The sequence below is a fragment of the Clostridium pasteurianum DSM 525 = ATCC 6013 genome, from assembly GCF_000807255.1.
In the GTDB taxonomy this organism is placed as follows: Bacteria; Bacillota; Clostridia; order Clostridiales; family Clostridiaceae; genus Clostridium_I; species Clostridium_I pasteurianum.
Genome location: NZ_CP009268.1, coordinates 1,557,133 through 2,018,505, shown reverse-complemented (window position 1 = coordinate 2,018,505; position 461,373 = coordinate 1,557,133). Strand labels below are relative to the sequence as shown.

Annotated in this window: 414 protein-coding genes, 6 tRNA genes, 2 rRNA genes, 3 pseudogenes and 3 other annotated features (2 of these 428 cut by a window edge); of the genes and pseudogenes, 88 read left to right on the top strand and 337 right to left on the bottom strand. The window is 30.2% G+C overall.

Annotated elements, in window-relative coordinates; all coding sequences use genetic code 11:
• The 5 genes from CLPA_RS09120 to dapF all read right to left on the bottom strand — a co-directional run.
• Positions 1–352: the beginning of an aminotransferase class IV gene (locus CLPA_RS09120; RefSeq protein ID WP_003444114.1), read on the bottom strand. 413 nt of this gene lie to the left of the window's left edge; the window shows 352 of its 765 coding nt (coding positions 1–352); the start codon lies at positions 350–352; its stop codon lies beyond the left edge, outside the window.
• A gap of 160 nt (positions 353–512) precedes the next feature.
• Positions 513–1,868 carry an aminodeoxychorismate synthase component I gene (pabB, locus tag CLPA_RS09115; RefSeq protein WP_003444112.1) on the bottom strand — a complete coding sequence of 452 codons (1,356 nt, stop codon included), beginning with the start codon at positions 1,866–1,868 and terminating at the stop codon, positions 513–515.
• A 17-nt stretch (positions 1,869–1,885) separates the two neighbouring features.
• Positions 1,886–2,467, bottom strand: coding sequence for an anthranilate synthase component II (locus tag CLPA_RS09110; RefSeq protein ID WP_003444110.1), 582 nt, complete (start codon positions 2,465–2,467; stop codon positions 1,886–1,888).
• 27 nt (positions 2,468–2,494) lie between these two features.
• Entirely contained in the window at positions 2,495–3,586 is a 1,092-nt protein-coding gene (locus CLPA_RS09105) for a DPP IV N-terminal domain-containing protein (protein WP_003444108.1), read from the bottom strand.
• The gene (dapF, locus tag CLPA_RS09100; protein WP_003444105.1) at positions 3,583–4,410 is read right to left on the bottom strand and encodes a diaminopimelate epimerase; all 828 of its coding nucleotides are present in this window, start codon (positions 4,408–4,410) and stop codon (positions 3,583–3,585) included. Before dapF ends, CLPA_RS09105 begins: the two co-directional genes overlap by 4 nt.
• Positions 4,411–4,667: 257 nt before the next feature.
• Between dapF and CLPA_RS09095 the strand changes: the two genes are divergently transcribed.
• Positions 4,668–6,401, top strand: a complete 1,734-nt coding sequence (locus CLPA_RS09095) for an Rqc2 family fibronectin-binding protein (protein WP_003444103.1) — start codon at positions 4,668–4,670, stop codon at positions 6,399–6,401.
• Between the two features lie 127 nt (positions 6,402–6,528).
• Here the strand turns inward: CLPA_RS09095 and pyrR are convergent, their stop codons facing one another.
• The 21 genes from pyrR to mraZ all read right to left on the bottom strand — a co-directional run bounded on the left by pyrR (position 6,529) and on the right by mraZ (position 25,576).
• Complete coding sequence (pyrR, locus tag CLPA_RS09090) at positions 6,529–7,068, bottom strand: bifunctional pyr operon transcriptional regulator/uracil phosphoribosyltransferase PyrR (protein WP_003444101.1); 540 nt, start codon at positions 7,066–7,068, stop codon at positions 6,529–6,531.
• Between the two features lie 287 nt (positions 7,069–7,355).
• Entirely contained in the window at positions 7,356–8,276 is a 921-nt protein-coding gene (locus tag CLPA_RS09085) for an RluA family pseudouridine synthase (protein ID WP_003444098.1), read from the bottom strand.
• Positions 8,263–8,721: a signal peptidase II gene (lspA, locus tag CLPA_RS09080; protein ID WP_003444095.1), complete on the bottom strand. Its 459-nt coding sequence runs from the start codon at positions 8,719–8,721 to the stop codon at positions 8,263–8,265. Before lspA ends, CLPA_RS09085 begins: the two co-directional genes overlap by 14 nt.
• Positions 8,722–8,824: 103 nt before the next feature.
• A complete protein-coding gene (locus CLPA_RS09075; RefSeq protein WP_003444092.1) occupies positions 8,825–9,436 on the bottom strand; it encodes a TraR/DksA C4-type zinc finger protein in 612 nt (203 codons plus the stop codon).
• Positions 9,437–9,522: 86 nt separating this feature from the next.
• Entirely contained in the window at positions 9,523–10,212 is a 690-nt protein-coding gene (locus tag CLPA_RS09070) for a 5'-methylthioadenosine/adenosylhomocysteine nucleosidase (RefSeq protein ID WP_003444089.1), read from the bottom strand.
• 57 nt (positions 10,213–10,269) lie between these two features.
• Complete coding sequence (locus CLPA_RS09065) at positions 10,270–10,881, bottom strand: DivIVA domain-containing protein (protein WP_003444088.1); 612 nt, start codon at positions 10,879–10,881, stop codon at positions 10,270–10,272.
• A gap of 17 nt (positions 10,882–10,898) precedes the next feature.
• Positions 10,899–11,675: a YlmH family RNA-binding protein gene (locus tag CLPA_RS09060; protein ID WP_003444087.1), complete on the bottom strand. Its 777-nt coding sequence runs from the start codon at positions 11,673–11,675 to the stop codon at positions 10,899–10,901.
• Positions 11,676–11,689: 14 nt separating this feature from the next.
• Positions 11,690–12,145 carry a cell division protein SepF gene (locus tag CLPA_RS09055; protein ID WP_003444086.1) on the bottom strand — a complete coding sequence of 152 codons (456 nt, stop codon included), beginning with the start codon at positions 12,143–12,145 and terminating at the stop codon, positions 11,690–11,692.
• A 12-nt stretch (positions 12,146–12,157) separates the two neighbouring features.
• Complete coding sequence (locus tag CLPA_RS09050) at positions 12,158–12,820, bottom strand: YggS family pyridoxal phosphate-dependent enzyme (protein ID WP_003444085.1); 663 nt, start codon at positions 12,818–12,820, stop codon at positions 12,158–12,160.
• A gap of 205 nt (positions 12,821–13,025) precedes the next feature.
• Positions 13,026–13,751, bottom strand: coding sequence for a DUF881 domain-containing protein (locus tag CLPA_RS09045; protein ID WP_003444084.1), 726 nt, complete (start codon positions 13,749–13,751; stop codon positions 13,026–13,028).
• Positions 13,752–13,763: 12 nt separating this feature from the next.
• Positions 13,764–14,102, bottom strand: coding sequence for a small basic family protein (locus CLPA_RS09040; protein WP_003444083.1), 339 nt, complete (start codon positions 14,100–14,102; stop codon positions 13,764–13,766).
• Positions 14,103–14,376: 274 nt separating this feature from the next.
• Positions 14,377–15,117, bottom strand: coding sequence for a DUF881 domain-containing protein (locus CLPA_RS09035; RefSeq protein WP_003444082.1), 741 nt, complete (start codon positions 15,115–15,117; stop codon positions 14,377–14,379).
• Positions 15,118–15,128: 11 nt separating this feature from the next.
• Complete coding sequence (locus CLPA_RS09030; protein ID WP_003444081.1) at positions 15,129–15,887, bottom strand: cell division protein FtsQ/DivIB; 759 nt, start codon at positions 15,885–15,887, stop codon at positions 15,129–15,131.
• A 158-nt stretch (positions 15,888–16,045) separates the two neighbouring features.
• Complete coding sequence (gene ftsW / locus CLPA_RS09025) at positions 16,046–17,158, bottom strand: putative lipid II flippase FtsW (protein WP_003444080.1); 1,113 nt, start codon at positions 17,156–17,158, stop codon at positions 16,046–16,048.
• A 76-nt stretch (positions 17,159–17,234) separates the two neighbouring features.
• Positions 17,235–18,191: a phospho-N-acetylmuramoyl-pentapeptide-transferase gene (gene mraY / locus CLPA_RS09020; protein ID WP_003444077.1), complete on the bottom strand. Its 957-nt coding sequence runs from the start codon at positions 18,189–18,191 to the stop codon at positions 17,235–17,237.
• Between the two features lie 95 nt (positions 18,192–18,286).
• A complete protein-coding gene (locus CLPA_RS09015) occupies positions 18,287–19,669 on the bottom strand; it encodes a UDP-N-acetylmuramoyl-tripeptide--D-alanyl-D-alanine ligase (RefSeq protein ID WP_003444075.1) in 1,383 nt (460 codons plus the stop codon).
• Positions 19,670–21,118 carry a UDP-N-acetylmuramoyl-L-alanyl-D-glutamate--2,6-diaminopimelate ligase gene (locus CLPA_RS09010; RefSeq protein ID WP_003444073.1) on the bottom strand — a complete coding sequence of 483 codons (1,449 nt, stop codon included), beginning with the start codon at positions 21,116–21,118 and terminating at the stop codon, positions 19,670–19,672.
• Positions 21,119–21,211: 93 nt separating this feature from the next.
• The gene (locus CLPA_RS09005) at positions 21,212–23,404 is read right to left on the bottom strand and encodes a stage V sporulation protein D (protein ID WP_003444071.1); all 2,193 of its coding nucleotides are present in this window, start codon (positions 23,402–23,404) and stop codon (positions 21,212–21,214) included.
• 117 nt (positions 23,405–23,521) lie between these two features.
• Positions 23,522–24,013 carry a hypothetical protein gene (locus tag CLPA_RS09000; RefSeq protein ID WP_236900398.1) on the bottom strand — a complete coding sequence of 164 codons (492 nt, stop codon included), beginning with the start codon at positions 24,011–24,013 and terminating at the stop codon, positions 23,522–23,524.
• A gap of 41 nt (positions 24,014–24,054) precedes the next feature.
• The gene (rsmH, locus tag CLPA_RS08995; protein WP_003444067.1) at positions 24,055–24,987 is read right to left on the bottom strand and encodes a 16S rRNA (cytosine(1402)-N(4))-methyltransferase RsmH; all 933 of its coding nucleotides are present in this window, start codon (positions 24,985–24,987) and stop codon (positions 24,055–24,057) included.
• Positions 24,988–25,147: 160 nt separating this feature from the next.
• Entirely contained in the window at positions 25,148–25,576 is a 429-nt protein-coding gene (gene mraZ, locus CLPA_RS08990) for a division/cell wall cluster transcriptional repressor MraZ (RefSeq protein ID WP_003444065.1), read from the bottom strand.
• A 270-nt stretch (positions 25,577–25,846) separates the two neighbouring features.
• On the opposite strand from mraZ, the gene ychF reads away from it, so the two are divergent.
• The 3 genes from ychF (at position 25,847) to CLPA_RS21350 (ending at position 27,496) form a co-directional block, all read left to right on the top strand.
• Positions 25,847–26,944: a redox-regulated ATPase YchF gene (gene ychF / locus CLPA_RS08985; protein WP_003444063.1), complete on the top strand. Its 1,098-nt coding sequence runs from the start codon at positions 25,847–25,849 to the stop codon at positions 26,942–26,944.
• A gap of 218 nt (positions 26,945–27,162) precedes the next feature.
• Positions 27,163–27,306, top strand: a complete 144-nt coding sequence (locus tag CLPA_RS21150; RefSeq protein ID WP_155760367.1) for a hypothetical protein — start codon at positions 27,163–27,165, stop codon at positions 27,304–27,306.
• Positions 27,307–27,328: 22 nt separating this feature from the next.
• Positions 27,329–27,496, top strand: coding sequence for a hypothetical protein (locus tag CLPA_RS21350; RefSeq protein WP_003444061.1), 168 nt, complete (start codon positions 27,329–27,331; stop codon positions 27,494–27,496).
• An 88-nt stretch (positions 27,497–27,584) separates the two neighbouring features.
• Here CLPA_RS21350 and CLPA_RS08980 read toward each other — a convergent pair whose 3' ends face one another.
• The 7 genes from CLPA_RS08980 to CLPA_RS08950 form a co-directional block, all read right to left on the bottom strand.
• Complete coding sequence (locus tag CLPA_RS08980) at positions 27,585–28,499, bottom strand: phosphatase domain-containing putative toxin (protein ID WP_003444059.1); 915 nt, start codon at positions 28,497–28,499, stop codon at positions 27,585–27,587.
• Positions 28,500–28,568: 69 nt separating this feature from the next.
• Positions 28,569–30,863 carry an AAA family ATPase gene (locus CLPA_RS08975; protein WP_003444057.1) on the bottom strand — a complete coding sequence of 765 codons (2,295 nt, stop codon included), beginning with the start codon at positions 30,861–30,863 and terminating at the stop codon, positions 28,569–28,571.
• Between the two features lie 470 nt (positions 30,864–31,333).
• On the bottom strand, positions 31,334–32,281 hold the full coding sequence (locus CLPA_RS08970) for a M14 family metallopeptidase (protein WP_003444055.1): 948 nt from the start codon (positions 32,279–32,281) through the stop codon (positions 31,334–31,336).
• Positions 32,259–33,251: a M14 family metallopeptidase gene (locus CLPA_RS08965; RefSeq protein ID WP_003444053.1), complete on the bottom strand. Its 993-nt coding sequence runs from the start codon at positions 33,249–33,251 to the stop codon at positions 32,259–32,261. Before CLPA_RS08965 ends, CLPA_RS08970 begins: the two co-directional genes overlap by 23 nt.
• On the bottom strand, positions 33,244–34,026 hold the full coding sequence (locus CLPA_RS08960) for a transglutaminase-like domain-containing protein (protein ID WP_003444051.1): 783 nt from the start codon (positions 34,024–34,026) through the stop codon (positions 33,244–33,246). Before CLPA_RS08960 ends, CLPA_RS08965 begins: the two co-directional genes overlap by 8 nt.
• Positions 34,023–34,700 (bottom strand): alpha-E domain-containing protein, encoded by a 678-nt coding sequence (locus CLPA_RS08955; protein WP_003444049.1) that lies wholly within the window; start codon positions 34,698–34,700, stop codon positions 34,023–34,025. Before CLPA_RS08955 ends, CLPA_RS08960 begins: the two co-directional genes overlap by 4 nt.
• Positions 34,682–35,992, bottom strand: a complete 1,311-nt coding sequence (locus CLPA_RS08950; protein WP_003444047.1) for a circularly permuted type 2 ATP-grasp protein — start codon at positions 35,990–35,992, stop codon at positions 34,682–34,684. Before CLPA_RS08950 ends, CLPA_RS08955 begins: the two co-directional genes overlap by 19 nt.
• Positions 35,993–36,297: 305 nt before the next feature.
• On the opposite strand from CLPA_RS08950, the gene CLPA_RS08945 reads away from it, so the two are divergent.
• On the top strand, positions 36,298–36,705 hold the full coding sequence (locus CLPA_RS08945) for a hypothetical protein (RefSeq protein WP_003444045.1): 408 nt from the start codon (positions 36,298–36,300) through the stop codon (positions 36,703–36,705).
• Between the two features lie 460 nt (positions 36,706–37,165).
• On the opposite strand, the gene CLPA_RS08940 is transcribed toward CLPA_RS08945, so the two are convergent.
• Positions 37,166–39,712, bottom strand: coding sequence for a calcium-translocating P-type ATPase, PMCA-type (locus CLPA_RS08940; RefSeq protein WP_003444042.1), 2,547 nt, complete (start codon positions 39,710–39,712; stop codon positions 37,166–37,168).
• Between the two features lie 347 nt (positions 39,713–40,059).
• Between CLPA_RS08940 and CLPA_RS08935 the strand changes: the two genes are divergently transcribed.
• Positions 40,060–41,703: a putative manganese-dependent inorganic diphosphatase gene (locus CLPA_RS08935; protein WP_003444040.1), complete on the top strand. Its 1,644-nt coding sequence runs from the start codon at positions 40,060–40,062 to the stop codon at positions 41,701–41,703.
• A 67-nt stretch (positions 41,704–41,770) separates the two neighbouring features.
• Here the strand turns inward: CLPA_RS08935 and CLPA_RS08930 are convergent, their stop codons facing one another.
• The 32 genes from CLPA_RS08930 to CLPA_RS08780 form a co-directional block, all read right to left on the bottom strand.
• On the bottom strand, positions 41,771–42,556 hold the full coding sequence (locus tag CLPA_RS08930; protein ID WP_003444038.1) for a flagellar hook-basal body complex protein: 786 nt from the start codon (positions 42,554–42,556) through the stop codon (positions 41,771–41,773).
• A 17-nt stretch (positions 42,557–42,573) separates the two neighbouring features.
• Entirely contained in the window at positions 42,574–43,353 is a 780-nt protein-coding gene (locus tag CLPA_RS08925) for a flagellar hook-basal body complex protein (RefSeq protein ID WP_003444037.1), read from the bottom strand.
• Positions 43,350–43,505: a hypothetical protein gene (locus CLPA_RS21145; protein WP_155760366.1), complete on the bottom strand. Its 156-nt coding sequence runs from the start codon at positions 43,503–43,505 to the stop codon at positions 43,350–43,352. Before CLPA_RS21145 ends, CLPA_RS08925 begins: the two co-directional genes overlap by 4 nt.
• Before the next feature lie 44 nt (positions 43,506–43,549).
• Positions 43,550–44,086 (bottom strand): hypothetical protein, encoded by a 537-nt coding sequence (locus CLPA_RS08920; protein ID WP_003444034.1) that lies wholly within the window; start codon positions 44,084–44,086, stop codon positions 43,550–43,552.
• A 20-nt stretch (positions 44,087–44,106) separates the two neighbouring features.
• Complete coding sequence (locus CLPA_RS08915; RefSeq protein ID WP_003444032.1) at positions 44,107–44,832, bottom strand: FliA/WhiG family RNA polymerase sigma factor; 726 nt, start codon at positions 44,830–44,832, stop codon at positions 44,107–44,109.
• A gap of 16 nt (positions 44,833–44,848) precedes the next feature.
• Positions 44,849–45,517, bottom strand: a complete 669-nt coding sequence (locus tag CLPA_RS08910; protein ID WP_003444030.1) for a flagellar brake protein — start codon at positions 45,515–45,517, stop codon at positions 44,849–44,851.
• Between the two features lie 12 nt (positions 45,518–45,529).
• Complete coding sequence (locus tag CLPA_RS08905) at positions 45,530–46,405, bottom strand: MinD/ParA family protein (protein WP_003444028.1); 876 nt, start codon at positions 46,403–46,405, stop codon at positions 45,530–45,532.
• Positions 46,399–47,592, bottom strand: coding sequence for a flagellar biosynthesis GTPase FlhF (gene flhF / locus CLPA_RS08900; RefSeq protein WP_003444026.1), 1,194 nt, complete (start codon positions 47,590–47,592; stop codon positions 46,399–46,401). Before flhF ends, CLPA_RS08905 begins: the two co-directional genes overlap by 7 nt.
• Positions 47,592–49,661, bottom strand: coding sequence for a flagellar biosynthesis protein FlhA (gene flhA, locus CLPA_RS08895; RefSeq protein WP_003444024.1), 2,070 nt, complete (start codon positions 49,659–49,661; stop codon positions 47,592–47,594). Before flhA ends, flhF begins: the two co-directional genes overlap by 1 nt.
• A 15-nt stretch (positions 49,662–49,676) precedes the next feature.
• On the bottom strand, positions 49,677–51,503 hold the full coding sequence (locus CLPA_RS08890) for a fused FliR family export protein/FlhB family type III secretion system protein (protein WP_003444022.1): 1,827 nt from the start codon (positions 51,501–51,503) through the stop codon (positions 49,677–49,679).
• Between the two features lie 10 nt (positions 51,504–51,513).
• Positions 51,514–51,783, bottom strand: coding sequence for a flagellar biosynthesis protein FliQ (gene fliQ, locus CLPA_RS08885; RefSeq protein WP_003444019.1), 270 nt, complete (start codon positions 51,781–51,783; stop codon positions 51,514–51,516).
• A gap of 13 nt (positions 51,784–51,796) precedes the next feature.
• The gene (fliP, locus tag CLPA_RS08880) at positions 51,797–52,561 is read right to left on the bottom strand and encodes a flagellar type III secretion system pore protein FliP (protein WP_003444018.1); all 765 of its coding nucleotides are present in this window, start codon (positions 52,559–52,561) and stop codon (positions 51,797–51,799) included.
• Between the two features lie 71 nt (positions 52,562–52,632).
• Positions 52,633–53,031, bottom strand: a complete 399-nt coding sequence (locus tag CLPA_RS08875) for a flagellar biosynthetic protein FliO (protein ID WP_003444016.1) — start codon at positions 53,029–53,031, stop codon at positions 52,633–52,635.
• Between the two features lie 24 nt (positions 53,032–53,055).
• Positions 53,056–53,565, bottom strand: coding sequence for a flagellar basal body-associated FliL family protein (locus CLPA_RS08870; protein ID WP_003444015.1), 510 nt, complete (start codon positions 53,563–53,565; stop codon positions 53,056–53,058).
• 28 nt (positions 53,566–53,593) lie between these two features.
• Positions 53,594–53,788 (bottom strand): flagellar FlbD family protein, encoded by a 195-nt coding sequence (locus CLPA_RS08865; RefSeq protein ID WP_003444012.1) that lies wholly within the window; start codon positions 53,786–53,788, stop codon positions 53,594–53,596.
• 149 nt (positions 53,789–53,937) lie between these two features.
• Positions 53,938–54,981, bottom strand: a complete 1,044-nt coding sequence (locus CLPA_RS08860) for a flagellar hook-basal body complex protein (RefSeq protein ID WP_003444010.1) — start codon at positions 54,979–54,981, stop codon at positions 53,938–53,940.
• Between the two features lie 158 nt (positions 54,982–55,139).
• A complete protein-coding gene (locus tag CLPA_RS08855) occupies positions 55,140–55,529 on the bottom strand; it encodes a TIGR02530 family flagellar biosynthesis protein (protein ID WP_003444008.1) in 390 nt (129 codons plus the stop codon).
• Positions 55,526–56,122 (bottom strand): flagellar hook capping FlgD N-terminal domain-containing protein, encoded by a 597-nt coding sequence (locus tag CLPA_RS08850; protein ID WP_003444006.1) that lies wholly within the window; start codon positions 56,120–56,122, stop codon positions 55,526–55,528. The genes CLPA_RS08855 and CLPA_RS08850 overlap by 4 nt, the downstream gene beginning before the upstream one ends.
• Before the next feature lie 42 nt (positions 56,123–56,164).
• Positions 56,165–59,383, bottom strand: a complete 3,219-nt coding sequence (locus tag CLPA_RS20085; protein ID WP_003444004.1) for a flagellar hook-length control protein FliK — start codon at positions 59,381–59,383, stop codon at positions 56,165–56,167.
• A gap of 4 nt (positions 59,384–59,387) precedes the next feature.
• Complete coding sequence (fliJ, locus tag CLPA_RS08840) at positions 59,388–59,828, bottom strand: flagellar export protein FliJ (protein ID WP_003444002.1); 441 nt, start codon at positions 59,826–59,828, stop codon at positions 59,388–59,390.
• A gap of 131 nt (positions 59,829–59,959) precedes the next feature.
• Positions 59,960–61,267 carry a flagellar protein export ATPase FliI gene (gene fliI, locus CLPA_RS08835; RefSeq protein ID WP_003444000.1) on the bottom strand — a complete coding sequence of 436 codons (1,308 nt, stop codon included), beginning with the start codon at positions 61,265–61,267 and terminating at the stop codon, positions 59,960–59,962.
• A 122-nt stretch (positions 61,268–61,389) separates the two neighbouring features.
• Positions 61,390–62,151: a FliH/SctL family protein gene (locus CLPA_RS08830; RefSeq protein ID WP_003443998.1), complete on the bottom strand. Its 762-nt coding sequence runs from the start codon at positions 62,149–62,151 to the stop codon at positions 61,390–61,392.
• Positions 62,135–63,145 (bottom strand): flagellar motor switch protein FliG, encoded by a 1,011-nt coding sequence (gene fliG / locus CLPA_RS08825; protein WP_003443996.1) that lies wholly within the window; start codon positions 63,143–63,145, stop codon positions 62,135–62,137. Before fliG ends, CLPA_RS08830 begins: the two co-directional genes overlap by 17 nt.
• A 6-nt stretch (positions 63,146–63,151) precedes the next feature.
• The gene (fliF, locus tag CLPA_RS08820) at positions 63,152–64,738 is read right to left on the bottom strand and encodes a flagellar basal-body MS-ring/collar protein FliF (RefSeq protein WP_003443994.1); all 1,587 of its coding nucleotides are present in this window, start codon (positions 64,736–64,738) and stop codon (positions 63,152–63,154) included.
• A 17-nt stretch (positions 64,739–64,755) separates the two neighbouring features.
• Positions 64,756–65,106, bottom strand: coding sequence for a flagellar hook-basal body complex protein FliE (fliE, locus tag CLPA_RS08815; protein ID WP_003443992.1), 351 nt, complete (start codon positions 65,104–65,106; stop codon positions 64,756–64,758).
• A 13-nt stretch (positions 65,107–65,119) separates the two neighbouring features.
• Complete coding sequence (gene flgC / locus CLPA_RS08810) at positions 65,120–65,551, bottom strand: flagellar basal body rod protein FlgC (protein WP_003443990.1); 432 nt, start codon at positions 65,549–65,551, stop codon at positions 65,120–65,122.
• Positions 65,552–65,553: 2 nt separating this feature from the next.
• Positions 65,554–65,961 carry a flagellar basal body rod protein FlgB gene (gene flgB / locus CLPA_RS08805; RefSeq protein ID WP_003443988.1) on the bottom strand — a complete coding sequence of 136 codons (408 nt, stop codon included), beginning with the start codon at positions 65,959–65,961 and terminating at the stop codon, positions 65,554–65,556.
• 625 nt (positions 65,962–66,586) lie between these two features.
• Positions 66,587–67,459, bottom strand: a complete 873-nt coding sequence (locus tag CLPA_RS08800) for a flagellin (protein WP_003443986.1) — start codon at positions 67,457–67,459, stop codon at positions 66,587–66,589.
• A gap of 192 nt (positions 67,460–67,651) precedes the next feature.
• On the bottom strand, positions 67,652–68,518 hold the full coding sequence (locus CLPA_RS08795) for a carbohydrate ABC transporter permease (protein WP_003443984.1): 867 nt from the start codon (positions 68,516–68,518) through the stop codon (positions 67,652–67,654).
• Positions 68,515–69,378, bottom strand: a complete 864-nt coding sequence (locus CLPA_RS08790; protein WP_003443982.1) for a carbohydrate ABC transporter permease — start codon at positions 69,376–69,378, stop codon at positions 68,515–68,517. Before CLPA_RS08790 ends, CLPA_RS08795 begins: the two co-directional genes overlap by 4 nt.
• A gap of 15 nt (positions 69,379–69,393) precedes the next feature.
• Positions 69,394–70,629: an ABC transporter substrate-binding protein gene (locus tag CLPA_RS08785; RefSeq protein WP_003443980.1), complete on the bottom strand. Its 1,236-nt coding sequence runs from the start codon at positions 70,627–70,629 to the stop codon at positions 69,394–69,396.
• Positions 70,626–72,269: a glycoside hydrolase family 13 protein gene (locus CLPA_RS08780; RefSeq protein WP_003443978.1), complete on the bottom strand. Its 1,644-nt coding sequence runs from the start codon at positions 72,267–72,269 to the stop codon at positions 70,626–70,628. Before CLPA_RS08780 ends, CLPA_RS08785 begins: the two co-directional genes overlap by 4 nt.
• Positions 72,270–72,552: 283 nt before the next feature.
• Between CLPA_RS08780 and CLPA_RS08775 the strand changes: the two genes are divergently transcribed.
• On the top strand, positions 72,553–73,440 hold the full coding sequence (locus CLPA_RS08775) for a helix-turn-helix domain-containing protein (RefSeq protein ID WP_003443976.1): 888 nt from the start codon (positions 72,553–72,555) through the stop codon (positions 73,438–73,440).
• Between the two features lie 163 nt (positions 73,441–73,603).
• On the opposite strand, the gene CLPA_RS08770 is transcribed toward CLPA_RS08775, so the two are convergent.
• On the bottom strand, positions 73,604–74,827 hold the full coding sequence (locus tag CLPA_RS08770; protein ID WP_003443974.1) for a DUF4317 domain-containing protein: 1,224 nt from the start codon (positions 74,825–74,827) through the stop codon (positions 73,604–73,606).
• Positions 74,828–75,370: 543 nt separating this feature from the next.
• On the opposite strand from CLPA_RS08770, the gene CLPA_RS08765 reads away from it, so the two are divergent.
• Together CLPA_RS08765 and CLPA_RS08760 are read left to right on the top strand one after the other, a co-directional pair.
• Complete coding sequence (locus CLPA_RS08765) at positions 75,371–76,732, top strand: short-chain fatty acid transporter (protein ID WP_003443971.1); 1,362 nt, start codon at positions 75,371–75,373, stop codon at positions 76,730–76,732.
• Between the two features lie 48 nt (positions 76,733–76,780).
• On the top strand, positions 76,781–77,719 hold the full coding sequence (locus CLPA_RS08760; RefSeq protein ID WP_003443969.1) for a 3-hydroxyacyl-CoA dehydrogenase family protein: 939 nt from the start codon (positions 76,781–76,783) through the stop codon (positions 77,717–77,719).
• A gap of 315 nt (positions 77,720–78,034) precedes the next feature.
• Here CLPA_RS08760 and CLPA_RS21690 read toward each other — a convergent pair whose 3' ends face one another.
• Complete coding sequence (locus CLPA_RS21690) at positions 78,035–78,568, bottom strand: hypothetical protein (protein WP_003443967.1); 534 nt, start codon at positions 78,566–78,568, stop codon at positions 78,035–78,037.
• 275 nt (positions 78,569–78,843) lie between these two features.
• On the opposite strand from CLPA_RS21690, the gene CLPA_RS08750 reads away from it, so the two are divergent.
• Positions 78,844–79,467 carry a helix-turn-helix domain-containing protein gene (locus CLPA_RS08750; RefSeq protein ID WP_003443964.1) on the top strand — a complete coding sequence of 208 codons (624 nt, stop codon included), beginning with the start codon at positions 78,844–78,846 and terminating at the stop codon, positions 79,465–79,467.
• A 28-nt stretch (positions 79,468–79,495) separates the two neighbouring features.
• On the opposite strand, the gene CLPA_RS08745 is transcribed toward CLPA_RS08750, so the two are convergent.
• Together CLPA_RS08745 and CLPA_RS08740 are read right to left on the bottom strand one after the other, a co-directional pair.
• Positions 79,496–79,879 carry a hypothetical protein gene (locus tag CLPA_RS08745; protein WP_003443961.1) on the bottom strand — a complete coding sequence of 128 codons (384 nt, stop codon included), beginning with the start codon at positions 79,877–79,879 and terminating at the stop codon, positions 79,496–79,498.
• Between the two features lie 2 nt (positions 79,880–79,881).
• A complete protein-coding gene (locus tag CLPA_RS08740) occupies positions 79,882–80,955 on the bottom strand; it encodes a radical SAM protein (protein WP_003443958.1) in 1,074 nt (357 codons plus the stop codon).
• A gap of 360 nt (positions 80,956–81,315) precedes the next feature.
• Between CLPA_RS08740 and CLPA_RS08735 the strand changes: the two genes are divergently transcribed.
• A complete protein-coding gene (locus CLPA_RS08735) occupies positions 81,316–81,576 on the top strand; it encodes a hypothetical protein (protein WP_003443955.1) in 261 nt (86 codons plus the stop codon).
• Between the two features lie 129 nt (positions 81,577–81,705).
• Positions 81,706–82,161: a hypothetical protein gene (locus CLPA_RS08730; protein WP_003443950.1), complete on the top strand. Its 456-nt coding sequence runs from the start codon at positions 81,706–81,708 to the stop codon at positions 82,159–82,161.
• A 185-nt stretch (positions 82,162–82,346) separates the two neighbouring features.
• Here the strand turns inward: CLPA_RS08730 and CLPA_RS08725 are convergent, their stop codons facing one another.
• The 12 genes from CLPA_RS08725 to CLPA_RS08670 form a co-directional block, all read right to left on the bottom strand.
• Positions 82,347–82,577, bottom strand: coding sequence for a type II toxin-antitoxin system MqsA family antitoxin (locus CLPA_RS08725; protein WP_003443947.1), 231 nt, complete (start codon positions 82,575–82,577; stop codon positions 82,347–82,349).
• 98 nt (positions 82,578–82,675) lie between these two features.
• Complete coding sequence (locus CLPA_RS21140; protein WP_155760365.1) at positions 82,676–82,843, bottom strand: hypothetical protein; 168 nt, start codon at positions 82,841–82,843, stop codon at positions 82,676–82,678.
• Positions 82,844–82,856: 13 nt separating this feature from the next.
• Positions 82,857–84,440, bottom strand: a complete 1,584-nt coding sequence (locus CLPA_RS08715) for an AAA-like domain-containing protein (RefSeq protein ID WP_003443942.1) — start codon at positions 84,438–84,440, stop codon at positions 82,857–82,859.
• A 163-nt stretch (positions 84,441–84,603) separates the two neighbouring features.
• Entirely contained in the window at positions 84,604–85,287 is a 684-nt protein-coding gene (locus tag CLPA_RS08710) for a DUF4351 domain-containing protein (protein WP_143756569.1), read from the bottom strand.
• A gap of 203 nt (positions 85,288–85,490) precedes the next feature.
• On the bottom strand, positions 85,491–86,024 hold the full coding sequence (locus CLPA_RS08705; protein ID WP_143756570.1) for a group II intron maturase-specific domain-containing protein: 534 nt from the start codon (positions 86,022–86,024) through the stop codon (positions 85,491–85,493).
• A gap of 58 nt (positions 86,025–86,082) precedes the next feature.
• A complete protein-coding gene (locus CLPA_RS08700) occupies positions 86,083–87,666 on the bottom strand; it encodes an AAA-like domain-containing protein (protein WP_003443932.1) in 1,584 nt (527 codons plus the stop codon).
• A gap of 127 nt (positions 87,667–87,793) precedes the next feature.
• Positions 87,794–88,012 carry a hypothetical protein gene (locus CLPA_RS08695; protein WP_003443929.1) on the bottom strand — a complete coding sequence of 73 codons (219 nt, stop codon included), beginning with the start codon at positions 88,010–88,012 and terminating at the stop codon, positions 87,794–87,796.
• A gap of 81 nt (positions 88,013–88,093) precedes the next feature.
• Entirely contained in the window at positions 88,094–88,663 is a 570-nt protein-coding gene (locus tag CLPA_RS08690; RefSeq protein WP_003443925.1) for a transposase, read from the bottom strand.
• 273 nt (positions 88,664–88,936) lie between these two features.
• The gene (locus CLPA_RS08685; protein WP_003443923.1) at positions 88,937–90,949 is read right to left on the bottom strand and encodes an ATP-dependent helicase; all 2,013 of its coding nucleotides are present in this window, start codon (positions 90,947–90,949) and stop codon (positions 88,937–88,939) included.
• Complete coding sequence (locus CLPA_RS08680; protein ID WP_003443920.1) at positions 90,942–92,897, bottom strand: ATP-dependent nuclease; 1,956 nt, start codon at positions 92,895–92,897, stop codon at positions 90,942–90,944. The genes CLPA_RS08685 and CLPA_RS08680 overlap by 8 nt, the downstream gene beginning before the upstream one ends.
• Positions 92,898–92,991: 94 nt before the next feature.
• On the bottom strand, positions 92,992–93,228 hold the full coding sequence (locus CLPA_RS08675; protein ID WP_003443917.1) for a hypothetical protein: 237 nt from the start codon (positions 93,226–93,228) through the stop codon (positions 92,992–92,994).
• Between the two features lie 293 nt (positions 93,229–93,521).
• Positions 93,522–94,997 (bottom strand): transposase, encoded by a 1,476-nt coding sequence (locus tag CLPA_RS08670; RefSeq protein WP_003443912.1) that lies wholly within the window; start codon positions 94,995–94,997, stop codon positions 93,522–93,524.
• A gap of 156 nt (positions 94,998–95,153) precedes the next feature.
• On the opposite strand from CLPA_RS08670, the gene CLPA_RS08665 reads away from it, so the two are divergent.
• Both CLPA_RS08665 and CLPA_RS08660 read left to right on the top strand, forming a co-directional pair.
• Positions 95,154–95,657: an LAGLIDADG DNA endonuclease gene (locus CLPA_RS08665; RefSeq protein ID WP_003443909.1), complete on the top strand. Its 504-nt coding sequence runs from the start codon at positions 95,154–95,156 to the stop codon at positions 95,655–95,657.
• A gap of 257 nt (positions 95,658–95,914) precedes the next feature.
• Positions 95,915–96,931 carry an Rpn family recombination-promoting nuclease/putative transposase gene (locus CLPA_RS08660; RefSeq protein WP_341401340.1) on the top strand — a complete coding sequence of 339 codons (1,017 nt, stop codon included), beginning with the start codon at positions 95,915–95,917 and terminating at the stop codon, positions 96,929–96,931.
• A gap of 273 nt (positions 96,932–97,204) precedes the next feature.
• On the opposite strand, the gene CLPA_RS08650 is transcribed toward CLPA_RS08660, so the two are convergent.
• The 29 genes from CLPA_RS08650 to CLPA_RS08510 form a co-directional block, all read right to left on the bottom strand.
• A complete protein-coding gene (locus CLPA_RS08650) occupies positions 97,205–98,260 on the bottom strand; it encodes a glycosyltransferase family 2 protein (RefSeq protein WP_003443900.1) in 1,056 nt (351 codons plus the stop codon).
• 40 nt (positions 98,261–98,300) lie between these two features.
• Positions 98,301–98,420: a YjfB family protein gene (locus tag CLPA_RS21685; RefSeq protein WP_257786248.1), complete on the bottom strand. Its 120-nt coding sequence runs from the start codon at positions 98,418–98,420 to the stop codon at positions 98,301–98,303.
• Between the two features lie 760 nt (positions 98,421–99,180).
• Positions 99,181–100,038 (bottom strand): Shedu immune nuclease family protein, encoded by an 858-nt coding sequence (locus tag CLPA_RS08640; protein WP_003443895.1) that lies wholly within the window; start codon positions 100,036–100,038, stop codon positions 99,181–99,183.
• Positions 100,039–100,987: 949 nt separating this feature from the next.
• On the bottom strand, positions 100,988–102,469 hold the full coding sequence (locus tag CLPA_RS21905) for a flagellin N-terminal helical domain-containing protein (protein ID WP_003443892.1): 1,482 nt from the start codon (positions 102,467–102,469) through the stop codon (positions 100,988–100,990).
• A 184-nt stretch (positions 102,470–102,653) separates the two neighbouring features.
• Complete coding sequence (locus tag CLPA_RS08630; protein WP_003443889.1) at positions 102,654–103,010, bottom strand: four helix bundle protein; 357 nt, start codon at positions 103,008–103,010, stop codon at positions 102,654–102,656.
• A 255-nt stretch (positions 103,011–103,265) separates the two neighbouring features.
• A complete protein-coding gene (locus CLPA_RS08625) occupies positions 103,266–104,825 on the bottom strand; it encodes a hypothetical protein (RefSeq protein ID WP_003443886.1) in 1,560 nt (519 codons plus the stop codon).
• Between the two features lie 231 nt (positions 104,826–105,056).
• A complete protein-coding gene (locus tag CLPA_RS08620) occupies positions 105,057–105,398 on the bottom strand; it encodes a flagellar protein FliT (RefSeq protein ID WP_003443883.1) in 342 nt (113 codons plus the stop codon).
• Between the two features lie 137 nt (positions 105,399–105,535).
• Positions 105,536–107,188 (bottom strand): flagellar filament capping protein FliD, encoded by a 1,653-nt coding sequence (gene fliD / locus CLPA_RS08615; protein ID WP_003443880.1) that lies wholly within the window; start codon positions 107,186–107,188, stop codon positions 105,536–105,538.
• Positions 107,189–107,396: 208 nt separating this feature from the next.
• Positions 107,397–107,783, bottom strand: coding sequence for a flagellar export chaperone FliS (gene fliS, locus CLPA_RS08610; protein ID WP_003443868.1), 387 nt, complete (start codon positions 107,781–107,783; stop codon positions 107,397–107,399).
• 11 nt (positions 107,784–107,794) lie between these two features.
• Entirely contained in the window at positions 107,795–108,085 is a 291-nt protein-coding gene (locus CLPA_RS08605; protein ID WP_003443865.1) for a hypothetical protein, read from the bottom strand.
• 171 nt (positions 108,086–108,256) lie between these two features.
• Positions 108,257–108,622 (bottom strand): flagellar protein FlaG, encoded by a 366-nt coding sequence (locus tag CLPA_RS08600; protein ID WP_003443862.1) that lies wholly within the window; start codon positions 108,620–108,622, stop codon positions 108,257–108,259.
• A gap of 95 nt (positions 108,623–108,717) precedes the next feature.
• Entirely contained in the window at positions 108,718–108,933 is a 216-nt protein-coding gene (csrA, locus tag CLPA_RS08595) for a carbon storage regulator CsrA (protein WP_003443859.1), read from the bottom strand.
• Between the two features lie 4 nt (positions 108,934–108,937).
• Positions 108,938–109,363, bottom strand: a complete 426-nt coding sequence (gene fliW / locus CLPA_RS08590) for a flagellar assembly protein FliW (protein WP_003443856.1) — start codon at positions 109,361–109,363, stop codon at positions 108,938–108,940.
• Positions 109,364–109,588: 225 nt separating this feature from the next.
• Positions 109,589–110,566 (bottom strand): flagellar hook-associated protein FlgL, encoded by a 978-nt coding sequence (gene flgL, locus CLPA_RS08585; RefSeq protein WP_003443853.1) that lies wholly within the window; start codon positions 110,564–110,566, stop codon positions 109,589–109,591.
• A gap of 33 nt (positions 110,567–110,599) precedes the next feature.
• Complete coding sequence (flgK, locus tag CLPA_RS08580; RefSeq protein ID WP_003443850.1) at positions 110,600–112,420, bottom strand: flagellar hook-associated protein FlgK; 1,821 nt, start codon at positions 112,418–112,420, stop codon at positions 110,600–110,602.
• Positions 112,421–112,433: 13 nt separating this feature from the next.
• Complete coding sequence (locus CLPA_RS08575; protein ID WP_003443847.1) at positions 112,434–112,844, bottom strand: flagellar protein FlgN; 411 nt, start codon at positions 112,842–112,844, stop codon at positions 112,434–112,436.
• Between the two features lies 1 nt (position 112,845).
• Complete coding sequence (gene flgM / locus CLPA_RS08570; protein WP_003443845.1) at positions 112,846–113,133, bottom strand: flagellar biosynthesis anti-sigma factor FlgM; 288 nt, start codon at positions 113,131–113,133, stop codon at positions 112,846–112,848.
• A gap of 189 nt (positions 113,134–113,322) precedes the next feature.
• Positions 113,323–114,492 carry a flagellar motor switch phosphatase FliY gene (gene fliY, locus CLPA_RS08565; RefSeq protein ID WP_003443843.1) on the bottom strand — a complete coding sequence of 390 codons (1,170 nt, stop codon included), beginning with the start codon at positions 114,490–114,492 and terminating at the stop codon, positions 113,323–113,325.
• Positions 114,485–115,480 carry a flagellar motor switch protein FliM gene (fliM, locus tag CLPA_RS08560; protein ID WP_003443836.1) on the bottom strand — a complete coding sequence of 332 codons (996 nt, stop codon included), beginning with the start codon at positions 115,478–115,480 and terminating at the stop codon, positions 114,485–114,487. Before fliM ends, fliY begins: the two co-directional genes overlap by 8 nt.
• 89 nt (positions 115,481–115,569) lie before the next feature.
• Complete coding sequence (locus tag CLPA_RS08555) at positions 115,570–115,971, bottom strand: chemotaxis protein CheW (RefSeq protein ID WP_003443835.1); 402 nt, start codon at positions 115,969–115,971, stop codon at positions 115,570–115,572.
• Between the two features lie 176 nt (positions 115,972–116,147).
• A complete protein-coding gene (locus CLPA_RS08550; RefSeq protein ID WP_003443833.1) occupies positions 116,148–116,507 on the bottom strand; it encodes a response regulator in 360 nt (119 codons plus the stop codon).
• 17 nt (positions 116,508–116,524) lie between these two features.
• Positions 116,525–117,127, bottom strand: coding sequence for a chemotaxis protein CheC (locus CLPA_RS08545; RefSeq protein ID WP_003443831.1), 603 nt, complete (start codon positions 117,125–117,127; stop codon positions 116,525–116,527).
• Positions 117,128–117,138: 11 nt separating this feature from the next.
• A complete protein-coding gene (locus tag CLPA_RS08540; protein ID WP_003443829.1) occupies positions 117,139–119,202 on the bottom strand; it encodes a chemotaxis protein CheA in 2,064 nt (687 codons plus the stop codon).
• Positions 119,203–119,214: 12 nt separating this feature from the next.
• Positions 119,215–119,982 carry a CheR family methyltransferase gene (locus tag CLPA_RS08535; protein ID WP_003443827.1) on the bottom strand — a complete coding sequence of 256 codons (768 nt, stop codon included), beginning with the start codon at positions 119,980–119,982 and terminating at the stop codon, positions 119,215–119,217.
• Positions 119,983–119,985: 3 nt separating this feature from the next.
• On the bottom strand, positions 119,986–121,053 hold the full coding sequence (locus tag CLPA_RS08530) for a protein-glutamate methylesterase/protein-glutamine glutaminase (RefSeq protein ID WP_003443824.1): 1,068 nt from the start codon (positions 121,051–121,053) through the stop codon (positions 119,986–119,988).
• 44 nt (positions 121,054–121,097) lie between these two features.
• Positions 121,098–121,589 (bottom strand): chemoreceptor glutamine deamidase CheD, encoded by a 492-nt coding sequence (locus CLPA_RS08525; RefSeq protein ID WP_003443822.1) that lies wholly within the window; start codon positions 121,587–121,589, stop codon positions 121,098–121,100.
• 19 nt (positions 121,590–121,608) lie between these two features.
• Positions 121,609–122,055 carry a chemotaxis protein CheW gene (locus tag CLPA_RS08520; protein ID WP_003443821.1) on the bottom strand — a complete coding sequence of 149 codons (447 nt, stop codon included), beginning with the start codon at positions 122,053–122,055 and terminating at the stop codon, positions 121,609–121,611.
• Between the two features lie 11 nt (positions 122,056–122,066).
• The gene (locus tag CLPA_RS08515; protein ID WP_003443819.1) at positions 122,067–123,614 is read right to left on the bottom strand and encodes a DUF342 domain-containing protein; all 1,548 of its coding nucleotides are present in this window, start codon (positions 123,612–123,614) and stop codon (positions 122,067–122,069) included.
• 154 nt (positions 123,615–123,768) lie between these two features.
• On the bottom strand, positions 123,769–124,596 hold the full coding sequence (locus tag CLPA_RS08510) for a PRD domain-containing protein (RefSeq protein WP_003443817.1): 828 nt from the start codon (positions 124,594–124,596) through the stop codon (positions 123,769–123,771).
• 261 nt (positions 124,597–124,857) lie between these two features.
• On the opposite strand from CLPA_RS08510, the gene CLPA_RS08505 reads away from it, so the two are divergent.
• Complete coding sequence (locus CLPA_RS08505) at positions 124,858–125,802, top strand: L-lactate dehydrogenase (protein WP_003443815.1); 945 nt, start codon at positions 124,858–124,860, stop codon at positions 125,800–125,802.
• A gap of 94 nt (positions 125,803–125,896) precedes the next feature.
• Here the strand turns inward: CLPA_RS08505 and CLPA_RS08500 are convergent, their stop codons facing one another.
• From CLPA_RS08500 to pdxS, 18 genes are all read right to left on the bottom strand, one after another.
• Complete coding sequence (locus tag CLPA_RS08500; RefSeq protein ID WP_003443813.1) at positions 125,897–126,730, bottom strand: aminotransferase class IV; 834 nt, start codon at positions 126,728–126,730, stop codon at positions 125,897–125,899.
• A gap of 24 nt (positions 126,731–126,754) precedes the next feature.
• Positions 126,755–127,396, bottom strand: a complete 642-nt coding sequence (locus CLPA_RS08495; protein ID WP_003443811.1) for an HAD family hydrolase — start codon at positions 127,394–127,396, stop codon at positions 126,755–126,757.
• 112 nt (positions 127,397–127,508) lie between these two features.
• Entirely contained in the window at positions 127,509–127,856 is a 348-nt protein-coding gene (locus tag CLPA_RS08490) for a DUF1292 domain-containing protein (protein ID WP_003443809.1), read from the bottom strand.
• Between the two features lie 139 nt (positions 127,857–127,995).
• A complete protein-coding gene (gene nifJ / locus CLPA_RS08485) occupies positions 127,996–131,523 on the bottom strand; it encodes a pyruvate:ferredoxin (flavodoxin) oxidoreductase (RefSeq protein WP_003443807.1) in 3,528 nt (1,175 codons plus the stop codon).
• Between the two features lie 374 nt (positions 131,524–131,897).
• Positions 131,898–135,443 (bottom strand): pyruvate:ferredoxin (flavodoxin) oxidoreductase, encoded by a 3,546-nt coding sequence (gene nifJ, locus CLPA_RS08480; protein WP_003443805.1) that lies wholly within the window; start codon positions 135,441–135,443, stop codon positions 131,898–131,900.
• Positions 135,444–136,043: 600 nt separating this feature from the next.
• Positions 136,044–136,469, bottom strand: coding sequence for a flavodoxin (locus CLPA_RS08475; RefSeq protein WP_003443802.1), 426 nt, complete (start codon positions 136,467–136,469; stop codon positions 136,044–136,046).
• Positions 136,470–136,595: 126 nt separating this feature from the next.
• A complete protein-coding gene (locus CLPA_RS08470; protein ID WP_003443801.1) occupies positions 136,596–138,131 on the bottom strand; it encodes an MBL fold metallo-hydrolase RNA specificity domain-containing protein in 1,536 nt (511 codons plus the stop codon).
• A gap of 338 nt (positions 138,132–138,469) precedes the next feature.
• Positions 138,470–139,549 carry an undecaprenyldiphospho-muramoylpentapeptide beta-N-acetylglucosaminyltransferase gene (locus tag CLPA_RS08465; protein WP_003443799.1) on the bottom strand — a complete coding sequence of 360 codons (1,080 nt, stop codon included), beginning with the start codon at positions 139,547–139,549 and terminating at the stop codon, positions 138,470–138,472.
• 57 nt (positions 139,550–139,606) lie between these two features.
• Positions 139,607–141,382 (bottom strand): single-stranded-DNA-specific exonuclease RecJ, encoded by a 1,776-nt coding sequence (gene recJ, locus CLPA_RS08460; protein ID WP_003443790.1) that lies wholly within the window; start codon positions 141,380–141,382, stop codon positions 139,607–139,609.
• A gap of 68 nt (positions 141,383–141,450) precedes the next feature.
• The gene (hydE, locus tag CLPA_RS08455) at positions 141,451–142,506 is read right to left on the bottom strand and encodes a [FeFe] hydrogenase H-cluster radical SAM maturase HydE (protein WP_003443788.1); all 1,056 of its coding nucleotides are present in this window, start codon (positions 142,504–142,506) and stop codon (positions 141,451–141,453) included.
• Positions 142,507–142,763: 257 nt separating this feature from the next.
• The gene (locus CLPA_RS08450) at positions 142,764–143,978 is read right to left on the bottom strand and encodes a M16 family metallopeptidase (protein WP_003443786.1); all 1,215 of its coding nucleotides are present in this window, start codon (positions 143,976–143,978) and stop codon (positions 142,764–142,766) included.
• A gap of 151 nt (positions 143,979–144,129) precedes the next feature.
• On the bottom strand, positions 144,130–144,693 hold the full coding sequence (locus tag CLPA_RS08445) for a DJ-1 family glyoxalase III (RefSeq protein WP_003443784.1): 564 nt from the start codon (positions 144,691–144,693) through the stop codon (positions 144,130–144,132).
• Between the two features lies 1 nt (position 144,694).
• A complete protein-coding gene (locus CLPA_RS08440; RefSeq protein WP_003443783.1) occupies positions 144,695–147,577 on the bottom strand; it encodes a DNA topoisomerase IV subunit A in 2,883 nt (960 codons plus the stop codon).
• A 205-nt stretch (positions 147,578–147,782) separates the two neighbouring features.
• Positions 147,783–149,738, bottom strand: a complete 1,956-nt coding sequence (locus CLPA_RS08435) for a DNA gyrase/topoisomerase IV subunit B (protein ID WP_003443781.1) — start codon at positions 149,736–149,738, stop codon at positions 147,783–147,785.
• Positions 149,739–149,978: 240 nt separating this feature from the next.
• Positions 149,979–150,350 carry a hypothetical protein gene (locus CLPA_RS08430; protein ID WP_003443780.1) on the bottom strand — a complete coding sequence of 124 codons (372 nt, stop codon included), beginning with the start codon at positions 150,348–150,350 and terminating at the stop codon, positions 149,979–149,981.
• A 233-nt stretch (positions 150,351–150,583) separates the two neighbouring features.
• The gene (gene ptsG, locus CLPA_RS08425; RefSeq protein WP_003443779.1) at positions 150,584–152,614 is read right to left on the bottom strand and encodes a glucose-specific PTS transporter subunit IIBC; all 2,031 of its coding nucleotides are present in this window, start codon (positions 152,612–152,614) and stop codon (positions 150,584–150,586) included.
• Between the two features lie 357 nt (positions 152,615–152,971).
• Entirely contained in the window at positions 152,972–153,541 is a 570-nt protein-coding gene (gene pdxT, locus CLPA_RS08420) for a pyridoxal 5'-phosphate synthase glutaminase subunit PdxT (protein WP_003443778.1), read from the bottom strand.
• 3 nt (positions 153,542–153,544) lie between these two features.
• The gene (gene pdxS / locus CLPA_RS08415) at positions 153,545–154,414 is read right to left on the bottom strand and encodes a pyridoxal 5'-phosphate synthase lyase subunit PdxS (RefSeq protein ID WP_003443777.1); all 870 of its coding nucleotides are present in this window, start codon (positions 154,412–154,414) and stop codon (positions 153,545–153,547) included.
• Between the two features lie 513 nt (positions 154,415–154,927).
• Here pdxS and CLPA_RS08410 point away from each other — a divergent pair.
• On the top strand, positions 154,928–156,301 hold the full coding sequence (locus tag CLPA_RS08410) for a DUF6056 family protein (RefSeq protein ID WP_003443776.1): 1,374 nt from the start codon (positions 154,928–154,930) through the stop codon (positions 156,299–156,301).
• Between the two features lie 205 nt (positions 156,302–156,506).
• On the opposite strand, the gene CLPA_RS08405 is transcribed toward CLPA_RS08410, so the two are convergent.
• The 6 genes from CLPA_RS08405 to yunB form a co-directional block, all read right to left on the bottom strand.
• Complete coding sequence (locus tag CLPA_RS08405; RefSeq protein ID WP_003443775.1) at positions 156,507–157,244, bottom strand: YebC/PmpR family DNA-binding transcriptional regulator; 738 nt, start codon at positions 157,242–157,244, stop codon at positions 156,507–156,509.
• A 122-nt stretch (positions 157,245–157,366) separates the two neighbouring features.
• Positions 157,367–158,008: a YigZ family protein gene (locus CLPA_RS08400; protein ID WP_003443774.1), complete on the bottom strand. Its 642-nt coding sequence runs from the start codon at positions 158,006–158,008 to the stop codon at positions 157,367–157,369.
• Positions 158,009–158,073: 65 nt separating this feature from the next.
• Complete coding sequence (locus tag CLPA_RS08395; protein ID WP_003443769.1) at positions 158,074–158,739, bottom strand: HEAT repeat domain-containing protein; 666 nt, start codon at positions 158,737–158,739, stop codon at positions 158,074–158,076.
• Positions 158,740–158,757: 18 nt separating this feature from the next.
• Positions 158,758–160,176 (bottom strand): MocR-like pyridoxine biosynthesis transcription factor PdxR, encoded by a 1,419-nt coding sequence (gene pdxR / locus CLPA_RS08390; protein WP_003443765.1) that lies wholly within the window; start codon positions 160,174–160,176, stop codon positions 158,758–158,760.
• A gap of 19 nt (positions 160,177–160,195) precedes the next feature.
• On the bottom strand, positions 160,196–161,980 hold the full coding sequence (hflX, locus tag CLPA_RS08385) for a GTPase HflX (RefSeq protein ID WP_003443762.1): 1,785 nt from the start codon (positions 161,978–161,980) through the stop codon (positions 160,196–160,198).
• A 151-nt stretch (positions 161,981–162,131) separates the two neighbouring features.
• On the bottom strand, positions 162,132–162,788 hold the full coding sequence (gene yunB / locus CLPA_RS08380) for a sporulation protein YunB (protein WP_003443759.1): 657 nt from the start codon (positions 162,786–162,788) through the stop codon (positions 162,132–162,134).
• Positions 162,789–163,162: 374 nt separating this feature from the next.
• Between yunB and CLPA_RS08375 the strand changes: the two genes are divergently transcribed.
• Positions 163,163–165,676: a transglycosylase domain-containing protein gene (locus tag CLPA_RS08375; RefSeq protein ID WP_003443756.1), complete on the top strand. Its 2,514-nt coding sequence runs from the start codon at positions 163,163–163,165 to the stop codon at positions 165,674–165,676.
• Between the two features lie 24 nt (positions 165,677–165,700).
• Here the strand turns inward: CLPA_RS08375 and CLPA_RS08370 are convergent, their stop codons facing one another.
• The 4 genes from CLPA_RS08370 to spoIIAA form a co-directional block, all read right to left on the bottom strand.
• Positions 165,701–166,276, bottom strand: coding sequence for a stage V sporulation protein AE (locus CLPA_RS08370; RefSeq protein WP_003443753.1), 576 nt, complete (start codon positions 166,274–166,276; stop codon positions 165,701–165,703).
• 79 nt (positions 166,277–166,355) lie between these two features.
• A complete protein-coding gene (gene sigF, locus CLPA_RS08365; protein ID WP_003443750.1) occupies positions 166,356–167,111 on the bottom strand; it encodes an RNA polymerase sporulation sigma factor SigF in 756 nt (251 codons plus the stop codon).
• Between the two features lie 54 nt (positions 167,112–167,165).
• Positions 167,166–167,600: an anti-sigma F factor gene (spoIIAB, locus tag CLPA_RS08360; protein ID WP_003443747.1), complete on the bottom strand. Its 435-nt coding sequence runs from the start codon at positions 167,598–167,600 to the stop codon at positions 167,166–167,168.
• Between the two features lie 73 nt (positions 167,601–167,673).
• Complete coding sequence (gene spoIIAA, locus CLPA_RS08355; protein WP_003443743.1) at positions 167,674–168,009, bottom strand: anti-sigma F factor antagonist; 336 nt, start codon at positions 168,007–168,009, stop codon at positions 167,674–167,676.
• Positions 168,010–168,486: 477 nt separating this feature from the next.
• Here spoIIAA and speE point away from each other — a divergent pair, with 477 nt between their 5' ends.
• Positions 168,487–169,314, top strand: a complete 828-nt coding sequence (speE, locus tag CLPA_RS08350) for a polyamine aminopropyltransferase (protein ID WP_003443740.1) — start codon at positions 168,487–168,489, stop codon at positions 169,312–169,314.
• Positions 169,315–169,460: 146 nt separating this feature from the next.
• On the opposite strand, the gene CLPA_RS08345 is transcribed toward speE, so the two are convergent.
• Positions 169,461–171,224: an Eco57I restriction-modification methylase domain-containing protein gene (locus tag CLPA_RS08345; RefSeq protein WP_003443737.1), complete on the bottom strand. Its 1,764-nt coding sequence runs from the start codon at positions 171,222–171,224 to the stop codon at positions 169,461–169,463.
• A 96-nt stretch (positions 171,225–171,320) separates the two neighbouring features.
• On the opposite strand from CLPA_RS08345, the gene pdaA reads away from it, so the two are divergent.
• Complete coding sequence (pdaA, locus tag CLPA_RS08340) at positions 171,321–172,148, top strand: delta-lactam-biosynthetic de-N-acetylase (RefSeq protein WP_003443735.1); 828 nt, start codon at positions 171,321–171,323, stop codon at positions 172,146–172,148.
• 407 nt (positions 172,149–172,555) lie between these two features.
• Here the strand turns inward: pdaA and CLPA_RS08335 are convergent, their stop codons facing one another.
• From CLPA_RS08335 to CLPA_RS08290, 10 genes are all read right to left on the bottom strand, one after another.
• The gene (locus tag CLPA_RS08335; protein ID WP_003443733.1) at positions 172,556–173,197 is read right to left on the bottom strand and encodes a cyclodeaminase/cyclohydrolase family protein; all 642 of its coding nucleotides are present in this window, start codon (positions 173,195–173,197) and stop codon (positions 172,556–172,558) included.
• A 224-nt stretch (positions 173,198–173,421) separates the two neighbouring features.
• Positions 173,422–173,988: a nitroreductase family protein gene (locus CLPA_RS08330; protein ID WP_003443730.1), complete on the bottom strand. Its 567-nt coding sequence runs from the start codon at positions 173,986–173,988 to the stop codon at positions 173,422–173,424.
• A 205-nt stretch (positions 173,989–174,193) separates the two neighbouring features.
• Positions 174,194–175,105 (bottom strand): glycosyltransferase family 2 protein, encoded by a 912-nt coding sequence (locus tag CLPA_RS08325; RefSeq protein WP_003443727.1) that lies wholly within the window; start codon positions 175,103–175,105, stop codon positions 174,194–174,196.
• A gap of 1 nt (position 175,106) precedes the next feature.
• Positions 175,107–176,231 (bottom strand): glycosyltransferase family 4 protein, encoded by a 1,125-nt coding sequence (locus tag CLPA_RS08320; RefSeq protein WP_003443723.1) that lies wholly within the window; start codon positions 176,229–176,231, stop codon positions 175,107–175,109.
• Positions 176,232–176,234: 3 nt separating this feature from the next.
• The gene (locus CLPA_RS08315; RefSeq protein WP_003443722.1) at positions 176,235–177,662 is read right to left on the bottom strand and encodes a flippase; all 1,428 of its coding nucleotides are present in this window, start codon (positions 177,660–177,662) and stop codon (positions 176,235–176,237) included.
• Between the two features lie 148 nt (positions 177,663–177,810).
• A complete protein-coding gene (gene rfbD / locus CLPA_RS08310) occupies positions 177,811–178,653 on the bottom strand; it encodes a dTDP-4-dehydrorhamnose reductase (protein ID WP_003443720.1) in 843 nt (280 codons plus the stop codon).
• A gap of 94 nt (positions 178,654–178,747) precedes the next feature.
• Positions 178,748–179,473, bottom strand: coding sequence for a WecB/TagA/CpsF family glycosyltransferase (locus CLPA_RS08305; RefSeq protein ID WP_003443716.1), 726 nt, complete (start codon positions 179,471–179,473; stop codon positions 178,748–178,750).
• Between the two features lie 96 nt (positions 179,474–179,569).
• Positions 179,570–180,793 carry an O-antigen ligase family protein gene (locus CLPA_RS08300; RefSeq protein WP_034830737.1) on the bottom strand — a complete coding sequence of 408 codons (1,224 nt, stop codon included), beginning with the start codon at positions 180,791–180,793 and terminating at the stop codon, positions 179,570–179,572.
• A 259-nt stretch (positions 180,794–181,052) separates the two neighbouring features.
• The gene (locus tag CLPA_RS08295) at positions 181,053–182,045 is read right to left on the bottom strand and encodes a glycosyltransferase family 2 protein (RefSeq protein WP_003443710.1); all 993 of its coding nucleotides are present in this window, start codon (positions 182,043–182,045) and stop codon (positions 181,053–181,055) included.
• Positions 182,046–182,112: 67 nt separating this feature from the next.
• On the bottom strand, positions 182,113–183,015 hold the full coding sequence (locus CLPA_RS08290; RefSeq protein ID WP_003443706.1) for a glycosyltransferase family 2 protein: 903 nt from the start codon (positions 183,013–183,015) through the stop codon (positions 182,113–182,115).
• A 497-nt stretch (positions 183,016–183,512) separates the two neighbouring features.
• Here CLPA_RS08290 and CLPA_RS08285 point away from each other — a divergent pair, with 497 nt between their 5' ends.
• Complete coding sequence (locus tag CLPA_RS08285; RefSeq protein WP_003443702.1) at positions 183,513–184,487, top strand: glycosyltransferase family 2 protein; 975 nt, start codon at positions 183,513–183,515, stop codon at positions 184,485–184,487.
• A 124-nt stretch (positions 184,488–184,611) separates the two neighbouring features.
• Here the strand turns inward: CLPA_RS08285 and CLPA_RS08280 are convergent, their stop codons facing one another.
• The 17 genes from CLPA_RS08280 to CLPA_RS08200 all read right to left on the bottom strand — a co-directional run bounded on the left by CLPA_RS08280 (position 184,612) and on the right by CLPA_RS08200 (position 207,803).
• On the bottom strand, positions 184,612–185,910 hold the full coding sequence (locus CLPA_RS08280; protein ID WP_003443698.1) for a glycosyltransferase: 1,299 nt from the start codon (positions 185,908–185,910) through the stop codon (positions 184,612–184,614).
• A 24-nt stretch (positions 185,911–185,934) separates the two neighbouring features.
• Positions 185,935–189,063, bottom strand: coding sequence for a glycosyltransferase (locus CLPA_RS08275; protein ID WP_003443695.1), 3,129 nt, complete (start codon positions 189,061–189,063; stop codon positions 185,935–185,937).
• Positions 189,064–189,087: 24 nt separating this feature from the next.
• The gene (locus CLPA_RS08270; protein WP_003443693.1) at positions 189,088–190,365 is read right to left on the bottom strand and encodes an ABC transporter ATP-binding protein; all 1,278 of its coding nucleotides are present in this window, start codon (positions 190,363–190,365) and stop codon (positions 189,088–189,090) included.
• Between the two features lie 44 nt (positions 190,366–190,409).
• Positions 190,410–191,237 carry an ABC transporter permease gene (locus CLPA_RS08265; protein ID WP_003443692.1) on the bottom strand — a complete coding sequence of 276 codons (828 nt, stop codon included), beginning with the start codon at positions 191,235–191,237 and terminating at the stop codon, positions 190,410–190,412.
• Positions 191,238–191,363: 126 nt separating this feature from the next.
• A complete protein-coding gene (locus tag CLPA_RS08260; RefSeq protein ID WP_003443691.1) occupies positions 191,364–192,749 on the bottom strand; it encodes a sugar transferase in 1,386 nt (461 codons plus the stop codon).
• 77 nt (positions 192,750–192,826) lie between these two features.
• Positions 192,827–193,384 (bottom strand): dTDP-4-dehydrorhamnose 3,5-epimerase, encoded by a 558-nt coding sequence (rfbC, locus tag CLPA_RS08255; RefSeq protein WP_003443690.1) that lies wholly within the window; start codon positions 193,382–193,384, stop codon positions 192,827–192,829.
• A gap of 12 nt (positions 193,385–193,396) precedes the next feature.
• The gene (rfbB, locus tag CLPA_RS08250; protein ID WP_003443689.1) at positions 193,397–194,452 is read right to left on the bottom strand and encodes a dTDP-glucose 4,6-dehydratase; all 1,056 of its coding nucleotides are present in this window, start codon (positions 194,450–194,452) and stop codon (positions 193,397–193,399) included.
• 13 nt (positions 194,453–194,465) lie between these two features.
• Positions 194,466–195,335, bottom strand: coding sequence for a glucose-1-phosphate thymidylyltransferase RfbA (gene rfbA / locus CLPA_RS08245; RefSeq protein WP_003443688.1), 870 nt, complete (start codon positions 195,333–195,335; stop codon positions 194,466–194,468).
• Positions 195,336–195,623: 288 nt separating this feature from the next.
• Positions 195,624–197,063, bottom strand: a complete 1,440-nt coding sequence (locus CLPA_RS08240) for a DUF6056 family protein (protein ID WP_003443687.1) — start codon at positions 197,061–197,063, stop codon at positions 195,624–195,626.
• 33 nt (positions 197,064–197,096) lie between these two features.
• Positions 197,097–197,576 carry a hypothetical protein gene (locus tag CLPA_RS08235; RefSeq protein WP_003443684.1) on the bottom strand — a complete coding sequence of 160 codons (480 nt, stop codon included), beginning with the start codon at positions 197,574–197,576 and terminating at the stop codon, positions 197,097–197,099.
• Between the two features lie 11 nt (positions 197,577–197,587).
• A complete protein-coding gene (locus tag CLPA_RS08230; protein WP_003443683.1) occupies positions 197,588–200,203 on the bottom strand; it encodes a YfhO family protein in 2,616 nt (871 codons plus the stop codon).
• A gap of 24 nt (positions 200,204–200,227) precedes the next feature.
• Positions 200,228–200,650 carry a GtrA family protein gene (locus tag CLPA_RS08225; protein WP_003443682.1) on the bottom strand — a complete coding sequence of 141 codons (423 nt, stop codon included), beginning with the start codon at positions 200,648–200,650 and terminating at the stop codon, positions 200,228–200,230.
• A gap of 23 nt (positions 200,651–200,673) precedes the next feature.
• Positions 200,674–201,618, bottom strand: a complete 945-nt coding sequence (locus tag CLPA_RS08220; protein ID WP_003443670.1) for a glycosyltransferase family 2 protein — start codon at positions 201,616–201,618, stop codon at positions 200,674–200,676.
• A gap of 442 nt (positions 201,619–202,060) precedes the next feature.
• Positions 202,061–203,668, bottom strand: a complete 1,608-nt coding sequence (locus CLPA_RS08215; protein ID WP_003443667.1) for a glucosaminidase domain-containing protein — start codon at positions 203,666–203,668, stop codon at positions 202,061–202,063.
• Between the two features lie 71 nt (positions 203,669–203,739).
• A complete protein-coding gene (gene galU / locus CLPA_RS08210; protein WP_003443664.1) occupies positions 203,740–204,642 on the bottom strand; it encodes a UTP--glucose-1-phosphate uridylyltransferase GalU in 903 nt (300 codons plus the stop codon).
• 141 nt (positions 204,643–204,783) lie between these two features.
• Positions 204,784–205,854, bottom strand: coding sequence for a tetratricopeptide repeat protein (locus CLPA_RS08205; RefSeq protein WP_003443656.1), 1,071 nt, complete (start codon positions 205,852–205,854; stop codon positions 204,784–204,786).
• 215 nt (positions 205,855–206,069) lie between these two features.
• Positions 206,070–207,803, bottom strand: coding sequence for a phospho-sugar mutase (locus CLPA_RS08200; protein WP_003443654.1), 1,734 nt, complete (start codon positions 207,801–207,803; stop codon positions 206,070–206,072).
• A 125-nt stretch (positions 207,804–207,928) separates the two neighbouring features.
• Between CLPA_RS08200 and CLPA_RS20820 the strand changes: the two genes are divergently transcribed.
• Positions 207,929–208,150 carry a hypothetical protein gene (locus tag CLPA_RS20820; RefSeq protein WP_143756571.1) on the top strand — a complete coding sequence of 74 codons (222 nt, stop codon included), beginning with the start codon at positions 207,929–207,931 and terminating at the stop codon, positions 208,148–208,150.
• On the opposite strand, the gene CLPA_RS08195 is transcribed toward CLPA_RS20820, so the two are convergent.
• Complete coding sequence (locus tag CLPA_RS08195) at positions 208,117–208,749, bottom strand: 50S ribosomal protein L25 (protein ID WP_003443647.1); 633 nt, start codon at positions 208,747–208,749, stop codon at positions 208,117–208,119. The genes CLPA_RS20820 and CLPA_RS08195 overlap by 34 nt on opposite strands.
• 209 nt (positions 208,750–208,958) lie before the next feature.
• On the opposite strand from CLPA_RS08195, the gene CLPA_RS08190 reads away from it, so the two are divergent.
• Positions 208,959–210,425: an aminotransferase class I/II-fold pyridoxal phosphate-dependent enzyme gene (locus CLPA_RS08190; protein ID WP_003443643.1), complete on the top strand. Its 1,467-nt coding sequence runs from the start codon at positions 208,959–208,961 to the stop codon at positions 210,423–210,425.
• Between the two features lie 126 nt (positions 210,426–210,551).
• On the opposite strand, the gene CLPA_RS08185 is transcribed toward CLPA_RS08190, so the two are convergent.
• Together CLPA_RS08185 and CLPA_RS08180 are read right to left on the bottom strand one after the other, a co-directional pair.
• Complete coding sequence (locus CLPA_RS08185; protein WP_003443640.1) at positions 210,552–212,918, bottom strand: endonuclease MutS2; 2,367 nt, start codon at positions 212,916–212,918, stop codon at positions 210,552–210,554.
• 2 nt (positions 212,919–212,920) lie between these two features.
• Complete coding sequence (locus tag CLPA_RS08180) at positions 212,921–215,260, bottom strand: U32 family peptidase (RefSeq protein WP_003443638.1); 2,340 nt, start codon at positions 215,258–215,260, stop codon at positions 212,921–212,923.
• Between the two features lie 206 nt (positions 215,261–215,466).
• On the opposite strand from CLPA_RS08180, the gene CLPA_RS08175 reads away from it, so the two are divergent.
• Entirely contained in the window at positions 215,467–215,748 is a 282-nt protein-coding gene (locus CLPA_RS08175) for a putative Se/S carrier protein (protein WP_003443635.1), read from the top strand.
• A 113-nt stretch (positions 215,749–215,861) separates the two neighbouring features.
• Here the strand turns inward: CLPA_RS08175 and CLPA_RS08170 are convergent, their stop codons facing one another.
• Together CLPA_RS08170 and CLPA_RS08165 are read right to left on the bottom strand one after the other, a co-directional pair.
• Positions 215,862–217,010 (bottom strand): aminotransferase class V-fold PLP-dependent enzyme, encoded by a 1,149-nt coding sequence (locus CLPA_RS08170; protein ID WP_003443633.1) that lies wholly within the window; start codon positions 217,008–217,010, stop codon positions 215,862–215,864.
• 82 nt (positions 217,011–217,092) lie between these two features.
• Positions 217,093–218,616, bottom strand: coding sequence for a coiled-coil domain-containing protein (locus CLPA_RS08165; RefSeq protein WP_003443631.1), 1,524 nt, complete (start codon positions 218,614–218,616; stop codon positions 217,093–217,095).
• Between the two features lie 177 nt (positions 218,617–218,793).
• Here CLPA_RS08165 and CLPA_RS08160 point away from each other — a divergent pair, with 177 nt between their 5' ends.
• Together CLPA_RS08160 and CLPA_RS08155 are read left to right on the top strand one after the other, a co-directional pair.
• Complete coding sequence (locus tag CLPA_RS08160; protein ID WP_003443628.1) at positions 218,794–219,582, top strand: hypothetical protein; 789 nt, start codon at positions 218,794–218,796, stop codon at positions 219,580–219,582.
• 258 nt (positions 219,583–219,840) lie between these two features.
• Complete coding sequence (locus CLPA_RS08155; RefSeq protein WP_034830739.1) at positions 219,841–220,365, top strand: DUF4489 domain-containing protein; 525 nt, start codon at positions 219,841–219,843, stop codon at positions 220,363–220,365.
• Positions 220,366–220,492: 127 nt separating this feature from the next.
• Here the strand turns inward: CLPA_RS08155 and CLPA_RS08150 are convergent, their stop codons facing one another.
• From CLPA_RS08150 to ytxC, 9 genes are all read right to left on the bottom strand, one after another.
• Positions 220,493–221,128 carry a cell division protein ZapA gene (locus CLPA_RS08150; protein WP_144311757.1) on the bottom strand — a complete coding sequence of 212 codons (636 nt, stop codon included), beginning with the start codon at positions 221,126–221,128 and terminating at the stop codon, positions 220,493–220,495.
• 105 nt (positions 221,129–221,233) lie between these two features.
• On the bottom strand, positions 221,234–223,612 hold the full coding sequence (gene pheT, locus CLPA_RS08145; RefSeq protein ID WP_003443622.1) for a phenylalanine--tRNA ligase subunit beta: 2,379 nt from the start codon (positions 223,610–223,612) through the stop codon (positions 221,234–221,236).
• 219 nt (positions 223,613–223,831) lie between these two features.
• On the bottom strand, positions 223,832–224,851 hold the full coding sequence (gene pheS / locus CLPA_RS08140; RefSeq protein WP_003443620.1) for a phenylalanine--tRNA ligase subunit alpha: 1,020 nt from the start codon (positions 224,849–224,851) through the stop codon (positions 223,832–223,834).
• 140 nt (positions 224,852–224,991) lie between these two features.
• Positions 224,992–225,227 (bottom strand) — a binding site (T-box leader).
• 42 nt (positions 225,228–225,269) lie between these two features.
• A complete protein-coding gene (locus tag CLPA_RS08135) occupies positions 225,270–226,052 on the bottom strand; it encodes a TrmH family RNA methyltransferase (RefSeq protein WP_003443617.1) in 783 nt (260 codons plus the stop codon).
• Positions 226,053–226,285: 233 nt separating this feature from the next.
• On the bottom strand, positions 226,286–226,642 hold the full coding sequence (gene rplT, locus CLPA_RS08130; RefSeq protein WP_003443616.1) for a 50S ribosomal protein L20: 357 nt from the start codon (positions 226,640–226,642) through the stop codon (positions 226,286–226,288).
• Positions 226,643–226,671: 29 nt separating this feature from the next.
• Positions 226,672–226,869: a 50S ribosomal protein L35 gene (gene rpmI, locus CLPA_RS08125; protein ID WP_003443614.1), complete on the bottom strand. Its 198-nt coding sequence runs from the start codon at positions 226,867–226,869 to the stop codon at positions 226,672–226,674.
• A 19-nt stretch (positions 226,870–226,888) separates the two neighbouring features.
• A complete protein-coding gene (gene infC / locus CLPA_RS08120) occupies positions 226,889–227,416 on the bottom strand; it encodes a translation initiation factor IF-3 (RefSeq protein ID WP_034830795.1) in 528 nt (175 codons plus the stop codon).
• A gap of 164 nt (positions 227,417–227,580) precedes the next feature.
• Positions 227,581–227,688, bottom strand: a sequence feature (ribosomal protein L20 leader region).
• Between the two features lie 38 nt (positions 227,689–227,726).
• Positions 227,727–229,640 (bottom strand): threonine--tRNA ligase, encoded by a 1,914-nt coding sequence (gene thrS / locus CLPA_RS08115; protein WP_003443605.1) that lies wholly within the window; start codon positions 229,638–229,640, stop codon positions 227,727–227,729.
• A 41-nt stretch (positions 229,641–229,681) separates the two neighbouring features.
• Positions 229,682–229,898 (bottom strand) — a binding site (T-box leader).
• Positions 229,899–229,966: 68 nt separating this feature from the next.
• The gene (ytxC, locus tag CLPA_RS08110) at positions 229,967–230,890 is read right to left on the bottom strand and encodes a putative sporulation protein YtxC (protein ID WP_003443603.1); all 924 of its coding nucleotides are present in this window, start codon (positions 230,888–230,890) and stop codon (positions 229,967–229,969) included.
• A gap of 126 nt (positions 230,891–231,016) precedes the next feature.
• Here ytxC and CLPA_RS08105 point away from each other — a divergent pair, with 126 nt between their 5' ends.
• A complete protein-coding gene (locus tag CLPA_RS08105) occupies positions 231,017–231,715 on the top strand; it encodes a DUF6873 family GME fold protein (protein ID WP_003443601.1) in 699 nt (232 codons plus the stop codon).
• A gap of 31 nt (positions 231,716–231,746) precedes the next feature.
• Here CLPA_RS08105 and CLPA_RS08100 read toward each other — a convergent pair whose 3' ends face one another.
• Positions 231,747–232,235, bottom strand: coding sequence for a DUF6241 domain-containing protein (locus CLPA_RS08100; RefSeq protein WP_003443598.1), 489 nt, complete (start codon positions 232,233–232,235; stop codon positions 231,747–231,749).
• Between the two features lie 315 nt (positions 232,236–232,550).
• Here CLPA_RS08100 and CLPA_RS08095 point away from each other — a divergent pair, with 315 nt between their 5' ends.
• Positions 232,551–233,018, top strand: coding sequence for a hypothetical protein (locus CLPA_RS08095; protein ID WP_003443596.1), 468 nt, complete (start codon positions 232,551–232,553; stop codon positions 233,016–233,018).
• Between the two features lie 397 nt (positions 233,019–233,415).
• On the opposite strand, the gene CLPA_RS22110 is transcribed toward CLPA_RS08095, so the two are convergent.
• The 10 genes from CLPA_RS22110 to CLPA_RS08050 all read right to left on the bottom strand — a co-directional run bounded on the left by CLPA_RS22110 (position 233,416) and on the right by CLPA_RS08050 (position 236,882).
• Positions 233,416–233,529 (bottom strand): hypothetical protein, encoded by a 114-nt coding sequence (locus tag CLPA_RS22110; RefSeq protein ID WP_236900414.1) that lies wholly within the window; start codon positions 233,527–233,529, stop codon positions 233,416–233,418.
• Entirely contained in the window at positions 233,478–233,855 is a 378-nt protein-coding gene (locus CLPA_RS21665) for a hypothetical protein (protein ID WP_003443593.1), read from the bottom strand. The genes CLPA_RS22110 and CLPA_RS21665 overlap by 52 nt, the downstream gene beginning before the upstream one ends.
• A 157-nt stretch (positions 233,856–234,012) precedes the next feature.
• Positions 234,013–234,086: transfer RNA gene (locus CLPA_RS08085), tRNA-Cys, on the bottom strand.
• A 3-nt stretch (positions 234,087–234,089) separates the two neighbouring features.
• Positions 234,090–234,164 (bottom strand) — tRNA-Gly (locus CLPA_RS08080).
• Positions 234,165–234,169: 5 nt separating this feature from the next.
• A tRNA-Phe gene (locus CLPA_RS08075) sits at positions 234,170–234,245 on the bottom strand.
• A 28-nt stretch (positions 234,246–234,273) separates the two neighbouring features.
• Positions 234,274–234,350: transfer RNA gene (locus CLPA_RS08070), tRNA-Asp, on the bottom strand.
• A gap of 7 nt (positions 234,351–234,357) precedes the next feature.
• Positions 234,358–234,433, bottom strand: a tRNA-Val gene (locus tag CLPA_RS08065).
• A 147-nt stretch (positions 234,434–234,580) separates the two neighbouring features.
• Positions 234,581–235,459, bottom strand: coding sequence for an Hsp33 family molecular chaperone HslO (gene hslO, locus CLPA_RS08060; protein ID WP_003443590.1), 879 nt, complete (start codon positions 235,457–235,459; stop codon positions 234,581–234,583).
• A 262-nt stretch (positions 235,460–235,721) separates the two neighbouring features.
• Complete coding sequence (locus CLPA_RS08055; protein ID WP_003443589.1) at positions 235,722–236,462, bottom strand: class I SAM-dependent DNA methyltransferase; 741 nt, start codon at positions 236,460–236,462, stop codon at positions 235,722–235,724.
• A 123-nt stretch (positions 236,463–236,585) separates the two neighbouring features.
• Positions 236,586–236,882 carry an alpha/beta-type small acid-soluble spore protein gene (locus tag CLPA_RS08050; protein WP_003443586.1) on the bottom strand — a complete coding sequence of 99 codons (297 nt, stop codon included), beginning with the start codon at positions 236,880–236,882 and terminating at the stop codon, positions 236,586–236,588.
• Positions 236,883–237,387: 505 nt separating this feature from the next.
• Between CLPA_RS08050 and CLPA_RS21900 the strand changes: the two are divergent.
• The 4 genes and pseudogenes from CLPA_RS21900 to dapB all read left to right on the top strand — a co-directional run.
• Positions 237,388–237,561 (top strand): annotated as a pseudogene (locus tag CLPA_RS21900) (MerR family transcriptional regulator); the annotation flags it as partial.
• A 31-nt stretch (positions 237,562–237,592) separates the two neighbouring features.
• Positions 237,593–238,738, top strand: a complete 1,146-nt coding sequence (locus CLPA_RS08040) for an RNA-guided endonuclease InsQ/TnpB family protein (protein ID WP_003443583.1) — start codon at positions 237,593–237,595, stop codon at positions 238,736–238,738.
• A gap of 165 nt (positions 238,739–238,903) precedes the next feature.
• Positions 238,904–239,794 carry a 4-hydroxy-tetrahydrodipicolinate synthase gene (dapA, locus tag CLPA_RS08035; RefSeq protein ID WP_003443582.1) on the top strand — a complete coding sequence of 297 codons (891 nt, stop codon included), beginning with the start codon at positions 238,904–238,906 and terminating at the stop codon, positions 239,792–239,794.
• A 1-nt stretch (position 239,795) separates the two neighbouring features.
• Complete coding sequence (gene dapB, locus CLPA_RS08030) at positions 239,796–240,551, top strand: 4-hydroxy-tetrahydrodipicolinate reductase (protein WP_003443581.1); 756 nt, start codon at positions 239,796–239,798, stop codon at positions 240,549–240,551.
• A gap of 55 nt (positions 240,552–240,606) precedes the next feature.
• Here dapB and CLPA_RS08025 read toward each other — a convergent pair whose 3' ends face one another.
• Positions 240,607–241,761, bottom strand: a complete 1,155-nt coding sequence (locus tag CLPA_RS08025) for a pyridoxal phosphate-dependent aminotransferase (protein WP_003443580.1) — start codon at positions 241,759–241,761, stop codon at positions 240,607–240,609.
• Positions 241,762–241,998: 237 nt separating this feature from the next.
• On the opposite strand from CLPA_RS08025, the gene dapD reads away from it, so the two are divergent.
• A complete protein-coding gene (gene dapD / locus CLPA_RS08020) occupies positions 241,999–242,709 on the top strand; it encodes a 2,3,4,5-tetrahydropyridine-2,6-dicarboxylate N-acetyltransferase (RefSeq protein ID WP_003443579.1) in 711 nt (236 codons plus the stop codon).
• Positions 242,710–242,769: 60 nt separating this feature from the next.
• On the opposite strand, the gene CLPA_RS08015 is transcribed toward dapD, so the two are convergent.
• Both CLPA_RS08015 and pdaB read right to left on the bottom strand, forming a co-directional pair.
• The gene (locus CLPA_RS08015) at positions 242,770–243,474 is read right to left on the bottom strand and encodes a single-stranded DNA-binding protein (protein ID WP_003443578.1); all 705 of its coding nucleotides are present in this window, start codon (positions 243,472–243,474) and stop codon (positions 242,770–242,772) included.
• Positions 243,475–243,721: 247 nt separating this feature from the next.
• Positions 243,722–244,492, bottom strand: coding sequence for a polysaccharide deacetylase family sporulation protein PdaB (gene pdaB / locus CLPA_RS08010; RefSeq protein ID WP_003443575.1), 771 nt, complete (start codon positions 244,490–244,492; stop codon positions 243,722–243,724).
• Positions 244,493–244,646: 154 nt separating this feature from the next.
• On the opposite strand from pdaB, the gene CLPA_RS08005 reads away from it, so the two are divergent.
• The gene (locus CLPA_RS08005) at positions 244,647–245,174 is read left to right on the top strand and encodes a DUF4364 family protein (protein WP_003443573.1); all 528 of its coding nucleotides are present in this window, start codon (positions 244,647–244,649) and stop codon (positions 245,172–245,174) included.
• Here the strand turns inward: CLPA_RS08005 and CLPA_RS08000 are convergent.
• On the bottom strand, positions 245,171–246,055 hold the full coding sequence (locus CLPA_RS08000; protein WP_003443570.1) for a YncE family protein: 885 nt from the start codon (positions 246,053–246,055) through the stop codon (positions 245,171–245,173). The two genes, CLPA_RS08005 and CLPA_RS08000, sit on opposite strands and share 4 nt — an antisense overlap.
• A 234-nt stretch (positions 246,056–246,289) precedes the next feature.
• On the opposite strand from CLPA_RS08000, the gene CLPA_RS07995 reads away from it, so the two are divergent.
• Positions 246,290–246,541, top strand: a complete 252-nt coding sequence (locus tag CLPA_RS07995) for a TIGR03905 family TSCPD domain-containing protein (RefSeq protein ID WP_003443566.1) — start codon at positions 246,290–246,292, stop codon at positions 246,539–246,541.
• Positions 246,542–246,703: 162 nt separating this feature from the next.
• On the opposite strand, the gene CLPA_RS07990 is transcribed toward CLPA_RS07995, so the two are convergent.
• Both CLPA_RS07990 and argB read right to left on the bottom strand, forming a co-directional pair.
• Complete coding sequence (locus CLPA_RS07990) at positions 246,704–247,870, bottom strand: aspartate aminotransferase family protein (protein WP_003443549.1); 1,167 nt, start codon at positions 247,868–247,870, stop codon at positions 246,704–246,706.
• Complete coding sequence (argB, locus tag CLPA_RS07985) at positions 247,852–248,745, bottom strand: acetylglutamate kinase (RefSeq protein WP_003443546.1); 894 nt, start codon at positions 248,743–248,745, stop codon at positions 247,852–247,854. The genes CLPA_RS07990 and argB overlap by 19 nt, the downstream gene beginning before the upstream one ends.
• A gap of 154 nt (positions 248,746–248,899) precedes the next feature.
• On the opposite strand from argB, the gene argC reads away from it, so the two are divergent.
• On the top strand, positions 248,900–249,937 hold the full coding sequence (argC, locus tag CLPA_RS07980; RefSeq protein ID WP_003443543.1) for an N-acetyl-gamma-glutamyl-phosphate reductase: 1,038 nt from the start codon (positions 248,900–248,902) through the stop codon (positions 249,935–249,937).
• Positions 249,938–250,071: 134 nt separating this feature from the next.
• Positions 250,072–251,295 (top strand): bifunctional glutamate N-acetyltransferase/amino-acid acetyltransferase ArgJ, encoded by a 1,224-nt coding sequence (gene argJ, locus CLPA_RS07975; protein WP_003443540.1) that lies wholly within the window; start codon positions 250,072–250,074, stop codon positions 251,293–251,295.
• Between the two features lie 908 nt (positions 251,296–252,203).
• Here argJ and CLPA_RS07970 read toward each other — a convergent pair.
• The 3 genes from CLPA_RS07970 to CLPA_RS07960 all read right to left on the bottom strand — a co-directional run bounded on the left by CLPA_RS07970 (position 252,204) and on the right by CLPA_RS07960 (position 257,372).
• Complete coding sequence (locus CLPA_RS07970) at positions 252,204–253,139, bottom strand: hypothetical protein (protein ID WP_003443537.1); 936 nt, start codon at positions 253,137–253,139, stop codon at positions 252,204–252,206.
• A 95-nt stretch (positions 253,140–253,234) separates the two neighbouring features.
• Positions 253,235–254,554, bottom strand: coding sequence for a bifunctional folylpolyglutamate synthase/dihydrofolate synthase (locus CLPA_RS07965; protein WP_003443535.1), 1,320 nt, complete (start codon positions 254,552–254,554; stop codon positions 253,235–253,237).
• Between the two features lie 166 nt (positions 254,555–254,720).
• Positions 254,721–257,372, bottom strand: a complete 2,652-nt coding sequence (locus CLPA_RS07960; RefSeq protein ID WP_003443532.1) for a valine--tRNA ligase — start codon at positions 257,370–257,372, stop codon at positions 254,721–254,723.
• 563 nt (positions 257,373–257,935) lie between these two features.
• Between CLPA_RS07960 and CLPA_RS07955 the strand changes: the two genes are divergently transcribed.
• A complete protein-coding gene (locus tag CLPA_RS07955; RefSeq protein ID WP_003443529.1) occupies positions 257,936–258,490 on the top strand; it encodes a protein kinase family protein in 555 nt (184 codons plus the stop codon).
• A gap of 53 nt (positions 258,491–258,543) precedes the next feature.
• Here the strand turns inward: CLPA_RS07955 and CLPA_RS07950 are convergent, their stop codons facing one another.
• The gene (locus CLPA_RS07950; protein ID WP_003443526.1) at positions 258,544–262,845 is read right to left on the bottom strand and encodes a 2-hydroxyacyl-CoA dehydratase; all 4,302 of its coding nucleotides are present in this window, start codon (positions 262,843–262,845) and stop codon (positions 258,544–258,546) included.
• 470 nt (positions 262,846–263,315) lie between these two features.
• Between CLPA_RS07950 and CLPA_RS07945 the strand changes: the two genes are divergently transcribed.
• Positions 263,316–263,675, top strand: a complete 360-nt coding sequence (locus CLPA_RS07945; protein WP_003443523.1) for a tetratricopeptide repeat protein — start codon at positions 263,316–263,318, stop codon at positions 263,673–263,675.
• A gap of 40 nt (positions 263,676–263,715) precedes the next feature.
• On the opposite strand, the gene CLPA_RS07940 is transcribed toward CLPA_RS07945, so the two are convergent.
• The 3 genes from CLPA_RS07940 to CLPA_RS07930 all read right to left on the bottom strand — a co-directional run bounded on the left by CLPA_RS07940 (position 263,716) and on the right by CLPA_RS07930 (position 267,060).
• Entirely contained in the window at positions 263,716–264,897 is a 1,182-nt protein-coding gene (locus CLPA_RS07940) for a transglutaminase-like domain-containing protein (RefSeq protein WP_003443520.1), read from the bottom strand.
• A gap of 74 nt (positions 264,898–264,971) precedes the next feature.
• Entirely contained in the window at positions 264,972–265,817 is an 846-nt protein-coding gene (gene recX, locus CLPA_RS07935) for a recombination regulator RecX (RefSeq protein WP_418219440.1), read from the bottom strand.
• Positions 265,801–267,060, bottom strand: coding sequence for a M16 family metallopeptidase (locus CLPA_RS07930; protein ID WP_003443509.1), 1,260 nt, complete (start codon positions 267,058–267,060; stop codon positions 265,801–265,803). Before CLPA_RS07930 ends, recX begins: the two co-directional genes overlap by 17 nt.
• A 205-nt stretch (positions 267,061–267,265) precedes the next feature.
• On the opposite strand from CLPA_RS07930, the gene CLPA_RS07925 reads away from it, so the two are divergent.
• Positions 267,266–268,066 carry a hypothetical protein gene (locus CLPA_RS07925; protein WP_003443507.1) on the top strand — a complete coding sequence of 267 codons (801 nt, stop codon included), beginning with the start codon at positions 267,266–267,268 and terminating at the stop codon, positions 268,064–268,066.
• Positions 268,067–268,165: 99 nt separating this feature from the next.
• On the top strand, positions 268,166–269,734 hold the full coding sequence (locus tag CLPA_RS07920; protein WP_003443505.1) for a DEAD/DEAH box helicase: 1,569 nt from the start codon (positions 268,166–268,168) through the stop codon (positions 269,732–269,734).
• Between the two features lie 123 nt (positions 269,735–269,857).
• Here the strand turns inward: CLPA_RS07920 and CLPA_RS07915 are convergent, their stop codons facing one another.
• The 4 genes from CLPA_RS07915 to CLPA_RS07900 form a co-directional block, all read right to left on the bottom strand.
• Positions 269,858–271,447 carry a glycoside hydrolase family 57 protein gene (locus CLPA_RS07915; RefSeq protein ID WP_003443503.1) on the bottom strand — a complete coding sequence of 530 codons (1,590 nt, stop codon included), beginning with the start codon at positions 271,445–271,447 and terminating at the stop codon, positions 269,858–269,860.
• 138 nt (positions 271,448–271,585) lie between these two features.
• Positions 271,586–272,071: a DUF4912 domain-containing protein gene (locus tag CLPA_RS07910; RefSeq protein ID WP_003443501.1), complete on the bottom strand. Its 486-nt coding sequence runs from the start codon at positions 272,069–272,071 to the stop codon at positions 271,586–271,588.
• 94 nt (positions 272,072–272,165) lie between these two features.
• A complete protein-coding gene (locus tag CLPA_RS07905) occupies positions 272,166–272,939 on the bottom strand; it encodes an acyl-CoA dehydratase activase (RefSeq protein WP_003443499.1) in 774 nt (257 codons plus the stop codon).
• Positions 272,936–273,937, bottom strand: a complete 1,002-nt coding sequence (locus tag CLPA_RS07900) for a 2-hydroxyacyl-CoA dehydratase family protein (RefSeq protein WP_003443497.1) — start codon at positions 273,935–273,937, stop codon at positions 272,936–272,938. The genes CLPA_RS07905 and CLPA_RS07900 overlap by 4 nt, the downstream gene beginning before the upstream one ends.
• A gap of 330 nt (positions 273,938–274,267) precedes the next feature.
• On the opposite strand from CLPA_RS07900, the gene CLPA_RS21135 reads away from it, so the two are divergent.
• Together CLPA_RS21135 and CLPA_RS07895 are read left to right on the top strand one after the other, a co-directional pair.
• Complete coding sequence (locus CLPA_RS21135; protein WP_155760364.1) at positions 274,268–274,429, top strand: hypothetical protein; 162 nt, start codon at positions 274,268–274,270, stop codon at positions 274,427–274,429.
• Between the two features lie 316 nt (positions 274,430–274,745).
• A complete protein-coding gene (locus CLPA_RS07895; RefSeq protein WP_003443495.1) occupies positions 274,746–275,390 on the top strand; it encodes an undecaprenyl diphosphate synthase family protein in 645 nt (214 codons plus the stop codon).
• A 121-nt stretch (positions 275,391–275,511) separates the two neighbouring features.
• Here CLPA_RS07895 and CLPA_RS07890 read toward each other — a convergent pair whose 3' ends face one another.
• Together CLPA_RS07890 and CLPA_RS07885 are read right to left on the bottom strand one after the other, a co-directional pair.
• Positions 275,512–276,546, bottom strand: a complete 1,035-nt coding sequence (locus CLPA_RS07890; RefSeq protein ID WP_003443493.1) for an AI-2E family transporter — start codon at positions 276,544–276,546, stop codon at positions 275,512–275,514.
• Between the two features lie 184 nt (positions 276,547–276,730).
• The gene (locus CLPA_RS07885) at positions 276,731–278,500 is read right to left on the bottom strand and encodes a M3 family oligoendopeptidase (RefSeq protein WP_003443491.1); all 1,770 of its coding nucleotides are present in this window, start codon (positions 278,498–278,500) and stop codon (positions 276,731–276,733) included.
• Positions 278,501–278,761: 261 nt separating this feature from the next.
• On the opposite strand from CLPA_RS07885, the gene CLPA_RS07880 reads away from it, so the two are divergent.
• On the top strand, positions 278,762–280,081 hold the full coding sequence (locus CLPA_RS07880; RefSeq protein WP_003443480.1) for a S1C family serine protease: 1,320 nt from the start codon (positions 278,762–278,764) through the stop codon (positions 280,079–280,081).
• Positions 280,082–280,135: 54 nt separating this feature from the next.
• Here CLPA_RS07880 and CLPA_RS07875 read toward each other — a convergent pair whose 3' ends face one another.
• A complete protein-coding gene (locus CLPA_RS07875; RefSeq protein ID WP_003443478.1) occupies positions 280,136–281,632 on the bottom strand; it encodes a HAMP domain-containing sensor histidine kinase in 1,497 nt (498 codons plus the stop codon).
• A complete protein-coding gene (locus CLPA_RS07870; protein ID WP_003443477.1) occupies positions 281,629–282,303 on the bottom strand; it encodes a response regulator in 675 nt (224 codons plus the stop codon). The genes CLPA_RS07875 and CLPA_RS07870 overlap by 4 nt, the downstream gene beginning before the upstream one ends.
• Positions 282,304–282,638: 335 nt before the next feature.
• Here CLPA_RS07870 and CLPA_RS07860 point away from each other — a divergent pair, with 335 nt between their 5' ends.
• Positions 282,639–283,373 carry a polysaccharide deacetylase family protein gene (locus CLPA_RS07860; protein ID WP_003443474.1) on the top strand — a complete coding sequence of 245 codons (735 nt, stop codon included), beginning with the start codon at positions 282,639–282,641 and terminating at the stop codon, positions 283,371–283,373.
• 52 nt (positions 283,374–283,425) lie between these two features.
• Here the strand turns inward: CLPA_RS07860 and CLPA_RS07855 are convergent, their stop codons facing one another.
• The 6 genes from CLPA_RS07855 to CLPA_RS07830 form a co-directional block, all read right to left on the bottom strand.
• A complete protein-coding gene (locus tag CLPA_RS07855) occupies positions 283,426–283,590 on the bottom strand; it encodes a zinc-ribbon domain-containing protein (RefSeq protein WP_003443473.1) in 165 nt (54 codons plus the stop codon).
• A 210-nt stretch (positions 283,591–283,800) separates the two neighbouring features.
• Entirely contained in the window at positions 283,801–284,880 is a 1,080-nt protein-coding gene (gene mnmA / locus CLPA_RS07850) for a tRNA 2-thiouridine(34) synthase MnmA (RefSeq protein WP_003443471.1), read from the bottom strand.
• Between the two features lie 15 nt (positions 284,881–284,895).
• A complete protein-coding gene (gene nifS / locus CLPA_RS07845; protein WP_034830806.1) occupies positions 284,896–286,050 on the bottom strand; it encodes a cysteine desulfurase NifS in 1,155 nt (384 codons plus the stop codon).
• A gap of 76 nt (positions 286,051–286,126) precedes the next feature.
• Complete coding sequence (gene cysK, locus CLPA_RS07840; RefSeq protein ID WP_003443467.1) at positions 286,127–287,056, bottom strand: cysteine synthase A; 930 nt, start codon at positions 287,054–287,056, stop codon at positions 286,127–286,129.
• Positions 287,057–287,074: 18 nt separating this feature from the next.
• Positions 287,075–287,512 (bottom strand): RrF2 family transcriptional regulator, encoded by a 438-nt coding sequence (locus CLPA_RS07835; protein WP_003443466.1) that lies wholly within the window; start codon positions 287,510–287,512, stop codon positions 287,075–287,077.
• A 153-nt stretch (positions 287,513–287,665) separates the two neighbouring features.
• Positions 287,666–288,799, bottom strand: coding sequence for a YibE/F family protein (locus tag CLPA_RS07830; RefSeq protein WP_003443465.1), 1,134 nt, complete (start codon positions 288,797–288,799; stop codon positions 287,666–287,668).
• 214 nt (positions 288,800–289,013) lie between these two features.
• On the opposite strand from CLPA_RS07830, the gene CLPA_RS07825 reads away from it, so the two are divergent.
• Positions 289,014–289,592 (top strand): flavin reductase family protein, encoded by a 579-nt coding sequence (locus tag CLPA_RS07825; RefSeq protein ID WP_003443464.1) that lies wholly within the window; start codon positions 289,014–289,016, stop codon positions 289,590–289,592.
• Positions 289,593–289,774: 182 nt separating this feature from the next.
• Here CLPA_RS07825 and CLPA_RS07820 read toward each other — a convergent pair whose 3' ends face one another.
• From CLPA_RS07820 to CLPA_RS07805, 4 genes are all read right to left on the bottom strand, one after another.
• Positions 289,775–291,475, bottom strand: a complete 1,701-nt coding sequence (locus tag CLPA_RS07820) for a glycosyltransferase family 4 protein (protein ID WP_003443463.1) — start codon at positions 291,473–291,475, stop codon at positions 289,775–289,777.
• A 217-nt stretch (positions 291,476–291,692) separates the two neighbouring features.
• A complete protein-coding gene (gene fabV / locus CLPA_RS07815) occupies positions 291,693–292,880 on the bottom strand; it encodes an enoyl-ACP reductase FabV (protein WP_003443462.1) in 1,188 nt (395 codons plus the stop codon).
• Positions 292,881–293,309: 429 nt separating this feature from the next.
• On the bottom strand, positions 293,310–294,248 hold the full coding sequence (locus CLPA_RS07810) for an SPFH domain-containing protein (RefSeq protein WP_003443461.1): 939 nt from the start codon (positions 294,246–294,248) through the stop codon (positions 293,310–293,312).
• A complete protein-coding gene (locus CLPA_RS07805) occupies positions 294,248–294,688 on the bottom strand; it encodes an NfeD family protein (protein ID WP_003443460.1) in 441 nt (146 codons plus the stop codon). Before CLPA_RS07805 ends, CLPA_RS07810 begins: the two co-directional genes overlap by 1 nt.
• A 666-nt stretch (positions 294,689–295,354) precedes the next feature.
• On the opposite strand from CLPA_RS07805, the gene CLPA_RS07800 reads away from it, so the two are divergent.
• Positions 295,355–297,280: an NAD(+) synthase gene (locus CLPA_RS07800; protein ID WP_003443459.1), complete on the top strand. Its 1,926-nt coding sequence runs from the start codon at positions 295,355–295,357 to the stop codon at positions 297,278–297,280.
• 85 nt (positions 297,281–297,365) lie between these two features.
• On the opposite strand, the gene CLPA_RS07795 is transcribed toward CLPA_RS07800, so the two are convergent.
• Positions 297,366–297,788, bottom strand: coding sequence for a YaaR family protein (locus tag CLPA_RS07795; protein ID WP_003443458.1), 423 nt, complete (start codon positions 297,786–297,788; stop codon positions 297,366–297,368).
• 465 nt (positions 297,789–298,253) lie between these two features.
• Here CLPA_RS07795 and CLPA_RS07790 point away from each other — a divergent pair, with 465 nt between their 5' ends.
• On the top strand, positions 298,254–300,884 hold the full coding sequence (locus tag CLPA_RS07790) for a calcium-transporting P-type ATPase, PMR1-type (RefSeq protein ID WP_003443456.1): 2,631 nt from the start codon (positions 298,254–298,256) through the stop codon (positions 300,882–300,884).
• 218 nt (positions 300,885–301,102) lie between these two features.
• On the opposite strand, the gene CLPA_RS07785 is transcribed toward CLPA_RS07790, so the two are convergent.
• The 3 genes from CLPA_RS07785 to CLPA_RS07775 all read right to left on the bottom strand — a co-directional run bounded on the left by CLPA_RS07785 (position 301,103) and on the right by CLPA_RS07775 (position 302,850).
• Positions 301,103–301,603 (bottom strand): gamma carbonic anhydrase family protein, encoded by a 501-nt coding sequence (locus CLPA_RS07785; protein ID WP_003443455.1) that lies wholly within the window; start codon positions 301,601–301,603, stop codon positions 301,103–301,105.
• 252 nt (positions 301,604–301,855) lie between these two features.
• Positions 301,856–302,065: a (2Fe-2S)-binding protein gene (locus CLPA_RS07780; protein WP_003443454.1), complete on the bottom strand. Its 210-nt coding sequence runs from the start codon at positions 302,063–302,065 to the stop codon at positions 301,856–301,858.
• Positions 302,066–302,436: 371 nt separating this feature from the next.
• Positions 302,437–302,850 carry an Rrf2 family transcriptional regulator gene (locus CLPA_RS07775; protein WP_003443453.1) on the bottom strand — a complete coding sequence of 138 codons (414 nt, stop codon included), beginning with the start codon at positions 302,848–302,850 and terminating at the stop codon, positions 302,437–302,439.
• 533 nt (positions 302,851–303,383) lie between these two features.
• On the opposite strand from CLPA_RS07775, the gene CLPA_RS07770 reads away from it, so the two are divergent.
• Complete coding sequence (locus CLPA_RS07770) at positions 303,384–306,332, top strand: vitamin B12-dependent ribonucleotide reductase (RefSeq protein ID WP_003443452.1); 2,949 nt, start codon at positions 303,384–303,386, stop codon at positions 306,330–306,332.
• A gap of 332 nt (positions 306,333–306,664) precedes the next feature.
• Positions 306,665–307,798 carry a DUF362 domain-containing protein gene (locus CLPA_RS07765; protein ID WP_003443451.1) on the top strand — a complete coding sequence of 378 codons (1,134 nt, stop codon included), beginning with the start codon at positions 306,665–306,667 and terminating at the stop codon, positions 307,796–307,798.
• 116 nt (positions 307,799–307,914) lie between these two features.
• Here the strand turns inward: CLPA_RS07765 and larE are convergent, their stop codons facing one another.
• The 7 genes from larE to CLPA_RS07730 all read right to left on the bottom strand — a co-directional run bounded on the left by larE (position 307,915) and on the right by CLPA_RS07730 (position 314,854).
• Positions 307,915–308,748 carry an ATP-dependent sacrificial sulfur transferase LarE gene (gene larE / locus CLPA_RS07760; RefSeq protein ID WP_003443450.1) on the bottom strand — a complete coding sequence of 278 codons (834 nt, stop codon included), beginning with the start codon at positions 308,746–308,748 and terminating at the stop codon, positions 307,915–307,917.
• A 377-nt stretch (positions 308,749–309,125) separates the two neighbouring features.
• Positions 309,126–309,659, bottom strand: coding sequence for a cyclophilin-like fold protein (locus CLPA_RS20075; protein ID WP_196771757.1), 534 nt, complete (start codon positions 309,657–309,659; stop codon positions 309,126–309,128).
• Positions 309,660–309,958: 299 nt separating this feature from the next.
• Positions 309,959–310,516 carry a class I SAM-dependent methyltransferase gene (locus CLPA_RS07750; RefSeq protein WP_003443448.1) on the bottom strand — a complete coding sequence of 186 codons (558 nt, stop codon included), beginning with the start codon at positions 310,514–310,516 and terminating at the stop codon, positions 309,959–309,961.
• A gap of 747 nt (positions 310,517–311,263) precedes the next feature.
• Entirely contained in the window at positions 311,264–311,845 is a 582-nt protein-coding gene (locus CLPA_RS07745; protein WP_003443447.1) for an NAD(P)H-dependent oxidoreductase, read from the bottom strand.
• 120 nt (positions 311,846–311,965) lie between these two features.
• Positions 311,966–312,859, bottom strand: coding sequence for a LysR family transcriptional regulator (locus CLPA_RS07740; protein WP_003443446.1), 894 nt, complete (start codon positions 312,857–312,859; stop codon positions 311,966–311,968).
• 84 nt (positions 312,860–312,943) lie between these two features.
• Complete coding sequence (locus CLPA_RS07735) at positions 312,944–313,522, bottom strand: sugar O-acetyltransferase (RefSeq protein ID WP_003443439.1); 579 nt, start codon at positions 313,520–313,522, stop codon at positions 312,944–312,946.
• Positions 313,523–313,678: 156 nt separating this feature from the next.
• Complete coding sequence (locus CLPA_RS07730; protein WP_003443436.1) at positions 313,679–314,854, bottom strand: iron-containing alcohol dehydrogenase; 1,176 nt, start codon at positions 314,852–314,854, stop codon at positions 313,679–313,681.
• Positions 314,855–315,405: 551 nt separating this feature from the next.
• On the opposite strand from CLPA_RS07730, the gene CLPA_RS07725 reads away from it, so the two are divergent.
• Complete coding sequence (locus CLPA_RS07725; RefSeq protein ID WP_003443435.1) at positions 315,406–315,813, top strand: MerR family transcriptional regulator; 408 nt, start codon at positions 315,406–315,408, stop codon at positions 315,811–315,813.
• Between the two features lie 48 nt (positions 315,814–315,861).
• On the opposite strand, the gene CLPA_RS21895 is transcribed toward CLPA_RS07725, so the two are convergent.
• The 6 genes from CLPA_RS21895 to CLPA_RS07700 form a co-directional block, all read right to left on the bottom strand.
• A complete protein-coding gene (locus CLPA_RS21895) occupies positions 315,862–316,428 on the bottom strand; it encodes a DapH/DapD/GlmU-related protein (protein WP_003443434.1) in 567 nt (188 codons plus the stop codon).
• A 433-nt stretch (positions 316,429–316,861) separates the two neighbouring features.
• Positions 316,862–317,170 (bottom strand): LrgB family protein, encoded by a 309-nt coding sequence (locus CLPA_RS07715; RefSeq protein WP_003443433.1) that lies wholly within the window; start codon positions 317,168–317,170, stop codon positions 316,862–316,864.
• 22 nt (positions 317,171–317,192) lie between these two features.
• The gene (locus CLPA_RS07710; protein ID WP_003443432.1) at positions 317,193–317,798 is read right to left on the bottom strand and encodes a flavodoxin family protein; all 606 of its coding nucleotides are present in this window, start codon (positions 317,796–317,798) and stop codon (positions 317,193–317,195) included.
• A 64-nt stretch (positions 317,799–317,862) separates the two neighbouring features.
• Positions 317,863–318,099: a hypothetical protein gene (locus CLPA_RS20070; RefSeq protein ID WP_003443431.1), complete on the bottom strand. Its 237-nt coding sequence runs from the start codon at positions 318,097–318,099 to the stop codon at positions 317,863–317,865.
• Between the two features lie 94 nt (positions 318,100–318,193).
• Positions 318,194–318,316, bottom strand: a complete 123-nt coding sequence (locus CLPA_RS21890; RefSeq protein WP_003443429.1) for a hypothetical protein — start codon at positions 318,314–318,316, stop codon at positions 318,194–318,196.
• A 139-nt stretch (positions 318,317–318,455) separates the two neighbouring features.
• Positions 318,456–319,364 carry a ketopantoate reductase family protein gene (locus CLPA_RS07700; protein WP_003443427.1) on the bottom strand — a complete coding sequence of 303 codons (909 nt, stop codon included), beginning with the start codon at positions 319,362–319,364 and terminating at the stop codon, positions 318,456–318,458.
• Between the two features lie 97 nt (positions 319,365–319,461).
• Here CLPA_RS07700 and CLPA_RS07695 point away from each other — a divergent pair, with 97 nt between their 5' ends.
• The 4 genes from CLPA_RS07695 to CLPA_RS07685 all read left to right on the top strand — a co-directional run bounded on the left by CLPA_RS07695 (position 319,462) and on the right by CLPA_RS07685 (position 324,380).
• Positions 319,462–320,856 (top strand): aminotransferase-like domain-containing protein, encoded by a 1,395-nt coding sequence (locus tag CLPA_RS07695; protein WP_003443418.1) that lies wholly within the window; start codon positions 319,462–319,464, stop codon positions 320,854–320,856.
• 669 nt (positions 320,857–321,525) lie between these two features.
• A complete protein-coding gene (locus tag CLPA_RS22105) occupies positions 321,526–322,101 on the top strand; it encodes a DUF6431 domain-containing protein (protein ID WP_418219439.1) in 576 nt (191 codons plus the stop codon).
• A 194-nt stretch (positions 322,102–322,295) separates the two neighbouring features.
• On the top strand, positions 322,296–323,558 hold the full coding sequence (locus tag CLPA_RS07690) for a DDE-type integrase/transposase/recombinase (protein WP_236900380.1): 1,263 nt from the start codon (positions 322,296–322,298) through the stop codon (positions 323,556–323,558).
• A gap of 15 nt (positions 323,559–323,573) precedes the next feature.
• Positions 323,574–324,380 carry an ExeA family protein gene (locus CLPA_RS07685; RefSeq protein WP_003448320.1) on the top strand — a complete coding sequence of 269 codons (807 nt, stop codon included), beginning with the start codon at positions 323,574–323,576 and terminating at the stop codon, positions 324,378–324,380.
• 231 nt (positions 324,381–324,611) lie between these two features.
• Here the strand turns inward: CLPA_RS07685 and CLPA_RS07680 are convergent, their stop codons facing one another.
• The 5 genes from CLPA_RS07680 to CLPA_RS07660 form a co-directional block, all read right to left on the bottom strand.
• Positions 324,612–324,791: a hypothetical protein gene (locus tag CLPA_RS07680; RefSeq protein WP_034829280.1), complete on the bottom strand. Its 180-nt coding sequence runs from the start codon at positions 324,789–324,791 to the stop codon at positions 324,612–324,614.
• Between the two features lie 145 nt (positions 324,792–324,936).
• The gene (locus tag CLPA_RS07675; protein WP_003447128.1) at positions 324,937–325,842 is read right to left on the bottom strand and encodes an MBL fold metallo-hydrolase; all 906 of its coding nucleotides are present in this window, start codon (positions 325,840–325,842) and stop codon (positions 324,937–324,939) included.
• A gap of 1,001 nt (positions 325,843–326,843) precedes the next feature.
• Complete coding sequence (locus CLPA_RS07670) at positions 326,844–327,317, bottom strand: flavodoxin (protein ID WP_003447129.1); 474 nt, start codon at positions 327,315–327,317, stop codon at positions 326,844–326,846.
• Positions 327,318–327,322: 5 nt separating this feature from the next.
• Positions 327,323–327,643, bottom strand: coding sequence for a carboxymuconolactone decarboxylase family protein (locus CLPA_RS07665; protein WP_003447130.1), 321 nt, complete (start codon positions 327,641–327,643; stop codon positions 327,323–327,325).
• Between the two features lie 46 nt (positions 327,644–327,689).
• Positions 327,690–328,100 (bottom strand): cupin domain-containing protein, encoded by a 411-nt coding sequence (locus tag CLPA_RS07660; RefSeq protein WP_003447131.1) that lies wholly within the window; start codon positions 328,098–328,100, stop codon positions 327,690–327,692.
• A 227-nt stretch (positions 328,101–328,327) separates the two neighbouring features.
• On the opposite strand from CLPA_RS07660, the gene CLPA_RS07655 reads away from it, so the two are divergent.
• A complete protein-coding gene (locus tag CLPA_RS07655; protein ID WP_003447132.1) occupies positions 328,328–328,762 on the top strand; it encodes a MerR family transcriptional regulator in 435 nt (144 codons plus the stop codon).
• 86 nt (positions 328,763–328,848) lie between these two features.
• Positions 328,849–329,391: a superoxide dismutase family protein gene (locus CLPA_RS07650; RefSeq protein ID WP_003447133.1), complete on the top strand. Its 543-nt coding sequence runs from the start codon at positions 328,849–328,851 to the stop codon at positions 329,389–329,391.
• 45 nt (positions 329,392–329,436) lie between these two features.
• On the opposite strand, the gene CLPA_RS07645 is transcribed toward CLPA_RS07650, so the two are convergent.
• The 4 genes from CLPA_RS07645 to CLPA_RS07630 form a co-directional block, all read right to left on the bottom strand.
• A complete protein-coding gene (locus CLPA_RS07645) occupies positions 329,437–329,799 on the bottom strand; it encodes a hypothetical protein (RefSeq protein WP_003447136.1) in 363 nt (120 codons plus the stop codon).
• Positions 329,800–329,855: 56 nt separating this feature from the next.
• On the bottom strand, positions 329,856–331,547 hold the full coding sequence (gene argS / locus CLPA_RS07640; protein WP_003447138.1) for an arginine--tRNA ligase: 1,692 nt from the start codon (positions 331,545–331,547) through the stop codon (positions 329,856–329,858).
• Positions 331,548–332,070: 523 nt separating this feature from the next.
• The gene (locus CLPA_RS07635; protein ID WP_003447139.1) at positions 332,071–334,176 is read right to left on the bottom strand and encodes an RNA degradosome polyphosphate kinase; all 2,106 of its coding nucleotides are present in this window, start codon (positions 334,174–334,176) and stop codon (positions 332,071–332,073) included.
• A 255-nt stretch (positions 334,177–334,431) separates the two neighbouring features.
• The gene (locus CLPA_RS07630; protein ID WP_003447141.1) at positions 334,432–335,970 is read right to left on the bottom strand and encodes a Ppx/GppA phosphatase family protein; all 1,539 of its coding nucleotides are present in this window, start codon (positions 335,968–335,970) and stop codon (positions 334,432–334,434) included.
• 180 nt (positions 335,971–336,150) lie between these two features.
• On the opposite strand from CLPA_RS07630, the gene ppx reads away from it, so the two are divergent.
• Both ppx and CLPA_RS07620 read left to right on the top strand, forming a co-directional pair.
• Positions 336,151–337,656 (top strand): exopolyphosphatase, encoded by a 1,506-nt coding sequence (gene ppx / locus CLPA_RS07625; protein WP_003447143.1) that lies wholly within the window; start codon positions 336,151–336,153, stop codon positions 337,654–337,656.
• A gap of 195 nt (positions 337,657–337,851) precedes the next feature.
• Complete coding sequence (locus CLPA_RS07620) at positions 337,852–338,541, top strand: YjbE family putative metal transport protein (RefSeq protein WP_003447145.1); 690 nt, start codon at positions 337,852–337,854, stop codon at positions 338,539–338,541.
• Between the two features lie 57 nt (positions 338,542–338,598).
• On the opposite strand, the gene CLPA_RS07615 is transcribed toward CLPA_RS07620, so the two are convergent.
• Positions 338,599–339,105 (bottom strand): D-glycero-alpha-D-manno-heptose-1,7-bisphosphate 7-phosphatase, encoded by a 507-nt coding sequence (locus tag CLPA_RS07615; protein ID WP_236900396.1) that lies wholly within the window; start codon positions 339,103–339,105, stop codon positions 338,599–338,601.
• Between the two features lie 269 nt (positions 339,106–339,374).
• Here CLPA_RS07615 and gloA2 point away from each other — a divergent pair, with 269 nt between their 5' ends.
• Positions 339,375–339,761: an SMU1112c/YaeR family gloxylase I-like metalloprotein gene (gene gloA2, locus CLPA_RS07610; protein ID WP_003447149.1), complete on the top strand. Its 387-nt coding sequence runs from the start codon at positions 339,375–339,377 to the stop codon at positions 339,759–339,761.
• A 929-nt stretch (positions 339,762–340,690) separates the two neighbouring features.
• On the opposite strand, the gene queC is transcribed toward gloA2, so the two are convergent.
• The 3 genes from queC to CLPA_RS07595 all read right to left on the bottom strand — a co-directional run bounded on the left by queC (position 340,691) and on the right by CLPA_RS07595 (position 342,805).
• Positions 340,691–341,368, bottom strand: coding sequence for a 7-cyano-7-deazaguanine synthase QueC (queC, locus tag CLPA_RS07605; RefSeq protein WP_003447152.1), 678 nt, complete (start codon positions 341,366–341,368; stop codon positions 340,691–340,693).
• 18 nt (positions 341,369–341,386) lie between these two features.
• A complete protein-coding gene (locus CLPA_RS07600; RefSeq protein WP_003447154.1) occupies positions 341,387–341,800 on the bottom strand; it encodes an acyl-CoA thioesterase in 414 nt (137 codons plus the stop codon).
• 414 nt (positions 341,801–342,214) lie between these two features.
• Complete coding sequence (locus CLPA_RS07595; RefSeq protein ID WP_003447156.1) at positions 342,215–342,805, bottom strand: DedA family protein; 591 nt, start codon at positions 342,803–342,805, stop codon at positions 342,215–342,217.
• Positions 342,806–343,252: 447 nt separating this feature from the next.
• On the opposite strand from CLPA_RS07595, the gene CLPA_RS07590 reads away from it, so the two are divergent.
• From CLPA_RS07590 to adhE (CLPA_RS07580), 3 genes are all read left to right on the top strand, one after another.
• On the top strand, positions 343,253–343,978 hold the full coding sequence (locus CLPA_RS07590; RefSeq protein WP_003447158.1) for an ABC transporter ATP-binding protein: 726 nt from the start codon (positions 343,253–343,255) through the stop codon (positions 343,976–343,978).
• Complete coding sequence (locus CLPA_RS07585; RefSeq protein WP_003447160.1) at positions 343,971–345,581, top strand: putative ABC transporter permease subunit; 1,611 nt, start codon at positions 343,971–343,973, stop codon at positions 345,579–345,581. The genes CLPA_RS07590 and CLPA_RS07585 overlap by 8 nt, the downstream gene beginning before the upstream one ends.
• A 217-nt stretch (positions 345,582–345,798) precedes the next feature.
• Positions 345,799–348,381: a bifunctional acetaldehyde-CoA/alcohol dehydrogenase gene (adhE, locus tag CLPA_RS07580; RefSeq protein WP_003447164.1), complete on the top strand. Its 2,583-nt coding sequence runs from the start codon at positions 345,799–345,801 to the stop codon at positions 348,379–348,381.
• A gap of 97 nt (positions 348,382–348,478) precedes the next feature.
• On the opposite strand, the gene CLPA_RS07575 is transcribed toward adhE (CLPA_RS07580), so the two are convergent.
• Positions 348,479–348,910, bottom strand: coding sequence for a hypothetical protein (locus CLPA_RS07575; protein ID WP_003447166.1), 432 nt, complete (start codon positions 348,908–348,910; stop codon positions 348,479–348,481).
• 170 nt (positions 348,911–349,080) lie between these two features.
• Here CLPA_RS07575 and CLPA_RS07570 point away from each other — a divergent pair, with 170 nt between their 5' ends.
• Positions 349,081–349,617 carry a DUF2383 domain-containing protein gene (locus tag CLPA_RS07570; RefSeq protein ID WP_003447168.1) on the top strand — a complete coding sequence of 179 codons (537 nt, stop codon included), beginning with the start codon at positions 349,081–349,083 and terminating at the stop codon, positions 349,615–349,617.
• Positions 349,618–349,740: 123 nt separating this feature from the next.
• Here CLPA_RS07570 and ybaK read toward each other — a convergent pair whose 3' ends face one another.
• Positions 349,741–350,217, bottom strand: coding sequence for a Cys-tRNA(Pro) deacylase (gene ybaK, locus CLPA_RS07565; protein WP_003447170.1), 477 nt, complete (start codon positions 350,215–350,217; stop codon positions 349,741–349,743).
• A gap of 194 nt (positions 350,218–350,411) precedes the next feature.
• Here ybaK and CLPA_RS07560 point away from each other — a divergent pair, with 194 nt between their 5' ends.
• On the top strand, positions 350,412–351,143 hold the full coding sequence (locus CLPA_RS07560; protein WP_003447171.1) for a DUF3298 and DUF4163 domain-containing protein: 732 nt from the start codon (positions 350,412–350,414) through the stop codon (positions 351,141–351,143).
• Between the two features lie 159 nt (positions 351,144–351,302).
• On the opposite strand, the gene CLPA_RS07555 is transcribed toward CLPA_RS07560, so the two are convergent.
• The 4 genes from CLPA_RS07555 to CLPA_RS07540 all read right to left on the bottom strand — a co-directional run bounded on the left by CLPA_RS07555 (position 351,303) and on the right by CLPA_RS07540 (position 354,380).
• A complete protein-coding gene (locus CLPA_RS07555; protein WP_003447172.1) occupies positions 351,303–351,734 on the bottom strand; it encodes a TipAS antibiotic-recognition domain-containing protein in 432 nt (143 codons plus the stop codon).
• Positions 351,735–351,787: 53 nt separating this feature from the next.
• On the bottom strand, positions 351,788–352,465 hold the full coding sequence (locus CLPA_RS07550) for an HAD family hydrolase (RefSeq protein ID WP_003447173.1): 678 nt from the start codon (positions 352,463–352,465) through the stop codon (positions 351,788–351,790).
• A gap of 209 nt (positions 352,466–352,674) precedes the next feature.
• Positions 352,675–353,853, bottom strand: coding sequence for a metallophosphoesterase (locus CLPA_RS07545; protein WP_003447174.1), 1,179 nt, complete (start codon positions 353,851–353,853; stop codon positions 352,675–352,677).
• Between the two features lie 203 nt (positions 353,854–354,056).
• On the bottom strand, positions 354,057–354,380 hold the full coding sequence (locus CLPA_RS07540) for a HesB-like protein (RefSeq protein ID WP_003447175.1): 324 nt from the start codon (positions 354,378–354,380) through the stop codon (positions 354,057–354,059).
• Positions 354,381–354,615: 235 nt separating this feature from the next.
• On the opposite strand from CLPA_RS07540, the gene CLPA_RS07535 reads away from it, so the two are divergent.
• On the top strand, positions 354,616–355,269 hold the full coding sequence (locus CLPA_RS07535; RefSeq protein ID WP_003447176.1) for a DUF4397 domain-containing protein: 654 nt from the start codon (positions 354,616–354,618) through the stop codon (positions 355,267–355,269).
• 95 nt (positions 355,270–355,364) lie between these two features.
• Here the strand turns inward: CLPA_RS07535 and CLPA_RS07530 are convergent, their stop codons facing one another.
• Positions 355,365–355,685, bottom strand: coding sequence for a putative heavy metal-binding protein (locus tag CLPA_RS07530; RefSeq protein WP_003447177.1), 321 nt, complete (start codon positions 355,683–355,685; stop codon positions 355,365–355,367).
• Between the two features lie 243 nt (positions 355,686–355,928).
• On the opposite strand from CLPA_RS07530, the gene CLPA_RS07525 reads away from it, so the two are divergent.
• Complete coding sequence (locus CLPA_RS07525) at positions 355,929–356,432, top strand: amidase domain-containing protein (protein ID WP_003447179.1); 504 nt, start codon at positions 355,929–355,931, stop codon at positions 356,430–356,432.
• A gap of 51 nt (positions 356,433–356,483) precedes the next feature.
• On the opposite strand, the gene CLPA_RS21130 is transcribed toward CLPA_RS07525, so the two are convergent.
• The 8 genes from CLPA_RS21130 to CLPA_RS07490 form a co-directional block, all read right to left on the bottom strand.
• Positions 356,484–356,651, bottom strand: coding sequence for a hypothetical protein (locus CLPA_RS21130; RefSeq protein WP_003447180.1), 168 nt, complete (start codon positions 356,649–356,651; stop codon positions 356,484–356,486).
• A gap of 87 nt (positions 356,652–356,738) precedes the next feature.
• Positions 356,739–357,254, bottom strand: coding sequence for a hypothetical protein (locus tag CLPA_RS07520; protein WP_003447182.1), 516 nt, complete (start codon positions 357,252–357,254; stop codon positions 356,739–356,741).
• Between the two features lie 162 nt (positions 357,255–357,416).
• Entirely contained in the window at positions 357,417–359,093 is a 1,677-nt protein-coding gene (locus tag CLPA_RS07515) for a B12-binding domain-containing radical SAM protein (RefSeq protein WP_003447186.1), read from the bottom strand.
• Positions 359,068–359,604, bottom strand: coding sequence for a hypothetical protein (locus CLPA_RS07510; RefSeq protein ID WP_003447188.1), 537 nt, complete (start codon positions 359,602–359,604; stop codon positions 359,068–359,070). The genes CLPA_RS07515 and CLPA_RS07510 overlap by 26 nt, the downstream gene beginning before the upstream one ends.
• Positions 359,605–359,933: 329 nt before the next feature.
• Entirely contained in the window at positions 359,934–360,674 is a 741-nt protein-coding gene (locus CLPA_RS07505; protein WP_003447189.1) for a zinc dependent phospholipase C family protein, read from the bottom strand.
• A 16-nt stretch (positions 360,675–360,690) separates the two neighbouring features.
• Positions 360,691–362,022 (bottom strand): PQQ-dependent sugar dehydrogenase, encoded by a 1,332-nt coding sequence (locus tag CLPA_RS07500; RefSeq protein WP_003447191.1) that lies wholly within the window; start codon positions 362,020–362,022, stop codon positions 360,691–360,693.
• A gap of 71 nt (positions 362,023–362,093) precedes the next feature.
• The gene (locus tag CLPA_RS07495; protein ID WP_034829314.1) at positions 362,094–362,660 is read right to left on the bottom strand and encodes a ferritin family protein; all 567 of its coding nucleotides are present in this window, start codon (positions 362,658–362,660) and stop codon (positions 362,094–362,096) included.
• Positions 362,661–363,111: 451 nt separating this feature from the next.
• Positions 363,112–363,642 (bottom strand): hypothetical protein, encoded by a 531-nt coding sequence (locus CLPA_RS07490; protein ID WP_003447194.1) that lies wholly within the window; start codon positions 363,640–363,642, stop codon positions 363,112–363,114.
• A gap of 269 nt (positions 363,643–363,911) precedes the next feature.
• On the opposite strand from CLPA_RS07490, the gene spoVB reads away from it, so the two are divergent.
• Positions 363,912–365,417 carry a stage V sporulation protein B gene (spoVB, locus tag CLPA_RS07485; protein WP_003447196.1) on the top strand — a complete coding sequence of 502 codons (1,506 nt, stop codon included), beginning with the start codon at positions 363,912–363,914 and terminating at the stop codon, positions 365,415–365,417.
• 123 nt (positions 365,418–365,540) lie between these two features.
• Here spoVB and CLPA_RS07480 read toward each other — a convergent pair whose 3' ends face one another.
• The 10 genes from CLPA_RS07480 to CLPA_RS07435 form a co-directional block, all read right to left on the bottom strand.
• Positions 365,541–367,151 carry a putative polysaccharide biosynthesis protein gene (locus tag CLPA_RS07480; RefSeq protein ID WP_003447198.1) on the bottom strand — a complete coding sequence of 537 codons (1,611 nt, stop codon included), beginning with the start codon at positions 367,149–367,151 and terminating at the stop codon, positions 365,541–365,543.
• Positions 367,152–367,172: 21 nt separating this feature from the next.
• Complete coding sequence (locus CLPA_RS07475) at positions 367,173–368,126, bottom strand: RluA family pseudouridine synthase (RefSeq protein ID WP_003447200.1); 954 nt, start codon at positions 368,124–368,126, stop codon at positions 367,173–367,175.
• A gap of 177 nt (positions 368,127–368,303) precedes the next feature.
• A complete protein-coding gene (locus CLPA_RS07470) occupies positions 368,304–369,479 on the bottom strand; it encodes a M20 metallopeptidase family protein (RefSeq protein ID WP_003447202.1) in 1,176 nt (391 codons plus the stop codon).
• 26 nt (positions 369,480–369,505) lie between these two features.
• Entirely contained in the window at positions 369,506–371,563 is a 2,058-nt protein-coding gene (locus CLPA_RS07465; RefSeq protein ID WP_003447204.1) for a cell division protein FtsA, read from the bottom strand.
• A 99-nt stretch (positions 371,564–371,662) separates the two neighbouring features.
• On the bottom strand, positions 371,663–371,962 hold the full coding sequence (locus CLPA_RS07460; protein WP_003447206.1) for a hypothetical protein: 300 nt from the start codon (positions 371,960–371,962) through the stop codon (positions 371,663–371,665).
• A gap of 269 nt (positions 371,963–372,231) precedes the next feature.
• A complete protein-coding gene (locus CLPA_RS07455; RefSeq protein WP_003447208.1) occupies positions 372,232–373,077 on the bottom strand; it encodes a polysaccharide deacetylase family protein in 846 nt (281 codons plus the stop codon).
• Between the two features lie 314 nt (positions 373,078–373,391).
• A complete protein-coding gene (locus CLPA_RS07450) occupies positions 373,392–374,552 on the bottom strand; it encodes an MFS transporter (RefSeq protein WP_003447210.1) in 1,161 nt (386 codons plus the stop codon).
• 176 nt (positions 374,553–374,728) lie between these two features.
• Positions 374,729–374,929, bottom strand: coding sequence for a hypothetical protein (locus tag CLPA_RS07445; protein WP_003447212.1), 201 nt, complete (start codon positions 374,927–374,929; stop codon positions 374,729–374,731).
• 124 nt (positions 374,930–375,053) lie between these two features.
• On the bottom strand, positions 375,054–375,233 hold the full coding sequence (locus CLPA_RS07440) for a hypothetical protein (RefSeq protein WP_003447213.1): 180 nt from the start codon (positions 375,231–375,233) through the stop codon (positions 375,054–375,056).
• Between the two features lie 95 nt (positions 375,234–375,328).
• Positions 375,329–377,335, bottom strand: a complete 2,007-nt coding sequence (locus CLPA_RS07435; protein WP_003447215.1) for an ATP-dependent helicase — start codon at positions 377,333–377,335, stop codon at positions 375,329–375,331.
• Positions 377,336–377,591: 256 nt separating this feature from the next.
• Between CLPA_RS07435 and CLPA_RS07430 the strand changes: the two genes are divergently transcribed.
• The 4 genes from CLPA_RS07430 (at position 377,592) to CLPA_RS07415 (ending at position 381,255) form a co-directional block, all read left to right on the top strand.
• On the top strand, positions 377,592–379,079 hold the full coding sequence (locus tag CLPA_RS07430) for a nicotinate phosphoribosyltransferase (RefSeq protein ID WP_003447217.1): 1,488 nt from the start codon (positions 377,592–377,594) through the stop codon (positions 379,077–379,079).
• Positions 379,060–379,437 carry a hypothetical protein gene (locus CLPA_RS07425; protein WP_236900395.1) on the top strand — a complete coding sequence of 126 codons (378 nt, stop codon included), beginning with the start codon at positions 379,060–379,062 and terminating at the stop codon, positions 379,435–379,437. Before CLPA_RS07430 ends, CLPA_RS07425 begins: the two co-directional genes overlap by 20 nt.
• Before the next feature lie 306 nt (positions 379,438–379,743).
• Complete coding sequence (locus CLPA_RS07420) at positions 379,744–380,970, top strand: IS91 family transposase (RefSeq protein ID WP_003444845.1); 1,227 nt, start codon at positions 379,744–379,746, stop codon at positions 380,968–380,970.
• Between the two features lie 15 nt (positions 380,971–380,985).
• Positions 380,986–381,255, top strand: a complete 270-nt coding sequence (locus tag CLPA_RS07415) for an SIR2 family protein (protein ID WP_003441259.1) — start codon at positions 380,986–380,988, stop codon at positions 381,253–381,255.
• Positions 381,256–381,465: 210 nt separating this feature from the next.
• Here the strand turns inward: CLPA_RS07415 and CLPA_RS07410 are convergent, their stop codons facing one another.
• The 11 genes from CLPA_RS07410 to CLPA_RS07365 form a co-directional block, all read right to left on the bottom strand.
• Positions 381,466–382,671, bottom strand: a complete 1,206-nt coding sequence (locus CLPA_RS07410; RefSeq protein ID WP_003447221.1) for an ABC transporter permease — start codon at positions 382,669–382,671, stop codon at positions 381,466–381,468.
• A gap of 45 nt (positions 382,672–382,716) precedes the next feature.
• Positions 382,717–383,409, bottom strand: a complete 693-nt coding sequence (locus tag CLPA_RS07405; protein ID WP_003447223.1) for an ABC transporter ATP-binding protein — start codon at positions 383,407–383,409, stop codon at positions 382,717–382,719.
• Positions 383,410–383,412: 3 nt separating this feature from the next.
• Positions 383,413–384,669, bottom strand: a complete 1,257-nt coding sequence (locus CLPA_RS07400; protein WP_003447225.1) for an efflux RND transporter periplasmic adaptor subunit — start codon at positions 384,667–384,669, stop codon at positions 383,413–383,415.
• Between the two features lie 161 nt (positions 384,670–384,830).
• Entirely contained in the window at positions 384,831–386,006 is a 1,176-nt protein-coding gene (locus CLPA_RS07395; RefSeq protein ID WP_003447227.1) for a hypothetical protein, read from the bottom strand.
• 292 nt (positions 386,007–386,298) lie between these two features.
• The gene (locus tag CLPA_RS21885; RefSeq protein ID WP_257786234.1) at positions 386,299–386,424 is read right to left on the bottom strand and encodes a hypothetical protein; all 126 of its coding nucleotides are present in this window, start codon (positions 386,422–386,424) and stop codon (positions 386,299–386,301) included.
• 160 nt (positions 386,425–386,584) lie between these two features.
• Complete coding sequence (locus CLPA_RS07390) at positions 386,585–387,505, bottom strand: patatin-like phospholipase family protein (RefSeq protein WP_003447229.1); 921 nt, start codon at positions 387,503–387,505, stop codon at positions 386,585–386,587.
• A gap of 17 nt (positions 387,506–387,522) precedes the next feature.
• On the bottom strand, positions 387,523–388,326 hold the full coding sequence (locus CLPA_RS07385; protein WP_003447231.1) for an ABC transporter permease: 804 nt from the start codon (positions 388,324–388,326) through the stop codon (positions 387,523–387,525).
• The gene (locus CLPA_RS07380) at positions 388,310–389,083 is read right to left on the bottom strand and encodes an ABC transporter ATP-binding protein (protein WP_003447234.1); all 774 of its coding nucleotides are present in this window, start codon (positions 389,081–389,083) and stop codon (positions 388,310–388,312) included. Before CLPA_RS07380 ends, CLPA_RS07385 begins: the two co-directional genes overlap by 17 nt.
• A 174-nt stretch (positions 389,084–389,257) precedes the next feature.
• The gene (locus CLPA_RS07375; protein ID WP_003447237.1) at positions 389,258–390,589 is read right to left on the bottom strand and encodes a nitrogenase component 1; all 1,332 of its coding nucleotides are present in this window, start codon (positions 390,587–390,589) and stop codon (positions 389,258–389,260) included.
• On the bottom strand, positions 390,590–392,059 hold the full coding sequence (locus CLPA_RS07370) for a nitrogenase component 1 (protein WP_003447238.1): 1,470 nt from the start codon (positions 392,057–392,059) through the stop codon (positions 390,590–390,592).
• Between the two features lie 423 nt (positions 392,060–392,482).
• Positions 392,483–392,881, bottom strand: a complete 399-nt coding sequence (locus CLPA_RS07365; RefSeq protein ID WP_003447240.1) for a hypothetical protein — start codon at positions 392,879–392,881, stop codon at positions 392,483–392,485.
• 588 nt (positions 392,882–393,469) lie between these two features.
• On the opposite strand from CLPA_RS07365, the pseudogene CLPA_RS21645 reads away from it, so the two are divergent.
• From CLPA_RS21645 to adc, 3 genes and pseudogenes are all read left to right on the top strand, one after another.
• A pseudogene (locus CLPA_RS21645) lies at positions 393,470–393,849 on the top strand (electron transfer flavoprotein subunit beta/FixA family protein); the annotation flags it as partial.
• 74 nt (positions 393,850–393,923) lie between these two features.
• Positions 393,924–394,634 (top strand): annotated as a pseudogene (locus tag CLPA_RS07360) (electron transfer flavoprotein subunit alpha/FixB family protein); the annotation flags it as partial.
• 646 nt (positions 394,635–395,280) lie between these two features.
• Positions 395,281–396,021 (top strand): acetoacetate decarboxylase, encoded by a 741-nt coding sequence (adc, locus tag CLPA_RS07355; RefSeq protein ID WP_003447244.1) that lies wholly within the window; start codon positions 395,281–395,283, stop codon positions 396,019–396,021.
• Positions 396,022–396,206: 185 nt separating this feature from the next.
• Here adc and ctfB read toward each other — a convergent pair whose 3' ends face one another.
• The 9 genes from ctfB to CLPA_RS07310 form a co-directional block, all read right to left on the bottom strand.
• Positions 396,207–396,872: a butyrate--acetoacetate CoA-transferase subunit B gene (ctfB, locus tag CLPA_RS07350; protein ID WP_003447246.1), complete on the bottom strand. Its 666-nt coding sequence runs from the start codon at positions 396,870–396,872 to the stop codon at positions 396,207–396,209.
• Positions 396,873–397,526, bottom strand: a complete 654-nt coding sequence (gene ctfA, locus CLPA_RS07345; protein ID WP_003447248.1) for a butyrate--acetoacetate CoA-transferase subunit A — start codon at positions 397,524–397,526, stop codon at positions 396,873–396,875.
• A 420-nt stretch (positions 397,527–397,946) separates the two neighbouring features.
• Complete coding sequence (gene adhE, locus CLPA_RS07340; RefSeq protein ID WP_003447250.1) at positions 397,947–400,526, bottom strand: bifunctional acetaldehyde-CoA/alcohol dehydrogenase; 2,580 nt, start codon at positions 400,524–400,526, stop codon at positions 397,947–397,949.
• Between the two features lie 628 nt (positions 400,527–401,154).
• Positions 401,155–402,183 carry an ABC transporter substrate-binding protein gene (locus CLPA_RS07335; RefSeq protein ID WP_003447251.1) on the bottom strand — a complete coding sequence of 343 codons (1,029 nt, stop codon included), beginning with the start codon at positions 402,181–402,183 and terminating at the stop codon, positions 401,155–401,157.
• A gap of 321 nt (positions 402,184–402,504) precedes the next feature.
• Complete coding sequence (locus CLPA_RS07330; RefSeq protein ID WP_003447253.1) at positions 402,505–402,936, bottom strand: PPC domain-containing DNA-binding protein; 432 nt, start codon at positions 402,934–402,936, stop codon at positions 402,505–402,507.
• 49 nt (positions 402,937–402,985) lie between these two features.
• A complete protein-coding gene (locus tag CLPA_RS07325; protein ID WP_003447254.1) occupies positions 402,986–403,408 on the bottom strand; it encodes a hypothetical protein in 423 nt (140 codons plus the stop codon).
• Positions 403,409–403,493: 85 nt separating this feature from the next.
• The gene (locus tag CLPA_RS07320; RefSeq protein ID WP_034829323.1) at positions 403,494–404,315 is read right to left on the bottom strand and encodes an MBL fold metallo-hydrolase; all 822 of its coding nucleotides are present in this window, start codon (positions 404,313–404,315) and stop codon (positions 403,494–403,496) included.
• A gap of 67 nt (positions 404,316–404,382) precedes the next feature.
• Complete coding sequence (gene ndk, locus CLPA_RS07315) at positions 404,383–404,796, bottom strand: nucleoside-diphosphate kinase (protein ID WP_003447259.1); 414 nt, start codon at positions 404,794–404,796, stop codon at positions 404,383–404,385.
• 73 nt (positions 404,797–404,869) lie between these two features.
• Positions 404,870–405,088 (bottom strand): hypothetical protein, encoded by a 219-nt coding sequence (locus tag CLPA_RS07310; RefSeq protein ID WP_003447261.1) that lies wholly within the window; start codon positions 405,086–405,088, stop codon positions 404,870–404,872.
• A gap of 327 nt (positions 405,089–405,415) precedes the next feature.
• On the opposite strand from CLPA_RS07310, the gene CLPA_RS07305 reads away from it, so the two are divergent.
• The 5 genes from CLPA_RS07305 to CLPA_RS07285 all read left to right on the top strand — a co-directional run bounded on the left by CLPA_RS07305 (position 405,416) and on the right by CLPA_RS07285 (position 409,015).
• Positions 405,416–405,907: a hypothetical protein gene (locus tag CLPA_RS07305; protein WP_003447262.1), complete on the top strand. Its 492-nt coding sequence runs from the start codon at positions 405,416–405,418 to the stop codon at positions 405,905–405,907.
• 155 nt (positions 405,908–406,062) lie between these two features.
• Complete coding sequence (locus CLPA_RS07300; RefSeq protein ID WP_003447263.1) at positions 406,063–406,407, top strand: hypothetical protein; 345 nt, start codon at positions 406,063–406,065, stop codon at positions 406,405–406,407.
• A 329-nt stretch (positions 406,408–406,736) separates the two neighbouring features.
• Entirely contained in the window at positions 406,737–408,047 is a 1,311-nt protein-coding gene (locus CLPA_RS07295) for a D-alanyl-D-alanine carboxypeptidase family protein (protein WP_003447264.1), read from the top strand.
• A gap of 243 nt (positions 408,048–408,290) precedes the next feature.
• The gene (locus CLPA_RS07290; RefSeq protein ID WP_003447265.1) at positions 408,291–408,617 is read left to right on the top strand and encodes a P-II family nitrogen regulator; all 327 of its coding nucleotides are present in this window, start codon (positions 408,291–408,293) and stop codon (positions 408,615–408,617) included.
• A gap of 26 nt (positions 408,618–408,643) precedes the next feature.
• Complete coding sequence (locus tag CLPA_RS07285; RefSeq protein ID WP_003447266.1) at positions 408,644–409,015, top strand: P-II family nitrogen regulator; 372 nt, start codon at positions 408,644–408,646, stop codon at positions 409,013–409,015.
• 203 nt (positions 409,016–409,218) lie between these two features.
• Here the strand turns inward: CLPA_RS07285 and CLPA_RS07280 are convergent, their stop codons facing one another.
• From CLPA_RS07280 to CLPA_RS07260, 5 genes are all read right to left on the bottom strand, one after another.
• On the bottom strand, positions 409,219–410,016 hold the full coding sequence (locus CLPA_RS07280) for a CPBP family intramembrane glutamic endopeptidase (protein ID WP_003447267.1): 798 nt from the start codon (positions 410,014–410,016) through the stop codon (positions 409,219–409,221).
• A gap of 109 nt (positions 410,017–410,125) precedes the next feature.
• Complete coding sequence (locus CLPA_RS07275; RefSeq protein ID WP_003447268.1) at positions 410,126–412,978, bottom strand: ATP-binding protein; 2,853 nt, start codon at positions 412,976–412,978, stop codon at positions 410,126–410,128.
• The gene (locus tag CLPA_RS07270) at positions 412,978–414,318 is read right to left on the bottom strand and encodes a metallophosphoesterase family protein (RefSeq protein ID WP_003447269.1); all 1,341 of its coding nucleotides are present in this window, start codon (positions 414,316–414,318) and stop codon (positions 412,978–412,980) included. The genes CLPA_RS07275 and CLPA_RS07270 overlap by 1 nt, the downstream gene beginning before the upstream one ends.
• Before the next feature lie 27 nt (positions 414,319–414,345).
• The gene (locus tag CLPA_RS07265; RefSeq protein WP_003447270.1) at positions 414,346–414,984 is read right to left on the bottom strand and encodes a DUF488 domain-containing protein; all 639 of its coding nucleotides are present in this window, start codon (positions 414,982–414,984) and stop codon (positions 414,346–414,348) included.
• 37 nt (positions 414,985–415,021) lie between these two features.
• The gene (locus CLPA_RS07260) at positions 415,022–415,549 is read right to left on the bottom strand and encodes a type 1 glutamine amidotransferase domain-containing protein (protein WP_003447271.1); all 528 of its coding nucleotides are present in this window, start codon (positions 415,547–415,549) and stop codon (positions 415,022–415,024) included.
• A 990-nt stretch (positions 415,550–416,539) separates the two neighbouring features.
• Between CLPA_RS07260 and CLPA_RS07255 the strand changes: the two genes are divergently transcribed.
• On the top strand, positions 416,540–417,187 hold the full coding sequence (locus CLPA_RS07255; RefSeq protein ID WP_003447273.1) for a DUF4397 domain-containing protein: 648 nt from the start codon (positions 416,540–416,542) through the stop codon (positions 417,185–417,187).
• A 131-nt stretch (positions 417,188–417,318) separates the two neighbouring features.
• On the opposite strand, the gene CLPA_RS21125 is transcribed toward CLPA_RS07255, so the two are convergent.
• Positions 417,319–417,459, bottom strand: a complete 141-nt coding sequence (locus CLPA_RS21125) for a hypothetical protein (protein WP_155760363.1) — start codon at positions 417,457–417,459, stop codon at positions 417,319–417,321.
• A gap of 13 nt (positions 417,460–417,472) precedes the next feature.
• On the opposite strand from CLPA_RS21125, the gene gltX reads away from it, so the two are divergent.
• Entirely contained in the window at positions 417,473–418,939 is a 1,467-nt protein-coding gene (gltX, locus tag CLPA_RS07250; RefSeq protein ID WP_003447274.1) for a glutamate--tRNA ligase, read from the top strand.
• 152 nt (positions 418,940–419,091) lie between these two features.
• Here the strand turns inward: gltX and CLPA_RS07245 are convergent, their stop codons facing one another.
• The 10 genes from CLPA_RS07245 to CLPA_RS07200 all read right to left on the bottom strand — a co-directional run bounded on the left by CLPA_RS07245 (position 419,092) and on the right by CLPA_RS07200 (position 430,774).
• A complete protein-coding gene (locus tag CLPA_RS07245; RefSeq protein WP_003447276.1) occupies positions 419,092–420,489 on the bottom strand; it encodes an FAD-binding oxidoreductase in 1,398 nt (465 codons plus the stop codon).
• Position 420,490: 1 nt separating this feature from the next.
• Positions 420,491–421,690 carry an electron transfer flavoprotein subunit alpha/FixB family protein gene (locus CLPA_RS07240; RefSeq protein WP_003447278.1) on the bottom strand — a complete coding sequence of 400 codons (1,200 nt, stop codon included), beginning with the start codon at positions 421,688–421,690 and terminating at the stop codon, positions 420,491–420,493.
• Positions 421,691–421,719: 29 nt separating this feature from the next.
• Positions 421,720–422,508: an electron transfer flavoprotein subunit beta/FixA family protein gene (locus tag CLPA_RS07235; protein WP_003447280.1), complete on the bottom strand. Its 789-nt coding sequence runs from the start codon at positions 422,506–422,508 to the stop codon at positions 421,720–421,722.
• A gap of 275 nt (positions 422,509–422,783) precedes the next feature.
• Positions 422,784–423,494, bottom strand: a complete 711-nt coding sequence (locus CLPA_RS07230; protein WP_003447282.1) for a FadR/GntR family transcriptional regulator — start codon at positions 423,492–423,494, stop codon at positions 422,784–422,786.
• A gap of 148 nt (positions 423,495–423,642) precedes the next feature.
• Positions 423,643–424,398 (bottom strand): prepilin peptidase, encoded by a 756-nt coding sequence (locus CLPA_RS07225; protein WP_003447283.1) that lies wholly within the window; start codon positions 424,396–424,398, stop codon positions 423,643–423,645.
• 308 nt (positions 424,399–424,706) lie between these two features.
• The gene (locus CLPA_RS07220; RefSeq protein ID WP_003447284.1) at positions 424,707–425,171 is read right to left on the bottom strand and encodes a type II secretion system protein; all 465 of its coding nucleotides are present in this window, start codon (positions 425,169–425,171) and stop codon (positions 424,707–424,709) included.
• Between the two features lie 181 nt (positions 425,172–425,352).
• Positions 425,353–426,762 (bottom strand): glycosyltransferase family 2 protein, encoded by a 1,410-nt coding sequence (locus CLPA_RS07215; RefSeq protein WP_003447285.1) that lies wholly within the window; start codon positions 426,760–426,762, stop codon positions 425,353–425,355.
• Positions 426,740–427,918, bottom strand: a complete 1,179-nt coding sequence (locus CLPA_RS07210) for a HEAT repeat domain-containing protein (protein ID WP_003447286.1) — start codon at positions 427,916–427,918, stop codon at positions 426,740–426,742. The genes CLPA_RS07215 and CLPA_RS07210 overlap by 23 nt, the downstream gene beginning before the upstream one ends.
• Before the next feature lie 14 nt (positions 427,919–427,932).
• Entirely contained in the window at positions 427,933–430,059 is a 2,127-nt protein-coding gene (locus CLPA_RS07205) for a family 2 glycosyl transferase (protein WP_236900393.1), read from the bottom strand.
• Between the two features lie 406 nt (positions 430,060–430,465).
• Positions 430,466–430,774, bottom strand: coding sequence for a hypothetical protein (locus CLPA_RS07200; RefSeq protein WP_236900392.1), 309 nt, complete (start codon positions 430,772–430,774; stop codon positions 430,466–430,468).
• Positions 430,775–431,086: 312 nt separating this feature from the next.
• Here CLPA_RS07200 and CLPA_RS07195 point away from each other — a divergent pair, with 312 nt between their 5' ends.
• Genes CLPA_RS07195 through CLPA_RS07185 form a run of 3 tightly spaced genes read left to right on the top strand, consistent with a single transcriptional unit; the run spans position 431,087 to position 433,321 of the window.
• On the top strand, positions 431,087–432,388 hold the full coding sequence (locus tag CLPA_RS07195) for a DUF7305 domain-containing protein (RefSeq protein WP_003447289.1): 1,302 nt from the start codon (positions 431,087–431,089) through the stop codon (positions 432,386–432,388).
• Positions 432,389–432,415: 27 nt separating this feature from the next.
• Positions 432,416–432,775, top strand: a complete 360-nt coding sequence (locus CLPA_RS07190) for a prepilin-type N-terminal cleavage/methylation domain-containing protein (RefSeq protein ID WP_003447290.1) — start codon at positions 432,416–432,418, stop codon at positions 432,773–432,775.
• A gap of 30 nt (positions 432,776–432,805) precedes the next feature.
• A complete protein-coding gene (locus tag CLPA_RS07185) occupies positions 432,806–433,321 on the top strand; it encodes a PilW family protein (RefSeq protein WP_003447291.1) in 516 nt (171 codons plus the stop codon).
• 45 nt (positions 433,322–433,366) lie between these two features.
• On the opposite strand, the gene pilO is transcribed toward CLPA_RS07185, so the two are convergent.
• The 8 genes from pilO to CLPA_RS07145 all read right to left on the bottom strand — a co-directional run bounded on the left by pilO (position 433,367) and on the right by CLPA_RS07145 (position 441,803).
• Positions 433,367–434,044, bottom strand: a complete 678-nt coding sequence (gene pilO / locus CLPA_RS07180; protein ID WP_003447292.1) for a type 4a pilus biogenesis protein PilO — start codon at positions 434,042–434,044, stop codon at positions 433,367–433,369.
• Positions 434,045–434,058: 14 nt separating this feature from the next.
• A complete protein-coding gene (locus CLPA_RS07175) occupies positions 434,059–434,589 on the bottom strand; it encodes a PilN domain-containing protein (protein ID WP_003447293.1) in 531 nt (176 codons plus the stop codon).
• Between the two features lie 2 nt (positions 434,590–434,591).
• Positions 434,592–435,620 carry a type IV pilus assembly protein PilM gene (gene pilM, locus CLPA_RS07170; protein WP_003447294.1) on the bottom strand — a complete coding sequence of 343 codons (1,029 nt, stop codon included), beginning with the start codon at positions 435,618–435,620 and terminating at the stop codon, positions 434,592–434,594.
• A gap of 127 nt (positions 435,621–435,747) precedes the next feature.
• Positions 435,748–436,185 carry a prepilin-type N-terminal cleavage/methylation domain-containing protein gene (locus CLPA_RS07165; RefSeq protein ID WP_003447295.1) on the bottom strand — a complete coding sequence of 146 codons (438 nt, stop codon included), beginning with the start codon at positions 436,183–436,185 and terminating at the stop codon, positions 435,748–435,750.
• 75 nt (positions 436,186–436,260) lie between these two features.
• Positions 436,261–437,466 (bottom strand): type II secretion system F family protein, encoded by a 1,206-nt coding sequence (locus tag CLPA_RS07160; protein WP_003447297.1) that lies wholly within the window; start codon positions 437,464–437,466, stop codon positions 436,261–436,263.
• Positions 437,467–437,502: 36 nt separating this feature from the next.
• Positions 437,503–439,191, bottom strand: a complete 1,689-nt coding sequence (locus CLPA_RS07155; RefSeq protein ID WP_003447299.1) for a GspE/PulE family protein — start codon at positions 439,189–439,191, stop codon at positions 437,503–437,505.
• Positions 439,192–439,531: 340 nt separating this feature from the next.
• Positions 439,532–440,176, bottom strand: a complete 645-nt coding sequence (locus CLPA_RS07150) for a ribonuclease H-like domain-containing protein (RefSeq protein WP_003447301.1) — start codon at positions 440,174–440,176, stop codon at positions 439,532–439,534.
• A gap of 109 nt (positions 440,177–440,285) precedes the next feature.
• Positions 440,286–441,803: a hypothetical protein gene (locus CLPA_RS07145; RefSeq protein ID WP_003447305.1), complete on the bottom strand. Its 1,518-nt coding sequence runs from the start codon at positions 441,801–441,803 to the stop codon at positions 440,286–440,288.
• A gap of 501 nt (positions 441,804–442,304) precedes the next feature.
• Here CLPA_RS07145 and CLPA_RS07140 point away from each other — a divergent pair.
• Entirely contained in the window at positions 442,305–444,305 is a 2,001-nt protein-coding gene (locus CLPA_RS07140; RefSeq protein ID WP_003447306.1) for a fructose-1,6-bisphosphatase, read from the top strand.
• Between the two features lie 196 nt (positions 444,306–444,501).
• On the opposite strand, the gene CLPA_RS07135 is transcribed toward CLPA_RS07140, so the two are convergent.
• Complete coding sequence (locus CLPA_RS07135) at positions 444,502–444,882, bottom strand: CBS domain-containing protein (protein ID WP_003447317.1); 381 nt, start codon at positions 444,880–444,882, stop codon at positions 444,502–444,504.
• 68 nt (positions 444,883–444,950) lie between these two features.
• Complete coding sequence (locus CLPA_RS07130; RefSeq protein WP_003447319.1) at positions 444,951–445,754, bottom strand: ribonuclease H-like domain-containing protein; 804 nt, start codon at positions 445,752–445,754, stop codon at positions 444,951–444,953.
• Positions 445,755–446,034: 280 nt separating this feature from the next.
• On the opposite strand from CLPA_RS07130, the gene CLPA_RS07125 reads away from it, so the two are divergent.
• Both CLPA_RS07125 and CLPA_RS07120 read left to right on the top strand, forming a co-directional pair.
• Complete coding sequence (locus CLPA_RS07125; protein ID WP_003447330.1) at positions 446,035–446,499, top strand: Lrp/AsnC ligand binding domain-containing protein; 465 nt, start codon at positions 446,035–446,037, stop codon at positions 446,497–446,499.
• A gap of 103 nt (positions 446,500–446,602) precedes the next feature.
• Positions 446,603–446,812: a DUF378 domain-containing protein gene (locus tag CLPA_RS07120; RefSeq protein ID WP_003447332.1), complete on the top strand. Its 210-nt coding sequence runs from the start codon at positions 446,603–446,605 to the stop codon at positions 446,810–446,812.
• 152 nt (positions 446,813–446,964) lie between these two features.
• Here the strand turns inward: CLPA_RS07120 and CLPA_RS07115 are convergent, their stop codons facing one another.
• The 6 genes from CLPA_RS07115 to CLPA_RS07090 form a co-directional block, all read right to left on the bottom strand.
• On the bottom strand, positions 446,965–448,707 hold the full coding sequence (locus CLPA_RS07115) for a phosphoenolpyruvate carboxykinase (ATP) (protein WP_003447341.1): 1,743 nt from the start codon (positions 448,705–448,707) through the stop codon (positions 446,965–446,967).
• A gap of 321 nt (positions 448,708–449,028) precedes the next feature.
• Positions 449,029–450,345 (bottom strand): argininosuccinate lyase, encoded by a 1,317-nt coding sequence (argH, locus tag CLPA_RS07110; protein WP_003447342.1) that lies wholly within the window; start codon positions 450,343–450,345, stop codon positions 449,029–449,031.
• 2 nt (positions 450,346–450,347) lie between these two features.
• Complete coding sequence (locus CLPA_RS07105) at positions 450,348–451,553, bottom strand: argininosuccinate synthase (RefSeq protein WP_003447343.1); 1,206 nt, start codon at positions 451,551–451,553, stop codon at positions 450,348–450,350.
• Positions 451,554–451,931: 378 nt separating this feature from the next.
• Positions 451,932–452,936: an isocitrate dehydrogenase (NAD(+)) gene (locus CLPA_RS07100; RefSeq protein ID WP_003447344.1), complete on the bottom strand. Its 1,005-nt coding sequence runs from the start codon at positions 452,934–452,936 to the stop codon at positions 451,932–451,934.
• Between the two features lie 75 nt (positions 452,937–453,011).
• The gene (locus CLPA_RS07095; protein WP_174548951.1) at positions 453,012–454,424 is read right to left on the bottom strand and encodes a beta/alpha barrel domain-containing protein; all 1,413 of its coding nucleotides are present in this window, start codon (positions 454,422–454,424) and stop codon (positions 453,012–453,014) included.
• Positions 454,425–454,969: 545 nt separating this feature from the next.
• Positions 454,970–455,698 (bottom strand): lysophospholipid acyltransferase family protein, encoded by a 729-nt coding sequence (locus CLPA_RS07090; RefSeq protein ID WP_003447346.1) that lies wholly within the window; start codon positions 455,696–455,698, stop codon positions 454,970–454,972.
• Positions 455,699–456,074: 376 nt separating this feature from the next.
• Here CLPA_RS07090 and CLPA_RS07085 point away from each other — a divergent pair, with 376 nt between their 5' ends.
• Positions 456,075–456,977, top strand: a complete 903-nt coding sequence (locus CLPA_RS07085; RefSeq protein WP_003447347.1) for a ComEC/Rec2 family competence protein — start codon at positions 456,075–456,077, stop codon at positions 456,975–456,977.
• 115 nt (positions 456,978–457,092) lie between these two features.
• Here CLPA_RS07085 and CLPA_RS07080 read toward each other — a convergent pair whose 3' ends face one another.
• The 7 genes from CLPA_RS07080 to CLPA_RS07050 form a co-directional block, all read right to left on the bottom strand.
• On the bottom strand, positions 457,093–457,560 hold the full coding sequence (locus tag CLPA_RS07080) for a hypothetical protein (RefSeq protein WP_003447348.1): 468 nt from the start codon (positions 457,558–457,560) through the stop codon (positions 457,093–457,095).
• Entirely contained in the window at positions 457,560–457,892 is a 333-nt protein-coding gene (locus CLPA_RS07075) for a hypothetical protein (protein WP_003447349.1), read from the bottom strand. Before CLPA_RS07075 ends, CLPA_RS07080 begins: the two co-directional genes overlap by 1 nt.
• A complete protein-coding gene (locus CLPA_RS07070; RefSeq protein WP_003447350.1) occupies positions 457,868–458,413 on the bottom strand; it encodes an RNA polymerase sigma factor in 546 nt (181 codons plus the stop codon). Before CLPA_RS07070 ends, CLPA_RS07075 begins: the two co-directional genes overlap by 25 nt.
• 6 nt (positions 458,414–458,419) lie before the next feature.
• A complete protein-coding gene (locus tag CLPA_RS07065; protein WP_003447351.1) occupies positions 458,420–458,899 on the bottom strand; it encodes a hypothetical protein in 480 nt (159 codons plus the stop codon).
• Between the two features lie 199 nt (positions 458,900–459,098).
• A tRNA-Asn gene (locus CLPA_RS07060) sits at positions 459,099–459,173 on the bottom strand.
• 8 nt (positions 459,174–459,181) lie between these two features.
• Positions 459,182–459,298: ribosomal RNA gene (rrf, locus tag CLPA_RS07055) — 5S ribosomal RNA — on the bottom strand.
• A 172-nt stretch (positions 459,299–459,470) separates the two neighbouring features.
• Positions 459,471–461,373: ribosomal RNA gene (locus CLPA_RS07050) — 23S ribosomal RNA — on the bottom strand (it continues 996 nt past the right edge of the window).

The following is a 461,373-nucleotide window of genomic DNA, read 5'->3' as shown; positions in this document are numbered from 1 at the left end:
TAGAATATTTATTTCTCCTCAATTTACTTATCTTTAATTTAAATCCCCTACTATACATATCCTCAGTATAGTTATTATCTCTGCAGACAACTATATCGTTTTTTTCACTAACAGCTAATTTTAAAACTCCATCTCTGCATTTCAATTTTTCAGCAGAATTTATTATATATTCCTTTGACATTTTTTTATTTATTCCTAAAATTTTTAGTCCACTGTTTATTCTCTCCAAATGTTCCTCTAAAAATAAAATACTATTATTGGAAACCCGCATGGTTTCAAAAAGACCTTCCCCAAAGAAAAATCCATTGTCTGCATATATAATATCTTCTTTTAACCGACCATTTATAAGCATAAAATAATCTCCTTATAAAGTTAATATTTCTTATCCCTAGTTCTTAGTATTACTATTTTAAATATTAAAAATGATTATTTAAGTACATATGGACCATTATATGAATTTTTTACAATCTACTAGAAAATATTAAAATAGTAATGATTATATAAAATCTTAATTAACTTAAACATTTCATAAGTGCCCTTGCTTTATCCAATGTTTCCTCATATTCATCCTCATTTATTGACTCCCAGGTAATTCCTCCTCCTACTCCAAAATAGGCATTTTTACCTTTCATAACTATAGTTCTTATAGCTATATTCAAATCCATGTTTCCATCAAACCCCAAATATCCTATGGCACCTGTATATATATTTCGTCTTGTAGGCTCTAGTTCTTCTATAATTTCCATAGCTCTTATTTTAGGAGCCCCTGTAATAGATCCTCCTGGAAAACAAGACTTTAGACAATCTACTGACGTAAATTCTTTCTTTAATTTACCCGTTACAGTGGATACCAGATGGAATACAGTACTATATTTTTCTAATTTAAATAATTCTGTAACCTTTACCGAATCAGCTCTGCAGACTTTACTTAAATCATTTCTTTCAAGATCTACAATCATAAGCAATTCAGATTTATCCTTTTCACTTTCAATAAGCTCCTTTGCATTTTTTAAATCTTCACTACTATTTTTCCCTCTAGGTCTAGTACCTTTAATGGGCCTAGTTTCAACTAAACCATTTTCAATTTTTAAAAATCTTTCTGGAGAAGAGGAAATTATACTGAAATTTTCTACATTTAGAAAAGCTGCGAAAGGAGCTGGATTTATGTATCTTAAATGTTTATATATTTCATAGGGATTTTTATCTGTTTCACAGAAAAAATTTTGAGTTAAATTAGCTATATATATATCTCCATTTTCTATGTATTTTTTTATTTTATCTATGGAATTCAAATAATTATCTCTTGTAAAATTGGATAAAAAATCTCTGCTTTTTCCCTGTGAAATTGAATATGTAACCTTATTTCCCCATGCTATTCTATCTTTTATCTCTCTAATACTCTTTTGAGGATCCTTCATGATTCCCAAAGCTGTAATAAAAGTTTTGTTTTGTAAATTATCTATTATTACAGTATTATCGTAGAAATACAGATAGATATCAGGCATTTTGATCTCATCAAGAGCTATTTCAGGTATATTCTCTATATTTCTTCCCAGATCATAGGAAAAATACCCTATGGCTCCTGACACATAGGGAAGATCTGTAGTATTTTTTATACTATATCTGCTCATTAATTCTTTTATAACTTTAAAGGGATCTCTATCCTCCATTAATTTTTCATCTATAAAACATTTATTATTGGCATATTTAAAATTCATAAAAGAATTTATTCCTATAAGAGAATATCTTCCCAAATTATTAAAATTCATACCACTATCTAGAAAAGAAACAGTTTTATCTTCTTTAAATAATGAATATATGTCAAAAGCATCCAATTCAGTATCAACTTCTTCTATAAAAAATTTCATAACTACCTCTTATAATTTTAATTATCTCTTACTTTACATTCCTCTAAAAAATTTCCCATCATTTCATAACCCTGTTCCGTTAATTCTGCTTCAGGATGAAATTGAACACCCTCTACTAAAAAGTCCTTATGTCTAATTCCCATTATTACTCCATCTTTAGTCTGAGCTGTTATATTAAGACAATGGGGAAATTTTTCTTTACTTACAATGAGGGAATGATATCTTGTTACCTTTAATGGACTTTTTAAATTTTTAAAAAGCCCCTCTCCATTATGGTGTATTTCAGATATCTTACCATGCATTGGCCTTTTACCTTTACATATTTTAGCACCAAAAACCTTGGCAATGATCTGATGCCCAAGACATATACCTAAAATTGGTATTTTGCCACTGAACTCTTTTACTATATCTAGACATACCCCTGAATCCTCAGGTCTCTTTGGACCAGGAGATATTATTATCCCTTGAGGATTTGTTTTTATTATATCTTCTATAGTTATTTTATCATTTCTATATATCTCTATTGATTCTTCTAAATTTTCAAAATATCTTACCAAATTATAAACAAAAGAATCATAATTATCAATAACTAGAAACATTTTTATTTCCCCTTCTGCTAAAATTTTCTACTTTAAATTCTGAATTACACGATATATTCCTCTTTTATCACTTATTAAATTAACAGAATTATTTTGATTTAAATACATATATATATTGTTACTGTTGTTATCAGTATCCAAACCACAAAAATATATTTTTCCAGAGTTATCTACTGCTATGCCTCCATTTTTATCCACTATTTTAGGGAAATCATAGGTTATTCTCTTTAAAGTTTTATCTTCAATATTAAATTTATATAGAGAATTATTTTCAGCATTGGTTTCCTTTCCAATAAAATAAACTATATGATTTTTATTATCTATGACATAATCTTCAATATTATCCATAGTATTTGTAATTAGAATTGATTTGTTGTCTTTACCATCATAATAATACATATTATTTAAGTCTATATCATTTTCCATATAGAGAAAACTATTATTATCTGTTGGTGCAAAAAAAGTACAATATCCATTAAACTTATCAAATACCATTTCTCTTTTGGACTTTTGAAAATCATAACTATATATTTTACCATAATCTTTCTCATCCTTCTCCACTCCATAGTAGAGCAAATTATTTTCAGAATCCCATCTATATAGATCTCCAGATACTATAATTTTATTATCAAAGTCAATTTTCTTTCCTGTATACACATCATATACACTTAAGCCCTCAGCAGAAAAAAGAGAATCTTCTGAAAAACTCCTAAGGGCAACTCTTTTTCCATCAAGGGATAATCTTGAATCCATATATGAATATTTACCTTTTATACTATTTTTATTTTCTTTAAAAATTATACTAATATAATTTTTTGTAAGATTAGTTCCCTGAGAAATTATATTAGTATATACTTGTATACTTTTATCCTTATTGTACACAATATTTGAAATATTATCCAAATATCCAATATTTTTCACCTTTCCATCTGTTAAGCTGTATATTTTTTCTCCAGCAGTTTCCTTAGATAATACCATTATATCTGTAAATTCTATACTCTTTTGTGTATTACCATTTTTATCTTCATTGCCTTTCCTCTTTAAACTATTACATCCTGTAGACTCCACCACAAAAATTGCAATAAACAAAAACATCAGAAATTTTTTTAATACTTTCATATGAGATCAGTTTCTCCTCTAAAAGTAATTTCTGCACCGCCTATCATATATACTGCTTCATCACATATTTCTACTTCTAAGTTTCCACCAGGAACTGAAACTTTAACTTTTTTATCAGTAAACCCCAATTTGTTACATGCAACAGCTGAGGCACAACATCCTGTACCACAGGCAAGAGTGGCTCCTGCTCCTCTCTCCCAGGTTTTAACTTTTATATTTTCTCTATCTTCTACTTCACAGAAATTAACATTAGTTCCTTCTGGAAAAAGTTCCTTATACTTTTCTATAAAACTTCCTTCCTTTACATCGAAATCATTTAATTTTCCCAAAATAACCGTATGAGGTACTCCCATAAGCATTGAATTCAATTTATAAGTTTTATTATTTATATTTACATCATAATTTATAATTTCTTTATCTACATTTGCAGGAATATCCTTTGATATAAAACTTGGAGATCCCATATTTATCTTTATTCCCTTGGCTTTACCATTCTCATCTATAATTTCAGCTATTTTTATACCATCGCCAGTTTTTATACTTATTTTTTGTTTTTTCATAACTCCTTCATCATATACATATTTTGCAAAACATCTTATTCCATTTCCGCACATAGCAGCATAGGATCCATCTGAATTGATTATAACCATCTCCACATCAGCTACATCACTATTTCTGATTAAAAGTATGCCATCTGCTCCTATGCCAAAATGTCTATCACAAATTATTTTTGCAATATCACTTTCTCTATTTAAAAATTTATTATCTCCATCCTCCAAGACAACAAAATCATTTCCAGTACCCTGCATTTTTACAAAATTCATAGTATCACTCTCCAGACTTTATTTTACCCAGTACACACAAAATAGACAGCAAACAAAATTTCACTTAGTTTACCAGCCTATTATTTGAATATGTTCAGTATTAATGCTATACTAAAACAGTTAAGATTAATTAAATTAATTCTAAACTAATAATTAATTTTCATTTCCATAAAATAATAATAATAAATTTTATGCTTTATGTATACAATTTTTAATAATTTTTATATAAAAATATTTACTGGGAAGGAATGATTTTAATGGCACTAGACGGAATATATATATATAGTATTTTATGCGAACTAAAAAATAAATTCATTGGCAGCAGAATAAGCAAAATAAATCAGCCTGAAAAAGATGAATTAAATTTTCTCATAAGGGGAATTGATAATAAAAATTATAGACTTTTGATAAGTGCTAGTTCCAGTTATCCTAAGATACATATTACAGATAATAGTAAAAAAAATCCTCTTACCCCACCTATGTTCTGTATGGTACTTAGAAAATATCTTCTAAATTCAAAAATAGTTGATATAAGACAGATTGAAACAGATAGAATAATAATTTTTGATTTTCAAAGTGTTGATGATCTAGGTTTTAACAGCATATATTCATTGATTATCGAGATAATGGGAAGACATAGTAATGTAACGCTAGTAAGAGCAAGGGATAATATTGTTATGGATAGCATAAAACATATTACTCCTGAAATAAACAGATTTAGATCTCTCTATCCTGGAATAGAATATGTATATCCTCCAAAAAGCGAAAGATTAAATCCTTTTAATTTTTCAAGAGAGGATTTTTTAAACTATTTATCAGACAGATATTTACCTATTGATGAAAAAATGTGTTCTAAAGTATTTATAGGTGTAAGCAAATCTCTTTCTAAGGAAATTATGTTTAGATTACAGCAAAATGTTGAAGAAGGCAATATTAATCCTGATACTGCTTATGGGCACATAGATAAACTTTTTACTAGTATAAAAAATTGTAATTTCTCCTACAATATTTATTCTGAAAATGGTATTATAAAAGATTTTTCATGCATAGATTTAACTAGTTTAGATCACATGAATAAAGTAAAATATAATTCCTCTTCAGAATTATTGGAAAACTTTTATTTTGAAAAAGATAAAGCTGATAGGCTTAATAACCACAGTATAGACCTTCAAAGAATTGTCAATACAAATTTAGACAGATGTTTAAAAAAAGATGAAATACTAAATAAGAAATTAATTGAGTGCCAAAGTAAGGATAAATATAGGTTATATGGAGAATTGCTTACTGCTAACATATATGTAATAAAAAAAGGCGATAAAAATGTAACTTTACAAAATTACTATAGTGATGATCTAAAAGATATAACTATACAATTAAATGAAAATAAAACTCCTTCGGAAAATATCCAGGCTTATTTTAAAAAATATAATAAACTTAAAACCACAGAAAAGATGGCAAAAATTCAACTTGAAGCAAATTCCAAGGAGATAGATTATCTTCAATCTGTATTTACCAATATAAAAAACTGTGAGGACTATAGTGAAATTGAGGAAATTAAAAAGGAATTAATTGATACTGGATATATAAAATTCAATAAGAAAAACAATAAAAAATCCACAAAAGTTTCAAAACCTTATCATTTTATATCCAGTGATGGAATAGATATCTACGTAGGTAAAAATAACTTTCAAAATGATTATCTTACGCTGAAATTTGCAGATAAAAAAGATATTTGGATGCATACGAAAAATATACCGGGATCTCACGTAATTATTAAAAATCGTGCTGAATCTCTGCCTGATAAAACTCTAGAAGAAGCTGCAGGTCTAGCTGCCTACTATAGTAAAGCAAAACATTCAAATAATGTAGCTGTAGACTATACAGAGGTAAAAAATGTAAAAAAGCCCTCTGGAGCTAAACCTGGCATGGTCATATATTTAACCAATAGAACTGTCAATATTATGCCTAAAAAGCTTACACCAGTTAAATAGTCCTTGGGGAAAAGTGCAAAACACTTTCCCCATTTGATATTTGTTCTTTGAACTTTACACTTTGATGTTTGTTTCGTCTTTTCCCACATTTACGAATTTCCATTTTAATAACATCCGCATATTGATGCTATAACTCATATATTCCCACAGAATCATTATCATCCAGTTCTGAAACTCTTACAGCTATAACTTCGCTATTTGAAGTTGGGACATTCTTTCCTACATAATCTGCCCTTATAGGTAGTTCTCTATGTCCTCTGTCTATTAATGCCGCAAGTTGAATCATTTTGGGTCTTCCACAATCTATAATTGCATCTATGGCCGCTCTGGCACTTCTACCTGTATGAAGCACATCGTCTACCAATATAACTTTCTTGTTTTTTATATCTATCTCTAACTCTTCTGTATTAACTATATTCTCATTATCATTACTGTCTTTAAGATCATCCCTATATAAAGCTATATCTACACTGGCTACAGGTATAGTATTACCTTCTATACTTTCTATAATTTTTGCTATTCTCTCCGCTAAAGGTACTCCTCTTCTCTTTATCCCTATTAAAACCATATCCTCAGTTCCTTTATTTTTTTCAATAATCTCATGAGAAATTCTAGTTAGAGTTCTCTTAATAGATTTTTCATCTAATAATACAGCTTTAAGTTTCATAATATATTACTCTCCCTTTTAGATTTAGATAAAGCTTTCTAAATATATTTTATAATCAAATATAACTATTAAAATAAATAATACAAAACAAAGCAAAATTGTTTGTTTTGTATTATTTATTTACATTTAATATAATAAATTAACATGAAAAAACCTTAACCCCAAAAAGGTTAAGGAAAATTATCAATGAAATATAAAATGACAATAATAGCCTTATGACCTCTCGGGTACATTTAAAGGATTTATTAAATCAACTATAATAAAAACATGATATCATAGAATATTTTCTATTTCAATTCATTTCTTAAAATATCTATAATTCTAGTAAAATAATGAGGTTCTGGACTTTCAAATTCCATATAAGTTCTCTTAGACGGATGTATAAATCCTAACTTTTTTGCATGAAGCATTTGTCCTCTTAAATTAAACCTCTGCTTTTTATATCCATAGAGTGGATCTCCTACAAGAGGGTGACCAATATGTGCCATATGCACTCTAATTTGATGAGTTCTTCCAGTTTCTAATCTACATTCAATCAAAGTATTATTTTTAAATCTCTCCATTACATTGTAATGAGTAACCGCATTTCTTCCATCTTTTATCACGCTTATTTTGATTCTTTCCACAGGATGTCTTCCAAGAGGTACATCTACTTTACCTTCATCTACCTTTATTATTCCTTCAACCAGTGCTAGATAAACTCTAGTCATTGTGTGCTCTTTCAATTGTTCTGCTAAAAATTTATGAGCTTTGTCATTTTTAGCTACAACTAATATTCCAGAAGTATCTTTATCGATTCTATGTACTATTCCAGGTCTATTAACCCCATTTATTCCCGATAAATCCTTGCAATGATACAATAGTGCATTTACTAAAGTACCAGTATAATTTCCTGGTGCTGGATGAACCACCATCCCCTGTGGTTTATCTATAACTATTACATCACCGTCTTCATATAATATATGAATTTTTATATCTTCTGCTTCTACATTTAACTCTTTATTTTCGGGTATATTAACATAAACCTCATCATTAAGCTTTAACTTATAATTGCTTTTTTTCAATTTATCATCATTTATTTTAACATTGCCATTTTCGATTATCCCTTGTATATAACTTCTAGATTTATCTTCGAACTTATCCTTTAAAAACACGTCCAATCTCTTAATATCTTTTAAATCCTCTACCCTAAACTTAAAATATTCCATTACTATCATCCTTTATAAGACATATTGCCAGCAATATAGTCCCTAAAACTACAGACATATCAGCTACATTAAAAGTTGGAAAGCTATATATATCCTTATAATGAAAATATATAAAATCAACTACATATTTATTAAACATTCTGTCATACATATTTCCAACAGCTCCGCCAATTATAAAACTAAGGCTTACTCTCATAAGCATATTTTTAGGCCTATATTTAAATATAAAATATATCATTCCTACAATTATAACTATGCTCACTATTAATAAAAAATTAGTTTTTCCCTGGAATATTCCCCAGGCGGCCCCCCTGTTCTCTAGGTAAGATAAACTGAATATATCTTTAATAATAACTACATCATTACCTTCTCTTAAAGTTTTTATTGCCCAAATTTTACTCAATCTATCAATTAAATTTACTATTATAATAATAATTATTTCCATATAAAATTCACCTTATCCTTTTTTAATAAGGAATATACAATACACTTATTATTTTTTTATTATTTAAACTAGGCGGGAATACTCCCGCCAAAGCTTTATCTTATTAATCTGGCAATTGGTTCTCATACTGTTCGTTACTTATTTTTTCTATAGGCTCTACATAACCCTCTTCATCTTCATAATCATAAAACTCTACTATATTTTCCATCTTATTGAATACTTCTACACTTTGGTAGCTGTCTTCAGCATCAAATTCTGAACTGTGTATATGATGATGATGTCCCTTATTAAAAGGATGTCCTATTACACTTTCTTCTATAGGTCTATCATGTATTTCCCTCTGTTTTAAACTACTAATTTTCTTTTCACATTCAATACAATTTTCTGCATAGGGAATAACTTGAAGCCTTTTCATATCTATATCTTTGCCACAGTATTTACATTTACCATAGCTTCCATCTTCAATTCTTGTAAATGCATCATCTATTCTTCTAATTATAGACTCTTCATTCACTTTAAAAGCCATACCTTTTTCTATATCGTTAATTTCAGTAGCTATATCCGATGGATGATTATCATAATAAGATAATTCAGAAGAAATTTCACTTTTAGAATCAATAGTTTCATTCTTGATCATAAGTCTTAAAAGATCGTTAGCTCTTTTCTTTTCATTAATAAGCTTTTCTTTAAAATATTGAAGTTCTTCCATTTGCATAATAATCACTCCCTGTATTAAGAGATCTAAAAATGAACAACCAGACAAGTATGTCATAATTATTTTGCCAAATGAAAAATTTTTTATTACATTATTTTTATCATATTTTTAAGTATATATGTAGAATTTTTAACTGCTATAGGAGTAAATTTCTGAAAATCCATATGAGCTCCATTATTCGCATTGTCAGATATGGATCTTATAACCACAAAAGGAACTTTATTCAAATAACAAACCTGCGCTATACTTCCACCTTCCATTTCACAAGCAATTGCATCAAATTCCTCATTTAACCATTTTATTTTTTCTATATCTGCTACAAATTGATCTCCTGTAGCTATTCTTCCTGTAAAGAAATTCTTTTCAAAACTCTTGCAAGCTCCTTTAGCTAATTCTACTAATTTATTATCACATTTAAAATCATAGGTATCAAGTCTAGGTATTTGACCTATTTTATCTCCAAAGGCAGAAGTATCCATATCATATTGAATTAAATTTTCTGCAATTACTATATCTCCAGGGAAAATATCTTTACCTATACCACCAGCTATACCTACATTTATTACAGCATTTACATTAAAATCATCAATTAATATCTGACTGCATACAGCTGCATTGACTTTACCTATGCCGCATCTTACTATTACCACATCTTTTCCATAGAGACTGCCGAAATTAAACACCATAGATGCTTTAACTTCTTTTCTCTTAAGTTCTATTTCTTTTAAAAGTAGTTCTATTTCTTCATCCATTGCTCCAATTATTCCAATTATCATAAAAATCCTCCTAAATTCTACAACAAAAAATCCCACTTTACAGGTGAGATTAAATTTTTATTCTTTTACAAAAAAACTTTTTATTTCATTTAAATCATCATTAAAATTTTCTTCTTTATCATCCAAAGCCTTTAATTCAGTGGACAAAGATTTATCCTCGTAATTTTCTATTTCTTTTTCCTTAATCTCTTTTTCATTTATTATATTATAATTTTTTTCAAAATCCATTTCCAAATCGTTGAACATATCCAGCTGAGTATTCATAAAATTTCTATACTTTGCCCTAAATTTTATAAACTCCTGTTTAATAGTTTCATAATCATCACTTATCTTTATAACTTCACTGTTAGCTTTATCTATTATTCTCTGTGAAGTGTCATTTGCATTTTTTATAATTAATTCCGCTTCTTTTTTAGCAGATTGTTTAGCCTGCTCTGCAGCATTTTGTGCCAATATAAGAGTATTTTGAATAGTTTCTTCTATTTTCAAATAGTGATCAATTTTTTCATTTAAAATAGATACTTTTTCTTTTAAAGCAGAATTTTCCTTATATATTTCTTCATAATTATCTCCTATTTTATCCAGGAACTCATCTACTTCATCTTGATCATATCCTCTTAATACTTTTTTAAATTCTTTATTATTTATATCCATTGAAGTTAATCTCATAACTATTACCACCCCTATCAAACAAATTTTTTCATTAGAATTTTTATTCTATTTTTAGCAGTGACGCCAGTATCACAAAATAATTTAAATTTACCATATCCCCTTATAGTTATAGTGCTACCAAAGGATACATTATAATCTTTTTCTTTTTCAGTTACATAATTCAAAAGTACATTTCCTCTATTTATCAATTCAACTGCTCTATTTCTAGATATATTACATATGGAACTTATTAAACAATCTAATCTTAAAGAAGAAACAATGATATTTAACTCTTCAAATTTTATCTTAGGTATGTTAGACTTTGTAAGTTCTAACTCGCAAATATTACAGGTACATTTACCTATGGAATTTAAATTATTTAGAATATAACTTGCTATCTCTTCACTAACAGCCACATAACATGAATTTTCTATTACAATTAAATCTCCAAACTTATTTCTATTAACTCCCATAGACATTATAGCACCTAAATAGTCTTTGTGGCTTAATTTATTGAATTTCGACTTATTTTCTATTTTAATAAGCTTAAGTGGAAAATAACAGTAATTATCTCCTTCGTAAGAAAAAGCCATCATATTTCTTTCACTATTTTCAAATATACCGTAAGTTTCAATTTTTACTCCCAGCAAAGTTGACAGCTTTTTCACCTCTATACAGATATCCGTAGTATAAAACTCATTAGTATATATGGGTACCTGCACTTTAATTGCAAGATTAATTTTATCAAATATATTCGATAAAATTAACCTATCTTTATTGGTAAATCTATTTAAGAATTCATTTTTATTCATTTTATGTCAATATTCTATTTATTCCAGGTAAACATGCTTTTACCTGAAATTTCAGATTGTAATTCGTTAGAAACCTCCACATTGGAAGGTGATAATATGTAAACATTCTTTTCAACTTCTTGTAATTCTCCATTAAGTACATAACTTGCACCACCCATAAAATCCAGTAATCTCTGAGCTGTTTTAGGTTCCAAATCACTTACATTTACTACTACAATTCGTCTGCTCTTTAAATCATCACATATAGAAGTAGCTTCATCATAGCTTTTTGGTCTTGAAATAACCACTCTTACAGAAGAAGCTGTATGGATATTTACAACTTTGTTATTTTTCTTAGTATTTACTATTGGTTCACTTAATTCTTCTTCATCTTTTTTTTGATCTATTGCTTCTTCCTGCTCAAACTCCTCCTCTATACTTCCATCATCCAGCCCAATAATACCCATAATCTTATTAAACATTTTTGCCATTTTGTTTTCCTCCTATTTATTATAGTTTCTCTTACCAAATATTCCTTCTCCAACTCTAATCATGTTGGAACCTTCCTCTAAAGCAAATTTATAATCATGAGTCATTCCCATAGATAGATAATCCATAGAAATATTTTTATAACTTTTTTCCTTTATACTGTGCCATATATTTTGCATTTCTCTAAAATATTTTTTACAGTCTTCCTCTGAACCCTTTGGAATTACAGACATAAGTCCTTTAACTTTTATATTATTACAAATTTCACAGGCCTCTAAAATTTCAGGTAAATCTTCCTTGAATATACCAGTTTTTGATTCTTCTCTACCTATATTTATTTGAATTAATATGTTCGCTGTTAAGTTATCAGCTCCATATCTTTTTTCAATTTCCTTTAACAATTTTATACTATCTACAGAATGAATTAAATGAACTTTACCAACAATATATTTAACTTTATTGGTCTGAAGATGACCTATAAGATGCCATCTGACAGAGGAATCAAATCTGTCTATTTTATCCGTAAGTTCTTGAACTTTATTTTCTCCAAAGTCTCTTACTCCTTGATCATATACTTCTTGAATCTCTTCTACAGTTCTGGTTTTTGATACAGCTATTAATGTAACATCTTTAGGCAGCTGCTTTTTTATATCACAAATATTTTCTTCTATAGACAAAATCACACCGTCTCCTTACAATATTGATAGATTAAACTAAGTCTGATATTCATAAATATATTATTCTTCATAAAATTGAAAAATCCTTCATTATTCAATAATTTTTTTAATATAATTATATTATTGATATAAAGCCCCTTCAAACTCAAATATTTTTTATTTAAATCACAATTAATTGTAAAATATTGTAATCAAATCAACAAGGTTAATTACTTGATTTTAAATACTTATTAACAAGGTCTCCATTATAACCATTAATCTTTATATTGCTATTTTGTGTTAACTTTACTTTTATTCCCCTATTGATCATTGTATACAGATAATTGTTACTTGACATCATATAATCCTTAAGCTTATCTTTATCTCCTATAGCATCTATATAGAACGGAGAAGCTACCTGCACACCATTAACTCTAATAAATGCCCCTATACAATAAATTTCTGTAGTACTTGCTATCCTCTGCCCATTTACCGAAATAGCCTCTGCTCCAGCCAATTGTAAATCATTAACTACATAGCTTACATCATAATTATGAATTAGTTTTAATAAATCATATTCAGATTGTATAACAGTACCATTAAATTTATCTGTGTCATCATTAAGCACTATTTTAATTCCTGGACCCTCTACATCCTCTTCTCCTGAAATGATTCTGGCATTATCCAGTTCTTTTTTTAATTCTTTTTCTAAATCTTCATTGCTCTTATCATTGCTTAATTTACCTATTTTACTTTGCAAATCAAAATAATTGTCTCTAAGTTCATTAATTTGATTTAGTAAAGTATTTTTGTAATTATACTGATCCTGATATTGTTTTGCATTTAAAAAAACTCTTGTACCAGTTCTGGAAAAATTAAAATTTGAAGTTATTAAAATTCCTATTATAATGCAAGCTACAAATACAAATACTGTCGATTCATTATTCTTCATTTTATCACCTCATCAGTGAATTTTTCCTCTATCTAACAAGCTTCTTCTGATCAATGCAAAATTGTTAAATATTCTGCTTCCAAAAACAATAACAGCTGCAAGATAAATTGGAATTCCTAGTTTATCCCCTAAATATACTAATGCAACAGAAAGAACTGCATTTCCAAAAAAACCAGAAATAAATACATCGGCTCTGAATTGCTTTGAAAGTCCCGCTCTCAAAGCACCAAATACAGAATCAAGGCATGCAAATATTGCCACTGACATATAAGGTGAAAATTTATCTGGAATAGGTGCATTCCAAAAGACACCTATTATAATTCCTATTAACAAACCAAAAAATGCTATCATATGAATTCACTCCTTAAATATTACAAATAATTTAACCTGACTAACTTGGCGTAAGTCTCCTACGCACTCTGTACAGCCCTCACACAAAATCAAAAAAAAGATTTTGGTTCTCTGCTTGCACTCTGTGAAAGCGACCAAATACAAAATAAATTTTGTTTTGCCTGCTTTTCTTCAAGTGGGAGTTCAACGCCAAGTAAGCCATGCATTTGCAGTTCTAAAATTCAGATGGAATAAAAGAATCCCCACCTGAATTAAGAACTTGCTTCAAATACAATTACTTAGCTGCTGGTCTTGCATATTGAAAATTAAATACTTTATTAGATTTAGGAATTTTTATATTGTCACTTTTCTGTGGTGTAGCTACTATATACGCAGCAGAGGGTATATCAGGATTATTATACAGCACTCCAGGGAAAACCATTCCCGAATTAAGATCTTCTTTATTTCCTATAGCTTTTATTGTAATGGTATCATAGGGTGATATCTTATCACTAGATCCTATAAAAATATTTGAAACCCCCCCGGATGTCTTTATACCTGTATAGGATGTTACCCTTATGTTGTTTATGGAAATAGCCTCTGCACCAGCAAAACGTAGTTCATTTACTATATTAGTAAGGGCCTTATCTGTAATAACATTTCCCACACCATCAATATCTGATGAAAATATATTCCTTGGAGTTATGGTTATAATAATTCCCTGACCCTGTACATCTTCACTACCTATAAGTGCATTTAAATTATTTAATTCATCTATCATTTGTTTATCTGCACCACTCTTAGTGACTGCTGCATCCTGATACTGCTTTAACTTAGTCTGAAGCTCATTTACTTTTTTATTTAAATCCTCTTTTTCCTTGTTTAACTGTTCCACTTGGCTAGTTATCTGAGAACTATCTCCTTGAAGACTTATATTGGATTCCTGAAGACTTATTATCCTAAATTGATAGGCAAGCATAAAACCAAGTATACAGCAAACCAAGGCTACAGCTATTTGTGATCTTATTCTCTTCATATTATATCCTCCTACTTTTCAACAAAAAATACTGGATTTCCATTAAAACTTACATCTACATATCCCTTTGAGGCGGATAAATTTCTATCATTTATTATATTAATAGCCCTATTCAACTTTTTTTGCAGATTTTCACTAGAACCAAGTTTAATACACATATTATTGTAATAAGTCTCTAGATCCATAGTATCGGTTATATTTACCACTTTAATATTTTTACACACCTGGTTATTCATTATAATATCTGTAAGACTATTTATTATATAAAGTTTTTTATTGTCATTTAAGACCACTTTTCCAATAGAAATTTTTGAAGTATCTATACCAACAATTTTTATAAGATTCATATTATCAATATTATCTTTAATCTCAAGTACTGTGCCAGCTCTATCTATAACAGCAAATTTATTATTATTATTTTGTGCATAAAAAACAGCCTTTCTTTCATTTACATTAATATTTATTGTATTGGGAAGTTTTTTATGTATATCTACACTGAGTATATAGGGATTATTTAAAATATTATTTTTAATATTTTTGCTATTCATATAAAATATATTTGTATTCTTTTGTATTCCTGATTCTTTAACTATCTCCTCAGAGGCTATAGTATAGTTGTTTGATACATTAATATATTTTATATTGAAATATGTTAATTTTAAACATAAAGTGACAAGTACTGCAATCAGCAGTATCATAATAAAAAAAACTCTTTTAAATCTTCTCTTTTTTCTTCTCTTCTCTATAAGTTCATTTTTACTCTTTTCCATGTACTCACCTATTAATTAGAAATATTAAAAACACAATGAAACATTAAGTATATATCAATTGACTATTTAATAATACCACATAATACCACTCATTTAAACAGCAAAATTTATATAATTTTATATAAATATAGCATTGCTTGCAAGCAATGCTATATTTTCTATTTATTAGTTTGTGAAGATATATTTAGCAAAATACCTACAGCCATCAAATTAACTACCAGAGAGGATCCTCCATAACTTATGAACGGCAGTGGTACACCAGTAACTGGTATAGAGCCTGTAACAACAGCTATATTTATTATAGCCTGAACTGCTAATACAGATGTTATTCCCACTGCTATTAATGTTCCATACATATCTTTTGCATGAATTGCAATTTTAATACCCCTCTGTATTAAAACTAAAAACAATAATATTATAACCACGCAACCTACAAAGCCCAGTTCTTCACCTATAATTGCAAAAATAAAATCATTGTGAGGTTCTGGTATATAATAAGCCTTTTGCCTTGATTGTCCAAGTCCAAGTCCCATTACGCCTCCAGAGCCTAAAGCTAAAAGTGATTGAACTAATTGATATCCTACATTCTTCGCATCTTTCCAAGGATCTCTAAAAGACATAAGCCTTGCCCATCTATAAGGCTCTGCCTTAATAAATATAAAACCTAAAGGTATAAGAGAAAATATTATAGATCCAAGCTGCCAGCCTTTTGCACCACCTACATATATTATTATTAAGCTAACAAGCATAATTACAGTTGCTATACTTAAATTCTTTTCTATGTATACAAAACCTGCAAAAAAAGCTGCCACAAATAGATATATAACTACCGTTGGGAAAAATTTTTTAATATTTTCACCAGTTTTCTCTATTCCCTTTGCAAGTAATAATACCACAGTATACTTTGCAATTTCAGAGGGCTGAAGGTTTCCAAGAGGTCCAAGAGGTATCCACCTTCTGGCACCATTTACTGGTGGACAAAAAAGCACTATACCCAGAAGAATTATAGTTATAAGTACTATAATATTTGTTGCTCCTTTTATTCTGTGATAATCAATCTTTTCAACAATAAGCATCATTACAATACCTGCAATGGCAAAGATACCTTGTTTTTTTAAAAAGTACATATCATCATTAAGGGAAGGATTATTAAGTGCACTATAGGAACTTGCGCTGTACACCATTATAATACCAATTGCTAAAATTAATAACACCGTGGCCAGTAAAACAAAGTCAACCTCTACCTTTTGAAAAAGTTTAGGTTTATTCATAACATACCTCCAAAATATTTCTTAAAATATATCAAAATAAATAACAGGTAAAAGACCAATCATTTATTTAATATAACTAAAGTGATAAAAGCGATATGAGACATAGTATAACAGTTACAATTGAAAACACAGCTACTACTTTAGTCTCGTGCCATCCAAGCTGTTCAAAATGATGGTGGATAGGAGCCATCTTAAATACTCTTTTACCTGTAAGTTTAAAACAAGTTACCTGTATAACTACTGAAACTGTCTCAAGTACATATATTCCTCCTACTATTATAACCACTATTGGCAATTTTAGTATAATAGCTATACCAGCTATTGCTCCGCCAAGGGCCAAAGATCCTGTATCTCCCATAAAAATTTGTGCTGGAAAAGTATTATATTTCAAGAATCCCAACAGAGCTCCTGCCATAATGCCGCAAAATATGGCAAGCTCATAGGAATGCCAGGCAAAACTTATTATGGTAAAGAAGGTCATTACAAGCAGCGTTACAGAAGTTGCCAATCCATCCAATCCATCTGTTAGATTTACTGCATTAGTTATTGCCACCATAAAAAACACTATAAAAATCATATAAACTACAGGATTTAACTGTAAAGTTATTCTAAAAAAAGGTATATATATATCAGTTCCTACGGTTATATAGGAATAATATGCAATTCCCAAGGAAACTATAAGCTGAAGAAGTGATTTCTGCTTAGCTGTAAGCCCTTCATTTCTCTTATGTACTATTTTTAGAAAATCATCTAAAAATCCTATAACTCCAAATGCAACAAGACATATAAATGCAAATATTGCCGTCTTATTTGACGCTATGTTATTCTTCATAATAAACATAGTTATAGCAGTAGTAAATATAAATATTAATCCTCCCATAGTGGGTGTACCTGCTTTTTTTCTGTGACTTTTAGGTCCCTCTTCTCTTATATTTTGTCCAAATTTTAGTTTATGAAGTATAGGTATTAATATAGGTCCCTGCAGCAAAGAAATCAAAAATGCTACCAATACAGAATATATTATTGCACTCATAATTGCATCTCCTTTTCTAAATTGTTTAAATATTTTAAAGCATCTAAAACACTGTGCAATTTCATTTTAATAGTATAAATTTATCCATTGTTTAATTAGTTGTTTTCCTCAAGATGAGAAACTATTTTTTCAAATTTCATTGCCCTTGATGCCTTCACCAGCACCACGTCATCCTCTTTTATAAACTTATCGAGAAATTCGGAAGCTTCTTCTGTGGAATTAAATTTTTTTATCTTCTCACTGTTTTGAAAGCCTTCCCTATAGGCCTGTTCAAACTCTCCCAATACTATTAGTAAATCTACTGAATTTTTCTTTGCATAGGTACCTATTTCTCTATGGGCATCATAAGCTTTTTCACCCAATTCTCTCATAGTTCCTAAAACTGCTATTTTTCTTTTTCCCCTTATATTTTTTAAAACATCAATTGCCGCTATCATTGAATCGGGACTGGCATTATAACAATCATTAACTATTGTGTATTTTTTACCTTTAATTATATCTAACCTCATAGAAGTCATATTAAGGCCTTCCATCCCCCTATTCATTTCCTCGTAGGTCAATCCAAAGGCTTCACCACAGGCAATAGCAAGTAAGGCATTAGATATATTGTGTTTTCCAGGTAAGCCTACCTTAAAGCCTTCAAATACCACTTTATTATCTCTAGATATATCAAAGACAACTTCTGCTTCTTTAAGTTTTACATTTTCAGCCTTCAGCTCACAATCCGATTCTGTGCTAGTACTTATAATTTTGTATATTTTATCTTCCCTATTTACCTTTGAAAGCATATCGTTATCTGAATTTAAAATAAGGGTTGAATTTGAATTAAAATAATCTGTTATTTCTAATTTAGCCTGAAGTATATATTCTCTGGTCTTTAGATTTTCTATATGGGATATTCCTATGTTAGTTATAAGTGCAATATCCGGCTTTGCTGCCTTTGCCATATTGTGAATTTCAAAAAAATTACTCATTCCCATTTCAAGTACAGCTATATCATAGCTTTTATCTAAATTAAAAATCATCAGAGGGAGACCTATTTCATTATTAAAATTCCCCTCTGTTTTAAACACCTTATATTTCTGTGATAAAATGGCATAGGTCATATCTTTAGTGGTAGTTTTTCCTGTAGAACCGGTAATCCCCACAATTTTTATATCAAGGGTACTCCTATAGAATTCAGCTAATTTTAATAATGCTTTTCTGGTATTTTCTACAATTATAATTGAAGTATCTTTAGATATATCCTCTTCTTTAAATTTTATTTCATCTACAATACAAAGTCCTGCGCCTTTTTTACTTGCTTCTGCCACAAATTCGTTGGCATTATATTTATCACCTTTAATTGCAATAAAAATGCTTCCCGGTTCTATTTTTCTAGTATCTATACTTACATGATTAAATGCCTCTTTAGAACCTTTTATCAATAATTTACCTTCTACTGCCTCCACAATAGAACTAAGAAATTTATATTCCAATTAAAACAGCTCCTTTATGATTTCATCAACAACTTCTCTTTCGTCAAAATGAATTGTACCTTCTTTTAAAACTTGATAGTCTTCATGACCTTTCCCTGCAATTACTATAACATCATCCTTATTTGCCATGGAAATTGCCTTTTTTATTGCTTCTCTTCTATTTTCTATAGTTATATAGTTGTCTTTACTTATACCCTTGACTATTTCATTTATTATGCTTATTGGTTCTTCAGTTCTTGGATTATCAGAAGTTATTATTGCAATATCGCTAAGTTGACTTCCAATTCCTCCCATTATAGGTCTTTTTGTCTTATCTCTATCTCCGCCGCATCCAAAAACAGAAATAAGCCTTCCCTTTGTAAATTCTCTAGCTGTTTTAAGTATATTCACAAGACCATCAGGAGTATGTGCATAATCTACAATTATATCAAACCCAAGGTCAAAATTTGTACCAACAGCTTCACACCTTCCTGGAACTGCCTTTAATGCTTCCAATCCTGTCTTTATCTGTTTTAATGTAATCCCTTCTAATAGACATGCTGCAGCACTTCCGAGGGCATTGGATATATTGTATCTTCCAGGAATATTTAAATTAACAAAAACAGATTCATTTTTATAGTTAATTTTAAAATCTATTCCCCTGGAATGCATTTTTATATCTTTTGCTTCTACATCCTCATGTTTTTTAAACCCATAGGTAATTTTATTGCAGCTTAAATCATCATATACTCTTTTTCCATAATCATCATCCATATTAATTATAGCATCTTTACTGTTTTTAAATAATATGAGCTTTGCATTATAATAATTTTCAAAAGTTTTATGAAAATCCAGATGATCCTGAGTAAGGTTAGTAAATATGCCCTCATTAAATTCTATTCCATAAACCCTATTTAAATACAGAGAATGAGAAGAAACTTCCATAACGCAATATTCAGCCCCACTATCTACCATTTCTTTAAAGAGTTTATGGAGTTCTAAAGATTCTGGCGTAGTTCTATGAGCTAATATCTTTTTATCTCCTATATAGTTGGCAATGGTACCTATAAGACCTACTTTATGTCCTGCATTCTCCAAAATAGATTTAATCATATAGGTAGATGTAGTCTTGCCATTAGTTCCAGTAATTCCAATCATCTTTAACTTTTCAACAGGATGACCATAAAAATTGGCTGCTGTAAGTGCCAATACCTTCCTGCTGTCTTCCACATGGATTACAGTACAATTCGGTAAATCCTTTGGAATTTTTGTGCAGACAATAGCTGTGGCTCCACTTTTTACTGCATTGCCAATATATTTATGTCCATCTGTACTGAAACCTTCTATGCAGATAAATAGATCATCTTTAGTTACATTTCTAGAATCGTATTCTATTTTATTAATATTTAAATTTATATGTCCTTTTACTACCTGGTATTTAATACCTTCAAATATATTTTCCAGTTTCATACTATCACTTCCTCTTTAAATAAGCACAATACTATATATAGTATTGTGCTGTCTATTAGACATTATTGAATTAACTACTGATTTTTATACAAATTAATCACCTATAATTTCAAGTTCCAAATTCACTGTAGTTCCCTTCTGAACTCTTGTTCCTTCCGTTATATCCTGTTCAGATACCATTCCCTGGCCTGAAAAATTGGCCTTTAATCCTAACTCCTCAAGGATCTGTGAAGCTTTTTCTTTGCTTAATCCATCCAAATCTGGTACTTCTATGTCTTTATTATTATAATTTGGACTGCTGCCAGTGTAAAGTATTATTTTTGTTCCCTCTTTAACAGTAGCTCCTGGAAGAGGCGTCATATTTGTAACATAGTCACCATTTTGATCTGCATCAAAAGTTAAATTATTTTCCTTCAATATTTTCTGTGCATCAGATATTTTCATACCCCTTACATTTGGAACTACTACATCATTTAACATACTTTTTGTTACATCCTCATTAGAAGCCTCAGTTTTTATATTTAGATAATTGAATATATCACTGAACATCTGTTTAGCCACTGGCGTAGCTATTTGTCCTGCGTAATAATTTGAAGGATCTGGCTCATCAATAGATACCATTACAGTAACCTGTGGATCTTCAGCCGGTGCCATTCCAGCAAAAGATGCCACATATTTTCCAGATTCATAACCGCCGCCCTTAGGATTAGGTTTTTGTGCAGTACCAGTTTTCCCAGCTATATGATAGCCATCAATGAAGGCCTTTTTACCTCCACCTTCCGATATTACCTTTTCAAGATAACCTCTAAGCTCTTTTGCCACATTTTCATCTACCACTTTTTTAGTACCATAGTCATCATAATTTTTATCTATAATTTCTTTGTTATTTGAATCATAATGAACTATCTTTTTCATTACATGAGGTCTTACCCATACTCCATTATTAGCTACTGCATTAAAAGCACTTAAGTATTGAACCATGGATACTGTATTGGCCTGACCAAAAGCTATTGTAGCTACATCTACAGGAGTAATTTTATTTGTTGCCTTAACTATCCCCTTGGCTTCTCCAGGTAAATCTATGCCCGTCTTTTGGCCAAAGCCAAATTTATTAATCCACTTATTCAAATTAGCAGCTCCAAGTCTCTGACCAAGAGTTGCAAATCCCACATTACAAGAGTTCTTTATTATATCTACAAAACTCTCCTGGCCATGTCCTGTACGCTTCCAGCAATGTATTATCTTATTTGCAATGGTTATAGCACCAGTACAATTAAATTGATCCGTCTCTTTTACTACTTTTTCTTCCATAGCTGCTGTCGCAGTTATAACTTTAAAAATTGATCCAGGTTCATAAGCATCATTAACAGCCCTATTTCTCCATTCACTTTGAAGTTCATTGAAACTTTTTCCCTTCTCCCAAGGATCATTTGGATTATAATCTGGTTTATTTACCATAGCCAAAATTTCTCCATTTTTAGGATTAGCAACTACAATTGAAACTGCTTTAGCTTTATTATCACTAAGTGCCTGTTGAGCATTTTTTTCTGCAAATTCCTGAATATTTTCATCAATAGTAAGTACTACATCTTTTCCATTAGAAGGCTTTGTATAATCGGAAATAGTATAGGGCAAATCTTTACTATTTTTACCTATTTCAGCAATCCTCTTTCCTGGAGTTCCAGATAAATAATTATCATACTCCAATTCAACTCCAGTTAAACCCTTACCATCGGAATTAGTATGTCCAATTACCTGGGCCAAAAAATTATTATTTACATAGTATCTCTTTGTATCTGGTGAAACAATAATCCCATTTACTTTTATATCAGATACTTTGTCTGCTACATCTTTTTCAACTCTTCTAGCCAAAGTAGCAGATCCTGCAGGATTTCCATTTGGAAGTTTGTAGTTTAATAGCTTATTTACATCTTCAGTTTTTTTACCAGTAGCTTCCGCCAGCTTTTGAGCTAAAGTATTCATGTCCATCTTCTTAGTAGAATTCAAATCAGCTCTTATAGTACTTAGATCCAAATCAACTCTATACACATTCCCACTAACTGCCAATTCTTGTCCATTTCTATCCAGTATTTTTCCTCTCTTTGCAGATATTTTTACTTCGCTTGTCCATTGATCAACAGCCATTTTTTTGTACTTAGGAGACAAAATAACATTTACTTTAAACAATCTGCAAACCAGTAAAGCAAATATAATGATAAAAATAATCAATACAAAAAATAATCTATTTTTTATCATAACATGGTCTCTATATGTTCTTTTACTCAAACTCAGATACCTCCATTACACTAAACTAACATTTTTTATGTTTAGTAATAATTATTAGATATCCTATAGAAATATTACCATGAATTTATTAATAAACAATTAAAGTTTATGTATATATTAGAAAATCTTGCTTTTTAATATTTCCAATATAGATTTATCTTTTTCATTTTCAACACTTTTATCTGTTTTAAGAGTTTGTCTATCATAATCTACTTCTACAGCTTTGTTTTTATCTGGTTGTACCATATTCATATGGGATGCTCTTTCTTTTATGTTTTGTATCTGATTATATTCCATTAACTCTAATTTTAAATTCTCATTTTGTTTTATGGCATTATTAGTCTTAGCCGTAGCAGCTGATAGTTCTTTTTCCATATTATATATTACAGAATATCTATAAATTATAGTAAAACCTACAATAAAAGTTAATGCTATGCCAATCATTATTTTAGCCTGATATTTTAACTTAGATTGTTTTAATTTTTTTCGTCTTTTATTTTCCTCCTGTATTAAACGTTTATCCTCTTCCCCATAATGTTTTCTCTCTGGCTGCAGTGCACTGCTTCCATTATTTATATAGCTTTTTTCTTTTAATATCAATATTTTCACCCCTATGCATTATTTAAAATATAATTATTTTTGTATTTAAATTAAATTTTCTCCCCTATTCTAAGTTTAGCGCTTCTACTTCTTGGATTAATTTCCAATTCATATTCATTAGCTTCTTTTGGTTTTCTTGTTAAAATTTTTATTTTGGGACTTTTACCACATACACATATTGGAAAATCTTTAGGACATTCACAAGGATTTTCAAGTTCTTTAAATTTTGTCTTTACTATTCTATCTTCTAGAGAATGAAAAGTAATTATAGCTATCCTTCCTCCCCTATTTAGTTTACTTACTGCATCCTCTATGGCCTTATTTAATATTTCCAATTCCTTATTAACCTCAATACGTATTGCCTGAAAAGTTCTCTTCGCAGGATGAGGACCTTCCCTTCTAAATCTAGCCGGAATAGCTGATTTTATAATATCTACCAGCTCAAAAGTAGTTCTTATTGGTCTTTCTTCTCTTTCTTTGGCAATAAATGAAGCTATTCTCTTTGCAAACTTTTCTTCTCCATAAGCTTTAATTATTCTATATAAATCCGCTTCTTCATAGTTATTTACTATTTCATAAGCGGATATATTGCTTTCTCTGTTCATTCTCATATCCAAAGGAGCATCATTCATATAGCTAAATCCTCTTTCAGCTTCATCCAATTGATAACTTGATACTCCTAAATCCATTAATATTCCATCTACTTTATCAATATTTAATTCATCTAAAATATTTTTTATATTATAAAAATTGTTATGAACATAAGTTACATTATCATAATCAGCTAATTTTTTTGAAGCTGCATTAATTGCGTCTGTATCCTGATCTATTCCAATTAATCTTCCCTTTTCTGATAACCTTTTAATTATCTCACTGGAATGGCCTGCACCTCCTAAAGTACAGTCAATGTAAATACCATCTTCCTTTATATTTAATCCCTCTATACATTCATCTAGTAAAACTGGTATATGCTTAAAATTCATAATTATCTCCTTGTCTTTAACAGGTGTTAAATTGAAGCAAGTTCTTAATTCAGGTGGGGATTCTTTTACCCCATCTGAATTTTAGAACTGCAAATGCATGGCTTACTTGGCGTTGAACTCTCACTTTCACAGAGTGCATGGGAGACTTACGCCAAGTTAATCAGGTGAAAAGTTCACCCATTTGCTCTGCAATTTCGTCCATGTCTATATCGGATTCATTGTATTCTTTCCATTTTTCTTTGCTCCAAATTTCAATTCGTGTAGAAACTCCTATACTTACTATTTCCTTAATTATAGAAGCATATTCTAATAAACTCTGAGGAATAAGAGCTCTACTCTGTTTATCTAAAGTTATTTCATTAGCTCCCGAAAAGAAAAATCTCACAAATGCCCTGGCATTGCGGTTTGTAAGCGGCAGCTTCTTTAATTTATTCTCTAAAGCCTTCCATTCGTCCATAGGATAAGCATATAAACATCCATCTAGACCCTTAGTTAGAACAAAGGTATCATCCAATTCTTCTCTAAATTTTGATGGAATTATAATTCTATTTTTACTGTCAATAGCATGCTGATATTCCCCTATGAACATCCAATTACACCTCTTTGCTATTTCACTCCACTTTTAACCACTTATAACCACTTTACTCTACTATTCTATAATAATATAAAAAATCCTTCTTTACTATTAAATATTTTTAAATTATTTAGTGAATTTTATTTAAACTTTAATGTTAATACACACTTTTCCCCTATTACTGCCTAACTTAATTCCAAATCCCATTAATAAATTGAAATGTATAGTATTGTAGAGTATAATTATTAGGTATTATATAAAGGTAATAGAAAGGAATGTACATAAATGAGATTAGGAATTGTAGGATTGCCAAATGTTGGAAAAAGCACATTATTTAATGCCATAACTAAGGCCGGTGCTGAATCAGCTAATTACCCATTCTGTACAATAGAACCAAATGTAGGTGTAGTTGATGTTCCTGACAAAAGACTGGATGTTCTTGAAAAGATGTATAACTCAAAACGTAAGGTTCATGCCAGTATTGAGTTTTATGATATAGCAGGTTTAGTAAAAGGTGCCAGCAAAGGAGAAGGACTTGGGAATAAATTTTTATCCCATATAAGAGAATCTGCTGCTATAGTTCATGTAGTAAGATGTTTTGAAGATGAAAACATTGTCCACGTAGAAGGTTCTGTAGATCCTATACGTGATATTGAAACTATAAGCCTTGAATTGGTATTTTCTGATTTAGAAGTACTTGAAAGAAGGATGGAAAAATCAATAAAATTAGCTCGTTCTGGAGATAAAACAGCTAAAGCAGAAATGGAAATTATGGAGAAAATCAAAAGTCATTTGGAATCAGGCAAGCCAGTAAGAACTTTAGATTTAACAGAGGATGAGCAGCTATTTGTTAAGGAGTTATTTTTACTTACTTCAAAACCAGTTTTATACGCTGCAAATATTTCAGAAGATGATCTATTATCAGGTAATGCTGAAAATGAATTTGTAAAAAAAGTTAGAGAATTAGCAAATTCTGAAAAGTCTGAAATAGTTACAGTATGTGCCAGTCTTGAAGAACAGCTTTCAACTTTAACGGAAGAAGAAGAAAAGGAAATGCTTTCAGAATATGGTTTAGAAGAATCTGGCCTGGACAAATTGATAGCCTCCAGCTATAAACTTTTAGGACTAATGAGCTTCTTAACTGCTGGAACTGATGAAGTAAGGGCCTGGACTATAACTAATGGCACTAAGGCACCTAAAGCTGCTGGTAAAATCCATACAGATATAGAAAGAGGTTTTATAAGAGCTGAAATTGTATCCTACGAGGATTTAATCAATTGCGGGTCAGAAGCTGCAGCAAAGGAAAAAGGTCTCTATAGATTAGAAGGAAAAGATTACATAATGAAAGATGGAGATGTAGTTAACTTTAGATTTAACGTATAATAAAATAACAGCAGTTTTTAAAATTAATATTAAAACATTGTAGCAGAACAAGTCTTTAAATTTATTATTTGTCTGTAATTATAATTTGTAGATAGATAGTATTTAAAGACTTATTTTATTGTGATAAAATAGTAATTTAAAATTTTTAATATTAAGGTATAAAAAACGAAATACTTGCCAATATATATAATAGTTAGTAAATTTACAGGAGTGATATCATGAAATATATATTTATAATAATATCCATATTATTTATACTAACTATTCTATCCTTGTGCAGGGTTGCAAGTAATGCAGATAGAAAAATAGAAGCTATTTTAAAAGAAAAAAACGATAATTTAAAAGATAATGATATTCATTAAAAGGATGTGCTGTATTAGTATTATGAACGTAGGAAGTATTGTCAGATTAAATGATGATAACGAGTGGAATGGATTATACGGAGTAGTTAAATATATGCATAAAGATGTAGCCTATATATTTTGTATACAAAATCCCTGCTATCTATATGTGGCAACAAAAAAAAACAATATATGTATAATTGATGAGTAACATTCTATTACTAAAAAAGAAATACTATAAAATATTGTGAATTTTATAGTATTTCTTTTTATCTTAGACCTAACTGAAAGAACTACATCTATCTAGAATTATCAGGATTGTTTTTTAACCATTGCTCCCAGGTAGTATTGAAATTATCATTATTTGTCCTGCAATAGTCATAAAAATTCTTTAAAAATTTTGCTCTTGTGCCTTTAATATTTTCTACAGTAGTACGCTTTAACAGATTTTCTCCACCTAATAAAAATTGCCTTTTTATTATATCTTCAAAAGAAACATTTTTCGCATTTTTCATCATATCATACATAGCCATAAAGGTAGTGGTCCTTCCCTTGCCAGCCTTACAGTGAAAGTGAAGCCATCCGGAATTAGGTACTGATTTGGCAAAATTCACAAATTCATCTACCGCTTCTTTAGACGGTGCCTCCTTATCTGTAACAGTTATTCTAGTATAGGATATACCATGTTTTTTAGTTAAGTTTTCTTCATTTTCAACTTTTTCCACATTTAAAGTCCTGTTTTTAATTTCAACAGTTTTTTCCTCTGAAAGCTTCTTTAATCTTTCATTCTCATCTTTTATAACTTGTGCCTCAATTAATCCTTTATTGGCTTTATTATGGCCATCAGTCCAACTTATAGCATTACCATTTAAAAATCCGTGAGATTCTTCTCTCAAATCTACTACTGTTATTGGAACCTTTTCTCCTATATTTTCCTTAGCCATCTCTAGTCCCTTTTCAGAAAATTGGCCACTTCCAGATATATTCAGTTTATTCATGCCTTCTAAATTTACTGACTTATCAATATCTTTTATCTTATCACTGTCTGTAGTCTTTCTAAAATTTTTCGGTAGTGTAACAGTATTATTTGCATTAAGAGTTAACCTCAATTCTTTAGGTGCAAATGACACTGCATTGACATTTTCAAAAATAAAGCTTAATGAAAAAATGGCTATAAAAAAAGTAATCCAAAATAATTTTATTCTCTTTCTCATATGCGACCCCTCTGCTCAAATAAATTTTATTCACAATTATTATGAGCAGTTTGGATTTACTTATACATTTTATTGTGAAGGTAATCTATACTTATTCATCTCATTTTCAGCAAACTTTATAATTTTGTATGAATCCAATGAGTCATTTCCCATCATTATATCCATGGCATCATATATATTCTCCATAGTATATATATGAAATTTATTACTTCTTATGGCCTCTTCAACTTCATCCTTGAGAATTATGCTGTCTATATTTCTCTCTGGTATTAATACTCCTTTACTGTCAACACTATCAAGTATTTTACATACATTAAAAAAGCCTTCAATTTTTTCATTAACTCCACCTATGGGCTGCACTTCACCAAATTGATCTATAGAACCGGTAACTGCCATATTCTGCCTTATGGGTATTCTGCTAAGAGATGAAATCATGCATAATACTTCTGCCACCGATGCACTATCCCCTTCTATTTTTCCATAAAGTTGTTCAAAACACAAATGAAAATCCACACTTAAACTTTTATAATTTCCCAAAGCATTATTTATCCATCCCTTTAATATATTGATAGATTTTGAATGAATATTTCCACTTAAATTGCTGTCTTTTTGAATATCAATAATATTTCCATTTCCCTTATAACAAGTACAAGTTATTCTATTAGGTTTTCCAAGGCTCATATATCCTGTATCAATCACAGATAAACCATTTATTTGACCAATCTTTTTATCTTTTACATCTAATAATATTTTATTTTCTTCATACATTTCAAGAATTTCATCTTCCAATATGCTAGAACCATAAATAGCATTTAATACATCTTCCCCTATAATCTTGTTTCTATTGTTCTTTTCTGAACTACTATTAGCCATCATCAATATTTTATCAATCTCTAGGCTGTCTAAATATAATTTATTTCTATTCTCAGCCTTCCTTGATAGATGCTTTGCCAATTTGTCTATGGCCAAAGAAGTCATGGATTTAATATTATTGTTTTTTAAACATCTTTTTATATAATTAAAAAAAATAGCTTTGTTTTTGCTGTTTATTCTTATATCTGATTTAAATTCTGCTTTGATTTTAAAAATATTTCTGAAATCATTATCATAATTGTATAACATATGATAAGTGTTATAATCACCAATTACAATAATTTTTTCTTTAATTCTTATAGGCTCTGGACTTAAACTATTTAATGTTATAAGTTCCAAGTAACCTTTACTGTAATTAAAAGTAACTTTTTCATTTAATAATACCTTTTTTAAATAATAATAGGCAGAAAGATTATTTACTAAATTATCCATCCTAATTATTAAACATCCTCCATTGGCCTTTAAAATTGATCCCGCCTTTATAAGATTCACATCTGTAATATAACTTCCATTATGATTTTCATATTCAATAGTTCCTATAAGATTGTTTAAATTAGGATCCTCCTCGTAGATAACTGGTGCATTCTTATTTTTGCTATTATCCACAAGCACATTTACAGCATATTTTGATATTATACTTATGATATTTTCTTCATCTTCTTCATAATTTATACTATAGTTGTCTATAACACTTTCTTCTATATCTTCAAACATATTTTTTATATACTCATATATCTTTTTATCATCTTCAAATCTTGCAATATACTCATCTTTGGATATATTCAACTTGCTGTCAAAGTAATCCTTAAATATATTTTTTATCTTTTGTATTTCCATCTTTTCTATATTTTTAAGCTCTTCTAATATATCCTTGGATGTACTTCTGAGTCTTTTTATTTTACTCAGTATACCTTCCTTTTCAGAGGCACTTAATACATCATAGTCACTTTCTGTCATCAGTTTATTTTCTTTCATTGGTATAAAACTAAAACCACCATCAGTGATTTTAATTTCAAAGCCTTCACTATGACTTCTTTCAATGAGAGTATCTATAAGTTCATTTTTCTTCCTTTGAATCCTATCTATTATTAATTCCTTTTCTTTATTACTGCTGCTATTATAAAAATTATATATAAAAGTCATATAGAGCTTTTTAATCTCTTCTACTGTTTCTTTAAATAGAATTCCCTTTCCGTTGTCAATAGTAATAGCTACCGGGGATTTTTCATCTTTACTTACCGCATAACAAATATCCTTAGGATTAATTTTATCCTTATATAGTTTTTTTACATATATAATAATATCATCTAACTTTTCTTTAGTAAAATTATCAACAATATAGACATTATATCCGTACTTATCAATATTAATTACCTGACTCAATTTGCTGTATATATCTTCATATTGAGGCATTATATTATTATCAAAATTTTCATCACCATCTATATGCACATTGTATATTACATCTTTAGGAGTTAATTCTCTTTTCATACTATCCCTCCCTGCTATTCATAAATATCCCATCATAATACTTTATAAAGAGAAGTTGCGTGGATTTATTTAAAGAATAAAATTAAACAATCTTCTTCTATCAATAAATCTTACTGAGTTAAAACTTATCCGATAACTCCCAGCTTCTATCAAAGTGGGAGATAAGGGCTGCTACGTCCCTCGTATAATGATTTCTAAGTTTCAGTTGTAGAAAAAAACTCCATCTGAAGCAAAGAACTCTGTTTATACAAATCTTCTGGCAGTGCTGTGTATAAAATTAAGCAAAAATTCCAGCAGCTACTATAGGATAAAAGATTCTATAATATAATAATATTCTTCTCATTAATGTTTAGGAACATTTTTATAACAATGTGCAAAATAAAATAGCTTATTCTAAAATAAATTTATAGAATAAGCTATTTTATTAATTCTATTGAGATTTTAAAAGTTACTAATTAATTTATTGAACTTTACATTTCTGATGGAATTATTTTATATACATATGTACTTTCATAGACAAAAGGACTATCGCATACAAAGAAAATCAAGCCATCTACACCAGCAAAAAGTTCTTCATGTACTGACCCATCATAGGGATCCATAATTCTTCCAAGCAATTCCCCTTTAATCACATGATGCCCAGCTCTTTTTATTCTCTGAAAAATTCCTCCTTTAGTTGAAATCACTGAAGAAACATATTTTGAATTAATCACCTCAGAAACAAATCCTTTTTCTACAGAACAATTACATACACCCATTTTATTTAAAAATCGTATTACAGCTCTAATAGCCATTTCTGCAGCAGATTCATCAATTTGTGTAGTCTTTCCAGCATAAAGTGAAAAGGCCGAGGTATTCCACAATTGCCAGTTATAATTTAAAGTAGTAGTGTCATAAGGCCTGCTGTCACGAATATACACATAAGGCAGTCCAAACTCCCTCCCAAGTTCAGCTTTTTCGTAACCTGTATGCATAATTCTAATATGAGGTATAAATTCACCAGGCATATAGTAACTTGGGAACTGTATTCCATAAGTATAATTTTTAACCTGTTCAAATACATTATAGGCAATTCTTTGGGTAGTTTCACCTAAATCATAGCCAGGAAACATTCTATTAATATCCGTATTATCTAAGGACCAAAATCTCTTATTAGTATTCATGGAATAATTATTTACTGTGGGAATTACTAATATCTGCTTATTTGAAGCTATTTTACCCTTTTCCTCCAGTTTTCTAAATACTTCTACTAGGCGAGAACAAACATATATCTGTTGTGCTTCATTTCCACGGGTAGCACCAACAATTGCACAGGCCTTTTCAGAATTTTTATTTTCATAATCACCAAATCTAAAAGCGGTAATTCTCATAGTATCTCTATAAGGAGACTCCAGTCTAAATATTATTTCCCTTTTCATTTGATATAATCTCCTCTCCAATCAACCTTGCTACAAGGGATCCTGTATAAACTATTGGATATTCCCTTAGGGTAAATACCATTCCATTACAGGGAGATATAAGTTTTTCTTTTATTTTTCCTTCTAAAGGATCCAATATATTTCCTATTTTATCTCCTTTTTTTACAGTTGTACAGTGATCTATAGATGGAACAAAAATACCTGAAGCAGAGGAATTCAAAAAGAACACTTCATGTTCCATTGAATTAATAGCTTTGCGATAACTATCAGCATTTTTAGTTTCTCCTGACCATATTTTTAATTTTTTCATAACATTAAATATACCCTTTAGAAGCTGATTTCCATAATCCTTTGTTATACGCATTCCAACACCCATTTCCACAACAATACAAGGTGTATCAATTATATTAAGTGAGTGACACAGGGTGGATTCAAGCACCGTGGCAGCAGGGTGAACCCATAAAAAATCTAAATTCAATAAATTTGCAATAGGAAGTAATCTATCTGCCATGTTCTCATTAATTCTAGCTTGAGGAATCTCCCGAAGAAAAATGTTACTAGCATGAATATCTATAACAATATCAGCACCTTTAAGGCTCTCCACAATATTATGAGCAATTCTTGTAATGGTTGAGCCATCAGACTTACCAGGAAATATACGATTCATATCAAGGTCAAAATTGGGAATACCTCTGGAAATAGAATCTATTCCCAGGGGATTTAAAGCTGGATAAATATCTATTATTCCTTGAATATGCTTCGGATCTTCCTGAAGTTTTTTTGAAAGTTCATAGCATATATACTGTCCTTCAAGTTCATCTCCATGAGTTCCCGTAACAATACAGATTCTTGGAAGCCTTTCAATATCATTTTCATTGATATTATCTGGTATATATCTGCATCGTTTAATTTCAAGTATCTCATCTACGGGAAGTTTTCTTGTAAAAACTGTTTCCACTTGTTTACCCATTGATTTCACCAACTTTAGCTGAAATTTCTATACTCTGCTTTACTTCTTTATTTACAGAAGTAAAGCATCCTCTTTCTACAATACAATCTAAACAATCACGACCACTGGAAATTTTAATATAACCATATTCTATAAACTTATCATTTGTAGGGTCTATACCATACCAAGTGCCATTATTATAGTATTCAACCCAAGCATGGGTCTTACCTTCACCTTCCATTAAACCCACACAATAACGAGCCGGAATCTTAAAATATCTCAAAATAGCAATGGTTATATGAGAATAATCCTGACATACTCCTTTTCTATTGTAAAAAGCTTCTTTTGCAGTGGTTTTTGTATTGGTGGATTCAGGTACATATTCTATTAAATTATGAACAGCATTACTTATTGCAAAGACCTTTTCATCTATATTCCCTTCTACTTGAATGTTATTTGCAAATTCTTCCATAGCTTTACCAATAGCGGTACTATTAGTTTCATATAAAAATATCCTGTCCAGTATCTCTGAAGATCTATATCTGCTAAGAAGTGCATTTCCCATAATTTTATACTGAAATATATGATGTTTAGGCTTAATAGTCCCTGAAAGAGTTTTATTTTCAAAAGAATCTCTATCATAGCTAAATTCTGCCTCTGGAGATATAGTTATTTTTTCATCATATATCTTTTGAAATTGATAATCTCCTGGTAGGCATCTTAACATAAAATGTTGACTTTCAATATTACTTTCAAATATTAATTTAGTAATAAAGGAGAATTCATATCTTTTCACTGTCCTACCTCCGCTTTTGATAATTCATCAATATATTTTTTAATATATTCATAATTTGAAGAATCTGTAATATTTAAAAAGTTTATATCCTGAAAAGTATTTTTATCCATTTTTAGATTTATGGCATACCTTAAAAGTCTATCCATTGTTGCTTTTTTTATATCTTTATTTTCTTCAAATCTATTATAAAGTTCTACCCTCTCTATATATTTTCCTGCCTTTATAAGATCTCTAGCATTATTTTCTAATATATAATCATCTACAGCTCCCCAAAATCCAATTAGATGGTCTGTAACTTTTTGAAGATTTACAATTATATATTCTTCTCTATTATGACATATATTAAGTACATTACAAGCAAGTTGAATATAGGATAGAGTTTTACTTGTAATTACATCTCTAAGAACTATTCCATTATCATAAGTTTTATTGAGATAATAAGCTATACTTATATCACTGGTTTCATCATATATAAAATTCTTTATAAAATCTGTTTTATTATCATATCTATTTACAATTCCAATTCTATTACAAAATTCCGAATAGGCCATGGGATTCTTGTCCACCATTTCATCATAAAAATGTCTAAGATATGAAATGGTAGTATATACTCTTTCTGCATATCTTCCCAGCCAATAAAGATAGTTTGCTCTATTTATTGAGATATTATCCATGTATCTTTAAAGCCTCCTCCCTGTGAAGAATTAACTACAAATGAATTTGGATTACGTGAAAATCTGGTAAGTCCGCTTTTCCATACACTAACATCTTTTCCGTGAATTACAAAAGCCCTAAGATCCGCCTTTCTAGGAACAGCTTCCTCACCCTCCAAAACCATAAGGTCTAAAAAGTCTATAACCTCCTGAGCTATAAATCTTCGAGGATTATCTATTATAATATTTCTTAAATTATTCCTTTCCTCCTTTGAAAGCTCACTTCCAAACACAACTCCATATCCACCAGATTCACTGACGTCTTTAATTACAAGCTTTTCTAGATTTTCAAGCACATACTTCTCATCTTCTTTGAAAAAAGGAAGATAAGTAGGTGCATTTTTTAAAATAGGATCTTCTCCCAAATAATAAGAAATCATTGCAGGGACAAAGTAATAAATTCCCTTATCATCAGCTATTCCATTTCCCGGTGCATTGACCAAAGCTACATTGCCTTTTTTATAAGCTTCCATAAGATGAGGAACACCAATTACAGAATCCTGCTGAAAAGCTATTGGATCTATATATTCATCGGATACTCTGTGATAAATAGCTCCAACCCTCTGTTTTCCACCGTTAAATTTATTATAATATACTACTCCGTTCTGCACCTGAAGATCTCCCGGGAAAGCAAGTACTGCACCCATTTTTTCTGCCAGATAGGAATGTTCAAAAAATGCTGAATTATATCTGCCAGGTGTCATAACCACATTGATTCCCCCACAATTTACTTCTTCCAGCATTTTAGAGAGAATAGAAGCATAATTTCTGTTTTCACACACCTTGTTCTTTTCAAAGGTTTCAGGACTTATACTCCTTGTAATTTCTCTTGCAATCATAGGATAAGAAGCCCCCGAAGGAATACGCAAATTGTCCTCCAATACATACCATCCATCCTTAGCTTCTACAAGATCTATACCGGCAACATGAGAATATATACCTTTTGGTGGAGTAATACCACAGCATTCAGCAAAAAATCCTTTAGAGGAATACACAAATTCCTCCGGTATTATTTTATCTCTCAAAATACATCTATTAGAATAAATATCTTTTAAAAATAAATTAAGAGCACACACTCGTTGAATTAATCCTTTTTCCAGAAGAGCAAATTTATCTGCCTCAATAATTCTAGGTATTGCATCAAAGGGAAACAGCTGTTCAATAAATTTATCATTTTTGTAAATACCAAATTTAACCCCATATCGCTCAAGCCATTCATTAACCAATTTGGTATGTTGGGTAAGCATTTTCAATTAAATCACTTCCTTTAAAGTTACTTTAGTATAATTTTTTAATATTTAATATTAATTTATTAAATTATCAATGATATTTTTGCGAATATTTTTATCTATATAAACAAAATATACTATCCACTAAAAAAAAGCAATAGTTCAATTTTATTGATATGCTTTACATAGTTATCCATAAAAGTGCTAATGATAATCACTGTACAGTTCATAATATATATTTAAAAAAGGTATATGTTATGATATAATTGTAATTATTATTGTATGTAAATATTATTATATAAAATATACTATTAAAAGGAGTCATAAGAATGGGTTTTAAAGAAAAAATACAAGATTATTATACAAAATCTTATCTAAAAAAATATGGAGATAGACTTACACAGGTACAAGGTAAGGTAATATCTGTTAAGCTTGAAGAGAAATCGATTTTATGGATTTTCCATAAGCTAATAGTTACTTTAATTATAAAACCCGATAGGAGCAAAAATATTACAAAATGTACTTATAAGAGAAATAAATGGTTTAAAAGGCCGGAGTTTATGACTATAAATCAAGGTAATCTTCTAATTGTACAGGGAGTAAAGGGGCCACGAGGCAAAGGAAATGGAGAAACTGTAGAAGTTATGAATATCAGAAATATGACCACAAAAAAAGATTTGGTAAAAATTGAAGGCAACACACCAAAAACCGTTAGGCAGATTAGAAGGTATAAGTGATTCCCTACATATGATATATAATTGTCCAGTTGTAATTTATACTATAATAAAGGCATTTTTATGGATAATTCAGTTAATATTTAAGGAATATAAATTTATATCATATGGCATCATTGATTTTTAAAATAAAAGAAGCTATTTTACAATGTATATATGCATTATAAGATAACTTCTTGTTTATTATACTTACTATTTTAACCTGACTAACTTGGCGTAAGTCTCCCACGCACTCTGTACAGCCCTCACACAAAATCAAAAAAAAGATTTTGGTTCTCTGCTTGCACTCTGTTAAAGCGACCAAATACAAAATAAATTTTGTTTTGTCTACTTTTCTTCAGGTGGGAGTTCGACGCCAAGTAGGCCATGCATTTGCAGTTCTAAAATTCAAGATGGGGTAAAAGAATCCCCACCTGAATTAAGAACTTGCTTCAATGAATATTTATTTCTCTTGATACAACATTTAGTTTTTATTGAAAAACAAATAAAGACTATTAATCATTGCTATAATACCCGAGAAAAACATTACTATAAGCCATTGACCTATATTTAAAGGATTTGTATGAAAAATTGTTCCGAAAAATGGTACATATATAACTACTATTAACATTATTATTGATATGGCTACAGCTCCCACCAGATATATATTTGTAAATAATTTTATTTCAAATATTGAATGCTTTTCTGACCTGCATTCAAATACATGTATCAGCTGAGACATTATAAGGGTTCCAAGAGCTACGGTTCTAGAGGTTTCAAGACTCATATGAAAAAACCTGCCTGATAGAAAAGCTAGTACCGTACAAACACCTATAAGGCTTCCTCTTATAATTATCTTTTCCTTCAGTCCCCTTGCAAATATACTTTCATTTTTATCTCTCGGCATCTCATACATTACATCTTTATCTGGTGGATCTACCCCTAATGCTATAGCTGGTAGTCCATCTGTTGCCAAATTCACCAGTAATATCTGTATAGGTAGCAAAGGAGTATCCAAATAAAGCAGTGATGCCAAAAACATGGTTATAACCTCTCCTAAGTTACAGGATAAAAGATATCTTATGAACTTCCTTATATTATTGTATATTACTCTCCCCTCTTCAACTGCAGATACAATAGTTGTAAAGTTATCATCCAAAAGTATCATGGAGCTTGCTTCTTTCGTAACATCAGTTCCAGATATGCCCATAGATATACCTATATCTGCTTCTTTAACTGCAGGAGCATCATTTACTCCATCTCCCGTCATGGCTACTATTTTATTTTTCTTTTTAAAGGCCTTTACTATTCTAAGTTTATGTTCAGGACTAACCCTTGCAAATATTTTAACTTTATTTATTGCCTCTGCCAGTTTCTTGTCATTTAGTCTATCCAGCTCCTCACCAGTTATAACTTCTGATATATGGCTGCATATATCTAGTTCTTTACCAATGGCAAAGGCCGTATTCTTATGATCTCCCGTTATCATTATCGGCTTTATCCCAGCTTCTTTGCACTTCAATACTGCTGGTTTAACTTCCTGTCTTGGAGGATCAATCATGCCCGCCAGACCTAAAAAGACAAGATCTTTCTCCTGATTATTCTGGGTAATAATACCTTTATCTTTATAGGCAGCGCCAATACACCTTAGGGCCCTATTTGCCATAGTATCCACTGCTGCTTGAACTTTACTCTTGTAACTATTGGTAAACAATTTTACTTCACCATCTATAAATATATACTTGCATCTTTCAATAATCCTCTCAGGTGCTCCTTTTACATATGAAATCTTATTGCCTCTATCATTTAAAATTACAGACATCATCTTTCTATTGGAATCAAAAGGTATTTCACTGATTCTATTAACCTTATTTAAAAATCTCTTCAGTTCATCTGCACTACTAAAAAATGCCTTAATTAAAGCTGTCTCTGTAGGGTCTCCCATAAGAGCTTTACTTATATCTTTTTCTTTATTATTTAAATCACTATCATTACAATAAGTAAACACCTTTTTTAATGGAGTCAACACTCTCTCATTAAAAGAGTTCTCACTATACATTTTTCCATTGTAATACATAGATTTTACAGTCATCATATTCTGCGTTAGTGTACCAGTTTTATCACTGCATATTATAGAGGTACAACCTAGAGTTTCTACTGCAGGAAGTTTTCTTATAAGAGAGTTTCTCTTAAGCATTCTTGATACCCCTAAAGCTAAAGCTACTGTTACTATAGCTGGTAATCCTTCTGGTATAGCTGCTACTGCAAGACTAACTCCAAGTAGAAACATCTGGTATTTATCCTGCCCTCTTATAATTCCAAGGGCTGTAACTATTATACATATAGCTATACACAGTACAACCAGCACTTTTCCCAAAGAAGATAATTTTTCTTTTAAAGGGGTCTTATCTTCATCTATATTTTGGAGTAAATTTGCTATTTTACCCATTTCTGTATTCATACCTGTTTCAATAACTCTGGCTTCGCCCTTGCCAGTAAGTACAATAGAGCCCATATATATGTTGTTATTTTCATTACTATCAGTCTTTTCTACTCCAATAGATTCCCCTGTGAGAAGTGATTCATCAACCTTTACATTGGATGCCTGTACAATAATAGCATCTGCCGGTATTCTATCACCACTCTCTATTATGATTAAATCACCAGGCACAAGATTTTCTGCATTTATTACTTGAATATCTCCATCTCTCATTACCTTTGCAGTTGGTGACGCCATATTTTTCAAGGCTTCAAGAGATTTTTCTGTTCTAAATTCCTGAATAAACCCTAAAATTGCATTCATAACAATTATGACTATTATAGTTATGGCATCTGCTTTTTCTCCCATTATTCCAGATATAACTGTAGCTCCTATCAGAACCCAAGTTATAAAATCATTAAATTGAGATAAAAATATACTGAAAGCAGATATAGTCTTCTTCTTTTCCAGTATATTTAATCCATATTTTTTTAGTCTGTCTTCCACCTCCTTACTCCTAAGTCCATTATAGATTTCCTTTTCATTAATCATTTTCTTTCCTCCTGCCTTAGTTATTAGCTTTCAAGCATTGCTTATTTATTACTTATTTTTCAGCTATATACCTTTACCCTTGTCCATTTCTATATAAATAATATATGTGAATACCTATAAGCTTTATGAAAAAAATTTAATTCTTTTACTTTACTTTTATAGAGGTAAATTATAAAATATAGTAAGGTAAATTGTAACAATAGCTCATATTACTAAGTCTTGAGGATTTTAAAGACTTCAAAACAGCTTTATTGATTTATCTTATAATTTTAATAATAAATATACAATTAAATGAAGAACAAAGGAGGGAGTTGCCAAAATACATAACCTTTTGGTAACAAGCATTTATGAAAGATGTAATTTACGTAACAGGGCATAAAAATCCAGACTCAGATTCCATATGTGCCGCTATAGCATATTCAGATTTTAAAAATAAGACAGGTAAAATAGAGGCAGTACCTCTAAGACTTGGAGAAATCAGCAGAGAAACTAAATTTATTCTAGATTACTTTGGAGTAAAAGAACCACAACTTAAAACTACTATGAAACTTCAGGTTTCAGATCTTACTTTTGACAATATTTCGCCAATATCTCCTGATATTTCTCTAAAAAAAGCTTGGTCTCTTATGAAAGAAAATAAAGTAAAATCCCTGCCTGTAGTTGACGAACAGGGAAAATTAAAGGGTCTTGCCTCAGTTTCAAATTTAGTATCTACTTATATTGACAATTGGGATGATAATATTCTTGCAAAATCTAAAACTAAAATAGACAATATACTTGATACATTATCTGCAAGAGCAATTTACTTAAGTAAAAATACTTCTAGTTTTCCTGGTAAAATTGTAGTTGCAGCAATGCTTCCAGTAAGCGCTGAAGAATATATCAATGAGGGTGATATAGTAATCTGCGGAGATAGAAAAGATACTCAATCCATCATTGTAGAAGCAAAAGCTTCTCTCATGATAGTAGCGGGAAATCATGTTGTAGATGAAAAAATAATTGAAAAGGCAAAAAAATCCGGTACTTCAATCATCTTAACTCCTTATGATTCCTTTACTACAACTAGACTTATAGTTCAAAGTATTCCTGTAAGTTACATACTTAATGATTCAGATATTATCACTTTCAATACCGATGACTATGTTGATGAAGTAAAAGATTCAATGATAAAAACAAGATACAGAAGTTATCCTGTACTTGATGAATCCAATAGAGTAGCAGGTACAATTTCACGTTATCATCTTATAGCAAAAGATAAAAAGAAACTTATACTGGTAGATCACAATGAAAAATCTCAAACAATAGATGGTCTTGAAGATGCAGAAATAATCGAAATTATAGATCACCATAGACTTGCAGATATACAGACAGGTTCACCTATATATTTCAGAAATCAGCCTGTAGGAAGTTCTTGTACTATAATTGGTTCTATCTTCTTTGAAAATGGTATAACACCTTCAAAGGAAATTGCAGGTCTTCTATGCGGAGCTATAATATCTGATACTCTATTATTCAGATCTCCAACTACTACTGATGTGGATAGAGAGATACTTGCTAAATTGGCTAAAATAGCTGAAATCGACCCTGAAGACTTTGCAACTGAAATGTTTAAGGCAGGTACTTCTCTGGAAGGTAAAACTGTAAGTGAAATATTCAACCAGGACTACAAGGTTTTCCACTTATCAGATTACAAAATAGGTGTATCTCAGGTTGGAACTATGGATCTTGAAGGCTTTGAACCTATGAAATCAGAAATGATAGATTACATGGAAGGTAAAGCTAAAGACGAAAATTTCAACATACTTTTGCTTCTCCTAACAGATATATTAAAAGGCGGATCTAAGCTTATTGCCGTAGGCCCAAATAAAGATATTGTTTCAAAGGCCTTTGGAGTTGAATTAGTTGACAATTGTGCTTATGCTCCAGGAGTACTTTCAAGAAAGAAACAGGTTATACCACCACTTACAAGTACAATTGAAAATTTAGATTAGTTAAAAATAACCTTTTTAAGATTAATACTGCATCTTAAAAAGGTTATTTTTAATCTTTATTTAATATCTATCTAGACCTCAAATTATTCACCATGCCCCACATTTCATCTGCGGTAGTCAAGCTTTTAGTATTAAGCTGAAAAGCCCTCTGAGCTGCAATCATATCTACCATTTCTTTTGCAATATCCACATTAGAATTTTCAGTATATCCCTGCATTATATTGGTATTGTTAGCAGTGAAGATCTGTGCACCAGGCTTTGGAACATATAGATTATTTCCTACAGAAATAAATGGCTCCTCACCTACAGCATCATATACATTTATATTTCCCACAGCTTGGAAAGCTCCATTAGCTTCTTTTACACTTAAAGTTCCATCTTGAGAAATCATAAAATTCCCTTTTGTAAGCGGTGTATTTCCATTGGTAAAATTTATTTCGAGTATATTTCCATTACTGTCCACCAATCTTCCATTTACATCTAAATTAAAATCACTGCTTCTCTCATAAGCAGCTGATCCATCAGGACGAATAACTCTAAAATATCCGCTGCCATCCAGTGCTAGATCCGTTTCTTGGCTAGTTTCAGTCAAACTTCCCTGAGTATTATCTCTTATCCAATCAGTAGTTTTTACTCCAGTACCATTCTGAGGAACACTGTTAATACCATTGGCATTATTAGTATTTGTAGGATAACCTAATCTTGTGAAATTTTCATATAATAAATCACTAAACTCAACTTTCTCCGCTTTGTACCCATTGGTATTTACATTTGCTATATTATTTGATATAGCATCCAGTTTTTGCTGCTGTGCATTCATAGCACTTCTACTGGTCCACATTAATCTATCCATTCTATTCACCTCTCATATCATCTAACAGTACCTACATCAATAGCTTGTCCCAAAGTCTGATCTATGGATTGCACTATTTTTTGCTGTGTTTCAAAGGTCCTCATGGTAGACATCATATTTACCATTTCATTTACAGGATTTATATTTGACTCTTCCAGCGATTTTTGTTTTACAAATATATTGTTATTAGCTATTGGGTTTTCTCCTTGATACAGATTATCTCCTACTTTTTTAAGCGTATTATAATTGTTAAAATCCACCGTTTGAAATGCATAGGCAGGAGTTCCATCTATATTTATATTGCCATAGATATCGCTGGTAATCTTCCCATTGCCCACATTAATTCTCTCCACATTGCCGCTGTTAATATTTCTTCCCATGACATAATCTCCAGAATCATTAACCAGATATCCCTGCATATTCACATGGAAATGTCCATCTCTGGTATAATAATTCTGTGCTGTTGTTCCATTGTCCCTGCTGACTGTGAAAAACCCCCTACCGTCAATAGCAAAATCCGTATCTGAATCAGTGCTTTCTATATTGCCCTGAGTAAAATCTGTAGCAGTTTCATCAATTCTGCTTCCAAAACTTAAATTTCCTATAGTCTGAGTGTAATTTACTCCATTATATATTTTGCTTTGGTTTTGAATAAGTACATCATTAAACTTTCTTATGGCAAGATTATCTCCCTTAAAACCTACAGTGTTGGCATTTGACATATTATTTGTTATAACATCCTGCTTAGCCTGCTGAGTAATCATTCCTGAAATAGTTGTATATAAACTTCTTATCATTTTTTCACATCCTTATCATTTATCACTTTCATATCCTGAGGATATTTCATTCCATAGGAGAAGGCCTTACTCTCAATTTCAGCTCTGCTAAGTGTTACCGCTGATTTTGCAGTAATCATAAAACAGGTAGCTATAATCATCCCTATTCCCATACCCGCAAGAACTTTTCTATCTGAAAGAAATTCTATAAAAACTTTTACTTTATGTATAATTTTTTTATTAATAATATCTCCCCCTTACCTATTCCAAGCTTTTCCGATATGCTGTCTATGGATAGCCCTTCCTTCATAAGTCTTTCTATATCATCAATTTTAACATTGTTTATTTCTCTATTATCTAAGTATGCATTTTGAGTAGCGTAATTCTCTTTATAATCTATTTTTTTCTCTTCTACAGCACCATTTTCAGTACTTTGAATTTCTATTACATCTAATTTATTATTTTCCAAAAGACTGCTTTCCAAAGAATTATCTATTTTAAAATTATGTACATTATCTTTCTGTATATCTGATTTTTCTTCCAATCTATCCTTTAAATTCTCTATTTCATTCTGAAGTTCCATTATTGTCTCTGCAAATTCTTTTCGTAACTTTCCAATCTCTAAATCGTAATCTTTAATATTAGTTGAAGCATTATCAAAAGCATTTTTAAAACTACTTTTATCCTTTCTCATAGCTCTAATATTTACACCTATTAATAAAATTCCTATGATTAATAGTAATACCGTAGTCATATTAAATTAACCCCGCTTTATTATTCATATTTCAGTTTTTTCAAAGCTTGTCTTAAGTGTACTATGGCTCTTGAATGAAGCTGACAAACTCTTGATTCCGATACAGATAAAACCTTGCCTATTTCCTTTAAAGTTAAGCCTTCATAGTAATATAGTGAAAGTACGGTTTTATCTTTCTCATTCAATATATCCAATGCCTTTGCCAAAAATTCTATCTGTTCTTTTTCCTCCAAGGTCTTTTCTGGACTTGGACTATTTTTATCTTCTATAGTAGAAATTACAGGCATATCATCCTCCTCTGAAAAAACTAAATTTTCAAGAGAAGTTACGGACATATAATTTATATAATTTTCCACCTCTGCTATCTCTCCTATAGTTCCTCCAAAAGCCTCTGCTATTTCTTCATAAGTAGGTTCCCTTAATAACTCCTTTTGCAGCATTTCAATTATTTGATTGTATTTATTTAATTTATCCATAGCACCTTTGGATATAGGACTGTTTTTTCTCAGTTCATCTATCATAGCTCCCTTTATTCTGATAGAAGCATAGCTGGAAAACTTCATTCCCTTGCTATTATCAAATTTATTTATGGCATCCATCAGACCTACCATTCCATATCCTACAAGGTCTTCGTATTCTACATATTTATTTTTACCTATTATAACTCTGGATGCTATATACTTTACTAAGGGAATATATTTTTTAACTACTGCTTCTTTGGTATCAGAAGTTCTCCTCATGGCCATAATACCAATCACCGCCTTAAATTTTTTTCATCTGTTCACGCATTATCCAAAACAAATAAGCTATGATCTTATCCTGTACTTTTGTATCAATATTTACAAAAGAAAAGCCTGAAACATATAAATTACTATCTGTATCCTTATATACCCTTACACAATCATCTATTACAAAAATCTCTTCCTGCTGCAGTGGAATCTTTATTATAAATCTATCACCTAACTTGATTTCTTCCTTAGTTTTTAACCTAAGACCTCCGCCGCTTAAATCTATCATCAGTGCTTTTTTAAAATTCTTTGGATTTTTAATGAGTTCATTGAAGGTACTATCTGAAATATTTTTGTCAGCTTTTAAATATTCTACTTCCTTTAACAGATTTACTCTAAAAAATTTCCTTCTCTGCACTTTTTTTATATCTTCAGGCATACTCAGCAATATAATTGGTATTTTGTCCTTTTTTCTGCCTATGACATTGGCATTAAAACCATATAAATTATTCTTATCATAATATACTACAGTCACCTGCTGATTTTCACTTAAAGGTGCATATTTACCATTACAAACAGGTATTGATATACCTATATAACCTTTTCCCATATCCTGTATGCTGCTCTTATATACACTGCTGTCCTCCTCTATAAAAACTTCACATTTTGAATTCATATTAAAGTTAATATTACTACTATCCATAATTATAGCTCCTTATGAAAATATATTAAATATCTTTTTAAATAATCCCTGTATACCTGCTTCATTAGATTTATAATATCCTTCAGAATCACCTAAAATTTTATTTGCTATTTTCAGCAAGTCCTGAGAAGCGGAAGAATTAGGGCTTCCAATTACAAAAGGTTCTTGATTTCTCACTGCTGAAACCAATTTCCTATCTTCAGATATATTTCCCATATAGGAAATATGAATCTTCAAGAAATTATTTACTGCATTTGCAAATTTATTATAAGTTTCTTCTGCTTCTTCACTGTCATAGGTTCTATTGACAATTATCTTTATCTGATCCTTTATTTTAAAATGTACTACGGCTTTTAAAAGGCTATAAGAATCCATGAGGGAAGTTGGTTCTGGGGTTATTATGAGAAAAAGCTCATCACAGCAGGATACAAACCCCAATACACTTCTGCTTATTCCTGCACCAGTATCCATTATAATATAATCCAAATTTTCTAATTGTGATAATTTATTCAAAAAATTATTTCTTTGAGTATTGGTAATCTCATTTATTCTTGCTACACCAGATCCTCCCGGCAGAAGTTTTACTCCAAAAGGGCCTTCTATAATTACGTCCTCTATATTTTTATTGTTGAATATAACATCAAATACATTGTATTTAGGCAAAAATCCCATCAGTACATCATCGTTCCCCATACCTACATCTGCATCAAAAATGAGAACTTTTTTTCCCATTTTCTGAAGAGTTATGGAAAGATTTACTACAAAATTACTTTTACCTACTCCTCCTTTACCAGAAGTAACTGTAATTATTTTAGGTGCTGTTTGAGATTTATTCATATTACCCTCTTTTGCAGCCATCTGTCTTAAGCGCTGAGCTTGATCTAACATATACTTTCCACTCCTGTAATAAGATTTACCAGTTCCTCTGTGGTTAACGTTGTAATATCATCTGGGACATTTTGTCCAATTGATACATAACTCAAAGGTTTTTTCGCTTCTTTAAGTATATTCAATATAGAACCATAAGTAGTAGTTTCATCTAATTTTGTTATTATAACATTATTATAATTCAAAACTCTATAGCCCTCAACTATAGACTTAATATCACTATTCTTTGTAGTGCAGCTTATTACCAGATGTAAATTTTCAGAATGAGTTTTATCTATAAAAGCTCTTAATTCAGAAATCTGCATTTTGTTTTTACTGCTTCTGCCAGTAGTGTCTACTAGTATTACATCACAATTCTGCATAGCCTCCACTGCACTTTCCATGTCCTTTATGGAAAATACTACTTTAAAGGGTATATCCATAATATCTGCATAGGTCTTAAGCTGTTCCACTGCTCCTATTCTGTAGGTATCCACAGTTATTAATCCTACCGTCTTCTTTTCAATAAGTGCAAATTTCCCTGCAAGTTTTGCAATAGTGGTTGTCTTTCCCACTCCAGTGGGCCCTATTAATACAATAACCCCCTGTTCTTTAGTTTCAGTTACAGAAATCATAGAAACTAAAACCTTTTTTAACTTTTCTTTTTCATCTAAATCATCACTTTCCAGCTTCATTCTACTTATAATTTCTTCTATTATCTCTTCTTTTAAATCATAATCTCTCAAAGTTTTATAAATAGGACTTCCATTTTTTAAGCTGACATTTTTACTATCCATAATATCATTTAATATATTTTTCATATCCTTAATTTCACGAAGTAAATTATCTTCACTTTTTATAATGTTAAAATCTCTTTTAATATTCTTATCAATAGATTCCTCTACATTTTTTTGCTGTAATACTACTTCTTTGTTATCTCTTTGAATTTCCACGGCCTTTTTTATGGCTTCTAAACTGTCTTTAACGGAATCCTTCTTAACTTCTACTCTATTTTTAGTGTTTTTTTTAGATTTATTTATCTCTTCTACTGCTGCAGTAACTTCTATAACTTTCTTTGAAAATAGTCCTGTAAAGCCCTTTTTTCTCATCTTTCGCTGACTTATTATTACTGCATCCTTTCCCAGTTCATGTCTTATCTTTGTGACAGCTTCATTCATGGTGCTTACAACGTATTTTTTTATAATCATTATAAACTGACAACTCCTTCAGTTCTTATTTCAATTTCATTAGGTACTTCATTTAAAGATAAAACAGTAATATTTGGGAATACCATTTCTATAAGTTTTCTCACCGCTGGTCTTATCTTTGGGGATACCAATATAGCCGGCTGATTTTCGGGAAAATATATGGTATTAAGTACATTCTTTATAGAATCAAGAATTCTTGAAGTAGTATCTGGATCCACTGCAGGGAAAGAGCCCTGCATGGATTTTTGTATATTATTTGCTATGACATTTTCAACCTCAGGTGCAAAAGTAGCCACTGTTATCCTGTTATTATCATCTATCAATGGATTGCATATAGTTCTTCCAAGAGCAATTCTAACATATTCTGTTAATAACTCCAGATCCTTAGAATTTCTTGAGTTATCTGCAAGACTTTCAAGGATAGTTACCATATCCTTAATAGGAACCTTTTCTTTAAGAAGATTCTGAAGTACTTTTTGAAGTTCACCAATGGTCATAAGATCTGGTATAAGTTCTTCCACTACAGCACTATATCTTTCCTTCATAGAATCAATTATAGCTTTAACCTCTTGTCTTCCAAGTAATTCATATGAATGTGATTTTATAGTTTCTGTCAAATGTGTTACCATAACTGTAGTAGGATCTACCACTGTAAACCCTTTAATTTCCATATCTTCTCTTTGATCTTTATTAATCCATACTGCTGGTAGACCAAAGGTTGGCTCAATGGTCTTTATACCTGGAATATCTCCACCTTCACCAGTAGGATCCATGGATAAAAGCATACTAGGCATAAGTTCACCCTTTGCCACCACAGTTCCCCTTATTTTTACTACATATTCATTAGTCTTAAGCTGAAGATTGTCCCTTATTCTTATAGGCTGCACTACAATTCCCATTTCTATGGCACACTGCCTTCTTACAGAGGCAATTCTCTGAAGAAGGTCTCCTCCAGAGGCCTCATCTGCCAGGGGTATTAAACCATAGCCTATTTCTATTTCCATAGGTTCTACAGAAATCAAATTCATTACATTTTCCGGTTCTTTATTTTCCTGTTCTGCCATTTCCATATTGATGTTTTCTTCCTGCATAATAATCTGAGCTTTTTCTTCCTTATATAATAGATAAGCTCCTACAGTACAAGCCACTGCCAGAATAAAGAAAGGCAGAAAAGGCAGCCCCGGTATAAAACTCAAAAACAGCAGTATAGCAGCAGCTATACCTAAAACCTTTGGAAAACTTGTGAGCTGACCTACTACCTGTTTACCAAAATCTTCATCATTACCAGAACGGGTCACCAAAATACCTGTAGCAATGGATATTAACAGTGCTGGTATCTGACTTACAAGACCATCACCAATGGTAAGTCTTACATAGGTCTGAGCTGCTTCAGCAATGGGCATTCCCATTTGGACTGCTCCAATTACAATTCCCGCTACTATATTTATAAGAACTATTACTATACTGGCTATGGCATCTCCTTTAACGAATTTAGAAGCACCGTCCATGGAACCATAAAAGTCTGCTTCCTGCTGAATTTTTCTTCTTCTATTCTTTGCCTCTGCATCATCTATAAGACCTGCATTCAAATCTGCGTCTATACTCATCTGTTTACCAGGCATAGCATCCAGAGCAAATCTTGCTGCTACTTCTGCAACTCTTCCTGCACCATTAGTTATTACTATAAACTGTATTACTATTATTATTAAGAATATTATAATACCTACAATATAATTTCCACCTACAACAAAACTTCCAAAGGCATTTATTACTTCTCCTGCATTTGCCTGACTTAAAATAAGTCTTGTGGAAGATATATTAAGTCCCAATCTAAACAGAGTAGTTACAAGAAGCAAAGTTGGAAAAACGGATAACTGCAGTACTTCTGTAGTGAACATAGTTATGAGTATTATAATTGTAGCAATAGTTATATTTACCACAATAAGTACATCCAGCATAGCTGTAGGCAATGGTATTATTATCATAAGTACTATGAGCATTACTCCAACAGCCACTATTACATCCATGTTATTTTTTAATTTAAAATTGCTTCTATCCCCATTACTCATTTGTTATCTCACCTTCTACTTCTTCATTTTATATACTAAAGCCAATATCTCTGCCACTGCCTGATACATGTCCATTGGAATTTCCTTATCAATATCCACTTTTTCATATATAAGTCTTGCCAGAGGCTTGTCCTCTACAATTGGCACATGATTTTCCTTTGCAATTTCCTTTATTTTAAGAGCTATTCTGTCTACGCCCTTTGCTGTCACTAAAGGAGCACTACTCTCTCCTTCACTGTACTTAAGTGCTACTGCAATATGGGTAGGATTTGTAACTACCACAGTAGCCTCCGGCACTGCCGCCATCATTCTCTTTGCAGACATTTCTTTCATTCTCTGCTTTCTCTTAGATTTAATTTCAGGATTACCTTCATCTTGTTTAAATTCTTCTTTTATTTCCTGCTTTGTCATTTTCAGTTCCTTATTGTGCATAAATCTTTGATATATATAATCAGCTATAGCTATGACAAGCATAATTATACAAATTCTAATTAAAATTCCCACAAAAATTCCCTTTAAAGCATAGGGAATAGAGGTAAAAGCAAGGGTATTCATCATAAGTAATTTTTCAATATTGTCTCTTATAAAACTATATCCAACAAACCCCACAACGGTTATCACTATTATATCTTTAAAAAGCTCTACTAAGGTTCTGGTGGAGAAAATTTTTTTAAATCCCGAAATAGGATTTAATTTTTTAAAATCTGGCTTTAAAGTTTCCGTAGTAAAAATAAAACCCGCCTGAATATAGTTTGCAATTACTCCTAAAATCATCACAGGCAATGCAAAGAATAGAAATATCAATGCTATTTTACCTATGGCATATATAACTAAATATCTTATATTATTATAATTTAAATCCATATTTAAATAGGTATTTAAATAGGAAAACATCATATTTCTCAGGTTATCATAGGAGAAATTTCCAAAGGCAACTATTACCATAGTAGCTGCTGCAAGGGTAAGAGCTAAAGCCACCTCTTTACTCTTAGCTACCTGTCCTTTTTTTCTGGCATCACTCTTTTTCTTAGGCGTTGCCTGCTCTGTCTTCTCCTCTGATGCAAATATAATTATGGCAGGTATTATATTATAAAACCCTCTCCATAAATCTGGTATGAGAGAAAAGGCATTTATTATAAGATTTACAATTACAGGCAAAATCAACATAAAAATTGAAAATCCCAGAAGTATTTTTACTGGCATTCCAAGAATCATTACATTCAGTTGAGGCACTGTTCTTGACACAAGTCCCATTACTATGTCTGTTATTATTAAAACTATTACTATGGGCATGGCAATCTTTATAGCAATAATAAAAAACTGAATAAAGGCATGCAGTGCATACATGGCAGATTGATCCCATAGCACAAAGGTACCTATATGTACTGTATTGTAACTGTCTATAAGAGCTCTTATAAGTACATGGTGACCGTCAATTACAAGAAATACTACTATACTTAAAAAAGCAAGGATTCTCTCCATTAAAGTTTCATTGCTCTGGGTAGTAGGATCAAATATAGACATCATACTGAATCCTATCTGAATGTCCATAAAGCTACCTGCAACCTTGCCGCATATAAAAGCCAAATTAGTTAAATATCCAAGTACCAATCCCGTTATCACTTCAAAGGTGCACTGCTGCATATAAACCAGCCAATTGTTAATTCCCTGGACACTGCTGTAATCTATACTGCTTACTATAAAAAATGCTATTATAGCACAAAAGGAAACTTTTATTGTATTTGGAAGCCCACTTGGGAAAAGCACCTGAAGCGCCACAAAAAAGGTTAAAATCCTCAAAAAAACCAGAAAAAAAGCTGAAAAATAGGCCACATCAATCATAGAATCACACCTATCGAGTTATATTTGCTATCATTTCAAATATTCTTTCCGTAAATCCAGTCATCATATGAAGCATCCAGGTACTAGTTATAATACCAACTACAGCTATAGCAATGAGCTTTGGTACAAAAGTAAGGGTCTGCTCCTGTATTTGGGTAGTAGCCTGCATTATACTTATAATAAGCCCTACCACCACAGACACTATTAAAATTGGTGCAGATACTAAAAGTCCCGTACTTATGGCATCCTTAATTATTTTTAAAAGCATATTTTCTGTCATAATAAATTTCACCTCACGAAAAACTTGAAATAAGCGACTTAACTACTAAATACCAGCCATCTACCATTACAAATAATAGGATTTTAAAGGGAAGAGATACCATAGCTGGAGGTACCATAAACATACCCATGGACATAAGTATACTTGCCACTACAAAATCTATAATCATAAAGGGAATAAATAGTAAAAATCCTATTATGAAAGCAGTCTTTAACTCACTTATTATAAAAGCGGGTATAACTACATGCATAGGCGTGTGCTCTGTATCCGTTTTGGGATCCATTTTAGCTGCATCCATAAATAACTGAAGATCCTTCCTTCTGGTCTGTTTCAGCATGAATTCCTTTAGAGGTCTTTCTCCCTCAGTAATTGCCTGCTGCTGATTTATACGGTTATTTAAATAGGGCTGAATGGCATTATTATTAATAGTTGTATATGTAGGCATCATAATAAAAAATGTTAAAAAGAGAGCTAGTCCAATTATCACCTGATTAGGAGGTGCATTTTGTGTACCAAGGGCATTTTTTAAAAAACCCAGAACTACTACAATTCTTGTAAAGCTGGTAGTCATGATAATTATAGATGGAAGCAGAGTAAGTATTGTCAGCATTACAAGCAATTTTATATTATCTACATAATCCGAAGGTGTAGCTGCATTGTCTACGGATACATTTACATTTGGTATAGGTATAGTAGTTGGTGCTGCATATGTATTTTTTCCCATAAAAAATATACAAAACAAAATTAAAACAGATATTACAAAAGCCTTTTTCTTCATTTAAATCTTCCTCTTTTAGTATTGGATATATTGCAAAGGATAATATAAATATATTTTGAAATATGAAGCACTTATTTATCCTTTACTCTAAATTTATCTTTTAGTTTTTTTAAAAGTTCATTTTTACTATGGATGTTAAGTTTCCCCTTAAAATTCCTATAAAATTCATTGAAATCTTTATACTGAGTAACTTTTTTTGATTCCTGTATTTTTTTTAATTCCTCAGGTTCTAATTCCATTAAAATTTCCAATTTACTTCCGCTGCTGGAAAAAACATATGCTTTTTCTCCAATTTTTATTATCAAAAGGCTGTTTTCCTTTGTCAATGTAAGCCTTTCCAATATCTTCATATAGTTTCCATTTTGCATATTCTGAAGCCTGTTTCCACCATATTTTATACTTATGTATATTAAAGGTAAAATAACTAAAAGTGCAGCTACAAGCTTTAAAATCATCAATAATACCGACATAGATTTTCCACCCTGATTTCCATTCTATTGAACTACCAATTCATCAAAATATACATTACTTATCTTTCCATTTTTCAGAATAGGATTTACCTTCTGCATAATTTCACTCTTTATTTCATCTACACCCTTTGAGGTAGTAAGATCTGCAGCCTTCTTGCTTCTAAGTACACTGTTAACTGCATCGCTTAAAATAGGTTTTTTATTTACATCTTCACTTTCAAGTTCACTCTTTAACTTAGTGTTCTTTTCATTATAGCCAAAGCTTACCTTTACCTTTGCATATCTTTGAGAATCAGTATCTGCTAAATTTACTATGGCTTCATCTAGAGAATAAGTGTTTTCATCTGCAGCGGAAACTGTGTTTACTTCTGTAGTATTTGTATTATTTGAACTGCTGGGATGAAAATTTGAAGCTCCTCCAAAAAACAAAATATATCCCGCAAAAGAGCCAATCAAAACAATGAGCAGTACTAACAATATTATAATTATTTTACTTGCACCATCAGTCTTTTTTTCTGGCTTATTTTCACTCATGGACTCATCTCCTTTTGTAAAAATTTGTCTATCTAAAATTTGAATTATAAATTTTTTTCTTAAAAGTTATTATCTTATCTATTATCTCATCTGTATTTTCTTCTACAATGTATTTATTTCCATTAGTCATGGTTATTACGGTTTCAGGTACTTCCTCGATCTTCTCAATATTATCTTCATTAATCATAATTTCTCTATGATTCATTCCCGTAAGCTTTACCATAATTCATCTGCTCCCTTTAAAATATTTAATAATCATTCATAAGTTATTCTATGTAATTTTATGAATGATTATTAAAATATCCCTTTAAATTATACCTACTTTAAATTTACTAAACAATACTATATTCTAAATACACCATTAATTAAATCCTATCTCTTAAGATTTATTATATCTTGAAGAATTTCATCCCCAGTAGTTATACTCTTACCATTGGCCTGAAAAGCTCTGCTTGCAACTATCATATCTGTGAACTGCTGTGCAAGATCTACATTGGACATTTCAAGCATGCTTTGAAGTGCATCTCCGTATCCATCACTGTTATTATTTACAGTATTACCAGCACCACTTCTCAATGTAGCTGTTCCCGAATTAACTGAAGCAGAATATAAGTTCTTACCTTCCTTTGACAGTCCTGCTGGATTTCTAAAGGAAGCCATGGCAATCTGTCCAATAGCTGTTGTTCTTCCATCCGAAAGTGTTCCAATTATTACACCATCTCTTCCTATGGAAAAGCTTGTAACTCTAAAAGTATTTGCTCCATCATTAACTGTAGCCGGTATTCTTAAAGTTTTAAGACTTGTATCATTTGCTGTTAAAGCTGCTGTTCCATCTACATAATTTATCTGTCCATCATCAGCCATGCTATCAGTACCGCCATTTGTCATTGAATATCCCATAACTCTATATCCATCTGAAGTTAAAAGATTTCCCTGTTCATCAAGAGTAAAGGCACCATCTCTTGTATAGGAAACTTGAGATTCTGAGGCTGTAAGAGTAGGCTGATTAATAGTATGATCTTGATTGGCTGCATTGTTGACTGTAATACCTGCTTGACCATTTACAGTAGTTCCTCCATTGTTAAAAATTGTGTTTCCCTTAGTCACTATGAAATATCCATCTCCATCAATAGCTACATCCAAATTGCTATTAGTAGGCTGCATTATACCTTGAGTCATTATGGTATCTATTCCTGCTAATTTAACTCCAAGACCTATCTGGGTTGGATTTGTTCCACCTGCAGATACAGTAGGTGAAGTTCCGTCTCCTTGACTTTGGCTCAGCATATCCTGAAATCTTGCTCTAGATCCTTTAAATGCAACAGTCTCTTGATTTGCTATATTGTTACCTATAACATCTAAAGCTGTTTGATTTGACTGCATACCTGACACTCCTGAATTCATTAATCTTAACATTTTGTAACCTCCATTAAATTCAATTTATTTATATTCATATATCAATTTTTACAATTATACATAGCTAAGTATTCATTTTCTTAAAATATCGGCAACATTGCAGTTTTAAATCAGCTTCTATCCTTCCACTGACTTAGACTTCCTCCAAAAGGTCCAGTCTAAAGTAAAACCACACTATCCACATTGGTAAAAACATTATCTTTGGCACTGTTTTTATCCACTGCCGTTATCACTGTTCTATTTTTAATACTTGTAATCAATGCTACATCTTTATAAAGTATAAGTGAATTTCTAGCACCCTTTTGTTCCGCTTTATTTATAGCTTCATTTATATTTTTCATATCCTGCTCATTAAAACTTATATTTCTACTACTAAGTCTTTGTTCAGCATGCTTTGATATGATAAAACTTTCATTTTTGTTAATTTTCTCATTTAATATGTCATTAAAATTTGTACTGATTTTAGTAGGTGTAGAAATTTTTCTCTCATGAAAATTGCCAATAGGTTCTACAGAATGAATTTGTCCATTTACTACTCTGAAACTCATAACTTCACATCATCAGTGGTTGAATTAGTATCACTTAAATTTGTACTTTCATTTGAATCTGATGTATTTATTGTGTCTGTAGTATTTTCTGAATCACTATTTGAAGAATCACTACTACTATTATCTGTAGATATCTCAGGATTAATCTGCAAAATGTCGCCATAATCAAAATCTTTATCAATGGCTTTTCCATTATCTGAAGTAGCTACTGATAATGCTATAGAATCTCCATTTCTAGTTACGGATTTAACTATACCCACATAATTATTTCCCAAACTATTCAGAGAATTAAATTCAACTGGCACACCAATTAAATTGGATGCTGAATTCAAAGTCATAGTGCTATTTAAATTTGACATCTGTTCAAGAGATGAAAATTGTGCAAGCTGAGCCACATACTGCGTTGAATCCTGATTGCTGCTGCTTGTTGGATCTTGATTTGACAATTCAGCTGACAGTATTTTTAAAAATGAATTTTTATCAATTTCCTGACCTTTTTTTACAATAGGTGTACCTTTATCTGTTTTACCTGAACTAGTAACATTTGATTTATATCCAGTAAGAATAGGTGTATTATTATTTGTTACAGCCATCTTTTACCTCCCTATATAATTTTTCAATGTTTTATATATTCTTTATACTAAAACATTCACATTATTATCTTCTTTTGTACTGATTTGAGAATTAGTATCTAATTCTTCCGAATTACTATTGCTGAAATTTGTAGTACTCTTATTATTACTACTATTTTCATTGCTGCCATTAAACTGATCATTATTAAAATTATTGTTACCACTAAAATAAGTTGTATCTCCATTGTAAATATTTATATCTACACTATGAATCTTAATATGTTGATTATTTAGCAGGTTATTAATTTCATGTAAATTTGAATTCAACAAATTATAAGAATCTTTATTTGTAGCAGTTATAGTGGCTTTCATAATATTACCATCAGAAGTAACCTTTATAAATATTTCTCCAAGTTCTTTTGGAAGTATTTTTACCGTCATATTTTTTACATTGTTATCTTCCATATAGTTTAAACTTTTAATAAAATCAGAAGCAAAATTATCTCTATTTATTACCTGTGGTTGAATATCTTGATTTTTATTAAAAGTACCAGCAGTATTTAATGCAAATTGATTCATAACATTAATAACCTTTGAATACTTATCTCCAGAATCTTTATTATCTATAAGATTATTTAAGAATTTATTGTCTTTATTCTTTAATGGTTGTTCCTGATTACTAGAAGATGGCTGCTTATCTGATATAGTACTTAATAAATTATTTTCTCCATTAAAAATTTGCTTAACTACATTAGTTTCTGATCTTAAAGTTTCTTTAGCAGAAGATTTGTCCATCTTTGCTGTACTTAACCTTTCAGATTGATATTCATTAGCTGCTAATGATAATTCCCTATTAATTAAATCACTTTGAGGTATTACCTTTAAATCAACTTTCATATCTGTTTTTTCTAATAACAAATTGTTTATCTTATCTAATACTGTTTTTATATCATCTTGTTTAATACTAGCCTGTTTTTCTAAGGTTGTATCACCATTTCCAGATTGTGGAGAAACCAATTTTTGCAGTTCTCTTTTTATATCTTTAATTAATTGATTCTTGCTTGAAACAATATTCATTACATCTGTACCGTTATTAGCTGAATCTAAAACAATATCAGTTATATTAAAGTCACTATTATCTACTTTAGAAACCTTCTCTGAAGCACTTTTTAAAGTATTTTCTGAATTCAATTTTGATATTAATTTATCTATTAAATTGGTTTCTGTCTCAGTAGTTGCTTTAGCATAGGGTTTATCTATGTTGTTTACTGGATCTAAGCTTTCATGATAATATTCCTTAGCTGAAATTTCATTACTATTTAAAGCATTTTTATTGGCTGCTTTTAAGTTAGTTTTGGTGTCAACTTCATCTGTCAATAGACTATCTATTTTTCCCAGTATTAAATTTATATCTCTTGACTTAGTACTTTCCTGTTTTTCTGAAGTTGCATCACTATTTCTTGATTGTAGAAAAACCAACTTTTGCACTTCATTTTTTATATCTTTAATTAATTGTTCCCTATCTGAAGCAGTATTTGTTACATCTGCACTTTTATTATCTACACCTAAAACAGCATCATTTACATGAAAGTTAGCATTATCTGCCTTAGAAACATTCTGTGAAGCACTTTCCAAAATGTTTTCTGAATTCAACGTTGATATCAATTTATCTATTAAATTAGAATAATTATTGTTTAATACCATACTATTTTTACTATTTGTTAAAACAGAAGAACTACTAGTTATATCACTATTAACTTCAATCTCTTTAAGTTGTGACAATATTTGCCTAATCGCATTTATTTCTTCAGGATATTGTACATCTGATTGTTTATCCAACATACCCTTTAATAATTTATTTACATCATCAAAAGTTTGTTTAACTGCATTAGTTTCTGTCTTAGTAGTTTCTTTAGCATAGGATTTATCTATGTTTACTGGATCTAAGCTTTCATGATAATATTCCTTAGCTAGTGTTTCATTACTATTTAAAGTATTTTTATCAGCTGATTTTAAGTTAGTTTTGATGTCAACCTCATCTGTTAATAGACTATTTATTTTTTTCAGTATTAAATTATTATCCCTTGACTTAGTAATTTCCTGTTTTTCTGAGATTTCATCACTATTTACAGATTGTAGAGAAACCAACCTTTGCAGTTCTCTTTTTATATCTTTAATTAATTGATCTCTATCTGAAGCAATCTTCGTTACATCTGCACTTTTATTATCTACAGCTAAAACAGCATCATTTACATGAAAGTTACCATTATCTGCCTTAGAAGCATTCTCTGAAGTACTTTTTAAAGTGTTTTCTGAATTCAACGTTGATATCAATTTATCTATTAAATTAGAATAATTATTGTTTGATATCATACTATTTTTACTATTTGTTAAAACAGAAGAACTACTAGTTATATCACTATTAACTTCAATCTCTTTAAGTTGTGACAATATTTGCCTAATCGCATTTATTTCTTCAGGAGATTGTACGTCTGATTGTTTGTCCAACATGCCCTTCAATAATTTATTTATCTCATCAAAGGTTTGCTTAACTGTATTAGTTTCTGTCTTAGTAGTGCTTTTGGTATAGGACTTATCTATGTTTACTGGATCTAAGCTTTCATGATAATATTCCTTAGCTAGTGTTTCATTACTATTTAAAGTATTTTTATCAGTTACTTTTAAATCAACTTTGGTGTCCATTACATTTGATAACAAATTATCTATCTTATCCAATACTAAATTTACACTTTTTGACTTAACATTATCCTGTTTTTCTGAGATTACATCATTTCCATCTTGTGAAGGAACCAATTTTTGCAGCTCTTTTTCTATATTTTTAATTAATTGATGCCTATCTGAAATAGCTTTTGTTACATCTGTACTTTTGTTATATACAGCTGAAACAACATAAGAATCATTGTCATTTGATGCGGACTCTTTTGAAGATTTAATAGAATTATAAATTACACTTTTCAATTGCTGAAGTATTGATACAGCTATCAGCTCCTGGTCATTCATCTTCTGCAAGCCGTCTTCACCCTTGTCTTTTTTTACAGTTTCATTATTGCTATCCTCAGATGCTATATCTTTATTGTATAAATTTTTTGAAGATTTAGTTTGGCTATCTATATTATGCTTAGATGCTTCATTTAAATAATCTCCAAACTTATAATTTTGCTTAAATTCACTTTCTGGTTTTTGCTGCATTTTATGTGATTTTGTTGTAGTAATATTTGCATTCATCTTGCCAAGATTGGTAACTTCAGTTATTTCACTCACTTTTTCACCTCCCTTCGCTATTTCTTCTTATAAATCCATACAATGCAAATTCATCATTGGTCTTCTGCTCAATCCTATTCTGCTCCTTGATAAATTTATCTTTCTGTTTATCCCTTAAAATCTCCACAGTCTTTCTCTCTATCTGTGTATCTTTAAGTTCTCTTCTCTTTTGCTCAAGTACAGAGGTTTTATTATTTAATTCCATACTTGCCCTATCAATACATCCTGAAAGGGAACTTAAATAGGCCTGAGTTATTTTCTGCTGAACAATTGATCCGTATTTCCTCTCTTCACTAAATTTCTTGTAGTTATTATTAAGTTTTTCAAGATTTTGTTCAGCAGTAACTTTTTCCTGCTGTGCCTTTTTAAAATTAATTTTACTTTCTTCTTCTTTATCTATCCTTATATCTAAAAGCTTTTGAAGGCTGAATTTAAAGTTTTCCATAATACTTACCTCTCATCACTATAAAAACTATACTAATAAAGTTTATCACTGGCAAAATACACTTCACTAGCTAAAAACTATGTACAAATTTAACAAATATCTCAGTAAAATTACATTTTAATTTAAAAAAATCAACTGAATATCTGCAGAAGCTTGTTTCGGCTTTCATCAAAATTAGACTTTTCATTTATCCCCTGCTTTAAATAATTAATTATACTGTCATGATAGTGAATAGCTATATCAATTTTTTTATTACTTCCCTTTACATAGGCTCCTAAATTGATTAAATCCTCTGAGTCCTGATAAGTTGCAAGTAAATCTCTGGCAGTAGAAGCAGCCTGTTTATGATCATTATCTGCTATTTCCGACATAAGTCTGCTTATACTCTTTAATATATCAATAGCAGGATAGTGATTTTTTGCAGCTAAATCCCTTGACAGTACTATATGTCCATCTAAAATACCTCTAACCGCATCTGCTATTGGCTCATTAAAATCATCTCCGTCCACCAGCACCGTATAAAAAGCTGTGATAGAACCCTTATCTGACATGCCTGATCTTTCCATAAGTCTTGGAAGCATGGCAAAGACAGAAGGTGTATATCCCTTAGTTGCCGGCGGTTCTCCAATAGCAAGTCCAATTTCTCTTTGTGCCATGGCGAATCTTGTTACTGAATCCATCATAAGTATTACTTTTTTACCTTGATCTCTAAAATATTCTGCTATGGCTGTAGCTGTAAAAGCTCCTTTTAACCTCACTAAAGCAGGTCTGTCTGAAGTGGCACATACTACAATGGATTTTTTCATTCCCTCTTCACCAAGATCCCTCTCAATAAAGTCCAGTACCTCTCTTCCTCTTTCCCCTATAAGGGCAATGACATTTACGTCTGCCTTTGCCTCTCTGGCTATCATACCTAAAGTTGTACTTTTTCCCACTCCGCTGCCGGCAAATATACCAATTCTCTGTCCTTCACCGCAGGTTAAAAATCCATCTATAGCTCTTACTCCAGTGGACATAACATTTTTTATACGTCTTCTCTTAAGAGGATCTGGAGGGTCACTGTCAAGCTTGTAACTGATGCCTTCTTCTATCTCCTTATTATCCAATGGTTTACCCAGTCCATCCAATACCTTCCCGAAGAGTTCTTCTGAGCACTTTACATTGAGAGGTTTGCCTGTAGGCACCACTCTGCATCCAGAGGATATTCCTACAAGTTCTCCTAAAGGCATTAGTATTACATTCTTGTCTCTAAAACCTACTACTTCGCATTCTATTGGCTTGTTTTTTTCATTATATATTTTACAAACTTCTCCAACAAAAGCCTTGATTCCCTCAACTTCAATAGTAAGTCCTATTACTTTACTGACTAAACCTTCCATATACTCTGTATTACATTCATTTACTCTTTTTATCAATGCATTAAAGTCCAAAGAAATCATATATGCTCTCCTCTTATAGATCTAAATAAACTTAACTCCTATCGATAATAAATTTCTGTTGATAATAATTATTATACAACTATAATTTAATAATACAAGTCTCTATATTAAACATACTTATATTATTTCATAACCTCTTCTTTTATATTTTCCAGGCCTATGTCTATGCCAATTTCTATCTTGCCATTATCTTTTTCAATAATGGTGCTTCCATCACTTACACTATTGTCTTCTATAACAAATATTTCTCCCTTTAAAGGTATCTGCTTTTTCCATAGCTCCACTGCTTCTGTAAGTGAAGCAGTGTGAAGTTTACTACATTTTATTATTATAAGAGTACTATTTTTTGATTCATTTACAGCATCATAAATCATTTCATCAATGCCATCTTCTTCTCTAATTTCTCTTTTTAAAATATGCTCAGCTATGGAAATAGCCAGTTTTTTTATATCAACTCTTTTATCTAAAAGATATTTTTCATACTCCGCTTTAGCAGAAGCAACAATTTCTGAAGAATCTTTCTTTGCAGTATTTATTATATCGTCAGCTTCTGCCCTTCCCTTAATTACAGTTTCATTATAGGCATCATTATATCCTGACTGTTTCCCTTCTTCATAGGCCTTATTGTAAGTTTCAGTCTTGATAGTTTCAGCATCACTAATGGCCTGAACCTTTATTTTATCTGCCTCAGACCTAGCAGTATCTATAATAGACTGTGCAATTTTATCAAACTTCTCTATACTATTATCACTATTATTTTTTAGAATATCCTTAATTTCTTCTAGTGATTGCTGCTTTATTTCAATATTTACATCTGTAACTATTTCCTTTTTCCCCTGATTAATTACCTTAGTATTTTTAATAACATTAGACGATAATAGCATCTTCACCACCTCTTGCAACTACTATTTCACCAGCATCTTCAAGCCTTCTTATTATAGCCACGATTTTCTGTTGTGCTTTTTCTACATCAACAAGCCTAACTGGTCCAAGAAATTCTATATCTTCTTTTAATGCAGTAGCAGCTCTCTTTGATTGATTTCTGAAAATACAATTTGCCACTTCCTCTGAGCATCCCTTAAGAGCCAATGCCACATCTTTATTATCAAGTTCTCTAAGAACTCTCTGTATGGATACATCATCCATGGTAACAATATCCTCAAATACAAACATAGACTGTTTGACTCTTTCTGCCAATTCCTGATCTTCTTTTTCAAGTTCTTCAGTGATATTCTTTTCTGTTGTTCTATCCACTTGATTAAGAATATCAACTATAGTTTCTACGCCACCAAGAGTAGTTACATCAGACCTTACTACAGAAGACAGTTTATTGTTTAGTACATTCTCAATCTCTTTAATTACCATGGGAGAAGTATTACTCATAGTGGCAATTCTATAGGCTACTTCACCTTGAAGCTCTTCTGAAAGAGATGAAAGTATCTGTCCTGCCTTATCTGATTGTAAATAGCAAAGTATAAGAGCTATGGTCTGAGGATGCTCATTGTTTATTACATTTAACAATTGATGAGCATCTGCCTTTCTTGCAATGGAAAAAGGTCTATACTGTTCTGTAGCTTCTACAACTTTATCCAGTATTTCTTTTGCTCTTTGACTGCCAAGGGCCTTTGAAAGTAAATCTCTTGCGTAGTCTAGTCCTCCCTCTATCAAATAATCCTTTGCCCTATTCATCTCTATAAACTCTGCCAGTACTTCCTGCCTCTGCTCTTTTTTTACAGAAGTCATATTTGCAATTTCATAGGTAATTTTCTGTATTTCCCTTTCAGGCAGCTTTTTTATTATACCAGCAGATGTTTCCGGCCCTAAAGTTATAAATAATATAGCTGCTTTTTGTACTCCTGTAAGCTTTTTATCAGCCATATATTATCACCTCTCATTCTCTGTAAGCCAAGCTTTAACCACATCTGCAACCTGATCTGGTTTAGTACTAGCATATTTCTTAACTTCTTTTTCCACATGAGATTTTTCATCTTCCTGTTCAAATTCTATTGGAGCAAAAATCTGTTCCTTTGGCTCTATGGTATCATCAATTACAGTATCAAGGCCATTAAGTTCTTCTTCGTCTTCCTCTTCTTCTAATGCCTTTCTTGCTCTTCTTCTTCTAATGAGAATAACTAATCCAGTAACAATGGCTGCTATAGCTGCTGCTGCTCCTATACCAATAGCTATATACAATCTTCTTCTCTGCTGCTGCTCTTCCTGTTGATTCATCTGATCAATAGCCCTTTGAGCATTCTGCTGAATAGTATTGTCAAAGTTCATTCCCTCAACACTTATAGTGTCTCCTCTTTGAGGATTTATCCCAGCTGCCTGACTTACTATATTATTTACAGAAGCCTGTTCTTGTGGGCTTATTTGTGCTTCATCCACTACAACAGAAACCGTTAATCTATTTATATTTCCTGGAGCTGTTACAGTTTTAGTCTCAGTAGTATTTGTATCATAATTTCTTGTAGTTTCATCATGGGTTGAACTACCATTATTATTATTAGCTATCTGATTAGCATTGACGTTATTATCCGTAGGACTTGTTCCAGCAGCTGCAGCTCCTCCAGTACTAGTATCTCTTTCCTGATGTTCACTTATTACTGTTGGATTACTTATATTTTTAGTTGTCTGTTCATTTGAATCAAAATTCATATCTGCATTTACTTGAACTTTAACCTTGTCCTTGCCATAAACCGCCTCAAGCTGATCCAGTATCTTTTGCTGAATACTCTTTTCTGTCTTACTTTCAATATCATTTCTTGCAGCTGTAGCATTAGATACATCTTGACTGCTGTCACTATTTAAGTCATTACTTAACAAAGTCATATTATCGTCTACTACCTGTACATCATTAGGAGACAAATTTTTAACAGCCCCAGATACCAGAGATACAATTGCTTTTACTTGATTTTTAGATAAGGTCTGTCCTGGTTTCATCTTTAAAAATACGGAGGCCTTGGCAGGAGATCCGTCCCTTACAAACACTGAATTATCCGGCATAACTATCTGCACATTGGCATTGTCCACTTGAGAGAAACCCTTAATGGTTCTTTCCAGTTCTCCTTGTAGTGCTCTTTGATATTGTACATTAAACTGCTGATCTGTCATCCCCAGCTGACTGCTGTTATCAAACAATTCAAAGCCCACACTTCCACCTTTTACAGAAGTAGCATACTGTAATCTCAAATCATCCACTTTACTTTCTGGAACATAAATAGTGTTAGTACTTGAATCTACCTTATATTCCACTTTGTCTGATTTTAATTTATTTATAATGGCCGCCGAATCTGTAGCATCCATATTTGAAAAGAGCACTCCATATTTAGTCCTGCTGGATAATGCTGCAAATACCGTTATAGAAGCTATTATTGCTACAAGCAAAATACCAATTACTATTTTTTTAATTTTACTTAAACTAAGCCATTTATCCTTAATTTTGCCAACAATCTCTGAAAGCCTGTTCATATCATGCACTCCCTACATTACACTTGCATTCTGTTTAATTCCTGATAGGACTCTACAATTTTATTTCTAATCTGTACAGCTAATTGGAGAGACATTTGAGCCTCCTGAGTTGAAAGCATAACTTGATGTACATCTACATCATCACCAGCTATAAATTGATTAGTCATATTATCTGCACTTACCTGTTTATCATTTACTTCATTCAATTTGTCCTTTAATATAGAAGAAAAATCTATAGCAGTATCATTATCAGTGCTTTTATCTTCATCATTTCCTACTATACTGTCCAATTTATATGTATTATTTGTTCCTGTCATACTATTTAATTTAGTTAAAGTATCTACTGGAATAAACCCGCTTATATTCATTAATCAATCACCTTTACCTTCCTATTTGTAATGCAGAAGAAAACATACTTTTTTGTGCATTAATAGCGCTTACATTGGCTTCATATGCCCTTGTAGAGGAAATGAGATCAGCCATCTCATTCAGTATATTTACATTTGGCATTGAAACATATCCTTCAGCATTTGCATCTGGATTACTTGGATCATAAACTTGTCTAAGAGATGAATTATCATTTACAATTTGCACAGCCTTTACACCCTTTAATTTGGTTTCATACTGACCTGTAACTGAATTTAGTTCTCTATCCAGATTCTCCTGAAATACAGCTATCTTCCTTCTATAAGGCTCCCCAGTTTCTGTCCTTGTAGTATCTGCATTAGCTATATTAGATGAAATTGTATCCATTCTGAGTCTCTCTGCAGAAAGACCACTAGAACTGATATTTAAACCCGTAAAAGCTCCCACTACTAATTACCTCCTCCAGTTATTACATATCTTCTCATAGATATTCTGCTGCTTGCCTGACTTGTTAACGCTTGATACATTAGAGTATTCTGTGCCTGATTTGCCATTTCGGAATCAATATCTACATTATTTCCATCCACCTTCATACTGCTGCTGGAATCTTCTTTGACACTGATAGCACCAAAACTATTTCCATCATCCATATGTAATGAATTGTCTTTCTTCATAGTTATATTATCCAAACTCTGCTTAAGAGTATCTTCAAAGGTAACATACCTTCTCTTATACCCAGCTGTATTTATATTAGCTATATTATTGGATATAACATCAGCTCTAGTACTAGATGCATCTAAAGATTTTTTTATTAAATCATATGTAATTTGCTGCCCCGAAATATTATTAACTGTCAAAATATCATCCCCTAACTGTAAGTTCTTCTGTATTTATGTACATATTGCAATAAAGTATATGTGTTTTATTCTACTTAATTTATTAAAACTTATTAAATAAAATTTCTAATTATATAATAAATTATATTAATTAATAATACAATAAAAGTTATTCAATAGTTTTTTTATATTGTCATTTACATTTTATAACTAAATATTAATATTATTAAATTTAAAATTTAAAAGTCTACTATAATTATAGTAAACTTTTTTCAATTATTCTATAAAATTATTAAATTTTATCTATAAATAAACAAAACTTTACAAATAATTTAACATTTAAACGTTTTTATACCATTTTATTGATTATATTTCATTTATTGCAACTAAATTTATAGCTTTATATATATTTTTTTTAAATTTATAAAATATATAATTTATTTACATATTTATTAAATATTTAACCAATAAGACCTCATTAATACATAAATTAACAATTATTATAAGTTAAAATTAGATTGTCAATTATTTAATAAAATAAAACCGGAAAATTTATTTCAAATATTAGTAATACTAAATAAAAAAACTATCTTACAACATTATTATTCATTGTAAGATAGCTTTTATAATAAGCTATACTTTCCTTTTATTTAATTCTACTTAATATATTTAATATATCCTGTGGAAATTTGTTTGTCTGTGCCATCATAGCTATACCTGCACTAATTAAAATTCCAGACTTTGAATATTCCATAATCTCGGAAGCTATATCTGCATCACTTAAATCACTACCTGTCTCTTCAAGCTTGTCAGATATTTCATTGGTATTATTATAAGTAGTATTAAATCTATTTTCTAAACCACCATATACACTTCTGGCATGTATTGCATCTTTTATTGCAGAATCTATCGAATTTAAATTTTCATCTACAGAATTTTCTTTAGTTATGTCCAAATTTTCTAAAGTGTTACCATTTGAATCCTGCATAGCTGTAGTTATATTAAATCTTGGTATTGTTACAGTATCACCCACATCTCCACTTACAGACGCCGCTATATTAGATGTAGGATTACTATTATTATAATAACTTCCATCAGTTGAATTGGCACTTAATAATTTAACTCCATTAAATTCAGTATTATTAGCTATTTCATTAATGTTCTGCTTCAGCTGATCTATTTCCATTTGAATATTTTTTTTATCATTATCCGTAAGGGTTCCATTTCCAGAAGACACCACAAGTTCTCTTATTCTCTGAAGATCATCACTTATATTACTTAGACCTCCTTCTGCAGTTTGAAGCATACTAACTCCATCCTGAGAATTTCTTGCTCCTGCCTGAAGTCCTCTTATCTGCATATTCAGCTTTTCACTTTTAGATAATGCATCTGGATCATCTAAGGAACTATTGACTTTTTTCCCAGAAGTCAATCTATTAAGAGCTATACTTTGATTATTAATATTTTTAGTATATGCATAATATATATTTAATGATGCTAAGTTATGACTTAATCTCATTTTATCAACTCCATCTAAATGTTATCTTAATTATTTATATTTATCGAAGTTTTTTCATAAGTCTTTAGACATATTATCAAAAATATTAATGAGAAAAAAGATTCTACCCCTTATTGTTTCACCGTAGAAGAAAATGAACTTTTTCAAGAAATCCTCAAAGCAGGATTAACTACTGTTTTTCTCAGGTCACAATTACCCTTTTACAGCTCCATTCATCACACCATTTATAACTTGTTTCTGTTCAACTAAATAGAAAATAAGCATTGGCAGTAATGCCAGAATATAAGAAGCAAATGCCAGATTATAATTGGTACCAAATTGTGACTGGAACATCATCTGAGCTAAGGGTAATGTAATATCCTTACCATCTCCTCCACTTAATAATACCAGAGGCAATAGAACGTCATTCCAGGCTGCTAACGCAGTAAGTACAGCAACAGTTGCATGCATAGGCTTCATCATAGGAAATATTATTTTCCAAAATAAGGTCCATGTGTTAGCTCCATCTACATAGGCCGCTTCTTCCAAGCTCACTGGAACGTTTTTTAGGTACCCTACATAAAGCAAAGTATTTATAGGTGTATTAAATATAACATAGAGAAATATAATGCCAATCTTATTATCCAAATGTAAAAAAGCCATTTGTTTTACTAGAGGCAGCATCAACATAGAAAATGGTACAAACATTGCACTTACAAAATATAAATAAAAGAATTTATAAATCTTCTTACGTTCCATATTTCTTGCAATAGCAAAAGATACCATAGAACTAATCAAAACTACTGCAATAACACTAAATATGGTAATAACCAATGAGTTGCCTGCAGTGTGGAAAAAATCAGTTACCTGTATTGCTTCAATAAAATTTGAGAAACTAAATTTTGATGGAAATTTAAAAGCACCAGCAATATCGTTGCTCATTTCAGAAGGCTGCTTAAAAGCAATCATAACTGCCATATATATAGGAATCAATATAAGTATGCTGGTGAGCATAAGCATAATGGTAATAGGCCAATTCCTTTTATCAGTTTTAACTTCTCCTTTTTTAACATTTATCATAACTGCACCTCCCTCTTATTCAAAACTTTCATCTGGAATACAGAAATTCCTACAATAACTAAAAAGTAAATTACTGAATTTGCACTTTGAAATCCAAACTGGTTACCAGTCAATCCATTTTTATAAATAAGCATGGATATAGATGTAGTAGATCCTGCTGGTCCTCCTGCCGTCAAAGACATAATCTGATCAAATACCATAAGGAAATTACGCATACATAATACCATATTAATAGTGAAGAATGGTGCTACCAAAGGAAATGTAATCTTCCAAAAGGTTTTCCAATTTCCTGCTCCATCTATAGAACTTGCTTCATAAACATCCTGTGGAATTGTCTGTAAACCAGAAATATAAATAATAGTATTAAATGCTATAGCCTGCCATGCCACACAAATCACAATGCCAATCCATGCAATGCTTGGGTTTCCAAGAATGCTAGTACTTAAAGATCCTGAAGCAATGGACTTGCCAATAGCGGGAATAACAAATGTAAATATAAAGTTAAATATATATCCTACAATCAATCCACCAAGAATATTTGGCATAAAATAAAGTCCCCGTAATGCACTTTTAAATTTTATTTTTGCATTTAAAGCCAGAGCCAAAATCATACTTATAATATTCACCAATATTGTTGTAACTACAGCAAATTTAAAAGTAAATCCGTATGCATTTATTACCTTAGTATTAGAAAATAAATGTATATAATTTTTTAATCCTATAAAATCAAAATCACCAAATCCCTTGGAGTTTGTAAGACTGTAAAAGAAGCCAGAAAATAATGGTAAGGTATGAAAGCAAAAGAACAGCATTACCATTGGTAAAGTCATTGCCATAAAGATTTTATTTCTATTTTTCAAATTTCTCACCCCTTCTTAGTTCATATGTGCTTCTTTCCAATAAGCATCCATTTGAGAAAATAATTTTTCTTTGTCTTTATCTAATAAATAGGTTTGTAACAAAGTTTGAACACTCATTTCAGAAGGATAAAAGGCCTGTGGTGATGCCACTACATTTCCGCTCTGAAAATCCTTTACTATTCCATCCATTTCACTGGGATAATTAAAATCATATTCAACTGCTGGTATTCCATATTGATCTTTCATATAGTCATTCACATTTTCCTGCTCCATTAGAAATTCCAAAAATTTCATTGCTTCCTTTGGATGCTTAGAATTCTTGGTAATAGAAAACATTACGTCAATACTGGAACATAATCTATTTTCTTTTTCATTGTCCATTACAGGCATTGGAAACATACCTATATTAATATTAGGATTAGTTTTTTTAATCATAGGAATAGCCCAGTTCCCTTGAATATACATAACAAATTCTCCTTTTGCAAAACCTACTGTAGCATTGTTATAACCATAAGAAAAGACATCTCCCTGGCTAAATTGGACAAGTTCCTGCAAACGTTTTAAAGGTTCTTCATAGGCTTTTGAAAAAGATTTTTTACCCTCTGTCACCTGTGTATAAAAATCTGAATCCGTAAAATTTCCAGCTAATGGATTCCAAGCACAATTAATGGTCCAATCATCCTTATATCCCATATAAAAAGGCGTCTTTCCTAGCTTCTGAATAGTCTTACATACCTCCTCTAATTCCGCCCAGGTCTTAGGAATCTTTAGCTCCATTTGATTAAATAAATCTTTATTGTAGATAACTCCAGTTACATTTGCCGCATAGGGAACTGCATGTACACGTCCTGATTCTCCCTCAAGATCTGCAAGCATTTTGCCATAAGCTGGTTTAACCTTTTTCATCACTTGAGAGTCTGTTAAATCTATAAAAACTCCAGCTTTTGCATAATCCACATAATATTGCTCTGCACCCAGACCAACTATATCAGGCACATCTCCCTTTACTATTCGTGCTTTTAACAGAGAATAGGCATCATTAGGGGTATTTACATATACCTTTATATCAGGATTTTCTTTTTCAAATTTTTCACCAAGTTCTTTGAGAATGTTTACAGCTTCTGGTTTAAAAGCGAAAAATTCTATTGTGGTCTTTTTATCTGCTTTACTTTCACTGCCACATCCTATTAATAAGAAGCTCAATAGTATAAAAATCATAAATAGACTACAGATTCTTTTTATATACTTCATTCTTTTTCTCCTCCCTCCATTTGATATATTACTGCTTCATAAGGTCGCAAATGTAAGTTATCAATATTTATATTGGTATCACGATAATTACTGATTAAAAGTTTTGGCTTATCATTTGTCTTTATATTAATTATAGTTTCTGTTCCATAAAAATTGCAGATAACCAGTATCTTCTCTTTTTCTAGAGTCCTCCTATAGGCAAATACTTGTGGATGCTCCGGATAAATTAATTCATAACTTCCATATACAAAAACTTCTTTTTCCTGTCTAAGTTTAAGAAGCTTTTGGTAATGGTAAAAAATAGAGTTTTTATCTTCTAAACATTGTTTCACATTAATAGTAGTATAATTGGAATTCTCCTTTATCCATGGCACTCCTTTGGTAAAGCCTCCATGCTCCGTGTCATCCCATTGCATAGGTGTTCTGGCATTATCTCTGCTGTTTCTATAGATGTATGACATAATTTCATCCATAGAACATCCTTCATCTATCTTTCTCTTATAAAAATTTTTTGTTTCTACATCTCTATAATCTTCTATGTTTGTAAACTTTATATTCGTCATACCAATTTCTTCTCCCTGATAGATATAGGGAATACCCTTCATTCCATGTAGCATAGTTGCCAGCATTTTTGCACTTAATATACGATAGTCCTCACTGTGATCTCCAAATCTAGATACTACCCTTGGGTAGTCATGATTACCCCAAAATAGACTGTTCCATCCTATTTCATTTAATTCTGTCTGCCATTTTGTCATAATATTTTTTAAATCTATCAATGAATACTCTTTTTGTATCCAATCTCCAGAACGTACCCCATCAATTCCCATTAACTCAAATTGAAAAATCATATCTAATTCATGACGTTCAGGATCTGTGTAAAGCTTTGCAAGCTCAGGTGTAGCTCCTCCAGTTTCTCCAACTGTAACTAATTGGTTATGCTTACCGAAGGTATTTTCATTCATTTTCTTTAAATATTCATGAATTTTAGGTCCTGAATTCATAATTTTCTTTTCTAGATCTTTACTTATATTATCAATTGCATCCAGTCTAAAACCCTTGATTCCTTTATCAATCCAAAAATTAATCATATCATACAGTTCACCACGCATCCTAGAATTTTCCCAGTTCAAATCAGGCTGCTTTTTGCTAAAAGAGTGCAGATAATACTGACCAGATTCCTCATCAAATTCCCATGCACTACCTCCAAAAAATGCTTTTAATTCATTTGGTACTTTACCATTAATAGAATCTCTCCAGATATAAAAGTCTCTATATGGACTTTCTCTTGAAGATTTAGCTTCAATAAACCATTTATGTTCATCTGAACTGTGATTTAAAACCAAATCCATAATAATAGAAATACCATAATTTTTACATGCTTCTATTAGCAACTCCATATCCTTCATAGTTCCAAACTCATCCATAATGTCATAATAATCACTAATATCGTAACCATTGTCGTCATTGGGTGATTTATTTATAGGACACATCCAAATAATATGAACACCTAATTTTTTTAGGTATTCAAGTTTTTCCATAATACCTTTTAAATCCCCTATACCATCTCCATTACTGTCAAAAAAACTTCTTGGATAGATTTGATAAACTGCCTTATTATGCCACCATTTTTTCTCCATATTGCACCCTCCACTCTTCATTAAGGAAATATAATTTCTTTGTATAGTTTTATCCGATAACAGCTCCAGATTCCTGGATAATTCATCTAAACTTGGTTGAAGTACAAACTCCAACTAAATAAGAGTCATTGATATTAGCAAATACCTGAAATCGGTATCATTAATATAAATTGATAATTTAATCGTTTTCAACTATAATTTAATTATATAGAATATTTTTCTCAAATTCTCACTCAATTTTGAGAATTAATAAAAGGATTTTGACATTATAAAGGTGGTTATTATGAAAAATTTAAATAAACTTAAAGACTTTACAAAACATGGAACAGCTCAGTTACCCCTGTACATCTATAATCAATACTATGAACATGGAGGTTTAACTGTACCCTATCATTGGCATGAAGAAATTGAACTGATTTATGTCGAAGAAGGATCCATGGAGATGACCATAAATACCATAACTAAACGAGTATATAAAAATCAATTTTTTTGTATCAACAGTCAGGAGCTGCATCAAATCTACAGCATAGGAAGAACCTCCTCAATCCATCATGCTTTAGTTTTTTCACCTGACATATTAAGCTTTGAATATTTTGACCATAGCCAAAGCCACTTTATTCACCCTTTATTAAATCATACTTTACTACTTCCACAAGTCATATGTACAGATAAACCCTATGGACAGGAGATACTAAAATTATTTCTTGAGATTTTAGAAGTTAATAAAGTAAGAAAACCTGGATGGTATTTAAATGTAAAAGCTTGTCTATATAAAATATTATCTATTTTGGCAGGTGAAGATTTATTTATTACTATGACCCATAACTTAAAAAATTTGGGTTACAAAATGGAACAAGTAAAAAAAGCTATTGCGTATATCCATGAAAATTTCACTGAAAGAATATATATAACAGAATTAGCTAAGGTAGTTGGTATGAACCCTCAATATTTTTGTCGTTTTTTCAAAGCTATGGTTAATAAAACACCTATTGAATATATTAATAACTATAGAATTAACCGTGCTAATAAATATCTTCAATCAGAAGATTTATCTGTGCTGGAAGTTTGCCTAAGGGTTGGATTTCAAAATCCTAGTTATTTTATTAAACTTTTCAAAGATCAAAATAATATGACTCCCTTAGAATATAAAAACGTATTTTTAAAGATTTAATTAACAAAAATATTTATGAGAATATTTTTATATAAAATTAAAAGAGCCTATGGATAATAAATTCATTAGACTCTTTTGGTGCACCAAGGCGAGTAAACCCTTGGGCCTCTTATTTTTGTATTATATGTGCTTTTTAAAACAAATTCATCAATACCAAGACATTCTAAGCTCTTTGAATATTATTCACAACTTCTGAGTCCTGTGCCTTTGCAAAGGGGATGAGTTTACTGCTATCCTCGCCTTCCATTTCCAACTTAAATCCATTTATCTCTACATCATCACTTAATTCAATTACAAGACATCTAGTGCCATTTTTATCAATAAATTGTTTAACTGAGCTTAAATCTCTTGGATTAATACTTATACTAGTATCCTCATTTTCAATTTTTATAGATTTGCTTCTAAAGTCTGGAATTATATTTTTCACCTTAAAATCGTAATCTCCTCCACAGATTTCTTCAAAGGAACTTTCTAAAATTTCAGTATTGTCTACTCCACTGTCTTCTAAAACTCTCTTTATTTCTGTCATATTAACAGTGGGCTCTTCTTCATCTATATTATCCTCCAATTTTTCATTGATTTTTTCATAAATCTCCTGCATAGCATCAGCTTTTATTTTATCACCAATTACATCATTCAATATAGCATTAAATCTCTCTTTTTCTTCTACAGCAGTCTGTTTTGTACTACAATTTAAAACCTCTTCCACAAATTTCAAATTCAATTGTTTTGATTTTGAAGAATAGTATACAACTTTATTTACATCCATATTTCCATCACTAAAGCTGGGAAACATAAATCCATCTAAAGGTGAATTTAAATTTATTGTAGTATCCAAGGCAGAATTAGGTTTAAAAGTTCTTTCTTCATAGTCAAATTTCAAAACTCTTTTAGGGATATCTACTTTATTTATACTGCATAAAATAAACTGGATAGCTTGTACAGAATCTGCTGCTGATTCATCTATCTCTTCTCTTCTTTTTTTACTTCCCTTATAGTACTCAGCTTTTACAAAATTTATTACTATATCTGTGTCATATGTATAGTTTTCAGATATTTTTTCTACTATTTTATCAGCATATTCTGCTACCCTTTCTTCTGAATTCAATGCCTTATATAATACCTTTTGTGTACTTTCTTCTAAGTTTTCACTGTTAAAATCCAATTCAAATATTTTTGTATCTATAGTTCCAGTAAGAACCTTTTTAAAATTATTCAAATAGAGTTCCTTTATTTCAATTTCTAACATATCAAAATAACTAAGCTCTTTTTTTATGATTTCATTATTATCTTTTTTTAAATATATACTATATATTTCTTTTATAGACATCATATAGCTGTTTAATTTAAATTCTTTTCGTAAGTCAGCTAATTCTTTTTTATTCATAATGATTACCTCTGCTTTCTTTTTAGGATAACTATATCCAAATAATATAATATTTAAGACTCCAATTTATAATTTTATTCCACTAAATATTATTCTACTCAAAAGCTATAAATCCTTTAAAAATTCTATTTATATACTGTATTTTTCCAAAGACTGCTTACCCTTTAATATATTCAAAAAAACAACTACTATTTCTTCCAAGTCACTGTTACCATTGTATAAAAAGTATACATATAAATTTAATATGCACTTGTAAATTTATAATGTATTAGTGCCAATTGAACAAGTAATGGATATCAATAGTGCATATTTTTTATACATTATTGATATCTATTTTTTACACAATAATATTTTAAATAAATATTTATCCTAAAGGACAACTACTTCTAAGTATGGAAAATAACAATAACAACAGCTCTATTAGTAAACTTAAGTACTTCTAACAAAAAACTCTATCTAAAACAAAGATCTGTGATTATTAAAATGGTACATAAATTGCTGTATATATTTTTATAATTTGTAACAGAGAGGACGTGAAAATTTATGTTTAAAAAAATCACAAATACACTTGTTACGCTGGTACAAAAATATTTACCAGACCCCTTTCTATTTGCATGCATACTTACAGTAATAGTATTTATATCGGGAATTATAGTTACTAAACAAACCCCTCTTGCCATGCTTATACATTGGAACTCAGGATTTTGGGGATTATTGTCATTCTCAATGCAAATGGCTTTGATAGTAGTTACAGGTCATACACTGGCAAATACTCCTATAGTAAATAAAGGCATTAGAAAGATAGCATCTATTCCCAAAACACCCTGCCAGGCAATAATAGTAACCACCTTCGTATCAGGTGTAGCCTGTTGGATAAATTGGGGGTTTGGACTGATTCTTGGAGCAATACTTGCAAAAGAAATAGCTAAAAAAGTTAAAAAAGTTGACTATAGACTTTTAATTGCCTCTGCTTATTCTGGATTTGTAGTATGGCATGGAGGATTATCAGGGTCAATACCACTTACTATTGCCGCAGGAGGTAAAGATGTAACAACAGTAAGTGCCGGAATTATAAAGGCTGCTATACCCACTAGCCAAACTTTATTTAGCCCTTATAATTTATTTATAGTAATAGTAATTTTACTTACAATGCCTATTATAAATTGGTTTATGCACCCCAAAGATGACAACGTATTCATAGTGGATCCTAAAAAATTGGAAGATAAAATACCTGCTAAAGCTTCAATTGATAATAAAAAAGAAAGGACCCCGGCAGAAAGATTGGAAAATAGTTTTATAATTTCAACAATTATTGGCTTGATGGGAATTATATATACCCTTTACTATTTTGTAACTAATGGATTTAAATTAGATTTGAATGTAGTTAATTTTACATTTCTATTTTTAAGCATACTGCTTCATAAAACTCCAAGAAAATTTCTCAATGCAGCATCTTCAGGAGTTAAAGCTACAACGGGTATAATTGTTCAATTTCCATTTTATGCTGGAATAATGGGAATGATGATAGGTACTAATGCTGTGGGGATTTCACTTGGAAAAACTATTGCTTCAGGACTTATAAGTATTGCAACTCCAACTACTTTCCCTCTATTTGCCATATTGAGTACTGCTTTTTGTACCATATTTATTCCTTCCGGTGGAGGAGAATGGGCACTTCAAGCTCCTATAATTATGCCTGCAGCTGCAAATTTAGGAATTAGCCCAAGTACCGCAGCAATGGCAATATCCTGGGGTGACGCGTGGGCTTGTATGATACAACCCTTCTGGGCTTTACCTGCTTTAGCTATAGCTGGACTTGGGGCAAAAGATATAATGGGATTTTGTATAATAGATTTATTTTATACTGGGATAATTATAATGGGAACTTTTTTAATTGGAACTTAAATATATACTTCATGTAAATGATATAATAAGAAAACGAGGAGTGATACAATGGATATCAAAAATATATCGGTACTAGGTACTGGAACCATGGGACATGGTATAGCGTTATTTTCTGCGCTAGCTGGTTTAAATGTAGTTATGTACGGAAGATCAGATGCAAGTTTGGAAAGAGGCTTTAATTCAATAAAGGCTGATTTAAACAGATTAGAAGCAGAAGGTGATCTAAATAAAAATGATTGTCATAACATATTAAATAAAATCAAAGGGGTAAAAACTATAGAAGAAGCAGCTAAAGATGCTGATTTTATAATAGAATCTTTGGCTGAAGACTTAAAGGTGAAAAAAGAATTCTTTCAAAAATTAGATTTGCTCTGCAACCCCCAGGTTATTCTTGCTACAAATACTTCAGGACTTAGCCCTACAGAAATAGCTGAAAATACAAAGCATCCAGAGAGAATTGTTGTAACTCATTTTTGGAATCCCCCTCAATTAATTCCCTTGGTAGAAATAGTACCCGGTGCAAAAACTTCAAAAGATACAATTTTAAAAACTAAGGAATTAATTGAATTCATAGGCAAAAAAGCTGTCTGCATGGAAAAAGAGTGCCTTGGTTTTATAGGAAATAGACTACAGCTTGCCCTTCTTCGTGAGGCGATGTATATAGTTGAACAAGGCTGGGCAAAACCCGAAGAAGTGGATAAGGCTATGGAATATGGACATGGAAGAAGACTTCCAGTTACAGGACCATTAAGCAGTGCTGATCTAGGTGGATTAGATATATTCCAAAGTATATCAGCTTATTTATTTCAAGATTTATGCGATTATAAAGAACCTTCTAAATTAATGAAAGAAAAGGTAGAAGAAGGAAACTTAGGCAGCAAAACCGGAAATGGATTTTATAACTGGACAAAAGAAACTCTAGAAAAAAAGCAAAGAGAACGTACAGAATTACTTTTACATTTTATAGAAAAAGATAATAATATATAGGAGTGTAATGAAAACTATTTAAGTGAACTATAAGCTTGAAATTTTTACATTAACATATAGCTGTAAAGTATGAAATTTGGGCTGTCCAATTAGCATAAAAAATATGCTAATTGGACAGCGTTTTTTAGTATTCTATAGAAAAACTCATGATATTTCAAGTAAAAATAAATTCAACAGCTGGGTCGATTCTGTCAATAATTTCAAAAAGGTGCACTTTAATAAGCCTTCACTATTTAATTCAATATTTTATTTAACTTATCTTTTTCGTTCATACTTTATAAAAATAATCTTTAATTAGCTAAATCTTAACAAATGTTATTTTACTGCTTTTAATTTAACTATATCCGAATAATTTTTAGCCGTTATTAATTCTACACTGGTCAAATCATCTTTTATACTTTTTAAACCATCCTTGGTTTCAGTTCTAAATTCCGTAAGTTCTGCAGTATGATCATATATTGCATCCATTTTATTCTCTATATTATAAAGTCTTTTATTAGTTTCATCTTGCCCTGTCTTTAAGTCTTTTATATCATCTTGCATTGAACTTACATCACTTTTTAGTGATCTTACATCACTTTTTAGTGATCTTACATCACTTTTTAGTGATCTTACATCACTTTTCAATACACCCACATCGCTTTTCAATGCACCTACATCACTTTTCAATGCACCCACATCGCTTTTCAATGCACCCACATCGCTCTTCAATGCACCCACATCGCTCTTCAATGCACCCACATCGCTCTTCAATGCACCCACATCGCTCTTTAGTGAACCTATATCACTCTTCATTGAAGTTATATCACTTCTCATTAGCTTTAATAGTTCCAATATTTCTTTATCCACATAAACCACCTCTTCTTATCAATGAATTTTTATCTATTATCAGCATTTACCAAAACATATGTTCTTATACCTGTAATTATATGTTTTCCACCTTTATTTTATCAGAATTTTTTATCCCACGCCATATTGTATAATATTACCATATAGTTTTATTTTCTAAATTGATACTCTTTCAGTTTCTTTTTAAGAAACATAAATAATTTAATATCTTTTTTGGAATTTAAATATGGTTTTTATTGTATTTATTATAAAATATAATTGGGAGTGATACAATTATGAATTTTTCAACAAGACTTAGAGAACTTAGGGAAGAAAACAATTTAACTCAAGAAACAATTGCTTCACTTTTAAATCTCACTAAGGCAAACATATCAAAGTATGAACTTGGAAAACTTCAGCCAAGTATTGAAACACTAAAGCTTTTGTCAAATTATTTTAATGTTTCAATAGATTATTTAATTGGCATAACTAATATAAAAAAAACTGAAGACAATGATTTTTCAAAGATTCCTATATTTGAAATTAATAAAAGTACCCCTGCAATATTTGTTGCAGAAAATATTGCGGGATATGACTATATCAATAAATCTGAAGATCTATCCAAAGATTATTTCTTCTTTAAAGTAAAAGATGACAGTATGTCAAATGCCCGTATATTTAAAAATGATTTAGTGTGTATTTATAAACAGGATTATATAGAAGATAATAAATTAATGCTTATACATATTAAAAATATAGGTGTTTTATTAAGAAGAATAATTAAATGTAAAGACAATTTAATTATATTACCAGAAAACCATAAATATAATCCCGTAGTTTTATCTAAAAAAAATCTAGCAGAAGATTACTTGAAAGTTATTGGAAAAGCAGTATATGTTAAATTCTATATAGATGAATAGAAAAGCCAACTTGTCTATTCATCCTTTTTTAATATCCACCTTCCTTATAAAATATAAAATTTTCGTCTTCATAATCAAAGGCCATATCACATAAGAAACTATCCACACTATTTGATTCATCGTATATTTCACCTTCATAAAATACAAACTTATTGTTTCCAATAGCCTTCTTATATACATCCGGCAATTCAGAGGCATCCTCACATCCGTAGTCCTCTAACATTTGCTTTAAATCAAACTTCCCTGAACTCGAATAAATACTGTCTGCAATTTCTTCAGCTACTTCTCTAAGAGGAGATTTTTCTGGTACATTCAACATATTTAATATTTTTTCTTTTGTCAACTCACCTTTTACCCCTAAAACAAAACTTGATGACGAACTATTAGTAACAAAATCCATTCTTATTTTCATAATCAATAAACTTCCTTTCTATTGCACAATATTATACTTCTACACAATGGACATCCACCCATGCAGTTATCCCTTTCTTCACAATCTGGACAGGTTTTTTTTAACTTGCATCTAAAATTTTCAAATTTACTGCTATTCCAAGCATTAACTATACTTTTATATTTTAAATCTACGGAGTATTTTAATTTTTGATCAAAACTGCAGGGTAAAGCTTTCATATCTGAAGTGATATACATGGACCATCTAGCTGCTTCACAGGTATCAACACTACAAACATTGAAATTATTATTGAAATTTATTAGTGCTGGTACACTGCAACTATCAAAACCTATTTTAAAAGGATATTTTTTTGATGTTACAATGTTAAAAAAGTCTCTTACAACTGCATCCTCATACTTTAAAACATTATCTTCTTTTCCCAAACCTACAGGCTTATGCATTAAAAATATAACTGCATTTATTCCTTTTGGAAACCCCTTATTATTTAGCATATATAAAGCTCTTTCAATACTTTCATTATTTAATACATAATGAATATTAACCTTCATACCTGCAACTTTAAACATATCTATGGCTTTTATAGTATATTCTTTACAATACCAAGAAACTGCAACTGCACCACAATATTTTTTTGTTAGTTCTACTTCCTTTTCATCTAATAAAAATCCTGATGTAGTATAATTGGGTATGATATTATTAATTCTTGTATATTTTAATATCTCTTTAAAATTTTCATGTTTATTAGGATCACCCCTTCCTCCAAGTGCCACTTGAAATGTTTTCCCTTTTATTTCATCTATTACTCTAATATAGTTCTCTAAGCTCATATTTTCGCTATGTGTATTCCCACCCTTTTGATAGCATTGTACTCCTGTCTCTAAACACAACCCAGATTCTCCATGGACACAATGTCCCATAATTCCTATATCTATCAATTCAGGAAAAGAAGATTGAAACACTTCTACCCCAGTGTCTTTCCCTTTACTATCCAATATTCCCGTTCTCATATAGAATCCATTTTCTGTATTAAATACAGAAACAAATTTATAATTTTTATCAAACTTTTTCAATATCATTAAATTTTTACTCCTCTAAATCACATATTTTTTAGTTTAATATTTTAGCAATTTATTTATAAATTCATGCTTTCTTACCTATAATTTAAATCAATATATAGATATTTTAATATCTATTTTAGAAATAATCAATATATTTATATTGCAAATATCAAAAAAAGATATTATTATATTTATATACTAGTCTAAAAATTATAATGAAAGGTAGGTGTAATACTGATTTTTAAAATCAGTAAAACTTCATGACTCATAAAAATATTTATTTTAAAATTATTAAAGAAAAAAATATGCCGTTATTAAATAAGATTTTTTAAAGAACAAAGGTTAATTGAATATCATAACATAGATAACATACAATTTATGTGTAAAGATGAATTTCCATATATACTTATTACAGAAAATCATACTGGTAAAAATAATATAATCTATGCTGCAAAATATATAGGATTATTTCTAAATATACAAGAAATTATTGTTGACTATAAACATCTGTATTATCTACCTGTAATAGCAATTCCAGCTGAATACGATAAATATATTGAAAAATATGTTAAAAAGCATTTAGCAATAGAACATGAACTTATCCATATAAAAGAAGAATTTTTGAGAATTGATAAATAAAGTGAAGAATATTCTAATGAAGTTATTCCAGATATAACTGTTATATGTGATAAAAGTGGATTAGTATTCACAAGGCTCGGAAGCTCTGAAATATCTGGAATTAATATCAAGCGAGGTGGTGGCAAAATAATGACTGGACGTGAAGACCATAAAGAAAATGACCTATTTTTTACCTGCAGTCTAATTGACTATATCGCAAGAAAGACAAAAAATAAGAGGTCTGCCATAGTGAATGCACTGGGCAGAACCTCTATTGCGAAAATTTATGATTTAGCTGATATTTACCACAGTGACAACATCGACCGTGTCAGCGATGACTTCATTGAATCATCAGGAATTACAGAAGGAACTTTTGACAATGTATCTGCTGCTAAGTATTCTGTTCCGAGCCACTGGGATATCGGTAAGGTATATAAAAGACTTATTCTCGGAATCGCCAAAGAAAAGGACATGGATGTCATTGATGCTCTGCTTGCTGCTTACAACTCCTTTGTCAGCGACAAGATTGAGGACTTCAACAGCAGCTTTTACTACGATGCTCCACAGAATATCCTGAATGCTTATTTGGATGGCAAAATTGAATAAAAATTTCACCTGACTAACTTGGCGTAAGTCTCCAACGCACTCTGTACAGCCCCCACACTAAAAAAGCTGAATAATTAGATTAACCATAAAAGTTAATCTAATTATTCAGCTTTTCTCATACAATGCTAATGCTGTAACTTGTGCCGTTGTTTTTTTACTATTTTTCCCAAATCACAGTTACCCTTCTATGCTGCCATTTCAGAATAATTTACAACAAATATTTCAGCCTTATTTTTTATAACTTCTTCAATTATTTTTTCCAATTTTAATGCTATATCATTTTCAATAAAATATTCACCACATTGTTTACAAACATTTGCTGGAACACCTTTAATTATAATAATATGTCCATCTAAATCTACAATATGATTAACTTTACCTTGAACTAAGTTGGCCTTACATAAAATACAATTCATATATATTACCTCCTTCTTGTTTTCAAATCTTCATACCATTCATCGTTATAAAGTTTAAACTTTAAAACAAAAAAAGAATCCCTATTAAAATAACGATTCTATTTTTTATTATGCAGCTTATCTTTTTTTATCAATATTTTTAGTCCACTTCCTAATAGTAAATCTTCTGCTTTAATTCTATATAATAGTTCTGTTTTATTAATTTTTTCACTAAAATTATAATTATAAATGAACTTATCAAATACCATATATTTACTATTTTCCAAATCACAGTTTTCCTTAACAGTAAACCTCCACAATTTTCTTTTCCTTTTCACAAACTTTCACTGTTACTTCCTCTATTTTGCCTACTACTCCTTTAACTTTTCTAAAATCAAATATTAAAAGATACCCTTCCCCTAATCCATACTGCTCTAAATATTCTGCGAGCTGTACAAGACCTTTTTCGTGATACTTATCTCCACGCCATATTTTCAGCTCCAGTATATGTATCTTTTTATTATAAGTTATAACTATATCAAATCTTTTCTCTTCCCCACCTTTTACCTCCTTAAAAGCAAAACCAGTACCATTTATTATTGGACTTAAAAAAGCAAGAAATAGTAATCTTCCGTCCTCTTCTAAAAAGCCTTCTCTTTTATCTGAATACTCATGTTTCATGAAATTTTGAAATTTTAATAATACTTTAGATATATCTAAACTTCCATCTTTTTTTATAAATTCCGATCTTTGATTATAGAAACTTAAATTGGTAGAAGTCTCTATTAACGAACTCATATAATCATATATTTTTTGTTCGTAAATTCTATTATGAAGCTTTAGTTTTCCCTGCTCATCCTTAAATATTCCATATATTACACCCAGATTTATAGTAGGATTATCTTTATTATAAGTAATTTCACTGCCATCTACAGTTATCTTCTTTATCAATTCTCTTAAATCAACATTGTTTCCCATATTTTTAATCAAACTATCAAAATTAGTATTGCTATCTTTTAAAAGTTCTTTGACAGCTCTGTCCATATATTCCTTATCCCACTTTAGTTGTTTTATGTCCATAATCTTTTCATCTATTATTTTACAAAGCTTACTAACAAGAAAAGGATATCCTGAAGTGTAAAAATAAATTTTTTCTGAAAAATATTCCTTGTCTAGTTTTACTCCTTTATTTTTTATATACTCATCAAGCATAGTACCTATTTCTTCCTTTGAAAAACTCATATCTATATCAAAATCTGAAGCTATATTCCAAGGACTATTGTATTTATGTTCTCCATTAGACCTTATCTTTATTTTTAAACTCTTAATATCATGTACACCTGCTAGTATAACGCTGTGAAAAGTAACATCTTCTCCTTCATTCCTAAGTAAATATTTATTCCTTAACATTCCTAAAAAGCTTAAGAACAACTGATTATTACTACTTTTATCTACTTCATCTATCATAAGTACAACTTTTTTATCAGCCTTTACAACTAATTTAGTTATAACATTTGATAAGTCATTTAGATTTTGAACTTTTACTTCCTGTTCCTCTAAAAAGGTTGCTAAATTTTTATCATTTAGTAGAAGATTTCTCTCTAAAATCTGTAGAAAAGTTTTCGAAAAATTTTTTTCACTTTCAAAAACGGAATCCCCTATGCCTTCAAAACTTATCTTGATTGGTAGATAAGTTTGATTTTTTTTAAGCTTTTTATTAAGTAAAAATAAAGTTGTAGTTTTACCATACTGTCTTGGTCTATTTATTATAAAATACTCCTCATTTTCTATGAGTTTCATTATATCCTTTAATTTTTCTGATATATCTACCATATAATGTTTCTCTGGTATACATGTTCCCGTAACATTGAATTTCTTTTTCATAACCTTCTCACCCCCCTTTATATTGATTATTTTATCATATAAAACTGTATTTAAACATAAAACCCAATCCACTAAAATACACATTAAACTTTAGCAGATTGATTTTTACTATATTTTCCTAAGCAACAGTTACCCTTACCACTGCACTTCCGTTACTTTGAGATCAAAAATACTTCTCCAACTCATCTATCTTATCCATATCAAATATATCAGTAGCTATAATATCAAGTGTTTCATTTGATAAATTATTTATTTTATCAGTATAGTTTTTGGGAATCTTATTAAATTTCTTTATCAACAGTTTAATAATTAATTCTGATTTTCCCTTTGTTTTACCTTTTTCAATTCCTTCTTCAATTGCCTCTTCTCTTATCATTTTTCCTATCTCAGTCATGGTTATCATCTCCTTTAATTTTTTCTTAGTTACTTTATCTCCAAATTTATCTAGTAATGCATACAGCATACTTATACATTCCAATTTAATTCCATTATCTTCTATACTTTGTGCTAATTCTATACTCTTTATTGCTCTTTCACTTCTACTTTCTCTACCCCTCATTAGTGGCAGAAATGTCATAACCATCATATCTTCCTTCGTTAGTTTTTCTTTATTTTGTATTTTATTTTTCAGATATTCTAGTTTTTCATCACCGTCTATATTTATCATATAAAATGGTTCTATTCTATATTTTATTGTTCCTGCATCCACACATTCTTCTACATTTTCTATATCTGAAGAATACACTACAATAGTCCTGACTTTTTTATTTTCTCTATAAAAAATAGAGGCATCATAGTAGAGAAATCTCTTAATATCTTCAACTTTATTATAATCCAAAACAATCATCTCTTTCCATAATAAAATTTGATGTCAAAAAAGAACAGCCTCTTTGACTGTTCTTAAATTTAACAATTTCTATTTTTCAGATAAGCGACTAATTGTGCATTTGTAACTTTTTCCCAAGGTCGAGTAGAGGGAGAAATCACTTTCTCGCAACCCTCACAAAACCGGACTTGCGGATTTCCCGCATCCGGCTTTTCATATTACCATTACATAATATAGCTAATTTCCTTTCTTAATTCAAATATATTTACATATATTTTAGGACTCTGAAGTTTAAATATCTTCAGTAGTTTATTATATTCTTCCCAATTAAAGCTCCTCTTTTGACTTCTTCTATTTAAGATTTTAAATAGTATTCTTTGTACCTGGTATTTAAATTTACTCATACTACTTGAATTGTCTGTAATACCATAATACCTGTAATAGCCTTGTAGTTTTCTATTTAGTTTCTTAAACAGAATATCTAACGGCATATGCATATTCGCTCTAGTCCAAACTTTAACTTTCATTAGACTGGCTCGAAATTTCTTACTACTCGTTTTCCCTTTAACTCTAAAACTACCATTCATTCTGCAGCTACAATAATGAGTAAATCCCAGAAAATCAAATGTTTTCGGCTGAAACTTCTTCTGTATTCTTCCAATTTTTATATCAAAGCATGCCTTTTTCCCAAAATATATAATTTTAGTTTTATCTTCAGCTATTTCTAAATTTTTATAAGTGCCTGTCACCCTATGCATTGCAGGATTCCCACCTGCTATACATTGTGCCCTTTGCTTGGCGCACTCACAGTTCCTCTTAACAGTAAACCTCAACAATTTTCTTTTCCTTTTTATTAATTTTAACCGTTACTTCTTCTACCTTTCCTACCACTCCTTTAACTTTCCTAAAATCAAATATTAAAAGATACCCTTCCTCTAATCCATACTGCTCTAAATATTCACCTAACTGTACAAGACCTTTTTCGTGATACTTATCTCCACGCCATATTTTAAGTTCCAGTATATACATCTTCTTTTCATAAGTTATAACTATATCAAATCTTTTTTCTTCCCCACCCTTTACTTCTTTAAAAGCAAAACCAGTACCATTTATTATGGGACTTAAAAATGCAAGAAATAGCAATCTTCCATCTTCTTCTAAAAAGCTTTCTCTTTTATGTGAATACTCATGTTTCATAAAATTTTGAAATTTTAATAGTACTTTAGCTATATCTAGACTTCCATCTTTTTTTATGAATTCCGATCTTTCATTATAAAAACTTAAATTCGTAGAAGTCTCTATTAACGAACTCATATAATCGTATATTTTTTGTTCGTAAATTCTATTATGAAGCTTTAGTTTTCCCTGCTCATCCTTAAATATTCCATATATTACACCCAAGTTTATAGTAGGATTATCTTTATTATAAGTAATTTCACTGCCATCTACCGTTATTTTCTTTATTAATTCTTTTAAAGCAATATTATTTTCTACATTTTTAATCAAACTGTCAAAATTAGTATTGCTGTCTTTTAAAAGTTCTTTAACCGCTCTGTCCATATATTCCTTATCCCATTTTAGTTGTTTTATATCCATAATTTTTTCATCTATTATTTTACAAAGCTTACTAACAAGAAAAGGATATCCTGAAGTATAAAAATAAATTTTTTCTGAAAAATATTCCTTGTCTAACTTTACTCCTTCATTTTTTATATACTCATCAAGCATAGTACCTATTTCTTCCTTTGAAAAACTCATATCTATATCAAAATCTGAAGCTATATTCCAAGGACTATTGTATTTGTGCTCCTCATCTGGTCTTATCTTTACTTTTAAAATCTTTACATCATGTACACCTGCTAATATTATACTATGAAAAGTTTTATCTTTACCCGAATTTCTAAGTAAATATTTGTTTCTAAGCATACCTAAAAAACTTAAAAACAACTGATTGTTACTGCTTTTATCTACTTCATCTATCATAAGTATAATTTTTTTATTAACCTCTATAATAAACTTTGTTATAGAATAAGATAAATCATCCATAGTTTCAACTTTAAGTTTTTGCTCTTCAATAAATTTTGATAACTCTTCATGCTCTAACAAAAGGCTTCTTTCAACTAAATTCAAAAATCCTCTAGTAAATCTCTGTTCTTCTTCAAAAATCAAATCTCCTACACCTTCAAAACTTATTGATATAGTTAAATAATCATTGTTTTTATCAAGAGCTCTTTCAATCATATATAAAGTGGTTGTTTTTCCATACTGCCTTGGTCTATTTATGATAAAATACTCTTCATTTTCTATAAGTTTCATTATATCCTTTAATTTTTCTGATATATCTACCATGTAATGTTTCTCTGGTATACATGTTCCGGTAACATTGAATCTCTTTTCCATAGTCTTCTCACGCCCCTTATTATATTAGTATTTTACCATATCAAACTGAATTTAAACATAAAAAGAAACTGCAAAACCTTAGTTCTACAATTTCTAACTTTTAAACTTTTTGAGCAATATTATCAATTCATATTTCAATCATATCAAATACATTTTGAAGAAGGTCAGCATAAGCATCATGATCTTCCATTTTTCTGATTTCACTATCTATTGCTCTTACCTGTGCTGCTAAGTTGTTTATACTATCATTTAAGATTTCTATATCTTCTGCACTCAAGCTATCCTGATTAGCCTGTTCAGCTATTTCCCTCATTTCCAGTAACTTATCTTCAATGATGTCCAGCATCTTCTGTCTATATTTAACCCAATGCAGTTCCTGCTCAACTTCTGCTTTAGCTCTTCTTTTTCATCCATCACATCATCTCATTTACTTACAATTTTTCCAATCAACGGTTACCTTACTATCAACGAAATCTTTATATCTTTGTCTCTGATTACGACTTGAAAAATAGGATAGTATTTTACTTGTAGTTATTAAATACTCATGCTTATCTCCAATATACATCCCATAGCTACTCCACTTATAATTTTCTGGCTTTTCAACCATTTGTGCCATCATAGGGTTTAAGTGTATATACCTGCTTACTTCTAAAACATATTCATCTTTCTCTATTATTTCAGCATTATATCTTGATTGAAATAAATGACCTATAAAATTATATTTCTTATTAAAATTCTTTGCATAGAAGTTATTAATCCTACCAATATAAAAATTTATAGGTTTTTCTTTTGCTTCTATTTGTATGTGTACATGATTTGTCATCAAACAATAGCTTATAATTCTATAACAATCTTTGTAATAACTTAATGCCTCTTCCATACATTTTAAATAAATTTCAAAATCAATTTCTTCTTTGAATAAGTCGCTTCTGCGATTACCTCTAGCTGTTACGTGATACATGGCTCCTCGATACCATTCTAACTTCTTTCTTCCCATTTTATATATTCTCCTGTCAATATCTCGTGTAGCATACGCTACACGGATTGATTTTACTGATTTTATACATAGGCTATATATAAACAACGTACTCTATATTTTTTCATATTTACAAGTGCCTGTCACCCTAGTGAGGAGGCTGGAGTCTTGCCGACGAACTTACTAAGATATATTGTAAGTTAATTCTTAAATAAAAATATCTTGTAACTTAAGTTCACTTTACCAACTGCGCATTATAGACACAACTTGTACAATTATATGGATTATAGGAAATTAAACTATAGTATTGCCATTCTGAAATCCATAACCTTCTATTAACTCTTTGTCCTTTTTACCAAGAGTTGGAACAGCCCAAATCATAAGAAATTTAGCTCTTGTACTTGCTACATAGCCAACCCTCCTATCTTCATCTGTTCCTTCTATCCAATGACTTTTCCAATGTCCAGATTCACTTTTAGCTGTCTCACTAGATATAACTAAAGTGCTATCATATGTACAGCCTTTAGATCCATGCACTGTTGATATCTTTATCGCACTATCATTATTCTTTAATTCACTATTTAATATTAAAATGTCTTCTTGAACATCTTTTCCTATATACCATTTAGAAGAAAAAATTTCGTCAAAGTCTCTTATTAGATTATCAAAACATTGTATTTTACAATAGTTTTTCTTAATAATACTGGGTAATTCCTTTCTTGCATCACAATACCACTTGCCATATTTTCTATCATAATTTATTAATTTGCTATTAATATAACAATCATTTAAAATATCTTTTAAAAATATCCTCCATGCGAATACTGAAGTTATATCTTTAGGACAATAATAACTACTTTTACTTCTAGCTCCTCCAAACCATTTTGAAATTTGCTTTCCTGCATATTCCAGTGATTTCTTTTTCGAATTAGGATTTTCTTTTCCCCAAAGCTGAATTGATGATATTAACAAATGTCTTTCATTATCATTTATATTACATAGCAACTGATTCTTTAATATATTCTGTTTGACAATTATACAAGACTTGCTCTCAGATATTTTAAAATGATTTAATATTCTTAAATATTTAGTAACAGCTTCTTCCGGATTTTCATACTCTAAATATAGAACACTATTTTCTAAAAATTTATTTTCTTCTATCCCTTTTATTGTATTACTTATACTCATCAACTTATTAGATAAATTTACAATAGGCTGGCAACTCCTAAAATTATCAGTAAGTTCTAACTTTTTTAATCTTTTAATGTATTCAGATGTATATTCAGATTCTAATGCTATTTCCTTAAATTCAAATATAGATTGATTTATGTCCCCGACAAAATGTAATATTGTTCCTTTTTCCTTTAATTTATTCAATATTTCAATTTCTATCCATGATAAATCTTGGCATTCATCTACTATAATTAAAGGAAATTTTCTTGATATTTTCTTGACTATTGTATCGTTATCTAAAATTTGATAGGCAATACAATTCATATCTTCATATGTTGCAAAACCATCTTTAAGAAAATTATTTTTACACTTTTTAAATTCATTATAAAAATAGGAATTTGAGTAATAATAATTATTATTAAATTTTTTTCTGCTATCTTTAATATGTTTCTGCATTTGTTGGATATCATAATATTCATTTATTGATAAATAAATTTTATCAATTTTTATATAAAAATTTCGGTTTTTTTCATCGTAGAATATTTGATTAGCGAATATATCTGTTCTTTTTCCATTTTTACCTATATACGGTATCGAGCATTTGTATTTTTTTAGCCAAGGATTAGTAACAGCATTTAAATCAGCATCAATTAACTTTAAAGAATAGTCTCCATCTATACCTGAGTAATTTATTTCACTATATCCAAAAGGTTGAGCAATATATTGATGAATAAAGCTGCTTATAGTACCTATAAAATGAGGATAGAATGATGTTTTTTTACTAAATTGATTCGCTCTTTCTCTAATAACACTAGTTGCATCATTTGTAAAAGTTAAAATAGCCATTCCATTTTTAGAATTGCTATCCCACCTTTTAATTTCATAAGCTGATTTCATTCCAACTACTTCTGTTTTTCCGCTTCCAGGACAAGCTTCTAAAAATGTACTCTCATTTATAGAAGACAAAATATACTGAAGCTGTTTTTCTGTTTTTTCTGATATTCTACAATGATTTGAATTTTTGCAAATATAATCTATATCTTTTTTGCTCTTATAGCACTCATCACATGTTAAATCACTATTTTTTTCACATAATATTTTAGCAACTTCATTTTGCATTTCTTCTTTAGTCACTTACATCACCACCACAAGCCCAAACAACCGAATTATATATGTATTGAGGTACTTTGAATATTTCTATAATTTCATCATATACATTTTCTTTAGTTTCATCTTTTGAATTTAGTTCTAATAATTTTTCATCATATTCTTTTTTTATATCTTCAGCTAGTTCCTGTGCAAATATGCCTTTCCCTAGTTTCTTATCACTAGCTCTTTTATGGATAAACTTAGAATACTCTTGTAATTTAGTATCATCATAGTTTTCACTTATATCCTTACATGTATCTTTTACTTCTCCAGTTTTTGAATACCATATATTATTTAGACATTTAACCATTATCATAATATTTCCTTCCATTGCCAAATCATATTCAAATGTCTTTAATGGAGAATGATATAATCTTGCATAGTTACTATTATTTATTTGAGAAATTAATTTTAACGCACTGTTTTTGCCTTCAATATTATCATTAAAATTAGGATATGTATCAATCTTAACTTTTATTTTCTCACCCTTTTTATTTACAGCATCTATTTCTTCTTTTTCAGGATCATTATCAGTCATCCCTGAGCATTTTATTGGAATTTTTATAATATTTTTATCCTCATCAATACTACAAAACAGTTTTAGAAAGTGCTTAAAGTTAATACCATTTATATTTATAACAGATATACCAGCTTCCTCAAGTGAACTAGGCAATTGCTTAGCTGAATTATATTTATTGTATTTACACAAACATATTTTAGCCAATTCAGGTATTAGCATATTTTCGCTTATTCCTTCAACTAATATAACTCCTTTTGAAAATAGTAACGTAGATTTTGTTACATCTAGCCATCTGTTTATATAGTTTTTGCTATCATCTAATCGTATTTTACATAATGAAGTTGTTTTTATCGTATCATTTTGCTCAGATACATGTATAAGGTTGTCTATACTAACCGAAGATGCTAATATTGGAGAATGCGTTGTAATAATAACTTGAGTGTTAGTTTGTTGATTTGCTAAAGTTTCAAGATGTTTTATTAACTTTATTTGCAACTGTGGATGGAGATGTGCTTCTGGTTCTTCTATAAGCAGCACTGTAAATAAGTCTTTTGATTTCCCTGCTATTTGCAATTCAGCAAATACAGTCGCTATATATAACAAATTATTATATCCTAAACTATTTATTGCTATATCTCTAAATCTTTTTATATCTGTGGCATCTATTTCAGGGAAAAATACCATCTTAATACTTTCAAGTATTTTATTAAACGAAACATCTGCAAATTGTAAATTAATACTTTGACCAAACATTTCTCCCATTGAATTTTTTATATTAAAATTAATATTCTCTTTTGCTTTAGATATTTCTTTGTAGTTATTTCCTTCATTTGTTGTAATTTTATTATTGAATTCTGAAACTTTTTCAACTAAATTATTTTCATCATTTTTATCTTTATATTGGTGCTTTAGTAAAGTTGCTAATCTTGATTTTTTACCATTTGTTAACTTCTCCTCTGCATCCCTTAATGGCGGTAAGTAGATACAATCTATACAATCAAAAGTTTCTTCTTCAAATGCACTAGTTTTAGAAGCGCCGCCCCATATACTTTTTCTAAAATATCCTTTTCTATTCGGATTACTATTAACTTCCAAATTTAATTTTGCTTTGAAATCTGCATCACACCAAGTTAAGAATGTTACTTCTTCATTCGAATTTAACTCTTCAAAACTTATATTTATTTTAATTGCATGTGCTTGTTCGCTATCTTTAAATGATTTATAAAAATCATCTTCACTAATATTCATATAAGAAAATTCATTCTCTTTTAAAATCATCCTTAATGCATTTATTATTGTTGTTTTGCCTGATGCATTCTCTCCAACTAGTATATTTAACCCTTTATTAAATTGTATTTCAGATTTATTTTTACAATTTTTATAACCTTCTATGTTTAATTTTGATATATACATATTAAATTCCACCACCTTCTCAATTTCCCATTATAGACATTATATTCAATATCTTAAAACACTTCCATTAATCCTCTTATCTATTTTACATCTTCTAAATATTATTAATTTCTCTGCATTCTTCCTCTAAAGCTATAACATCATCCCTTAATATACCAATTTTAATATTCAAACCCAACATTTCTTCCCCACTTAAATCATTATCCCTAACATATTCAGCTATAGCCTTCATTTGAAAAAGCTTATTTTCTATAACATCTAAAACTTGAATTCTATATTTTACCTCTATCAATTCCTGCTCTAATCTATTCCTATCCTTTGAATCTTCCAATATATTTCTCCAAGCCTGTCTTATACTGTAATTATCGAAGTATTCAGGTTATTCTTTAGTAACAACAATATCTGATAGACAAATTAAAAATCTTAAGTATGTATCTATTCATATTAACAAATAATAATTATATCAATCTAAATATTTAGGTGGATGTGATATTGAAAATTAAATAATGTGGATAACTTTTAAAAAATTTCTTAAAATGTGCAAAAAAATAGACATGACAAAAAACCTTTTGATAAAAAGGTATGCGGAGCATTTGGGGATGTATTGAATTGTGGATATGTTAATTATGCTATTTTAAGAAGCTTATTTATGCTTCTGATGTATTCTGGTTTGTTTATGGCGTAAGCCAATAGGACATTTATAAGTTTAGCAATACAAGTTAGATATAAATCAGAACGCATAGTTAAGGTGTTTACTGTTTTTGGTTTTTCAATGCATGGATTGGATTTTAAAGAAGCTAAGCATCTTTCAATAGATGCGCGAGTAGGATAAGTTTCATCCCACTCTGTGGAGTTCCTTTGAACACCAGGATATAGTCTAAAATCTTTATCAGGATAAACGTAGGTCATACGACCACTTTTACTATCCGTACAAGGATCTTCGCAAGTATGATAGCACTTTCCCTTTTTATCTCTATGGGATTTTGGACAGGTGAATTTATACCTTAAGCTTCTATTTTTACCTTTGCAAGGACCATCAGCTTTGAATTGCTCTTTAGTCAAAGGGCAGAGAGGAACACCTTCAATGTCATACTCCAAGCCATTAAGCTTATTATTAGCTTGGTTACGAGGATTAAGTGGGATAAATACTTTTCCAAAATTTAAAGATTTAAGTAATCCAAAATTTTCATAACTATCAAATTCTGAATCACCTAAAAAGGTTTTAAATTTGAAATTAGAATTTTTATCTATGTTATTTAAAAATGGCATGATTACTGACTTTAAAGAAGCATTATCATAGAAATATTTTTGGTCTTCTGGTGTATGAAATTCTTTTTCCATTGATTTATAAAACTCTTCATCAAAGAATTTTAAATTGAGAGGAATACCTAACCCATTAGTTAAAAGACCAAATTTATAGAAATAACCAAAGTGTCCATTGACAAAATCTAATCTGATATTAGGATTAGCTTGTGCAAACTTAGGCATATTCTTATATGCGGCAGCATATGGATTGAAATTTTCTTTGTTAGTAGCTTTAGCATAAGATTTTTGTCTGTTAACTTCAGCTACTAGTGTTTTGGGGTTATTTTCTTTAACTTTTGGTTTTAAACCAGAAGTATCATATATAAGCATAGAACTAAGATTTTTATAAGGTGAATCTTCTGGAAGATTATCATCAATTTTTTCACAGATATCAATAACTTCAATCGCCATGGAATCAAACAGATTAGCGATATCATTTTGAAAATCAGTTTTAAATCTACTGAAAAAAGATTCATCTGGTATAGATTCATAAAAACTACAAAAATCTCTTATTTCAGTAGAAAATATAAGAAAAATTGTTAATAAGGTAGTAGTGGGTATGTGAAATATTTGCATGATTAATAAAGCTGACAGCACTGATGTTAAGGTATATTTTCTATCTCTGCCTAAATCGGCATAATAATGCTGTGTGAAAGATTCAGGAATAAAAGTAGCAATATCAAAATTTTGAGAGAGCAGTTTAATAAACCCTACGGGTTGGTTTGAAGCCATGTGATTTAATTCAGATACCTGTTCAAAAATAGTAAGTTGTTTAATTTTATTGAGACAAAACATGTTTATTCTCCTCCCTGTGGATTAGTATTTTGTTTGGTCGCATTTATTATTTCATAGTGGAGGAAAATATAAAAGCCTAACGGCTAAAAAGTTAGGCAAATCAATGCTTGCGGTATTCCGCAAGCGACTAATCTAAATATTAAAAAGGAGATAGAAATGCCTTTCGTTGAAAATACTAAGATATATGATATGAATAGATTAGAAAGAAATATAATAATTGGAGGCTTACTTGGTGATGGCAGCTTAGCTCTTTATGGCAGAAGTAAAAATGCATACTATAGAGAACATGGATGCACAAAACAAGTTCCTTATAGACAATGGAAAGCTGATAAACTTAAAAATCTTGACTTTAAACTCTTAATTACATGCAAAAATCCACAACTACGTTCCCCTAGTAATAAGGTCTATACTAATCTTTATAATAGCTTTTATATAAATGGAGAAAAATCTATTACAAAAGAAAATCTGCTGTTACTGGATCATCCAATAGGATTAGCATGTCTATATATGGATGATGGTTCATTGGTTATAGATTCAAGTAAGAGAAAAAATGGCTCCATTTACATTTTTCCAAGAATATCTATCTATACACTTAACTTCTCAGAAGATGAAAATATATTATTAACTCAAAACTCACTGGTCTTACTGATAAAGAAATAGCCTCCGCTTTAAACAGAATTTATTGGGGAGTAGTTGATAAAATAAGAAGACTGAAATTTCAACATAAATTATGTCATAAATCGACAGGTGACAGTCACTATAGTGAGAGCTAAGCTCTCACTTGCTAGTCCCATTTTCATATGTAACGGATATAAGCTGCTTTTTATCGTTAAATACATGTTTTCTTGTATTATTTCTCTCTTTTATCTATAGCATCACCACCTTTCCCTATGATATAATTAAACTATAAAGGGCTGGTGAAAACTTTGAATAAACGTATAAATAATGAGAATGATTTAGGATATAAGCATATACTATCCAGTAAAAAGAACTTTTTAGAATTCCTTAAAGGTTTTGTAAAGAAAGATTGGGTAAACTTCATAAAAGAAGATAATCTAATCTTAATAGATAAAGAATTTATCCTTAAGGATTTCAAAGAGGAAGAAGCTGACATAGTCTATAGAGTAAATATAGATGGAAATGATATTATATTCTATGTTCTTCTTGAATTTCAGTCAAAAGTGGATTTTTCTATGCCCATAAGACTTCTCATGTATATGACCGAAATTTGGAGAGACGAACTTAAAAACACAGATACTAAAATTAAAAAGAGAAAAGATTACAAATTGCCAGCCATAGTTCCAATGGTAGTGTATAACGGAAAAAATAACTGGACTGCAGCTAGAAACTTTAAAGATATATTGAAAGGACATGAACTCTTTGAAGACAGTATAGTTGATTTCAGATATTTATTATTTGACGTTAATAGAATGGAAAAAGAAGAGTTATTAGAGATAGCCAATATAGTAAGTACAGTATTTTTATTAGATCAAAATGTCAATGATATAGAAATAGTAGACAGACTTAAGCTTGTGGGAAGAATACTTAGAAAAGATTCCTCTAAAGAACAACAGAAAATATTTAAAGCTTGGCTAGTAAATATACTAAGAAATAGATTTAAAGACAATATAGATACAAACATTAACGAATTGTTAAAGCAAACATCTGAATTGGAGGTGGAAGATATGGTAAGTAATTTAGGTAAGACCATTGAGAAAGGCTTTAAAACCTCTGAACAAAGAGGTATCAAACAAGGCATTAAACAAGGCATTAAGCAAGGCATTGAACAAGGCATCGATAAAGGCATTGAACAAGGAAAAGAAGAAACTGCTGTAAATCTTTTAAAACTTGGGATAGATACAGCAATTATAGCTAAAGGAACTGGGTTAAGTTTAGAAAAGATACTTGAACTCAAGAAAAAATATGAAAACTAGAATTGTCTCACATTAGATGGTACCTCTAATATATGACCGAAAAATCATATACTTACTAATTATGATATATGCTTAAGCCATCAAAAAACCTTAAAGAAGCGCCACCGAAATGACGATTCTCTCTTTTTATTATCTTGTCTTAATTTTCTATTATTTACTGTGTTCACTCCGTTCACAACCCCTTGGGGTCTTTGTGAACGGAGTGAACTTGCTACATTTTTATCCCTCCAATATATAATTTTAATAAACTTAATAGTATACATAAGTATCCACTTAATTCAGCTGTGCTTTAATCCTATTCCTTGCTGGCTCATAATCCCCACACATCTTATAATATTCCATCGCTTTTTCTCCAAAACCCAGCACATCATATATAACCCCTACATTATAGTATGAAATATATGTAGTTATTCCTTCTACCTTAGAATATGGAAATTTAGTACACTCTAAAAAGCACTTTATTGCCTGTGTAAATTTAGCATTATTCATATATATTAATCCCAAAAGGAAATGAAAATCTGGTAGTTTTGAGTAGACCTCAAGGCAATTCTCTAAAATAAGAGACTCCGAGTACCTACCATTATTAATCAGAGAATATCCATAGGTTTCTACTAAGTCCTCCACATATTCTAATTTGAAATCTAACTGAAAAGATAACGCCTTTTCAAAATATAAGGCAGAAGTTTTATAATCCTTCAACATATAATAGGACTTACCTAATTGAAAATAAAGATACGGATCTTCTGAGTCATTTTTCACTGCTACTTTTAATAAACCTATATTCCTTTTAAGTTTATCTGTTCTATTTAATGCTTCCTCTGTATAACCCAAATGATCTACAGTTATATCTATGATCTCTGTTTCATAGGTTTTACCATCCAAAGCTATAAGCTGCTCATGAATTATTCCTTCATAATGAAAATAATTTCTGTTAAAAAGTCTATTTACCCTTTCAGTATACTTCTTATTACCGTTAGAATCCTCCATTATATTAATTCTCTGAATTCTACCTACCTTATTTTTATTTAAAGAGTTTTTTATAAATTTATCTATATTATCTCTAAAAAAATCTGTAACAAACTCATCTGCATCTAACACAAGTATCCAATCCTTTGAAGCTTTACATATAGAGAAATTTCTAGCTTTTGAGAAATCATTACACCACTTAAAGTCATAAATTTCATCTGTAAATTGTGATGCGATAATCTTTGTATTATCAATAGAACCTGTATCTACTATAATTATTTCGTCTACAAAAGCAGCTACTTTGGATAAGCAACTTTTAAGATTTTTTTCTTCATTTTTAACTATCATACATAAAGATAACATATTTAACCTCTATAATTTCTTATTTCTCATTCATATAATGCTATACCCTTGCATCCAAATGTTGCCCTAGATTAGGGTCTACTGCAACATTCTTCATCATTTCCGTCATTTGAGCAGCAGTTTCATTCCCTGTATCCATTGCCATCTTCATTACTGATATATCAGCTGACTATTGTACTTTTGATCGGCTCATTATTGTTGATAATGCTGCTATATCCATGATTATCACTCGAATACTTATTGTATTTTATAAGATTTGTAAAATATAAGCATCTAAGAGTTTTAATGATATTAATTTTATTCTTATAAAAAGAATTATTTACATAGAGTATTTATTTTTAAATCACTTACTTTATTTCCCAGGTCACAGTTACTCTTGTGACCTGATAACGTAACCCCTCATGTGTTATGGCAGTAAGGTGATACTAATACGCAGATTTATCGAGTTTATTAAACCGACAGGTGACAGTCACCATAGTGGGAATCGAAGAGTCTCACTTGCTATTAACGTTGTTCTAGTTTTCACGAAAAAGCCTCCCTTACCTGATGTTCTAATTTATTCTTATCAATAAAATCATCCAATATATTTGTCCAATTATGTCTTATATTATAATTATCGCAGTATTTAAATAATTCTTTAATAAGAGTATAATTTTAATAATTACTGACTCAATTTAAAAGTAATTAGGATTACATATAACAATCGTCCATCTAGGAGATAACTGGAAGTTGTCTCCTAGATGGACTGACCCTGTTGTAATTTTAAGCTTCAATTTCTATTACTTTTACTATTTTTCCCAAGTCACAGTTACCCTTGCGAGGGAGGAACAACTGAGCTTGCTAGGGAATTTATTAGTGGATCTATTGAATTTATAATAATTGCTTTGTTATTTTATTGCTTATGATAATTCTTATATCTTTTAGTCAAACTTTCTTTCGATTTCATCATCTGTAACAGTAACTTTTGCCAAAATATTAGTAGCTTTTTCTTTATATGTTTTAGCATCATATTTGGAATTATACATTAATGGATATCCTCGTCTCCAACGATCTATTTGATAATCCTGAGCAATTAGTTTTTTTGTATTTTCTGTACCAATATCTAAATATTCTGGTTTTACAGATGCAAATATACTTGTGTCAAGATTATCTGGAACATGTTTAACTTTAAATCCTCCCTTCCAATGAGATAAAACCATTTTATTTATAGATACCTCCAAATGCTTATACATTGATATAATACTATCATAAGTCATTACTTTAACGTCATCATTACTCTTCTGTGCAAACATGTTTATTTTTTCCTCAGTATTCTTATCACTATTTCTTCCTATAATTAATACATATTTTATTCTTATTGGTGTATATTTTATTGGCAATTTTAGTTTAGTTATTTTTTTTAATACACATTCTTTATTTTGTTCTATGTAATTTTTCCATGAAGTAATTTGATCATAAGCATGATTGAACTCATTATGAAAATAAGTATTATTTTTATTATTTGTAAATATTTTTTTATGAGAATCTTCTAACTCAATTAAAACTAAATTCCAATAGTCTGTACACTTAGTCATATATGCAAAATCTGTTATATAACTATCCGAAAGTTTAAACTTCGATATAACACTATTAAAATGTAAGGCATGCCCTAATAAAAATGGTGTTGGTATTAATTGTGAATAAGTTTCAATAAATTCTTGTATATCATTCTCTTTTGTATTTACATCGTCTAGCATTTTTTTGAACTCTGTTATTAATTTTTCTTTTTCATCATACATTTATATTCCCATCATACTTTCTATATATTATTTTGCTTTCCTCAAAAACATCTCAATCTATATTGAATTTACTTAACTTATATTTTGAAGCATTTTTCTTTCAATAACTTTAATTAGTTAATTTAATACCTTTTCTATTAAATATACTATAATTTCATGCTTATATATCTTTTAATAATATATACTAAACTGTATATTTACCAATATAAACTTATTATAACATTTTTATTCTAATTTTCATCAATTCTTCAACTATAAAATATCAACTTTATATCAAATAAAAAGCCTTACTGTAGATTGTCAAGAAATTTTTATTGTAAATCAACACCTTTTAATACATCTCATGAATTTATCTGAAATATTTTATGAAAATAAATATAAAACTATGACATTTTAAAATATTAAAGCAATAACAAAGAAGCCAGAGTTTTCACCCTGACTCCTCCTAATTATTCTTACTAAATTCTCAATTATCTCAATAATTGAAGAACCTGTTGAGGTTGTTGATTTGCTTGCGTTTCATCAATGACCTTTCAATCATTGCCAGACTATATCTTCACCCATAATCAATTTATGCTTAAGATTGATAGGAATTTTTTAACTTTCCACTATCGACTCTCAACTTTCAACTGTCTTCTGGGGTTGGGCACTTCGGGAAACCTCATCCCTACGAGTTTCATCACCATACAAATTTTTAAATGATAGTAATGTTTTTAACTGTCAACTATCCACTATCAATTGTCAACTGCTTAGGTGGTATACTCTAGTCGTTGAACCTTCTCCAACCTTTCGATCCAGGAGCTTGGCTGCTGATTATCCAATCTGTTTGCTTTTCAATCCTTCACGCCTGTCCTTTCGAACTTCGTTGTAGAGAAACATCTTAAGGAAGTTCCAGCAATTCACCCAATGTGTGCTTAAAGATTACTCTTTAAGAGACCCTCAAATAATCCTACCTAAGAAGTTGTAAAACCTGCTGTGGTTGATTATTTGCTTGAGCCAACATAGCTTGAGCAGCTTGAGAAAGAATATTGTTTTTTGAGAATGTTGACATTTCTTTTGCCATATCAACGTCTCTTATTCTTGATTCAGATGCTGTCAAGTTTTCTGATGAAGTTCCTAAGTTAGCTATTGTGTGCTCTAATCTATTTGAATAAGCACCAAGTTTACTTCTTTCTTCTGAAACCTTTGTAATTGCATTGTTTATTGTTTCTATTGCTGTATTTGCAGATTCTTGAGTAGAAACATCAATACCTGCCGCTGCAATAGCTTCTTTATTTATACTACCATCATCATTAAATGTAGTAATACTTGATTGTTGTGTTGCCAATGTTATAGTAGATGCAGTTGAAGCACTACTTGATCCATCAAGGCTTATTGATAATCCTTTAAATTTATCATCTGTAAAAGTTGCAGTTGCTGCATTATCTTTAACTATTACTTTACCAGTATTTAAACCTTCAGTAGCTGTTAATAAAACTTCATCAGCAGCTAAACCATCTGTAGAAGCAACAACTCCAGTACTAGTAGATACAGCAGAAGCATCTCCAGTTGCAACAAATACACTACCATATCCGGCTGCACTTAATGCATCATTAATAGCATCCTCTGTCCAATCTCCAGCAGTTGTACTTCCAGTTAATGTAATTGTTTTATTTGCTGAATCAGCTGTAGCTGCAATAGTTGATGAACCTGATGTTGAAAAGCTAAATTTCCAACCATTGTAATCTGAAGTGTTGTTTTTAGTACTAATTGTAGTACCTGTTAATCCTGTATCAGCAGCAGCCCAAGTTGCAACTGCAGCAGTATCACTAGCAGAAATTGTAACTGTTTTACCATCCACTACTGATGTACCTTTAGCACCACTTAATGCAACTCCAGTTACATCAGTTGCTCCAGATGCTAATGTAGCATTTAACTTGCTTCCAGAAACTCCCAAACTTTGTGCATCCATTGCTGAAATTTTCAAATTAATATTTTGACCTTTATTTGCTCCTATTTGGAAAGTATCATCCAATCCACCAGCAAGCAAATTTTGAGTATTGAACTCTGTTGTATTTGATATTCTAGTTATTTCTTTTGCAAGTTCATCAGTTTCAGCCTGGATTTTTGCTCTATCATCATCTGTATTAGTATCAGTAGCTGATTGAACTGCTAATTCTCTCATTCTTTGAAGAATGCTGTGAGTTTCATTTAATGCACCTTCAGCAGTTTGTATTAATGATATACCATCTTGAGCATTGCTTGAAGCTTGATCAAGACCTCTAATTTGTCCTCTCATTTTTTCAGATATAGCCAATCCTGCTGCGTCATCTGCTGCACCATTAATTCTAAGACCTGAAGATAATTTTTGCATTGATTTAGATGCATTACCAGAGTTAATGTTCATGTTTCTTAAAGCATTATTTGCCATTAAATTGTGATTAATTATCATAATATGTTACCTCCCTGATTTTTAACGGACATCCTTGTCCTTTTTTTTGATTTATAGATAAATCCTTCATTTAACTTGCAATTGTTGGTTGTTAGTTAAGATGAAAGTTTACTAGCATTAATGAGTTGAAAGTTGATAGTGGACAGTTGAAAGTTAGCTATATAGGTAAAATATTAACACATCTCTAATTTACTTTTTCTTTTGTTGTTTTAACTATAGATATAAGCATTTTATTTAACTCTTTACAATCATTTATAATTGATTCTGATAGTTTTGAATCTAAATAATCAGTAGCTTTAAGAAGATTTAGCCAATAATCTGTTTCTGAAGCTTCTTTTAAAGCTATATTCATTTTCATTAGAAAATCCCGTTTACTTGACGCCTGTATTGCTTCTTTTGTATTAGCACCTATACTAGTTCCTGATCTCAAAACTTGTTTTGAAAGAGTATATTCATTTTTTTCTTTACATAAATACCTATATAAATTAACTATTCTTATAGCAAATTCAAAAGCCTTATTATAAACTAAACTTTCTTTCAATTTTCAACCTCCTAAATATAATAATATATCTGCATTCTTAACAGATTAATTGACATTTAGTCAGATGAAAATATTTATTATTTAAAATTTGTTTTTATCAACTTTATACTTATTACATCGCACTATTTTTTTATTACTTTATAGGTTATAAAAAATTTTTTTTAAGTTTTTTTCTTAAACTTTCACTCTTAATTCTTAACTGTTAATTGGTTGTGTTTTAACTATCCACTCTCCACTTTCAACTATCCACTAGTTCTAAACCCAAATCATAAATATCTCTTTCCCCTCAACAACCACTCTATCACTCTTAAACTTCTTACCTTTATTAAAATCATATATAACTAAATAACCCTTATTAAGTCCCTGGATTTCAAGATAATCACAAAGTTGTTTAAGTCCTTTTTTATGATATTCTTCCCCATGCCATATTTTAAGTTCTGCTACATATTTATATTTGTCATAGGTAACAACTACATCCAGTCTTTTTTCTTGTGATATTTGAACTTCTTTAAAATCAAAACCTATGCCATTTATTATTGGCTTTATAAAGGCTAAAAATAATAATCTTCCTTCTCTTTCAATAAATTTTGAATCTTTATCTGAGTACTGTTCTTTCATAAATTGCTGATATTTTAAAAGTATTTTTTCAAAATCAAGCTCATTATTATATTTAATAAAATTATCTCTAAAATTATATCTGCTTATATCTCCTTTTGATTCTGTTTTAGAAATCATATAGTTATATATTATCTGCTCATAAATTCTGTTGTGGATATATACTTTATTATCTTCTTCTTTAAAAATACCATATATAACTCCTAAGTTAATTATTGGATTTAAAATGTTAAAAACTCTAATATCACCTTTAACAGTTATATAATATACCTGCTCATATAACTCTCTATTATTTTCTAGATTTTTTACTAAGTCATCAAATAAAGTATTATTTTCTTTTAAAATAAGTTTCACAGCTTCAACAACATGGTTTTCCGTCCATTCCTTTTCATGTTCCTTTAAAAGCTTTTCATCTATTATCTGACATAATCTGCTTACTAAGAAAGGATATCCACTGGTATAATAATAAAGTTTATTGGCTATTGTTTCTGTATCCATTGAAATACCAGTTTCCTGTACATATTGTTTAAGCATAGTTTCTATTTCAACTGGCTTAAAATTCATATCTACTTCAAAGTTTACCGCTATGTTCCAGGGACTATTGTATTTTTTTTCTTCTTTCGGACGTAATTTTAATTTTAAATTTTTAACATCATATACACCTGCTAATATTACACTATGGAAAGTATAATCTAATCCCTGTTCTTTTAATAAAAATTTATTTCTAAGTACTCCTAAAAAGCTCAAAAAAAGTTGATTATTACTACTTTTATCAACTTCATCTATAAAAAGAATGACTTCTTTATCTGAATTCATTACAAATTCTGTGATTCCTTCTGAAACTTCTTCTAAACTTTTTAAGTTCTTACCTAATTTTTCTAATTCACTTGCTTTTTCCTTATTAGTAAATCTCAGTGTTTTTGAAAATATACTTAATATTTTACTGCTGAATATCTGTTCATTTTCGAATATCGTATCCCCTATACCTTCAAAACTTGAACGAATAACTAAATATTTCTTTTGCAGTCTTTTAGATAATTCTGATAATATAGTTGTCTTTCCATACTGACGTGGTCTATTTATAATGAAATATTCCCCTCTAAAAACCATTTTTTCAACTTCATCTATTTTATTATCTATATTAACCATAAAATGCTTATGAGGAATGCAAACACCGGTAGTATTGAAGCGTTTTCTCATGATAAACCCTCCCAAAATCTAGTTAGTTTTTTATAATTATAGCACAGATTTCATTTTAGTGGAGAGTTGAAAGTGGATAGTGGACAGTTCAAAAAATAACAAAGTTCAAAGATTAAAGAACAAATAATGTGAATTTTCTTCCTGCGTCAGAAAATTTTTATATTTCATTTTGCCCAAGAGGCAAAATTACATTATTTGAACTCTGTTCTTTGAACTTTATTCTTTGAATAATTATATTTTCTTACTAAACACCTGTGACTTACCATACAGATTTTTATTATAGCTATTGTTGGCATTTCTTGACATTGCCATCTTTTCCATTTCCATTAATAACTTTTCCTTTTTTTCTGTCATTACATACTTTAATCTTTTTTCAATTTCAGGCAGTTCAATTTCAGTTGTTATTAAATTAAACTCCTTTTTTGAACAGTTTAATTGTCCTATCTCTTCTAAAATGCTCTGTCTTTTCTTCATAAATTCATCTATATCATCTAATTTATCGCAGTAGAGATTGTTTATAAGCTCTATAGTGATATTTTTATAATAATCTAAATACTGTTTTAATGTATTCATTTTAGTTCTCCAATCTGTAAAAACAGTGGAAAGTTGAAAGTGGATAGTGGAGAGTCATTATTAATTTTTTAACTTTCAACTATCCACTCTCCACTGTCAACTAAATAAAAAATGTTTTCCAATTTTTTATTTCATTATTACATTCCGTATTGTGAAAGCATTGACTGTTGTGCATTCATCTGGGTCAAAGCCGTTTCTAATGCTGAAAACTGTTGATAATATTTTTCCTGTTTATCACTAAAATCAGAGTTAAGTTTTTTAATCAATAGTGTTTGTCTATACAGTTGATCTGGAAGGGTATTAGTTCCTGAACTTCCATAGATACTATAATCTCCTTGATAGTTTGCATACTTTGTAAGTATGGCACTATTTAAAGTGGTTCCTGTATAACCCACATTGTCAACAAATATACTGCTAAGTCTCTGAAATATTCCGCTTTCATTAAATTTAGTTGTTTTATCCGTAGAATCTGAAATATTAGTAAATAATTTTAGTATTTGATCACCATGTTCAGCTATAGCCGCTTTAAATTTTTGTTCATCAACAATAGTTATCTTTCCACCTTCTGTTATATCACTGGAGGTATCTAGTCCTATAGAGTTACTGCCATATTTCCCAAAACTTAAACCTGTATTAGAAACTGCTGTGGTAAAGGCACTTCTCATAGATGTAAGAAGACTTTGAAGATTTTCATCATTTCTAAGTATGCCAGTTTTAGCTTTTGTTTCCCAATCGGTAATTTGGGAAGCACTCATACTAGACCTCTGTGCATCTGTTAATGGTGGATAATCATAACTTTTCTTCTCACTTAATTTAGTCTGAATTTTATCTACTATAGCATTATATTTATCTAAAAAATCATTTATTTTATCATAAACCTTTTGAGTGTTTTGAGTTATAGTAAAAGTTGTGCTTTTCCCTTCATCTGCTCCTTGTGCACTTTGTAAATTATAAGTAATTCCATCTATTGTAAAATTATTAGTCGATTTTGTTACTGTTACTGCAATTCCACCTGGCGGTGTTATTTTTACGACAGCATCCTCACCTGTACCACTACTACCAGTTGTTATTCCTAAAGCCGTAAGTGATGATCCTGAATCATTAGAAACAGTTATATTTTGTGCACTTCCTGTATTTGCAGTCTGTATGGTAAATTTCCCTGTTAATTGACTAAAAGATGCCATTACTGCCCCAGATGTAGCATTTGAAATATTGTTAATAACATCACTTAATTTATCTGTACTATTTACTGTAATAGTTTTTGTAGTCCCATTATATGTTATGTCAAAAGTGCCAGTAGATCCTGACATTCCCAAATCTTTCATAGTACTAGATAAACTTGCATCTCCACTACTTGATGATACCTTATCTGTAGTTGATACAGAAGCCGTTGCCGCCAAATGACCATCTGTAAAATCCACCTTATAAGTTCCAGTCTGAGAACTAACTCCAGGTGTAACTGACAAAACCGTTGAATCAGCTACACTAGAGTCAAATCCAGCATAATTACTAGAAGACAAAATATTATTAGCACTATCCAAAGAATTAAAATACGTATTCTGCAAATCCTTTATATCCTTAATAATATCCTGATAAGCTTCCTGTTTCCATTGTATTGTCTGCTGATCCTGTTTTGCCTTATCAATTTTATTCTGCTCAGCTACCAGCATTTTTTTAACTATAGCATCTACATCAAGACCAGATGCCATACCCGTTATTCTTATCATACTTCCGCCGCCAGCTCCGGTCATACCGGTAGTTGTGGTGGAAGTTGAAGATATATCACTCATAAAACTCTCTCCTTTCATTTCTTCAGTTGAGAGTTGACAGTGGATAGTGAACAGTTATGGATAATTTTTCTACGCTTTGCTACGAAAAATTTCTAATTTAATTTAAGATTTTTAGCACAGCTAAAAATCCTCCTACACTTTCAACTTTCCACTATCAACTATCAACTCAAATCTTTGAACTTTGTTCTTTGATCTCTTAACTTTATATTTAAGCTTTTCCTTTAGAAACCTTATAAGCTTCTCTCCAAGTATCCCTTACATCTTCAATAAAAGGCATAACTTCATCCAAAGTTGCTACACTTTTCTTCATGTTAGCATCTGCAAGTTTGTCCACTATAAACTGATAGAGGGCTCTTAAACTTTCTCCCCATTCTCCAGCTTTTGAAACATCTAAGGATACTATAAGCTCATAGAATATATCTTGAGTTTTAACTAAATTCATATGTGCTTCCTGTATATTTTTATTTAATAATGCTTGTTTTGCTTTACCGGCAAATTTAACTGCACCATCTAATAGCATTATTAGCAATTGCTCTTTTGAAGCAAAATTAACACTATTATTTTTGTAAGTATTATAGGCATTAGCTGCGTACATGATACTACCTCCTATTTTTTTGTATCTAAATATATGCCGATATCTTCCAGGCTAACCTTGCCATCTTTAAAAGCTTCCACTTCTAAGTCTTCACTTTTAGTAGCCTGGACAATAATTTTCTTTTTACCCTTTTTAATCTTTGACATTATCTGTTCAAATTTATCATTTCTACTATTATCGTCCTTATCAAAGCGAACTTTATTTATTTTTACATTGCCATTACTGTGAACTTTACCTTCTTGTCTTTTTTCATTAATTCTCTGTCTAATTTCCATGTCAATTTTATTTATTTTAAATTCCATAGAAACACCCCCGAAAATGCAGTTGAAAGTTGACAGTGGATAGTGGACAGTTATGGATAATTTTTCTACGCTTTGCTACGAAAAATTTAAAATTTAGTTAAAGATTTTTAGCACAGCTAAAAATCTTCCTTAACTTTCAACTGTCCACTATCCACTATCCACTGTTTTTAATTAAGCTTTCTTATCCATCATAATCCCTATAGCATCATAAAAGTTTTCCATAGCTTCTACCACCTGTTTAGCTGGTATTTGGGTGACAACTTCATCGGTTTTTGTGTCTATTATCTTTATTACGGCACTCCACATTCCCTTATGGGCTTCATATTCTACACGGGTACTGTCTTCATCTAAGAGTTTACTCATTTTTTCCACTACATTTTCCACCTGTGCTTTTGTAACGGGTTTGCTTTCAACAGAGCTTTGTGTACTGCTGCTATTATCATTTACATTGGTATTTACATTTTTTTCACTACTGATAGTTGTTTGAGACAATCCTGAAGCTGCTAGTCTTCCTTGACTAATTCCATTAACATCCATATCATTACACCTCTATTTACTCAGGTATCTTCAAAGAAATAAACAGTCATGTATACTAATAGCTTTCACTTTACTATTTCTTATCTACACCTAAACTATTTTTTAATATTCTTTAAAATTGATTTTTCAAAAACTACCGCATTTTTATTTTCTTCCTCTACTTCCTTGTAGAGCTCACCACGAAGGATCACTACCTCCTTAGGGGCATCTATGGCAATTTTTACAGAGCCATCATCTATTTTTATAATTTTAACTTCTATATTATCTCCTATAATTATGGATTCACCTTTTTTTCTTGTAATTACAAGCACCAAATCACTCCTTAAATAGAGGATATTTTATTTCATATTTTTCATCATTCAATATTATTTGTTCCCCTAATCTATCCTTTATATTTATCACTATGGGAGCTTTTAAATTAGAAGTTATTTTTTTTACATCTGAACTCAAAGTAACTGTATTAAAGATTAACACATCTTTCTCTTCCTTTATGTTTAAATCCTCAAGTACAGCATCACTCAGTTCTATTTCATAGTCCTTTTCTACATTAAAAGGTGATGTAACTATAAAACCTATACTATTGTTTTCTATAGAATGAAGTACACTGAAAAGATTATTCTCCTCTACGGGAAACATTATAAACTTCTTTAAATTCTGAAAACCCGGCATTCCCTTTTTAAAATGTATTACTTCCCCTTCACTGTATTCAATTGTTCCATGATATTTTGTCTTAAGCTCCATAAAATTCACCCTTCACTTTGTTAAGTTGATAGTGGATAGTTGACAGTTGATAGTTAAAATCAGTTAAGAGTGAAAAGTGAAAAATTAAGAGTTTATGATGCTTTTTCTCCGCTATGCTATGAAAAAACCTTTAAAATTAATTATCTAGTTGTTCTATTTTTTCGCAGTGCAGCGGAGAAAAAATATCTTTAACTTTTCACTCTCAACTCTTAACTCTCAACTGGTTTATCTAAGGTAGTCCAAAAGAGTAGGCTGTATTACTCTTGCGCTTGTTTGAAGAGAGGCAAGGTACACTGTCTGGGCAGTGGCATACTCCATGGTTTTTTGAGTTATGTCTATGTCCTCTGTCTTAGATAAAATTGTAGTTAGATTCTGTGACTCTGTTGTGTTATTATCCAAGGCATCTTTCATTCTGTTTTCTTTGGCTCCCACCTCTGAACGAAGTTTTAGCACATTGTTAGCTGCAGCCTGTATACCTGCTAAATCATCTGTAGTCAAAAGACTTATAGGACTGGTACTTCCTTCTGCTGGAGTTGATCCATCTGCATTTTTTCCATCCAGATGATTTACAATGTTCTGAAGTAAGTTTCTTAAATCCTCAGTAGAATCACCATTTTTATATTCTAATACATCCTGAGCTGACACACTGTAGTCTATAGTAACTCCTTGAGATATTTCTGTGTACAATTTCTTGTCTATCATATTCAGTTCTGCAGAACTAGCATTATAATCAAGTTTTGTATTTCCGTTTGAATCCGTAACTGCTGCTAATGGTTTTGTAGTGGCTCTACTACCACCAAATATATACTTACCATCGAAGTTAGTGTTTAATGTTTGAGAAAGTCCGCTTATTACCTGATTTATTTCATCTTTTACAGATTGTCTTTCATTATCACTAAAACCTGCATTACCAGTGGAAACTAAGAGTTCATTTATCCTTGAAAGTGCATTTCCCACCTGTCCTAAAGTCGTATCTGTTGTACTTAACCAATTAGACGCATCTTTTATATTGCTGTTATATTGATTATTTGCATCAAGCTGAGTATTCAGCTGCATGGATCTTGCTGCTATAAAGGGATCGTCAGATGCTTTGCTTATAACCTTTCCGGAAGTCATTTGCTGCTGTATTTTCTGCATATTTTGAAGATTGTTCTGCATATCTGATAAAAAGTTGCTAGTTAACATATTATTTGTTATTCTCATGTTTTCACCTCTCATATTCTAAGGATATATCTATCATTTTTTAAGTCCATTAATTACCACATCCAAAAGCTCATCTACAGTAGATATAACTTTTGCATTTGCCTGATAGGCATGTTGATATTGAATTAAATTAGCCATTTCTTCATCAATGGATACTCCGGAAACAGAAGCCCTTGACTGCTGAAAACTTTGAAGGAGAGTAGTTTGATTTTTAATTACTCTTTCAGCTTCCTGTCCCTGCACTGCCAATTTATTTACAACATCTTTAAAGTAACCTTCTAAAGTAGTTCCATTGGCACTATTTTGAACTGTCATAACTCCGTTATCATCTGCTGAAAAATTGGTTATAAAGTCACTTCTTGATGTATTTGAATTGATATTCTGTATGGTAATGAGTTTGTCTCTAAGCTGAGCTATAGCAAGAGCTCTATTTCCATCCCCATCACCATCTACAGATGTATCTCCAGTGGTACTGGCCTTGATTTTAGTAGGATCATCTAAAATTTCTTTATTTACAGTAATATTACCTGCTGTTATTTCACTTTCGCTGTCAAGTACTGAGGATAAATTTCCACCGGTTAAAACTGAGTTTCCATTACTATCCGTTGTATAGACAGCTGTATCACCATTTACAAAGAACGGCAAATCATCTGAAGAAGCATCTGCTGTATTACTACCACTATGCACCGCATTAACCGTAAAAGCTAAGGCCTTTGCTATATTATTTAATTGATCTATATAGGTATCAATATCCGCTTGTACAGACATAGCTCCTTTAATATTGCCGCTGCTTGGTGTAAATAGATTGAGATTTGAAAAAGCTAATGGAGTATCTACTGTAGTTGTTCCCAAAGCCGTTCCATCAGCATTTATAGCAATTCCATCACTATTTGCCCAAAGTACTCTGTTTTCATCTAATTGTTTTGCCTCATCTGCAGTCATAGAAACATATACTTCCATTTTATTACTATCACTAGTGGTATCGCCATTTTTATAGTAGGTAACCTTGTATTCACCAGAAATCTTGTTACCATCACTATCCACAGCTGGTTCAATGGCACTTACATAGGAAAACCTTTTTACATTTGTATTATCTACTGATTTTACAAGAGCTGTATCACTAATGTTTCCTGAATCCACAGGCTTTAAATCTATTCCATCATAGCTTTTCTTATCTATGTTAATATTAAAATTCTCACTTAGCTGATCAAGAAGCAGATCTCTTTTATCCATAAGATCATTTGGTTCACTGCCTGAAACTTTAACTCTGGTTATCTGCTGATTAAGAGAATCTATCTGATCAAATATGCTGTTAACCTCAACAACCTGCTGATTTAAATAGGACTGAGAATCCGCTTTAAGGTTTTGCAGCTGACTATAAGTATGATTTAATTCTCCTGTAAGAGCCACAGATTGCTGAGCTACTAAAGTTTTAGCACTGGAGGTCTGAGCCTGAGTTGAAAGAGACTGCCAGGAATTAAAAACTTTTCCCATTAAAGTAGATATACTTGTATCTGAAAGTCCGTTAAATATACTTTCTACCTGAGTTAAGTAATTATCTCTAGTTTCATAAGTTCCCTTAGTACTTGTCTCATTTCTGATCTGATAATCTAAAAAATCATCTCTTACTCTCTGTATCGCTGATACGAAAGCACCAGTCCCCACCTGACCTGCACCAATTGCGTTATTAACGGAAGGCATGTCATAAGGCCTGGTAGCTTCTATAATTGCCCTCTGTCTTGTATAACCCTCTGTGTTGGCATTGGCTATATTGTGAGAAGTAACGTCAATAGCCTTTTGCTGTGCGGACATACCACTGGTTCCAATATTCAATGTTGAAAATAATCCTGCCATTATTACACCTCTCTTATCTTCCTATTTTCCCAAGAGAATTATAGGTTTTTAAATTTCTATTTGGACTGAATATGTTTAATACTCTATTGGTAAATACCAACCCCTGCTTAAAAAGAAGCTCATTGCTGTCCTTTTGAAATTTTATCTCCTGAAGAAGCATATTTATATCTCTATAGTTGTTTTCCAGTTCTTCATCTTTAAAGACGTTTATAATATCTTTCATGGAATTTGCACCCACCAATTTTCTTCTCTCCACTTCCAGTTCTGCAATGGATTTATTGTTGTTTTCTATAACCTTCACCATATTTTCCAGTGCAAAGATATCATTTTGAAGGAACAATTGGTGCTGCTTATCCAAAGAATTCAGCAGATTTTTTAATGCATTGTATTCCTTTACCATTATATCTTTAAGCTCTTCTTTCATACTAAACACCTTTTCCCTTTATATGATCTAGAAGCTTTTGGGCCACCAGCTTAGAATCCCTGTTATAGGTGCCATTTTCTATCTGTTTTTTTATCTCTTCAATCTTTGCCTTTGAAGTTCCAAAATTATCTTCTGTGGAGTACGCACTAAGGCTCTTACCCAGCTTTGATATTTCCAGTGAGTCCTTAGCTGATTTTTCCGGGGTTTTATTTTCAGAAATATTTTTATTGTTACTATTATTGTTATACATCTGCAAAACCTTTCCTAAACCCACTCCATTTATTTTCATATTGATACACTCCCTGCATAAGGCCACTATAGTGCCTCTATATTATCTTACTTATATTATCGTTATTATAACATAAAAGTTTAGCATTACTTATATAAAATAATTAGACCTTTGTCAACAATTTTTTTATAATAAAAAAAGACACAATTGCATCTTTTTGCAATTGTATCTTAATCCATCAAATCTTTCTTATCTTCCAAGACTCTTAACTCTATCGTGACTGCTTACTATACTGGTTATTCTAACACCAAAGTTTTCATCAACCACAACTACTTCACCGTAGGCTATCTTCTTGCCATTTACCAGTATTTCCACCGGTTCTTCTGCCAGTCTGTCCAATTCTATAAGAGAACCTGTACCTAGGTTTAAAATTTCCTTAATACTCTTTTTACTCCTGCCAAGAACTACAGAAATATCTAAAGGCACATCCAATATCAAATCAATATTTTTGGGCTCAGAGTATCTGGTAACCTCCTCAAGAGGCTGAAAATTTGCCTTTTGCACTTCTACTGGAGGCTGATTGGTTTCAATGGTCTTCTCTTCAATTATGTTTCCTCTATCAGCTTCTTCATAGCTTGCATTATTTACAGGCTGCTGAGGAGTATTATTTGATGATTCCACTGGTTTAGAAGCAGCAGTTTCCTCTTTCGCTGTTTCAGTTTCTTTAGGTTCATCTTCAGAGTTTACTCCCATCATAATTGAAGTAAGTTTTTTTCCTGTTTCTATAGGAAGAATCTGCATGATACTGCTGTCTACAAGATCCCCTATAGTAATTCTGAAGGCCACTTGAATTATAGGTTCATCTTCAGTTATTCCCGCAGATAATTTTTGGGTATCACTATTTATTATTTCAGAAGTAGGTGGTGAAATATTTACCTCTCTAAGAAGCATAGTGGCCATAGCTGTAGCTGCAGAACCTATCATCTGATTCATTGCCTCAGATACTGCACTGAGTTCAATTTCTGACAGTTCTGAAGTGCTAACATGACCGTCTCCTCCCATCATTAAGTTTGCTATAACCCCTGCATCGGTAACTTTCATTATAAGAAGATTTTCTCCCACTATACCGCTGGTATACTGTACATCCAAGGCAATGTTTGGCACTTGAAACTGAGTTCTCAATTCTTTTAGAGTAGTAATGGAGACTACCGGTGTGGTTATATTTACCTGCTGATTTATTATAGTAGAAAGTGCTGTTGATGCTGATCCCATGGATATATTTCCAATTTCACCTAGCATATCTTTTTGTTCATCTGAAAGATCATAATCTTTATCTATTGCTTTTGCATCATCAGAAGAATTTGATCCACCATTTAAAAGAGAATCTATTTCTTCCTGTGAAAGAAATCCATCACTCATAATTTTCCACATCCTTATCAATAATATCTAAAATTTGAACCCCAACATTTTTACCTATAATCCCCGGCTTGCCAATATAATGTATATGGTCCCCTACAAGTATAGAAACTGGGTGACTGCATTTACTATTCAAAGTAATTACATCTCCCACTGAAAGCCTTAAAAATTCATCTACAGTAATACTGGCCTCTCCCAATTCTACTAACAGTGGAAGATCTACAATGTTAAGTCTGTTTTTTAGCTTTTCTCTTGATTGACTTACTATCTCTTCATCGTTTTCCTGATACCAATATTGAACTACTAGTTTGTCCAATACCTTTTCTATACTTAAATAGGGTATGCATATATTTATAAAGGTACTATTATCTCCCATTTCCACAGAAAAAGTTATAAGTGCCACAGGCTCATGAGGAGCCAGAGTTTGATTTAAAGCAGGATTGGTCTCAAGTGATTCTATTTCTGGTGTAACTTCCAGCACATCTCCCCAGGCAAGTTTTAAATTTGATATCAATTCCTGATTAATTTTCATAATTATATTTTTATCAATATCTGTAAACTCTCTTGATCTATAATGTCCTGATCCACTTCCACCAAGGAGTATATCAATTACCTGATATACAAACTGAGGATTTGTTTCAAACAATATAGAACCACTTAGTGGAGGCATCTTAAAAACTGTCAGAATAGTTGGATTTGGTATGGAGTGAATAAACTCTTCATAGGTTATCTGTTCAACCGATTCAATCTTTACCTTCACATTGCTTCTTACTTGAGCTGTAAGATAATTAGAAATAATTCTCGCATAATTATCATGTATGAGTTCAAGGGTTCTTATATGATCTTTAGAAAACTTTTGAGGGCTTCTAAAGTCATAAACTTTAACTTTTTGTTTTTCTTCTTCCTTTGGAACTTCTTCTGGCGTTAATTCACCAGAGGATAGGGCAGATAAAAGAGCATCTATTTCATTTTGAGATAAAACGTCTGCCATTTTTTCTCCTCATTTCTCTAAATTAGTTTTAGGCATATGAAAATAAATATAAAGTCTAGATACTGACTAGTTATTTATTAGAATGTGCCTTATTTAGCAATCAATTTATCAATGTCAATAAAAGTTACTATTCTATCTTTAAAGTTTATAATTCCCTTTATGTAGGGCTTGTTTGTATCTTCTCTTGTGTTTTCTATTATATCCTCATCTATTTCCAAAACTTCATCCACCTGATCTACTGAAACAGCTATAAGTTCATCTTCCAGTTTAAGTATTATTACGCTTTGCTGGCTATTTTCGCTTTTTTCTATATCCAAAAGTAAATTTATATCTAAAAGAGAAATTACAGTACCTCGAAGATTAATAAGTCCCTTTACATATTCTGGGGCTTTAGGTACTTTTGTCACTGTTACAGCTTCACTTATAGTCTGAACCTTTGAGGTTTCTACCGCAAATTGTTCATTTTTTAATTTAAAAATAACTACCTGCATAACTTTTTACCTCCAACAAAAATACTTACAGGGATCTGACAAAAGTAACCAATACAATCTCATTTTTAAATAAATAAAAGATACTGTGATTAAATTTAATGAATATTTTATACTTTTAACAAATCCCCCTGTAAAATATCTTACACTTTTAAAAAGTTCTCATATTAAAGCAAAGCCTATCCTATAGCTTTTCTAATTGCCTCAAGTACTCTGTCTGACTGAAAAGGCTTAACAATAAAATCCTTTGCTCCAGCCTTTATAGCATCCATTACCATAGTCTGCTGTCCCATGGCACTACACATAATTACCTTTGCAGTGGAATCAAATTCCTTTATGGCTTTTACAGCTTCAATACCATCCATATCAGGCATTGTTATATCCATGGTAACTACATCTGGTCTGTCTTTTTTATAGAGTTCTACAGCTTTTGCACCATTACTAGCTTCTCCTATTACTTCAAATCCATTTTTTTCCAATATGTCCTTTATCATCATTCTCATGAAAGCAGCGTCATCAACAATTAATACTTTTGCCATTTTATATAACCTCCAAATTAAATTACTCCTAATGTGTTTAATATTTTTTCTAATGAACCAGGCATGGGAATATAATAAAAATGCCCGCTCATTGTGTTTGAATTATCTTCTAAAAATTCTGTTTCAAAGTCTAATACATTGTCATCAAACTGACCAGCTTCAATAAAGCTTGTAGAGAGAATAGCAGAAACCATATCATAGCTTACTGCCGGTACTGATGGTGTTATGTTAAGTTTTGTAAATCTGCTTATGGCATTCATATAGGAAGCAGATATTATATTACCTATTTCAGATAATACTGAAATTCCCATTTCACTTAACTCTTCTTCCTCTGAACCTGTAAGCCTTTTTATAATATCAAAAGCTACATCTTCCTCAAAGACAAATAAAATGTTTCCTGGGGTATCTCCAAGTACTCTTACAATTACTCCTACTGCTATTTCTTCTGCATCAATTTTTGTGAATACTGATTCCAGCGGAATTATATTTACTGAAGGAACTGTCATATCTATCTTCCTATTTAATAGCTTTGATAGAGCTGTAGCTCCATTACCTGCACCTATGTTACTTACTTCTTTTAAAGCATCCATTTGCATGGGCGTAAGCTCAGAATAATTCATTTTCCAACCTCCTATACAAAAGCCCCAACATCTAGAATCAGAGTTACAAGCCCATCTCCTAGTATCGTCGCTCCTATGTATTCCTTTAATCCCTTCAAGGTCTTTCCAAGGGGCTTTATTACAATGTCCTGCTGACCTTCAAGAGAGTCTACAAGCAGTCCTGCACTCTTTTCTCCTACATTCACTATAACTATATATACTCTATCCTTATCTGTTTTAGGAATTCCAAGTTTTTCATTAACTCTTATTATGGGCAGTACTTTATCTCTATAGATAATAACCTCTTTATTGTTAGTTCTCTTTATATCTTCCTCTTTATAATCGATGACACTATCAATATAATTTAGTGAAATAGCCAAATTTTCTTCTCCTACTTTTACCAAAAGAGCTGTTATAATTTGAAGAGTCAAAGGCAATTTTATAGTAAAGGTGGTGCCCTTTCCCTCCTCACTGGTAAGATCTACAGTACCTCCAAGAGCTGAAATTTTTGTCTTTACTACATCCATGCCAACTCCTCTTCCTGAGATATCTGTAACCACTTCGTTAGTACTAAAACCCTGAGCAAAAATAAGATTTCTAATATCATTTTCATTCATTCCATCGGTGTTTATACCAACTTTTTCTGCCTTTTCCTGAACCTTTTCTACATCTATGCCGGCACCGTCATCCTGAACCTTTATTACTGCTTTAGTTCCTTCCTGATAGGCTATTAATTTTATCGTGCCAACTTCATCTTTTCCCCTTGAAAGTCTCTCTTCCTTGGTTTCAATGCCATGATCAGCAGAATTTCTTATAAGGTGAATCAAGGGTTCTCCTATTTCATCAATAACTGTTCTGTCAAGCTCTGTGTCCTGTCCTTCAATTATAAGTTCTATTTCCTTGTTTAATTCCACAGATAGGTCCCTTACCATTCTTGGAAATCTATTGAAAACTGTATCCAGAGGAAGCATTCTTATCTTCATAACCAGGTCCTGCAGATCATTTGTAGTCCTTGCCACCTGCTCTATAGTTTCATTTAATTCTACAAGCTTATAGTTACTGCTGATTTGTTCAAGTCTTGTCCTATTTATAACCAGTTCAGAAACCATATTTAAAAATTTATCTAGTCTATCCAGCTCTACCCTTACAGATTGATGGACTTTTTTATGATTTTCCTTTTTATGATTTTCTGCTGGCTTTTTAGGTACATTACTGGCGCTGACTTTTGCTTCCGATTTAACAGGTTTTGGCTCCTCTTTTTTAACAGTTTCTTCTTTGACACTGGCATTGGATGCTTTTACAGCATCCTGTTTAACAGGAACTACTACAATTTTATCAATTTCAGAAATACTTTCCAATACTTTTTTAGTATCCTCTTCTGATTTTTCTGTCAAGTATATCAGCTGTATTTCAAAATCAAAATTCTCATTTTCTAAATCCTCTGTACTTGGAATGGATTTTATAATTTCACCATTTTCTTCTAAAGCTTTAATTATTAAAAAAGCTCTGGCTGATTTTAAAAGAGTTGTTTCACTGAGAACTATAGTGATCTCAAGTGCATTATATCCCCTTTCCACTGCTTGCTTTATTATATTTATGTCATATTCGTTTAAATCAATTTTACTTGCCTTAGGATCTTCCTTAGGAGATTTTTCGGATTTTACAGTTTCCTCCTGTTGTGGTTCTTTAGCGGCTATTTCTTCTGAAGAATTCTTAACATTGTTAGATATATGTTCTAACTTGTCTATTATATCCTCTACAGGCATTTCTTCTTCTTCGCCATTTGATATATTGTCTACCATCTGCTCTAGAGTATCAAGACATTTAAACAATACTGTAACTACTTCCTGAGTAACTTTAAGTTCTCCATTTCTAAATTCTGAAAGCACATCTTCCATTTTATGAGTTAATTCAGCCATTCTATTAAATCCCATAGTAGCTGCCATTCCCTTTATAGTATGAGCAACTCTAAATATTTCATTTAATTTATCTATATCTTCTGGCTCTTGCTCTAGCTCTAGAAGTGACTCATTTAAAGTCTGTAAATTGTCCATTGATTCCTCTAAAAACATTGACAGGTATTGTGAAGTATCCATTATTCTCCCCCCTTAAAGCTTTCTATAGATAAAGGTAGAAGCTTTTTCAAAGCCATAGTCCCTGTAATTGTATATGCTTTCCGTTGCCCCTACAAATAATAATCCATCTTTTTTAAGTGAACTGCTAAACTTTTTATATATCTTTTCCTTTATTTCATTATTAAAATAGATAACTACATTTCTGCATACAATTATATCAAAATTTTTTTCATATTCCTCCAGTATTAAGTCATGCTTCTTAAATGTTACCATGTTTTTAATAGCTGTGTCTATAACATATTTGTTTCCCATCAGCTTAAAATACTTATCTATATAAGATTTTTCTATATTTTTCATTTCTGCCTGGACATATTCACCTTTTTTAGCTCTTTCCAAAATAGTTACATCAATATCCGTAGCTAATATGGAATGCTTTCCTCCATTTTTCAAATTATTGAATATCATTGCCATAGAATAAGGCTCTGCTCCTATAGAACAGGCAGCACTCCAGGCCTTTATATTCTCACTTTTATCCCTTGCATATTTTTGAATTTCCCTTTCAAATTCTTTAAACAATTCTGGATTTCTAAAAAATTCCGTTACATTTATGGTAATAAAATCTAAAAATTTTTGCTGCTGCTTTTTATCAGCCTTTAACAACTTCACATAATCGTCAATAGTATCTACCCCAATTCTTGACATAAGACTTAAAATTCTTCTATGAAGCTGATTTGATTTATAGGCAAATAGATTTATCCCAAAATATTTTAACACCCAATCTTTAAACTGTTCTAAATCCATTACCTACCTCCTAGTTTTATTAACTATTTTTATAATTTCATCTGCAATTTTATCAAGGGGTATTACAAAATCCACAGCACCAGTCTCATAGGCCACTTTAGGCATACCATAGATAACGCAAGTAGATTTATCTTCTGCTATAGTAATTCCACCCTTTTGCTTTATTACTTCTGTACCCTCTGCACCGTCTTTACCCATACCAGTTAAAACTACGCTGAGAATTTTATCCTTAAATACCTCAGCAGCTGATTTAAAAAGTATATCTACTGCAGGTCTCACCCCCCATAAGGCAGACTTTTCATTGAGATGGATTTTACCATCATTTTTTACTTCCATATGAAAACCTCCTGGTGCCACATAGACTTTATTTCTTTTATATATTTCGCCCTCTTGTGCTTCCACTACTTCTAATCTACTGTTTGAATTCAATCTCTCTGCAAAAGCTTTTGTAAATCCCACAGGCATGTGTTGTACAATAAATATAGGAACTCCTATGTCACCTGGCAATTTAGTAATCACCTCATATAGTGCTCTAGGTCCTCCTGTAGAAGCACCTATAGCCACTGCTTCAATATTTCCAAAGGAAGCTTTATTAATTTTTTCCCTGTAGCTTTCTATGTTAAGGTTCGCTGATAAATTTCCTATTTCACAAGTACCCTCTCTGGAACATTTGTCAAAGGCTGCCCTTACTTTTAAAATAAGCTCATCCTGAACCTTATTTATGTCTATAGATATGACTCCAGAGGGCTTGGAGATAAAATCAAAAGCTCCAAGATCAAGACATTCCATTGTGAGCTTTGGGCTTTCCCTGTTCATGCCGCTTAACATAATAACTGGCAGGCTGATTTTGTTTCTTTTCAATTCTTTCAAAGTATCAATGCCATTCATTAAGGGCATTTCTACATCCAGGGTAATGATATTTACATCTAATGTTTTAATTTTTTTCAACGCATCTTTTCCATTTCTGGCAGTTGCAACCACTTGAATATCTGATTCTTCATTTAGCATATCAGATACTATTTTTCTCATTAATGCTGAATCATCTACTACCAAGACTTTTATGCTTTTCAACTATATCACTCCATTTATGTCTTCAACAATTAATTCTAAAATTTTCAAATTTCTTTCATACCCAGTCCCACGGTTCTTATTTTTACAAGAAAAGCTGATGTATCAAAGATCATGGTCCTCCCCTTATTACCTCCTACATCTTCGCTTATTATAGGTATCTTGAGTTTTTTAAGCGTATCTTTAACTGCTATGCCGTTTCTCTTGCCTATATCCATATTCATACTTTTATCAGAAAAATTAAACATAGAGGCACCGCCTGCAATTTTAGCTCTTATATTTCTTACATTAGCTCCTTCTTTTACCATTTTCTCCACTAAAATAGGTATCGCAAGATTGGCAAACTTCTTTTCATTTGTAATGGTATTAAATTGATTGCTGTCCGGCAGCATTATATGTGCCAGTCCTCCTATTTTTTTATATTGATCATACAAAGCTATACCCACACAGGAACCTAATCCTACAGTTATTATTTTCTCCGGTGAACGGGCTAAATCTAAATCGGCTATTCCTACCCTTATCTCTTTTACCTTCTCCATATCTTCACCCTATCAATCATTATATTAATGTTTTTTCTTCTTCAGTTAAAATACTTGATAATTTTAAAAATATAATTATCTTACCATCAGTTTTTATTAATCCCTTTATATATCTCTTTGAGATCCCACCTACAACTTCTGGTGCCTCCTCCATATCATTAGTATTTATATCCTTTACTTCTGAAACTACATCTACAATAATTCCAAATTTGCTTTCCCTTTGTTTTGACACTATAATCTTTGAATCTGCAGTTATGGTATTTTCTGATATATTAAATCTTTTCACAAGAGATATAACAGGAAGGATTTTACCTTCATAATTTATTACCCCATCTACAAATTCAGGAGAATCAGGTAATTTTGTAGTCTCCTCATATCCAAGTATTCTCTCTACCTCCATAATATCCGATGCATAATACTCTCCATTAACGCTAAAAACCAGTACTTTTAGTTCTTTATCATCCATTTTATGCCCTCCTATAACAATAATTTATCCACTGTAATCTCTCCGTTACAATTTAAATAAGCATGTACTTCTCTACAAGGTGCCTCTACTATGTATTCTAATTTTCCTATGGAAAATATAGTATTGGCATAGACCTCTTTTGCATATATATGTCCTTTTCTTTCAACAGAAATTTTTGTAGATACTCCACTTAAACTTCCAACGGTGCCGCAGTGCACCTCTTGTCCAGCTTTAATAAGTCCTCCTCTTGAAACACTGTCGTTCTCTGTAAATATTATATTATCTTTTGCTGTAAGTTTTGATATATACTCTCCTTTGCCACCTATTATTATACTACCGGCACTTTCAATTATTGAATCCTGACAATAAGAAATATCAACATTTGTAGATATTATAACATTCTTTTTAATATTTTCTATGTTATTGTCTATAATATAAACAATCTCCAGCAATTCCTTTGGGCCCTTTAAATTTAGTGGTGATAAATGAAATAATCTTTTTGTAAATAGGCTATATGCATATTCATCAAGATTTACGATTTCACTGCACAGCCTTATTATGGACTTAAATCTGCCTTCAATGAGTAATTTTATTATTTCTCCATAATTTATATTATTTTGTAATCTGTTAAATCTTTTCAACTCACTGGCTGCTTTAACCAAATCCAAAATATTGTCCTTTAATTCCATAAAAATATTTAAATTTCTTATATTTATTATATTCTCTCCACCAGATACAATTTTTGATAAGATTACATTTCCATCTATTTTTATATTACCCTTTGCAATGATATTTGACTTTTCCACATTTTTTTTTATTTCTATGGAATCTTCTGATTGCACCATCATATCTTCTCTGACAGCTCCTCTTATGAGAATAGGACCATAAAATTTTATATTTCCCGTTTTTATATCCACATCTGAATTTATTTCATGAATTTCATGAACAAAAAAAATATTCTGCAGAAAGCTTGGTTTTCCATCTATTAAAGCAATAATCTCATTTTCATCTTTAAGTGTACAGCCTTCCCCTGCTGTAAGTTTAATTCTATTACTGGGCTTATGTCTTATATTGTGTCCATATACATCTTTTCCATCGCTTCCCTCTGCTCCGCTATGCTTTACTGCCAGAACTGTTCCCTTTTTTACATATTCAATAGAACCTATGCTTTTAAAATTTACTTTTCCAGTACTGTCCTCTGTAAATTGTATTTTGAGGTCTCTTTTAAAGATAATATTCAGGGTGTCATCAGTACCATCTACTGTTTTTTTCCCCTTGGCAATTAACAGGTTCTTTACTCCATTTATATTGCTGCATTTCTCTAATGCTTCCGGTAAAATTCCATAAATAATTTTATTTTTTTTCAGCTGATTCCTAATCTCATCTGCTGAATACACCGGAGGATATATGGACTTTACTTTTTTATCAGAAGTTAACAGCGATGTATTTTTATAAGAATCTTTAAATTTAGGTACATATTCTATATTTATATGTACTTCCATATTATCATTACTGGTTATAATATCTAATTTTCTTATGAACTCATGTAATTTACCCATATTAAAATACTCCAATTAAAATAAGGCATAGAAAAGAAATAATAACATCTTATTTCTTTGAAGATGCCTAAATTACACTTTATATATTATATCGTAAAATTTATTACAAACTTTATCAGTAAAATTTACAGATTTAAAATAGTTTTTATTAGCTCTATATGTCAGAAAGTCTCTTTAGATGTACTGCTAAATATCCTGTTTCATCTTCTGGAACCCTTACAGAAAAAAGGGCTTCTATTTTTAAGGACAGTTTTATGGCAATAGCATATTCTTTAGAAAATTTATCCTTTATGGTATCTAAAAGCAAATTGTTCACAGTTTTGCCCGTTAGTATTCTCTCCAGCATAAAATTTATATGAGTTAATGTTCTAGCATATTCCAAGGAATCCTTATGCAAAGTTCTTCCTATGAGATTTGAAATAAGATCCATAATGTCCTTAATCTTTTTTGTATATTCCAGTTGAGTTCCTATGCCGCTTTCCTCAATTGCAGCCTTTATATGAAGGCATATAAATCCAATTTCATCCTGCGGAAGCTCAACGTTAAATCTTACATTTATCATTTCCAAAGCCTTTGAAGCTATTGAATATTCTTTAGGATACAAAACTTTAAGTTCATTTAAAAATGGATTTTCTATTTTAATTTTTTTCTCCATACGCCTTAGGGAAAAGTTTATATGATCCGGCAGTGATACATGTATAGGTTTGCTTAGTTTTACACCTATATCCATTTCTGCCATACATATTATTTCTTCTGAAATTCCTATAATTTTATTATCAATGGTTTCCAAAACCTTGTCATAGTTATTATCTATTTCTGTGTTTTCTCTTACGAATACCTTTTCAATTCTTTTAGAAGGTACAATGTTCTCCTTATGGAAATCAAAACCAATGCCGTTCCCAACAAGTATAAATTCCTTGTTACCTTCTTTTGCTATCACAACGTTATTATTCAATATCTTTTTTATTATTGCACCTTCCATATACGTATCCTCCGCATAATTTCAAATATATTGCACAAAATTATTAATATTATTATAACATAGTATTTACAATTTATGATGTTTGTTTTGGAGAATTGGATGCTGGTGAAAATCTTTCACTATACCAACAAAAAATATCATTAATTAAATATTCACATATTAATTGATAATCATTATTCACTAATATATAATGTATTTATAGAAATTATTTACTTTAACAATATATAAAAAAATTTCATCACTTTAAAGGAGGTTTTACTCATGAAGACAACAACTAAAATATCTATAATCGGTGCAGGCTTTGTAGGTTCCACCACTGCTTTTGCCATTATGGACGAAGGTCTTGCTTCAGAAATAGTAATAGTAGATATAAACAAGGATAAGGCAGAAGGTGAAGCAATGGACCTGTCTCACGGTGCTTCCTTTGTTAAGCCTACCATCATAAAATCAGGAGATTATAAAGATACTGATAATTCAGATATTGTAATTATAACAGCTGGTGCTCCTCAAAAACCCGGTGAAACCAGACTGGATCTCATAAATAAAAATTATAAAATAATGAACTCCATAGTTCCTGAGGTTGTAAAATACAGCCCAAATTCAATTTTGTTAATAGTTTCAAATCCTGTAGATATACTGGCTTATATAGCTTACAAAATTTCAGGATTTCCAAAGGAAAGAGTCATTGGTTCCGGTACTGTTCTTGATACTTCAAGATTTAAATATATGCTCAGTGATCATTTTAATGTGGATGCAAGAAATATTCACACCTATATAATGGGAGAACATGGAGATTCAGAAATAGCCACTTGGAGCATAACTAATATAGCTGGTCTAAATATTTCTGAATACTGCAGCAAATACTGCGACAAATGTGATGGAAATATAAGATATGAAATTCATGAAAAGGTAAAAAATGCTGCCTATGAAATTATCAATAAAAAAGGAGCCACCTATTACGCAGTAGCTCTTGCAATACGAAGAATTGTAGAAGCCATATTAAGAGATGAGAATTCCATATTGACTATTTCAACTTTACTGAACGGCCAATATGGAATAAAAGAGATATATCTAGGTGTACCAAGTATTGTAGGCGCAGAGGGAGTAAAAAATATAGTAGAATCTCCTTTAAATGAGGAGGAACTGTCAGCCCTAAAAACTTCAGCAGATAAATTGAAGAAATCTTTAGATGAAGCACTTAAATAAAGAACAAATATCAAAGTTCAAAGAACAAATTTTGATATTTGTTCTTTGAACTTTATACTTTTGCGTTTATTTCGTCTTTGCTCATGATCACTGATTAAAGCAGCTTATTTTCATCAATGTACCTTTTAATCATATCATCATACTCTCTCATTATATCTCTAATCACTTCATTTTCCGAAGATTTTAACTGAAAATCCTCTACCTTTCGTATAGGTAATACCTTTGACAGTGTTCCTGAAATAAACATTCCATCCATTTTAACTGCATCTATATAATTTACTCTCTTTTCCATAAATTTATATCCACATTTTAAAATAACATCTATAATTGAATCTCTGGTGGTGCCTGGAAGCACATCTTCTAAGGGAGCAGTATAGACTGTATTTTCCTTTACCATAAATATATTTGATCTGTTTCCTTCTGTTACATTTCCGTTGTGATCCACTAGTATAGCTTCATAGGCATTACAGTTTTTTATTTTCTCTTCTACTGCTGCTCTAAATTTTAAATTTACAACTTTAGCATTGGGATTTACTCTCTCTCCATGATAAAATACAGTATCTACTCCCCTATTGTACTGCTCCTTCGTTGGATAGTTGTGTTTTATAAAATAGACGTAAAAGTTACATTTATCATTATAGAAATTAAATACTATTTTTATATTACCTACTTCTACCTTATTGACTTCAATTACTCTATTTACCTTTTCTCTAATTTCCTCTGAATTTATTGGCAATATTAAATTTGTGATCTTAGCTGAGTTTTCTATTCGCTTAAGATTTTTTTCTATAAATAAAGGCACTCCATCTTCTATCCTGATCACTTCATAAAGAGATTTTCCCAAATTCATAAATTCACTGTTAAAACTATCCTTTTGCATAATTTTATCATTTTTCATATAAAATTCTCTATAACTTATGTCTTCCACTAAAACTCCGCCTCCTGAAAATAGTTACTTCCAATGTAAAATTTCAATATTATTAATCTTTTTCCTTGAATTTATCAAATAAGGATGGCCTACTAATTTAAGTAATGGAAGATCTGCAAGAGAATCAGAATACATATAGGACTCTTTAAAATCCACTTCTATATTTTCCTCTTTTAACACTTCCATAAGTCTTCTAACCTTTTCTTCACCTTTATTATTTTCTCCTATAATTTCACCCGTATAATAGCCATTAACAAATTTAAACCGTGTACCTATAACTTTATCAACTTCCTTTATATTATAGAGTTCATTTAAATAAAATTCTGCAGATGCAGAAATTAAATATATCTTATACCCCTGTGCTTTTAGTCTCTTTAAAGTATTAATTGCATCTGTATAAAAAATTTTACTAAATCTTTTGCGATAAAATTCTTTTGCAAGTTCTCTTATTTCATCTTCATGAATTCCCTTTATAAAAGTCATAAAATCACTCTTAGCTTTAGCCGCCTCAACAATACCTAATGCATATAGAACTGATACTATAGTTCCCTTTGGCATATGTATAATTAAATGTGGTTTTTTCTTTAATAGAAACATATAAAATTCAAAAAGTGTTTCTCTTTTTGTCAATGTATAATCTATATCGAATATAGCTAGTTTTTCCAATTTACTCCTCCATTTACTACCTACAATTTATTTTATTAATTATATTCTTAAAATGCATATCTATGTAAAAATTAAAAAAACCGCTGACATAAGCAGCGGCTTCCTTTAGAAATTATTTATCTTTTTCCAAAGTTGATTCATAGTAAGCAGTAGCTGCTTTAAATTCTTCATCATCGGGAACTACAAGTTCTCCATCTTCACCTTCACCAACTACTTTAAATAAATATACTGAACCATCTTCTGGATTTTGAACTAATGCAAATTCTGAATCATTATACACAAAGCCGTCTATAACATCACAAGAAACTACGTTTCCATGTTCATCTTCAAGTTCAACAGTGCATGCTCCATCATGGTCTCCACAACCACAACTACAGCTGTCTTCATGCTGGTGTTCATGTTCATTTTCACCGCATCCACATCCATCTATACCGCATACATTCTTTTCATTTTCACTCATTAATAAATACCTCCTTTTTCGTGTCATGTTCTAATTCTACTCTTAAAATGAAAATAATAAAAGGGGTTTAAGTAAAATTTATATTATTTTATTAAAAAAGAGAGAAAAGTTAAAACCTTTCTCTCTTTTTTAATAGTTGCTAGTTATATTTTCTTTCTGCTAGGGCCTTGTAAGAATCTAATCTTTCTTTAGCATCTTCTTCAGTCTTAGCATATAATTTATCAGCTAATTCTGGATATACTTTCTTTAATGAAGCAAATCTTACTTCACCTAATAAGAATTCTTTGAAGTCACCAGTTGGCTCTTTAGAATCTAAGCTAAATGGATTCTTTCCTTCTTCTTTAAGAGTTGGGTTGAATCTATACATTGCCCAGTATCCGCAATCAACAGCTTTTTTCTCTTCAAGCTGACTGCATCCCATACCAGCTCTTAATCCTTGGTTTATACATGGAGAGTAACCAATTACTAGAGATGGACCTGGATAGCTTTCTGCTTCTGTAATCGCCTTTATTGTCTGATTTTTGTCAGCACCCATAGCTATTTGTGCTACATAAACATAGCCATAACTCATAGCCATCATTCCAAGATCTTTCTTCTTAGTTCTCTTACCACCAGCTGCGAATTGAGCTATTGCTGCTGTTGGAGTAGCTTTTGATGACTGTCCGCCAGTATTAGAGTAAACTTCTGTATCGAATACAAAGATGTTTACATCTTCACCAGATGCAAGTACGTGGTCAACACCGCCGTAACCTATATCGTAAGCCCAACCGTCTCCTCCAAATATCCATTGTGATTTCTTAACCAAATGATCTTTAGCGTCGAAGATTTCTTTTACAAGAGCATTGCTGTCTTTTTCAGCTTCTAATAATGGTAATAATTTAGCAGTTGCTGCTTTTGATTCATCAGCAAGATCTTTACCTTTTACCCATTCAGTTAGAGCTTCTTTTAATTCTGGTTTTACATCTGAATTTATTAATTCATCTGCCTGACTTGCTACTCTTTCTCTTATTTGTTTAACACCAAGATACATACCTAAACCAAATTCAGCATTATCTTCGAATAATGAGTTAGCCCATGCTGGACCCTGTCCTTTGTGGTTAACTGTATATGGTGTAGCTGGTGCACTACCACCCCAGATTGAAGTACAACCTGTTGCATTGGCAATCATCATTCTATCACCAAATAATTGAGTTATAAGTCTTGCATATGGAGCTTCTCCACAACCTGCGCAAGCACCATTGAACTCAAGTAATGGCTGTTCAAATTGACTACCTTTAACAGTTGTCTTGTTAAGTGGATTTTCCTTTGGTGAAAGGTTAAGTGCATATTCGAAGTTTTCTGCTTCTTTGTATTGAGATTCAGCTGGCTTCATTATCAATGCTTTTTCTTTAGCAGGACAAACCTGTGCACAATTTCCGCATCCTGTACAATCAAGAGGGCTGATCTTTATTGCAAAGTTAAGTTTTTCAGCAGTTTTTAATCCTAATGCTGGTTTAGATGTAAATCCTTCTGGAGCATTTTTAGTTTCTTCCTCAGTTAATAAGAATGGTCTTATTACAGCGTGAGGGCAGACATATGAACATTGGTTACATTGGATACATTTGTCTACTTGCCATTCAGGAACGTTGATAGCAATTGCTCTCTTTTCATAAGCAGCAGTTCCGTTAGGATATGTTCCATCTTCATAACCATTGAATGCACTTACAGGAAGTTTATCTCCTTGCTGACTGTTCATTGGTTCAAGAATTTCAGTTATGAATTTAGGTTTAGCTTTTGTAACTGTTTCAACCTTTTCATCCTGTGCTTCTTTCCAGTTTGCTGGAACATCTATTTTAACTATAGCATTAACACCTAAGTCTATAGCATCATGGTTCATTTTAACAACTTTTTCACCTTTTTTACCATAAGAAGTTACAACTGCTTCCTTTAAGTATTTAATTGCATCATCAACTGGTATTATGTTAGCGATTTTGAAGAAGGCTGATTGCATTATCATGTTGATTCTTCCGCCAAGACCAATGCTTTGAGCTATTTTTACAGCATTTAATGTATAGAAGCTTACATTATGTTCTGCAATGTATTTCTTTATTTTTGCTGGAAGATGAGTTTCTACTTCTTCTGGAGACCAGATAGTGTTAAGTAAGAAGTTACCACCATCTTTTAATCCTTCTAAGACATCATATTTGTATACATAAGATTGATTATGTACAGCAACAAAGTCTGCTGTATTTATAAGATATGGTGATTTTATTGGTTTCTTACCAAATCTCAAGTGAGAAATTGTAATACCACCAGATTTCTTTGAATCATATGCAAAGTATCCTTGGGCATACATGTCCGTATGGTCACCTATGATTTTTATAGCGCTCTTATTAGCACCAACTGTACCATCTGAACCAAGTCCCCAGAACTTACAAGCTTTAGTTCCTTCTGGAGTAGTATCGATTTTTTCAGTTGTATTAAGTGAAGTAAATGTTACATCATCATTTATTGCTATTGTAAATCCATTTTTAGGTTTATCTGCTTTTAAGTTGTCATAAACAGCTAATATATCACTAGGAACTGTATCTTTTGAACCTAATCCATATCTTCCACCAACTATTACTGGATTTAAATCACTTTGATAGAATGCTGTAACTACATCAAGGTAAAGTGGTTCACCATAGCTGCCTGGTTCTTTTGTTCTATCAAGAACAGCAATCTTTTTAACTGTTTTTGGAATGTATTTAAAGAAATGCTCAACTGAGAAAGGTCTGAATAAATGTACTTTTAATACACCTACTTTTTCTCCTTTAGCATTTAAGTAATCTATAGTCTCTTCAATGGCATCAGAAATTGAACCCATTGCAATTATTATTCTCTCAGCATCTTCTGCTCCATAGTAATTGAATAGGTGATATTCTCTACCTGTTATTTTGCTTATTTCTCCCATGTAGTTTTCTACTAATTCAGGGATTGCATTATAATATTTGTTTGATGCTTCTCTTCCCTGGAAGTATACATCTGGATTTTCTGCTGTACCTCTAGTTACTGGATGTTCAGGATTTAATGCATTATTTCTGAATGCTTTAACTGCATCAATATCTACTAATGGTCTTAAATCTTCATAATCTATAACTTCTATTTTCTGTATTTCATGAGATGTTCTGAAACCATCGAAGAAGTTTAAGAAAGGAACTTTTCCCTTTATTGCTGCTAAATGTGCAACTGCTGATAAGTCCATAACTTCTTGAACACTACCTTCTGCAAGTAATGCAAATCCAGTTTGTCTTGCAGCCATAACGTCTTGGTGATCTCCAAATATATTTAATGACTTTGTAGCTAGGGCTCTTGCACTTACGTGGAATACTCCTGGTAAAAGTTCCCCTGCTATTTTATACATATTTGGTATCATTAAAAGTAATCCTTGAGAAGCTGTAAATGTTGTTGTTAAAGCTCCTGCTTGAAGGGACCCATGAACTGCACCAGCAGCTCCCGCTTCTGATTGCATTTCCATTACTTTAACAGTTTGACCAAATAAATTTTTTCTACCTTGTACTGCCCATTCATCAACATGTTCTGCCATAGGTGATGATGGTGTGATTGGATAAATTGCTGTAACATCAGTGAAAGCATAAGCTATATGTGCTGCTGCAGTATTTCCATCCATAGTCTTCATTTTACTCATGTAAAAACCCTTCTTTCTCATAATTTAATAAATCATAATCCTTAGGCATCTTCAAAAAATACAAGTCATTTTACATAATACAACGCCCTAGAAGAACCAACTAAGACTATTTAATAATAGTATAACATTTTTCATTGTATTATTCAAAATTATATTTAAATATTAAGTTATTTTTTTAATACCTTCACTAGTAAAAAATTATTGTTTTTGATGGTTTAACCATTTTATAAGTAATTATTATTCACATGAATAACAAAAAGGAGTCACTTCATGGGCTCCTTTTTAAAATGACCAGAATAGAAACATAAGAACATATTCTGCCTTTATTATAGATATACAAAAGGTGTTTGCAAGCAAACACCTTTTGTAAAATATTATTTATAAAGTTCTACTAACTTTAATAAATGTTCATAACGTTCCATTGCAGCTTTCTCATTTTCACTGAATAATTTTTCAGCACGATCTGGGAATGCACGTTTTAAACGAGTATAACGTGTTTCGTTATTTAAGAATTCTTGGTAAGTTCCATCACCTGGTTTAGATGTAAGAGTGAATGGATTCTTTCCTTCTGCTTTAAGAGCAGGATTGAATGAGAATAAATTCCAATATCCAGATTTTACAGCTGATTTCATTTCATCCTGACAGTGGTTCATACCACCCTTAACTCCGTGAAGTTCACAAGGAGCATATCCAATTATTAATGATGGTCCGTTATAAGCTTCTGCTTCAGAAATAGCCTTAAGTGTCTGAGCTGGATTAGCACCAAGAGCGATTTGTGCTACATACACATAGCCATAGCTCATAGCGATTTCAGCAAGACTCTTCTTACCAATGTCTTTACCAGCAGCAGCGAATTGACAAACTTCACCTATATTAGAAGCCTTAGAAGCTTGACCACCTGTATTAGAATACATTTCTGTATCAAATACCATAACATTTACGTTTTCTCCAGTAGCAAGTACATGGTCAAGTCCGCCGAATCCAATATCATATGCCCAACCGTCTCCACCAAGAACCCATACTGATTTCTTAGGAAGATATTGTTTCTTTTCAAGAACTTCTTTAGAAAGCTCACAACCTGCTGCAGCAGCTTTTTCAAGTTCAGCTACTAATGCTTCAGAAGCAGGAGTATTTTCTTTTGTGCTTTCTTTTGTTTCTATAAACTTAGCAGCAGCAGCTTTAAATTCAGCAGATGCTTTATCATCAGCAGCAAGTTTTTCAACTTTAGCTATAACTTGGTCACGAAGAGTTTTCTGTCCAAGATACATACCAAATCCGTGTTCTGCATTATCTTCAAATAATGAGTTAGCCCATGCTGGACCTCTATTTGTATCTTTATTAACAGTATATGGACAAGTTGCAGCAGGACCACCCCAGATTGAAGAACATCCTGTAGCATTTGAAATATACATTTGTTCACCAAATAATTGTGTAAGTATACGAGCATAAGATGTTTCTGCACATCCTGCACAGCTTCCTGAGAACTCAAGAAGTGGCTGATTAAATTGAGATCCCTTAACTGTAGTATCAGCAGGAATTCCAGCTTTCTTGCTCACATTTGCAACTAAGTAATCAAATACTGGCTGCTGATCCCATTGACTTTCTTGAGGTACCATTGTTATAGCCTTTGTAGGACAAACTGTAATACATTCTCCGCATCCCATACAGTCAAGAGGAGTTACGCTTACTGTAAATTTGTATTCTCCAGCTTTTGGTTTAGTGTCAGCAAGTTTGATGTTTGAAGGAGCAGCTTTAACTTCATCTCCATCAAGCATAAATGGACGAATTGTAGCATGAGAACATACAAATGAACACATATTACATTGAACACATTTTGTTTTATCCCATTCTGGAACCATTACAGCAGTACCACGTTTTTCATATGCTGCAGCACCTATTTCAAATTGTCCGTCTACAATTTCTGTAAATGCAGATACAGGAAGACTATCTCCATCCATAAGTCCAATAGGATTCATTAGGTCTTCAACCATTTTAACTACTTCTGGACGTCCAGCGATTTTTGCAGCTGGAGCATCTGCTTCAGGATTTGCCCAAGAAGCTGGAACTTCTACTTTATGAACAGCATCTACACCAGCATCAATTGCTTTGTAGTTCATTTCTACAACTGCATCACCTTTTTTACCATAGGATTTCTTAGCAGCAGCTTTCATAAAGCTAACAGCATCATCAATTGGCATAACATTTGCTAATTTGAAGAATGCAGATTGAAGAATTGTGTTAGTACGTTTTCCCATACCAATTTCAATTGCTTTATCAATAGCATTTATTGTATATAATTGAATGTTGTTTTCTGCAATATATTTTTTAGCAGCAGCATTAATCTTAGAGTCAAGTTCATCATCTGACCACTGGCAGTTAATCATGAAGATTCCGCCTGGTTTAACATCCTGAACCATCTTGTATCCTTTAACAACATAAGATGGATTATGGCAAGCAACAAAATCAGCCTGATTTATGTAATATGGGCTCTTAATCTGTTTGTCACCAAAACGAAGATGTGAAATAGTTATACCACCAGTTTTCTTAGAGTCATATTGGAAATATGCTTGGATAAATTTATCTGTATGGTCACCAATGATTTTTGTAGAGTTCTTGTTAGCACCAACAGTACCATCACCACCAAGACCCCAGAATTTACATTCTACTGTACCAGCTGCAGATGTAATAGGAGCTGGTTTAACTTCTGGTAAGCTTAAGTTAGTAACGTCATCTACTATACCAAGTGTGAAACGAGCCTTAGGAGCATCTTTTGAAAGTTCAGTATATACAGCAAATACAGATGAAGGTGGAGTATCTTTAGAACCTAATCCATAACGTCCTGCTGTTAATATAATATCATTAAGTCCTGCTTCACGAAGAGTTGTAGCAACATCAAGGTATAATGGATCACCTAGTGCTCCTGGCTCTTTTGTACGGTCAAGGACAGCAACTTTCTTAGCAGTTTTAGGAAGAGCTTTAAGAATACTTTCAGATACCCATGGACGATATAGACGAACTTTAACTAGTCCAACTTTTTCTCCTTTAGCTGTTAAGTAATCAATAACTTCTTCAGCTACGTCACAGATAGATCCCATTGCTATGATGACACGATCAGCATCCTCTGCTCCATAGTAATTGAATAAGTCATAGTCTGTACCAAGTTTTTCATTTACTTTAGCCATATATTTTTCAACTATAGCTGGTAAGTTGTTATAAGCTGTATTACAGGCTTCACGATGCTGGAAGAAAACATCTCCATTTTCATGAGAACCACGCATAGCTGGTTTTTCTGGATTTAATGCATGATCACGGAAAGCTTTTACAGCATCCATATTACACATTTCTTTAAGGTCTTCATAATCCCATTTTTCAATTTTTTGAATTTCATGTGATGTTCTGAATCCATCAAAGAAATTGATGAAAGGAACTTTTCCTTCAAGTGCAGCAAGATGTGCAACAGGACTTAAGTCCATAACTTCTTGTGGATTTGTTTCAGCAAGCATTGCAAAACCCACTTGACGACAAGCATATACGTCACTATGATCACCGAAAATGTTAAGTGCATGTGATGCAACTGTACGTGCAGATACATGGAATACACTTGGAAGCATTTCACCAGCAATCTTGTACATATTTGGAATCATTAATAGAAGACCTTGAGAAGCTGTAAATGTAGTAGTAAGTGCACCTGCAGCAAGAGAACCATGAACAGTTCCTGCAGCACCTGCTTCAGACTGCATTTCTACAACTTTAACTTGATTACCAAAAATGTTTTCTTGACCTGCTGCAGACCACATATCAACACTGTCTGCCATTGGACTTGATGGTGTGATTGGGTAAATACCAGCTACGTCAGTATAGGCATATGCTACGTGTGCAGCGGCTGTATTACCATCCATTGATTGTTTAGCTCTTGACATATTAAATTTCCTCCTTATTATTACACCCCATTAGTGGGCATAATTTTACCATTACTTTTAAACTTTGTAAAAGCATGACCATGTTATTTATCATTGCTATCAAAGTATATGTAAAAAAGCAATTATCCAAACAAATTTGTATTAATAAAAATATTTTATGGTTATTTAACGATTTAATTATAATACTACAAATTGGGTTTTACAAGACGAATTTGACATTTTCACCGTATTTTTTTGTATTTTATTTTACTGTAATACAACATGCAAAAAAAAGTGATACAGATTTTTCATGCTGTAGTATAACACAAAAACATAAGTAATACAGAAAAAATAAAAAATGAATGATGAAAAATTGAGAATGTTTTTCATCATCCATTTTTTGACTGTTTTATTATTAAATCATCAATTTCTTTAATAATAAATTCTTGTCCATTTCATCTACTTTATCCATGGAATCTAATATCTTCAAATATACTTTATTCTTTCATATACACAAAATTTATTGAATTAGGTTATGTTTTCTTAAATAGAGTTTAGCTTCTGATAGCTTTAAAATATACTGATTTACTCTTTATTTCTCATAACCTTAATTTAAGCTAATTATAAAGCTAATAACTTACCAAGTTCTTCTGCTTTGCTAAGTTCTTCAGCTGTAGGAGCTTCTTTTACTGCAAGACTGCCCTTTACATTAAATTTTTCATCTGTCATTCTTATTATCCAATCTTCCATGAATTTACCATTATCCCAGCCATAAGATCCAAATAATACAACTGGCATATTGTTAGGTGCAAGAATTCTTATTTCTTTTATGAATGGTTCCATCTCCTGTTGTTCTATTTTATTATTATCCATGGATGGGCTTCCTAAAGCAACAGCATCATATTTAGTTATCTCTGCTGGCTTTATGTCACTAACTAATTTTAAGTCTACTTCCGCACCTGCTTTTTTAGCTCCTTCTGCAATATGGTTAGCTAACACCTCAACATTTCCCATATTACTCCAGTATATTACAGCAATTTTTTTCACCTTAACCACTTCCTTCTTTTATACATTTATACATTGTTTATTGATTACATTTGATAATTATTTAACAATTTAATTATAATACTACCTTTTCTCTTTTACAAGAATAAAATTTACATTATAGTAAATTTATCTAAATTTCTTTATGACATCTTTTATTTTACCTATTAGAAGTTCCTTATTTATTTCATCTATATTATCTATAGAATCCAATAATTTTATTAACTGATTTTTTAGATTAGAGTTACTATTAATTTTTTTTCTGCTTATTCCTTCATTTATGTGAATAATATCACCAGATTTCATTATCTTTGTATTATACCCTTTTTCCTTTGCAAAATTCGAAAAACTTTCTGCAGCTTCTTTTTCACCATGTACCAAAAATATCTCTTCCGGTTTTTTACTGAAACTTTCCATCCATTTAATGAGACCATTTCTATCCGCATGTCCTGATAATTCTTCAATATCGTATATAGAAGCATTTACTGCTATTTCCTCTCCAAAAATTTTTACCTTTTTAGCGCCACTTAAAATATTCCCTCCAAGAGTACCCTCTGCTTGATAACCTACAAATACTATAGAACATTCTTTTCTCCATAGATTATGTTTAAGGTGATGTTTAATTCTTCCTGCCTCACACATACCGCTGGCAGAAATGATAACTGCACCGGATTGAATTTTGTTTATCTTAGAGGAGTCCTCAATACTATTAGTAAAAATTACTCCCTCAAATCTCAGTGGATTATATCCACTAGCAAAATCTCTTTTGGCTTCCTCATCAAAACATTCACTGTATTTTTCAAATATTCTGGTGGATTCAGCAGCAAGAGGGCTGTCCACAAAAATCATTAAATTATTTAATTCTCTATTTCTTCTCAGTTTACTGAGCTCATATAAAATTTCCTGTACCCTGCCTACAGCAAAGGAAGGTATAATAACGTTTCCACCTCTTGCAAAAGTTTCTTTTATTATATCCGTCAATCTGTGTAATTGACTGTTTAAATTATCATGCAATCTATTTCCATAGGTAGTTTCCATTATGAGATAATCAGCGTAGTCCAATATTGTAGGATCTCTCATAATAGGAATATTTACATTGCCTACATCTCCAGTATATACTATTTTTACTTCATCCTTTTCTTCTTCCCTTATAAATAGTTCTACAAAAGCAGATCCCAAGAGATGTCCTGAATCCCTAAATCTAATTTTAAATCCATCAAAGATTTCAATAGTTGTACCGTAAGGTATGCCTGTAAATAGATACATTGAAAGTCTTGCCATATTAGCAGTATATAAAGGCTCTATTGCATCCAATCCACGTCTTCTTCTCTTTTTATTTTTCCACTCAACTTCCATTTCCTGAATATATCCACTATCTACAAGCATAGCACTACATAGATCTCTGGTAGCATTAGTACAAAACACTTGTCCTTTAAATCCTTTTTTATATAACAAAGGTATTCTTCCACTATGATCAATATGGGCATGTGATAATATTACGTAATCTACTTTTTTAGGATCAAAATTAAATCCATCGTTTCCTATTTCTTTTTCGTCCTTTCCCTGATATAGTCCACAATCCAGCAGTATAGTCTTATTACTTACTCTTAAAATATGGCAGGAACCTGTAACGCATCCAGCCGCACCATAAAATTCTAATTCCATATCTCACATCCCCTTTCTATAATTTTATTATACACCACATCTTTCATTTTTCACAATAATTTCAATATTCTAATGAGAATATTTACATCTTAAAATCAGATAAAAATATCTATCTAATTATAAAAAATCGATAAAAAATTATCAAAATAAATATTGATTTATTATTTTATATATTATATATGGAATGATTTATTTTAGACTGGTTAAAAAAACCTATATAAAATTAAAGGATTTAAAGTCCTATTCCATAAAAATCTTTTGGCAGGAGTATAAAAACTCCTGCCAAATAAAATTTATTATAAGCTTATATAATAGTAATTATAAGTTCTATTGAAACTTTAAGCCCTTTTAGAATATTTTTCTATTATGCTGATTATATTGTTAACTCCATTCTTTACAGGGCTTTCATTCATAGCTTTAATATACTTTAGTTTATCTCTGTAAAGTTCCTCTAGTTTATCCATAAGTAATTTATCATTTAGTGTTTCTTCCTCAATAACTATACTGTAGCCATGCTTTCTAAATGATTCCGCATTTAAAATTTGATCCCCTCTGCTTGATTTTCTTGAAAGTGGAATCAATATATTAGGTTTTTTAAGAGCCAAAAGCTCAAAAATAACATTAGCACCAGCTCTTGATATTACTAAATCCGCTGCATTCATTAGATCTGGAAGTCCCTCACTTACATATTCAAACTGCCTGTATCCTCTTTTGCCCTCTAGTGATTTATCTAAATTCCCCTTACCACAGATATGGATTACATTGTATTTTGGCAGAATATTATTAATGCATTTCCTTATAGTATCGTTTATTATCTTTGATCCAAGACTTCCTCCAATAATAAATAATACAGGTTTATTTACATCAGAAAATTTACATAATGTAAATCCTTTAATTTTACTGCCTTCCAGCAGTTCTTTTCTTATAGGTGTTCCTGTAAGCACTCCTTTATTTCCCTTTATGTTTTTTATTGATTCTGGAAATGTAACACATACCTTGGTACAATAGGGAGTTGCCAGTCTATTGGCAAGACCTGGAGTGATATCAGATTCATGGGCTATTACAGGCACTTTACAAAAATGAGCTGCTATTACTACTGGTACTGTTACAAAACCACCCTTTGAGAATACTATGTTTGGCCTTTCCTTTTTCATTATACCTATGGCCTGAATTACACCGGCTAAAACTCTAAAAGGATCAGAAAAATTTTTTATATCAAAATATCTTCTAAGTTTACCACTGGATATAACGTGATATTTTATATTCTGTCCTTTTATTATGTCCTTCTCTATACCATTCTTAGTTCCTATATACTGAACCTCATAACCTAAGGCTAAAAGCTTTGGTATTAAAGCTAAATTAGGAGTAACATGACCAGCCGAACCTCCCCCAGTCATAATTATTTTATGTTTCTCCAAAAAAATCACCTCAAAAATTTTTATTGATTTTATCAATCTAGAATTTAAATAAGTATATTAGCACTTTGAAGCTCTAAAATCCACAACTCTCATCTGCAAATACTTTTTATCTCTAAATACGTTTATAAAGGGTACATAAACCAAATCCAATTTTATACCATCATTACTGGATAAAACCTGTTCCAAGGAAATATTGTAAGAATCCATAAGCATTTTTTGAAATTCTTCTACCTTTCCAAAACATATGCCAGTTATCCTCTTTTTATGATTCCTTGAGATAGCTTGAAACTTTAATGTATTCTTAATTTCTTTTCCAAGCAGCTGTATATTATTTACAATCACATTTTTTTCTCCTAATAAAGGAGATGCATTACCCTTGCCAAAAGGCTCTAATCTGTTTATCTCCTGAACTAAATTTTCATTTATCTCTTCTAGTGGAACCTGCTTTTCCAATCTCAATTTAGGTATTATATCCTCTTCAGTTAAAGTACAATTATCATTTAATCTCTGCCTCAATATCTCTATATTTTCCTCTTTAATAGACAATCCCGCAGCCATGGGATGTCCCCCAAATTTATGTAGTAAATCCTTGCACTTTATAAGCTCTTCAAATAAATTATATTCTTCAATAGACCTGCCTGAACCCTTTGGCATTTCTTTTCCACTGGTAATTACTATAGTAGGTAAATTAAATTTTTCCCGTACTTTCCCTGCTACTATTCCAGCTATACTCTCATGAACTTTTTCATTATAAACTACTAGAACTTTTTCATATTGCATATCTGAATTTTCTATATTATTTATTATTTCATCTACGCATTTTATGGTCATTTCCTGTCTTTTTTTATTTAGCGCAACCAATTCTCTTGAAAGAGAAACTGCTTCATTTTTATCTTCTGTCATCAGTAGCTGAACAGATATATCCGCAGTTTCCAAACGACCTGTAGCATTGATGCAGGGACCTATTAAAAAGCCCACTGTGTAAGAAGCAACTTTTTTGTCTTTAACTTCCAAAGTTTCTAAAAGAGCATTTATACCCATATTACTGCTGTTACTTAAACTCTTTAGTCCAAGTTTTGCAATAATTCTATTTTCATCTACCAGGTCAACTACATCGCATATAGTTCCAATGCAGGCAAGTTCTATATAATTATAAGCTTCACTTTCATCTATTCTCATCTTTTTAAACAATGCCTTTGCAAATTTAAAGGCTATACCAGCACCACACAGCAATTTAAAAGGATAATCACAATCCTTCTGCTTCGGGTTTATTATGGCATCTGCTTTTGGAACCACATACTCCTTATTCCCCTGCTCATCCTCAACGAAAGGCAGTTCATGGTGATCTGTTATTACTACCTTGAAATTTAATTCCTTTGCCAATTCAATTTCTTCAAGGGCAGAAATTCCATTATCACAGGTTAATATGGTGTCAAAGCCCTGTTCTTTAAGCCTCTTTATTCTATCCTTATTGAGACCATAACCTTCTGCTTCTCTATCTGGTATATGATATTCTACATTGGCACCGCATCTTTTTAATGCCTTATACATTATTACAGTGCTAGTTACACCATCAGCATCGTAATCACCATAAATAACTATTTTTTCCCCCTGTAAAATACTTTCTCTTATTATATCTGTGCCCTTATCCATATCTTTCATAAATAATGGATTGTACATATCCTTCTCTTCAACATTTAAAAATTTCTCTATATCAACTATTCTACTGATGCCTCTATTTGCCAATATCTTAGCTGTAGTAGTAGTTATATTCGCTTCCCTGGCTATATATTTAATATCTGCACTGGTTCTTTTAAGCATCCATCTCGTCATTAAAGTATCACCTCATTATCACACTTTCAAAGTATACCACATAGTGATAATGCCGTCACCGTGAAAATTTAAATATAAACTTCTTTCTCACGTCCTCTATTTCTAAAGCCCTTGTTTCTGCCTATAGTTCTTCCTATAGCTGTTATTTTTCCCGTAATGCAGGATCTGCAGTGCGCTGGTGTGTCATTGACGCAGATTTTTCCTGGATAAAGTGCATATAATTCTCTATATTCTCCCTCTGTAATATTGGGCATTACTACATTTGCTCCACTTTGAAGGGCTATTATCCTGCCATTTTTATCTAGAGACTCCATAGCTGTAGTAGCAGGTATATTTATATCCTTTAATAAAATTCTAGTTAAGGCCATAACTTTAAGGCTTAAATAGAATTCTCCCCCGGCGGCATCCTTTAAAGGTGTGTCCTGATTTGGAATAAAAGGTCCAATTCCAATCATATCCGCTCCTATCTCTTTAAAAAACAGTATATCCTCTGCCAGAGATTCAATGGTCTGATTAGGCAGTCCCACAAGACAGCCGCTTCCCACTTCATATCCCAATTTCTTTAAATCCCTAAGACATCTTTTTCTGTTTTCATGGCTCATAAGAGGATCCATAGCTTCATATAATTCTTTATCCGTAGTTTCAATTCTTATAAGATATCTATCTGCACCAGCTTCCCTGTAGGCTTTATATTCTTCATAAGATTTTTCTCCTATACTTACTGTTACTGCTGCATCAAGTTTTTTTATGTTGCTTATAATATATTTCATCTTATCCACTGTATAGAATTCATCTTCACCAGATTGAAGTACAAAGGTCTTATATCCATATTCTGCCCCTTTTCTTGCCAGTTCAATTATTTCATCTGGCATCAACCTGTATCTCTTTATATTTTTATTTCCGGATCTTAAGCCACAGTAGAGACAATTTCTCTTACATATATTTGAAAATTCTATAAGCCCTCGTAAATGGACCTCATCCCCCATATATTTCTTTCTTATTCTATCTGCACAGCGAAATAGTTCTTCATTATGTGAATTATCCTTAAGAATCTCTACTATTTCAGCTTTTGTTAATTCATTTGTACGTTCTGCTTTATTTATTAATTCCAAAATATTAACCATATTTTATCCCCTACCAAATAAATATTTATTTTAAACTATATAGATACCCAATCAATGTATAACTCAAATATATTAAAATCTGCACTATAGCTGAATATCTATAATAAATCAAATATTTCGTGTATTTGAATTATAACATGATTAGGGTAAAAAAAGTATATTTAATAAAAATATATGTTGTTATATATCAGTATATATTAAATAAAAAACACTATAGATGGTACTAAAATTTAATATGAATATGCAGTAGGCTTAAACTAAGTCAATATCTGAATTGTAGGGTTTTTTAGCAATTTTTTGGCTGCAGCTGTAATTTCCCTGGAATCTATATTCCTATATTTATCATAAACTGAACTGAATAAATCAAATTTATTATGCATTATTTTATTGGTAGTTAGAGTTTTACAAAGTTCTATGGATTTCTCCAATTGTAGTTCCTCTTTTAATTTTATACTTTTAATTATTGTATCTATTGAATCTCTGGAAAATAGAGAATTAAGACTGTCTATTTTATCTAAATGTTCATTTATTATTTCTACAGCTCTATTTACATTAGATATAGAAGTACCCATTGCTATAGTAAAGAGTTTAATGCCCTTTTCATTTTTTATACTGCTGAACACATCGTAGGCCAGCCCCTTTTTAGTTCTTATGTCATCATATAAAATACTGCTGGTTCCTCTTCCAAATTTATTGTTGAATATATTTAAAGCTGCTATTTCCCTTTCCTCTGCTTTATCTATTGGAAAACAAAACTGTATTTTAGCACCTTCAATTCCAGCTTTCTTTTTTACAAATATACCAGGAGAATTTTTTTCATATAATATATTCCTCACAATAGTTTTATCATTATTCCAATGGACCATAAGATTTTGAACTATATCTAATACCTCTTCATACTTGAGAGAAGAAACCACGCTTATAACACAATTATCAGGATTATAATATCTATTATAAAAATCTTTTACTTTATCTAGTGAAAAACTTCTTATATGATTTTCATCTCCTATTATACAGTACTTTATTCTTCTGTGCTTAAAGGCATTATACAGCAATTCATCTTCACAAAATTGAAAATTGTCCTCTTTCCATTCCTTTAATTCTTCACATATTACATCTATCTCTTCTTTAAAGCCTTTTTCTGGGAAAGAGGGGTCTTTTACTATGTTGGAATATATGTCAAATCCCCTATAAAAATCTTCTGAGAGAGTAGTTCCATAATAAATTGCATAGGGAAAATTAGTCATGGCATTATTGAATCCAAATATATCATCACATAGTCTATTTATTTCAAATTCATTTCTAGTATCTGTGCCTTTAAACAGCATATGTTCTACCACATGGGCTATTCCCATCTCCTCTTTATCTTCCATAAGAGCTCCTGCATTAAAGCCTATACAGAAAGATGTAAGTTTACCTGTTCTATGTTCATAGACTAGATCTATTCCATTTTCAAGTTTGCAGTTTTTCATATTATCACCACCGTTGTTTTTGTATAGAAGAAAAGTGCCAAACAACTTTTTTCATTTGAAAGTTGATAGTGGACAGCGGAAAGTTAAAATATCAAATTTCAAAGAACAGGTTAAGAAAAGCTCGAGAAATACATCTCGAGACTCCACTAAGTTATCTATTTTTCTCCACAAAATTTAATAACATTTCTTCTCTTAATTTATCTGCTGCATCTTTTCCTGCTATTTTTTCTGCCAGCTTTAATCCAAAATATATGGCAGTAGCAGGTCCTCTGCTGGTAATCAGATTTTTATCTTCCGCCACTATGCTTTCCAAATATTCAGCCTCCAACAATTCTTCTTTAAAAGAAGGATAAGATGTTATTTTATTTCCTCTGTGCACATTAGCTTCTTTTAAAACGACTGGAGCTGCACAGATTGCAGATACAATTTTATTATCATTATAAAAGCTTTGTACTATTTCTATAACCTTTTTATTTTCCTTTAGATTTTTTGCTCCAGGCATACCACCAGGAAGAACTACTGCTCCGTATTGATTTTTATCAATTTTTTCTATTGATTTATCGGCTTTTACTTCAATTCCATGAGCTCCTTTAACGTAGTTCCCCTGAAGTGAACAAGTATCACATTTAATATTTGCTCTTCTCAGTATATCCACTACCGTAAGAGCTTCTATTTCTTCAAATCCCTCTGCAATAAATAATAAAACATCAGTCATATCAACCTCTCCTTTTTACCTTTATTTCTTTTATATAATCACCCATAAGTACGAGCATTATATTTTTGCCTCTTCCTGCTCTATTTTGAATTTTAAAATCTTCTAAAGGTATAATCTTTTTTTCCTTATTTTTAGATTTTATTTCAACACATTTATAAACTTCGTTACATAAAAATCCCTTTAGTACCTCATCTTCTTCCTCAAGACTTATACCAGTTACTCCTGATGCAATTCTCCCCATATGGCTTATATTCTGAGAAGAAAATCTTATACCCATACCTTTTAAAGTAATTATTATAATATCATTATCCTTTTCTTTATCCATAAATTCAACATTTACCAGGATGTCATCACCTCGGAATTTATAGACCACAGTACTGCTATTCTCCGTTTTAAAGTCTTCTAAAGCAGTTTTCTTTATCAATCCATTTCCTGTAAAGAAATATGTATCTATATTCTCTTTAAAATCTTTTACGGAAATTACATTTAATATTTTTTCAGAACCTTCCTCAAAATCTCCATTGACTTTATCTATATTTATGCCTTCTTTATCTATATTTTGAAGCAAGAAAGCCGGTACATACAACAGCTTTCCTCTATTGGTAAAGAACAAGAGAGTACTTTCTGAATCCGTATTACATTCTTTTATATTTGAATTGCTTTTTTCGTTTATTTTTATATTTCCAACACTGTTTACAGCTACCTTAAAGCTGCTGAAATTATGTTCATTGCTGAAATGTACACTGATAATACTATCCTTATCTGAGAGATTAAACAATTTGTTTCCAAGACTGTTCCTCTCTGATTCTTCAATTACAGGCTCCTCTATAGTAAATTTGAAATTTAATTCAGTTTCAATTTTAAGGAATTTTTCTTCTCTGCTTTTATCTACTAATTCAGCAAAGATAAGCTTTTCATTGCCTTTCATTTTTAAAGCCATAATTTTACTGTAATTAGAATCAAATTTATGTAGAGCCGTCTTTTTTATGTAGCCTCTGTCTGTTATAAATATCATATCCTTTTGAGAATTAATGTTTTCTATGGAAAATACATTTATTATATTTTCTTTATCTAAATTCAGCCCTCTTATAATTGAATCCAATTTTTCTCCTTTTTCTTTCCACTTATATTCTGGAACAGAAATCCCCTTTAGCTGATACATATTCCCTTGGTCCGTAAAAAACATAATTGTATGGGTGGTATTGGAATTGAATAAAAACCTATTACAATCTCCTTCTCTATACTCTATATCTTCTACATTGGTATTGGATCTAGCATAGGTTTTTTGAGCTATTCTCTTTATATAGCCTTCTTTAGACAGAGTAACTACAGTATCCTCCACAATTATAAGATCTTCTAGGTCAATTTTTGCCTCTTCCTCATTCTCAATTATCTCTGTACGTCTTTCATCCCCATATTTTTCTCTTATAGCTTTCATCTCTGTCTTTATAACCTTTAATAATTCTCTTTCCTTTTCAAGAATATTTTTCAGTTTCTTAATTGTCTTCTCCAATTCTCTATATTCTCTTTCAAAAGTCTTTATTTCAAGGCCTGTAAGTCTATATAACATAAGTTCTACTATAGCCTGGGCCTGAATTTCTGTAAACTGAAATTTTTTCACAAGATTATCTATAGAATCTTTTTTTGATTTTGATGCCCTTATAGTGGCAATTATATCATCCATTATGTCTATGGCCCTTATAAACCCCTGTACTATATGGAATCTTTTTTCTGCTATTTCCAGTTCTCTTTTTGTTCTTCTTTTAATTACATCCTTTTGATGATTTACATAGTACTTCAGAATAGTTTTAAGTCCCATGGTTAGAGGTTTACCACCAGCAAGTGCCACCATATTAAAACTTATATTACACTGCAGTTCTGTCTTTTTGAAGAGATATTTTAAAACCTTCTCCACTTCTTCTTTAGACATACTCTTTTTAAATTCTATAACAGCCCTTATACCGGATCTGTCAGATTCATCTCTTATATCTACAATGCCTTCCAATACTTTTTGATGTTTTTTATTCCCCGTCATCTCAGAGATGCTCTGCAATAGTTTAGCTTTATTCCTTCTATATGGAAATTCTGTTATAATAATTCCACATCTTCCGTTTTCCAATTGTTCTATACTGGTTTTTGCCCTCAAAGTAACTTTACCTTCACCAGATTCGTAGGCAGATAACATAGATTCCTTACCTATTATAATGCCTCCTGTAGGAAGATCTGGTCCCTTTATATGTTCCATAAGTTCTTTTGTGGTAACTTCATTATTATCTATATATAAAAGAGTTGCATCTATAACTTCTTTCAAATTATGAGGTGGTATATTAGTGGCAAGACCTACTGCAATACCAAAGGCTCCATTTACTAAAAGATTTGGATATCTTGCAGGCAGCACTTCCGGTTCAAGTTCTGAAGCGGAATAGTTTTCCACCATATTTACTACATCTTTATCCATATCTCTAAGCATCTCTAGAGCATTTGGTGTAAGTCTTGCTTCTGTATAACGCATGGCAGCAGCATTGTCTCCATCCTGACTTCCCCAGTTTCCATGTCCATCTATAAGTGGATATCTAGTGGTAAAATTTTGAGCAAGTATTACCATGGCATCATATACAGAAGTATCTCCGTGAGGATGATATTTTCCAAGAATATCTCCTACTATTCTTGCAGATTTATAGTAAGGTTTATCAGGAAATGCCTTCATCATATAGGCGCCGTATAAAATTCTTCTATGAACGGGTTTTAATCCATCCCGTACATCCGGAAGTGCTCTATCTCTTGCCACTTCCACCGCATAAGGTAAATAATTATCGGGCATAGCCTCTTCTATTGGAACATTAATTATGTTATTATCTTTCGGTATATCTATTTTTCTAGCCACTTATTTACAACCTCCATTAAAATTTAACCTGACTAACTTGGCATAAGACTCCCACGCACTCTATACAACCCCTACACAAAATCGAAAAGAAGATTTTGGTTCTCTGCTTGCACGCTGTGAAAGTGATTCGCACCAAATTAAAATTTGGGCTCTCTACTTTTCTTCAAGTGGGAGTCGACACCAAGTAAGCCATGCATTTACAGTTCTAAAATTCCGCATACTTATACATATAATTTTTTCTAGGCTCTACTACATCTCCCATTAAAAGTGATACCATTTTTTCTGCTTTAGCTGCATCTTCAATAGTTACCCTTTGAAGAGTCCTGGTAGTAGGATTTAAAGTAGTTTCCCAAAGCTGATCTGGATTCATTTCTCCAAGTCCCTTATATCTTTGAATCAAAGAACCTCTTCCTACTTCTTTTTTTACCTGTGCCAGTTCCTCGTCAGAATAGGCATACTTAACCACTTCTTTATTTTTAGTCTCTTTATATACTTTATATAGAGGTGGAAGTGCAATATACAGATGTCCATTTGAGATGAGTTGTCTCATATATCTATAGATATAGGTCATCCAAAGAGTTCTTATATGATATCCATCCACATCTGCATCACTCATTATTATGATTTTATCGTATTTTAAATTACTTTCACTGTAATTATCCAGCACTCCGGTTCCCACTGCAGCTGTAAAAATTTTAAGTTCTTCACTGGCCAGGACATTTTCTAGTTTTTGTTTTTCGGTATTCATAATTTTACCTTTGGAAGGCATAATTGTCTGAAATCTTCTATCCCTTGCCTGTTTTGCACTTCCTCCAGCAGAATCTCCCTCCACAATTATAAACTCCGCTAGTGAAGAATCCTTTAACGTACAAGCTGCTATTTTGCCTGCTAAAGGTGCCGCACCTTTTCCTATCTTTTTCTTTTCTGCCTCATTTATTTTTTTTATTTTTTCTCTTCTGGAAAAGGCTTGTATTGCATTATTTATAATGGATGCAGCTAGTTCCCTATTGTCTTCAATCCACTCTGAGATCTTTGTATAGGCAAGATCGTTCATCATGGTATTTGCTTCACTATTGCCAAGTTTTGTCTTAGTCTGCCCCTCAAAAACTGGATTGGATAGTTTTATTTTTATTATGGCGGTCATTCCCTCTCTTAAATCATCACCATCAAATTCCTTATCTTTTTCCTTAAGGAGATTTAATTTCTTCGCCCATTCCTTAAAGGCCCTTGTCATTCCAGTCTTAAATCCTGTTTCATGAGTTCCAGCCTCTGTAGTAGGTATGTTATTTACATAACTGGCTATATACTCCGTAGTGGAATCAGTAAACTGCATACATATTTCAGCCTGCATATATATTTTATTTATTTCTCTTTCCCCTTCAAATATAATTGGATTTTTATGAATAGGTGTCTTGCTTTCATTTAAATAATCTATAAAATCCAGAAGTCCCCTATCAGAATGATATATCTTAGTAATAGGTTCTTTCTTTCTATTATCTATGAATTCTAAAGTTATACCTTTATTTTGAAAAGCCAGCTCCTGCAGCCTCTCATCTATTACTTCAAATTTGAAATCTGTAGTACTAAAAACTTCCTTGTCCGGTTTAAAAGTTACACTGCTGCCAGTTTCCCCTGTATTCCCCATAATTTCAAGTTTTGTCACTGGAGTACCAGGCATATATTTATTAAGAGATTTATCAAAAGCATATTCAAATCTCTGCCTGTATATATGCCCATTCTGACTTACTTTAACTTCGAGCCACTCAGAAAGTGCATTAACTACAGCTGCACCAACACCATGAAGCCCTCCTGAAGTTTTATAATTCTTATTATCAAACTTTCCTCCTGTATGAAGTTCTGTATATACCATCTCTACCCCTGATTTTTTCTTTATAGGATGGATTCCCGTTGGTATTCCTCTTCCATTATCAGAGATAGTTACACTTTTATCCGAATTCAATATTATAGTGGCTTTATCACCAAAGCCATTAGATATCTCATCTATAGAATTATCTAGTATTTCCCATATACAGTGGTGTAATCCCTTTGTTCCTGTAGATCCTATATACATACCAGGTCTTATTCTCACTGGCTCTAATTTTTCAAGTGATGTAAGAGATAATACATTATAATCCTGTTTTTCTCTATTTTCTAAATTCATATTATTCTTGCCTCCATGTTAAGCATATAAAAATTAAAATTATCAATGTTAAATATTTATATACATAATATATATTTTCCCTATATTTATATATTATCAAAAGCTTTATTTAAGGAAAATTTTATCTATAGTTCAATATATAATTAAAAATATCTAACAAATATAAAAAACCGAAATATTTCGGTTTTCTATATTTTACATTAAATTTTAATCTATTATAAATAATTCATCAAGAAAATTTTACTTATTTTCCGGCAACATGGCACATATTAGTTTTATAATGCGTTTAATGGTATTATCACTAATAGTACTTTTAAGATTGAAATTGTCAATCAGCTCCCTGGAAATCATCAATGCCTTTTCTTCTTTTACATCATTATAATCTGTTTTAAAATTTTCTTCAACAAAAAATACTGCTTCACTTATAGCCCTGAGTATATTTTTTATATTTTCTTCTGTAGATTCATCCTCTTCAAGTCTTAAAATATTATAAGTTATTCCATAATAATCATTTTTTATTTTAGTGTCATTTTCTCTAAGTAAGTATACAAAATATGAAATTCCAAGTACTATAGCAACTAGCAATATATATTGAACTATTATTTCTATCATAGGATTCACCCCTTAAATAATTGCATATATCTAACTTTTCTTAGTTGAAAGTTGATAGTGGACAGTTGATAGTTTGTTTAGCCTTTTCCCCACTATTACAAATAAAAAATCTGCTAATATAGATTATGCAGTAATTTAAGAACATGTACCTTTGAAAAAATTAAAGCGCCTTTAGAGAAATTTACACCCCAGAGGCGAAATTGTTAAAATTTGGGCCCCTGGGGTGTAGGAATTTATTTAATTGTAACTATTCCTTTTTGTCCACGTTTAACTTCTGATCCTGTATTTATTACTACAGTTTTACCTTCTGGTAAATTTGTGAATACTACAGGAGTTATTATAGATGGAACTTTGTCTTTAACCGAATCCAAGTCAACTTTTAATATAGGCTGACCTGCCTTTACTTTAGCCTCCTGTTCTACAAGGGCTGTAAAGCCTTCTCCCTTTAAAGTAACAGTATCCATACCAAAGTGAACTAAAAGTTCTAAACCATCTTCAGCAGTTATTCCTACAGCATGTTTAGTTGGAAATACAGTAGTTATAGTACCATTGACAGGAGAAACCACTTCTCCGTTGGATGGCTCAATGGCAAATCCATCTCCCATCATCTTCTGTGAAAATACCTCATCTGGAACCTCTGTAATATTTATTATCTTTCCATCTAAAGGAGAAACTATATCGGACACATCATCTAAATCTACTTTGGTTGATTCTACAGTCTCTTTTTCCTCAACGGGCACTGGTGTTTTTCCACTAATTATATCTTTTATCTGACCCTTAAGCTGATCAGATTTAGGTCCAAATATGGCCTGAATATTATTACCAACCTCCATAACTCCTGCGGCACCTAATTTTTTAAGTCCATCCTTATCAACATTTTTAATATCTTTAACAATTACACGTAAACGTGTTATACAGGCATCAAGATTTTGAAGATTTTCTTTTCCTCCAAGGGCTTTTAATACACCATAAGCAAGTTCTGTGCCTTGAACCGTTGAACCACCTGCATTTTCTTCAGAATCATCTTCACGACCTGGAGTTTTAAGATTCCATTTTCTTATGGCAAATCTAAATCCAAAATAATATATTACTGAAAATACTAATCCTACAGGGATTACCAGCCACCAGGCAGTTCTGTTGGGAATTACTCCAAATAGTAAGAAGTCAATAACACCACCAGAGAAAGTCATACCTATTTTAATATTTAAAATTTGCATTGTCATGAAGGAAAGTCCTGCAAATATACAGTGGATACCAAATAATACTGGAGCAACAAACAAGAAAGAAAATTCAAGTGGTTCTGTAATACCAGTTAAAAAGGAAGTTAATGCTGCTGAAGCCATAATGCCACCTACAAGGGCCTTTTTTTCCGGCTTTGCTTCGTGATAAATAGCTAATGCTGCTGCTGGCAATCCAAACATCATAAATGGGAACTTACCAGTGGTAAAGGTACCTGCTGTAAAAGGTACTCCATCCTTTAACTGTGCAAAGAATATTTTCTGATCTCCATTTACCAGTTCACCTGCTCTATTTACATATTCCCCAAATTGATACCAAAATGGATTGTACCATATGTGATGAAGCCCAAAAGGTACTAGTGCTCTTTCAATAATACCAAATATAAGTGCGGCTAGGGTACGATTTGAATCTATCATATTATGTGAAAATATATTTAATGCATTTCCTATAGGAGGCCAGATTACAGTAAGGGCAAGTCCTGCAACAATTGCTGCCACTGCCGTAACTATAGGGACAAATCTCTTTCCTGCAAAAAAGCCGAGATATGAAGGCAATTCAATATTAAAGAACTTCTTATATACCTGTGCAGCTATAATACCTATTATAATACCACCAAACACGCCCATTTGAAGTGTTGGAACACCTAAAGCCATAGCATACTCAGGATGAGAGGCATTTATCATACTAGGTGTAATCCCCACAACAATTCCAATTGTTTTGTTCATTATAAGGAATCCAACTATAGCTGCAAGTCCTGCAACACCATCTCCATCAGCAAGTCCCACTGCAACTCCCACTGCAAATAATATAGCAAGATTATCAAAAATTATTCCTCCTGCCTGACTCATTACTATAGCAAGACTCTGAAACCATCCTACATTTAATATTGGTACAGCATTTAAAAATTGTTCCTCCTGAAACATTGTACCAAAGGCAAGCAACAATCCTGCTGCCGGTAAAATTGCAACTGGAAGCATTAACGCCTTACCAATTTGTTGTAAAACACCAAAAGCTTTTTTAAACATAATAATTCCTCCTTGAAATTCATTATTTATTATTGCAAAACACAAAAGGCATGAGCACAGTTACTAATACACAATACTTATCTGCAATATAGTAAATTTCTAAATTTATATCTATATAATATAAAAATTAAAATAAATGATTACTTTTATAAAATAGAATTTAGCATTCAATTTTATTGCAAATAAATATTTAATTGTATTAGTTACCATTGCTCATGCCTGATCGAATCAGTAACACGCAATAATTATATTAATTTACTATCAAGCCGAAAATTACTAATATCCAACTTGACTACGTTTTCATATTAACATATTGTTAAATAAATTTCAACAAGTTTTTTAAATTAAATTTAATTTTTATTCTCTGCACATAGTTAAAAAATATCTATGAAAATCCAAATTATCTGTTAACTCAGGATGAAAGGATGTTACCAGCATATTGTTTTCTCTTGCTGCCACTACATTTCCATCCAATTCATATATTTTTTCTACACCCTCACCCAATTTTGTTATAAATGGGGCTCTTATAAAAACAAGAGGTATCTTATTAGAAGATACTTTTTCTATTAATTCTTCTGTTTGAAAACTGTCCCTCTGTCTACCATAGGCATTTCTTCTTACATTTATGTTCATAAGCTTAAGATAGCTGTCTTCCCAGTTTTCTACGTTCTTAGCCAAAAGTATCATACCTGCACAAGTTCCCCAAACGGGTAAACCCTTAAGTATTTTTTCTCTTAAAGGCTCCAAAAGTCCAGTACGACTTAAGAGTTTTCCAATAGTTGTACTTTCTCCTCCAGGAAGTATTATGCCATCTACATCTTCTAAATCCTCCTGTTTTTTTACTTCTACAGTCTCCTGATTAAGGGAATTTATATGTTCTATATGTTCTATGACGCCTCCCTGGAGTGATAATATTCCAATTTTCATACTCTACCAGCCTCTTTCTGCATATCTGTCTTTAATTTCATTTAATTCAAGACCATGCATGGCTTCTCCAAGGCCTTCAGATACTTCTGAAAGTATTTTAGGATCATTATAGTAAGTAGTAGCAAGTACAATAGCTTTTGCCCTCTCCTCTGGATTTTCAGACTTAAATATTCCTGAACCAACAAATACTCCTTCTGCTCCCAATTGCATCATAAGAGCTGCATCTGCTGGAGTAGCAATTCCGCCGGCAGCAAAATTTACTACTGGAAGTTTTCCATTTTCCCACACATATTCCACTAAGTCATAAGGAGCTGCAAAATCCTTAGCTATGGACATAAGCTCTTCCTTTGGTGCATTTTTTACTTTTCTAATGTCATCCATCATAGTTCTCATATGAGTTACTGCTTCTACTACATTGCCTGTACCAGCTTCACCCTTTGTTCTTATCATAGCAGCACCTTCACCAATTCTCCTAAGGGCTTCTCCTAAGTTTCTTGCACCGCAGACATAAGGAACATTAAAATCCCACTTATTAATGTGATAAGCTTCATCTGCTGGAGTCAATACTTCACTTTCATCAACAAAATCTATAGATAGATGTTGTAATATTTGTGCTTCCACAAAATGTCCTATTCTCACCTTTGCCATTACCGGTATGGATACAGCTTCCTGTATTCCCTTTATCATCTTTGGATCAGACATTCTTGCCACTCCACCTTCTTTTCTAATATCAGAAGGTACTCTTTCTAGTGCCATAACCGCACAAGCTCCTGCTTTTTCTGCTATCACTGCCTGCTCTGGATTTACAACATCCATTATTACTCCACCCTTTAGCATTTGAGCTAAGTTTTTGTTTATTTCATATTTACTCATATTAAAAATCCTCCCCTTTATCTACAAAGATACTGGTTACAGATTTAGGCCCAAATCTACATTTGAAATCTTTGCTTTTCAATTATTACATTATTTACAATAACTATTATAAATTTATTTAATGTTTTTTCAAAATGTATGGGTACATTTTGTCTAATTCTCTTAAAATCCACAAAAATACATACCATACATTACTTTTTCTGAAGGTATATTATATGCAGTTTTTAATGTTTATTGAACAATAGTGTTCCATGTACATGAAGATTGTTTAAATTTATTTTCAACAATTCATAAGCATGGGAGTATGCTAGGAATCAATGTTGAGCTTCTTGTAAAATGTATAAAATTGGCTATGAATAAGTTATTTATTATGGTAATATTAAGTAAAGTCAAATGTAGTTTATTAAATACATAACTAAAAACTATAAACTTTTGTATGGTAATTCTTATACCTATATTTTTAATTAAAAAACTAAATTATATAAAAGCATTTGAGAAAGGTAGCGTATACGAATGATAAACCAAAAAATCGTAAAAAGAAAATTGATATTATTTTTAATATTTATTATAGGATTTGCTTTATTTGCCCTATTGGTTCATTATGTTCATCGCGGAGGCGGTGACGATGCAAATTTTCCAATCTTAATTAAAAAATACAACTTGCTGGGATGGCTTAAATACCGCTATGATACTTGGAGTGGAAGATTAGCTTCAGAAACTTATTGTTATATATTTGGGTATTTACCTCTATATTTTTGGAAAATCTCAAATTTAATTCATTATGGAATTCTTACATTTTTTTTATACAAATACTATGAATTGTTCAATAAACATAGAAACAATAAGCGAGATTACATTATGGCAGTTTTTTGCATTATATTACCCTTTGGAATGAATTTTGGTGCCTTGTGTGATGGGGCTTTTTGGGTGACAGGTGCAATGAATTATCTTTGGATTACAGCCGCTGGAATTGCCTCTTTTTACCCCATACTATATTATTCTATTAATAAACAGTATCCACATTTGTTTTTTCGAATAATAGCTCTATTTTTTGGATTTGTTGCAGGAAGCTCCCAAGAACAAGTTGGAACCACTTTGTTAGTTTTTTGTATACTGTTTTTAATATATATATTTTTCATTTGCAGAAAAAAGTCATTATTCCTTATTATTGAGACAATAGTTGTATTTTTCAGCTTTCTGCTAAATTATTTTTCACCTGGGAATAGCTTACGTTTTACTAATGAAGTAAAAGCGCGAATACCAGACTTTCTAACTATTCTACCATACCAAAGATTGGAGTACAGTTATAGATGGATTATGGATGCCCTTATTAATCATATGGGGATTTTGTTAATTTTAACTTGGATACTTCTAATTATTCTATTGGTAAACAAGTCTAAAAAGAAGATTATAGATTTGATCTCTATGGTTATTCTCATTGTAGCTATATTATCTATAGCAGTAAAAAGTAACATAAGTCAATTTTTTAATTTCCAGGCTAAATGGGGAATTTTGACCTTTTCAAAGACCTCTTATATTGCTATGGCATTTTGGAGCTTTATTCTAATTTTTACTATTATAGCAGCCTACTCACTATATAATTTTAAGATCAAAGGGCTTGCAGTTGTTCTGCTCATTTTGGCAGCCTATGCATCAACATCTCTTATGATATTTTCACCAACCATGTATGAATCAGGTTGCAGAACTATGTTTGTTCCTTCAATTATATTGTGCATTGCCATTTTGCTATTAATAAATGACTGCATAACAAAATATAAAAAATATGCCCTTTTACTTGTATTGATTTCTTTAGGATTTCCAATTTACCAATATTTCAAATTTGCAAAAATATTCTCTACTGCTTTTAACTTTCATTATCCATGGTGATTTTGGAGTTTATTATAAAGATAATAAGTCCTAGATGTATCTTCTTAAGAATACATTTAAAATATGTATTCTTAAGCCCCTAATTACTAATTATGGCAAGAATAAAGATATAATACAAGAGGCTCGCCTCAAGATGTTTTTTAATCATTTTGAGACGGCCTATTTAATTGAAATTTATATAGGTCTTGAAGGACCTGCAAAACTCCTATCCTTCAAATTCCTCAGGGAATTCAGCATTGTGGTATACGTCTTGAACATCGTCATCATCTTCAAGTTTGTCTATTAATTTTTGAACTTTTTCAGAATCCTCTAAGTTAAGCTGTGTATATGTGTCTGGAATCATAGTAAGTTCTGCTGAGGCAAATTCATAACCAGCTTCTTCAAGAGATTCTCTAACCTGGGAGAAATCCTCCATAGCTGTAGTTATTTCAAAAGCTTCTTCCTCTGCATTAAAATCTTCTGCTCCAGCGTCTAGTGCAGCCATCATAACCTCATCTTCATCAAGACCATCTTTTCTTTCAATAATTATCTGGCCCTTTCTCTGAAACATGAAGGATACGCATCCATTTGCTCCTAGATTTCCACCATTTCTGTCAAATATATATCTAACATTTCCTGCACTTCTGTTCTTATTATCTGTTAAAACATTTACTATAACTGCTACACCTGCTGGACCATAGCCTTCATAAACTATTTCTTCATAGTTTACTCCCTCTAATTCTCCTGCTCCTTTTTTTATTGCTCTTGTAATTGTATCTTGCGGCATATTATTAGCTTTTGCTTTAGCTATAACATCCCTTAATTTTGCATTGGTATCCGGATTAGAACCAGCCTTAGATGCTACAGCTATTTCTTTTCCTATTTTTGTAAATATTTTACCCCTTTGAGCATCTGCTTTACCTTTTTTAGCTTGAATATTATGCCATTTTGAATGTCCTGACATAAAAAAACCTCCTAACATTGCTATGTACACATTTTAATTAATTTTATTAAATTAAAAAATATCCAATAAACTTTAAATATTATAACATAAAAAATATTTTATGTTAAATGTAAATCAATTTGTTATGGAAATAGCCTATTATCTATTTTAAAATAATACTTGCTTTCACCTTCAAAAAACTCACAACCTCCAGAAGCAACTTCAATAAAAGTCTTTTTAGCTTCTTCTAAAATTGACTCTTCAAAATAAATTGTCATTTTGACTTTATCAGTGTACTCTAAATTCTCTATATGCCACATTTTCTTCTCACATAAATACTGAATTTTTCCCAAAAGATCGTAATTTACAGTAACTGAAAGAGCCTTCCCCATAACTTTAAGTACAATTTTACCCTCTTTTATGGCAGAAGCTGCACCTTTCGAATAGGCTCTTGTAAGGCCTCCTGTTCCAAGGAGAATTCCTCCAAAATATCTAGTAACTACAATTGCTACATCTGTTATTCCATTTTTCTTTATGACTTCAAGTATTGGGATGCCTGCTGTTCCCTGGGGTTCTCCATCATCACTGTATCTCTGAATTTGAGATTTTTCACCTACAATATATGCATATACATTATGCCTTGCATCTTTATATTTTGCCTTTATACTTTGTACAAATTCTTTTGCCTCTTCTTCAGTATAAACTCTTTTAATATTACTTATAAAAATTGATTTTTTCTCTTCAAATTGAAAACTTGTTTCATCTTTTATAGTATAATAACTCATTTAAATCTCTCCTAAATATCAATGAATCTTACTAAGTGGAAGTAGAACTTAAGGGATCTGCAAAATTATATACTGTTAATATATTCATCGCACAACCTCTTTAAATAATCTTTATCAGTACTCTTTTTTATTTCCTGTATTCTATTAAGGGCAATTTTACTATTGATCTTTATAAATGCTTTTATAGCATAGGAAACCACCTGAGGGTTCATATCTTCCAGTGCCCTTAAAAGTGCACTTTCAAAGGAACTGTCCTTTATTTTTCCCATAGCCGAAACAGCCATTCTTCTAACATTTACGTGCTTATGTACAGAAGCTTTTATAAGTATATCCTTAGACTTCCTATCTTTAAGTTCTCCTAAAATCCAAATAGCAGTTTCTTTATCTTTTCCATACAGTTCTACGTATTTTTCTCTTATATAATTCAATAATGCTTGTTTATTTTTCTCGTCCATATTAGATATAAGATAGGTTTTGTCATATTTTCCTGCCCTTGAAATGCTGTCTAAAAGTTCTTTTGGATTTTTACTCTTTGCAAGGAATCTATATTTTATTTTCCCTTCAATAATGTGTTTTTGTACAGTTACTCTATCAATATTTCTTATTTTGCTTATGGCTTCAATAGATTTTCCCTCTAAAAATAAAAAATACGAAATTTGCTCATCTGTATAGCTGTCAATATAATCCCATTTAAAATTTATTAATCCGTTATCCATTCTATCACTTTCCATATATAAAACACCTAGTTCCTAATTATCTTTATCAAAGGTAAGTATTTTATCTATAATTTCTATTCCCTTTTTTATTTTAGTTTCATGTGTCTGTGAATAGCCTAGTCTAAAATATTTTACACCATCATCTCTATCTCTATAGAACAAAACTCCTGGAGAAATAAGTACCTTTTTTCTTTTGCATTTATAAAACAATCTATCTGAAGTTACAGGAATATGGTCATTTATTTTAAGATAAAAATTAAAACCGCCTCCGGGACTATTAAAACTCACCTTATCTTTTAAAATATCTTTAATACACTTTTCCATATAATTATATCTTTTTAAATACATGGACTTTATATTATTTATATAATCTTTCCAATAACCTTTTCTTATGTATAAATCCAAAGCCCTTTGCATAAGACTAGAAGTAGATATATCTGTATTTACCTTGGAATTTTCTATTTGTTCTTTAATTTCTTTAGGGGAAATTAGATATCCCAATCTGATACCTGGTAAAAATATTTTTGAAAAACTTTTTATATATATAACTCTGTTATTTGTATCCAAACTCTTGAAGCTCTCATATTTTATATTCGGACTGTAAATCAGCTCAGAAAGGTAATCATCTTCTACTATGTAAAAGTCATATTTTTCTGCTAGGCTTAGTATTTCTTCTTTTTTTTCTCTGCTATAGGTCATTCCAGTTGGATTTTGAAAATAACTCATAGTATAAAAACATTTTATTCTATTCTTTTTCAATATTTCTTTAAAATCCTCCAGACCTACTCCATCTTTCTCCATATCTATTTCAAAAATATTGGCACCTCTCCATTTAAAAACAAAAAGTGCTCCATTGTAAGTTGGTTTTTCAACTATTACATTATCATTAACGTTAATCATTGCCTTTGATACAATATCTATTCCCTGCTGTGCCCCAGAAACTATTAAAATATCTTCTATAGCTAATTTATTATTCCAAAAATATTTGCTTATACTCTTTCTAAGTCCCTCAAAACCTAATGCTTCCTGATAGATTAATGCATTAACACCATCTCTGTCTATTACCTCATTAATTACTTCTTTAAAATTGTCTATTGAGAAAAATATATTACAGGAAGTTTCTCCTGCAAAATCTATATAATTATCTAAATCTTTACCCTTCATCTTCTTAAAAGTTTCAGCATAGTCTCTTTTTAATTTTCTACTTTCTTCCCTTTTTTTAGCGTAGGTACCACTGCCCATTTTTTGGACAGCATAACCTTCACTCTGAAGTTTTTTATAGGAATTTATAATGGTATCATTATTTACTCCTAAAAATGATGATAATTTTCTTATAGGAGGCAATTTTTCTCCATCTCTTATTTTTCCCTTATCTATCAATTTTTTTATGTGTTTTGAAATTTGTGCATATTTAGGTGTTTCTTCACTGAAATCTACAGCATATATCTTCATGTTAAATTCCTTTCAAAGGCTATACTTTATATTTTAAGTACTTGTTATAAGTTATATCATCTACTTCTGCAACTATTTTTGTACCTTCTTCTAAAAATTTTTCTTCATCAATTTTGGAATTTCTATGAAGGTAGGCTACTTCACTTTGATTACTATAAGGTATAATATATTCTACCTTTTTTAAATTATTGGGTAGATTATTACATATACTTTCTAATAGAGCATCTAAATTCACATTATCTTTTGCGGAAATTTCTATTATATATAAACTACTATATTTATCTTTTATACAGTTAATTTCCTCTTTACTGGCCTTATCTATTTTATTGAGTACCAATATAACTGGTTTATCACCAGCTCCCAGTTCCTCCAAAACTTTTTCTACTGCCTCAATTTGTACAAGGGCATTTTCATTAGAAGTATCTATCACATGTAAAAGTAAATCTGAATATATTACTTCTTCTAGAGTGGATTTAAATGCCTCTACTAGATCATGAGGAAGTTTTCTTACAAATCCAACCGTATCTGTTAGCGTAGCGGTCCTGTTATCTGGTAAAACTATAGCCCTTGTAGTTACATCCAAGGTAGCAAACAGCATATCCGCTTCAAATACATTTTCCTTTTTTACAGAATCATTAGGTGCTGCCATACTGCAAAGTTTATTTCTAAGTGTTGACTTTCCGGCATTTGTATATCCCACCAAGGAAATTTTAGGTATGTTTTGATTACTTCGCTTTTCTCTTTGAGTTTCTCTGTTTCTTCTTACCTTTTCCAGCTCTTTTGTAAGATCATATACCCTCTCTCTTATACGCCTTCTATCAATTTCCAGTTTCTTTTCTCCTGGTCCCCTGGTTCCTATTCCACCGCCGGTTCTGGACATTACACTTCCAAGTCCCATAAGTCTTGTGGATCTGTATTTTAATTGAGCCAATTCCACTTGAATTTTAGCCTCTTTAGTTCTAGCTCTCGTAGCAAATATTTCCAGTATAAGTGTAGTTCTGTCAATTACTTTTATTCCTAAAATTTCTTCCAAGTTTCTCACTTGAGAGCCTGTAAGTTCATCATCAAAAATTATTAGATTAGCTGATAAGCTTTGTCTTATGAGATTTATCTCTTCTACTTTTCCGCTGCCAACATAGAAGGCTGTATCTATCTTATCTTTCTTTTGAAGTACAGAGTGAAGACATTGTACATTACAAGCTTTTGCAAGTTCTTCTAGTTCTTCAAGACTTTCTTTGCTCTCTATGCCTACTATAATTGCCCTTTCACTATTGTCTTCTTTTATATTTTCAATTTTTATTGTATCCTGTATATATTTAATCTTATCTATAAAGTTTAACTCCATAGCCTTCTTAATACTCATAGGACCAATTATTTCAGGTTTCAGTAGATCCCCCTGTACACTGCAAAATCCTGCTGTAATATCTGTCATATTACCCTCTTTTACTCCAACAGCTGTTATACAATCCAGCTTTAATTTTATAAGTGCAGATACATCTATCATGGACAATCTTGAATTGCCGCCGGGATGTGTATGAACTATTCTCACTCCAGCAAGTTTTCCTTCCTTTACATCAATTAAAGGCAGCTCTACTGTAGAACTATCACCGATTGCCACACTTACAACATTTCCTCTCCTATCTATAACTACACTTACTTCTCTATTTATCATTCCCGTTACATAACATATAGTATAGGATAATTCTTCTGTTATTATATTATATTTTGGAATCTTCATTTCATATATTTCTTCTAATTTCTCCAATAGAGATTTCCTTATTCCATCTATATTTCCTAAAATCATATTATCACCTTCACATCTTAATTAGTAAATATTTATCTCATAACATTTATATACAGGTTCGTGGTGCTGTAATATTCCTCCATACTTTGCTTATTAAATAATTTTATACTATAAGCCATCTATTGTAAATACAATGGATAGGGCTATTGTATTAAGGTAAATCAAAACCTGCATTCTTTAAGTCAAACTGCAGTGCAGTATCAGGTACCTTTCCTACAATAACAGTCTCAGCTAAAGGTATTTGAGTTTTCACTTCAATTCTATTCGTATTCATTGGAAAAATCACTCTGACACTTGTCTTTACATTTATGTATATACTGTGTTTAGTCTGATTTATCCCCTGACTTTGAAATTTTGATGAGTATTCAGTATCAATACTGCCAATGGGATTTGCCTTTATAGTAACTTTTGGCCCAAAATTAGATATAATATTATTTTTAAAAATATATCCAATGGGAATTTTTATATATATATTTCCTGAATTTTTTAATTTTTCCTGACTTCTTATTGCCACATCACAGGCAATTTGATTCATCTTTAATGTATCAGCTCTCAGCATTATAATATTTCCCTCTGAATCTTTCTCAATTCTTATAACTTTATCATAATCAAATTTATTACTGTACTCCTCAAGAATAGTCTTATTTAGTATGTCCACTGTTCTCTTTTTTATTTCCTCATCTGCGATATTTAAAAGAGCCGGGGTTATTACTTTATTTAACTCATATAAAAAAATGTTGAATACAATTAATATACCGATTAGTACAATTAATGTTTTTATTTTAGTCTTAGTATTAATCTTAATCACCTCACAGTACAAATCTTTTATAATTAAACATAATTTTAATAATAAATAATCCTTTATTATTAATTTTTAACTCTTAACCTTAACTAAATCTGTTCTTTAAACTTTTATATTTGTCCTTTTCAACTCTCCACTATAGGTTTTCAACTAAACGATATGCTTTTGTATAATATCTTATTGACCTCTGTGTTCTACTATAAATATGTATGAAATTCAGCTGGAATAATTACAGTATTTGGTATATAATAAATAAAACTTTATACATAAATTTATTAATAATCTATTAAAATACTTAATTTAATATGGAGTAATTTTAATAACAGCTAATATTATGCTATAATATTAAGGCATTAGTTGTAGTTTAAGGAGGATATTTTATGGCAAATACCACTGGTAGTGGTGCTACTACTACTAAAAAGAAAAAAACAAATAAGAGAAAAACAGATAAGAAAAAAAATCCAGTTTTAAAGGCATTTAAAATATTTTTTATAACTTTATTATGTGCAATCGTTATAGGTTCTGTAGCAGCTTTAGGTATGGGTTTAGCTATAATAAAAACTGCTCCAGCCTTGGATGTAAATGGAACTATATTAAATTTAGATCAACCCTCTGTATTATATGATGATAAAAATCAAATTATGGATACGGTGATAACCACACAAAAAAGAACTATAATAAATTTGGATTCTGTACCAAAAAATTTAACTAATGCATTTATAAGTATAGAGGATCAAAGGTTTTACCAACATAAAGGAATTGATGTAAAGAGAATCATAGGAGCCATGTTCATCAACGTAAAAAATAAAGTTTTAAGGGAAAGAGGAGGTATTCAAGGAGCTTCTACCATAACTCAGGAGCTTATAAAACAAAGGATGTTTTTAGCTGATTCTCTTCAAAACAGGATATCCTGGAGAAGAAAAATTCAAGAAGCTTATCTGGCAACTGAACTTGAAAAGCAATTAACTAAAAATGAAATACTAGAGGCTTATGTTAATGCTATATATCTTGGTGGTCAAGCTAATGGAGTTCAAGCGGCCTCAAAGCAATATTTTGATAAGGATGTAAAAGATTTAAATCTTATTGAATGTGCTTTTATAGCAGGACTTCCTCAAAGTCCCTCTGCCTATTATCCATTTTCACCTGCTGCTCAAAAGAATCCGTCAATTTATATAAACAGAACAAAGACAGTACTTCAGCAAATGCATGACAATAATTATATAAATGATGCAGATTATTCAAATGCACTAAATGATCTAGATAGTGGCAAATTGAAATTCCATCAGACTAAAAACACCAGTACTTACACCTATCAATGGTTTTCATCTGCTGCAGTAGAACAGGTTAAAAATGATTTAAAATCCCAGTATAGCTATACCGATGAACAGGTAAATAATTTAATAAGTGATGGAGGACTAAAAATCTACACCTCTATGGATAGAAATCTTCAGGATTCAACACAGACTATTTTAAATAATGATGCTTCTTTTGGTTTTACATCACGAACAGATAGTAGAGGCATAGTTGAGCCCCAAGCTGCTGCTACTTTAGTAAATTATCGCACCGGAGAAGTCAAAGCTCTAGTAGGTGGAAGAGGAGCTCAACCTATTGGTTCCTATAACAGGGCCTATGGTTCAAACTTTAAGCAAGCTGTGGGTTCAACAATTAAACCTCTTACAGTCTATGCTCCTGCCCTAGAAGAAAAACTTATTACTCCTGCTACTATTGTTGAAGATAGTCCACTGTCTGCAAGTGTATCCAGCAAATATTCAGGTTATCAACCTAATAATGACGATTATAAATACAATGGTCCTACTACCATAAGAGATGCTATAAAACGTTCCGTTAATATTGTTGCTGTAAAAATTGAAGATAAATTAGGTATATCTACTGGTGCTGCCTATGGAGAAAAATTTGGTTTACAATTAAGTTCCATTGATAAAGGTTCAATAGCCGCCTTATCTCTTGGTGAATTAAATCCTGGTAGTAACACTACTACTATGGCTTCTGCCTATGGTACTTTTGGTAACAGCGGCCTATATATACCCCCTAGACTTTATACAAAGGTAGTAGATAAAAATGGTAACAATGTATTGGAAAATTCAGCATCACCTAGGAAAGTAATTTCTCCACAGACAGCCTATATAATGTATGATTTACTAAAAGGTCCACTAACAAGAGGCGGAACAGGTACTGCAGCAAACTTTGGTGATATGCCTGCTGCTGGTAAAACGGGTACTAGTACTAAAGGGAAAAATGTATGGTTCTGTGGACTTACTCCCTATTATTCTGGTGCTGTTTGGATTGGAAATGACAACCAGCAATCTGCTCCTCCTGCAGGGAGTTCTACTTCCGCAAAAGTCTGGGGATTAATTATGAAAGAGGCAACAAAAAATTTACCTGTAAAAGACCTGCAAAGGCCTGCAGGAATAGAAGATTATAATGTAAATGCTGCTGACGGTAAACTTATGAATAATGGTGGATACAGCGAATTATTCTTAGATGGTACAGCACCTACAGAATATTCAAAGCCTAGTACACCAGAAACTAAAAAGGATGATGTTAATACTCCTGTAGAAGATAAATCAAAAGATAAAAATAATAATAATACTAATAGTACTAATTCCACAAACACTAATAGTACTAATAATACTAATAATAATGGAACTATTAATAGTACAGATAAACAGAATACTTCTGGTAATAAAAATACTACGAATGCAGGTAATTCAACTAATAGTAGAAATAATACTAACGGGAATACTACACAACAGACAAATCAAAATTCTAATTCCCAAAATGGAAATTCATCGAATACCGGTGAAAATAAGGGTACTGATAATAATGCTGAAACTACAAATTCCAATGTAAATAAAAATACTCCTAATAACTAAGTTAATATAGAAATGGCAATGTGGTTAAATCCCATTACCATTTCTATATTTTTTTATTATCTCCTGTAAAGCCCTTGTAACTACAGGTGATCCTATGGATATACTATCAAGATCATCCATTTTTCCAGGATCTCCTATTCCCACTACAAATAAGTCTGGATAACTATTTAAAGAGTTAACTGTATCCCCCTTTAAAATTTTATTATTGATTTTATTTCCATTTTTATCCACAGCACAGCTATATATATTTCCGAACTTATCTATTGATATATCTACTCTTACCCCTTTTCCTCCATTTGTATTAGATGCTACAGCTACTATACCCATTACTTCAACTTCACCACTATGGATAATATATTCCATAGCTTTTTCACCTTTTCCCTTGCCTGTATTTCCTCTATCATCTACCATAATAACTACGGGATCATATTTAGCTATATTTATAAGTCGTATAATGTCACTTCCTTTTAAATTTGTTGGATTTCCTGCTGACATGGAAATACATCTTCCGTGAATATTTTTTGCAGCCTTTTCTACAGCTTTTTTGGCAATTCTATCGCCGTCTGTAACTATAATTACCTTTTTCTTTAAATTCCTCATAAATATATTATCTGCATTTAATGTATTTTTAACCCCTCAAATATGTATTTATATAAAAAATAGCGTGGTTTATTCCACGCTATCCGCTAAGTTTTTCCTTCATTACCTTTAATACCTTTTTTTCTATTCTAGATACTTGTACTTGACTTATTCCCAGCATCTTAGCAACCTGTACTTGTGTCTTATCCTTAAAATACCTGAGCATTATAACCTGTCTTGATTTTTTATCTAAATTATTTAATGCATCCTTTAAAGCTATTCTGTCTACTACCTTAGAATCCTCCTCACCATTTTCACTTATTTTATCTATAAGCATTACTGGAGAACCGTCATCTTGATGAATGACATCATAAAGATATTGAAGATTATTTGCAGATTCTGTAGCAAATAATATTTCTTCTACATTCATTCCAGAAAATTTTGAAAGTTCTTCTATAGTAGGATCCCTATTTAATTTTTTTGTAAGAGTCTCTTTATCATAATGAATTTTCCTTGCAGCATTTTTTATACTTCTACTCACTTTAATTATACCATCGTCTCTTAAAAATCGTTTAATTTCGCCTATTATCATAGGTACTGCATAAGTAGAAAATTTAACTTCAAACTTTGAATCAAAATTATTTACAGCCTTTACGAGACCTAAACAACCTATTTGAAAGATATCATCATATTCATAACCCCTATTTAAAAACTTTTTACTTATAGCCGATACCAGAGGCAAATTATTTTCTACAAGCTTGTTTAATGCACTTTTATCTCCCTTTTGAGCCTCAGAAATAAGCTTTACATTTTCATTATAGTCATAACTATCTTTTTTCATCGCATCTCTAACCATACCCATAAGCTAAATTCGCTCTTTCCCTCCTCTCATTATAAAAACTTAGTTTTTTTAATCTATATCTAAAGACTTAAATTTTTTCTTCATACGTATCTTTGTACCAGTCTTACTTGACTCTATCTCCACACTATCCATAAAGGTTTCCATTACAGTGAATCCCATACCTGATCTTTCAAGATCTGGTCTTGAGGTATATAGTGGCTCTCTGGCTTGTTCTATATCATCAATGCCACAACCATGATCAACGATAATTATAGTAATTTCATTTTTATTTAATTCTGCTGTAATTTCTACTATTCCATCCTTTTTATCCTTATAACCATGTATTATGGAATTGGTAACAGCTTCTGAAACTGCAGTTTTAATATCTGTAATCTCTTCAATAGTAGGATCCAGCTGTGATGCAAAAGCTGCTACTGCCACTCTTGCAAAGCTTTCATTTTGAGACTTGCTCAAAAATTCTACTTTCATCATATTATCGTACATTAAAATCCCCCCGTATAAAATAATAATTACGCTTTATATTTATATCACTATCTATGTTATAATACTTTAAGTTTCATATTACCTCAATAGCTTCTTGTACACTTTTGTACAACTTTATAATTTTAAACATCCCAGAAAGTTCAAATACCCTTTTAACAGATTCTTGCACATTTGCTATACATATTTGTCCTTTTCTCATAGAAATCTTTTTATATCTTCCTATAACTACGCCTATACCAGAACTGTCCATAAAATTTACATTTGAAAAATCTAATATTACTTTGTTATATCCAGTTCTTTCAAGTCTATCATCAATTTTATTTCTTACTTCTTCTGCACTATGATGATCAAGTTCACCAGTCAATTTAATAATTAGTTTATCTTCACTCTTACAGAATTCTATATACATTGAATCTCCCCCTAAGTTTTTACAATAATTATTTTTATAAATACAAAACATATAATTAATTCTATACTTTTCTTTATTTTCCTTCTTTTGTAATAAATTATTTTACATTTTAATTTTTGACAGTTTTTATTTTTTTATACAATTTATAATAAATTATTCTTTATTATAATAATAAATCTATTACTGTAAATACTATTTTAGTGAATATTTTAAAATAAAAAGATATATTGGTCTCAATTAGTAGATAGTTAAAAAATATAGAATATTATAATAACTAATTAGAAGTTGAATATAATGTTTAGATTTTACAATTAAATATTGCTGAAATTTTCACTTATTGTTATAATATTAATGCTATTCCAAAACTAACTCTAATAAGTTAGAATCCAATATAAATATAAAATATGAAGGGTAGGTGAATATCCTGATTTAATGTATATAAAATTTATATTACTTTATAAAATCAGGATTTTACATATGGAAATGTGGATAAAAGAAGCTCAAATTGAAGATGCTGCTATGACTTATAAAGTCAAAGAAACACTAGTAAGGAAAAAAACCAAATATCAAGATTTAGCAATACTGGATACCTGCTTTTTCGGAAGAATGCTAGTACTGGATGGCATAATACAGACTACTATAAAAGATGAATTTGTATATCATGAGATGATGGCTCATATTCCACTTTTTACACATCCAAATCCAAAAAAAGTATTAGTAGTAGGCGGCGGTGACGGAGGCGTTATAAGAGAAGTATTAAAGCATCCTTCCGTAGAAAAAGCCGTACTATGTGAAATTGATGGTGATGTAGTAGAAGAGTGTAAAAAATATTTACCAGAAATAAGTTGTGAATTAGATAATCCTCGGTGTGAAATATTTATAGGCGATGGAATAAAATATGTAAATGATCATAAAAATGAATTTGATGTAATAATAGTTGATTCAACAGATCCTTTTGGTGCAGCTGAAGGACTATTTGGTGGAAGCTTCTATGAAAAGATAAAAGAATGTCTCACAGAGGATGGAATATTTATAGCTCAAACAGAAACACCTTTTTACTTACCAGAAGTTGTAAAAAAAGTTTTTAATGATTCAAAGGCCATATTTAAAATTACAAAACTCTTTATGGCTGCTATACCAACCTATCCAGGAGGGTATTGGAGCTTTACCATAGGTTCTAAGAAATATGATCCTGAAACTGTAAATCTTGACAAATACGAAGATTTAGATACTAAATACTATACTAAAAAAATTCATAAAGCAGCTTTTGTATTGCCAAAATATGTAGAAGACCTTATAAAGTAACTTGTAATTAATTAAATCCATCTAAATCAACCACAATTTGTTATACTTTCTCCAGATTTAGATGAATTATTAACTTCCCTGTAATTGGACTATTTATCACTTTAAATTTAAAACCATAGTGCAAAAGCAGATCTTCACGTTTATAGTCAGGTCTGCTTTTCTATTATATCTATTTCCTTCTCTGTAAATTTAAATATATTATACAGATAGTCCTCCTCCATAACATCTCTCATAGTTGGAATACAAAGTTTCATCAAATTATTAGGATAATATTCATATAAATTTTCTCCCAGTTTTTTACCAAAGGTTTTAAAATAGAATTCATATATCCTACTATTCAATAAGAACAGAAGATATTCATAGGTAAACGGAACATTTTCTCTAAGCTTTAAAGCATATACATCTGCACTAAAAAAGCTCCCTCTATCTAGTGCAAATCTATTATTTTCAGATTTATAGGGGAAAATAATTTTTTCACCCTCAAAAATACTCTTGTTTCTTCCCCATTGAAGATGATACCATTTTCTTATGCCCTTTTTACATTCTCTCCTGTTTAAAAGCCTATCTTTATAGGTGGATATATGATCTAATGCTCTAGGATAATTTTCTTTGCTATCAATACTATCCGAATATATTATATATTTGTAATTTTCATTTATACTGTCTTTATTTATAGAACTGCTTTTTATCCAAGGTTTTAATATATCCCTTTCAATATCTTCATTTTTTACAGTTTTATCATCTACTATAAAAGCTCTATCACAACCTGTAATTATTCCCTGATAACTATAACATATATTAGACAAGGCAGTGAAACTGTTCTTCTCTATCTTGTTTATAATATTTCTTTCTATTTCATCTCTTAATATCCATCCCTTGTTATTTAGAGCATTCTTTTTTATATAAAATTTTTTATAGTATTTACCTTCATTAAAAAAAATAGAATTATAAAATAATTTTTTACTTTTCTTTATATCTCCAATGGGTTTTATAATTTCTATGTCTCTCTTCATATTCTGAGAATTAACTAAAAATATTATAACAGGATCTATACCAACTTGTTTAAAAGGCCTTATACCATAAAAATCCACTATTTTTTCTATAGAACATAGTTCTTTAAATATTTTTCTAAGTTCTTCTCCACTGGGAGACTCTAAAAAATATCTGGAAGTTATAAAGGATATCTTTCCATCTTTTTCCAAATTCAAAATGGATTTTTGAAAAAAGCAATAAGAAATATCACCTTTATCCTTATAAACTTTCCTATATAAATTCTTTAGCTTTAAACTATAATCTCTATCTATGGACTTTTGACCAATGTAAGGAGGATTACTTATAATTACATTAAACTTCTTGAGCACATCTTCTACTAAAAAATCCTGGTGAATAAAATTATCAGGATAGATATAATTACTTTCGCTAAATATATCTATTAATAATATTTTTATAGCATTTTTATCTATATCAAATCCGAATAGATTATTTTTTATTATATGAGTATTTAGATTTTTTTTATTTAAGTTAATATTATTACTTTTATTTATAGTATCTATATTTTCTTTATAAAGTTTAAGTAAATATTTATAGCAGGGAATTATAATATTTCCACATCCACAGGCTGGATCCATTATTTTTATAAATGGATTGTCTATTATATCCTCAATTTTTACAGTGTTTAAAATCATATAATTTGATATTTCTTCAGGAGTATATACAATTCCCTTTGCTCTATTTTTTCTAATAAAACTATAATATATACTTGAAAAATACTGATTTTCATCCATATTCATTTTTTTCTTATACTTATTAATTGAGATATTCTTATAGATATTATCTATTGGCTGTAAAATTATATTGTATAATTCATTAATTTTATCTAAAAAATCCTTCAGCATTGTACTTATTTCCATTGTATATTTATCTCCAGTATGCATAAAATATTATCGACTAAAAATCTTAAATTCTTACAATACTAGATTATAACATATAACGAGGAGATAAAGAATATGAAAAAACTATTTATTATTTCAACACTGATAATTGCATTATGTGCAACTTTTTGTAATAATGTATCCGCTGTTGATATTGTAAAAAATAATGGTATAGATAAAATTTTTTCAGCTAAGAAATTTTCCGATAATTTAAGTACTAAGGAAAATAGTTGGTATTTTGTACCTGAGCCCGATGGAAAAACTCCAAGAACTGATTGCAGCTTAGATATATTAAAAAAATATAGAGCTTATTATGTAGGAGATGTAAATCATAAATATATATATTTAACCTTTGATGAGGGATATGAAAATGGCTATACGGCAAAAATTTTAGATATATTGAAAGTCAACAATGTAAAAGCTGCTTTTTTTGTTACAGTGCCCTATATAAATTCAAATAAAGAATTAGTAAAGCGTATGGCAGATGAAGGTAATTTAGTATGCAACCACTCTAATACTCATCCTTCCATGGCAACTATTACAGATGAAGAAAAATTTAAATGGGAACTTACTTCTACTGAAGAAGCCTACAAAGAAGCTACTGGTTATGATATGAATAAGTTTTTCAGACCACCTATGGGAAGGTATAGTGAATTATCATTGTCCTATACAAGTAAATTTGGATATAAGACAATATTTTGGAGCCTAGCTTATAAAGACTGGCTTAAAGATAATCAGCCTAATCCTGAAAATGCAAAAAAACTTATTTTAAAAAGAAGCCATCCCGGTGGCATATATTTATTACACGCAGTTTCAAAAACCAATACAGAAATATTGGATTCTCTAATAAAAGAATGGAAAAGTCAGGGATATGAATTTAAGAGTTTAAATGATTTACCATGATTTTTTATTTTATAGGTCCCTAAATAACGATTTCTAAGTATCTAAAATACAGATACAAAGAACTCTGTTTATGTCCGAAATACCATAGGATTACTAGCTATAATTTGAGATAATTACCTAAATATTTATGTGATGACTAATATTTAGGTAATTATCTGATAACTAGTTACCTGCAATACTTTATTTCTAACAAAGCATCAATAACTCTTAATTCTTAAATTTTAACTATAGATAAACAATATGAAAACTTAATCTACGAATTGATAAAACAGAATATTTTAAATGCTTTTATTTATAAAGATTAATCATTAAAGTTGTTTATCTATATTAACTAAATTTGTTCTTTCAACTTTGATATTTTGACTTTCCACTGTTCACTATCAACTGAGAAAAGTTTTGTCCTTTTCCTATATTCCAAGAATCTTATTTACCACATAAACTATATCATTTTTATTATTTTTACTTTGCTGCAATAGTTTTTGCGATTCTTCTTCCAATTTATTTTTTATGGCTTCATCTTTTATACCAGATAGATTTATACCTATATTTAATACAGCTATCTCTATCACTGAGTGAGCAAGTATAGCAGCACATCCCGCATCTGACACTGCAAATTTATTTCCGTATTCACAGGCAACAGATATCATCTCGTATATTTTATTTGTCTTTTCAATTAACTCCATAGGTACTTTAGCAGCATTTTCATAACCTTTAGCTATAGCCTTACTTCTTAGCTGTATTGCTTCTTCTGTGTCCTTAGGCATTTTAAAAGCATTAATAATTTCTAAAAAAGCTGCTCCATCTTTGTCTATATATGTAATAAATTCATCCTTTGCCTCTTCCATCTTTGCTAAACTTTCTTTTATTAATTCTTTTATGGAATCATCATAATCTTCATATACTTTTTTTCCTATAGTAAGATTAAATACCATAGAAGTAAGTGAAGCTGCTAATGCCGCTGTTAGGGCTGCTGCGCCGCCACCCCCTGGAGCTGGTGAACTACTGGAAAGTACTTTTGAAAATTCCCCTATTGTCATATTTTCATACATTTTTTTAAGCACCACTTTCATAAATAAATTATAAAATTACTATTACATGAATAATATTTTATCATATATAATAAAAATTTTGTATAGAAAATTATACAAAATAGAAAGTGAATGACTAAGGTATATATGAATTGTAATTTATTTGCTTCATATAATTAATAAGAAACTATCTCACAAAACACAATATCCATTGTAAGATAGTTTCTTATTAAGATTTATTTTTTCTATCTGAGTAAAGTCTTTTCATGCTTTTTACTAAAAGGAACATTCCATTTATTTAAAAAAACATGTTCATTTACATTTTTTACAGGGTTATGCTGTTTTTCTTCGGCTATTTCACCAATTGGTGTCAAAGCTACAACTTTAAAGTTATTTGGTATATCTAATATATCTCTTATGGTGTTTTCATCAAAAGAAGCTATCCAACAAGTTCCATAGCCTTCATTAGAAGCTGCTAATATAAAATGTTCCATAGCAATTGCACTATCTACTAAATATAAAGGTTTTCCATCTATATTCCCAGAATCTTCTGGCTCTCCAGCAATTAAAGCTACCACGGGTGCCTCTTTTATAGCTTTTTCAACCTCATCAGAACTATTTTTTACAGCAGAAGCTATTATATTTTTCTTATAATCATCATCTACTATAACAAATTTATAAGAAGTTTTATTTTTCCAAGAAGGTGCCATCATTGCAGCATTAATCATTTTACCAAGCTTATCATCTTTCACTTCTGTAGATTTAAATCTTTTTATACTTTTTCTATTTTCTACTACATCATAAAAATCCATTCAACTGCACTCCTTTAGAAATTTTATATTTATTATTCTATTTATTATGTGTACTTAAATGAATATTATTCAGCTTAAATTTGTAACTGGAGAAAATAACGAAATTTTTCTCAGTGGAAAGTTGATTTTTAATAGGTATATTTACTCCTATCACTTTTTTCATTTGATATTTGTTATTTGAACTTTATACTTTTAATAAAATATATTACTTTACAAATTTATTTACCGTTTCCATATCTATATTTTCTGTATCGGCCTTAAATCCGTGTATAATATTTTTAATTAGGCTAAAAGGTTCTCTTCTAATTATTATTCTTCCTATAGCCTCAATAAAAATATATATAGAAAATACAGTTTTCTCTAACATATTAGCATTTCTTTTTATAAAAATTACTCTGTTTCTATTTAAAAAATAATAACTCAATCCACTATATTTAGATATAGTAGAAGATCCTTTATGATAAATTTTACTATCATATACACATAGCAATTTATATCCTTTAGCACTTGCTCTATAACAAAATTCTGTTTCTTCAAAAAATAGAAAATAATTTTCAGGTATTAATCCTATATCTTCAAATACATCTCTTCTGCATACAAAACAGGCTCCTCCCAGATAATCTACAAAAGAATTTTCTTTAGGAATTTCATTGTATTTATAATTTTTATATTTTCCTTGAGTAAGCCCTGTATATAAATTTATTTTGGCCCCCATAGCTTGTATAATATTTTTATTGTTATATTTACATATACAAGGTCCAGCTACACCTATCTCCTTATGTTCTTCCATAATTTCAATTATTTTATCTAAAAAATCACTTTCTACTATTACATCATTATTTAATATGCAGATATATTCGGCATTATTTTTTAAAGCATATTTAATTCCTAAATTGTTTCCGCTGGCATAGCCTAAATTTTCATTACATTTTATAATATTATATGTACTAAATTCTCTCTTCAACTTTTCATAGGAGCCATCTGTAGATGAATTATCTACAACTATTATTTCATGATTACTATATTTTAATTGTTTTAAGCTAAATAAGCACTCTTTTGTATCCTTAAAAGAATTAAAATTTAATATTACTATAAAAACTTTTGGATCTATATTCATATCATCTTTTTCCTCTTATATTATTTATTCTATAATGTAAATTTTCAACTATGTTATCCCAATTATACTGTTTCTTACAATATTTTTTCATTTCTTCAGAATATTTATCTAAATTATCACTGGTCATTAGTTTTTTCAATTCAACAGCTATAGCTTTATAATCTCCTACATTAACTACTGCTCCTTTTCCCTCTTTTACAATTTCTTCTGCTATTCCAACTCTAGTAGAAACTATTACATTGCCACAAGCTATAGCCTCTATCAATGCTATTCCAAAACTTTCATAAGCAGAAGTGAGGCAGAATATTTTTGATTTTTTATATTCTTGAAATAATTCTTCTCTATTAAATATGGGACCTTTAAATATTATATCAGCTTTTATATTGGGGTATTTTTCAAAAAAATCTTCTATAGTCTCTTTAAAAGAATCCTCTACAGGTCCTACAAATACGAGCTTCCATTCTTTTCTTATTTCCTCATCTATCAATGAAAAAGCCTTCATAAGTAAGTCTGTAGCTTTTTCACTGCTTCCAATTCTGCCCACATTCAAGATTATATTTTCTTTATCCTTAAAATTTATATCCTTTTTAAAATAGTCAGCTTCAAAATCAATACCATTGGGTACATTAATTAATTTATTGCTATGTTTACCAATCAAGTATTTTAACCTGTCAAATATATATTTCTGCTCCACTCCTATAATATCTACACTGCTAAGGAAAAAGTTAAAAAATATTCTTTCAATAGATTTCATATTCTTTATCTTCTGCAAAATTAATTCTGTACAATCAAGTTTTAAAAATATTATACCGCGCCTATTAAAAAATTTATATAATAAAGCATAAACTACAGAATTAAAAGTCATGTGAAATATTTGAAGTACATCTATATTTTTAGAATTTTTACTCAAATATTTAAATATATTTATTAAATTTTTATTTTTCTTCTGAATAAAGTCCATTTTAATTCCTTTTACTTCTTCGTCTAGGTAATAATACTTATCATTGTTATAGCTAGCTATATAGGAATTATATCCATAGAGTTTATGTAATTTGTAAGCAATCATTCCTACATCTTTTATTAGGTGTACATTTTCAGCCTTTGGATATAATACATAATATCTCACTTATTACACACCGCCGTTCTTTCCAATTAAAATACTCCTTACTTCCTGTAATGTTATATACTTCGTTATAATTATAAATATACTGTAAAATATGGCACTTAAAATTATGGTAAAAACTACATTTATATTAAAATATTTTAAAATAATTATTACAATAGCCATTATAAAACAAGGAAATAAAGATTTTATTATATTAATATAGTTTGAAACTATTATAATTCTTTTAGCATAATACCTCATCATCACTATATTTATTATTTCTGATAGCACAGTTATTGCAGCAGCCATATTCATACCATATCTAGGAGTAAATATTAAATTCAATATTAAATTTACTAAGGCTGATATAGTAACAGTCTTTAAATATTTTTTCTCCATACCACAGGCGTTCAATCCCCAACCATATATTTCTCTAAAAAAAAGTATTAAAGCATATAATAATAATATAATAAATGGTGAATAAGCACCTATAAAACTTTTATCAAAGAGCAGCACTATTATATCCTTTGAAAGAAGAATTCCTCCTATTACAACGGGCATAATAAAAGCAGTTATTATCTTTGAGGTATTATTCATAAGCTTTTTTAAATTCTCTCTGTCATTATTGTTAAAATAATTTATAATAAGTGGAAATATAGGTGTAAAAATCATGGTTTCAATATTTATTAAAAATAGAATTATATAATAAGCTGATCCATATATCCCTGCTTCTTCACTTCCCCTAGTGAACATTATTATTATTCTATCCACATTGGTATTTATCATGGCAAGTATTCCTGAAATTAAAAATGGAAGTCCAAAATTTACATAGGAAATAAATTTCTTCTTATTTAGATTAATACTTAAAGTAAATCTTTTCTTAAAAAAATATATGTATCCCTGATATATGGTTCCAATAAATAATGCTATAAAAGTAAATAGGGGTATATAATAAACTTGGCTCTTTTCTCTTAAAAAGATATATATTAAAATAAATGGAATTATATTTTTAATGATATTATAAACAGCATTGTATTTCATTTCCTGTATTCCATTAAATACCCAGTCAATATTCATAGCAGTAGGAAGTAGTGTTAGTCCATACAATATAAATAAAGTTTTTATAGAATTTATATTATTTTCAAAGGCCGAAGATATAATAACTATAACTGCAAAGCTTAAAATAAATAATATAAATCTAAAGATAAGTATATCACCCACTACCTGTTTTATATTTTCTCTGTCCTTTGCAATTTCTCTGGTTCCATAGGTTTGAAGGCCAAAAAGTACTACCATAGTAAAATACAATATCATTGCCTGAACCGTATTCACTGTACCAAAATAAGAAGCTCCTATTTTAGTGGCATAATAAGTACCTGTAAAAAACACTATAACCTGAGATATCAAACTTGAAGAAATCGTAAGTAAAAAATTTTTAGCTACTCTATTCATTTAACTACCTTTCCTGAAAAATTTATATATGAGCTTAAATTTATCTAATCTATAATTACAGATAATAACTTAAACTCTGTTTATATTATGAACTAATATATCATTTAATAAAACTCGCACCTTTAAAGTACGAGTTCCTAATTAGTAATTACATATCCAGATTTTCTATATACTCTTTTAGTGACTCCTGCCATGTTTTTGTTATATCTCCAGTTGTAATTTCCAACATGTAATTTCTAAGCACAGAATATTTAGGCCTCTTTGCAGGTCTTGGGAATTCTTCTGTAGTACATGGAATAACATTTATATCAATATTTTTCAGCCTGAATATTTCTTTAGCAAAATCATACCAAGAACATACACCTTTGCAGGTACAATGGAATAGTCCATAATTTTTTTCATCTATAAGTTTTATTATTACACTAGCTAAATCTACAGTGCTGGTAGGTGTTCCTATCTGATCATTTACAACCTTTAATTCATTATGATTTTCACTTAGTTTTATCATAGTCTTTACAAAATTATTTCCATCTCCATATAACCATGCAGTTCTTACAATATAATATTTGGGATTTAAAGTTTTTACAAAGTTTTCTCCATCTAATTTAGTTTTTCCATACACCGTTTGAGGATCTGTAGTATCAAATTCAGTAAGCTCAGTATTTCCATTTCCATTAAACACATAATCAGTAGAAACCTGAACAATTTCAGCTCCTATGGAAAAAGCTGCTGAAGCTAAATTTTTAGGGCCTACAGCATTTATTTTATAGGCTAAATCCAATTGTTCCTCACATTTATCCACCTGTGTATGTGCTGCACAATTTATAATTACATTTGGTTTATGTTCTTTTACAAATTTATTTACCTCATTTACATCTGTTATATCCAGATCTTTTACATCTGTTGGAATAATCTCAACATCTTTTTCTGCATATTGTTTTTGAAGCTCTCTTCCAAGCTGACCATTAGCCCCAGTTATTAATATTTTCATCCTTACCAACTCCTAAAATTTATGTTAATCAATACTATCTATCTTGTAAAAATTTTACTCATAACTGATTATACAACTTAAAATAAATAGAATTTTATTCCTTTCTTATTATATATTTGTTGTATATAACTTTCAATATAAGTTTAGGAATAGATCCAAGTCTCTTTATTCTCCAAGGCTCTTTAGCTACCCTATAGAGCCACTCCAATCCAAATTTTATCATCCATCTGGGAGCCCTATTTACCTTACCTGCAATTACATCAAAGCTTCCCCCTACTCCCATATATACAGATGCAGGCAAACTGTCCATGTACATATTTATAAATTTTTCCTGTCTAGGACATCCCATAGCCACAAAAATAGCATAAGGTTTTGAATTTTTTATATCCTGCAATATATCTTCACAGCTATTCATATCAAAGTATCCATTATGACTGCCAGCAATTTGCAGCTTACTATATTTAAATTTAAGCTTTATTATACACTCATCAATAATTTCCTGCTTTGCTCCAAGAAGATATATGGCTTTACTCTCTCTTTCACAATACTTTATTATTTCATCCATAACTTCAATACCTGGAATTTTTTCTTCAACTGATTTTTTAACTATTTTAGAAGCTATAACTACACCAATACCATCCGGAATTATTATAGAGTTATATTCACTACAGCCTTTAAATATTGATTTGTCATATAATCCATTATAGAGCACTTCAGGATTTCCTGATATGATATGCACTTTTTTAAAGGTCTTTATGTATTTCATAAGCTCCAGTTTACTCTTATTAAATACATGATAATCTAATATTTTAGAAAACATAATTTTCCTCCGTAGTTAATTAGAAAATATTTGTCTTTTAATATTTTTATTTTTCGTCTTTAAGAGATATTGTTTTGGAAAGCTATCTTACCCATTTTAGTGCTGTTCATCACAAAGTCCATCTGCTGCTGCTACAAATATCCAGAAATACACTACTACTGTAGGTACAAAAAATAAATTTTCAATTAAATTCATAAATAAAAAAGCTGATGCTGAAGCAAAAAATCCAACATAAAATAAATTTATTTTTTTATCTTCTATATTAACTATAACTTTCTTTATTTTAATGATGGTATTTACAATTATACTAATAAATGACAGTCCACCTACTATCCCCAATTCAGACTCTATTTTAAGATAAGAATTATGTGTGGGATAATGAGAATAATTTTTGTAGACCAAATATCTATATTTAGCTACATAGCTGTCATATAATTCAATAAAATTTCCATTGCCAATTCCCCTTAAAGGATGTTCTTGGATCATTTTAAGGGCAGTTCTCCAAATCTGTATTCTTCCCTCATCTCCCACAGCAATTTGTAGAATTCTTGATCTCACTTGAGGTATTGCAAAGCCAATTACTGCAACAGCCCCTAATCCAATAAGAAAATACAAACTATATACCAATGACAGTATTACTCCACCTACTAATATACCTAAAAAGGAGTTCCTTGAACCAGTAAAATAAATGTTAAATAGAGCCATTATTAGTAAAATTCCATAAACAATTCTCTGATATACATACTTGCTTCTAATTATAAACATTACCACTGGGAAAATTCCTATGATTAAGAAAGCAGCGAAAGTATTTGGATTATCAAAAGTTCCATTGATTCTTAAAACTCCATTTGCCATAGCATATCCCGTTAAAAGACCATATCCTGTTACTTTCTGAAATATTCCATATATATTTATAACTGTAAATATAACCATATACGAATTTATTAAACCTTTTACTTCTTCTCTATCTATACTGTATTTTATAATAAAATACAATATAATAAAGGACAAAAATCTTGCACTTTCAGTTATTGCAATGGTTTTATCTGTAGCATAGGAAATGGATATAATCATTATAAGTAAGAGAACTGTAAATGACAATCCCATAAAATCTTTAAAAAAATCCAATAAATTATTTATAAATTCCCTTCTAAAAACTATAATATGAACTAAGAAGGCCAATATAAGAACAAATAGCATTACATCCCCTAAAGCTGGTATCTTATGTATATTTCCTATATTCAATCCTTGAGGCATAATTGGATATAATAGAATTAATCCAATTAATATGTAATAGATAAACATGTTTTTATTTCTCATAGATAATCACACTGCTTTCCAAAATTTCACCTGATTAACTTGGCGTAAGTCTCCCTCGCACGCTGTACAGCGATTCACACAAAATCAAAAAGAAGATTTTGGTTCTCTGCTTGCACTCTGTGAAAGTGATTCGCACCAAATTAAAATTTGGGCTCTCTACTTTTCTTCAAGTGGGAGTTCAACGCCAAGTAAGCCATGTATTCGCAGTTCTAAAATTCAGATGTGGTAAAAGAATCCACACCTGAATTAAGAACTTGCTTTAATATCGATTAGTTTCAATTGCCCTATTGTTTGCAGCCATTTTTATAGTATTCATATATATTCTTCTGTTTTCTCTTATAGATTTAGAGAATTTAAATATCTGCATAAAACTCATACCTATTATTCTAAATAATAAGGCAATAACTAAGTTTATTCTGACTAATATCTCCTTTGATCTTCCACAATTCTTTCTAAAATATAAAATCATACTCCTATATCTTTCATAAAAAGTTACATCTCCTATTTTTTCACTACTCTGACCAATAAGATGTACTATTTCTCCATAAGGATAATATACCCTGTGCCACCCTGCTTTGCAGGCCTGATAGCAGAAGTCTATTTCTTCATAGTACATGAAATATCTTTCATCCAGCATGCCAATATCCTCAATTACTTCCCTTCTTATAAGCAGTGCTGCTCCCACTAGAACCTGCACTCTTTCCGGGCTCTCAATATTTTGAAAGTTCTTCATATATTGTTCTAAATCTTTTGAGCCCAATTTTCCTCCAAACTTAACAAAAAAATTCTTTATAAAGGGTATCTTTAGTACGTTTTTTAACTTGTATATATGATATACTTCCCTTTTAAAAGTGGGGAAAGCAGATATAGAAGTCTGATGCGTTCTATCTTCATTTAAAAGTTTAGGTCCTAAAAGTCCTATCTCTTTATTTTTATCCATATATATAACCATTTTTTCCAGTACATCCTTAAGTATAATAGTATCACTATTCAGTAAAAAGGTGTATCTTCCCTTGCTTATTTTTATACCTAAATTATTAGCATAGGCAAAACCTCCATTTACTTTGCTTTCAATGAGCTTTACCTCTTTAAATTCACTTTTTAGCATATCAACACTATTATCACTGGATGCATTATCTACCACAATTACTTCGTAGGTTATATTAAATGTATTTTTTAAGATTGAATCTATGCAATTTTTCAATAGATCTTTAGTATTGTAATTTACAATAATTATAGAAATGTCAATCATTTAACATTTTATCCTCCTGCTTGTTCTTATGTTTTACAACTATTTAACCTGAATTTTAGAACTTGCTTCAACCCTTTGTTCCAACTCTTCCATTTGGAGTTAATAAATTTTTTATAATGGCAATTAACCCTAAAAGGAATATTCCAAGATACACTATCCAATTAAAGAGAAAAAAATTATCTTCTTTATTATACTTATTATAAAATATAATCATAGCTCTATAGAATTCATAGGTGGCTTTTGTTCCAAGCTGCTTGCTGCTTTCTCCTTTATAGTGAATAATAGTACCTACAGGACAATATCTAACTATATATCCAGCCTTCTTAGCCCTCATGCACCAATCCATTTCTTCTCCATACATAAAAAATGTTTCATCTAAAAACCCTATTTTATCAATAACTTCTCTTTTAATCATGAGAAAACACCCTGAAACAGAATCTACATCTAAAAATTCATCTTCAGAAACATGAGTTAAATTATATCTGGTAAGACTTTTATTCTTTTTAAAAAGTTTACTTATTCCAAATAGCTTAAAAAATGCATCTTTAGGTCTTGGAGCCATTCTTCTGCAGGCAAGCTGAAGGGTTCCATCTGAATTTAAAACCTTGCAGCCAGCTATACCTAAATTTTCTTCACTAATCAAATATTCATAAATTCTGTCTATAACATCTCCATTGATAATAGTATCTGGATTTAACAACAGAATAGCCTCTCCTTTTGCAATTCCTATCCCTTGATTATTTGCTCCTGCAAAACCTTTATTATCTCTATTTTCTATTAATTTAAATCCTTTTCTATCCATATATTTGTCTTTAAGCATCTTACAACTTTCATCAGTAGAATTATTATCTACAACTATTATTTCAAAAGTTATATTTTTTACATTCTTATATATAGAATCCAGACAATTTTTTAAAAGTTCTCTTGCATTCCAATTTACTATAATTATGGTTAAATCGCATTTTAGCATTGTTTACTCCCAATTATTTTATTAAATTACTTAAATTAAAACTATAAGCATACAACTTGAAATATAAATTTGGATTTTTTATATCAAGTTACTCAGGTTATTCATAAGTATCAACATTTAGTTATGAATTTGAATGTCTATAAATAAGTAATTCTTATGATAAAAATTTTATTTACAATTTTACTGCCATTCAAATATATATTTATTATCTCAACTTTCAGGTTATAAATTATCATAACTTATTATGCCATCGAATAGATTTATATTAACATCTATATTTCTAATAGTCAATTTATCCAAATATATGTACATAATAATTTAAAATATGTTAACTATTAACCCATAAATTATGTATCAGAGATATCAATATACCAAGTTTAATTCTATCCTAAGTTTACACAATTAAATATTTAAAGTATAATAAAAACAGCAATTTAGGTAAATAAATACAATAGATATTTATTTCTCGTACATTATATATTTAGGAAGGGACGAAAATGAAAAATAAAAGATTATATTTAGTAATTCCCTGTTATAATGAAGAAGTCGTTTTGAGAGAAACTGCAAAAAGATTAAATGAAAAATTTAAAAAAATGATTCTAGATGACTATATTTCAAAAGATAGTAAAATATTGTTTGTAGATGATGGCTCAAAGGATTCTACCTGGAACATAATAGAAGATTTAAATAGAAATAATACCATATTCATAGGTTTAAAACTGTCAAGAAACAAAGGGCATCAAAATGCATTGCTGGCAGGATTAATGACTGCTAAAGAATATTCAGATATGGTAATATCTCTAGATGCAGATTTACAAGATGATATAAACGTTATAGATAGGTTTGTAGAAGAATATTATAATGGAAATGAAATAGTATATGGGGTACGTTCAAAGCGGGAAAAAGATACCTTTTTTAAACGTTTTACAGCTGAAAGCTTTTATAAATTAATGAAAGCTTTAGGAGTAGATATTATTTTTAATCATGCTGACTATAGACTAATGAGCAAAAGAACCTTAGAAGCACTTTCAGAATTCAAGGAAGTAAATCTTTTTTTAAGGGGTATTATTCCACTTATAGGGTTTAAATCCTCTATTGTGGTATATGAAAGAAATGAGAGATTTGCAGGTAGCTCAAAATATCCATTTAAAAAAATGCTTAGTTTTGCTTTTGATGGAATTACTTCCTTTAGTGTAAAACCTATAAGAATAATTACAGCTATAGGTACTGCAATCTTTGTCATCAGCACATTATTTTTTATATATTCATTAATTATGAAATTTTTAGATAAAACTATTATTGGTTGGACTAGCCTTATATGCTCTATTTGGATGATTGGTGGAATACAACTTTTATGTTTAGGAGTTATTGGTGAATACATAGGTAAAATTTATGGAGAAGTTAAAGCCAGGCCCAAATACATTATAGAAAAGAAACTCTTCGAAAAAAAAGATCTGTTTGAAAAAAAATAATTATTTATTAAATTTAATGACATATTCAAAGATTATATATTAATACATATTTTTTTATAATAGAATAAATACAAGGAATGTCTTTCAATGCATAGGTATTCATAGCGAGACATTCCCTATATCCTTATATCTTTAAAATTCTTTTAATTTTACTCTTGATTCTAATAAGATAGTATTTTATTAGTCCATTAGGTCTATAGAATATCTTTACTTTTTCAATTTTATCCTTTGATACATATGGATTACTGCAAAATTTCTCAAGAGGTTTCACAACAATTTCCCATTTAAATTGCTGCTTAACAGCATTGATGTTTTGTTGTAGTTCTCTATATCCATCCTCATCTCCCAATAAATCTAAAATCATATCCGCTAATTGATTATAGTTTTTTTCATCATGACAAACTCCTAGTTTTTTATCCTCTACAAGTTCTGACATATAGTCTCCCTTTGTTAAAACCATCGGCAATTCACACCATAAATAGTCTAATATTCTGGTTCTGAAAGAAAATCTCGTTTCCAAATTATTAAAATATGTACTTACTCCTAAATCCGATTCCATCAAATAATTCTGTCTTTGAGAATATTCAACCCAATCGTTAAAAAATATATTTTTATCGTACAAGTCATAAGTCTTAGACCTTTCAACACATTCTTCTGCCACAGTAGTATCACAATTCATACTTGGATGACCTATACCCATAAAAAATAATTTTATATCTTTTCTCTTTTTACAGATTATATTCATGGCCTCAATGAGAGTAAGAGGATCAAACCAGTTCCATATTCCTCCACCCCATATTATTACTTTATCACTTTCGCCTATATTAGGCCAAACTCCCTTTAGGACTTGCTTTGTCTTAACGGGTTCTTCATTATTCAATCCAAAAGGCACAACACCAATTAACTTTTCCATATTTATATTATCACTATAAGTAACGGGATTTACCCTATTTATAGCTGATAGCATTCCAAGCCAGTAATCTTTCTGCTTTTCACTGGAGCAAATAAAATAATCACCTAGTGAAAGCTGCTCAAGAATAAGATCCAGATCTGTTTCATGGTAAGTTAATCTGTCTTTAAAGTCTATAAATTTTCTAAGTTCCAGATTTTCAAGGGTTATTGGATCATATATATCTACTACTTTGGGAGTTTTTATTTTCTTTAAAAAAGGATATAACCTAAAAGCTATTCCCTGCAGTACTATAGAATCAACTGTCTCAGAAGATTCTATAAGCTCATTTCGATTTCCCTTAATAACTTTAAACTTTTCTCCATTGAAATCAAAATCTGTATTTTTATTTGGTATAAATAATACTACTTCTAATGTTTTACTTAATTCCTTGGCAAAGTTATAATAACGTATGGCTGGACCAGTCATTTTTTTTGCAATAGTGTCTGGACTTATCAATAATACTTTTTTCACCACTATGACCTCTCTACTATAAGTTTATTTTTTAAATATTCTTCTAAATAACGAAAAAATATTCAATTTACTAATTCTTCTTAACCTTTTATCTATCTTTTCCATCCAGCTTGATAGGCGGTTTATGTCTAATTCTTTCTTAGATAAAGAATTCTCCATAGCCTTTACCTTTTTCTCTAATCGTTCAAGTCTTTTTAATTTTTTAATTATTATTTCATTTAAATCATTACCATCAGAATTATTCTTTAATGAGTCAAAAGATTCTTCTATATTTTCATCAAAATCCGATTCATCATATTCAATTGGCGATAGCATTATTCCATTCTTAGGATTAATTCCTTTTACAGAATAAATGCATTTTGTCCTATATACCAAACTCCCTTCAAGCAATCTACTATTTTCCCAAATAGATCCAAATGAATCTTCTTTTTTATTTTTCCATATAGTTATGCAATTATCGTATTCATCAGTTAATCCTTCAAAATAAAAGTAAAACTCTCTTCCTTCTGAATTAATTATAGGTTTAAATTCAATAGTAATCCAAGAATTATCAATTAAATTTTTACCTTCTAATTCTTTTTCAACTAATACTTCATTGTTACTAAAATCGTATAATTTAAAAATAATTTTATGGTCATTAATTCTATCATAAGTTGCTATTTTTACTTCAATAGATGCAAAATTAGGATACCTGCATCTAAATTTTTGTCCTATCTTTCTACCGGTTACTAATTGACCTACCACTGAATCTTGTACTTTTTGTTCTAAATCTATAATATAATTACTATTGCTTGCAACGTTAGCATTTTTCTTTTTCAATGGAGCATTACAAAAGTCAACTAAAGGTTTCATTACTACACTCCATTTATATTTTTCTCTAACTACATTTATATTTTTTTTACATTGATTAAAAAATTCTTTGTCGTCCGCAAGCTTTAATATAGCATTAGTTAAACTTTCTACGTTTTTATACTTTACAACAATTCCAAGTTGTTCTTGCTGTATAAGATCAGCAAAATAATCACCTTCGGTAGCTATTATAGGTAATCTAGCCCATAAATAGTCTAATATTCTTGTTCTAAAAGAAAATCTTGTTTCTAAGTTATCTAAATGACAGCTTACGCCTGCAAAGGATTCTAAAAGAAAATTTTGTCTTTCTAAATAATCTACCCAATCCATATTAAAGAACACATACTTATCTTTTATTCCAAGTTTTTCAGAAAGCTTTATAGCTTCACCACACACTTCCATTTCTGGTACTGCTGGATTAGGATGTTTAACACCCATAAAAAATAATTTTATATCCGTTCTCTTTTTTGATATTTCATATACTGATTTAATAAGTGTAATAGGATCAAACCAATTCCATATTCCCCCACCCCACAGAAGAATTTTGTCTTCTTTTTTAAGATTAGGTATCTTTTCTTTCATTGAGTCTTTGGTATGTATTGGTTCTTCATTACTTATTCCAAAAGGTACTAAGTCAATTAGCCTTTCTAACTTAGGTGACATATCATATTCATATGGATTTACTTTATTTAATGCCGTCAGCATACCTATCCACATATCCATTTGTTTGTCATTTGCACATATAAAATAATCTCCCAGCTGCAGCTGTTCATTTTGTATTCTTAGATTTTGATTATGTGCCAATACTCTGTTATTTATATTCTTATTTTTATAGGTCTCCAATATTTCTATAACAAAAGGATCATATATATCTACTACAAGTATTTTTTGCTTACATATGGATTTCAATTCTTGAATCAATTCCAATATTAATCCCTGTAAAATTATAATATCACTTTCCCAAGCTGCTTTAATTAATGCATCAGCTTTACCTAATTCATATTCTACTAATTCTATACCTTCAAATTTCTTATCAAAATTACTTTTATTTGGAATAGCCAAGGCAACATCATTATCTTTACACAGTCCTTTAGCAAATTCTAAATACCGAATACCAGGCCCTGCCATTTTTTTGCCTATTGGTTCATTAGAAATGAGAAGAATTTTTCTCTTAAATTTAGTATTCAGCTTTTCTTCCACATTGTAATTATTTATCATTTTTTGAAACTTATCCAAATATTTATAATCATGATAATACTCAACAGGAAATGGCATTAAAGGATTAGGCAACAGTTCACTTATATCTGTGTCTTTAATCTTTCTATTTTCTTGTATAAATTGCCTTTTTTTATTCAATCTTTCTAAATTACTACTTAAATTATTTATGGCAACTATTGAGGAATAATTATCTTTCTTTTCATCAATTTCAAAATATAAATCTTTATTGTTAGTTATATCATATAAATCATCGTTTATATTCAAATCCATTTGTATTCTTTGTATAAGTAAAAAAAGATTACATAGTACTATATCAAAATTTTCCTGTGAATAATTTTTATATATAGTATACAAAGCATTTCTTTCAAAAAGAGTTTTCATCTTATGGGTATTAAACTTTTTTGAAGTTCCATTATGCTTATGATAACATTTCGCCTTAGCACAAAATCTTACCTTGTATCCAAGAATCCATAATCTCCAGCCAAGATCTACATCTTCATAGTATGCAAAATAATCTTCATCAAATCCACCAACTTTAAGGAAAACATTTCTATCTATAAGTAATGCTCCTCCACATGCAAAGAGAATATCTCTATCTTCGGAATATTTTAGTTCTGCTTCTTTTACATCCATTCCATAATCAAATTGATATCCATATCCTGCAAAATTTATACTGCCGCCAGCAAAATCTAATTTTGTTCCATTCCAATTTATTATTTTGCTTCCAACGCATGCATATGATTCATCTCCTGAAGCTTCGTCCAAAGTCTTAAACATGGCATTTAACCAGTCTTTATCTATTCTCATATCGTTGTTAATAAGCGCTAGATAATCTCCAGTAGCAATTTTAGCCGCATCATTGTTAGGTTTAGCAAAACCTTCATTTGAATCATTTTTTATTATCTTTACATAAGAATAATTTTCTTCAATAAATTGTACTGATCCATCTGATGAGCCGTTATCCACCATGATGCATTCTATCTTTTCTTTTGGATAATCTAATTTTTTTATAGTATCAAAACATTCCTTTAAATGTTGTATACCATTATAATTTACAATAATAAAACTAACGCTTCGTTCCTTCATAACTACACCACTTTCACATATACTTTATAATTGCCAATCGCATTTAACTTTAATTTTACCATCTTCTTTTATATTACTTTCATGTACATAAAACCAATAGTGTTTATCTCTGAAATCATATTCATTTTCACAGGTCTCATCAAATAATCCTATTGAAAAATAATACTTAGATTTTAGTAAAATATTATTATTTATTATAAAGCTGATTACATTATTATCTTTTATATCAGTAATTACCAATCCATCTTGCTGACAATTATGATGAATAATCTTCCAGCCTTCTTCCGTATAAATCTCAAATACTAATACAGCACTTTTTATATCTTTATTTTTTTTATATTCAATATTCACTTTTATATCTTCTTCAGTACCATAAAAATTTCTAGGTCTTCCCTCTTTATCTGAAAAATACAATTTTGTAATTTCAAGTTCTCTATTTCCAGATCTATTCCCATTTATAAATTCCTTAGCTTCATGCATTTCAATATTAAAATCATCTGAAATCTGTTCTATATTATTATTTTCAATATATTTATCTAGATCCTTCTTCTCCTGATCATCTGATGAATAAGTTAATTTCATATACAATCCTATCATACGTTCTGGAGTTCCTTCTAAAACATATCCACCTCTCTTAATAAATATAACTTTATCACATATTCTTCGAACAGTACTCATATCATGAGAAACATATACAATAGTTTTGCCATGCTTTTTAAATTCCATTATTTTATCTAAGCACTTTTTTTGAAAATTAGCGTCTCCTACTGCTAATACCTCATCTACTAGCAATATATCCGGATCAACACTTACAGCCACAGAAAAGGCAAGTCTCATATACATTCCTGAAGAATAATTTTTTACAGGAGTGTCCATAAATTTTTCAAGTTCTGCAAATTTAACTATTCCATCATATCTTTCTTCAATTTCAGTTTTACTGAGTCCAAGTATTGATCCATAGAGATAGACATTTTCTCTACCAGATAGATCTGGCTGAAATCCAACCCCTATTTCTAATAGAGATGATATTTTTCCATTAACAATTATATCTCCAGAATTTGGTTTTAAAATATTTGAAATCAATTTCAAACTAGTACTTTTACCTGTACCATTCTCACCAATAATCCCTACAGTCTGCCCCTTTTCTATTTTATAAGAAGCATCTTTTAATACATACATTCTATTAACTTGCAATTTGTTTCTATTTAGAATTTTATTTAAAAATTTTTCTTTTATTGAGTTACTTTTATTCTGATATATATTAAAATACTTAGTAACATTCTTAAATTCTATAACAGTCATAATTTATGTAACACCTTTTTCTTTATAAAATTTTAAACAAATTATTATATTTCTTCAGCAAACACTTTTTCTATTCTTCTAAAAATAGAATTTCCCACTAGAATTAATATTATATTAATAAGTATCAAACCAATAAAATACCAAGCACTAGGCAGTTTATTTTCCAGTAATAATTTTCTACAGCTTTCTACCACCAGCGTCATGGGATTTATTAAAAAGCAAATTTTAATAATTTGTGCTTTACTTGGATCCATTTGTGCAATACTTTGAACTCTCTCTAATGGATATATTACCGGTGTTAAATATAACCATAGCATAAAAAATATCTCTACAAAATGAGATATATCTCTATAGAGTACATTTAATGCAGAGAGAAGATAGGATAATCCTATTGCCAGCCAAAGTAATAATATTAACACTACAGGATATAAAAGTGCTACCCATCCAATTTCTATATTCTCTACTGCCATGGCAACGAATAATATAGTTAATGTGATAATAAAATTAACAAAATTAGACAATATAATTGACAAAGGAATTATTTCCCTTGGAAAGTATACTTTTTTAATTAAATTCGAGTTAGATACTATAGAACTAGTACTCCCCTGCACTGCTGCTGAAAAAAAGTTCCATGGTAATAATGCCGCAAGAAGACTTACCGTATAGTGTGGAGTATTCTGAGGTATTATGTACGTAAATGCAAAAGTGTAAACCAACATAAGTAAAATAGGATTAAGAAAAGACCAAAAAAATCCCAATATAGAATTTCTATATTTCAATTTCAACTCTTTAATTGTCAAATTACTCAACAACTCTTTATATTCAAATATTTCACGTGTACTTTCAAATAAATTTTTAATAGCTCTAAACATATATATAATCACCTATATCATTATAATTTTTATTTAGTATACAAAATTCTTATTTTTCCCACAACCACTCCTTTCTTATCTTATAAAATCAATATTATATTAGCTCATATTTATTTATTATTCAACTTATTTATATATTTCAATATCTAATTTTTTATTTTTAATTAATTCTGATAAAGGTATTTCTTCTCTAACACCTTCAGTACTTTCTTTGAGAAATATAATTTTAATAGTCTGAAATATTAATTTTATATCTAGCAGAATAGAATAATTTTTTATATACATAATATCATACCTTACTTTATCCTCGGGAGTAGTATTATATTTACCAAGTACCTGTGCAAGTCCTGTTAATCCTGCTTTTACTACAGTTCTATACTTGTAATCTGGTATTTCTTTTTCAAATTTATCGACATAAAATGGTCTTTCGGGTCTTGGTCCAACAATACTCATATCCCCTACTAATATATTAAACAATTGAGGTAATTCATCCATTCTTGTAGCTCTTATTATTCTGCCTATACTTGTAATTCTAGGGTCTTTATCTGTGGCAAGTACAGGTCCAGACAGCTTTTCTGCATTCATTTTCATAGAACGAAACTTTATAACATTGAAGTTTCTTCCACCTTCCGTAACTCTCTCCTGTTTATAAAATACATTTCCTCCATCTGACAACTTTATACTTATAGCTACAATAATCATAAATGGAGAGGCAATAACTATCCCAATAACTGTTAAAATAATATCTAATATTCTCTTTATGACTTTTTCCTCTGCGGTTAAACTTAATGATTTTGCTCTAAGTAGTGGCAGATCATCAATTTTATTTAGTTTTGATCCCACCAATGCTAAATCACTCATAGCAGGTACTATAAGTATACTTTTTTGTTCAACTAAGCATTTATCCAGTATATTATCCTTCAAAGCTCCTTTAATATCATCACACAATATTACAATCTCCACTTTATTAATTAAATCAAATAAATTGTTAACATCAGGATGACAAATATATTTTATGTTATATAGATTGCTTTGCTTAAATAATATTTTTTTTGCTACATGTTCTGCATTTACATCACCTACTATAATAACATCTTTTTTGCCATACATAGTTCTCTTTATTTTCCATACAAACACTTTCCATAAACTAAGTAAAATAATTTGAATAATAGAACTATATAAAATAACCATTCTTGGATAGGAAAAAGCTCTTAAAAAAAATGTTACTGCCATAGTTGATATACATAGCATTATTATTGTTAGAAACACAGAATAAATAATTTCACCTATGGACTGTTTAATTAAATCTGACAAACCATAAACATACATAAATATTAAATATATTATTATAGTAAAGGGTGCAGTTATGATAAATGGATCATAATTAAATTTTGGAGGATTAAAATTAAATTTAATCATATATGAGAGATAGATTGCTAAAATTACAAGTATAATATCTACAATTGTAAACAATAACTCATATAAATTAGTCAAAGATGTATTCTTTTTCATATAAAAACTCTCCTGTACTATCATGATAAAAATTAAAGGCATACCTTAAATTATACGGTATAGCCTAAAACTTTTAACTAAAATTGTATTTTTCTTTCACTTAAAGTCTTCCACTTTTTATCTTTATCTGAGAATATCAATTCTTCAATTCCCTCAGTTGGCCACTCTATTCCCACTTCTGGATCATTCCATGCAATTCCACCCTCAAATTCTGGATGATATAAATCTGTACATTTATATACAAACTCCGCTTCCCCTGAAAGCACTAGAAATCCATGAGCAAAGCCTTCTGGAATATAAAATTGTTTTTTATTTTCATCACTTAATTTTACTCCAACCCATTTACCGTAAGTCTTAGAATCTTTTCTTAAATCTACTGCTACATCAAAAACTTCACCACTTATTACTCTAACTAGTTTTCCCTGAGAATGTTCTGTCTGAAAATGTAATCCTCTTAAAACACCTTTTTTTGATTTAGACTGATTATCTTGCACAAAAGTCATATCAAGACCTGCTGATTTAAACTCATCTTCATTGTAAGTTTCCATAAAATATCCTCTGTTATCCCCAAAAACCTGAGGCTCTATTATATAGACTCCTTCAATTTCCGTCTTCTGAAAGCTAAATTTTCCCATCAAACTCACCTCTTAGTTATTTTCATACATCTTTTCATAGTAGTTTTGGTATTGTCCTGATGTTATATTATCCATCCACTCTTTATTATCCAAGTACCATTTTATTGTCTTCTTAATGCCTACTTCAAAGATAGTTTCTGGTTCCCATCCCAATTCCTCACGAATCTTAGTTGGATCTATACCGTATCTTCTATCGTGACCTTTTCTGTCTTCTACATATTTTATTAAATTTTCTGTTACAGCACTGTCTATATTATTGCCAATATATTCTATTATAGTCTTTACAATATAAATATTTGTTCTTTCATTATGTCCGCCTACATTATATACTTCTCCAAGTCTTCCTGAATTTATTACCATATCAATGGCTTTACAGTGATCCTCTACATAAAGCCAATCTCTTATGTTTAATCCATCCCCATAAATAGGTAAATCCCTTTTAGCCAAACAATTGTTAACTATTAATGGAATCAACTTTTCTGGAAATTGATAAGGTCCATAATTATTAGAACATCTTGTTATATTTATTGGCATTTTAAAGGTATCATAATAAGCCTTTACCATCAAATCTGCTCCAGCTTTACTGGAGGAATATGGACTATGAGAATCTAAAGGAGTAGTTTCTGTAAAATATCCAGTTTCTCCTAATGATCCATATACTTCATCTGTGGATACTTGAAGATATTTCTTTCCTTCTTTAAATCCATCTTCTGTTTGCCAATATTCTTTTGCAATATTTAGCAGATTTACAGTACCTAGTACATTTGTCTTTACAAAGATTTCCGGATCTCTTATACTTCTGTCTACATGAGATTCTGCTGCAAAATTAACTACATAATCTATGTCATTTTTCTCAAATATCTTTTCTACAATTTCTTTATCACATATGTCCCCTTGTACAAAAGTATAATTGGGATTATTTTCAACTTCTTTTAAATTTTCTAAATTTCCAGCATATGTAAGCTTATCTATATTTATTAATTTTATGTCCTCATATTTGTTAAGCATGTAATGTACAAAATTTGATCCAATGAATCCAGCTCCACCAGTTACTAAATATGTTTTCATCCTTTTCCTCCTACTATTTATCCTCAATTAAAGAAATTAAATATTTACCATATTCTGTTTTCATTAAAGGTTCTGCTAACTTTCTAACTTGATTTGCATCTATCAAACCATTTCTGTAGGCAATTTCCTCTATGCAAGCCACAAAAAGTCCCTGTCTCGTCTGTATAGCCTCTACAAAATTAGAAGCATCTAAAAGGCCCCTATGTGTTCCTGTGTCAAGCCAAGCCATGCCTCTTCCAAATAATTCAACTTTTAAAGTTTCTCTTTTCAAGTATTCATTATTAACAGCAGTTATTTCAATTTCCCCTCTAGCAGAAGGTTTTATATTTTTAGCTATCTCAACTACATCGTTATCATAAAAATATAGTCCCGGCACAGCATAATTGGATTTTGGTTCTTCTGGTTTTTCCTCTATAGAAATTACATTGTTATTTTCATCAAATTCCACTACACCAAAAGCTTTTGGATTACTTACATGATATCCAAATATAGTAGCCCCAACTTCTCTTGAAGCAGCCCTCTTCAATCTCTCTGTAAATCCATACCCATAGAAAACATTATCTCCAAGGACTAATGCCACTCTATCATTGCCTATAAATTTCTCTCCTACTATAAAAGCATCTGCAAGTCCTCTAGGTTCATCCTGAACAGCATAACTTAATTTTAGTCCAAATTGACTTCCATCTTCTAACAATTCTTTGAAATTACTTATATCCCTTGGTGTTGAAATTATAAGTATATCTGTTATACCAGCTAACATCAATACAGATAACGGATAATATATCATTGGTTTATCATAAATAGGAAGTATCTGCTTTGATACTGATTTTGTTATAGGATATAATCTTGTACCAGAGCCTCCTGCCAAAATAATTCCCTTCATTATGTAAATTCCTCCTTACTTACCTATCAATTGTTAAAACAAACAAACTTATTATACAACAAAGAAAATTTTTTGTCTATTTTTTGGAATACTCAGATTTAAAATTTTTGTTAATAATTAATAAATCAGTTTATCTCAAGAGAAATAAGTATCCATTAAACTTAAAATACAAAAATTTAATTAAAAAAATTAGATTTAATTATTATTTTTCATGGTAAAATAGATAAAAAGTCATCTAAAAATGTTCACATATACATTATTAAACAACTCTAAAAAAACTGATAAATCTTATTTGATATGTATTAAATATTCAAGTATAAATATATACTTAATTATTGGTATTATTATAAATAATATCAAGTATCGTTTTTTTAATAAATACTTTTGATCCTTTAATATAATAATAAAAGTTAAAAAGAATAATGTAGCAAGTACGAATAATGTTCTTTGACCAGATACATAAATTGTTGGAGATAAAAACATGACTACAGCAGTACAGATTCCAGCTATATAGATTAAAGCTGTATAAAATCCTTTTATTTTAAAATCATATAAATAAAGTATAAAATATGGAATTAAAACAACTATAACCGACCATAGGAAAAATTTTAATGCTGATTTTACTGATAAAGAAAAAGGCAGATTAAAATCAAAAAAAATATTACTTAAATTACTCCATATAATATTATAATCAGCCGGAAAATTTATTTTTTCAATTATTGGCTTTGGTATAACATTATTTAAGGAAAATAGAATTCCAACAATTATCAAAATACAAGCTGCTATAGGTATTAATACAGATATCTTCTTTCTTATTTTATTATTATTTTTTCTATATAAAGCTATACTTACTATTGCAATTAACAACATGAATATTACTCTGCAATCATTTAAAAGATTATTAAATAGCCATTGAATACCATAAAATCCAATTTCCCATTTACTATACAACAGATAATTTGGCAGCCAGTTATTCATTTCTATATGATTTCTATTGAAATTTCCAGGGGCTAAAAGTATAACTATCGCACCTATTATCATAATAACATTTTGAAAAATTAAATATTTATATATTTTTTTATCTCTTATAAATATATAAATATTTATAAGAGTAGAAAAGGCTACTATTACAAGAGTTGTTTGTTCTTGTCCGAAAGCTGCAAATATTGCTGGCAATAAATATAATACCATACTTATTTTTCCTTTATATTCCTTCATTAATGCATCTCTAAAGGGGATAATAGCTAACAGACCTGCTGTAACTGGCCATAAATAATTAATTGATCCAGTCATCCAAAATATAGATGCCTTAAGTACCGCCATACTTATAAATAGCCATCCTACGCATATGTAAGAGTTTAATAATATATTTTTTCTATCTTGATATTCTTTTCTGCCAAGGACAATTCTGCTTATAGCATAGGCAAATATAGTTATAACTATAGGATTTATAATTTTCCACAACTCACCACTATCTTTAAAAATAAAATAAAGTACACTTTCTACACTCACTCTTCCAGACCAATCAAAATACCTCCACTCTACATACTTAAAGAAAGTATATTTAGGTGGTATCTGTTGAAACCAATAATCATCTCCGGGCTGCATTTTCTCAAATCTATGAAGTATAATCATGGAGATTAAAAGAATAAAAAAAGGTGCCATACTTAAAATTTTATTTAAATATTCATTTTTTTTATTTCCAATTACCATATATTTATTTATCATCTCGTTCCCCTGTCTTAAATTTAATATTATAATCTATAGAGAAAAATCTTTATTTGTCCATATAAAATATTTGACTTCTTTTATCTGTATTTGTATTCCTATTTGATATTTGTGTCTTTTAGGAAGATCTTTTATATAAAATTCAGAAGTTATACCAGAATTATCATATTTTTTATTTTCATTTGTAATTAATTTAGTGATATCTCTTCTCTTCTGTATTCTTGTTTTAATTTTATACATATCATCATTTTCATTTCTTAACACGACACTGGGTTTAACATCTATGGAATCTATACCATTTACTATAGCCCATCCATTTATTTCTCCAATACCCTTTTCAAATTTAATTGAATCAATACTGTATTTCATATCTTCTCTCTCATCATATAATTCTGTGGATTTATTTAAACTTACAACTTTCATTTGGTTTTTTTTATCTAGATCATATCCATATAAAAAAGCAGCCATTAAGCATACAGTTGTTACTATAATTATTATTAATTTTTTATCCATATTAAATCATTTTATCTCCTTATAAAAATTTTACGCTTCTTTATATGCCTCAATAAAATAACAGCAATAAATATGAAAATACTTATTAAACTTATAAGAACACCTGCTTTAAATCCTTTAGGCAAAAATTCAAAAGCTATTTCATGACTACCTTCCTGTAATTCTACCGATATAAATGCATTCAAGGACTTCTTAATATCTGCTTTTTTTCCATCTACTTTTACACTCCATCCTGAATCATAAGGAATAGAAGTATATAATACTTTTTTATTTGTAACATTTATATTTCCCTTTATTAAATTTTCTCCATATTCTTTAATATTAAATGAATTATTATTTAGTTCCCCTAAAGCTTTTTCTGTATTATTCATATCTAAGTAATAAAAAAGACTATCTTTTAATGGCAACCTATTATTTTTTAACACAATTTTTACAATTTTTGATTTATTTGATTCTTTATAACTGTTATCAGCTTCCAAAATATAAGATTTATAGTAGTAATGAATATAATTATTATCTAATAATTTATTATCTAGATAAACCTGCGCTAATTCACCGTTCTGAATTCCATTTAAATACATGTATATAGGATAATCTTTCTCACTATTAAAGGAATATTCTATACTTCCTTCTATATTAGGATTTATTTTAGTATAAATTTCCATGCCATTTTCTTTTGATATTGATACATTGTTTAATTTTATATTTACATTTTTAATTCTATTAAAATAACTTACTTTATCTTTATTACCCACCATTTTATTTAAGACTTCATTTTGATTTTCAAAGAAATTATTAGAAAAGTTTACACTATATACACTATCACTCACCATAAATCCTATTGGTAATGCAAAAGAATTTTCATATACAGCTGCATTATGGTATTTTTTATATTCTTTATAGTAATTATTTATATTGTCCTGTGATACTATATATTTAATTCCAAAAATAGAATCAGTTACTATAGTTGCACCTTTATACTCCATCTCCTGAGAACTGGCAGCACCATAAAACCCCAAACTATTTAGAGTATTATTAAGGCCTTGATTAGCTGTGGATGTAAAACTTGCTATTCCATTATATTCAAGGGAAAGAGGATCATTATGAGTCATAGAGAAATTTTTTTCCATTCTATAAAAAGTCTTATCCTTATTTTGCACATCTTCAAATATAGGTTTATAGTTCTTTACATAATTAATATAGTCTTTTTTATCTGAAAACCCAAGCATTCTATTAACAGAATTATAAAGCATTAAAGAACTGGCAAACATTTCACAAAATACAGTTAAAATTAGTATTAAGGTAATAATTTTAGAATATTTCTTACTGTAATTTATTTTAAAAGCAAAGATCAAAAAGTAAATTGTTAAAAATATAAAAGTTAAATAATAACTCTTTACATCTAAGTAATTATATCCAAATTTTTGTATTATAACAACAATAAAGCCTATAAAAATATAAGATTTAAATAACTGACTTAATTTTATATATTTAAAATTCATATACACTCTATAGGATATTAGTATCATTATAAATGAAGTTAAAAATGAATATCTGTAGGGGAAACAATTAGGTATGTGAAAAGCATGCCATACTACATTAATAAGACTATTCTCCATACTTATAAGCATAATTAAAAACAAAGCTGTATATATGAATTTTTCTTTCAATTTGATTTTGAAATTAACATAAAATAAAGGTAATATCAATATAACTAAGAGTCCACAAAATATATTAGGCAAACCATCTGTGGGCCTATCATAAGATCCAATTAGCAATTTACTAAATAAATCAAAAATATTAAAATTTATACCTAAGCCAGGTAGATTATTCATAAAAGGACTTTCTCCTGCCTTTAGTGAATAATAGGTAGGAATCATAATAAAAGCTGTACATCCTATAGCTAAAATAGAACTCAATATGTACATGTATAATTTCTTAAAAAAATCTCTAAAACTAAACTTTACATTTTCTATAAAATAAATTGCTATAAAATATATAAATGAAAATAGTGCATCCATATATCCAATATAAAAATTTGATATAAACAATAATATATATGTAATAATCAAAAAAATGTATTTATTTTCTCTAATTACCTTTTCAACACCAATTAATACTATAGGAAGCAAAAAGACCCCATCTAACCACATAAGATTATATGAATATACAATAGAATAAGACATAAGTGCATAAAAAAGGGAAAAAATCAATATGCTTATATCATTTCTTTTAAATTTATATTTTATATAAGCCGCAAAAGTGCTTCCACTAAGACTGATCTTTATCATTATCATTAATAATATACCATCAGTTAAATATTCCTTTGGAATAATCAACAAAATAAAAGTTATTGGACTAGAAAGGTAATAGGCAATTAATCCAATTAAACTTAATCCCATTCCTGCATTCCATGAATATAAAAGACTCTTTCCCTGAAGTAAAATATCTCTATAAGAAGAAAAGAAATGTACATATTGTCCCTTCATATCAGAAATCAATATAGATTTTCCACCAAAGGGAGACATGTCCATTTTTATGTATACTAATGTCAATATTATAAATGGTAGTATAAATGCTGCTATTATATATAGGTTTCTCTTAAAAAATCCACATACTTTTTCCATGTTTTAATATCCCTTTCCTTTAGGTTACTTTTTAAAAATGATTAATTTGCTGGCAAAATAATTTGCTAGTATTACTAATACATTAGCTGCTATTTTTGCCAATATATCATTTGTTTTAATTATTTGCACCATTAAAAACATAGTGCCCAAGTCAAGTCCCAATGTCAATATTCTAAAGGTAAAAAAGGATATAGCTTCTTTTGTTATACTTTTAAAGTCTTTCTTTTCACTTTTAAATACATATAATTTATTTGTTATAAAAGCAAAAATCACTGCAATAATCCATGCAATAATTGATGCATAAATATAATTAAATCCTAATAATGCTGTTAAAGCCCAGTAAGATACTATATTTACTAAAGTAGTAAGTCCGCCAAAGAATAAATAAGAAATTTTTTCAATAATATCTTCTCTTAAATATCTTTCTTTTAATTTATCTACATTCATAATAATACATAACCTCATCTTTACTAACTATTTTTCTCTTTTTCATTATTGTATTCATCTATAAAGTACAATGGTCTCTTTTTAGTTTCATTAAATATCCTGCCAATATACTCCCCTATTATGCCTATGGAAATTAATTGTGCTCCTCCAAGAAACAAAAGTACCACCATTAAAGACGGATATCCTTGAACTACTTCTCCATATATCAATGTTTTAACTATTATTATAATCATATAAATAAAAGCTAAGAATGATATTCCTATGCCTAGAAAACTGGACACTCTCAGTGGAAAAGTAGTAAAGGAAGTTATCCCCTCTATAGCTAAATCCATAAGTTTAAAATAATTCCATTTTGTTTTCCCTGCTGCTCTAGGATCACGATCGAATAATATTTCCTTTTTATTATATCCAATCCAGCTGAACATTCCCTTTGTGTATCTTTGAGTTTCTCGCAATTTTTTTAGTGCTTCAACACATCTTCTATCTAAGAGTCTAAAATCCCCGGTATCCTTTTGAATTGGAATTTTAGTCATTCCCTGAAGAATTCTATAAAATGTCTTTGAACTCCACTTTTTAAACCAAGTTTCTCCATCTCTGTCTCTTCTCTTTGCATAAATATCATCATATCCATCTTCCCAATATTTTATCATTTCAGGAATTAACTCAGGAGGATCCTGTAAATCCGCATCTATTATTACAACTGCATCTCCTTTTGCATAGTCAAGTCCTGCAATCATTGCAGTTTCTTTTCCAAAATTACGTGATAAGCTTACGTAAGATATTCGTTTATCTCTTTCCCTATAATTTTTTATTATATTAATAGTATCATCTTTGCTTCCATCATTTACAAATAGAATTTCAAATTCATAGTTCTTAATTGAAGCAATTACCTCTGTAAGTCTATCATAAAGTTTTTCAAGAACCTCTTCCTCATTATAAGCTGGAATTAAGATTGTCACCATTTTCATACTTTTAATTCTCCCATTTCTAATTTTAATACCATAAATGACAGTATAAGTTTGTTTTTGTTCATAAATATTACTATATCTTTTAACCTATATATTGTCAAGGAATTATCCTATACAGTTAATTTTATCCCATAACTGATTTTTGCAATATATTAACATTATATATACAATAATAGTTTGGTATCCTTGTATAATTAAATTAAACTTAAATATTAATTATACAAACTTTTTCAGATCAATATTTATTAATAAAATTCAGTAATAATTATATTATAAAAGTAGAATAACTAAAAAGTAAACTGTACCTTGTAAGTTACACAGACTATTTTCTGTGTCTACCTTATAGGGTACAGTTTATCTCTTTGTATAGATTACTATTAATTTGTCAATTAAATTTTATTGACCACGCATCAATATTAATAGTAACTCTATGCTTATAAAATTATTTGTACTGTGGTATATCAAATTTTAAAGATGGATCTGCTGCCATATCTGTAAGTCTTTTAATATTGTAGACCTGGTTATATGCCCAGCGTACATCTGTAGCATATTGATGATTTGCAGGTGATGCAGGATTCCATCTCATTTTATATAGAGTATTTTGCCTATATTTGCTATTGTTTATATAATCATTGGATATCCACTGTGCACCACCATATATAGCTTCATCTACACTAGTCCAGCCTTCTCTATATGCATATTGAGAACCATAATAATTTGCATTGGCATCATAAGCACCTATTCCAAATAGATTATACACAATCTTTCCATTAACCTCTATTCCATTAGCAAGCTTAGAATAACCATTGCCTGTTTCTAATAGTGCATGAGAAACTAGATATATAGGATTTACATTATTGGCTTTAGCGGCACTAAGAAATTGTGAGCCCTTTCCTTCCAATACACCTTTACCTGAAAGAATTTTATTTAAATCATTGGCAGTAATACCATCGATATAATCTAATCTAAGAAATTGATACATACCATAAGAATCTTTAAAATTTTCAGGATTAACATAGTTTCTAACTGAATTTCTATCTGCATTTACCCAACTTCCATTTGATTCCATAAGAGGTTGTCCATCATTTGATTGAATATCTACCATTTGATCTAAAGAGTAATTGTATTGAGTAATATTTTTGCTATTGTCAGTAGGTTTATTGGCAGACTGTTTATTAATTTTCAAACTTTTGCTTGTTGTAGAACCATCATTTCCTAAACTCTTAATAGTTATAGTATGTCCACCAGCTTGCAATGATGAAATATCTAAATTGTAGTTAAAACCACTATTTACACCATTTTTATAACCTGGATATACTTTAATTACATCGGACCTTGATAATCCTATGTGTGCATCACCTTTTTCTACACCATCCAAACTTACTTTAACATTTTTTACACCAGAAGAATTCAGGGACCATCCTGCTATATATATTTGATTAGTTCCATTCTTAACACTGGTATTGTCTTTTGGTGTATCAATACAAATTCTTGGCGGTAAATTTTGTGTGTTATTAGATTGTGAAGCTGCGGAATCTTTTACTATTTTTATTCTAATTGCTTCCAGTCTTAAGGCTTTTCCTGTAGTTCCTACAACTTGTCCATCCTGTTTCCAATTCATCCAGCCTATGTTCTGTACATGACCTTGATATTGTACATGATACCCAGCAGGAGCATTATGCAACTGAATTTTTACAGCTTCCAGTCTTAAGGATTTCCCTGTAGTGCCTGACTGATTATAGCCACTAACGGGATTCATCCAGCCTATGTTCTGTACATGAACTTGATAGGTAACATACATCCCCTTTGGAGCATTGGATAAGTTTATCTTTAAAGCCTCTAATCTCAACGCCTTACCAACAGTTCCCTCCATTTGACCATCGCTTACAGCCTTTTGCCATCCTATGTTTTGTACATGCCCTTCATATATTATATGTACATCACTATTAGTATCAGCTTTTACTGTACTAAATAGACCTATAACTAAGAACATACTACTTAACAATACAAATATACTTCTACTAATTGTCTTACCTTTTGTAAAATTCACTTTTTCACCTCCTTTTGATATGAATTTAGTGTTTCTATATAAAAATTTTATATAGCGGTGAAAAAATAAATTTAAATTGTATCTTTATGGTATAAGCTTTTAAATTGTGGATTTTCTCTTAAGGTCAATAGATACTTAATAAAAGGTTCTCTAAGTTCATCTCTTTTCAAAGCAAATTCAACAGTAGCTTTTAAAAATCCCAATTTATCTCCTACATCATATCTTCTGCCTTCAAAAGTATATGCATACATAGCTTCTGACTGCATAAGAATCTTTAGTGCGTCTGTAAGTTGAATTTCTCCACCCTTTCCAGGCTCAGTTTTACTTAATATATCAAAAATTTGAGGAGTTATAATATATCTTCCAAGAATAGCTATATCTGTAGGAGCTTCCTCAACTTTAGGCTTCTCTACCAAATTTTTTACTTTATATACATAATTTTCTATGTGCATAGCATCAACTATACCATATTTTGATACATCTTTATGAGGTACTTGTTGAACTCCAAGAATTGTAGTTTTATATTCATCATAACAATTAATGAGTTGTTTTAGACATGGGACTTTACTATCCACTACATCGTCTCCAAGCATGACGGCAAAGGGCTCATTACCAACGAAAGTCTTTGCACAATTAATGGCATGGCCTAACCCTTTAGGCTCTTTTTGTCTTATGTAATATATATTAGCCATGTTTGATATATCCTTTACTATACTTAACAGTTCATCTTTACCATGACTCTCCAGTTCCTTTTCAAGTTCTACAGATTTATCAAAATGATCTTCTATAGCTCTCTTATTCCTGCCTGTTATCACAAGTATCTCTTCTATTCCAGAGGAAACAGCTTCTTCAACTATGTATTGTATAGTTGGTTTATCAACTATTGGAAGCATCTCTTTAGGTTGTGCCTTTGTTGCTGGCAAAAACCTGGTTCCTAATCCTGCTGCAGGTATTATGGCTTTCTTTACTTTCATAAAATTTCTCCCCTAACTATTCATATCATTAATATTATTATATACTGACTCTAAAAGTTTTACAATCAGTGATAAAATACATCTTTGTATCTTGTTAAATTTTAAAATATTTAATTAATTTTTAAACTTTTACATAAAATTTTATTCAAAAATTTTATGTAGTTCAAGTACTATCTCGTCTTTAGGATTAATCTTCTTTGCAATATCATAATGTAATTTTGCCTGCTTAGTATCTCCATTATTTAAATAACACATAACTAAATTAGTACAAACTTCTATAGACTTTGTGGCTTCAAAGGCTTTTCTAAGATATTTTATAGCCATGCCAAAATTATTAAGAGCAGCATAATTAAGTCCAAGTTCGTTTATAACCTCAACTATGCTGCTATCAATAGCTACAGCTTCATTTAAATAATAAATGGCTTTTTCATAGTTGCCTAGTACTCTATAGGCTACAGCTATATAAAAATTCAACAGAGCATCATTAGAAAATTCATCCAATAATGGAATAAGATGCATTAATGCTTCCTTAGGTTTATCATGTATAAGACTCTTTCCCTTATCATATTCTCTTATATTAGAAAGTACATGCTTTATCTCTAAAACCTGTTTGGAATTATCTTTACTTTTTTCTATATAATTATTAATATAAAACCAGGAATCATCATATTTTTTTTCTTCGTAATATATAACAGCCTTATAAAAATATGGTTTATAATATCCCTTAAGCTTTTCTGCCTCATCTAATAAATCTAATTCTTCCTGCTCAAAGCTTTTATCAATTTTTCTTAGATTTTCTAAAATCATAATAGATTTATCATAATTCTCTTCACTTTTTTCAATCTTTAAAAGCCCTTTCAATAATATATAGGAATCTTCATAGGATCCTCCTTTCACTTCATCAAAAATAATCCCCTTTACATATTTAACGGCTTCTTCACTATTTTTATTCAATATATTTATATAGTCATCATTAAATTTAAATTTATCATCTCCACCTAATACATAGAACATGCCTTCTATAAAGAAAGATACAGGTATTTTTTCAAATTTTTCTCCTTTTTTAACTTTATCCGCTACCCTTAAAGGTCTAACGGGTAAATGTAAATTTTCATTTACATTTATTTTAAATATATTTAAAATGCTTTCCTTTTTAAATTCCAAAAATATAAGTTTAGAAACTTTTTCTTTAAAATCAACTTTTGTTTTCATAAATTCACCTTCCAGTAATAATAAATATAATCATTTTTGCAAAGAATCAGTAAGAATATTATAGGTAAAATTTCAGCAAAAAGCAAAGCGGAAGATTAATGTAATCTCCCACTTAATTTTAAATAATTTTTTACAATTACAATTTATTAAATAGATAAATTCTCTTAAATTAAATATTTAATATTAGTTTTTATACTAAATAGGCCTTAATATATTTAGTTCTCACATGCCTTATTTATTATTTCCATAACGGCTTTATTAAAATTATCCATCTTTTCATCTGCATCTGAAAGATTTTTACCTACTGTAGCCATATAGACTTTCATTTTAGGTTCTGTTCCTGATGGTCTTACAACAAACCAAGAACCATCTTCCAATATAAATTTAAGTACATTTGATTTTGGAAGTTCTATTACACTTTCTGTATTATTTAAAATATCCTTTTCTTTACTCAATTTATAATCAAATTTCTTTACTATCTTCACTCCGTCTATAGCAGGTTCCAATTCATGTCTCAAATTTTCTATAGCTTTTTGAATCTTTTCCTGTCCTTCCTTACCTTTAAGTTCTAAGGATACTAGACTTTCTTTATAAAAGCCGTATTTTTCATAAAGATCAATTAATGCGTCATAAAGACTTAATCCCTTATTTTTATAATACAGTACCATCTCACATATTAGTGTAGCACCTATTACTGCGTCCTTGTCTCTTACAAAAGTTCCAGCCAGACAACCATAACTTTCTTCAAATCCAAATAAATATGTATTTGATCCAGTCTTTTCGAATTCTTTTATTTTTTCTCCTATATATTTAAAACCAGTAAGTACATCTATAAGCTCTACATTGAAGTCTTCAGTAATTTTTCTTGTCATTTCAGAAGTAACTATAGTCTTTATAACTGCTCCATTTTCAGGCAGCTTATTAAGCTCTTTTAAAGAGGAAATAATGTAGTGAGTTAAAAGTACTCCTGTTTGATTGCCTGTGAGAACTCTATATTCCCCTGATTTATCCTTTACTACCACCCCAATTCTATCACAATCAGGATCTGTACCAAAAATTACATCAGGTTTTATATCTTCTGCCATCTTTAAAGCCAGCTCAAATACTGATGGCTGCTCTGGATTAGGATAAGGTGCTGTTGGAAAGTTACCATTTGGCAATTCCTGATCTTTTACTACAAATACGTTATCATATCCAAGCTCTTTAAGCACTCTTCTTACAGGTACATTACCAGATCCATGAATAGGAGTATATATTACTTTCACGTCTTTAGCATTCTTTTTAACTAATTCTTCTCTTATTGTAAGAGCCTTAACTTTATCTATATAAGTTTTATCTACCTCTTCACCAATTATGTTTAGAAGTTTTTCCTCTTTTGCCTTTCCCAAGTCTATAGCCTTTACATTTTTAAATTCAGTAATCTTACTTATACAATCAAGTATTTCTTTAGCTGCCTTATCAGTTACCTGTCCTCCATCTTCATTATATACTTTGTAACCGTTATACTCTTTGGGATTATGTGATGCCGTTATAACTATTCCAGCCTTGCTCTTTAGATGTCTAACTGTATAGGAAAGTACTGGTGTGGGTCTTAATGATTCAAATAAATTTACTATAATTCCATTGGCACATAAAACTGATGCTGCTCTTTCTGAAAATTCTTTTGACATATTTCTTGAATCATAAGCTATGCTGACAGAAATTTCTCCTGTATAATTTTTATTTAAATAATCAGCAAGACCTTGAGTTGCTTTACCTATAGTATATATATTCATTCTATTACTTCCCGCAGATATAATCCCTCTCAGTCCTCCTGTACCAAATTCCAATTCTCTATAAAATCTATCTTCTATTTCCTTTTCATCTTTTACACTCTTTAATTCTTTTTTAGTTTCCTCATCAATATAGTCTGACTTTAACCATTGTTCATAATTATCTTTAAATGTCATTCATGTAACCTCCTCTATAATTCAATATTTTTATTATACTATAAAATCCATAAAATAACATAGATATTTGTTCTTATTTACAATATTTTTATGTAAATTTTGTAAATTATTATTTGAGGTATACATTGTTAAATAATTATATTGAAAATGTAATTCGTAATAGTGGAAAAGGACGAAGGAAAAGGCAAAGTATAAAGTTCAAAGAAGAAATATCAAATGAGAAAAAGCTTCGTCTTTTCTCATCTTCTACAAAAACTAGTAAGGACTTCATAATACTAAAATGCATTATGAAGTCCTGCTATTACAATGAATTTTACACATTTCCAGAATCTGCAGTGGAAGATTGATTTTCATTTGTTTCATCTATTGCTTCTTCATTGCCCTCGTCAGGTATATCTCCGCCACTAGCTCCTGTAACAGTAACTACTATACTGTTAAGATCATCTATAATAGATATTTCTGAACTTGCCTCAATATCTGCTATTCTCAATGTATCACCAAAACTTAAATTTGATACATCCACATCAATACTCTTAGGTAGGTTATCTGCTTGACATCTTATCTTCACACTGTCTTTTGATTTTTGAAGTATGCCTCCAAATTTTCTTATGTTACTTTCACCATTAAAATTCAATGGAACTTCAGTAGTAAAATTTCTATTTCCAGACAGATCTTCTAAATCAATATGTATAATTTTATGTTTTATAGGATCTTTCTGTATTTCTTTAATAAGTGTCTTGTGTTTTTCACCATCTATGTTTATCTCTAAAATACCGTGTTCTCCATTTATTGCTATCTCTCTTTGTAATTCTAATTCGCCTATCTCAAACAAAGTATTTTCTACATTTTTTCCATATATTATTCCCGGTATTAAGCCATTCTTTCTATTTTTCTTTGCAGCATGATTAACTTTTTTATTTCTAACATTAGCATTAATTAATTCCATAAATACACCTCCTATATTGTTCTATTATTGACATATATTCTTGTAATTATTCACTTATTGTATACATAAAATTTATTATCATTTATACTAGTTTTTTTATTGCAATTGAATTAGGTTTAAACTATAATAAGTATTGTTTCAAAAACCTATGTCAAGCCTTATTTTTAAAGACTTGAAGTTTATATATTGAAAGAAGGTGCTATCCAAAGTTGTATAAACTTAATCAAAATGAAACTCCTCTTTTTAATGCATTAATGGAATATGTAAATAGAGATACAGTTCCCTTCCATGTACCTGGCCATAAAAAGGGTCAAGGCATGGATAGTGAATTTAAAAAATTCATTGGTGAAAATGCTTTTAAAATTGATGTAACAGTATTTAAATTGGTAGATAGTCTTCATCATCCCACTGGTCCCATAAAAAAGGCCCAAGAATTAGCTGCAGATGCCTATGGAGCAAAAGCTTCTTATATATCTGTACATGGGACTTCAGGGGCTATTGAAGCTATGATTATGTCTGTAGTAAGCAATAATGATAAAATACTTATACCAAGAAATGTTCACAAATCAGTTACAGGAGGCATTATTTTAAGTGGTGCTGTTCCAGTATATATGCAGCCTGAACTAGACAAAGAGGTTGGCATTGCCCATGGAGTCTCTCCTGAAACAGTGGAAAAGACACTAAAAGAAAATCCTGATGCAAAAGCTGTTTTAATAATTAATCCAACTTATTATGGTGTGGCTACTGATATAAAGAAAATTGCCAAGATTGTTCACAGCTATGATATACCATTAATAGTCGATGAGGCCCATGGTCCCCATCTTGGATTTAATGATAGATTACCTATATCTGCTATAAATGCAGGAGCAGATATGTGCGCCCAAAGCACTCATAAAATAATAGGAGCTCTCACTCAATGCTCATTACTCCATGTTTGTTCAGATAGAATAGATATGCGCAGAGTGCAGCAAATTTTAAATATAATGCAGACTACTTCACCATCTTATATATTGATGGCTTCTCTTGATTGTGCCAGAAGGCAAATAGCATTACAGGGTAAAGAACTTCTTGATTATGCAATAGATCTCTGTACTTACACTAGAAATGAAATAAATAAAATTCCTGGATTCTATTGTTTTGGAAAAGAAATCCTTGAAGATAATGGTGCCTATGCTTTTGATCCCACAAAGATAACTATAAGCTGTAGAGAATTAGGTATAACAGGTTATGATCTAGATATGATTCTCTCTGAGGAGTATCATATTCAAATGGAATTGTCTGATTTATATAATGTTTTAATAGTTGGTTCCTTTGGAGATACAAAAGAAAATATGGACTATCTTATAAAAGTTTTAAAGGAAATAAGTAAAAAGTATTATGGAAAAGGAGTTGCAAAATCTGATTTTATAGATATTCCTCCTATACCAGAGCAAATCATAATTCCAAGAGAGGCTTTTAATAGTACTAAAGTTTCTATATCAATAAATGAAAGCATTGGTATGATAAGCGGAGAATTTTTAATGGCTTATCCACCAGGTATTCCAATACTATGTCCTGGAGAAATTATAACTAAAGAAATAGTTGACTATTTAAGAAGGCTTAAATCTGCGGGACTTTATGTACAAGGTACAGAAGATCCAGAAGTGGAATCAATAAAAGTAGTAAATAAAATATAAATATTAGATAAAAATAAACACTACCAAATTTATTTACAAATAAACTTGATAGTGCTTTTTAATGTCTATATAAATTGTTTTACAGCAATAATACAATTTCTAAAAATTCACTATTAAAAAGAAAATCTACTTTAGTTCAACTACAGTTACTCCGGCACCACCTTCCCCATAGTTTCCCAGTCTATAGCTTTTAATATGCTTATGTCTCTTTAGCATATCCGATATAACATTTCTAAGAACTCCTGTGCCTTTTCCATGGATTATGGTTACAGAGTTAAGTCCCGCAAGATAAGCTTCATCTAAATATTTATCCACATTATACATAGCCTCTTCTCCATCCATCCCTCTTAAATCAATAGATGAAGCAACTTGTCTTAAATTTAGCTTAGCTTCTCTCTTTCTTATCTTTTTTAACTCCTTATTAATAGAGGTATTTTCTTTTCCCTTTGAAAGATCTTTAAGTTTTACATTTATCTTCATTATACCAGCCTGTATTTGTACTTCTCCTTTACTGTCTGGCTGTGAAAGCACAATTCCCTTCATATTTAAAGAAGGTATATATACCTCCTCACCTTCTTTTACTCGGTTTAATCCCTTATGATTTTGTGAATTCTTCAGAGCACTTTCTTCTGCATTCTCAAGATTTTCTTTAAGTTTCTTTCTCTCCTCTTCGAGCTTTGCTCTAGTCCCTGAGGAATAACCCATTCTTTCAAGTTCTCTAATATTTTTTAATATTCTATCTGCTTCCTCTTTAGCTTCAGCAATAATATTTTTTGCCTCTCTTCTTCCTTCATTTAAAGCTTTTTCTCTAGAAGAATTCAGAGAATACAGTTTTTCTTCATATTTTTCTTTTATTTTTTCTGCCTCATTTTTCAGCATTTCTGACCTTCTTGCATTTTCCTCAGCTTTTATACTCTTTTCCTGAAGAGTTTGAATTAAATCTTCAAATTTAAGTGTGTCACTAGAAATACCTTTTCGTGCTTCATCAATTATATAATCTGGAAGTCCTAACCTCTTTGAAATTTCAAAGGCATTGGATTTTCCCGGTATACCTATTAATAATCTATAAGTAGGCTTTAAAGTCTCCACATCAAATTCCACTGAGGCATTTTCAACTCCCTCTGTTTTTAAAGCGTAAGCTTTTAATTCACTATAATGGGTAGTTGCCGCAAGTTTTGTATTTCTCTCTCTTAAATTTTCAAGAATAGCTACTGCTAGTGCAGCTCCCTCTGTAGGATCTGTACCAGCACCCAGCTCATCAAATAATACAAGAGAATTGGAGTCCGCTTTTCCCATAATATTAACTATATTAGTCATATGGGAAGAAAAGGTAGATAAACTCTGTTCAATGCTCTGCTCATCTCCAATGTCTGCAAATACCTCTTTAAAGAAGCTCACTGTTGAATTTTCCCTGGCAGGTATAAGTATACCACTCATAGCCATAAGTTCTAAGAGTCCTACGGTTTTAAGAGTAACTGTCTTTCCTCCAGTATTTGGCCCCGTTACTACTAAAGAAGTAAAATCACGACCTAAATATACATCCATAGCTACAACCTTTTCTGGATTAATTAAGGGATGTCTTCCTTGAACTATATCAATTATTCCATTGTCATTAACCGCGGGATTTATGGCATTTATTCTGCTGGCATATTTAGCCTTGGCAAATATAAAATCAAGTTCGTATACAATACTGGCATTATTCTCTACTAAAACTATATTTTCATAGACTTTTTGTGATAATTCCTCTAATATTCTACTTATTTCAGCCTGTTCTTTAAGCATTATCTCTTTTATCTCATTATTCAAATTCACAAGTCCTATAGGTTCAATAAAAAGTGTAGCACCAGAAGAACTCTGATCATGTACAAGACCTGGAACCTGTGCCTTGTATTCCGCTTTTACAGGAATTACATATCTATCACCTCTTATGGTATAGATATTCTCTTGAAGAAAATTTGAATAGGATCTTACAAGGGAATTCACCTTATTTTTTACAGAAGCAGTTTTATCTCTAAGAGATCTTCTTATATTAAAAAGTACAGTGCTTGCTCTATCTGATATTTCTTCTTCACCTATAATTGCGTTAAATATGGAATTTTCCAACGTTCTCAGCGGCACAATGCCTTCACATATATCTTCTATTACTCTAAAACTTTCCTCTTCCTCATTATGAGATATATACTCTTTAAATCTTCTGGCACATTTTTGTATATTTGATATCTTTAAGAGCTGCACAGGCATAAGAGTAGAACCCTTTCCCGCTCTGCTTATGGCATCTCTTGCATCGTAAGCTCCCTCAAAAGGTGCTGATCCCTTTTTAGCTAAAAGCTTTAGTGCTTCCTCGGTCTCCTCCAAATGTTCCTTCATCTCAAATATATTGTCATAGGGTTTAAGATTATCTATTATATCTTTAGCCGCACTAGTCTGCGTATATTTTTTTATTTCATTTTTTATTTTATAATATTCTAATACTCTTAAGGCTTTTTCATTCAATATTATTCAACTCCTCGCCTATAATGTCCACGGGTAAATTTTTTTAATTCCTCTTGAAATTTTCCACTGCTATAAGCCTCTAAAATACTTTTAACTTCCTGCTTATCTTCATCTATGAAATCTATTCTATAGTTAATATTCCCTAGAGAGCTCATATCCTTTAAATTTGAGATTAAATTTAAAGGATATGAATTATATATATGACTTCTACAGAATATATCCGTCTTAATTATAAATTCTTCTTCTCTCCTGTCTTTAATCTTAAAATCTCCATGATTACACTTATTATTACAATCTGATTGAGTAGATTTTCCGCCAAAGCAACTGCCTATAGCACAGTATTGATTTACCATGAGTTCTAACTTCCCATATAATAATATACCACAGGGAATAGGTGAATTCTTTATGATTTTAATTATTTCATTTCTGTTTAGTTCAGTACTTATATAAGTTCCATTCAAATCATTGCTGTAAAAGTCCAAAGTATACTTATTAAATATATTCAGCTTATAATCACCTATTATAGATAATTTACCCCAATATTTATTTATAATTCCCGCATTTGCAGTAACAATTCCCTTGATATTATGGAGGTTCTTATCTATAATACTGCAAACATAATTAAATTCTTCCTTGATTATATTTGGTACTTTTAAATATAATTCCACATTGCTTAAACTATCTATATTTATATCACAATTTCTGCCAAAACAATCTATTATAATCTTCCTTATGCCCCAATCAATACATGCCTTTAGCTGCTCTAAATTTTCTACAGATACTAGAAGTTTTTCCATAGATTTATTTGTCTTCTTTTCTCTATTAAAATCTATGGATTTATCAAAATTTTTTCTGCTTCTTCTGCATATATATTCTGTAATTTGTTCTATTAATAATCTTCTGGCAGCATTTATAGCTGATATAGGCAAAAATCCATCCTCATAGTGTGTAAAATTAATATTTTTAATATTAAAGGGTGTATTACCTGTCTTCATTAAATTATCCTCTAGTTTCACCTTTTCTACAGGTTTTTTTATGGCTTTTTGTACCATATCACCACTAATCATAAAAATCTTTCTATTATAATTACAGGATATTTCAAAAGGATTACCAATTTTAAATTTGCAATTTATATCTATATTAATTTTTCTTCCATAAGGATCCTTAAAACTATCATATAATATATCCAAAAGTTTTACATTCAGAGTTTTATAGAGTTTATCAAAGGCTTTATAGTTATTGGGAAAAATCTTTACCCTGTCACCTCTGTTTGCCTTTTCAAGCTCTGAATTTCCCTTTATAATTTTTGATACTATAAATCCATCTTCTTGAACTCTTATGCCATCTTTTATATTTATATCTTCCTCTAATGTAACAGTTGAATCACTATTTACTGTGCCTAAAAATAAGCCTGTATTTTTAGGAAAAGAATAGGCCATCATATCCTTTCCAGTATTTCCAAACATATAGGCCTTTGAAAAGCCTTCTCTATTAAAAAGCTGCTTAAGTTTTTTTATCTCTGCAGCATAATTAAAAGTACTATTATTATATACACTATCAATAGCCCTTCTATATATGCTCACCACACCCGCTACATATTCTGGTTTTTTCATTCTACCCTCAATTTTTAGTGATGCTGTTTTACTATTAATTATATCCTCTATATTTTCAAGAGTACATATATCTTTTGGACTCAAAATATGTCCTTTAAATTCTTCACCAGTATTTTTATTTAAAATAGTGTAAGGAAGCCTGCAGGGCTGAGCACAACGTCCACGATTTCCACTTCTGCCTCCTATAATACTACTCATAAGACATTGCCCTGAGTAACATATACAGAGGGCACCATGCACAAAAACTTCCGTTTCTATATTGAGTTCCGTTGATATATATTTTACTTCTTCAAGGGTAAGTTCCCTTGATAGTACTATTCTCTTAAATCCTAGATTTTTAAAATATTTGGCACCCTCTCCGTTATGTATAGTCATTTGAGTAGATGCATGAATTTCAAAGTCAGGGAAGTTCTTTCTAATTAAATAAGCTAATCCTACATCTTGGATTATCAATGCATCTACACCTATTGTATATAAAAATTTTATATATTCTAATACTGGCTTTATTTCCATATCCTTTATTAAAGTATTTACCGTAACATAAACTTTAACTCCATAAATATGACAATAATCTAATGCTTCTATAATTTTTTCATCATCAAAGTTAAAAGCATAGGCTCTTGCTGAAAATCTACTTCCTCCTAAATAAACAGCATCTGCTCCATTTTGTACTGCTGCATAGACACTTTCCATACCACCGCAAGGAGCCAGTAGTTCTATTTTCTCCATTATCATCTCTCCTAAAGCATTATGTTTTTTATTATACAACAAAATACTTATATTGAAAAATAGGAACTATTGAAAAAATTACACCTCAGAGGTGCAATTTTTTCCAATTCACTAACATTAAATTTCTTTTGACATATTATATATTAAAGAAACTATACTTTTTTTCATTTTTCAGAACAGCTTTCAAATAATTAGGAGTGGATATCATGAAAGTATATGAGGATAAATATATTATAGTTATTTCCTCTAATAGCCAGGCAACCTATTTATATAATGAACTTATGAAAAAGAAAATAAATATTGAGTTTATTTCAACCCCCTCGAAAATAGTTTCAGGATGCAGTAAATCTATAATTTTCAGGAGTAAAAATAAAGAAGATATTCTATCAGAGATAACAAGCAATAAAGTTAAAATTTATGGAGTGTACAGATTAATAAGAACTGATAATGGATATGAATATATTAGAACAGATTTTTCATGTATATAGATAAATTACAATTATTAATTACAAATATATCCATTCTAAAAAATATTCAGCATTTTTATCTTATATATACTGAGCGGAATCAAATTCCACTCAGTAATTTATTTTCATTAAACTTAAATAGATAAGTTTTGTTTGTATATAGATTTAATAACATCTAAAAATTTTTCAATATCTTTCTCCGTATTAAAATATCCCGGACTTATTCTGACAGTACCATATTCCTTAGTTCCAATTACATGGTGAATTAGAGGTGCACAATGATATCCAGTTCTAACAGCTATATTATTCTTATTTAAAATATAGCCAACGGTTGAGCTATCCATACCATCTATATTTATAGATACTACAGCTGCCCTATTTTCAACTGAATTTAATCCATACAATTCAACATAAGAAATCTTTTTTAATTCACTTAAAAGATATTCTGTTAGTGCTCTTTCCCTCTTTTCAATATTTTCTATACCTATCTTTTTTATAAACTTTATTCCCTCATACAATCCTGCAATTCCTGGAGTATTTAGAGTACCGCTTTCAAATTTATCTGGCAAAAAATCCGGCTGATCCATAGAACTGGAGTTGCTCCCTGTACCTCCATCAATAAAATTATTTAATTTAATTCCTTCCCTTACGAAGAGTCCTCCAGTGCCTTGTGGTCCTAAAAGGCCCTTATGTCCAGGAAAGGCAAGTAAATCTATATTAGCTTTGTCCACATCAATGGGAACAACACCTGCACTTTGAGATGCATCTAGCATAAATATAAGCCCATATTTTTTACATACAGAACCTATTTTTTCTATATCCTGAATAGTACCTAAAACATTAGAAGCATGGTTCACTATAATAGCTTTTGTATTTTTCTTTATACTTTTCTCCAGTTCACCTATATCAATATAACCTTCTCTATTAACATCCAGCAGTGTAAGTTCTACTCCAGCCTTATTTAAATAATTTAATGGTCTAAGTACAGAATTGTGTTCAATTACTGTACTTATAACATGATTCCCGCTTTTAAAAAGACCTTTTATGGCCATATTCAAAGATTCCGTAGCATTACAAGTGAAAATTATATTAAAAGGACAATCTATATTAAAAAGAGTACTGAGCTCTTGTCTTGTTTCTGCAATTTTTGATGAAGCCTTTATAGACATATCATGGGAGCTTCGTCCTGGGTTGGCAGCATAATTTTTCATACAATTTAAGACTTCATCATAAACCTCACTGGGCTTCGGAAAAGAAGTAGCAGCGTTATCTAAATATATCACATAAAATCCCCCTAAAACATAAAATTATTTATATACTCTCTTTCAGTATATGCGGGGAAAAATAAGTTGTAATATGAATATATTACTTTCTTCTTAGCAATCTATCCATAATAGATTGATTCTTTTCCATCTCCAGTTCCTGTTGAAGACGTATATTCTCCTGCACTTTTCGTTCCATTTCTTTTTGAAGCATATTCTTTTCTTCCTCAAACTTTTTAACTTGATTTTCCAGAGATTCTTTATATTCCTCAGTTTCCTGCAGCCTTTTTTCTGTTATATCTGTACGGCTTTTTTCTTCTAAGAGTTTTTCTTTTATACTTTGAAGCTCCTTCTGACTATTTTCATGAACTTCCAAATATGCCTTATAATTTTCCTCCAGTTTCCTCTTATCCTTTAATACCTTTGAAATATTTTCTTCATATTCCTCTATAAATCTTTGTTTTTTCTGCAATTGCATATTTAATGCTGAAAGCTTTTTATCTAGATTTTTATTTATGACTTTTGTTCTATGGAGTTCAATTTTTATATTCTTTATTTTATCATTGGGCTGTGAAAGGGAAAAGGCCTCCTCATTGCCATGATCTTCTGATATATTCTTTGTTCTCTTTACAAACTCACTTGGAATGTAAATAGACAGATCTGTTTCATCAGTAACATATACTTCTCTTTCATCAATTGAATTATATTTTTTATGAAAAATACAGGCATTGTATTTTTGTAATGGAACTCCACTGCCGCTTTCAATGCACATTGCATCTCCCCAGCCTTCACCATCAAAAATAGAATAGAAAATTCCACCCTGCTCCAGCCAGCAGCAATACAATATGTTACTTTCAGTAAATAATATAGGCTCTATTAGTTTATTATTAGTATCATAGACTCTAAAGCCTTTAATAACTCCATTTATATCCATAGTGACATGATCTAAAATGTATACAGAATTCTCCTTAGATCTGTTCAATATACTTATTTCTGATTCATCACTTAGAATTTGAAGACTAATATTTTCTCCCTGTATGCCATAAAGCCTTTTTAGAGGCGTCCATTGATTTTTCTGAAAGCTGCAGTAGTATACAGAGGCTTCATTACCTTCATCAGTAATAAATATCATATCAAGATTCTCTGTTCCCCTTAGGCTGACTTTGTAATACTCTTCTACATTCGGCAGTAATATAATATCCTGCAGAGCATTAACAGCTGTTTCTCTTCCGTTCCACTTACAATGCATAAGTATACCATGATCTGTTGCATCTTCTGATATAAGCATATAAAAAATATGCATATTTTTCCCTATTATCTGGATTTTTAAATTCTGTATTTGAGATCTATCACTTTCTCTAGTGTAGAGAATTTTTCCTATCCACTGTTTATGTCTCATGGTACAATATTTTAATTCTCCTCTATAGTTACTATACACAATATTAATTTTCCCAACTTCTTGAATATAAACAGTAAACTCCAGTACATCCTTATCAATTACATTTTCTTTGGTCCATTTTCCCTCTTCATACATAATATTGTAAAGTAATTCTCCATTATCATTTACCCAAAATTTCCATATATTATCTGCATAATCTAAATACAGCCAAGGATATACACTATTCACACTCACTCCCCCCTTTATAAAATTATATTTTCACAAAAAACTATTATGCACACATAATAATTAAAAAGTAAGTTTATTAAAGTTTATATATCACAACTTTAATAGCACTGCATAGTATGTATTGTAAGTACTAGATAATTTTACATTTATAAGAATTTTCCAAAAGGAGGAGAATTTATGTCCATTAACTTTAATAAATTTGTTCCACGTCCTGGACTTGTAAATAAACAAGGGCGTTTACCAGATCCTTCTGAATTGGTTTGTGTTGAAATCCCTAAAGTATTTGATCAATGCCTAATAAAAAGATGTCTTGTATATGATGAAGGACCTGATACAACAAAAACAGATTCTGAGCTGAGGAGCGATCCCCTTAAAGATCCTAAGAGATATATCGGAAGTAGAGATTTCAATATAACTCTTCTATCTGTAGATAAATATCCAATCAGAGGGAAGGAAGGCTTTAAAAAGATTATTATTTCCTATGTTATTTCTTTCTATGCAGATTACATTGATTGCGATGGTGTAAACAAAAGTGAATTCTACGAAATTAATAGAACAGATGTTATAGGAAAATTTTATTGTCCTGACTCCATAGCTGAAATTTCTGCAAGTTTTGTACCTCCTGTTCATCCAAAAGATTTAGATTCCAATATTATAAAACTTGAAATGGTTGCAGATGCCTTAGCTGGTGATTTAACTAAAGACTGCGATGGAAACTCCGTATTAGATATTACATTAGGCTACTACATCATTGTTAAATGCGAGCTCATCGTTCAGCTTTTAATACCAGCTTATGACTATTGCCCAGTTCCAAAAGAACCATGTGAAGAAGAACCTGAGGAAAAACCATGTGAAGTATTTGAAAGAGCTCCAGTTCCTAAATTCTATCCAGATCAAAACTTGGAGCCATTATTCCCAGACCATTACGATGAGGAAGAGGAAGACGAGGATTTAAGTGAAGATTAAACATCTCACTGTTATTCACCTATTTAAATATAAATATGTCTTAGTCTCTACTATAATAAAAATGGCATTATAAAAATGCCAGTTCATACTGATGATAATAACCATTCCATGCAATATATTTAATGGATATGAAGTTTTATCATCACTCTTTACAAAAAAATTCATATATTATAGTAGAAACTAATGATAAAATCATGAAATTGATTATTAACCGAGTATTTTAATATAATTTATGTAATCCAAAGGAGGATTTTATCTATGAATTCATGGTCAAGAAAAGACTATTATTATGATGACGATTGTGAACCTTGCAAGAAGAGAAGAAAAGACGACTACGATGATCACAAAAATTATCCAACTATAATAAAATGTGGATGTCCTAGTTCAACTACAGTACCAGTTGCTACTACTGCTGGCACTACTTTTACACTTGCTTCCCTTAGCTTAGATACTTCAAAATTAAAAAATCCATGTATTAAACTGGAATTTGCAAGTAATCTTGTTGTTGACGTTGCCTTTGTTGGAACATTAAGTATACAAGTATTCAAACTTTGTGGTAATCAAACTACACCTATACCAGTTGGACCTTCATGGGCTCTTGGTTCATTAGCAGCACTTTCTTCCACAACATTTTCATTTTTCGTTTGCGATTGTGATTCTTGTTTTAAAGATTGCTGCACCTATACTGTAGTAGCTACTGTTGTTGGTGTAGCTACTGTTGGCACACTTAATATCAACAATGCAACACTTGGAGCAATAGCTACCTCTGGATCCGGTTGCTAGTATGCAATATATGATATTATTATGGCTCAAGGCTAACAAGCCTTGAGTTTTTCTGTTATAAAAAATATCATCCTTTATTTATCAGTCAAAAAACAAACAAGGGAATACATCCAGCACTCCCTTTACTTTACTTCTTATTAATATTCTTTATGACTTCCTTCTTAGTCTTTGCCAAGGCAATCTGACCTTCCAGATACTTATTTTCCAAATCCATTATCTTATATTTTGCAGTCTGCAGTTTAAACTTAAGATCTTTATTGTCATATTTTAAACGATTAATTTCACCCAGGTATTTCTCATTATTTTCTCGTTTTAAATTTACTGCCTGAGTAAGTTCTTCTATCTGCTTGTCCTTTTCTATTGTATCTTCATTTACCTTAAGTTCTTCTACTTTAACTAAAAGCTGTTCTTTTTCTTCATTTACCTTCGTAAGTTCTTCCTTAAGTTCATCCATTTCAGCTTTAGTACTTTTTATGTTATTTTTTAATTTTTCAATTTCATCGGAAAGTTCTTCATTATAGTAACCAGCTTTAAACAAATCATCTGCCAAATTCAATGCAGTTAAAATAGAGGCCTCTGCTGTACTTAATTTAGAATTATTTTCCATTATGTTCTTAATCTTTTTATCCACATAAGTAGCAACTGCATGTAAATATTCTTCTCTTTCGTCGCCTTTTAGTTTATATTCTTTGTTATTAACTCTTACAGTAACGGAACTCATGTTTAACACCCTCTTAGATTCATCTAGTTTTAATTTTAACATATTATTACCTAGTACACAACTTATAATGACAGAGAGTTTAAAATTTGAGAGCATAAAGTTAACAAAAATTTAATCAACTTTACACTCTCTTCTCTTAAATAAATACTACCTTAGCTGAGCTCCTAATACATGTTCAAGAGTACTTAATATCTTACCATGAGCTTTATCCACTTCTTTATCTGTAAGAGTCTTATGCTCTGATCTATAGGTTATAGAATAGGCAACACTTTTCTTTCCTTCTTCTATTTGTGCACCTTTATATATATCAAATAATTTAAAGCTTTCAACTATATTGCCGCCTTTTTTACTTATAATATCTTCTATACTTTGAACTAATATATCTTCATCCAGTATTAATGCCATATCTCTTGTTACTGCCGGAAACTTAGGTAATGGCTTATATTTTCTCTCAATAACTGCATTTTCTACTATAAAATCAAAATCTATTTCAGCTATATAGCAGGCAGTGTCTACTCCATAGTTTTCTGATACATCTGGATGAATTTCTCCTAAAGTTCCTATGACTTTATTTTTCACAGTAACTTTGGCTGTTTTGCCAGGATGGAAAGATGGATTTTCAATTTCTCTTTCGTAATTTACATTTTTAATGCCAAGAGTTTCAATTATATTTTCTACTACTCCCTTTAAATCCAGATAATCTGCATTTCCATACAAACCTACAGTTATTATATTCTTTTCTTCTGGTATCTTATCTGCCTCTTCCGCTGGAATATATACTCTTCCTATTTCAAAAAGTCTTACTATTTCATTATTCCTTGAATAATTTCTAGCCAGAGCTTCCATCATAGACGGAACTGTAGTAGTTCTCATTATACTATAGTCTTCTCCCAGCGGATTTCTTATAGCTACAGCTCTTCTAAGAATACTTTCCTCTGGCAAAAGTATCTTATCAAATACTTTAGGACTTACGAAGGAATAAGTTATGGCTTCATTTAAACCGCAGGCAAGAAGGGTATCCAAAGCAATATCTTTAATAATCTGATTTCTGTATCTTCCTGTTCTTACACTGGAAACCTTAAGATTAGTAGAAGGTACGTTATTGTATCCATAAATTCTCACTATTTCTTCTGCTACATCTTCTCTTATATTTATATCTGTTCTAAAGGTAGGTACATTAACTATAAGCTTATCTCCCAAAATTTCAGTATTTAATTCCAGTCTATCTAGGTATGACTTCATGTCTTCTTTAGATAGGTTAAGTCCAAGGAAACTATTTATCCAGTTTGTATCCACTTCTACAGAATGTTCTTTTACAGGATTATCATATATGTCAATAGTCCCTTCCATTACTTCTCCTGCCCCCAGCTGCTCTATGAGATTGCAGGCTCTGTTCATAGCCATTTCCACAAGATTTGGATCTAAATCTTTTTCAAATCTTCCAGAAGCTTCTGTTCTTATATTTAATTTTTGAGAAGAAACTCTTATATTTGTTCCATCAAAATTTGCAGCTTCAAATATTATTTCAGAAGTATCTTCCTTAACCTCTGAATCAAGCCCTCCCATAATTCCGGCTAAACCAACTATATTTTCGCCATCCTTAATAGTCAAAATATCACTATTTAAATCTCTTTCCACTTCATCTAAAGTTGTAAATTTTTCATTTCCTTCTGCTTTTTCCACTACTATACTGCCAGAAGTTATCTCTCTCTTATCATAGGCATGCATAGGCTGACCTAATTCAAGCATTACAAAATTTGTTATATCCACTATATTGTTTATAGGTCTGACTCCAGCCTGAAGAAGTCTCTCTTCAAGCCAGGCAGGAGATTTTTCTATCTTTACATTTTTTACGCCTCTTGCCATATACCTTCTGCAAAGACTGTCCTTTATTTCTACTTTTATCTCATTATTGATATTAGCTGTACTCTTACAGCTATAATTTAATTCGGGCATTTTGTATTCTGTATTAAGAGTTGCAGCTGTTTCTCTGGCAATTCCAATTACGCTAAGGCAATCTGGCCTGTTAGAGGTTATTTCAAAATCAATTACTGCCTTATCAAGATTTAATACTTCTTTAATATTTTTTCCTACCACAGTGTCTTCAGGTAAAATCATAAGTCCATGAGCAGTGCCTTCTTCAGCGAGGCCCAATTCTTCCTCTGAACACATCATACCATTAGAAGGAATTCCTCTTAATTTCCCCTTCTTTATCTTTATGCCTCCAGGAAGACTTGAACCATGAAGAGCCACTGGTACAATATCATTCTCCTGCATATTATTTGCTCCAGTTACTATCTGTATAGGTAAGTCCTCTCCCACTTCTATCTGGCATACCACTAACTTTTCTGCATCAGGATGGGGTTCAATTTTTAATATTTTTCCTGTAACCACTTTCTGAATTTCGTCACCGCTGGTTATTACCTCTTCTACTTTTGATCCTGATAGAGTTAAGGCGTCTCCTAACTTTTTTGCATCTAAATCTATGTGAACATAATCCTTTAACCATTCTACTGGTACTTTCATAAAATTTACCTCCAATTTATTTAGTTAGGAATTAAAAGTTAAGAATTGAAAGTTATAGTAAATTTTTTTGGCTTTGCTGATAAAAGTTTATATTGAATTTTTAAATGAAGCTCAAAAAAATCTCTAATTTTAATTCTTAAATCTTAATTTCTATTAAAATTGTTTAAATAAAATAAAAAACAATTTAAACTTTTAAACTTTTCAATGATTGATTATTTTTTAAAATTGATCTAAAAATCTCATATCGCTTTCATATAATTGTCTTATATCATCTATCCCAAGAGTCTGCATAACTATTCTATCAAGTCCTACTCCAAAGGCAAAGCCGCTATATACTTCTGGATCTATACCACAATTTCTTAGAACTTGTGGATGAACCATACCGCAGCCATACATTTCTATAAAGCCTTCTCCCTTACACACCTTACAGCCTTCTCCCCCGCAGGCGAAGCAGGAAATATCAAGTTCTGCTGAAGGTTCTGTAAATGGGAAATGATGAGGTCTGAATTTTGTCTTCACATTCTCTCCAAACATCTTCTTTATATACATTTCAAGAGTTCCCTTCATATCTGCAAAAGTTATTCCCTTATCTACTACAAGTCCCTCTACCTGATAAAAAATAGGAGAGTGAGTAGCATCTGCTGCATCTGATCTATATACTTTTCCAGGGGATATCATCTTTATAGGCGGCTTTTGATTTAACATAGTTCTTATCTGTACTGGTGAAGTCTGTGTTCTTAAAACTATGTTATCATTTATATAGAAAGTATCCTGTTCACCTCTTGCAGGATGACCTTTAGGTATATTCAGCATTTCAAAATTGTATTTATCATATTCTACTTCTGGTCCTTCTTCCACAGTAAATCCCATGGAACGGAAAATTTCTTCAGTTTTTCTAAGAGTTATGTCTAGTGGATTTCTATGACCTATAGTCTGCTTTTTTCCTGGAAGAGAAATATCTATAACTTCACTTTTTAACTTTTCTTCCTTTTCCTTTTTCTTTATAGAATCCATAGATGTATTTATTATACCTTCTATTGTCTCTCTTACTTCATTGGCAATTTTACCTATTACAGGTCTTTCTTCCTTTGAGAGGGTACCCATCCCCCTTAATATCTGTGTAAGTTCTCCTTTTTTACCCAGATATTTTACTCTTAATTTTTCAATTTCTTCTTTGCTGACAGAACTTTTTAGTTCAGCAATGGCACTTTTCTTTATATCTTCTAATTTTTCCTTCATAAATTTTCTCCTTATAAATAAAATTATTTTTAAAATAGTAAATATACTTTTTGACAATTTAATAAAATACAAATAATCTTTTTTGTTTAAAATTATGATCAAAATTAACTATCAAAAAACAAAAAAACTTCTATCCCCTCTAAAGGGACGAAGTATCCGCGGTACCACCCTAATTGACAAAAATGTCCTCTTAAAAATGTATCGGTTTTAACCGCTGAAAGCTACAGAATATTTCTAAAAACATTACTAAAAATACTTTCACCATCAGAACTCCAGAGTGAACTTCAGTATATTCTATCTAAAGAGACTCTCAATTTAAAATCTCTTTTCCCTGTAAGATAACTTCTATACTTACTCTCTCCATCAAAGTTTATTTATAAAACTATATTTAACATTATAACTAGGATAAAGTTCTTTTTCAACTATTTTTCTGTCTAACAGCCTCAAACATCATTATTCCCGCTGCTATACCTACATTTAATGACTCCGTATTACCAGGCATTGGTATTTTTACTCTCACATCAGAAATTCCATAAATCTCCTCACTGATTCCGCTGCCTTCATTTCCCACCGCAATAATGATCTTCCCAGTAAGATCTATATCATAAAAATTATTTTTTGTATCAAGAGAACTCACCACAATTTTAAAACCCTGCTCTTTAAATTCTTTTATATGTACTAAATCTTCATCTATTATTATAGGTATTTTAAATATAGAACCCATAGTAGATCTCAAAGTCTTACTATTATATATATCTACAGATCCTTTAGTTACTATAATGCCTTTTGCCCCCGCAGCATTTGCTGTTCTTATAATGGTTCCCATATTGCCTGGATCCTGTACCCTGTCTGCTAATATATAAAATCCCTCATCATAGTCAACATTGATTTCTCTATTACTTACCACTGCGGCAATTCCCTGTGGATTGTCTGTGCTGCATATACTCTTTAATATAGATTCTGAAACCTTAATAATTTTAGTACTTCCCTTAATTTTCTGGTTTAAACCAATCTTTTCAAATTTTTCTTCTATAGACTCACTGATTATAACATAGATTACATTAAAATTTGATTCCAATGCTTCTGAAACAAACCTAAATCCTTCTACTATAAATCTATTATAAATGTTTCTATACTTCTTTTCCTGAAGCTTTTTTATGTCCTTAATTATCGTATTATCCTTACTTTTTATAATTTCCAATATTATATCAATCCTTACTTTAAAGGGTAAACATACTTCACAGCATTAATACAAAACTAATAACACTCTTTTAATAAAAAAACAGCCTAATAGGCTGTTTTTTATATACAAATTTAAAATAACTCATCAATATACTATATTATTTTGTATTCTAATTAAATCATAAACCTTTGATTAATATATGTACACATACAATATATAATATATATGATTTGTTATTTATTTTTACAGACCTAAGCTAATTGTTTCTTAGCTGCTTCAACTAACTCTGAGAAAGCTTTAGGATCATTTATAGCTATTTCTGAAAGCATTTTTCTGTTAAGATCTATACCAGCTAATTTGATTCCATTAATGAATCTTGAATAAGAAAGACCATTTATTCTTGTAGCTGCATTTATTCTAGCTATCCAAAGCTTTCTAAAATCTCTTTTCTTTAATCTTCTTCCAACATATGCATTTCTTAATGCTCTGATAACACTTTCGTTAGCAGTTTTAAATAACTTGCTCTTTCCACCATAGTAACCTTTTGCAAGTTTTAATATTTTTTTATGATACTTACGAGCATTCATAGCTCTCTTTACTCTTGCCATTTAAAAAACCTCCTTAAAAACCAATCCCCTTATAGGTATGGTAACAATTTCTTCATTGTCTTTTCTTGTGTTACAGAAACATATCCAGTTTTTCTTAAGTTTCTCTTTGTCTTTGTACTCTTTTTAGTTAATATGTGACTTTTAAAAGCCTTTGCTCTCTTAAGTTTTCCAGTACCTGTAAGCTTAAATCTCTTAGCTGCTGCTCTCTTAGTTTTCATTTTTGGCATAATAATTTCCTCCCCTCGATTATGCTCTTTTAGGAGCTAAAACCATTGTCATATTTCTTCCTTCAAGCTTTGCTCTTTTTTCGATGACATAAATGTCATCTAGTTTAGAAACAAAGTTATCCAATATTTTATTGCCCTTGAAGGCATAATCCGCTTCTCTTCCTCTAAATCTAACAGTAACTTTTACCTTGTCTCCGTCAAGTAAAAATTTTCTAGCATTGTTAGCTTTAATTGATATATCATGTTCTTCAATAGTAGTACTCAATCTAATTTCTTTAATTACTACTACCTTTTGATTTTTTTTATTTTCTTTTTCTTTTTTATTTTGCTCATATATGAACTTACCAAAGTTCATAATTCTGCAAACTGGTGGGTCTGCACCTGGTGATATAAGAACTAAGTCTAAATCCTGTTCTTCAGCCATTTCTATAGCTTCTCTAGTGGAGATTATCCCAAGCTGTGAATTATCATTTCCTATAACCCTTACTTTTTTTTCTCTAATCTCTTCATTAATGAGAAATTTACTGTTCTTACTAATGATTTTCACCTCCGAACTTAATAAAAAAGAAACATGCATAATCAATTAAGCTTACTCATCAAACTCTTGCAATCCTTTAGGTCTAGATAAATTAATACCCTGTCATATACTGTTGTCACTCATATATTATGAGGCAAGGACCTTAGTAAATAATCACTAGGATAGGTATTTATACAAAATAAAAAGGACGACAAATGCCGTCCTCAATAATAATCAAAGATTAAAATAAACCTAACTAGCAATGCTGTAAGGTGAGAAACGGCATGTTTCTTCTTGACATATAACATTATACTACCTATCTCATAGATTGTCAATATATTTATAAATTATTTACTTTTTCATCTATTTCAGCTTTTAATTTTAATATAAGATCTTCTATATTTAAACTTCCTAAATCTCCTTCTTTTCTGCTTCGTACGGAAACATTTCCACCTTTCATCTCATTGTCTCCTATTATCAGCATATATGGTATTTTTTGAAGCTGCGCCTCTCTGATTTTGTATCCAATCTTTTCATTTCTTATATCACTTTCTACTCTGAATCCTTCCTTCTTTAGTATTGCAACTATTTCATTTAAGTACTCAACTTGATTTTCTGTTATATTCATAACTTTAAGCTGAACTGGTGCAAGCCAAGTAGGGAAGGCTCCTGCATAATGTTCTATTAGTATTCCTATAAATCTTTCTATACTTCCAAATACAACTCTATGAACCATTACCGGTCTATGCTTTTCACCATCTGCAGCAATATAAGTTAAATCAAATCTTTCAGGCATCTGGAAGTCCAATTGAATTGTACCGCATTGCCATGTTCTTCCTATACAATCTTTGAGATGGAAATCTATTTTAGGGCCATAGAAAGCTCCATCCCCTTCATTTACTTCATATTTAAGACCTACTGCATTTAATGCCTCTATCAATCCCTTAGTAGCTATTTCCCAATCTTCATCACTTCCCATAGAATCTTCTGGTCTTGTGGAAAGTTCCACAAAATATTCAAATCCAAACACTTTATAAAAGGAATCGATGAGCTTTATTACTCCTAAAATTTCCTCTGTAATCTGATCTCTTGTCATAAATATATGAGCATCATCCTGAGTAAAGCATCTTACCCTCATAAGACCTTGAAGTGCTCCTGATTTTTCGTGTCTGTGCACAAGTCCAAGTTCTCCAAGTCTTATTGGAAGTTCTCTATAGGAATGTATTGAATTCTTGTAAACCAATATAGATCCAGGACAATTCATAGGTTTTATAGCATAATCATTGTCATCTATTTTTGTAAAATACATATTTTCTTTATAATGATCCCAGTGTCCTGATTGATGCCACAACTCTTCATTTAATATAATAGGAGTTCTTATTTCATCATAACCTGCCTTTGTATGCACTTCTCTCCAATAATTCTCTAAAAGATTTCTAACAACCATTCCCTTTGGATGGAAAAATGGAAAACCAGGTCCTTCTTCATGAATACTGAATAAATCAAGTTCTTTTCCAAGTTTTCTATGATCTCTCTTTTTAGCTTCTTCAAGCATATTTAGATACTCATCTAATTCAGCTTTTTTTACAAAGGCTGTACCATATATTCTTTGAAGCATTTTATTTTTTTCATTACCTCTCCAGTAAGCTCCGGCCACTGAAAGGAGCTTGAAAGCTTTAACTTTTCCAGTAGAAGGTACATGGGGTCCTGCACAGAGATCCGTAAAATCTCCCTGCTTATAAAATGAAATTATTTCTCCTTCAGGTAGATCTTCTATAAGTTCTACCTTATAGTCCTCTCCCCTTTGTTTCATAAAATCAATAGCTTCATTTCTTGGAAGTTCAAATCTTTCAAGGGGTAAATTTTCCTTTACTATCTTAGACATTTCCTTTTCTATAGCAGTTAAAGTATCTACTGTTATTGGAAAATCCGCATCAAAATCATAATAAAATCCATTGTCTATAGCTGGACCAATAGCCAATTTTACCTTTGGATATAGTCTCTTTACTGCCTGAGCTAATATATGTGAAGCAGTATGTCTTAATATCCATTTTCCGTCTGCATCTTCAAAAGTCAATATTTCAAGAGTACAATCCTCTTCTATTTTTGCCATTAATTCTGTTCTTTTACCATTAACCCTAGCCCCTAAACTCTTTTTATAGAGACCAATACTTATATTTTTAGCAATTTCTTCAATAGATGTTCCCTGTTCCACATCTAAAACTTTACCATCTTTTAATGTAACTTTAACCATAAATTTTACCTCCTGATAACAAAAAATAAAACTCATCTCAATAATGAGACGAGTTTGTTTCGCGGTTCCACTCAAATTAATACTGCATCAAAATCAGTATTCACTTATTATCTTAACGTCGATAAACGAAATAGCCTACTCAATTCAGCCTTTAACTCAAAGGTGGTTTTCAATAAATCTTATTCAAGAAATCTCTCAGCAAATGATTTCTCTCTCTTAGAACAGTATATATTTACTCTTCCTTTTCATAGCTTTTATCAATTATAATCTCTATAAGACATATTTTATGCTACAAGTTCGTATATGTCAATAACTAAATACTTAACTCAAACTTTTATAAGATCTTTATTTATTTTTTCTAGCTTATCCTTTAAACTTTCTCTTTCTTCATTATCATCATAGAATTTAACCTTATCTTCGAACACATTACTTATGGTATCTATTAATTCTCTTTTTTTAAATTCCTCTACATTATGAATAACTATACTTCTTGGTGATAATGTTATAAGACCGCTAATAATTATATCCTCCTGATTTTCCTTACTATCATACTTTGTGTTTTTTAAATTCTTTACTAAATCTCTGCCTATATCTTTTCCATCCTTATCCTTAATAATATATCTTTCATTGGCATCGGGATATATATTCACCTCATCTATTTTACTCTCTTGTATGTCTACAAAATATTTTAAGAGGTTGATAAATTCATTATACTCTTTATCTATCATATATTTTTCTACTGATTTATCTACTATAGCCTGGAAATCACTTTCCATCTCTTTAATTCTAAATCTAATAAATCCCTCTATATTTATCAACTCATTTTCACTTACACAGGAAAATATTTTCTTTGTAATTGAATTTTTCCTATTTATATAATATACCTCATTTTCATCTTTTATTTTTCCATTGCATAGAAAGGAATCCTTACAAATGCTCTTTAGATCTTTTATTTCTTCGGCTTTAAGGAAAAAGTAATTTTCATTTAGAAATTCTATCAATTTTTTATTATAAAATTCTTTAGTCATAATTTCATATAAAACCATACTTAAATACAGATTAAAATTGTATTCCACTCGGGAATTAAAAAATTCATCGCTGCAAAACATTTTAACGAAGTGAGTTCTATTTTCTATACTTTCTGAGATGCCTACTTTTATTCCTTTTAACTCTAAATTGTGCTTTATATACTCTAATCCATCTATTATATCTTCTTTTTCTCCGTTATATACAATGCTTTTTAGAAGCATATTCTCACTCCTTTCTTACAAGTAGTATGTGTTTAATCTAAATGTATATGCATTTTATTTTAAGTAAAAATAAAAAAATTATGCTAAAATAAAATAAATAATTTTAAATTTTTGAGGTATATAAAATTGAAAAATGTATTAATAGATTTCAGAACCAGCGAAACTGAAAAAGAAAACCTGTATAAAAATGGATTTAATTCTATAATAGTTCCACCTAGTGGCCACTTGTACAATGCTGTATGCGGACACCCTGACATGCTTCTTCACATTATAGATAAAAAGAATATAATAGTTCACAAGGATATGGATACATCCTTCATAAATATAATAGACAATTTAGATTATAATGTTACTAAAACTTATAAAAACCTTAAAGATAAATATCCTGAAGATATATGTTTAAATGCCTTGAACACAAAGCATATTTTTTTACACAATTTAAAATATACAGATAAAAATTTACTATCTAAAATAAAAGGCAAAAAATTATGTGATGTAAAACAGGGTTATAGCAAATGTTCTACCGCTCTTATAAGTGATTCTGCTGCTATTACAAGTGATATAAAAATACATAATGTTCTTAAAACTAATGGTATGAAGGTTCTGCTCCTTCCACCTGGTGACATTGAATTACCAGGACTAAATTATGGTTTTATAGGTGGTACCTGTGGCATTTTAGAAGAAGGAAATATTGCTTTTTTCGGTGATTTAAATAATTATTTGTATAAAAATACTGTATTAAAATTTTTGATACAGGAAGACATAAGACCTATATTTTTGTCTAAAGGGAAACTTATAGATAGAGGTACACTTTTCACCCTATAAAATAAAAAAGTAAAGGAATATTTTTATCCCTTTACTTTTTCAGCTCCGTTGCTTTTCCTACATTTCCATTTAACTTACTCCATACATAATTATGTATTTCAACACTACTAGAATAGTTTTTATTTTTCCACTCCATAAGCCACTTTATTAAAGCATCTTTATCAGCATAGTTTGAATAACTTAATTCAACTATTAACTTATTACAAACTTCAGGAGTAATTTTAATTTGCCCCCATACCTTATTGTCCTCAGCTACAATTTTTGTATTTGCCATTTTGTGTATTTCATCATAAATTTCATTTTCACTTCTAACTTTTACTGCTGCCTTTGTCTTATCTTTTAGAATTACTGTGCCCTCTTTATTTATACTTATATTCTTATTAAAATTATTTTCGGACATTTTCCCCGCTGCATGAGCAGTATAAAAATAATAGCCTGTCCCAGCACCCAAAATAATAAATATAACTATTAAATAAAACCACCATTTTTTATAAAATTTCTTCTTATAGTCGTTTTCCATAATATTCCTCCATTTATTCTATACAAATTATTGTAACAAAACTTTAATAAATTTACAATAGTTGGTTATGATATGCTGAACTTTGCAGTTTAAACCTTAATTTGTAATCGAGTAGGAGCTGAATAATTATTTTATTCAGCGACCTCTCACACCACTGTGCGTACCGTTCGGTACACATCGGTTCAATAAGAATTACTTAATTATAGATAACTTTCGGTTAATGTTATAAAACCTTGCTTCTTAAGATATTTATTAGATAGTGTTCTTGATAGAAGATCTAATTGCAAGACAAAGAAAATAAAGGAAGTAATAACTATGCCAAAGCTCACATTTCCGTATGTAGACTATGAATCACAGTTTCTTATTGCAATGACACCAGAACACCACAGCAGACACTTAGGACAGGCTTATAGATATTCGCAGATTCTACCTGTAATAAATAATGGGACTTCTTATTACTTTGAGATTAGAACACCTTCCGACATACATGAGGTTGCTATGAAAGTGGTGGATATAGTTTCAGACAGAGTTTTACAAGTAGAGTTTTACGAAGCTCCTACAATTACTACAGTAGGCACTATCGCAGTTAACCTAATCCAGAGGAATAGAAATTCAACTAATGTAGCACACACTCAAATATTCAATAATCCTTCTGGTATATCTGGCGGTACTTTATTTAGGACTTTACTGTATGGAACTGGTACTAATGATAGCCCTATATCTGGTGGTGGTTCTGATGATACTGGTTGGAGCTTGAAGCCTCTAGTACAAAGTACATTATAAAGATTACTAACATTGGAGGTTCAGCTACACAGTATGTAGGTATTCATGGATTGCTGTTTGAAGTGGATAGAGATTAGGGTAAATAAATAGGACAGCTCTCTCAATGTTTCCTTGTAGATTTTAAGAGATTTCTAATTGGATTCTCTAGGTATTATGTATTCCAGTGCTGGGGAGAATATTGCTTATAGTCAGAAAACACCAGTGGAAGGTTAGTGTTTGAATGAACTCTTCTAGACATAGAGCCAACATATTAAACTCTTCCTATACACAGATGAGAGTAGTATTAGCTAATTAACAGTGATGGGTAATTGCTACTGGATACTGGACACAAATGTCCCTAAAACATAGATAAGAAAATAAGGTGTATAATCAATTATTAAACACCTTATTTTCTTATTTATGCTTGGTGTTGCTGACCAAAAACTAAAAATACAGCCCAATGAAATGTTTGCGGACCTACTACGCCATCAACAGATAATATACCACTATTTGCCTGTTGAAAACTATATATTGCATTATATGTAGCTGATCCAAATATTCCATCTGAAACAAATATGCAATATACTCTAAAAATATTCCCTTTTCAACGATACGGTCTTGATAATCCATTACTTCATCTACAAGCCAATTCTTAAAGTATCTCATAAATGTAAAATGGTCTGTAATAGTCTTTTCAGCTAATCCTTCAAGTTTCTTTACAGTCATAAATTGCTCATGTAATCTAAAAAAATCGGTAATATTAAATTGTTGTAATGGTTCTTTTTCCGTTGTGTAACTTTCTGCGAAATTCTCTTTGCAACCCATTGTAATACGCTTTCTTTTTACTTTGCAACCCACTGTTAAGCCCTCCTAAATATTTCGACTACACATAGGTCTATACGGAAAATAAAATACAAAAGTCTGTAAATATAAGAAATGAAAATAATCTAACAAAAAAAAGAAAAAGTATCCCAACCACTGAAAAATCAGCAATTAGACTACTTTCTTATTAATTTGGAGGCGCCACCCAGATTTGAACTGGGGATAAAGGTTTTGCAGACCTCTGCCTTACCACTTGGCTATAGCGCCCTATGGAGCGGAAGACGAGATTCGAACTCGCGACGTTCACCTTGGCAAGGTGACGCTCTACCACTGAGCCACTCCCGCAACTTTGGTGGCCAATTCTGGAATCGAACCAGAGACACGAGGATTTTCAGTCCTCTGCTCTACCGACTGAGCTAATTGGCCGAATAACAAAATTTGCATTAATAAATATTGGCGACCTGGAAGGGGATCAAACCCTCGACCTCTGGCGTGACAGGCCAGCACTCTAACCAGCTGAGCTACCAGGCCAATGTTATGGTGGGCACTACAGGGCTCGAACCTGTGACCCTCTGCTTGTAAGGCAGATGCTCTCCCAGCTGAGCTAAGCGCCCGTAACATTAAGACAGGTATTATTTTATTATATAAAGCAATATTTGTCAACATATTTTTTATAATTTATAGATTTCATTCACAACAGGAGAAAAAGACGAAACTTTTCTCAGTTGAATGTGTGATTCTTGCTTCGTCTTTTCCCTCTATTACAAACTATCAATTATCTTCCCTATATCTTTATGGGTAAAATTATAAGCTTTATTGCAGAAATTACATTTTAATTCTTCCGTTTTATTATCCTTATATATTTCTTGTAATTCTTTTTTCCCTATACTTATAAGGGCTTTTTCCACTCTTTCTCTGCTGCAGTCACATTTATATTCTGGTTTCATCTCACCTACAATTTTTAAATCCATATCCTCAAATATATAATTGAGAATTCCTTCTGCATCCATACCATCACTTATGAGTTTAGTTATAGATGGTATCTCTTCTAACCTGTAAGTTAGTAAATCTGCTGTAAGTTCATTATATCCAGGCATCATCTGAATTATAAAACCACCAGCTGCTTTAATACTAAGATCTTTATCCACTAGAACTCCCAGTCCTACTGCTGAAGGCACTTGTTCAGAAGTAGTAAAATAATAGGCTAAGTCATCTCCTATTTCTCCCGTATATATGGGCACATTGCCTACATAAGGTTCTCTTAGTCCTAAATCTCGTATAATTGTAAGATTACCATTCTTACCAACTATACCTGAAACATCTAGTTTACCCTTTGAATTTGGGGGAAGTTCTGCTTTAGGGTTTCCTATATATCCCTTTACACTGGCATCACTATGAGCAGTAACTACTACACTTTTTGCAATTCCACCGCCATCTATTTTCAGCGTAAGAGAGTCACTTTCATTTTTCATCATAGCCCCCATAAGACTTCCTGCTGTAAGCATTCTTCCAAGAGCTGCTGCTGCTGTAGGTGCACACTTATGAAATCTTACGCCCGTATTTACAAGTTCCGTTGTAATTGCTGCTATTATTCTAATTTCTCCATTCTTAGCCGTTGCAATTAGTAATTTATCTTCCATCAAACATCCTCCAATATTTATAAATTTTAAATATATTTACAAAATTTTTTGTATTGAAAATCTAAAGTAAAATTTTATATTATGAATAACTTTTGTATTGCTATATAAGACATACCAAAAATCAATTGAAGCAAGTTCTTAATTCAGGTGGGGATTCTCTTACCCCATCTGAATTTTAGAACTGCGAATGCATGGCTTACTTGGCGTTGAACTCCCACTTGAAGAAGGGGGAGACTTACGCCAAGTTAGTCAGGTTAAAATATTATCCTAATATATAAACTATTCTTTCAGTTTGGCTATTTATATCCTCTTCACTGTAATTATTTAATTTTTTTATTAGTTTAAGACCACATTCTTTAAATAGTTTTTCTATTTCCTGCTGCTTATAAGCCCGTTCACTATGTTCTTCATCAAATCTCTTATATATATCATTTTCTTTTTCTTTCACAAAAAAAGTAAGATACATGTCCACAATGTCATTATCAAATTGATTTTCCCATATGTAAACTACTTCTCTATCATCATAGGTAAATACATTATTACCTATAATTGTACTAAGTTTATAATAAGAATTTATATCGAAAATAAAAATTCCATTTTCATTTAAATGTTCTTTTATTCCAGAAAAATATTTTTTTAAACTAGAATATTCTAAAATATAATTAGTTGAATCCAAACAACAAGTTATCAGATCAAATTTTCTATTTAGACACAAATTAGAAATATCCTGTTTGATAAGTTTTGCCTTTATATTTTCATGTCTGAGCTTTTTGTCAGCTTCCCATAACATATCTTCAGACAAATCTACGCCCCAAACCTGTTTAAAATCTTTACCTATAATTTCTATAAGATTTCCCGTACCACAAGCTAAATCTAAATATTTTTCAAATTTTATATTGTACTCTCTGCATATATTTAAAATAGTATTTGCCCATTTTTTATAATTTACATCTCCATTAATAAGTTCATCATAAATATGTGCAAAATTTTTATAACAATTCATCTATAACTCCCTTTAATTCCTATATAAATCAAGAAACTCAGAAAATTTAGTCTGAGTATCTGTTATTTTGTAATAAATTAATATTATATATTTTTAACATATAAGTCAACAATGATGATAAATTTACTCTTTCTTTTCCCTTTTAATTTCCAAAACACTTTGTTCGTTATAGGAATTATTTTGTATATCAACATTTTTAGGAAGATGTAGTTCTTTTTTTCTCTTAGTCATAATTCCCCCTATCCTTCCCGTCTCTTCTGCAGTTAATCCACTCCAACCCAATTTATCAATTTTTTCACTGAGTCCCAATTCTTCTGCTATTTCATATTTTATTTTCTCTCTTAATTTTTCCATCTCAGTTAATTCTCTATTTGATTTAAGTTTTGCTTTTATTACTTTTTTTAATGGTGTTTTCCCCATAAATCATCTCTCCCACAAAATAATTAATAATTATTATTTAGTGTTATCATAAAAAGAGATATCTATACATTTTTGCAATTAATTTATTAAATTTAAGGACTCTAGTAAATTTTTCAACTCAAAACATTTGTCAATTGCTTTAAATTATAATATTATATTTATGGACAGGCTGTATTTATATTTAAATTATATTTCTTTACATACATAATTTATCTGCATATATAGCAAATGTGAAAAATTTCTACAATTTTATAACTTGTAGTTATATAATATTAAGTAGATGTCCATATAAAATTTGCTTGTACAATATAAATTTTTAATACAATATTATTTAACTATATATTGAGAACTTATACTTGTTTCTGAATATACTAAACTATAGAGATTTAAAATGTATACCTTAAGGAGGGGAGTAACGGTTTTTAAATAACTATTAAAACCTACTAAAACATATTTGTATATTATTAGTTTTATCTTATCATAATGTATATAAAGAGGTGATAAAATGAAGTATTATACAATAGGTCAATTCTCAAAATTAGTAGGTAAAAGTATTCAAACTTTAAGACTATGGGGTAATAAAGGAATTTTAAAACCGCATCATACAACAGAAGGTGGACACCAATATTATTCTGAACAACAAATTAATCAAGTTTTGCAAGTACCACTTATTAAGAAAGATAAAAGGATGATTAAGGAGTTGTTAGAGAATGATACTGGCGAATAAAGTTAGAGTTATTCCAAATATAGAACAGCAGCAAAAATTATGGCAATCAGTTGGAACAGCAAGATTTATTTATAATTGGACACTTGCAAGACAAGAGGAAAATTATAAAAATGGTGGCAAATTCATAAATGATGGTGATTTAAGAAAAGAGTTAACTATTCTAAAGAAATCAGAACTTAATTGGCTCAGTGGAGTATCTAATAATGTGGCTAAACAGGCTGTAAAAGATGGTTGTAATGCCTATAAAAGATTTTTTAAGGGGTTAGCAGATAAACCAAGATTTAAAAGCAGAAGAAAAAGTAAACCTTCATTCTATAATGACAATATAAAACTAAAAGTCAAAGCTAACATGGTTTTAATTGAAAAAGTAGGATGGGTTAGAACATCAGAGCAGCTACCTATGGATGTTAAATATACAAATCCAAGGGTAAGTTTTGACGGTAAGTTTTGGTATATATCTATTGGTATAGAAAAAGAAGCGCCTATAATAGAAAGTACAGGCATATCAATAGGTGTAGATTTGGGATTGAAAAATTTAGCAATAGTTTCAAATATAGATAATCCATTTAAAAATATCAATAAAACTAAAGAAGTTAAGAGACTAAAAAAGAAGTTAAAAAGAAAACAAAAACAAGTTTCAAGAAAATATGAAAAAGGTAAAATTCAAATAGTAAAGGAAGGTGAAAACCGTTATAAATTTACTAAAACTTATAATATTAAAAAACTTGAAAAAGAAGTAAAACTTATCCAAAGAAGGCTTTCAAATATACGTTTAAATCATATTCATCAAGCAACTACAGAGATAGCGAAAACCAAACCATCAAGAATAGTAGTTGAGGATTTAAATGTAAAAGGTATGCTTAAAAATAAACACTTATCGAAGGCTATACAAGAGCAATGTTTTTATAAATTTATTAGCATTTTAGAATATAAAAGTAAATTTAATGGCATTGAATTTGTAAAAGCCGATAGGTTTTATCCATCAAGCAAAACCTGCTCATGTTGTGGCGAAATCAAGAAAGATTTAAAACTTAAAGACAGGGTTTTTATTTGCCCATCATGTAATAATAAAATTGACAGAGACAAAAATGCGTCAATAAATCTTTCAAGATATAAACAATCGGCATAGTATCACTAACAAGATAATGCTGATATGTACTGTTCGTTACGCAGGAATTTAAGCCTTTGGAGCAACATATCAAACTGGAGTAGTCTTATGACAAAACAGGTTGCGTTGAATAAGGAATAAACCTCTAAATATTAGATTTTAGTAGATTTTATGTAACGGATATTTATGAGTATATTTGTAGGTAGCGGTGTGGCTATTGTGACCCCATTTACTGAAGATGGAGTAAATTTTGAAAAACTTAAAGAACTAATTGAATGGCATATAAGCTCCTCTACTGATGCCATAGTAATATGTGGTACTTCAGGAGAAGCATCAACTATGTCTCTAGAAGAAAAAAAAGAAACAATAAAATTTACAGTAGATGTAGTAAACAAAAGAATTCCTGTAATTGCAGGAACAGGAAGCAATAATACAAATGAAAGTATAAAAATGAGTAAGTGGGCAGAAAGTATAGGTGTAGATGGTCTACTAGTTATTACACCTTATTATAACAAAACTACCCAGAAGGGATTAATTGAGCATTTTAAAGCTATAAATGATGCTGTAAACATTCCCATAGTACTTTATAACGTGCCAGGAAGAACTGGCATGAATTTGAATCCAGAAACACTCTATGCTTTAAGGGATTTAAAAAACATTAAGGCTATTAAAGAAGCCAGCGGTAATATAAGCCAAATTGCAAAGATGAAGGCCCTTTGTAAAGACAGATTTGATATATATTCAGGAAACGATGATCAAATAGTTCCTATATTATCTTTAGGAGGCAAAGGAGTAATTTCTGTAATTGCCAATATTCTTCCAACTGAAACTCATGATATGGTAATATCTTATGTAAATGGAGAAACTGATAAAGCTTTGGATTTACAATTAAAAATGATGTCTCTTTGTAATGCCCTATTTATAGAAACTAATCCTATACCAATAAAGACAGCTTTAAATCTTATTGGCTACAAAGTTGGATCTTTAAGACTTCCTCTTTGTGAAATGAGTGATAAAAATCTTAATTTACTAAAAGATGAAATTAAAGCCTATGGCTTAGCATTAAAGGAGGACTAATATGATAAAAGTATTATTAAACGGATGCGGTGGTAAAATGGGTAAGGTTGTAATTGAATCTGCTAAAAAATTTAACGCCGTAGAAATAGTTGCTGGTATAGATAAATTTGCAGATAAATCAATAGAATTTCCCGTATTTAAATCCATTAAAGATTGTAATGTATCAGTAGATGTTATTGTTGATTTTTCAAGACCAGATGCACTGTACAGCATTTTGGATTTTTCAGATAAAAATAAAACTCCAGTTGTACTATGTACTACTGGTTATAGTGATGATCAAATTGCAAAAATAAATAACTTCAGCAAAGAACATGCTATATTCCGCTCTGCTAATATGTCTATAGGAATAAATGTTATAAATAATATACTAAAAAATATAAGTGCTTTCCTATACGAAGACTATGATATTGAAATAATTGAAAAACACCATAATCAAAAAGTAGATGCACCTAGCGGTACTGCTCTTTTACTGGGCGATACCATTAAAGACGCCATTAAAGAAAATACAGTGTATATAAATGGAAGAGAAGGAATACACAAAAGAGAACATAATGAAATTGGCGTTCATGCCATAAGAGGAGGCTCTATCGTAGGTGAACATGAAATAATATTTGCTGGCCAGGGAGAAACTATAGAACTTAAGCATACTGCTATTTCGAGAGAAGTATTTGCAGTAGGTGCTCTTAAAGCTTCCTTATTCATGGCAAATAAATCAAAGGGGCTATATAATATGAATGACGTTTTAAATGCTAAATAATAAAAAGATGTCTTTCAATGCATAGATATGTATTGAGAGACATCCCTTTTTCATCCTAATTTTTCTTCAACATATTTTCTATCCTATTCATGGCCTCTTCAAGCTTCTGCTTACTATAGGCATAAGAAATTCTCATATATCCCTCTCCGCCTTTACCAAAAGCTGATCCTGGTACTACTGCTACCTTTGCATGTTGAAGCAGTTTATCACAAAATTCTTCACTATTAGAAGCAAATTTTTTGATTGATGGAAATATGTAAAAAGCTCCCTTAGGTAATTTAACTTCAAAACCCAAACTCAGTAGCCTTTCATAGAGGTAATCCCTTCTAATCTTAAATTCATTTCTCATATTCTCTACATCCTGCAGACAATTTCTCAGTCCTTCAATTACCCCATATTGTGATATTGATGGTGCACAGGAAACATTATACTGATGAACTTTAATTATAGAATCCATATACTTATTTACAGCACACACATATCCTATTCTAAGTCCTGTCATGGAAAACATCTTTGAAAATCCATTTATCATTACAACCTTATCCTTTATATCTTTAAACTGGGCAATGGAATAATAGTCCTTTTCAAAACAAAGGGAACTATACATTTCATCTGTTATAACTATTATATCTTCATCTTTTACTATTTCATAAAGCTTATCTCTTGATTCTTTATCTAAAATTGCTCCTGTTGGATTAGAGGGATAAGAGAGCACAAAAATCTTTGGTCTTTCCCGATGTATGAGTTCTTTTAATTCTTTAAAATCTATGGAAAAGTCTTCTTTATTTAAATTATAATTTATCACCTTACCACCCAATATCTTAACACAGCTCTCATAAGCAGGATAAGCAGGAGTGGGAATAAGCACTTTATCTCCTGAATTTATAAAAGCAGTAAACACATCCATAAGGCCTTCACTTCCGCCTACAGTAACACAAATTTCATCGCTAGTATAATTTATATTTTGACTACTTAAAAAACCACTTATCTCCTGTCTTAATTGGAGTACACCTGCATTAGAGGTATATACAGTTTTATTATCCTGTATAGCCTTTATCATAACTTCCTTTATACCTTGTGGTACAGAGAAATCAGGCTGACCTAAAGTTAAAGATATAGCTCCATCTACCTTTTCTACTTTATTGTAAAACTTCCTTATGCCAGAAAGTTCTATATTATTAACATTATCTGCAATTTTATTTTTATCCAAAAATCTCACTCCATTTCAATCGCTTATATAACTGGTTACGGAATAACAATATAACATTAAACTTATTTAATTATATCATTATTAATAATTATACAGTATAATGTAATAATAACAATAATTCTTCTCCATATTTTAAAATATACTTTAATTTGTTATAATTATTTATTATAATAATGTAATGTATAGTAAATGTATTATGGATAACTTCTATACAACTTACTTTTAGGAGGAATTTAGATGAATTATGATTTAACAGACCCATATGAAATTGCAAGGTACATAAAAGAAGCCAAAAAATCAACCCCAGTAAAAGTTTACGTAGACGGTGATTTATCTGATGCAAATCCAGGGAACGTAGAAATTTACGGTTCACAAAATTTTTATGTAATTTTCGGTGAAAGCTCTACTGTATCAGAATTTATAGTAAGTAATAAAGACAAAATTAAAAAATTTAGATTAGAACAGGATAGAAGAAATTCCGCTATACCTCTTATGGATATAACAGGAGTAGATGCAAGAATAGAACCTGGTGCTATTATAAGAGATAAAGTAAGTATTGCAAAAAATGCAGTTGTAATGATGGGAGCAGTAATAAATATTGGTGCCGAAATAGGCGAAAGTTCTATGATCGATATGAATGCAGTAGTTGGTGCAAGAGGAAAAGTTGGCAAGAGAGTTCATCTTGGTGCTGGTGCTGTAGTAGCTGGTGTACTTGAACCACCAAGTAAATCTCCTTGTGAAATTGGTGATGATGCGTTAATTGGTGCAAATGCAGTTATACTTGAAGGAGTAAAAATTGGCAGAGGAGCTGTTGTAGCTGCAGGTTCTGTAGTAGTGGATGATGTTCCTGACAATGTGGTAGTAGCTGGTACTCCTGCTCAGATAATAAAAAATGTAGATGATCAAACAAAAGATAAAACTAAAATAATGGATGATTTAAGAAAATAGTCTACATATATAAAAAATTCCTATGTTTCTCAGCATAGGAATTTTTAATTTCAATTACCCTTACATTGCATTTTTATTAATATTGCCCATATGGTAGTCCTCTTCATTAAAATTTTCATCTACATTTACTACATCGTTTTCTGAATCTTTATTTACCTTTTCCATTTTAGATATGGATACTTCATAGGCTACTTTTTTTATGACTTCATCTTCTGATATTTTTTTCTGATATTCTCTACTTTGAAGTCTTCCCCAAATTCTGATGTTATCCCCTACTTTTAAAGACTCACAAAACCTTGAATTCCTTCCCCAGGCTATAGTAGGTATGTAGTCTGATTTATTATATGCTCTATTAACTGCAAGAAGCATATCTGCTATTTCCCTACCAAAAGGTGTAGTCCTATAAACAGGCTTTTTACATATATACCCATCAAGATAAATTTGATTTGGATTCTTACTTTTTTCCGTGCAAATATCAATATTCCTTGCAAATACAGTTAATATAAGCCTGTTAGAGCCTTCTACAAATTTATTATAGGATCTCAATTGACCTTCTACAATTATATCTTGACCTTCCTCTAAATTCATACCTGTTATAAGTCTTTCTGATACAGTAACATATAACACATCCTTTGTATCACTGAGTCTTTGAACATCCATATTAAAAGTATAGAATCCTTCACCGTACATCTCATGACTAAATTCAAGCTTTGAAGAAATCTTTCCTTCTAGATAGAGTTTATTGTTTAACATTAAATTGTCCATTTATATCCCTCTCTCCCTTAGTTTTCTATAATCCTTACATTATGAATATTCATAATATGAACAAAATATGACTAAAATTATAATTGCATTGTAATCCCCCTTTTATTATATATGGAAAGAGATACTAATCATTATTTATAATTTTATATCCCTATAGAACAATTCTATTATTAATTTATTTAAAATATTCACACATTCTCATTACTTATTTCCATTATAATACATTTTTGATTCATATTTCAATAGATTATTTTTTTATTTGTTTACCTTCATTGTTTATAATGTAATTGTTTTTATATACTAAATCTGAAACTTTTACAAAATTATATCCCTCAGATTTTAATTTATCAATTACTCTTTCCAGAGTTTGTGGAGTATATTTTCCCGAATTGTGAAATAATATGATTGATCCCGGACTGATTTTTTTTATAACTCTATTAAACTCTATATCTGAGCCTTCATTCTTCCAATCAATACTATCTATATTCCATTGTATACATTTATGATTTGTTTGTTCCACTAAAGATACACTATTATCATTATAGGTGCCTTCAGGGAATCTAAAGAGAGTAGGCCTTGTCCCTGTAATGGCTAAAATTTTGGCATCAGCAGATGCCACTTCATCAATAATCTGCTCCTTTGATATTCTTGTAAAATCTGAATGTTTATCTGAGTGATTTCCAATCTCATGTCCTCTATCAGCTATCTCTTTAGTCTTATCAGGAAATTCTTCCGCCCATCTTCCAATTATAAAAAAAGTTGCCTTTACATCCTTCTTATCAAGTATGTCTAAAATCTTTGTAGTATTATCATATCCCCAACTGGTATCAAAAGTTATGGCCACACTTTTTTCTTGTGTATCCACAGAATATATAGGGAGATTTTCATAGGAGGATAAAATAGTATCTTTATATCCTCTATTTAATATTAAAAATCCAATAATGCTCAATACAAATGCTGCAATAATAGCAATAATAACTCTTTTTATAAAACTTTTCTTGATTATAATCACGTGCATAACTTTACCTCCAAATTTTATATTCTTGTTAATCTATATTCTGTACAAGCTATTTTATGAATATTAATAACCAAAATATAAAATTTTTTATGGATTTATTTCTCTATTTTTTGTGTTATAATATATGGTGATTACATATTAAGGAGGAAAGAAGATGTTTGATGATACTCTAGAATTAGCTGAAAACAAACTTCTTTTAATGTATATTTTAAAACAAATTAAGCTGCCTATTTCTAAAAATCAATTAACTGAAATAGTTCTAAAAAATAATCTTATAAATTATTTTACTTTGCAGGAATATATTTCTGCACTTATAGCTGCTAATTTTATAAGTTATAACGATATAAATGGGAAACATAGATTAAATATAACTTCAAAAGGTGATAAGATACTTAGTATGTTTTCTAACAGATTATCCGATGCCAAGAAAGAACTGATTGATTCCTACTTAAAATCCAATATACTTAATATAAAAAAAGAAATAAGTCTAACAGCTGACTATACTTTAGCCAATAATGACAGTTTTACAGTAAATTTAAAAGCTACAGAAAATGACATTACACTTATAGACCTTAAATTAAATGTAGTATCAAATAAGCAGGCAAAAGATCTTTGTGTAAAATGGAAAAATAATTCTTCAGAATTATATACAAAGATAATGAAAGTATTAATAGAGGATTAAAGAATCAGCATTCCTGTTGGCTCTTTACCTATATATATGGATTTTTTCTTATAATTATAATAATTTACACAAACCAGCAAATTATTATAATTATCTCCAATATATATATTTTCTTTATCTTTTATAATTCCCCTTGGCATTCCGCCCACTTCTATTCTACCTGTTTCAACAAATTTTTCTAAATCTATTACACTTATGGTTCCATCTCCAAAATTTGATACAAAACACATTTTTTTCTCTATAAACATATCTACTGGTGAATTCCCAACAGGTATTCTACTTAGTATTTTTAGATTTTCTGCAGAAAATATGCTTATATTACCACATTTATCAGATCCCATATTACTTTCACAAACAAAAATCAATTTCCCATCTTTGCTAAAAAGTGCCTTTGTAGGATATTCTCCAACTCTAATGTTACTTATATAATCTTCATTACCATATTTTAAAAATGTTATACTGTCACTATTCATATTAGATATAACAATATTTTTTAAACTGTCATGTACATCAATACTATGGGGCATATTTCCACAGGGAATTTCTTCTTGAATCTCATTTCTGTCAAGACTATAATTTACTATATTATTAATATCGCCACAGACAACAAAAGCATTATTTTCAATAACTTTCACATCATTACAATTCATTCCTATAAAGATGTTTTTTTCAACTTTTTTCTTCTTTACATTTACTAGAGAAAGTGAATTGCTATAATTATTTGTAACAAGCAATTTATCATTATATGCACATATACCATGAGGTCCAATTCTATCATTACCATCTTGCTTTAAGGAAATCTGCTGAACTTTCTCAAATGTACTTGTATTGACTATGGCAATATTATCAGAATATCCATTACAGACAAATAAATTCTTCAAAGTACCTCCCCTCCTTACATTTTATAATATGTAAAATGTATTCATTGTGTCATTGAGTTATTGACAGTATTTAATTTTTTAGTATATATTATAGAGAGTTAAAATAGTGGAAAAGACGAAACAAGCGTAAAAGTGTAAAGTTCAAAGAACAAATATCAAATGGTGAAAATCTTCGCCCTTTTCTCCTATTATGAATTAAAATCTGTTATATAAATTTAGAAAGGTGGAAATTCAATGTATACATATAAAACTAAGGGAGTCTGTTCAAGAGAAATAAAATTTGAAATTGAAGATAATAAAGTTACAAAGCTTATGTTTGTAGGTGGCTGTGATGGCAATCTTACGGGGCTTTCAAGACTTGTAGAAGGCCTAGATGTAAATGATGCTATAAATAAATTAAAGGGCATAGATTGCGGTGGAAGAGGTACTTCCTGCCCTGATCAACTATCTAAGGCTCTTGAATCTTATATTGAAGCAAGTTCTTAATTCCGGTGGAGATTCTTTTACTCCATCTGAATTTTAGAACTGCAAATGCATGGCTTACTTGGCGTCGAACTCCTACTTGAAGAAGCGTGAGACTTACGCCAAGTTAGTCAGGTTAAAAATAATGCTTAAAAAATGCTCACCTCTTCGGTGAGCATTTATCAATTATATTTCTTTAAAAACTTCTTCTAATATTCCGAGAGCATCATCTATATCCTTTTTGTCTACATTTAAAGGAGGTAATATTCTCACTACATCAGCTCCTGCAGTAATAACTAGAAGTCCCTTTTCAAAGCATTTGTTAATAATCATTTTAGTATCTACATTTACTTGTATACCAATAAGAAGACCCATTCCTCTTATTTCCTTTATACAATTATATTTTTCCTGAAATTTAACTAACTTTGATTTTATATAAACTCCCTTTTCATCTACGGAATCTATTATTTTACCATCGATGAGCTCATTTAATATACAAAGACCTATAGCTGTTCCCATTGGATTTCCACCAAAGGTATTACCATGGTCACCAGGTACAAAAGCAGAAGCTGCCTTTTCCTTGGCAAGTACTGCTCCAATAGGGAAACCTCCGCCAAGAGCCTTTGCCATGCATATAACATCTGGCACCACATCATATTTCTGATATGCAAATAGTTTTCCGCTTCTTCCAATACCACATTGCACTTCATCAAAAATTAAAAGTGCATTATGTTTATCACATAGTTCTCTAAGTAATTGTAAATATTCTTTCTCTGCACAGACTATTCCCCCTTCTCCCTGTATTGGTTCTACTATAACTGCACAGGTATTCTCACTAATAGCACTCTTAATGTCTTCCATATCATTAAATTTTACACTTTTCACATTACCTATCAAAGGCTTAAATTGTTTTTGATATTTAGGCTGACCAGTAACTGATAATGATCCCATAGTACGTCCATGGAAAGAATTATCCATGTATATTATTTCGCTTTTTTCATCTGTTCCAACAGTTCTTCCATATTTTCTTGAAAGTTTTAATGCAGTTTCAATGGATTCTGTACCACTGTTACAGAAAAACACCTTTTGGTGATCGGTATTTTCACATAATTTTTCTGCTAAATCCATGGCATTTTGATTCCAGTAGTAATTTGAAATATGCATTAATTTTTCTGCTTGTGTTTTTATAGTATTTACAATTTTATCATTAGAATGGCCAAGACAATTAACTGCAACTCCAGAAACAAAATCTATATACTCTTTTCCATTGGAATCAAAAATTCTTGCTCCTTTACCTTTCTCAAAAACCACATCAAATCTTCCATAAGTATTCATTATATTACTTTTTGACATTTTTCTTTTTCACCCTTTCCATCTATTACGGTACCATTATTATTAAATATATCATTAATAAGGCAGTGCTCTTTTCTTCCATCAATTAAATGTACTCTGCGGGTACCATTTTTTACAGCCTCCATACAACATTCCATCTTAGGTATCATACCACCATTTATTATTCCATCTTTTATATAATCATGTATCATATCTAAAGTTAAATAATCTATAAGACTGTTTTTATTATTTATATCTTTATACACACCTTCAACATCTGTAAGTATTATAAGTTTATCTGCATTAATTGATGAACTTATAAAGGAAGCTGCATAATCGGCATTTATATTATATTTATTACCTTCTCTATCATAACCAACAGGAGAAACAACAGGTACCTGACCGGATTTTATAAGACTTAATAACATAGTTTCATTTATATTACTAACTTCTCCTACAAATCCTATATCAACTTTTTCTCCATTGATATATGTATATTTTTTGTGTGCTTCTATAAGCTTACTGTCTATGCCACTTACGCCTATAGCATTTATACCTCTAAGGCTTAGGTTAAGGGATATATTCTTATTTATAATTCCGCATAATACCATCTGAACTATTTCCATTACATTTTCATCTGTAACTCTAAGACCATTTATAAAATTACTTTCAATACCAGTTTTATTGAGCCACTTTGATATAAGAGGACCTCCTCCATGAACAATAACTATATTTACTCCATATTGTCTCATAACTGCTACATCATCTAAGAATGCCTTTTGGGCTTCTTCATTTTTCATTATACTTCCGCCATATTTTATTACAAATGTTTTTCCCCTTAAACTGCCTATTGCAGGCAAAGGCTCTAAAGAAATTGCTCCTTCTTCATTTTTCATATTCAAGCACCTACCTTACTTTTTTACATGTATAATTATACACATATAGATATAAATATTCAATATTTTAGATAAAAATTATGTTTTTTTATTGAATAACATATATATATTATGTATAATCATTTTAAAAGTCAATATAAATTGGAGTGATAATATGATAAAAGCAGGAATAATTGGATCTACAGGATATTCAGGAGAAGAACTTACTGGATTACTATATAAACATCCTAATGTAGAGATTGATTTTTTGTGTTCTCACAGCTATGTGGGTGAAAATTTTAGTAGTTTATATGGTAATTTAAGAAGATTTGTAGATGAAAAATGTGTAAGTGACGAAGAAGCTTTTAAAAGAATTAGTGACATAGACATATTATTCACCGCACTACCTTCTGGTAAGGCTTTAGAATTTGGAAAATCAGCTATGGAAAATAAAATTAAATTTATAGATATAGGATCTGACTTCAGACTTAAAAGCAAAGAGCTTTATAGAGAATGGTATAATCTTGAACATAACTATTTAGATCTTCTAGAAAAATCCGTTTATGGATTGCCAGAATTAAATAGATCAAAAATAAAAGAAGCTGAGCTTATAGCTAATCCTGGATGCTATCCTACCGCTAGCACATTAGCTCTTGCTCCCCTTATAAAAAATAATATGATAGATACTAAAAATATTATTATAGATGCAAAATCGGGAGTTTCTGGAGCTGGGAGAAAGGCATCTATAGGTAATCTGTTTGTAGAATGTAATGATTCTATAAAAGCTTATGGTGTAGCTTCCCATAGACATACTCCTGAAATTGAACAAAATCTTTCAGAATTGTCTAGTGAAGATGTAAAATTGACATTTACTCCTCATTTAGTTCCTATGAGCAGAGGCATTCTTTCTGTATGTTATGGAAAGCTATTAGCGGAGGCTACTCAGGAAAATCTTATGAATTTATATAAAGATTTTTATAAAAATGAATATTTTGTCAGAGTAATTGATGAACTCCCTGAAACAAGATGGGTTAAAGGTTCTAATTTCTGTGATATAAGTTTAAGAGTTGACTCTCGGACTAATAGAGTCATAGTTATCTCTGCCATAGATAATCTTGTTAAAGGCGCCGCTGGTCAGGCTGTACAGAATATGAATTTAATGTTCGGACTAAAAGAAGATACCGGACTAGAGGCAACTCCAATTTTCCCTTAATATTTATAATTTAAGCAATATACATATGCTTATAGTAAATATTAAAGAAAATACAATGAATTACCACTATTAAACTATTAATATTATTTCTTTATAAATTGCAAAACTAACTATTATAGAAAGAAGGTTATTATATGAGTTCAATAAAAGTTTTAGAAGGCAAAAATATAACTGATGTTCCTTATTTTAAAGCATCTGGTATTCATTGTGGACTAAAAAAAGTAAAAAAAGATCTTTGTGTAATATATAGTGAAAAAAAGGCTGTAGCTGCAGCAACCTTTACTAAAAATAAAGTAAAGGCCGCACCAATACTTTTAAATATGAAATCTATAGAAAATGAAAATACTCAAGCCATTGTAGTTAACAGCGGCAATGCCAATGCCTGCACTGGTGATGAAGGATATAATGATGCACTTTCCATGGCTAAAGTAACCTCAGAAGCTTTAGGATTAAAGCTTGAAGAAGTTATTGTAGCTTCTACTGGCGTAATTGGAGTTCCAATGCCTATGAGCAAAATATTTTCAGGTATTGATATGGCTTGTAAAAGTCTCTCCTATGACGGCGGAAAAGATGCTGCCAAAGCTATAATGACTACAGACACAAAGGAAAAAATAATAACTGTAGAATTTAATATAGGCTCTAAAAAAGCTACAATTAGTGCCATGGCAAAAGGTTCTGGTATGATACATCCTAATATGGGTACTATGCTTGGTTTTTTAGCTACAGACGTAAACATATCCAAGGCAATGCTGACCAAAGCGTTAAAAGATAGTGTTGAAGATTCTTACAATATGGTATCTGTAGATGGAGATACCAGTACTAATGACATGGTAGTAATTCTTGCAAATGGTTCCTGTGAAAATACTATAATTGACACCGAAGATGAAAATTACAAACTATTTAAAGAAGCTCTGCATTTTGTAAATGTGGAAATTGCAAAGATGATTGCCGGAGACGGTGAAGGTGCTACCAAACTGATTGAAACAAAAATATATCATGCTCACTCTTTAAAAGATGCAAAAATTTGTGCAAAAGCTGTTATAACTTCAAGCCTTGTAAAAGCTGCTTTTTTTGGAGCTGATGCCAATTGGGGAAGAATTATATGTGCTTTAGGCTATAGTGGTGCTGATCTTAATGTAAATACAATCAATATATCCTTTACCAATTCCATTGGAACCATTGATATATGTAAAAATGGTGGAAATATAGATTTTAGTGAAGACCTGGCAAAAAAAATATTAGAGCAGGAAAAAATAACTGTTATTATTGACTTAAATGATGGAGAATATAATGCCACTGCCTGGGGCTGTGATTTAACCTATGATTATGTTAAGATAAATGGATCTTATAGAAGCTAGAGATTTCCAATAGGAGAAAAGGACGAAACAATCCTTTTCTCAGTTGAAAGTGGAGAGTAGAAAGTGGAGAGTTTAAAAAAGTTCAAATATCAAAGTCCAAAAAACAAATAAGGTGATTTTGTCTTTTACAACAAAATTGACAATTAGTTAAGAGTTAAAAATTAAGAATTAAGAGTTACTGATGCTTTTTCTTCGCTGTACTGCGAAAAAAGCTTTAGAACTAATAATTTAACATTTTAAATGGCAATATAGGTTTTTAGACCGGTAGGTCGGCTGTGCCAACTAACTTAGGTAATAAAATTTTTCAAAATATAACTAAACATTCGTTAATTCTGTTGACCTGTCCGTAGGACCATGTTATTAATAAAATACCCCTTAACAAGAGCTATATACAATATAAGTTTAGATGAATTACATGAAGAAGTTGAAGCTGTTATCTTCACCTTGTTAGAAATGAAGTATTACAGCTCTTAGCTTTCAAATAACTATCTAAACATCGATATTTTCTATACTTAATATGATTGAAAAATCGAGTCTAGTAGCCACCAAATAAATATTTTTAACTATACAAAATTGTAGGTATTAATCCTATAGTCCTTCGGACTATAAAAACAACTATCTAAATGCTAATACTCAGTCAACGTAGATTCATCATATTAATGTAATATCACTGCTAAACCACCGGGCTAACCGCCCAAAAACCTTTTATAAACCAATCTCCTTTTTTAAGTTTGTATTTATTAATTCTAAATTTTTCTGTAGTGTAACGGAAGAAAAATATCCATCACTCTCAACTTTCAACTCTTAACTCTTAACTTAATAGGTAACTTTACTCCTATCACTTTTCTAAATCTGATATTTGTTCTTTGAACTTTGCACTGTGACGTTTGTTTTGTCCTTTCCCACTATTATAAACTAAGTCTTTTCATAAAACTATTTAAAGCAGTAATAAGCATAATTACTGCTTTATCTCCCCTATCCATATCTTCTAAAATGCTTGTACAATTACAATACTGAATGAATTCCAAAATACTCCACTGATACCAGGGTTTATTTATATCAACTTTAAAATTATACTTACCTATGGGAAAAATAATTTTTAATTCTTCATAATCGCTATCTGTATGACTGAGCTCAGAACTGTATTTATACATATACTCACAAGCTTTTTTATATGTTATACTTTTTTTATCTTGATTATTACTTACCCAGGCAATTATAATCAAAGCCCTTATAAACAAATTTTTTTCACGGGTTTTTTCAAGTATGGTAAGATCATATTTATCATGACAAAGCCTATATATTAAAAATATTTTGGTAGTGAGACTCAAATTCTCCCATTTGTCTATAAAATCATTAAGCGTTAATTGAAGGAGCATATCTATCTGCTCCTCTATGTCTAAAAATTTAAATATGTCTTTTCTCATTTTTAAATTTAGATCCATGGAATCGATGATCTTTTTCTGTTCCTCTTTATTCAGGTTCATAACTTTAGGAAATACCAACTCTATATCCGAGGAATATCCTATTTGAAAAAATTTTGCCATAAGTGGCACATAGTACTCCTCTTTATTGCTAAATACACATTTTTTAATAAGTAGAATATCATTTTCACTTTTTAATAATTTTACTTTAAAAGCTTGCTCCATATTATTTTTATAATTAACTCCAACTTCAAAAGATACTGCTGTACCAGGAGTAAGTAATTTAGCCTTGCAATGCAAATGATTTCTATTCACATATAAGTCTGGTTGATTTTCCCTTAGTATGTATCCAAAATCATTCAATTTATGAATTTTAGGATTGAATCCACCAAACCATTTAATTATACCTACTTCTCTCATAAGCTTCATCTCCCGTTTATCAAAGAATTTTATCTAGTTGAAATTATATTTTAAACTCTATAGAATGTTATATATGTTAATTGTTTGAAATTAATTTATTGTACAAATTCTATTGAGCTATTAATTATTTTTCTCATATCTCCTATCATGTAAAGAGATCCAGAGATTAAAAGTAAATCATTATTATTGCAATACTTTTTAGCCTTAATAAATGCCTTCCTGTAATCATCAAAACTTTCACAATTACTATTGAATTTTTTTACAATATCACATAGATCTTTAGCTATTTCTGCTCTATCACTATGAGGAGTTACCGTTATAATATTTTTAGCCTTAGGAGTAATAATCTTTACCATAGATTCTACTTCTTTATCCGCGAGTATTCCCAAAATAAGCACAATATTATCATATGTAAAATAACTATCAATACTTTCGCTTAGATTTTTTATTCCATCTATATTATGAGCTCCATCAAGCACTATAAGAGGATAATCTGACAGCACTTCTAGCCTGCCCCTCCAAACAACCTTTTCCAAAGCTCTCTCAATATGTTCATCTTTTATATTGATACCCATAGCTCTCAATTCTTCTATACAATGGATAGCAGTACTGCAATTTAAAAGCTGATATTTTCCTAGAAGTGATAATTTTATATTATAAATTTTATCTTTAGTTGTTACTTTAATATGCTGATAATATTTTAAATCTTCCTGTGACTTGAAGGTATCTATAAATTCTACAGATTCTCTTGATACCTTTATGAGCTTAGAATTGTGCTTCTCACAGGTTTCCTCTATAACAATTTCGGACTCTTCCTTCTGAGGATACAATATTACGGGAATATTATCTTTAATTATTCCAGCTTTTTCATGAGCTATTTCAGTTAGTGTATTTCCTAATATATTCATATGATCATAACTTATTGAAGTTATAACACTTATTAAAGGCGTAATCACATTAGTGGAATCCAATCTTCCACCAAGTCCAACCTCTATAACTGCGTAATCTACTTCTTTTTTATAAAAATATAAGAGAGCTGCACAGGTTATTATTTCAAATTCTGTAGGATGTTCATACCCCATTTCTATAACTTTATCTACAGCCGTAGATAATTCGGTAACTACTTTACACAAATCATTCTTAGGTATATTTTTACCACTTATCTGGATTCTTTCTTCAAACTCTTCTATAAAGGGCGAGGTGTACATACCAACGCTATATCCCGTTTCTACAAGAATTTTAGATACCATGGCTGTAACAGAACCTTTACCATTAGTACCTGCAATATGAATACACTTTAGTTTTTTTTCAGGATTTCCCAAAAATTCTAATATCTTTTTTGTTCTGGATAATCCATAATTACTTCCAAATTTAGCAGTATCCTTTATATAATGCATAGTTTCTCTATAGTTCATTCCTAGGAGCTCCTTTGTTTTAAAAAATAGTTCTACTTATGTCTCATTATAGTTTACCAATATCGCCTATTAGCGTCAATTGTATTAAAAGTGCAAAATATATTTTACAGTAAAAAAGATATGCTTTAGGATTACCCAGGCCATATCTCTTTTACTGATATTAATTTTAATTATTTTTTAAATTATTAATTCTTTCAACTACGGCTTCTAACATTTCTCTATATTTTTCTCCTTTGTCCCTTTCTTCTTCTATTACAGCAGAAGGTGCCTTGGAAACAAAACCTTTATTAGAAAGTTTTTTATCTACCCTTTCTATTTCCTTTTTAAGTCTGTTGTTTTCCTTATTTAATCTTTCAAGTTCTTTATCTAAATCTATAAGATCAAGCAGCGGCATAAATATTTCTCCACCTTTTGTTATAACTGAAACAGCATTACTATCTACCTTATCTTTGGAAGAGATAAATTCTATACTGCTGGCAGAAGCCAATTTTTCAAAATATACTCTTCCTGCTTCAAAGGCATCTTTGCTTTCATCATTAGCTAATATGATTAGTTTTGCCTTTCGTGAAGGTGGTACATTCATCTCTGCCCTTACATTTCTAAGGGATTTTATAGCTTCTATTATATAACTCATATCCTCCTCTGCTTTTACATCATAAGCCTTTTCACTATATTCCGGCCATTTAGATATAGATATTGATTTATATTTACCATCTAAATGTTGATATATTTCTTCAGTTATATAAGGCATTATAGGATGAAGAAGTTGGAGCCCAATAGTTAATACTCTATTAAGCACGTTAAAAGCTACTCCCTTAGCTTTTTCATCTTCTCCATACATAACAGGCTTCACAATTTCAATATACCAATCACAGAATTCAGTCCACATAAAATCATAAACTTTTTGTGATGCAATTCCCAGTTCAAACTTTTCTATATTCTCTGTAATTTCTTTGGCTACAGTATTAGCTCTAGATAGTATCCATTTATCTCCCAAAGTATACTCTTCACAATCCTGATATTTTTTCATTACATCTTTATCCAAATTCATAAGTACAAATCGTGAAGCATTCCATATTTTATTGGCAAAATTTCTTGCAGCTTCTACCTTTTCTGTTTTATATCTCAAATCATTTCCCGGTGCATTACCAGTTATAAGAGTAAATCTTAAGGCATCTGCTCCAAAACTATCAATTACTTCTAAAGGATCTACTCCATTTCCCAAAGACTTAGACATCTTTCGTCCTTCTGCGTCCCTTACCAATCCATGTATTAATACATGTTCAAAAGGTGTTTCTCCCATATTATGAATACCAGAGAAAACCATTCGTGCAACCCAAAAGAATATTATATCGTAACCTGTTACCAAGGTATTTGTTGGATAAAAATATTCAAGATCTTCAGTTTTATCAGGCCACCCAAGAGTAGAAAAAGGCCAAAGAGCTGAACTAAACCATGTATCAAGTACATCTTCGTCCTGCTTTAAATTACTGCTGCCGCATTTTGTACATTTATCTGGATCTTTTGAAGCTACAATTACCTCACCACAATCTTCACAATACCAAACAGGAATTCTGTGTCCCCACCAAAGCTGTCTTGATATACACCAATCCTGGATATTTTCCATCCAATTAAAATAAGTTTTATCAAAACGTTCAGGAACGAATTTCGTATCTCCATTTTTAACAGCCTCAATTGCTGGTTTTGCAAGAGATTCCATCTTTACATACCATTGCTTTGATATCATTGGTTCAATAGTATTTCCACATCTGTCATGGGTACTTACATTATGAGTATGTTCTTTTATCTTTACAAGAAATTCCTGTTCCTTTAAGTCCTTAACTATCTCTTTTCTTGCTTCATATCTGTCTAGTCCCGAATATTTTCCATACCCCTTAGCAATAGTTCCATCGTTATTTAAGATAATTATCTCAGGTAAGTTGTGTCTCTTTCCAACCTGATAATCATTTGGATCATGAGCTGGGGTAATCTTAACTGCCCCTGTACCAAATTCCATATCTACATATTCATCTGCAACTATTGGAATTTCCCTATTCACTAAGGGAAGCATAAGAGTTTTTCCCACAAGATGAGCATATCTTTGGTCTTTTGGATTTACAGCCACAGCTGTATCGCCTAAAAGAGTTTCAGGTCTTGTAGTAGCTATTTCTAAAAATTCTTCACTGTTAACTACAGGATATTTTATATGCCAAAAGTGACCATTCTGCTCTACATATTCTATTTCAGCGTCAGAAAGAGCAGTCTGACAATTAGGGCACCAATTGGTAATTCTATTGCCTTGATATATGAGTCCTTCATTATACAATCTTACAAATACTTCTCTTACGGCTTTACTTAAATTTTCATCCATAGTAAAACTCTCTCTTGTAAAATCAGCAGATACTCCCATTTTCTTTAACTGACCTCTTATTTTAGATCTATAGGTGTCAGTCCATTCCCACACCTTCTCAAGAAAAGCATCTCTACCTATTTCTTTTTTCTTTATATCTTCCTTTAAAAGCTCTTTTTCAACCTTTACTTCTGTAGCAATACTTGCATGATCCTGCCCTGGAAGCCATAGAGTACAATAACCCTGCATTCTCTTTGCCCTTATTAAAAAGTCCTGCAGTGCATTATCTAAAGCATGACCTAAATGAAGCTGTCCTGTAATATTAGGAGGAGGCATTATTATTGTATATGGCTTTTTGTTCTTATCAATCTTTGGTGTAAAAAAGCCCTCTTCTTCCCACCATTTATATAATCTATCTTCAAATTCTTTTGGATCATAAGTTTTTGCTATATTTTTTGAATTATCCATTTTCTAATCTCCTTACTAATCTTGTATTATATTTTATAAAATCAAAAAAGCACAGAAATCCATAAAGGACGACTGTGCGCGTTACCACCTTTTTTCCTGACAATAAAATTTTAGCAAAAACTACTAAAATCTCACAATACAATCTATAACATCAGTCTGCTACAGACCTATACAGGCTCTTAATGAATATCGGTTAAGATTACCGTCTTTACTTACTTATGCATTTTAACAAAAAAGATACATCCGTATATACCTGACTCCCTTCTGTCTCTATATGAACACATTTCAGTAAAGAAACTCCGAAGCTACTTTCAAAGTAAAAAGTAAAGAAAATCTTTCAGCCTGTGAATTTTCCTCTCTAATAACTCTTTATCTTTTACTCCTCTTCATCAACATCTAAATATATTATTAACTAATATTATATTATAAATAAAACCTGTAATATGTCAAGAAAATTCAACAATTTATTGTATATTTAATATAATGTATAGACGCAATATATAAAACAGCAGCTATTTAAAACTTACACTACTCACTTTAATTGTTTAGAAGAAGGTGTCATAATGAGAAAAAAAAGAGGTTTACAAAAAGATAATAAATCAATAATACTAAGATTAGATGAGTGTAAATATATTGGAGGAAACTATAATGCCTCAATATATCTTATGAAAAATAATAGAGTAGCAAAAATTTATAAAGATCCTTCAGAATGCAGAAAAGAATATAATCTAGTAAAAGGGTCTCCTGCATGTAATTTTTTTCCCAAAATATATAATTTCTGTGGTCATTATACAATAAGAGAATATATTGAAGGAATAAGCATAGTAAAATATATAAATGAAAATAGATTTAATCATCAAATTGCTTTACATTTGATAAAATTTTTAGAAAAATTGTCTATAAACAATCTTTTACATTTAAATATAAAACTTAAAGATATTTTTATAAAAAAGAATAATGATGTTATACTAATTGACATAGTTAATAGTGATTTCAAAGAAAATAGTTTAATTAGAATATTAAAATCTTTAAAAGATCTCAATACTTTAGAATTATTTCTAGATGAATTAAAAAAATACAACAAAGTTTTATATAATAAATGGACAAAGTTAGTATAATTGTGAATAAATATGGACCATAAGAGAATATATTCTCTTATGGTCCATATTTATTAAGCCTTAATAGGTCTATTCTCAGAATGATGTTTTTTTATCTCTACTATTTCTGTCATCTTATCAAACTCATACTTTTTCTCCATATTTTTAAAAGCTGTAGACAACATCAATTTAATTCTATTTAACTGATTTACTTCACTGGCACCAGGATCATAATCAATAGCCGCTATATTGGCATAAGCATATCTCTTTTTAAGTTCTTTAATCATGCCCTTTCCTGTTACATGATTTGGAAGGCAGGCAAAAGGCTGCATACACACAATATTTTCTGTACCACTTTCTATAAGCTCTACCATTTCAGCTGTTAAAAACCAACCTTCTCCAGTTTGGTTACCAATAGATACAATACCATTAACACCTGCGGCAAGTTCACTTATAGACTTTGGCGGCTCAAATCTTTTACTATTTCTTAAGACTTTTTTCATCTCTTTTCTATAAAATTCAATAGCATTTATTACTACATTTCCTATAAGCTTGGCTTTTCTTGTACCTGATAAATACCTGTATTTATAGTTCTCATCATAAGCACAATATAATAAAAAATCTATCAAATCCGGCATTACAGCTTCTCCACCTTCACCCTCAACAATATCAACTATATTATTATTTGCACCAGGTAAAAATTTAACAAGTATTTCTCCTACAAGTCCAACCTTAGGCTTTCTAACATCCTCTATTTCTAAGTTATCAAAATCTTTAACTATATTTCTTATATTGTTTTTAAATATTCTATGATTTCCAGATCTAGTTGATTCCTTGCATTTTTTCACCCATTTATTATATAGCTCATTTGCAGAACCTTTGATTTTTTCATAAGGTCTTACTCTATATAATACCCTCATGAGTAAATCTCCATATACAAGAGCTATGGCACATTTATTTAACATGGATAGAGAATACTTAAATCCAGGATTAGATTCAAGTCCCTGTGCACTTACAGCTATAACTGGTATGTTTGCATATCCTGCATCTTTAAGTGCCTTTCTAATAAATCCAATATAATTTGTAGCTCTGCAGCCTCCACCTGTTTGTGAAATTAGTGCAGAAGTTTTACTTAAATCATATTTTCCAGATTTCAATGCTGCTATTATCTGTCCAACCACAATTATAGATGGATAGCAGGCATCATTATTAACATATTTTAATCCTTCATCTACTACTTTTTTATCTCCATCAGACAACATAACCATATTATATCCTGATGCATTCATTGCAGCTTCTAAAAATTGAAAATGGATAGGTGACATTTGAGGACAAAGTATTGTATGAGTATCCTTCATTTCTTCTGTAAATAAGACTTTTTTCTGAACCTCTCCAATACATTCTGGATTTATTCCATTTTTACTTCTTTCCTCCATTGCAGCTTTTAAAGAACGAATTCTTATCCTCACTGCACCTAAATTATTTCCCTCATCTATTTTTATAGTTGTATATATTTTTTTGTATTCTTCCAATATTTCTTCCACTTGATCTGTAGTTACTGCATCAAGACCGCATCCAAAGGAATTAAGCTGAATTAATTCAAGATTGCTCTGCTTTGCCACAAAACTTGCAGAAGCATATAGTCTAGAATGATATACCCATTGATCAACTACTCTTAAAGGTCTCTCCACTTTTCCAAGATGTGCTATAGCATCCTCTGTAAGTACTGCCATACCATAACTTGTTATAAGATTTGGAATACCATGGTTAATTTCAGGATCTATATGATAAGGTCTTCCCCCTAGAACTACACCCTTTATCCCTGTGTCCTGTAAATATTGAAGCACTTCATTACCCTTATTTTTTATGTCCTCTTTATATTTTAAGAATTCACTATTAGCTGCATCCACAGCTTTATTTATTTCAATTTTTGATATATTAAATTCTATCAATTCTTCATAAAGTCTCTTTTTTAATCTATTCATATTATCAAAAGGTAAAAATGGATTTTTAAATAATATATCTCCACCTCTAAGTATATCTATATTGTTTTTAAGTACTTCTGCATAAGAAGTAACTATAGGGCAATTATAATGATTATCAGCTTCTGGCTGCTCCTTCTGCTCATAAGGAAGACATGGATAAAATATAAATTTTATTCCCTTATTTATAAGGCTGATTATATGTCCATGTGTAAGCTTAGCTGGATAGCAAACTGATTCTGATGGTATAGTATCTATACCCATTTCGTAGATATTCTTTGATGATCGTGGTGATAATTCTACTCTAAATCCCAAATTAGTGAAAAAAGTATGCCAAAACGGATAATTCTCATAGATATTTAATACCCTTGGAATACCAACTACTCCTCTTTTAGCTTCTTCTTTAGTCAGAGATTTATAACCAAAGGTTTTCCTATATTTATAATCATATAAATCAGGTATATCTGTCCTCTTTTCAGCGTGGCCGGCACCTCTTTCACATCTGTTACCAGTTATATACTGTCTTCCATCTGAAAATTTATTTATAGTTAACATGCAGTTATTTCCACAAAGTCCGCATCTTCTCATGTCTACATCACTATTAAAATTATCGATTTTGTCTAAGCTTAGCAAAGTAGAAATATAATCTTCTTCATATCTTTCTTTTGCAATGATGGCACATCCAAAAGCCCCCATAAGTCCAGCAATATCTGGTCTTACAGCCTCTCTCTCAGATATAAGTTCAAAACTTCTAAGCACTGCATCATTATAAAAAGTACCACCTTGTACAATTATCTTTTCTCCTAAATCTTTAGGATTTCTTATCTTAATAACTTTTAAAAGAGCATTTTTTATCACTGAATAGGAAAGTCCTGCTGAAATATCTCCTACTTTTGCCCCTTCTTTTTGTGATTGTTTAACCTTAGAATTCATAAATACTGTACACCTTGATCCAAGGTCTACGGGATTTTCAGCCTTAAGGGCTGCTGCTGCAAAATCTTTAACATCCATATTGAGAGATTTTGCAAAGGTTTCAATAAAAGATCCACAGCCAGATGAACAAGCTTCATTAAGTAATATACTGTTTATTACCCCATCCTTTACCCTAAGACATTTCATATCCTGTCCACCTATATCCAGTATAAAATCTACCCCGGGTAAGAAAAATTCAGAAGCTTTATAGTGGGCAACTGTTTCAACCTCACCAATATCCACCTGTAAAGCTGCCTTTATTAATCCTTCACCATAACCTGTAACAGCGGAATTAACTATTTTGGCAGATTCAGGCATCTTTGAATATATATCTTTTAATATTTTTACAGTAAGCTTAAGGGGGCTCCCTTCATTGCTTCCATAAAAAGAATATAAAAGTTCACCCTTTTCTGAAATAAGAGCTGCTTTTGTAGTAGTTGATCCTGCATCAATTCCCAAGAAACAATTTCCGCTATAGTTACTTAACTCTCTTCTCTTTATATTGTGTCCCTCATGTCTTTTCCTAAATTCATTAAGTTCTCTATCATCTAAAAATAAAGGTCTTAATCTGTCAATTTCATTTACTGAATCATCCTTTAATACAGACAGTTTGTCTTTAAGAATATTAAATTTTAAAGTTTTTTCTTTTTCTGAAGCTAAAGCTGCACCTAAAGCTACAAAAAGCTGTGAATTTTCAGGAAATATTATTTCATCTTCTCTAAGCTTTAAAGTTTCAATAAATCTTTTTCTAAGCTCTGAAAGAAAGTACAAAGGCCCTCCCAGGAAAGCAATATTACCTTTAATTGGTTTTCCGCAAGCAAGACCACCTATAGTCTGATTTACCACAGCCTGAAATATAGATGCTGCAATATCCTCTTTAGCAGCACCTTCATTAAGCAATGGCTGCACATCAGTTTTTGCAAACACTCCGCATCGTGCTGCTATAGGATATATATTTTTATATTTAGAAGCCAATTCATTTAAACCTTTAGCATCAGTTTTTAATAATGTAGCCATTTGGTCAATAAAAGCTCCTGTTCCCCCTGCGCAGGTTCCATTCATTCTTTGATCTATACTTCCGACAAAATATGTTATCTTGGCATCTTCTCCTCCAAGCTCTATAGCTACATCTGTCTCAGGAATTAACTTTTCTATGGCATTTGTACATGAAATTACTTCCTGTATAAATGTTATATCAAGCCATTTTGATACTGACAAGCCACCTGATCCTGTTACCATAATTGTAATTTCAACATCTTTATATATGCTATAGGCTTCATCCAAAAGTTTTACTATAGTGTTTTTTATATCTGAAAAATGCCTTTCATATTTACTATAAAGTATTTTACCATTATTATTTAAAACAACTAATTTAACTGTAGTAGAACCTACATCTAAACCTAAATGCAATATTTCTTTCATAATTACCTTCCCATTTCATAGTATAGTATTACCCCTCTATTGGGCCTATTAACAATTAAATCATCTAAAGCAAGTACTAATTATCAATACACATATAACAGATAATTGTTAAGACTAATGATTATTATAGCATAAAATCTTTAATATTAAATAAATTTTAATTACTATAAATTATAGCAAGGAATCCATATAATATACTTTCATCCACAATATATTGGTTTTTATTAAATAATAACTACAATATATTGTAACTTTATTTATAGTATATCAGATTTTGCTTTGAAAATCTAATAGATTTATATTATCTATATAATCATATTTATATGTTAATTATTAGATTTTTTTGATAATTAAGTTAAAAAATAAATTATAGAGAATATTTCTTGTATATTATGGATATAAATTTAAGTAGATATTTTAACCTGAATTAAGAACTTGCTTCAAACGGATTAGATGAGGAGGAGTTAAACATGAACTACTTTAAAGAAGCAAATAATTTCTATAATAGAAAAGATTACATAAATGCACTAAGTCTATATCAAAAATCTGTGGAAGTTAAACAAAATGAAGCCGCTTCTTTCTATAATTGGGCTGTTTGCTTAATAAAACTTAAATCCTATAAAAAAGCAATACCTCTATTAAAAAAAGCTTTAATTCTAAAACATGATAGTAGATATTTTTTTAATTTAGCTTACTGCTATACTATGCTGAAAGATAAAAGAAAGGCTTTAATCTATTTTAATAAAGCCTGGTCATTAAATAATGATGATAAAGATTGTGAGAAAGCTATTAATATGATCATAAAATCCTATAAAAAAGATACAATATGAAAAAAAGAAAGATTGCCGCATAGCGGAAATCTTTCTTTTTTTACCATTCACCAATGATCTTTGCATTTTTATGATCTAAATCAAAAATTCTACTATTAAAGTAGTTTCCTCCCTTAGAAAAGGTAGTATCTACATTAATCCATTTGCCTGTTTCAGGTATATAAACCATATTCCAAGCATGACTTACCCAGCTTACTCCATTAAATCCATCACCTGTAACAAGTCTTACTTTAATATTATTTGCTCTAGCCATAGCCACATATAAGCAGGCATAGTCAAAACAAATCCCCTTTCTGGATTCAAAAGTTGGTATAGCACCTGACTGTACATTAAAATTATTATTTAAGACTAAATTGGCTTTATTATAATCATAATCTATATTTCTACCTATCCAATCGTATAATTTCTTTGATTTACTTATAGTATCTGTTTCACCAGCAGTTAAATTTTTTGCAAAATTATTTATCTGCTGATTTGATTTTATACCTTCATCTAAAGTAACTCCATTATAATATACAATAGTTCTGCCAGGTGAAGTATCATTTATTTTTCCATTAGGAAGTTTTTCTAAATTATTTTGTTTAACTACAATACTTACAGAATCATCAATTATTTGCGGAAGTTTTTTGGCAACACTAGAATTAGTAACAGGTATTACAAATTGCTGACATAAATACCTGTAGATATTTGAATTACTCAGATACCTATTAAAATCACTGTTAGTAGTAAATATCGATGCAAAATTCAGTGCCAATAGCACCACTAGAATATAGCATACCGCTCTAGGTATCTGAACTACTGCCCCCATTATTTTTCTAAACACATAATTTTTATTTTTAACTAGCTTCTCAATTCCATCAATTAAATGATATAGAGTAATATTGCTTATAAATAATAATATTGTATATATAATCTTATAGATTATATATACTGCTAAAGGAATAACAATTAGATATATTACTATAGGTTTACTTTGAAAATAATAGGCCATATTATCTGGTAAATGGCTAATTATCTTATTAAATATACTATTTTCATTTCCTATAAATATATTTCTTATATATTTAATACCCACATATATAGCAAGTATAAATGATACACTTCCAATAACATTTTCTAAATCCCTTTTAGCACTATAAGATGAAAACCCAACTAAAAGCCCTTTTAATATTGGATAAAAAAAGCTAATTATTATAATTAAAGTTACAGGATTGATCTTCACAAAATCACCTCTAAAATATATTTAAAAATCTTATTGTATTCTATTTCTTCATCCTATAATATACTACACTCTATCTATTCCATTAAGTTTTTTAACTCTTGTTTTACATCTTCACTACTATAACCTTTGGATATTAAAAATCTCCAGAGCTTAGCGTATACCTTCATAGAATTACTCTCATTCTTTATCACTAAATTATATTTTTTCTCTGCAATCCTATGAAGTTCTTCATAATTTTTCTCATGAGTTATCTTCATATTTCCTATAAAATTATTATCTTCAGTTATATCTCCAATAATTTTTTTCAAAGTATCTTTTATTATATTACTGCTATATCCCAATCTAGAAAGGTAATTAAATAATTTACTATATATCTTAAAAGAATTGTTCTCACTTTTCATAAATATATTATACTTCTTTCTAGCTAATTCATTTATAATAGACACTTCGTACTCATAACTAACATTATTAAGCTTATCATCTATAATATTTTCTTCAATACCTTTTTTCAATAATTCATATTTTATTTTCTTTTTTCCCTGTTTCTTAATCTTTTCCTTTATATACAAATCTGCATATTTACAATCATCAATAAAATTGTACTGCTTTAAAAATTTTATAGCTCTGTTTATATTTTTTTCACTATGATCTTTTTGGAGAAGTTTTACAGATATTTCTCTTTCAGTTTTATAGCTTTTTTCTATAGCTTTAAGGGCATCATTCTTGCATTTTATATAATTTTCTTCCTCTACTATTTTCTCTATATAATCAACATCTATACTCATCCCACTTTTTAAAGAATGTAAAAAAACTAATTCACTGCTGCAGGAAAATCTATATTCATTATTTACATATATATTAACTCTATCTTTTCTTTTCTTCTGCACTTCTATTTTTGTTATTTTATTCAAATATATCACTCTCTTTTGGCAATAATATGTGAATGGTAGGATCTTTTAAAACCTCTCTAGCAGCTTCATATATCTCTTCTTTTTTTATATTTTTTAAATTATTCATATCTGATAAAAAACTATATATATCTTCATTTTCTATCATCTGATGCAGTGCATAATTGCACAATTCAGAAGTATCCTCTAAAGTTAGAATAATAGCTGTTTTTAATATTTTTTTCATCAAATTTATAGATTCAATATCAAATAAAATCTCTTCATTTTTAATCTTTTCTATACAATTATCTATACAATTTATAGTTTTTTCTATATTTTCTTTTCCTACTGCAGTATATATATATAAACTTTTAACAAAACTACTAGTATCTAATTCGGAATAAACATCATAAGCTAATCCTCGTTTTTCTCTTAACTCTCTAAAGAGAATTGAATTTGCACTTTCACCAAATTTATTGTTAAGTATTTTAAGAGCTAACTCTAGCCTCTTATCCAAATTATGAAATGTAAATATATATATAATACTGCTCTGCTCTATATTTTTTTTAAAAGTTGTTTTTTTAATGGGAATATTATTTTCAATAATTATATCTCTTAATTTAAAGTTCCTACCTGTCCATCTTTCAAAATATTCTTTAACCATATTAATTATATCATCATGTTCCATAGAAGATACTATAGAAATATAACAATTATTAGGCACATAATATTTATTATAAAAACCACAGATATCTTTTCTTGAAAAATTTTTCACTGTGTTTTCGTTTCCAATAGTTTCATATTTTATAGGACTGTTTTTATATGCAATCTCATGGGCTTTTTTAAAACTGTAATCTTCTACATCATCTACACTTGTCTTTATTTCTGCTAGTATCACTTTTTTCTCCCTTTCAATTTCTTTTTCAGGAAAATTGCAATTAACAAGCATATCTTCTATTAAACTCAATGCTTTTTTCATTTCTTCTATTAATCCGGATACATGTACGACTGTACAATTATAATCAGTATAGGCATTATATTCCCCGCCTATACTTTCAAGTTCATTATTCAGTTCCTCATTACTTCTGCTTTTAGTGCCCTTAAAAAGCATATGTTCAACAAAATGAGATATTCCCTTCTTATTTTTTTCCTCATATATAGAACCTATTTTTATCCCAGCATGAATGGAAAACAAATTAGTAGATTTTTTTATAGTTATAATTCTTAGTCCATTAATAAATTTTGTTTCTTTATAATCAATAATATCTTTATCCATAAATTCTCCTTAATCCTATCAATTAATGAATCTTATTCAGCTGAAAATTAATTATATCATATTTCATATTATTTACATACATCTGAACATATTTTTAATATTACAAAATTTTTACGATTTTTTATAAAAATATAGTAAAATTAGTAGTATAATTTTTAATATAAGCTTAATGTAGATTATTATAAACTTTTATGGAGGGATATATATGAATCGAATAAAAAGACATAAAAAAAAATCAAAAAAAATTTTTCCTTTTATTGCAATATTAATAGTATTATGTATAGTATCAATTTTTACTATATCTAAATTCTCTTTTAAAACTCTAAAGAGTTATTCTTATAATTCAAATGAGGAAAATATTAAAAATACTGCAAATCAATCCAATACAAATAATGCTTCAAACTCAACTTCAAGTATTTCTCAGAACAATACAAATGCAGCTAATGATAAAAATACAAGTGAAAATATTGAAACTGAAATAGCTCTTGCCGATAATAAAAATTCTCAGACTGATGTAAACAATACTGCTAATGAATCTAATAATGCTGATACTAATCAACCTATCCAGCAAGAAAATAATTCATCAGATAGTAAAATTGAAAATAATACAAATAGTATTTCAGAAGTTAATAGTACTCCAAATGTAAATAATAAAGACAATACTGCAGCTGACAGTACATCTTCTTCTAAAACCTCTAATATAGAATCCTCTAAGGCTTTAGATACTTCCTCCAGTGATTCTAACGGAAATACTATATCTGTAGAAAAAGCTTTGGGTATATTAAAAAGCAAAATTGATAATAATTCTAAAGTGACCATAAATTATGATCATCTACAGAAAAAGGATAATTCTAAGTATTACGTATTCCAAAGCTTTACCAGCGTCAGTAACTCTTCTTCTGCAGAAAATCACAGTAATACCTTGGGATGGTATTTTGTGAATGCAACTACTGGTGAAACTTATAGTTTGGATTTGAATACCAATAACTTAAATTCAATAAAATAATTTAAAACTTTACATAAAATAATCTGAAACTTAATTTGATAATTTTATTATTATGTGATATCATGAGTTGTTAAATTAATTAAAGAAAGAGGATAACGGATGAAAAACATTAAATTTACTGAACTTGAATTGAAGGATACGGTTTTAAAAGCCATAGATGATATGGGATTTGAAAATCCTTCTGAAATACAAAGTGCAAGTATTCCTGTTATAATGGAAGGCTTTGATATTATCGGTCAAGCACAAACAGGTACTGGAAAAACCTGTGCTTTCGGTGCTCCTATTATTAGTAAAATAGACACCTCAAAACGCTTTATTCAAGCATTAATATTAACTCCTACAAGAGAACTTGCAATTCAAATATATGAAGAATTAAGAAGACTTTCTAAATACGACAAGGTTCGTTCATTACCAGTCTATGGAGGTCAATCTATGGATAGACAAATATCCAGTATAAAAAAAGATGTTTCCATAATAGTTGGTACCCCTGGAAGGGTTCTAGATCATATAAGACGAAAAACATTAAAACTGAATAATCTTAACTATTTAGTACTAGATGAAGCAGATGAAATGCTCAATATGGGATTTATTGATGATATTGAAGAAATCATAAAAAATACTAATAGCGAAAGACAAACTTTGCTGTTTTCTGCAACTATGCCAAAACCAATAAAAAAACTATCTGAAAACTATCTAAAAAAAGATGTGAAACATATTCAAATATTAAAAAAATCTTTAACAGTATCAAAAATAGATCAATATTATTATGAAGTCCATAATAATACAAGACTTGAGTCTCTATGCAGAATTTTAGATATATCAGAACCGGAAAGTGCTATTATCTTTTGCAGAACAAAAAAAAGTGTTGATGAATTAGTAAGTACCATGAGTTCCAAAGGATACAATATAGAGGGAATGCATGGTGATATGAAACAAAAGAATAGACTTTCTACTTTAAATAAATTTAAAAATGGCAATTTAACCTTTCTTGCCGCAACGGATGTAGCTGCAAGGGGAATTGATGTAGAGAATATAACCCATGTAATTAACTATGAACTTCCACAGGATACTGAATCCTATGTTCACAGAATCGGAAGAACTGGAAGAGCTAATAGATCTGGTACAGCAATAAGCCTTATAACTAGAAAAGATTTTACAAAACTAAAGCAGATAGAAAAAGATATAAAGAGCAAAATTACTAAACAAAAGATACCTACTATGCAGGAAATAATAAACATTAAGTCAAAAAATATTGTAAGTAAAGTTTCAAATATTCTTAGTACAGAAGAATACAAAAAATTCGAACCAATTATAGAAAACTTAGGTAAAGAATATTCATTAAATCAAATTGCAGCAGCTCTATTGAAGAATGCACTTGATAAAGAAATATCCACAGAATACAATGATGATTTATTTAATCAAGAAAATTCAGTGAGATTATTTATGTCTATAGGTCGTAGAGATGGAATAAATATAAAATCACTTTTAGAATTTATAGATACTACTTCCACTGTCAATTCAAATTATATAGGAAGTATTGATATATTGGATAAATTTTCTTTTGTAGATGTAAATGAAAAGAAAGTATCATTAGTAATTAAAAATACTGATGGCAAAAAATTTAATAATAGAAGAGTTAATATTGAAGTAGCTAAAAATAAAAATTAGTATTTTTATATAAGTGTATATGAAAATAGGCTTTATCTGAGCTTAAATGAAATTCTTCTCAATAAAAAATTACACTATCAAATTATTAAATTTCTCAGTTTTGATAGTGTTTTTATTATTTTATTATGTTTCATAAATTTTATAATTTATATTTGGAAATATATTATCTAAAGATTCTATTTCCCTCAAAAACTTTATATCAATGCTATTTTTACTTATATTTTCATACAATTTAGTGAATCTATCTAGGTGAGTATTTATTCTCTTAACAGCATATTCTACTGTTGTATTATTTTTTATAATAAAAGGCCAATCAGAAGCTTCAGCTAACATAAGCTCCTTGGCAGCTTGATTTAGCGCTCTACTTTGCAGATCATTTGGAGTTTTATAAGTATTTGCAAGTCTTATCATTATTTCTTCACATTTATGCAAATCCCTATATATCCATTGATTTGAACCATTTATCCATACTGAATAATCACTATTTTCCCCCCAGCTTGATGGGTTAGGACTACAACATTGAACTTTTGAATTATTTATTAAATATTCAGATGGAGTAGTAAATCCATAACAATAACCATCTTTAGAGCTTTCTCTTATAAATGCATCTATAAAATCAGGGCCTTCAAACCACCAATGTCCAAATAATTCTGTATCATAAGGACATGTTATCATAGGTGGAACTTCCATATGTTCACTTAATCCACTAATTTGATCCTGCCTGCATCTGGCAAAATGCGCTGCATGCTCTTTTGTCTTTTCAATAGCTCTTTTTCTATTATAATATTGTTTATTTTCTGTCTTACCGGTTATTCTATAATACTTTATCCCTGTATCCAATCTTATGCCCATTGGATTGATATAAGGTTTAATATACTCCATAGGTAATTCAAATCCTATATCTCTATAAAATTCCCTGTAATTTTCATCTCCCGGATATCCAATAAAATCACTCCAAACCTGATAAGAGGAATCCATATCTCTTCCAAAAGCACATATACCATTTGGAGTAGCTATAGGAGCTGCTGTGCCATATAAGGGTTTAGGATCTGCATATAGTAAAGCTTTACTTTCTGCAATAAAATATTTTATATCAACTTCTTTAAGTATTGCATCTAATGAATAAGTATAGGCACATTCTGGCAGCCATATACCCTTTGGGCTATGTCCCATAGTATCAATATAAGATTGAACTCCTGTAGCTAGCTGGGCTTTTACAGCCTCTGGATTTATTGAAATTAAAGGAAGTAATGCATGAGTAGCAGAACAAGTTATCACCTCTAGATAACCTAGCTTGTCAAACTTTTTAAATGCATTCATTAAATTACAATCATATTCCTTATAGGTCTTAAGAAGATTATTGAATCTATCGTTATAAAATTTAGCTAATTCATTTAATTCTTTATCCTCTTTTGTTCTTACTAATTCTTTTTCTGTAAGTTCTATAGACTTGTCTAAATATTCAATATATCTTTCATTAAGATACTTATCCTGCAACATACACATAAGCGGAGGAGTTATAGACATTGTAATTTTAAAATTTATATTATCTCTGATTAATCCATCATACACCTGAATTAATGGTATATAACACTCACTCATAGCTTCAAATAACCATCTTTCTTCAAGTGAATCTGCAATCTCTGGATGCCTTATAAAAGGCATATGACTGTGCAGAACTATAGACACATATCCCTTATACCCCTTTTGCACATTTATTCCTCCTTAAAAAGATTATCTTTATTGGTAAAACTTGAAAAGCTATAATATTCAGCTAAACACTTCTCTATATATTCCCTGATAAAATTATTTTGGGATGAATTGGAACATATTATTATATTTGGGTAATTACTAATTTTTTTTTTCATCAAAAAATGAATAAGGTGATTCTTTTTTATCGTTTTCAGCATTGCTTATATTATCTTCTGAAGATAAATTATTTTCTAAATTAAAATTTTCAGAAACATCAATATAGTATACATTAGAATTATTAGATTGATCATCTCTTGGTGTGGTTACAGTGTTAGATACAAAAATTGGAATAAATTTCCCATCAGGCAGTATTCTTCCCAGTTTCACAAATACATCGATTCCACTTCTATCTAAATTTATAAACCAATTATTTGCTAAAGGATCTAAATTTATTGTCTGTAACTCCTTTAAGGAATTATTAGTTGAATCATATACCTTTAAAACCTGTTTCGAATTTTTCCAAAAATCTTCCCCATATCTATCTTGGAAAATCTTTATTATTACTGGAGAAATATTGAAATAACAAAATACAGTTCTAGCATTCTGCACCAACAAAGTTAATGCAAATTTATCATCATTTACCATATAATCACCTCTATATTCATCTTAGATGCTATAGTATATTATACCTTAATATTACATTAATGTCATCAAATAATTTTCTAAAATTTGTTATATTTTATAATGCCAATTTCTCTTTAAATCTTTCTCCATAATAACAGCACCCTAAAGCTCCATTATACTGTGCATCCTTTAAGGTTATTATTCTTTCATAGTTCTCTGACAGATAACTTTTAAGAGCCTCATTTTTAGCCACTCCTCCAGATATTACAAGAGTTTTTCCTCTAAATTTAGTCAAAAGTGGTCTTAATCTTTTATATAGAGAATAATTTACTCCTGCACATAATCTATCTAAAGAAGTACCTTGAGCAATTTTACCTATCAGTTCTGACTCTGAAAATACTGCACAGGTTGAATTTAATTCTACAGGATTTTCATAATACTTAAACATATCATCTATAGAAACCTCTAATACATTTGCCATATTCTCCAAATATCTTCCACAGGAAGCCGCACATTTATCATTGAGCTCTAAATCCGTTATAACTCCCTTTTCAATTTTTATGAGCTTTACATCCTGACCACCTACATCTAATAATATAAAATCTCTAATATTTGTGCTATATATTGCTCCATAGGCATGAGCTTTAATTTCACTTATAGGTTTAAAAAATTTAATATCTGTATTATTTCTTCCGTACCCTGTAGATACAGCTATATCTACATCTCTAATATCTAACTTAGTTAAATCTGCAGTTAATTTATCATTATAAGTACAATAGTTTTTATAAAAAGACATTGTACTTACCATAAACTTTTTTATTATTTTATTATCCACCATTAGTACAATTTTCACTTGTCTGCTTCCCAGATCTATTCCTAATATTCTCACCTTTTCATCTCCTTCAAATCAATTATCATATCTAAAAATGCCTCTATTCTCAATTTTGTTCTTGCATCTAAAACATTCAATTTATCCCCTTCAATATTAAGTACAGGTATATTGATACAATCTTTTATTACTATATGTTCTATTTGTCTGTAGCAAAAGGCCTGAGTATAATGTATAATTGCATCTATCTTTCTTTCACTTATTTGTTTTTTTATTTCTTTTAATCTAAAATTAATATCATAGGGATAAGTATAGTTGTGATACTGTTCATATATATTCTGACAATCTATAGCTCTTGGAAAAGAAAATTCTCTTTGAATTTCATTATATACAAACCGTGCATCAAATTTTTCTACATAATCATATAAATCTAATGTCATAGGCGGAGTACCTATATATCCTAATCTCAGTTTCTTTTTAATTGGCTTCCTATTTTCAATTTCTCTTATTTTATCAATTAAATTCTTTTGAAAAATTTCATAATCTCCATCAAAATCTGAAGCACTTACCTGATATATATGATTTTCCACAGAAGTTGCTTTATTTTCTATATAAGTCAACTTATCCAATTTCTTTATAAGTTTTCTAATATCAATAAGTCTTCTTCTTACCTTCTCAACCTGTTCAAAACTTACATTAAAGATATTCATAAAATTATCTAAAGATTTTTTTAAATCCTTTAAATCATGACTTTGAGGATAGGCAAAAGGATACACTTTTATCCCCTTCATCCTAAGTACCTCTTCTAAAGCTTTAGTATTTGAACAATCTCCCTCAGTAACCCCTATTATCTCTTTAAATCCTTCTTTAAGAGCTGCTCCATAGACTCCTTTTTTAAAGGCACAGGAACTCTTAGGAAATCCATCTCTTTCTGCATAATCTATATATTTATCATAATTATCATCTGTAATAAAAATATTATTTAAATCTTTTACTTCATATCCAGCTGCAATCAATATTTCAATTGGTACTGTAGTAGTTATTCCTATCTTTTTCATAATTCACCTCAAAAAAATAGAGCATATATTCTGCTCTATAAAATTAAACTGTAAAAAATATATTCAAATAAAAAAGAGACATTTTCTGTCTCTATAAACTCATGTTAAACTTCTATAATCTATTTGAATTGCTTTCCATAGTTTTGTTTATAGACAGGATTGGATTTCGAACTGTCTTGGCTATTCTATTATTTACTATTATATGTTATAAACTCTTAAAAATCAATCCATCATTTAGTGCTTTCAAATTGATAATATAAAACTATTAATGTATAAAATATTAATATTAGTAAATAATTTTAATAACTAATTGATGTATGGAGGTTTTTTATGGAAGAGGCTACTGTAAATACAAGTATAACTATAAGTAAAAAAAATAGGGTTTTAATGAAATTATTAGCTAAGGAATTATTAACTATAGGGGCTATTACCTATTCTGAATCTGATCTAATTATTTCCACTATAAATAACATGAAGGATATTTCTGATTAAAATTTTATTGTTCAGGGATAGCTAAAAATAAAGCCTTTAATTGAATTTTTGTATATTCATCCACATGGGTAATAATTATATCTTATTTTTTTGTAAATTGTATTGAAATATGAAAACATTTACAATATAATATTATTGTAATTTATTTTACCCAACTGTCTTTAAAACTTAGGATGTACAGATTTGTACATCTATTTTTTTGTTATTAAGTAATTAATATGACTTGTAATATGATATGTATAATATTAGAATATTTTTATAGTGTACTTTCAATATATTGTTAATAATTAATAATTTATTATAATGGAGGCAATTTATGAGAATTCCAAATCACATTGGTATTATTCCAGATGGTAACAGAAGATGGGCAGTAAAAAATGGTCTTACAAAAGAAATGGGCTACGATAAAGGCTTACTTCCCGGAGTTGAATTATTTAAATGTTGTAAAGAAATAGGAATAAAAGAACTTACTTTTTATGGATTTACCGTTGATAATACTAAACGACCTAGTATTCAAAAAAATGCTTTTATAAAAGCCTGTGTAAAAGCAGTAGAAATGTTATCAAAAGAAAATGCTTCTCTATTAGTAATTGGAAACTATGATTCTCCTATATTTCCCAAAGAACTCCTTCCTTTTACTACAAGAAAAGATTTTGGTAAAGGAGGCATGAAAGTAAATTTTCTAGTTAATTATGGATGGGAATGGGATCTAATGAATCTTAAAGATAATCAAGGTCATTCTAGAAATAGTATATATAACACTATAAGATCTCATGATATAAGTAGAGTTGACTTAATAATTAGATGGGGTGGTCGAAGAAGACTTAGTGGTTTTTTACCAGTTCAAAGTGTTTACTCTGATTTTTACGTAGTCAATGACATGTGGCCAGATTTTTCAAAGGATCAATTTAATGATGCATTAAATTGGTATAGTGAGCAGGATATCACTCTAGGTGGTTAAAATTATGTCTACATAAAATAAGTGTAAAATGGGAGAAAAGGACGAAGCTTTTCCACATTTGATATTTGTTCTTTGAACTTTATACTTTGCCTTGACCTTCGTCCTTTCCCACTATTATGATTTACTTAGATTTTTCCGACAAGCTCACTCCTAATATCTCAATTACAAACATAAACAGAGGTATACCAAGAAGTAATCCCCATATACCCATGAAATGTTCAGATACAATAAGTATCACAAAGGTAAAAAATATAGGGAGTTTGGTTTTTTCCGACATAAGTTTAGGATTCAATATATAACTTTCAACTAAATGTATTATTGCTACCATTATCAAAACATAAACCACTTTTACAATTCCCCCTATTTTAAAGGCAATTAAGCATAAGGGAACAAGAGATATTATGACTCCTGCTACAGGAATTAAACTCAGTAAAAAAATCATAAAACCTAAGGCCAATAATTGTGGAAATCCCATTATAGTAAGCAAAATTACGGATATAATTGTATTTACTGTAGCTATTACCACCTGTGCTGTTATTACTTTACCAAAGGAATTTAAAAAATTATTTCCAAAATACACACAATATCTATATACGCCACTAATTTTACTGTTTTCAAATTTTTTTAAAAAATTAATTACTTCTTGTTTTTCCAGTATAAAAAATAAACTTAACAGCAATGCTATAAATGAATATCCACTCCACTTCCCAATGCTGGCAGCAGTATGAACTACCATGTCAATTCCAGATTGAGTATAATTCTTTATATCTATCTTGGCCATCATTGGCAGTATAAGTTTACTTAAACCACTAGGCATATTATATTTACTAATCTCTACATAAAAATCTTCCGCCTGCTTTATACTACTTATGCTTTCCAATATTATTATAGGTACATATTTATATAACACTACTATTATCAGTGCAAAAATAAATACATATAATATTATTGTAACTATTCCCTTTTTAACAGGTACATATCTCTTAAGTCTATTTACCACAAAATTTTCCAAACTGTTAATTAAATACGTAAATAGAAATATCAGCAAAACCAAATTAAGTATACTTTTTATAAGATATAAAAATACACATATACATCCCAAAAATACTAAACTCTTCAGTAAATCTTTTTTTACTATTTGTCTAAAAAAATCCAACCCCATTCACCTCATGTTAACAAATTAGGCATGTGAAAATAAATAGTAAGTCAAAGATGCGACGAATATTTTGAATCATACAAGGAAACAGGTTCTGATGATAGTGAGCTATCTGAGGGTTCTGTTGACGTAGTAGGATTCAAAATAGGCTAGCATACTGACTAGTTATTTATTTGAATATGCCTTATGCTAATGTTATAAATTTATCTATGTCTTCTTTTATAAGTTCCAAAGATTCTTTCCAAAAACTTACAGAATTAATATCTATATTCATAAATTTAGCTATATCAAAAATTTTATTTTTTCCTGTTAAAGCAAGTAATTTATCATATTCCTTTACGAATTTCTCTTTATCTTTTAAATATATTGAATATAATCCTTTTGAAAATAACAAACCAAAAGCATAGGGATAATTGTAAAAATTGAAATCAGCAGAGTAATAATGAGGTTTACATATCCACATATAGGGATGAAGATAATTTGAATCCAATCCATCTCCATAGGCTTTCTTTTGCGCTTCTAACATTATACTTTTAAGTTCTTCTACACTTATAGATCCCTTTTCTCTTTTTTTAAATACTTCACTTTCAAATAGAAATCTGCTATATATATCTACTATTACCTGTGCACAATCGCTTATCTCCGTTTCCAATATAGAGATAGATTCCTCTTTATCTACCTTATCCGTAGCCGCTTTCTTTATAATAGTTTCACAAAATGTAGAGGCTGTTTCTGCAATAGGCATTGGATATTCACTATTAATTGCAGATTCCTTTAAAAGACATGCTCCATGATATCCATGACCTAATTCATGAGCAAGAGTCACCACATCATTGAAATTTCCAGTAAAATTACTCATTATTCTACTTTCTCCAATAACATGTAGATTTTCACAAAAGGCCCCTCCAACTTTTCCCTCTCTTGGTTCGGCATCGATCCATTTATTGTTAAAGGCCTTTAGTGCATAATCTGCCAGTTTATCACTAAAAGTTTTAAAATTCTCTACAATAAAATCTCTAGCTTCTTCAAAAGTATATTTTCTACTGCTTTTTCCTATAGGAGCAAACATCTCATAAAAGGGCAGTCCTCCTTTATATGAAAGTATTTGTGCCTTTTTTCTGAAATATTTTCTAAATACTGGTAAATATTCAGAAATAGCACTAAACATAGAATCTAAAGTTTTTTGATCCATTTTGGAGCTGATAAGGCTTTCTTCCAAAGGTGATTTATATCCTCTAAGCTTATCTACCGTTATAACTTCTCCTTTAATCCCATTAAGACAGGCAGCAGATACATCTTCAATTTCACTATAAGCTGCTAGTTCTGCTATATAAGCTGTTTTTCTAATATTGTCATTAGCATCATAAGCCATATTTCTGACCACTGTTAAAGGAAGTTTTTCTTCCTTTCCATTAATATTAATCTTAACTAAGAGATTGGAAAGGGTTAAATCCTGTAATTTGCTCCAAGCACTTGAACCAGTATTTCTCATTTTAGAGATAATAGTTTCTTCTTTTTCACTTAGTACATATTTATTATTTTGCTGTATTTCTTTTAGATAAAAATTATGTTCTTTTAATATGGTGGATGAACCAATGATATCATCTAAATTTTGCAGTTTTCCAATCCATTTTGCAACTTTTGTATTTGGTTCCGCCAATTCAGTGATTTTTTCTTCAATCACTTCCAGATACTTTAAAGCTTCTACATTTGTAGTTTCTACACTTAAACTCAACTGACAAAAAGATAATAATTTAAAGGATAAATGAAAAAATTCATTATCAACACTTATATAATTTTCTAATTTCTTTATGTTTTCTTCTTTAGAGTCTGCAAAAGTTTCAGATATTTCTTTTATTTTATCTATAAATTTATCACATCGAATTAGATCTTCCTTGAATTCCTTTGATTCAAAGGAATCATATAATTCTTTTAAACTCCATCTATGCTCCATAATATCAACTCCTTTATAAGTAACATTATTTACATTATAATATTTAATTAGTCAGAAATACATAAATATAAATATTTTAATTGAAATTAATTCTTTTTAATTATTAAATATAATATTATATTTAAACACATATTATTTATGTAAAATAAATTGCAGACACTTTTGCAATTTATACCCCTTTAACAAAGCTGTCATAAAGTTGTCACAGTACGAGTCTATTATATAAGTATAGAAATTAAACTTATAAAGGAGGTCTTAAAAATGAATGAATATGAAAAAGATTCAAATAATAAAAATATCAATAACCCTATAGATTCTACAAGTGAATTACCAACATCCAACTATTCAGCCTACAATGTATCAAATGGTACAAATTACAACAGTAAAGATAATAAATATTCTGATAATAACTTTACTGATAGTGATTATAAAGTTACTTCTGTAAATAAACAACCTAAAAGAGGTAAGAGAATAGTCTCTTATATAGCTTTAGCAATTATTTGCACAATACTTGGCGGTACTGCTTCCGGTGTTGTATCACTATACATTCTTCCAAAAACAGACTTTTTTAAATCTAGTCCCTTGTATGAAAATTTAATGCAGCAATCTTCTTCTAATACTAATAATAACAGCAATTATAAGCCTTCATCAATTGTTTCTACTACTAATGGCCTTACTATAGCTGAAATTGCTAAAAAAGTTAGTCCCGCTGTAGTTGGAGTTTCTACTACCAGTACCACTACCAATAATTTCCTAGGACAATCTCAGGAATCAGAGGGCATGGGTTCAGGTATAATATTCAATAATGATGGTTATATATTGACAAATTATCATGTTATAAGCGGTGCACAGAAAATAAGTGTAATACTTAGCAATAAAAAAGAAGTATCTGCTAAAGTGGTAAATTACGATGCTTCCATGGATATAGCTGTAATAAAGATAAATGAAAAAGTTACACTTCCAGGCATAGCAGAGTTAGGTAACTCAAGTAATCTTCAAGTTGGTGATCAAGTAGTAGCTATCGGTAATCCTTTAGGAAAAGAATTTTTAGGTTCCGTTACCTCTGGGATTGTCAGTGCTTTAAACAGAGAAGTTGAAATTGAAGACAATAATACCCAAACTCTCATTCAGACAGATGCAGCAATAAATCCTGGTAACAGCGGTGGACCACTAGTTAATTCCCAAGGTCAGGTAATTGGAATAAACAGTTCAAAAATAGGTGGTAATGGTGTTGAGGGAATAGGATTTGCAATACCTATAGATTTAGTTAAACCAAAAATAAGCTCACTTTCTAAACCTATATTAATGCTTGGCATAACTTGTACTGATGTATCCAGCGAAGATGCCAAGCAGAACAATGTACCTCAAGGAGTAGCTGTTATTCAGGTAAACTCCTCTAGTCCAGCTCAAAAAGCAGGTTTGCAGGCACGTGATATAATTACAAAATTTGATGGTAAAACTGTAAAGACAACAGATGAATTAAATAGTATAAAAGCCACTCATAATGCCGGAGATAAAATAAAAATTGAAATTTATAGAAACGGAGAAACTAAATCTCTTACTTTAACCTTATCAGAATAACCAATTGACAAATAGGAATTTGAATTAAAAGTTCAAATTCCTATTTTACTTGCTTCAATCAGAGCTATCTGCTTTAAATAACGAAAAATAGAAAGCTACACCACCCTTAAAATTTTCTACTCCAAAATCACTTTTATGCAGCATAAGTATATTTTTAGTTATGGCAAGGCCAAGACCAGTTCCTCCAATACTCCTATTTCTTGACTTATCTATTTTATAAAATTTATCCCAAATTTTTGATAATTCATCTTTTTCAATATTTTTTCCCCAGTTTTTTATATATACATATACTTTATCTTCATGTTCACACATATCTATACTGATTTTACTTTTATTTTCTGTATGATCTATAGCATTGGTAATGAAATTTGTCAACACCTGTTCAATTCTCATAGAGTCACCTTCAGTTAAAACACTGCTAATTAAATTCAAATTTACATCAATTTCTCTATTATTAAGCATATTATAATACTTTCTTATGGTAGCACTAATGAGTTTATCAATATAAAAATTATTATACTTCAGCTTAAAATTACCACTTTCAAGTTGGGATAAATCCAGCATATCCTTAACTAGAGCTCCCATTTTCTTTGCTTCATCTATAATTACATCTATATAATAATTTTTATCTTCTTCAAAAATGTTATCCTTAATTCCTTCTGCATATCCCTCTATAAGACTTATAGGAGTTTTCAATTCATGGGATACACCACCAACGAATTCTTTACGCATTTTTTCTAATTTTCTTTCCTGTTCAATATCATTTTTTAGTTTTTCATTGGCCTTTTTTAAAGAATCCATTGCATTATTCAAACTTTCAGATAGAAAATTTAAAGTATTTCCCAAATTTCCAATTTCATCATTGGTCTTAACAATACACTTTTCTGAAAAATCCAAATTTACCATTTTAGATGCAGTCTTATTTAAACTTATCAATGGTTTGGAAATCATGTTTGAATATATAAGTGATAGTATTATAATAAATATCAATGCAGATATATATATGTATATATAAAATTCTTTAATAACAGATGAGGCCTCATTAACGGGTTGTAATGAAGAAACAGCAAATACTACCTCTTGTTTTTCACTATCGGGAACCACACAAACTATATTTTTTATATTATAAACCTTATTGTCAAATATGTAAGTGCTGCTTTTTCCACTTTTCAGGATATTTATAGATAATCCAGGATTTGAGTTCCAGTTATTAATCACTTCTTTTATAACCTTTACACTAGCTGATTCTGCTTCTCTGTTATCATATCCTGCTACAAAATTTAAAAATCCATATTTATCTAAAATAGCCACTTTACTATTATTTGAATCTTCAAAATCTCTTGCTAATTGTGAAATATCATTAGTATTAGAAGTATTATTATAATCTTTTTTAAATTTTTCTACATTTCTCTGCAAAGTGTCCATTTTTCTACTAATATAGAATTTTTCAAAAAATAAAGACTGAAAAATAAGTATACTGCTTATAAATAACGTAAAAAAAGCCAATGTTATAAAGAATAATTTTACAGCTATTCCTCTATTGAAATTCATTTTTTCACCTCTAATTTATAACCGCTCCCCCTAACTGTAGATATTAGATGAGCCTTATCCATGAGTTTTTCTCTTAATCTTTTTATATGGGTATCTACCGTCCTAAGATCACCATAATAATCCATTCCCCATACTCCATCCAGTATTTTATTTCTGCTTAACACTATTCCTTTATTTTTTATAAAATATAATAAAAGATCAAATTCTTTTGGAGATAAATATATCTCCTTATTATCAATTTTAACCTCATGACTCAATTCATTAATACTGATGCCATGAAAATCTATATTATTTGACTCATTCTCCCCATGATAGCGTTTTAAAAGTGCCTTTGTTTTGGCTACTAATATTTTAGGACTAAAAGGTTTAGTTATATAATCATCCGCCCCTAATTCATATCCTAAAAGCTTATCATCTTCTTCTGCCTTAGCGGTCAATATAATTATTGGTACATCTGAATTCTTCCTTATGTATCTACACACATCAAATCCATCTATTAAAGGCATCATTATATCAAGAACTATAAGAATTGTTTCATTAGAATTAAAAATCTTTATAGCTTCCGATCCATTTTTTGCTTCTAAAGTATTGTATCCATCTTTTTTTAAATATGCACTTATAAGTTTTCTCATTCTCTCTTCGTCTTCTACAATTAAAATATTTTCTTCCATAATTATTATTTCTCCTAAATAGTCTTTTGAGATAATACTTATAAATTTATTATCTACAACTATATTTTAATCTTTATATATTATAACATATTAAGCATATTAGATTTGATATTAATATATAATTTCTTTTTTAGCAAAATAAATATCATTATTCCATCAATAACTCCATTGAAGTGCAAATATTTTTTCTCCAATAAATTAGGAATCTATATATATTTAACTTTTAGAATTTTAATAGTAAATTTCATGAAATTGTTAAAATTTATCCCAGTATTTTTTAATGCGTTTTTTGGAAATACTAAAATGACACTAAGAAATAAAAAGGAAGATGAGTTATGTTTAAATTCAAAAAGTATAAATTTAATTTATTTTTTTTAATATCATTATTAATAATTCAATCTATTTATATAAGTATTCCAAAGGCAAAATACATGGATTCTCCAGATGAAATTTCTAATAAAAAAATTGTATATCTAACTTTTGATGATGGTCCCACTATAATAACTGGTAAACTACTAGATACTTTAAAAAAATATAATGTAAAAGCTACCTTTTTTGTAGTAGGTAAGGAAATAGATGAAAGAGAGGATTTGTTAAAAAGAATATATAAAGAAGGTCACAGCATTGGTCTTCATACTTTTTCTCATAATTTCAAAAAAATATATAAAGATGAAGATACATTTCTTCAGGAAATGCTTCATACTCAAAATAAAATTAAAGAAGTTACAGGAATAAATACAAATTTAATAAGATTTCCAGGCGGAAGTTCTAAACACCTTAATACTGAAATGCTTGAAAAGCTTCATAAAAATAATTTGAAAGTTTATGATTGGAATGTATGTATAGATGATGGAGTAAATCCTCATCTACCTGTAAATCAATTAGTAAAGAAAGCGAAAAAATGCAAACTTGAAGATGATAAAGTAATAATTCTCATGCATTGTAATTCAAATAATATTAATACCATAAAGGCATTACCTCAAATTATAAGTTATTATAGAAACAACGGATATAAAATAGAACCAATTACCAACATGACTCCAGAATATCATTATAAAATTAAAAAATAGATAAAAATAGCCACTGATAAAATCAGTGGCTAAATATAATCATAAAATCAAACTATCTTCTGAAACCTCTGTTGTTTTGTGCCTTTCTTGCTTTTCTACATTCAGGACATCTAACAGGATCATTTTCAAAACCTTTTTCTTTGTAAAATTCTTGTTCACCTTCAGTGAAGATAAAATCCTTACTACAATCTTTACATACAATAGTCTTATCAGCCATTTAAACATACCTCCTTTTTCAGAATTAGGGATCTAACAATTCATAAAATTACACTTCCGAATAGAAAAGGAGAATGTTCGGTTCATGATATTAAATCTCTTGCATATAGGCATTATATCATTCATAATGCTAAAATGCAATAAACATACACATAATTTTGTTACTAATATATTTTTTATTGTCTCTATCTTAACTTCCTATATATATTAATCAATTAAGTTTTTCTATAATGCCACCACCTAGAAGTAAATCACCATCATAAAAAACTACAGATTGACCTTTAGTTATAGCTCTAACAGGTTTTTCAAAAGTCACCTTTATCTTTGAGTCTTCAAGTGGATATATAGTTGCCTCTGTGGCTTTAGAGGCATACCTTATTTTTGCTTGAACCTTCATGGGTGAATCAAGTTTATCAAAGGAAATAAAATTAACTTCATTTGCTATAAGTGATTTTTTGAATATATCCTCTTCACTGCCAAGTACAACCTCGTTTTTTAAAATATTTATATCTTTTACAAACACAGGCTTACCTAGTGAAATTCCAAGTCCTTTTCTCTGACCTATAGTATAATATACTATACCCTTATGTCGTCCTAATATGTTACCATTGCTGTCTACAAAATTTCCCTCTTTAACCTGTTCAGGTCTTTGTCTTTTTATATAGGCACCATGATCATTATCTGGAATAAAGCAAATCTCTTCACTATCTTTTTTATTATGAACACTTAATCCTATTTCTTTTGCAATTTCTCGTATTCTATCCTTACTATAATCTCCACAAGGCATTAATGTATGTTCGAGCTGATGCTGCGTCATATTATACAATACATAAGTTTGATCTTTTTTATCATCTTTCGATCTTTCTATTAAATATCTGCCTTTATCATTTTTATATATTTTTGCATAATGCCCTGTAGCTACATAATCTGCACCTAAGGATTTTGCCTTTTCTAAAAAAGCATCAAATTTTATAAATTTATTGCAAGCTATGCATGGATTTGGAGTTCTGCCTGATAAGTATTCCTGTATGAAAGGCTGAATAACTTTTTCATCAAATATATCTTTAAAATTCATCACATAAAATGGTATTCCAAGTTTATGTGCTACTCTTCTGGCATCTTCCACAGAAGAAAGAGAGCAGCATCCCCCTTCCCTTTCTTCATATTCTTTATCCTCAGGCCATACCTGCATGGTTACTCCAATTACTTCATACCCTTGTTCTTTTAAAAGATATGCAGTTACTGAGCTGTCTACTCCTCCGCTCATACCAACTACAACTCTATTATTCATAAATACACCTCTTCTTTAAGTAGTTCTAATACTGCCAATTATTTCTTTTAGTGTACTAATAGTATAATCAATATCTTCTTCTGATATTCCCTCTCCAAGGCTGAACCTTAGTGAGCTTTTACACTTTTCTGGACTAATACCCATGGCAGAGAGTACATGAGATGGTCTTATAGAACCTGCTGAACATGCACTTCCTGCAGATGCACAAATTCCTTTTAAATCCAAAGACATAAGTAATATTTCTGCATCTATACCATTAAAGCATATATTTAAATTGCCTGGAAGCCTTCTTTCATAATCAGGGCCATTGATTTCAGTTCCTGGTATTTCTAAAATTTCCTTTGCCAATTTATCTCTTAAATATTTTGTTCTATTTGATTCTTCAATTATGTTTGAATTACATAATTCAAGGGCTTTGCCTAAACCAACAATACCCGGAGTATTCTCTGTCCCTGCCCTTCTTCCCCTTTCTTGATGTCCTCCGTGAACAAAATTATCTATCTTAATTCCACGTTTTATATATAAAATCCCTATGCCTTTAGGTCCATAAAATTTATGTGCAGACATAGAAAGCATATCTATATTCATTTTCTCTACATCTATTGGAATATGACCAGCTGCTTGAACTGCATCAGTATGAAAAATTATATTCTTTTGTCTGCAAACTTCTCCTATTTCTTTAATTGGCTGTATTGAGCCAACTTCATTGTTTGCAAACATAATTGACACTAAAATAGTACTTTCAGTAATAGCATTTTTTATATATTCTAAATTTACTATACCATATTTGTCAACTGGAACATATGTAATTTTAAATCCTAATTCTTCTAAATATTTGCAAGTATTGAGCACGGCTGGATGTTCTATGGAGGTAGTTATTATATGATTGCCCTTGTCTCTATTTTTGAGGGCTATCCCTTTTATTGCCCAGTTATCACTTTCTGTACCACCACTGGTAAAATAGATTTCATTTCTTTGACAATTTATGGCCTTAGCTATTCTTTCCCTAGCATTAAATATAGCCATTTTTGATCTTTCAGAGAAAGAAGATACTGATGAAGGATTACCGTAAAAAGTATAAAAATAAGGCTCTATCTCCTTAAAAACTTCTTTATTCATAGGAGTAGAGGCACCATAGTCCAAATATACTAATTTTTTATCATACTTCATTTTATCACTACCTTTTCTTAAAAGTATAAATATATATGGCACAAATAAAATTTGTGCCATATACATTTATCTGTATTTAATCGAAAACTCCCATTGACAGATATCTTTGACCTGTATCAGGAAGTATTACAACTATATTTTTATCTTTAAATTCAGGTCTTTTTGCAACTTGCAATGCAGCAGACACAGCTGCTCCTGATGAAATACCAACTAAAAGACCTTCTACTGTAGCTAATTCTTTAGTGATAGCAAAAGCCTCTTCATTTTTAACTGCTATTATTTCATCTACTAAATCTAATTTTAAAACATCTGGCACAAATCCAGCACCTATTCCCTGAAGTTTATGAGGACCTGGCTTTCCTCCTTCAAGTACAGGTGAATCATAAGGTTCAACTGCTATTATTTTTACTTTAGGATTTCTCTCCTTAAGTACCTTTGCTACTCCAGTAAGAGTACCACCAGTACCTACTCCAGAAATAAATACATCCACTTTACCATCGGTATCCTTCCATATCTCTTCCGCAGTAGTTTTTTCATGATAAGCAGGATTAGCAGGATTTTTAAACTGCTGAGGTATAAAAGCATTTTTATACTCAACTGCAAGCTCTTCTGCTTTTTTTATTGCACCTTTCATTCCATCTGGTCCCGGTGTTAAAACTAAATCTGCCCCATAGGCTTTTAATAGTTTTCTTCTTTCAATACTCATGGTTTCTGGCATAGTTAAAATCAACTTATATCCTTTTGCTGAACATACAAGTGCCAAACCTACACCAGTGTTGCCACTTGTTGGCTCTATTATAACTGTATCTTTATTTATGAGTCCTTTTTCCTCTGCATCAGTTATCATTGAATATCCTATTCTATCTTTTACACTTCCTGCTGGATTAAAATATTCAACTTTAGCCAATATTTTTCCTTGGAGCTTTTCTGAATCTTCATATTTAGATAACTCTACTAAAGGAGTATTTCCTATTAACTCAGTAACATTTTTAAAAATTCTTGACATGAAAATCACCTCTTATTATTAAATATAATACATAAATGTGTCATTAGCAAGTGTATTATACTTCATAACTAGGTCTTCCAAAGTAATTGAATCCACTATATCATTTATACTTTTATTGAGCTTACTCCAAACATTGTAGTTAATACATTGCTCCACTCTATCATCAGTTTTAGTTTCATCAATTTCTACTAAATTTAATTCACCCTCCAAGGCTCTTAGAATATCACCAACAGTAATATCGCTAGGTGATTGGCCTAATATATATCCTCCTTGTGAACCCTTTTTACCTTGAATAAGCCCTTTTTTTCTAAGAGCTGCAAAAATCTGTTCTAAATATCCCTCAGATATATTTTGTCTCTCGCTTATGCTCTTTAAAGTAACACTATCATTTACTGAATTTATAGATAAGTCAATCATAGCCTTTAAGCCGTATCTTCCTTTTGTAGAAATTTTCATTTGCACACCTCTCATTTTAATATTATAATAAAATTATTAAATAGCATATTTATTGCTTAGTATTTCTATATATTTACTATGATTATATTACTATTCTATTCAATTGTCAATAAAATGTATATTTAAATTATTGACAATAATATACTTAATATACTAATCATTATATTTTTTTCTGTATAGCCAAGCAGCTGCTGCCGCTGTAATTGGTATAGTCAAAGTTAATCCTATACTTCCAGCCATAGATTTTAAAATTTCTGAAGCTATAACATCTTGATTTAAAATCCTAAACATAGGTAAATTATAAGAAGATATAAGCATTAAAATGTACATGGATCCTCCTACATAAGCCAATATTAATGTATTAGCCATAGTACCCATAATATCTCTTCCCACATTCATTCCAGACTTTATAAGTTCTATTGTAGATATATTTTCACTTTTCTCTCTAATTTCATTAATGGAAGAAGCAATAGACATACTAACATCCATAACTGCTCCCAAGGCCCCCATCAATATACTTGAAAATAATAATCCTCTAAAATCAAAAGAAGTATTTTGAGATATGTAAACTAACATTTGTAATTCTTCATCACTGAGTCCCGTAAGTCTTAAAAATGTACTCATTAATATTCCAATAATTGCTGCTATAAGTACTCCACCTATGGTTCCAATAATTGCCGCCATAGTTTTTTTATTCTTTCCGCTTATAATAAGCAGACTTAAAATACTTACACCTATACATAATACAATTGATACTGTTACAGGATTATATCCCTTTATAATCAGTGGAATAAGAATTTTTAATATAACTATACAGGTTAATACCAATGCAACTATGGACTTTATCCCTTTTTTACCACCTATAATTGCAAGTAATATAATAAAAACAGCCAATAATATGTATATATATTTGTATCTTACTATCTCATATATATATGCACTTTTTATACTTCCATCATCATTTTCATCAAGATTTATAAGAACCTCTGATCCTTTATAGGCTATACTTTCATGGAAAGTTTTATCGTTAACCAGATTGTCTAAAGTAACTACCTCTCCTTTATGGCTTCCAGAAGTTATTTTTACCTGAACTTTACCATGCTGAACTCCGCTGGTATTATTACTTTTTTGCTCAGAATTTCCATCCTCTGAACTTTCAGATATGACTTTACCATGCACCGGTGCATTATCATTATTATTTTCAGCAATATTTTTAAAACACAAAAAAACTACTGCCATTAAAACTATAACAATACCTATAATTACATTTCGTCTATTTTTAACCATATTCTCACCTCTATAGATTAGCTATTTTAATAAGTCATAGTTATATTATAATGCAAATAGTTGTACCATAATTTAAACATATTATTAAATTTAAACATTTCACACTAATAAGGCACATTTACAATAAATATTGCAATTATACAATTATAAACTTATAATTATATTGTTTTACAACATACAGATTAACAATATATTAGTTAGGAGCAATATTCAAATGAGTAAATTAAATTTTAAGGGCAGTGTAATGTTAAATCCTGCTCCAGTAGTTCTTGTCACATCTAAAAGTCTGTCTGGCAAAATAAATATATTTACTGTTGCATGGATTAGTACCGTATGTACAAAAGAACCTATAATTGCAATGGGTATACGACCAGAAAGACTCTCCTATAAATATATTACAGAAAGTAATGAATGTGTAATAAACCTTCCCACAACAAGTATGGTGAAAATTGTAGATTACTGTGGAGTTGTATCTGGAAAAAAAGAAGATAAAATTAAACATTTTAATTTAGAGTTAAATAAAGGAGTAAAGGTAGACACTCCTTCCCTTGAAAAGTCTCCAATAGCTCTAGAATGTAAAGTACAATCCATTACACCCCTTGGGACTCATGACTTATTCCTTTTCAAAGTATTAAATGTTAAAATAGATGAAAATTTATTAGATTCCAAGAATAAGATATGTTTTGATAAAGCCAATCTCATATGCTATAGTCATGGTGAATATTATGGATTAACATCAAAATCCCTTGGTTCTTTTGGTTACTCAATTAAAAAGAAAAGCAAAAGAAAATAATACATTAAATCAATATTCTGCTTAATACATAAATAAAAAGAACATGGGAACGTACTTAGATTTGTTTTACACAAATCTATGTACGTTCCCGTACGTTCTTTTTATTCAATTTATATACGTTCACTATAAATTTAAATAATAGTTTCAACATCTACTTTTATAAATTTTATAGAACCTCTAATTTATTTATTTTCACCTACAGTTTTATTTTCATCTTCAGCCTTCTTAGTACGCCTTGTTCGTTTTGATGTACCTTTAGTAGTTTTAAACTTGTTATCAGCCTTATCCTCTACATCAGATTTTACAGCGGTTTTTCTAGTCCGTCTTTTAACTGTTGTTTTTATTTTGTCTTCAGAACTTTTATTTTCTAAAGATGATGCTGCATCTGTACTTTCTGTATTTATTTTCAAATTTTCTTCTGACACTTTTGATTTAGTTGCTGTTTTCCTAGTAGTTCTCCTCTTAGCCGTTTTTGATGCAGTAGTTTTACTTTTTGTCTTTTCCTCATCATCTAAATCTATTATTTTTGATGTATTATTCCTGCTATTTGCAGCAGATTTAGTACTTCTTCTTGTTTTAATTTCTTTAACTTCTTCACTATTATCTCCCGAATTTTCCTTCTTTACAGTACTTCTTTTTCTCTGTCTCTTTTTTACAGTAGTTAAATCAGTTTCTGTAAAAATTCTTTTATCAACATCCCAATCAGTACCTGATGCTTCCTCTTTAACTAAAGCGTACATTTCAACAGTTAACTTAGCCACCTCTTGCCAATTATATTTCTCTTTTACACTTTTTTCAGCATTTTTCTTTATAGCTTGACTTAATTTATCATCTTTTAACAGTGCTAATACATTATCTTTGAGACTGTTTACAAGTCCATTTATCATTTTCATTCCATTGACCTTATGTTCTACTAATTCCGACAAACCACCAGTATCAGAAACTACTACAGGACAGCCTGATATCATGGCTTCAATAGCCACTATCCCAAAAGGTTCATATAAGGATGGGAAAACGGCTACATCCGCTACCCTATATAGTTTACTTTTAGTTTCATTATTCATATATCCAGTAAATAAAATCTTGTTATCAAGTCCCATCTGCCTAACTTTATATTTTAATTCTTCTGTCATAGGTCCTGTCCCTGCTATTACAAACTTTGCTGCAGCATATTGTTCTATTATTTGAGGAGCTGCATCTACTAATAATTGAATTCCCTTTTCAAAAACATGTCTTCCTATGAAAAACACAATTTTCTCCTCATCTAATGCATAATTTCTTCTGAATTTTACAGCATCAAATTTAAAATTGAAACCATTTAAATCTACACCATTTGGAATTATCCAAATTTTATCTTCTGATACTTTAAAAGACTTAATAATTTCGCTTTTCATGTAGTTACTGCAGCATATCACTTTCCATGATTCATAAGCCAAAAGCCACTCTGCCGAAGAAATATATTTTTGCATATCCGTTCTTATACCATTATTTCTGCCTTCTTCAGTAGCATGTATAGTAGAAACCATTGGGATACTAAATGCCCATTTCAATGTTTTTGCACTATAGGCTGAAAGCCAGTCATGAGCGTGTATAATATCAACTTTGCCTATTTTTCTTATAATTCTAATGCATTCCTCAATCATTGAAAAATTAAGATGCATAATCCATTTTGTAAAGTCTTCTGTATCTATTTTATACGGTGTAACTCTATGAACAATAATCCCCTCATCATTTTCCTCCACTGGTGACACACCTTCTTCACAAGTAACCACATGTATTTCATGTCCCAATAAAGTTAATGCCTTAGAAAGATTATGTACATGATTAGATAATCCTCCTATATTTTTAGGTGGATATTCCCAAGAAAGCATTAATATCTTCATTAAACAACTCCCCTTTAAAAATAGTTTTAATTATCTTGAATCCCCTTAATAATAACAAATATAAATATAAATTATATTTATATTTTGTATCTTACCTATCTATAATACAATAATAAATCTTTATAAATTCCTTTACAAGTAAATAATATTTGTATAAATAAATTCATAAAAAAATATATATCTATTAATGAATTTTTATGAATAATAACTATAATAATTACAATATAATATTTTCTATATTTACAGAAATATCAATATCTTTTTCATAATCAATATCTTTATACCCAAATCCAAATAACTTAAAAAAATCTTCTCTGAATTCTTTTATATTAGTCAATTCCAATATATTTTCTGTAGTTATTCTATCCCATATATATTTTACTTCATCTTGGACATCTTTTCTCATTTCTCTATCATCTAATCTTATTCTATTTTTTTCATCTAAATTCAGGTTTTCATTACTTATTTTTGAAAATAATCTGTATATCTGTTCAATAGAGTCTTCTTGTATATTTTTTTCTTTCACAACTTTATCTAGAACAGAAATATATAATGGCACTACTGGTATGGCAGAACTTGATTGAGTAACTAAAGCTTTGTTTATTGAAATAAATGCTTTTCCATCCACAGCTTTCAATTTATAGTCAATCCTTAAAGAAGTATCTTCTAAATCCTCTTTAGCCTTACCAATGGTTCCATGTCTATATATAGGATGAGTAATTTCAGGGCCTATATAAGAATAGGCAATAGTATTAGCTCCTTTCTCCAACAAGTTCTCCTCCATTAATCTGTCAATCCAGAGTTCCCAATCTTGTCCACCCATTACTTTTATGGTTCCATCTATCTCATCTTGATTAGCAGGCTCAATTTCTATATTTGATACTTCAAAAGTATGAAAATTAACAGTTTTATTTTTATAAACATTCCCTATGGGCTTTAAAGCCGAATAATAAATTTCACCTGAAAAAGGATCTCTTCTTCTAGGTGCGGATATGCTGTATATAACCAAATCTAACTTCCCAAAATCTTTTTTTATTAATTCTACAGTTTTATCTTTAATCTCCTTAGAAAAAGCATCTCCATTAATAGTCTTTGAATAGTAACCTTTATCTAGAGCTGCCTGTTCAAAAGCTGCAGTATTATACCATCCTGCAGTAGCTGTTTTATTTCTAGATGCATTTTTTTCAAATATTATTCCAATAGTATGGGCCCTACAACCGAAAGTGGAAACTATTCTGGAAGATAATCCATAACCGGTAGAGGCTCCAATTACAAGTACTCTTTTAAATTTATTCCTCAATTTAAACTTCTCAATATACTTTATTTGCTCTAACACATTTCTCCTGCATCCCTCTGCATGTGCAGTAACACATATAAAATCCCTAAACCGTGGTTTTACTATCATAATTAACTTTATGCCGCTCAATATATAGTCAAAACTATCCACTAAAAATTTTAATATTACATTGATTGTCTTGGATATTTTGATGAGAAGCTTCTCCTTTCATTCTTGTATTTTCATCTTTAAACTTTTACGGTTTTAGAGTTTTTTTCCACTTAATTTTATTAAAAAATTTAGCAGAATTTTTTTAATCATGTTTCTACCTAAAACGTTCAAGTTTTAAATAACTATAATACTTATTGATATTATAATACTATAAACATTTACATAGGTAAATAAATAATTTATATTTTTTTCTATTTATCCAAATAATAAACAAAAATACAAGTTACATAGATAAATATAAACTAATTATACTAAGTCATATTAAAATAGAGTGATGCACTAAAATTTTAATCCTTAGTACATCACTCTATTAATATTTAAATTATACTATTTATTATTTTTCAATAATTCTCCAACTGCAGCTATACTGCCAAGAGATGATAAGGTCTCATTTGGAAGTATAAGTTTATTAGCAGGATTTTTAGCCATTTCCTGTAACGCCTCAACTTGTTTTAATGCTATTACAGTTTCATTGGTTCCAGATTCTAATATTGCTTTATTGACCTTTAGTATAGCCTCTGACTGTGCACTAGCAACTATTTCAATAGCTCTTGCTTTACCTTCTGCTTCCAATTCCTGACTTTGCTTAAGTCCTTCTGCTTTTCTTATTTCAGCTTCTTTTGCAGCCTCTGCCTGAAGAATTTTTGATTGTTTTTCTCCTTCTGCAATAGAAATATCGCTTTGTCTTCTACCCTCTGCTTCCAATATGACTGCTCTTTTATCTCTTTCTGCTCTCATTTGTTTTTCCATAGCTTGTTGAATTTCTACCGGTGGTATAATATTTTTTATTTCTACTGAAAGTATCTTTATTCCATAAGCATCAGTTATTTCATCTACTACTTCTAATAATTTAGAATTTATTCTATCTCTTCCTGATAAGACTTCATCTAATGTCATATCTCCCACTATGTTTCTCATATTTGTAATTGTAGAATATATAATACCTGATCTGAAATTTTCAATATTGTAGATAGCATCTCTTGCCTCCATAACCTTGAAGAATATAACATTATCAATAGAAATTTTAACATTATCTTTAGTAATAACACTCTGAGGCTCTATATCAAGTATCTGCTGTTTAGTTGAAACCTTTCCCCTTACAAAATCCACAAAAGGTATTACAAAATTCCATCCTGGCTGTAGCGTTCTGTGATATTGCCCCAATCTTTCAACTATAAATAAATATCCTGTAGTAACAACCTTAAGTGAACTCAATAAAATAGCTACAACAAGAATAATTATAATTATTACTGCTATAAAAGCCATTATAAACCATCTCCTTCTTCTTTTTTAACAATAAGTTTATTTCCATCTAAACCTATAATTTTAAATTTTTCATTTTTCAATATATAGGGTCCTTTATTTTCCACAGTCCAATATATTCCGTCAAGCTTTATTCTTTCTCTTTCTTTAATATCTTTATCTGCAGTAATAATTCTGCCTATAAAATTTTCTTCCATAGTAGGTGTCTTTGGAATAGTCTTTTTTAAAAACTTTTTAGCCATAGGATATCCTGCAATAAAAGATATTCCTGTAAACAGAATAAATGCAATTACCTGTACACTAAAAGAATATCCTAAAGCCAGTGCAATTATGGCTGCTATTCCCCCAATTGTAAACCATACAAATAGAAAGCCTGCAGTAACAAAATCAAGCACTAAGCAACCCATTGCTACAATTATCCAAAGTACCAATATTCCCTTCAATGAAATCCCCCCCCTTAATAAAAATATATTTTAAAGAAGCTTTATTTAATTTTATAAATATATATTTATCTATAATATAATACATAAATATATATTTATAAAATTTTAAAAATCATAATAATCTTCATAATATTATAATACAGTATAAATATAATTAAATAAAGTTTTATAAATGCTTTTTATATAGTATCATTAACCTCTTTTAATGGTTATGCCGATATTTAACTATAAACACTCTCCGTAGCGTCAAATTTCTACCATTTACTTAGATTTAACCTGACTAACTTGGCGTAAGTCTCCCACGCACTCTGTACAGCCCTCACACAAAATCAAAAAAAAGATTTTGGTTCTCTGCTTTTCTTCAAGTGGGAGTTCGACGCCAAGTAAGCCATGCATTTCCGGTTCTAAAATTCAGATGGGGTAAAAGAATCCCCACCTGAATTAAGAACTTGCCTCAACTTACTATAACATAATTGTTAAATTTTTTTACATTTATATATATTTATTCCACAAAATATTTCAACCTTATAATAAAAATAAATCACTTTATAGTAATGCTAGAGAAATTAATTTTATTATATTGAATATAAAATATACAATATGTTAATCTATTATATATGACATAAATATATTAACATATTTTACTATGGAAATGGAGTGAAAATAATGGTAAATTCTTTTATAAAAGTATCATCTGCTTGCCCAAAAACTAAAGTATCAGATATAGATTTCAATATAGAAAATATAAAAATATGCATAATGAAAGCTCTAGAAGACCATTCAAAAGTTATAATATTTCCTGAATTATCTATAACTTCTTATACCTGCAGTGATTTATTTTATCAGCAGCAACTTATCGATAAATCCTATAATGCTATAGAGGAACTTTGTTCCTTCTCTTATGAAAAGGATATATTGATAGTAGTTGGTTCCATATTAATTTATAGATATTGTACATATAATTGTGCCTTTGTAATATTTAATGGAAAGATACTAGGTATTGTGCCTAAGAGCTATATACCTAACTATACAGAATTTTATGAAAAGAGATGGTTTACTGAAGGTTTAGGTATCATAGATAAATCCATAGATTTACCTTTTCAATCAGACATACCTTTTGGAACAAACCTAATTTTCAGTTCGAACAAGCTGCAACTTGGAATTGAAATTTGTGAAGATCTTTGGGTTACAATTCCCCCTAGTTCCTATTTAAGTCTTTTAGGAGCCAATGTAATTGGAAATCTTTCTGCCTCAAATGAAGTAGTAAGCAAGGCCGATTACAGAAGATCTCTAGTTTCCAATCAAAGTGCACGATGTATGTCTGCCTACATATATTCTTCCAGTGGAGTATATGAGTCATCTACAGATTTACTCTTCAGTGGAGATCTTATAATAAGTGAAAATGGGTCAATACTTAAATCCAATGAAAGATTTCAAAGAGAAAATGAAGTTATAACTTCCATAATAGATTTAGATAAACTTAACATGGATAGAATAAAAAATGTAAGTTTTCGTGATAGTGTTAAACTTTGCACTTTTACTCCTAAAATCATTGATTTTAAATATACGGATATAAGTCTTGGAGAATTCAATAGACCTATTGATAAATATCCTTTTGTACCTGCTAACGAATCCCTGCGTCACATTAGATGCAAAGAAATATTCAATATACAAACTGCTGCTCTTGCAAAGAGAATAGAACATACAGGTCTAAAAAAAGCCGTTATAGGTATATCTGGCGGTCTTGATTCCACTTTAGCACTATTAGTAGTTATAAAAACTTTCGATATGCTTAAATTGCCAAGGAAAAATATACTTACTATAACTATGCCAGGCTTTGGTACCACTGATAGAACCTATGGCAATGCCATTAACTTATGTAAGAATTCTAATACAGATCTTAGAGAAATAAATATAGTTGACGCATGTCTGCTACACTTTAAAGACATAGGTCATCCTGTGGAAAATCATGATGTGACCTATGAAAATGTTCAGGCAAGGGAAAGAACTCAAATATTGATGGACATTGCCAATAAAGAAGCTGGTCTTCTAATTGGAACTGGAGATTTATCAGAACTTGCCCTTGGCTGGTGTACTTACAATGGTGATCATATGTCTATGTATTCGGTAAATTGTTCTATACCTAAAACTTTAGTAAGATATCTGGTTAAATATGTAGCAGAAAAAGAAGTTGACAAAGCTACTTCTGAAATATTACTGGATATATTGAATACACCAGTAAGTCCGGAACTTCTACCTAAAGATAAAGAAGGTAATATATCACAAAAAACTGAGGATTTAGTTGGACCTTACGAACTTCATGACTTCTTTTTATACTATTTTATCAGACAAGGAGCTTCTCCCGAAAAAATACTATATCTGTCAAATATCGCCTTTAAAGATGTCTATGATGAAAAAACTATAAAAAAATGGCTAAAAAAATTTCTTACAAGATTCTTTACACAGCAATTTAAACGTTCTGCTGTACCCGATGGGCCAAAGGTAGGAACTGTAAGCTTATCTCCAAGAGGAGACTGGAGAATGCCTTCTGATGCCAGCTTTAATGTGTGGATAGATGAAATTAAGGAATAATAGTTAGAAAAGACGAATTAAAAAGCAAAGTATAAAGTCCAAAGAACAAATATCAAAAGGGGAAAAGCTTTGCACTTTTCTCCTTTTACCTATAAATATCCACAATAAGTCCTTGAATCTCATCAATAGTAGCCGCTATATCCAGCTTACCCTTTTCTTCTCCTAAAACAGATTTTGTTATTTCTTCTAATTTATTATCTATTACTTCTACGGTTATATAATACTGAGTTTGCCAAAAGCTAGTCTCATTTTTGAGTTTATACATATGATTTAAAACACTCTGTAAATATTCTTTAATTAAATTTTTATATGCCTTAACATCTCCATAGCATTTACTTATTACAAGCCTGTTTCCTCTTTTTTTTATATCATCTAGAAGTTGTTTCATTTCCTCTTCATTTCTTCTGTCTCTTGCAAAATTAAAGCTTTGAGAAAAATCTTTTTTAAGATCTATTTTTTTTCTTTCATGAGCTACAGTGGTTCTGTTACTAATTCTTGAAACTTCCATTAAATCATCCCCATAAAATATGTTACTTAAATTATAGCATTATTTTATTTGTATTTATATAAAATTCAAATATATATTGGAAATTAAGTTCAACTTTTTATTTGACATAAATTAATATTTTATGTATAATTTATGTATGTTTTTAATAAACATAAGGGAGTAACTAGCAGATTTCATCTTGTTCTATCTGCTGCAAGGTCAACATCCGATGATTTCATCTGGCTTTGTATTAAATAGTAAGACTTATGTGTAACGCAAATATTGGTTATACATAGGTCTTTTTTATTTACCAAGTATTTTTTACTATGTTAATTTCTTTTAAAATCCTTAATTATATCTACACTTATAGGTTATACTATTTATGAATTATTAATTTTATTTATTTTTATTACATAGTTAGATGATTGATCAAAGGATAATAATGTTATTTGTTTTTATTTCAAACACAGAAAGGAGATTTGAATTATGTGGTTTGGTAAAACTACAGAAGAAGTTATCAAAGAATTAAAAGTAGACCCAAAAGAAGGTCTATCTTCTGATGAATCAAAAAGAAGATTGGAGGAATATGGTGAGAACAAACTTACATCAAAAACTCAAAAGACCTTATTTCAGATTTTTATCTCTCAACTAAAAGATCCAATGATATTTATATTGTTAATAGCAGCTGTAATATCTGCCTTCATGAAAGAATTAAGTGACTCCATAATAATTTTGGTAGTAATACTTATAAATGGAATGGTGGGTACAATTCAGGAATTTAAATCTGAGAAGGCCATGGAAGCTTTAAAGCAACTTTCTACACCTAAAGCTATAGTAAAAAGAGATGGTGATTTAAAGGAAATTCCCTCAGAAGAAGTAGTTCCAGGTGATATAGTAATTTTAGATGCTGGAAGGTTCACTCCTGCTGACTTAAGATTAATAGAAAGTGCAAATCTAAAAATAGAGGAATCCGCCCTCACCGGTGAATCTGTACCCTCAAGCAAAGATGCTAATGTGAATTTTGACAATGGTAATATCCCACTGGGAGATCAAAAAAATATGGCTTTTGCTTCAACTTTAGCCACTTATGGAAGAGGTATTGGCGTAGTTACTGGAACCGGTATGAATACTGAAATTGGTAAAATAGCTAAAATGCTGGATGAATCTGAAACTGAAATGACACCCCTTCAAAAAAAGCTGGCAGAGCTAAGTAAAATTTTAGGAATTGCCGCTGTAGCAATTTGTACTCTAATTTTTATAATATCTGTAATTCAGGGAAGAGATTTATTTGAAATGTTTCTGACAGCTATCAGTCTTGCAGTGGCAGCAATACCAGAAGGACTTCCTGCAATTGTCTCTATAGTACTTGCTATGGGGGTACAGAGAATGGTAAAAAATCATGCCATTATAAGAAAGCTTCCTGCTGTTGAAACTTTAGGGGCTGTAAATATAATATGTTCCGATAAAACCGGTACACTTACACAAAATAAAATGACAGTAAAAAAATTCTATACAGCTGGTCCTGATGAATTAAAAGCTGTTGATGAACTAGATATTAATAATATTGACGACAATCTATTATTAAAAAATCTTATGCTATGTAATGATGCTACTTATACAGAAACATCTCAGACTGGTGACCCTACAGAAGTTGCTCTCTTGGAAATGGGTGTAAAATTTAATATACTAAAAGCAGATCTTCAAACTTCTTCTCCAAGAGTTAATGAGGTACCTTTTGATTCAGATAGGAAACTTATGTCTACTATAAATAAGCAGGATAAAAATTACATTGTCTATACAAAAGGTGCCACTGACAATTTACTTAAAATAGCCACTAAAATAAATATCAACGGTAATATACAAGATCTTACAGAAGATTTGAAAGCCAAAATCATAAAGGCATCCAATACCATGTCTGATGATGCATTAAGAGTACTAGGAGCTGCTTATAAGGAATTAACTTCTCCAGATATACCAATTGACAGCATTGAAAAAGATTTAATATTTATAGGTTTAGTTGGTATGATTGATCCTCCAAGACTAGAGGTTAAAGATTCAATATCTACTTGTAAAAATTCCGGTATTAAAACTATAATGATAACTGGAGATCACAGAAATACTGCCTTTGCTATAGCTAAGGAACTTGGAATAGCTGAAAATGAGAATGAGACTATTTCAGGAGTAGAACTAGATAAATTGTCTCAGGAAGAACTAAATAACAAAATAGATTCTCTAAGAGTTTTTGCGAGAGTATCGCCAGAACACAAAGTAAATATTGTAAAAGCCTTTAAATCTAAAGGAAACATAGTATCTATGACCGGTGATGGAGTTAATGATGCCCCTTCTCTAAAAATAGCTGATATAGGCGTAGCCATGGGTATTACAGGTACTGATGTATCAAAAGGTGCTTCTGATATGATTCTCACTGACGACAATTTTTCAACTATAGTATCCGCTATAAAAGAAGGTAGAAATATATTTAACAATATAAAAAAGTCTATAATATTTCTTCTTTCCTGTAATTTAGGTGAAATTATAACTCTATTTATTGCTATACTTTTAAATTGGGATACGCCGCTAAAACCAATCCATATATTATGGGTAAATTTGATTACAGATACATTGCCAGCCCTTTCTCTAGGTGTAGATCCAGGAGATGAAAATGTTATGGATAATCCTCCTAGGAATACTAAAGAAAGTTTATTTTCTCATGGTTCAGGCATATTTCTTATATTGAATGGATTACTTATAGGTATCCTGACACTAATAGCTTTCAGGTACGGAGAAAAAGTATATGGAACAGAAGGAGTGCATGCTCAAACTATGGCCTTTGTAGTTTTAAGTGTTTCACAACTCTTTCATTCTCTTAATATGAGACACCCTAGAAAATCCATATTTCAAGTTGGTATATTTAGTAATAAATATTTAGTAGGCTCTATAATTATAGGTATTTTACTTCAATATTTAGTTATAACTATACCTTTTCTATCAAACTTATTTAATTTATTTAACTTAAGTTTGTTTGATTGGACTTTTGTTATACTTGTTTCTGTATTAACTTTAGTATTCAATGAAGTTGCAAAGATCTTCATAAGAGCAAAATCAAAAAACAGTTAAAAATATTAAAAATCTGCATAATGGATATATCCATTATGCAGATTTTTAATATTATATTATTATAAACAACTAGTTGCCTATCGGTAAGTGTTATTCATCTCCAACCTATAGAAGATTGAAGAATTCAGCACATTTGACCAAAAATCCGATTTTTAACAAATAATAGAGAACATTTTCAATTTTAATTAATATTACCTCTTTAAGACATACTTTACATTTTAATAAATTTTACTAAGCTCTATATATTCTTCAGTGTTTGACTTTATACTTTCTTTTTCTTCATCTGTCAATTCTCTTATAACTTTTGCAGGCCTTCCCATACATAAAACACCACCAGGTATTTTTTTATTTTGTGTAATTAAACTTCCTGCCCCAATAATAGTACAATCTCCAATTTCACTGTTATCTAATATGGTAGATCCCATTCCAATCAGTGAATTATTTCCTATTTTACATCCATGCAGTATTGCTCCATGGCCTACAGTGGTAAATTTACCAATTTTAATAGGGTTACCTTCTTTACTTATGTGAAGTACACAATTATCTTGTATATTACTTCCTTCATCTATATATATTTCATTCACATCGCCTCGTATTACTGCCCCAAACCAAACACTGCAATTCTTTTCTATAGTTACATTTCCTATTATATCTGCACTTTTTGCAATAAATGTATCTTTTGCTATTTTAGGTTTGAATTCTTTAAAATTATATATCATAAATATTTCCTACCTTTCTATAAAAATATAAATTTATCATCTTTATATCACAAAGAAGATTTATTGTAAAGCTTTATAAAAGTGCTTAAAATAAAAATGATGCCTTACGTAAAATTTCATAGAATAATTTAAACTCTATAAAATTCATACCCTAAGACATCTTAAGTAATATCAATAAGACTTACTTTAAGTCTTTGCACTTAAAACAAGTATATATAAATTCTACACATTAGATAATCATCAAATAAACTTTTATTCTCTATTATCTAAAAGCATTTGTATTCTTGGAGTACATCTTCTACCTTTACATCCACCAGAACCTGCTCCTGTTAATTTCTGCACTTCCTCTACAGTTTTAGCACCATTTCTAATTGTATCTTTTATAACAGCTCTTGGTATACTCTTACAAATACATGTCTTTGTAAGTTTATCCATAATTTCCTTAGTTGCATTATTTTCCATAAGATGTCATCTCCTCTCAATAAGTTTTATTTAATTTTATATTTTCACCTGACTAACTTGGCGTAAGTCTCCAACTCTGTACAGTCCTCGCACCAAATTAAAATTTGGGCTATCTACTTTTCTTCAAGTGAGAGTTCGACGCCAAGTAAGCCATGCATTTGCAGTTCTAAAATTCAGATGGGGTAAAAGAATCCCCACCCGAATTAAGAACTTGCTTCAATTATATACAAATAACCCCTTATTTTTATATAATCTTTCCCAATTTATACCCTTTTAAACCATAGTTGAAACATTGAAATTTAAGCTTATATTGACAAAGTGCATCAATCAGATATACTTTCTCTTACAAAATAAAATCTATAGCCAAAACTTTACCATTTACCTTTTCTTAAATTTTCAAAATTTATTTTTTCAAGTTCATTAATCATTGTTGACTGAACTCTATATAAAGCTGCATGAATACAACAATTATCCCCTTTTCCTGCGGAACAGCTATCTTTGTCATATAGGCATCTGTTTATAGCTATAGGTCCTTCAATAGCTTCTATAATATCTTTTAAATTTATATCTATTGGCTCTTTTGCAAGAGAATATCCTCCATTTACACCTCTATAAGATTTAACTATTCCACTTTTTATAAGCTTCCTTAAAAGCTTTAATAAAAATCTTAAAGGTATACTTCCAAGTTCACAAATAGTTTTTGCATCTAAGATATCTTTCTCTTTATTCTTTGATAATATAAGTACTGCTCTTATAGCATAATCACTTTCTTGAGTGATATTCATTTTTTACACCTACTTTTCACCTGACTAACTTGGCGTAAGTCTCCAACGCACTCTGCGAAAGCGACCAAATACAAAATAAATTTTGTTTTGTCTGCTTGCACACTGTGAAAGCGATTCACACAAAATCAAAAACAAGATTTTGGTTCCCTGCTTTTCTTCAAATGGGAGTTCAACGCCAAGTAAGCCATGCACTTGCAGTTCTAAAATTCAGATGGTGCAAAAGAATCCCCACCTGAATTAAGAACTTGCTTCGAAAGTACACTTCTTTAGTATAGTTTATATATTATATAATTAATTTAAATTTGTCAACAGTTTAATGAAAATTATTACTTATTATTTAATAACAATTATTAAGCATTAATTATCATAATGTATTATAATAAAAATAATTAGTTTTTTATAGAATTAATTATTTATATTTGAAATTTATCTAAAACAATCATATAATATACAACATGTAGTTATAAATCACCAAATAAAACACTATATATAGATATGATTAATTATTTATATCTTTTAATACGGAGGAATATATGAACAGTATAAAAAATATTTTTAAAAGAGTTTACACAAAAGAACTGGATATACATAAAGATAAAACTGTATACGATCTATTTAAATGGAAAAAAGTAGATGTACTTATGAAAGATTATAAGACAAATAAAGTTTTAGTGGATATGAAAAATCTTGAATTTCCAATACATTATTCTCAAAATTCCTGTGATATAATAGCTTCAAAATATTTTAGAAAAGCTGGAATTAAAACAGCTCCATATTATGAAAATAGTCTTAAAATGGTAGCCCACAGATTGGTAAACTTTTGGTGTGAAGCTTTAAAAGACGAAGGTATAATAGAAACAGAAGAAGAAAGAAATATTTTTTATGACGAAATAGTCTATGCTTTTTTAAATCAAATGTTTGCTCCTAATTCTCCTCAATGGTTTAATACGGGGCTTGCACTTTCCTATGGAATTAAAGGTAAAGAACAAGAAAATTATTATTATGACGAAAAACTAAAAAAAATTGCTGTATCAAAAGATAATTATACTAGAACTCAAGCATCAGCCTGCTTTATAATTTCCATAGAAGATAAACTTTTAGGATCCCATTCCATATCTGATCAATATGTTACAGAAACAAAACTATTTAAAGGCGGCTCTGGTACTGGAACAAACTTTTCTACTATAAGAGCAAAAGGGGAGAAGCTTTCTGGCGGAGGTGTATCTTCTGGCCTTATGAGTTTTTTAAAGGGATTGGATAGAAATGCTGGTGCCATAAAATCTGGTGGTACTACAAGAAGAGCTGCAAAAATGCTATGTCTTAATATTGACCATCCTGAAATATTGGATTACATTACCTGGAAAGCAAAAGAAGAAAAAAAAGTAAGAGCCCTTGGAAAAATGGGCTATGATACCAGTTTTGAAAGTGAAGCCTATGAAACTGTATCTGGTCAAAATGGAAATAATTCCGTATTGTTTTCTGATAAATTTATGAATAAAGTCAAAAATTTAGATAAAAATCCAGAAAGTACATTAGAATTAAAGGGTAGAGTCGATACTTCAGTAAACTCCTCTATAAAAGTACAGAAATTATGGGATATCTTCAATAAATCTGCTTGGGAATGCGCTGATCCTGCTCCACTTTTTGGTGACAGATTAAATGCTTGGCATACCTGCCCTGCTGGAGAAGATGGTATATACAATGCACCTTATAATAGGATTAATTCCACAAATCCCTGCGGAGAATATGCTTTTTTAAATGATACTTCCTGCAATCTTGCATCTATTAATATATTTAAATTCTATGATGTTAATAATAATTCCATAGACTTAGAAGGTTATACTCACATAATAGGCTTGGTTCAGCTCATATTGGAAGCCTCTATTCACTGGGGACAATTTCCTACAGAAGATGTGGCCAGAAAAACCTATATGTTTAGAACTACCGGACTTGGTATTTCCAATTTAGCCTCCTTGCTTATGGTTAAAGGGTACCCTTATGATTCTGATAAAGCAAGAACTCTTGCATCCTCTTTAATAGGAATACTTACAGCTCATTCCTATTATATTTCTTCATTAATGGCTGCTGAAGTTGGTGCTTTTGAAAAGTATGAACTAAATAAAATCTATATGAAAAGAGTTATAAGAAACCATGCAAGAGCAGCTGGAGTATTAAATACAGATTATGAAAATCTAAGTTATAATCCAATTAAAATAAATCATAAAATATTATTCGACGAAGGTCTTGAAAAAATCAGCTACCTTTTAAAAGAAAGCTTTGACAATGCTGTTAAATCTGGAGAAGAGTTTGGATACAGAAATGCTCAAGTTTCAGTAATGGCTCCAACAGGTACTATTTCCTTTGCTATGGACTGCGGTTCTACTTCCATAGAACCCTTTTTCAGTCATGTTATCTACAAAAAATTATCTGGTGGAGGATATATGACTATAATAAACCCTGTGATAAAAATATCTCTTAAAAATTTAGGCTATAGTGAAAATGAAATAAAAGATATAATGGATTATATACTACAAACAGAAACCATTAAAGATGGGGATTTTGAATATGAAAAATTAATGGATGGCAAAATAGAAGGTGCTCCTCATTTAAAAAAAGAACACCTGCCTATATTTGATTGTGCTAATAAATGCGGCAGCGGTAAAAGATATATTGAGCCTATGGGACACGTACTTATGGTAGCTTCAATTGTTCCTCTTATTTCCGGCTCCATCTCCAAAACAGTAAATCTTCCTAAGGATGCCACTGTTGAAGATTTTAAAGCTGTAGTTTTTAAATCCTGGGAACTTGGAGTAAAGGGAATTACTCTCTATAGGGATTCTTCCAAAGCCAGCCAGCCTTTAAATACAAATTTAAATGATGACAGCGATGAAAATTTAGAAAATATGACCTATGATGCCCTTATGGACAAAGTAAAACTTTTAAGATCTAAAAGTGCATCTTCTAAGGCTAATCGTGTTAAACCTGTAGGCATAAGATATGGAACCACTCATCCCGCACAGATAGATGATGTAAAAATATATACTACAGTAAATAGAAATGAAAACGGAGAAATATGTGAGATATATATAACTACGGATAGAGAAGGTACTATTATCACAGGGCTTCTAAATTCACTATCTAAGTCAATTTCAGTTATGCTTCAGTATCACGTTCCTCCTAAGGATATATCAAGAATGCTCAAAGGTCAAAAATATGAGCCTTATGGTTTTGTTCAAAAACATCCTTATATAAAATATGTTACATCTATTTCTGACCTTATAAGTAAAGTAATTGATATAGAACTAAATGATTTTTCCAGCTGTCAAGTGGCTCCTGGTGAATATGAAGCAGCAGACAAGCAAGATAGTAATTTAGAAAGAGTTTATGATAATGTGTGCCCTAACTGTTCTTCTACCAGAATGGCAAGAAACGGTACCTGCCTTGTTTGCATGGATTGTGGTACTACTACTGGCTGCAGCTAAAATTTCCCTTCATATACAGTCAGTAGAATTAAGTAATGATTTCATACAATTAACCTGTGTTCTGTCACAAATAAATTATGTTCTAAAAAATTAATATTTACTAAAATTAAAATATTTTTTATCGTATATAAAAGAAAGCAATTTATAGTTAATTTTATTCATGTATTTGTCCTAGAAATATCTATTGAGATATTGACTTAGAGTTATCTCTAGCAAGTATAATAATATATTGAAGGAGTGGTGAATCCTACAATTCACGTTTGGATAATCACAATGAATCACACCACCCATTTCTATATAGATAATAATTTCAAAACAGGAGTGAACAAAAAATGGAAAAAGCAAAAGTTTATTTTTCGGATTTTCGCACGGTGGCTTTCGGAGACGGACTGCCAGCCAAACTTAAAAAGCTGATAAAAGCAGCCAATATCGGTCAGATTGACATGGATGGTAAATTCGTCGCCATTAAGCTGCATTTTGGCGAGCTTGGTAACATCAGCTACCTTCGTCCCAATTATTCCAAGGCTGTGGCTGACGTGGTAAAGGAACTGGGGGGCAAACCTTTTCTGACTGACTGCAACACTATGTATCCCGGCAGTCGTAAAAACGCTCTTGAGCATTTAGAATGTGCATGGGAAAATGGGTTTACACCGCTGACAGTAGGCTGCCCTATTCTGATTGGAGATGGTTTGAAGGGCACAGACGATATCGTGGTACCTGTAGTAGGAGGAGAATACGTAAAGGAAGCTAAAATTGGTCGGGCTATCATGGATGCTGACGTGTTCATAAGCCTAACCCATTTCAAGGGACATGAGATGACTGGCTTTGGCGGAACTATTAAAAACATAGGCATGGGATGCGGCTCTCGTGCCGGAAAAACGGATCAGCACAGCAGCGGTAAACCTCATATTGAACAAGATTCGTGCCGAGGCTGCATGAGATGTCAGAGGGAATGTGCTAACGAAGGTCTTGTGTTTGACGCTGCCAGCAAAAAGATGACGGTTAATCATAATAATTGCGTTGGCTGCGGCCGCTGTCTGGGCGCATGTAATTTTGATGCCATCGTGTTCAACAACGATGCGGCCAACGAGCTGCTTAACTGTCGTATGGCAGAATATACAAAAGCGGTGGTTGATGGCCGTCCAAACTTCCACATCTCCCTAGTAGTAGATGTATCTCCAAACTGCGATTGCCACGGAGAAAACGACGTACCTATTCTGCCTAATTTAGGTATGTTCGCTTCCTTTGATCCGCTTGCCCTGGATCAAGCCTGTGTAGATGCCTGTCTGAAAGCTGCACCACTTCCAGACAGCCAACTATCTGACAACATGGCAAAAGCAAACTTTATTGATCATCATGATCATTTCACCAACTCTACACCTGAGTCCGAATGGCACACCTGTTTGGAGCACGCAGAGAAAATTGGTTTGGGTACTCGTGACTACGAACTGATTATAGTTAAATAAATTGAGCTTGAAATGAAAAAAGCACACAGGAATTTGTCCTGCGTGCCTTTTTCATTTTAGTACATAAGCCTTTGTTTAATTAGCAAATAGTTTAGCTGCTTGTCTCATTATATCCATCAACTTTTTTCTACTGTCTTTTCTTCTGCTGAAAGTACCTCATTCATACTACCAGTTCTGTATCCTAATATATCTAGAGTAACATAAGTAAATCCGATCTTTTTGAACTTCTCTCCTATCTTATCCATTATCTGAGTATCAAAGAATTTGACTCTTTCCTCAGGAGAAACTTCAATTCTAGCTATTTCTCCATGGTGTCTTACTCTTACCTGTCTTATGCCCATGTCAAGTAAAAACTGTTCTGCTTCATCTACCATTTTAAGCTTTGAAATAGTTATTTTCTTTCCATAAGGAAATCTGGAGGATAAACATGCAAAAGATGGTTTGTTCCAAGTTGGAAGTCCCAAGCTTTTTGAAAGTTCTCTTATATCTGCTTTAGTAAGATTAGCTTCCTTAAGTGGGCTTATTACTTCTAACTCCCTAGCTGCTTGCATTCCTGGTCTATAATCACCATTATCATCAAGGTTTGAGCCATCAAAAATATATTCAATGCCATTTTCTTTAGCTACTTTACCTATCTTTGTAAAAAGTTCTTTTTTACAATAGTAACATCTATTTTTAGGATTACTAGCAAACCCCTCAATATCTAACTCTTCTGAAGATATAATTAAATGCTTTACTCCCATATCCTCAGCGTACTTAATTGCTTCTTTTAATTCCCTTTCAGGATAAGTTGATGAGGTAGCTGTAACTGCTATCATTTTATCTCCTAATACCTCATGTGCAACCTTAACTAAGAATGTACTATCAACTCCACCTGAAAAAGCGATTGCTGCACTACTTCTTCTTTTAATATTATCTTTTAATAATTGAAATTTCTCTTGTAATAACATATTCCTTTGCCTCCCAGATTTTATTTTTCTTTAATTGCTTTAGGGATATTAAAAATAAATTAATTCATTTTACACATTTTTAGGAGTTTTTTTCTTAAAGCTAAAGTTGATGGAAATCACTTACATATAAGATGAGTTATTTTTAATGCCACATAATATAAACAAAAAATCCTAACGCTCTATCAGTTAAGATTTTTTGTCCACATCCCGGTCATTATAGCAGCAAAAATAATGTATTGTTTTGTTACTATAAATCTGGATTCATATCAAAACTATATCCTAAAAATTGAAATAACCTATCACTAGAGTGTTTATAGTAACATAAGTTAAAGCCACATAATCACGCATTTTTAAGGCATATCATCGTATCCTGCATATCAGCCATTAACGGAAAATGTAACCTGTACACTACCTGTACCAAGTGCCGATGCAAAACCAGAGATGTCCTCTATATATCCAAGTTTAACATATCCACCGTATGAATTGGAAAACGTATTATAGAAAAGCACCAGATTGTTAGATGACCAACACATAATTTCGCCAGCGTTAATGGTTGCCGGCTTTTCTGTTGATTTAGCAGGCAGATCACTGGATAAACTATAGTGTTTCTCTCTGCCGTTGAGCTCAGACATGGTAACTGTCATAGGTAACTGTGCAATCAATGCCTGCGTCGTTTCATTATCATACATCTTTGCAGTGAAAGTCTTATTACCAACTTTGATATTCATAGTAATCATTTTCTCCCTCTTAGCTATCCCCTGTCTACTATCTGTTTGATTTGTATTGTTCTTTTGTTCAGGCATTTGAGATATTTCATTTTCACTTTCTGCAGTATTTCCAGATTGCGAAGAAGAATTTCCTTCATTAGAACTACTGTTACGTCCACAGGCCGCAAGTGAGAAAAGCATCATACATGCAAGAAACACCAATAATATTCTTTTCATCTTGTTTACCTCCCATTTTAGGCATATTCAAATAAATAACTAGTCAGTATGCTAGCCTATTTTGAATCCTACTGCGTCAGCAGAACCTTCAGATAGCTCACTATCTTCGGAACCTGCTTCCTTGTTGGATTCAAAATATTCGTCGCATCTTTGACTTACTATTTATTTTCACATGCCTAATTTCAAGGCCTTGACATTACTAGCCCGAAATCGCTAATTTTTTAATCATTAACTCTACCTTTGTAATTAATTTGCCTACAATTATATTAATTAGTGCAGCAAAGCACATATGCAGGAGGTACATTTCTCAATTCCCTTTTTATGTGTATTTCATTGAAATACTTTTCAATAAAATTTTTCTTCAACAAGGTGTACTGGAAGGTAATAAATTTTCCGTGTTTATTCAAATATTTTTCTGTTTCTGTTAGTATGTTTGAAGATATATTATTCGGTAAACTTGCAAATGGAAGTCCTGAAACAATATAATCTGCCTTACAAATTCCGTATTTTTTCAAATACTTTCCAATATATTCAGCAGAATTGTTAATAATATAAAAATTAGGTTCATCTCTATATTTTTCTTTAATTAAGTTATAAAAATTTTTGTTAGTTTCAAAAAGGAAAACCATAGTATTTTTCTTTCTTTTCTTTAATATTCTTTCGGTAAATACCCCTGTACCTGGACCGTACTCTACAATACAACTTGAATAATTAAAATCAACATTTTCAATCATCTTAGTTGCAAGATATTTTGAGCTTGGAAGTACCGCCCCTACAGTTCTTGGTTTTGTAATGTATTGTTTTAAAAATAATAAAAAATTCATATTTGCCCCCTATTCTTTACCTATCTTAACTGAGTGATTATTAATCATAATTAACTGTGCTGGTAACTTTATCATAAAGGGTAGAGTTAACTGTAAGTCAATACCTTATTTGAAAAAATTATAAAAAATTATAGAATTTAGAGTTAACTCTAAATTCTATAATAAACATGATACAATACATAACTCTTTTTATAATTTTTATTTTATTTACGCATCCCTCAGCTAATCCATTGCTGCATGGTAAACATATAGCATTTCCCCTAATTCTGCAATGCTGGTATTACAAAACTTCATTGGACGCTGGGACAGAAGATATTCATAAAAACAAAAAAGCAAGGGATTGCGTTTCTGTATAACAGAAAACCACCTGTATTTCATAACTATATATATGAAATACAGGTGGTTCTATTTGTATTCATTTAATATTTGTAGAACTCAATGATAATGCACATAAAAACAACACTTAAAAGTGCAATAAATCTTAATTATGGGTCCCTTCTATTCATGACCTGCAATATTACAATTTCTTTCCTAATTCATCGCAAAGTAAATCAGAATTGCCACCTACTCGTGGACTTGATGAAATGATTAGTATATGTTTCATGTTGTTCCTCTTTCCCATATTTTCTCTCTAGCAAGCTTATTATAAAAAGTACTTACATAAATATAAAATACTGGCAGTTTAAATTTTTTTCTTACTGCCAGCCTAAGTTTTTTATTTATTTTCTATTGGCAAAGATAAGTTTATTACAAGGTATCCTTTACTATTTTTTTCACTTCTTCCAGATAATCATTACGTATTTCGTCAGTAACAGAAGGTACCGAACCAAAAAAAGCATGTTTTACTTCTTCTATACCTGTGAACTTAAATACAGCTTCATCCGAAGTCTGTATCATTGAATTATGCATCCCACTTGCAGAATAAAATTCACTCGGAGTTCCCGTAGTGCAAAATAACAATCCCTTCTTGCCTTTTAATAACCCCACAGGAGTTCCACCTTCACTTTTAAATGCAAACCCATTAGAAAATACTCTATCTACATATCCTCTTAAGATAGCAGGAAAGGATGCCCACCAAACTGGATAAACAAATGTAATAACATCTGCCCATTTAATATTCTCCTGTTCTACTGCAATATCTTCTGCGATTCTTCCATTTTGAAGATCTACAAAATCCGATGCTTTAAGTATTGGATCAAATCCTATTTCATATAGGTCTCTAACTCTTACATTAGCCCCTTTTTCTTCAGACGCTTTAACTACAATATCAACTATCCCCTTTCCAAAACTCTTTGGATTTGGATGTGCATAAATTACTAAATGATTCATATTTAATTCCTCCATTTTTGTTTTGTCTTAACACAAAAGACCTTGAGTATATTTTACTCAAGGTTCTACACAATGTCTAATGCCTATATTCTATGCGGTTCTATGCTTTAAAGGCATATATTAAAATATTTCATTAACACAATACCTTTGTCTAATCATTTTTAACAATAAAGTTAAAGAGGTTGTAAAAATATGATTTTTTTTCCATACAAGCACACTGCTTACATTTCTTTTCGGCTCTACTGCTATAAATACATTTTCTTTATTTTCCTTTACCGCCATGGCTCCATCCAAAGCAATTGCAATACCAGCTCCATTTGATACAAAATAAGTAGCACTAGATAACAAATTATAAGCTGCAACTACTCTCATTTTCCCATTATAAGGATCTAGCCAGCTTTTTATTTCTCCACCAATCATAGCTCTTCTTGGAATAATCAATGGATACTTAACAATATCTTTAATTGTTACAGCCTTCTTTCCAGCAATTTCATGATTTTTAGGAACAATAACTCCCCATCTATCCTCGTAAGGAAGCTTCATCGAATCATACTTTGATATCTCAACCGGTTCTACTAATAGTCCAATATCAACCAGTCCTTTATCAATTTTATCCTTAATATCATCAACATAACCACTGTATATACAAAATTGAACTTTCGGATATTTATCTGAAAATTCTTTCAAAATATCCATTAGATATGGTACCGCATTAGATTCTACAGCACCAATTGAAATAATACCACTAACATTCTCTTTTTGCTCCTGGAATGCACTAGCAGTTTTATCTGCCAACTCTATAATCTCCATAGCCCGTTGATGAAGTAACACTCCATCTTCAGTAAGGGTAATCTGTTTATTCCCCCTTGCAAACAACTCTACTCCCAATTCATTTTCTAGATCTTTTATCTGACGGCTTAGTGTAGGCTGTGTTATATTAAGAATTTTTGCAGCATTCGAAATGTTACCTTCTTCCGCTACCGCAACAAAATATCGTAAAACTCGTATTTCCAATTTGAGCCTCCTCCTTTACTCTATCTGTTAGAGTTGTATTGTTCATTTTCAGCAATCTACACTGCAAAAGATGAAATACCAGAATTACTCCTGACCGACTTCGATTTTCTTGATAATTTTCGCAGGTACACCGCCTACAATAACATTTTCAGGTACATCCTTTGTCACAACTGCACCAGCGGCGATGATGGCCCCATCACCAATGGTTACACCAGATACCACAGTGGCATTTGCTCCAATCCAAACATTTTTACCAATCACAATAGGCGCGGGATGCAAAGTACTTCGTTTTCTCGGATCAATGTCGTGATTTAAGGTAGCTAACACCACATTGTGCCCAATGAGAACACCATCGCCAATTGTAATGCCGCCTTGATCCTGAAAACGACAGCCCGAATTGATAAAGACATTCTTGCCCACAGAGATATTCTTCCCGCAGTCCGTAGAAAAAGGAGGGAACATGGCAAATGTTTTATCTACCGTTTTACCAATCAACAGGGAAAACAGTTCCTGAATTTCTTCAGGGGTATGATAATCTCCGTTCAGTTCAGCGGTTAACTTCAATGCTTCCTGCGATACCTTGTGCATCATCCGATACATTTCAGAGCCGCCCTCAACCGCTTCACCTCGGTTCAAGTGTGCTAAGAATTCGTGAATGTCCATTAGTATCCTCCTTGTATAATGTAGATTTTTTAATTTTGTGCGAATCACTTTCACAGCGTGCGATGGGAGTATTAGGGCGGGTAGTCATCGGATAAATCGCTCATCGCATGCTCAGCATTCGTGACGCTGACAGTCATAATAACTACTACACATGAATTATACCGCAGCATATGCCGTCTTTAAAATCTCTAAAATTTCTTCCGCTGTCAAAGCTTTATATCCGCCTGAAAGCAGTACAGTTGAATTTGCAATTAGTGGAAGCATTTCTTCTGTTGCACCAAGTTCCTTAATGCTTGTTACTATACCACATTCTTTAATAAAGCTCTCCAGGGCAGCAATACCTTCTAAAGCAACTGCTTCCTTTGTCTTTCCAGTCTCATCTACCCTCCAAACTTCCTTAGCAAAGCGAACAAACTTATCTAAACCAAACTTATATATATATCGGTAATATGGAAGTGATATTGCTGCGAGTCCCATACCATGTGCACAATCCGTATAAGCACCAAGCTGATGTTCAATCATATGAACTTCCCAGTCTTGTGTTTTGCTTAATCCCATAATTGGGTTCATTGCAAGGGTAGAACTCCACATTAAATTACTTCTTGCCTCATAGTCTTTAAGATCTTTCACTGCAATTTTTGCACTGTTGATGATAGAACGAAGAAGTCCCTCAATCATATAGTCAGAAGTTACATCATCTTCACCTGAGAAATAAGCTTCCATTAAATGTGACATCATATCAAAAATTCCACTTACCATTTGATATTTAGGTAATGTGAATGTATATTCTGGATTCAATATTGAAAATTTGGGGCTTACATTTGATGGAAAAATACGTCCCATCTTAAGTTTCACATCATTATTGGTAATAACTGATCCACCATTCATTTCAGATCCTGTTCCTGCTAATGTAAGAATAGATGCAACCGATACTATTTTATTATCTACAGGCTCAAACTTTATCCAGTAACGTGTCCAAGCATCACCTTCACAATATGCAGATACAGAAATCGCCTTTGCACAATCAATTACGGAACCGCCACCAACAGCCAATATCAAATCTACATTATTATCACGTACAAGTTTAGCTCCTTCCACGACTTTTTCATAAGTTGGGTTTGCCATAATTCCAGATAATTCTACGATGTTTTTACCATCTTCCTTTAAGATAGATACAATCTGGTCATAAAGTCCGTTTTTCTTAATTGCACCTTTTCCATAAGCAAGCATGATGGTCTCACCATAATTTGCAAGTTCATCGCTTAAGTTATCTAAAGCAGTTTTTCCAAAATATATTGTTGTTGGGTTTTGATAAGTAAAATCTAAATTCATTTTTTCTCCATTCCTGCACATTTTGCGCATCTATATATTTTTTATTATTTTGAAATTTCATTGATACAGTTAATGATATAATCCATAAAGCACTTCTTTCTTCACTGAGTAATTATTAATCATAATTAATGGTATCTACAATCATATGATAAAGGGTAGAGTTAACTTTATGTCAATACCTTGATTTAAAAAACATTTACTTTTTACCCTGTTTAATACATATATCTTATTAGTTCAATTTGTATTACCTCATATTTTTGTTTAATCAAAAATGTAACTCTGTAAAAAGTAAAACAGTCATAAACTTTATATCAATGTAGGTTTGTGACTGTTTACTCCCTAATCAGAAATAATCACCTATCTCAAAGCCTGAAAAACTATAAGCAATAAATATTAAAAGGCAGTGAACGTCTATAAACAAAATGGGAGCTAGTTAAATCCAAGTGCTATTTATTTAAATTTACTTTGACATTTAGTAAATACCGTGATAAAATTTTTATAAAATATCGAGTTAACTCGAAGTCTATATCCTTAGAAAAAGGAGATAAATTATGACATATTCTATTAGTGAAGTTGCAAAAAAGATGAATCTCACAGTATATACCCTGAGATACTATGACAAAGAGGGACTGATACCCTTTGTAGAACGTGCACCCAACGGAACCCGGTTGTTTAAGGAATCCGATTTAGACTCATTAAAAATAATTGAATGTCTAAAATCTACTGGAATGCCCATCAAGGATATCAAAAATTTCATTGATTGGTGTTCTCAGGGAGATTCCACTTTACATCAGAGATATGACATGTTCATGGAGCGAAAAGCTGTTGTAGAAGCACAGATGGAAGAACTGAAAAAAACAATGGAAGTCATAAATCATAAATGCTGGTATTACAAAACTGCATTGGACGCTGGAACGGAAGATATTCATAAAAACAAGAACGGTTCCATTTCTGTATAATTAAAAAGAACTGCCAACCGACGACAGTTCTTTACTTAAAATTTTATTTTACTTATATATATTTTTAATAAATTTAGCTGGAACTCCAGCATATACTGTATTATTAGGTACATCTTTAGTAACAACCGAACCTGCTCCAATAACAGAATTTTCTCCAATTGTCACTCCTGGACAAACTGTTACTCCTGCCCCAAGCCATGCATTACGTTTAATTTTTACGCCTTTAAGAATAACACCACGTCTATTTTTATAATCTAGTGGGTGATTAACTGATAATATTTTTACGTCAGGTCCAATAAGAACATTATCTTCTAATTCAATACCACCTAAATCAACAAACATACACGATTTATTAATAAATATATCCTTACCTAATTTAATATTAGATCCAAAATCCGTATTAAATGGTGTTAATACTTGTACAGAGCTATCAAGTTTACTATCAGTGATTTTTGATAAAATATTTCTAACTTCTTGAGGTATTTTATATCCTGTATTTAATTCAGATGTTAATTTTAAGGTATTCTCAACTATTTCATTAATCTCAGTAAATATTGGGTCTTCATGTGAAATAAACTCACTTGTTTGTATCTTCTCTAATAACTTCTTATTCATTATATCCTCCAAAAAAACACTTTGTTGAACAAACAATTATTGTGCTAATAGAAATGTCTCGTTTAGTAAAAATTTTATAAGCAAATCTATAATATTACAGCCTTCTCCATGTTAATTATTTTAATTAATCAATTTCTTCTACCTTCAATACATAAATTTTTTCCTATGTAATAAATCCGATATCATAAAATTTATTATATATCTTAGAGTTAACTCTAAGCCAAGTACTTTTATCATTAATTTAATAGAGGTTAATCTGTAGTAAATATCGACTCTTTCACATCAATATTAATTAAAGCTTTCTTTATTACTATAATTAAATAAAAGACTGTATTTATTTATGATACCCAAAATTTATTTAAATACCATAAGTAGATGCGAATCAAAAACATTATTAATTTTTTCAAGTAAAGAAGAGCATAAAAATCCTATTTCATAAGATAGATTTTTTGCTCTTTTTAAAAACTAATTTTTGGTTATTATAATATTTATTAGAAAGATCATGGTTTATAAATATTACAGTTAAGATACCTGCAAGAGCAATAGATAAAGAACTCATGGCACCTTCTACCTCACCCATTTCCATAGCTTTTGAAGTACCAACTGCATAAGCTGCTGTACCCATGGCAACTCCTTTTACTATGGGATCTTCAATTTTTAAAATCTTAAATACTAATGGATATACCACAATACCAATAATTCCAGTTACAACAATAGCAAATATTGTTTGAAATCCTCCCAATTTTTTATTAAAATGATATCAACTAATCTGCTTTTATATTCTCATTAATAGTACATATATCAATAAGCTGCTTTGCAAATGTTTTTGCTCGTTCAATTTTATCTTCCGTAATAAATTTAGACTTATAGCCCAAATCTCTTTCTGCCAGAATTCCGATATATTTTAGCTGAGAATGCTTACAATATCGTTTTATGCCTTCTTCAAATAAGTCAGCCCCTTTTTCAGGCTTATATCCACAAGTTGTAATAATCGCCACCTGCTTGCCCGCCCAAAGAGAAGGACCCTTTTCATCACCATAATATTTGTTCATGCCGTACACCAAGCGATCCATCAATGCTTTCATCGGTGGTGTACAATACCATGAATAAATTGGCGTTGCTAAGATAATGACATCACAAGCGTTGATTTTATCAAAAATCTGTTGTGCGTCATCATGATAACGACACCCAAAAATCGTCCAATCCTTTTGACAAGCTCTACAAGCAACACAGGATTCTATCTGTTTGTCATAAAGCCATATTAAATCGTACTCAACCTGGTAAAGCTCAAGTTCTTCTATAAACATCTTTAAAAGAGCTGCGGTATTTCCATTTTTTCTTGGGCTTCCCATAAGAATGCAACATTTCATTTTATCATCTCCTGTTAAAATATCATGCATATAAACTGCAGTTTCTCCGCCGATACTCAATAATTTATTTTTTTTGTTTTCTTACATATTCATCACAATCCAATATTGCTTTTATAAACTTTTCTTCAGTAACTTCTTCCGGTGCACATGTCCATTCCGTAACCGTTGTCGCTTTTTTTGTCATTGCTTGTAAATCTTCAACTGCTAAATCCAAATCTTTAAGGCAAATTGGCAGGTTTATACTTTTATTAAACTTACATACTCGCTCTCTTTCCTCAAGCTTGCCTTCATAAGTTAACAAACACAATACACCAAATGATACAATCTCGCCATGAAGATGATTTTCGCATCCTTCAATTACAGTAGACCCATAGTAAAATGCATGTGCTAAACTACTATTGTAAGTAGTAATTTCCTTCTTCTGATGTGAGATTGGATACAATGCCTGTACTAATAATAATATCTAGAGCAACCTGCTGCAATTCATAAGATGGCATATTATTTTTGCAATCCTCCATTGCTTTTTTTCCTAAATCAATTAAAGGCGATGTACATGATCTGCTAAGTTGTACACCTAAAATTGGAAAACAGACTTCTTTGCCATGATCTACAATCTTTCCTACTGGAGAGATAACAGCTGCTGTTCTTAAGAGTACTTTAATATAATTCTTCTAAACAATGAACCATATCCACAATTAATCTGTTACATGGGACTTCAATTCCATACTTTTCTGCCTTTCTTACAACTGTTCCGTTAATCTTATCAATTTCCGTTAACCGTTTATTTCTTCTATCTTGAAGCATGGATGGATATCCGTTCCCAATAGCAATACAAGTTTTATGTACCCATTCCAAAGCTTCTTCATATTCAAAATGTACCCCATCCAGTTCTGCAACTTGCACAACCTCTCTCACTACCATTTTTATATAATCCCATGCATAATCACTTTTTAATATACAATTAACCTTACAATCCATTAACGTTGCAAAAGTATTGATAGTAGTATTCAAGATTAGTTTGCTCCAGATGACTTTATTAATATTTTCACTCACTACTGCCTCAATACCAGATTCTTTTAAGACGCTGGCTAATAGGATCACATTTTCCATACTTGCATGTGTAGAACCTATAGTCGTCATTCCCGTCCCAGCATGTTGAAATTTTCCTACACCTAGACTGACACTGTTATGTGAAGTTGTTCCGACGATAACCCTTCTACCATCTACATACTTTGCAATCTCTTCATCATTTCCAGCCCCATTCTGTATTGTCATAACTAAAGTATCATCAGCTACAAGAGAAAGGTTTTCTTTAATTGCAGATTCAGTGGCTGTAGATTTCACTGCCACGATGATTAGATCCACATGTCCCACATCATCTCCCGTTGTGTAAGCTGGAATATTAAAAAGAAATTCCTTACCATTTTCCATCATGGCTATGCCTTCTTTATTTATGGCATCTGCCTGTTCCTTCTTATGAACAATTAGACAAACCTCATTCTTTGTTGACAAGTAAGCTCCGTACAGACATCCCATTGCTCCTGCTCCTATTACTGATATTCTCATTTAAACACCTCCTAAATTTAATTTTACATTGCAAATGAAAACAATCAATGATAAAATTGTATGCATTACAATAAAAATTAGAATGAGGAGTATGCTTATGCCAATAAATTCCTTTGAAAATTATCCAATGGGTTGGAAACCTAATCCCAATCTTTTAAAACGTCCTTATTATCAATCTATAGCTGAATTACTAGAAAGTGACATAAAAAACGGTTATTTAAGCCCTGACACAAAATTGCCTCCTCAGCGAGAACTTGCCGATTATCTTGATTTAAATTTTACAACTATAACACGTGCATACAAGCTCTGTGAACTTCGCGGGCTCATATATACAATAACTGGAAGCGGTACATTTGTTTCTCCAAATGCGGCCAAATCTATTACTATTTCAGCTGTTGCTGACCAAAAACATTTCATCGAATTAGGAATGGTTTACTCTTTTGAACAGACAAACCACATGGTAAATAGTACAATTAAAAAAGTAGGGCATCTTCAAAATCTTGATATCCTAACAAACTATAAATATCCAAACGGTCTCCCACATCATAGACAGGCTGGGCTTACTTGGATGAACCAGTTTAATCTTCATGCCGATCTTGAACATATTTCTGTTGTGTCAGGATCACAAAATGCACTGGCAATTGCACTAACTGCTCTTTTTGAGCCAGGTGACTACATTGCAACTGACTATTTAACCTATTCCAATTTTATAGAACTTGCAAAAATGCTGCATTTGCAAATACTACCTATTCATATGGACGAAAGTGGTATTATTTCTACTGAGTTAAAATATCAATGTGAAAAATTTCCTATAAAAGGAATCTACCTTATGCCATCTTGCAATAACCCGACTACAATAGAAATGTCCGATGAAAGAAAAAAAGAAATCAGTGACATTATTGAAAAATATCAACTGACTCTTATTGAAGATGATACTATGGCTTTCTTATCAGCAGCATATAATCCTGACTATAAGCAACCAATTTTTCAATTAATACCTGAACGAAGTGTCTATATCTGTGGAACAGGAAAATCTATTTGTTCTGGATTGCGCATTGCATATATTGTGTATGGTAACCATTTTTCCTCCAAGATTAAGAATTCGCTGTATAATATTAATGTAAAAACTTCTTCCTTAGATGCCGAAATTTTAACCAGATTGATTGTTTCAGGAAAAGCAAAGGAAATATGTAATGAGAAGATTGCATTAGCCCAAAATGCCAACGGCTTATTCCAAAAATATTTTCCAAATGTTATTGTTGATGGAAATCCACTTAGTTTCTTTCGTTTTATTCCATTATCCTCAAGCAGTAAGGCTGCTAAATGTGAAACAGACTTGCAAGCACTGGGGGTTCGCGTTTTTTCTACTAGCCGCTTTCTTACATCTAACAGCAAAAATTATTCTGGTATTCGAATTGCATTATCCTCAACTGATAATATGGAAGAATTAGAGTACGGATTGCGTATAGTATCTAACTACCTTAATTATTAGTGTGCAACCATTTTTTATGCTTTTTAATACTTCAATCTCTCTTTCTAGTAGGATATTTAGTTATTGTTTAATATAGGTTCTTGTTTTCTTTCAGTTATATTGTAGTACCTTGAGTTAACTACAGGTCAAGTATTTTTTATAAAAAACTATTAAAAAAGATAACCTGTATTTATCCTCTAAAATATTATTGCGGAGTATGCAAAATCCATTTAAAATCTGATACTTTATTTACTCTTTTTTAACTCTTTTAGTTAAAAAAGAGTTTTATTAACTAATGTTTTTTCTGAATCATATTGATGAATTACCTTTATACTTGTTTTTAATGTTAATATACTGGTAGATCATTCTTAATTGAACTATTAGCATATAGAAAAAATAGTAACTCCTACCGCAATAGAAGCTACTATTTCAGAATAGTTTACAGAAATAATCTTATTAAGTGAAGAAATTTGTTATAATAAGAACTAATATATGCGCTTAAGTTATTTAAAAGCAGTAATTATTTGTTATTAGGCATTTTACTTAAGCTAAAAAACATTCAAAAAAGTCAAATTATTATAGACTTAATTTATAGGTCAGATTAAATAATCTGACTCAAAAAGAATAAGATTATTTAATCTGACGATAATTAGTAAGGAGAAAATTTTTAAATTATGAGAAGAAATAATAATGATAAACATAGTAAAAATGCCTTACGGCATAAAAAAATACAATAAACTTTGTAAGTTTAATCAATTTCCAAATAAATATGGATGCGAAGCATGTGGATTTGAAGGTAAGCTGTACAGACATGGATTTTATTATAGAAACTTAATTACCTTTAAAGGTGCATACAAGGTAGTCATCCTACGTTGTAAATGTCAATCCTGTGGTAAAACCTATTCTATTATACCCAGCTTTATTATTCCTTATAGACAATATGCTTATGAAGTTATTCTAACTTCCATTATTATGATGCTAAAACTAGGTTATTCCTTTAGTAAAATAATAACTCTTATAAAATCTCTCAATATTAGTTACTCATCTCTTAATACAACAGATTTATCATTTTGGAAAAATAGACTAGTAAGCTCATTATCGAGTATTCGTTTATTTTTTGCACAGTATAAATTCTATAATTCTAATATAAATAGCAAATTACCTATTGATATCATAAAAAAAATTATCATCTTTTGCCGTTTAAGGCACGATTTTAACTTGGATTATTTTTTACACATGCCTAAGTATTTCTTTTGTAAATTATAATTAATAGGTATAAATTAGGTCTGTCTTTTTTATCAAATTAAATACTTCACACTTTTTTAATGTCTTTTTATATCAATCTTGTCCTCATTTCACTTGTTCTATCTAAAATTTTTGTATAATTCCACATAACCTTTAACGGTTTAAATATAAATTTCAAGTCATAATTATTAATAAAAATAGGAGGTTGATAATCAATGATATTAAAAGAATTTAATCAAAAGATAGCATTATTTCGTTATTCTCTGATTGCACCCATTATAACCAATACATTTACCCAGGCTTCTGTAAAAGATTATTTAGCAGAAATTGCAGCAAAGTCTTATACACTGCCTAACGGCAAGAAAAAAGAGTACTCTCCTGCAACAATCAAAGGATGGCTAGTTCAATATAGGAAATATGGTATTGATGGTTTATATCCAAAATCAAGAGCTGATAAAGGTACTTCCAGAAAAATTTCAAATGAAACCAAAGAATTTATTATAAACAGTAAATTAAATTCACCGAAAAAAACTGCCAAGTACATATATCATGAAGTTATAGCTAAAGGTTTTGAAAGTGAAACTAGTATTTCTCTGTCAACAGTAACTAGATTTATAAATAAGGCTAAGATAGGTTCTAAAAAGCTTGTACCTGATGATAGGAGAGCCTTTGAATTTGAGTTTTCCAATGAATGCTGGCAATCTGACGTATCTGTAGGACCTTACCTTACTATAGAAGATAAAAAATTCAAGACTTATATTATAGCTTTTTTAGACGATTCCAGTAGAGTCATTGTAGGATGCAAAGCATTTTTTAAAGATGATCTTTTATCTCTTATGTCTGTATTTAAAGATGCGGTAGCATCAAAGGGAATTCCTAAAAAAGTTTTCGTTGATAATGGAAAGATATATAAAAGTGAACAATTTCATTTGATTTGTGCAGCTCTTGGTAGTATTTTAAGTTTTGCAAGACCATATTCCCCTCAATCTAAGGGCAAAATTGAAAGATGGTTCCAAACTATGCAAAAACAATGGATGAATTCAATTAATTGGAATGATTTTAAATCTATAGACCTTTTAAATGAATCCCTGTCGGGTTATGTTAACAGTTATAACAACACTATACATTCCTCAATAAACAAAAAACCAATTGATAAGTACATGTCTAATGTTGAAAATATAAGATTTATTGATTCTAAAACTGAACTAGACTATTTATTTTTATATAAAGTACTCCGTACTGTAAAAAATGACTCCACAGTATCTATAGGTACAAAAATATTTGAAGTACCACTAAAATATGTTGGTGACAAAATAAATATACGCTATGATCCATCATCTATTGATAAAGCTTATATTTTTTCACAGGATGGTAAACTTGAAGATACTATTTTCCCTGTTAAAAAAATTGATAATTCAAAAATCAGAAGAACTAACAATACTAATTCTGTTGATTTTTCTGCCTTTGAAGCTAACTAACCGGAGGTTGATATTATGTATAAAGCTTTTTATGGCTTAACTTTTGATCCTTTTGATAAAAATCTTGACTTAAAATACAGTTTTAAATCTGAGGATTTCTCTAAAGCAATGAATAGATTAGAATTTTTAAAATCTGTTTTAGGGATTGGCGTTATTACTGGAGAGCCTGGAGTTGGTAAGTCTTTCTTGCTCCGCAATTTTGTAGATTCACTAAATCCAAATTTATATAAGTGCGTATACATTCCTATTTCCACTTTAACTGTTATGGACTTCTATAGAGCATTATGCGATGGTCTTGGAATAATTCATGCTCAGAAAAAAGTAACTATGTTTAAGCAAATACAAGAGTCTATATACACTTATAGCCACAGTAAAAATGTAATTCCAGTTATTATAATTGATGAATGTCAATTTTTAAGCAATTCCATTCTTGATGATTTAAGAATAATATTTAATTTTCATATGGACTCAAAGAATTATGCTATGTTAATTCTTTCAGGTCAACCTAATTTTTTACTTCAACTCAGCAGGCAGGTCCATGAAGCACTACGTCAACGAATCATAATGAATTATTGCTTAAAAGGGCTAACGCATGATGAATGTAAGCCCTACATAACTTCTATGCTAAAAGCCGCAGGCTGTTCAGAACCAATTTTTACTGATGATGCTTTTGAACTCATTTATTCAAGCACTAATGGAGCTATAAGACCACTAAATTCTCTAACGAGAATGTGCCTTATCTCTGGTGCTAATGAAAGACTTACTTCTATTAATTCAGATACAGTTTATAAATCTCAGAGTGAAATTGATCTTACAATTTAAAATTTTTTACACTGCTTATTCTGAGCAGTGTTTTTCTATGCCTATATTTATTGACCAATTTTAGAATTTTATACATTGTGGATATTGTGGAGAAAGGATTATTTAATTTGATTTTTGAGACTTAATTTGCCATTAGTAAGATTATTTAAACTGATTTTTTACCACATTATTACTAATTTTAGGCTGAAATAATTTGACTTTTTAAGGATTAAATAATTTGACGCGTAACAATTATTTTTTACTCTTATTATCCTTATTAAAGTTAGGAAAAAGCTCATTAGGATTTTCATCTGTACCAGATGAATCTATAGTTAAATTAGCTGAATTAGATATTCCTGTTGATCCCGTAGTAGATGGACCAGAAGCAAGTCTATCTCTTTTGGTAGTATTTTCATTATGACCCTTCAACATAAAAATCACCTCAAGAATTATATTGTCCAATTTAAATAAAAGTACTAGTTAAAATGTACTTTCAATCTATAAGAATTTCAATATGTAACTTTGCTCTGAATCCATTTGTAGTTTTAGGCATTTATAACCTATATTGTTAAACTTACTAAATATCAGATAAACGTTTTGAATATTTAAGAAACCCATCGTCCATATTTAACTCTATAATTCCTATCTCATTCAAATATTCAACATATGACTTTAACATTCTTTCTATTACGATATATTTATATCTGCTATTTACATGAATATTAAAATTTTTAATAACTGTCTTCAAAATATCTTCCATGGTCATTGCACCATCTATTATAGCATTTACCCTTTCTGCTATATTCTTATAGAAATTTATGTTATCAGTTATAAGTTTTTCAATATCATCATACATACCTTTATGTGCCACTATGTATTTACTGCATTTTAAGTCATAAAGCTTTAATTTACTTTTCAAATCCTCTCTAAGTATATAGGCGTAAGGCATTTTAGCCCCCTTCATTATTTCGTAGCTTATGAGAGCATCTCCTAAATATGCAACATCATCAGGGGTAGTAATGCATATATGTGCAGGACTATGTCCAGGTGTATGAAGAATTTTAAATTTAATGCCACACACATATATTTCATCCTGGTTATTGAAAATCATAACATCTGTTTCACAAACCATATGTTCAAAATGTTCTGTAACCTCTGATAATGTTTGGCTGCTGTAATAAACCTTTAGATTGACTGTGGAACTGCAAAAAAGAGCTTCATAGGCTGACATAGCTATAACACAATTATATTTTTTCTTCAAATATGCATTATTTCCTATATGGTCTATATGAGCATGACTGCATATTATGCCAACTATCTTAAAATTGTTTCTTTCCAAAAGCTCATCTATTCCTTCTCTCTCCCCTTTTGCCCATCCTGAATCCAACATAATAATTTCTTCATCGTTAACTCTATAAAAAGGTATGTACGTCATTCCAGTATTAATAACAAATGTATTCCCCTTTACTTTTTTTATATCCATTTATTATCTTTAGTGAAGGAGTGTATAATAATTACACAAAGACACTAAATTTCACTTCCTCTCTATATCCAGCTTATAATCCCATGCTCAAGTGAATCCTCAGGAATTTCTCCTTCTTCCCATGCTTCTCTTTTAGCTGATTCAATTATCGTTCCCCCATCTTCTCCTCCAGCAGAAATAGCTTGCCACCAATCAGCACCACTTCTATGGAATATAGCATATTCTGTACCTCCTTTATCACTTATATAAAAGGAAATATTAAAACTTGATATGGTACTCTCATACTTATCCCTACCTTCTTAATTAGTTTTCGTATAATAATATCTTACAACTGTTACACTTTATAAAAATACTCCGTATTAACTTTTTCTTTTACGAAAAATATAAGTAACAAAAAATCCTCTATCATCTTGATTTTCAATATACTTAATTAAATCAAATAACTTATTAATATCTTCCAAATCAGTTGGTTGAATCAAATCCTCTAGGTCATATATATTTTCAATAAAATAATCAAAAATATATAATGTTTAACTATAAAAGTTCTCATTATTAGTCTAATGGGAAGTTGTAAAATTGTAAATTCCACATTACATATAGTCTTTATAATATTTCACTTTATGATATAATTCTATAAATAATCTTAATTTCCTTCAAAACAAAAGTGTATCATATAACCTAATTAAAATGATACCAAAGAACAGTATATTAGACAATTTGATACAGGTGAATATTTAGCAAAACTTAAAAATGAAAAGAATATACGATTAACCCAAGAAGCCATCCAATGAAGTGTAGAATTTCTCAATGCTATAAAGCAATTGACAAAGTAATAGTTTAATTAGACATATTTGCCCTTATTAAAATCAATGAAAAAACACCTCCACAAACGCAGAGTTTCTTCAAATCCATACCGTTTGTAAAGGTATACTAAATAATACAAGTTCAAATATAATCGTTTAACTAATATTCTATTTTCTCTAATTTTAAAGACAAAATGCTTACAAACAAGCAATCCATTTCTCAAGATTGGATTCAGGCATTACCATTTTATCTGTATCAAATTTAATATCAATAGCATTTGTAACAATGGCATTCTTACAACCCTTTTCGATATCCTTTATTGTATGTCCAATCCATCCTCCATTGGTTACAAATGGAATTATTGTCTTACCTGACAAATCGTATTCAGATAAAAATGTTGCAACTGCCGGTGCGTATGTATACCACCACACTGGTGTACCTAAAATAATTGTATTATAATTTTCCAAATCTACAGAAAGTGGCTTAATTGCTGGTTTATATCCACGGTGAACCTCCTGTTTTCCCTGGTCCACTACTGAATTATAATCTCCTGTATAAGGCTTTACTGTTTCAATTTCACAGATATCTGAACCAGTAGCCTTCTGAATCTGTTCTGCAACTTTCTTAGTATTATTTGTATACGAATAATACAAAATCAACTTTTTCTCCATAATATTTAATCCTCCCAGACTTCCTTTGCCAGTGCAAATGCTGACCAAGCATTTGGCCATCCTACATAAAATGCCAGATGAGTAATAATTTCAGCAATTTCCTCTGCTGTCACTCCATTGTTTTTTGCATTCGCCATATGGTATTTTAATGAATTATCAAAAATCCCCTTTGTCATTAATGCCGTTACTGTAATCACACTGCGATCCCTGAGGGATAATTTATCCTCTCGTGACCAAACCCCATCAAATAAAACATCATCGTTTAATTCTGCAAATTTAGGTGCAAATATTCCAAGGGCATCCCTGCCTGCTGTTTGCTTTTTCATAGCTGCCTCCATTTCCATAGATAAATTACTATCCATATTCATAATATTATCTTAGCTTCTCATATTCTTCATCCGTTACTGGTTCACACCACTCACTAGAGTTGCCTTCCACTGGAACAGATAAAGCCAGATGTGAAAAAGCCTCATCTGCTACAGCACCATGCCAATGCTTGATTTCTGGAGCAATATATACCACATCTCCACTCTTTAAAAGCTGCGACTGTTTTCCCATCTCCTGATACCATCCATGACCACCGACACAGATTAATATCTGTCCGCCGCCATGATGGATATGCCAGTTATTACGACACCCTGGTTCAAATGTAACATTGCAAATAGTTACTTCCTTGTTATTTAAAAGACTTAAATAGCTTTTTCCAATAAAATATGGTGCATAAGCTGTATTTTCTTCTCCTAGTGAAAAATCAGATACCTTTTCTAGTTCTTTTCTGTCCATAAATTTTTCTCTCCTTAAAACTTGTTATTTGTATGATCTCTCATAAATTTTTATGCAATCGTCATGTGACAACGCACATGGACCACATATAAATAAACCACCCACAGTTTCTTTAAAATACACTTTAGGCTTGCATAAGCTTATTTCATATACTATGATAGATATATTCTAATACCTAAACCTAACTTTAGGTCAATACTTTTTTGTAAATTTTTTGGAGGTGCTTTATGACTTATTCCATTGGAGAAATATCAGAAATGCTAAATATATCTATATCAACCCTGCGCTACTACGACAAGGAAGGGCTGCTTCCTCTTGTCAGCAGAACTTCTAGCAATATCAGGGTATTCGATGATACAGATGTTGAATGTCTTAAAATGATAGAATGTTTAAAAAATACAGGTATGCCACTTAAGGATATCAAACAGTTCTTTGAATGGTGCGAAGAAGGAGATTCAACAATTGACCAGCGATATGATCTATTCATTCATCAAAAAGAAAAAACTGAAAAACAGATTGCTCTCTTACAAAATGCACTTGACCGCATCAATTATAAATGTGAGTTTTACAGAATATCAAAAGGAAAAGGAACTACAAATGTTCCTGGCTTACGTGAAGAACTGGCTATGAAATTTCTGAATAAAGAATCAAGTAGAAGCTGAATAATTATTTTATTCAGCAAATTATTCCCATTGATTTACATAAACACATATAATATATAGTAAATCTTTTAACGGAGGAATACTTAATGTATACCAATTATGATAATGAATATTACTATAACAATCCTTATTATCACAACTTTATAAGGTCTTCACATCCTACCGCTGCCATTGCCTATGTAAAAGGTGGCTCTAAATATCCAAATATAAATGGTACAGTAATTTTTAGAGATGTAGCTGATGGCTGTGAAGTATACGTAAATATAAAAAATTTACCTCCTTATAGACCAGCAGAGGGAAGCAATCCTCAAATAGGTCCCTTTGGTTTTCACATACATGAAAAACCCTGTGGAAATATAGGTACTAATGATAATCCTTTTCCACAAACTGGAGAACACTGGAACCCAACAAATCAACCCCATGGCAATCATGCAGGTGACTTTCCAGTTCTATTTTCCAATAGTAACAATATTACTAAGATGAGTTTTTTTACAAGTAAATTTAAAGTCAGGGATATTATTAATAGATCTATAGTTATTCATGAAAGTCCTGATGATTACAGGACTCAACCCTCTGGTAATTCAGGTAAAAAAATTGCCTGTGGAACTATAAGAGCACAAGCTTATTAATAAAAAGGAAGAAGGTTTGTAAATTAAACTTTCTTCCTTACTTGATTATTTATCCTTATTTTTGTTTTTTACTCTGTTAGGTTTGGCTTTAGGTCTTATAACCACATCATTGTCTTTTTTATTACCTTTTGAATACTTTGACTTTCTTCCAAATCCCAATAAATCGAAGAAGGCAAACAATGCCATAACAAATAACCCCATGCAAACATAATACTGCCAGCTTAATTCGCCAAATGTATTTGCTGCATATCCATTTAATGCACCTAAAAGTACAGCTAATATAAGAACTACCCATTTAATCCACTTTATAGGTCTTATTTTATCAAAGACAAATACTTTAAGTAGATTATAAGCTCCAAGCAATATTATTATTAATATTATACTAGGAATCATCCTTTTCCAATCCATTTTTCACACTCCTTTTAATAGAATTATCTTTACATAAATTATATTTATATATAAATTTACATACTCTCTACTACACTTATTCCCAATAGATTTAAGCCGTTTTTTATTACCTGCGCAGTTGCTTCTACAAGCTTTAATCTTGCATTTTTAATTTCCTTATCCTCTTCAGTAGCTATTTTATGGAGATTATAAAACTTATTAAAGGCCTTTGCTATTTCTATAATGTGTCTTGTTAAAATTGATGGTTCCAATTTGTCTATAGCTGCCAAAATAGCATTTTGAAAACTTTCTATATATTTTACAAGTTCAAATTCTTCTGAAGTATTTAGCTTAGAATAGTCTATTTCGCCACTTCCATTACCTAGTTTTCTAAGTATACTCTTTGCCCTTGCATAAGTATATTGAACATAAGGACCTGTTTCTCCATCAAAGCTGAGCATATCCTTCCAATCGAAAACTATATCCTTTTCTCTGCTGTTCTTGAGATAAGTAAATACCATTGCCCCTACTCCAACTTTTTTTGCAACTTCCTCTTTATTCTCAAGCTCCGGATTTTTTTCATTTATAATTTCTAAGGTTTTTGATATGGATTCATTTAATAAATCCTCTAAGAAAATCACTTCTCCTTTTCTTGTGGACAGCTTTTTATCAGCAAATTTTACAAGCCCAAAACTTACATGATTGCAATCCTTAGCCCAATCATAACCCATAAGTTCTAAAGTTTTAAATACCTGCTTAAAATGAAGTTTTTGCTCACCGCCAACTACATAAATACTTTTATAAAAATTATAGGTATTTTTTCTATACTCTGCTGCGGTTAAATCACGAGTAGCATATATGGTAGCTCCATCTGATTTCTTTATAATGCAAGGAGGCATATTAAATTCATCCAGCATAACAACTTTTGCACCATTACTGTCTACTAACAATCCCTTTTTATCTATTTCTTCTACTACAGCATCCATTTTATCGTTGTAGAAGCTTTCACCTGCATAGGAATCAAATTTTACATTCAATAGATAATATACCTTTTGGAATTCTTTTAAACTAAGTTCTCTGAATTTTTCCCAAAGTTCAATTTCTTCTTTTTCTCCATCTTCCAACTTCTTAAAATACATTCTTGCTTCATCTTCAATACTTGAATCTCTATCTGCTTCATCATGAAATTTTACATATATCCTTAAAAGTTCCTTTATAGGCTCTTTTTCTAATTTTTCTTTGTCACACCATCTTTTATATGCGCAAATCAATTTACCAAACTGAGTTCCCCAATCACCAAGATGATTTATTCCTATGCAATTGTAACCCTCAAAAGATAAAATTCTATATAGTGAATTTCCTATAGCCGTACTGAAAAGATGTCCTACGTGGAAAGGTTTTGCGATGTTAGGTGAAGAAAAATCTATAGTTATATTTTTCCCCTTTCCAACTTCTGAAGACCCATAGGAATCCTTTTCAGTTAACACTGTTTCAATAGTATTTTTCATAAACACTGCCTTATCCACAAAAAAATTCAAATAAGGTCCTAAGTTTTCTATCTTTTCAAAACCTTCTTTGTATATATTTTTTGCCATATCTTCTGCTATTATATTAGGAGCTTTTCTCAAAGCTTTTGCTAGAGAAAAGCATGGAAATGCATAATCTCCCATTTCAGATTTTGGCGGTATTTCTATTAATCTTTCAATAGTTTCCAATTCTAAATCTACAGTGTCTTTAATTCTTGCTGTAATTATTTTCTTATAATCCATAAAATCCAGATTCCTCCTATAAAATTAAAATCCTCATATAATTAACTAGCAATCAATTATACTTTAATTGATGACTAACACAACCTTTTATAAAGTTATAATCTTACCATTTACCTAGATTAATTCATCCAAACTTAGAAATAATAAAACTTTAACTAAATAAGATTCATTGGTCAATACATAAAAAAACCGTCTGTGCAAAAAATTGCAGAGACGGATAATCCGCGGTACCACTCTGATTGGCATTATTCATCATGCCCTCTCAATGCTTTAACGCAGCATAACGGCTTTCATCGAAAAAAATTCCCTTTGAAGCTTTTCCAAGGTTCTTTTCACATGGATAAATCCATAAACCTTACATTAAATACAGGTTTTAATAAAAAATCACTGAACTTTCACCAACTTCAGCTCGCTAAAAATTTTTTATCAGTTACTCTCCTCTTCAACAAATTAATAATAAATAGTTTATACTAAATTATAGTATTTAAACTATATTTATGTCAATATAAAATTCCTTTAAACTTTATTTTTTAATGGATGTTATAGGGGTAAATTTTTGTTGATTTTCCTTTTTCTTAGCTTTTTTAATCTGTTTTATAGCTTTTTTTGAAAAATATTCCTGACTGTTTATCATGTCTTCATTTCCATTATAGTTTATTCTAGAATAAGTTCCATCACTATTTAAGATTCTTGCCTTTACATTATCAGATAAATAAATGTTTAAAAATTGTTTTATTCTATGCTTGTTTTCCATATCTTCTATAGGAAATAATATTTCTACTCTTCTGTCTAAATTTCTATTCATCCAATCTGCACTAGACAGATATATTTCCTCATTGGAGTTATTGTAGAAATAAAAAATTCTACTATGTTCAAGAAATCTCCCAACTATGCTTATTACAGTTATATTTTCACTTACACCTTTAAGTCCCGGTTTAAGACAACATATTCCTCTTACAATAAGCTGAATTTTAACTCCAGCCTTTGATGCATCATATAATGCCTCTATTATCTCCTTATCTACAAGAGAATTTATTTTAGCAATAATATGAGCATTTTTGCCCTCCCTAGCATTATTTTCTTCTCTTTTTATAAGAGAAATAAATTTTTTCCTAAGCCCTGAAGGAGCTATATAGAGTTTATTTAATTCATTTATCATGGAATACCCTGAAAGCATATTAAATAACGAAGATGCATCTTCACCTATGTAGGGATTTGATGTAAATAATCCCATATCCGTATAAAAATTAGCAGTTACATCATTGTAATTACCCGTTCCCATGTGTACATATCTTTTAATTCCATCATCTTCATTTCTCACTATTAAGAGAATTTTACCATGGGTTTTAAGTCCTACAAGTCCATAAATAACATGGCATCCTGCTTTTTCAAGCCGTCTTGCCCATATTATATTATTTTCTTCATCAAATCTAGCCTTTAATTCTACCAGCACTGTTACCTGCTTACCATTTTCTGCTGCTTCCATTAGAGCTTTTACTATTGGTGAATTTCCACTTACTCTGTAAAGTGTCTGCTTTATAGCTAAAACTTTTGGATCTTTAGCTGCTATTTTAACTAGGTCTACAACATATTGAAAACTCTGGTAAGGATGATGTACTAAAATATCCTGCTTAGATATGGCATCAAATATATTCTCTGTAGACATAAACTCTGGTACTGGTACAGAATTAAAATTAGAATACTTTAGATTCTCATATCCCTTAATAGAACCTAACTTAAATAAAAATGTAAGATCAATTGGTCCTTTTATATGATAGATTTCTCCGAAAGAAGCCTCTAATTCTTTATTTAAAAGGTTAACAAGCCTTTCATCCATGCCATGTTCTATCTCTATACGAATAGCCTCTCCCCATTTTCTATTCTTTACAGATTGCTGTATAGCCTCCAGCAAATCTTCAGCACCTTCTTCATCAATACTTAAGTCTGCATTTCTAGTAATTCTATAGCATCCCATAGCTTTTATATTGTGTCCTATAAAAATATCATTTATATGAATTTTTATAATATCCTCAAGAAGAATAAAGCACTGTTCATCATCACATTTTGGCAACTCCACTATTCTTCCAAGAACAGAGGGTACCTGTACTGTAGCAAAAATATTTTCTTCTTCTTTTCCATCAATGAAAAGAGCTATATTTAAACTCTTATTTAATATTAACGGAAAAGGTCTACTGTTATCTACTACCATTGGAGTAAGAACAGGATATATCTTGGAATGAAAATAAGAATTTATAAATTCTCTTTGATCGGTATTTATATCCTTCGGCTTCAATAAAAAAATTTTTTCATTTTTAAGTTCACTTTTAAGACTTTTATATATGTCATATTGATTATGTACCATATCATGAACTTTTTCAGTTATCTTTTTAACCTGTTCACTGGAAGTCAGTCCTGAAAAATCAACTTTTTTAAAATTAGCTTGAACCTGTTCTATTAGTGACGCCACTCTTATCATGAAAAATTCATCTAAATTTGAACTTACAATTGATAGAAATTTAAGTCTCTCAAGCAGTGGATTATTTTTATCACCCGCCTCTTCTAAAACTCTTTTGTTAAATTCAAGCCAGCTAAGCTCTCTATTAATAAAGTTTTCATATTTATACTCCATAATACACCCTTCCTTTAGCTCTAAAACTTCTACTTTTTCACCTGACTAACTTGGCGTAAGTCTCCCACGCACTCTGTACAGCCCTCACACAAAATCAAAAAAAGATTTTGGTTCTCTGCTTGCACTCTGTGAAAGCGATTCGCACCAAATTAAAATTTGGGCTCTCTGCTTTTCTTCAAGTGTGAGCTAAACGCCAAGTAAGCCATGCATTTGCAGTTCTAAAATTCAGATGGGGTAAAAGAATCCCCACCTGAATTAAGAACTTGCTTCAATTTTTATTACAGGTCTTACTCCCATTACTTCTTCAAAAAATTCTGCATTATTCTTAAAACTCCACATTTCTAGAGTACAGTCTCTATAAGTATCAAGATTAAAATATAAAATTCTATCTTCTATAGTTATAGATATATTACTAATTTTATTTTTCTTTGATATATTTAAAGCCTCTGCTAATTTTAAAATAGCCGCCAGCTTTGATACAATTATCTTATCTGTAAAATTTAGAGTTTTATAGTTTTCATGAGAAAGCGAAGGTATTTCTTCACCATGATATCTTACTACATTCGCCACAATATTTAAATTCTTATCAGAAAATCCAAGTATTTCTTCATAATATATAATATTATAACAGTAAAAGCCATCTTCATTCAAATTTACATATTTGCCTACATCATGAAGTATAGATGAAACTTCCAAAAACAATCTCTCTCTGTCACTTAATCTATGAAATACTTTAGTTTTATCAAATATCTTCAGTGCCAATTCTTTTACTCTTTCTGAATGTTCTCTATCTATACCATATTTTTTCCCTATATACCAAACAGAACTTATAATATCATGATCAAACATCCTCTTTTTACTGGTATCAAGTTTTTTACTAAGCATATCTATTAGCATTCCATGTCTTAGAGAAATTCTCGGTACGTGTACTTTTTCAGCTAAAGTCATATTTAAAAAGGTCATTAAAATTATTGTGGAGGGAAGTAATAATTTAGCCTCATCTTTATTTATATCAAATTTTTCACATATTTTCTCTGTAGTCATATTTTTAATTTTATTAAAAAAATCTAAAAAAGATTCTTTTGAAATATATCTTTCTTCACTGGAGTATAATTTTAAAAGAAATTTAAAACTCCCTCCAAGTCCTACAAAATTTTTAACTTTATAAGCTTTTAATTGCTCTCTTAAAGTATAAATCTTACTTTCTACAAATTCAGTCATAATTTCTGAAAAATTTAAAGTCTTATTTTCAAGCCTTCCTAAAATTTCTCTTAATCTGAGAGAGCCTATTTTAATATATTCAGTAAATTTAAGACTTCCTTCGCTATAAACAGAAACTTCAATTCCACCCGAACCTATATTTAAAATCATTGCTCCTTCATTGTAAAATTCACTTGAATTTTCTATTTTATCTCTTAGAGCCTTAAATACCAAAAATCTTTCCTGTGATGTATTTATAACTTCAATTAGTATTCCCGTTTTTACCCTTATTTGCTCTAGCACATATTCTCTATTTTCTGCCTCTCGAATGCCACTGGTTGAAACGGCCCAATAAAATTTAACACCATAATCTTTCATAAGTTTTACGAATCCATCCAATATATCACAAGTTTCATAGATAGTTTCTGCGCTTATTCTGCCTTTGCTAAAAGTATCTTTCCCTAGTGATGTATTTTTTTGTAGATCCTCTAGTATTCTGATCTTACCGTCACTATTTATTTCAGCAATTATCATTCTAAAAAAATTTGCTCCAAGATCTAAAGCAGCAACAATTTCTCTTCGAATATTCCCCATTATTTGTCCCCCTTAAAGTTGTTCGCTACCATAAATATTATCATTTATTGTTAGTTTATCCTGTGTAATAAAAAAAATTATATTGAATATAGTTATTTTATGAAATAATATATATTATATCAGAGAAACATTACGTATATATTAAAAAGTATATAAATTTATTGATTTAGGAGTGACTTTATGAACAAGAGGATAGGTATAATCGACATAGGATCCAATTCTGTACGTCTTTTACTTGCAGATATAGGCGAAAATAATTCTATACGTATAATAAACGAACTTAAAGAATACCTAAGACTTGGAGCAGGATTAGATAAAAATAAATTTCTATCAGAAGAAAAAATCCAATTGTGTCTAGATACACTAGCCACATATAAAAATATATGCAGTGCTTTTGAAGTTTCAGAAATAACTGCCGTAGCAACAGAAGCTGTGAGGAGTGCTAAAAATCAAAAGGAATTTTTGGATACAATTGAAAATAATATAGAATTAAAAATAAATGTTCTAACTGGAACAGAGGAAGCTTATTATGACTACTTCAGTACTATAAATAGTATGAATATAGACAATGCTCTTATTATGGATATTGGAGGTGCCAGTACTGAACTTATACTTGTAAAGAATAGAGAACTTGTAAATAGTATAAGTGTTCCCTTTGGAGCAATAAATTTAATTAAACAGTTTGGTATTAATGATGTCCTTGAAAAGGATCAGGAGACAGATTTAAAAACTTTTTTAACAGAACAATTTAATAAATTAGAGTGGCTTAAAGAAGCTAAAGGCTTTACTTTAATAGGAATCGGAGGAAGTATAAGAACTCTTGGTAAAATTCATAGAAAATCTGTGGATTATCCCTTAAACCTAATGCATAACTATCATATAAAAAATACAGATGTTATATCAATATATAATTTAGTAAAAACCAAAACCAATGCTCAGAGGAAAAAAATCAAAGGATTATCCAGTGACAGAGCTGATATCTTTGTAGGTGCTGCTGCTGCTATTGAAACTTTAATAGACCTTTGTTCCATTGAAGACATAATAATAAGCAGAAATGGTATAAGAGAAGGTCTTTTATATAGTCATATATGCAAAAATAATGTTCCTGTAGAGAATGTACTTGATTTTTCTATTAATACAATACTTATAAATCATCACAGTAATATTGACCATGCTAAACACATATATCACCTAATGAATTCTCTGTACCATGGACTTAGTTCCCTGGTAAAAAGTTCTTTTAATCTTGAGAGGATTATAAAAACTTCAGCTATGCTCCATGATATTGGATCAAATATTACTTATTACTTTCACCATAAACACTCTCTATACATGATACTTAACTCTCAAATAAATGGTATTTCCCATAAGGAATTAGTAATGAGTGCCTGTATAGCAGCAGGTCATAGAGATGACAACTTTCCAATAAATTATTCTGAATATAAAATATTAATTTCTAAAGAGGATATAACTATAATAAAAAATCTTGGGCTGCTACTGAGAATTTCTGAAAGCTTAGATAGAAGTATGATTTCCATAGTTAAAGATGTAGAATGTACCATAGATAAAGATACTGTAATAATAAAAACCATTTCTGATAAATCACCTGATATAGAAATTAAAGAAGCTCTAAATTCTACTGAAGACTTTAAAAATCAGTTTGAGAAAAAACTATACATTGTTTAACATAATAAAAGTATTTAGCCTATTAAATATATTTAATGTGCTAAATACTTTTATTATATTTGTGTATTCACTAATTATTAATATATTTTATTTTTTGTAATTAAATGATTTTTATTACATTAAATCCATTAATTATAATATAATTTTATATATAAATATTTTTAGTTTAATATTATAAAAAACTGGAGGAAATTTATGGATGATTATATTTTAATTATTAGCGGCATAATAAAAATAACTTTATTAGATATTGTGTTAAGTGGAGATAATATAGGAATAATAGCTTTAGCTACAAAAGATTTGCCTTTAAAACTTGCAAAACGAGCTTCCTTTGTAGGAGTCATCTTTGCAATTGTTTTAAGGATAATATTTTCCTGTTTTGTAACCTATATATTGATGATTGAAGGCTTACCTATTAAGTTAGTTGGAGGTATAGTACTTATAATAATAACCTTCGATTTCATTAAGCCAAGGCAGGATCATAATAGTATAAAAAATAAAAGTATTCATGGATTTTGGCGTGCCATTTACAGTATTGTATTTGCTGATCTAACTATGAGCATTGATAATGTACTAGCTATAGCTGGTGCAGCAAACGGTAATATATTTTTAATTATCTTTGGTCTTATTATAAATATACCAATAATATTTCTCGGAAGCATGTATGTAGCAAATATTATGAAAAAGCATCCATTTGTGGTATACATAGGTGGAGCCATATTAGCTCACACTGCTTTTGATATGTTTTTGCACGATAGAATAATTCTTCAAATACTGCCACAATTCTTTGTGCTGTATATTCCCTATGCCGTAGCCATTATTATAGCAGCCTATGGCTATTATATAACCTCTTCACATAAGGATGATTTAAAAAAGATAGCCTAAAAAAATCCGTATCAGTGTAAATAACTAAATACACTGATACGGATTTTTTATTATAGGTCAATTAATTATATTGTTTACTACAGCATACAGATCTTTACCATTTATATCAGCCTCTGCATTAAACCTACCTATCTTTCCAGTCTTACATCCTGCTCTTTTTCCAGCCTCTATATCTGTATCTCTGTCACCAATCATATAGCTTTTCCCAAGATCAATATCATATTTTTCTGCCAAATCTAATATCATTTTAGGAGAGGGCTTTCTACAACCAGTGTCCTTGTGATAATCGGGACAAAACTTTATCTCCTTAATATGGCAATAGGGCTTTAACAATTCAATCATTTTATCATGAATTTTATTGAGCTCATCAACAGTCATGTACCCAAGTTCAATACCCCCTTGGTTTGTTACCACAAATATTTCGAATCCATTTCCCTCTGCTCTTCTTAAAGCTTCTGTAACACCATCATATAATTTAAAATCTTCTGGATTGTTTATGGGCCTTTTATTATCATTTATAACTCCATCCCTATCTAAAAATAAAGCTTTATTCAATATATTCACCTCTTCTATATATAATTTTGTATATATTAAATTTTACTTGTGAGAATTATAACTTCACAAAATTCATATATTTATTTTTAAACTATATTATTTACAATTTAAATTTTAAAATGAATTATAGTATAATATTATTATCTAAAATTATACTATTATACTCTATAAAAATTTATATATAAAATTCTTGTCCATATGTACTAAATTTCAAGTAAAAAATATGTATTACATAGTAAAATAAATAATATTTAAATAAGAGAAAGGATATCATCAATATGAAATTTAATAGAATAAACCATGTGGCAATAATCTGTTCAGATTATAAAAAATCAAAAAAATTCTACACAGAAGTTCTTGGATTCTCTATAATAAATGAAGCTTATAGAAAGGAAAGAGATTCCTATAAACTAGATCTACGAGTTGGAAATTTTGATCAGCTTGAATTATTTTCCTTTCCAGACTCACCAAAAAGGCCAAGCTATCCTGAAGCTTGCGGTCTAAGACATATTTCCTTTGAAGTAGACAGTATAGAGAATACAGTTGAATATTTAAAAAGTAAATCTATAGCTGTGGAACCTATAAGAATAGATGAATTTACTGATAAGAAATTTACCTTTTTCAGCGACCCCGATGACTTGCCTATAGAAATTTATGAGAAATAGATAGTACATGTTAGGGGAAAAGGACGAAACAATCCTTTTCTCAGTTGAAAGTGGAGAGTTTAAAAAAGTTCAAATATCAAAGTCCAAAAAACAAATAAGGTGATTTTGTCTTTTACAACAAAATTGACAATTAGTTAAGAGTTAAAAATTAAGAATTAAGAGTTACTGATGCTTTTTCTTCGCTGTACTGCGAAAAAAGCTTTAGAACTAATAATTTAACATTTTAAATGGCAATATAGGTTTTTAGACCGGTAGGTCGGCTGTGCCAACTAACTTAGGTAATAAAATTTTTCAAAATATAACTAAACATTCGTTAATTCTGTTGACCTGTCCGTAGGACCATGTTATTAATAAAATACCCCTTAACAAGAGCTACATACAATATAAGTTTAGATGAATTACATGAAGAAGTTGAAGCTGTTATCTTCACCTTGTTAGAAATGAAGTATTACAGCTCTTAGCTTTCAAATAACTATCTAAACATCGATATTTTCTATACTTAATATGATTGAAAAATCGAGTCTAGTAGCCACCAAATAAATATTTTTAACTATACAAAATTGTAGGTATTAATCCTATAGTCCTTCGGACTATAAAAACAACTATCTAAATGCTAATACTCAGTCAACGTAGATTCATCATATTAATGTAATATCACTGCTAAACCACCGGGCTAACCGCCCAAAAACCTTTTATAAACCAATCTCCTTTTTTAAGTTTGTATTTATTAATTCTAAATTTTTCTGTAGTGTAACGGAAGAAAAATATCCATCACTCTCAACTTTCAACTCTTAACTTAATAGGTAACTTTACTCCTATCACTTTTCTAAATCTGATATTTGTTCTTTGAACTTTGCACTTTGACGTTTGTTTCGTCCTTTCCCTCATTTACGAACCAAAATCATCATATAAACTTAAAAATTTCTCAACTACTTATCCATATATTCCACTGGATCTTTATATCCCGCTTCTTCAAAAGCCTTCAGTCTTAATAAGCAGCTGTCACAATGTCCACAAGCCTTTTCATAGCCATTGTAACAGGTCCAAGTAAGAGAATAATCCACCCCAAGGCTGATACCAAGCTTTATTTCTTCAGTTTTTGTCATATTCATAAATGGAGCATGTATCTTTATAGGTTTATTGTCTTCCACGGCACATACGGTTCCTTTATTTATTGCCAGTTCCATTGCATCTATAAATTCTTTTCTGCAATCTACATAACCTGAATAATCTACCTGACTCACCCCTATAAATATATCCTGTGCACCAACAGCTTCTGCGTAGGAAGCAGCATAGGATAAAAATATCATATTCCTTGCAGGCACATAAGTAACTGGTATTTCTTCTCTGTCTTCTTTTCCCTCGGGTACTTGTATATTTGAATCTGTAAGAGCTGATCCTCCCCAGGCATTCATATTGGTATTTACTATAATATGTTCTTTTATTTCTGCTTTTTCTGCAACCTTCTTTGCAGCTTCTATTTCTTTTTTATGTCTTTGACCATAATTAAAAGAAATAGCATATACTTCAAAGCCCTGTGATTTAGCCAGATACAAGGCTGTAGTTGAATCTAATCCTCCTGATAATAAAACCACTGCTTTTTTCATTATATTCCCTCTTTTACTTTATAGATTTTCAAATAGCTTCCATATTTCAGGATATTTCTTCTTTATATTTACTATTTTAAATTCATTGCTATTTACAAAGGCCTGTATAGTTTTGCCTTTTGCCAAAAGCTTTTTATCACTATTTCTAAATACATCATAATTAAAAACTACTTTTACTCCGCTTATTTCTGTAACAGAAGTTTTTATTAAAATTTCATCTCCATATTTTGCTCCTTCTAAGTATTTACACTGAGTTTCTACAAGAGGCATCATTATTCCCTTATCCTCAAGTTGTTTATATGTAATATTTAATTTCTCTATATATTCATCTCTTGCCACTTCAAACCATATATAATATTGAGAATTATGTACAATTCCCATTTTGTCTGTTTCTGCATATCTAACCTTTAGTATAGTATCATTAGTATACATAAATACCACCTCCCAAGCATCCTAAATAATAAATATAATACGTAGAATAGTATAGCATAAAATACATTTTTTATAAAAGATAATATACAATTAGAAATTTAAAATTAAAAATATCCATTCTTGTTTTATTACTTAAACAATATTTAATTTGATAACAGAAAAAAGCACTATACAGACCTTTTAAATACAATAGCTGTACAATGCTTTTTAATTCTCAATTATCTATCTATATTCCTATTTATGTTTCTTAGTTTTTTCCTGTCTATTTTTTTCATAGTCACTTTGTGATTCTAAAGTATTTTCATTATTATCTGTATTATTGGCTGAGTTTCTTCTCTTTGACATATAAAACACCTCTTTCAGAAATATATGTTTTCCTGAAAATTTTATATTATACCAATTAAATTTCGTAAATCACAACTTTTTCTTGAAAAACTTATATACAAATACCATCAATACCAATATCACTAAAACTACAGTTATAAAAACAAAATACCTCTTTATATATGTATGAAATCTACTCCACCCACTGCCCAGAAACTTTCCTAGGGTTATAAAAGTGAAACTCCATAGAAAAGCACCGGCATATGCACTAACAGAAAATTTTTTTAAAGATATTTTAGTGATACCTGCAAAGTAACCAGTTAAATGTCTCACACCTGGTATAAAGTAAGATATAACTAAAATACCACAACCATACTTTTCAAACCACTTTGATACCTTTTCAAAACTTTCAGGTTTTATATGTAAATATCTACCGAATTTGTTCAAAAAATCAATACCAAGAGTTCTACCTATAAAATAAGAAATAGTTATCCCTATAATAGTACCTAAAGCCGCTAGAATTACACTTATAGTCCAATTAAGAGTTCCTATATAAACAAGGTATCCACAATAACTCATAAGGGTTTCACCTGGAAGCGGCAATGCTATAAGTTCCAGCATTAACGAAATAAATAGTACAGAATACCCATACTCATCCAATAACAGCTTTATAAATTGCAAAATGTTTCCTCCAATTATATTTATACTTTTATTACAATTAATTTATATATAGTGAAACCAGTTTCAAACTAAAACTAGTTTATCCAACTTGAAATATAAATTTAAATTTTTTTAAACAGGTTATTCAAGCTATCTATGCTTATCAATATTTAGTTGCTAAATTGGATATCTATAATATAAATTAATCTTAATTAATTCTTAATATTTAATTTAGTCAATTTTATAATTTTTATATAATAATAAATAAATATAAGCCAAGTACATTCTTTATTATACCATCAACTATAGATTATAATAATTATTTATTCTACAATAAATACTTTTATATTTGACTTATTGTATTACTGTTTTCTATAATATACAAGACAATCTGATTATTTATTTAAATCTACTTAAAATAAATACATTAATTGTATATATATTAAAATTGAGGGAGGAATTTAATTAATGATTGAAATTATTAATCTCAATAAAAGCTATAATAAAACTACAAAAGCTGTGGATAATTTGAATTTAACCATCAATGATGGAGAGATATTTGGATTTCTGGGTCATAATGGAGCTGGAAAAACTACCACTTTAAAGATGATTACAGGAATATTGAATAAGGATTCTGGCTATATTGGCATAAATGGAATAGACATAACACAGAATCCACTGGAGGCAAAAAAACAATTTGGATATGTACCTGATAATCCCGATATATTTTTAAGACTTAAAGGCATAGAATATTTAAACTTTATGGCAGATATATATGACGTAGACAGCAATCTTAGAAAAGAACGAATACAAAGCCTCACTGAAAGATTTGATATGTCCACTGCTCTTGGCGACAAAATACAGAGTTATTCTCATGGTATGAGGCAAAAAATAATAATAATGGGAGTACTTATACACAGTCCTTCTACATGGATTTTAGATGAACCTATGACAGGCCTTGATCCTAAATCATCATTTACTTTAAAACAAATGATGAGAGAGCATGCTGATAGCGGAAAAACAGTGTTCTTTTCAACTCATGTACTGGAGGTAGCTGAAAAACTTTGTGATAGAGTGGGAATAATAAATAAGGGTAAACTTTTATTTTGTGGGACTTTAAAGGAAATGAGAGAACATTTTAAAACTAATGAATCCTTAGAAAAAATGTTTTTGGAGATGACTGAACATGAGTAAATTACTAATTCTAACTAAAATTTTATTAAAAAATAATGATAATCCCTTTGAATCCGGTTTTAGCAACAAGAAAAAATTAGGTATGATAGTGTTAATAATATTATGTTTTCTTCCAATAACTTTTGGTTTTGCAGCTTCTACTATTGCATCTTATGACATGCTTGCAAAACTAAATCTTCAAGGTATGCTTTTAGCGTCTACCATGACCCTTTCCTGTATAACTATGATAGTATTTGGTTTTTTCTATATTATGAGTGTTTTCTATTTCAGCAAGGATATTGACACTTTGCTGCCGATGCCCTTAAGACCCTATGAAATAATTGGAGCCAAGCTCATCATAATAATATTATTTGAATATCTAGTAGAATTGATTATACTGCTGCCTACTCTTGTAGGTTTCTGTTATAAAGCAGGAAATCCTATTTTTATTATTTATGGAATAATAATATTTTTAACACTGCCTATTATCCCCATTGTAGTTTGCGGCTTAATAAGTATGGTTATAATGACCTTTACAGATTTAGTTAAAGATAAGGATAGATTTAAATTTTTATCCGGTATGCTAGGTATAGTTATGGCAATAGTTATAAATATACTCATACGAAAAATCAGCGGTCCTGAGGCCTTAATTTCTTCTCTTAGAGATAACAGTGATGCTATAAATAATGCTTCAAAGGCCTTTCCTTCAGCTAGATTTGCAGCCTTTAGCCTTTTGAATTCATCAAATATTTCTGGATTATTAAATTTAATTATATTTTTAATAATCTCTATCATAGTTATTGTCATATTTTTCGCAGCTGCTGAAGCTCTGTACTTTAAGGGTGCTATTGGAATATCTGAGAGCACTTCAAAGGGCAAAAAATTATCTCATAGAGAATTAAATAAATCCTCAGTTAAAAACTCAAAGTTAAAGTCCTATATGATAAAAGAGTTAAAATTATTATTTAGAACTCCTGCTTATCTTCAAAATTGTGTACTTGGAGGTGTAATTTTTCCACCAGTTATGCTTTTAATAATACTATTCAGCAATGGAGGTATGTCTAAGAGCTTTAATTTTCAGATGAATACTATGTTTTTTACTATTGCCACTGGAATAATACTAGTTACTACCAGTTTCAATATGATATGTGCTACAGCTATATCTAGGGAAGGAGAATCCTTCTTTGTAATGAGATACATTCCTGTTCCCTATAGAGATCAAATTATTGCCAAAGTATTGATTGGTATTATGGTAAGTATTACAGCTGTTGTTATAATGTTAATTACTGGTGCTATAGTATTTAAAATAAGCTCTTTAATGCTGATAATGTTATTTATTATATCTGTAATAGGAACAATTTTTTATTCATTTTTAGGAATTTTTATTGATTTAAAATTTCCTAAACTGGATTGGGATAATGAAGCAAAAGCAGTAAAACAAAATTTTAATGGTATAATTGTAACCCTTGCTTTATTATTTATATCTGCATTTACGTCTCTTATATGTATATTTTTAAATATAAACTTAATTATAAGTTTTTTCATATTGCTCATTGTATACTCCATTTTAGCTTTATTAGCTTACAAATTATCTATTACTAAAGGTATAAGCTTTTTAAAATAATTTATTGCTGTAATATATAAGTGATATTAGAAATACAAATAAATTCCGATATCACTTATATTTTTCAGACTTCAGAAAACATTTACAAAAATATTTTTTAATATGTTATAATGTTATCATAAGACAATAATTTACCCAATATTATATAAGTTTATATGATTATCCTAAGATATTTGTCAATTTAACCTATAATATATTTAAAGGGATGTGAGGTAATATGAAAATTACAAATGTTGAAACTTTAAATAAAAAATTAGAAGATATGAGAGTTGCTCAAAAAAAATATGCCTCTTATACTCAGGAGCAGGTAGATAAAATTTTTAAAGCAGTATCCTTAGCTGCTAATGATTCCAGAATTAAGTTGGCAGAATTGGCAGTAGAAGAGACTGGCATGGGAATTCTAGAGGATAAAGTTATAAAAAATCATCTAGCCTGCGAATATGTTTATAATAAATATAAGGATGAAAAAACTTGTGGTGTCCTTGAAGAAGACTTAAGTTTTGGAATACAGAAAATTGCAGAGCCTTTAGGTATTGTAGCAGCAATTATTCCTACAACTAATCCCACTTCAACAACTATATTTAAAGCGCTTATATGTTTAAAGACAAGAAATGTAGTAATTTTTTCTCCCCATCCACGAGCAAAAAACTGCACTATCGAAACAGCAAAACTTATACTGGATGCAGCAGTAAAAGCCGGCGCACCTGAAAACATAATAGGCTGGATAGATACACCCTCTATTGAATTATCAAAACTGGTAATGGAAAATTCAGACACCATTTTAGCAACTGGTGGTCCTGGAATGGTAAAAGCCGCTTATTCTTCGGGCAAACCAGCTATAGGTGTAGGAGCAGGAAATACTCCCGTTATAATTGATGAAACTGCTGATATTAAAACTGCAGTAAGTTCTATACTCCTTTCAAAAACCTTTGATAATGGAGTGGTATGTTCTTCAGAACAAGCTATTATTGCGATAGAAAAAATATATACTAAAGTAAAAAAAGAACTTTTATATAGAGGTGCTTACCTATTAAATAAAAAAGAAACTGAAAAATTAAGATCCATAATGTTTGTAAACCATTCTTTAAATTCTGATATTGTAGGGCAATCTGCTTTTAAAATATCTGAATTGGCAGGCTTTAAAGTTCCTGAAGCAACAAAAGTATTAATAGGTGAAGTAGAAAAAATAGATGTACATGATCCTTTTGGTCATGAAAAAATTTCACCTATACTAGGCTTGTATAAAGCAGCTGATTTTGAGGATGCCCTTGTTAAAGCCAGTGAAATATTAGAAAAATGCGGAGGCATTGGACATACCTCCGTACTATATACGGATGAATTTATTTCAAAACATAGAATACAAAAATTTGGAGCTGTAATGAAAACTTCAAGAGCTCTTATAAACACCCCCTCATCTCACGGTGCTGTAGGTGATGTATATAACTTTAAAATAGAACCTTCTTTCACTTTAGGCTGTGGTTCTTGGGGAGGAAATTCCGTTACTGACAATGTGGGCATAAAAAACCTACTAAATATAAAAAGTGTTGCCTTAAGGAGAGAAAATATGCTTTGGTTTAGAGTGCCTCAAAAAATCTATTTTAAATACGGATGTTTACCTTCTGCCCTTCAGGATTTAAAATACATGAATAAAAAGAAAGCTTTTATAGTAACAGACAAAGTCTTGTATAAATTAGGATTTTTAAAAAGCACTCTAAAAGTATTAGAGGAATTATCTATAGAATATAAAATATTCTACGATGTTGAACCGGATCCAACTTTGGCTACAGCAGTAAAAGGTTCTAAGGAAATGATTAATTTTCAGCCAGATACTATAATAGCTTTAGGTGGTGGATCACCAATGGATGCAGCCAAAATCATGTGGCTTTTATATGAACATCCTGAATCAGATTTTAAAAATCTATCTATGACATTTATGGATATAAGAAAGAGGATTTATAACTTTCCGACTCTTAGGGAAAAAGCTAATTTTATAGCAATACCTACCTCTGCAGGTACAGGTTCTGAAGTAACTCCTTTTGCTGTAATCACAGAGGAGAAGACAGGTATAAAATACCCTTTAGCAGATTATGAATTAACCCCAGATATAGCTATAATCGATGTAGAATTAATGATGAATATGCCAAAAGGACTTACTGCTGCTTCTGGTGTGGATGCCTTAACTCATGCTTTAGAAGCTTATGTTTCAGTACTTGCTACAGAATATACTAATGGATTAGCTCTAGAAGCAATAAAATTAATATTTGAATATCTGCCTCTAGCCTATGAAGAGGGTTCTCTAAACATAAAAGCAAGAGAAAAAATGGCCCATGCTTCTACTATGGCCGGTATGGCTTTTGCTAATGCATTTTTAGGAGTGTGTCATTCTATAGCTCACAAACTTGGTTCTGCTTATAATATTCCTCATGGTGTTTCCAATGCATTGATGATAACAGAGGTAATTAAATTTAATGCTACAGATAATCCAGTTAAGCAGACCGCCTTTCCACAATATGAATACCCTGATGCAAGGCTTAGATATGCAAAAATTGCAGATTACCTAAAGTTAGGCGGCAATAATGAATCTGAAAAGATACAATTATTAATTTCTGCCATTAATGATTTAAAAAATAAAATAAATATTCCAAAAAATATTAAAGAAACTGGAGTTTCAAAGGAAAGTTTCTACATGAATGTAGATAGTCTGTCAAAACAGGCTTTTGATGATCAGTGTACTGGATCAAATCCAAGGTATCCACTGATAAGTGAAATTAAACAGATGCTTATAAATGCTTATGAATAAGGGGATGTTAATTTACATCCCCCCAATATATCTTCTTATCATGTTAAGATTTATGAAATAAATTTATTTTATTTTTTTACATAAAATAAATATTTAGTTATGATAAACTATATATAGGTTTTTCATCAAAAACTTTACATCTCTTTATATCAGCTTCATATATGTGTATATTTTTCAACTTCTCTTTGGCTTCATTTCTCAGTTTATTCCAAGATTTAGGAATATGTTCTCCTGCAGAAAAATCTATCATATTTATATCCCCTATTTCACTTTTAACTTGTTCCATAGAAGGGCAATCTTCAAAAAGCTTAGGTGCAAAAGCTATACATGCATCTAAAATAGAATTATTATCAGCTCTATCTATAGGAATTATAGACGTTATATTTCCCATTCTATTTATTTTTTCTTCATCATATTTTGCTTCATACCATCTTTTTTCGCCTTCACCTTGTAAAATTTCCACATATATATCTTCTAGTCCATCTTTACTTTCTTGACCTATTAAAATTATTTTAGAATACGCAGACATAATTATAACCTCCTTGGTATTTGTCCTTTATAAAATAGTTTGTACAACATTAATATTTTTATTTTTATATATTTCATTAAATTCATGAAATATTCTCCTTTAATATACATCTTTACATTACATAAGTACTATTCTGTTTGAGCATATTATATTTGAAAGGAGTGTTGTATATGCCTACAGGTAAAACAAAACAAAATATAATTAATAAGAAAAGCAATTCTTATGATATTCCTGATGTGTCTAAATTAGATAAAAAAGTTAAAAATATTAGTATAAAAGAATTAAATGCAATACTAAAGGGAGAATATATGGCAATTGATTCTTATGAAAAATATATAAAAAACATAACGGATGCTGATACAAAAGCTGAGTTTCAAAAAATACAAAAAGAGCATAAAAGACATGCTATAAAACTAGCAGAACGAATTCAAATTTTAGGAGGAATTCCCGTCTCCAGTGTTGGTGTAAAGGGAAAAGTTGTAGAGACTATGTCTAACATTAAAGATATGGGCCGAAAAAGCACTGCAGATTATATAAGGAAAGCACAGCATGGAGAGGATACAGGCATAAAAATGACTTCTAAAATAATTAAAGGAGATTTAGATAAAGATAGTTTAAGTTTAATAAATTCTATGTTAAAAGAAGATGAAAATCATGTTAATATTCTTTCTGAAATGATGTCACCAGCAACTAATAATATAAAATAAGTATTCTATTGTTCCCTCTTAACTTAAATAAAGGGTTGTTTCATATTTTATCTGTATATTATGAAACAATCTTTTATTTATTATGTAATTTCTACTCTAATATTCTCATGGAAAAGAAATATATTATTTAATAAAATCTTTAAATTCACAACTAGCAACTTTAGCAAGATCTTCAGTTAAAATTTCAATTTGTGTACCTATTTTACCACCGCTAACAATAATTTTTTCTATATCCAAAGCACTTGTATTTACAAAAGTTTTATAATGTTTCTTCATACCTATAGGAGAACACCCTCCTCTTATGTATCCTGTTAATTTCATTATATCTTTTACTGCTACCATTTTAACATTTTTCTCGCCTGCTGCTGCTGCTGCCTTTTTTAAATCTATTTCATCTTCAACAGGCGTTACAAAAATATATATATCGCCACTGTTACCTTGAAGCACCAAAGTTTTATAAACAAACTTTGGATTTTCTCCAAGCTTTTTAGTTACTGAAATCCCATCTATTTTTCCATCAGAACTATCGTAAGTAATGATATCATAGTTTATTTTTTCCCTGTCTAAGATACGCATTGCATTTGTTTTTACATGTGACATAACTATCTCCTTATTCTTATTTTTAAATACTATAAAAAATATTACATCCTAAAATAATAATAAATCTATAGAGATAAAAGTAACCCTTTTATAATTATAACATATTTTATAATTATAGTTTATGTCTGTATAAATCTATTTACTAATAAAATATACATATTATCTTTTGTTAATATGTTTAGGAGGTTAATCTTATGGGTCATAAACATAATAAATTTTATCATTTTAGTAATCCTCAAAAATATAATTCTAAGCACCATAAGTATAGAAATGATACATCAAATACTTTGGGGGTTACTTCTCAGAATATAAGTACAGAAAATTATAAAATACGTGAATACTTAAATATTCCAGTTTTAAGCGGTAATTTTAATGCTGAAGTTTTAAAATACATCAATGGCAATATTAAAAATGATATTCTAGAATTTAAAAGTCAAATGGAAGCAGCAGCAGATGAAAATGCAAAAGCTATGCAGTCAGCGGGGAAACCAGTAATTCCTTTTCAAATCTCTAATAACTATATATTAACTTATAATAAAAATAATTTATTAAGTATTTCTCTGATTTATCAACAATATATAAATGGCAGGAACAGCTATATAAGAACTTCTTATAACTATAATTTAGAAAATGCACGATCTATGCCTTTAGGAGACTTATTTAAACCTGATTCTAATTATATATCAGTGTTAAACAATAAAGTAAAATCAATATTACAGGCAAATCCTCAAGATTATTATCCTAATACAGCTAGTAATTTTAAAGGGATAGCCAAAGATCAACCCTATTATTTAGACAATAATAATTTAGTATTATTTTTCGGATTCCATGAAATTGCTCCAACGGCTTCCGGAGTGCCTCTGATAAAGATTCCTTTTTCAGAATTAACAGATATACTAAATCCACAGCTGTTAAGAAGTATTTGATATTTTTTACTAATCCTTTAAAATCAGTAATTAATTTCAATGGATAGTCGTTTGCCATACACCATATAAGTTTAGATTAATTATCCTTGAATGTATCGTTATATAATACTTTTAAACATAACGTAGAGTCATAACAAACATCCACTGGATAATTAATTCTTATAATCTATTTTCATGAATATCACAGTATATCTCTATGGCTTCACTTAAAAATTCCGCTAATCCATCCTTTTTATGATTTATTTTTTCCCTAAAAGACTTGTCTTCTATATATAATCTTCCTAAAGCTCTAAACATAATTAAATCACATTTATAAAAACTATCACTATAGTATTTTCTCAGCTCTTCAACTAATGCTTGAACACTTACACTACCCGGATCTCTATCCATCAAAACAATCATATCCTCATATATATAATTTAATCTTTCTTTAAGATTTTGCCAGTCCTGTTTAGTATATTTGGATACATTTTTATATATTTCTTTATATATATTATTTTTATATATTTTCTCCACCTCTTTACCATGTTCTTTTTTATAAGCTTCTATATATAGCTTATCAAATAATGTAAACACCTCATCACCTTTCATAATATTACCCCCACCATATATAAATATCTATTAACTGTAATAAATATAAGTATCTATATTATCTCTAGAAGCTCATCTAATAATTTTATAGTAAAATCACTGGATATATTAATTGTTTTATTCCATCTCTTTATTATTACAGATGTAATACCCATCTTTTTTGCACTTATAACATCTTCATCTGAATTTCCCACAAATATTATATCTTTCTTTGAAATTTCACAATAAGATAATGCCTTATTTATTATAGTATCACTAGGTTTATAGGATTTAACATCACTGGATATTATAAATGCATCAAAGTAATCATATATATTTAAAGCCTTCAATTCCTTAATTAATATGTCAGAATCAGAATTGCTTAATACAATTAATTTTACCCCAGCTTTTTTTAGTATATCTAGAACTCGTATAACATCATCATAAAGATAAGATTGATTAGTATATAATTCTTCATAGTAAGTTTGTGCCAAATCACTCAAATCTTCTATGTTTAATTTTAATGAAGCCTCTTTTAGTGATATTTTAAGCATCTCTTTAACACTTAAGAATTTCTCTTCCAGCGCATTATAATACATGTTATCATAGTTTTCACTTATTACTTCAGCAATTCTATCCCTTTGTAAACTTTTATATTTTTCAGCTATATATGAAAATAAATTAGGAGCGCCTACTAAAGTACCACCTATATCAAAAAATACTATTTTATTTGAATTTTTTATAGTTTTCATATTGCATCCTCTCCATATCGAAGTCTGTTCATTATACTATAATATGCATAAATTAATCTCTTCATATATATATTTAATCATATACATACTATTATTAGCAATAGGTTAAATTTTTCATCATATTTTAATATTATATAATAATATTTATAAAAAAATAATCAGCAATTTTTAATTTAATAAAAGAACTCCGCTGATTATTTATAATATACCTAATTATTAAAATTTACTCTTATATTAACTATCTCACCTTTTGTTCCAATCCTTATAGGCGGTCCCCAAGCTCCATAACCGGAAGACACTATTAAATTAAAATCACCTTTCTTCAGATACCCATAGTCTTTTTCATATACAAGTCCTGTAATAAAATTATTTGGCAAAAATTGACCTTTATGAGTATGTCCTGAAAGTTGCAAATCCACCTTTTCCTTTTTCGCCGCTTTTAAATCTATAGGTTGGTGATTCAATACTATAATAGGAAGTGATTTATCAATATCTTTTAATAATTCCTCTAGTGACTTTATCTTCTCTTTTGTTTTATAGAAACTAACTGGATCATTTCTCCCAACTACATAAAAACTATTATCAATTTTAAGCACTCTGTCTTCTAATACTTTTACATTTCCTCTTTTTAAGTATGAAAGTGTTTCTGGCAAATTTGCACCAATATATTCATGATTGCCAGTAATTGCATATATTCCATATTTAGACTTTATATTTTTAGAAGCTTCTCCAAGGCACTTTTTCATTTTACTATTGGTATTTTCATCTACCATATCACCACAGAAAAATACTATGTCTGGTCTTAAACGATTTATAGATTTCACCATATTGGCAATCCCCTTCTCTTTTACAGTGATTCCTGCATGGACATCGGAAACCATAACAATATTCAGTAAATTAATTTTCCCAGCATTTTTATTTATATTAACATTATAATCAGTAATCACTGGATGCGTTGCTTTCCATACTCCAATAAAAATAAGTATAAAAATTATTACAAAAATTAATATTCCATTGCCATATATTCTACTTATAAAATTTATAAATTCTCCTTTTAAGCCTATTTTCTCACAGATAAATTTTATAAGATCAGTAATTGGAAATAATATCATCAAATAAAAAAATGCAGCAAGATAAACAGTACCAATAGATGTAAATATCGATGTCAATAGATTATTTATTGATAAAAAAATCCTACATAAAATACTTAAGACAAATGAAATTGAAATAAGCCAGTATATAATCCAATATATCATTATTCCATACCCATTATTTCTATATGGTAATATACTTAATCCTTTTATTCCAATATAATAGCAAGCCATTGCATATAAAAACAAAGAAAACAATATACATAAGGTTATTTCCATTAATCTAAATAATTTCATTTACACACCTTCTAAAATTAATTCTTATTGTAATTATATAAAATAATTCATATAGTAATGCATTATTGAAATATAAATTTATTATTTAATATAAGTTTTACTTTGAATATTATATCAAAATAAATAGCGATGTTTTAAAATAACATTATTTTAAAACATCGCCCTATTAGCTATTAAGTTTTTTCAGAATTAAGTATTAAAAATTAACATCCTGGACAAACAGTACAAGGACTTTCTGGAACTTTAAGAGCTTTTAACTCTAAACCTTCTCCATTATTCTCTTCATTTGATAAAATTGTAAAGCCTTCAAATTCTTCCAATGCGTCTTTATCAATAATGAAAGTAATATCTTTTACTTGCTCTTCAACATCATTTTCACCTTTTACTCCATAATCCAAGTTAAAAGTCAATCCATTACAATTTCTTCCAACGTAAGTTATTCTTAAATTAAAATTTTGTACATTGGTATTTACTAAAAAGCCTTTAAATTCCTCATAAGCCTGATCACTAACTTTCATAAAACTCATATCATGCACCTCCAAATAAATATAATTAACCAGTAAATATAGCCTCAATTAAAATATTATAATTAAGCAACAACCTGTTTATCTATATGACAATCATAATAGCATATTTTTAACTATTTATCAATTACATTTTAAAATTTTATTTAAATTAAAATTAATAGATTACTAGTAACATATATTAATTAAATTTTATATAATGAATTATATGTTAATCATTTTACTGGGAGGAAGTACTTTGGAAAATTTAAATTCTGAAATTTCTTCAGATTATAATATAGAACAAAGCTCTAGAGAAATTCAACAAAACTCTTATATAAGATTTTTTAATGCTTCTGCTAATTCTCCTGCCGTAGACATTTATGTTAACAATAATTTACTTGTACAAAATCTACCTTATGGCGAATTTTCACTTTATTTCCCCTTATCATCAGGAAATTATAATATTAAAATTTATAATACTGGAGAAACTGAAAATCCCCTTGTAGATGCTTACCTATATGTAGCTCCAAACACTATTTCTAATTTAGCTATTGTTGGTAATAATCCAAATCTAAGTTTATATACTATTCCAGAGCCTGTAACTGCACAAAACTTTGGAAGGCCCTGTATTAGATTTGTTAATCTTTCCCCCGACAGTCCTGCCCTTGATTTAAATCTATCTACTGGGACAAAAGTTTTTAACAATATTACTTATAGAAAAATTACCGATTATGCATGTTTACCCTCTGGAACATATACCTTTACTATAAATGCTACAGGTTCAAATAATGTTATATTAACTATTCCAAATGCAAATCTTCTGCCCAATACTTACTATACCATTTATATATTGGGATCAACAGGGGTTTCCATCCCTTTAAAAGCAGTAGTTACTGCAGAACAAAGATAATAAAGAGGAGATTTTTAATCCATCTCCTCTTCATCTTAGTGCTTTAATAAAAAATACTTCATCTAAAGCAATATATAATCTATTCATTAATTTATTTATTCTACCACCACAGCTGTACCAGAAGCTGTTACCATAAGCATATTTCCGCCTTGGCCTAATACTTCATAATCAATATCCACACCAATAACTGCATTAGCTCCAATAGCCGCCGCTCTATTTTCAAGTTCTCTTAAAGCTTCTTCTCTTGCCTGTATAAGTTCACCTTCATAGGACTTAGATCGTCCTCCGAAAAAATTTGTAAGACCTGCTGCTATATCTTTAATTACATCAACACCAGATATTACTTCACCAAAAATAATACCTTTATAGTCAATAACTTTTTTACCTTCTATATTATTAGTAGTTGTTACAATCATAACTATCAACCTCCTTGTACATAAATAATTTTTATATCAAGCTACTCAGGATATTAATTATTATCAGCATTTAACTATGAATTTGGATATCTATATTAATATTTTTGAGTGGCATGTATAAATTAAATATTATCAAAATTATAATATAAAATAACTAAACATACCATACCTAATGTTTCACTTTTTTTACACACTATCATAAAATATAATGTAATCCATTTTATAAAGAAGGCTATAAAATTTATGAATTCTAAATTAAAAAATACAAATTATTCAAGAGAAAATGCTGTAAATTATGCTTTAAAATATGCTAATACACCAAATTCTCAATATAAATATTTTCCTGTTAACTACGATAATGGCGGTGATTGTACAAATTTTACTTCTCAATGCCTGTTTGCTGGAGGTGCACCAATGGTTTTCACAGGTAAAAACATATGGTGGTGTAACAGTGCTGGTTGTTCTGTTTCCTGGTCTACAGCTCATTCTCTCTATTGGTATCTAAAAATCAATACCGATAATAATCTTTATGGAATTAAAGGGAAAGAAGCAACTTCTACTTCCGATTTAGAAATAGGTGATTTAATATTCTACAGAAATAAAAATAATAGAATAACTCATTCTGCAATTATAACATCTTTTATGGATAATATTCCCTTGATATCACAGCATACCCCTGAATTGTTAAACATACCTTATATAAAGCTTTGGGCTAGTAAAACTTATTTTATGAAAATATTTTTATAACTATATATAAACTAAAAATACAAAAGATAAAACTTATTTATATTATATATTTTATTTTTTATCCAATATAACTATAATAAAAGTAGCAATTGGTCCAAGTAATAAAGATATGAGAAACCATATAAGTCCTGATCTGTTTTTCCCTTGAGCTAATCCTGCATTTATTAATGCTAATGTTCCCCATCCTATATAATATTCCTTATTCATGTTTATGTTCATTTCACTTCCCTCCATACATTATCCTTAAATTCTTCTTAAAAAACTCAATGTTATATTTTATGGAATTTTTCAGTACCTATACATTTATTATTTAGCATCTGATGATATAGCAGTAAGTTTTACTCTTAAAGCTCTTTCCAAAGCTCCCACTAATATTACTGTTATAATTCCGTCCACAAAGTGATGTGCTACTGTTCCTATACCTACTACATATAATGCATTAACTGCTGTAAATCCAAAGGGAATTACTATTATTGCTTCAAGAATGGCATGAATTGGCGCCGTTATTGCTATAACTTTTTTAAAGGATACCCCCCTTCTTATCAGCAGTGCTCCAGCCAATCCCACAAAAGTATGGGTAAAAGCTCTTGCAGCAATTACTGCCGGTGAAGTAATTAAAAAGCCCAGGGCTGAACCAATACCAACAATTACTGCTACTTCAGGAGCAATTAACATTGCTAAGAACATTGGAACATGAGAAAATAATGTAGCTGAAAAAGGCGGTATTTGAATTCTTAGAAATGAACCAAAAACTATAGGAATTATTATTGCAAATGCAGTCAGTAGTCCTGCAAGAGTTAATTTTTTAACATTGTTTTTCATAAATTACCTCCCATAAGTTACTGTATATACAGCAGTATATATGAAATATTCATAATTGTAAATAAGAATAATGATTTAAATCATAATAAATAGAAAAGCCGAAACAAGAATCATGTATTCAACTTTCAGCTAATAAAAGTTGTTTCGCACTTTTCTCCTAATTTAAAAATAAAATATATTATCCACATCACTCTCATCAAAAATTACATACTTTTCTTCTTTTTCAATTTTACTTTCTGATTGATATTTTAATATGTCTATATTAAATTTTTCTATATGGAAATTTTGCTTTACAGAAAAAACACCTTCCTGTTTTAATTTATTTCTTATTTCCTTTTCAGCAGCCTTATCAATACATCTATTTAGGAAAGGTGGAATCCATTTCTTTTTATTGAATTTTAAATAATCAAATTTTATTACTTCAATTATATTGCTATTTTCCTCGCCTAATTCTTCATAATTATATTCTAAAAATACCTTATAATAATCTGAAGAGGATATATTTCTATCAAAATATCCCTTTTTCTTAAAAAAGTTGCCTAATGAATAATAAAAATCAAAAGAATTTTCAAATTTATGTACAAAATATTTTAATATATTTTCAAATTTTCCAGAATTATAGTATTTGTCTACCATAGCTTCTACTCTCTTAAGTTTCAATATCTCTTCGTAGCTTAAATTATCTGTCTTAAGTATCTCATAGGGAGCGTAAGGCGAATACACCATTCCCCATTTTTCTGCTTCAAACCTCATAGCAGAACCTTTTAAAAGTTTTAAGAATCCCAACTGAATTTCTTCTGGTTTGATAGAATACAAATCATTAAAGGATTTTTTAAACCTTTCATAGCTTTCCCCTGGAAGTCCTGCAATTAAATCCAAATGCTGCTTTATATTTTTATTTTTCTTAAGCTTTAGGACTTTATCTTTTATATCGTTAAATTTGATATTTCTATTTATGTTTTTTAATATATCATCATTAGTAGTTTGAACACCTATCTCAAGTTGTATTCTACCTTTAGGAGCAGTTCTCAAAAGTTCTATTTCTTCATCTTTTAATATATCTGCAGATATTTCAAAATGGAAAGTTGCATTTGTTTCAGATTCAATTAAAAATTTCCATATTTCCATAGAAAACTTGTGATTACAATTAAAAGTTCTATCCACAAATTTTATAAGTCTAACCCTTTTATTCATAAAAAACTTTAATTCTCTTTTAACTCTCTCTACACTTAAAAATCTTACACCTTCATTAGTAGAAGATAGACAGTACTTACAATTAAAAGGACAACCTCTTGAACTTTCATAATAAACTATTTTGTTTTCTAGATTGTCTTTATCTCTATAGGGAAATACTACTTTTTCAAAGTTCATCTGCAGTCTTTTTCCTCCATAGATTACTCTGTCTTCACTCTTTTGGTACAATCCTTTAATGTTTAATTCATTACAATTTTTATTTTCTATTTTCCACTGTACAAATTCCCTAAATACCTCTTCCCCTTCTCCCTCTATAAGATAATCTCCTGGATTGTTAAGTAAAAAATACTCTGAATCATAGGATACTTCCGGTCCACCATATAATATTTCTATACTTTCATCCAATGTTTTTATAAGCTTTGCAAGTTTTCTTATATATTCTATATTCCATATATAACAGGAAAATGCTACAATATCAGGCTTTTGCTCCATTATGTTTTCAAATACCTTTTCCAACCTATCATTTATGGAAAACTCCTTTATTTTACATTGATAATTTATATCTCTAGTATATTCCTTTAAATATCTCACGGCTAAATTACTATGAATATATTTAGAATTAATTGCTGTTAATAATATCTCCAATTAAAAAACTCCCTTTCTTCTGCGCCTTTATATAGTATATATTATCGGAGCATTTTAAATCAATTATATCAAAATAATTTTGTAAAAGCCTTCTGGTATTTTCACAAGAAGCATCTATTACCGGATTAAAAGCATTAACAGTTATCTTTTTACATTTTTTACTAGGTACAAATACTCTAAGCTTAATTAAAAAAGTTTTAAATCTAGGCTTATCTACATCCCATAAATATAATATCCCGTCTTTTTTTATATAATCAGATATTTCTTTAAAAAATTTCAGCTTTGATTTCTTAGTTTTAAATTCCATTAAAGAAAAAAACATTACACAGCTGTCAAAATAATTTTTTTCTATTCTGTTTTTCTCTGACATTCCATTTATATAATCGATGGTCATATTGTCATCAGTATTTTTACAAAGGTCATATACAATTCCATTGTTTTCAAAGCCTATATCCAATACATTACCTATAAATACCTCTTTTTCTAAATTAATAAATATCTCTTTAGCCATTAAAATCACATCCTTTAAAACTTTAGATATCTATTAATAAATTCTACAAAAAAAAAATAATTCCTCCATTTAATGGAAGAACTATTTAGTAAAAACCACATTTACAACAAATCTAAATTTAAAAGTTAATATTTATACCATAACTACCACTCCGTAATAATACCAAGACACTCTGTAAAAGTGATTCACACAAAATTACTATCTGTTTTTAACCTGACTAACTTGGCGTAAGTCTCCCTCGTACTCTGTGAAAGTGGAAGCTCAACGCCAAGTAAGCCATGCATTCGCAGTTCTAAAATTCAGATGGGATAAAAGAATCCCCACCTGAATTAAGAACTTGCTTCAAATTCATGGAGCTTAATTACATTGTTTACACACAATTCATAATAAAAATCTATCATAAATCCAGCTGTGGTTTTTTCAGCTTCTACTATGATGACATTAGTTAAATTTCTATATCTTTTTTCCACATCATAGGTATTATTAAACACTGTGTAAGCATCATTTGACATTAATGCATTGGATTTAATATATTTATCTAATGATCCATATCTTATGCTCTCCTCTGCTGCATTAAAATTGTATCCACTTACTACTTTCTTCAAAATCCACATTTCAAAAGCTCTATGGCTGTTCAAGAGATTATTATTTACATGCTGAGGCACTGTTGTATCTTGAATAAGATGACATGCTGCTCCAAAGTAAAACATGGCTTTTGACTTATCTCCAGCTTTAGCATAATTTAATGCCATAGTATAATATTTTTTACATTCTGCTAGTGCATTTGAAAATCCATACAAACCCTTTCCCTCTGAAAAATGATAAAAATGATTTGTACTTTTAAAATCTTGATCTGCCCACATTACTCCCTGATTTAATTCATTAATATATTTTAAGAAGAATCTATAAATTTCTTCCTTACCCTCATGTTTAATAATTTCAATTGCCTTTATATTTATATATTTATGAACTGTGCAATAAGTCTTTATCAATAACTTTTTTATAGGATTTACAGTAGCCATAACACCTCTGACCGCTTTTCCATAATTTCTTTCTATTGCTCTCGCCATATTTATTCCCCTATTTTTATTTATTTTTTATTTTACCTTTTTTAACACTATTTAATCTTAACATTATTAATATTCCCACTATACCCATTAATACTATTATTATTAAAATATATATAGTATAATTGTATAAAATTTTTCTCTGTAAAGGTACTTTATTAACTGCAGATATTAAATACCCTTCTTTTGAGTCCAATATATCAAGTCCATCTTTAGTAAATTTCATGCTGGTTATATAAGAACTTTTTGAAAATCCTATAAGTTTAGTACATATATTGTTTTTATTAATAAAATATATTAAATTGTCTTTATTATCATAAAAGTATATATCATTTTTTTCATTAAGTTCTCCTTTTGAATCTAAAGCAATTGTCCCTAAAGAAGAAAGTGATTTGTGCTGATATAAAGGCGCCGGTGGATTTGTAGTTGGATGTTTATCCAATATAAAATTAATTTTTTTATTATTTAAACCTTTGAACTTTGGAGAATCAACGGGATCTCCACCACTATAATCCGGCCATCCATACCATTTTCCCTTTTCTATTGAATATATATAGTCAGAATCTCCTTTTACAGGTCTTAGTCCCCTATCTTCCATTCCGCCTACAGCTGCAATTAGATTACCCTCACTATTAAAATCCATTCCAGTTACATTTCGTATACCATAAGCATAAGTCTCAGAAGCTTTTGTTTTTAAGTTATATATTATAATAGACGCATTACCTGGAAAATGTTCAGGAACAATTTGGCCTTTGAAACTGGTAGTATTATTTGAAGAAAAAGCTCCTGTTTTATTAACCCCAAAATTTTGTCCTTTAAGCGTTATAGCCTTTGGAGTTATATCATGATAAAAAGGATTATCATGAATCCACTTATTATCATCACCTACTACTCCTGAATTGGTAGCAGCACCTATAGATGCATACAGATAATCATTATATATTTTTATTTTTATGTCTCTATAATCACCCAAATTGGGCAAATTGTCAATCAATTCTTTTTGAATTTTATTCTGTAAATTATAATAATATATATTATTTCCTGAAATATAATAAAGATTCCCTTTATAGTATTCCATGTTTTTTATATCTAAATTTTTGTCTTTAATTATATTATAGCTTTTACCATTATTATTTACAAATTGAATTCTATTATTAAAAGCTATGTAAAAATTACTATCATTGTCTTCAGCAAAATCTCTAGCAAATGTTAATCCCTTTAATCTTACTACAGCTTGTTTTCCTTCTTCATTTATATTTATTTTATAGCTTCTATAAAACTTATTAGCTAGTACACTTACAAAAAAGGCTATAAAAATAATTATTATCACACTACCTAATACTCTCCTCATACTCTCCTCCTAAATAAAAAAATCCTATTATCTAATTTATATTAATCAGATAATAGGATATGCATCAAATTCTATTTAGATGTTAAAAGAATATGTTCCTTCTCAACTTCACTGAGCGCGTTAAATATATTAACTACGGTTTTATCTTTAACCTCATGCTTATATTTATCATAATAACTTACCGCATGTTTTTCTCTTATTTCTGCTGCTTCTAAAAGAGCTTTATCTGTATCATATTTATACTTATCATAATCTATTTCCGTTAATTTAGGAAAATTATTAAATCCACCTATTCTAAAATGGATTTTTGCGTGAAACATTTCAATTTTACTTAAAGCACTAAAAATTTCTTTCACTTCATTGCTTCTGGCCATTTCAGAAGCTTTCTTGTAAAAATCTCCATTAAATATTTCTAACTTTACAGCGTGGTCTATAATCTTCAATGTATTTTCATCTAATAAACTGCTGTCAACAGTGTAAGTTTGTCCATCATTACTTAAATAAATTTCACTTACTCCGCAAAAAGGACAATATATTATTTTATCCCCTGTATTTTTTTCAAGAAAAGCTGAATTGTTAATATAGAAATTTTTTTCATTGATATTCATACCACAGACCATACATTTTATTTGTTCCATATCCATTTCATTGACAAAATCTCATAAAACTCTATAAGATTAATTACCGGTTCATATCATCCCATTTTGTAATAAAAATTCTTATGCACTACTCTGTTACATATACTGTTACATATAATAATCTAAGGATTTAAAATCCATTATAACGTACCTTACATACTCGTAAATGTTTAATAGTATTCAATTAACCGGGTGTCAACTTTCTCCTTTCTTAATACTTATCAAATATATTTTTTATTCTCAATATAGTACTAACAATCCCATACACAGTGTCCTATTATATGCTTATACACTTTTGCAGTATATGGAATTTATATTAGAGAAGATCACTAAAATCTAATTACTTGAAAGATATATACAAAATATCAAACTTCCAACAATAATTTTAAAAACCCATTATTATTTTATTATATTTAATGGCAGTGGGCAAGTAATATCATTATGTACTATATTAATATCCATATTTATTTATTAAACTTTCTATGTTATTGAATAATAGAGTATTATTTATATTTTTTTTATGTACTTTTAATGTATTTCTATCTACTAGAAATATTATATTGGTGTATTTTTTATCTTTTATTTTTTTTATTTCATTTCCATATATGTATTCTTCATCTTCATAAAAATTATAGAGAAAGACATTTTTAGAAAATATGTCTGCAGCTAAAATTTTTAATTTAATATTATCTTCTACCAATTTAATGCTACTATCGCTAAATGTAAATTTTTTCAATTCTTTTAGTCTTCCATCTATATGAGAACCTTTAAATAAAAAATACTTATCTTCTATATGCTTCCCATTTTCAGAAGTTATAAATAAATTATATCTATAGTCATCTCTATTTAAATCTGAATTAACTTTGGCATAATTTTTTAACTTTTCACATTCCTTCATAGCCAATCCTAATTTGAATTTTAGAATACCTTCTCTAAAAATAGATTTATTACTATTACTCTTTCTAGTTGCTGTATTTAACATTTACCCCCTCATCCTTTCAAACAAATAGTATTTTAAAATAAAGTATATTAGTTATTAGGTAGTAAAAACCCCCATGTAATAATTTATCAAATTTTGTATATAAATTCAATAGATTATTAACTTAAAATTAATGTAAAATTAATATTTAAATAATTTATTTTACATTATAGTATTATTTTAGTTCAAAGACTATTTTCCAGTGTTATAAGAATATTAAGTAAAATCTTCTCATAGTATTTTATATATCAATAATTTTGTGAGGTACATATATGCGATTTGATAATTTTTACAAAGATACTTTAATACTTACAATTTCAAATCTTGCCACTGGTATTTTGAGATTTGCATTTTCAATAATATTATCTAATAAATTGGGACCAGAAGGTTTAGGTTTATACTCCATAATAATGCCAGTATATGACCTTTTCTGCTGTGTGGTTTGCGGTGGTATGATTATCGCTGTATCAAGAAAGGCAGCAATATTTTCTGGAAACAAAGACTTTAAAAATGTAAACAAGCTTATACATATAGCCATTATTTTTGATTTGTTATGGTCTTTATTTATTGCAATATTAGTATTTTTTAATTCTAAATTTATATCTCTATTTCTAATAAAAGATATCAGAACTTTGTATTCTATAATTATAATATGCCCTGCTCTAGTTTTTGTAGCTCTATCTTCTGTATTTAAGGGGTATTTTTATGGAATATCTAAAGCTAAGATCCCAGCCTACATAGATATATTTGAAAAAGCTATAAGAATAGGTGTTGTCATAGGAATTTTAAACATACTGATGCTGAAAACTATGGTACAAACTATAAGTGCAGTATATGCAGCTTTAACCTTAGGTGAATTAATAAGTTTTTTAATGCTTTATGCAGCTTATATCATGTATAGGGGAAAATTTAAAACTACAAATACTCAACGTGAAGGTAATGGACAACTCCTCTTTGACGTATTAATCGTAGCTGTTCCCCTTTGCATAAATGGATTTCTAGGATCTATATTGAATACAGCCTCTACATTGGTACTTCCAAGGCGCCTTGTAACTGCGGGTATTGATTATGATACTGCCCTTTCCCTTATAGGTAAATTTACAGGCATGGCTCTTAACATAACTTTTTTTCCCATGGTAGTAATCACAGCTATGTCTACTGTACTTGTACCTGAAATATCACAAAACCTGAGTAAAAAAAATTTTTATGCTATGGAACAAAGAATAGTAGAGGTTTTAAAATTATCTTTCTATTTGGGAATAGCTACTATGATTATATGTCTCTGCATACCCAATAGTTTAGGAAAGCTGTTTTTTGGCAGAAGTGATTTAGGGGTATTTATTGTTACCAGTGCACTATGTCTGCCAATTACCTACGCTGCTGCCTCTACCTATTCTATATTAAGCGGCCTTGGCAAACAAACTACCATATTAATTAATTCTCTTCTGGTATCAGTAGAGGAACTAATATTACTATACACTTTAACTGCGGTGCCAAGCATAAATATTTACGGTTTTGCCATAACTCTGTTTGTTACTGGTGTAACTTCTTTTGTACTAAATATTTATTCCATAAACAAGATATGTCATATAGGTTTTTCTTCTACAAATATGTTAATAGATATTATGCTCAGCATATTGGTATTTTTAGTTCTTGGAATTATGAATCACCTTATATCAGATTATATCTTTGCATTAAAAAATATATTAATTATAATATTTGGATTTCTATTATACTTTTTTTTAACTCTAGTGGTAAAAGAAAAAATATCAAATTAAAATTAAAATATCCATATATACCTATTGGAAATCAATATATATTTTTAGTTTAACAATTATTTAAATATAAAATATTAAAGACAGTGTTACAAAAATATATTACATAGTAACACTGTCTTATTTTTATTCTATATTTGAAAATACTCTTTTTGGTATAATTTTTTTTATTTTGTTTGGCATAATATCAAGTTCTTCTTTGCTAATTCCCTTAATGAATACTATGGAATAAAAATATGCAATTACCCCTACAGCAATAGATATAAACAGTGCTATTGCATTATTTAAATATCCAACTATAATAAACTTTAATAGATAGATTAAAATATTGTATACTACATAGGTAACTGCTGCCATGAATATAGATGATACTAAAGGTTTAAATACATAAGATAAGAAATCTATTTTAAGCTTTAAAATCTTTTGCATATATATAATATTTAACACTATTGGAAGAATAAATCCTGCTATACTTCCTATAATTGCTCCATAAATGTTTATGCTAGGTACAGCTACTAGAATATAATTTACAATAAATTTTACAACTAATCCTAAAACTGAATAAAAAGTTACAACATATAATCTTCCCATACCCTGTAAAATACTTGTTTGAATTTGAACTAAAGCCATGAGTATTACTACTATGGAACCAAACATCATTATCTTATATCCATCACCTAAATGAAGTAATCTGTATATAGGATCACCTAATACTGAAAACCCAACTGCCGCCGGTATAGCTATAAGAAAATTTGTTTTAAAGGCAAAATTTATCTTATTTCCTATAAGTTTTTTATCCTTAAGAGCTACAGCCTTTGACACCGCTGGAAGTATTGCCATAGCTAGAGCCGATATTATAGTAATAGGCATATTGCTGAGAGTCATATATTTTCCATACATTCCATAAATACTTTGAGCATAATTTTTTAAAGCTCCTCCAGCTATAAGCCTGGCAGTAATATTATAACTATCTATAATGTTACCTGCATTTGTTATTCCAATGCATATGGTTATAGGTACACTATACTTTATAATTCTTCTTAGTACCTGATTATTTGTATGTTTTATAAACTTTTTACTTCCATCAAAATTTACAACTTTAATGTGTTTATTTTTTTCATAGGTAACTATTAAATACACAGTAGAAGCTAGTGCTCCTAAAGTAGTTCCAACTGTAGCTCCAACAACCCCAGCTTCAACTCCATATCCTATAAATATTGCAGCAAAAGAAAGTGAAAATACTGTATTTATTATCTGCTCCAATACCTGTGATATTGCAGTGGGTTTCATATTACTCCTACCCTGAAAATATCCTCTATAGGCAGAGGCTACAGAAGTAAAAAGTATAGCAGGACAAAGGGCAATTACAGAATATCTAGCTTCTCTATAGTTCATATACTCTGTAAGGGGTTTTGATATAGCAAACATGAATACTGCCATAATTATACCTATAGCAAACAACAAAAATCTTGATATCTTAAATGCCTTTATAGCACTTCTATAATTTCCAACAGCCATAAATTCAGATACAAGCTTTGATATAGCACTTGGAATTCCTGTATTTGTCAAAACATATATAAAAACATATATCTGATATGTAACCTGATAAATGGCATAGGGCCTATCTCCTCCAATTATTCTCAAAAGAAAAGGCATATAAATTATGGATAAAAGTTTTACTGCCATGGTAGCAGCAGATAAAATAGCAAATCCTTTACCAGTAGATTGTTCTTTCATAAAATTTACCTCTTTAAAACATTAAAACTTAAATACATCAGTCTTTATTTTTTTTAATATTGGTGGCAGTGATTCTGCAATAGTTTTATTTTCCATGTAATTTAATTTTTCTGGACAATTTTTAAATACGAGCTTATACGCATATAAAAATTGATAATTTAATCCATATTTATTGTTAAAGAAACTATTGAGCTTTTTATCCCCATATTTATTATCTCCAACTATAGGATGATTGAGATGACTTAAATGAGCTCTAAGCTGGTGACTTCTTCCTGTAATAAGCTCTATTTCTATTAATGAAAAGCTTCCACAGGTTTGAATAGTCTTTACCTCCATGGCTATTTTTTTTGTATTAGGTTTTTCACTATTGAATACTGTAGAAATATTTGAATCTTCATTTTTATATATATATCCTTCATACACAGCATCTTTAAGTTTTCCTTTAACTAAGGCCGTATAATACTTTTTTATTTTTCTCTCCCTTATCATTTCATTTAATGCCTTCAAGGCTTCAAAATTTTTTCCAAACAGTACTATACCAGAGGTATTTCTATCCAGCCTATTGCAGGGTGCTGGTGTAAATGTAACTTCTTTTTCAGGCTCATAGTCACCTTTGTCATATAAATAGGATAATACATAATCCGTAAGAGTAGGTTCTCCTGCTTCACTATTGGAATGCACCAAAACTCCAGGCCATTTTTCTAAAATAAGCATATTTTCGTCTTCATAGGTAACTTTAAAGTTATTATCTATTCTTATGAACTCTTTCTTTTTAGGCTTGGAATTAATATAATAAGTCTCTATTAAATCTCCCTCTACCAGAGAATACTTTTCTTTGGCCTTTTTACCATTTACCTTTATATCGCCTTTTCTAAAAGCCTTAAATATGGCACTCAAGGGTACATCTTTGAGCCACTTTCTTACAAATTTATCTATTCTCTGCCCTGCTTCATTTGGTCCTATAACAATTTTCATATTTTCCTCCACAACTAAAAATTATAATTTAGGTATATTTTATAGATATACCCAAATTATATTTAAGAATATACTATTCCAATTAAATCTCAAGTTACTGTGTTTTAATAAAACTACATTAACTTAATTATAAAAAAATTTATCCTATAAAATAAATAAATTCACTTAAAATTTCAATTATAGCTCCTTTAACATTTTAACTGCTGCAGTACACTGAATAGCTACACCAATTGGAATACAATCTTCATCTACATCAAATAAACTTCCATGAGCTGGATTTACTATTCCCCTTTCTTCATTTCTGCATCCAAGATAGTAAAAAGCCGAGGGCCTTTCCAAAGAAAAATATGCGAAGCTTTCAACACCCATACTAGGATTTTCAAGGATATTTACTTTTTCTTTTCCTAAAACCTCTTCTGCGCTGTTATTTACAACTTTTAGTATTTCATCATCATTATATAAGCAGGGATAACTTTCTTCTATTTCTATGTCACAACTGCCTCTCATAGATGATACTATTCCTTCAGTTATTTCCTTTAATCTCTTTTTAACATAAACTCTGTGTTCAGTTGTCATAGTTCTTATAATTCCACCTATTTCAGCTTCTTCTGGAATAATATTTTGTGCAGTACCACCATGGATGTATCCTACAGTTATAACCCCCGGAGATGTTGGTGGAAGCTCTCTGCTTATTATGGTCTGAAGAGCATTTACCACGTTGCAGGAAATCACCACAGGATCTATAGTAGTATTTGGCCGAGCACCATGACCGCCTTTGCCTTTTATCTTTATAGTAAAGGGATTTGATGCCGCATTAACTACACCTTTTTTTAATCCTATTTCTCCAACATTTATAGCCTCTTCTACATGAAGTCCAATAACAGCATCTACCTTTGGATTTTCAAGAACTCCTTCATGGATCATTATTTTAGCTCCTCCAGTGGTTTCCTCTGCAGGTTCAAAGAAAAGTTTTATATTACCATTAAGCTCACTTTTCATACTATTTAACAACTTTGCAACTCCCATAAGTATGGTAGTATGAACATCGTGGCCGCAAGCATGCATCTTTCCCTTTGTCTTTGAGGCATATTCACATTTTTTCTCATCCTGAAGTGGAAGTGCATCCATATCTCCACGAATACCTATAGTCTTCCCAGCTTTAGCACCCTTTATAATAGCACATATACCAGTCTTAGCTACAATTTTATATTCAATTCCTTCTGATTCAAGAAAATTCTTTATTTTTTCATTTGTTCTGAAAAGTTCATAATCCAGTTCCGGATGAGAATGAAAATCTCTCCTTAAAGCTATAAGTTGATCTTTTATTTTATTTGCTTCATTTAAAAAATTCATATTTTACCTCTTTTCTCACAGAAATTCTATTTCCATCTTATTTCTATTCTATCACCATCGTTTAGTTTATCATAAAAGCCTGCTTTATTTCCATTTAATAAGAGTACCAATTCTCCTTTTGACTTACTCAAATCAAATTCAACATAATTAAATATATCTACAAATACATAGGAAGATTTGCCCTTTAATATTATATTATTATCATTTGCAAAAACCTCTATGCTTTCCTCTGTAACTTTAGATATTTCTATAGGCTCATTATTAAAATTAATATTATCTTCTGACGGAACCACAGAAGACTCAAGAGCTATTTCTCTCTGTATACTATCATTTTTTTCTTCACTTACTTGTGTTGAGTATATGTTGTCTCCTTCACTTATTATATAGTCATCTCCAAGTTCTTTAGAAGTAATATAGAATTCTAAATCTAGATTCTTAAGCACAAATTTCTTATAGTCCAAAACAGTTCTTGGAAATACTGTCTTGATGTCATCACCTTCACTTATTATATGATCTATGCCAACTTCCTGATCATTGACAAAAAATAAAGGTTCCAGATTTTTAACTTTATCATTCAAGTAAAACCCTACAGAATCTAATTTTTTTATGTAATCTTTTATATAAGCTTTTGCATTATTACCATTTTGTGCAAATACTACTTCTATTCTGTCATTTTCCTTTATCTCTGATTCTAAACTAGCAATTATTCCATTGAGTTTTATTGCAGAACTTTTACCCATACTTCCAAAGGCTACACGTTTAGATCCATTTAAAGTAAATCTTATATTTTGTCCATTTTTAGCTATAAGTATTTTGGGATTTATACCTGCTTGAATAACCGCATCCATAACAGTATTGTTTTTTGAATTAAAAAGACTTACCACTGTATTATTTAAAAATACATCAATAAAATCTCCACCAAACTTTCTCATGGCCACTAATGCTATTCCCAAAACAGTGACACCTATACTTCCCAGTTCATTATTATTGCATACACAATCGATGACACTGTCTCTCCCCTTTATTGCAATTCTCTGAGGAGATATATTAAGATTTTTTACAATTAATTCTTTAAGAAGTGGGGTATGAGCCCCTCCACCAACTAAAAATACCGCATTAGTGGGTTTGCCTCCATTAAGTTCAATAATTTTTTTAGATATCTCCTCTGATAATTTATCTGCTACAGGTCTTATTATTTTAATTGCTTCATCATAGGTGATGACATTTTCAAATCCCAATACATCTATATATTTTACTTCTTTTTTTTCTACAATTTTCTTTTTTATATTTTCTGCAGTATTAAAATCTACAAGGCAAGTTTGTGCTATAGCCTCAGTTACTTCATCCCCAGCCATAGATACCATTCCATAAGCACTGATGGTTTCATTACTGCTTATAGCAATATCTGAGGTTCCTGCTCCTATATCTACCAAAGCCAGATTTAAAAGCCTCAGTTTTTTCGGTACTGCTGCCTCCATTGCAGCAATAGGCTCCAATGTGAGATTCAAAACAGACAACCCTATCCTCTTTGTAACAGCATAAAGACTTTCAACTACTGATCTTGGCAAAAAAGTGGCAATTATTTCTGCTGAAATCCTTTGACCTTTATGTGAAAGAAGATTGGATATAGAATATCCATTCAAATAATAATTTTTCACACTATAGCCTACACAATACAGCTTTCCATCAGTATTTTTACCAATTTCTTCTTCAGCAAGTTTTACGGCAGTCAATTCCAAACTCCTTATAAGTTCCTTATCTATTTCTCTGTCTTCATCAATTTCTATTTCTGAATTAACTAAAGTAGTTCTCAAAAACCTTCCTGCTGCGGCTATAGCTACTTTTTTTAGTTCAAAGCCCAAATCCTCTTCCAATTGGGTTTTTACTTCATTTACAGCATTAGCAGCTAAATTTATATCATGTATCTGACCGTCAACTACAGCTCTTTCTTCATGCTCTGTAAGTTTCTCAGCTATAATATGAAACTTTTTATCTTTAACAATTCCAACTGTACCAATAACAGTACGTGTTCCAATATCCAAAGAAAATAAAACATCTTCTGATTTAATATCTGTATAAAGCATATTTATACCTCTTAGCACTGTAATTTAAAGGCTCATATTCCATTCTGAATATGAGCCTAATAAAAATTATATAATACTATTACAAAATATTCAATAAAACTACTCTTTTAGCTTAATTTTTTCCTTTTCATCAATTACATAAGGAAGTTTACTAATAAGCTTATACACATATTTAGCCTTTGGACTCTCATCCCTAAATATATGTTTTTTTGACAGCTCATTATAATAGAGAAGTTCACACCAGATATCTAGAAAATCCTGTTTAGTTATAAATTCAGTATTCTCATTTTCTAGAATTATAAAACCACTTTTAAAACTTTTAATTATATTTAGATCTTTAACCTTACCCTGCTTTACTAATTTAAATACGTCTTCCCACATTTTTGTAAATGCAATCATATCATCCACTCCCTACATTTATACACTATTGTAAAGTATATCATACAGCAAATTTATGTCAAGGTTTACATTTTTATTCTATTCTTTTTCTATCCAAAACAAAGTAATCGCTATCTATGGATACAGCAGTCCCTATTTCCCACTTTCACAGAGTGTCAGGGAGTATTATGCTTGGTAGTCATCATATAAAACTAAATAATAAATGTTACTATTGAAAATCTAACTTATCTCCACATAGTAACATTTATCAACATATATTGTATGGAATATCATGATTGATACTTAGGTATTGTTTTAAATATAAATCCATTGTCTTTTAAATACTTTATAAACTGCGGCAAAGTATCTGCAGTAGATTTTTTAGTTGCAGCATCGTGCATTAATATTACTACATGATGTTGATTTCCAACAGTACTTACAAATCTGTTCATTAGATATTCAGGGGTTTCCATTCTAAAATGTTCTGCATCTCCATCTAAGGCATTCCAATCCACATAATGATATCCAGCAGATGCTATAGCTTCTCTAAAGCCTGGCTTATTTTTAACTGCAAAGGAACCTTCCGGAAACCTAATTAACCATTTATCATATCCATCTTCTCCTACAGCTTTATTTATGGCCTCTGAACATTGACTTAAATCCTGTAAATAAGCCTCTGGATTTTTATATATTATTGCAGGTTCATGAGTATAGCTATGCATACCAATGGTATGCCCTTCATCTTTTTCTCTTACTAGAAGTTCAGGATTTCTTTCTGCATTTTTACCTATTATAAAAAAAGTAGCTTTAATATTTTCTTTCTTCAATATATCTAGAATTACAGGTGTATTATTAGGAGATGGACCATCATCAAAAGTTAAATAGGCTACCTTTTGTCCATCATTTACATTTATCAAATCTCTAAGTTCATCTTTTCCTGGGGTCTTTGGTAATTTAGGTATACTTTCCTTTTTAGGTTTTTGAGTATGTTTAACTTCAGCTGCCTTATAGGGTTTATTGGAAGCTATGCTCTTTTTATTTGTCATTCCAATAAAATAAGAAGCACTAAATAATATTCCTGCTCCTACCATCAAAATTATTGAACGCTTAATTATGTTCTTTTTTCTCTGTCTCATAAGAAATCCCCTTAAATTTTTTAATTAGTTTAAATAATGTACTAGCTGCATATAACTATGCTGCGTATATTTACATAATAATACATATTTTTTAATTTTTCAATTATATTTATGTTAAATATACCATATTATTTATAAATTTTTTCTAAATTCCATTAAATAAAAAAATATCATTCCATTGAAAATTATATGATAAAAATAAAATAATATTATACATATATAAAAAAGAACTTCTCTCTTAATTAAAATAAAGAGAAAAGCTCTTTCATATATATTATCTAATCAAATAGTTTTTTTGCTTTAAAAAATTAATGCTATCTTTTTGCAGCTTTTTTAGTCTTAAAAAGTAAATACCTAAAGGAAATTATAGATATATATACATAAAATAGTATTTGAACAAAGAAAACATAAGTAATTCTTATACCAGCAGCAAATCCTATTAAATAACTTAAAATCATAGCTCCCATATTATTAAATATAGTTATAATAGATGAAGCTATGGGAGCATACTTTTTATCGACATTTTGTATAATATATCCCTGTAGTGCAGGATATATTAAAGCCATAGATATTCCAATAACAGCATACCCTACATAAGCTTGAATTCTATTTCTTCCAATTAAGATAACAATTATTCCTGCTATATCTACAAGAGGAGCTATTGCAAGTAATCTTAATCTGCCAACTTTGTCTAAAAATTTATCTCCTAAAGCCCTTCCTACAGTAAATAATATCCAAAAACTTAAGAGAATATTGGGTACTTCTTCTCTACTAATACCATAAAAATTCTCTAAAAATGTTCCTGTCCAATTCGTTGTTGATAACTCCGATCCAGCATAAAAAAACATAGCAATAGCAAGTAATAAAAATAATGGATTTTTTAATACCGTAAAGGTATCTTTTGTAATATCATCTTTACTCTTAGATACCACTATTCCTTTAACCTGAGTTATTAAAATAAAAAATATAAATGCTGATACTATATGTATTATATAAGTATAGTTAAAAAGTATCCCCTTACTAAGTATAAATCTGTCTATAGGCAAGATTAAAATTCCGCCCAATCCCACAAAGGCATTTGATAAACTGAATTTTTGATATTTTTCAGGAAGCAGTGAAAGCGTGGTAGTTAAAGACAGAGTACACATACCTATAGATAATCCTGATACAAAATATCCTATCAACAATACATAAAAATTTTTTGAAATTAAAAGTATTATACTTGATGCAATCATAAAAAAAAATCCCAAATATAATCCCTTTTTAACTCCTAAAACATTTATTATTTTTCCTCCAGCTATACTCATCATAAATGATGCTCCTAAGATTAATGGCGGCAATATTGCAATAATCTGTTCTGATACATTATACATATTTTTTATAGTAGTTATAAAAGGTGATACTGTATTAGAAAATAAAGCCAAAAAGAAAAAACCTATAAAAATAATTATCATATTTCTGAAATCTTTATTCATATCCTACTACCTCCAATTAAAAAGCAATTTAAAAAATTTAAATCGATGTAAGAAAGATATATAATTGATTATTATATCAATAGGTTAACCAACAATATTAAAAATATTTATTTATAATACAACAAAAGCTATATCCAGCTAATAAGTTTATCAACTAAATATAACTTTATGTAAAATCAAACATTTATATTTCTTATAAAATCAAGAATACTGGATAATAGACCTGCTTCATATAATATAAATGCTATAATTCCCACTATAAGTACTATTTTTAATATCTTTCCCACCACTTTCAAAATAACAACTATGGCTATTACTCCCACTATTAAATATAGAGGATTTATACTCATAAGCGTATTTATTATTATATCTGTCACCAATCATCAACTCCTACACTTTTAATATCTGAAATATACCACGTAAATAACATCTAGACAATGATTTTTAGATTTATAAGTAAAAATAAGATACATGCTTTCAAACATATATCTTATTTTTTTACTATATTCTTTTGTCCTCTGAAAGCATTTTAGCATTGAGATAATCTTCTATAACATCTTTAATTTCACTTCTGCTTAAATTGATTTCCTTCATAATTTCACTAACTAATTTTCCTTGACTAAATTTTTCAATTATATCAGATCTTGTTTCCTCTGATAAAGCATCTCCTACTTTTGCCACAATATCATCTCCTCTATTTTTTATTAAATTGTTAAATTAAAGAGGATTATATCACATTTTATTAAAATTAGTAAGCTTTTTATGATAATTTTTTATTATTTAATCCTACTTATAAGCCTATTATTTCCAATTATTACAGCATCAAATTTTCTCTTAATGCCTTTAGAAAATTCAATTTCTATAATTTCACTGTCTAAAGCTACAATTTTGCCTACTCCAAAGGACATATGCTTTACAGTATCTCCAACTTTATATGCCCCTCTGCAATCTCCATTAATATTTAGCTTACACTCTTCTATAAACCTGGAAGGCTTTTTAGCTTTCCCTCTTATATCTTTTGTAAACCCTATCCAGAGATTATCAATGGCCCTGGTTATCCCTACATAGAAAAGTCTTCTCTCTTCCTCTATATTATCTGGCAGACTATTTTTATGAGGTATATTTTCCTCACAACAGTTTATGACAAATACATTTTTAAATTCCATTCCCTTTACACCGTGGATAGTGCTAAGTATAACAGCATCCTTTGAAATATCTTTTTTATTTTTCTTTAACTCCTCAGATACTTCATCTACATGAGCTAAGAATCTAATTATAGCATTATACTCCTCTGCTGCCTTTTTAAATTCTTCTATTATCTCTTCCATGTCCTGAATACCAAGCTTGTATTTTTTAGCGTATTCTACAATATAGTCTCTATAGCCAATTTCATTTACTATGCATTGTATAGCTCCTGCCAGAGACATCTTATTGAGCTTTTGTATGTCTCTCTTTAATTTATCTATAGTTTTCATCTGATAAATAGGTATATCTTCTATGGATTTAAGCAATTCAAAGGAATCTTCTCTATATTTATGTTTTCTGACTATTTCCAAATTTGACTTTCCTATGTATCTAAAGGGTTTATTTATAATTCTCAAAAAAGCCTCTTTGTCAGTTTTATCAATACTTAATTTTAAATAGGATAATATATCTTTACATATAAAGTGTTGAAAAAAATTATATTCTCTATCTAAAAGCCTGAAAGGTATACTCTTTCTTATAAAACTATCTATTAAACTCCTGCTTTCCACATTGGTTCTGTATAAGACGGCAAACTCCTTAAACTCCAATTCATTTATATTTTTCATCTTTAAAATAATATCAGATATTTCTTCTGCCTGATAACTTTCATTCATATTGTTTAATATATTTATATTTCCCTTTTCGCTTTTATGGGATTGTATATTTTTTTCATTTCGCAACCTATTGTTTTTTATAAGATTTTTGGATATATCCACTATATTACACACACTTCTATAATTTATATTCAAATATATCTTTTTTCCATCACTAAAAATTTTGTGAAAATTCACCATACAGTCAGGTCTTGAACCTCTAAACCCATATATACATTGATCCTCATCCCCTACTGCGTATAAATTATTACCTTTATTTAAAAGTTTCAGCATTTCAATCTGAAGAGAATCGCAATCTTGAAATTCATCCACCAGCATATATTTAAACAAACTTCTATAACCCTCTAAAATTCTTGAATTATCCTTGAATAACTGAAGACACTTAAGCTGTAAATCATCAAAATCCATAACATTTTTTTCAAACTTATAGATTTCATAGGCATCATAACATTCTTTAAAAATGGATTTTTCAATAGATGGTATAAATTCTTCAATGGAATACATAGAGTTTTTATATCTAGATATATCATTTATTATTTCTCTAAGCTTATCCTCGCTTACTTCATCTATATATTGTTCAAGTACTTTTTTTACTACTCTGTAACTTTCATAGGCTTGTATAATATTTATTGAACTATAGTGTCTCTTCAAAATTTTATAAAAAAGCCCATGAAAAGTACCAAAGAAAGGTTCCTGAATATTATTAAAGAGTCTTTTATATCTTTCCTTCATATTTAATGCTGCTGCCTTTGTAAAAGTTATAATTATAATATTTTCAGGCTTAACCGATTTTTTTCTTATTAAATGTGCTGTTCTATTTATTATAACTGTAGTTTTCCCAGAACCCGGCGCAGCTACAATCAATACATTTCTATCTTTGGTATTTACTGCTTCTGTCTGATTTTTATCTAAAGAATAATTCATTTAAAATATTCCCCCAAACTAATGCTATATCATCATAATACTGTACTTCATTCTGCAAGATTTTCATGTGAATTTCCAATGTACAGGCTTTTATTCATTTTAAATTATAAAAGATAATGCTGTCCATTACTAATTCCTTAAATAAAAAGGTAAAGTATTGTATAAAAAATCATTAGGTATTACAATAAGTATAATTACATTTATTATACATTATATACATTTTTACATTTATTTAAAAAGATAGGAGTAGTTTTTTATGGAGCTTACTAAAAATTTTGATGTGCGTAATGAGAGAAATCTTACTATGCTTGTAGATTTTTACGAACTTACCATGGGTAATGGATATCTTAAAAATGGTGTAGGGGATAAAATTGCATATTTTGATATGTTTTTTAGAAGAATACCAGATGAAGGCGGATATTGTATTATGGCTGGGGTTATGCAGCTTATTGAATACCTATCCAGTCTTAAATTTACTGATAATGATATAGAATACTTAAAATCTAAAAAGAGTTTTTCTGATGAATTTTTAGACTATTTGAGAAACTTTAAATTTAGTTGTGATGTTTGGGCTATACCGGAAGGTAATCCAGTTTTCCCAAATGAACCATTAGTTACCGTAAGGGGACCTGCAATACAGGCTCAATTTGTAGAAACCATGATACTTTTAACTATTAATCATCAGACACTTATAGCTACAAAATCCAATAGAATATGCAGAGCTGCTGCTGGAAGACCTGTAATGGAATTTGGTTCAAGACGTGCTCAAGGTTATGACGGTGCTATATATGGTTCTCGTGCTGCTGTAATTGGCGGCTGCAGCGCTACTGCCTGTACCATATCTGAAGAAATGTTTGGAATCCCGGCTGTAGGAACTATGGCTCATTCCTGGGTTCAACTTTTTGATAGTGAATATGAGGCCTTTAAAGCTTGGGCCACTGCCTATCCAGAAGACTGTCTTCTATTAGTAGACACTTATAATGTATTAAAATCAGGACTTCCAAATGCCATAAGAGTTTTTAACGAATTTTTAAAACCTCAAGGTATAAGACCCATTGGAATAAGAATAGACAGCGGTGACATAACCTATCTCTCTAAAAAGTGCAGAGAAATATTAGATGCTGCGGGCTATGAAGATGCTAAAATAACTATTTCAAATTCTCTGGATGAACACATAATAACAGATGTACTGGTTCAGGGTGCCTGCATAGATAGTTTTGGCGTAGGAGAAAGATTAATAACGGCAAAATCAGAACCTGTCTTCGGTGGAGTATATAAATTATCAGCCATTGAAGAAAACAATATCATTAAACCCAAAATAAAAATAAGTGAAAATGAAGAGAAGATCACAAACCCTGGTTTTAAGAAAATATATAGAATATTTGATAAAACTACAGATAAGGCTATAGCTGACTTAATTACTCTTAATGAGGAAGTAATTGATGAAAATCTTACCCTTGAAATATTTGATCCAACTTACACCTGGAAAAAGAAAAAATTAAAGAATTATTATGTTAAAGATTTAATGGTTCAAATCTTTAAAAATGGGAAAGCTATTTATGAGAGCCCTAGTGTAAGTGAAATAAAGGAATTTGCTAAAACTGAAACTGATAAACTTTGGCCGGAGGTTTTAAGATTGGAAAATCCTCATACCTATTATGTAGATCTTTCAAAGAAGTTATGGGATTTAAAACAAAGTTTACTTCATTCTTATTCAGAAATATATGAAGAACAAGGAGAATAACATGAATGGTACCCCTAAAATTGAAATATCAGAGGAAGCTTATACAAATCTGCTTATGCTTTTATCTCAGCACAGAGAATATAATTGTGTAAAATTTTCCTATGTTAGTTCCTGCTGTAAAAATGCTAAAATTGACATAATTTTAGATGAAATTTCAAAAGAAGATTTCATAAAAAAATATAATGATATTTCTATTGTATATTCACAGGAGATAAAGGATAAAATCAAAAACATACATTTAAAATATGAAAATTTCACCTTTATGTTAAAATGTGAACCTTTTGATAAAAGCTTATCTTCCTGCTCTAAAAATGGGTGCAGCGGCTGTTCTGGTTGTTCTAAGGGATGCAGCCAATAATACAAAAAGTGTTTATATCAAAAGCAGTAAATATTCATTAAACTAGATAATGGGGCAATATTTACCAAGATTAGATTCTTAATATTTTAGTAAAATAGCTAAGGAGCCCTCTTACAATGGGTACATACCCATTGTAAGAGGGCTCCTTTTTAATATATTAGGAATTTAAAAATTTTTTGTATAAAAATATTGCCCGGCAGGGCTTGAAAAATCTAATGTTAGAAGTTTGAGGAAAATATTACAAGTAATATTTTGGAATAGGATTTTTGATATAATTATTAGCAAATTTAGTGATTGGTGATGATTATGCAAGGTGTTATAAAACAAATATTTGTGGATAATTGGGAAAAATTCAGTGAGATATATAAAGGGAAAATTAGAGCTAACATAAGTAGAGAAGTTGATAAGATGATTAATTGTAAATCCTTAGATAATGGATTTATTGAGTTTAAGTGTGAAAATTGTGGTCATATAAAAAGAGTTGGATTTAGCTGTAAAAGTAGATTTTGTACCTCATGTGGTAAGAAAAAATCTGAAGAATGGTCTGATGAAATGGTGGCAAGACTTATTAACTCAAAGCATAGACATATGGTATTTACAATTCCACAGGAACTTAGAATATATTTTGCTAGGGATAGAAAACTATTATCATTATTACCTAAATGTTCAGCAAAAGCAATTATGAGCTGGTTTAGAGATTTAAATAAAAAAGAATGTTTTACACCAGGAATAATCTCAGTAATTCATACTTTTGGAAGAGACTTAAAATGGAATCCACATGTTCACTTAATTGTCACCGAAGGTGGTGCTGGAGAAATTACAATTTGGAGGAATACAAAACATATAAATTATACAGCACTAAGGAAAAGATGGCAAAAAATATTGTTAGACGAAATAGGAATTAATCTTAAAAGTGGAAAAAAAGAATTTAAAAAATTAAAAAATAAGCTATATAAAAGGTTAGAGAATGGATTTTATGTATATGGAAAAGGTGAAATAAAAACAGCAAAGCAAGCAGGAAAGTATGTTGGAAGATATACAGCAAGACCAGCTATCGCTGAATCAAGAATAATAAAGTATGATGGTAAAAAAGTAACTTTTCGTTATGAAAGACATGAAGATGGTGAAGAAGTTGTAGAGGAAATAGATGTTATTGATTTTATAGGTAGAGTAATAAGACACATACCAGAAAAGAATTTTAAGATGATAAGATATTATGGAATATATGCTAAAAACACAAGACATAAAAATAAATTTTTTAAGTTGGTAAATGAAAAAGTTGCTGAGTTCAAAAGAAAAATTAATAATTGGCAAACAAGAATACTTCTTACATTTGGAGTGAATCCATTAAAATGTGAAAAGTGTGGAACACAGATGAAATTTCATGATATATACTATAAAAATGTAAGTGTAAGAGAAAAATTTAAAGAGAAAATAATAGGTGAAAACAAAATAAAAATTGAAGAGATAATGTACAATTATGGTGTGATTAAGGGAATAATTCGTGATAAAATAGAGCCATTATATGTATAAAGGAAGGTAGTTATTATGGCTAAAAAGAATAAAAAAATAAAAGATAAACAAAGGGCAAAATATAAAGCTAAATTGAAAGAAAATTTAATTGAAGAAGACGGAGTCTTATATATATGTACAGAATGTGGAGTGGAAGAATATATACCAAGGGATGTAGTTGAGATGTTTGATGAAATAGATGATGAAAATGTAATTGAACCTCCTACATTTAGTTGCGAGAAATGCGGAGCTATAATGAAACCAAGAAAATATGACGGAGTTCATGGTATAACTTATGAGTATTAAAATGCGGAGCATCAATATGCTTCGCAAAGGTTTTAGCTTTATAAAAATATTATGAAATAGATATGCTAAGAAATGGGTCTAATTAAAGGGCTTCGCCCAAAAGAAGTTGAGCGAAGCGAAATAACGCGGCTGTGGCCGCTTTTTTATTAGTTAAATATTATATAAATGATTTATATCTGATAAATTGTTTATTTTTTTAATTAAATTTATTTACTCGTATCTTAAGGCTTCAATAGGATCCAGTGCTGCTGCCTTTTTAGCAGGGTATATTCCAAAGAATATTCCCACAGCAGAGGAAAATAATATAGCAAGAATTACTACAACAGGTGATACCACTGGAGTAACATCCACCGCCATGCCAGCCAGTTCAGCTCCGCCTATTCCAATTATCATTCCAATTATCCCACCAATAATAGAAATTATAACAGATTCCGTTAAAAATTGTAACATTATATTCTTAGTAGTGGCTCCAATAGCCTTTCTTATACCAATTTCCCTGGTCCTCTCAGTTACAGATACAAGCATTATATTCATAACCCCTATACCTCCAACTAGTAGAGAAATGGCAGCAACAGCTCCTATAAAACTTGTGAATATACCCAATACCTTGTTTATTTCTTCCAGCTGCTGAAATAAATTAGTGGCAGTATATACATCCTTTCCACGATTATTATGTCTGCTTTCAAGAATACTTACTGCACTATCCCCAGCAGCCTCTGCATTGTCTTTAGCATCTGCCGATAAAACCATACTGCTTATTTTAAAATTATCAGCATAAGTAGTTTGAAGAAAACTTATAGGCACATCCACACTAATGGGCATATTATTAGGACCGCCCCCAAACATAGCTGAAGATGCCTTTATACCTATAATAGTAACCTTTTTACCTGCATTTCCAGGACCAATATTCATAGTCTTACCTACAGCATCCGAATATCCAAACATCTGTTTTGCTGCATTTTCATCAATTACAGCTACTGCTTTTCCTTCATTTTGTTCCATTTCATTATAATATCTGCCATAAACTATATCATAATTTTGAATATAAGCATAATCTACAGTAGCACCAGTTATATTTGCATTTTTAGACTTAGTATCAGTTACTGCAAATCCTCCAGCCTGAAATACAGGGCTTACATATCTTATAACATCCACATTGTTTTTTATCTGATCTGTATCCTTTAAGTTAATATAGTCACTCTGCTGAGCTTTGCTGGCATCTACACTTACAGTAACCGTAGTTGCTCCTATTTTATTGAATTCGTCTGTAACAGCACTCTGTCCTCCTTGACCAAGAGATACAATTGCTATTACAGAGGCTATTCCTATGATAATTCCCAGCATTGTGAGAAAAGATCTCATTTTATTTGCCTTAATGCTTTCAAGAGCTATTTTAAAACTCTCTAAAAAACTCATAATTTATATCCTCCTTTGCAGTAATACTCAATAGTATTAGCACTATTACAACCTTATCCTGTCCTTTACCTCTTCATCAGAAATTATTTCTCCGTCCTTAAATCTTACAATTCTCTTAGTATAAACAGCCACATCTGGTTCATGGGTTACCATAACCACAGTAGAACCTTCATCGTTTAAATCCTGAAATATCTTCATTATTTCAAAAGTTGATTTTGTATCTAAATTTCCTGTGGGTTCATCTGCCATAATAACATTGGGTCTATTAACTATAGCTCTTGCAATGGCAACCCTTTGCTTTTGACCTCCAGATATTTCATTAGGTCTGTGTTTAACTCTATCTCCAAGCCCTACCTTTTCCAAAGCTTCCAAGGATCTTTCTCTTCTTTCCTTTGCAGGAACACCTGCATATACCATAGGAAGGGCAACATTCTCCAATATAGTCAATCTGGGAAGTAAATTAAAAGCCTGAAATACAAACCCTATTTCTTTGTTTCTTACCGCTGCCAGCTCATTTCCACTTAGATTCGAAACATCTTTTCCATTTAATGTATATACTCCGCTGTCCATTTTATCAAGACAACCTAATATATTCATAAAAGTAGATTTTCCAGATCCAGAAGGTCCCATAATTGAAGTAAATTCTCCCTTTTCAATTTTTAAGTTGACACCCTTTAATGCAGTAAAATTTATATCTCCAGTTACATACTTCTTAACTATATCTGTAACTTCAATCATAGTTTACTTACCCCCTGTACTCTTTGAATCTTTTACCGCAGTACCATTTTGTATTGAAGCACTAGGATTAAGTATAACTTTATCACCAACTTTAACTCCGCTATTTATCTGTGCCTGAGTATCTGACTGTAAACCAAGTTGTACTTCTTTTTGAACTGCTTTATCATTTGAAACAATAAACACATAATTCTTTCCTGACTTATCTGTTTTGATACTTTCAGCAGGAACTCTTATAGCATCATTCACTTCACCGGTTAATATATTTACATCTGCATCAAATCCTTCCACAAGGCCATCCTGTGGAGCATCTATGTCTATATCTGCTGGAAGAGTTGTATTTTGACCTGTGGTAGATGTAGTTGTCTGTGCTGTTGGTGCTACAAAGGACACTTTACCCTTGTAATCTTTATTTGCAAAAGTCAAATCCACAGTTTGTCCAGCTTTAACTTCTGATGCACTGTATTTATCTAAATTCACCTGTGCTTTAAAATTGCTTTGGTCTGCAATAACTACCGCTGCTCCTGAGGATACACCACCTGCTGCCGATGTTCCCACAACCTGTGAACTTCCTTCCGTAGCATTAACCTCCACAACTACTCCATCGAAATCTGCTACATTCTTATCTACACTTTCATTGGCATTTTTGCTGGCTGTATCCAAATTCAATTGTGCCAAGGCAATTTGATTATCAGCCTGCTTTAATTTTTCGGTAAGATCTGTTATGGATTGTTTTGTGGTTTTTAATTGAGTTAATGTAGAGTTTAATTGCTGAAGTTTAGTTGAGCCTCCAGTTTTATCAAAATTAGGATCACTTTTTTGTTGATTTTTCAGTTCATTTATCTGATTTTCAGTGTCCTTTATGTCTTTGTTAGTATCAGCCAATTTTTGATTGTTACTGCTCTGTGTATCTAAAAGTTCTTGTTTTTGGCTTCTAGCATTTTCTAAGTTTAGCTGAGCCTGCTTTACTGCTGAAGAAGTATCCTGAACTTCATATGTAACTAATACATCCCCTTTTTTTACTTTATCTCCTACTTTTACATTAACAGTTTTAACTTTGGATTGCTGTGGTGCAAAATAACTCTTGGTGTTTTTAGATTTTATTGTGGCGGTTGTAGAAAGATAGGCATTTATGTTTCCCTTTGTAACTGTAGTAGTTCTAACGGTTGTGAAGCTGCCCTTATTTTTAGCAGACACTCTTAGTCCCACAATACCTACAATAACTGCCACTATTATAATACCAGTAATAATTTTCTTCTTCATATTAAATATCTCCCCCTGTATTTTTATCTTAATATTAAAATTGAGCAAATAACTTATTAAACAGTATTTCGATTAAGGATTATTCGCCCAATATAAATTAATATTATATTTTGTTTCTAAATTTTTTATAAAATAATTATTAAGTTTTTATAAATTATACTCTATTTAAACTTAAAATTAAATTTTTTTCTACTTTTATAACTATTTTCATCATTTAATTTCGAATAAGGAGATCTATTGGTTTTTATAATATATATTGCTGCTAGAATTATTATAACCACTATCATAGAAAATCCTATAATCTTTTTCTTTAAAGAGTTATCCTCTGCTCCAGCCTCTAGAGTTTCATATTTATAAGATACATTATAGGGACCAAAGGATCCATAACTTTCCTTTCCATTCTTATCTACAGCCTTATAGTGTATATACCATGTACCCTTTTTATCGAATTTCAATGGCGAAGAATACTTAATCCACTTTTCATTGTTATTTGTGCTCTTACTATTGGATAATACATAATAAATTTCTTTTAAATCCTTGTTATCACTACTAAGTTTTATTCCATTGGACTTTTCCTCTAAAATTATATTACCCTTGCTTAAACTGGCATCAATTACAACCTTATTTTCTTCCTTAGCTGCTTCTTGAACATTATTTTGCTGATTTACTGGTGCTGTATTCTGTTCAGCAGCATTTATTACTGCTTCATTTTGTGTAGTATCTCCATTACTTAATTTTGAGGTTGAAGTTGAAGTACTATTATTGTTGCTGTTTGTGCTAATACTGCTGTTGCTAATAGAACTACTGTTATTAGTTCTTCTCTTACTGGAGTAGTTACCTGTAGAACTGCCTGAACTAGATTTTACTGAAGAATTTGAAGCCGCTTCAGTATTGGCAGATGGAGTACTTTGCTGCTGAGATTGTTTTGGTATAGTTGGTTCTGCTGGAACCACCACTTCTGAAGGTGTTGATGGTTCCGTAGGTGTCGTTGGTTTTTCTGGCTCTGCTGGTTCTTCCACATTAGAACCACTATTATTTTTAGATTCATTTGAATTGTTTGCAGGTTCACTGTTATCAGATGGCTTAGTAACATTACCATTATCTGAATTATCCGATGTATTAGATGTGTCATTGTTTTTCTTCTCTTCAGTACTAGAAGAATTGGTATTAGAATTGCCTTCCGGAGCTAATAATGCTATATTTTTAGTATTCTCTATAGAAGTATTAGATATGAAATCATTTTTGAATTGTCCAAAAAAATTAAATTCATTAACTGATAAATTGATACCAATTAGAAAAATTAAAATGATTGGTATGAATTTTATTTTTTTCTTCATGTTTTATCCCCTTTATTCTAATATTTTATCTTAAGATTAATTCCAAATTATGTAGTTAATCATATTTTACATTCTTATATAATAAGTGTCAATTATGCTGAGTCATATAATTAAAACTATTATCATTTTCATATTAGTGGAAAAAGACGAAGGTCAAGGCAAAGTATAAAGTTCAAAGAACAAATATCAGATGAGGGAAAATTTCGTCCTTTAATCCCATTATGCACTAAAAAAAGAGATGTATCAAAATCAATAAATATATTGAATCTGATAACATCTCTTTTTTAATATTCTATCTTTCCCCTCTTACTAATCCGCTGGTGGTATGTTTTTTAATCTCATCATTATGAATTTCTTCTGGTTTAGAATGTTTCATCTGCTGCTTTCTGGTCTTCTTTTTTCCAACTTCATGAGACATAAAATCACTTCCTTTTTTAGATTTTTAATATATGAAATACTATAATATTTTTAACTGTTAAAAGTGATTTTATTCTTATACCTATTGATATAAATGTATTAAACAGAGTTATCTATTTTTTATTAATCTAAATTAACCTAATCACATCATACCTCTTCAGTTACTTACAGTATCTTAATACATAATCAGCAAAATCCCATTTTTCTAGAAATGTCTTAGCACTATTGTATCCGGAATTATACAATTCAATTGTCTTTTTCTTAGATAGATCAAAATCTGTACTATTTACTCCCGCCGTTGGAATGTTAATAGTTCTAACACTATTTTTATCTGCTACATAAACTTCCTCATCTCTGTCAAAAGCAGTATTTATAACATCCATTGAATAAGTGAGTAAATTACTTTTTCTCTGTACTACATTTTTTTCACAATCATTTACTAATCTAAAACCAAAAGTAGGCCATTTAGGTGCACCACCGCCATCATCATCAAATATCCATATAGGAAAATTGCTTATAAGTCCTCCATCTACAATATAATTTATTTTATTGTTATATTTTAACTTCACCGGTTTAAAAAAAAATGGAATACTTGAACTCATTCTTACTGCCAGTGCAATACTGAATTCATCTGGGTCTATACCATAATCCTTTAAATCATCTGGCAGAATTAAAATCCTCCTCTTGGTAACATCTGCTGCAATTATTTTTAATATAATTCCATCCTTTTTTAGATCCTTAAATTTAGTTTTCCCCTTTTCCCATAACCTTTGAAACATCCAATTTTCTATTACACTGCTGTCATATACTCCATAGTCATTTACTAATTGAAAAATATTTCCTACTACAGGAATTTCATTCAATATATTTTTTTTTAGCATTTTTACATAGTTCATATCCATCATAATTTCTTTTAATTCTTTTCCTGTGTATCCTGCTGCTAAAAGAGCAGCCACAATGGACCCTGCAGAAGTTCCAGCTAAATTATTCCACTGATAATGTTGTTCTTCAAGATAGTTTACAGCTCCTACAAAAGCTATACCCTTAACTCCTCCTCCTTGGAATACCGCATCAACCTTCATGCCGTAAAACCTCCCTATTATTGCTGAAATTTAGAACTTATTTTCTTTTCTATTAAAGATACTATTTCATACATTACATAGGCTAAAAATGCAAGAATTATTATGCTCATCATTACCATATCAAGCTGGGATATCTGTCCTCCATAAACTATTAAAAATCCAAGTCCCTGCTTAGCTACAAGAAATTCTCCCATTATAACTCCTACCCAGGAAAGTCCAACACTAATCTTAAGTGCAGAAACTATAGTAGGTATAGAAGCAGGTATTATAAGATTGGAAAGAATCTGACCCTTATTTGCTCCAAAGGTTTTTAAAAGCTTTATTTTATCCCCATCTACTTGTCTGAATCCATCTAAAATACTTATTATAGTGACTACAATAGATATTAAAAGGGCAATTACAACTATGGCCTTTATTCCATTGCCTACCCAGAATATTATAATTGGTGCTAAAGCTACTTTAGGCAGTGCATTAAGTACCACTAAATAGGGATCTAAAACTCTTGATACAAAATTAGACCACCACAAAAGTACTGCAATTACCGTCCCGAGTAAAGTTCCAATAGTAAATCCTAAAATTGTTTCCATACAAGTTATACCTATATGACTAAATAGAGTTCCTTCCTCATATATAGTAACTAGACTTTTAAAGGCTCTTGAAGGTGTACTTATAAGAAAAGGATCTATCCATTTTAAATCTCCCGCTGCTTCCCACAGAGCAAATATTCCAATTAATATTAATATTCTCGTAAAAAAAACCATAATGTTGTGTCTTTTCATGGCTTTTATATATTCTTTATGTTCTCTACTTTCCCGAATCATTTAAATCAAACTCCTTCCAAATACTATCAAAATAATATCTAAACTTAGGATGTTCTCTTCTGTTTAAAGGAGTCAGGGAGTCATCCTGAAAATCTATAGCAATATCTTTTTTTATTCTAGCAGGTCTGTTTGAAAGAACTATAACTCTTCCAGACATTGAAATGGCTTCTGAAATATCGTGGGTAACCATTATGGCAGTTTTATTTTCCTGCTTTATTATTTTAAAAATTTCATCACTGGCTTTAAGTCTGCTCTGATAATCTAGTGCAGAAAAAGGTTCATCCAGTAGTAGAACTTCTGGATCAAGAGCCAAAGTTCTTATTAGTGCCACTCTTTGCCTCATACCACCAGATAATTCACTGGGATGATAATTCTTAAAGTCCTCTAGACCATAATGAACTAATAAATCTTCAAGCTTATCTTTATTTTCTTTGGTAAGTTTGTGCTGCACTTTTAAGCCAATACATACATTGTCCCAAACTGTAAGCCACTCAAAAAGATGATCTCTTTGGAACATATAACCTATCTTTGTAGTCAATCCTTTAATCTCTTTGCCATCCATAAATATATGTCCTTTAGAGGGCTTTATAAGTCCGCATATTACATTCAAAAGAGTAGATTTACCACAGCCGGAAGGTCCTACAACACTTAAAAATTCACCTTTCTTAAGTTTAAAACTTATATCTTTTATAGCTTCTGTTTCACTTTTCATAGAATGATAATTTACAAATATATGTTGTATATCAATTTTATTCATATTACATCCCTCACAGCAATATCATGATATATTATTATATGAAAACCATGGGGGCAAAGTGATTGTTAAACGTAAAAATAAAAAGCAGCAGTTAACCTTATAAACTGCTGCTCTTACATATTATTTCTATGATAATTAGATATATAGATAGAGTTACTTATATATCTATCATTTTTAAACAGTTACTCCAAATCCGCTTTTATTGGCAACGGCTGTGTAATAATCAGCAAATAAACTTATACCTCCTGTATATCCAAAATAATTTTTATTTCCTATAATAACATCCCCATAAGGAGCTGATATTGGTATAAAGGGTATTTTTAAGTTCTGAGCCAATGCATCATCCCAGGAAGAACCCAAAAGAACAAATTTTTCTGGTGACTTCCTGTTTTTTAGTTCACTAAAGGCTATACCAGGATCACCTGTAAAGAATACATCAATTGTATGTTCAAATTCTACATTCTGAAAATACTCTTTTATTTTTTCCTGATATTCCTTTGGTACATCCTCAACTATATAAATTTTTTCAGGTATAAATCCCAGATCATTAATTAAAAATCTTGTTGTTGATAGTGCTGCAGAGGCACTGGAGACTATTACATATTTTTTTATAAGTGGTCTGCAGTGATAAATCCACCCGAGAGATCTATTAATGTAATAGTAATATCGATCTTCTTGTCTTTTTATATAATCCTCAACTACTTTTCTATCTAGGGAAACATAATCTGCCAATTCACGAAGAAACCTGCTGGTTTCCGTAGGTCCTATAGGAACTGCAGGATAATGGAAAAAAGGAGTATTAAAACGTCTTTTCAGTTCTTTTGCAATATCTAAATCCACCCATGGAGATAAAACCAAATTAAATTCTGCCTGAGGTATTTTTTTTAGGTTATCTATTCCCTTTTCATAACCATAAATTATATTTGCATTTAGTCCTATAGAATTGAACATATTTTCAATTTCCTCTAATATACCATTCCACATGGTATCGTAATAGGGAACTATTCCCCAAACATTTACCTGTCCCTTATCTATAGTTGATGAGGGCTCTAAATATTGATCTATTATAGATTTTAAAATTTCACTATGGCCATATAAATTATTTCCCTTAAAGCCCGGTATTTCTGCATGCAAAACAGGCACTCTGCTTTCAGAAAAATAACTTGCAACTTCCTCCATATCATCACCTATGATGGATGCTGTACATCCTCCTACAGCAATAATCATATCAGCTTTGTAGTTTTCCAAAGCACCTTGTATTATTTTTTTCAAACGCTGTTTGCCTCCAAATATTACATCAGATTCACCAAAATCTGTACAAGGTATAATACTCTCCTGATAAGAATAGGCATTTTGTCCACCATTACATCCTCCAAGTATTGATGCTGCCTGACTCTGGCAACCGGGTCCGCAATGTAAAACAGGCAAAACATTGTCAATGGCAAGAGCTGTATATATTCCACCGAGAGCACAGGCTGTTCTCTGCTGTTCTGAGCACATATCCATTTACTTCACCTCCATTAAATATGATTGTGGTTTACTGCTCTCAAATTTATTGGTAAAAGGTGATACATATCTTCTTCCCAGTTTTTTCACAAAATTATTATTTTCCAGTTCATTTACAACAGTTCTTCCAAAGGCCACTAGGCCATCATACCCAAACACCTCTAGTGATATTTTTGCTTCAATTGCTGGTATTCCCATTTTTACGCCCCATACACTGGCACCATGAGCTCTTGAAACAATAAAATCAGGTTCATTATTTTTAACCAGCAAGTATGTTTCAAACTGCTGAGCGTCATTCACACTTATTTCCATATCGTAATCAAACTCCTCTGCATCTTTTGCAGCTGCTACTAAATCATCAGATTGATTGTCAAGTTTAGGATCGTAATGATATGCTACTGTATGTAGTACCTTGACCCCGAGCTCTCTTAAAATTCTCGTATATTCAAAGGCATAACTTGCACCTAAGGCTACAAAGGCAGTTTTACCCTTTAATTTATTCTTTATATAATTCAATTCATTTTCATATTTTTCTCTATATTGTCTAATAACCTCTTTAGCAATATCTTCTTTTTTTACGAATTTTGCTATATCCATGTAAAATCGTTCAAATCCTATTCCTCCAAAGGGTAAATGTGACTGAAAATATTTAATTCCAAACAGCTGCTCAAGTGCACCTGCCAGATAACTTGACTGTGCACCGCATTGACCAAAAGATGCTATAGATTTTGAGGCTCTTTCATAATCTTCAATACTTGAATTTCCCGTTATATAAACTACTTTTAATCCAAGTTTTTCAATATAATAATCCATTCTCTCTCTGTCTATTCGAGTAAATGCAATATAATTTATAGTATTTTTCTTTTCTTTAGGCACTTTAATTATAGTATTGGCAACAGCATGACAGTATGCATCAAATCCCGATGCCCATATTTTAGATTTAATTCCTTCACTTGCTGCATATCCTACTACAATGCCAAGTTCCTCAGACATTTCCTGGACAACACTATTTACATCATCTCCTATAATACTTGAAGTACAGCTTGTTGAAACATATATTGCCTTTGGTTTATGTCTTCTATAGGCTTCTCTAATGGCATTCTTTAACTTTTTAATACCTCCAAAAATAGTATCACTTTCTTTCATATTACTGGAAACCACCACCAAATGCTTCTTTTCTCCAGATTTATTAAAATTAACACGATTTCTGTTAATACTAAAATTAATCATTCCAGAAGAACACCCTGCAGGGGCATGATCCACTACAACCACATCTTTAATTGCAGCTAATTGGTTCACTGCATGGGTATGACTGCAACTGCTGGCAGTGCTGAAACAGCGTTTTTTATTTGTAAGACAACCACTGCATCCCTGATTTATCAGATTTTTAAAAGTTCCATGATATCCTGTAATGGATCCCAGTCTCTGTTCCCTACTCTGCGATTCCGGTATATCTAAACGTAATGCCATTTTAATATCCTCCCATAATCCCAATATTTAATACTTTAAGGCTTTTATAATATGCAAAAAAGGCTTTATAGATAACATTTATAGTGTCATAAAAGTACCAATTTAATCAAACTGTTATGAACTGAAATAATTATCAGAACATTTATTTTATTAATTAGTATTTTCTTATAACATTACAAAGATTAAAATATAAAACCTCTAGATTTCTAGTCAGATGAAAAAATAAAACTGAGCTTATACTTAATAATATACTTGTTATGAAACAAATAACCTATTAAATATATTGTTTATATATGAAAACTTATTAATACAATTATATTTGTTTTGTATTTCTATGTCAATACACATTTTCCTACTTTAATTTTTATAATTCTTACTCCATTTAGCAAAATACTATAAAACAAATTTTTCTCTTTGATAATTTTATTTTATAGTATCTATCACGTTAACATTATAATTTTTTAAATTGCCTCCCATATTCTCAATAATACTTTTTGCCTGTTCTGCACCCCTGTTATCTGCATCAACTATTACCCTATAATTTATATCTGCCAGTTCTTCAAAGCTTCCCATGCCGCTTACCATTGGATTTGCTGCTTTTATGGCAGAAGTTGTTTCATCAGCGCTGTAATTTTCAGTATCCAGTATAAGTGTAGATAAGTTAACTCCATTTTTAGCCCCTGCTACTCTCGAAGAGTGATGCATATTAGTTACATAATGGCTATTTAAATCCACTACAGAATTTTCAAAACCTTCCCTTTTCAATACTTCTACAGCTTTATTTGCATTTTTTATTCCACTGAAAAATCCTTCAATTTTCATACTGTATCTCTCCTAACTATATTCACATAAACGATTTAAATATTAGAATTTCAATTATAGCTTTATACTAACTGAATAAATTAATTACTAAATAAATATATTGTTATTAGAATATTTTTTCTCCATAAAAGATTTTTATACTTTATAAATGAACAGATGAATGAAAATGTAATGATTAAGAAAATATTGATTAATTTACAAAAGTTTTTAACTATAAATAAAATTAATTATTAAAGACAGCGCATAATTAATTTGCATTTTTAATATAAATATGTTAATATTTACATATAGTATAATCAACCTAATTGATGGTAGTTACAAAACTACCTATTTTTTTATCTGTTATTAAAACTCATTGCATTTAACATAAATAATTTTTTTACGTACTACTTAACCTCTTTCACAGCCTTCGCAGCAAAATCTGTATTTACGAGTTTACTAAAAGCTGGTCTTTTCTTGATTAAACTACTGTTATAACCTTGGATTATATCCATTATGATTTTACTAAAAAACTTCCTAAGAATTCAAAAAACGCATCTTATAAATACGATAACTTCTCTATTCAAACTAAAATGGCGGAATAACTAAAATATACCTCATATTGCCAATGTAATTGATATTGCTGAAGTTAAGGACAATTCTATAGTAGTTACTATGGACATGCAAATACTATAGAAACAGTAGAGGCTAAATACCCTTATTTACTTACAGTTGAAAAAGATATAAACTAACCTAGACTTCCTTCCTATAAGAAAAAGCTTGAAACTAAGGATAAAGATATAAAGGTAATAAGTTTAAAGGATTTTGAAGATCAGAATGAAAATAGATATGGATTAAATGGTTCACCAACTCAGGTTGAAAGAATCTTTCCACCAGTACATGATATTAAGAGAGAAAAATTTGAAGGTACTGGAGAAGAAATAGGAAAACAAATTGCTGATAAACTTAAAGAATTAAAATTTATATAGAATAATATTTAGTTTTAAGATTTCATCTATGTGGAATTGTAGAATCTACATAGGAATATAGGAGGAAGATTATTATGGGTAAGTTGTTCGTTCATCAAGAAAAGTTAACAGATGAAATTATAAAAGATTTAGTTAAGATATGTCCTTTTGGAGCCATAGAAGAGAAAGACGGAAAAATTGAAATGAATGCAGGCTGTAAAATGTGTAAGCTCTGTGTTAGAAAAGGTCCAAAGGGAGTAGTAGAATTTATTGAAGAGAAAGTTGAAAGTATAGATAAAGGCCTTTGGAATGGAGTTGCGGTTTATGTTGACCATGTAGAGGGAAACATTCATCCTGTAACCTTTGAGTTAATAGGAAAAGCTAAGGAATTGGCGAAGAGAATAAGTCATCCTGTATATGCAGTATTTTTAGGCTATAATATTTCTGATAAGGCTGAAGAACTTTTACATTATGGTATTGATGAAGTATTTGTGTATGATGATGAAGCTCTTAAAGACTTTAGAATAGAACCCTATACTGCAGCAGCAGAAGACTTTATAAATAAAGTTAAGCCTTCAACTATATTAGTTGGTGCTACTACCATTGGAAGATCTTTAGCACCAAGAATAGCGGCTAGATTTAAAACTGGTCTTACATCAGACTGTACAATACTTGAAATGAAAGAAAATACTGATTTAGTTCAGATAAGACCTGCTTTTGGTGGAAACATAATGGCTCAGATAATAAATCCTAATCACAGACCGCAGATGGCTACTGTAAGATATAAAGTTATGAACGCACCAGAAAGCTATCTCATTATGCAGCATCTCAATATAACTATAGTAAGTCAGTAAATAAGATCTAGGAATATAATAAGTCCTAGGTTTTATTTTTTTATAAATATGATTGTAAATAGCTAAACTTTTATGTAAAACAAAATTACAGTACAAATAAAAAACTCATAGAAAAGTATAGACAACTTTTTACTTTCGCTTTTTATTTAATACCATTAGATTCATAATTCCAAGTAATAGTGCTAGCCCTTTTACTTTATATGGATATTGTGTTATATTATTATTAGAAATACTTTATAAGGTATTTCCAATAATAATATAACATTCGAGGCGATTCAAGGTGAAAAAATAATTAGTGAAAATGCAATTTAATTGCTCTCTAAGATCTAATAATCAATAAAACATATCTATATTTAAATTGAAATTAAACCTTTTTTTAAATTTATAAAAATACCTAATTTTTGAAGAGTATAAGTAATAATTAAATCCTTTAATAAAATATAGATTTTTAATTGATTTTAGAGTATGTATTAAATCTATTTTAAAAAGGATAATGGCATATCCTGAGTAGTATTTATGTTTTACATTTAAATACTAAATTCCAATTTAATTATTGAGAAATTGCCAAATATAGTTAAAAGTAAGAAGATGAATTTTTATGTTAAAAAGTGAAGTATCTAAACAAATTTCTATGCCACTAACTGCTCCAGCATTTCCAAGAGGTCCTTATAAGTTTCATAATCGTGAATATCTTAATATTGTATATCGTACAGATGCAAATGCTTTACGTAAAGTTGTGCCAGAACCTCTTGAATTAAATGAACCATTAGTTAGATTTGAAATGATGGCTATGCCTGATGTAAGTGGATTAGGATCTTATACCGAATGTGGACAGGTTATTCCTGTAAGTTTTAATGGTAAAAAAGGTGACTATTTGCATATGATGTATTTAGATAATCATCCAGCTATTGCTGTTGGAAGAGAACTTAGTTCTTATCCTAAGAAACTGGGTTATCCTAAATTGTTTGTTGATTCAGATACATTAGTCGGTACATTAGATTATGGAAAATTAAGAGTACTAACTGCCACTATGGGATATAAGCATCAATCTTTAGATATAAATGAAGCACGTAACCAAATTTGTAGTCCTAATTATATGTTAAAAATTATACCCAATTATGATGGAACTCCAAGAATTTGTGAGTTAGTATGTGCACAAATTACAGATATTACTATACACGAGGCATGGACTGGTCCTGCAAGATTACAATTGTTCGATCATGCTATGGCACCATTTAATGATTTGCCTGTAAAAGAAATAGTATCTAGTTCTCATATTCTTACAGATTTAACTCTTCCTGCGCCTGAAGTAGTATATGATTATCTAAAAAATAGTTAAAATATATTATTTTATAAAAAGTGCCACCAATATTTGGTGGCATTTTCTTATGGTCTTTTTAAATATTATATGATTAAAAATATGAATTATATAAAACAATTATTATTAATACCTCTTATTTTACAATACTACTTACAATATATTTATTAATATTAATTGTATAATTAACTTTTTACAATATTAACTTAAATATTCATAATTTCAACTTTGTCAGGAATAATTAAATTTGCTTCTGTTAAAGACTTAATTTCATTAATAGTTGTATCTTTATTAATTTCTTTTAGTAGCAAACCATCAGATGTTACTTCTATTACACAAAGTTCTGTAACAATTAAATTTACTTTACCTTCTGCAGTAAGTGGCAGAGTGCATTTTTTTAAAATTTTTGGTTTTCCTTTACGGGTATGCTGCATTGCTATAATTACTTTTTTAGCACCGGTTACTAAATCCATAGCTCCACCCATTCCTGCTATCATCTTTCCTGGAACAATCCAATTAGCTAGGCTACCATATTGATCTACTTGTAAAGCACCAAGCACAGTAACATCAACATGTCTACCTCTAATTAAAGCAAAGGATGTAGAGCTATCAAGGAAAGTTCCTTCAGGTAGTATAGTTACACATTGTCCACCTGCATTTATTATATTTGAGTCCTCATGGCCGTGGGTAGGCATTGATCCCATTCCAACCATTCCATTTTCTGATTGAAACGTAATTTCAAATTCTTTTGGAATGTAATTTGCAACTAAGGTTGGAAGCCCTATTCCTAGATTTACAAGTTGCCCATCTTTTAGTTCCTTGGCAACTCTTTTTGCTATAATTTCTTTTGCTAACTTTATATCTGTAATCAATTAAGCTACCCCCTTTACTATATAATCTACTAACACTCCTGGGGTCATTACATATTCTGTTTCTAATTGGTTACATTTCACTAATTTTTCAGCTTCAACTATTACTTTTTCAGCAGCCATTGCTATATAAGGATTGAAGTTTTTGGTAGTTCCCTTATAACAGGTATTCCCAAACTCATCTACTACACTTCCTTTTACTAGAGCTACATCTGCTTTTAATGGAAGCTCTAATAAATATTCTTTACCACTAATTGTTAGTTTTTGTTTTCCATCTTCTACAACTGTTCCTAGTCCAGTTTGAGTTAATACCCCACCTAAACCTGATCCACCTGCACGTATTCTTTCAATTAATGTTCCTTGAGGTGAAAGTTCTACATTCATCTCACCAGTAATTATTTTTCTTCCTGTTTCAGGATTGGTACCGATGTGAGAAGCAATAACTTTTTTTACTTGACTATTTACTATTAGTCTCCCTATACCTTTATCTGGGAAACTAGTATCATTACTTATAATCGTTAGATTTTTTACATTTAAATCAATTAACATATCAATTAATCCATCAGGTGTACCACAATCTAAAAAACCGCCAATCATAATAGTCATTCCATCCTTAAAAATAGACCTCAAATTCTCAAATTTAACTACTTTATTCATTTCATAATCCCTTCTTTTTATAGTTTGACTAAATTAAAAAATTTCAATATACAGATTAATATTAATAAGAAAAGCAGTTAAATTCTTTATTTAGTAGCTTTAATCATATAATATTAAAAGATCATGTGCACTATAATTAGTTGCCTATAAAGTATTTTACTACCAATAATTCTATATTCAACCTTTTAGCCTGATATATTAAATCATATTCAGTTAAACCGTTACCAAACAAAGTAATAAAAATATATCTCTACCATTTACCAAATAATACAGATATATACTATAAAATACTAATTTAAATATGTAAACTAAAATGTTACCAAAAATAATAAACATGTATTTCCATTATTTGATGAACTAATGAAAATACATGTTATAAATTACTAGTTTTAAAGATAAACTATATTTACATATTATTCGTTAATCAAAAACATTTATAAACATTTGTTTAATTTCACTTGTCAATGGGAATCTAGGATTGGCTCCTGTACATTGATCATCAAGTGCTAGCTCTGATATTTTGTCTAAAGTTGCATAAAAATTCTTTTCTGAAACTCCTGCATCCTTAATAGTTAAAGGTATATTCAATTTTTCTTTTAATTCATGAATAGCCTTAATTAAGAGTTCAACTTTCTCTTTATCTGTATTACCGCCTAATTTTAGATAATCTGCAATTCTTGCATATCTCCATATAGCATTAGGATATTTATATTGAGGAAATGGAGCCTGTTTTACTGGGTTATCTACCGCATTAAATTTAATAACCTCTTCAATTAATAATGCATTAGCAATTCCATGTGGTATATGATGTTCTGCCCCTAATTTATGTGCCATAGAATGACATACACCTAGGAAAGCATTAGCAAAAGCCATACCTGCCATAGTTGATGCATGGGCCATTTTTTCTCTCGCTTTTTCATTAGTAGTTCCTTCTAAATAAGCCTGAGGTAAATACTTAAATATTAACCTTATTGCTTCTAGTGCTAGTCCATTTGTATATTCTGAAGCAAGTACTGACGTATAAGCTTCTATACCATGAACTAATGCATCTATACCAGATGCTGCTGTTAATCCTTTAGGCATATTCATCATTAATTCAGCATCAATAATAGCCATATTTGGAGTTAATTCATAATCTGCCAATGGATATTTAACCCCAGTTTTCTCATCTGTTATTACAGCAAAAGGAGTAACTTCTGATCCTGTACCAGCTGAAGTTGCTACAGCTATCATCATAGCTTTTTGGCCAAGCTTTGGAAAATTATATATTCTTTTTCTTATATCCATAAATCTCATAGCTAAATCTTCAAATCTTACTTCAGGATGTTCATATAGTATCCACATTATTTTTGCAGCATCCATTGGAGAACCTCCACCAAGAGCTATTATAGCATCAGGCTTAAAACGCAGCATTTCCTCAGCACCTTTTCTAGCTGTAGCCAAGGTAGGGTCTGGTTCTACCTCATTAAATACCTTAAAAGCAACACCTATTTCTTCAAGAATCTTTATAATAGAATCAACATATCCTAGTTTATATAAAACTTTACCTGTTACTATAAAGACTCTTTTTTTATTTAAATCCTTTAATTCTCTTAATGCAAATTGAAGGCAACCAAATTTAAAATATATCTTTTGAGGAACCCTAAACCAAAGCATATTTTCTCTCCTTTCAGCTACTGTTTTAATATTTAAGAGATGTTTTGGACCAACATTTTCTGATACTGAATTTCCTCCCCACGAACCACAACCTAGTGTAAATGAAGGAGCTATCTTAAAATTATATAAATCACCACTTGCGCCTTGCGCTGTTGGTATATTAACAAAAGTTCTTACTGTTTTCATAGCGTTACTAAATTTATCTATCTTGTCCTTTGCTTTTGTCACATCTGCGTATATCCCTGAAGTATGTCCAAGTCCTCCTAAATTAACAAGGATTACAGCTTTATTTAATGCATCATCAAAATTTTCAGCATTATACATTGCAAGAATTGGAGACAATTTTTCATGAGCAAAGGGTTCTTCTTCTCCTAAAGAAGTAACTTCTCCAATAAGAACTCTTGTGGTCTTAGGCACACTTATTCCTGCCATTGAAGCTATTTTATATGCAGATTGACCTACTATATCAGGATTTATACTTCCATTTACAAAAATTATTTTTCTCATTTTATCTAATTCATTTTCCTTAATTATATAAGCGCCTCTTTCTTCAAATTCCTTTTTAACTTTATCATATATTGAATTTAAAACTATTACTGATTGCTCTGAGGCACATATAACTCCATTATCATAGGTTTTGGAAAGAATTATTGAACTTACTGCCATCTTTATATGTGCAGTTTCATCAATTATAACAGGAGTATTTCCTGGACCAACTCCAATTGCTGGTTTACCAGATGAGTAAGCAGATTTAACCATGGATGGCCCTCCTGTAGCCAGTGTTATATCTGATTTCTGCATCAAATATTGAGTTAATTCAATTGAAGGTTCATCTATCCATCCTATTATTCCTTCTGGTGCACCTGCTTTAACAGCTGCATCAAGTATTATTTTAGCTGCTTCTATTGTTGAATTTTTTGCTCTTGGATGTGGTGAAAATAATATACCATTTCTTGTCTTCAGAGCTATTAATGACTTGAATATCGTTGTAGATGTAGGATTTGTTGTAGGTATTATAGCAGCTATAACCCCTATTGGTTCTGCAATTTTAGTAATACCATAAGGTTCACTTTTTTCTATAACTCCACAGGTCTTTTCATCTTTGTACTCATTATAAATATATTCACCTGCAAAATGATTCTTTATAACTTTATCTTCTACAAGTCCCATACCAGTTTCTTCTACTGCTAGTTTTGCAAGTGGTATCCTCGCATCAATTGCTGCCATGGCGGCTTTTCTAAAGATCTCATCAACTTGTTCTTGAGAATAAGTTGAAAACTTTCTTTGAGCAGATCTAACTTTCTCTAACCCTATGTCCAACTCATCAGTTTTTGTAATTTTCATAAATATACACTTCTTTCTTAATATTTATTATATTCCAAAAACAATGTCTATAGATTAAGTATAGATATTATTTAATGAAAACCTATTCATAATAGTATTGCTAATTATTTAACATAAATATAGTTTAAAAAATTATTTTATAAGTAAAAATAACTTTTTAATATCATATATAATATTCTATATTATATATGATATTATATTTAGCGCAAATTATATACTACAAATTATATTTTTTTGATATTTAATACTTTAATGTTATTATATAACATTAAAGTATATATGTCAAAACTTTCACAATTATAAACATAAATATACCTCTAAGCTACTTAATATAAACATAAAAAGAAGACCATTTTTCTCTTCTCCATTTATTTCATCTACTAGTCTCATTTGTTTTGATATCATAAACAAAAATATACAATTACAATATCTAATATATTACAATTACATTTGTACCTTTTTCAAATATATCAGTTATGCCAAAAAATTTTATATCAAGATAATAGTCTTTGAATTAATCCGCTTTCTATTAGATACATCTTATAACTTTTCTGAAATCATAATAAAAACATCATGAAAATTTATTAACCCGTAACAAATTTCCATGATGCTTTTTGTTGTATAATAATTACTTAACCTCTTTCACAGCCTTCGCAGCAAAATCTGTATTTACGAGTTTACTAAAAGCTGGTCTTTTCTTGATTAAGCTACTGTTATAACCTTGGATTATATCCATAAGTCTGTTTATATCATCTTCCTTTATTACAGGATCAGTAGCATAGGCATTTACAGCTCTATAGTTCTTCACATTTTCCTGTATAAGTTTTACATCCGTTCCTGGGAAGAAGGATTTAATCTTTTCAGCCACTGCTGCATCACTATTACTATTTACCCATTTTTGTCCCTTGTAGATAGCATTAGTAAATTTTTGAATCACATCAGGATTTTTATCTATATAGGATTTTGTTGCGAAATAGCAGGTATAAGGTATAGCACCTGCTGCTGCTCCTATGGATGCTTCAATATATCCAGAATTACTCTTTTTTAAAATACTTGCTGTAGGTTCAAAAAGTGCTACATAGTCACCAGTACCAGCTTTAAAAGCTCCTGAAGTAGCAGTAAAGTCAATATTTGTTATTATTTTTACATCCTTTTTAGGATCTATTCCATGATTCTTAAGTACATATTCCAGTGCCATTTCTGGTACTCCGCCTGGTCTTCCTCCAATAATAGTTTTACCCTTTAAGGATTCCCATTTAAAATCCTTTTCTTCATTTCTTCCTACAAGAAAAGATCCATCCCTCTGAGTAAGCTGTGCAAAAACTACAGGATAATCTTCTTTATTTTGGTTTTGAATATAGATAGACTGCTCTGGTCCGCAAAAACCTATGTCTGCATTTTTACTTATTACCTGCTGCATAGTTTTATCTGCTCCCTGCCCAGTGCTAATATCCAGCTCTAACCCTTCTTCTTTAAAATACCCTTGATTTATAGCCGCATACATAGGTGCATAAAATACTGAACGGGTTACTTCATTAAGTTTTACTTTTTTAATAGAAGTTTTGCTGTCAGTACTGCTGCCGCAGCCTGTAAAAACACTTACAATTAAAATTACAGATAAAAGCATCGCAAAAGAATAAAATAACTTTTTCTTCATAGCTACCTCCTAAAGCATTACAAAAAAACAATGCTAAATTTTAAATTCATTGTTACATAATATGAATTTGAGGTAACTTTTGACACAAAAATTTTTATTGAAGCAAGTTCTTAATTCCGGTGGGGATTCTTTTACCCCATCTGAATTTTAGAACTGCAAATGCATGACTTACTTGGCGTCGAACTCCCACTTTAAGAAAAGTAGAGAGCCCAAATTTTAATTTGGTGCGAATCACTTTCACAGAGTGCAGGCAGAGAACCAAAATCTTCTTTTCGATTTTGTGTGAGGGCTGTACAGAGTGCGTGGAAGACTTACGCCAAGTTAGTTAGGTGAAAATTTAAATATATTGATTTTTAAATCTGGATCTTTGTCCCTCCCCACTTCTGTTTCCATTTCATCTATAAGTATTTCCGCAGTTATACTCACATAGGCACTTTTAACATGTCCCGCATATGCATTACATTCTATATCTGCAATAGTTGCATGGAGATGCACATAAATATCATCTTTATCTAAGCTTGTTATATTTCCTATCAAGGATGTAATTTCAAAGTCTCCTGAGAAATCTCTTAAATTATAAGCCTTCTTTTTTACATCAAAGACTCCCAGTTTCAGCTTATTGGCAGCACCAATTCCACTTATGAAAGCACATTTTATATTTTTTTCTTTGAAGAAACTTTTTAGAGTGGAAATAATTTCTTCTCCTTTGTCCAATCTCAATATCCATTTATTATTAACCTTTTTAAATTCCAAAATTTATCCCCCCATACCATCTAAATATATTTTTGTGAATTTCTATCTATTAAAAAGATATAGTATTAAAACTTCCATTCCATTTTTCTGTTTTGGACTTTATAATATTTTTCATAACATCTGCCATCTTTTCTGTAATAATTCCCTTGTTTAATACCTCATCTACCTTTTTACACTTTACTTCTATTATACTATCTTTAAGCTGTTTTTCAGTAATTCCATTTCTTTTAGCTAAATCAAAGGCATTTTTTCCCGAATCTTTAGATTTCTGTATATCTTCTTCTGCAAAACCTAAACGTTCTTTTAAAAAATCTTCTATGGAAATTCTAAACTGAACTAATTTTTCCATTACAACAGCATCATTTTTAGTACTAGTATAGCCTCTGGAGTCTTTTACTTCAGCATAAGCAGTGCTTACTGTATTTAACATAAAAAGTAAAAATAAAACTGTAATTAAACTTCTTTTAAACATAGTTATTCTCCTTTAAAATATATTCTATATTGGTATTATTAGAAAAATAACAATTATTTATACTTTTTAGCAATTTTAACATTAATTATATCTTCACAGTTCCTCCTACATCAATAATCTTTATTTTTTTATCATCTATAGCTTTAAGTGTCTTTTCTGTTTCCTCATCTTCATCCTGAGCTAAAATATAGGTTTTGTAGTGAATTGGTACCATTATTCCAGAATCCATCATTTTAAACATTTGGTAACTTTCCTTAGGTGTACAATGCATCTTTGTAAATTCATCAGGCTTATAACATCCTACAGGCATTATAGCTGCATTAAGTGTAAGTCCTTTATATATATCTGTAAAGGCCGTATCCCCAGCAAACAATACCTTTTTATCTCTATGCTGGATTATATAAGAATTACTATCACCAAAGCCAAGTCCAGGATATCTTCTTCCTACATGATTTGCCTCTACAGCTGTAATTGTTATAGCCTTATCTCTATATATCTGTCCAGCACTTAGAGTATGTATATTTTTAAAGCCTCTAAATCTAAGCATATTTTTTATGCCCTTTGGGACAATAATTGGAGTTTTTTTATTAAGCCTGCTTAAAACTTTGTAATTTAGGTGATCCATATGACCATGGCTTATAAGTATATAATCCAGACTGATATCAGTTAAATCTATAGATGGATTTACCAGTCTTTTTAAGTGGCCAAGATTTCCTTCCACAGGATCTGTTAAAAATACTTTTCCATACATATTTATAACAGTAGTGGCATGTCCTACCCAATGAATTGAATTTTCCACAATGGGATCAACCTTTGGAATTCTCTTAGGAACTCTATACACCTTTAAATTACGTTTATTGAGTTCATACATATAACCAAATATTTTAATAATTCTGGGCTTTTTCATAGTTATCAACTCCAAAATAAAAAGTAAAGGTACTTCATTCCCTTTACTTTTTATTTTAATATTATTTTTAATAATTTTCAAACTCAGGAAACCAGATTCCTATTTCCCTCTTTGCATTTTCACTATTATCAGATGCATGAACTAAATTTCTTGTAGTTCCATCAGCATAAATTCCCCTTATAGTGCCCATAGCTGCAATTTTAGGATCTTTATTACCATGAATATTTCTTACAATTGCTATTGCATCCGTTCCTTCTAATATCATGGCACAAAGCCTGCTCTCAGTTATATATTCAATTAATTCATTAAAATATTCTTTCCCCCTATGCTGACTATAGTGATCCTCTGCTAATTTTTTGCTAGCTTTTAGCATTTTTAAAGCAATTATGTTAAGATTTTTTCTCTCATAAAATCCTACAATTTCTCCTATTAATTTTCGCTTAACTCCATCTGGTTTTATTAACACCAAGGTTCTTTCCATAAAACACACCCTCCTACAATAAGATAAAATCTTATTTGTTGGAATTTTATTATACTGTCACAACTAAATTAATTTATAAATATTCTACCTTTTCATATTCTTCTTCAAAATCTAATACATATTCCTCATCCATATAATCATTGTAATGTAGTTTTCTGATTTTGTTGTTAGATTTTCCTGTAATTGATTTAAAAGGACATTCCCCATTTGTATCTTCTAAATTATAAAACGCACAATTTTCAAAACATTCAACATACTTATTGCTACTACTTAAAAAAGGACATTTCCCCATAATAACACTCTCCCCTAAAAAATGTTAATGATAATGTTTACATCTGTTTTTTTCTATTATATATTATTATAATAAAAAAATAAATAGTTTTTTCCAAATTTATACCAATTAACAAAAATTTAAAATATATATTATTTTTATAGATATTAATGAATTTTATATTGGTATAAAAAATATAACTATTAATATATTTGTATATCTATCAAAACTATATACTAAACACAGCCTATTTTTTAATATTAACTCTTTTAAATTACAGTATTTTAGACTATAATTTTTACATAGTAATTTTTTGTTTCATATTGACTTTTTAAGGAGGATTTTGTTTTGAAGAAGAAATTATTAGATTATGTAATAATTTTTGTAATTTGTTTTTTTATATCGCCAATTATACTTTATATTTTTTTGAATTCATCTTTTTTTAATAAATATAATCTTTATTTCGATACAATTGTATATGTTAAAATGTATTATAGACTAACTTTTAGTGGTTTATTCATACTGTCATTAATTCAACTTTTTAATTATTTGTTCAAAAAATTAATATCAAGAAGGCCCATAGTAAAAGCCAATCTTATATCCATTGAAAAAATATGTACAATGCCTACAAATTTTACAATAATAAAAGATACTGAATGTATTGAAAATTATATCGTAAAATTTAAACATAATGACGAAATAATTGATATTACTATTTCAAAAAAGAACATAAAAAGTGATTTAACCTCTGATGAGAAACCCTATGTTGAGTATCAGTATATCGATTTAATAAACTTGTTTAATAAATTTCTAAACATAAAAGTCCATACGAAGAAATAAACTATTTTTTAAACACTAAACAATTTTACTATATAAAAATAATTATGTGAGAACTGATTTATCTTTATATATTTCTAATAAATTGTTATAGTGTTTTATTTTTTTACTTTTTAGGGAATACTATTTACAAATAAGAATTTGAGAGGAGTGTTATCATGTTTGTTACTAGTATTTCCTTTTCATATTTTTTTCTAGGTATAGCTTTAATTTCATTAGCATTCTGTATTTATTATAAAACCCTTATAGTAAAAACTTCTCCAGATAATAGATCTAGAGATAAAATAATTGGTAAAATGAAGGATCCTGTATCCTGGAGAAAAAAGAATAATATAATGGGAAGCACTTATATATTTTGGTGTTTAGCTTCTTTAGCTTTATTTATATATTTTAAATTCTTTTTTACAGCAGGTTTAATACCAATATATTATGTATTTATATATATTGGAGTTATGGCCATATCTATGTTTTCTATAAATCTAGCAGGAAAAAAATCAGTTTAAATTTATTCCATGATTAAATTTATATAACTTTAATCATAAAAGAAATTTTCATCTAGAATCTAATAATAATTATTCTTACAAAATATCTATTTTAGAGCAGCCTATAAAAGACTGCTCTTTTACATTTTATTATTTCAAGAAAAAGTGTTTAAAAATAAATGAACGAATAGTTTTTTTGTTGTTATGAATTTTATTAAATGATATACTTATTATGTCTTTTGGCTTTATTTAAAATTTATTTTAAATAAAGTATGTACTTAAAATACAAATTTAAGTTATTTTAATTTAACATATATTAAAATTTTTTATTTAAAATGGAGCGATGAATTTTGAAACGTAAAATTATTTCTTTAATATTAACTTTGTCAATCTCTCTTTCTATAAGTTCTACAGCCTTCGCCGTTGGAACCAGTGAACCTCCTAAGCTCTATGCTAAAACTGCCGTTGCAATAGATGCTGAAACCGGAGAAGTAATATATGAAAAAAATTTAGATGATAGAGTATATCCTGCAAGTACTACAAAACTTTTAACTGCTTTATTACTGGTGGAATCAAAAAAACCATCTGATTTACTTACATATACTTCCAGTGCAAAATCTCAACCTTCTGCATCTATAAATTTAGATAAAAAGCCTCTAAATGTAGGACAACAGATGACTGTAGATAATGCTATGAAAGGACTATTAGTATATTCTGCAAATGACATAGCTTATATGATTGCAGATAATATACTTGGAAAACTTGATTATAATGTCGGCGATACTAATAGAGAATTTTCAGCACTAATGAATAAAAAAATATCAGAACTTGGTCTTAAAAATACTCATTTTGTAACACCTAATGGGCTTCACGACCCTCAACATTACACCACTTCTTACGATATGAGTGTAATTGCCAAAGCTGCCTTTTCAAATAAATCTATATTAAATACTGTAAAACAAAAGGAGGCTACTATTACTACTGAAGACGGAATTAACATTCCTGTAGAAAATAGAAATAAGCTTATTTTAGATAAGGAAACTTCCCTTTACGATAAAACCTGTATTGGTGGTAAAACTGGTTACACTAAAGAAGCAGGAAAATGTCTAGTGGCACTTTTTGATAGGGATGGCAGAAAAATTATAGGTGTGGTTATGAATTCTGGATATGACAGTGAAGATACTTTAGTATTTAAAGATATGGAAAATCTAATTAATTACAGCTATACTATAAACTATACTAACCTATATTCAAATAATTCAACTTATAAAACAGAAACTCTCAGTTATAAGCCATTAGCATTTTTGGGTCCAGAAAAAACTATTAAAGTACCATTGGTATTAAAGGAAAATGCTAAATACTACAAAAATAATTTAAACGACAGAGAAAAGAAAGTAACAGCTGATGTTTCCTCCTTAGATCCATGGAAACTAAAAGAAGATACCTCTGTTGGAACACTTACATTAACAGAAAGAGGAGTGACAAAAAAATATAAGCTGTACCCTGGTGTTTCTACCAGTAGCTTAATAGGTGATAATAAACTACTCTATGGTGGTGTAACAGCTGTTATAGTTGCAGCCGTTGCTGTAATAATATTTATTATATATAAAATAATTAAATTTTTCTCAAACAGAGGACGAAGAAGATCTTACTATAGATAATTAATTTAAAATATTAAACCTTCACAAGAGGTTACTGCTAGTAATCAAAGCAGTAACCTCTTTATAATCTCACAAAATTTATAGTGTTATAATAAATATTTTATAATACATTTTACAAAATTTATACAAATTACGAAAATATATTATAAAAGCATTGACATTTTAAGGACAAAATGATAACGTTTACTTATAGGATTTAATAACAAAAAACATTTGAATTATTATTTTTAGGGGGAGATTGTTATGTTAATAATTAAAGCTGTTATAAGACCAGAGAAAGTAAATGAAGTATTATCAGAATTAAATGAAGCAGGATTTCCTGCTGTAACAAAATATGATGTAGTTGGAAGAGGTAAACAACAGGGAATTACTGCTGGATCTATTCATTACGATGAAATTCCTAAAGAAATGCTTATGGTTGGTGTAAATGATGAAGACAAAGATGATGTCCTTAGAATTATAATAAATAATGCAAAAACCGCTGAAAATGGAAATTTCGGTGATGGTAAAATATTTATATCCTCACTAGACGAAGTATATACTATAAGTACTGGCTTAAAAGGTCTATAAAATTTGTTACAAGGGGGATTTTAATTATGAAAGAAATTACTGCTATTGTTAGAATGAATATGGTAGGTTTAACCGCAGAAGCTCTAAAAGAAATTGGCTTTGCATCTTTTACTTGTAGAAAAGTACTTGGAAGAGGTAAAAAGAAAGTAGATTTTACCCCAACTAAATGGACTCCCGGCACAAATGATTATACACAACAGGAAATCTCAAATCAGCATAGACTAATCTCAAACAGAATGTTTACTATAGTAGTAAATGATGAAGATGTAGATGAAGTAGTTGAAACTATTATCAAAGTAAATCAGACAAAAAATCCCGGAGACGGCAAAATATTTGTAAGAAATATAGATGAAGTAATCAGAGTAAGAACTGGTGAAAAAGATGCTTTAGCTCTGTAATTTTCCTTAAATATAATATCAAAAATAAAGCTTAGTTGAACATAAAATAAATAATTAAAGTGCTGTTTCATATGTATGTGACAGCACTTTTTTCAGTGGAAAGCTGATAGTGGAGAGTTTAAAAAGTTCAAATATCAAATATGGGAAAGTGATGGAGATTTTTGTTCACTATATGGTGAAAGCTTTTCTCCTATTTTATATTACTAATCATATATTCCATTTCTATTTAAAATATTACATCTATTGAATTTATATAGTGATATTATAAAAATAAGAACTCCTGCTATAATATATAAGAATGCAAATTTTCCGCTAAGTTCCACTAAATAAGGTAATACCGTACTTCCACAGATATTAAAGGTTATATGTGCTATTATGGAACCTACTATACTTCCAGCTTTTACACATATAAAACCTAATAAAATTCCTAAAACCCCTGCATAAATACTCTGAAATAAGTTCATGTGGTAAATTCCAAAGAGAACACCCTGAATAATAATGGCAGCGGTTATATTAACCTTATTCTTTATCTCACCTAATACCATTCCTCTAAATAGTATTTCTTCAAAAATAGGTGCAAAGAGCAGCACTGCCAGTATTCCCAGTATAGAATTCATGGACATACTTATCATTTTAGAAGTTTCATTATAGGATGGAAAAAACTTTATCACATATTCTACAATTCCAGATAAAATCATGGAGAAGGATATACAGATTACTATTATTAACATAATATTCTTTATACCTATATTTTTAAAATTATATCTTTTAAATACATTATTTTCCTTATTTCTAAGTATGAAAAAATATATTATCAAAGATATAATCATGGATAAAATCATCATAAGTCCTGAATTTTTATATATATAGCTTTCCATTTCAGTATTGCTCAGACCTTTTAAAAGTGCATCTACCCCAAGTATTAAAAAAAATAGCAGTTGAAATCCATAATAAATTAAGAGATACAATAATATTTTTCCTGCGCTTTTTATGTAATTCATTTAATTTACCTGACCTTTCATTGATAATTTAATCTAATTATTTTCTAAAACAAATTTATAAATTTCAGTCCTTTATTGCTAAATTAAATATAAGTTTATATCCATTAATCTAACCCAGGTAATCTGATAAGACATTTCCTTCAACTTCGCTAAAACTTCCCTGATCTATTTTAAAGAATTGAGCATTTCTATCCTCTTCATAGATAAGTTTAACTAATTCTGAGTGACAAGTTAAAATAAATATCTGATTTTCCTCAGATAATTTTTTTAAAACTCCTATGACATTTTTAAGGTGATTGTTATCAAAATTCACTAGAGAATCATCAATTATCACAGGAAGATTTTCTTTAATCTCCTTTATTCTGCTGAGTCTCACAGATAAAAATAATTGTTCCTTTGTTCCTCTGCTTAAAATATCTGTAGTTTCATTTAATTTTCCATCTTCATTACAGGTTTTAAAATCATACTCTGTAAGATCATCTGGCGGTAATACTGAAACAATTTCTCCCTGGGTTATATTGGATAATATATCACTGGCACTTCCCAAAATAGTATCTTTTGCATTGTCTATAAAAGTTTTTTGAACCTTTTCAAGAATAAATGCTGCTGCATTATATATAGCATATTCCTCTGCTTTTACTTTTAATGCTCTTCTTCCACTATCTATTTTCTTTTGGGCCTTATATATGTCTTCACTGCTGTATAATTTTTTCATGAATTCTTTTATATTTAATCTCTCATCCTTTAAATTTTCCAATTTCAGCATTTCATTTTTAAATTTTTGATTATAGTCACTTATCTCTCTATCTATTTCTTCTCTGCTTATGTAATTTTCTATATATTTTTTAAAGGCTGCAAAGATGTCACTGCCATCAGTATTCTTTAGAGATTTTAATAAAATTTTCTTTACCTTTTCCAATTTTAGTGAATGAATTAATTGTCTTTTTAGATTTTCATATCTTTCCAAATTAATTTTATAATCATAGTAAATATTGAAATTCTCTATATTTTTATTAATTTCATTTAAAAAATCAGTAGAATTTTTTTCTGATATATCCAATTGAAATTTTTTCAATATATCCTCTTCCATAGCAGATTTCATAATTTTTATATTTTTAAAATCAGTATAATTGTTTCTAATATTATTTAACTTTTTAACGGATTCAAATATATATTCACTGCTGCTAATTATATGGCTTCCTACGCTTTCCCTTGAAAGTTTTATAGAATCTTTAAGATCACCTTCAAATATGAAAATAATATTCAGCATATTATTTAATTTAAGAAAAATTTCTTCTTTCAGTTTTTTTATATTTTCCAAAGTATATCCCAGATCTATTACTCTTTTTTTAATATCTCGTATGATTCTAAAATAATCCTTTATACTATCCAAAGGTATATTTTTATCTTCTATACCCAGCTTGTCTTTATATTCATCTAATATATGAGACAATTCATTTTTTCTCACATTAATTTTTTTCAACAACTCTTTATTTTTTTCAAGTTCCTGATGAATATTTTTTCTATCTCCGTCTATGGACTTTTCTCTATTTTTCTTTGAATTAAAATATATGCTATTAAAAATACTATGACATAAAGCTCCTCCTATTAAGCTGGCAATAATGCCTAAGATCTTATTGAAACTGTAGATAAACAAACCTAGAAAAATAAAAAATAAAGAAATTAAGGCACATATAACAAAATAATTATTTATTATAACAAATGCTGGTTTTGAATTTTCTTCAGTAATTAATTTTTTTCTATTGGATAATTCCTCTATCCTTGAATTTAATAATTCAATTTTATCCTTACATCTTTTTAATTCATCTATATTCTCACATAGATGTCCAAAGTGTATTTCCTCTGTATCTACTTTTAATATATATGCAAAATTATCTATCCAATGCTTATTTATATCAATAATATCTCTATTTATTTCTCTTTTTGAATTTCTATATTCATTAAAACTGAAATTATAATTTTTTATTTTTTCCTTTAAACCTGAAATAGATAGTTCCATTTCCTTCAATTTATCTCCATATAAATCAAAGTCTTCTTCTATTTTACCGCTATCTTGTAAATTCTGAGAAAAGTTAATTTTCAACCTATTGTATTCAGATTGTATTTTGACGTATTCATCCTTTATATTATTAAGTACCTCTAAAGATAAATGTTTATGTATAAAGTTTTCATATACATACCTGTGTTCTTCTGATCCCAAATTTACATCAATATTATTCAGCTCTCTATAGATTTCATAATTATTTTTTAATATATCCAGTATAAATATCTTGTCCTCTATACTATCTTTTACATTTTCAACTGTATGGATTTTTTGCTCCACAGCTTTTAATCTATCTTTAAACTCTTTAAATTCATCCAGTTGGTGTAAAGCTTTTTCCTTAATATTAAGACCCTCGCTTATAGAAATATAATCTTGCTTAAAGAGCTTTATCTTAGGATTGCCATTTTTACCTCCTATCTTTCCCCCCTCTTTTTTCATTTCAGCTATCAATTTAGGTATCTTGATTATTTCCTTAAGTCCAGCTCCCAAAAGCAATGACTGAATTTTTTCATTCTTTTTATCCACCTTTTGAAGCTCATCAAGACTTATCGTAAATATTTCTCTATAAGTAAGACTATCAATTTTACCATATAAATTTTTCTTATAGGATTTCTTTGAACTATATGCTGTAATCAGTGGATCAGAAAAGCCCTTTACTCTTATATTGTATTCCTCATTACCTTCAAGCATTTGAACTTCTCCCTCATATTCTATTCTACAATCTGGAATATCCAAAGATTTAGAAAAACCATAGGGAAAATATCTTAAGAATTTCATAAGTGTAGATTTACCTGCTCTGTTTTTTCCACCCAGCACTACAATCCCTGGAGAAATATTATCAATACTGGCATTGCTGTATATTCCAAAATCTTTTATATACAATTTTTTAATGTGCATTAACTATCCTCCATAAGCTTATAAATCACCAATTCTCTGGCTTTTCTAATTATTTCTTCAAAGTTATCCCTATTAAGCTGTATTTTCAGGTAATTTATGTTTTCATCGTCATAATTCTTTTCCCAAACCTGTCCAAAGACATTCATTATATCTTTCTTTAAATTATCTTCCTTCAATGCAGCATCACTTAATTCATAAATTTCCCTTATTACATTATTGCTGCTTCTCAGCTTTTCAATATCAAGTACTCTCTCCAGCCTTACATCAATGGAGTCAGTATATATAAAGGGATAATAGTTCATGAATCTGGAATTTAAACTTTCCTTTATTATATCCTCAACATTATCTTCTACTTCTTCAAATACACTCTTTATAGAACCTCTTCCCTTTATAATCCACCTAACTGCATAGCCTTTTATAATATTATTTAAATTAATATCTTTCTGAATCTGGCAGGGTATATAATCAATTTTATCTATTGACCTTTGTGCTCTCTCTTCAATGAAGCTTATAAGTTCTGATAGATTTTCAGGCTCCTTTTCTATATCTTCATTTATATCTATTTCTACTTTTTTCCATACTATTGAAGAAACAGGTAAAAAATTTATGGAAGCATTACTCTTCTCATCTACCTCAACTAACAGACAGCCTCCCATGCCTTCCTCTCCTATATCTCTTCCCTGAGGAACTCCTGAATAGGCTATTATTGGATTTGATTTATTTATTATCTTGCATTTATGTATATGCCCGAGAGCCCAGTAGTCAATTCCACTTTTAGATTTAAGATTTTCCAAAGTACAGGGAGCATAATTGGCATTATTGGAATTTAATTCAGTGTGAAGCATAGCTATATTAAATATGAAATCTTCAGGAGGATTATAAGAATTATATAATTTTCTGCTGTCAAATTTACTTCTATAGGAATTACCGTAAACACGAGCAATCACCTTAGAATCCCTATCTTTAATATAGAATTCACTGCATTTTTCACTGTCACAAATGAATACATTATCTGGGAGCTTAAATACTTCCCTTTTACCTACAAAGGGATCATGATTACCAGCTATAATATACACATTTATATCTTCTTCTAAAAGTCTTTTGCACTGGAAATTAAAGAAACTGTTAGCTCTAATTGATTTGCTATCCCTATCATACAAATCACCACTTATAAGTAAAAATTTCACTTTAAATTTCAAGGCATAATCTACTATTCTTTCAAAAGCATCATATACAGCATTTTTAAAAGGATCTGTATCTTCTATTTTTTCATCATATACATTAAGCATGCTCCCCAGATGAATATCTGCAGCATGAATAAATTTGAAGGAAAAATTCAAATTAATCCTACCTTTCTATGAGTATTTCTATTTGTGATTAATATCTCTACCTCTCATTCTATAGGCCTCTTCCAGCATTTCCACTTTAAAATCATTTTCATCCATATCAAGATCTACATTATTCATTATGCTGTTAATGGAAAATTGAGCTACTTTCTTAATAAGTTGTACTCTATATATATCCATAATTTCTTCTTCAATGTCCCCTTGGGATTTTACTAAATTCTCCTCCAGAATGTGTTTAACATAAATGTTCCTTTTTTTAAGGTCATGGGCTATTAAAATAGCTCTATGACAATTTACAGGATCTTTTTCCACGCACATCATTGCTATATTATAGCCTTTTTCAATGCCATGCATAAGCCTTTCTATTCCTCTCTTATAACTGTGATTTTTTCTTATGGATTCATAGGATATTTCACCTTTTTCATCAATACACTCTTCATTTCTTGCTCCCAATTCTTTTCCCATGTATATATAATATATTCCCTGCTTATTTAATATTTTTTTAATATTATCTCTATTGTAAACTGCTGCTCCTTCATAATTGCTATGGGGAATAGATCTTACATCCACTATGCAATTAATTTTATAATCTGACAGAAGTTTAATAAAATCCTCTAATTTTCTATTAGAATAACCTACGGTATAACATAAATTTCCCATATAAATAAAAGCCTAATTTTACCTTTCTCTAGCAGTATTAATTTTCACTATTTAAGTAATCTAAAATATTTTTCATAAATTCCGGAAGATTTCCTGGTATTTTTGCACTGATAATATTTCTGTCTACACAATTACCTTCTGAGGTATAATCACCTCCTGCATTTATTACATCATCTATTATGGAGTCTGTGCAGGTTAATTTATATCCTTGTATAACATTTGCAGATACCAGCACTGATGCACCATGACATATGCAGCCTATAGCTCTATTATTTTCTGCCATATCCTTTATAAGATTTTTTACGTATATATTTGTTCTCAATCTATCTGGTGCCCATCCACCAGGAACTATAATTCCGTCATAATCTAAAGGATTTATGGTATTGGCATTTTCATCTATATCAATGGTATAGCCATGTTTTCCCACATAACTATCTTTAAGTCCAGTACCTACAACTATAACCCTTATTCCCTCTTCTCTCAATCTCAATAACGGATATAAAAGTTCAATATCCTCAAATTCATCTTCCGCCAGTAATATAACGCTCTTATCGCTTATTTCCATTTTAACACTCCTCTTAGTACATTTAAACTTTTGCAATAAATTAATTCATAAATTATAGCAATTTTCTCTTATTATAGTTTATCCGTAACAAGTATTAAGTATCAAGAATTTTTTTAAATTTTTTTATTTTAAATTGTATAAAATATTTTAATGTGGGTATTATAAATATCGTAAAGAGGATTTAAAGTTATCGTGCAAAGAGTATATTATGATTTCCATTGTAGAGGTTGTAATATATTCGACTTAAGGCATCTGAAACAAATAATAAGTACAGATGCGACGAATATTTTCAATCCAACAAGGAAACAGGTTCCGATGATAGTAAACTATCAGAGGGTTCTGTTGATATAGTAGGATTCAAAATAGTCTAGCATACTGACTAAATTATTTTTTGAAGATGCCCAAGGTATATAAGTGGTTTGTAAATGCTGTTTATGTGCCGGCGGAAGATCGTTATAGGTGGTGTAAAGCTATTTATGTGCCGTAAGGTGTATATGTGGTTTGTAATTATGTATAACGGTCGAGCTGAGATTATATAGGTTGCCGAATTACTTTTTATGACCTTTAAATGGTAAAAAAAGTGTAAGGTTATATAAGGTCAAAAGATCTTATATAGTTTTGAAGGTATTTTATATAATCGAGCCAAGATTTATATGGGTTTCAAAATGCTCTTTAATAGTCGAAAGATTATTATAGGGTGTGTAGGGATGTATATAGGTTGTAACGAAGATAATTTTAGGTTCCATTACACTTATAGGGAAGAATTATTTCTATATACTTTATTGTATTAGAAATAATTCTTTTCTCCTTATAGATATTTAAAACATAAATTTATATTTTTAAATACAAACTTTAAAATATATTTATAATTAACAATATTTAACTATGTATTTAGAAATAAATTAAAATAATATTAGAAATTTTTCATTATCATACTACAAATGCCTGCATATAATATTAAGTGTAAAAATATGTGAAAGGTGATTTTATATGTTCTCTAATTCATACGAAAACTATTTTAGGCAAACAAATGCACCTATTTCCTATGTAAGAGCATTAAACGCTAGTCCTAATACTCCCGCTGTTGATATCTATTTAAATGATACTAAACTGGTAGAAAATTTATCCTATCAGGAATTTACGGAATACTTATCTGTTACCCCAGGAAATTACACCGTAAAGATATATCCTGCCGGCAGTACTGAAAACTTAATATTCAGTGAAAATGTAACTATTCCTCCAACTACTATTTCTACTACTTCTATAGTTGGAATAAATCCAGATATAAGCTTAGTAACTGCTGCAGAACCAAAGGGCCCTATGATACCAGGTAAGTTATTTCTCAGATTCGCTAATCTGTCTCCTAATTCACCTAATATGAATCTTACTCTTGCAAATGGAACAGTTTTATTTAGAAATGTTCCTTTTAAAGGAGTAACAGACTACGCCTCTCTAAACCCTGGAATTTATCATTTTCAATTGAGAGATGCCAGCACAAATAGAGTTCTATTGGATGCACCAAACATAAGACTTAGAGGAAATAGATTTTATAGTATATATTCAGTAGGTATTTTAGGAGGAAATCCACCACAGAGAATATTGGTACCACTGGACGGAAATTCATACTTAAATTTTTAAATGTATTGACACTATTTTTCTATTATATTATTATAAGTATAGCTAATAATGCCTTTCGTTCTCTAAGGATGAGAGGCTTTAAATTTTATTTGGGGAATAAGGCACATTCAAATAAATAACTAGTCAGTATGCTAGTTTATTTTTAATCCTGCTGCGTCAACAGAACCTTTAGATAGCTCACTATCTGCAGAACCTGTTTCCTTGTATGATTCAAAATATCCATCGCATCTGTGCTTATTATTTATTTTCATATGCCTAAATTTAAATTTCATAGGAGTGAGAAAAATGGCTGCAAAAGAAGTTAGAACCAGATTTGCACCAAGCCCAACCGGGTATATGCATATTGGTAATCTTAGAACTGCATTATACACTTATTTAATTGCCAAACATGAAGGTGGCAAATTTATACTTAGAATAGAGGATACAGATCAAGAACGTTTCGTGGAAGGTGCTGTAGATATTATATATAAAACCTTGGCATTTACCGGTCTTGTACATGATGAAGGTCCTGACATAGGAGGTCCTGTAGGTCCTTATGTACAAAGTGAAAGAAAAGATATATATTTAGAATATGCTAAAAAATTAGTTGAAAAAGGTGAAGCTTACTACTGTTTCTGTTCTAAAGAAAGATTAGATATATTAAAAGCCAATTCAGAGGCTTTAAAGAGACCTTTTAAATATGATAAACACTGTATGCATCTGTCAAAAGAAGAGATAGATAAAAAATTAGCTGAGGGTATTCCTTATGTTATAAGACAGAATAATCCTACTACTGGAACTACTACCTTTGATGATGTTATATATGGAAAAATCTCTGTAGATAATTCTGAACTTGATGACATGATTTTAATTAAATCAGATGGATATCCTACATACAATTTTGCAAATGTTGTAGATGATTATTTAATGGGCATAACTCACGTAGTAAGAGGAAATGAATACCTCTCATCTGCCCCTAAATATAACAGACTATACGAAGCTTTTGGCTGGGAAGTTCCTGTATACGTACATTGTCCTCCTATAATGAAGGATGTACACAGTAAACTTAGTAAGAGAAATGGTGATGCCTCCTTTGAAGACTTACTTAATAAAGGATATTTAAAAGATGCCATAGTAAACTATATAGCACTTCTTGGATGGAATCCTGAAGGAGAAAATGAAATATTTAATCTTGAAGAATTAGTAAAGATTTTTGATTATAAAACTATTAACAAGTCACCAGCAATATTTGACCCTGTAAAACTTAAATGGATGAATGGTGAGTACATAAGAAAGATGTCAAACGAAGAATTCCATAAACTTGCTCTTCCTTATTATGAAGGTGTTATAACTAAAGACAATCTGGACCTTGTTAAAATAAGTGAACTCCTTCAGACAAGAGTAGAAGTTATGAATGAAATACCTGAAATGATAGATTTCTTTAATGATCTTCCTGACTATGACATAGCAATTTATGCTCATAAAAAAATGAAAACAAATACAGAAAACTCTCTAGCAAGTCTCAATGAGTCCCTTCCTATCCTGGAAGCTTTGGGAGAATGGGATGTAGATACTATACATGATTCCATGATGCAGCTTGCTAAAGATATGGAAGTAAAAAATGGAATAGTACTTTGGCCTCTTAGAACTGCTCTTTCCGGTAAAAAATTCACCCCTGGCGGTGCCTTTGAAATAGCAGATATAATTGGAAAAGAAGAATCCATAAAGAGAATTAAAGTAGGTATAGAGAAGTTAAAGGCTGCTTTAGCTTAAAAATATCAATGAAAATAGTTTAGTGATAACATCAATTGTCACTAAACTATTTTTTATTTTACAGATTTTTATATTTAAATTTTTGCAACTTTCAACTATCCACTATACACTATCAACTCTCAACTAAAAAGGTATTTAGGCCTTTTTTACATTTACTCACATACTTTTCCAGGATTTAATATGTTTTCAGGATCAAAAGCACTCTTTATTCCCCTCATAACAGACATATATTCCTCACCATATTGTTTAAACATATACAATTTTTTCGCATATCCAATACCATGCTCTCCAGACACAAGTCCTTTAAGTTCAACAGCTTTGTCATACATATCCTTGAATACTTCAAGAAGTTTATTTTTCCAAAGGTCACTGGTCAGTTCATCTCTCAGTACGTAGACGTGTAAATTACCATCTCCAGCATGACCAAAACTTCTTATTCTTACATTAAATTTCTTCTGTAATTCATCTGTATAATTTATAAATTCTGCTACTTTATTTCTTGGCACTACTACGTCGCATTCATCCATTTCTGTAGTGGAGGCTTTAACGGCTTCAAGGAAAGCTCCCCTAGCTGACCATACTGCTTCTTTTCTCTCATCAGTATCCACTATAAATACATCCAAAGCTCCTTCTTCAAGACATATCTTTGCCACTTTATCATAAGCTTCCTCTATTTCTTCCTTGCTATTTCCATCGAAAGTTAAAAGCAGATAGGCATCAGAAGAATTGTCGGGGAATTTCTTGCCAAGGAACTTTTCTGCTGCAAGTATTACTTCTCTTTGCATAAATTCTATAGCTGTAGGTATTGCCTTTGATTTTATTATTTTAGGGACAGTTCCTATAGCTTTATTTAAATCAGGAAAGGGAACCAAAAGACTTATAGCCTTTTTAGGTAATGGCAAAAGTCTTAATACAGCCTTTGTTATTATACCCAGAGTTCCCTCTGATCCTACCATAAGATCCTTTAAACTATAACCGGAGCTGTTTTTAACCACTTTACCGCCGAATTCCAATACCTTACCATTAGGAAGTACAACTTCAAGACCTCTTACATAATCCCTTGTTACTCCATATTTAACTGCTCTCATACCCCCTGCATTTGTACTTATGTTTCCACCAATAGTAGCTGATTTTTCACCAGGATCTGGTGGATAGAAGAGATCATGTTCTTCTACAAATTTACCTATTTCCATTAAAAGTACGCCTGGCTCTACTGTAAGAGTAAGGTTTTCTTCATCCAATTCAAGTATCTTATTCATCCCGGATAGATTTATCATTATTCCACCTTTCAAAGGTACTGATGCTCCTACAAGCCCTGTGCCAGAACCTCTGGCTACCACTGGAATATCTTTTTCATAGGCATATTTCATTATCTTTGAAACTTCTTCTGTATTCAGAACATTTACAAGTATATCCGGCATATTGCTGACTCCGCCTAATTCATCATGGCTGAAATCCTCACTTATTTCATCCTTTGTAAAAAATCTATTGTCACCTACAATAGTTTTTAAGTATTTTATATCTTCTGAATCAATAGCTTTATAACTCATATTAGTTGGCCTCCTTATACATCTTTACATCCTTTATAAGTTCAGGAAGTATTTCATATAGATCCCCTACTATACCATAATTGGCAACATTGAATATAGGTGCATTAGGATCTTCATTTACTGCAAAGACATATTCTGAACCATCCATACCTGCAGTAAACTGCACTGCACCAGATATTCCAAAAGTAATAATTAATTTTGGTTTTACAGTTCTTCCACTTAAACCTATCTGCCTTTTAGCATCTCCCCATCCAGCTTCTATAAGTGGTCTTGTAAATGCAACTCTTGCTCCAATAATTTCTGCCAACTCATTTATCTTCTCAATGTCTTTTTCTGATTTAATTCCCCTTCCAATGGCAATTATAGCATCAGCATCAGATATGTTATCTTCAACTTCCTTTTGTTTTACTTCTATTACCTTAATACCTGAATTAAACTTTTCTTTATCTATCTTACAGGCATTTATTTTTCCGCTTATACTCTCACTTCTCTCCGGTGCATTCATAACCTTATATCTTACGGTAGCCATTTGAGGTCTATGATTTGGATTAATTATCTGAGCCATTATATTTCCACCAAAAGCAGGTCTTATCTGAACTAAATCAGTATTTTCTTTCATCTCAAGTATTGTACAGTCTGCTGTAAGACCAGTTTTAAATCTTGCTGCTATTCTTGGTGCCAGAGATCTTCCGATAGTAGTTGCCCCTACTAATATAGTAGATGGTTTTATTTTATTTATAAAATCTTCCGCTGCTGCTGTATAGGGTTCTATTCTAAAGTCTTTAAGCTCTTCATAATCGTAAACAAACACTTCATCTACACCATAGTGTAAAAGCTCCTCTGCCTTATCTAAAATATTATAGCCTACAAATAGTGCATACACAGGATGCTTTATCTTCTCTGCCAATTCCTTAGCTTTTCCTATAAGTTCAAAAGTAACAGGATGAATATCTCCTTCTACATGGTCCACGTAGACAGCTACACCTTTCCATAGACTTTTATCTATAGCTTCAACTTTTTCTTCTACAAACTCAACTACACCTTTTGGCCCTTTTCTAACACAGAGCTTACACATTTTACAACCTGCATTCATTTCAATTTTACCATTATTCTCTTCTATAGCTCCAAAAGGACATATTTTAATTAAATCCTTTACAATTTCAGGTGTTAATTTTTCCTGATGTACAAATAATTTTCCCATAATAATCCCCTTCCTTAAAATTTTTTAAGTTATACAAATTTCAACTCTTTGAGCTTATCAGCAATTTGCCTTGCAACTTCATCTCCACTGCCTTCAAACTTTTCTCTCTTAATATCATGTACTGGTGGAAAGATTCTTTCAACCTGAGTTGGTGAACCATTCAATCCATATCTTTTTTCATTTTGATCTTCAAAATCCTTTAAACTTATTGTCTTTATCTCTCTGTCTTTAGTCTCTATTCCCTTTTTATAGGAAGGAAGTCTAGGTTGATTAATGTCCTTTTCAAGAGTTAAAAGACAAGGATAACTTACTTCTATCTTCTCAATAGTATTTGGCATGTCCATAGCAACTACTATTGATTTGTCTTTTATTTCTATTATATCGATTACATTGGCAATGTGAGGTATGCCAAGATATTCAGCCATTTCAGGTCCAACCTGTGCTGTATCCCCATCTGTAGTCTGCTTACCACATAGTATAATATCATAAGGTGCCATTTTTCTTACTCCCTGAGATATGGTATAAGCAGTAGCCAAAACATCTGCTCCAGCAAATTTTCTATCAGAAACAAGAGACCCTTCATCTGCTCCCATCATATAAGCTTCTCTTATTACATCCATAGCCTGAGGCGGACCCATGCTTATTACTTTTACCTTTCCACCTTTTTCTTCTTTCATAGTAAGAGCAGCTTCCAAAGCATATAAATCATAAGGATTCATCTTTGTATCTGCTCCATCTCTTTTTAATACTCCAGTTACCGGGTCAACTTCTACCTTAGATGTACCTGGAACCTGTTTAATACAAACTAAAATGTCCATTACATTCCCTCCACTACATATTTTATTGGTAATATGGTATTACCACCATTGATAATTTTTTGGAAGAACGACTTTGTTCTTCCATATCTATATAATAGCACATGTTTTTTTCTAATTCCATAATAGATATTTATTTAACAAAGTTTTTATGTGCTTATAACTGAAATTCAATTATGACTACTTAGATAATATCTATAAACCAATTTTAAAATATATGGAGAAAAATTTACATTAATGAAACTTATATTCAAATAATTAAAATATCTAAATAAAAACTAAGAATAAATATTATCCATCAATATGAGGTGCCTTTTTATACACTCCAAATGCTCTCTCATGGCTGTAACTGCAGCCTCTGAATCTCTATTCACCAATGCCTGCAATATATTTCGATGCTGTATTACAAGCTCTTCTCTCTGTTCTGCTTCATTAACTATCACCATTCTGGCATTGACTATAAAAGCATCCATCAATGAAGAAACGGATCTTAATATGTTGTTTATCAAAAAGTTTCCAGAACATTCAGCTATCTTATAATGAAAATTCTTATCTGCAATGCTCCTGTCCACTTCATCATTGGAATTTTCAAGTTTATCTATATATTCCTGTAAAACTTCTATGTCCTTATCTGTTATATTCTTTGCAGCTAAAGAAGCTGTCTCTGTTTCAATCATAACTCTTACCTGATGTATTTCCAAAGTACTGCTTTTTTGAAGCATAAACATAACTGATAGAGGCTCAAAAAGACTGTTTTCAAAATTATCTCTTATAAAATTTCCTTCCCCTTGTCTGCTTTCAACCAATCCTATAATCTCAAGGGCTCTTAGAGCTTCTCTTATAGAAGTTCTACTTATTCCCAATTTATCTACAAGTTCCCTCTCTGAGGGCAGTTTATCCCCTTTTTTTAATATTCCCTTAGATATCATATTCTTTATCTGTATAATGACTTGTTCATAAACCTTTGTATTCTTTATGGGTCTAAACATGGCATCCTGATTTCAGAAAATATACATAGAAATACCTATGTTAATATTTTAAATTCCATCAGGATTTTCACCTTCCTTTCACTTTTAATATAGCATTTTATTCTATTAAAAACACCTTGTCCTAAGTATTTTAACATTAACTCTTTTATTAAAACATAGCCATATAGTAATTTACAATATATTCTCCCAAAAATATAGTTAGAAGGCTTGACACTGCTATAAAAGGACCGAAGGGTATATAATCTTTCCTATTCTTAATTTTTGACAAAATTAGACCTATTCCAACGATTCCTCCTATTATAAAGGATAAAAAAAGCATTACTATGGAAAGTTTAAAGCCTAAAAATAAACCACAGACAAGGCATATTTCTGCATCTCCCCAGCCCATGCCTCTAGTTATAAGAATAATAACTGCAATAAACCCTCCAGCAGCTATGCCTCCTATTATAAATTCTCCAATACCCAGGTTAAAAAAATAGCTAGCTATAATAAAACCTATTCCGAATATAACTCCAGTAATTGTGGTACTAAAATATACATCTGTAGTATCCAAATCAATCATTCCAATTACAATAAGCAGTGAAGCTAAAACAATATATTTTACTGTAAGAAACATCAATCCATATTTTAAATAAATAAGATAAAATATAGCTGCAGTTATAAGCTCTACAGCTGGATATCTCAGAGATATCTTTTCCCCGCAATATCTGCATTTTCCTTTTAAAAAAATATAGCTTATTACAGGTATGAGATCATAACCTTTAATTTTATTATTGCAATTGGTACAATGAGAGCCTGGAAAGACTATAGATTCTCCTCTAGGTATTCTATAAATACATACATTAAAAAAACTTCCAAGAAGTAATCCTAAAATAACGATATATATTCCCATAACAATGTTCATGCTTTTAATCTTCCTTATCTTATATAATCAGCTTTAATCTTACAAAAAATATAACACAAAATAATAACAAATACTTAATGAAATTACACCTTCAGCCTCTATTAAAAACTATATTTTTTATTAAAAATTTTTAAAATTATTAAAAAATATGCTTTAAATCCAAAATTTAGTTATATATTTAACATGTAAAATTCTTCTATGGCGTAGGTATTTTTAACTAAATAAAATCTTTCTTTATAGATTATTATACCATATTATAGTAAAAGATTTTATATATTATTGAGATAAGCAATTATTTTATTATAAAATTATTCGTCAGTATTAATGCTTATAGTTGAAGCTTTTCCATCAAACTTTTCTATGGAAAAATCCCCTGCTGCTACCATACTTAATTTTTCTACTGTTGTAGGTTCACTTACACCTTTAAGGCAATCTGGTATCTTATCACTATCAAGCATATTTTCCTCAATCAATTTATCTATACCGTCTTTATAAGTAATTTTTCCTGAATCATCACCAATTTGATCCTCACCGGAAGTTTTATCAGAATTGTAAGCTTCTATGGTGTTCATTATAGTTTTGGCGCTGGTTTGAATATTGGATTTTTGTGCCTTTTCTCTATAGCCTAACACATTAGGCACGAGAATTGCCCCCATAATGGCCAGAATTGCAATAACAGCTATTACCTCTATGAGGGTAAAGCCTTTCTTTTTATTTTTAGATTTGATACTTTTGCCTAGTAATAACCTTAATTTAAATTTATTTATCTTCATCTCTTTTCTCCTCCATAATTTTATATCTTGATTATGGACAGAAAATTAAGATATATACCTATTTTGGTGAATAAATTTTATATTTTCTAAAAAACAAAACCACTACAAACACAATTCCAAATACTAGAATTATATATGTAGTGATTTTATAATAAAATTTTACTTATTGTATATTTATACCCTAACTAAAACTTTTCCTTTTTATTTTGCCCCAGCTGTTTTTAAACTTCTTAAATCTCAGAATTGCCTCTACTCTAAAAAATGTTGTCATCTGTCTGTACCCAAAGTTTTCTAATATTCCATACCATGAAAGTCTAAGTAATTGTTTAATAGATTTATATTTACTAAAAGTATAATCTTCAAGTAAAATTGCACCTATAGACAGTATTATTCCATAAAGTATGGATGAAATTAAAAATAATATGAAATATCTAAGGTTAAGTAAACCAAAAATATAGGCCAGTGGAATAAAAATATATCCCAAAACTTCAATTATAGGTCCCAGCATCTCAAAGACCCAAAAATATGGAATTCCAAACATACCTATAACACCATATTTAGGATTTAATAATAATTTTTTGTGACGTAAGAGACTATCCATTAATCCTATTTGCCATCGTCTCCTCTGACCTTTTAAATCTTTTATTTTTTCTGGTGCCTGTGTCCAACAGACAGGATCGGGTATAAACTTAATTTTATATTTAAATTTATTTTCTCTTAAATATCCGTGCATTTTAACTACTAATTCCATATCTTCTCCAATAGTATTACCTGTATATCCACCAGCTTGTACAGCAATATCTTTCTTAAAGGCTCCAAATGCTCCTGATATAATTAATAGACATCCAAGAGCATCCCACCCCATTCTTCCACTAAGAAATCCTCTTAAATATTCAACAACTTGAAACATTGCCAATTTATCACTTGGCAATCCAATACTCTTTATTCTTCCATTTTTAATTTCACTGCCATTGGCAATTCTTACAATCCCACCAACTGCAACTGTTGATTTATCTTCAATAAAGGGCATAATCACTCTCACTAAAGAATCACTTTCAAGTATGGAATCTGCATCTATAGATGTAAATACAGGATATTTTGATACATTTATCCCCGCATTAAGAGAATCTGCTTTACCGCCATTTTCCTTATCAATTAAAGTGAATCCTGGAACATCTAGATTTTTATATATGCCTCTTATTTTATTTGTTTTAACTAAATATCTCACTGGCTGATCTATTTTAGTTAAATTATAGGTTTCAATTATCTTTTTTAAGGTATCATCTTTCGAACCATCGTTAATTACAACAACTTCAAACAGAGGATAATTTAATTTCAGTAAAGATTTTATATTATCCACTATAGTATCTTCCTCATTATAGGCAGGAACTAATACAGAAACTGGTATCATATTATCAGAAGTAATGTATTTTTTATAATCTGAGTAATTCATTTTCTTTATATAATCATACAAACTAAATGCAGACAATATAAGCTGTACAAAATATATACTGTTAATGCATAATACATAATATAATATTATGTAATTAAAATTTGTAATTATCTCTCTAACCAGCATCATTATACTCATATTCCAGCTCCTTATCTCTCATTGCTATATATTTCTTTATTTCAGCAGCCAATTGTCTCTTTTTATCGTCCTCTGAATTTTCATATAAATATAATTTGTCATTAGGTGAATTTTCCATGGCAGATATAACTATATCCTTGGCGAACCTATCTTCTCCTTTGAAAATATAAGAAATTGTATCTATTCCTTCTTTATTATTTAATATTGATATAGCTGCATTATACCTTACATACCACTGTGAATCAGAAAGGGATTTTGCAAGAGGAATCAATATTTTACTATTTTTAAAATTATTCAACACCTTTGCAGCTATTGCTCTTACCTCCCAAGCACTGTCTTCTAAAAGTTTTATGATATCATCTAAATAATTTACATCAGCTATATTACCAATAGCTTTTACTGCTGCAATTCTTCTTTCCTTATCTTCACTGAACAAGTATTTTGCTATAGTATCACTCAAAGACTTATCTTTACAATTTCCTGCGGATTTTATAAATACGCAGGCACTGAAGTTATTATCTGAATCTATCATTCTTTTATATATTTTATTTTTATCTCCTTCAAAACTATCAACTATCTCTATTAAGCTTCTTTCACTTAAATCCACTGACGCATCAATATTTTCAAAGACTTTTATGAAGGCCTCTTCTTCTCCTATTTTTGAAAGAGCCAACAAAATGTTATACTTAACATCATTATTTTTAATATGAATTTCTTTTAATAATGGTTCAAGGGCATACTTACTTCTAAATTGTCCAAGCTTTTTAGAAGCAAGGGCTTTTTGATGAAGATTTCTGTTTTTAAAATTATCTATCTCATACTGTACAATTCCAATATATTCACATAGCTCCGTAATTTTTTTACAAAAATCACCTTTAAAGTTCTCAAGAGAATGCAATAATCTTCTTTCAATTATTGCTCTTTTATATTTATTTTCACACTGACTTTTAATGTATTCCAATATATCAAAATCAATATCCTGTCCATTTATAATCTTATCTAAAGTAGAATCAATATAAGGTGTGACTTTTATATCATACTTTTCAATTCTTTTATTCTTATAAATTTTCGAAGTTTTTTCATATAGTATATAAATATACAAGAAAAATATTATTAGAGAAAAAAACATTATTGAAAAATATACGTATTTCTCCATATTTCCTCCTTAGCCTAATTACTACCAATTGATTTAAAAATTTCTTTAAGAATATAATAAGAGGGTTTCAATCTCTCATGGTAAGTTGGCATATCCCATTCTTCCCAATTGTAAAATTCCATATTGCTATTTTCAATGACAGTATTATTTTTAGTTAAAATACCACCTATATAAAGTCCTTGTATCTTCATAGGCTTTATTTCTTTTATTCTATAAAAATCATCCATAATCATTTTTGTGGAAGGATCCATAACATTTAAAAGCTGCCAGGGTATTCTGATTTCTATTGTATTATTATTTATAGAATAATCAGTGAGAGAATTATAGTTTTTGTGCTCTGGGTTAGCATCTCCCAGAGTAAATTTTCCCGTTTCATATTTTTGCAGTGGAAGTAATTTTTTGTCTTCTGGCAAATACAAGGGTCTATTCAAACATAAATATATAGGATTAAATATACCGCTATCCTTTTTTTCATAATTCATATTCCTATCAATCATATTTAGCTTATTGGCATAGGTGTAATAAAACACATCATAATAGGAATCTGTAACTATTTTTGAACCCTTCTCTTTATCTAACACAATCACCATATCTGCATTTCTTTTAAAGTCTAAATTATACTGATTATATTTAAAATTTCCAGAGTTTGGAGTTATGTCAATAGGCAAAAATAATTTATCTTTTTCAAAATCAAAATCCTTTATATCAGCTCTAACATATAGATATTTTTCATCACTTTTCACATAGAGTTTCATATTGCTATCTGCTACTAAAGATTTATCATTTTTCCAATCTGATATATCTCCATCCACATAGCATATACTCTTATCTTTTCCGGGATCAAAGGCTAAAAGTCCAAACTCCTGCTCATTTGTCTGTGAATTTGACCAATAAGGTCTTCTATCCGGAATATCTAAATCCATAGTATTCCAGGTCCTTTTAAACCATTCATCCTGCCATGTAAAAACCAATCCTCCTGTATAACCCTCATCAAAAATATTCTGAAGCATTGATGCATCCATCTCCCCCTGTTGTTTTTCATCTATATGCCCCTGATTAAATCCCGTATGAATATTTTCATGAGTTATTCCTCTTGAGGCAGGTACACCAAATTCTGCTACCAGAACTGGTACTGTATGTTCTTTTATCAAGTCCTTTAAATAAGCTCTGTACGTATTTACTCTTCCATCCTTATCTTTATAATCAGCATATTTCTGCTGATAATTCATAAAATCAGGATAGTATGGATATATATGATAAGATGCAAATAGTCCAGGTTTAAAGGAATTTCGTTTCTTTATGTGTTCTGTATTTACTTCCACCATATCTTCCTCTTCTAAAGGCTCATTAGTGTGTTTTAACGTATCTGTAGTAACCCAATTGGTAAAGCTTAAAGGTCTCTGCATTCCATATTTTTTAGTTTCATAACTAACAGCATAGTCCCCCATTTCTCCTAAAAAGGCTTCAAAAGGTGAAGCATTTTCTGTATACAGATATTTGCCATTAAAGCTATTGATATTTTCATTAATCTTATTTGTATTCTGTACAAAATGTGGATTCCATTCAATGCCCAAAATCCATCCAATTACATAAGGAGATACATCTTTAGTATAGGTTCCACTGGCATAACCCTTTCTGCTAGAGAGTTTGGCATTACCATGTATTACATCGATAACATCTTTAATATCCTTTCTAAATCCACTTTTAATTACATTATTCTGTGCATTTTGATACTTTGATATATCATCTTCATTGATCCAAACACCTTGGAACACATATAAGGGCTTAAATGCATTTTTATTATATTCATACAGAGCATCATAAAACTCAGGTTTAGGTATGGTATATATTCTTATTGCGTCAGCATTCATATCTGCTATTTGCTTAAACCATCTAATATATTCCTCTTTAGTTATTGCCAAATCTCCTGGAAAAGCACCAGGCTTTGCAGCGCCAATATTTACCCCCTTGATAAAGGATTTTTGCCATCTTCCATAGCTGTATATATAGAAAGACTTATCATCCACTTCTGAAATATAAGATACTCCACCGTCTCTATATAAAGAAGCTCTATTTCGAATTAAGAACATATATTTAAAAGTTAAAATAAATGACAAAACAATAATAATTGAAAATATCATAAACTTCTTCAACGATTTGCTCCTGCCCCTTTCCGCTTGCCTTCTATCTAAAGATTCATAATTATCCTTTAGCACTACAAATCCTATTTAAAGATATTAAAATAAAATGTAAAAAAATATTAATCAATAGTGTAATATATCTACAAGTAATACATCTTACTATATATTATGCTATTTTTATATAGTAGATTACTACATAATATGTAAACTTAGGCCAATAAAGTTATAAAGTCAGAAAATATAATAAAGTAAAAATTTATTCATACCTTGATTTTTTCAAGCACAAATAGATGTTCAAAAAATAAAAAAGATAGCTATTTCTAACTATCCATTAAATCTATATATTAAATTGTAATCCACATATTTTTCTTAATAATTTTATATCAGCTTTTATTATATTATAATACTAATTTATTGCTCTAATCTGCTCTATAACCTTTTCGTGATCCTCTACTTTTTCAGTTGATTTTGTAATCTTACCCTGCATATCTGCCAGTATATATGTTGCTTTTTCTTGCTCTGCTCTTGTTACTTTCACATTTTCCTCTAAAGACCTGAAAAGTAAATACATTTCGTCTTGTCTTTTTTGCATACTTTCTTGTCCTGTTTCCATGCTCTCCTGTCTTGTTTCCATACTATCAAATCTTTTTTCCATGCTATCAAGTTTTTTTAATACCAATTCAAACATCTGTTTTGTTTCTTTATCCAAAATCATCACCACCTAATAGAATATTTTTTATTATAGCATATGGGATTGATGAATTCAATTTTACAGATGTGGTAAATTTTTCATGTTGGGAGTGATTTATATTGTATCTTATATTTATTTTTATCAGTAAATCTCTTATTGATCTCAATTTATTAATTACATTTAGTACTATAAATATATTTACTACTTATTGATATAACTGAGATTATAGATTTATTATAATATATATATTATAATTTAATTAAGATGACAAATAACATAATATTAACTTATTTACTTTAAATATAAATACAATTTTATCATAAGGAGCTGATTTAATTGAAAAGAAAACATAAAGGCTCTTCTTTAGTACTAGCTTTAGGAATTTCACTTTCATTACTAATATTAATAATGGCTGTTTCTACAACATTATCTGCAGAAACTAAAACATCTGTAAATCAGCAGAAGAAAATTCAAGCTTATTATATTGCAAGAGGTGGTGCTGAAGCTGCTGCAGAGTGGATAAAACAGCAAAGTAATTTATCATTTCCTATAGAATCCAATAATAATTCTTTTGAAAATGGCAGCTTTGATATTGATATACATAAGGATGAAATTGATTCTAATAAAATTATAATAAAATCAACAGGGAAAGTTAATAATGGTATTAATTCTGATATAACTGATACAGCAACTATGCTATTAAATGCACATATAGATAATGGTAATGATATTTCTGATATAACAGCAGCTGTTTGGGGAATAAATAGTGTCAGTATAGCTAGTAGTACTATTGTTGGTGATGTTGGTACAAGTTCTAATATAAATCCTATAACACTTAATTGGGATTTTAATATAAATGGTACAATTCGCTCTTATATTCCAATAATTAATAATACAAACAAAAGTGTAAATGTATCAAATCTAACTTCTACTTACAATTTTCCTACACCAAATTTTTCTTTGTATCCATATCCTGAAATAAACACTTTAAACAAAAAAGCTGATATCACTACAAATTGGGAAAACACAAATCCTGAAATTTATAATAATGAATACTATGATAATATTACAGTAACTAGTCCATATAATCTTAAAATTAATGCACCTAGCGGTACTAATACTATAATAAGGATCAAAAATCTAAATGTAAATTGGGGCAATTTACTAATTAATGGTTCTGGAGATGTAAGTCTTTTTGTAGATAATATAACTAATTTAAATGGATTAATAAATAATTCTGGATTGTCAAAGCAACTTAAATTATATTGTTATAATAGAAATCTACCTTTAAGAATTAATCAGAATTCTTCTATAAATGCATCTCTTTATATAGGAAATTCGCCTATAGATATTGCAGGTAGTGTAACCATAAATGGAGATATTATTTCTACAACTAGTGATAATATTAACCTATACGGCAATGCTAATATTTATGGAATATTGTATGCACCTAATGCAACTATCACCTTATATGGAAGTGGAAAAGTTAAAAACGGTGCTATTATAGGGAATAATATTATTATAAACAGTAGTGGAGCAGGTGTTGAATTTCCAAAGAATACATCTAAAGCTAATTTTCTAGATAAACTACCATATACTCCATCAACCACTGTAACATACAAAAAAACTTGGAAATAGCTAATTAATCTAAGGAGGTTTCAAATAATGAATTTTCATCTAAACAAAAAAGGCTTTACCTTAGTAGAACAAATCGCAGCTATAGCCATAATTTCTATTGTATTGGTTGCATTCACTCCAATGTTTGTAAGTTATTATAAAAATACACACTTAAATGGAACCAGAACTACAAACACTTTTGAATTGAAAGAAGAAATGGATAAGGTTATACAAAATCCTGATTATCGCCCTGAAAATTCTAATATAAATGTAAATATATCACCATATTCTACTACCTTTAGTAGTATTCCTAATAGTAGTTTTAGTGGTAGAAAAATAACTATTACTGATACATTAAACAACATAACAATATCAACTTTTGTTCCAGATGGTACTCCTGAAAATTAATTATACAAGGAGGAGATTAAAATATTTAAATTGAAAAATAAAGGCTTTAGTTTAATAGAGTTAATAGCAGTTATTCCTATAATACTTATAGTATTAACCTTGGTTTTCGCTATTAATAATTTCAGCAATAAAATTTTTAATAAATCTGTTAATCAAAGTTATAGCCAACAAAATACACGAATTGCTGCAGACTATATAACAAGAGAATTGAGAAATGCAACTAATGTAAGTGCAACTAAGAATATATCAGGTACCTATTATGCTATAACTGTAAAAGATAATAATTTAATTGAACAAACTATATCAAATAACACCATAACTTCTGAAAAAATTATTATAAACCAATTATCAAGCATGAATGTTGAGGAATTGAATAAAGCTTCTGACAATTCAGCTCCATCAGTGCTAAAGATAAAAGTCACCGATAACTCTAACAATCAAAATTATGAACTGACCTTTACTTGTCTCTTAAATAATATCCATAACGAAATTCAAGAGGATCAAAATTGGGGAAATATAATATATTATTACTCTGATCAACAATAAAAATAAGCCTGTTTAGAAATCTAATATCTTTAACAGGCTTATTTTTTATTTAAACGGATTATCCTTACCATAATCCCCCTTATTAAAATCATACTCTGCTTTATTCTTATCAGATGCTGTAACATAAAAATAATTCAATGTAATAGTTGCCGTAATTCCATTACCATCTTGGGAACCTAAATTAATGGTATTTATTATAGAAATTCTCTCATCTTTTTCTATAGAAGAAATAAATTTTATTATTCCATCATATTCTCCATTAACACTTAAATTCACTGGTATACTCAAAAGACTTCCTGGTTTTGCATTAACAGTATTATTGTTCTGTGAATTATTACTATTACTTGAACTGCTGGTAGTGTTAGAACTCTGACTATAAGTAGTAGGCTGAGACAAACTCACATTACTTATATTCACCTTATTAGCATCTGCAATGGATTTCAATCTATATGCAATTTCAGGGTTTTTTTCAAAATTAGGCAGTGCAATGGAATTCTTATTATTCTTCTCCTTTAAATCATCTAATTGCCTAATAAGCTTTTGGTTTGAAGCCTTCATTTCATTTATATTTTGCAGCTGTGTATTATAAGCAGTCACTGCTGATTTTTCCGCCTTTATATTGTCAATTACAGAGGAAAGGAAAAAATTATAATATAAATATATAACAGCTAAAATTCCAATTATCACTATCAAATATTTTTCCCTCTTACTCAAATTATTCATTTAATCACCGCCTATCAATTAATAACTATAGTAAACTCATAACTTAAAATTCCACCTTCACCACCTGAAGAAGTTATGCTGTTTATTCTTGAATTCTTATAGTTATCTGAAAGCTGTAAGTTGGCAGCAAATTCACTTATGGAATTATAATTATTGGTAGTCCCATTTATAGTGATAATTTTATTATTATAGTTTAATGTTGTAATTGTTAAATCCTTAGGTACAAGTTTTTGTATACCGCTGATTTTATCACTAATCAAAACCTTTACCTTTTCTATACTATTTATCTTCTCTGTATAGGTCTTATAACTATTTATTTCACTGAGTAAATTTCCTTGTTCTTTATTGATATTATTGTTGGCATCTATTGTCAATTTCAACTGATCTTTTTCTGCTATATAATGATTTAGAACAAGTTTTGGAATATAAAGCACAATGAATATTATAAATACAGCAATAATTCCATAAAAGGCTGCCTTGTATATGGAAATCTCCTTATCCCTTTTCTTCTTAAGCTCATAGGGAATTAAATTAAGTTCTCTCATAATTACTCCTTTCTAAGCAAAAGTCCCAAAGTACTTGCAAATGTTTTAAAATCCTTATCTCCAGGGAATTTTATATTCAAATTTAACATTTCAGGTGAATCTACAAGGGAAGTTTTAATGGAAAAATAATTATTAGTAAACTTGTCCATACCTTTCAACTTACATCCGCTGCCTATTAAAAAAATTTCATCAATAGCCTTTTTTGTATTATTGGCAGTGTAGAACTGTATTACCTTTGCAAAGGTGGAATAGACATTCTCCACTAAAGTCTCTATTCTCTTTTCCGTTTCATCTTCATCTTTTAAATTATTTATATCATATTTTTCTTCTATATAATTAAAAGCCTCTTCTATATCAATGCCATTTTTTCTACATATTTCCTTGGCAATATTATTCAATCCAAAGGGTACTGCTCTCTCAATAAAAAATTTACCACTTTCCAATATGATTATACTGGTAGTTTCATAGCCCATATCAATAACTGCCATACTTTCTATTTCCTTAGAAGTGATGCCTAGATTTCTAAAGGCTCTTACAATGCAATTTGACAGTACATCTACAGAAACTAATTTCATATTTAATGAATTAGAAAGCTCCACCAATTGATCTATTTTATCCCTAGGTGCAGCTACAGCTAAAAGCTTATATGTTTTTTTATCCTCTAATACTATGGTATCTACCTTTTCAAAATCAATATAATGGTTTTCTCCTTCATCTCTTAGATATTGATTCATTTCCCAATCTACTGACTTCTTTATCTCTTTATCCTTCATTATTGGAGTTTCAATCTGCCTTATAACAATATCCTGACCATTTATGGCAAAGGAAATTTTCTTTACATTTATATTATTCTTATTTATAAATTTTCTCAACGCTAAAGCTACGATCTCCAACTCTATAACTTTCCCGTTAACAATACTTTCTTCTGGAGTCTTTATGCTTTCACAGAATTTAATATTTGATTTGTTCCCTACTATTATCTTTATAATGCTGTCACCAATGTTTACAGCCATTATATCTTTTGAAAACATAATATCACCCTTTTTTATAACTAACTTTATTAGCATATTAATTATATTAAAAAATACTAATTCTCATTTTATAAACCACTCGGAGATTAGTATCTCCGAGCTTTTTATATTGACTACTTTAAATTTGTTAATTTTTAGTATTACTCTGTATATATTCTCTCAATGCCGCATATGATTTAGCTGGTGCTTTTGTAGAATCAGATCCTTGTGGAGTTATAGTATCAAAATCATTTGGCCAAGTTTGTATATAATCTGACATTAATTTATTTTTCTGAGTATCAGCACTTAAATCAACCTTATCATCTATTGATGTAGTTGGATTATCAGCATTGTACGCTTCAATAGCATTTGCCAAAGTCTTTGCATTAGCCAAATGTTTAGCATCATTAGCACTAGTCGTATAATTAGCCACCCTAGGCACAATAATAGCTGCCAATATAGCAAGTATTGCAATTACCGCAATAAGTTCTACCAATGTAAAACCTTTCTTTTTCTTCTTTAATAATGATTTCTTTGTTCTGTTTACTTCTATGTTGTTTGAATTTAATGCTAATGCATTTCTCATAAAAATCGCCTCCTAAAATATTTTTTATTTTATATATACAAAATATATAAGTTTAGTTTGATAATAAAAATCACCTTATCCCATAGCATTGTAGATATTGAATATAGGTAATATTACGGATATTATTATAAAACCAACCACCACCGAAAGAACTATTATTATAAGCGGCTCTACCATTACAGCAATCTGTGCTGTAGCAGAGTCTACTTCTCCGTCATAGAATTCGGCAGTCTTGTCCAAAACGTAGTCAAGAGTTCCAGATTCTTCTCCTATTTTAATCATCTGAGATAACATAAGAGGGAATACATTACTGGTTTTTAAGCTTTCTCCCAGGCTTTCACCTTTTTTTATGTCCTCTTCCAGTGCATCCAGTACATTTTTTATTACCACATTGCCTACAACTTCTTTACTTATGGCAATACTGTCTATCACTGAAAGACCGCTGGTTACAAGTATTCCAAAGGTCCTGGCAAATCTGGCTGTAACTATCTTCTGATAGATGCTTCCAAACATGGGTACTTTCATTTTAAATGTATCCAGTGCCTTGGTTCCATTTTCAGTCTTTATTGCCCTGTTTACTAGAACTATAATTGCTATAATAATTAGAACAATTATTATATAATAATGCTGAAGTATACTGCTGATACCCATTACTATTCTTGTTGGCAAGGGTAATTCCTTAACTCCCAGGCTGTCAAGCATTACCACAAATCTTGGAAGTACAAAGGTCACCAGCATTGCTATTACCAAAACTGCAAATACACTTACTATAATGGGATAGGTTACAGCACTTTTTATTTTCTGCCTTAGCCTGTACTCCTTATCATAGTAACCTGCCATTCTGTTCATTATACTGTCCAGGGTTCCACTGGCTTCTCCTACAGCAATCATACTTATAAACATCTTTGGAAAGTCCTTATGTTTACCCATGGATTCCGAGAGACTATTTCCCTTTTGAATTTCTTCAAAAACCTCTGATAGTATTCTCTTCAGCTTCCTATTTTCCGATTGCTCTTTTAGTATTTCTATAGCTTTTAGTATAGTGATACCAGCTTCCAGCACCACTGCAAACTGTCTGGCAAATATGGATATATCCTTCATTGGAATTCTTTGATATTCAGATAAATTTACATTGAAACCTTCCTTGTATTCCACAATTTTTATGGGATAGTGGTCTTTACGTCTTAGTATTTCAACTATTGTCTCTTCATCTGGTGCATCAATTTTCCCCTTTACTATGTTTCCCCTAAGTGTCTTTGCCTCATATTGAAATGTAGGCATTAACTATCCACCCCCTTTTTGTGAATAGATTTTTGTTTACTCTTTTAAATAGGCTATTCTAGCTAATTCTTCTGTGGTGGTTATACCCTTTTGAACTAGATCTATACAGGAATTTCTCAAGGTTTTCATGCCCTTTTTTATGCACAAATCCCTAAGTTCATCGGTATTTTTATTGTTCATAATATACTCTCGATGTTCTCTTTCTATTTCCATTATTTCATAGACGCCTGTCCTTCCCAGATATCCTGAACCGCCGCAGTAGTCACAGCCCTTTCCCCTATTTAACTTTAAAGGTTTGTTTACATCCACATTTAAGAGTTTCTTTTCATATTCTGTAGCCTCATATTCTTCATTGCAATGAGAACAGACTTTTCTTACAAGTCTTTGAGATACTATTCCCGCCACTGCCGATGCTACTAGATAAGGTTCTATTCCCATATCCATAAGTCTTATAACAGAAGAAGGAGCATCATTGGTGTGTATGGTACTTAAAACAAGATGTCCTGTTATAGCTGCCCTTATGGCAATTTCTGCAGTTTCGTTGTCTCTTATTTCTCCAATCATTACAATATCCGGGTCTTGTCTTAATATAGATCTTAAACCTGATGCAAAGGTGAGTCCCGCCTTTGCATTTACATTAACCTGATTTATTCCTTCCATCATATACTCTACAGGATCTTCTACTGTAATTATATTTTTGGTATCTGAATTCAAATCATTGAGCATAGAATATAAAGTAGTAGATTTTCCGCTTCCCGTAGGACCGCTTACAAGAATTATTCCGTAGGGAACTTTTAACATACTGTCAATCTGCTCCAGTTCCAAAGCATTTAATCCCAATTTTTCCTTGCCAATTATAAAGTTTTCTCTGCTTAGAATTCTTATAACTGCCTTTTCTCCAAATATAGTTGGAATAGTTGAAACTCTAAGGTCTATTTTACTGCCCTCAAATTCAGTAACTATTCTTCCGTCCTGAGGCACTCTTCTTTCAGCTATATTAAGATTTGCAAGTATCTTTATTCTAGCTATTAAGGCTCCAAGAGTTTCCTTTGGGGATTTTAATACTTCCTTAAGTTCTCCGTCAATCCTATATCTTATTCTCACATATTTTTCAAAGGGTTCTATGTGAATATCACTGGCCCCTGCCTTGGAGGCATTCTTTATAATGGAATCAATAAGTCTTACTACTGGTGCATTTTTAACATCCTCTTCTATGTCCTCTGATACCTGCTGGGTAGAAGCAGCCATGTGTTCTTTTGTAAGATCCTCTGCAGCCTTTTGAATATACTGACCAGAATAGTATTTATCTATGGCTTTCAGTATCTCATCTTTCCCTGCAAGTAAAGGTTCCACTTCATAACCAGAGGCAATTTTAACATCGTCCAGTGCAAACATATTCAAAGGATCAGCCATAGCCACATGAATTGTATTGTCTTTTATCTTGATTGGAATTAAGATATATTTATTTGCCAAACTTTCCGGTACAGCTTGTATAGCTTCTTTATCTACAGTAGTCATTTCCATATATACTCTAGGGATACCATTTTGTATTTCAAGAATATCTATAACATCATCCTGACTTAAAAGTTTCTCCTCAATTAAAAGTTCTCCAATTCGCTTTCCAGTTGCTCTCTGCTTCTTTAACACTTCTTGAAGCTGCTCCTGTGTAATTTTGCCTGAATCCACTAATAAATCGCCGATTCTTTTCCTGTTAAATGCTGCCATATATATGCACCTTCATTTTTTAGAGTATACTTTTCAGTTTACCTTTCATAACTAAATTCTTAATTAAATTTTTTAGTTTTAATATGTGAAATATATCTGTGAATACATGCTACAATTCAGTGTAAATAATTTCACCAAGCTCAAATTATAATATCTACGCTTAAAATTAGACAATATTCTACAAATATATTTATAATATACAACCTTTATAATCCAATTATAGCATAATATATTTTGTAATTCTATTTAATAATATAAAATTAACATATACTGTTCATATTTTTCATTTTAGAATTAAAAACTATATTTTTTAACTTTCAATCTTCATATGTAAAAACCCCTAAACATATTTCTTCCATTCCGTCATTATATAGAACAAACTAGTTACATCCTGTTCATTATACAAAAGTATATTTTCTTTCTTCTCCTCTGGCATTCTTGAGAAATATTCTCTATCCTTTACAATTTTACTTATGGTCTTAGCCAGATTAGAACCACTTATAACCGCACTTTCTCTCTCAATTTCAAATATCTTCTCTAGATTTTTAAGACCTATGCATTCTTTCTTTTCCTTCTCATATTGTTTTTGCAGGTCTATATGAATGAATTCTGAATCTATATCAAAATCTATGTTATTCTCTTTAAACAGATATCTTAAAACAGTAAAATCGTTATTGCCAGAAAATGTGACAATATATCTTTTTCCAAAATTATTTTTATATTTATTAAAATATTCTTTTACCATAGGTAGAATATTTTCAGCATCACATTTATTTTCTATCATGTATTGAGTTACAAATAAGGATTTTTCCCCTTCATCATAATAACAGCATCCAAAAACTCCTATGCATATGGGTTTTTTATATACATAGTGTTCCAAATCGAAAAATAGTGCATTTTTATATAACTCACTATTATTTTCGAAGCTCAATACTAAGGTTTTATTAATTTTTTCAATTCCTATGGTGTTGTTTCTTATAATCACAATATATCACTCTTTCTGAAGCAAAACTTTATAATCTCTTATTATTTCTATTATAATTATATATCAATATAGAACTAATACAAAATATATAACTAAAAAACTTTATAGATCAATAGATATTACCAATATAATAATTTACTTTAAAAATACAATAGTCAGGATCTTCATAGACTACAGACAGGTTTTCATAGGATTTTATCATATTATAAAAGGAGTAAGATTTGCCTATCAATATATATTTTATATCATATTTATTTATGAGATCCTGTGGATTATTTAAGTCTATACAAGTATGCATGAAATCATAAAAGGCATTAGTATCCTTATTAAAACTTGGAAGAAACAAGTCTGCTCTGCTGTCTACAAAGGTTGGTATGCCTCTAAAAATCAAATATTGACTATCGTTATAGTGACTTAAAAGATGACTGCTTTTTATTTCTGGATGTCTATTTATATATTCAACTGCGTGCACTGGGCAATCCGAATCATTTACACTGAATATTTTCATTCCATCTTTGAAAAAATCATAGCTATACATCACACTTGGTATAATGAACACAAGCTCCAATCCTATAATTATTACGTATTTTACAAGATTTCCTCTGAAAATTTTTATTTTCAGTCTGGTATACCTTACAAACTTATTTTTAAATACATAGCTTCTTATAAATTCATTTAGCGCTCTTTCTATATAAGGACATACTAATGGCAATGCCAGAATAGGCAAAAATGGGATTTGCCTTACTGAAGAAATAGCCAGTATTATAAAACTTCCAGAAAATAAAATATCCTTTAGCTTTACTCTTCCAAATATGTATACAAACACAATGAATATTATTATTGTAAGAGATACCTTTAAATCATATAACTGGGTAACTCTCCACTCATTTATATACCTTTTTTGAAGATCCATTTCATTCATGGACCTAATAGTATATAAATATATACCATATATATAGGGATTAACCAAAATACCTAAAAGTGCTGCTATAAAGTATTTATAATTTTTAAACAGAGTATAATAGGCAAATATAATTATATATATAGGATAAACACCTCCGTGAAAGTTTATCCCTAAAATAACCACCAAAAGAGCCGCTATATATTTATTTTTTTCCAGCAGTATACAGGTAACAATTATCAGCAGCATAGACACTATTATAGGTCTATAGGCTAAAGAAGTTTCACTTCCAAACATGACTATATAGGAACTCATGCAGATAAGTGCTATCCACCGGTTTTTACTCCTTATTCTCAAAAGCTTATATAAGGAAAAAACAATTAACACATTTATTATCCCCATAAATATAGCTGCAGATATAAATCCCTTAATGGAATATACTAAATAGGCAAGTATTCCAAACAGCCATTCATGGCTAGTCCACTCAAGATTTTTAGACATACCATACCACGAAAAAACATCATGATAGGGAATGGTTTTATTTTTCACTATGTATTCTCCCACTTTAATATGCCAAAATCCATCATTCATTACATTAAAGCTTATTCCATATATAAAGGCTATAAAAAGACATCCAAAGAAAAATAAATTGAATATATATTCCTTATAATCCTCTATAAAGTTCTTAAGTGCTGCAAAAGCTGATATTCTATTTATAATTTTCATAAATTACTTCCTCTCTTGTAGAACTTGCTATATAAAATAGAGTTAAATTGTTAAAGTGAATATTTATTATATAGACTATAACTAATTTTATTATATTTTATAAATTGAATTTAATATATAAATTTTATATAAACTTTTTTAATACAGGTATATTGTACCATATTTTTACATATGTGTATAACATATAAATATATTATTTATAGACCTACTACTTATCTGATGATATCTAATCTGTAATTAAATATTGCAAATCATAAACACATTTCAAAATTGATATTTTAAAGGTATCAATTTATACTAAATTTCTATATTACTTGTCATATTATTAATATTTATTCCTTATTGTGATATACTAATCATCAATTATGATATTCTAATAACAATATATTTACTAAATATTATAATTATATCCTTTTTTTTAATTAATTATTGTGTTAAAATAGTATATTGAAAACGATATATCAACAATCATATTGGCTAAAAGGGGTGGGAATGTTATTTATGATAAACAAATCTATATTGAATTTAAAAACTGAAAATAATTTAAAATATTTAAATCTATTATCGCAACAATATGGTACTATAAATGAGGCCTCTACTGAAATAATTAATTTACAGGCAATTTTAAATCTGCCTAAGGGTACTGAACATTTTCTTACAGATATACACGGAGAATACGAACCTTTTATTCATGTACTAAAAAATGCTTCTGGTGTAATTAAAAGAAAAATTGAGGATGTGTTTGGTAATACCCTGGCAGAAAAAGAGAAAAAAAGCCTTGCCACTCTTATATACTACCCTGAGCAGAAATTAGATATAGTTTTGAAGCAGGAAAAAAATATCAATGACTGGTATAAAATATCTCTGTACAGATTAATTGAAATATGCAGATACGTTTCCTCTAAATATACTCGTTCAAAAGTAAGGAAGGCCCTTCCAAAGGATTTTTCCTATATAATTGAAGAGCTTTTACACGAAGAACCAGACAGAGTTGATAAACATGAGTACTACGGTGAAATAATAAAAACCATAATAGATATTGACAGAGCCCGGGAATTTATAATTGCCCTGTCTAAATTGATACAGAGATTGGTTATAGATAGGCTTCACATAATTGGAGACATATTTGACAGAGGCCCTGGAGCAGATATAATTATGGATACTTTAGTTAACTATCATTCTGTAGATATCCAATGGGGAAATCACGATATACTATGGATGGGTGCAGCCTCTGGATCAAGGGTGTGTATCGCCAATGTAATAAGGATATGTACAAGATATGCCAATTTAGATACCATAGAAAATGGCTATGGAATAAATCTTCTTCCGCTTGCTACTTTTGCAATGGAATTTTACAAAGATGATCCTTGTAAAAATTTTCTTCCAAAGTTTGATGGTGAAACTACCTATACTTTAAAAGAAATTGAACTTACGTCTCAAATGCATAAGGCCATATCCATAATTCAATTTAAACTGGAGAAAGAAATTATATCAAGACATCCTGAATTCAATATGGACAACAGGCTGCTACTGGACAAGATAGACTATAGAGAAGGCTGTATTCACCTTGATGGAAAAGTCTATAAGCTAACGGATACAAATTTTCCAACTATAGATCCTAAAGATCCCTATAAACTCACTCCTGAGGAAAAAGATCTTATAGAAAAGCTTAGATTTTCCTTTTTAAGCAGTGAAAAATTAAACAAACATGTTCGTTTTTTATTTTCCAATGGAAGTTTGTATCTGAAATTTAATTCAAACCTTTTATATCATGGATGCATTCCCATGGACAAGAATGGAGATTTTAAAAAAGTTAAATTAGAGGGAAAAGAATACAGCGGTAAGGCTCTTTTAGATGTTTTGGAAATGATCACAAGAGAGGGCTTTTTCCATAGAGACGGCTCAAGACAAAAGCAATATGATACGGATATAATGTGGTATTTATGGTCAGGACCTTCATCTCCTCTTTTTGGTAAAGAGAAGATGGCAACCTTTGAAAGATACTTTGTTTCAGAAAAAGAGACTCATTATGAAAAAAAAGATCCCTATTATGAATTTAGGGATAATGAAGATATATGCAACAAAATACTTTTAGAATTTGGACTTAACCCCAATGAATCCCATATAATCAATGGACATGTACCTGTAGAAAAAAAGAATGGTGAAAGTCCAATAAAAGCTAATGGAAAATTGATGGTAATAGACGGAGGCTTTTCAAAGGCCTATCAATATAAAACAGGAATGGCCGGATACACTTTAATTTATAATTCTTTCGGCCTTCAATTAATATCTCATCAGCCCTTTGAATCCACAGAAAAAGCTATAAAGGAAGAAACTGATATACTATCCTCCTTAGTAGTTCTTGAACATTCTACTGCAAGAAAGAGAGTAGCAGATACAGACATAGGCATAGAGCTTCAAAAACAAATAGAAGATCTAAAAATGCTTCTATTTGCCTATAGAAAGGGAATTATAAAAGAAAGAAATAAACAAAACCTCTAGGAGTTTTTCTAGAGGTTTTGTTTGTATAATTTTTTTGATAACATATAAACTTAAATCACGATATATGCGTCTATGGAAAAAAGGACGAAGCTTTTCCCCATTTGATATTTGTTCTTTGAACTTTATACTTTGCCTTGAGCTTCGTCTCTTCCCACTAGTTCTAAACTTAATTTAAATACTTGTCCAAAATTATTTTTTAGTTAATTCCTTTTAGAAAATAATCCACTATATTCTCTAGGCTTATTAAACCTAAAGCCTTCTTGTCATTTATTACCGGCAAAGCTATTATATTATTTTTTCTAAGTCTTAAAGCCGCTTCTTCTACTTCTTCCTCTTCTTCTGCAGTTATTAAATTTGTAGTCATAACAGCACTTATAGGATAGCTGTCATAGTGACCTGGCTCCATTAAAAATCTAAATATATCTGCCTTTACCACTATACCTGAAATTTCCATGTTATTATTCATTACTGGAGTTCCATTTACTTTTTTATCCGTCATTAAATCCAATACTTTTTTTACAGTATCCTCCTCTTTAACATATAAAAACTCTTTGTTCATAATTTCTTTAACTTTCATATTAAACTAAACCCCCTACAGATTAATTTTTTATCTCAAAGATAATAAATGAATTATTAATATATTTACTAATAACTATTATTAATAATATCTAAAACATCCTCTTCCGAGCCATAATTACCCTTTATTAGACCATCTATAACTTTGGAAGCTGCTCTTTTAGAAATTCTATCAAGATGAGTGTCTATATTTATATTGTTCTTCTGCAATAAAAATTTAAGATATTTCAACTGCTTTTCTGTTATACTGTTATCTCTTACGATTTTTGTAGAATTATCGATATCAAATACTACTTTAAATATTTTAGGTAGATTTAGTACATCTTCATAATTATGAAGCATTATTATTTCTTGTAATCTTCCATCATTGGTCTTTAAATATTTATTATAGAGCTCTACACTTATTCCTCCATCTATTTGATCCAATCTATTTATGCCTATGTATTTTTCTACACTTTTTAAATTACACCTTTCAAGACCAAGCTGCTTATAATAGGGCCTTATAAGCCTATACAGGTCTATATGCTCTAAAGGTGCTGCAAAATCATCTATATGGTTTATTAACATTCTATTTTCTATAAAAGGTTCATCAAAAGCCTTTCCATTATATGAGCACCAGGCATTATATTTTTTAATATCTTTCTTAAAGGCTGAAAGAATATTTTTTTCCTCCTTAGGATTTTCAGCATAATACTGCTTTATATAAAAAGATTTTCTATCTAAAAACCACCCTAAGGATATAAGCATTATTACATCTTCATATTTATCAAAACCAGTAGTTTCAATGTCAAAATACGCTATTTTATCCATTTTGTATTTATTTAGTATATTTGAGTCAATATCTATTTTAGAGTTTTTTTCCTTTAAAAACATTATAATCCTCCAGAAAAATTTATGAATTTTATAAAATAATTATACAACATTTCATTATTAATTAAAACTATTACAAAAATAAGGCACTTTTTATGTATAAAATTACCATAAAAAGTGCAATAATAATATGTATATTGATTATTTTTTATTATTTTAATAAATTTTAGCTGATATATTTATAAAATACGAAACTTATTAAAAATTATTCAATTTTGTTTTGATAAATTATCAATATATTTGTTATAATATTATTGATTGTTAAATGTAGGAGTTGATTTAGATGAATTTTAATATTAGTGGTTTAGATGAACTTGATATTCAAATATTAGACATTTTAGTCAAGGACTCAAGAACACCATATCTTGAAATAGCAAGACAATGTCATGTAAGTGGAGGAACCATACATGTAAGAATGAAAAAAATGGAGGACCTGGGGATTATAAAAGGTACAAAGCTTATCATTGATAATTCCAAATTAGGTTATGATGTATGTTGCTTTATAGGAATATATCTTGATAAGGCAACTGCATATTTAAATGTACTAGAAGAATTGAAGAAAATTAACGAAATAGTAGAACTTCATTACACCACAGGAGAATATTCCATTTTCTCCAAAGTCATATGTAAAAGTATAAGTCATTTACAAGAATTGCTTATGACAAAAATACAAATTATAGATGGAGTTCAAAGAACAAGTACTTTTATATCACTGTCTCAGCCAATAGACAGAAATATACAATTTTAACAGTGCATATAATCCTGAATTAAGTTTTCTCTAAAAGTTATAATTTAATAAAAATTGTACATAATAAAATTATAAATTTCTATAAAGGAGATGTAACTTTATTATGAAAGGTTTAGATATCATTTCATTGGTACTAGTTATAATAGGAGCCATAAATTGGGGCTTAATAGGATTCTTCAGATTTGATTTAGTTGCCACTTTATTTGGTGATATGTCTACTTTTACAAGAATCATATATGCTCTAGTTGGTATAGCAGGATTATATGCAATATCTTTTCTAGGAAGGGATACTGATAGAAGTATAGATAGATAATACTCACAAATAAGGTTTCTGTCTTACAATACATATATATGTATTGTAAGACAGATTTTAAATACCTTATCATAAACATACTTATTAAAGTCTAACTTTTAATAGATATTATATATAGATTTAAAATTTATACTATTTTATATATAACCTTATTAAAGCATGGCTTTTATAGTTTCAAAAAGTTTTATTGCTGCATTTTTAGGCCCATCTTTTTCCTTCCCTTTAATTCCAAGACAAGTTCTTATTTGTCCAACTTTTATTCCAGATTTAAAGAACTTATCAAAATAACTAACAAGCAGCTTTTCTGTATCTTCCTGTTTTTGTACAGGACCAAAAGGATTAGCAAAATAAGTTTTAACAAGTCCTTTTTCTGAAGTAGTTCCCTTTGCCATTCTAGCTCCATTTCTAAATACTGGAAGTGCATCTTCAAGACTATTGAAGAATTCCAACTTTTCACCGTCATCATCATAGTTATTTGCATATAGGAATAAATCTATTGGATATCCTTTAGTTATATCATTATAAGTAGCTACAGGCATAACTAGTCTTGCATTTATTTTATCGGGATTCATAAATATACTTCTGTCTATTTCTCTAAAGGCATAACCAGGATCAAGATCATCCAATCTTACAAAAGCTCCTATCTCTGTACCATAACCTTTTGGTCTATTATCTCCATCCAATTTTACTACACCCATATCATCAAAGATAATAGTCATATCACTTATATAATCTTCACTAAGCTCTCTAAAAGCCTCAAGACTCTCTGATTTTCCAGCACCACTGTCTCCCATGATTATGACATTTGCTACCTTATCATCTTTAGTTACAATGTTCACCATAGCTCCATGAATTGGCAGATACCCTCTTTTAATCATTATTAAATTATGAAGTGTTAATGTCATTTTTTTCATGTATCCGAAATAATCAATAGCATCTCCGTAGCTTACAAAACCTACCATAACATCATTTTTCTTATCTTCGTAGAACACTGTTTTAATCTCATCACTATCATCTTTTCCGCCAAACACATATATTATATCTGGTCTAGAATTTTCATACTCTTCTCTAGAAGCCATTTCAAAGAGATTACATAGTGAAATACCGTGACTCATAAAATCTCTATGGAAATATACATAGGCTAAAAGTTCCCCTACCTTTGCAGGATAACAGAACCAATGATCTGAATTGATTTTGCAGCCTTCAATAGGGTTTTCAAAGCATTCATTGAATATTCCTGATCTGGTATTCTTTTTAGGATATATTATGAATGGAGGATCTACTAGAACTGAATCTATAAAAGGTACATTCTTTAAACAGGCATATTCTTCTGGAATATCCCATTTTACATAGTTCATTATTAATCCTACATTTCCTCCAGCAGGAAGCTGTCTGTAAACCTTCGGCTTAGCTCCTATTACATTTTCTTCAATTCTTCTATAAGTAACTAATATGAGTTTTGAAAATTGAGTGTTAGCATCAATAAAATTTACACTTTCAAATCCATAGTTTATTCTAGTATTTTGAACAATTGTATATCTTTCTAACCTTCTCCAAAAACCGTATAACCCTTCTATAAAACTTATAATTATATTTTTATCTTTCAAAAGTACTGTATATTCACTATTTAATTTCAATATAGATTCTCTGTCCATAACAATTAGTAATTTAAAGACACTTACTATATTATCTACTAATTTTTCTTTTTCAATTTCACCAGTACTTTTCCTTATGTATTTATAAACATTAGAATTTCTTTTTTCAATACTGCTTAGGTATGACTTTAAAACCCTTTTAAATCCGTTACTTGTTAACAACTGTTCATGAGTAGCACAGTATTTTGAAGTAAAATTCACCATGGCTTTATCATTGCTAAGTGAAAAATCTTTACGCATAAAATCTCCCCCTTTTAAATTTAACGCAAGATGGAATAGTTATTTCTTTCATTTTTCCAACCGTCAGCTCTAATTATAACATAAAAATGAAATTTTTGCACTATAGAAATTGCATTTTATTTTTTTGCATTTATTGGCTTTTTATTTTAACATATAATAATTTTATGTAAGTATTATTTATTATATGTTAATTATTCCCCTATAGGCATAAATAAAAAAACACAAAAAGAGCTTAAAACTATAAATATAGTTCTAAACTCTCCCTTTACTACAAAAATAAACTTAATAAAATCATAAAACTTCATTAAGTTTATTTTGTTATTATTTCATATATTTCTTTATACCTTTATTCAAAGTATTTTTATAGTCTATAAATTCATATATGTCTTCACTGAACAACTGACTGAATTTCTTTAGCTGTTCAATATTCAAATCCTCTATAGGCATATTATTATCTTCGCAGTAAATTACAATTTCGCCTATGACTCTATGTGCATCTCTAAAGGCCATGCCCTTATTAACCAAATAGTCTGCTGCTTCTGTAGCATTTAAAAATCCACGTTTTACAGCCTTCAACATAGACCCCTCTTTTATCTTCACAGTTGAAAGCATACCATTCATAACCTTAATACAGCTTAACACTGTATCCAGTGCATCAAAGAATCCCTCTTTATCTTCCTGCATATCTTTATTATATGCCAGTGGAAGTCCTTTCATTGTAGTCAATATTGATACTAAATCGCCATAAACCCTGCCGGATTTACCCCTTATAAGCTCTGCAGCATCAGGATTTTTCTTTTGAGGCATAATACTACTTCCTGTAGAGAATTCATCACTCAATTGAATAAAATCAAATTCTTTTGTGCTCCACATTATTATTTCTTCACTTAATCTGCTTAAATGCATCATAACCATTGAAAAATCAGAAGTAAGTTCTATAATATAATCTCTGTCACTAACACCATCAAGAAAATTATTTACTACTCCTTTAAAGCCAAGCTCCTTAGCCGTAAACTCTCTATCTGTGCTATAGGTAGTTCCTGCCAATGCACAGCAGCCCAGTGGGCTTTCATCCAATATATCTATGGCATTTTCAATTCTCTTTTTATCTCTTGAAAACATGTTGAAGTAGGCCATCATATGATGTTTAAAAGTAACTACCTGTGCTCTTTGCATATGGGTATATCCAGGCATTATATAATTATTTTTCTCTGCCAAAATCTTTATAGTTTCTAAAAGATCTTTTAGATTTTCCACAACTTCTTTGGCCTTTTTCTTTGAATATAAACGCATATCTAAGGCAACTTGATCGTTTCTACTTCTAGCAGTGTGCATCTTTTTACCTGCATCACCTATTCTCTCAATTAAATTTACCTCCATAAAACTATGTATGTCTTCATAGTCTCCTTCAATTTTAAGACTTCCGCTTTCTATATCCTTTAAAATTGAATCTAAACCGGAGATAATTTTATTTCCGTCTTCTTCAGAAATAATATCACATTTAACCAGCATTTTTACGTGTGCAATGCTGCCGATTATATCTTCATAGTATAAAGTTTTATCAAAGCTGAGAGAACTATTAAAGTCCTCCATCAGCTCACTTTCAGCATTTTTAAATCTTCCGCCCCAGAGTTTCATAATTATTTACCTTCCTTTAATTCCTTCATAGCCTTTATCTTGCAAGGTAAGCTGAATAATTTTATGAAACCTTCTGCATCTTTATGATCATATAATTCACTAGCTCCAAAGGAAGATATACCTTCATCATAAAGAGCGTAAGGTGTATCTGTTCCAGCTACCATAATATTTCCCTTATATAACTTAAGTTTAACAGTTCCAGTTACATGTTCCTGAGTTTTATCGATAAATGCATCAAGAGCATCTTTTAAATCTGTAAACCAAAGTCCATCATAAACAAGTTCTGCATATTTTTGTGCTATAAGTTGCTTATAATGATAAGTGTTTTTCTGTACTGTTAAATATTCAAGTTCATTGTGAGCTGCATATAGTATAGTTCCACCTGGAGTTTCATATACTCCTCTTGATTTCATTCCCACAAGTCTGTTTTCTATTAAGTCTACAACACCTATACCATTTTCTCCCCCTAATTTATTTAAAAGCTCCATCATTTCAACTGGTGGAAGTTCTTTTCCATCAATTTTTTTAGGTATTCCCTGTTCAAAATAAATACTTACATAAGTGGATTCATCTTTAGCTTTTTCTGGTGGTGTTGTCATTACATACATATCTCTTTTGTGTTCATTTCTTGGGTCTTCTAAATCTCCGCCTTCATGGCTTGCATGCCATATGTTTCTATCCATTGAATAGATTTTTTCCTTTGTAACAGGAACCTCTACTCCCATTTTTGCTGCATAATCTATAGCATCTTCTCTTGATTTTATATCCCACATTCTCCAAGGAGCTATAATTTTAATGTAAGGATCTAAAGCAGCAATACTTGTTTCAAATCTTACCTGATCATTTCCCTTTCCTGTACAGCCATGACATATATACTTAGCGCCTTCTTTATGTGCTATTTCTACAAGTTTTTTTGCTATTAATGGTCTTGCAAAAGATGTTCCTAAAAGATATTTTCCTTCATATACTGCTCCAGATTTTACTGCTTTAAACAGATAATCTGTTACGAATTCTTCCTGAACATTTTCTACATATATTTTAAAAGCACCAGAAGCTACAGCTTTTACTCTTACAGCCTCCATGTCTTCATTTTGCCCTACATCTACACATACTGCAATTACATCTAAATCGTAATTTTCCTTAAGCCATGGAATTATTATAGAAGTATCCAATCCTCCTGAATAGGCTAAAACAACTTTATCTTTCATAATGAAATCATCCTTTCGCATTATATAAAAATATATAATTTTTCTCATTTTTACATTATATATTATGATTAATAGATTTTCTTAAAATACAATGTATTTTTATAATCACAATATATAATTCAGTTAATCTCTTCACACTTTACAAGTGATATTATATATCCTTTTTTATAATTATGCAATATTTTTCTATAAATATGCAATGTTTTTTATAATTATACTCTTATTTTTTAATCTGTACCCTTAAAAGCATTGATAATATTAACTTTAGCTATAATGAACTTATGCATATATACAAGATTAATGAATAATAGAACCTTCAAAAGAGTATTTAAATAATACAAAAGAGTAGTGCCCATTCACTACTCTTTTTTAGGAATCCTATAAATTCTTGATTATTTCATCTGCAAAATCACTAGTGCTGACGCTTCCACCTAAATCAGAAGTTAATTTGTTTCCTTCCTGAAGTACTTTTTCTACCGCTGCATCTATTCTACTAGCTGCATCCATTTCTCCAATATGTTTTAACATCATAACCCCTGATAGTATAGTAGCTAAAGGATTGGCAAGTCCTTTTCCTGCTATATCTGGTGCTGAACCGTGTACTGACTCAAATACAGCTATATCTTCACCAATATTTGCTCCTGGTACTACTCCAAGACCCCCTACAAGCCCTGCACCCATATCAGAAATTATATCTCCATAAAGATTTGGAAGAACTAAAACGTCGTATCTCTCAGGATTCTGTACCAGCTTCATACTCATGGCATCTACAATTACATCCTCAAATTCTACATCCTTATAACTTTCTGATACCTTTCTTGCAGATTCTAAAAACAATCCATCTGAAAATTTCATTATATTAGCCTTATGAACTGCTGTAACCTTTTTTCTTCCTTCATTTTTAGCCAGTTCAAAAGCAAATTTAGCTATTCTTTCACTAGCTGGTCTTGTAATTAATTTTATACTTTCTGCTGCATAATCACCTATTTTATGCTCAATACCAGCATATAAATCTTCTGTGTTTTCACGAATAATCACAAAATCCACATCTGTATATCTGGATTTTATACCAGGATAAGTCTTAACTGGTCTAACGTTAGCATATAGATTAAACTTTTGTCTTAAGGCTACATTAACACTTCTAAAACCCTTGCCTACAGGCGTAGTTATTGGTCCTTTAAGAGCAATTTTATTTTTACTGATGCTTTCAAGTACATAGTCTGGAAGAGGTGTATTATATTCTTCCATAACTTTTTCTCCAGCTTCAACTATATCCCAATTTATTTTTACCCCAGAAGCTTCGATAACACGTCTTGCCGCATCAGTAACCTCTGGCCCTATTCCATCTCCAGGTATAAGTGTTATTTGATATTCTTTACTCATTTGCACAGCCTCATTTCTATAATCTATTCTTTATTATTAAGTATATATTCAATATCTATGATTAATTTATATTTCCTATTTATTATATCCTACACAGCTGCCTTCTACATACATAAGTTCTGGAAAAGTTCGCTTTACTACTAGTTCAAGTTCCTTATTACTTATAGCAGTACTTCTTCCATTTTCATATTGAGAATCTACCCATTCCTTAAGCTCTGCTACTCTTTCATCTCTTTTACTTATTTTATCGCTACCGCTTAATTTGAAATAAGTATTTATCCAAGCTGTAATTCCTGCAAGACCAGAATATTCATTAACTGCTACTACTACTGGTCTATCAAGTATTTTATTAGTATCAAATATATTATATATTTCTTCATCTTTTAGTATTCCATCCGCATGGATACCTGCTCTTGTAACATTAAAATCACTTCCAACAAAAGGTGTTCTTACAGGTATATCATAACCCATAGTTGAGCAAAAATAATTTGCTACTTCTGTAATTACATGAAGATTCATATTTTTAGTATTACCTTTAATCTGACCATATTCCATAACCATGGCTTCTAGTGGGCAATTTCCTGTTCTCTCGCCAATTCCAAGTAACGTAGTATTTACACTGGAACAACCATAAAGCCAAGCTGTAGAAGAACCAGATACTACATTATAAAAGTCATTATGTCCATGCCATTCTAAAGCTGAAGATGGGACATTACAATATTTCTTAAGTCCGCTTATTATCTTCTGTATACTTCTAGGAACCGCTGTACATGCATAGGATATTCCCATTCCAAGAGTATCACAAGCTCTTATTTTTACCTGTATTCCAGATTGTCTTGATAAATCCATAAGCTTATTTACAAATGGAACCACAAATCCAAAGAAATCCGCTCTTGTTATATCCTCTAAATGTATTCTTGGAACAATTCCATATTCTAATGCTTTTTCCACTACAGAAACATATTTATTAAAAGCTCCTTGTCTATTTAATTTAAGCTTTTTAAAAATATGATAATCAGAACAGGACATAAGCATACCAGTTTCCTTTACGCCTAATTCTTTTACCCTTGCAAGTTCATCCTTATTAGCTCTAATCCAAGTGGTGATTTCCGGAAACTTATATCCTAAAGCCATACATTCTTCAAGAGCTTTTATATCTCTATTAGTATAAGTAAAAAATTCTGTTTGTCTTATTATTCCCGAGTTATTATCAAGTTCATGTAAGTAGTTAAAAAGTCTTACTATTTGTTCTACTTTAAATGGAGTCATAGACTGTTGACCATCTCTAAAAGTTGTATCCGTAATCCAAATATCCTCTGGCAAATCCATTTCAACTGCTTTTCCATCAAATTTTACCTTTGGTATTTCTGAATATGGAAATAAATCTCTATATAAATTAGGTTCTTCCACTTCTTTTATATGGAAATCAATACTGTTATCATTTTTATTAAAATTAGATTCAAAACCTTTCACACTATCACTCCTCATTTATTGTAAAATTGCAAGTAAAGACACTCCTCAATTCACTTAAGTAATAACAGTAATTTGTCTATACAAATTATATTTTAATAATTATTTTACTACTTTTACTGAATTTTGTGAAGCTTTATGAATAAATATTATAAAAATATAATCTTTTTTAATATTTACTAAAATATTTTACCACAGTTTTTTTATAATTGTAACCCTAAATATTTCATTATTTGCAGATATGGACCTTAAATATTTCATATGTTATATCTATAATATTAATTCTTAAGAATATTGTTCCTTAAATTTTATCCTAATAGTTAAATACTGAATACTTATACATAAGATTTTTTTCCTTCGATTTTAGCAAATTAGCTTTGAATAATGAAACTTAAAATTCATTTGTTGCAATTATGAATTTCATAAAAATTAATGAATTTTATAAAAACATCACTATATTTAACAATGTGCTAAATATAGTGATGTTTTTTTATTACTATTTTATATTTATAATTATAAAAAAATCTTTGCTGCAAAATTTAATTCATAGATTAATGTATAATTTAATCATATTTTTCTTCTAAAATATTTAATTCTGCTTGTATTTTTTCTCTTACTATTTCCGCTAAATTAACTTTCTCTTCTTTAGTCAATTCTTTCACATTTATAGGTTTTAATATAGACATACTTACTTTTGCAGATTTTAACTGTCCCTTACTCTCTTCAAAAACCTTAAATGTATTATCTAAAACTACTGGTACTATAGGTACTGTAGATTTAGTAGCCATTTTCATACTTCCCTTTTTAAATTCACCTAAATTGTGACTTTTACTTCTAGTTCCTTCTGGAAAAATCACCATGCTATAGCCATTTTCTAAATTATCTATTCCATGATTAATGGCTCTTAAAGATTCTCTTATGTCCTCCCTGTCTATAAACACACAATGCATGGCTTTCATCCAAGTACCTACTATATGAAGCTTAAGTATCTCCTTTTTCGCCATAAATCCCATCTGCTTATCTAACTTTGCCATGAGTATTAGAAAATCTGCATTACTTTGATGATTTGATACCACTAAACAATTACCCTCTGGTAAATTTTCCATTCCCTTTACACTGACACTTATACCTATAACTTTTAATATATGAGCAGCCCAACCATTTACTACTTTATATAAGGCTGTATCATATTTCTCACGAGACTTTATCCTCTTTAGGACAAAAAAATATAACCTTAAAAATATGGTTAAAAACATTAGTACTAAAATATAGATGTATTTGAAAAAAAACATAATGATCTTTACCTCTTCTCTTATTGTATATGCACTATATCTAAAAAACATAAGAGCATTATCTTATAAATTTATCAGATAAAAATTTGTACTGTGTAGTTTAATTATACTAATTTGTCGTATATTTTTCAAGTAAACTATAATTTAACTTTCTTAACTTACACTTAAACTTCAATTTATACTATATTTGTAAAACAATCTTTACAATTATTTTATATTATTAAATATTTAATTAAAATTATTGAAATATAATGCAAAAATACTGCTGTATTATTGATTATTATTTACCATATTGTTAATACTTAATAATAACTTTTTATTCTAATTTAAAATTTTTATTAAATAATATATAAATGTCATTTAGGAGAACTAACTAATGAACTTAAAAGTAAAAAAAATTATATCTATAATTATTTTATTTATTTATATAATTTTACTTAGCAGCTGTAATTTCCCACTAGACTCCATTACAAGTAAACTATCCGTCTCTCCTTCCATAGTAAAAATAAATTCTAATCCTAATATATTGACCGTCCACTATATTAACGTAGGGCAAGGAGATAGTGAATTAATTCAAATCAATGACAAAAATATTCTTATTGATGCTGGTCCAAAATTTTCTGAAGATAAAGTAGTATCTTATTTAAAGACACAGGGAATAACTAAAATAGATTACCTCATAGGAACTCATCCTCATGAAGATCATATTGGAGGTATGGAAGCCGTAATTGAGAATTTTAAAATAGGTAAATTTATAGGTCCAAAAATATATAATCCTCCTACAGATTCCATATTTAAAGATCTTATAACTACGTTAAAAAGTAAAAATATGAAAATCACTGTTTTGGAGCCAGGATCTTATATAAATTTAGGTGAAAATATAAACTTTCAAATATTATCTCCTTCAAAAACTTACTATGAAAATTTAAATAATTATTCCATAGTATCAAAAATAACCTATAAAAATTCAAAATTCATATTTACTGGAGATACAGAAGAAGATGATGAAAAAAAGATTCTAAATGCTGGTTTTGATATCTCCTGTGATGTACTAAAAATAGCTCATCATGGTAGTAAAACTTCTTCTAGTGAGGATTTTCTAAAAGAAGCTTCTCCTAAAATAGCAGTTATAAGCTGTGGAAAAAATAACGATTATGGTCACCCCAATAAAACCATCTTAGATAGACTCAAAAGTATTAATTGTAAAATATATAGAACAGACCTAAATGGAGATATAGTAATTACAAGTGATGGGAATAATATAAGAAAATTAGAATAATTTATAGTTATTTAGCTAATAATAGGAGAAAAGGACGAAGCTTTTCCTCATTTGATATTTGTTCTTTGAACTTTATACTTTGTCTTGACCTTCGTCTTTTCCCACTATTACAATATTATTTTTTTCTTCTTAATAATAGATATAATCCTATTATAATAAATAACACTGGTGCTATATATGACCTTAATACGTAAAGTATTTGGAAATTAACAAATATCTTGTTTATTATAGCTAAAATTCCTACTATTATTAATGCCCAAGCTATAATCTTAAAAAATCCATTATCATTATCTTTTCCTAATCCAAATCCAATATTGCTATTAGTAAATATACTTTCATCCTTTAATATCTCTCCTCTATCAAATTTATGTGCTAATTGATATGTGTTAAAGAAGGTATACAACCAAAAGGGAATAAAAAATACTGGTATGATAAAACTAATTCCTACATAACTTAGTATTGTGGGAATTAAAAAAAACAATACCATAGTCTCTAAACCCTTTTTTAACATTCCAAAATACATATATCCTGCTCCAGGAATAAGCGATACTACAAAAGTAATAAAACCACTTCTTTTTTCCATTAAAACCACTCTCCTATAATGTTTTTTACTGAATCAAATTTATAATTATATTCATATTGAAAGATTAAAGCTTGTGACTTAACTTTTCCTTGAAAATCTACAATTTTATTATCAATATTAGTTGTGGCTATTGTTGCCATAATAATTCCACTTAAAATAAAACTTAATGCAGCTATGCGATTTTTATAAAAGAAATTATATCCTATAGGTTTATTTACTCTATCTTCATCTTTTAATTTACTCATTAAATTATCATTATAATTCTGTGAAATATTAAATTGCCTTGCGGATTTTTTTATGAGATCATCTAAATAATCTGGCTTTTGCTGCATACTGTATCCCCTCCTTTTAGAATCTTATTCTTTAGTTTTTGTTTTCCTCTATATATTCTTCCTTCTACAGCTTTTTGAGTTATATTTAATATATTTCCTATTTCCTTTTGATTAAGACCTACATAATAAAATAACACCACAGGAATTTTTATGTCTTTAGGCAGTTCATCTATACATTGCCTAATAAAAATTTTTTCATCTAATTCATCCTCTTTGCCTTTATCCCTAAATACTCCTCTTAACATATCTTTCATACTTCTCTTTTTTTTAAAATCCAAACATTTTCTCACTGCTATTTTATATATATAAGTAGAAATTGAGCAATCACCTCTGAAATCATTTATACTCTTATAAAAACTTATAAATACTTCTTGAGATAAATCTTCAGCTTCATGACTGTCTTCTGTGTAGGAATAGCAGAGAGCTATAATTCTTTTCTTGTACATATCCACTAATCTTATGAAACAATCTTCGTCTCCTGCTCTTATTCCATTAATTACATCATCCTCATTTTCACTCAAAATTTATCACTCCTGACTATTAACTTTTATAGAACCCATATTTAAATTAACTTTAATTTTATTACTTCCATTCCCTATAGTTTTTATCAAATTTCCTCTATTTATAATTTCTTCATTGAAGCTACATTGTCCTATATTACAGATTAAATTTGCATCAGTATTTTTATCCCAAGTATTTATATTAATATTTTTAAATGGATTATTATCAATTATAATTGAATCAAATGGATTATTATATTTCTGATATATTAGACTAGTTATAAAAAATAATAATATCATAAATATTATTCCTACATTAAAGCCTACCTTTTTTGCACTATTTATTTCTCTAAAATTTACCAATACCTCCATTCCTAATAATATAAATACTGCTGGCCAAAATATAAATAATTTCTTTGCCATATCATTATTTATATTTGTAAATGCCAACCAAATCCCATAATATATCAGGCTTAATGCTAGTGTCAATGTCCCCGTTTTTTTCATAGTCTTACCCCCCATATAGCTTTGTTTGCTCTTATTCATATATATTGACGATATAAGTCACTAAAATCCCATAAGACTTTTTTAAAATTTTTAATATTTTATATAAGGCTATATTTAGATAACTTTCAAAACAATTTATTAAATATAAAAAAACGCTAACTACATCTGTAATTAGCGTTATTGTATTCAAAAAATAAAATGGCTCCGCGAAAAGGATTCGAACCTTCAACCTATCGGTTAACAGCCGAGTGCTCCACCGTTGAGCTATCGCGGATCATTGTGACCCAGCGTCGACCTACTCTTCCACAGGGCTTCCCCTGCAGTACCATCAGCACATTAGAGCTTAACCTGCCTGTTCGGAATGGGAAGGAGTGTTACCTCTAAGTCATAGACACTGGATATATTAAGTTGAGAGTTATTGATGAAATTCCTATGGAATTCCTTTAATTTAATCTTTTAAAACTCCTTAGGAGTTTTTTCCTAAATTCTTAACTCTTAATTTTTAACTAAAAAATTGTACTCTCAAAATTGCATAGTAACTGGTAAAGTAATTTTATTTCTTCATTTTATTTTGGTCAAGCCCTCGACCTATTAGTATCAGTCAGCTGAATACATTACTGCACTTACACCTCTGACCTATCAACCTGATGTTCTTTCAGGGGTCTTACTAGCTTACGCTATGGGAAATCTTATCTTGAGGTGGGCTTCACGCTTAGATGCTTTCAGCGTTTATCCCTTCCCGACATAGCTACCCAGCTGTGCCACTGGCGTGACAACTGGTGCACCAGAGGTCAGTCCATCCCGGTCCTCTCGTACTAAGGACAGCTCCTCTCAAATTTCCTACGCCCGCGACGGATAGGGACCGAACTGTCTCACGACGTTCTGAACCCAGCTCGCGTGCCGCTTTAATGGGCGAACAGCCCAACCCTTGGGACCTACTTCAGCCCCAGGATGCGACGAGCCGACATCGAGGTGCCAAACCTCCCCGTCGATGTGGACTCTTGGGGGAGATCAGCCTGTTATCCCCGAGGTAGCTTTTATCCGTTGAGCGATGGCCCTCCCACGAGGAACCACCGGATCACTAAGCCCGACTTTCGTCCCTGCTCCACTTGTTTGTGTCGCAGTCAGGCTCCCTTTTGCCTTTGCACTCTTCGCGCGATTTCCAACCGCGCTGAGGGAACCTTTGGGCGCCTCCGTTACTTTTTAGGAGGCGACCGCCCCAGTCAAACTGCCCATCTAGCAATGTCCCGTGACCAGCTTCATGGCCTCCGGTTAGAATTCCAGTACTGTCAGGGTGGTATCCCAAGGTCGACTCCTCAGCAGCTGACGCCACTGTATCCCAGTCTCCCACCTATCCTGTACAGACAATACCGAAACTCAATGCTAAACTACAGTAAAGCTCTACGGGGTCTTTCCGTCCAATCGCGGGTAGCAAGCATCTTCACTTGCACTACAATTTCGCCGGATTCGTTGTTGAGACAGTGCCCAAATCATTACGCCATTCGTGCGGGTCGGAACTTACCCGACAAGGAATTTCGCTACCTTAGGACCGTTATAGTTACGGCCGCCGTTTACTGGGGCTTAAGTTCACCGCTTCGATTACTCTTACGGATCCCCTTAACCTTCCAGCACCGGGCAGGCGTCAGCCCCTATACATCAGCTTTCGCTTTAGCAGAGACCTGTGTTTTTGCTAAACAGTTGCTTGGGCCTATCCTCTGCGGCCTGCTAAAAGCAGGCACCCCTTCTCCCGAAGTTACGGGGTCAATTTGCCGAGTTCCTTAACAACGATTCTTCCGATGGTCTTAGGATTCTCTCCTCACCTACCTGTGTCGGTTTGCGGTACGGGCACCTTTTTCCTTGATAGAGGCTTTTCTTGGCAGTGTGAAATCAGATACTTCGCTAAAAATTAGCTCCCCATAACACCTTGACTAATCAGGCGGATTTGCCAGCCTGCACGTCTTAGTGCTTAGACGCACATCCAATAGTGCGCACATCTTATCCTTCTGCGTCACCCCATCTCTCATAACGGAGAAAGGTGGTATCGGAATATCAACCGATTATCCATCACCTACGCCTTTCGGCCTCGGCTTAGGACCCGACTAACCCTGAGCGGACGAGCCTTCCTCAGGAAACCTTAGGTTTTCGACCACTAAGATTCTCACTTAGTTCTCGCTACTTATGCCAGCATACTCACTCCTGCACTGTCCACCGCTCCTTACGGTACGACTTCAACCGGTGCAGGAAGCTCCTCTACCGCTCTTACGAGCCCATAGCTTCGGTGGTAAGTTTTAGCCCCGGACATTTTCGGCGCAGGATCTCTTGACTAGTGAGCTATTACGCACTCTTTAAATGAGTGGCTGCTTCTGAGCCAACATCCTAGTTGTCTTAGAAATCCCACATCCTTTACCACTTAACTTACACTTTGGGACCTTAGCTGATGATCTGGGCTGTTTCCCTTTTGACTACGGATCTTA

Excerpts from the sequence above, each read along its gene's own strand:
- pabB (WP_003444112.1), bottom strand. The coding sequence starts at position 1,868 with ATGAAATTTTTTATAGAAGAAGTTGATACTGAATTGGATGCTTTTGAC.
- CLPA_RS09110 (WP_003444110.1), bottom strand. The coding sequence starts at position 2,467 with ATGTTTCTAGTTATTGATAATTATGATTCTTTTGTTTATAATTTGGTA.
- CLPA_RS09105 (WP_003444108.1), bottom strand. The coding sequence starts at position 3,586 with ATGAAAGTATTAAAAAAATTTCTGATGTTTTTGTTTATTGCAATTTTT.
- dapF (WP_003444105.1), bottom strand. The coding sequence starts at position 4,410 with ATGAATTTTGTAAAAATGCAGGGTACTGGAAATGATTTTGTTGTCTTG.
- CLPA_RS09095 (WP_003444103.1), top strand. The coding sequence starts at position 4,668 with ATGGCACTAGACGGAATATATATATATAGTATTTTATGCGAACTAAAA.
- pyrR (WP_003444101.1), bottom strand. The coding sequence starts at position 7,068 with ATGAAACTTAAAGCTGTATTATTAGATGAAAAATCTATTAAGAGAACT.
- CLPA_RS09085 (WP_003444098.1), bottom strand. The coding sequence starts at position 8,276 with ATGGAATATTTTAAGTTTAGGGTAGAGGATTTAAAAGATATTAAGAGA.
- lspA (WP_003444095.1), bottom strand. The coding sequence starts at position 8,721 with ATGGAAATAATTATTATTATAATAGTAAATTTAATTGATAGATTGAGT.
- CLPA_RS09075 (WP_003444092.1), bottom strand. The coding sequence starts at position 9,436 with ATGCAAATGGAAGAACTTCAATATTTTAAAGAAAAGCTTATTAATGAA.
- CLPA_RS09070 (WP_003444089.1), bottom strand. The coding sequence starts at position 10,212 with ATGATAATTGGAATAATTGGAGCAATGGATGAAGAAATAGAACTACTT.
- CLPA_RS09065 (WP_003444088.1), bottom strand. The coding sequence starts at position 10,881 with ATGAGATTAACTTCAATGGATATAAATAATAAAGAATTTAAAAAAGTA.
- CLPA_RS09060 (WP_003444087.1), bottom strand. The coding sequence starts at position 11,675 with ATGAATAAAAATGAATTCTTAAATAGATTTACCAATAAAGATAGGTTA.
- CLPA_RS09055 (WP_003444086.1), bottom strand. The coding sequence starts at position 12,145 with ATGGCAAAAATGTTTAATAAGATTATGGGTATTATTGGGCTGGATGAT.
- CLPA_RS09045 (WP_003444084.1), bottom strand. The coding sequence starts at position 13,751 with ATGAAGAATAATGAATCGACAGTATTTGTATTTGTAGCTTGCATTATA.
- CLPA_RS09040 (WP_003444083.1), bottom strand. The coding sequence starts at position 14,102 with ATGATAGCATTTTTTGGTTTGTTAATAGGAATTATAATAGGTGTCTTT.
- CLPA_RS09035 (WP_003444082.1), bottom strand. The coding sequence starts at position 15,117 with ATGAAGAGAATAAGATCACAAATAGCTGTAGCCTTGGTTTGCTGTATA.
- CLPA_RS09030 (WP_003444081.1), bottom strand. The coding sequence starts at position 15,887 with ATGGAAAAGAGTAAAAATGAACTTATAGAGAAGAGAAGAAAAAAGAGA.
- ftsW (WP_003444080.1), bottom strand. The coding sequence starts at position 17,158 with ATGAATAAACCTAAACTTTTTCAAAAGGTAGAGGTTGACTTTGTTTTA.
- mraY (WP_003444077.1), bottom strand. The coding sequence starts at position 18,191 with ATGAGTGCAATAATATATTCTGTATTGGTAGCATTTTTGATTTCTTTG.
- CLPA_RS09010 (WP_003444073.1), bottom strand. The coding sequence starts at position 21,118 with ATGAAACTGGAAAATATATTTGAAGGTATTAAATACCAGGTAGTAAAA.
- rsmH (WP_003444067.1), bottom strand. The coding sequence starts at position 24,987 with ATGAATTTTAAGCATATACCAGTTTTACTAGATGAATGTATAGAGGGA.
- mraZ (WP_003444065.1), bottom strand. The coding sequence starts at position 25,576 with ATGTTCATAGGGGAATATCAGCATGCTATTGACAGTAAAAATAGAATT.
- ychF (WP_003444063.1), top strand. The coding sequence starts at position 25,847 with ATGAGATTAGGAATTGTAGGATTGCCAAATGTTGGAAAAAGCACATTA.
- CLPA_RS21150 (WP_155760367.1), top strand. The coding sequence starts at position 27,163 with ATGAAATATATATTTATAATAATATCCATATTATTTATACTAACTATT.
- CLPA_RS21350 (WP_003444061.1), top strand. The coding sequence starts at position 27,329 with ATGAACGTAGGAAGTATTGTCAGATTAAATGATGATAACGAGTGGAAT.
- CLPA_RS08980 (WP_003444059.1), bottom strand. The coding sequence starts at position 28,499 with ATGAGAAAGAGAATAAAATTATTTTGGATTACTTTTTTTATAGCCATT.
- CLPA_RS08975 (WP_003444057.1), bottom strand. The coding sequence starts at position 30,863 with ATGAAAAGAGAATTAACTCCTAAAGATGTAATATACAATGTGCATATA.
- CLPA_RS08970 (WP_003444055.1), bottom strand. The coding sequence starts at position 32,281 with ATGAAAAGGGAAATAATATTTAGACTGGAGTCTCCTTATAGAGATACT.
- CLPA_RS08965 (WP_003444053.1), bottom strand. The coding sequence starts at position 33,251 with ATGGGTAAACAAGTGGAAACAGTTTTTACAAGAAAACTTCCCGTAGAT.
- CLPA_RS08955 (WP_003444049.1), bottom strand. The coding sequence starts at position 34,700 with ATGGATAATATCTCAATAAATAGAGCAAACTATCTTTATTGGCTGGGA.
- CLPA_RS08945 (WP_003444045.1), top strand. The coding sequence starts at position 36,298 with ATGGGTTTTAAAGAAAAAATACAAGATTATTATACAAAATCTTATCTA.
- CLPA_RS08940 (WP_003444042.1), bottom strand. The coding sequence starts at position 39,712 with ATGATTAATGAAAAGGAAATCTATAATGGACTTAGGAGTAAGGAGGTG.
- CLPA_RS08935 (WP_003444040.1), top strand. The coding sequence starts at position 40,060 with ATGAAAGATGTAATTTACGTAACAGGGCATAAAAATCCAGACTCAGAT.
- CLPA_RS08930 (WP_003444038.1), bottom strand. The coding sequence starts at position 42,556 with ATGGATAGATTAATGTGGACCAGTAGAAGTGCTATGAATGCACAGCAG.
- CLPA_RS08925 (WP_003444037.1), bottom strand. The coding sequence starts at position 43,353 with ATGATAAGAAGTTTATATACAACTATTTCAGGAATGATTACTCAGCAG.
- CLPA_RS21145 (WP_155760366.1), bottom strand. The coding sequence starts at position 43,505 with ATGGGAATAGGGATGATTATAGCTACCTGTTTTATGATTACTGCAAAA.
- CLPA_RS08920 (WP_003444034.1), bottom strand. The coding sequence starts at position 44,086 with ATGACTACGGTATTACTATTAATCATAGGAATTTTATTAATAGGTGTA.
- CLPA_RS08915 (WP_003444032.1), bottom strand. The coding sequence starts at position 44,832 with ATGGCCATGAGGAGAACTTCTGATACCAAAGAAGCAGTAGTTAAAAAA.
- CLPA_RS08910 (WP_003444030.1), bottom strand. The coding sequence starts at position 45,517 with ATGGATAGTAGTAATATTAACTTTAATATGAATTCAAAATGTGAAGTT.
- CLPA_RS08905 (WP_003444028.1), bottom strand. The coding sequence starts at position 46,405 with ATGTTAGATCAAGCTCAGCGCTTAAGACAGATGGCTGCAAAAGAGGGT.
- flhF (WP_003444026.1), bottom strand. The coding sequence starts at position 47,592 with ATGATTATAAAAAAATACGTTGTAAGCACCATGAATGAAGCTGTCACA.
- flhA (WP_003444024.1), bottom strand. The coding sequence starts at position 49,661 with ATGAGTAATGGGGATAGAAGCAATTTTAAATTAAAAAATAACATGGAT.
- CLPA_RS08890 (WP_003444022.1), bottom strand. The coding sequence starts at position 51,503 with ATGATTGATGTGGCCTATTTTTCAGCTTTTTTTCTGGTTTTTTTGAGG.
- fliQ (WP_003444019.1), bottom strand. The coding sequence starts at position 51,783 with ATGACAGAAAATATGCTTTTAAAAATAATTAAGGATGCCATAAGTACG.
- fliP (WP_003444018.1), bottom strand. The coding sequence starts at position 52,561 with ATGAAGAAAAAGGCTTTTGTAATATCTGTTTTAATTTTGTTTTGTATA.
- CLPA_RS08875 (WP_003444016.1), bottom strand. The coding sequence starts at position 53,031 with ATGTCGGTATTATTGATGATTTTAAAGCTTGTAGCTGCACTTTTAGTT.
- CLPA_RS08870 (WP_003444015.1), bottom strand. The coding sequence starts at position 53,565 with ATGAGTGAAAATAAGCCAGAAAAAAAGACTGATGGTGCAAGTAAAATA.
- CLPA_RS08865 (WP_003444012.1), bottom strand. The coding sequence starts at position 53,788 with ATGGTAAAGCTTACGGGAATGAATCATAGAGAAATTATGATTAATGAA.
- CLPA_RS08860 (WP_003444010.1), bottom strand. The coding sequence starts at position 54,981 with ATGTTAAGATTAATGAATTCAGGAGTGTCAGGTATGCAGTCAAATCAA.
- CLPA_RS08855 (WP_003444008.1), bottom strand. The coding sequence starts at position 55,529 with ATGAGTTTCAGAGTAGTAAATGGACAAATTCATTCTGTAGAACCTATT.
- CLPA_RS08850 (WP_003444006.1), bottom strand. The coding sequence starts at position 56,122 with ATGGCTGTAACAAATAATAATACACCTATTCTTACTGGATATAAATCA.
- fliJ (WP_003444002.1), bottom strand. The coding sequence starts at position 59,828 with ATGGAAAACTTTAAATTCAGCCTTCAAAAGCTTTTAGATATAAGGATA.
- fliI (WP_003444000.1), bottom strand. The coding sequence starts at position 61,267 with ATGATTTCTTTGGACTTTAATGCATTGATAAAAAGAGTAAATGAATGT.
- CLPA_RS08830 (WP_003443998.1), bottom strand. The coding sequence starts at position 62,151 with ATGCTATTATCGTCTAATGTTATTAAAAATACTAAGGTAATTAATCAG.
- fliG (WP_003443996.1), bottom strand. The coding sequence starts at position 63,145 with ATGGCTGATAAAAAGCTTACAGGAGTACAAAAAGCAGCTATATTATTT.
- fliF (WP_003443994.1), bottom strand. The coding sequence starts at position 64,738 with ATGAACAGGCTTTCAGAGATTGTTGGCAAAATTAAGGATAAATGGCTT.
- fliE (WP_003443992.1), bottom strand. The coding sequence starts at position 65,106 with ATGAATATAAGCGGGTTTATTCCAGTAGATACTTTAACTAAATTAAAT.
- CLPA_RS08800 (WP_003443986.1), bottom strand. The coding sequence starts at position 67,459 with ATGAGATTAAGTCATAACTTAGCATCATTAAATATATATTATGCATAT.
- CLPA_RS08795 (WP_003443984.1), bottom strand. The coding sequence starts at position 68,518 with ATGATAAATGTTAAAAAAGGAGAAGTTAAAACTGATAAAAGGAATTGG.
- CLPA_RS08785 (WP_003443980.1), bottom strand. The coding sequence starts at position 70,629 with ATGAAGTATATAAAAAGAATCTGTAGTCTATTTATGATTTTTATACTA.
- CLPA_RS08780 (WP_003443978.1), bottom strand. The coding sequence starts at position 72,269 with ATGGAGAAAAAATGGTGGCATAATAAGGCAGTTTATCAAATCTATCCA.
- CLPA_RS08775 (WP_003443976.1), top strand. The coding sequence starts at position 72,553 with ATGAAAAATTTAAATAAACTTAAAGACTTTACAAAACATGGAACAGCT.
- CLPA_RS08770 (WP_003443974.1), bottom strand. The coding sequence starts at position 74,827 with ATGAATAAAAAAGAATTAGCTGACTTACGAAAAGAATTTAAATTAAAC.
- CLPA_RS08765 (WP_003443971.1), top strand. The coding sequence starts at position 75,371 with ATGTTTAAAAAAATCACAAATACACTTGTTACGCTGGTACAAAAATAT.
- CLPA_RS08760 (WP_003443969.1), top strand. The coding sequence starts at position 76,781 with ATGGATATCAAAAATATATCGGTACTAGGTACTGGAACCATGGGACAT.
- CLPA_RS08750 (WP_003443964.1), top strand. The coding sequence starts at position 78,844 with ATGAATTTTTCAACAAGACTTAGAGAACTTAGGGAAGAAAACAATTTA.
- CLPA_RS08745 (WP_003443961.1), bottom strand. The coding sequence starts at position 79,879 with ATGAAAATAAGAATGGATTTTGTTACTAATAGTTCGTCATCAAGTTTT.
- CLPA_RS08740 (WP_003443958.1), bottom strand. The coding sequence starts at position 80,955 with ATGATATTGAAAAAGTTTGATAAAAATTATAAATTTGTTTCTGTATTT.
- CLPA_RS08735 (WP_003443955.1), top strand. The coding sequence starts at position 81,316 with ATGTGTAAAGATGAATTTCCATATATACTTATTACAGAAAATCATACT.
- CLPA_RS08730 (WP_003443950.1), top strand. The coding sequence starts at position 81,706 with ATGACTGGACGTGAAGACCATAAAGAAAATGACCTATTTTTTACCTGC.
- CLPA_RS08725 (WP_003443947.1), bottom strand. The coding sequence starts at position 82,577 with ATGAATTGTATTTTATGTAAGGCCAACTTAGTTCAAGGTAAAGTTAAT.
- CLPA_RS08715 (WP_003443942.1), bottom strand. The coding sequence starts at position 84,440 with ATGAAAAAGAAATTCAATGTTACGGGAACATGTATACCAGAGAAACAT.
- CLPA_RS08710 (WP_143756569.1), bottom strand. The coding sequence starts at position 85,287 with ATGATTGTTTTGGATTATAATAAAGTTGAAGATATTAAGAGATTTCTC.
- CLPA_RS08705 (WP_143756570.1), bottom strand. The coding sequence starts at position 86,024 with ATGCATAGGGTGACAGGCACTTATAAAAATTTAGAAATAGCTGAAGAT.
- CLPA_RS08700 (WP_003443932.1), bottom strand. The coding sequence starts at position 87,666 with ATGGAAAAGAGATTCAATGTTACCGGAACATGTATACCAGAGAAACAT.
- CLPA_RS08695 (WP_003443929.1), bottom strand. The coding sequence starts at position 88,012 with ATGCTGGACATCATTGAAGATAAGTTACTGGAAATGAGGGAAATAGCT.
- CLPA_RS08690 (WP_003443925.1), bottom strand. The coding sequence starts at position 88,663 with ATGGGAAGAAAGAAGTTAGAATGGTATCGAGGAGCCATGTATCACGTA.
- CLPA_RS08680 (WP_003443920.1), bottom strand. The coding sequence starts at position 92,897 with ATGTATATATCAAAATTAAACATAGAAGGTTATAAAAATTGTAAAAAT.
- CLPA_RS08670 (WP_003443912.1), bottom strand. The coding sequence starts at position 94,997 with ATGTTTTGTCTCAATAAAATTAAACAACTTACTATTTTTGAACAGGTA.
- CLPA_RS08665 (WP_003443909.1), top strand. The coding sequence starts at position 95,154 with ATGCCTTTCGTTGAAAATACTAAGATATATGATATGAATAGATTAGAA.
- CLPA_RS08650 (WP_003443900.1), bottom strand. The coding sequence starts at position 98,260 with ATGTTATCTTTATGTATGATAGTTAAAAATGAAGAAAAAAATCTTAAA.
- CLPA_RS08640 (WP_003443895.1), bottom strand. The coding sequence starts at position 100,038 with ATGTATGATGAAAAAGAAAAATTAATAACAGAGTTCAAAAAAATGCTA.
- CLPA_RS21905 (WP_003443892.1), bottom strand. The coding sequence starts at position 102,469 with ATGATAATTAATCACAATTTAATGGCAAATAATGCTTTAAGAAACATG.
- CLPA_RS08625 (WP_003443886.1), bottom strand. The coding sequence starts at position 104,825 with ATGAGAAAACGCTTCAATACTACCGGTGTTTGCATTCCTCATAAGCAT.
- CLPA_RS08620 (WP_003443883.1), bottom strand. The coding sequence starts at position 105,398 with ATGAATACATTAAAACAGTATTTAGATTATTATAAAAATATCACTATA.
- fliD (WP_003443880.1), bottom strand. The coding sequence starts at position 107,188 with ATGAGTGATATATCTTCAACTTCCACCACAACTACCGGTATGACCGGA.
- fliS (WP_003443868.1), bottom strand. The coding sequence starts at position 107,783 with ATGTACGCAGCTAATGCCTATAATACTTACAAAAATAATAGTGTTAAT.
- CLPA_RS08605 (WP_003443865.1), bottom strand. The coding sequence starts at position 108,085 with ATGGAATTTAAAATAAATAAAATTGACATGGAAATTAGACAGAGAATT.
- CLPA_RS08600 (WP_003443862.1), bottom strand. The coding sequence starts at position 108,622 with ATGGATGTTAATGGAATTAGTCAAGGAAGACTAGCAGCTTCAGGATTG.
- fliW (WP_003443856.1), bottom strand. The coding sequence starts at position 109,363 with ATGGAGCTTAAGACAAAATATCATGGAACAATTGAATACAGTGAAGGG.
- flgL (WP_003443853.1), bottom strand. The coding sequence starts at position 110,566 with ATGAGAATAACAAATAATATGTTAACTAGCAACTTTTTATCAGATATG.
- flgK (WP_003443850.1), bottom strand. The coding sequence starts at position 112,420 with ATGGCAGGATTATTTTCAACATTGAATATTGGAACCAGTGGTATGTCC.
- CLPA_RS08575 (WP_003443847.1), bottom strand. The coding sequence starts at position 112,844 with ATGAAAGAAGAGCTTAAAGATATAATGGTAAAGGAATACAATGCATTA.
- flgM (WP_003443845.1), bottom strand. The coding sequence starts at position 113,133 with ATGAAAATAAATGGAGTGGGTTTAGGAAAGGTTTTGCAGATGTATAAC.
- fliY (WP_003443843.1), bottom strand. The coding sequence starts at position 114,492 with ATGAGTGATGGATTTCTTTCACAGGAAGAAATAGATTCTCTTTTAAAT.
- fliM (WP_003443836.1), bottom strand. The coding sequence starts at position 115,480 with ATGGCAGACGTTTTATCTCAAAATGAAATAGATGCTCTTTTATCTGCC.
- CLPA_RS08555 (WP_003443835.1), bottom strand. The coding sequence starts at position 115,971 with ATGCAGGTAGTTATTTTTAAATTAAAAAATGAACAATTTGCGGTAGAA.
- CLPA_RS08550 (WP_003443833.1), bottom strand. The coding sequence starts at position 116,507 with ATGGCAAAAGTATTAATTGTTGATGACGCTGCTTTCATGAGAATGATG.
- CLPA_RS08545 (WP_003443831.1), bottom strand. The coding sequence starts at position 117,127 with ATGAATTATTCTGAGCTTACGCCCATGCAAATGGATGCTTTAAAAGAA.
- CLPA_RS08540 (WP_003443829.1), bottom strand. The coding sequence starts at position 119,202 with ATGGATACTTCACAATACCTGTCAATGTTTTTAGAGGAATCAATGGAC.
- CLPA_RS08535 (WP_003443827.1), bottom strand. The coding sequence starts at position 119,982 with ATGGATTTAGAACAGTTTAAAGATTGGGTGTTAAAATATTTTGGGATA.
- CLPA_RS08525 (WP_003443822.1), bottom strand. The coding sequence starts at position 121,589 with ATGGAGAAGGTAAAAGAGATAAGGGTAGGAATAGCCGATTTAGATTTA.
- CLPA_RS08520 (WP_003443821.1), bottom strand. The coding sequence starts at position 122,055 with ATGGATGATAAAGAACTAAAAGTACTGGTTTTTAGCGTTAATGGAGAG.
- CLPA_RS08515 (WP_003443819.1), bottom strand. The coding sequence starts at position 123,614 with ATGGGTAAATTACATGAGTTCATAAGAAAATTAGATATTATAACCAGT.
- CLPA_RS08510 (WP_003443817.1), bottom strand. The coding sequence starts at position 124,596 with ATGGAAGGTGCAATAATAAAAAAGATATTGAATAATAACGTTGTGATA.
- CLPA_RS08505 (WP_003443815.1), top strand. The coding sequence starts at position 124,858 with ATGAAGACAACAACTAAAATATCTATAATCGGTGCAGGCTTTGTAGGT.
- CLPA_RS08490 (WP_003443809.1), bottom strand. The coding sequence starts at position 127,856 with ATGAGTGAAAATGAAAAGAATGTATGCGGTATAGATGGATGTGGATGC.
- nifJ (WP_003443807.1), bottom strand. The coding sequence starts at position 131,523 with ATGAGTAAAATGAAGACTATGGATGGAAATACTGCAGCAGCACATATA.
- nifJ (WP_003443805.1), bottom strand. The coding sequence starts at position 135,443 with ATGTCAAGAGCTAAACAATCAATGGATGGTAATACAGCCGCTGCACAC.
- CLPA_RS08470 (WP_003443801.1), bottom strand. The coding sequence starts at position 138,131 with ATGGAATTAGAATTTTATGGTGCGGCTGGATGCGTTACAGGTTCCTGC.
- recJ (WP_003443790.1), bottom strand. The coding sequence starts at position 141,382 with ATGACGAGATGGATGCTTAAAAGAACCAGTGCAGATATTAAATATATA.
- hydE (WP_003443788.1), bottom strand. The coding sequence starts at position 142,506 with ATGGTTAATATTTTGGAATTAATAAATAAAGCAGAACGTACAAATGAA.
- CLPA_RS08450 (WP_003443786.1), bottom strand. The coding sequence starts at position 143,978 with ATGAAAAACTGCAAACTTGAAAATGGAATAGATCTAGTCTATGAACAT.
- CLPA_RS08445 (WP_003443784.1), bottom strand. The coding sequence starts at position 144,693 with ATGACTGATGTTTTATTATTTATTGCAGAGGGATTTGAAGAAATAGAA.
- CLPA_RS08435 (WP_003443781.1), bottom strand. The coding sequence starts at position 149,738 with ATGAATTTAGAAAATAGAGAAAAACAGGATTATAATGTATTATCTCTT.
- CLPA_RS08430 (WP_003443780.1), bottom strand. The coding sequence starts at position 150,350 with ATGATAGAAATAATAGTTCAATATATATTGCTAGTTGCTATAGTACTT.
- ptsG (WP_003443779.1), bottom strand. The coding sequence starts at position 152,614 with ATGTTTAAAAAAGCTTTTGGTGTTTTACAACAAATTGGTAAGGCGTTA.
- pdxT (WP_003443778.1), bottom strand. The coding sequence starts at position 153,541 with ATGAAAATTGGAATATTATCACTCCAGGGAGGCGTCATAGAACATATA.
- pdxS (WP_003443777.1), bottom strand. The coding sequence starts at position 154,414 with ATGAGTAAATATGAAATAAACAAAAACTTAGCTCAAATGCTAAAGGGT.
- CLPA_RS08410 (WP_003443776.1), top strand. The coding sequence starts at position 154,928 with ATGATAAACCAAAAAATCGTAAAAAGAAAATTGATATTATTTTTAATA.
- CLPA_RS08405 (WP_003443775.1), bottom strand. The coding sequence starts at position 157,244 with ATGTCAGGACATTCAAAATGGCATAATATTCAAGCTAAAAAAGGTAAA.
- CLPA_RS08400 (WP_003443774.1), bottom strand. The coding sequence starts at position 158,008 with ATGAGTTATTATACTATAAAAGATGAAACAAGTTTTCAATTTGAAGAG.
- CLPA_RS08395 (WP_003443769.1), bottom strand. The coding sequence starts at position 158,739 with ATGGAAAGTGATAGAATGGATAACGGATTAATAAATTTTAAATGGGAT.
- pdxR (WP_003443765.1), bottom strand. The coding sequence starts at position 160,176 with ATGAAGATATATGCTGTAGATTTCAGTGAAGAAACACCTAAATATGCA.
- hflX (WP_003443762.1), bottom strand. The coding sequence starts at position 161,980 with ATGATTTTAGGAAATATAGATGGAATAAGGAAATCTCTATTGGAGAAA.
- CLPA_RS08375 (WP_003443756.1), top strand. The coding sequence starts at position 163,163 with ATGGCAAATACCACTGGTAGTGGTGCTACTACTACTAAAAAGAAAAAA.
- CLPA_RS08370 (WP_003443753.1), bottom strand. The coding sequence starts at position 166,276 with ATGAGGAATTTAAAGAAAAAGGTAATTATAGTTACAGACGGCGATAGA.
- sigF (WP_003443750.1), bottom strand. The coding sequence starts at position 167,111 with ATGGTTAGAGATGCGATGAAAAAAGATAGTTATGACTATAATGAAAAT.
- spoIIAB (WP_003443747.1), bottom strand. The coding sequence starts at position 167,600 with ATGTACGATAATATGATGAAAGTAGAATTTTTGAGCAAGTCTCAAAAT.
- spoIIAA (WP_003443743.1), bottom strand. The coding sequence starts at position 168,009 with ATGTATATAGAATTCTGTAAGAGTGAAGATAAACTAATTATTAAATTG.
- speE (WP_003443740.1), top strand. The coding sequence starts at position 168,487 with ATGGAAATGTGGATAAAAGAAGCTCAAATTGAAGATGCTGCTATGACT.
- CLPA_RS08345 (WP_003443737.1), bottom strand. The coding sequence starts at position 171,224 with ATGGAAATAAGTACAATGCTGAAGGATTTTTTAGATAAAATTAATGAA.
- pdaA (WP_003443735.1), top strand. The coding sequence starts at position 171,321 with ATGAAAAAACTATTTATTATTTCAACACTGATAATTGCATTATGTGCA.
- CLPA_RS08335 (WP_003443733.1), bottom strand. The coding sequence starts at position 173,197 with ATGTATGAAAATATGACAATAGGGGAATTTTCAAAAGTACTTTCCAGT.
- CLPA_RS08330 (WP_003443730.1), bottom strand. The coding sequence starts at position 173,988 with ATGGATTTTTATGATGTAGTAGAAAATAGAAAAAGTATAAAAAGATTT.
- CLPA_RS08325 (WP_003443727.1), bottom strand. The coding sequence starts at position 175,105 with ATGAATATAGATCCAAAAGTTTTTATAGTAATATTAAATTTTAATTCT.
- CLPA_RS08315 (WP_003443722.1), bottom strand. The coding sequence starts at position 177,662 with ATGAATAGAGTAGCTAAAAATTTTTTACTTACGATTTCTTCAAGTTTG.
- rfbD (WP_003443720.1), bottom strand. The coding sequence starts at position 178,653 with ATGAAAATATTAATAACTGGGGCTAATGGTCAGCTTGGAAGAGAGCTT.
- CLPA_RS08305 (WP_003443716.1), bottom strand. The coding sequence starts at position 179,473 with ATGTTTTCTAAAATATTAGATTATCATGTATTTAATAAGAGTAAACTG.
- CLPA_RS08300 (WP_034830737.1), bottom strand. The coding sequence starts at position 180,793 with ATGAGAAATAAAAACATGTTTATCTATTACATATTAATTGGATTAATT.
- CLPA_RS08295 (WP_003443710.1), bottom strand. The coding sequence starts at position 182,045 with ATGATTGACATTTCTATAATTATTGTAAATTACAATACTAAAGATCTA.
- CLPA_RS08290 (WP_003443706.1), bottom strand. The coding sequence starts at position 183,015 with ATGCTAAAATGCGATTTAACCATAATTATAGTAAATTGGAATGCAAGA.
- CLPA_RS08285 (WP_003443702.1), top strand. The coding sequence starts at position 183,513 with ATGAAAAATAAAAGATTATATTTAGTAATTCCCTGTTATAATGAAGAA.
- CLPA_RS08275 (WP_003443695.1), bottom strand. The coding sequence starts at position 189,063 with ATGAAGGAACGAAGCGTTAGTTTTATTATTGTAAATTATAATGGTATA.
- CLPA_RS08270 (WP_003443693.1), bottom strand. The coding sequence starts at position 190,365 with ATGACTGTTATAGAATTTAAGAATGTTACTAAGTATTTTAATATATAT.
- CLPA_RS08265 (WP_003443692.1), bottom strand. The coding sequence starts at position 191,237 with ATGTTTAGAGCTATTAAAAATTTATTTGAAAGTACACGTGAAATATTT.
- CLPA_RS08260 (WP_003443691.1), bottom strand. The coding sequence starts at position 192,749 with ATGAAAAAGAATACATCTTTGACTAATTTATATGAGTTATTGTTTACA.
- rfbC (WP_003443690.1), bottom strand. The coding sequence starts at position 193,384 with ATGGGAAAATTTAGCTTTCAGAAGACGGAAATTGAAGGAGTCTATATA.
- rfbB (WP_003443689.1), bottom strand. The coding sequence starts at position 194,452 with ATGAAAACATATTTAGTAACTGGTGGAGCTGGATTCATTGGATCAAAT.
- rfbA (WP_003443688.1), bottom strand. The coding sequence starts at position 195,335 with ATGAAGGGAATTATTTTGGCAGGAGGCTCTGGTACAAGATTATATCCT.
- CLPA_RS08240 (WP_003443687.1), bottom strand. The coding sequence starts at position 197,063 with ATGATAAATAAATATATGGTAATTGGAAATAAAAAAAATGAATATTTA.
- CLPA_RS08235 (WP_003443684.1), bottom strand. The coding sequence starts at position 197,576 with ATGGATAAAAAATTAATAATAATTATAGTAACAACTGTATGCTTAATG.
- CLPA_RS08230 (WP_003443683.1), bottom strand. The coding sequence starts at position 200,203 with ATGGAAAAAGTATGTGGATTTTTTAAGAGAAACCTATATATAATAGCA.
- CLPA_RS08225 (WP_003443682.1), bottom strand. The coding sequence starts at position 200,650 with ATGAATGTAGATAAATTAAAAGAAAGATATTTAAGAGAAGATATTATT.
- CLPA_RS08220 (WP_003443670.1), bottom strand. The coding sequence starts at position 201,618 with ATGAAAATGGTGACAATCTTAATTCCAGCTTATAATGAGGAAGAGGTT.
- galU (WP_003443664.1), bottom strand. The coding sequence starts at position 204,642 with ATGAAAGTAAAGAAAGCCATAATACCTGCAGCAGGATTAGGAACCAGG.
- CLPA_RS08205 (WP_003443656.1), bottom strand. The coding sequence starts at position 205,854 with ATGAAAACAAAAGTTGATTTTAAAGAAAAAGTTTCTAAACTTATATTT.
- CLPA_RS08200 (WP_003443654.1), bottom strand. The coding sequence starts at position 207,803 with ATGACATTTAAAGATAATTATGAACAATGGTTAAAGTCAGACTATATT.
- CLPA_RS08195 (WP_003443647.1), bottom strand. The coding sequence starts at position 208,749 with ATGGAATTAATTAATGCTAATGTTAGAAATAAAAAAGTTAATCATGCT.
- CLPA_RS08180 (WP_003443638.1), bottom strand. The coding sequence starts at position 215,260 with ATGGAGAAAATAGAACTACTGGCTCCTTGCGGTGGTATGGAAAGTGTC.
- CLPA_RS08175 (WP_003443635.1), top strand. The coding sequence starts at position 215,467 with ATGAAAGTATATGAGGATAAATATATTATAGTTATTTCCTCTAATAGC.
- CLPA_RS08160 (WP_003443628.1), top strand. The coding sequence starts at position 218,794 with ATGTCCATTAACTTTAATAAATTTGTTCCACGTCCTGGACTTGTAAAT.
- CLPA_RS08155 (WP_034830739.1), top strand. The coding sequence starts at position 219,841 with ATGAATTCATGGTCAAGAAAAGACTATTATTATGATGACGATTGTGAA.
- CLPA_RS08150 (WP_144311757.1), bottom strand. The coding sequence starts at position 221,128 with ATGTTAAAATTAAAACTAGATGAATCTAAGAGGGTGTTAAACATGAGT.
- pheT (WP_003443622.1), bottom strand. The coding sequence starts at position 223,612 with ATGAAAGTACCAGTAGAATGGTTAAAGGATTATGTTCACATAGATTTA.
- pheS (WP_003443620.1), bottom strand. The coding sequence starts at position 224,851 with ATGAAGGAAAAATTAGAAGATATAAAGAAAAGTGCCATTGCTGAACTA.
- rplT (WP_003443616.1), bottom strand. The coding sequence starts at position 226,642 with ATGGCAAGAGTAAAGAGAGCTATGAATGCTCGTAAGTATCATAAAAAA.
- rpmI (WP_003443614.1), bottom strand. The coding sequence starts at position 226,869 with ATGCCAAAAATGAAAACTAAGAGAGCAGCAGCTAAGAGATTTAAGCTT.
- thrS (WP_003443605.1), bottom strand. The coding sequence starts at position 229,640 with ATGGTTAAAGTTACATTAAAAGATGGTAAAGTTTTAGATGTGGAACAG.
- ytxC (WP_003443603.1), bottom strand. The coding sequence starts at position 230,890 with ATGCTTCTAAAAAGCATTGTATATAACGGAGAAAAAGAAGATATAATA.
- CLPA_RS08100 (WP_003443598.1), bottom strand. The coding sequence starts at position 232,235 with ATGGAAAACGACTATAAGAAGAAATTTTATAAAAAATGGTGGTTTTAT.
- CLPA_RS08095 (WP_003443596.1), top strand. The coding sequence starts at position 232,551 with ATGCCAAAGCTCACATTTCCGTATGTAGACTATGAATCACAGTTTCTT.
- hslO (WP_003443590.1), bottom strand. The coding sequence starts at position 235,459 with ATGGAAGATAAATTACTAATTGCAACGGCTAAGAATGGAGAAATTAGA.
- CLPA_RS08055 (WP_003443589.1), bottom strand. The coding sequence starts at position 236,462 with ATGAATTGTTATAAAAATTTTGCACATATTTATGATGAACTTATTAAT.
- CLPA_RS08050 (WP_003443586.1), bottom strand. The coding sequence starts at position 236,882 with ATGGGGAAAACACCATTAAAAAAAGTAATAAAAGCAAAACTTAAATCA.
- CLPA_RS08040 (WP_003443583.1), top strand. The coding sequence starts at position 237,593 with ATGATACTGGCGAATAAAGTTAGAGTTATTCCAAATATAGAACAGCAG.
- dapA (WP_003443582.1), top strand. The coding sequence starts at position 238,904 with ATGAGTATATTTGTAGGTAGCGGTGTGGCTATTGTGACCCCATTTACT.
- dapB (WP_003443581.1), top strand. The coding sequence starts at position 239,796 with ATGATAAAAGTATTATTAAACGGATGCGGTGGTAAAATGGGTAAGGTT.
- dapD (WP_003443579.1), top strand. The coding sequence starts at position 241,999 with ATGAATTATGATTTAACAGACCCATATGAAATTGCAAGGTACATAAAA.
- CLPA_RS08015 (WP_003443578.1), bottom strand. The coding sequence starts at position 243,474 with ATGGACAATTTAATGTTAAACAATAAACTCTATCTAGAAGGAAAGATT.
- pdaB (WP_003443575.1), bottom strand. The coding sequence starts at position 244,492 with ATGCACGTGATTATAATCAAGAAAAGTTTTATAAAAAGAGTTATTATT.
- CLPA_RS08005 (WP_003443573.1), top strand. The coding sequence starts at position 244,647 with ATGTTTGATGATACTCTAGAATTAGCTGAAAACAAACTTCTTTTAATG.
- CLPA_RS07995 (WP_003443566.1), top strand. The coding sequence starts at position 246,290 with ATGTATACATATAAAACTAAGGGAGTCTGTTCAAGAGAAATAAAATTT.
- CLPA_RS07990 (WP_003443549.1), bottom strand. The coding sequence starts at position 247,870 with ATGTCAAAAAGTAATATAATGAATACTTATGGAAGATTTGATGTGGTT.
- argB (WP_003443546.1), bottom strand. The coding sequence starts at position 248,745 with ATGAAAAATGAAGAAGGAGCAATTTCTTTAGAGCCTTTGCCTGCAATA.
- argC (WP_003443543.1), top strand. The coding sequence starts at position 248,900 with ATGATAAAAGCAGGAATAATTGGATCTACAGGATATTCAGGAGAAGAA.
- argJ (WP_003443540.1), top strand. The coding sequence starts at position 250,072 with ATGAGTTCAATAAAAGTTTTAGAAGGCAAAAATATAACTGATGTTCCT.
- CLPA_RS07970 (WP_003443537.1), bottom strand. The coding sequence starts at position 253,139 with ATGAGAGAAGTAGGTATAATTAAATGGTTTGGTGGATTCAATCCTAAA.
- CLPA_RS07965 (WP_003443535.1), bottom strand. The coding sequence starts at position 254,554 with ATGAACTATAGAGAAACTATGCATTATATAAAGGATACTGCTAAATTT.
- CLPA_RS07960 (WP_003443532.1), bottom strand. The coding sequence starts at position 257,372 with ATGGATAATTCAAAAAATATAGCAAAAACTTATGATCCAAAAGAATTT.
- CLPA_RS07955 (WP_003443529.1), top strand. The coding sequence starts at position 257,936 with ATGAGAAAAAAAAGAGGTTTACAAAAAGATAATAAATCAATAATACTA.
- CLPA_RS07950 (WP_003443526.1), bottom strand. The coding sequence starts at position 262,845 with ATGAAAGAAATATTGCATTTAGGTTTAGATGTAGGTTCTACTACAGTT.
- CLPA_RS07945 (WP_003443523.1), top strand. The coding sequence starts at position 263,316 with ATGAACTACTTTAAAGAAGCAAATAATTTCTATAATAGAAAAGATTAC.
- CLPA_RS07930 (WP_003443509.1), bottom strand. The coding sequence starts at position 267,060 with ATGGATAAAGATATTATTGATTATAAAGAAACAAAATTTATTAATGGA.
- CLPA_RS07925 (WP_003443507.1), top strand. The coding sequence starts at position 267,266 with ATGAATCGAATAAAAAGACATAAAAAAAAATCAAAAAAAATTTTTCCT.
- CLPA_RS07920 (WP_003443505.1), top strand. The coding sequence starts at position 268,166 with ATGAAAAACATTAAATTTACTGAACTTGAATTGAAGGATACGGTTTTA.
- CLPA_RS07910 (WP_003443501.1), bottom strand. The coding sequence starts at position 272,071 with ATGGTAAATGATGATAAATTTGCATTAACTTTGTTGGTGCAGAATGCT.
- CLPA_RS07900 (WP_003443497.1), bottom strand. The coding sequence starts at position 273,937 with ATGAAAAAGATAGGAATAACTACTACAGTACCAATTGAAATATTGATT.
- CLPA_RS21135 (WP_155760364.1), top strand. The coding sequence starts at position 274,268 with ATGGAAGAGGCTACTGTAAATACAAGTATAACTATAAGTAAAAAAAAT.
- CLPA_RS07895 (WP_003443495.1), top strand. The coding sequence starts at position 274,746 with ATGAGAATTCCAAATCACATTGGTATTATTCCAGATGGTAACAGAAGA.
- CLPA_RS07885 (WP_003443491.1), bottom strand. The coding sequence starts at position 278,500 with ATGGAGCATAGATGGAGTTTAAAAGAATTATATGATTCCTTTGAATCA.
- CLPA_RS07880 (WP_003443480.1), top strand. The coding sequence starts at position 278,762 with ATGAATGAATATGAAAAAGATTCAAATAATAAAAATATCAATAACCCT.
- CLPA_RS07875 (WP_003443478.1), bottom strand. The coding sequence starts at position 281,632 with ATGAATTTCAATAGAGGAATAGCTGTAAAATTATTCTTTATAACATTG.
- CLPA_RS07870 (WP_003443477.1), bottom strand. The coding sequence starts at position 282,303 with ATGGAAGAAAATATTTTAATTGTAGAAGACGAAGAGAGAATGAGAAAA.
- CLPA_RS07860 (WP_003443474.1), top strand. The coding sequence starts at position 282,639 with ATGTTTAAATTCAAAAAGTATAAATTTAATTTATTTTTTTTAATATCA.
- CLPA_RS07855 (WP_003443473.1), bottom strand. The coding sequence starts at position 283,590 with ATGGCTGATAAGACTATTGTATGTAAAGATTGTAGTAAGGATTTTATC.
- mnmA (WP_003443471.1), bottom strand. The coding sequence starts at position 284,880 with ATGAATAATAGAGTTGTAGTTGGTATGAGCGGAGGAGTAGACAGCTCA.
- nifS (WP_034830806.1), bottom strand. The coding sequence starts at position 286,050 with ATGAAGTATGATAAAAAATTAGTATATTTGGACTATGGTGCCTCTACT.
- cysK (WP_003443467.1), bottom strand. The coding sequence starts at position 287,056 with ATGTCAAGAATTTTTAAAAATGTTACTGAGTTAATAGGAAATACTCCT.
- CLPA_RS07835 (WP_003443466.1), bottom strand. The coding sequence starts at position 287,512 with ATGAAAATTTCTACAAAAGGAAGATACGGCTTAAAGGCTATGATTGAC.
- CLPA_RS07830 (WP_003443465.1), bottom strand. The coding sequence starts at position 288,799 with ATGGTTAAAAATAGACGAAATGTAATTATAGGTATTGTTATAGTTTTA.
- CLPA_RS07825 (WP_003443464.1), top strand. The coding sequence starts at position 289,014 with ATGAGTAAATTAAATTTTAAGGGCAGTGTAATGTTAAATCCTGCTCCA.
- CLPA_RS07820 (WP_003443463.1), bottom strand. The coding sequence starts at position 291,475 with ATGAAGATATTAATGCTTTCTTGGGAATATCCACCTAAAAATATAGGA.
- fabV (WP_003443462.1), bottom strand. The coding sequence starts at position 292,880 with ATGATAGTAAAACCACGGTTTAGGGATTTTATATGTGTTACTGCACAT.
- CLPA_RS07810 (WP_003443461.1), bottom strand. The coding sequence starts at position 294,248 with ATGGCTTTTATAGCAGTAATAATTATAATTATTCTTGTTGTAGCTATT.
- CLPA_RS07800 (WP_003443459.1), top strand. The coding sequence starts at position 295,355 with ATGGTAAATTCTTTTATAAAAGTATCATCTGCTTGCCCAAAAACTAAA.
- CLPA_RS07795 (WP_003443458.1), bottom strand. The coding sequence starts at position 297,788 with ATGGAAGTTTCAAGAATTAGTAACAGAACCACTGTAGCTCATGAAAGA.
- CLPA_RS07790 (WP_003443456.1), top strand. The coding sequence starts at position 298,254 with ATGTGGTTTGGTAAAACTACAGAAGAAGTTATCAAAGAATTAAAAGTA.
- CLPA_RS07785 (WP_003443455.1), bottom strand. The coding sequence starts at position 301,603 with ATGATATATAATTTTAAAGAATTCAAACCTAAAATAGCAAAAGATACA.
- CLPA_RS07780 (WP_003443454.1), bottom strand. The coding sequence starts at position 302,065 with ATGGAAAATAATGCAACTAAGGAAATTATGGATAAACTTACAAAGACA.
- CLPA_RS07775 (WP_003443453.1), bottom strand. The coding sequence starts at position 302,850 with ATGAATATCACTCAAGAAAGTGATTATGCTATAAGAGCAGTACTTATA.
- CLPA_RS07770 (WP_003443452.1), top strand. The coding sequence starts at position 303,384 with ATGAACAGTATAAAAAATATTTTTAAAAGAGTTTACACAAAAGAACTG.
- CLPA_RS07765 (WP_003443451.1), top strand. The coding sequence starts at position 306,665 with ATGGAAAAAGCAAAAGTTTATTTTTCGGATTTTCGCACGGTGGCTTTC.
- larE (WP_003443450.1), bottom strand. The coding sequence starts at position 308,748 with ATGTTATTACAAGAGAAATTTCAATTATTAAAAGATAATATTAAAAGA.
- CLPA_RS20075 (WP_196771757.1), bottom strand. The coding sequence starts at position 309,659 with ATGATGCTTTTCTCACTTGCGGCCTGTGGACGTAACAGTAGTTCTAAT.
- CLPA_RS07750 (WP_003443448.1), bottom strand. The coding sequence starts at position 310,516 with ATGAATTTTTTATTATTTTTAAAACAATACATTACAAAACCAAGAACT.
- CLPA_RS07745 (WP_003443447.1), bottom strand. The coding sequence starts at position 311,845 with ATGAATCATTTAGTAATTTATGCACATCCAAATCCAAAGAGTTTTGGA.
- CLPA_RS07735 (WP_003443439.1), bottom strand. The coding sequence starts at position 313,522 with ATGGACATTCACGAATTCTTAGCACACTTGAACCGAGGTGAAGCGGTT.
- CLPA_RS07730 (WP_003443436.1), bottom strand. The coding sequence starts at position 314,854 with ATGAATTTAGATTTTACTTATCAAAACCCAACAACAATATATTTTGGA.
- CLPA_RS07725 (WP_003443435.1), top strand. The coding sequence starts at position 315,406 with ATGACATATTCTATTAGTGAAGTTGCAAAAAAGATGAATCTCACAGTA.
- CLPA_RS21895 (WP_003443434.1), bottom strand. The coding sequence starts at position 316,428 with ATGAATAAGAAGTTATTAGAGAAGATACAAACAAGTGAGTTTATTTCA.
- CLPA_RS07710 (WP_003443432.1), bottom strand. The coding sequence starts at position 317,798 with ATGAAATGTTGCATTCTTATGGGAAGCCCAAGAAAAAATGGAAATACC.
- CLPA_RS21890 (WP_003443429.1), bottom strand. The coding sequence starts at position 318,316 with ATGGAGGATTGCAAAAATAATATGCCATCTTATGAATTGCAGCAGGTT.
- CLPA_RS07700 (WP_003443427.1), bottom strand. The coding sequence starts at position 319,364 with ATGAGAATATCAGTAATAGGAGCAGGAGCAATGGGATGTCTGTACGGA.
- CLPA_RS07695 (WP_003443418.1), top strand. The coding sequence starts at position 319,462 with ATGCCAATAAATTCCTTTGAAAATTATCCAATGGGTTGGAAACCTAAT.
- CLPA_RS22105 (WP_418219439.1), top strand. The coding sequence starts at position 321,526 with ATGATAAACATAGTAAAAATGCCTTACGGCATAAAAAAATACAATAAA.
- CLPA_RS07690 (WP_236900380.1), top strand. The coding sequence starts at position 322,296 with ATGATATTAAAAGAATTTAATCAAAAGATAGCATTATTTCGTTATTCT.
- CLPA_RS07685 (WP_003448320.1), top strand. The coding sequence starts at position 323,574 with ATGTATAAAGCTTTTTATGGCTTAACTTTTGATCCTTTTGATAAAAAT.
- CLPA_RS07680 (WP_034829280.1), bottom strand. The coding sequence starts at position 324,791 with ATGTTGAAGGGTCATAATGAAAATACTACCAAAAGAGATAGACTTGCT.
- CLPA_RS07675 (WP_003447128.1), bottom strand. The coding sequence starts at position 325,842 with ATGGATATAAAAAAAGTAAAGGGGAATACATTTGTTATTAATACTGGA.
- CLPA_RS07670 (WP_003447129.1), bottom strand. The coding sequence starts at position 327,317 with ATGGAGAAAAAGTTGATTTTGTATTATTCGTATACAAATAATACTAAG.
- CLPA_RS07665 (WP_003447130.1), bottom strand. The coding sequence starts at position 327,643 with ATGAAAAAGCAAACAGCAGGCAGGGATGCCCTTGGAATATTTGCACCT.
- CLPA_RS07660 (WP_003447131.1), bottom strand. The coding sequence starts at position 328,100 with ATGGACAGAAAAGAACTAGAAAAGGTATCTGATTTTTCACTAGGAGAA.
- CLPA_RS07655 (WP_003447132.1), top strand. The coding sequence starts at position 328,328 with ATGACTTATTCCATTGGAGAAATATCAGAAATGCTAAATATATCTATA.
- CLPA_RS07650 (WP_003447133.1), top strand. The coding sequence starts at position 328,849 with ATGTATACCAATTATGATAATGAATATTACTATAACAATCCTTATTAT.
- CLPA_RS07645 (WP_003447136.1), bottom strand. The coding sequence starts at position 329,799 with ATGGATTGGAAAAGGATGATTCCTAGTATAATATTAATAATAATATTG.
- argS (WP_003447138.1), bottom strand. The coding sequence starts at position 331,547 with ATGGATTATAAGAAAATAATTACAGCAAGAATTAAAGACACTGTAGAT.
- CLPA_RS07635 (WP_003447139.1), bottom strand. The coding sequence starts at position 334,176 with ATGGAGTATAAATATGAAAACTTTATTAATAGAGAGCTTAGCTGGCTT.
- CLPA_RS07630 (WP_003447141.1), bottom strand. The coding sequence starts at position 335,970 with ATGGGGAATATTCGAAGAGAAATTGTTGCTGCTTTAGATCTTGGAGCA.
- ppx (WP_003447143.1), top strand. The coding sequence starts at position 336,151 with ATGAACAAGAGGATAGGTATAATCGACATAGGATCCAATTCTGTACGT.
- CLPA_RS07620 (WP_003447145.1), top strand. The coding sequence starts at position 337,852 with ATGGATGATTATATTTTAATTATTAGCGGCATAATAAAAATAACTTTA.
- gloA2 (WP_003447149.1), top strand. The coding sequence starts at position 339,375 with ATGAAATTTAATAGAATAAACCATGTGGCAATAATCTGTTCAGATTAT.
- queC (WP_003447152.1), bottom strand. The coding sequence starts at position 341,368 with ATGAAAAAAGCAGTGGTTTTATTATCAGGAGGATTAGATTCAACTACA.
- CLPA_RS07600 (WP_003447154.1), bottom strand. The coding sequence starts at position 341,800 with ATGTATACTAATGATACTATACTAAAGGTTAGATATGCAGAAACAGAC.
- CLPA_RS07590 (WP_003447158.1), top strand. The coding sequence starts at position 343,253 with ATGATTGAAATTATTAATCTCAATAAAAGCTATAATAAAACTACAAAA.
- CLPA_RS07585 (WP_003447160.1), top strand. The coding sequence starts at position 343,971 with ATGAGTAAATTACTAATTCTAACTAAAATTTTATTAAAAAATAATGAT.
- adhE (WP_003447164.1), top strand. The coding sequence starts at position 345,799 with ATGAAAATTACAAATGTTGAAACTTTAAATAAAAAATTAGAAGATATG.
- CLPA_RS07575 (WP_003447166.1), bottom strand. The coding sequence starts at position 348,910 with ATGTCTGCGTATTCTAAAATAATTTTAATAGGTCAAGAAAGTAAAGAT.
- CLPA_RS07570 (WP_003447168.1), top strand. The coding sequence starts at position 349,081 with ATGCCTACAGGTAAAACAAAACAAAATATAATTAATAAGAAAAGCAAT.
- ybaK (WP_003447170.1), bottom strand. The coding sequence starts at position 350,217 with ATGTCACATGTAAAAACAAATGCAATGCGTATCTTAGACAGGGAAAAA.
- CLPA_RS07560 (WP_003447171.1), top strand. The coding sequence starts at position 350,412 with ATGGGTCATAAACATAATAAATTTTATCATTTTAGTAATCCTCAAAAA.
- CLPA_RS07555 (WP_003447172.1), bottom strand. The coding sequence starts at position 351,734 with ATGAAAGGTGATGAGGTGTTTACATTATTTGATAAGCTATATATAGAA.
- CLPA_RS07550 (WP_003447173.1), bottom strand. The coding sequence starts at position 352,465 with ATGAAAACTATAAAAAATTCAAATAAAATAGTATTTTTTGATATAGGT.
- CLPA_RS07545 (WP_003447174.1), bottom strand. The coding sequence starts at position 353,853 with ATGAAATTATTTAGATTAATGGAAATAACCTTATGTATATTGTTTTCT.
- CLPA_RS07540 (WP_003447175.1), bottom strand. The coding sequence starts at position 354,380 with ATGAGTTTTATGAAAGTTAGTGATCAGGCTTATGAGGAATTTAAAGGC.
- CLPA_RS07530 (WP_003447177.1), bottom strand. The coding sequence starts at position 355,685 with ATGATTGTAACAACTACTAATAATATAGAAGGTAAAAAAGTTATTGAC.
- CLPA_RS07525 (WP_003447179.1), top strand. The coding sequence starts at position 355,929 with ATGAATTCTAAATTAAAAAATACAAATTATTCAAGAGAAAATGCTGTA.
- CLPA_RS21130 (WP_003447180.1), bottom strand. The coding sequence starts at position 356,651 with ATGAACATAAACATGAATAAGGAATATTATATAGGATGGGGAACATTA.
- CLPA_RS07520 (WP_003447182.1), bottom strand. The coding sequence starts at position 357,254 with ATGAAAAACAATGTTAAAAAATTAACTCTTGCAGGACTACTGACTGCA.
- CLPA_RS07510 (WP_003447188.1), bottom strand. The coding sequence starts at position 359,604 with ATGGCTAAAGAGATATTTATTAATTTAGAAAAAGAGGTATTTATAGGT.
- CLPA_RS07505 (WP_003447189.1), bottom strand. The coding sequence starts at position 360,674 with ATGGCGAGAGCAATAGAAAGAAATTATGGAAAAGCGGTCAGAGGTGTT.
- CLPA_RS07500 (WP_003447191.1), bottom strand. The coding sequence starts at position 362,022 with ATGAGGAGAGTATTAGGTAGTGTGATAATAATTATTTTTATAGCCTTT.
- CLPA_RS07495 (WP_034829314.1), bottom strand. The coding sequence starts at position 362,660 with ATGGAACAAATAAAATGTATGGTCTGTGGTATGAATATCAATGAAAAA.
- CLPA_RS07490 (WP_003447194.1), bottom strand. The coding sequence starts at position 363,642 with ATGTTAAATACAGCAACTAGAAAGAGTAATAGTAATAAATCTATTTTT.
- spoVB (WP_003447196.1), top strand. The coding sequence starts at position 363,912 with ATGCGATTTGATAATTTTTACAAAGATACTTTAATACTTACAATTTCA.
- CLPA_RS07480 (WP_003447198.1), bottom strand. The coding sequence starts at position 367,151 with ATGAAAGAACAATCTACTGGTAAAGGATTTGCTATTTTATCTGCTGCT.
- CLPA_RS07475 (WP_003447200.1), bottom strand. The coding sequence starts at position 368,126 with ATGAAAATTGTTATAGGACCAAATGAAGCAGGGCAGAGAATAGATAAA.
- CLPA_RS07470 (WP_003447202.1), bottom strand. The coding sequence starts at position 369,479 with ATGAATTTTTTAAATGAAGCAAATAAAATAAAAGATCAACTTATAGCT.
- CLPA_RS07465 (WP_003447204.1), bottom strand. The coding sequence starts at position 371,563 with ATGCTTTATACAGATATTAAATCAGAAGATGTTTTATTTTCTTTGGAT.
- CLPA_RS07460 (WP_003447206.1), bottom strand. The coding sequence starts at position 371,962 with ATGATTGCATTTACAAAAATGTGGGAAGACGTATTTAAATTAGTAAAG.
- CLPA_RS07455 (WP_003447208.1), bottom strand. The coding sequence starts at position 373,077 with ATGAGACAGAGAAAAAAGAACATAATTAAGCGTTCAATAATTTTGATG.
- CLPA_RS07450 (WP_003447210.1), bottom strand. The coding sequence starts at position 374,552 with ATGAATAAAGATTTCAGAAATATGATAATTATTTTTATAGGTTTTTTC.
- CLPA_RS07435 (WP_003447215.1), bottom strand. The coding sequence starts at position 377,335 with ATGAATTATTCTTTAGATAAAAATCAGACAGAAGCAGTAAATACCAAA.
- CLPA_RS07430 (WP_003447217.1), top strand. The coding sequence starts at position 377,592 with ATGGAGCTTACTAAAAATTTTGATGTGCGTAATGAGAGAAATCTTACT.
- CLPA_RS07425 (WP_236900395.1), top strand. The coding sequence starts at position 379,060 with ATGAAGAACAAGGAGAATAACATGAATGGTACCCCTAAAATTGAAATA.
- CLPA_RS07420 (WP_003444845.1), top strand. The coding sequence starts at position 379,744 with ATGCAAGGTGTTATAAAACAAATATTTGTGGATAATTGGGAAAAATTC.
- CLPA_RS07415 (WP_003441259.1), top strand. The coding sequence starts at position 380,986 with ATGGCTAAAAAGAATAAAAAAATAAAAGATAAACAAAGGGCAAAATAT.
- CLPA_RS07410 (WP_003447221.1), bottom strand. The coding sequence starts at position 382,671 with ATGAGTTTTTTAGAGAGTTTTAAAATAGCTCTTGAAAGCATTAAGGCA.
- CLPA_RS07405 (WP_003447223.1), bottom strand. The coding sequence starts at position 383,409 with ATGATTGAAGTTACAGATATAGTTAAGAAGTATGTAACTGGAGATATA.
- CLPA_RS07400 (WP_003447225.1), bottom strand. The coding sequence starts at position 384,669 with ATGAAGAAGAAAATTATTACTGGTATTATAATAGTGGCAGTTATTGTA.
- CLPA_RS07395 (WP_003447227.1), bottom strand. The coding sequence starts at position 386,006 with ATGAAGAAAAAAATAAAATTCATACCAATCATTTTAATTTTTCTAATT.
- CLPA_RS21885 (WP_257786234.1), bottom strand. The coding sequence starts at position 386,424 with ATGTCTCATGAAGTTGGAAAAAAGAAGACCAGAAAGCAGCAGATGAAA.
- CLPA_RS07390 (WP_003447229.1), bottom strand. The coding sequence starts at position 387,505 with ATGAAGGTTGATGCGGTATTCCAAGGAGGAGGAGTTAAGGGTATAGCT.
- CLPA_RS07385 (WP_003447231.1), bottom strand. The coding sequence starts at position 388,326 with ATGATTCGGGAAAGTAGAGAACATAAAGAATATATAAAAGCCATGAAA.
- CLPA_RS07380 (WP_003447234.1), bottom strand. The coding sequence starts at position 389,083 with ATGAATAAAATTGATATACAACATATATTTGTAAATTATCATTCTATG.
- CLPA_RS07375 (WP_003447237.1), bottom strand. The coding sequence starts at position 390,589 with ATGGATATGTGCTCAGAACAGCAGAGAACAGCCTGTGCTCTCGGTGGA.
- CLPA_RS07370 (WP_003447238.1), bottom strand. The coding sequence starts at position 392,059 with ATGGCATTACGTTTAGATATACCGGAATCGCAGAGTAGGGAACAGAGA.
- CLPA_RS07365 (WP_003447240.1), bottom strand. The coding sequence starts at position 392,881 with ATGAAAATTGAAGGATTTTTCAGTGGAATAAAAAATGCAAATAAAGCT.
- adc (WP_003447244.1), top strand. The coding sequence starts at position 395,281 with ATGTTAAAAAGTGAAGTATCTAAACAAATTTCTATGCCACTAACTGCT.
- ctfA (WP_003447248.1), bottom strand. The coding sequence starts at position 397,526 with ATGAATAAAGTAGTTAAATTTGAGAATTTGAGGTCTATTTTTAAGGAT.
- adhE (WP_003447250.1), bottom strand. The coding sequence starts at position 400,526 with ATGAAAATTACAAAAACTGATGAGTTGGACATAGGGTTAGAGAAAGTT.
- CLPA_RS07335 (WP_003447251.1), bottom strand. The coding sequence starts at position 402,183 with ATGAAGAAAAAGTTATTTTATTCTTTTGCGATGCTTTTATCTGTAATT.
- CLPA_RS07325 (WP_003447254.1), bottom strand. The coding sequence starts at position 403,408 with ATGTTTAAAAGAAGTTTAATTACAGTTTTATTTTTACTTTTTATGTTA.
- CLPA_RS07320 (WP_034829323.1), bottom strand. The coding sequence starts at position 404,315 with ATGAAAAAGCCCAGAATTATTAAAATATTTGGTTATATGTATGAACTC.
- ndk (WP_003447259.1), bottom strand. The coding sequence starts at position 404,796 with ATGGAAAGAACCTTGGTGTTAATAAAACCAGATGGAGTTAAGCGAAAA.
- CLPA_RS07310 (WP_003447261.1), bottom strand. The coding sequence starts at position 405,088 with ATGGGGAAATGTCCTTTTTTAAGTAGTAGCAATAAGTATGTTGAATGT.
- CLPA_RS07300 (WP_003447263.1), top strand. The coding sequence starts at position 406,063 with ATGTTTGTTACTAGTATTTCCTTTTCATATTTTTTTCTAGGTATAGCT.
- CLPA_RS07290 (WP_003447265.1), top strand. The coding sequence starts at position 408,291 with ATGTTAATAATTAAAGCTGTTATAAGACCAGAGAAAGTAAATGAAGTA.
- CLPA_RS07285 (WP_003447266.1), top strand. The coding sequence starts at position 408,644 with ATGAAAGAAATTACTGCTATTGTTAGAATGAATATGGTAGGTTTAACC.
- CLPA_RS07280 (WP_003447267.1), bottom strand. The coding sequence starts at position 410,016 with ATGAATTACATAAAAAGCGCAGGAAAAATATTATTGTATCTCTTAATT.
- CLPA_RS07275 (WP_003447268.1), bottom strand. The coding sequence starts at position 412,978 with ATGCACATTAAAAAATTGTATATAAAAGATTTTGGAATATACAGCAAT.
- CLPA_RS07265 (WP_003447270.1), bottom strand. The coding sequence starts at position 414,984 with ATGGGAAATTTATGTTATACCGTAGGTTATTCTAATAGAAAATTAGAG.
- CLPA_RS07260 (WP_003447271.1), bottom strand. The coding sequence starts at position 415,549 with ATGGAAATAAGCGATAAGAGCGTTATATTACTGGCGGAAGATGAATTT.
- CLPA_RS07255 (WP_003447273.1), top strand. The coding sequence starts at position 416,540 with ATGTTCTCTAATTCATACGAAAACTATTTTAGGCAAACAAATGCACCT.
- CLPA_RS21125 (WP_155760363.1), bottom strand. The coding sequence starts at position 417,459 with ATGAAATTTAAATTTAGGCATATGAAAATAAATAATAAGCACAGATGC.
- gltX (WP_003447274.1), top strand. The coding sequence starts at position 417,473 with ATGGCTGCAAAAGAAGTTAGAACCAGATTTGCACCAAGCCCAACCGGG.
- CLPA_RS07245 (WP_003447276.1), bottom strand. The coding sequence starts at position 420,489 with ATGAGTTATAAAGCTATTGATTCAGAAGATATAAAATACTTAAAAACT.
- CLPA_RS07240 (WP_003447278.1), bottom strand. The coding sequence starts at position 421,690 with ATGGGAAAATTATTTGTACATCAGGAAAAATTAACACCTGAAATTGTA.
- CLPA_RS07235 (WP_003447280.1), bottom strand. The coding sequence starts at position 422,508 with ATGGACATTTTAGTTTGTATTAAACAGGTTCCAGGTACATCTAAGGTA.
- CLPA_RS07230 (WP_003447282.1), bottom strand. The coding sequence starts at position 423,494 with ATGTTTAGACCCATAAAGAATACAAAGGTTTATGAACAAGTCATTATA.
- CLPA_RS07225 (WP_003447283.1), bottom strand. The coding sequence starts at position 424,398 with ATGAACATTGTTATGGGAATATATATCGTTATTTTAGGATTACTTCTT.
- CLPA_RS07220 (WP_003447284.1), bottom strand. The coding sequence starts at position 425,171 with ATGAAGATAAATAAATTTAAATTAAGGTTATTACTAGGCAAAAGTATC.
- CLPA_RS07215 (WP_003447285.1), bottom strand. The coding sequence starts at position 426,762 with ATGAGTATAATGATGCTGGTTAGAGAGATAATTACAAATTTTAATTAC.
- CLPA_RS07210 (WP_003447286.1), bottom strand. The coding sequence starts at position 427,918 with ATGGAGAAATACGTATATTTTTCAATAATGTTTTTTTCTCTAATAATA.
- CLPA_RS07205 (WP_236900393.1), bottom strand. The coding sequence starts at position 430,059 with ATGATATTTTCAATTATTATTGTTTTGTCATTTATTTTAACTTTTAAA.
- CLPA_RS07200 (WP_236900392.1), bottom strand. The coding sequence starts at position 430,774 with ATGATTTTGGATAAAGAAACAAAACAGATGTTTGAATTGGTATTAAAA.
- CLPA_RS07190 (WP_003447290.1), top strand. The coding sequence starts at position 432,416 with ATGAATTTTCATCTAAACAAAAAAGGCTTTACCTTAGTAGAACAAATC.
- pilO (WP_003447292.1), bottom strand. The coding sequence starts at position 434,044 with ATGAATAATTTGAGTAAGAGGGAAAAATATTTGATAGTGATAATTGGA.
- CLPA_RS07175 (WP_003447293.1), bottom strand. The coding sequence starts at position 434,589 with ATGAGAGAACTTAATTTAATTCCCTATGAGCTTAAGAAGAAAAGGGAT.
- pilM (WP_003447294.1), bottom strand. The coding sequence starts at position 435,620 with ATGTTTTCAAAAGATATAATGGCTGTAAACATTGGTGACAGCATTATA.
- CLPA_RS07165 (WP_003447295.1), bottom strand. The coding sequence starts at position 436,185 with ATGAGAAATGCATTAGCATTAAATTCAAACAACATAGAAGTAAACAGA.
- CLPA_RS07160 (WP_003447297.1), bottom strand. The coding sequence starts at position 437,466 with ATGCCTACATTTCAATATGAGGCAAAGACACTTAGGGGAAACATAGTA.
- CLPA_RS07155 (WP_003447299.1), bottom strand. The coding sequence starts at position 439,191 with ATGGCAGCATTTAACAGGAAAAGAATCGGCGATTTATTAGTGGATTCA.
- CLPA_RS07145 (WP_003447305.1), bottom strand. The coding sequence starts at position 441,803 with ATGAAAATTATAAATAGAATATCAGCTTTTGCAGCACTTAAGAACTTT.
- CLPA_RS07140 (WP_003447306.1), top strand. The coding sequence starts at position 442,305 with ATGATAAACAAATCTATATTGAATTTAAAAACTGAAAATAATTTAAAA.
- CLPA_RS07135 (WP_003447317.1), bottom strand. The coding sequence starts at position 444,882 with ATGAAAGTTAAAGAAATTATGAACAAAGAGTTTTTATATGTTAAAGAG.
- CLPA_RS07130 (WP_003447319.1), bottom strand. The coding sequence starts at position 445,754 with ATGTTTTTAAAGGAAAAAAACTCTAAAATAGATATTGACTCAAATATA.
- CLPA_RS07125 (WP_003447330.1), top strand. The coding sequence starts at position 446,035 with ATGAATTTTAATATTAGTGGTTTAGATGAACTTGATATTCAAATATTA.
- CLPA_RS07120 (WP_003447332.1), top strand. The coding sequence starts at position 446,603 with ATGAAAGGTTTAGATATCATTTCATTGGTACTAGTTATAATAGGAGCC.
- CLPA_RS07115 (WP_003447341.1), bottom strand. The coding sequence starts at position 448,707 with ATGCGTAAAGATTTTTCACTTAGCAATGATAAAGCCATGGTGAATTTT.
- argH (WP_003447342.1), bottom strand. The coding sequence starts at position 450,345 with ATGAAACTCTGGGGCGGAAGATTTAAAAATGCTGAAAGTGAGCTGATG.
- CLPA_RS07105 (WP_003447343.1), bottom strand. The coding sequence starts at position 451,553 with ATGAAAGATAAAGTTGTTTTAGCCTATTCAGGAGGATTGGATACTTCT.
- CLPA_RS07100 (WP_003447344.1), bottom strand. The coding sequence starts at position 452,936 with ATGAGTAAAGAATATCAAATAACACTTATACCTGGAGATGGAATAGGG.
- CLPA_RS07095 (WP_174548951.1), bottom strand. The coding sequence starts at position 454,424 with ATGAGGAGTGATAGTGTGAAAGGTTTTGAATCTAATTTTAATAAAAAT.
- CLPA_RS07090 (WP_003447346.1), bottom strand. The coding sequence starts at position 455,698 with ATGTTTTTTTTCAAATACATCTATATTTTAGTACTAATGTTTTTAACC.
- CLPA_RS07085 (WP_003447347.1), top strand. The coding sequence starts at position 456,075 with ATGAACTTAAAAGTAAAAAAAATTATATCTATAATTATTTTATTTATT.
- CLPA_RS07080 (WP_003447348.1), bottom strand. The coding sequence starts at position 457,560 with ATGGAAAAAAGAAGTGGTTTTATTACTTTTGTAGTATCGCTTATTCCT.
- CLPA_RS07075 (WP_003447349.1), bottom strand. The coding sequence starts at position 457,892 with ATGCAGCAAAAGCCAGATTATTTAGATGATCTCATAAAAAAATCCGCA.
- CLPA_RS07065 (WP_003447351.1), bottom strand. The coding sequence starts at position 458,899 with ATGAAAAAAACGGGGACATTGACACTAGCATTAAGCCTGATATATTAT.